Source organism: Georgenia sp. TF02-10 (assembly GCF_022759505.1).
GTDB lineage: Bacteria > Actinomycetota > Actinomycetes > Actinomycetales > Actinomycetaceae > TF02-10.
On the sequence record NZ_CP094289.1, the window covers coordinates 110,009 to 571,381 of the forward strand.

The following is a 461,373-nucleotide window of genomic DNA, read 5'->3' on the forward strand; positions in this document are numbered from 1 at the left end:
GCTGCCGCGCTCGGTGTGTAACCGATTTCGCGCGCGGCCTCCTGGACCCGGGCCCGGGTAGCCGGGCGTACGCGCGGATCATCGTTGAGGACTCGGGACACAGATGCCACCGAGACGCCCGCACGCGCGGCAACAGTCGAGATCGTCGACCGTGCCGACTGCTGTCCCTTGGCCACCACACAACCCCACTGTCGTGTAACTGATTACACACACCGTAGGTGCAGCCGTTGCCACCGTCAAGACCGGCCGTGGGGCGGTGGCCCGTGCGGCCGACTGACCGGGGTGGGCACCGCGGACCCGGCCACGCCGGCGGGACTCGAGCGTGCGTTGCTGAGGTGACTGGCGCCCGCACCGGTGCAGGACGCACGTGAGGAGCCGGGACCGGAACCTGGACCTCGGTTGCTGACCCTGACACGAGGCTCGCTGCGAGCGCGTGGGCTGGAGGAAGAAGCGCCGGTCCTAGCGCGTCCTAGCGCCGCTTCACCGCCGCCTGACTCCATCCGACGCCGACGCCTCCGGGTGCCGCAGCGCGGTCCGCCTACCACCGTCCCCAGCCGGCGCCGGTGCACCGCCGTGCGACCGCCCGGTCAGCCGAGCGCCGCGTCGATGACCGTCCGGGTCGGCGCGGCCCGGTCGAGGAACCCGGTACCGCCGGTCAGCAGCTCGCGGGCCGCCTCGACGAGCCCGGTGAGCGCGCTCCACGCGAAGGCCCCGCCGACGGAGATCCGGGCGACGCCGGCGTCGGCCAGCTCCGCGGGCGTCGGCCCGCCCCGCACGAGCAGCACGTTGACCGGCCGGTCAACCTCGGCGCACACCGTGCGGATCTCGCCGAGGTCGCGCAGGCCCGGCGCGTAGAGGACGTCGGCGCCCGCCTCCTGGTAGGCCTGGAGCCGGGCGAGGGTGTCGCGGAGCTCGGGCCGGCCGTGCAGGTAGTTCTCGCACCGCGCCGTGAGGACGAGCGGCCCGGACGCGCTGGCCGCCGCCTCGACCCGGTCGCGCGCGAGCCCGGCGTCGTAGATCGGGTCCTCGCCGCGACCGGTGTGGTCCTCGATCGAGCAGCCGGCCAGGCCGAGTTCACGGGCGGCGCTCACGGTGGCGGCGACGGCGGCCGGCTCGTCGGCGTAGCCGTTCTCCAGGTCGGCCGAGACCGGGACGTCGACCGCGCGGACGAGGTCGGCGGCGTTGCCCAGTGCCTCCTCGCGCGTGACGTCGCCGTCGTGGCGGCCCAGGGTCGCCGCGAAGCCGCTGCTCGTCGTCGCCACCGCCGCGAACCCGAGCGCGGCGAGGACCTTGGCGGACCCGGCGTCCCAGGCGTTCGGCATGAGCAGGGGGGTTCCGGGGCGGTGCAGGGCGAGGAACCGCGCGGCCAGGTCAACTGCGGGCATGGAGCGACGGTATCGGGCCGCGCCGCGGGGCTGTACTGCGACCGTCGCCCAGAGCTACGACCAGGACGTTGGCATCAGCGACGTGCGCGCTCGTTCCGGAGCACGGAGACGGCATCCGCGAGCGGCACTGACCCGCCGGCCCGACCGCCGGCTCGCATGAGCACCTCGTTCACCGTCGGGCGAGATGCCTCCTCGATCAGTCGGCTGCGCACGTACGCCTGCAGCGGCACATGCGCTGCCGCCGCCCGCCGCCGGAGGACGGCAAGGTCACCGCCGGCACGTTCGTGATCCGGATCGTCGGCATGGCGTCATTCTGCCGCTGTTCGCGCCGGCCGGGCAGGGCCCGGTGCCGTCGGTTCTCGCGCCCCGACGACCTCGTCACCGCCGGAACCGCCGGAACCGCCGGAACCACTGGGCACCCCGGCCGCGCACGGAGGAAGCCTCGGCGCCGTCGGTGGCGCGCTCGTCCTCCGGCTGGTCGGCCTCGACCTCCATGGCGGCGAGCCTGCGCAGCGCCGTGGCGCGAACCTGCCTGGCCAGCGCGAGGATCTCGTCCGTCCGGTCCCCGTAGGGCCTGCTCATCATCCCGCGGCACCTCCTCGGGCTTCCGTCCCGATCGTACGCACCCCGCCGGGCCCGGCGACGGCGGGCGCTACCGGCTGCGGAGCCGAACCTCCCACCGTTCCCACGGCGGGGAGGTACGCCAGTTCAGCCACAGCGTGCGGACCGCCCGCCGCACCCGGCGCCGCCACTGCGCCGCCCCGCGCACGGACCGGGCCGAGACCCCCACGACCAGGTCCCGGTCCAGCCGCACCCGCCACCGCGGGCCGAGCGCGAAGGACAGGTCGAGGTCGTCGTGCAGCTCGCCGTCGTCCCGGTGGACGTCGCCGCGCACCGCCTGCCAGGCGGACCGGCGCACCGCCATGTTCGAGCCCCACAGCGGCGGGTGCGCCAGCGCGGCGTGGCACAGCAGGTAGTACGCCCCGAGGTAGGCGCGGGCGACGGCGGCGCCGGTGCCGCCCGGCAGCCCGTAGAAGACCCCGGTGCCGGTGACGGCGGCCAGGGCCGGGTCGGCGGCCATGGCGGCAGCGATCCGGGCCACCCAGTCCGGGCCGGGCACCGAGTCGGCGTCCAGCCGGGCGATGACCTCCCCGCGGGCGGCGTCGTAGCCGGCGGCCGCGGCCCGGGGGATCCCGACGCGGGGCTCGTGGACCACCCGCGCGCCTAGCGCCCGGGCCACCGCGGCGGTGCCGTCGCGCGAGCCGTTGTCGACGACGACGACCTCCGCCGGCGCGGTCCGCTGCGCCTGGAGGGCACGCAGGCACGCGCGCAGCGCCGGGGCGTCGTCGCGGGCCGGGATGACGACGCTGACTGTGGGTGGACCGCCGCTCACCGCAGCGCCAGCCAGATGAAGAGCTGGGTGAGCAGGAACCCGGTGAGAAGGTTGAGCCAGAGGAACCGGCGCCACCCGGCGTGGGCCCGGGCGCAGTCGGCGTCGGGCAGCGACCGGAACGGCGCGATGCTCGCCACGTAGGGCACCACGAGGACCGCGGCCAGCGCGGCCGGCCACCCGGTCAGCAGCAGCACGAGCCCGGCCAGGCAGTAGCAGGCGATCGCCGCCCGGACCGTCCGGGCGGCGCCCAGCCAGGTCGCCACCGAGGCGATGCCGGCCGCCCGGTCGGCGGCCACGTCCTGCACGGCGCCGAACGCCTGGGACGCCATGCCCCACAGGAAGAACGCCGTCAGCGCGGCGAGCACCGGCCCGGTCAGGGCACCGCCGGCCAGCGCGAGGCCGAACGCGGCCGGGCTGACGAAGTGCGTCGCCGAGGTCATCGAGTCCAGCACCGGCCGCTCCTTCAGCCGCAGCCCGGGCACCGAGTACCCGAGGACGGCGGCGACGCTGACGGCGAGCACCGCCGTCGAGGCCGCCGACCCGAGGAGCACCAGGGCGAGCAGGAACGGCGCGTTCACCGCGGCCGCCACCACCAGCGTCAGGCGGTGCCAGCGGCGCGCCAGCACCACCCCCTCGATGCCGCCCTTGCGCGGGTTGCGCAGGTCGGACTCGTAGTCGAAGACGTCGTTGGTGCCGTACATGAGCAGGTTGTAGGGCACCAGGAAGTACACCGTGGCGAGCACGCCGACGGCGGTGACGCCGCCGCCGGCCAGCAGGTAGGCGGCGGCGAAGGGGTAGGCGGTGTTGATCCAGCTCACCGGCCGGGAGGCGCCGAGCAGCTGGCGCAGCGCGGCCCGCACGGTGGCCGGGCCGCCCGCGGCGGTGCCGGTCGCCGTGACGCTCATCGGTCCTCCTCGGCACGCCGGGCGGGCGTGCTCCCCGGCGGGCGGGTGGGAGTGCTCCCCGGTGGGCGGGTGGGCGTGCACTCCGGTGGAGGTCCGGGCGTGCTCCTTTGCGGGCGGACGGGAGTGCTTCTCGGCGGGGGTGCCCGGCCGACGGCGACCAGCCAGCTCCCATAGCGCGGGCAGCGCCACCGCCGCGGCCAGGGGCCAGGCCAGGTCCTCCACCGGCGCCCGCAGCACGGTCGGCCCGGCCAGGGCACCGGCGTCGTAGCGGAACAGGTCGGCGGCGATCATCAGGCTGTCGAAGACGGCGGTCAGGACCAGCAGCACGACGGCGACGGCGCCGCTCGCCGCCCACCAGCGCCACCCGAGCCGGCGCCGCAGCGCCGCGAGGACGCCCACGACGGCGGCGGCGGCTAGGAACATGGCCGCCAGGCCGAGGTAGCTCATCGCCGCCCTCCCCCGGCGCCGCGCCGTGCTCCGGCCGCCCCGCGGGCACCGGCGCGCCGGGCTCCCGGACGGTGCCGGCCGCCGTCGGGCCCGTCCACGCCCGCCCGCCCCGCTCCCAAACCACCGCCCCCGCCGTCGACGGCGAGCGCCCGGCGGGCCAGCCCGTGCAGGACCAGGGTGAGGTAGCACAGGAAGACGATGAAGACCGGTTCCTCCACGGGGAGCTCGGGAGCGAGCAGCACCCCGGTCATCGCGTCGCTGCCGCCGCGGCGGTAGAAGCCCCGACCGATCGCCACCAGGTCCCAGAGCAGGAAGAACGCAGTGCCGGCGCCGACCACGAGCAGGCCCCGGCGGGCGTCGGCCCACAGCACCAGCCGGAACCGGCGGTCGAGCAGGACCAGGCAGCCGAGCCCGGCGAGCAGGGCGGCGAGGTAGACCAGGCCGGTCACAGCGGCACCGCCAGGGGCTCGGTGGAGGTGTCCCCGCGCAGCCGCTTGAGCAGCACCTCGGCGCTGATCAGGCACATCGGCAGCCCGACGCCGGGGATGGTGCTGCCGCCGGCGTAGTACAGGCCGGCGACCCGGCGCGAGGCGTTGCCGGCGCGGAAGAACGCGCTCTGCCGCAGGGTGTGGGCGGGGCCGAGCATCCCGCCGCGCCAAGCGTGCAGGTCCCGGGCGAAGTCGGCCGGGCCCACCGTGCGGCGCACCAGGATGCGGGCGCGCAGGTCCGGGATGCCGGCCCAGGCGGCCACCTGGTCCACCGCGGCGTCGGCGACCGCCTCGACGGCCGGCGAGCCGGCGCCGTCGAGCCCGCCGTGGCCGAGGCCGACGTCGGCCGGCACGGGCACCAGCACGAAGAGGTTCTCCTGCCCGGCCGGGGCGACCGTGGGGTCGGTCCGGGACGGCGCGCAGACGTAGGCCGAGGCCGGGCGGGGCACCCGGCCGCCGAAGACGGCGTCGAAGTTCATCCGCCAGTCCCGGGTGAAGAACAGCGAGTGGTGCGCGAGCTGGGGCAGCCGGCCGCGCACGCCGAGGAAGACCAGCACGGCACCCGGGCCGGAGGTGCGCCGGTCCCACCAGGTCTGGGGGTAGGTCTGCAGCGCGGGCGGCAGCAGCGCGGTCTCGACGTGGTGCAGGTCCGCGGCGCCGACGACGACGTCGGCGGGCAGGTGCGCGGTGGCCCCGCCGTCGTCGGTGTACCGCACGCCGGTCACCCGCGCCTGGCGCCGGCCCCGGCCGCCCCGGTCATGCCGGCCCCGGCCATCCCGGCCACGCCGGCCGAGGCCGCCCGGGCCCCCACGGCCGAGGCCGCCCCGGCCGCTGCCGCCCGGGACGGGCGCGGTGGTGATCGCGGTGGCCGTCGCACCGGTGCGCAGCCGCACCCCCTCGGCGGCCGCCAGGCCGGCGAGCGCCTCGACCAGGCGGGTCAGCCCGCCGCGGGGGTACTGCACGCCGCCGGCCAGGTCCAGCGCGCTCATCAGGTGGTACATGCTCGGCGCGCGGTCCGGGGAGGCGCCGAGGAAGACGGCCGGGTAGCCGAGGACCTGGCGCAGCCGCGGGTCGGCGAACCGGGCGGCGACGAAGGACTCCAGGGACCGCAGCAGCAGCGGCGCGAGCCGGTGCGCCTGGGCCAGGACGTCCGGGGCGAGCAGGCCGCGGGGGGAGGCGAAGGTGGTGTAGAGGAAGCGGCGCACGGCGACGTCGTAGGTCCGGGCGGCGGAGTCGAGGTAGGCGGCCAGCCGCTCGCCCGCGCCCGGCTCGAGGGACTCGAACAGGGCCAGGTTGCGGGCCCGGTCCGCCCGCACGTCCACCGGGGCCGGCTCGCCCTCGAAGAACACCCGGTAGCCGGGGTCCAGCACGGCCAGGTCGAGCTGGTCGGCGGCGGAGGTGCCGAGCAGCCGGAAGAAGTGCTCGAACACCTCCGGCATCAGGTACCAGGAGGGGCCGGTGTCGAAGCGGAACCCGTCGCTGGCCCAGGAGCCGGCCCGCCCGCCCAGCTCGGGGCGCCGCTCGAGCAGGTCGACGTCGTACCCGTCACGGGCCAGCAGCGCGGCGCTGGCCAGCCCGGCGACGCCCCCGCCGACGACGACGGCGCGCCGGGTCACCACCGGCCCCCGCCGGCGGCGGCGGTGAGCAGGATCCGGGCCTTGACCAGGTCCGGCACCCGCACCCGGGACCGCTGGATCTGCGCGGCGGGGGTGGCGCGGAGCCGGCGGGAGAGCTCGGCGAAGAGGTCGTGCGCGGCGCGCACCGCCCGCCGGCTGCTCGCCGGCAGGTGCCCGATGACCGCGGCGGCCGCGGCCAGGTCCGCGTCGACGTCGTCCAGCAGCGCGTCCCGGCGGGCGTCGGTGAGCGGGCCGGCGCCCAGGCCCGGCAGGTAGGTCCGGCCGAGCTGGTCGTGGTCGGCGGCGAGGTCGCGCAGGAAGTTGACCTGCTGGAACGCCCGGCCGAGGCGGGCGGCGCCGGGGGCGAGGGCGGCGTAGGCGGCGGGGTCGCCGTCGAGGAAGACCCGCAGGCACATCAGCCCGACCACCTCGGCCGAGCCGTGGACGTACCCGGCCAGGCTCGCGGCGTCGTGCGTGGTCACCGACAGGTCCGCGCGCATCGCGGCGAAGAACGGGGTGAGCAGGTCCGGGCCGATGCCGGCGCCGCGGGCGGTCTGGGCGAAGGCGTGCACCACGAGGTTGGCCGACCGGCCGGTGCGCAGGGCCTGGTAGGTCTCCTCCTCCAGCACGGTGAGCAGGTGCGCGCGGTGGGTGGGCGCCCACCCCGGGTCCGGGTCGTCGACGATCTCATCCGCCACCCGGACCAGGGCGTAGATCGTGCGCACCCGGGTGCGCACCGGCTCGCGGAGCAGCCGGGTGGCCCAGCCGAAGGAGGTGGAGTAGGCGCTGATCACGACGGCGGCGCTGGCCCGGGCGGCGTCGTCGTACCGGTCCCGGGCGGTGGGGGCGGGGGCGACGGCGGCCGCGCGGGCCCGGCAGGAGCGCCACCGGGACGGGACGGCGCGGGCGGGAGTCACCGGCTGGGCGGCGGCCATCAGGCGGCCCGCCTGGTGAGGCTGTCGGTCAGGGCGTGGACGTGGGCCCGCAGGCCGGGGGCGAGGCCGAGCTCGTCGGCGAGCCGGCGGGCGGCCCGGCAGTGGCCGGCGGCCAGGTTTTCGACGAACGCCCGGGCCCCGCAGGCGGTAAGGAGCTCGCGCACCCGGGCCGCGCCAGCGTCGTCGATGCGCTCGTCGCCCAGGTAGGGCCGCAGCTCGGGCCACACGCCGGTGGTGCTGGCGTGGGCGACGAGCGGGGTGCACTTGCCCTCGCGCAGGTCCGACAGCACGCTCTTGCCGGTCTCCGCCGGCGTGCCGAAGACGCCGTCGAGGTCGTCCCGGAGCTGGAACGCGACGCCGAGGAGGCGGCCGAGCTCGCCCAGGGCGGCGACCGCGGCGTCCGGGGCGTGGGCGAGCACGGCGCCGGCCTGCAGCGGCAGCGCGAAGGAGTACACGGAGGTCTTGCGCTCGGCCGTCGTGAGAGCCTCGGCGAGGCTGGCCGGGTCGGGGCCGAGGCCGTGCCGGACGTCGGCCAGCTCTCCGGCGGCGCTGACCCGCACGGCGTGGTCCACCAGGTCCAGCAGGCGGCGCACGACGGCGGGCGGCGCGCCGCACAGGGCGACCGTGCGGACCGCGCCGGCCAGCGCGAGGTCCCCAGCGAGGACCGCGGCGGCGGCGCCGTACCGCTCGGCCCGGTCGGGGGTGGCGCCGGCGCGGCGGGCCTGGCGGGTGAAGGTGCCGGCGACGTTGGGTCGGCCGCGGCGCACGTCGTCGCCGTCGATGAGGTCGTCGTGGACGACGAAGGCGGTGTGCAGGAGCTCCATGGCGGCCGCCACCTGCGCGGCGGCCTCGGGGTCGGTGCCGCCGAAGGCCTCGTGCGCGGACATCACCAGCGCCGGCCGGAGGCGCTTGCCGCCGTCGGCGGCCCGGGCCAGCGCCGCCCAGAGCTCGGCGTCGTGGCGGTCGACGGCGCGGCGCTGGCCGGCGCGGAGGAACCGGTGCAGGGCGACGTCCGGGCTGGTCGTCGGGGCCTCGTCGAGCCCGGCTGGGTCCGGGGTGACCGGCCGGGGGGCGTCCACCGGGGCCGCCCGCCGGGTGGCGTCCGCGGGGGGTGCAGCCGGCTCGGCCGAGGCTCCGCGAGCCGTGGCCAGGTCGGTCCCGCTCATCGGGGACCCGCCGGGCCGGGGCTGGTCGGGGCGTCGGGCCCGACGGCGGCCGGCCGGCTGGGCCCGGCGGCGGGCCGGCTGGACCCGGCGGCGGGCCAGGTGGGGCCGGCGGTGGGCGGCCCGGCCGGGTCCGGGGAGGCCAGGGCCACGCCCGCGGCGGCCAGCAGGTCGAGCTGGTCCACCATCCACGGGCTGAACACCCAGGGCACCGCCTCGACGGCGCGGGCGAGCGCGGCCGGCTCGACCCACCGGTGCTCGGCCACCTCGGTGGGGTCGGGGACCGGTTCGGCGGTGGCCACCGCCGCGTACACCGGGCAGACCTCGTTCTCCACGGTCCCGGCGGCGTCGGTCGCCCGGTAGCGGAAGTGGGGCAGGACGCACGTGAGGCCAGTGAGGGTGAGGCCGAGCTCGTGCCGGCCGTGCCGGGCGACGGCGTCGCCGACGTCCTCGCCGGGGCGGGGGTGGCCGCAGAAGGCGTTGGTCCACACCCCGGGCCAGGTGCGCTTGGTCAGGGCGCGCCGGGTCAGCAGGACCCGGCCGGCGCCGTCGCCGAGCCAGCAGGAGAAGGCTAGGTGCAACGGGGTGTCCGGGCCGTGGACCGTGGCCCGCGGCGCGGTCCCGCGCGGCTGCCCGTCCTCGGTGAGGAGCACGACCTCGTCGGACGGGGTCTGCGCATCCGCCGCCGGGCCGCGCCGGGCGCTGTCGGTCTGCTCTGCCCGGCCGCGCGGGGCGCCGTCGGTCTGCGCCGTCGCGACGCCGGCACCTGCGGGCGGTGCTGCGCTACGCCGTGCCGCGGCCCGGACGTGGCGGGGGGTGGTCTTGGCCATGCGTGCCTCCTTCGGCCGGTGCCCACAGACCTTACTAGCCTGTCTATATATCTGCCAGGCTAGCGTTCTTCGTGTACGGTCAGGCCATGGTGGCAGCCCGGGCTCAGCGCGGATACTGGTACGGCGCGGACGGCGCGATGGCCGTCCTCGCCGCGCTGCGGCGCTTCCGGCGCGCCGACGAGGAGATGCGCCAGCGGACCAGCGTCGGCATGGGCATGAACCGCTCGGACATCCAGGCGCTGCAGCACGTGATCGCGGCCGAGCAGGAGGGGACGCCGATCACGCCGCGGCTGCTCGCCGACCACCTCCGCATCTCCTCCGCCTCCACCACCAAGCTGCTGGACCGGCTCACCGCGTCCGGCCACCTGGAGCGCGCTGCCCACCCGCACGACCGCCGCTCGGTCGTCGTGCGTGCCACACCGCACGCCCACCGGGAGATCCGCGAGCGACTCGGCCGCATGCACGAGCGGATGGCCGAGATCGCCCGGGACGTGCCCGAGCACTGTCGAGACGCCGTCGTCGACTTCCTCGAGGCCATGGCCGCGGAGCTGGACCGGGCCGGGGTGCCGGAGCCGTTGACGCCCGCCGGCGACGCGACCGGCGGGCGGGACCCGGCCGGCAAGCAGGACGGGACCGGCAAGCAGGACGCGGCCGGCTGATGCAGCCGACCCTCCCGGGACCGACCCGCGCCGTGCCGGGGTGCGGGCGGCGAGCGTCCGGCAGCGGCCGCCGTCGGCCGGCGTGCCAACGCGGACCGCCCACCGCATCATTGGCCCAGGCCTCTTCGGGAGGCTCCGCTCGCCGTCGCGCAGGGGACGAACCCCGCGCCAACCAGTACCAGCACACCAACGGAGGGTCATGATGTCGCAACGCAACACGCTCGTCCGCAGCCTGCACGACCTCGGCCTCGCAGCCTGGTTCGGGGGCTCGCTCATGGGAGCCATCGGCCTGAACGGGGCCACCTCCCACGCCCACGACCCGCGCGAGCGGCTCCGGCTCTCGGCCAAGGGCTGGGGGATGTGGGCCCCGGTCAACGCGCTGGCCATCGGCGCCAACCTGGTCGGCGGGCTCGGCCTGATCGGCGGGAACAAGGGCCGGCTCGCCAAGCAGCCCGAGGCCCGGCAGAACTCCGCCGCCAAGGCGGCCCTGACCGGCGCGGCGATGGTGCTGACCGCGTACAGCGGGATGCTCGGCCGGAAGGTCGCCAGGCTCGCCGAGGAGGGCGGCGAGGGGGCCACCGAGCCCAAGGCCGGTGCGCCGAAGAAGCTCAAGGCGGCGCAGAAGCAGCTCAAGGCCGCCCAGTGGGCGATCCCCGCCGTGACCGGCGTGCTCGTCGTGATGGGCGCCCAGCAGGGCGAGCAGCAGCGGCCGCTCGCGGGGCTGCTCCGGCACCGCTGACGGGAAGACGCAACCGGCGGTGACCGGGGCGGACGGCCAGGTCTGACCGGTCACCACGTTCGGGAGGGGCGGCCTGTCCGCCCCTCCCGATCGGTATTCAGCGCGGTGTCTCGAGCGACATGTTCTCCACGATGCGGCGCAGCTCTTCGCCGTCGCCCCCGGCCAGGTGCATCTCGATCACGATTCCGTCCTCCGGGGAGAACAGCAGCCCGCTGGCACCGTCGACGTCGACGCTGTTGACGAGCGCCGGCCGCCCGTTGACGGTGGTCTCCTCCTGCCCACCGAACCAGTGGATCAGCAGGTAGGAGTCGACGGTGAGGCCGGCTCCCTTCGTCACGCCGACAAAGAGCTCCTGCGGTCCGTTCCAGCGGGCATCGGTGGCGACCATGGGGACCGCCTCGTTGTAGACGTCCAGGGGGACGTACTCCTCGACGCTGCTCACCTCAGCCGACGAGCCTTCCGGGAGGTAGTGCAGGTTCACCCCCGCGACGGTGGCCAGCGGCTCGGATCCGGCCGGGACCTGGGCGAACTCCCAGGACGCGACCGCCGTCGGTGCGGTGTCCGGCTCCAGGACGGACGGCACCGTCACCGCCCCCACGGCGAGCGCCGCGGCGACGGGCAGGGCCGCGGCGGCCCGGCGGCGGCGGGTGCGGTGGGCACGCTTGCGGTAGACGCCAGCGAGGAGCCGGTCGCCGTCGAAGGGGACAGACGCGGTGGCGGCCTCGGCGGCCGCGCGGAACGTGGTGGGGTTCATCTCGGGTCTCCAATGGCAACGGGCGCAACGGGTTTCCAGGTAGGTCTTGCACGGTCGGGGAAGAACGGACCGACCGCACGACGCAGGGTGTGCAGCCCGCGGTGCGTCTGGCTCTTGACGGTGCCCACGGAGCAGCCCATCGCCTCGGCGGTCTCCGCCTCTGTCAGGCCCTCCCAGTACCGCAGGACCACGGCCACCCGCTGCCGCGGCGCGAGCGAGCGCAGCCCGGCCAGCAGGACGTCGCGCTGGTCCACCTGCACCATCTCGTCCACGACCCGGGAACCCTCCGGGTTGGTGAGGGGGAGAAACCTGCCGCTCAGCCGGCGTCGCTGGGCCAGACGAGCCATCGTCGTCCGCACGTAGGCGGCCGGGAACTCGATCTTCCGGCTCCCCCAGTGCCGCAGGCAGCTCTCCAGGGCGTCCTGGAGCAGGTCCTCCCCGGCATGCCGGTCGCCGGCGGAAAGCAGGACCGCGGTACGCAACAGCGCTGGTCCGTGGGAACGGAAGAACACCTCGAAGTGCTCGTCGGAGCGGCTCACGGCACCCCCTCTCGTCAGTGATGACCTTTCACCCTTATAGAGGCAGCCCGGACCGGAAAGGTTGCATCGCTCCGGCCACTCTCTCGCGGCGGGGCGGCTCCGGTGGTCAGGACGGGCCGCCGTCGCCGGGGCGAGCGCGGCGCGAACGTCCCGGCGCCCGATCGCCTCCGCTGGCCTTCCCCTAGCCTGGCCCCATGCGCGCGAGCCCACGGCGGAAGCCGAGCCCGGACGTGGTCGGGCTGGTCCTCAGCGGCGGCGGCGCCAAGGCCAGCTTCCAGATCGGGGCGCTGCGCTACCTCTACGACCGCGTCGGAATCGCCCCGCGGATCATCACCGGCACCTCCGCCGGCTCCATGGTGGCCGCCGTGCTCGCGCAGAGCGCCGACGGGCCGAGCCAGCGCCGCTCCCTCGGCCAGCTCGAGCGGCTGTGGCGGGAGATGCGCACCGACGCGGACATGTTCACCGAGCTGGAGTGGTTCGCCCGCCTGCGCCAGCGCGGCCCGGAGCTCGTGGGCGCCCTCACCCGCCGGCAGCACCGGCAGGGCCCGCTCGGGCGCACCTTCGCCCGGGTCGCGAACCAGGCGCTGTCCCGCCGCGACCCGGACCGGCCGGTGCCGGTGCGCCCCGACGATCCGACGGCGGGCAGCACGTGGGGCCCGACCGGCGTCGTCGAGCTCTTCAGCGCGCTGCGCGAGGTGGGCCGCGCCCGCCCGGACCTGGAGATCATCGTCCGGGGCGCGGAGCGGGAGCGGTCGATGTACCGGCCCGGCCCGCTCGTGGACCGGCTGCTGGACCCGGACGTCTTCGACCCCGCCCGGGTGGCGAGCGCCGGCGTCGTCCTGCGCCTCGCGATCGTCGCGCTGGAGTCCGGGGAGCTGCACTACGTCACCGAGGACGGCCACCTGGTCGACCGGGAGAACCGGCCGCTGGCGGAGGACCCGGTGGACCTGACCGAGGCGGTCCGGGCCTCCTGCGCGATCCCGTCCGTCTTCCCGCCGGTCCGGCTGGGCAACGAGCACTACGTCGACGGCGGGGTGCGGGAGGCGCTGCCGTTCGAGGTGGCCCACCGGCACCTGGGCGTCACCCGCTGCTACACCGTCGTCGCGTCCGCGCTGGGCGTGCCGCGGCAGGGCAGCTACGCCGAGAAGGACATGCTCTCCATCGTGGTGCGCAGCACCGCCGGGATCATGTCCGACGAGACGCTGCGCGACGAGGTGGAGGCTGCCCGCGCCGCCGGTGCGGTGGTCATCGCCCCCGAGCTGGACGTGCACGACTCCCTCGTGGTCGACCCGGGCCTGGTGGCCATTTCCATGGACTACGGGTACCTGCGGGCCGCCGAGGCGGTCGATGGCGCCACCGACGCCGAGCAGCAGCTCACCCGGGAGATCGTCGAGGTCCGCCGGCGGGCGTGGACGCTCGAGGCCGAGCTCCTGGCGCCCGACGGGCGGGCGGACGGGGCCTCGCCGGTCGAGGGCGACGACGAGGAGGCGTCGGTCGACGGCGAGGCGCCGGGGGGCGGCGGGCGGCTCGCGGCGAAGAGAGGCGGGCGGCCCGCTGCGGCCAGCGGCAGCACGGCCGCCGGCAGCGGTGGGCCCGGACCGGCCGGCACCAACGACCCCGGGCCGGACGGGGCCGACGACTCCGGGCCGGACGGCTCGGTGGCTGCCGGGCCAGACGCGAGCGGCTCCTCGGGTCCGGGCGCCGACGGCGGTCCGGGCAGCGGTACGTCTGGCATGGCCGCCCTCGGCGCGCTCAAGCACCGGCTGCGGGACCTCGTCGCCCAGGTGCCGGCCGACCGGCTGCCGCCGGGCGCCGAGCAGTGGTGGCAGCAGCTCGAGGGCCATCCGTGGGAGCCGACGCACCGGCCGGACTGGGTGTCCTGACCCGCCCACCGGCCCTGTCCCAGCCCGCGTTCGGTCCCCGTCCCAAGCCGGCGCAGGCGCCGCTCGCGCCCCCGGAGCGCGCGGTCCTACCTCCGCCGAATAATCCGTTGCCCCGGCGAGCGCCGGACTGCTGTGATGTACACATGTTCCTCGACAACCCCAGCGCTGCCCGCCGGCTGGCCGCCGACGCGCCGATCGTGCTCGGGGTCGTCGGAGCGGCCACCCGGGGCGTCGTCCCCGCCGGTGCCGCGGCGCGCGGTTCCGTCCGCCGCTGAGGCCTAGGGGGCGGCCGCCCGACGGCGCCACCCGAGCACCACCGCCACCCGCACCACGGCCACCGCACCAGCGTCAGCCACCGCACCCGTGCGCGCCGATGCGCGCCCGCGGACCCGCACCCACCGACGTCAGGACACCGCCATGCCCCGGCACGACCAGACCTGCGCGCCGCCGGCGCCGCCCTCGCCCGGCGCCGGCGACCGACCCGCAGCCGGCCCCGCGACCGCCGCGGCCCTCCCGCACCCCGCCCACCGTCCGTACCAGCACCACGAGAGGAGGTGACCGTGATGGACATGTGGTTCGAGCTCCACGAGGTCCGATCGGCGGACCTCATCCGTGAGGCCGAGGCCGCCCACGTCCGCCGCGTCCGGCGGCAGGCGCGGCGGCGCACCACGCCGTTCGCCCCGCGCCGGCCGCTGGGCAGCGACCTCTGAGCCGAGCGGAGACGACCTCCGGCACCGGTGACGGTGAGCCGGAGGTCGTCTCCGTCGTCTTGGGCAAGGCGGGCGCCGAGGTCCGACGGGGCACCAGCGACGTCCGCCGGGACGGCGGCGGCCGCGCCCCTTCGGCGTCACGAGCCCCGGAGGGGTTCAGCGCTCCACCGGCACGCCCCGGGGCGGACGGGCGTACCCCAGCGCGCCGGACACCTGGGCCGCCGCCCGCTGCACGACGGGCACCAGCGCGCGCACCCGCTCCATGGGCATGTACGGGCGGGTGGCCGAGACGCTGACGGCCGCGACGATGGCGCCGGACCCGTCCCGGACGGGGCCGGCGACGCACCGGATGCCGGGCTCGTTCTCCTCCAGGTCGTAGGCGGCACCGCGGCTCGCCGCCCGCGCCATGTCCGCGACGAACTCCGCCACGGTCATCGGCTCGCGGGTGAGGTGCTCGGGCGGGGTGACCGGGGTGTCCTGGACGTACTGCTCCCGCCACCGGTCCGGGGACTCCAGCAGCAGCGCCTTGCCCACGCCCGTGCGGGTCAGGGGCATGCGGTGACCGATCCGGGAGCGCATCTCGGGCCCGCGGGTCCCGGGCAGCTTGTCGAGGTAGAGCACCTGGCGGTGGTCCTCGACCGCCAGGTGCACGGTGTCGTGCACCCGCTCGTGCAGCTCGCGCAGCACGGGCGCGGCCACGGTGGTCACCGGGTTGTCGGCGAGCGCCTGGAACCCGAGCTCGATGAGCGTGGGGCCGAGGGAGTACGTACGCTCCGGCATCGGCCGCAGGTACCCCTGCTGCACCAGCAGCTGGACCAGCCGGTGAGTGGTGCTGCGGCCGATCCCGGTCGCCGCGGTGATCGCCCGCAGGCTCGTGTGCCCGTGTCCGACGGCGGCGATCACCGCGAGCCCCCGGGCCAGCGTCTGCGTGCCCGGCGGGGTCGGCTGCTGGTTCTCGGCCATCCGAGCACGCTATCCCTATAGTCGGGACGCGCGTGGCAATAACGGGACGCTGCTCCCTAGCGTGGCCGGCGTGACGGCAGCAACCTCCGCGGACGGCGCGCTGGTCGCGGTCGACTGGGGGACCTCGACCTTCCGCGCCTGGCTCCTCGACCCGCGGGGCCGGGTCCTGGATACCTGCCGCAGCAGCGACGGCTCACGGGCGGTCGCCGAGACGGTCGCCCCGGACGACGTCGACGGGCGGGCGACGGCGTTCGCGGCGGCGTTCCTCGCCCGGTGCGGGTCCTGGCTCGCGGCGGCGCCCGGCATCCCGGTGCTCGCCAGCGGGATGGTCGGGTCGAACCACGGCTGGCACGAGGCGGGCTACCTCGACCTGCCGGCCGACCTCGGGCGGCTCGCCGAGCACCTGGTGAGCCTCGACGTCGGCGGGTCACGCGTGCACATCGTGCCCGGGCTGCGCGCGACGGGCGCGACGCCCGACGTCATCCGCGGCGAGGAGGTGCAGGTCCTCGGGGCACTCGCCGGCCTCACCGCCGGCGCCGCCGAGCGGCGCACCGTGCTCCTGCCCGGCACCCACAGCAAGTGGGTGACCCTGCGCGGGGAGGTCGTCACCGACTTCGTCACGGCGATGACCGGCGAGCTGTTTCACCTGGTGCTGGAGCGGTCGATCATCGCCACCCTGGCCGCCGAGGCCGCCCCGTCGGGGGCGGACCGGCCGGCGTTCGCCCGCGGCCTGGAGGCCGCCACGGGCCCGGTGGGCCGGCGCGGCCTCGCGGCGGCCCTGTTCACCGCGCGCACGCTGGTGATGGCGGGCCGGTTGCGTCCCGCGGAGGTACCGGACTACATCTCGGGCCTGCTGGTCGGGGACGAGGTGGCCCACGTCCTGCCCGGCCTCCCGACGGCGGCCGGCCCGGTGCTCGTGTGCGGCGCGCCGGACCTTGCCGACCGTTACGTCACCGCCCTGGCCCGGCACCACCGCCCCGCCGTCGTGGCGCCCCAGGACGCCACGGTCACCGGCCTGTGGGCGGTCGCACGGGCCGCCGGCCTGGTCGACCGCCCCGTCGCCACCGCCACGCAGGAGTGAGAGCCGCCATGACACCCCCGACGTCACCGACACCCCCGACATCCATGACGCCCCCGACGCCCCCGGCGTCCGGGCTGATCGCGATCCTGCGCGGGCTGACCCCGCCCGACGCCGTCGAGATCGGCCGCGCGGTCCTCGAGGCCGGGTTCGATGCCCTCGAGGTGCCGCTGAACTCCCCGGAGCCCTTCGAGTCCATCGCCCGGCTGCGGGCGGCGCTGCCCGCGGGCACCGCGCTCGGCGCCGGCACCGTGCTGCGCCCGGAGGACGTGGCCCGCGCGGCGGACGCCGGCTCCTCGATCATCGTGGCGCCGAACACCAGCCCCGCGGTCATCGCCGCCGCCGTCGCCCGCGGCCTGCGCGCCTACCCGGGCGTGGCCACCGCGACGGAGGCCTTCACCGCCGTCGGCGCCGGGGCCACCAGCCTGAAGATCTTCCCCGCCGACCTGGTCGGGATCACCGGCATGCGGGCGTGGCGCAGCGTGCTGCCGCCCGAGGTCGAGCTGCTGCCCGTCGGCGGCGTGGACGCCGCCAACCTCGCCGACTGGGCGCGCGCCGGCGCCGGCGGGGCGGGCATCGGCTCGGCCCTCTACCGCCCGGGCGACGACGCCGCCACCGTCCACGCGCGGGCGGTGGCGATGCGGGCCGCCTGGGACGACGGACGAACGCACCGCTCGCCGTCGCCGTCGGCCGCCGACGGCCCCTGACCGCCCGACCGGGCGCAGCCGCCCCGCCCCGACACCTCCCGCACCCGAGACGAAGGACCCCCGTGAAGATCACGTCAGTGACGACCTACCTCGTCCCGCCGCGCTGGCTGTTCTGCAAGATCGAGACCGACACCGGCGTGACCGGCTGGGGCGAGCCGGTCCTGGAGGGGCGCGCCGCCTCGGTCGCCGCCGTCGTCGACGAGCTCGCGGACTACCTCGTCGGGCGGGACCCGCGCCGGATCGAGGACCTGTGGACGGTGATGTACCGCGGCGGGTTCTACCGCGGCGGCGGGCTGCTGATGAGCGCCATCGCCGGGATCGACCAGGCGCTGTGGGACATCAAGGGCAAGGCGCTCGGCGTGCCGGTGCACGAGATGCTCGGCGGCCGGCTGCGCGACCGGATCAACGTCTACTCCTGGATCGGCGGGGACCGGCCGGCCGAGACCGCCGCCGACGCCCGGCGGGCCGCCGACCGCGGGTTCACCGCGGTGAAGATGAACGGGCCCGCCGAGCTGCAGTACATCGACTCCCGGGACAAGGTCGAGCTGGTCGTGGCCAACGTCCAGGCGGTCCGGGAGGCGGTCGGCCCGGACGTGGGCATCGCGGTGGACTTCCACGGCCGGGTGCACCGGCCGATGGCCAAGGTCCTGATCGCGGCGCTCGAGCCGTACCACCTCATGTTCATCGAGGAACCGGTCCTCACCGAGCACGTCGACGGCGTGGCGGACGTCCTGCGCGGCTCGGGGACGCCGATCGCGCTCGGCGAGCGGCTGTACTCCCGGTGGGACTTCAAGCACGTCATCACCTCCGGCGTCGTCGACGTCATCCAGCCCGACCTCTCCCACGCGGGCGGCATCACCGAGGTGCGCAAGATCGCGGCGATGGCCGAGGCCTACGACATCGCGCTCGCCCCGCACTGCCCGCTCGGCCCGATCGCGCTGGCCGCGTGCCTGCAGGTCGACGCCGTCAGCTACAACGCCGTCATCCAGGAGCAGTCGCTGGGGATCCACTACAACACCTCCAACGACCTGCTCGACTACCTCGTGGACCCCACCGTCTTCGACTACCACGACGGCGCGGTCGAGATCCCGTCCGGCCCGGGCCTGGGTATCGAGGTCAACGAGGACTACGTCCTGGAGCGGGCGGCGGAGTCCCACCGGTGGCGCAACCCGGTGTGGCGCCACGCGGACGGGTCCGTGGCCGAGTGGTGACCGCCGCCGTCGGCCGAGGCTGACGCGCCGCTGGCCCGGGGGCCAGCGAGACCAGGCCCGGAGCTCGAAGCCCAGGTCCGCCGGCCTCATCCTGAACCTGCACCGCACCGCCGGCATCGACGGCTGGCGCTGGCTGTTCCTCCTCGAGCGCATCCCCGCCGTGCTCCTTGGCATCCCCGCCGTGCTGATCGCCCTGTACGTGCTGTTCCGGCTGCCCGAGCGGCCCAGCACCGTCTCGTGGTTCACGCCGAGGAGAGCAGGTGGCCCACCGGCACCATCGCCGGCGAGACGGCCTTGTCGCAGATCTGGGACTCCCTGCCGTGGTAGCGGGCGCTGGGCAACCCGACGGTGCTCGGCCTGGCGGCCGTGCTCAGGCTTTCGGCACCATCGGCGTCACCGGGCGCGACGACGACGTCGTGCGCAGGCCACACCACCCCTTCGCTGCCCGGCCGTGCAGTACCCTTTGCGCATGGCGGCGACGGACAAGCGCTCGGTGATCGAGGACATCACTTTCGGTGGCCGCACCGCGGAGGAGGAATCCGAGCATCTCGCGCGCTACTTCGTCGAGACCGAGCAGTGGCGCAAGGTCTGGCAGGACGAGGTCGACATCGTCTTCGCGCCCAAGGGTGGCGGCAAGAGCGCTATCTACAGCATGCTCGTGTCGCGCGAGGACGAGCTGTTCGACCGGAGCATCGTGCTCGTACCTGGTGAAAATCCGACTGGTGCGACAGCATTCGAGCCCATCCAGATCGCACCTCCGACTAGCGAAACCGAGTTTATCCAGATCTGGAGGCTCTACTTCCTCGTTCTACTTGTCGAGGAGCTTGAGCGTTACGACGTCCAGTCCGTCGGGCTCCGCACGGTCCGTCAGGCTCTCGCGTCCATCGGGCTCACGGAGGGGACGAAGGTCAAACGAACCATCATCATGCGAGTGCGTGAAGCGCTTCACAGGTTCTTCCCTGAGAGCGTCGAGGCAGGGATGAGCGTCGACCCGACCACCGGCACTCCTACTGGCTTCACCGCAAAGGTCACCTTCGACGAACCCTCTATCGAGCAGGAGCAGGCGGGGATGCTCTCCGTCGATCGCCTCTACGAAACGGTGAACGACGTTCTGGTTGAGCAGAACCTTCGCGTCTGGCTTATCCTGGACCGGCTCGACGTCGCGTTCACAGCCTCGCCGGAACTCGAGGCCAACGCTCTGCGGGCATTGTTCAGGGTCTATCGGCTGATCGAGCCGCTCGGACAACTGCGGCTGAAGATCTTCCTCCGCAGCGACATCTGGGCGGAGATCACGGCCGGCGGCTTCCGCGAAACAAGCCATATCACTCGCGACATGAACCTCCACTGGAACCGAGCGAACCTCCTGAAACTCATCGTTCAACGAGTCATCCAGAGCGATCTCCTCGTTCGAGAACTTAGCGCCGACGCGGCGCACGTGATCGCGTCGTCCGTCGCACAGCAGGAACTGTTCGATCGCGTCTTCCCCCGGCAGGTGGACGCCGGATCGAACAAGCCCGCGACGTTCGACTGGGCACTATCTCGAACAGAGGACGGCAAGAAGGTTGCCGCCCCGCGTGAACTCATTCACCTGTTCACCACGGTGCGAGACCGCCAGCTCGGACGGATCGACACTGGGCAGGCAGCCATCGCTGAGGGCGTCTACTTCGAGTCGCAGGCGTTCCGCGACGCGCACCCCGAGGTGTCGGAAACTCGACTGCAGAAGACGATCTACCCCGAGTATCCGTGGCTCAAGGACTGGCTCGAGGCGCTCCGCGGACAGCGCACGCTACAGGACGTAGTGAGTCTCGAAGCCCTCTGGGGGACGGTCCGCGTGGATACCGAAGAGCGAATCCGTCGTCTCGTCGACGTCGGGTTCTTCGAGCAACGTGGGTCCGTCGCAGAGCGCACCTACTGGGTACCGTTCCTCTACCGCCCTGCGCTCGAGATGGTGCAGGGTGCCGCGGACGGCCTGCGTGACAGGATCGGCGCATCGAGCGACGTCGAGGACGAGGATTCGTCTCAGGTTGGTGCTGCGCGCTAGCAGCTCAGTACGAGAATCCCGGCACGGTCGTTCAGCGGCCCGTCAACGCCCGCGCCCTTCCACCCCGGAGCGTCCACCGCTCGGGCGCGCTGGACGGGCTTGTGGAGTCGGGAAGCTCGCGCGTGCGTTGCGTGCGGCGTCCGCGGCACGTCGGTCGACGAGGGCGCGACCTTGCCCGCGGACCTGATCCACCTCGATGACCTGCGGGCGGTCGCCGGCGGGGGTCCAGTATCGGCGTAAGCTCGTGACGTTTCCACACTCGCGCGCGACGCGTTCGGCGGACTCCTGGGAGATGGCGCGGGCGTCCTCCCCCGCGTACACGCTGCGCGCGTAGTCCTCGGGGACCCATCGGCCGCCGTGGCGGTACTCCGGGTCCCCCTCCAGCGCCTTCGTGTAGGCGCTGCGCCAGCGTTGGGCGATCCTGGCGGCGGAGACGTCGTAGGGCACCTCGACGTCGACGACGTCGACGCGGTAGCCGGCGCGCTCGAGCGTGCGGCCGAGCTCGACGGCGGCTTCCGGCTTGGACAGGACCGAGTCGATGACGACGTTGGTCCCGGCGCGGATCGCTTCCTCGCGCACGACCTTGGCCAACGCGGATGACTCTTCGTGCACGAGGGCGGCGAAGTCCAGCGGGAAGAAACGCTCCCCCTGTGCCTCGAGCTCACGCACCGCGGGCGGCTTGATGAACGTCTCGTAGGACCCGTCGGCCGCGGCCGCGTCCAGGAGCTGGGTCTTGATTTCGTCCGGGTCGACCTCGAGCCACTGGCGCCGGCCGTCGGTGCCGGGCGCGCCGATCAGCTCGTCCAGGATCCGTGACTTGCCGGCTCCGGGTGGGCCGGCGAGAACGATGGCGCGCTTGTCGTGCGCGACCTCGTTCTCCATCGTCTCGCGGTAACCCTGGAGGATCTGCTGGTGCAGTTCCTCGCGCATCGGGGTAGGCATCCCGGGGGTGAAGAACCAGGCCGGGTTCGCCACGGTAGCGTGCGGGCTCTCGCGCGACAGTGGCGCGCCGGGTGCCGACAGGGCCCGGACGGTCTGGGCATGGCGGTCAACTTCGGCGGCCGTCGTCACGTCCTGTGAGCCTGGGTCGTCTGGTGCGCCTGCCCGACGGCGACATACATGCCCTGGTCGATCAGGCCCTCGCGGTAGGCGCGCACGACCTCCTCGAGCGTGTGCGTCCCGGGCGCGTCGACGACCAGGGCGTCGTACCCGTCGGTGCGCGCGATCGGGTCGTACGGCCAGCGCACGAGCTCGTCGAGCGCGCGGTCGCGGTCCAGCTCCCCCGCGGCGTACCGCTGCGCGATCTCGTACGGGTTCGCGCCGGAGAACCCGGGACGGACGTCGTCCACGGCTCGCGCAGTCTTGAGGGCCTGGCTGACAGCGGACTGCGACACGTGCAGCTCGGCGGCGAGTTCGCTCTGCGTCATCCGGGCGGCGAGGGCGCGCAGCGTGCGCTGGTAGGACAGGTCCGTGACCGATCGCCGGCTGCGCAGGCGTCGCAGGTCCTCCACGGTGGGCTGATCGATGGTAGATATGCTCACCACCTCCATTCATTAGGCACCTTATATCGCCAGGTGGGCGTCGGCGCTCGCGCAGTTCCGCCACGTCGCCGGGCGTGACGTCGGCCAGGGGCTCCCGCCGGCATGGTGCCGCACCCGGACACCGGCACGATGGCGGACCCGGTACGGCGGATCGCCTCGACGTCCAGGGCACCGCGACGAACGCGACCCGCACACCGCCCAGGATGCATCCACGGCTGCGTCCATCGCGTTCATCAACACCGTCGCGAACTTCGTCGGCATGGGCCTGCCGCCCATCCTCGGCCGGCTCAAGGACGCCTCGGGCACGTACGACTCGGGGCTGTGGATCATCGGGATCGCCCTCGCCGTCGGCGGCGTGGTCGGCATCCTTATCACCCGGCGGCGACGGCCGATCCCGGCCCCACCACCGACGAGCCGGCGGCCACCGCGCCCGTCCAGGCCGAGCGGGAGCCGTGAGACTCGCCCGGTGCGACCTCAGGCGTGCCGGCGCCCTAGATCGTCGGGCGAATCAGGTCACCCGCCCTCGGGTCCGCCGGCCAGGTCCAGCACGAACCGCTCCTGGCCGGCGCACCGGTCGGCTCCCAGCGGCTCGCGCTCGCCGGTCGCCCGGAACCCGCGGCGCTCGTACAGGCGCCGGGCCGCGTCGTTCCCGTCGGCGACGTCGAGGCTGAGGCGGCGCGCCCCGTCCCGCACGGCGGCCGCCTGGACGGCGTCGAGGAGCGCCTGGCCCACCCCCGCGCGTCGGGCCGACGGCGCCACCCACATCCCGACCAGGTGCCGCTCGTCGGGCCGGTCCGGAACCGGGAGGTAGGTGAGGATGCCGACGACGTCCGGGCCCAGGTACGCGAGGAACGTCCGGCCGGCGCCGGCCCGCTCCTGCCAGACGCCGTCGTCGAAGGCCTGCTCGCGGGCCAGCGTGGAGCCGAACGCGGCCGGGTCCTGGGCCAGCGCGGCCAGCCGCACCTCCCGCAGCTCGCGCCAGTCGGCGGCGCCCGCGGGCCGGACCTGCACGGCGCTCACCATGGCCCAACGGTAGACCGGCGGCCACGGGCGGGAGCGCGAGCGCCGGGCACGGGCGGGAGCGCGAGCACCGGGCACGGGCGGGCCGCCGGGCAAGAGCGCGAGCGCCCGTGCGCCGAGCGCCGAGCGCCGAGCGCCGAGCGCCGGGCACGGCAGGATGGCGGCATGAGCATCGTCAAGATCAACGCCATCACCGTCCCGCCCGGCAGCGGGGACGAGCTTGCGCGGCGGTTCGCCGCCCGGGCGGGTGCGATGGAGGGGGTGGAGGGCTTCCTCGGCTTCGAGCTGCTGCGACCCAGCGACGGGCGCACCCGGTGGCTGGTGGTGACGCGGTGGCGCGACGAGGTCACCTACGAGGCCTGGGTCGGCTCGACGGACTTCGCCGCCGCGCACGGCCGCGCAGGTGGGGAGCCGGGCGGCACGGCCGGTCCGGGAGGCGCCGACGCGGCCGGGGGCGGCACCGCGGCGGCCGTCGCGGGCGGCATCGACACGGTCGGCGAGGGCGGCACCGGCCCGGCCGCCGGCGCACCGGCTGCGGACGACGGCGGCCACGCCGGCACCGCGACGGCCGACGGCGCGGGCGAGCCGGCAGGCCGAAGGCCGGTCGGGACCAGCGCCGAGCTGTGGAGCTTCACCATCGCCGCGGGCAGCGGCGTCGACTGACCGCCGAGGTCCTGGTCACCGGCCCGCCGGCACCCGAGGAGGGGTGGGCGGGAGGGGAACCAGGGCAGGACTGGCACCCGCCTGGCACGCCGTGCGTCAGTGCGTGTGCTCGTTGCGCCCGAAACCCTCCAGGAACCGCGGCCCGGCGACGGCCAGTTCCGCCTCGAACCCCGCCCCCCACTCCCGGTAGGGGTGGTGGACGAGGCGGTCGTTGGCGAACCGCGGGTCGTCCGTCACCTCGGTGACCGCGAACGGCGGGATGACCAGGTCGGTGACCGGGCCCTCCCGCTCGCACTCGGCGACCACCAGGCCGGCGTTGTCGCCGAGGAACTCGTCGACGACCCACCCGTCGGCGCCGAGCCACAGCGAGTGACGGAGCTTGATCAGCCGGCGCCCGCCGAGACGCACCATGGCCAGCCCGACGGCGATGTCGAGCTCCCGCTCGGCCTCGTACCGGGTGCCGCCCACGTAGGGTCCCTTGGCCGTCAGCGCGCAGAAGGTGAACCGGTCGCCGAGGGAGTCGAGCGCCCGGAGCACGCCGGCGTCGCCGTCGTGGATCTCCCCGGGGAGCGCCGGGTGCGGGGCCGGGCCGGAGAGCCGGACGCGCAGCGCGTACCCCTCGGCCGCGAGGAAGTAGCTCTGCACGATGAGCTCGGGCCCGGACTCGCTCCGCAGCTCGGCGGGAAGCTCGCGGACGAAGAACTTGCGCTCGAACTCGAAGTCGCCGTACCCGGTCTCCGTCATGCCCGGACGGTACCCGCCCGCTACGCTCGGGCGCGTGGGACACGAGGAGCCGGCGGAGCCCGCCGGCCGCGCCCGTCCGCGGCCGACGCGAGAGCCGGTCCGGTGATCCGCCGCCTGCTCGCCGGGACCTTCTGGCGGCTCAGCCGCTGGCGGCACCGGTCCGTCCCGCTCCCCCCGGGCGGCGCCGGCATCCTCATCGGCGCCCCGCACACCTCCAACTGGGACTTCATCCTCATGCTGGCCGTGGCGGCCGACCTGGGCATCGACGTCCGCTGGCTCGGCAAGCGCCAGCTCTTCCGCCGCCCGTTCGGCCGGCTCATGCGCGCCCTGGGCGGCATCCCGGTCGACCGGTCGCACCCGGGCGGCCTCGTCGCCGAGCTCGTCGGCCGGGTCAAGTCCGGCGAGAAGTTCTACCTCCTCATCACCCCCGAGGGCACCCGCCGTCGTGGCACCTACTGGAAGTCCGGCTTCTACCGCATCGCCCACGAGACCGGGCTGCCCGTCGCCCTGGGCTTCGTGGACCGGGACCGCATGACGGTCGGGGTCGGTCCGTCGCTCACGATGACCGGCGACCTTACCGCGGACATGGACCGCGTCCGGGACTTCTACGCGGACAAGAAGGGGGTGCGCCCGGAGCGGGGGACATCCCCGCGGCTGCGGGACGAGGACGCGGCCCCCGAGCCGGCCGACGCCGAGCCCGCTGCGGCGCCCACCGACGGCCCGGACGCTGCGGGACCCGCGCCTGCGGCGCCCGCCGGCGACCCACCACCCGCCGGACCCCGCTGAGGGACACCAGAAGGAGGCCGCATGGACGCGGACGCCATCGTCGTCGGGGCCGGGCTGGCCGGGCTGGTGGCCACCGCCGAGCTCGCCGCGGCCGGCCGGCGGGTGCTCCTGCTGGACCAGGAGAACGCCGCCAACCTCGGCGGGCAGGCGTACTGGTCCTTCGGCGGCCTGTTCCTCGTCGACTCCCCCGAGCAGCGGCGGATGGGCATCCGCGACTCCGCCGAGCTGGCGTGGCAGGACTGGCTGGGCACCGCCGGGTTCGACCGGGACCGCGAGGACCGCTGGCCGCGGCGCTGGGCCCGGGCCTACGTGGACTTCGCCGCCGGGGAGAAGCGGGCCTGGCTCCGCGACCTCGGCGTGCGCCTCTTCCCGGTGGTCGGCTGGGCCGAGCGCGGCGGGCACGGCGCGACCGGGCCGGGCAACTCCGTGCCCCGGTTCCACATCGCCTGGGGCACCGGGCCGGGCCTGGTGGCGCCGTTCGCCCGCCGGGTCCGGGCCGCCGTCGACGCGGGCCTGGTGACCGTCCGGTTCCGGCACCGGGTGGAGGAGCTGCTGAGCACCGGCGGCACCGTCGACGGCGTGCGCGGCACCGTCCTGACCGCCACCACCGCCGCCCGCGGGGAGGCCTCGCCCCGCACCGCCGTCGGGGAGTTCGCGCTGCACGCCCCGGTCGTGCTCGTCACCTCCGGCGGGATCGGCGGCAACCCGGAGATGGTGCGCCGGTTCTGGCCGGACCGGCTCGGGACGCCGCCGCGGCACCTGGTCCGCGGCGTCCCGGCGTACGTGGACGGCCGGATGCTCGACGTCGCCGAGGCGGCCGGCGCGTCGCTGGTGAACCGGGACCGGATGTGGCACTACACCGAGGGCGTCACGAACTACGCCCCGGTCTGGCCGGACCACGGCATCCGGATCCTGCCCGGCCCGTCCTCGCTGTGGCTGGACGCGACCGGCCGGCGGCTGCCGGTGCCGCTCTACCCCGGCTTCGACACCCTGGGCACCCTGGCCCACCTGCGCCGCACCGGGCACGACCACTCCTGGTTCGTGCTGACCCAGCGGATCATCGAGAAGGAGTTCGCGCTGTCCGGCTCGGAGCAGAACCCGGACCTGACCGGCAAGGACCTGCGCCTGCTCCTGCACCGGCTGGGCCCGGGGGCGCCCGGCCCGGTCGAGGCGTTCAAGGACCGCGGCGCGGACTTCGTCGTCGCCGACGCCCTGCCAGAGCTGGTGGCCGGGATGAACGCCCGCACCGAGGAGGCGCTGCTGACGCTCGGCGACGTCGAGCGGGAGGTCCGCGCCCGGGACCGGGAGATGCTCAACCCGTTCAGCAAGGACCTGCAGGTGACCGCCCTGCGCGGGGCCCGCTCCTACCGGGGCGACCGGCTGCTGCGGGTGGCCCGCCCGCACCGGCTGCTCGACCCGGCCGCCGGCCCGCTGATCGCGGTCAAGCTGCACGTGCTCACCCGCAAGACCCTCGGCGGGCTGGAGACCGACCTGTCCGGCCGGGTGCTCCGGCCCGACGGCGAGGTGCTCCCCGGGCTGTACGCCGCCGGGGAGGTCGCCGGCTTCGGCGGCGGTGGCATGCACGGCTACCGGTCGCTGGAGGGGACCTTCCTCGGCGGCTGCCTCTTCTCCGGTCGGCAGGCGGGGCGGGCCACGGCGGCCGCGGTGTAGCCGGACGACGGCGACCGGCCGCGGGAAAGCCGGCACGACGGCGGCCGGGCCGGTCCAGCCGGGACGACGGCGACCGGCCCGGTGCTGCCGGTCCGCCATCAGCCCAGCGCCGGAGCATGGCGACGGCGGCCGGCCACGGTGCAGCCTCACGCGGTGCAGCCGGTGCGCCCGTCACGCCAGGGCCAAGACCACGGCGACGGCGGCCACCACCAGGGCCGCCCAGGCCGCGGCGACCGCCCCGCCGACCGCCGCCCACCGCCGGGTGCTCCACCGCCGCGGCTCGCCGGTGGCCAGGGTGCGCACCCACACCCGCGCCTCGGCGGCGGCGGCCGCGCGGAACAGCGCCAGGGTCGTGGCCGCGACCGCCACCGCGAGCCCGAGGACGGCGACCGTGCCCAGCAGCAGCGCGGCCACCCCGGTCCCGGTCACCGGGGTGGGGCCGGTGGCCGCGAGCGCCCAGCCGACGGCGGCGTCGACGGCGGCGAGGAGCCGCGGACCCACCGGGTGCACGCCGGCCAGCGTCGCCCCCACCGCGCCGTAGTGCGCCCGGGCGGCGGGCACGGCGAGGGCGCCGACCGCCACCACCGGCGGGAGGAGCCGCAGCACCAGCGCCAGCCAGTCCCGCCGCGCCCAGGGCGTCCAGTTGGCGCCGGTACCGTCCGGGTCGGCCAGCGCCCGGCGGGCCCGGACCCCCCGCGCGGCCCCCAGCCGGGCCGGCTCCGACAGGTGGCCGGTGAGGTGATGCAGCACCCGGGGCACCGTCTCGGCCCAGTCCTCGCCGTAGCCGACGTGGTCCCCGATCACCTGCATCTCGCCGGGGACCATGACGAACCGGTAGGTCCCGGCGGCCGGCTGGGTCACCGGCCGGCCGTTGGGCACCAGGTCGAACGGCGCCCACAGGTCCAGCCAGTCCACCCCGGCGACGGCGCCGGGTGTGGGCAGCGCCCCGCCACGGCCGGCGGCGAAGGCGGTGACCTGGTGCCGGGCGGCCGCGGCGAGGGCGAGGAGCGCGGCGAGGGTCACGCCCAGGGTGAGCGCCGCCGTCGGGAGGGGGCCGAGGGCGCCGAGGGTGGGCAGGGCGAGCAGCCAGACCAGGCCGGTGGCGACGATCGGCACCCGCGTCCAGGTCGGCGGGGTCAGCACCCGCATGTCCTCCAGGCGGCCGTGCGCCCCGCCGAGGGTGGTCAGCCGCGCGGGCCGCCGGTGGGGCGGCAGGCGCTGCAGGACGGCATGGCTGAGCGCGGCGCCCTGGGAGGTGGCGAGGACGTGCACCCGGTCGGCGCCCCACCGGTCCACCTCGGCCGCGACGACGGCGCGCACCCGCTGCTCCATCCGGGCCCGCGCCACCGGGCGGATGAGAAAGCTCTGGACGTCGCCGACGTTCTGGCTCAGCAGCGTCAGCACCCGCGCCGCACCGTCGCGGACCCGGGGGGAGGGCACCGCCGTCGTGACCACGAGGAGCACGACGGCGACCAGCAGCACCGGGCCGACGAGCGCCAGCAGGACCAGCCCGAGCGCGATGGAGTAGGCCGGCGCGAACGGCCGGAGCTGGTGGACGACCGCCGGCGGGCGGGACCGGGCCGGCGCCGGGGGTGGGGCGGTGCGGGCGGCCCGGGCGGCGCGGGCCTCGAGGACCATCTGGGTGACGGCGAAGCTCGGCGCGAACCAGAGCAGCCAGCGCAGGACGTCGGCCGGCCGGGGCGCCTCGAAGGCGTCCGCCCAGTGCGCCTCGACCAGCCGGAGGCGGACCACGGGGTCGGTGACCACCGGGTCCGGGTAGGACCCCGGCGCGCCGACCTCGACGACGGCGCTCACCGGCTCCCGGTCCCGCGCCGCCCGGCCGGTGCTCAGCGCCGTGACCTCGGTCGGGGCACCGCGCCGGTCCTGGAGGGCGGTGAACCGGAGCAGGTCCTCGGTCCACCGCTCCAGGGTCTGGCCGCGGGGCTGGGTGCCCATGCCGTGGACGAGCACGACGCTGACGTCGGGCTCGGGCGCGGCTGACTCGGCCATGGGCTCAGCATGCGGCAGGCCACCGACACCGGGTGGCCGAACCGGCCGTCCGCGCACCGGCACGTGCGCCGCCGCCTCGTCCGCCTGGTGCCGCAGGGGCCCGGCCGTAGTCTCGGGAAGCGAGTCAACTACGGCGCGCAGTTGAGGCCGTCTCATCCCGTCCCTCGAGTTCGCGAGTCCGCAACCACGGCGTCCCAGGGCTGGTCGAGACTGATCGACCTGGGAAGCCCCGGCTCGCGGTACGCAGGCGCATTGCGATGCATTGCAACTGCCATGTACGCTGCTGGCCGGTACCTCCTGGTCGTGCTCACCGAGGCGATCGAGGGCCGTGACTATGTGGTGACCGCACGCGAGATGACGAGCGCCGAGCGCCAGGCCTTCCAGCGCACGGGAAGGTGAGATGAGATGAGCAAGCTGGACGAGATTGCCGCCCACGCCCAGGAGCACGACTTCTCCGAGGAGATGGAGCGGGGAGTCTGGGAAGACGAGACCGAGACGGATCCCATGGTCACCACCTCACTTCGGCTGCCCAAGTCGCTGCTGGACTGGGTGCGCGAGCGGGCCGCCACCGAGCACGTGCGGCCTAGTGCGTTGATCCGACAGTGGATAGAGCAACGTCGAGACGCGGGCAACGCGGTTGACGTCGGCGACCTTGCGGCCCGTCTCGACCGCCTCGAGCGCGCCGTGTTCTCCGACTCCAGCGGCTCCTGACGGGCCGCGCGGCGGTACTCACCACCGCCGGTGGACCGCGTGGCAGCAGGCGCTGTCGACACTCCAACGCACCGCGGTCCACCGGGCCGCGGCAAGCGGGTCCCCGGACCGGGTCAGGTCAGCCGCGGCGTGCACCAGATTCCCGGGCCTCGTGCGCGGCGGCCCCGGCGACGTAGTCGGACAACCCGCTCAGGGCCTCTTCGTCCTCCGCCCGCTCGCCGGGCTGGCGGCAGAGCCCCCTCCTTCCCTGCCGGTGGCAGGGTCGGCGCCCCGGGGGCGGCGCGGTGGTGACCCGACCCGGGCCTTGCAGAGCTGTTCGTTGATCTCGACGTAGTCCTCCACCAGCGCGGCGAACCGGGTATAACTGTCCAGCTCGGCGCGGACCTGGTCGACCTGCTCGAGGGGGATGTACTGCCCGCGCGAGCCACCCGGGCCCTTCGCGGTCCGGGTCCACAGAGCCCGGGGCCCGTGACCCTGCTCCCCGGGGCGGGCGCAGCGGCAGCCGGGCTTGCCGCACCTGCGGTAGCCCACCTGCAGCGAGCCGCGCCGGAACCGCGGCACCGCGGCGATGCGCGCCAGCACCACCTGCGCGAGCTCCTCGAGCTGGTCCACCGTCATCGCCGAGTAGTCCTTGCCCATGCCACCCTCCCAAGCCTGATCATGGACCCAGCATTCAGACTAGGGGCGCCGTCTCAATCCCTGATCGGCAGCCTCCTGGTTGCTCTCACCGTCTCGATGCCACCGGGTCGGAGAATGGAGTCGAACAGGCGCCCGGGAACCGACTCCCGCTAACGGTCACTACCGGGCCAGGCAGCCCCGCGCGTTCAGGAGATCCAGCATCAACGAGCAACGACGGACGGACAGGATGAGCGAACGAGACGTCGTGCGCCTGCTCGCTCTTCTTGCCGAGAAGGGCGTAAGGCCCTGGATCGATGGCGGGTGGGGCGTCGATGCACTCCTTGGACGTCAGACCCGCGAGCACGCCGATCTAGACATGGTGATCGAGGATCGAGACGAAGCTGCCACGGTCTCCGTCTTGGAAGGTGAGGGCTTCCAAGCAGTCCCGATGTGGTTCACGACCCCGGTGCACACCGTCTGGCGACACGAGGACGGGCGCGTCGTGGACCTCCATGTCGTTGTGCTGGACGACGACGGCTCCGGAATCTACGGCGACGAGGGTGTCTATCCGGCCGACGGGCTGACCGGACGGGGGCGCATCGGGGGCGACGACGTCCGGTGCATCAGCGCCACCGCGCAGGTCGAGTTTCACCGCGGTTACGAGCTGCGCGACCAAGACCGCCACGATGTCGGGTTGCTCCATGCTGAGCTTGGCGTGCCCCTGCCTCCCGAGTACCGATAGCGGTTGTGACCTCGAGCTGGATGCGGTGGCTCGGTCATGGGCTCCTGATGCGGCGGCGGCCCACCCAGACCGGACGCTGAACCGATCGTCCGGGCACTGGGCAAGTGCGCTCCCACCTCCTACGGTGTGGCCATGGCGGGCATCGAGGGAGAGGACCGGCCGGACGGGATGGGCCGGGGACGCCGCCCGGCGGACCGAAGCTCGGCGGACCGGGGCGCGGCGGATCGAGGCGCGGCGGACCAGGGCCCGGACGAGGACGCCGCCGCGCGGGACCGGGAGCGGGAGCGCTACGCCCGCGGGCTGCCGGACTACCACGACCCGACCGCCGGCTGGGGCGGCGCTCCGCCGGCCCGCAGCGCCCTGACGCTCCGGCTGGTCCTGGCCGTCTTCGGCCTGGTGGCGGGCTTGCTGCTGGCAGTGTGGGCGATGCGGGTGGACGCCCCGGGCTGGCTCGTCGCACTGCCCATCATCATGGCGGTGACCGCCGTGGTGGACATCGTCGTGGTCGCCCGACGCAAGCGCCGCGGCGAGCCGGGCTGAGCGAGCGGGGAAGCGATCTACGGGTTTGCGCGGGCTCCAGCCGCGGATGGGCTTGGCCACCGCTGCCGCGCACGTCGGACCCACTGCCCGGGCAGGCGTGCCCTTTGACCGATCGGCGGTGATCCCTTAAACGGATCGGCGGCGACGGCTCCGCGGCCCCCGAGCGGCGCATGTCTGTACTCGCTGTGGCGGCTTGGTCCCGGCTTGAAGCCGCCACAACGAGTATAGAGATGGAGGCTCTCCGCCACGGACCGGCGTGCCCATCGAATCCGGCGGGAGGTGGACGACGAGAGCCCGGTCCCTCGCGGGGGCCGGCACCAGCGCGGGTCGGCCGCGGTGCAACCGAAGTTCGCCGGTAGGCGCTCCGGCGGCGGCTCCCCCAGCCGGCCCAGGTCAGGCCGGCGCCTGCATGGGTGGTGGCCGGTGCCGCGTCCCGCGGCGCTCGACGACCTCGGCGAGCTCGGCGAGGCGGTGCGCCCGGGCCGACTCGGCCGGGGTGAACGGCTGCCCGGGTCGGGCGAAGACGTGCGCGCCGTGCCAGGTGGCGGGCACCTTCAGCATGGTCGCGCCCGGGGCCAGGTGCGAGGTGGGCAGCGGCGTCCCCGGCGCCGCGACCACGTGCTCGGCGTCGAGGAGTTCGGCCACCGCCGGCGCCAGCTCGGTCGGGTCGGTGGCGACCCGGACGGCGAGGGTGAGGGCCTTGGTCTGGCCGTCGACCAGCGCGAGCGCGGTGGTGGGCCAGACCTGGGGGTCGGTGCCACCGGCGTCCTCGACGGCCTCGGCAAGGTCCCGGGCGGTGATGTGCTCCGGCGTCGCGACGACGAACTCGTCGATGACGCCCTCGCCGGCCGGGTGCAGGTGCATGCCCAGGATGTTCGCCTCGAGGTGGGAAAGCTGGTGCGTGATCGCACCCAGCGCGCCCGGGGTGTCCTCCACCGTGGTCCGGATGCGCCACAGGTTGCCGGCCGCGGCGTCGTAGCGACGGCGCTCGCGCAGCACCGGGGCGTGCAGCCACCGCCGCAGGACCCGCATGACCGAGGGCTCGGCGACCCAGACCGCCAGGGCCGTGGCCGCCAGGGACAGCACGAGGACCTTGGTGAAGAACGAAAGGTGGCTGCCGATGACGAGCGCGTGGACGGCGAGCTCGACGGGCAGCATGGCGGCGACGTGCGCGACGGTCAGCCGGGCCCGGCGCGGCGCCGGCAGCCGGCCGCAGACCTCGCAGGCGAGCTCGGCGGTGGACATGGGCAGAGCGTGCCCCGGACCGGTTTCCGGGGTGTTGCGTCCGGCGAACAGTCAGGGAAACTCTGCGCCGGTGCCGGCCTGGGCGACCAGGGCTGCGCCGGGTGCCGAGAGTGACGGCGCTCAGTCCACCAGGACGACGTCGAGGGTGCGGGGCCCGTGCACGCCCTCGACCCGCTGGAGCTCGATGTCGCTGGTGGCCGAGGGACCGGCGATCCAGGTCAGCGGCCGGGCCGGGTGCTGGCCGAGGATCGCCACGGCCTCCGGCACGGTGACGACGACCTGCGCCCGGTGCACCACGCAGACGTGGCGGTCGGGCACCAGGGTGAGGGCGCGCCGGCCCTGGTCCGGGGCGCCGTCGAGGACGTGCCGGTCTCGGCGCTCACGCCCCGGGCCGCGGTGAGGACCGCACCGGCGCGGTCGAGCGTGCCGTTGCTCAGCGGCGCGTCCGCGGTGTCGGTGGCGACGGGCAGCCCGGCGGCGGTGAGCGCGGCGGGCCAGGCGGGCGGGAGGCCGGGCGGGACGACGACGGTCCCGGCGTAGCCGAGCACGTCGGCGAGGGCGGCCGGCAGCGCATCGGCGTCGCTGCGGTGCACCCGGGCGCGGTAGTCAGCCAGCCGGTCCAGGAGCAGGTCGACGGCGGCCGCGGAGCCCGCCGGGACGTCGCCGGTCGTGCGGTACACCCATGCGGGTGCGCTCGGCCACCGCGGCGGCGTCCCGGGCCAGCTACCTGTCCGGAGGCGGCAGCTCGCGGCCGCCCACGCGAACGGTCCCGGCTTCCCGGCCGACGATCCGGACGACCGACTGCGCCACCTCCGACCGTCCCGCGCCCATCAGTCCCGACGAGGGCGACCATCTCGCCGGCGCTCCCGTTCCGGGTCCGCGAGGTCTACGCGACGGCCGCCGCCACATACGCGGCGGGTCCGCTCGACGGCGAATCGGGAGCCGGCCGCAGGCGGGCAGGCGGCGCCGACCCTCCTGACCATGGGACCTTGGACCGCGGCCCCCGGTCGCACCGCCTGGCTACGCTGAAAACGGCTCACAGCAGCGGCCGCGCATGCGGCCCGGAGTCGCGGCGACGCCGCGGGACGAGGACGGTGCACAGTGGCACAGCGGATGATCTGGAACCAGACGGCCTACTTCGGGGCCGGCTGCATCTCGGTGATCCCAGAGGAGCTCCAGCGGCGACGGTTCACCAAGGCCATGGTGGTCTCCGACAAGGTGCTCGTGGACTCCGGGGTCACGGCGCGCGTGACGGCGCTGCTCGACGAGGCCCGGTTCCCCTACGAGATCTACAGCGACGTGCTGCCGAACCCGCCGATCGAGAACGTGCAGGCCGGTGTCGCGGCCTTCGCCGCCGCCGGGGCCGACGTGCTCATCGCCGTCGGCGGCGGGTCCCCGCAGGACACCTGCAAGGCGATCGGCATCATCACGGCCAACCCTGAGTTCTCCGACGTGCGCTCCCTCGAGGGCGTGGCGGCGACGACGAACCCGTCGGTGCCGATCATCGCCGTGCCGACGACGGCGGGCACCGCGTCGGAGACCACGATCAACTACGTCATCACCGACGTCGAGCGGCAGCGCAAGTTCGTGTGCGTCGACCCGCACGACATCCCGATCATGGCGGTGGTCGACCCCGAGATGATGGCCACCGCCCCCCGCGCCCTCAAGGTGGCCACGGGCCTGGACGCGCTGACCCACGCCATCGAGGGCTACACGACGGCGGAGGCCTGGGAGCTCTCCGACCTGTTCCACCTCAAGGCGATCCAGGTCATCGCCGCCTCCCTGCGCGCCGCGGCCGACGGCGACCCGGAGGCCATGGAACGCATGGCGCTGGCGCAGTACGTGGCGGGCATGGGCTACTCCAACGTCGGGCTCGGCCTCGTGCACGCGATGGCCCACCCGCTGGGGGCCTTCTACTCCGCCCCGCACGGCGTGGCCAACGGCATCCTGCTGGCCCCGGTGATGGCGTTCAACGCCGAAGCCACCGGGGAGCGGTTCCGGGACATCGCCGCGGCCTTCGGGGTGGAGGGCGCCGCCGAGATGGACATCGAGACGGCCCGCACGGCCGCCATCGACGCCGTCGCCGCGCTCACCCGTGACCTCGGCAATCCGACGACGCTGCGTGAGATCGGCGCCAAGGAGGAGGACATCCCGGCCCTCGCCCTGGCTGCCTACGACGACGTGTGCGCCGGGGGCAACCCGCGCCAGGCGACGGTCGCGGAGATCGAGGAGCTGTACCGGTAGATCTTCTGATCGGAAGGACGACGGCCAGCCGGGGCGAACCCCTAGGCGTCAGGCGAGACCAGCACCACATCCAGCGTGCGTGGCCCGTGCACGCCCTCCACACGCTCGAGCTCGATGTCGCTCGTCGCCGACGGCCCGGCGATCCAGGTCAGCGGCCGGGTGGGGTGCTCGGCCAGCACCGCGACCGCCTCCGGCACGGTGACGAGCACCTGCTCGGCCCACAGCACGCACACGTGCCGGTCCGGGACGAGCGTGAGGGCCCGCCGGCCCTGGTCGGGGGCGCCGTCGAGCACGATCGTGCCCGTCTCGGCGATGGCGAGCCGGACGGCCGTGAGCACGGCGCCGGCGGCGTCGAGCACGTCGTTACCCAGCGGCGCGTCCGCCGAGTCGGGCAGCGCCCGTGCGCGGACGTCATCGGCAAGCCAGTGCCCCGGCAGCTCCGGCGGCACGACGACGGAGGCGGCGTCGGCCAGTAGGGCCGCCAGGGCGGCCGGCAGCTGCGATGCGGGGCAGGTGTGCACGCGGGCCCGGTAGTCCACGAGGCGGTCCGTCAGCAGCTCCAGCGCCTCCGGCGAGCCCGGGGCGATCGCGGCGTGCGCGCGGTAGGCGCGCGGGACCGGCGTCGCGGCGGCCGGGGCGCGGCCGAGGGCGTCCGTGACACGGGCGAGGATGGCCTCCCGGGCCTCCATCACCGCTTCCCGCCGGCTCGCTCGTCACCCTCGACCTCGATCTTGGCCTCGACGCCGGAGCCTGCAGGGCCGGGACGCTCGGCCTCGTGCCGGCGCCACCACTGCCGGAACGACTCCCGTGGCGGGGCGGGCAGGTCCCTGGACCCGGTCCACAGCGAGCCGGGGAACGGCAGGCGGCCGATGCGCTCCTCGCGGGCGAGCGCCCGGCCGGCGCGGGCGGCCGCGGCGGCGGCGCCGAAGCGGCGGCCGGAGGACATCACCGCGCCGGCGGCGCTCATCGCGGCCGACCAGCCGGTGGGCACCGGGCGCCGGTCGGCGGCGGTGTTGACCCGGTCGCGCAGGTGCACCAGCGCGGTGGGGATGTCGATCTTGACCGGGCACGCCTCGAAGCACGCCCCGCACAGCGAGGACGCGAACGGCAGTGTGGCGGTGGGGTCGGCCGGGTCCACCGGGTCCGGGCCGGTGCCGGTGCCTCTCAGCAGCGGGGTGAGGATCGCGCCGATCGGCCCGGGGTAGACCGAGCCGTAGGCGTGCCCGCCGGTGTGCTCGTAGACCGGGCACACGTTCAGGCACGCGGAGCAGCGGATGCAGTGCAGGGCCTGCCGGCCGATGTCGTCGGCCAGGGCCTTGGTGCGCCCGTTGTCCAGCAGCACCAGGTGGAAGGCCTGCGGGCCGTCCCCGGGCGTGACCCCGGTCCACATCGAGGTGTACGGGTTCATCCGCTCCCCGGTGGAGGACCGCGGCAGCAGCTGGGCGAAGACCTCGATGTCGGCGAAGCGGGGCAGGACCTTCTCGATGCCCATCACGGTGATCAGGGTCTCGGGCAGGGTCAGGCACATGCGGCCGTTGCCCTCGGACTCGAAGACCGCCACGGTGCCGGTCTCGGCCACCGCCAGGTTGGCCCCGGAGACGGCAACCTTGGCCTGGAGGAACTTCGCCCGCAGGTGCGCCCGCGCGGCCATCGCCAGCGCCCGGGGGTCCTCGCTCAGCCCGGCCGGCGCGCCGGCCATCCGCTCGGCGAAGATCTCCCGGATCTCGTCGCGGTTGCGGTGGATCGCCGGGACGAGGATGTGCGAGGGCATATCCCCGGCGAGCTGGACGATGAGCTCGGCCAGGTCCGTCTCGGTGGCGGTGATCCCGGCGGCCGCCAGGTGCTCGTTCAGCCCGATCTCCTGGGTGGCCATGGACTTGACCTTGACCACCTCCCGCTCGCCGGTGGCGCGCACCAGGTCGGTGACGATCCGGTTGGCCTCGGCGGCGTCCCGGGCCCAGTGCACGACGCCGCCGCGGGCGGTGACGTTCTCCTCCAGCTGGACCAGGAGCTCGGGCAGGCGGGCCATCGCCTCCTGCTTGATGGCCGACCCGGCCTCGCGCAGGTCCTCCCAGTCGGGCAGCTCCCCGGTCACCTGCAGCCGCTTGTCCCGGATGGTGCGGGTGGCCCGGCGCAGGTTCGCCCGGACCTGCTGATTCCCCAGCGCCTCGTGCGCGGCGGCGGGGAACGTCGGCCCCCACCGCAGCGGGTCCGCCGGCGCCTCGGCGGGCAGCGGCCGCACCCGGGGCATCCCGAGGAACGTCGCGCTCACCGGGGCTCACCGCCCCGGTCGGCGACGGCGGGCGCGCCGGTGGGTGGCGGGGTGTGCGGCGCCCCGGGGGTAGCGGCGGGCACGACGGCGGCCCTCCCGGCGGGCGCAGGTGCGGGAGCTGCGGACGGAGCGCCGCACGCCGAGCCGGCATCCGCCGTCCCCGCCCGGTCGACCGGCAGCACCGCCGGCACCCACGGCCGCTCCGGGGTGGCGGCGAGGATCTCGGCCAGGTGCGCCACGTGCACCCCGGTCCGCCCGCGGGACAGGGCCCCGGCGATGTTCATTAGGCACGAGTAGTCCCCGGCGGTCAGCACCTCCGCCCGGGTGCCGACCACGTTGCGCACCTTCTCCTCGACCATCGCCGTCGACGTCTCGGCGTTCTTCAGCGCGAAGGTGCCGCCGAACCCGCAGCACGAGGCCGCCTCGGGCAGCTCGACCAGGTCGATGCCGGCGACGGCGCGCAGCAGCCGCAGCGGCTTGTCCCCCACGTGCAGCAGCCGCAGCGAGTGGCAGGTGGGGTGGTAGGTGACCCGGTGCGGGAAGTGCGCGCCGACGTCGGTGACGCCCAGGACGTCGACGAGGAGCTCGCTGAGCTCATACGTCCGCGCGGCCACCCGCGCGGCGTCCCGGGCGAGCCCGGGCTCCCCCTGGCGCTCGGCGACCATGGCCTGCTGGTGGCGGACCGAGCCCACGCAGGAGCCCGACGGCGCCACGACGGCGTCCCACTCGCCGTCGAGCACCGGGGCGAAGGCCCGCACGTGGTTGCGGATCACCGGCAGGGCCTTGCGGTAGTACCCGGTGTTAACGTGCATCTGCCCGCAGCACGCCTGCCCGGCCGGGAAGACCACCTCGTGCCCGAGCCGCTCGAGCAGCACCGCCGTCGCGGCGGGCGCCTGCGGGAACAACGCGTCGTTGACGCAGGTGGCGAACAGCGCGATCCGCACCCAGCACCTCCCTTTCAGACGAGGGTAGTCCTCACGTCGAACGCCTCGACCACCTGGCGGGTCTCGGCGCGGGTGAGGCCCTCGGCGCGGCCGCCGGCGACCAGGTCCATGTACTCGTAGCGGGCGCCGGTCTCGGCGTAGTCGGTGCGGTCCACCGCCCGGGTGACCGACAGGTCCGACCGCGCCATCACCCCGTGCTTGCTCCACAGCACGATCTGGTGCTCGCGCAACCCCGCGACGTTGGCGGCCATGAGCTCGGCGCTGCCGGGCACCATGAACTCGAGGACCTTGACGCCCTCGGGCAGGGCGACGACGGACTCCGGCTCCCAGCGCAGCAGCCGGGCGTTCAGCACGGCGGCGTCCCGGTAAGCGGGGATGTGGCTGAGGTAGGTCAGGTGGGGCGGCTGGGCGTGGACGACGGCCTGGAAGACCTCGCCGCGGCGGCCCACCTGGTCCGCGTGCACCGCGAGGTGGGAGTTCAGCTCGCTGGTGAGCCGGTCGAACAGGCGCCGGGGGGAGGTGTGCAGCGTCGCGGTGGCACCGCCGGGGTGCACCCGCAGGGCGCCGACGTGGGCGAGCGGGTCCGCGGCGATCTGGCGCAGGCGGCGGCCGGACCCGGTGACGAGGAGGGTCTTGCCGGCGAGCGCCGGCACCGCCAGCGGCAGGTCGACCTCCGCACTGAGCGGGAAGCGTCGGCGGACCTCCACCTCCCAGCCGAGGTAGACGGAGATGTTCCCGGCACCGGCCTCGGAGGCGTCGATGTCGCTGATGCGCTGGCCGCCGGCGCCCATGCTGGCGAGGATCTCGTCGAGGTCGGGGTAGGGCTGGGTGACGGGCATGGCGGGTGCTCTCCTGTGCTGGCTGGACGCGGGGACGTGCGGGGCGGGCAGCGGGTCGGTGGCCGGCAGGTCCGGTGCGACGACGACGGCGACGGCGGGCGAGCCGCGGCGGGCGAGCCGGGGAGCTCGTCGTTGTTGCGGCTCGGTCATCGCGGCCGTCCCGAGGAGACCAGCCGCGCCTCGGCCTGCGCCCAGCGGTCCACCGAGCCGGTGGGCTCGTACCGGTGCACCGGACCGGCCTGCGCGGCCGCGCGACGCAGCTCCACCAGCCCGCCGTTCAGCGCCCGGGTCGCGCGGGCCTGGACGAGGATGTTGCCCAGCGCGGTCGCCTCGGCGGGGCCGGCGAGGACGGGCAGGCCGGTGGCGTCGGCGGTGAGTTGGCACAGCAGTGCGTTGCGTGATCCGCCGCCGACGACGTGCACGACGGTGACCTCGCGGTCGGCGAGCTCGGCGGCCTGGTGGACGGCGCGGCGGTGGGCCGGGGCGAGGGAGTCGACGATGCACCGCGTCACCTCGGCCGGGGTGGTGGGCGGGGGCTGGCCGGTGCTGGCGGCCGCGGCGGTGATCCGGGCCGGCATGCCTCCGGGCGGCAGGAAGGCGGGGTCGTCGACGTCGATGACGCACCGCAGCGGCGGGACCTCGGCGGCCTGGGCGAGCAGGGTGGCCAGGTCGACGTCGTGGCCGCCGGCGTGCCAGGTGCGCAGGGACTCCTGCAGGAGCCACAGGCCCATGACGTTGCGAAGGTAGCGCACCGTGCCGTCCAGGCCGAGCTCGTTGGTGAAGTTGGCCGCCCGGCTGGCCTCGGTGGTGACCGGGGCGGGCAGCTCGAGGCCGACCAGGGACCAGGTGCCGCAGGAGATGTAGGCGAAGCCGGGCTCGGTGGCCGGGACCGCGGCGACGGCGGAGGCGGTGTCGTGGCTGCCGACGGCGACCAGCCGGGTGCCGGCCACCACCTCGGCGTGGTCGCCGGGGTCGAGGGGGCCCAGGACGGTGCCGGGCTCGACGAGGTCGGGGAGCAGGCCCGCGGCGGGCACCCCGAGGTCGCGCTCCAGGGCGGCGGTGACCTCGGTGGACCAGGTGCGCCGGCGCACGTCGAGCAGGCCGGTGGTCGAGGCGTTGGTGACCTCCGCGACCCGCTCCCCGGGTGAGCCAGTGGCAGACACGATCGTCACCCAGCCGGACGCGTCCGCCCGATGTCGGACCGCTCCGGCAGGATGGACCCCAATGGACAGAAGGAGCACGAACCTGTGAGCAACGAGCTGCGAGCGCTCCTCGCGCGCGTCGACGACAGCGACCCGGACACGGCAAAGGAGCTGCGCCGGCACATCGACGCGCTGCAGAGCCGACGGCAGTTCGGGCTGAACTTCGAGCGGCACACCCCGGAATCCGTCGCGCTCACCGGACGAGCGATCTCCGTGGGCGACAAGGTGCGCTTCCTGCCGCCGCGCGGCGAGACCGAGGTCGAATCGAAGGCGAACTGGATCGTCACCGCCATCTCGGGACCCAAGAACAAGCGCGTGGCCAGGCTGCTCGACCCGAGGTCCAAGGACGAGACCACGCGAGCGCTCGAGGACCTGGTCTTCGTCGCAGACTTCCGCGATCCGATCTATCCGGGCCTCGTCTCGACCGGGAAGGTCGAGCGCGGCGGCGACAGGCCGTTCCACGCAGTGATCAACGCCGAGAACTACCACGCCCTCGAGGCAATGCTGTTCACGCACCAGGGAAAGGTCGACTGCATCTACATCGATCCGCCCTACAACTCCGGTGCGAAGGACTGGAAATACAGCAACGACTACGTCGACGGCGACGACTCGTATCGGCACAGCAAGTGGCTCGCCTTCATGGAGCGCCGGCTGAAGCTCGCTAGACGGCTCCTGAATCCGAATGAGTCGGTGCTGATCCTTGCAATTGACGAGAACGAGGTCCATCGGGTGCACCTGCTGCTAGAGCAGATCTTCCCCGGATCCAAAGTGCAGATGGTCACTGTCTTGATCAACCCGGCTGGAGCATCCATCATTGACCAATTCTCGCGTGTCGATGAGCACTTGTTATTTGTTCACATCGGGACTGCGCGGCCGCAGCGCACGCTAACCGACACAACTCCCGGGACGTCCACCTTTGTGACGCAGGACGGGGAGGCCAAGCCCTTTCAGTGGGAGTCATTCCAGCGATCCGGCGGGAACTCCCGTCGGCAGGACACCAAAGCGAAGTTCTTTCCAGTCTGGATTCATGAGGAGACTGGGACCATCGTCGGTTGTGGCGATCACCTCCCAGAGGGGATGGACCGTTCAGAGGCCCCGTCCCCACCCGAAGGATGTATCGCGCAATGGCCTATCAAGCGCGACGGCACCGAGGCATGCTGGCAGCTCTCCGCCCCGACCTTCCGGCAATACCTCAAAGCCGGACGGATCAAGATCGGCACGCGCAAGAAGACGACCGGCCGGTGGGGCATCGGATTTGTCGGCAAAGGCGTGATGGCGGCCATCGAAGCAGGCGAGCTCGTCGTGGACGGCCGTGACGAAAAAGGTGCAATGATCATCAGGAATGCGGAGGGTCGGGTGCGGAGCCAGGTCGGCAAGACAATGTGGACCAACGGGTCCTATAGCGCCACAGAGCACGGCTCGACGTTGTTGCGGAACTTCCTCCCCCGACGGAAGTTTCCGTTCCCTAAGAGCCTCTACGCAGTTGAGGACGCGCTTCGCTATTACATTGGCCACAAGCCCGCTGCCGTCGTTCTCGACTTTTTTTCGGGCTCCGGAACCACGAGCCACGCTGTCATGCGCCTCAACCGGCAAGACAACGGCCGTCGCATGGCGATCGCAATAACAAACAATGAAGTCTCGCCTGACGAAGAGGCTGCACTTCGTAAGGACGGCTACCGGGCCGGCGATCCCGAGTGGGAAGCCCTCGGCATCTGCAAGTACATCACAGAGCCGCGACTGCGGGCGGCTGTTACCGGTGTCAACACTGACGACAAGCCGGTGCCAGGGACCTACCGCTTCGCCGACGAGTGCCCGATGTCCGAGGGTTTCGAGGAGAACGTCGAGTTCTTCACCCTCACCTATGAGAACCCGGCCCTGGTCGAGCTCGACATGGCTTTCGATCGCATCGCGCCCTTGCTGTGGATGCGCGCCGGATCCGAGGGTCGCCGCATCGACGAGCGCAGCGACACCTTCGACGTCGCCGACACCTATGCGGTGCTCTTCAACGTGGACGCGTCCCGGCCGTTCCTCGCGGCCGTCGACAAGGCCGAGGGCGTGCGGGTCGCGTACATCGTCACCGACGACGAGACGCAGTACCAGGCGGTCGCCGGCCAGCTGCCCGACGGCGTGGAGTCGGTGCGCCTGTACGAGTCGTACCTGCGCACGTTCCAGATCAACACCGGGAGGGCCTGAGCGATGCGGTTCACGCTGAAGGACTACCAGACGACCGCCGTCGACACGATCCTCACGACGTTGGGCTACGCGCGGGAGGACTGGCACAACCGGCAGCGGCGCACGGCGTTCGCGCTCTCGTCCACCACGGGCTCCGGCAAGACGGTCATGGCCGCGACGGCGATCGAGGCGCTGCTGCATGGCAGCGATGAGTTCAACATCGAGCCGGACTCCTCGGCAGTCGTGCTCTGGGTGTCCAAGGACCCGGCGCTGAACGCGCAGACCAAGAGCCGCTTCATCGAGTGCGCCGACCGGTTACCGTCCGGCGACCTGGTGCTGCTCGACAAGACGTACGCCGAGGACTCGCTGCGCACCGGGACCGTCTACTTCATCAACCCAGACAAGCTCCGCGACCGGGCCGACTTCGTCAAGCACAGCGACACCCGGCACGTCACGTTCTGGGAGATCATCGCCAACACGATCAAGGATGAGAGCAAAACCCTGTACATGGTCCTCGACGAGGCGCACGAGGGGATGAAGTCCCCGACGAGCGCCGAGCATACGATCGTGCAGAGGATCATCAACGGCAACGGTGTCAACCCGGCGGTGCCGATCGTGTTGGGCATTTCGGCGACGGTCAAGCGGTTCGACGAGGCGATGACCAGGGCTGGCGCATTCACCAAGGAGAAGAACGTCGTCATCGACCCCAAGGACGTGCAGGACTCCGGCCTCCTCAAGAGCGCGCTGACCCTCGACATCCCCGACGAGGACGGCGAATTCTCGACGACCATGGTCCGCGACGCCACGCTCGACTTCGTCGAGGTCTGCGAGACGTGGGACGCCTACTGCGACGAGCAGGGCATCGACCCAGTCGTGCCGCTGCTGGTCGCGCAGATCCCGAACAAGACCGCGGGGGAGCGGGACACCGAGAAGGGGCACAAGGAGGAGGACGAGATCATCCACCTCGTCCTGGAGACGGTCCGCAAGCACTGGCCGGACATGCCGGCGGACTGCGTGGCCCACGTCCTCGGCGACCGGTCGACGATCGAGGTGGGCTCGTACGAGATCCCGAAGGTCGCGCCGCAGGACGTCGAGCACGACCACCGGATCCGTGTCCTGCTGGCCAAGGACGCCGTCTCCACCGGCTGGGACTGCCCTCGCGCCGAGGTCCTCGTGTCGCTGCGCCCTGCGAGAGACGACACCTACGTCACGCAGCTGCTCGGGCGCATGGTCCGTACGCCGCTGGCTCAGGAGACCAGCGTCGAGCGCCTCAACGCCGCGTCCTGCTACCTGCCCTACTTCGATAAGGAGACGGCGAAGATCGTCGCCGAGGAGATCATGGGCATGCGCGAGCCCCGCTCGGGCGAGCGCGGCGCGGCGGTCAACAAGGTCATGCTCAAGCCCGTCACGCTGCACCGCAACTACGACGTGCCCGACGAAGTGTTCCAGCTCATCCGGGACCTCCCGTCGTTCCGGAAGCCGACCACAGCCCCGCGTCCGATCAAGCGGATCCTGAAGGCGGCGCAGGCACTCGCCCAGGACGAGCTGGTCGCCGATGCCGACCACCTGGCGCACGAGGCGATGTTCGCCGTGCTCGACAGCATCACCGAGGCCAACGTCGACGACATCGATGCGCAGGCCAAGCTGATCATGACCGCGAACATCCGCCGGATCCTGGTTGAGCGCGGCAAGGACGAGGCGACGGACTCGACCGACACCCGTGATGCCGACGCGGCCACGGTCGACGATGCGCTGCGGCACCTGAGGCGCATCCTGACTGCCTCGGTGGTCAACCGCTACCTGGGCCGCAACATGCAGGCGGCGATCAACGAGGGGTTCGAGGCCGGCGACCCGACGGCCGTCGACATCACCGCGATCCGAGCCCGAGTCGCCGCTCTGGCCTTCATCGACGCCGACGTGCAAAAGCCCGTGGAGGACGCAGCGGACTCGCTGACGCGCCTGTGGCTGACGACCAAGGCGAACGACATCGCCGGACTGCCTGACTCGCGGAAGCCGACCTACGAGGCGATCCAGGACATGGCGCGGGAGCCGGAGCGCGACGTCGTTGAGATCAAGACCGATGAGCGTGTCGACTCCGTGGACACGGACATGAAGCCGCTGCCCACCGAGAAGAAGCATCTGCTGTCGACCGCCGACGGCGACTACCCACTCGAGGTGAAAATGACGAAGAATCGCTGGGAGCGGGCCACGATCAAGCACGAGCAGGGCCTCGGCACGCTCGAGGGCTGGTACCGCAATCCATCGGCGGCGGGGAAGCACTCGCTGCGGATCGCGCACAAGTCGGGCGACGCCTGGAAATCGGTGCAGCCGGACTTCGTGTTCGTGCACCTCGTCGACGACGCGCTCCGCCCTTCGATCATCGACCCGCACGGGGCACACCTGGGCGACTCCACGCCGAAGCTAAAGGCGCTGGCCGAGTACGCCGACGAGCACGGCTCGCTGTTCGATCGGATCATCGCGGTCGGGATCGAGAAGGACGGCGTCCTGCAGGGCCTCGACCTCAAGAGCTCGAAGATCCGCCGCGCGGTCTACGAGTCGCCGGCGGACAGCGACTCCATCAAGCGGCTCTACGAGGAGCAAGGGACGAGGTACACGACCCTTCACGAGGGAATCTAGACCGGCGGAGGCGGGCTGACATGGCGACAGGCTACGAGCGGTACAAGAAGCACAAGGTCTGGGAGACCCTGCAGCTCAAGAAAGACGCGCTCGTGGCCGCGCGCTACGACGACCCAGCCTCGGAGCAGGCCCGGCAGGACATCATCGAGTGGCTCGACGAGGCGGTCAAGACCAAGGGCGCTCAGCAGCCAGCGCTGTACCTCAGCGCGCTCGATGGCCTCAGCGCCGGGCTCAACCAGCTGCCCGTCGACACCGCCCAGTTCCGCCAGTTCATCGCGAACAAGCAGCACCCGAGCCAGCCGTACCAGCAGTTGGAGCAGGCACTGCGGGCGCTCCCTCTCCCGCCGCCCAAGGACCTCAAGGCGTCCTACGTCGAGCAGCTGGACAAGGAGGTCGAGGCGCGGAACGAGCTCCTAGCCGAACTCAGGACGAAGGTTGCGGCGACCGAGAAGTCGCTCCAGGATCGATTCCACGAGCTGACGACGGTCTCCGCTGAGGTCGAGCGGCTGCGGGGCGAGATCCAGGCCGAGCGCGAGGCGATCGCCGAGGTCAGCAAGACCGCCGATGCAGACATGCGCGCGGCGTGGAAGGAAGCGCTCGAGGCCTGGACCCAGGAGCGGGAGGCGGCCGACGCCGAGCACGACGCGAAGGCCCTGGAGAGCGTCGCCACGCTCGCCGCGGTGATGACGGCCGGCGAGGCGCTGGCCGAGCACGCGGCCGGCGACCTCAGCGCCGCCGACTGGTCCGGCAGGGCGAAGCGGGAGCGCCGAGCCGCGCAGTGGATCCGTGCCGGCGCTCTGGCCGCGTTCGTCTTCGCGGGCGCGGTCGGCATCTTCATCGTCGGCGAGGCGATCGCCAACAACTTCGACATCTCGCTGGGCGGCGGCATCCTGCGTGCGTCCGTCGCCGTCGTCATCGGCGCGTTCGGCGGCCTGCTCCTCCGGGAGTCCACGCGGCACTTCCGGGAGGCCGACACCGCCGAGGACGTCGCGCTGTCCCTGAAGGCCCTCGCGCCGTTCTACGCGAACGCGGACGACGAGATCCGCCGCGCCGCGCGGGTCGAGGTCGGCGATGCCGTGCTGGTCAAGAACGTGTTGTCGCGGTTCTCGCACCGCGACGCGGCGAAGCACGCATCGGACATCAACACCGCAGGACTGCCTGGCCTCGTCAAGGACGCTGCCAAGGCCCTGAACCTGCCCGGCGGGTCGACTCCCAGCGCCTGATCGCCGATCCCCGATCCGCGCTCGGCCACGTCTCGTGTCGTAGCGCCCCACAGCCTCGATGTGCTCGGCCCGCGCCTCGAGCCAGTAAGCCACCGCCTCGTCGCCGTCCCAGTCGTCGCCAGCGTGCCGCAATGCCGCGGCAGCGAGCTCGGCGGCGAGGCGCTCGGTTGCGGCGGTCGACCGCACGGTGAACTCATGCGTCACGAACTGCCGGCCGCCGGTCCGGCTGCCCGAGCCGGTCGGCTGCCAGTCCTCCGCCCAGCCCCTCCATCCGCACTCGCACGTCGGCTCCATGTCGCCCTCGACGGCGGCCTGGCGCTTGTCCAGGGCCTTCTGCGTCGACGAGTCGAGCCCTGGCCGGGACTGCTCGATGACCTCGATCAGCTCCCGGTCCTCGTCGGAGAGCGGCGTCACCGGCTCCCAGCCCGGGAAGGACTGTCCGTCGAGTTCGCTCCGTCGTCGTTCGCCCATCCACCCCGTCTCACCCTGGGGCACCGTCAGATCGGCGACCACTCCTGAGATCGCTACCGCAGGTCGGAGAACGGATCCACGACGCTCTGAACGCCGTGCCCCGGGTAATCCGAACCCCTATGCCCTCGGCGCAGAGCGAGCTGCCCGGCTCGCCGTCGCAGACCGTGCAGGTCCTGTAGGTGTCGTCGCAGGCGCGGCGAGGTTGCCCGATCGTCAGGCTCGACGTGATCGCGCCCGGCGCCACGGAAGCACCAGCCAGACGGCCCTGTCCGCGGCGACGTCGTCGAGTTCAGGTTTAAATGGTCACGCAGCGACTGCTGCCAGCTCGAACCTCAGGGCGGCTTCTACCTCATCAACCGACAGGTCCCACAGTCTCGATATCTCAGCCAGGCTCTCGCCGGCGTTGAACTGCTCGAGCACGACGTCTGTGGGCACCGAGCGCACCACCGGTCGGCCGCTCTGGCGTTCCGGATCGATCATGACGAGTGAATCAGGCTGGGGCCTGACCCGGACCGCGCTGACCTCGTCGAAGTCGACGGCCGCGACGAACCTCTTGATCGGCGGTGCGGAGATCAGTCCCTGACCGGTTCGCACGACGACGAGCTGCAGCTCGGGCGGAAGGTCGACCTCGCCCTGGATGCGCCGGACGAGCTCACGCCCCTCGACGTCGAGGAACGGCCGGGCCTGCGCCAGCGGGTACTGACCGAATTCTTCACGGAGCCGTACGACGGCGGGACGCAGGCGCTGCAAGGAAACACCTCTGTGCCGATACTCCGCCAGCAGGCGGGTCTCGACGAATTCGCCCGAGGTGACCTCATCGGCAATCCGGGGCTCGTCCCGGAGCATCGGTGGGTAGTCGGTGCCGCCTCGCCGGTAGCCGTTGAGCCATCGCCGTGCAGTCCCCGGCGGAAGGTGGAGGTGCCGGTCGACGTCGGCATGCGAGTACAGCCGCCGGTCCAGCAGCTCGCTGCGCTTGTCGGGAGCACTCACCTGACGAGCGTGACACTCCCCCGGGCGAAGCGGAACCGACTTCCGTGACCCTGTTGACAACCAGCGACGGCTTCTTCGTGCAGTGCACATCGGCGACTTCTTCAGCCGCGCACGTTGGCGACGGGGCCTGAGTATCCGGGGCCGCGCCGCCCGCTGCTCAGCTGCAGCCGCTGGTGGCGCCGCACCCCTCGCACACGTAGCAGGTGCCGGCCGGGCGCATCTTGATCCCGCAGGACATGCACAGCGGCGCGTCGGCCGTCTGCCCCTGCTGGAGCTCGAGGAGCTCGGCTGAGGAGTGCGCGGACCGGCGCGGGGACGCCGGCGCCGCGGGACCGGCCGCCGTCGGCCCAGCCGGCCCGGCCGGCGTCGGCCCAGCCGGACCGCCCGCCGTCGGCCCAGCGGGACCAGACGCCGTCGGCGCGTGCGGCGTGCCAGGAGCGGTGCCGCTCTCCGGCGCCTGCAGGTCGACCTCCGCGGGGGCCGGCTCGTAGGAGCCGGTCTCCAGGGCGCGGGCGCGCTCCGCCGTCGTGTAGATGCCCATGGAGGCCCGGGTCTCGAAGGGCAGGTGGTCCAGGGCGAGGCGCCGGAAGATGTAGTCCATGATCGACTGCGCCATCCGCACGTCGGGGTCGTCGGTCAGGCCGGCCGGCTCGAACCGCAGGTTGGTGAACTTGCGGACGAAGGTCTCCAGCGGCACCCCGTGCTGCAGCCCGACCGAGACCGCGATGGAGAAGGCGTCCATCACCCCGGACAGGGTGGAGCCCTGCTTGCCGAGCTTGAGGAAGACCTCCCCGAGCCCGTCGTTCGGGTAGGACCCGGCGGTCAGGTACCCCTCGGCGCCGCCGACGGTGAAGGAGGTGGTGATCGACTGGCGCTGCTTCGGCAGGCGCTTGCGCACGGCCGGGGCCGGGACGTCCGGGCCGGCGGTCGTCGGGACGACGGCGGCCGGGGCAGTAGGGGCGACGGCGGCCGTGCCCGTGCCCGCCGGGGCGTCGGCAGCCGCGCCGGCGGCGCCGTCGGACGCACCCGGGGACCCACCTGCGGACGCCGGCGCCGCCTTGGCGTCGGACAGCGGCTGGCCCACCTTGCAGTTGTCCCGGTAGACGGCGAGCGCCTTCAGGCCGAGCTTCCACCCGTCGAAGTACACCTGCTCGATGTCCTCCACGGTGGCCGACTCGGGCAGGTTCACCGTCTTGGAGATCGCGCCGGAGAGGAACGGCTGGACCGCGGCCATCATCTGCACGTGCCCCATCGGGGCGATGGACCGCCGGCCCATGGCGGTGTCAAAGACCTCGTAGTGCTCCGGCCGCAGCCCGGGGGCGTCGACCACGTGGCCGTGCTCGGCGATGTGCTCCACGATCGCCTCGACCGTCTCCCCGGCGTAGCCGAGCCGGCGCAGCGCCCGCGGGACCGTCTGGTTGACGATCTGCATCGACCCGCCACCGACGAGCTTCTTGAACTTCACCAGCGAGAAGTCCGGCTCGATCCCGGTGGTGTCGCAGTCCATCATGAAGCCGATGGTCCCGGTGGGGGCGAGCAGCGAGGCCTGGGCGTTGCGCCAGCCGTGCTCGGCGCCGAGGGTCAGCCCGGCCTGCCACTGCGCGGTCGCGGCGGCGTGCACCGCGGCGTCCATGGCGCCGAGGGTGCGCAGGTCGTCGTTGGCGGCGGCGTGCTTGCGCATCACCCGCTGGTGCGCGGCGGCGTCGCGCGAGTAGCCCGCGTACGCCCCCAGCTCCGCGGCGAGCTCGGCGGAGCGGCGGTACGCCGTCGCCGTCATCAGCGAGGTGATCGACGCCGCGAGCGCGCGGCCGCCGTCGGAGTCGTAGCCGTGGCCGGTGGCCATCAGCAGGGCGCCGAGGTTGGCGTAGCCGATGCCCAGCTGGCGGTAGGCCCGGGTGGTCTCCGCGATCGCCTCGGTCGGGAAGTCCGCGAAGCAGATGGAGATGTCCATCGCCGTCGTGATGAGCTCGACGGCGGCCACGAACCGGTCGACGTCGAAGGTGTCGTCCGCGCGAAGGAACTTCAGCAGGTTGATCGAGGAGAGGTTGCACGAGGAGTTGTCCAGGTGCATGTACTCGCTGCAGGGGTTCGACGCGCTGATCCGGCCGGCCTCGGGGCTGGTGTGCCAGTCGTTGATGGTGTCGTCGTACTGCAGGCCCGGGTCGGCGCACTCCCAGGCGGCCTGGGCGATGGACCGGAACAGGGCCCGGGCGTCCACCTCCTCCAGGACCCGGCCGTCCTGGCGGGCGCGCAGCCCGAACCGTGTGCCGTCCTCGACGGCGCGCATGAACTCCCCGGTGACCCGGACGGAGTTGTTGGCGTTCTGGTACTGCACCGAGACGATGTCCCGCCCGTCCAGGTCCATCTCGAACCCGGCCGCGCGCAGGGCCCGGATCTTCTGCTCCTCGCGGGCCTTGGTCTGGACGAACTCGGCGATGTCGGGGTGGTCGACGTCGAGGACGACCATCTTCGCGGCCCGGCGGGTGGCGCCGCCGGACTTGATGGTGCCGGCGGAGGCGTCCGCGCCGCGCATGAAGGAGACCGGCCCGGAGGCGGTGCCGCCGGAGGAGAGCAGCTCCTTGCTCGAGCGGATCCGGGAGAGGTTCAGGCCGGCGCCGGAGCCGCCCTTGAAGATCAGGCCCTCCTCGCGGTACCAGTTCAGGATCGACTCCATGGTGTCGTCCACCGAGAGGATGAAGCACGCGCTGACCTGCTGCGGGGAGGGGGTCCCGACGTTGAACCAGACGGGCGAGTTGAACGCGAAGTGCTGGTGCAGCAGCAGCCAGGTGAGCTCCTCGGCGAAGACGACGGCGTCCGCGTCGGTGGCGAAGTAGCCGTGCTCGCGCCCGGCCGCCGTGTAGGCGCCGACCACCCGGTCGATGACCTGCTTGAGGCTGTGCTCGCGGTCGGCGGAGCCCACCGCGCCGCGGAAGTACTTGGTGGTCACGATGGTGGTGGCGTTCATGGACCAGTCGGCCGGGAACTCCACGCCGGCCTGCTCGAAGATCGTCTCCCCGGTGCGCCAGTTGGTCTGCACGACGTCGCGCCGCTCCCAGGCCACCTCCTCGTAGGGGTGGGTGCCGGCCGTGGAGAAGACCCGCGGGATGCGCAGCCCGCGGCGGGCGCCGCGCCCCGCGCCCGGCCCGTCCGCGCCGGCCGGCTGGCCCGTGCCGCCGTGAGTGCCGGTCCGGTGCGTGCCGCCGGGCGTGCCGGCCTGGCCCGTGCCGGCCGGCCGGCGCTCGCGGCCCGGCTGGCGGCCCTCGCGCTCGGACCTGGTCTCGCTCCTGGGCATGCCCTGCGTGCCTCCCGCTCGGGTCACGGACATCCGCCTGCTCCTTACCGTCCGGCTGGCCAGATCGATGGGGCCGAAGGTCCCAGTATGACCCTGATCTGGCCGTCGACCACCACAACATATGAGATAACAACACCAGTGTAACCACCAGATGTAGTGGTGGTCGAGGGTGCCGTGCGGGTCTGTCGGCATGGCGGCCCGGCGCGCGGCTGGCCCCCGGCCAAACACCCCACCGCAGGTGCGGGCGGCATGTCATGCTGCCGGCGTGGCGAAGATCTACACCCGCACCGGCGACGACGGCGACACCGGCCTGTTCCTGGGCGGGCGGGTCTCCAAGGCCGACGTGCTGGTGGAGGGCTACGGCGACGTCGACGAGACGGTCGCCCTCCTCGGCGTCGCCCGTGCGGGCGCCGCGGAACCAGACCTGGCCGAGCTGCTGCTGCGCCTCCAGCGCGAGCTCTTCGTCGTCGGCGCCGACCTGGCCACCCACCCCGACCGGCGGCACCACCTGACCGACGGCGTCTCCCGGGTGACCAGCGAGATGGTCCTGGCGCTGGAGGAGCTCATGGACCGGCTGGTATCCGAACGACCGCTCCGGCCGGTGTTCGTGGTGCCCGGCACGACGGCGACGTCCGCGGCGCTGGACCACACCCGCGCCGTCGCCCGCCGCGCCGAGCGGCACGTGGTCGCCGCGCGCGAGGCCGGTCATGCGGTGTCCGAGCCGGTCGCCCACTACCTCAACCGGCTCTCGGACCTGCTCTTCGTCCTCGCCCGCCACGCGGCCGGCGAGGTGGAGGAACCCGCCAGCCACGACTGACCCGGCAGGCGGGACGACCCGACAAGCGGGTGAGCTCAGGTCGGGATGCGATAGCGGAGACGCACGACGCCGTTATCGAATCGGTGCTCATCGAGGAGCTCCAGCTCGGCGCGAGTGTCGCTCGGCAGCGCTGGCTTGCCCCCGCCGATAATCCAGGGCCAGACGAACAGCTGGCACTCATCGACCAGCCCGGCCGTGAACGCCTGCGCCGCCAGGTGTGCGCCACCGACGGTGAGATCGCTGGTGGCCGAGGCCTTCATGTCGTGTACGGCAGCAGCATCGAAGCGTTGTTCGAGCCGGGTATCGGCGGTGGGCACCGCGGCCAGGGTCGTTGAGTAGACGACCTTGCTCGCCGCTTGCCAGGCGGTGGCGAAGTCGGCCGTAAGGTCGGACTGCGCGGCGAGGGCGGCGTTGGTCTCCCAAGGGGCCATCGTCTCGTACAGGCGCCGTCCGTAGAGGAACGTGCCCACGGAACGTATGAGATCGGTGTAGGCCGCGAACACGTCGTCGTTGTGCGGGTACAGGTTGAAGGCGCCGTCCTTGTCCTCGACGTACCCATCAAGTGACACGTTCGTCACGTAGACCAGCTTGGCCATGTCACTGCACCTCGACGATCGACGGCGAGGCCTGGGTACCGATCAGCGCTGCGTCCAGCTTGGTCAGGGCTTCGAGCCAACCCCGCTCTGCATCGCCCGTCACGTGCGTGGGGAGCCACTGGCGGATCTTGAGTCGCGTCCGTCCGTCGGCCTCGTCGTAGAGCTCGACTCGGACTCTCGTCTCGAACGGCTCGACGCCGTCCGGGAGCTGGCCGCTGACGTGCATGAGGCCGTCGAGGAGCTCGCCGTCGATGACGTCTGTGAGATCGACGTAGACGTGGACCCGTACGCGGGAATCGGCTGCGGAGACCTCCGTCCATCGCTGGTGGCCGCCCGGGCGCACGTCGAACTCGATCTCCTTGCGCGGTAGCGAGTTGCCGACCGGACCCCACCAGGCCACGAAGTGGTCCGGATCGGTGAAGGCTCGATAGACGAGCTCCCGCGGCGCGTCGAGCACGCGCGAGATGTCGATCTGCGGGGGTTCTGTCTGCATCAGGACTCCTTGTGGTCCGAGGTCGTTTCGGTGGGCGTCTCGGGGTTGCGGTCCGTCGGGTTCGTTGCGCCTCCATCGGCCTGCACCGCGGCGAGGTGGGCGTCGAGGCGGGTGAGGGACGAGTCCCAGAACTTCCGGTAGCGCTCGATCCAGTCCGCCGCCTCGCGCAGCGGCGCAGCTTCGAGGTGGCTCGCGCGCCACTTGCCCGAGCGCGTCCGCGAGATGAGGGTGGCGCGCTCGAGCACCTTCAGGTGCCGCGACACCGCTGGCATCGAGATGGGGTGGGGAGCCGTGAGCTCGGTGACCGTGGCGTCGCGCTCGGCCAGGTCGGCGAGGATCGCACGCCGAGTCGGGTCCGCGAGCGCGAAGAACACGGCGCTGAGCTGGTCAGTGCCTGCCACTCAACACTCCCTTCGTTTAACCGGCTCGTTAAACGTAGAGGGGGCGGGGGGTGCCGTCAAGAGAGTTGGCGGGTGGGCGGACGATCCAGGTGCCACGTGCCTGGGACACTGGCGGCCATGTGGACCGACGAGGCGAGCGTCGTCGCCGACGTCTCGCACGCGGACTGGGTCGTCCGGCGAGTGACCGGGCGGATGGGCACGGTCAGCGGCACGGTCCCGGACGGGTACCCGGCGTACGCCCGGATCCTGCACCCCGTCGAGCTCGGCGATGGGTCCGTCGTGCCCTGGTCGCGGGTCGCCGAGGTGACCGGGCGGCGGGTGCACCCGACCGTGCAGTGGCACCGGCTCATCGGCGCCGAGGACCCCTGGGCCACCACCTCCGACCTCTGGGCGGACGGGTCGCCGGAGGAGGGCAACCTGCCCGTCGCGCCGCTCCTCGCCCTCTGCGACCTGCTCGCCACGCGCACGACCACGGCGGAGGACTGCTTCTTCGCGATCTGGGATGGGTGGGGATCCCACAACGGCGGCAGCTGGCGCATCACGTTCCACGACGACGGCACGACGACCCAGGAGTACCCGCCGCCGCTGTTCAGCCGGGAGGAGCGGGCGGCCCCGCGGCTGCACCTGCCCCACCGCGACTACCACCTGCTCCGTGGTCCGCTCTCGGCGATGGCCGGCGTCGCGCAGTACGACGGCCCCGAGGCGCCGTGGACGCAGTCCCCGAGCCTGTTCTGGCCGGCGGACCGAGCCTAATGCGTGGCGACCGAGGTCGACTTCGACTCCACCGTGGTCGGCGGCAGCACGGAGACCATCGCGGCCGTGCTGGCCTCCCCCGCCTTGGAGGCATTCCCGGTGGCGGGAACCGATTCACTGCAGGCCGACGGCGACCGGGTCAACAGCTGACCGTGCCGGCACACGGCGGGGTGCCGGGGCAGACGGCCCGGGGCCGAGCCGGGCGGACCGCCGCAGCCCTCCCCGGCTGCCGCCGGCTATCCGGCCAGCGGTCCCGGCGCGTCGTCGGGCGCTCGCGCCGGCCGGGTGCTGAGCGCCCGGGCGAGACGGAGCCCGCTGACGATGGCGACGACGGCCCCCACCCCACCGATGACGATCCCGCCGACGAGGAAGAGGTAGACCGGGTCGGCGAGGTCCCCGGTGCCGGAGGTTCCCGCCATCGACCCGCCGAGGAAGCCGAACAGCGGCGCCAGCACGGCGACGATCACGCCGCCGATGACCAGGCGGATGCCCGGCAGCGGGCGCGAGGAGCCGGCGCGCTCCGTCGGCTCGCCGCCGTCGGTGCGGCCGGTCGGTTCCGTGGCCCCGGCGCGGCCAGCCGGGTCCATACCGTCGGCGCGGCCGGTCGGGCCCGTGCCACCAGCGCGGCCGGTCGGCTGCGTGCTGGAGTGGGCCCCGGGCTCGGGAGCGGTGCTGGACGGCTCAGCCATGGTGCGTCCGCTCCACGCCCGGCTGGGCGCTGGGCCGGCCGCCGTCGGCACGACCGCCGCCGGCGCGACTACCCGCGCCGTCCCGACCACCGGCGGCGCCGTCATCCGCGGACGTCCCGGCCGTGCCGCCGTCGCCAGGCCCGGCGACCCGTCCGTTGCCGCCCTGCCCGGCGGACCGGCCGAGCACCTGGGCGAGCTCGGGCAGCTTGCCCAGGAACGGGCCGATGATGTCGATCGGCAGCGGGAAGACGACCGTGGAGTTCTGGTCCGCGCCGAGCTCGAGGAGGGTCTGGAGGTAGCGCAGCTGGAGCGAGGCCGGGCTGCGGCTGAGGGTGTCGGCGGCCTGCCGGAGCTCCTCGGAGGCCTGCAGCTCCCCGCGGGCGTTGATGATCTTGGCGCGCCGCTCCCGCTCCGCCTCGGCCTCCCGGGCCATCGCCCGCTGCATCGCCTCGGGGATCTCCACGTCCTTGATCTCCACCACCTGCACGTGCACCCCCCACGGCTCGGTCTGGGCGTCGATGGTCCGGGCCAGGTCTTCGTTGAGGTCGGCCCGGTGGGCGAGCAGGGTGTCCAGGTCCGCCCGGCCGACCACCGAGCGCAGCGTGGTCTGGGCGATCTGGGAGGTGGCGACGGCGTGGTTCTCCACCGCCATCACCGAGCGCACCGGGTCGGTCACCTTGAACAGGACGACGGCGTTGACCCGGGCCGGGACGTTGTCCTTGGTGATGACCTCCTGCGGCGGGATGGTCAGGGTGACCACGCGCAGGTCGACCCGGACGAGCTTGTCCAGCCCGGGCACGAGCAGCCGCACCCCGGGCTGCAGGGGCTCGCGGAGCCGGCCGAGCCGGAACGCCACGCCCCGCTCGTACTCGCGCAGCACCCGCACCGAGGCGAGCGCCAGCCCGAGGACGACGACGGCGGCCACCACCGCCAGGACCGCGCCTGTAGTCATGCCTTCCTCCTGCTCCAGCCGCCGGGGAGCTCCTCGCCCTCGGCGGCCTGCTCGAACGCCCCCCACCGGGTGGCGAACCGGTCCGGGCGGGCCGGTTCGGCGTCGGCGGTGCCGTGCCCGTCGGCCGCCCCGGGCGTGCGGCCTCCGGCCGCGTCGCCTGCCGCCCCGCGACCGAACCCGTTCGCCGTTCCGGGCGCGAGCCGGTCGCCCCGGCCCGGACGACGCCCGATCTGCACCGAGACCGGCCCGCTACCGGCGCTCGCTCCCACCTGCCCGTCGGCGCGGCGGTCGCTGCGGTAGCCCGACCGGCGCCGGGCCTCCCGGGCGGCAGCCACGGCCCGGGCCACCGCCGCCTCGTCCGGCGGCTCGACCCTGACGTGGTCGGGGAACGCGGCGGGGCTGCGCCGCAGGTGCGACCACAGCGGCCAACTGCCGCCGAGCACGAGCGCGACCGCGGCGGACAGCACGAGCGCCTCGCCGGGCGCCTGGACGGTGAGCAGCATGCCGGCCGGCCAGGCGGCGCCCAGGACGGCGACCGCGCAGGCGATCCCTCGGTGGAACCGCTCCGCCTCCGAGCTCGGCCAGGGGTCGACGTTGCGGGTGACCTCCCGGCCGTGCATCGACGTCGTGCAGGTCTCTTTCACCGGGCAGGCGTTGCACACCGCCGGGCTGGCCCGGTAGCGCATGACCCGGTTGTCCGGGTCGAAGGACTGCGGCCAGAGCCACTGGTCCTCCGGGCAGATCCAGGCGTCGTGGTCGGCGTGGTAGGTGAAGGCCCCCGAGCTCCAGGCCCCGGCGCGGGTGGCGGTGCGCCGGGCCATGGCGTCCAGGCCGAAGGCGACCAGCAGGAGGAAGACGCCGTACCCGGCCGCCAGCCAGGTGACGATCCCGACCTCACCCACGGCGGGCCTCCGATGCTCGGCCGCCGCGCCGTGGCTGAGCACGGGCCTGTGGTCGGCCGCCGACCCGTGGCTGACCGCCGGCTGGTGGTCGGCCACCGGTCCGAAGCTGGCTCGCCACCGTCATCGCCCGCCCGGGTCGTCGTCGTCCCGACGGCGGTCGGAGGCGTAGCGCGTGCCGCCCCGACCGGTGCCGCCACCACCGTCCCGCGGTCCCGCCCGGCCCGGGCCCGGCCCGGCACCGCCGCCCCCGCCGCCGCCCGCGGAACCGGGGTCGGTCCCCGACCCGCCGGCCCGGCCGGGACCCGCCCCGACTCCCGGTCCCGGGCCCACACCCGGTGCCCGCCCGGCCTGGGCCGCCGTCGTCCCGGTGCCCGCCGCCGTCGTCCCGGCCCCGGCCGGCACCGGCTGCTCCTCGACGAACAGCGCCTCCTCCGGCACCTCGAGCGTGGTTGCCCGGATGCGGTAGCGGACGCCGAGGTAGGCGATCCACAGGAACGGCAGCACCCCGCCGACGATGAAGACCAGGTCGCCGGGCATCCGCAACCACTCCAGGACCGCGTTTCCCGGACGGGTGATGAAGTTGAGCGAGCGGGCCTCGAAGTAGCCGTCGTTGACGGAGTACCACAGCTGCACGACGCCGAGCGGCAGGAGCGTGGCAAAGACCATCCACGCCAGGCCGATGTTCAGGGACCAGAACGAAATCTTCGCCAGCCGGTCCGGCCAGCGGGCCGCCGGTATGAGATAACGCAGCGCGAACAGGGACAGGCCCACCGCCATCATCCCGTACACGCCCATCATCGCCCCGTGCGCGTGGTTGGCGGTGAGCGCGGTGCCGATCTGGTAGTAGGAGACGATCGGCAGGTTGATGAGGAACCCGAACACGCCGGCGCCGAGGAAGTTCCAGAATCCCACGGCGACGAGGAACATCACCGCCCACCGGTGCGGGAACGGCGCCGAGCTGCGGGACTCCTGCCGGGAGCCGAGCTGGAGGAACGTCCACGCCTCGACGGTGAGGAAGGTCAGCGGGATGACCTCCAGCGCCGAGAAGAACGCGCCGAGCGCCATGTGCTCCACCGGAGTGCCGGAGAAGTAGAGGTGGTGCATCGTGCCGAGCACGCCGCCGACGGAGTAGAGGATCACGTCGAGGAAGATGATCTGCAGGGCGATCTTCCGCCGGACCACGCCGAGCATGACGAAGATGTAGGCCACCATCACGGTGGTGAAGAGCTCGAGGAAGTCCTCCACCCACAGGTGCACCACCCAGAAGCGCCAGAACTCGGCGACCGTCAGGTGCGTGCTCGTGCCGGCCAGCAGGCCGACGGCGTAGAAGCCCGGGATGGCCAGCCCGGCGTAGAAGAACACCCACGGCAGGTTGAACCGGTTCTCGGTCTTCAGCCGGGACCGGATGGTGCGGTAGATGATCGCGATCCAGATGAACATCCCGAGCACGAGGAGGATCTGCCAGACCCGCGGCAGGTCCAGGTACTCCCACTGCTGGTCCCACAGCGGCGAGCCCTTGGCCCAGTCGACGCCGAAGATGCTCAGCGCCTCCCCGGTCATCGACCCGGCGACCACGAGCGCGACGGCGCCGAGCAGGCCGTAGGTGAGCCAGTGCTGGCCGCGGGGCTCGCGGCCGGAGACGAAGGGGGCCACGAAGATGCCGGCGGCGAGCAGCGCGGCCGCGGTCCAGAACAGGGAGAGCTGGACGTGCCAGGTCCGGGCCAGGTTGTAGGGCAGGAGCTGGGCGAGGTCGAAGCCGAAGAAGTCGCTGAGCTCGGCGCGGTAGTGCTCGATCGCGCCGCCGAGGAGGGCCTGGGCGAGGAAGAGCACGGCGATGACCAGGAAGAACCAGGCGGTGGCGCGCTGGGCCGGGGTGACCGCCACCTCCCCCGGCTGGCGGAAGGCCAGCGACTTCGCCTCGACCGAGTGCCAGCCGATGTTGCGGCTCCACCGGCCGTACACCGCGAAGAGGGCGCCGATCCCGGCCAGCAGGGCGACGAGGGAGAGCCCGGACCAGACGACGACGTCCGCCGTCGGCCCGTTGTCCACCAGCGGCTCGGCCGGCCAGTTGTTCGTGTAGGAGTAGTCGTGGCCGGGCCGCTCGGCTGCCGCGGCCCAGGCGGTCCAGGCGAAGAAGGAGGTCAGCTGGTGGATGTCCTGGTCGTCGGTGATGGCGCCGGGGATGAGCCCGTACTGGGTGGTCGGGTCGCCGAAGAAGTCGCCGTAGTGCTGCTGGAGGGCGGTGAAGGCCTCCACCTGCAGGTCGGTCAGGACCAGGGTGCCGGTGTCCGGGTCGTAGCGGTTGGTGCGCATGACCTCGACGAGCTCCCCGCGGGGGTCCTGCGTGCCGGCGTCCTCCAGGGCGTCCAGGACGAAGGTGGAGGAGCGGCGCAGGTAGTCGGCGGTGTAGTCGGGGCCGAGGTAGCCGCCGTGGCCGACGATGGAGCCGTACTGCTGCAGGCCCCGGCGCAGGAAGATCTGCTGGCCGGCGGTGACGTCCTCGCCGGTGAAGACGACCTCGCCGGCCTCGTCCACCACCCGGTCGGGCTGCGGCATGGAGTCGGTGTAGGTGCGCAGGGCCAGCAGGCCCATGACGAAGAAACCGAACAGCATGACCAGGGCGATCCCTTGGATCCACCCCTTCGACACGAGCCGGTCAGAACGCGTCCCCTCCGGCGCCAGCTGGACCATGCCGCTTCCCCTTCCCGGCTGCCCCGCGCCGACCGCCGGCGACACCGCCGGTGCAGGTCGGAACGGGTTGTTCAGGTTCCCCGTGCTCGCAATAGCGGAACGTAGCGGAGACCGGCACGGGGGGAAAGAGGAATCAGTCCGTGTTAATTCGGGGAAAATTCGGGGTGGCCGGGCCGGCTCTGCATGATGGTTGTGCCAGGGGTTCGGGCGCCGGGAAGACTGTCCGCGGGCTGGCACGACGGCGGCCGGCCGGGGCCGGAGCAGGCCGGCCGGGGTGCGCTACTGGCTGACGGAGGCGTCGATGCGGTCCAGGAGCTGTTCCAGCGTGCGCTCGAACTCCTCCTCGGCGTGGTCCTCGGAGAGCTTGGTGCGCAGCCGGGTCACCTCGGGGTAGTCCGAGAGGTCCACCGTCGTGTTCGGCACGTCCGCGCCGCCCTCGTCGAGCGTCTCGTCGGTCAGGTCCGGCCCGGTCGTGCGCTGCGCGACGGTGAGGAGCAGGTGACCGACCAGGAAGCTCGTGAACGCCTTGTAGGCGTCGACGGCGTCGTCGTCGCTGAACCCGGCGCCGGTGAGATAGGCGAGGAAGTCCTCGACGAGGTCGAGGCTGCGCAGCGGCGGCCGCAGCCAGGGCGCCGCCGGGTGCCGCGTCGCCATGAGCGGGAAGAGGTTGGGGTGAGCGTGGGCGATGTCCCGCACGTCGTGCGCGAGGGCCTGGAGGTAGGCCTGCCAGCCGCCGTCGGGACCGAGGTCGAGGTCGCCGGTCAGGTGCACCTGGCCGGTGAGCTCGTCGACCATCGCCTCCAGGAGGTCCTCGCGGCCGTTGATGTACCGGTACAGCGCCATGGCCTCCACGCCGAGCTCGGCGCCCAGCCGGCGCATGCTCAGGGCCGTCAGCCCGTGAGCGTCCACGAGCTCGATGCCCGCCCGGACGATCCGGGCGCGGCTCAGCCCCGCCCGCTCGGGGCGGAGCTCGACGATGGGCTCGTCCATCGGTTGTCCTCGTCTCGGCGGCGGCGCCTTGCGCGCCCGAGTACGACCGCCACTGTATCGGTCCCCGGCCTGCGGACGATCGCGTGCCCGCCGGCCTGCTCGGTCCGGCCCGGCTCGTGCCAGCTGGCCAGCTCACGGCCGAGAGCTGGCGGCCGGGCGCCGTGAGGGCTCGGCCGTCGCGCACCCCGATGCAGCCAGCTCGCGATCGCCTACCGTTCCGGAACGCCACAGGGCAACGGTTACCGGCTCCGTCTGCTGCCGTCCACGGGTGGGGGTCACGACGGCGAGGTCGTTGCCAGTGGATTCGGCGTCGGCGGTGGTCCGCCGGTGGTCGTGGTTTGTGCTGAGCACGAACACCGCGAGGCCGAGAAGGTCATTGCGACACCGGCGCACATAGCTGGTGCGTGTGGTCGCCGGTGGCGTCTGGCGCTGCTGCGCCGAGGAGGCTGCCGAGAGCTGCTCCCCTGTTGTCCCCGGATCTGACTACTCGGCTCGATCGTGGACCACCACCTTGCCGACGGTGCGGCCGGTTTCGACCAGTGCGTGCGCCTCGCGCAGCGTCTCGGGCGTGATCGGGGTGAGCGTCCGCGTGACGGTGGGACGGATGCGCCCGTGGTCCGCGAGCTCCGCAACCCGGGTGAGGAGCCGGTGCTGCTCGATCAGGTCGTCGGTCTGGTGGAGGGGGCGGGTGAACATGAGCTCCCAGTGCCAGGCGATGCTCTTGTCCTTGAGCGGGGCAACGTCGCGGGATCCGTCGTCGATCGCGACGATCTGCCCGAACGGACGCACGATGTCGGCGTAGAGCGGGACCTGCCCTCGGAGTGGGCGGTGAACAGCCAGTCCACACCGTCCGGTGCGATGGCTCGCACCTGGGCGGCGAGGTCGCCGTGGTGGTCGACCACGTGCTCGGCGCCGAGCTCGCGCACCCAGCCGGCGCGCTCCTCGTCCGAGGCGGTCGCGATCACCGTCGCCCGCGGGAGGAGCGCTTCGGCGAGCTGGAGCATCACCGACCCGACCCCGCCGGTTGCCCCGACGACCAGCAGGGTCCCGCGGCTGTCGGCGGTGAGCCGCAGCCGGTCGAACAGGGCCTCCCAGGCGGTGATCGCCGTCAGCGGCAACGACGCGGCCTCCGCGAACGAGAGCCTCGCAGGCTTCCGTCCGACGATCCGCTCGTCCACGGCGTGCAGGCGCTGGTTCGTGCCGGGCCGGTCGGTGGTGCCGGCGTAGAACACCTCGTCGCCCGGCGCGAACAGGGACACCCCCTCCCCCACCTCCCGGACGGTGCCGGCGGCGTCGAAGCCGAGCACCCGGAACCCGCCCGAGGGTCCGTTCGCGCGCAGCTTCACGTCGACCGGGTTCACCGACACCGCCCGCACCTCCACGAGCAGGTCGTGCGGGCCGAGCTCGGGCACCTCGACCTCACGGGCGATGAGGCTGTCCGGGTCGGTGCTGGGCAGGTTCTGCTCGTATCCGATCGCGACAGTGGTCATGACGTTCATGGTTCCCCCGCCCCGCTGGTTACCGTCAAGGATCGCCAGCACTGCATGGGTCTCGTGGGACGAAGAGACGACGGGGTCGATCCTCGCGGCCGGCGCGCTCGAGGGCGGACCGCAGCGGTTCGGGCAGCCCGGGCGCCGCTGCCCGCCGGCGCCCGGGGTCAGTCGACGCCGAGCTCGGCCCGCAGCGCGGCGACGTGCCCCTCGGGGTCGACGCCGTACTGCGCCAGGCGCAGGGTGCCGTCCGGCCCGACCACAAAGGTCGAGCGGCGCACCCCGGTGACGGAGCGACCCTGGACCGTCCGCGGGCCCCACACGCCGTAGGCGTCGGCCACGGCGTGGTCGACGTCGGAGGCGAGGGGGAAGCCGAGCTCCTCGGCGTCGGCGAAGGCGGCGTTGTCCGCCACCGGGTCCGGCGAGACGCCCAGGACGGCGTACCCGGCACTGCGGAGGGAGGCGAGGTTGTCCCGGAAGTCGCAGGCCTCGGTGGTGCAGCCGGGGGTGGCCGCCTTGGGGTAGAAGTAGACGACGACCCCGCGGCCGGCGCTCTGGCGCAGCTCGGCGAGCGTGACCTGGGCGCCGTCGGCGGTGGGCAGGGTGAAGTCGGGGGCGCGGTCGCCGGCCTGCAGCGGCGCGGCGGCGGTGGTCTCGGACATGGTCCTCCTCCTTGGGGCTGATCGGCCCGGGCGGTCCGCGGCGCCAGGGACGCCACCACCTCCAGGGTGGCTCAGCCGCGGCCGGCCTGCCACCGCTCCCGGGCGGCGTCGAGCGCGGCCGGGGCGACCTCCCCCCAGAGCCGGAACCGGCTGAGCCCGCCGTCGGGGTAGACGTCGAGGCGGGCGTGGGTGGCCTCGACGTCGGCCGCGGCGAGGAACCGGTGCCGGGTGTCGGCGACCACCGCGGTCCGCGGCAGGACGTCGGTCCACGCGCCGTCGTCGTCCAGGCTGGCGGTGCGCGCGTCCAGCACGCCCACCCGCACCCAGCCGGGGGCGTTGCCCACGTAGTAGCCGGTGTCGACCTCCAGGTGCCGGACGGTGCCGGGCTGGCCGAGCGCGAAGACGGCGAAGTCGTTGCCCGGGCCCCGGCGGCGGGCGTTCTCCCAGCCCTCGCCCATGTTCCGGGCGCGGCCGGGCATGATGATCTGTGCCGGGGAGGAGTAGAACGCGTCGGAGGTGCGCACCAGCCGGCCGCCGTTCTCGGCGGCGACCAGGTCGATGGTGCCGGTGAGGAACCGCGGGTCGCCCACCACCTCCCCGTGCACCCGCAGCCGGGCCACCCCGCCGTCGGGGTAGATCGACAGCCGCACGTGGGTGAACCACCGCTCGTCCTCGACCGGGTAGTAGTTCTGGCCGTCCCCGGCGCAGGCGGACCTGTCCACCAGCGGGGTCCACTCGACCTCCGCGAGCGCGGCCGGCGCGGGGTAGCCGTCCACCGCGGCGGCCTCGACGGAGATCGCGGGCGGGTAGTTGCCGCGGAACCAGGCGGTGTCCACCACCACGCCGCGGACCACCCCGGGCGCGCCGAGCCGCACGATCGCCCAGTCGTTGCCGGGCTCGCGCCGCCGGCGGGTCTCCCAGCCGTCGTACACCTTGCCCTTGTGCCCGAACTCGCCCGGGTCGAACGCCGGCGGCCAGGGGTTGATCAGGTTCTCCCGCTGGGCGAACAGCTCGTCGTTGGCGCTGACGACGCTGGCCCCCAGGGCCCGGGAGGCCAGGTCGGTCAGCCCGGTGAAGGCGGGGGCGGTGGGGTCTGGCTGGTGGGTCATGCCTCTCCTCGGCGCAGCAGGGTCCCGGCGGGGACGTCGGGGATCTCCCGGCCGCGCAGCAGGGTGCGGCGCACGACGCCGGTCAGCCGGCGGCCGGCGTAGGGGGTGACGGGGTGGCGGTGGTGCAGCCGGGCGGCGTCGACGTCGAACGTCTCCTCCGGCGCGAGCACGGCCAGGTCGGCGTGCTTCCCGACGGCGATCGCGCCCTTGCGCTCCAGGCCCACCAGGGCCGCCGGCGCGGTGGCCATCCAGCCCACCACCTCGGCCAGGCCGACGCCGCGGGCGCGGGCCTCGGTCCAGGTCGCGGCCAGGCCGAGCTGGAGGGAGGCGACCCCGCCCCAGGCCTCGGCGAAGTCCCCGCTGGGCGGGGCCTTGAGCTCGGCGGTGGCCGGGGAGTGGTCGGTGACGACGATGTCGACGGTGCCGGCGCGCAGGCCGTGCCACAGGGCGTCCCGGTTGGCGGCCTCCCGGATCGGCGGGCAGCACTTGAACGCGGTGGCGCCGTCGGGCACGTCCTCGGCGGCGAGGGCGAGGTAGTGCGGGCAGGTCTCCACGGTCAGCGGCACGCCCTCGGCGCGGGCGGCGGCGATCATCGGCAGCGCGGCGGCGTCGGCGAGGTGCAGCAGGTGCACCCGGGCGCCGGTGCGGCGGGCGGCGTCGATGACGACGGCGATCGCGGCCTCCTCGGCGGCGGCCGGGCGGGAGGCGAGGAAGTCGGCGTACCGCGGGCCGCGGGCGTGCGGGGCGGCACCGACGATGTCGGGATCCTCGGCGTGGACGAGCATCAGGCCGTCGAAGGTGGCGAGCTCGGCCAGGTCCCGCTCGAGCTCGGCCGGTGTGAGGTGGCCGAACTCGGGCACCCCGGAGTCGATGGTGAAGCACTTGAACCCCAGCACGCCCGCCTCGTGCAGGGGTCGCAGGTGCTGGGTGCTGCCCGGGACCGCGCCGCCCCAGAAGGCGACGTCGACGTGGGCGGCGGCGGCCGCGGCGGCCCGCTTGACCTCCAGGGCCGGGACGTCGGTGGTGGGCGGCAGGGAGTTCAGCGGCATGTCCACGATGGTGGTGACGCCGCCGGCGGCCGCGGCCCGGGTGGCGGAGGCGAAGCCCTCCCACTCGGTCCGGCCCGGCTCGTTGACGTGCACGTGGGTGTCCACCAGGCCCGGGATCAGGACCTCGTCCGCGGCCAGGTCCAGCACCTCCCGGCCGGTCAGGCCGGCGCCGAGCGGCGCCACCGCGGTGATGACGCCACCGGCGACGGCGACCTCGGCGGGCACGATGCCGTCCGGGGTGACCACCCGGTGGCCGCGGAGCACGAGGTCCGGCGGTGCGGCCGGCGCAGGCGCCGGGGCGGGGGCGAGCTCGGAGGTCATCGCTGCGCTCCGTCCGGGTCGGTGGCGGGGGCGGCGGGCCGCAGCTGCTCGACGGCGGCGGGTCCGGCACCCGGAGCAGCGGCGGGCGCGAGGCCCGTGGCGGGCAGCTGCTCGGCGGCGATCCGCTCGCCCACCCGCTCCAGCAGCGGGCCGGCGCCGGCGATGCACCGGGCGACGTCCGGCTCGAGGTCGGTCAGGGCGTAGACCGCGGCGAGCCCCGCCTGCTCGGCCTCAGCGGCGGTGAGGGTGGTGCGCCCGCACACCGCGACGGCGCGGACGCCCTGGGCGGCGGCCGCGCGCGCGACGCCGACCGGGGCCTTGCCGTGCAGGGACTGCTGGTCCAGGCTGCCCTCGCCGGTGACGACGAGGTCGGCGCCGGCGAGGCGGGCCGGCAGGCCGGCGAGCTCGAGGACCACCTCGATCCCGGCGCGCCGCTCGGCGCCGAGCAGGAGGAGGGCGAAGCCCACTCCGCCGGCGGCGCCGGCGGTCGGGGTGGCGGCGAGCCGGGCCACCCGGCCGGCCTGGTCGGCCGGGTCGGCCGAGCCGGCCCGGCCGGCCGGGCCTCCCACATCCGCCCCGGGACCGGCAGACCCGGCCGCACGCTCGACGGGCCCCGCCAGCCCGGCCGCGTGCCGGGCCACCGGGCCCGCGTCCCCGGCGGCCGCCTGCTCCAGCGCGGCCACCCAGGTGGCCAGCCCCGCCTCGAGATCGGCGACGGCGGCCGGGTCGGCGCCCTTCTGCGGGGCGTAGACGGCTGCCGCGCCGCGCGGGCCGAGCAGCGGGTTGTCCACGTCGGAGGCGAGCACGAGCTCGGCGCCGGCCAGGCGAGGGTGCAGCCCGGTCAGGTCCACCGCGGCCAGGTCCCGCAGCGCCCCGCCGCCGTCGGCCAGCGCCCCGGCCGGGCCGGTCAGCCGGGCGCCGAGCGCGGCGAGCATGCCGGCGCCGCCGTCGGTGCTGGCCGACCCGCCGACGCCCACCACGACGGTGCGCGCCCCGCCGTCGAGCGCGTGGGCGATGACCTCGCCCAGGCCGCGGGAGGTGGCCCGGCGGGCGGTGCCGGGGTCGGGCCGGACCATCTGCAGCCCGGTCACCGCAGCCATCTCCACCACCGCGGTGCTGCCGCGGCGGGCGTACCGGGTGGTCACCGGCTGTCCGAGCGGGCCGGTGGCGGTGGTCTCGACGGCGGTGAACCCGGCGGCGAGGGCGGCGTCGACGGTGCCCTCCCCGCCGTCGGCCACCGGCAGCTCGTCGACCACCAGGCCGGGGGCGGCGCGGCGCAGCCCGGCGGCGAGGTGCGCGGCGACCTCGGCGGCGGCGGCCGAGCCCTTGAACTTGTCGGGTGCGAGGAGGACCTTCATGGGCTCAGTCCAGCAGGGCCAGGGCCGTGGGGGAATCCTCCGCGCTGAGCGCGAGGTCCTCGAACTCGTTGACGCCGTCGAGCTCGACCCCCATCGCGATGTTCGTCACCCGCTCGAGGATGACCTCCACGACGACCGGCACCTGGAGCTCGGCGGCCATGCCCTGGGCCTTGGCGAACGCGGCCGCGAGGTCCTCCGGGTCGGTGACCCGCAGCGCCTTGCAGCCCAGCGCCTCCGCGGCCTTGACGTGGTCCACCCCGTAGCCGGCGGTCTCCGCGGAGTTGATGTTCTCGAAGGCGAGGGAGACCTGGTAGTCCATCCCGAAGGCGCGCTGGGACTGCCGGATGAGGCCGAGGTAGGCGTTGTTGACGACGACGTGGACGTAGGGCAGGTGGTGCTGGGCGCCCACGGCGAGCTCTTCCAGCATGAACTGGAAGTCGTAGTCCCCGGACAGCGCCACCACCGGCGCCCCGGACAGCGCGGCGGACACCCCGAGCGCGGCCGGCCCGGTCCAGCCGAGCGGGCCGGCCTGGCCGGCGTTGATCCAGTGCCGCGAGCGGTAGACGTGCAGGAACTGCGCGCCGGCGATCTGGGACAGGCCGATGGTGGTGACGTAGACGGTGTCCTTGCCGAAGGCGCGGTTCATCTCCTGGTAGACCCGCTGGGGCTTGATCGGCACGTCGGTGAAGTGGGTCTTGCGGAGCAGCTCGCCCTTGCGGCGGGCGACGGCGGCCACCCAGTGGCGGCGGTCGGTGAGCTCCCCGGCGGCGCGGCGCTCGGCGGCGAGGTCCACGGCCAGGGTGAGGAAGTCCTTGGCGTCGGAGACGATGCCGTAGTCGGGCGGGAAGACCCGGCCGATCTGGGTGGGCTCGACGTCGACGTGGACGAAGGTCCGCCCGCGCCGGTAGGTCTCCAGCCCGCCGGTGTGCCGGTTGGCCCACCGGTTGCCCACGCCGAGGACGAAGTCGGACTCCAGGAAGGTGGCGTTGCCGTAGCGGTGGGAGGTCTGGATGCCGACCAGGCCGGCGGCCAGGGGGTGGTCGTCGGGGATGGCGCCCCAGCCCATCAGGGTGGGCACGACGGGGACGTCCAGGGTCTCGGCCAGGGTGACCAGCAGGTCCTCGGCGCCGGCGTTGACGATCCCGCCGCCGGCGACGATGAGCGGCCGCTCGGCGGCGGCGAGCATGTCCAGCGCCCGGGCGACCTGCGCGCGGGTCGCGGCCGGGTTGGTCACCGGCAGCGGGGCGTAGGTGTCCGGGTCGAAGTCGATCTCGGCGAGCTGGACGTCGATCGGCAGGTCGATGAGCACCGGGCCGGGCCGGCCCGAGCGCATCAGCCGGAAGGCCTCGGCGAAGACGCCCGGGACCTGGGCGGCCTCCAGGACGGTGGTGGCCATCTTCGTCACCGGCGCGGCGATGGCGGCGATATCCACCGCCTGGAAGTCCTCCTTGTCGAGCTTGGCCACCGGCGCCTGGCCGGTGATGCACAGGATCGGCACCGAGTCGGCCCAGGCGGCGTACAGCCCGGTGATCATGTCGGTGCCGGCCGGGCCGGAGGTGCCCAGGCACACGCCGATGTTGCCGCGGGCGGCGCGGGTGTACCCGTCGGCCATGTGCGAGGCGCCCTCGACGTGCCGGGCCAGCACGTGCCCGATGCCGCCGTGGCGGCGCATGGCGTCGTAGAAGGGGTTGATGGCGGCGCCGGGCAGGCCGAACGTCTGGGTCGCCCCCTCCTTCTGCAGGATGGCGACGGCGGCGTCGACCGCGCGCATGCGAGGCATGGTGGCTCCAGGGGTGAGGTGGGTCGGGGCGGGGGTGGCCCGGGCGGGGCGGCGGTGGACCGACGGCGGTCGGTCGGTGGGCCCGGCCAGGGGCCGGGTCGGGGTCTGGTTTCGGTGGCCGACGGCGGTCGGTCGGTGGGCCCGGTCAGGGGCCGGGGTCGGGGTCTGGTTTCGGTGGCCGACGGCGGCCGGGGCAGACCGGGCCGGTCAGGGCTCCCGGCCGGCGAGGCGGGCGAGGGTGCGGAAGAGCGCGGAGTGGTCCAGGTCGCCGTCGCCCTGGGCGCGGGCAGCGCCCATCAGCTGGGCGACCGTGGCGCCGAGCGGGACGGGCACGTCGGCCGCGCGGGCGGCGGAGGTGACGATGCCGAGGTCCTTGTGGTGAAGGTCCACCCGGAAGCCCGGCTCGAAGGACCTGTCGAGCATCTTCTGGGCCTTCTGGTCCAGCACGGTCGAGCCGGCGAGCCCGCCGCCGAGGACGCGCACCGCGGCGGCGGTGTCCACCCCGTAGGCCTCGAGGAAGAGGATGGCCTCGGCGAGCAGGCCGATGTTGCCGGCGACGATGAGCTGGTTGGCGGCCTTGACGGTCTGCCCGGACCCGGCCGGGCCGACGTGCACGACCGTCGACCCGACGACGTCGAGGACCGGCCGGGCGGCGTCGAAGTCCTCCGCGGACCCGCCGACCATGATCGACAGGGACGCGTTCTGCGCGCCGGCCTGCCCGCCGGAGACCGGGGCGTCGAGGAGGCGGAAGCCGCGCTCCCGGGCCTGGGCGGCGAGGTCGGCGGTGACGTCGGGCCGGATGGACGAGAAGTCGATGACCAGCGTGCCGGGCCGGGCGTTGGCGAAGACGCCGTCGTCCCCGGCCAGGACGTCCACCACGTCCGGGGAGTCCGGGACCATGACGGCGACGACGTCGGCGCCGGTCACCGCCTCGGCCACCGACGCCGCGGCGGTCCCGCCGGCGTCGACGAGCGGCTGGGCCTTGGCGGGGGTGCGGTTGTAGCCGACGACGTCGTGGCCGGCCTGCTGCAGGTGGACGGCCATCGGGCTGCCCATGATGCCGAGCCCGACGAAGGCGATCCTCATGTCTCTGCTCCTGTCTGCGGTGACGGTCTGGGGGTCTCGGCCACGGCCGGGCGGGGTCTGCGCCACGGCCTGGCGGGGGTTCGGCCGGCGGTCCGGGCTGCCCAGGATCGGGCGGGGCCGCGGCCTGGCGGCTCAGCCCACGGGGGCGGCCGCCCGCTGCTCGCGCGGCAGCCAGCCAAACGGGTCGGCGTCGGTGGATTTGTACTCCAGGCCGACCGGGCCGGCGTAGCCGCCGGCGCGCAGCTCGGCGATCCACCGGGTGATCGGGAGGTCGCCGGTCCCGGGGGCGCCGCGGCCGGGGGCGTCGGCGACCTGCACGTGGGCGATGCGGTCGGCGTAGGCCGCGCGCTCGGCGTCGACGTCCGCGCCGTTGACGGCCAGGTGGTAGACGTCGAAGAGCAGCCCGAGGTTGTCCGCCCCGTGCTCCCGGGCAACCCGGTCCAGCACGGCGACGGCGTCGGCGGCCGTCTTCAGCGGGTAGGCCGGGGTGCCCGAGACCGGCTCGAGCAGGACGGTCCCGCCGATGCGGGCCACCGCCCGCGCGGCGAGCGCGAGGTTCTCCGCGCCGACGGCGTCCTGCTCGGCCGGGTCGACGCCGGGGAGACGGTTGCCGTACAGGGCGTTGAAGGCCCGGCAGCCGGTGCGCTCGCCGATCGCGGTCACCGCGTCCAGGTTGGCCCGCAGCTCGGCCGAGCGGGCCGGCCAGGAGACAAGGCCGCGGTCCCCGGCGGGCATGTCGCCGGCGGCGAAGTTCAGGCCGGTGAGCCGGACGCCGGCGTCGTCGAGCGCGCGGACCAGGGCGTCGGCGTCGGCGGGGTCCGGCGTGGGGGTGGCGAAGGGCCACCACAGCTCCACGGCGTCGAACCCGGCCGCCCTCGCCGCGGCGAACCGCTCGAGCAGGGGCAGCTCGGTGAGCAGGATGGAGCAGTTCACCGTGTAGGGGACCTGCTGCACTCCGATCGCCTCGCTTTCGCTATCCGGAACTAGTTTTCCTTGTGGTGGAAGGTTAGGGCGGCCGACGCCTGGTCGTCAACCCCTGCCGGCCGTGGTCGCCAGTGCCGGCCGCAGTCGCACGGTGCCGACCGGTGATCCGCGACCGGCTGACCACGATCCACTCCGGAGTGCATCTCGTGCCGATCTCGCACGTTTCCCACTCCGGAGTGGATCCTGGTCGCGCGGTCCGGCGGCCCTGCCCGCGCGCGCCATCCCCCGGCGCCGCCGCCAGGCCGCGGCGCCGACCACCGCCGGTTTCCCGGTGAGGCAGTGGCGGTTGGCGGCCGGTCGGTGCCGCGCCGGCCGGCATCGCTCGGCGCGGTCGCGCCGAGCCCGAGGGGCCGCCGTCGGCCGGTGCCTCGGTGTCAGCCCGCCGTCGGACCGGTGCCCGGTGCGGGGGCCAGGCGGGCGAGGTCGGCCGGGCCCACCCCGGCCCGCTCGGACAGCTCGGCGGGCTCGACCGCGCCGCAGTCCAGGCCCCGGCGCAGGAAGGCGGCGAGCGCCCGGGCCGTGGCCGGCTCGTCCAGCACCGCCCCCTCGTGGTGGCCCAGGTAGGCCCGGAGCCGGTCCGCGGCGGCGGGCAGGCCCTCGCGGTAGAAGGCGTAGGTGGCGGCGAACCGGCTGGGCAGCTGGGCCGGGTGGAGGTCCCAGCCCTGGTAGTAGCCGCGCTCCAGCGAGCGGCGGACGAGCCGGCCGTGCAGCGCCCAGGCCGCGCGGACCTGCGCGGGGTCCCCGACGGGCAGGACGTTGGTGGAGCCGTCGGACAGCCGCACCCCGGTGCCGGCCGCAGCCACCTGCATCACCGCCTTGGCGTGGTCGGCGGCCGGGTGGTCCATCGCCTGGTAGGCGGCGGCGACGCCGAGGGCGGCGGAGTAGTCGTAGGTGCCGTAGTGCAGCCCGCTCACCCGGCCCTCGCCGGCGTGCACCATCGCGGCGACCAGGGCGGTGCCGTCCGGGCCGAGGATCGCCTGCGGGGTCTCCACCTGGACCTCGAACCGCAGCCGGCCGGCGGGCAGGGCGTGCGCGCGCTCGAGGGCCGCGCACACCGTCACCATCGCCGTCACCTGCGCCACCGAGGTGACCTTGGGCAGGGTCAGCACGAGCCCGGCGGGCAGCGGGCCGGTGCCGGCCAGCGCGGTGAGGAACAGGTCCAGGGTGCGCAGCCCGCGCGCCCGGGTGGGCCGCTCCAGGCTCTTGAAGCGGATGCCGACGAACGGGGTCGCGGTGGCCGCGTCGAGCTCGGCGCGCAGCGCGCGGGCGGCGGCGACGGCGACCTCGTCCTCCGCGTCGCCGTGGTCGCCGTAGCCGTCCTCGAGGTCGATCCGCAGGTCCTCGACCGGCTCGCGCGCCAGCTTCCCGGCGACCTGCCCGGCCACCTCGGCCCGCAGCCCGGGCGGGACGCCGACGGCCTCGACGACGGCGTCCGGCCCGCCGGCCGCCGCCAGCGCCGCCTGCGCCTGGGCGCCCCACTCGGCGGCGAGCCCGGCGCGGTAGCGGTCGGCCGGGACGTACACCGTGTGCACCGGCTGCCGGGCGCCGTCGTCGCCGGGGTAGGCGCGGGCGAGGGCGGTGTCGGCGGGGCCGAGGAGGTCCTCCACCGCCGCCCGGGTGGCGGCGTCCAGGGAGGTCCTCATCGGGCGGTCGCCGGGGCGCCGGAGCCGGCCGCAGCCCCGGAGCCCGCCCGGGCGCCGTCGGCCCGGGTACCGGCCCCCTGGGCACCCGCACCGGCCCCCGCCACGGACGGGCTGCCCGGCGTGGTGCGGTCCCCGCCGGGGGCGTCCGACCCGGCCGACGCGCCGGCCGCGGCCGCCGACGCCTCCGGGTCGTGCCGGCCCTCCTTCAGCCCCTCGGCCTTGACCGCCTCGGCCACCGCCTCGGCGACCCGGGTGTCGAAGACCCCGGGGATGATGAAGGCCGGGTTGAGCTCCTCGGGGCTGACCACCTCGGCGATGGCCACCGCCGCCACCCGGAGCATCTCGTCGGTGATCACCGAGGCGGCGGCGTCGAGCAGGCCGCGGAACAGGCCCGGGAAGGCCAGGACGTTGTTGATCTGGTTCGGGTAGTCGCTGCGCCCGGTGGCCACGATCGCGGCCGTCTCCCCCGCGGCCACCGGGTCCACCTCCGGCGTGGGGTTGGCCAGCGCGAAGACGATGGCGCCGTCGGCCATGGTGGCGACGTCCGCCCCGGTGAGGATGTCCCCGGCGGAGACGCCGATGAAGACGTCGGCGCCGGCCAGGCCCTCCTTCAGGGTGCCGGTGAAGCCCTCCTCGTTGGTGTGCTCGGCGATCCAGTCCCGGTGCGGGTCGCCGCTGGTCTCCCCGCGGTGCAGCGCCCCGTGCCGGCCGAAGCCGACGATGTGCCGGGCGCCCTGGGCCTTGAGGAGCTTGATGATGGCCGAGCCGGCCGCGCCGACCCCGGAGACGACGATGCGCACGTCCGCCAGGTCCTTGCCGGTCACCTTCAGCGCGTTGATCAGGGCGGCGAGGACGACGATCGCGGTGCCGTGCTGGTCGTCGTGGAAGACCGGGATGTCCAGCTCGGCGCGCAGCCGCTCCTCGATCTCGAAGCACCGCGGGGCGGAGATGTCCTCCAGGTTGACCCCGCCGTACACCGGGGCCAGCGCCTTGACGATGGCGATGATCTCCTCGGTGTCGGTGGTGTCCAGGCACACCGGCCAGGCGTCCACCCCGGCGAACTCCTTGAACAGCGCGGCCTTGCCCTCCATCACCGGCAGCGCGGCGCCCGGGCCGATGTTGCCCAGGCCGAGCACCGCGGTGCCGTCGGTGACGACGGCGACCGTGTTCCGCTTGATGGTCAGCCGCCGGGCGTCCTCGGGCTTCTCGGCGATGGCCTGGCAGACCCGGGCCACACCGGGGGTGTAGGCCCGGGAGAGGTCGCGCCGGGTCTTCAGCGGCACCTTGGTGGTGACCTCGATCTTGCCGCCGAGGTGCATGAGGAAGGTGGAGTCGGAGACCTTGAGCACCCGCACGCCGTCGAGCGCGTTGAGGGCGGCGACCACCCGGTCCCCGTGCCCGGCGTCGATGGTGTCGCAGGTGACGTCCACGGTCAGCCGGGTGGTGGTGGAGTGGGCGATGTCGACCCCGGTCACCGCGGCGCCCGCCTCGGCGGCGGCGGTGACGAGGGTGGACGTGGCCCGCTGGGAGGCGGGCACCTCCACCCGCATCGTGATCGTGTAGCTCGGGGACGGCAGGGCCATCGGTCGGTCCTTTCGGTCGGGCGGCGTCAGCAAGAGCCCGCAGTGACTTTCGGTTTCTGGAATACTAGTTCTACCTAGCGGAGGCTGGTAGGTAAGTCCGGGGGTGTCCCGGCCGGCCGGAGGAGCAAGATGTCCACCACGAACGGCGTGCAGTCGGTCGACCGGGCGGTCGACCTGCTCGAGGCCCTGACGGACCTGGGCGGCGACGCCACCCTGAGCGAGCTGGCCGGTGCCTCCGGGCTGCCGATGCCCACCATCCACCGCCTCATGCGCACCCTGGTCGCCCGCGGCTGGGCCCGCCAGGCGCCGTCGCGGCGCTACACCCTGGGGCCCAACCTCATCCGGCTCGGGGAGAGCGCGGGGCGCCAGCTCGGCGCCGGCGCCCGCCCGCACCTGGAGCAGGTGGCCCGCGACCTCGGCGAGACCGCGAACCTGGCGATGATCGACCGGGACATGGCGGTCTACGTGGCCCAGGCGTCCTCGGCGCACTCGATGCGGATGTTCACCGAGGTGGGCCGGCGGGTGTACTGCCACTGCACCGGGGTGGGCAAGGCGGTCCTGGCCCAGCTCCCGGACACCACCGTCCGCGAGATCGTCGCCCGGACGGGGATGCCGCCGGCCACCGACCTGTCGATCACCGACCCCGACGCCCTCCTCGCCGAGCTCGCCGCGATCCGCGAGCGCGGGTACGCCGTGGACGACGGCGAGCAGGAGGTCGGGGTGCGCTGCTTCGCCGTGCCGGTGCCGGACGCCCCCACGCCGTCGGCCGTGTCGGTCTCCGGGCCGGCGGCGCGGGTGACGTTCGAGTTCGGCGAGCGGGCCGTGCCGGTGCTGCGCCGGGCCGCCGAGCGGATCACCACCGAGCTCGTCACGGTCGGCTGAGCCGCCCGCCCGGGTCGGTCTCCCGGGACGGCACCGGCGCCTCGCCGGGCTCCGGGGCCCGGTCCGACCCGGTCGTCGGGGCCGTCGTCGTCCCGCCCGCCACGCCGGCCGTCGTCCCGCTCACCGCGCCGGCCGCCGTCGTCCCGGCCGAGCCCCCCGCCGTCGCCGTTGCTGAGCCGGGCGCCGTCGTGCCGACCGAGCCGCTCACCGCCGGTCCGCCGCCCGCCGCGCCCGGCCCGGCCGACCGGTCCCGGCGGACCTGCAGGATGTCCGGCACGCCGTCGCCGTCGAGGTCCAGCGCGGAGAGCGAGCCGGACCGCCGGCCGTGGCCGCTGCGGGCCCGGGCCCGCCGCTCGGCCGCGCGCCGGGCCTCGTGCTCGGCCCGGAGCTCGGCGTCCAGCCGGGAGAAGTACTCCGCCCGGCGCCGCTCCTGCTCGGCGGCGACGACCAGCCGCGCGGAGGAGCCGGCGGTGAACACCGAGGGGTCCTTGGCCTGCCCCCACCGGATCTCGTTGAACACCAGGTTGAGCAGCACCGCCACGACGCTCGCCGCGGAGATGCCGGAGTGGAAGATCATCCCCACCCACTGCGGGAAGGCGTCGTAGAAGGTGGGCGCGGCGATCGGGATGACGCCGAAGGAGATCGCGACGGCGACCAGGGTGAGGTTGAGGTTGCCGTCGTAGCGCACCTTGGACAGCGTCCGGATCCCCGAGGCGGCGACCGACCCGAACAGCACGATGCCGGCCCCGCCCAGCACCGGGGACGGGATGGCCGCGACCACCCGGCCGAGCACCGGAAGCAGGCCCAGGACGAAGAGCACCGACCCGCCGGCCGCGACGGCGAACCGGGACCGGATGCCGGTGATCGCGACCAGGCCGACGTTCTGCGCGAACGCCGAGGCGGGGAAGGAGTTCAGCAACGGGGACAGGGCGGTCGCGGCCATGTCCGCGCGCAGCCCGTCGCCGACCCGGCGGGCGTCGACCTTGGTGCCGACGATCTCCCCGATGGCGATGATGTCCGCCGTCGTCTCGGTCATGATGACGAGGATGACGATTGTCATCGAGATGATCGCGCCGACCTGGAACACCGGGGCGCCGAACTCGAACGGGGTCGGCAGGGCCACGGCCGGGCCCTGGCCGACGGCGGAGAAGTCGGCCATCCCGACGGCGGCCGCCAGCAGGGTGCCGACCACCAGGCCGATGAGGATCGACAGCCGCGAGATGGTGCCCTGCAGGAAGCGGCTGAGCAGCAGCACGATGAGCAGCGTCGCCATCGCCAGGGCGATGTTGGCCACCGAGCCGTGGTCCGGGGCGTCGGCGTTGCCGCCCATCATCCAGCCCACCGCCACCGGCAGCAGCGAGATGCCGATGACCGTGATGATCGTGCCGGTCACCACCGGCGGGAAGAACCTGATGATCTGGGCGAAGAACGGGCTGATGAGCAGCCCGATGACGCCGGCGACGATGATCGAGCCGAACACCGCCGGCAGGCCGCCGTCGCCGGTGGCCACGGCGACCATGGTGGACACCGAGGCGAAGGAGATGCCCTGCACGAGCGGCAGCCGGGAGCCGAAGAACGGCAGCCCGAGGGTCTGCAGCAGGGTCGCCGCGCCGCTGACCAGCAGGGCGGCCGAGACGAGCACGCCGATCTGCGGGCCGTCGAGCCCGGCGGCCTGGCCGACGATGATCGGCGGGGCGATGACGCCGCCGTACATCGTCATGATGTGCTGCAGGCCGTAGACGTAGGTCCGGCCCAGGGGGTACTTCTCGTCCTCGGGCCGCGGGCCCGGGCGGACGTCGGTCGGTGCGGTGGTTGCGGTGGCGCTCATGTCCGTGCTCCTTCGCGGGACAGGGGTGGGTCGGCGGGCTGCCGCGGGGTCGGCGGGCTGCCGGGGGGTCGGCGGGCGGCCGCGAGTGGCGGGCTGGGGGCATCGGCGGCCGGGGAGTGGGCGGCCGGCCTCAGCAGAAGCCGGTGACGGTGGCCCAGGCGCGCGGCTCGGCGGCGCCGTCGGACCGCTTGACCTCGGCCTCGATCTTGCCGTAGGGCCGGTCGGCTGCGTAGAAGACCTCGCCCGGGTTCTCCAGCCCGAACGGGGCGAAGTCCACCAGGAAGTGGTGCAGGTTCGGCATGGAGAACTTGATCTCGGCGATCTCCGGGTGGGCCTCCAGCACCCGCCGGCCCATCTGGTACAGCGTCTGCTGCAGGGCGAGGGAGTGGACGTCGGCGAAGGTCTCCAGCAGGAGGTGCCGCACGTCGTCGTAAGCCGCGTTGAAGTCCAGGTCGGTGGTCGTGTAGCGCCACCGGGCGGTCACCGAGGTGGCCAGGACCCGGTCGTCGGTCTCCTGCAGGGTGGTGTAGCGGTCCCGGGGGAAGCCGTGGAACTCCGAGCCGGTGGACTTCAGGACCGAGAGGTCCTCCAGCCCGGCGACGACGAAGACGTCCGCGCCGTCGCGCTGGACGACGGCGGTGCGGGTCTCGGTGCCGGCCTTGACGAACGCGTGGTTGTGCTCGCCGTCGGCGGCGTTGTTGGCCAGCGAGGTGGGGATGTGCTCCCAGGTGTACTCCTTGACCTCCCACCGGCCGCCGTCGACCCAGTCGAAGGAGGAGGTGAAGTGCTCGGCGAGGCGCAGCGCGAACTCCTCCGGGGAGCCGATGCCGTCCTTGGCGAGGGCGAAGATCGTGTTCTTCTGGGTGTCGGTGGCCACGACGTGGGAGTTGTCGCCGTCGGTGTGCGCGGCGGCGAAGTCCCCGCGCAGCTGGGAGGTGACCGACAGGTCGGTGATCCGGTGCCGGGGCTGGTCGCGGTCGACCTTGACCAGGCGGACCTCGGCCTTGCCGTACTGGTTCTCGCCCAGCACGATCGCGCCGGTGGCCGCGCTGGGGGCGCCGGTCGTGATGGTGGTGTCGCTCATCGCTAGCTCCTTCGGTAGGGGTGGGACGGTGGGTGGGGTGCGGCGTGGTGCCGGCGTTGTGCGGGCCGACGGCGGGTGGTCGGCGCGGTGTGGGCCGACGGCGGGTGGCCGCCGTGGCCGGAGCCGTTCTGGTGGGCGGCCGGCCCCGGGGGCCGCTGGTGCCGCCCGCCGGGACCGCCACCGGTGTCACAGGAGCGGCAGCGGTCAGCTGCCGCGGTAGGTGGAGAACGCGAACGGGCTGAGCAGGATCGGCACGTGGTAGTGGTCCTGCCCCGGTGCCACCCGGAAGTCGATAGTGACCTGGGGGTAGAAGGTCTCCCGGCCCTGCCGGTCGAAGTACTCCTCGGTGGCGAAGGTGATCCGGTAGGTGCCCGGCTCCAGACGCTCGGGGCCGAGGTCCCGGTTGCGGCCGTCGGCGTCGGTGGTGCCGGCGGCTAGCTCCTGCGGACCGCCGTCGGTGAGCCGGGCGAGGGTCACGCCGACGCCGGCCGCGGGGGTGCCGGCGACGGCGTCGAGCACGTGGGTGGTGATGTGGGACGTCATGCCAGCTCTCCTCGGAGGCGAAGGACGGCGATCTCGCGCAGCTGCTCGGCGGCCACCCGGCGCTCGGTGGCCGGGTCGTTGCCCAGCCGCTGCTCCAGCGCGGCCAGGATCTCCTCGGCGCTGCGCCCGGCCGCCCGGATGAGGAAGACGTGCCCGAAGCGCTCCTCGTAGGCCCGGTTGCCCTCGGCCAGGCGACGGGCGAGCTCGGCGTCGCCGGCGTCCACCCCGGCCTGCTCGCGGCGCGAGTGGGCGGCGTCGGCGTCGCTGCCCTGGGGTCGCTCGCCGATGCGGGGATGGCGGGCGAGCGCGGCATCGACCTCCGCGTCGGTCCACGAGTCGGCGGCGGTGCGGGCGGCGGCCAGGGCGGCGTCGACGTCGGGGTAGGGCCGGTCGGCGGCGACGGCGGCCGCCCAGCGCGGCACGGCGGCGCAGGACAGCAGGAGCTGCTCGGCGTCGGGCGTCGGCGCCGCGTTGAAGCGGGCGAGCGCGGTGGGCATCTGCGGGGGACCTCCGGCGGCACTACCGGTCTTCCGTCTTGCGGAAGCACTTTTCCAGTGCGTGAAGTACAGCGCGCCGCCGGGTGGCCTGTCAAGCCCTCGGGGCAGGTTTCCCTCCGTACGCGTTGCGCTCGTCCCGGGTCCCGCACACCGATGGTCGCGCTGCCGCCTTGCTGGCGGTGCGCCGGTCGGCGCGAGGACTGCCCGCCGTCACACGGCCGGCCACACGGTGTGCGAGAAGTAACACAATCTCGGCGTGACCGGCCGCTGCCACGGCGGAATTCCACCAGATCGCACCACGGCCGCCGCGAGTTTGTGTTACTTCCTGCACGCAGGCGCCGCCGGCCCCGCGTGGCCGGAGGCGATCCAGGTCGACGGGACGGCCCGTCATCCGCTCGGCCGCGACCAGCCGCCGCCGTCTGCTCCGGGTGCAGTTTGGTGACGAGCCGCGGTGGTCCTGCTCCCCGTGCCCCTCCGGCGACCAGCCGCCGTCGTGCTACTCCTGCTCCTCCGGCTCGGTCAGCCGGGCGTGCACGGCGGCCTTGGCCGGCTCCGGCAGCCCCTTGCTGCTGAACATCACCCTGTTCCGGGCCGACCCGGCCACCACGTGGTCCTTGCCGGCCATCAGTGCCTCGAACCCGTCCCGGGCGACCTCCGCCGGGTCGTCCTTCGACATGTGCCCGACCCGGGTGTCCGTCATCCCGGCCCGGTCGAAGAACTCGGTGTCCGTGGGCCCGGGCAGGAGGGCGGTGACCGTTACGCCGGTGTCGGCCAGCTCGTGCCGGACCGCCTGGGCGAAGTTGAGCACGAACGCCCTGGACGCCGAGTAGGTGGCGTAGTACGGCCCGGGGATGACGCTGGCGAGCGAGGCGGTGTAGAGCAGGCGGCCCCGGCCGGCGCTGACCATGCCGGGCAGGACCCGCTTGGTCAGGTGCACCACGGAGGCGACGTTGAGCTGGATGAGCTCGAGGTCGGCGTCCAGGTCGGTCTCGAGGAACGGCCCGCCGACGCCGATGCCCGCGTTGAGCGCGACCACGTCGACCTGCCGGTTGTCGATCGCCGCGACCAGGTCCTCCACGCCGTCGTAGGTGGCGAGGTCGACCTGCACCGGCTCGGCGGGGGTGCCGGCCGCGGTGAGGGCGACGGCGGCGTCGGCCACGCCGGCGTCCTCGGCGCAGAGGAGCAGGTCATAGCCGTTCTCGGCGAGGACGTTGGCGAGCTCGCGCCCGATGCCGCTCGAGGCTCCGGTGACGACGGCGAACGGTCGGGACGTGCCGGTGGTGGACATCGAAGCTCCTTGGTCGGGCGCCTCCACGGTAGGGCCGTCCGCAGGCGGGCGCGCGGGGAGGCGGGGCGAGCAGCGCAGGCACAAGCGAAGGGCAGCGCGGGGCGATTCCTTCGGGCGGTCGCCTCGGTGCCAGGTCCCCGTCCCAGCTCCCCCGACCGAAGTCCTCCCCAGGCGGCGCCGCGGCGACTAGCGTTTCTGGTCAAGGGGACGCGGACCGCGGGCCCCGCCGTCGAGAGGGGGCCGCATGACCCCAGCCACCGCTGACGGAGAGGGCTCGGTCGCCGTGCTCGTCGCGCCCGACCGGGTGCGGCTCGTGCTCGCCGGGGAGGTCGACTCCCTGCTGGCCGCGGAGCTGGCCACGGCCGTGCGGGACGCGGCCGCCCGCCGGCAGCCGGTCGAGGTGGACACCCGCAACGTCACGTTCATGGACTCCACGGGCGTCGCCACGCTGGCCGAGCTGAGCCGCCGGACCTCCGTCCGCCCGGCGTTCATCCGGCCGCCCGAGCTGGTCAGGTTCCTGCTCGAGGTCACCGGGCTCGGCCGCGTGGTGGACATCCTCGAGGACGACCCGGGGTTCCCGTCGCCGGGGGATCCGGCCAACGGCGTCCTGCGGGGTTAGGCGGGCGGGCTCGCGGGTCAGGCGATCTGCTCGCGCACCTGCCGCTGGACCCGGCCGAGCATCCCAGCCATGCCGCGCAGCCGCAGCGGGCTGATCGCCTGTGCCAGCCCGAGCCGGCTGGTCACGTCCGCCGGCACGGCGAGCACCTCGGCGGCGCTGAGCCCGTCCAGCCCCTCGTGCAGGATCCCGGCGAAGCCCCGGGTGGTCGGCGCCTCCTGCGGCGCGGAGAAGAAGAGGTGCACGACGGCGGCCGGCCCGGCGCCGTCGACCTCGGTGCGCAGGAAGATCGGCGACTGGCACTCGGGCACCGGCTCGAGGAGCTCGGGGTGGTCGGCGTACCGGGCGGGCAGGTCGGGCAGTGACTGGCCGATCTCCAGCAGCAGCTGGAGCCGGTCGGGCACGGCCAGCGCGTTGAACTCGGCCACCACCTGCTCCAGCGCCGGGGGCAGCGGCGCGGCCGCCATCGTCGGGGCGGTCATCGGGCCGGCACCTCCCCCGGCTCCTCGCCGACGGCGATCGGCACCCGCACCGCGTTGCCCCACTCCGTCCACGACCCGTCGTAGTTGCGCACCTCGGGGAAGCCGAGCAGGTGCCGGAGCACGAACCAGGTGTGCGCGGACCGCTCGCCGATCCGGCAGTAGGCGATGACCGGCTCCTCCGGGGTGAGCCCCTGCTCCTGCTGGTAGATCGCCGCGAGCGCGTCGCGGTCCTTGAAGGTGCCGTCCTCGTTCGCGGCCCGCGCCCAGGGCACCGAGCGGGCGCCGGGGATGTGCCCGCCGCGGACGCTGCCCTCGTCGGGGTAGTCGGGCAGGTTGGTGCGCTCGCCGGTGTACTCCGGCAGCGAGCGGACGTCGACGAGCTGGCCGCCGAGGAAGCCCTGGACGTCCTCCTTGAACGCCCGGACGGCGCTGTCGTCCCGGGCGACCTCGGGGTAGTTGGCCGGCGCCGGCCGCGGCACCTCCAGGGTCATCTCCCGGCCCTCGGCCTGCCAGGCCGCGCGACCGCCGTCGAGCAGCCGCACGTCCGGGTGACCGAAGAGGGTGAAGACCCACAGGGCGTAGGCGGCCCACCAGTTGCTCCGGTCGCCGTAGAGCACCACGGTCGTGTCCCGGCCGATGCCCTTGGCCGACATCAGCCGCGCGAAGGCGGCGCCGTCGACGTAGTCGCGGGTGACCGGGTCGTTGAGGTCCAGGTGCCAGTCCACCTTGACCGCGCCGGGGATGTGCCCGGTCTCGTAGAGCAGCACGTCCTCGTCGCTCTCGACGACGGCGAGCCCGGGCTCGCCCAGGTGCTCGGCGAGCCAGGCGGTCGTCACGAGCCGCTCGGGGTGGGCGTAGGCAGCCAGCTTGGGGTTGTCGTCGTAGGGCAGGGGCACTGCGGTCAGCCTCCGGGAGGGTGGGGACGGGTGCTTGTCCGATTGTCTCACCGGCGACGGCGGCCGGGCGGGTCGCGGCCCCGGCCGGATCATGCCGGCAGCACCAGATCCCGAGCCTCACTGCGGCTCGTGCACCGGCTCCTGCGGCTCGCCGCAGGTCACCGCCTGCGCGCTGGTCACCACCGGGTCGTCGGCCGCCGCGTCCTCGGCGACCACCTCGCCGGGCCCGTTGGCCGCCGTGCGGCCGCCGTCGGCGAGCTCGACGGCGGTCCGGGTGACGGTGAACCGCTCCCCCGCCTCGTCGCTCTCTGCCTTCAGGCCGACGAGCTGCAGCCCCGAGCCGAGGTCGACGCAGCCCACGCCGGTGCCGTAGCCGGTGAAGCCGCGGTCGAAGGTGTACTGCTCGCCCTGGTCGTTCTGCGTGGGCACGATCTCGCAGTCGACCACGGCGTAGAGGTCCACGGCGCGCCCGGTGTCGAGCAGGACGACGGCGGGCCCGCCGTCGCCGAGCCGCTGGCCGAGCGCGCTGGCCGCCTGCGGGGCGGCGCTGGTGAACTCGGTGGACAGCACCGCGCCGGAGGCGGTCGCGACCCCCAGGGTGCGCGGGTCCCCGCCGCTGAGCCACAGCTGGTCGGCGGCGCCGTCGCCGTCCAGGTCGGCGGTGGGGGCGGTGGCGGCTCCGTCCGGCACTGCCGTGCCGGTCGCGGGGCAGCCGGCGCCGGGCGCGCCGCTCGGGCTGCTGGGGGCGGGTGACTCCGTGGGCGACGGCGGGGAGGTGTCGGTCGGCGTGGCGGACTCGGTCGCCGGGCTGGTCGTCGACGAGGGCGCCGACTGCGCCGGTGGCTCGTCCGAGCCGCCGCAGGCGGCGAGGGGCAGCGCGAGGAGGGCGGCGCCGGCGAACCAGCGGGTCGTCCGGGTGCGGTGCGAGGAGGACATGGTCCCCTCCCTTCGGGACGCGTTCAGGCCGTATCCGGTCTAGCACGCGCTCGCGCGGGGCGCAGGCCGGGCCGGCGGTGGCGGGCGACGACGTGCCAGACGATGGCTTCCTCGCTGAACAAGAACCAGGCGGGCGGATACCGTACGGTCGGCCAAGGCGTTTCACCCCCTGACCGGTGCGCTGTGGAGTTGAATCAGCCGCTATGGAGATGAGGGACCTCGGGGACACCGGGCCCAAGAAGAGCTGGTGGCAGCAGAAGCGCCAGCCCCTCGTGATGCTCGGCGCGATCCTCGCGGCCGGGCTCGTGATAGCCGGCCTGAACGCCCTGGGCGCTGACGACGGCGGGTCGAGCGAGCCAGAGCCGCCGAGCGACGTAGAGGTGCGCTTGCAGTGCGAGCAGTGGGTGGACGAGCAGCTGAAGTCACCCAGTACCGCCGAGCACAGCGGCCAGACCGTGACCTCCAGGGGCGAGGACTCTTGGGAGGTGCACGGCGTCGTCGATTCACAGAACGGCTTCGGAGCCATGGTGCGGACACCCTGGTCGTGCGTGATCCGGCTCGAGGATGACGTGTGGCGCGGGAGTGCGAGCCTGTACGAGTAGTCAGTGTGGTCGAGAGGGTCCGCGCTGCCGCTTGGCCTTCTCCAGCCGCCGCACCGACACGAGCGTGCCCGGCTCGGGCTTGACGTCCACGTGCTCGCGCTGCCAGTCATCCAGCGCCGCGCACGTCTGACACATCGCGGTTGGGAACTTCGTAGGTCTCGCCGGCGCAGTAGTCCGCCTCGGCCTTGTCGATCGTCGCCTGGTCGCCCGCCTTCTCGGCGGCCACCGCCGTAAATTCACGACCGGCCAGGGGTTGGGTGAGGTCAAGCGGCCGCGATCTTCCGGAAGCGGTAGAAGGTGCCGACCGACAGCGGGGTGGGATACTTGATGAACCTGCTGCCGGCAGAACAAGACTCACTCCGTCCGGATGGATCTCGTGCCGATCTCGCACCATTTCCACTCCGCGGAGTTTATCCCGGTGCGGGCGTCCGGTGCCCCCTTCTACGGGTGCTGCCATTCGCGCGGTCACGGGCCGGCCGCTGACGGCGGCAACGCCGTTGCCGCAAGTGCTGTATGCAAATGCGTGGCCGTTCTGCGCGGCGGTGGTCACGATGGGGCGCGTGAGCGTCCCTGACCTCCGCGGTGCTCGGGTGCACCTGCGGGACTGGCGACCGGCCGACGTCGACGACCGGCTGCGGGACCTGCTCGCCTCGCAGCGCCCGTGGCACCGCACGAACGGGCCGTACTTCGGCTCGCCCACGGCCGAGGACATGGCCCGGGTCGCCGACGGTCTGGCCAGCGTCGCCCGGACCGATCCCGCCCGGCGGGGCGATCCGCGGGAGACGCTGCCGATCGTGCTCGACGCCCGGGTCGTCGGATCGGTCAGCTGGTACTGGGAGGACCAGGCGACGGACTGGCGCCGGATGGGCGTCGTCGTCTATGACGAGACGCTGTGGGGTCGGGGCATCGCGACCGAGGCGCTGGCGCTGTGGACGAGCTACCTCTTCGCGGCGACGGACGCCCAGCGGCTGGACTTCGCGACCTACTCCGGCAACCCCGGCATGCTCGCCGTCGGCCGCCGCCTCGGCTTCACGGAGGAGGCGCGCCTCCGCCGGGCGCGCCGCTGGGCCGGCGGCGTCCACGACGCGGTGGTCATGGGTGTGCTGCGCGAGGAGTGGGAAGGGTCGGCGTGGGGACGGTCGGTGCGAACGGGGCCGTGCTGACGCCGCCCACCGAATGACGGCCTGCGGGCGCCGCCGCGGTGATGGCGAGGGTACGGCCGCCGTGCTGGCGGCTGGCTCAGCGCCGACGACGACCGCGGCAGACCGCCGACCGGCGCCCCGCCTACCGCTCGGCCGGCAGGTGCCCGAACCGGTGCAGCGTGCGGGAGATCGCCTGCTCGCGCAGGACGGTGAGCATCTCGCGCCGGCCGGTGGCCAGCACCGGGCCGGTGAGCACGGTGGTCCGGGCGCTGGTCAGCTCGTCGGCAAGCCGGTCGGCGGCGCTGCCCTCGCCCACCACCCGGATCCGGTCGACCGCGGCGGCGCGGACCCGGCGGACGAACGCGGCGTCGTCCTCGCCCCGGTCCACGACGCCGGCCAGGCGGCGCAGCCCGGCGCGGGTGGCCGGCCCGTCCAGCGCCTTGAGGGCGGCGGAGGTGGCCAGGTCCAGGCTGACCCGCACCGGGGTGCCGGCGCGCTGGGCGGCGAGCAGGACCCGGAACAGCTCGGCGGCCCGGGCGCCGGGCACGGTGCGCACGGTCAGCGGCGCCGGCCGGTAGCGGAAGACGTTCGCCTCCACCGCCAGCCCGCTCTCGTCGTGCTCGACGCCGAGCTCCTCGGCCCAGGCGAGGGCGTCGGAGCCGACGGCGGCGCGCAGCCAGGCCCGGTCGCCGTCGTCCGGCAGCAACGGAGCCAGGTCCGCCAGGGCGGCGGACAGCTCCGGCCCCGGGTCGGCGCGGCGGGTGGGCTCGCCGTCGGGCCGCCAGTGCCCGAGCTGGGCGACGTAGTTGGGCCCGCCGGCCTTGGCGCCGGGGCCGACGACGGAGGCCTTCCACCCGCCGAAGGACTGCCGGCGCACGATGGCGCCGGTGATGTGCCGGTTGACGTAGGCGTTGCCCACCGCCACCCGCTCCTGCCAGTGGTCGATCTCGGCCTCGTCGAGGGAGTGCAGCCCGCCGGTCAGGCCGTAGTCGGTGGCGTTCTGCAGGTCGATCGCCTCGTCCAGGGTGCGGGCCCGCATGAGGCCGAGGACCGGGCCGAAGCACTCGGTGCGGTGGAAGAAGGAGCCGGGCGCCACGCCGTCCTTCAGGCCCGGGGACCACAGCCGGCCGGTGTCGTCGAGCGGGCGGGGCTCGACCAGCCAGGTCTCGCCCGGCTCGAGCGTGGTCAGCGCCCGGGCGAGCTTGCCCTCCGGTGGGTGGATGACCGGTCCCATCATCGCGCCGAGGTCGTCCGGCCAGGCCACCCGCAGGGAGCTGACCGCGTCGATGAGCTGGCGGCGCAGCCGCGGCGAGGTGCCGGCCGAGCCGACGAGGATGGCGAGGGAGGCGGCCGAGCACTTCTGGCCGGCGTGCCCGAAGGCGCTCCTGACCAGGTCCGCCACGGCCAGGTCGTAGTCCGCGGCCGGGGTGATGACCAGGGCGTTCTTGCCCGAGGTCTCCCCGAGCACCCGCGGCCCGCCGGGCCGGCCGGTGCGCCAGGAGGCGAAGAGCTCGGCGGTCTCGGCGGCGCCGGTGAGGACGACGGCGTCCACGTCCGGGTGGGCGACGAGCGCCCGGCCGGTGGTGCCCTCGTCGGTGCGGACCACCTGGAGCACGTCGGTCGGCACGCCGGCGGCGTGCAGGGCGGCCATGGCGACCTCGGTGCACCCGGGGACCGCCGGGGCCGGCTTGATGATCACCGCCGAGCCGGCGGCGAGCGTGGCCAGCACCCCGCCGGTGGGGATGGCCACCGGGAAGTTCCACGGCGGGGTGACCAGGACGACCCGGTCCGAGGTGAAGGTGGCGCCGTCGGTGGCCAGGTGCCCGGGCTGGAGCTCCAGCGCCCGGTCGGCGTAGTAGCGGGCGAAGTCGATGGCCTCGGAGACCTCCGGGTCCGCCTCGGCGACGGTCTTGCCGCCCTCGGCGGCCATCGCGGTGACCAGCTCGCCGCGGCGGGCCTCGAGCTCGTCGGCGGCGCGGCGCAGGACGGCGGCCCGCTCGGCGGGCGGGCGGGCGGCCCAGCCGGGCTGGGCGTGCACCGCGGTGGCGACGACGGCGTCGACGTCGGCCGGGCCGGCCAGCACCGGGGAGGCCGGTGGGGCGGGGGTTGCGCGGACCCGCTCGACGGCCCAGGTGCGCACGGCGGGCAGGGCCGGGTCGGAGTCGGTGGCGTTGGTGAAGGTGTCCCCGGCCGGGGCGTGGTCCGGGGTGCGCCGGGGCCCGGCGGGCACGGTGGGCAGCGCCGCGACCGAGGCGCGGAACCGGGCCTCCTGCTCGGACATGGCCGCCGGGCCGCCGCCGAACAGGGCGTGCAGGAAGTTCTGGCTCTGGGCGTTCTCCTCCAGCCGGCGGACCAGGTAGGAGACGGCGACGTCGAAGTCCGCCGGCGCCACCACCGGGGTGTAGAGCAGGACGGAGCCGACAGCGTCGCGCACCGCCCGGGCCTGGGAGGGGGCCATGCCCTGCAGCATCTCCACGTCCAGCGCGGCGCCGACGCCGCGGGCCTGGGCGAGGAGGTGGGCGAGGGCGACGTCGTAGAGGTTGTGCGAGGCGACCCCGATCCGGACCGCGCCGGTGAGCTCGGGCCGCAGGGCCCGCTCGACCAGGCGCAGGTAGTTGGCGTCCACCTCGTCCTTGGTGGCGTAGGGCGCCGGGGCCCAGCCGTGCAGCTCGGCCTCGACGTGCTCCATGGACAGGTTGGCGCCCTTGACGAAGCGGACCTTGATGCCGGCGCCGCCGGCGGCGGTGCGCGCCTGCGCAAAGGCGACCAGCCGGTCCAGGGCGGCGAGGGAGTCGGGCAGGTAGGCCTGCAGCACGATGCCGGCCTCGAGGTCGGTGAACTCCGGCTCGGCGAGGATCCGCTCGAAGACGTCCAGGGTCAGGTCGAGGTCGCGGTACTCCTCCATGTCCAGGTTGACGAAGGCGTGCGGGCTGCGGTCGGCGGCGGCCCGGTAGATCGGCCGCAGGCGCTCCAGCACCCGCTCGACCGTCCCGGCGGTGTCCCAGGTGGAGATCTGGGAGACGAGGGAGGAGACCTTGATCGAGACGTAGTCCACGTCGTCCCGGCGCAGCAGGTCCCGGGTGCGGGCGGCGCGGGCGGCGGCCTCGGCCTCGCCGAGCACGGCCTCGCCGAGGAGGTTGATGTTGAGCCGGAAGCCCTCGGCGCGGGCGCGGGCGAGGTGGCGGGCCAGGGCCGGGTCGTGGGCGTCGACGACGAGGTGGCCGACGAGCTGGCGCAGCCGGCGGCGGGCGAGCGGGACGACGACGCCGGGCGCGAGCGGGGCGACCCGGGCGCCCACCCCGAGGAGCAGGCGGTCGGTGGTGGAGAGGAACCCGGCGGCCGCGGCCGAGGAGATGGCGGCGAGCTCGCGGGCGGCGACGGCGGTGTCCTCCGGCCGGGCGACCCGGTCGACGAAGCGGACGGCGAGGTCCAGCCCCGCCGGGTCGCCGACCAGCGCGGCGAGCTGGCCGGTGGTGGCCCGTTCGGCGTCGGTCTGCCCGCTCTCGGTGGCGGCGAGCCACTCCTGGGCGAGGGCGACGGCGTCGTCCACCAGGGCGGCGACGTCGGCCGGGACGCCGGTGGCCGGTGCGGGGCTGGTGGTGGTGTCCGCGGCCATGGTGCTCTCCGTGCTCCTCCGGCGCGGCGGGGTGTGTCGCGTCTGCGGTGGGGGTCAGTGGGTGGGTATGGCCGGACGGTAGGTCGCGGGGAGTCGGGCGGTCAACACGGGCTCGTGGTGCCCGGCGGCGGGGGCCGACGGCGGCCGGCACCCGCCGTCGGCGGGCGGCGCTCCGCCGGCGCTCGCCGTCCGGGGGCGGCACTCCCCCGGCCCTCGTCGGGGGCGGGCAACGCGGCCCGGCCCGGCGGTCAGCCGCCGGCGACCGTGGTGTCGAAGAGCTCGAGCGTCTCGGCCACCGCGGGGAAGACCCACGTGAACAGGCAGGCGACGACGACGGCCGCGAGCGCCACGGCCGTGAGCGCCTTGACCCAGCGCGGGCCGGGCAGCAGCCGCCAGAGCGCTGCGTACATCAGGAGGCCTCCATCTCGGCGGGGACGCCCTCGGCGCGGGGCACCCAGCCGTCCAGGGCGGCGTGGACGATCCACCGCTCGGCGGTGCTCCACAGCGGGTGGCAGGTGGTGAGGGTGAGGAGCCGCTGCGTCGGTGCCTCGCCGGGCGCCCCGGGGACGGGGGCGATGACGTCGGAGCGGTCCGGGGTGACGATCTCGTGCCCGGTCACCCGGTACACCAGCCAGGCCTCGGCGCTCTCGACGACGAGCGGGTCGCCCTCCTGCAGGGCGTCGACGTGCCGGAAGGCCGCGCCGTAGCTCTGCCGGTGGGCGGCGAGCGCGGCGTTGCCGACGGCGCCGGGCAGCGCGGTGCCGGGGTAGTGGCCGGCGGCGCCGGAGTTGAGGACGTCCGTGCCGACGCCCTCGGCGATCGGGATCGGCTGGTCCAGGCCCCACCGGGGGACGTGCAGGATGGCGAACTGCTCCCCCTCGGCGGGTGGGGCCGGCGCGGGCGGGTCGTCTGTGCGCAGCGTGGCGGGCTGGTCCGCGGCGGGCGGCTCGAACCGCTCGGTGATGGCGGCCACCGCCGTCGCCTGCTCCTGGCCGGCCTCGACGTCGGTCCACCACACCTGCCAGACCACGAACAGCCCGAGGAGCACCCCGGCGGTGAGGAGCAGCTCGCCGAGGACGCCGAGCGCCCGGGAGCCGCGGCGGCCGCGGCCGCGCTCGGGCCGGGTGCGACGGGGCTGGACGGCGGTGGTCATCACAGACAGCCTGCCACGGCAGCGGTGGTGCGCGGCGGCGGACCGGTCAGGGCCCGTCGAGGCGCTCGGCCACCACCGCCGCCGTGATGCCGCGGGCCTGCAGCGCCCGGCCGACGTCGGTCGTGGCGTCGGCGGCGAGGACCAGGAGCAGGTGCTCGGTCCCGACGGCCGGCAGGTTCTGCTCGTCGGCCACCCGGCCGAGGCCCTCGATGGCCGCCCGCGCGTCGGCGGAGAACGGCAGCGGCGTGCGCCGACGGCGCCACCTCCGCTGGCGCGGGGCGGAGACCTCGGCCAGGGCGGCGCCGTCCGGGTCCAGGCTCTGCAGGATCGCCGCCCCAGAGCCGGCCGGGACGCCGGCCAGGCCGACGAGCAGGTGGGCCGCGCTCAGCTGCTCGGCGCCCACGTCCGCGGCGTGCCCCACCGCCTGTGCCAAGGCTGCGCGCAGGTGCTCGTCGAACCTGCCGAACAGCCCCTCCCCGACGACGACCCGTCCACCGGACGCGGGACCGGCGAATCGCTGCTGCGCCGCCTGCTTGCTGACGCCCAGCACGTCACCGACCTCGCTCCAGGACAGCCCGGCATCGCGGACCTTCGCCACGACACGGCGCAGCACGTGCTCCCCGGTCAGGGCCAGCTCGGCCTCCAGCCGCTGGGCCGCCGCGAGCGCGCCGCGTGGGTCGTCGCCGTGCTCGGCGGCGATCGAGTCGGCCAGCCGGGCGGCCTCGCCCTCGATGTCCATGCGTCAACGCTACGTTGACGCTGCTGAGGGGGCAACGGCGGACCTGCGGCCGCCCGGACGTGGCGAGCCGAACGGGCCTCAGCCGGCCACACGCCGTCGTGCCCATGCTTGGGCTCGACGGGGGCATGCGCATGGCCGATGCAGCCGCGCCGTCCGGAAGGCTTGGGTCGTCGGTCCGCGTTGTCGTCGACGTGTCCGCCTCACCGATCTCGTCGCCGCCGGCCGCCCGTGCGGGTCTGAGCGCGACGGGTGCTCTGTCGGTGGACGTTGCCGGCAGCCCTGCCTCTGAGCTGGTCCGTGTCGACGTCGTCGTGATCGGCGCGGGGCAGGCCGGGCTCTCGGCCGGCTACCACCTCCGCCGCCGTGGACTGGTCCCGGCGCTCGGAGACGACATGGACGACATAACTCCTCGCCGAGGAGATGACGTCTCCCGCCGCGACGGTAGGGCGGGGACGTACGTCATCCTCGACGCCGAGGACGGGCCGGGCGGGGCGTGGCGCCACCGATGGCGCTCCTTGCGGATGGCGACCGTCAACAACATCTACGACCTGCCCGGGATGGCCCAGCCCGAGGTCAACCCGCAGGCGGCCAGCGTCGACGTGCTGCCCGCCTACTTCGCCGACTACGAGCACGCGCTCGACCTCGGCGTGCTCCGCCCCGTGCGGGTCCGCGACGTCCGGCGCGCCGACGACGACCCCCACGGCCGCCTGCTCGTCACCTCCGACGCCGGCACCTTCGCCGCCCGCGCCGTCATCAACGCGACAGGTACCTGGACCAAGCCGTTCTGGCCGCGATACCCCGGCCAGGAGAGCTTCCGCGGCCGTCAGCTGCACGTGGCCGACTACGTCAGCGCCGAGGAGCTCGCCGGCCAGCACGTGGTGGTGGTCGGCGGCGGAATCTCCGCCGTCCAGCTGCTCGAGGAGATCTCCCACGTAGCGACGACGACGTGGGTCACCCGCCGCGAACCGGTCTGGCGGGACGAGGACTTCGACCCCGAGGCCGGACGCCGGGCGGTCGCGCTCGTCGAGGAGCGCGTCCGGCAGGGCCTGCCGCCGCGGAGCGTCGTCTCCGTCACCGGGCTGATCTGGCGGCCCGAGCTCCGCGCGGCCGCCGAGCGCGGCGTGCTCGACCGCCACCCGATGTTCACCCGCATCGAGCCCGACGGTGTCCGCATGGCCGACGGCTACCTCCAGCCGGCCGACGTCATCCTCTGGGCCACTGGGTTCCGCGCCGCGCTGGGCCACCTGCGCCCGCTGGGCCTGCGCGGCCGCGGCGGCGGCATCACCATGGCCGGCACCCAGGTGGCCGACGAACCACGCCTGCACCTCGTCGGGTACGGGCCGTCGTCGTCCACGGTCGGCGCCAACCGCGCCGGCCGGGAGGCAGTCACCCGCATCCTCACGCACCTACGCTCGAGCGACGACGGCGGGTCCACCGTCGGGCACGGGGCCGGCAGCGTTCACCGGGGTGCCGGACGGAACGCGGTGCGCGGACGCTCGTCGGCTGAGGCTGACCCCGGCGCTGAGCCTCAGCGGGCCGCGTTCCCGGCCGCCCGCGACGCGGGCACCTCGGCCAGCGAGCGGGCGGCTGCCAGCACGTCCTCGACCGTGACCGCGAGCAGGGCCGGGTCGGGCTCGTCGGCGAAGGTCGCCCCGCGACGCACGCGGGCGTCGGTGAGCACGACGTGCGGGCCGTGGGCGGGGGGTCCCCACTCCTCCGGCGGCGCCGGGCCGAACAGGACCACCGAGGGCACCCGGTAGGCGGAGGCGAGGTGGGCGGCGCCGGTGTCGGCGGAGACGACCAGCCGGGCGGCCGCGACGAGGGCGGCGAGCTCGGCGAGGGTCTGGCGGCCGGCGAGCACGGCGTCGTCGTCGAACCCGGCCAGGCGGGCGACCGCCGTCGCCCGGGCCCGCTCGCGGCCGCTGCCCGTGAGCACCACGTGCCGGCCCTCCGCCCGGAGCGCGGCCGCCACACCCGCGAACCGGTCGACGGGCCACTGCCGCGAGCCGTAGAAGGCGCCGACGTGGACCACGGTGGCCCCGGGCCAGGGCGTCGCGGTCGGCGGGGTCAGCAGGCCGACGTCGTCCGGGTCGGCCGGGGCCCCGAAGGCGGTGACCAGCCGGGCCCACCGGACCCGCTCGTGCACGCCGTCCTGCCAGTCCGGGCCGTCGGTGATCCCGTGGCCGCGGTGGGCGATGGTGAGCCGCGGGCGCGGGGCGGCGAGCAGGCCGGCGCTCTCGGCGCCGTTGCCGTGCAGGTTCACCGCGACGTCGACGCGGCCCGGCGGCAGCGGGAGCGGGTCGTCCAGCCCGGGGGTGGGCAGCAGGGCGTCCACCCCGCCGACCAGGTCGACGATGTCCTCCAGCCAGCCGGGCACGGCCAGGACGAGCCGGTGCGCGGGGTAGGCGCGGCGCAGGGCGTGCAGGGCGGGGACCGCGACCAGCAGGTCGCCGAGCTTCAGGGCGCGCAGGGCGAGCAGCTCGGGCCGCCCGTCCGGGGGACCGAGCCGTCTCATCCGCCCGCCCCGCGGCCCAGCAGCTCCAGGACGTCCTCGACGACCGGGCCCGGGGCGACGTCGGCGACGAAGGATTCGTCGTGCGGGCAGCGCGGGAGGGTCTCGTCGGTGACGTCGACGCCGCAGACCGGGCAGGCGGTGCGCCAGGCGAGGTGCACCCGGTGCCGCGCCCGGCCCAGCGGCCCGGCGTTGATGACGTTGCCGAACCAGTAGACCCCCACCGTCGCCGTGCCCACCGCCTGGGCGAGGTGCCGCGGTCCGCTGTCGTTGCCCAGCAGGACGTCGGCCTCGGCGAGCAGGCCGGGCAGCTCGGCCAGGCCGAGCCGGCCGGCGAGGGAGGAGACCAGCCCGCGGGCCGGCCCCTCGAGGCGGTCCTGGGCGCCGGTGACGATCTGCTCCGCGGCCGGGACGTCCGTCTCGTCGCCGACCACCACCACCTGCCCACCCGCCTCCGCCGCGGCGGCCGCGACCTGGGCGAACCGCTCGGCCGGCCAGCGCCGCCGCGGGTCGGTGGCCCCCGGGTGGATCGCGAGCAGCGGGCGGGCCCCGGGCAGGCGGACCCGGGCGCCGCGGTCCCGTTCGGCGGCGGTGACGGCGACGTGCGGCTCGAGCTGGGTGGCGGGCGCGCCGGCCAGGCCGACGACCTCCAGCGCCCGCAGGACCTCGTGCTGGTAGTAGCGGTAGGGCATGGTCCGCTCGAGGGCGGCGGCGTCGGGGGTGCGGGTGCCGACGGTGTGCCGGGCGCCGAGGCGCAGCAGGAAGGGGTTGGAGAACCGGCCGCCGCCGTGGACCTGCACGGCCAGGTCGAGCCGCTGCGCCGCGAGCCCGGCGACGAAGCGGGCGGTCTCGGCGGGGTCCTCGGCCCGGCCCGGCACCTCGCGGACCCCGGGGGCGACCGGGAGCACCGCGACCTCGTCCACCGGACCGGGCCGGCCGGTCAGCAGGGCGGCGTGCATCGGGGTGCCGAGGAGGGTGATCCGGGCGCCGGGGTAGGCGTCGGCGAGGGCCTGGACCGCGGGCAGGGCGAAGAGCAGGTCCCCCAGCCCGCCGCCGCGGAGGACGGCGATGCGTTCGACGTCCTCGAAGCGGGGGTGGAGCGGGCCGACGGCGACGGCGGCCGGTGCGGCGGGCGGTGACGCGGGCACGGGCGGGGCGGCAGCAGCCGGTGCGGCGGACGGCGATGGGACGGCGGGCGGTGACGCGGGCACGGGCGGGGCGGCGGCGCCCGGCTCGGCGACGGCGGCCGGTCCGGCGGGCGGCGCGGGGCCGCCGGCAGGTGCGGTCCCCGGGTCTGCGGACCCGGCGCTGGCGACGTTCACGCGCGCTCCTCTCGGCGGTTCGCTGCCCGGGCCGGGCCAGCAGTCGGCGGTCGCCGGTCGGCGGGTCGTCGGTCCGGCGAGCGGGCAGGTCGACCGACCACCGCCGGTCAGCCCTTCTTAGCGGCGGGGCGCGGCGCGGGCAAACCCGGGACGGCGCAGGACCGTGCGGAGAACGGCCCGCCGCACAAGCACAGCCGCCACCCGGGAGCCGAGACCGAGAGGCGAGAAGGAGAAGAACGTGCTTCTCTGCTGAGGTCGTCGGCTGCTGAGGAGGTTCGACCATGACGGGTTCCCCTGCGTCCATCGCCCTGGCCGCTGCCGTCGAGGAGCTGGGCGCCGCCGCGCCGGTGGTCGCCGTCGTCGGGGACCTCATCCTGGACGGCTGGTGGACGGGGCAGGCCCGGCGGATGACCCGGGAGGCGCCCGCCCCGGTCGTGCAGCTGACCGGGCGGCGCTATGCCGCCGGCGGGGCCGCGAACACCGCGATGAACCTTGCCGCGCTGGGCGCCCAGGTCCGGCTCGCCGGGCTGGTCGGGGACGACGAGAACGGCCGCCGGCTGCTGGACATCCTCACCGAGGGCGGCGTCGACGTCACCGGCGTGGTCGTGGCGCCCGGCGTCCCGACCACCGTCAAGAGCCGGGTCCTCGCGGCCGACCAGGTGCTGCTGCGGGTGGACGAGGAGCCCGGCCAGGGCTACCCGCCGGCGGCGCTGCACGAGCTGGCCGAGGCGGCGCTGGCCGCCACCGCCGGCGCGGCGGCCGAGGTGATCTGCGACTACCGCGGGGACGCCCTCACCGGCCCGGTGCACGCCGCGCTGACCGGGCGCGAGCGCCGGCCGCCGCTGACCGTCGTCGACGGGCACGAGCTGGCGCCCTGGGCGGTCCTGCACCCCGCCGTCGCCACGCCCAACGCGGGCGAGGTGGCCGGGCTGCTCGGCCGGCCGCTGCCCGCGGGGCCGGACAGGCTGGCGGCGGTGGCGCGGCTGGCCCCGGAGATCCTCGCCGCCACCGGCGCGGGCGCGGTGGTGGTCACGCTGGACCGGGACGGCACCGTGCTGCTCACCCCGGACGCCCCGCCGCACCGCACCCGCGCCCGGCCCGCGGAGGAGAAGAACACCACCGGCGCGGGTGACACGTTCGTCGCCGCCCTCACCCTCGCCGTCGCCGGCGGGCTGCCGCTGCCGGCCGCGACGGACCTGGCGCAGGCCGCCGCCGACGTCGTCGTCGCCCAGCCGGGCACCGCGGTGTGCACCAGCGCCCAGCTGGCCCAGCGGCTCGGCGGCAGCGCCGACGGCGCCCTGGGCGAGGCCGAGCTCCTCGCCGGGCTGGCGCGCGAGCGGGCCGCCGGACGGCGCATCGTCTTCACCAACGGCTGCTTCGACGTGCTCCACCGCGGGCACACCCGCTACCTGGAGCAGGCCAAGGAGCTCGGCGACGTCCTCGTCGTCGCGGTCAACGCGGACAGCTCGGTGCGCCGGCTGAAGGGCCCGGGGCGGCCGATCAACGGCGAGGGCGACCGGGCGGCGGTGCTCGCCGCGCTCGCCTGCGTGGACTACGTCACCGTCTTCGACACCGACACCCCGATCCCGCTGATCGAGCGGATCCGCCCGGACGTCTACGCCAAGGGCGGGGACTACACGCCCGAGATGCTGCCCGAGGCCGGCGCGGTCACGGCCTACGGCGGCCAGGTGCGCATGCTGGACTACGTCCCGGCCCGCTCCACCACCGCCGTCGTGCACCGGATCCGGGCGCAGGAGCCGGCGGTGGCGGGCGGGGAGGGCCCTGCGTGAGCCGACGGTGGTCCGGGCGGTGGGCGCAGCCGGCGGAGCCGCCGGCCGCGGTGGTGGACGTGCTCGTGCCCACCTGCGGGCGCACGGCCGAGCTGGCCGTCACCCTGGCCGGGCTCGCCGCCCAGGACGACCCGCCGTTCCGGGTGGTGGTCAGCGACCAGTCGGACGACGGCGCGGCGGGGCGGGACCCGGCGGTGACGGCCATGGTCCGGGTGCTCCGGGCGCAGGGCCGGCCGGTCGAGGTGCTGCGCCACCTGCCGCGCCGGGGCCTGGCCGAGCAGCGGCAGTTCCTGCTCGACGCCGCGACGGCCGAGCACGTGCTCTTCCTCGACGACGACGTGTGGCTGGAGCCGGGGATGCTGGCCCGGCTGCACGCGGCGATCGAAGCCCTGGGGTGCGGGGTCGTCGGGGCGGCGGTCCAGGGGCTGTCCTACCTGGACGACGACCGGCCGGCCGAGCGGGCCGCGTTCGAGCCCTGGGCGGGGCCGGTCCGGCCCGAGCGGGTCCGGCGGGGGACGCCGGCGTTCGACCGGTGGCCGCTGCACAACGCCGCGAACCTCACCCACCTGGCCGCCGGGCTGGACGTCGCCGACGGCGGCTGGCTCGCGTACAAGGTGGCCTGGGTGGGGGGCTGCGTGCTCTACCGCCGCGCGGCCCTTCTCGCCTGCGGCGGGTTCGACTTCTGGCCCGAGCTGCCGGTGCAGCACTCCGGGGAGGACGTGGCCGCCCAGTGGCGGGTGATGGAGCGGTTCGGCGGCGCGGGCATCGTGCCCAGCGGCGCGGTGCACCTGGAGGCGCCGACGACGGTGGTCGAGCGGGACGTGGACGCCTTCGACGTCGTCTTCGCGGACGGGGGTGAGGGGTGAGGTGGCGTTGGGTCGGGCCGGGCTGATGGCTGCTCGCCAGCGGCCGGCTGCCTGGCTGAGGGCCGGCTGCCTCGCTGACGGCCGGCTGCCTGGCGGACTGCCGGCTGCCCGGCTGAGGGCCGACTCGACCGGGCCTGCCCCGCCCGCCCGCTCCTACGAGGCCTGCTTGCCCTCCTGCTGCGCCTCCTCGAGCTGGGTGTCGGAGAGGACGCGCCGGTCGGGGTCCGGGGCGACCGTGGCTGGCACCCGGAGCTCGCTCATGTAGGGCGTGGGCCGGCCGCGGCGGACGTCGAGGAACTCCTTGGCGTAGTACTGCCGGGCGTCGTCGACGGTCTTGGCGCCGGTGACGATGTCGTGCATGAGGTTGAGCGCGAGGTTGTTCGCCTCCTCGTCGTGGCAGCGCGCGGAGACCTCGCCCTCGGTCCGGCCGACCACCACGCTGCCGTCGAAGCGCGCGAGGTCCGTGGCCTTCTCCGGCGGCACCCGGTAGTCCAGCACCGAGGTGACCGAGTCGATGTGCGGGATGGGGAAGTGGTGCTCGACGAAGTCCTTGGAGGCGACCATCCGCTTCCACGGTCCCGGCCGCAGCCAGATGAGGTAGGAGGGCGTGCTCTCCTGCGGCTCGCCGTACTTGTCGATGACCAGCTGAGCGGCCTCGCGGGATTCCTCGGGCCAGCCGGCGATGATGTCGGACGCGCTCTGGGCGTTCATGCGGACTCCTTGTGAGGTGACGGACGAACCCGCCGGGCCGCGGACTGTCGGCCCGGTCACCCGTCCACCGTCGGCCAGGCCCGTGCCGGCCGCAACCGGGACCGGGCGAGCGCCCAGGTGCCCGATGCCCGTCTCGCAGACGACGGCGACGGGGCGCGTCACGGGAGGCCCACGGCCGCCTTCCCTGACAACGGCGGCCGGCCGCCGTCGCGACGTCGGTGCTCGGTCGCGTGGTCACCGGCCCAGGCCCCCGCACCTGCCGGGCCGGTGGGAGCATGAGCTGTGCTCGTCAGTGTCGTCATCACGGCCCACGACCAGGGCGAGCTGGTCGCCGACGCCGTGGCCTCGGCGACGGAGCAGACCGAGCCGCCCCACGCCGTCGTCGTCATCGACGACGGCTCGACCGATCCCCGCTCCCTCGCCGTCCTCGACCGGATCGAGACCTCCGGGCGGGCACGGGTCCTGCACCAGGCCAACGCCGGGGTGAGCGCCGCCCGGAACGCCGGCATCGCGGCGACCGAGACCTCGCTCGTCGCGGTGCTCGACGGCGACGACCAGCTGGCCCCGACGTTCCTCGAACGCACGACCCGCCTGCTCGATGAGGATCCCGAGGTCGTCGCGGCCTCGTCCTGGCTGCGCATGCACGGTGCCGTGGACGCCGTCGTGCGCCCGCCGGGCGGCGGCGTGGTGGAGTTCCTGCACCGCAACGCCTGCCCGGCGAACGCGGTGCTGCGCCGGGCCGCCTGGCAGGCGGCCGGCGGATACGACGAGACGATGCGCGACGGGTTCGAGGACTGGGACTTCTTCCTAACGCTGCTCGCCCGGGGCGGGCGGGCCGCCGTCGTCCCGGAGCCGCTGATCAACTACCGCACGGCGCCCGCCTCGGCGAACGTCCGCTCGATGGAGCGCCGGCTGGAGCTGTACGGGCGGATCATCGACAAGCACCGCCCGCTCTTCGCCGACCACCTGCGCGAGGCGCTGCTGGGGCTGGAGCGCCGGGCCATGGACGTCCAGGCGCGGTGGGAGGACGTCGCCACGGCGGACCCGTCCGTCCCGCTCGGGGAGATCACCTACGGCGACGGCGGCATGGCCGCGGCCGTCCGGGTCGCCACCCGCCGCGCTGCCGCTCGGTAGAGCAGGCGGACGCCAGGGCCGACCTGGGCCGCCGGTAGGGCGATCGCACGCGTCAGCCGCCTGGGCCCTGCGCGTCGCCGAGCTTGAACCGCCCACCGGCGCTGCCAGTAGTGCGCCTGCCGAGCGTCGGTACACCGTCGAGGGGGCGGCCCTTGCGACACAGCTCCGCCGCGGAGGCGCTCGACCGCGTCTGCAAGACCGGCTTCGTCTCGGTCGTGAACGCCCGGGCGCGGCGGCCGTTTGAGCCACCGCCGTGAGCGGTGCTCAGCAGCCGGGAGGCGCTGGGGTCGGTGCTAGGCCGCGGCCCCCAGCTGTGCCAGGGGTACCCTGGATGGTCAGGACGGTCGCGCGGCCGGCTCCCCTGCACCTGCCGGCGCCTCGAGGCGGCCGGCATGCAGGTCGGCGACGTAGATGTCGGTGTACCGGCTGCCAAGCCCGACCGGGGCGAAGACCTCCGCCTCGGCAAGGTCGACGGTCACCACGACGGGCTGCCCCGCCGGGACGCGGACCCGGCGCAACCCGAGGAGCTCCTGCTGACGCGGCAGGACGGGGCCGCCCCGGCGTCGCGCGAGGACCGGCAGCACCAGCTCGCCGTCGACGTCCCCCGTCGCCTGGACGAGCACCTCCACGGTCACCCGTCCGTCTCGGCGGGTGAGCGTAGCGGAGGCGACGCGGGCGCTGCCGGCGGCCGCGTGGGCGAAGGGCAGGAGGACCGGCGACGGCACGTCGCGGTAGACGCCGTCGGGCGACCATCGGTCGTTGTGCCGTACCGGCCCGGCCCCCGAGGCCCGGAGCAGCGTGACCGGGAGCCGCCCGGCGGGCACGACGTCGCCGAGCAGGGCGTCGGCCACCGCCCGCGGTCCGTGGGGGCCGGCATACCCGGCCCACAGCGTCGCGTCGGAGGCCGCCAGGACGCCGGTCAGGACGTGCGGGCGGCCCGCCACGACGACGGAGACCACCGGCCCGGTGGCGGCGGCACGGACGACGGAGAGCAGCTCGTCCTGCTGCCCCGGCAGGCGCAGGTCGGCCAGGTCCACTCCCTCGCCTGCGGAGGCGCGCGTCGCGGCTGCGGCGCCGTTGGGATCGAACTGGTCGGCGTAGGACCGGTGGCTCGTGCCGCCGAGGACCGCGACGACCACGGTGGCGGCCCGCACGGCCTGGGCGAGTCCGGGGTCCGTAGGTGCGACGGTGAGAACTCGCCCGGGCAGGCGGGCGGTCAGCTGCTCCAGGACCGTCGGGTACTCACCGTCGCGCAGCGGCGGGACGTAGTCACCCAGGAAGGGCGTCACGTCGTCGGCGTTGGGGCCGACGACGAGCACGGTCGCCTCGGGGGCGAGGAGCTGCTCGGTCGGGATGTGCCCGTCCAGCAGGACCAGGGCGCTGGCGGCCAGTCGCCGGGACAGGTCGGCGCTCTCAGCCAGCGCCTGCGGCAGGCGTCCGCGCAGCTCGATCCGCTCGCGCCCCGCACGGGCCGACGAGCGGGCGGGCAGCAGCCCGAGGCGGTCCTTCAGTCGCAGCACGCGGCGGCACGCCTCGGTCACCGCACGGAAGGTCTGCTCGTCCTGCTCGGCCGAGCGCACCAGCGTCGTGAAGCCCTCGTCCCACAGCGACACGTCGACGCCGGAGCGCAGGGCGAGCCGCCCGGCGTCCGGGATGCTGCCGGTCAGCGGCAGGAGCTGGTCGACGGCCAGGCCGTCGGCCATGACGATGCCGTCGAAACCCTGCTCCTGCCGCAGCCAGGTCTGCAGCAGCCAGGGGTTGGCGCAGCACGGCACGCCGTCGATGTCGTTGTAGGCGGCCATCATCCCGACGGCCCCGGCGCGCACGCCGGCGGCGGCGGGGGCCAGGTGGATCTCGTGCAGGTCGCGCGGCCCGACGATCGCGGACTGGCCGTTCCGCCCGCCGACCGCCTCGCCCTGCGCGGCCAGGTGCTTGAGCACCACCCCGACACCGTCCCGGCCCAGCCGCCGCCGGTCCGCGCCCTGCATCCCGCGGACGACGGCGCCCACCAGGGTCGCGGCGAGGAACGGGTCCTCGCCGAAGCACTCCTCGCTGCGCCCCCAGCGCCCGTCCCGCAGGACGTCCAGCCCGGAGACGAGCGCGAGGTCCACGCCGGAGGCCGCCAGCTCGGTCGCGACGGCGGCGCTCGCCTCCTCGAGGAGGTCGGGGTCCCAGGTCGCCGCGAGGGCGAGGTTCTGGGGCAGGATCGTGCCGCCGAGGGCCTGGTGGCCGTGCGGGGCCTCCTCGACCACGAAGGCGGCGAGCCCCTGCGGGTTCGCGCCGCGCACCGCCTGCTGGACGAGGTCGACGACCTCGAGCCGGTCGTCCGGGGTGACGCCGTTCTCCCAGGACCTGCCCGACCACGCGTCGGCACGCATGAGCCCGTAGATCGCGCCCAGGCCGGACCAGCGCTCGATCTCGGCCAGCGCCTCGTCGGTCAGGACCCAGCGCCCGCCGCGCCGCTCGACGGCGCGCCAGCCCAGCAGCCGCTGGTTGAGCTGGCCGACCCGCTGCCGCAGGTCGAGCCCGTCGAGGACCGCCTGGACCCGCGCCTCGCGGTCCTGCCCCGAGGTTTGCTCCGGGCTGGCCTCGTCCGTGCTGCCGGCCGGGAGCCTGCTCACCTCGAGCCTGCCTCGGCGACGGGCGCCAGCTCTTCGTCCGAGACGGAGGTGTAGGCCGCCCCCGCCCGTGGCTCGACCCGGTGCAGCCTGGTGATCCCGCGCCGGCGGAGGTCGTCCGGGTCGGTGGCGGTGGTGGAGGTGACCAGGGCGGGGCGCTGCCCGTCCTCGGCGAGGCGCACCCACTCCTCGAAGACCGAGCCGCCCGGGCCGAGCGCGGCGCGCGAGACGGGGGTGTCGTCCTGGTCCACCGGGACGACGACCGCGGTGGTCCGCCCGGGCGCGGCTGCCTGGTCGCGCAGCTCGGCGGCGGCCTCCGCGAACGCGTGGCCGAGCGGCTTGACCTGGCCGCCCTGGTCGATCAGGCCGAGGGTGTGCTCGAAGGGCGGGAAGTCCCCCAGGGTCGGGTCGACGTCGTGGGAGCACCACCAGGTCACGCCCCACAGGGCTGGTGACTCCGCTGCGTGCCGGACGCTCGCCCGGGCGAAGGGCACCACCTGCTCCGGGTCCAGGACGTTGCCGGGCGCGCCGATCTCCTGCAGCCACACGCCTCGCTCCGGGTCCGTGGCGAACGCGCGCGCGAGCTCGACCAGGTACTCGGCGTGGCGGTGGCTGTGCGGGGAGTCCGCGCCGTACCGCTGGGCCGTGCCGTTGAAGACCCAGGAGTGGACGGCGGTCAGGTCGCCCTGCCGCGCGGCGTGGCGCGGCAGGAACGGGTGACCGTCGAGGTACCAGACGGCGTCGTACTCGGCGTGCAGCCGCAGGCGTCCCGGATCGGCGGGGGCGGCGCCGAGCAGCGTGTCCAGCCAGGTGTCGACGTCGCGGGAGGTGGCCGGCATCGGGCTCGGGTGCGGGGTGCCGGCGAACTGGTTGAGCTCGTTGCCGAGCGTCAGCCCCCGGTAGGCCGGCTGGTCCGCCAGGGCGTCGTGCACGGCGGTCACCAGGTCGGCCTGGGCCTGCAGTACCGCCGCGTCGGTGAACATGTTCCCCCGGTGCCAGGAGGAGAGCCAGGACGGCACGAAGTCGAAGCTCGACAGGTGTCCCTGCAGCACGTCCAAGTACACCTCCAGCCCCTGGGCGGCGGCGATGTCGACGGTGCGGCGCAGGTCGGCCAGGGCCGCGGGGTCGATGTAGGTCCGGTTGGGCTGCAGCACCGGCCACAGGGGAAAGACCCGGACGTGGTCCATCCCGAGCCCGGCTACGGCGGCCAGGTCACGCTCGGTGGAGCGCCAGTCCACGTCGTGCCAGGAGTAGAACCAGCGGTGGGACGGTGTGTAGTTCACCCCGAAGCGCAAGGGGGTCATCCTTTCAGGCCGCCGGACTCGAGGCCGCGGAAGAAGTAGCGCTGCAGCAGCGCGAAGAAGGCGACGATCGGCACCAGGGCCACGACCGTGCCGGCCGCGATGAGTCGGGGGTCGTCGTAGAAGGTTCCGCGCAGCCGGTTCAGGCCGACGGTGAGGGTGTACTGGCTGTCGTCGGACAGGACGATCAGCGGCCACAGGAAGTCGTTCCAGGCGCCGACGAAGGAGAAGATCGCGACCACGGTGATGACGCCCTTGACCTGCGGGACGCAGATGCGCAGGAAGCGCTGCCAGGCGTTGGCGCCGTCGATGGTGGCCGCTTCCTCGAGCTCCTTCGGGATCGCCGCGAAGGCGTTGCGCATGAGGAACACGTTCAGTGCGGTGATCAGGGTGGGCAGGGCGACGCCGAGCAGCGTGTTCTGCAGCTGCATCGACCGCACGAGCAGGAACTGCGAGACGATGACGGTCTCGACGGGCACGAGCATCGCGGTCAGCAGCAGGCCGAGCACCAGGCTCCGCCCGCGGAAGCGCAGCCGCGCCAGGGCGTAGCCGGCGAGCGTGGCTCCCACCACGTTGCCGCCGACGACGAACGCGGCGACCACCACCGAGTTGCCGACGTAGTGCAGCACCGGGACGCGGTCCAGGACCTCGGCGAAGTTCGTCAGGGTCGGGTCGGTCGGCACCAGCTGGGGCGGGCGTGCGTACAGGTCGTCCCCGGCGCCCTTGAGCGACAGGGACAGCTGCCACACGAGCGGCCCCGCGAGCAGCAGGAACATCGCGACCAGCACGAGGTACTGGACGACAGTGCCCGGACGGACCCGACGCCTGCGCCGCGGGGCCTGGGGTGCGGCGCTGCTGGTTGCGCTGGGCGCGGTGACCGTCATGACTTCTCCTGCCGGTTCTGCACGACGAGCTGGATCGCGATCAGCGCGCCGAGGACGACGAACATCACCAGGCTGATCGCGCCGGCGTAGCCGGTCTGCGCCTGCAGCCCCGTGCCCTCGCGCTGGACGAGCATGGTCATGGTCAGGACCTGCCCACCCGGGCCGCCGGTGCCGTTGGTCAGCACGTACACCTCGCCGAACACCCGGAAGGCGGCGATCGACGACAGCAGGCCGATCAGGAACATGGTGTTGCGAACTCCGGGCAGCGTGACGTTGAGGAACGAACGCACCGCTCCCGCGCCGTCGACCGCGGCGGCGTCGTACAGCGTGTCGTCGATGTTCGCCAGGGCAGCCAGGTAGATGACCATGTAGTACCCCAGGCCGGTCCAGACGGTGACGAACATCGCGGAGAACAGCAGGAGCCAGCGGTCGGTCAGGAACGGGATCGGTTCGGCTATCACCTGCAGCCACTGGAGCAGCTCGTTGACCAGGCCCTGCTTGCCCAGCATGTTGGTCCAGATCAGGCCGACGATCACCGAGGACATGACGACGGGCAGGTAGAACGTGGTCCGGAAGAAGCCCATGATCCGGGTGCTGCCGCGCACCAGGGTGGCCAGGATGAGCGGGAGCAGGACCATGAACGGGACCACGCACACCACGTACAGGCTCGAGTTGAGCATCGCGGTGCCGAACCGTGGGTCGGCGAACAGGCGCTGGAAGTTGGCGAGCCCGACGAATTCGCCCCGCCGCAGCATGGTGGAGTCCGTGACGGACAGCAGCAGGGTGTTGACGAACGGGTAGACCACGAGCAGGCCCACCACGACCACCGCCGGGACGAGGAACAGCCACGGGGTGAACCACCGGGAGTGGGTCCGGGAGGCGGGGCCGTCCCGCCCGGCGCGGCGCGCCGGGCGGGACGTGACCGGGGCGGCAGCCCGGTCGGCGAGGGCAGGCAGGGCCATGGATCAGTTCCCGGACAGCCGGCCGTTGGAGTACTCGACCGAGGCGTCGAGGGCCTCCTGGGCCGACTTCTCCCCGAGCAGCGCCAGCGCCACCTGCTCGCGGAGCGTCTCGGCGTCCGCGGCGCCGGAGAACGCCGGCGGCCACCACACCACCGCCTCGGTCACCTGCTGGGCCGTCTCCACCCGCACCTGGGTCTCGGGGGTGCCGTCCTCCTCGGTGAAGTAGGGGTCCTCGAGCGTCCCTGCCGACGACGGGAACACGTTGGCCGCCTTCGCGAACTCGAACTGGTTCTCCGAGCTGGTGACGTACTTGGCGAACTCGGTGGCCAGCTCCTGGTTCTCGGTGCCGGCGTTGACGACGAGGGACTCGATGTACATGTTCGGTGCGGCGTTGGCGATGCGTGGGCCCATCGCGACCGTGTCGTAGATGTCGGGCGCGGTCTCCTTGAGGTCGTTCAGGGTGTAGGAGCTGCCCGGCAGGTATGCCAGGCGGCCGGCCTTGAACTCCTCGACCTCGTTGGTCTGCAGGTTGTTCAGCGACTCCTCGGTCAGGCCCTGCCCCTCGTACAGCTCGACGAACTTCTGCACCAGCTCGACGCCCTTGGGATCGTTGTAGGTGAACTCGGTGCCGTCCTCGTTCATCAGCTCCACCCCGTACTCGCCGAAGTTCTCGATCACCGGTGTCCGCGCGAGCATCGCCTTGTCTGGGCAGCTCGCGCGCAGCGTCGTGGCCTGCTCGAAGAGCTCGTCGTAGGTCGTCGGGAGGTTCGCCGGGTCCAGGCCGCACTGCTCGAGCAGCGTGGTGTTGAAGAACGACGGGCCAGTGTTGAGGTACCAGGGGTAGCCGTAGGTGCCGCCGCCCAGCCCCTCGAAGGTCATCGCCTCCCAGGCCTTGGGCAGGTACAGGTCCTTGGCCTCGGGGTCGGCCTCGGCGATGTCCAGGATCGCGCCGGCCTGGCCGAGCGTGTAGGCGGCCTCCGGCCCCATGTCGATGACGTCGGGCAGCGACCCGGCGGCAGCGTCGGCGGACAGCTTCTCCTGGTAGCCCTCGGCCGGCTGGTCGACCCAGGTGACGGTCGTCCCCGGGTGCTCGGACTCGAACGCGTCGATCAGTCCCTCGAAGTAGGGCGTGTACTTCTCGTTCTTCAGGTTCCACGTCTGGAAGGTGATCTCCCCGGACATCTCGCTGGACGCGCCCGACGCGTCGTCGCTGCCCTGCCCGCCCGAGTCTCCGCAGGCGGACGCGAGCAACGCGACGCCTGCCACGCCGGCGGCGATGGCGGCGGAGCGGTTCCTGTTCATGGTTCTCTCCTGATGTGGTGGGTGATGCCGACGACGGGTCGCCGTCAGCGGGTGAATCGCAGGGTGGCTACCTGGAAGGGCGCCAGCTCGAGGAGCGCCCCGTCGGCCGGGGCCTCGCCGGGCCCGTCGGCCGGGCCCACGCGCAGCGCGGTCGGTAGTGCCGGGTCGACCGGGTCCTCCTCCAGCAGGTCGGTCTCCCGCACGACGGCGGCGGTCAGCCCCGGGCCCGGGCGCAAGCGGGCGCGGGCGTGGCCGCCGAACGGCTCGTACAGGCGGGCGACGACGTCGCCCGACCCGTCGTCGGCGAGCTTGACCCAGTCGACGACGACGTCACCGCGCTCGGGGTCCGTCTGCAGCAGGGGCGGCAGGTCCGGCAGCGCCGCGACCAGGGGCGCGTTGAGCGTGGCCGCCGCCGCCAGGGTCGGGCGCCGGGAGCCGGCCGCGACCACCGCGAAGCGGTACCGGTGCCTGCCCAGGTCGGTGTCCGGGTCCGGGAACCGCGGCGAGCGCACCAGCGACGGGCGCACCAGGGTGCCGCCCGGCAGCGGGGCCACGTCCGCGCCGTAGGTGCCGTCGTTGACGACGCCGACCGTCCAGCCGGGCTCCTCGAGCATCACGAACCGGTGGGTGCAGGTCTCGAACTGCGCCTCGTCCGCCGCGGTGTTGGCGTGCACCGGGCGCGGGATGAGGCCGTACTGGGTCTCGTGCAGGGCCTCGCGGGCGGTGACCGCCAGCGGCAGCGCGAGCTTGAGCAGGTGCTCGCGCTCGTGCCAGTCGACCTCCACCTCGAGCTCCACGGCGTCGGCGCCGGGACGCAGCCACCAGGTGGTCCGGGCCCGTGAGCTGCCGAAGGTGCGCTCGGTCGTGACACCGGCCGCGGGCCCCTCGGCGACGGCGGTGACGGACTCGGCGTCCACCAGGTCGCGCGGGTGCCGCAGCACGTGCCGGTCCAGGTCCCAGGCGTCCCAGCGCACCGGCTCGTCGCGGAGCACCTGCAGCACCCCGAGCCGCTGCCCGGGGGCGACCACCTCGCGGCCGGTGGCCCGGTCGCGCACCGACGTGACGTGCCCGTCGCCGTCCACGCGCACCGTCAGCGTGCCGTTGTCCAGCACCGTCCCGCCGTCGTCCGGGGCCGCGGTCACCGGCTCCTCGGCGCGCCGGGCGTCGCCGGGCCCGACGGCACGCCAGTCCGCGCGCGGCTCGGCCCCCACCGGCACCAGCGTGCCCGGGGCCGCGGCGCCGCCGCCGAGCGCCGCTGCCGCCCGGTCCGCGAGCGCGTGGGCGCGCTTCTCGACGTCGGCGTACTCGTCCCGGGACTCCCGGTGCACCCACGGGATCGAGGAGCCCGGGAGGATGTCGTGGAACTGGTTGAGCAGCACCATCTTCCAGAGGTCTTCGAGCTCGCTCTGGGGGTAGGGGGCGCCGGCGCGGACCGCGGCGGCGGTGGCCAGGTACTCCACGGTCCGCAGCAGCGACTCGGCGCGGCGGTTGCCCTGCTTCATCGCGACCTGGCTGGTCAACGTCCCCCGGTGCAGCTCCAGGTAGAGCTCGCCGTACCAGGTGGGCGCGTCCGGGGCCGCGGCCAGCTCGGCCTCCGCCCGCACGAAGAACTCCTCCGGCGTGCGGGACACCACGCGCGGCGCCCCCTCCAGGTCGGCGAACCGCCGCGCGCGGGCCACCATCTCCCGGGTCGGGCCGCCGCCGCCGTCGCCGTACCCGAAGGACAGCAGCGAGTGCGAGGCGACGTCCTTGTCCCGGAAGTTGGCGACGGCGTGGTGCAGCTCGGCCGCGGTGACCTCCGCCGCGTAGGTGTCGGCCGGCGGGAAGTGCGTGAAGATGCGCGTGCCGTCGATGCCGTGCCACCAGAACGAGTGGTGGGGGAAGGTCGTCGTGTCGTTCCAGGAGATCTTCTGGGTGAGGAACCAGCGGAACCCGGCCCGCCGGGCCAGCTGCGGCAGCGCGCCGGAGTAGCCGAAGGAGTCGGGCAGCCAGACCTCGCGGGGGCGGGTCCCGAAGCGGGCGACCATGTCGCGCACGCCGTAGGCCATCTGGCGCACGTAGGACTCCCCGGTCGGCATCATCCCGTCCGGCTCGACCCACATGCCGCCGACCGGGACGAACCTGCCGGCGCGCACCTGCGCCACGACCCGCTCGTACAGGTCCGGGTAGCGCTCCTGCAGCCAGCGGAAGTGCAGCGACGCCGACATCGTGTAGACGAAGGGCTCGCCGGCCTCGAGGAGCGCGAGGACGTTGGACACGGTGCGACCGAGCTTGCGCCGGGTCTCGCGGACCGGCCAGAGCCAGGCGGAGTCGATGTGCGCGTGCCCGACGGCGCTGATCTCGTGCGCGCTCGCGCTGGCCGGCGCGGCCAGCACCTCGGCCAGCGCCCCGCGCGCCGCGCCCGCCGAGGACGGGTCGTCCTCGTCCCAGGCGTCCAGCGCGGCGTCCAGTGCGCGGGCGAGCCGCCAGTGCCGCGGGTCGTCGTCGTGCGTCTGCTCGACCAGGCCCTTGACCACCTCGACGTCGCGCGCGAGCTCCCACACCTCCTGCTCGAACCGGGACAGACCGGCGCTGCGCAGCACGTACGGGTCGTCGGCCGGCGTCACCTGCGCGCCCAGCCCGGTCTCCAGGAACGGCGGCAGGCCGAGCAGCAACGGGTTGGCGGCCGCCTCGACGTACAGCACGAACGAGCCGTCGGCGGTCAGGACGTCGGGGGAGGCGCCCGGGCCGGTCAGCCGGACCCAGCCGTTGCGCGGGTGCAGCGCCTTGACCACCGTGCCGTCCGGCCGGTAGACGAGGCCCTCGACGTGGCCGCCGACCGAGTGGTCGAACCAGCCCAGGTCGAGCACCAGCTCGACGGTGCCCGCGCCGTCGGGGACGGTGCCGGTGACCCGGAACCACGTCGTGGTCCACACCCCTCCCCACGCCCCCGGCACCGCGAACGGGGCGAAGTCGACCCGCTCGGCGCCGTCGGCCACGACCCAGCCGACGGGCACCGGCTCGCCGCCGAGCTCGTGCGCCGCCACCTCGACCGGGGCGAGCGGCGTGTGGACGTGGGGCTGGATGCGCTCGCGCAGGACGCGCTCGGCGCGGTCCAGGACCCGCTGCGGGCTGCTGTGCATGGCTCCCTCTCCTCGGCCTGCCCGGGACACTAATGCGCTTTAGTCCCAGGGCGCAAGGACCCTGGTCACGCTCCTCCTGGCTCTCCCCGCAGCGGTCAGAACACCGAGGGGTCGACGTCTTCCGTGACGGCGGGGTCGGAGCTGCCGCGCACCACGAGCGCCGGGGGCGGCAGCACGACGCTCGCCGGGCGGCCGCCGTCGACCTGCCGCATCAGGTGCTCGGCGACCGCCGCGCCGTAGCGGTAGGTCTGCCGGTGCAGCGCCGTGATCTGCGGACGGGTGGCGGCGCAGATGACGCCGTCCTCGAAGCTCACCACGGCCACGTCCCCGGGCACGGCCAGGTCCCGCCCCTTGAGCACGCCGACCCCGGCGACGGCCAGGACCTCGTTCTCGAACACGATCGCGGTCGGGGGCTCGGTGCGGGCGAGCTGCTCCGCGACGGCCGCGGAGCCGGCCTGGGCGGAGAAGTCCGTCGGGACGACCACGACGTCGGCGCCGGCCTCCCCCGCGTAGCCCATGAACGCCCCGGCGCGCTGGCGCACGTGCTCCAGCGCGGGGTCGCCGGCGACGTAGGCGATCCGCCGGTGACCGAGCCCGGCCAGGTGGTCGATGATCAACCGCGTCGCGGCGACGTCGTCGATCGACACCGACGACAGCCGAGCCTCGGGGTCGGGCCCGCCCACCAGGACCGCGGCCAGGCCCAGGTCGCGCAGCGCGGCGGGCCGGGCGTCGTCCTGGTGCAGGTCGACCAGCACCACGCCGTCGACCCGCCGCTCCGAGGACCAGCGCCGGTAGACGTCCAGCTCCTCCGCCACCGAGGGGACCACCTGGAACAGCAGGCCGTAGTGCCGCGCGGACAGGGTGGACTGGATGCCCGCGACCAGGTGCAGGAAGAACGACTCGGTGCCGATGCTCTCCGGCGCGCGCGCCACGACGAAGCCGATCGTGGAGGAGCCGGCGCCGGTGAGCGCCCGGGCCGCGTAGTTCGGCGTGAAGCCCAGCTCCGCGACGGCGCTGAGGATCCGGGCCCGGGTCTCCTCGGAGATCCCCGGACGGCCGTTGAGCGCGAACGAGACCGCCGTCTCGGAGACCCCGACGAGCTCGGCGATGTCACGGGCTCGGGGCCGGCGCACGGCCGGGCCGGCCGTCTGCCGCCGAGCGCGCACTCCCCCGTCCTCTGGCACCTGCCGAGGATACGTCGCCGCCGGCCCGGGGTCCGCGGCTGGCTCGGCGAGCTCGGGGGCCCACGGAGGGATCAGGGCCGGCTCCCGCCGCCGCACCGCCGCCCGTCGCCCGCCGCACCAGCCCCCGCCGCACCGGCCCCCGCCGACCTCTTGTGCGCCGCCGGCTCCGTCCCTACGCTAAAGCGCGTTAGTAGGTTCGCGGCACGACGCCGACGTCACCGTTCCTCGAGAAGGCAGGTACCCGCCCATGCCCACGTCGCCCTCGCCGAGCACGGCGCGCTCGCGCCGGGCCCGACGCTCCCGCCGGGCGGTCACCGCCCTCGCGTCGTCGGCGCTGCTCGCCACCACCCTGACGCTGCCGGCCACGGCCTCCGACACCCTCCCGTGGACCGGCGAGAGCGCCAAGGGCGCCAACCAGCCCTACCAGCACGGCTACTCCACCGCCGACCTGCTGCGCTGGACGCCGGACAGCGACCTGTTCGGTGACCTGCTGCGCGCCCGGGTCCCGCTGCAGGAGCGCGTCGAGCCGATCGCGGCGACCCAGCAGAACCCGGGGCTGGACCCGAGCACCCAGCTGCTCAACCTCGCCGGCGACTACGGCAACGCCTTCTTCGAGTCCTACCAGTCGAACAACGAGTTCAGCGCCCACGTCTTCGAGTTCTGGCAGTACACCGACTACTACGCCTCCTGGCACGGCACGCCGACCGCGGGCATCCCGGAGGAGTGGTACGACCCCGCCAAGGACTGGCGCGAGAAGTGGTTCGAGTTCGGCATGCTCAACCTGCCCAACCCCGCGTACACCAACGCGGCGCACAAGAACGGCGCCCTGTCGATCGGGACGATCTTCTTCTCCCCCAACGACCGCGGGCACCAGAGCTACGACGAGCTGCTCGTCAAGGACGCCGAGGGACGCTTCCCGGTCGCCGACAAGCTCGTCGAGCTCGCGGGCTACTACGGCTTCGACGGCTACTTCATCAACCAGGAGTCGGCGATCTCGGCCGCCCGGATCACCGACTACAAGCGGTTCATCCAGCAGCTGCGCGACGGCGGCCTCTACGTGCAGTGGTACGACTCCATCCACAACACCTCGGGCAGGATCAGTTACCAGAACGCGTTCACCCCGGTCAACAGCCCATGGGTGCGCGACGCCGAGATCGGCGACGTGGCCGACTCGATCTTCCTCAACTACTGGTGGAACCGGCCACGGCTCACGAGCTCCAAGGCGCATGCCGAGTCGCTCGGACTGGACCCGCACGAGGCGGTGTTCGCGGGGGTCGAGGCCGGGATGTACCAGTTCGACCAGCCCTACGACCTGGACGACAACCTCGACGCCGAGGGCCGTCCGATGAACTCCATCGCCACCCTCGGCGCCGACTTCGTCCACGCCGACATGCCGGACAAGGAGAACGACGCCACCCAGTGGCGGGCCTTCGACCGCTCCCGCCAGTGGTGGACCGGTAGCTCCACCGGCCGCCCCGGCGGGACCACGTCCCCCCGGTGGGACGGCATCTCCACGTACGTCGCCGAGCGCTCGGTCATCGACGGCACCACCTTCGCCACCACCTTCAACACCGGCCACGGGCTGGAGTACCGGGAGGCGGGGCAGGTCGCGAGCGAGGCCGAGTGGTCCAACATCAACGTGCAGGACGTCCCGGTGACCTGGCAGTGGGACGTGCGCACCGACGGCACGCCCCTGGACGTCGACTACGACTACGGCCCCCGGTACACCAAGGCCGACCGGTTCTCCTACCAGCAGGTCGGCGCGTACGAGGGCGGCAGCTCCCTCGTGGTCGCCGGCACCGTCGACGCGGACTCCACCGTCCGCCTCTTCCGCACCGACCTGGACGTCACCAGCAGGTCCGAGCTCGCCGTCACCTACAACAAGCCGTCGGCCGACGACGACACCGAGCTGGCCGCCGTCGTCACGCTGACCGACGCCCCCACCACCGAGATCGAGCTGCCCCTGACGGACTCCGGCAGGCGCACCGACGGCTGGACGACCAGCACCCTCGACCTCGCCGACCTGGCCGGGAAGAAGATCGCGACGATCTCCCTCAAGGTCGCCGCCGGGTCGGCCCCGGTCGAGGACTACCAGGTCAACCTCGGCGCCCTGCGGCTGACCGACGGGACCACCCCCGCACCGGCCAGGCCGACCGGTTTCACGCTCGACGCTGCGCTGATCGACACCGACGAGGCGATCGTGAGCTGGGACCTGGCGCCGTACGACCAGGTCACCGAGTACGCCGTCTACGCCGACGGCACCTACCTGGGCGGGACCTACGACGAGACGCTCTACCTCAAGAAGCTCGACGACGACAAGGGCACCCTCGAGCTGTACGCGATCGGGCCCGACGGCCAGCGCAGCGCGCCCGCCACGATCGACTACGACCTGACGACCGCCCCGCGGGATCTGACGGCGACGTCGAGGGCCGACGGCACCGTCGAGGTCACGTGGACCGAGGTGCCGGCGAAGGGACCGGCCCGGGTCTCGCTGACGTCCGAGTACTCCGAGGAGGCCATCGAGCGGCGGACGGTCATCGGCCGCGGCCAGCAGGACAGGGCGGTCTTCCGCGCGCTGCCCGTGGACGGCGGCCACTTCCGCGCAACCGTCCAGGTCGGCAAGGGCACCCCCGTGAGCGTCCGCAGCGAGTTCGTCGACACCGTGGTCCCCCCGTACCCGGCCGACCTGGCCACCGTCTCCGCGGACGGCCGGAGCCTGGCTATCGAGGCGCCCGACGGCGTCCCCGACTGGTACAAGCTCTACGTGGAGGAAGACGGCGTCGCCAAGGCCTTCGCCACGACCTACTCCTACGGTTCGACGCCCTACGTGGTCCGCGGACGGACCACGGCAGCTGCGCTCGCGGACGTCCGGCTCACGAGTGCGACGAGCGAGGTCACCATCACCATCGAGGACTACGCGGGGAACCGGGCCACGACCACGATCAGGCCGGCCGGTGCCACGGCTCGGGACGTGACGGTCGAGCCCGGGTCCGGGGCCCGCGACGGCGGCTAGCGGACGGCGCCTCGTAGCGGACGGCCGACATGGGTACGTCGGCTGCCGGCTGCACCGCGTTGCCCGCGACCCAGACTCGTCGACGCTGGTGCGTCCCGGGGGTCGGCCCGGGTGAAGGTAGCCACCGGGCCCTTGGCTGTCGCGGCGCCGAGAGGCCGGGGTGTGGCGTCGGCCGGGATCAGGGCGGAAAGGGTGACGATGGCGTCCAGCGCTACCCTCCGCCCCGTCGCTCGGCTGGAGGCCGGTCAGACCGCGCCCCTCGTCGAGGACTCGTTCCACGACGCCGTCGCGGACCTGGATGCCCCGTGCCGCGAGGTGAGATCCCGGGTGTCACCGGCTACGACCCTGACGGCAGTTCGGTCACCGAGGCCAGTCCCCGGTACCCGCCGGGCCGGTGGGAGCATGAGTTGTGCAGGTCAGTGTCGTCATCACGGCCCACGACCAGGGCGAGCTGGTCGCCGACGCCGTGGCCTCGGCGACGGAGCAGACCGAGCCGCCCGACGCCGTCGTGCGCCCGCCGGGCGGCGGCGTGGTGGAGTTCCTGCACCGCAACGCCTGCCCGGCGAACGCGGTGCTGCGCCGGGCCGCCTGGCAGGCGGCCGGCGGTTACGACGAGACGATGCGCGATGGGTTCGAGGACTGGGACTTCTTCCTCACGCTGCTCGCCCGGGGCGGGCGGGCCGCCGTCGTCCCGGAGCCGCTGGTCCGCTACCGCACGGCGCCTGCCTCGGCGAACGTCCGCTCGATGGAGCGCCGGCTGGAGCTGTACGGGCGGATCATCGACAAGCACCGCCCGCTCTTCGCCGACCACCTGCGGGAGGCGCTGCTGGGGCTGGAGCGCCGGGCCATGGAGGTCCGGGCGCGGTGGGAGGACGTCGCCGCGGCGGATTCGTCAGTCCCGCTGGGGGAGATCACCTACGGCGACGGCGGCATGGCCGCGGCCGTGCGGGTCGCCACCCGCCGCGCTGCTGCTGGGTAGAGCGGGCCGGACACCGTGGTCGACGCGAGCCGCCGGTAGGGCGACCGCGCGCACAAGCTCGACGATGCGGCGGGCGCTGCGTCAGGCTGCCGACCTTGACCGATGCTGCTGAGTCAGCGTTCTGGTTCAGCTGGCCATCCTTGTTCCGTCTGCTCGAGCTTTATCTTCGGCTGGTAGCCGCGCGCACAGGGAGGGCCGGTCCTCGCGGGACCGACCCTCCCGGGGTCTGAGCCGTCAGGGCTCGGGCTCGACCAGAGTGAAGGTCACCGTCCTGGCGTTGCCCGCGACGTCGTACACCATCAGCTCGTTCTCGCCGAGCACGGCCCCGAAGGACCCCGGCCCGACGTCATTGAGGTCGGACCAGGCGTTGTCGACCAGGTCCTTGACGACCCCGTTGAGCGTGAGCCTGTCGACCTTGTGCGCATCGAACAGCTTGAAGGAGACCTTCTCGTACCCGTCCTCGGGCGAGCCGACCGACTCGTTCTCTCCGGTCTTGACCGTCACCGTCGGACTGGTGACGTCCAGGACGAAGCTCAGTGTCGTCTCGTTGCCCGCCACGTCGTACACCTTGAGGACGTTCGTCCCCGGGGTGGCGCCGTACGCCCCTGGCTCGACTCTGTTGAGGTCGGACCAGACGTTGTCGCTCAGGTCCTTCACGACCCCGTTGAGCGTGAGCCTGTCGACCTTGTGCGCATCGAACAGCTTGAACGAGACGGTGCTGTAGACCCCGTCCCGCCCGGTCGACTCGGGCTTGACCGTGACCGTCGGTCCGGTGAGGTCGCGGAGCGGCTGGGTCGCGATCGGGCCGACCTGGACGGGTGCGATGGTGATCTTGTCGAGGTACGCGGGCGCGGCGGCTCCCCAGGGCGGCGGGACCGTCCAGGTGGACCACGGCTCCATGAGCGCCGCCGACTGGAACTTCAACGGATCGTCACCGGCGCCGAGGCGGACGGTGATGGTCCGGTCCCAGAAGCTCTCCCAGTGGTTCGTGTAGCGCATGCCGCTCGAGCCCACCTCGGTGTAGGTCGCGTCTTCGGACTCCTCCGAGATCGACAATCGCACGTCCACGACCTGGGGGTTGTAGGCGTGGGAGCCGGAGACGTTCTGGTTGGAGTAGCTGACGGTGACGGCGTAGTCGCCTGCCCCGGCCACCTTCGGGTCACGAGGCACCAGGGCGTAGTTGTCCTCGCCCTGTCCGGCGCCCGTCACGTACCCGCCGCCGGACGCGTTGGTTCCCGCGTTCGTCGGCCTGGTGACCGCCGTGGCGGCACCGTGGAGGGTTGCCGACTCGGCCTCGAGGGTGTGGGCGTGCTCATCGTCCGCGGAGCGGTTCCTGACGGTGGTCAGGCCGGCCACGTGGGCGCCGGAGGGCGATCGGACCTCGATCTCGTTGATGCCTTCGGCGAGGTAGATCGTCGCCTGTGACCTCCACTCCCCTGCGGCCGGAGACTCGACCGTGGCGGCGGGGGTTCCGTTCACGGTCAGGCTGACCGATGACGTCGCTTCCGTCGCCCAGTCGACCGTCACGTCGTGGTACCCGGACTCCCAGGCCGTCACGTACAGGTCCGACCGCGCCTCGCCGGCGAGCCGCACGCTGCCGTTGGTGGTCGCGACCGGGTCGCCGTAGGCCATGCGTGCGCCGCCGTAGTTGCGCCACGTGCTGGCCGGGTACGTCGTCGGGTCTCCGTCGGTGACGTCCGTGAGGATAAAGCGGTCGAGTGCCACGTCGGAGTGCGGGAGCGCCGTGGCGCCGCCGTCGTCCGACGCTCTCAGCGAGAGGGTGTGGCTTCCGGCCGTAAGCTCGACGTCCACGGTGTCCGACCCTCGGTACTTCCACTTCGCGCGGGTGGCTCCGTCGTTGGCGAGGTTGGCCGCATACTGCACGAGCTGGTCGAGCTCGTCGTCCACGTAGAGCGCATGCCGCCCGGCCTGGCCGTCGCCGGCGCGGATGACCTCCAGCCGGTAGGTCCCGTCCCGGGGGACGTCCACCGTCCACGTGGCGCTCGCCGCGGCGGTGTTGAACCAGGCGACGTCGGAGCCGCCCGAGGGACGCCAGAGTTCACTGCCGTAGGTCGTCCAGCTGCGCGTCCGGGCCGGTCCGCCAAGGACGGTGTCCTCGGCCTCGATGTCGGACCTCCACGGCTGGGCAGCCTGGGCGGCCTCGACATCACGGTCCTGATCGGGCGTGATGAGCACCTGGTAGGCGCGGTCGAAGTAGGGCACATCGACGGTGATGTCGTCCAGGGAACCGTCAGCGGCCAGCGCGGCGCCGCCCTTGGCGAGGACGACCCTGGGGTTGCCCTGAACACCTTCGGCCCCGGTCAGCCCGATCTCCCGGACCTCGATGTCGACCGTGTCCCCGAACTCAGCCGGGTCGAGCCCGGTCGCGTCCAGCGTGAACTGACCCGTCGACGTGCCCCCTACCAGGACCGTGGCCCTGGTGTCGTCATGGTCGATGGCGGCCAGGGCGTGGGTCTGATCGGCCGCGTTCGACGGCGTGGTGGTGGCGACCGTCTCGGAGCCCTCGAGGTCGCCGTACCACTTGAAGGTCCACCATCCACCGTTGGCGCCGTTGACGCCGGCGACGTTGTCGGACAGCGTGCCTGCGGCGTTCCAGTAGGAGGTCTGGGCGTCGACCTTCTCGTTCTCGAAGTTGATCAGCCACTGCATCACCCGGCCGGGGGCGCTCATGTCGTGCAGGCTGCCCCACTCGGAGATGTTGACCGGGATCCGCGGCAGGCCGAGATCGTCGAGGATCGCCTCGTAGGCGCGCATGTGCGCCGGGAACTCGGTCAGGCCGGAGCTGCTGAGCTCGTGCCAGATGAAGACGTCCGGCAGGGTGCCCGTGTCGCGCATGCACGTCAGCGCGTCGCGGGTCTGCGTCGGCTTCCAGCCGGTCCAGCCGCCACCGCCGATCCGGGGCTTGCCAAAGCCGTGGGCCGCGTACACCTCGTTGATCTTCTCGTAGATCGCGACCCAGTCGGCGCAGAACGTGTCCTTGTTGCCGCGCCGGATCATGTCGCTCGACTCGCCTGGCCAGTACTGGTCGGTCTCGCTCCAGCGGCTGTACCAGTTGGCCTCGGCCTCGTTGAACGGGATGAGCAGGTACTGCCCCGGGTACTCGGCCTCCTCGGCGATCCGCGTCGTGACGAAGTCGACGACCTCGAGGTAGTCCCAGACTCCGTTGGGGGCGGTGGGCTGCGCCCAGACGCCCGTGCTGCTGTTCGGACCCGTCTCGGTGGTGCCGGTCCACTGCCCGGTGGTCTGGTCGTACGTGCGGACGTCCGGCGGGCGGTTGGAGCCGTTGTAGTACCACTCCGCGTAGAAGTCCTGGAGGTACGGCGACAGGTACTGGCCGTGCTTCGCGAAGAAATCGGTCTCGTACGAGAGCATGTCGCCGGTCGGGTGCTGCAGACCGTAGGGCGGCTTGGACGAGGAGTTGGTGACGTGGGCGCCGTTCGCGATGGCGCGGGTGGGCACGTCCGCCGAGCCGAACCCGTAGAGCGTGCCGGTGGCGCCGCCGTGGAACTCCCCGGTCGACTGCGAGAAGTCGACGGTCACGACGTCGGTGGCGGCCAACGCCGGCTCGGCGTGCGGTCCTGCGAGGACGATACCGGTCAGGGCGAGAGCAGCCACGCCAAGCCCGGACAGGGGCTTGCGCAGCAGCCATCGAAGTCTTGGCGGTTGCGACATTGCGATTATAGCGGCCATAAGACAAGAACTGATTCCTGACCCGGGGCGAGAGCTACGAACGGCTGAGGCGTGTCGCCCCATGCGAGATCTGCGAAAGGTTGTGGGCGTGTCGCGGCGCGCCTCCCCAGGATTGGACGTCTGATTACTACTATTGGTGCATGACGTTGATCGAGCTGGACGGTACCGAGTGGTCCATCCTGATGAAGTACAAGGAGCAAGCGCCGTACAAGCTGATGCGGCTCAAGGCAGAAGCGCTGATGCTGCTGCACGAGAACGTCGACATCGGCACGGTCGCCAGGTTTGTCGACCGCAGGCCTTCGACGGTACGGGCCTGGGTGAGGGACTGGCAGAAGATGCGTCTGGCGTCGGTGCACACCGGTCACGCCGAGAACCTGAACGCCTCCAAGCTCACCGCCGACCAGCGCGCCCAGGTAGCCCAGATCCTGGCCTCCCCACCCTCGGAGCAGGGACTGCCCGCGCAGTTCTGGGACGTACCGAACCTGGCGTCCTGGCTGCACAACCACTTCGAGGTGGTCTACGAGTCCGACAGCTCCTACCACTTCCTCCTGCACATGGCCGGGATGACCTTCCACAAGCCCGAAGCGGTGGACAAGCGACGCGGCGACGAGGCCACCATCGCCAAGCGGATGGCCGAGATCCACCAGGAGATCGCCCCGCACCTGGCCGACCCGGACACCATCGTGGTGGCCGCGGACGAGGTCCGCATCGAGCACGAGGCCATCCTGCGCCGGGCCTGGCAGATGGCCGGAACCACCACCCGCATCGAGGTCGACCGCCAGCGCCAGGCCCAGAGCTACATCGGGTTCCTCCACCAGGACGACGGGAAGGTGGACCTGCGGCGCCTGGACTGGCAGAACAGCGACACCATCATCGAGGCCCTCACCGCGTTCACGGCCGCCCACCCGAAGAAGAAGATCGTGATCGTGTGGGACAACGCCGCCTGGCACCGCTCCAAAGCCCTGCGGGCCCACCTCGGACCAGGCAATCTCCTCGAACGCATCCACCTGATCCACATGCCGCCCTACGCACCCGACCACAACCCGATCGAGCACGTCTGGGGCGAAGCAAAAACCAGCATAAGCAACATCCAGCGCGCCACCTTCGACCAGACCAGGACCGCGTTCGAAGGCTTCATCCGCGGCAACAAGTTCCCCTACCGCCTGGAGTGAGCTTTTGATCTATCCGGGCTATACCTCCGATGATGTGTCGGTGAAGGCCTGAGGCCGGTTCTGGCGCGTGTTACCTCCGAGGTCGGGACGGGGGATCGGCCGGAGCCGGGAACCGGTGCTACTTCACGGCCCCCGAGGTGATGCCGGAGATGATCTTGCGCTGCGCCAGGATGAACACGACCAGCAGAGGCAGGCTCATGAGGATCACGTAGGCGAAGATTAGGTGCCAGTTGTTGAGGTACAGTCCCGCGCTGGCGACCTGGAAGAGGTTCAGGGGCAGGGTGTCGAGCCGGCCGCCGACAACGAAGAACGCGTAGAAGACGTCGTTCCAGACGTAGAGGCAGATCAAGATGGTCGCGGTCGAGAGCACCGGGACCAGCAGCGGCAGGATGATCGTGCCGAACACGCGAAGCGGTCCGGCGCCGTCCACCCGGGCGGCTTCCTCCAGCTCCTGGGGGATAGTGCGGACGAATCCGGTGACGAAGAAGATGACCGTCGACATGTACATCCCCATGTACACGCCGATCATCCCGACCGCGCTGCCGTCCAGGCCGATGTTCCGCAGCAGCAGCACGATCGTCACCACCGCCGGAGGAAGGACGATCCCGCTGATCGCCAGGGCGTACAGCACGGCGAACAGCCGGCTGGCACGCCGCGCCAGGACCCAGGAGGCCAGCGAGCCGAGCACGAGGACGCCGAGCACGGACGGAACCATGACCAGGAGGCTGCCGAAGAACGCGGCAGGGACGCGCCCCTGCTGCCAGACGGCGGAGAAGTTCTCCGCGTACTGCCAGGTGGTGGGCAGGGAGAGGTTTGGGTTGAGCGCCTCGGCCTGCGTCTTGCCGGCGGTGACCACCACGATCCAGAGCGGCATGCCGATCAGGAGGATCACCGCGAGTACGGCCACGACCGGCTGGATGGCCGGCCACTTCCCGGTATACCCTCCGGGACGTCGGCGACCGGTGGGCGCCGTAGACCTGCGAGTAACGGTGTGCGCGGTCATAGGACTTCCTCCCGCTTGCGCAGGGTGCGGATGACAGGGAATGCCAGGGCAACGACCACCACGAAGAGCACCAGGCTCATTGTCGTGGCCTGGGCGAACAGGCCCTGGCCGAAGGTGCGGAAGATGAAGATGTTGAGCAGTTCGGTCGTGCGGGCGGGCCCGCCGCCGGTGGTGGCCTGCACGATGTCGAATCCGTTCATCGAGCCCAGGAGCGCCGTGGCGACGTTGAACGTGATGGCCGGGGCGAGCAGCGGGAAGCGGATGTCGCGGAAGGTGCGCCAGGCGGATGCGCCGTCGAGCCGGGCTGCCTCCAGGACGTCCTCGTTGATCGTCTTCAGGCCGGCCAGGTAGATGAGCATCGACAGGCCCATCCACTTCCAGGCATGGATCAGTGCCACGACCAGCAGCGTCCAGGTTGTGCTGCCGAGCCATGGGATGGTGACGTCAGTGCCGAAGATGCCACCCAGGATCTGGTTGACCGCGCCTTCGGGCTTGAGCATCGCCTGGAAGACATAGCCGACGGCCAGGGCAGACATGATGACGGGGATGAAGAACATGACGCGCGCAAGCCTGTTGACTCTGGTGTCGCGCTCGAGGAGGAGGGCAAGCAGCAGCCCGAAGAGGTTCTGGAAAACTGCGACGAGGACGGCGTAGATCAGTGTGATGCGCAGTGACCCCAGTAGCGTCCCGCTGGAGATGAGCTCGGCGAAGTTTCGGAACCCCACGAAGGAGATGGAGGCCTTGAAGCTCGACCAGTCGGTCAGCGCGTAGACGAAGTTGAAGATCGTGGGCAGGAAGAAGAACACGCCCAGGACGAGGAACGCCGGGACGAGGAACCACGCAGGGTGGGTCTTGCGGGATCGTTCGCCGCGGCGGCGAGGTGTCTGTCGCGGCGGGGGGACGACGCGGGCGCGGTGGTCGGTGCTGACGGTCGCTGTCATCTGTGGGTCACCTTTCACGGGTGCCGGGGCGCGCACGCTTGGCGCGTCCCGGCGCCGCGGCTGGGCTCAGAAGCCCTCGACGCCCTGGGCGCGGGCGAGCTGGGCGAACTGCTCCTGGCTCTGCTGGGCGACCTGCTCGGGTGTGGTCGTGCCCTGGATCATGTCGGCCAGGTAGATGTACAGGTCGGGGTTCGCCACCGCGAGGGCCTGCATGGACCCGACGCTGTCGGCGATCGAGGCGTGCACGTCCTGGAGCGCCTGCGGCACGCCGTCAGGTGTTGGCACGTCGGGCTGCAGGGAGACGGTGTTCTGGTCGGCGACGAAGTCGGCGTACCCGTCGCCGAGCCAGAACGACAGGAGCTGACGGGCGGCGGCCTCCCGCTGTGCGTCACCGGTCTTGAACGCGACCAGGGCGTTCGCCTGGTCGGGGATCATCGTTCCGACGTTACCGCTGGGCGAGATCGGGAAGAACCCGATCTTCTCGTCCAGCTCAGCCGTGTCGGCCTTGGCCTGCAGCTGACCAAAGAAGGAGTTGACCTGGACTGTCATGGCTGCCTGACCCGCCAGGAGCGCATCAGCCTGGTCCTCGAAGGTGGCGGTCTTGATGTCGGGGTTGAACAGGCCCTCGTCGATGAGCGACTTGTACGTCTCGATCGCGCCGAGGATCGTGGGGTCGGTGAACTTCTCCTCAGCGGCGTTCACCCGGTCCCACAGGCCGTCGGCGGCGGCGTCGGCGAGCTGGACCTGGACCCACCACTGCGTTCCCCACCCGGTCGGCGTGGTGAAGTCATAGAACGGCGTCTGGCCTTCGGCCTTCAGCCGTCGGCCGAGCTCGACGAACTCGTCCCAGTTCTTCGGGGTCTCCGTGATGCCGTGCTCGGCGAAGACCTCCTTGTTGTAGTAGACCCCCTGCACGGCAGGGCTCGTGATCAATGTCGCGTACCTGGTGCCGTCGAGGATGCCAGTGATGTCGCGCAGCTCAGGGCTGTAGCTGTCCAGCCACGGGGCGTCGTCGAGCGGCTGCAGGTTCGCCGGGGCGTTGAGCGCCGTGAGCATCGAGGTCGTCGGCTGCCAGAAGGCGAGGTCCGGCTTGTCGCCGGTGGCGACCTTGGTCTGGATGCCCTGCTCGTAGGGGTCGGGGATCGTGACGATGTCGACCTGGGCCCCGGTTTCGTCCTCGAACGCCGCGGTGACGGCCTCCGGGACGGTGTTGGAGTTCTGCGCCGCCCAGATCGTCAGCGTCGTCCCGGACAGGTCCGCAGTCTGCTCAGGCCATTCGGTGGCCTCGTCGCCGCCCGAGCTCCCGCCGCTGCCCGCGGTCGGGTCGCTGCAGGCGGTCAACGCCAGTGTTGCGGCGGCGATGAAGGCTGCACAGCTCAGATACTTCTTCATATCAGCTCCTCGGGTCTCGCCCTTCGTCATCCGTGACGGCAGGTTCGGGGTGGGCGCCGGTCGGTGTTACCGGACGCCCTGGTGGCGTATCCGCAGCAGTCGTGCAGCAGGCTCGTCGCTCGTCGCGCGCAGCCTCAAGCGGTCGCCGTCCGGGATCGTCTCGAGCCCGGAAGTAGTTGTGGTCGCCGGAAAGACGGTCTCGACCGTGCCGTGGGGGATCGGGAGGCAGACCTCCCGCTCGGCGCCTCCGCGCCACCAGACAGCCAGCACGGTCTCGTCCTCGCCGGCGCGCCCGACGGCGAGCCAGGAGGAGTCCCAGGAGGGCAGGCCAAGCGGCCATACCGGCACCGAATCCCTTGCCGCGTCGTCCCACATCCGTGCCGCCCGTACGCCCTCAGCGACAACGGTCAGCTGGTGCTCGTCCATCGCGTCGATCCGCCCCGACAGGTACAGCCGTCCCGACAGGCCGGTGACCATCGTGAAGGCGATCTCCTCCTGTGACATCGACGGTTGCGGGTAGGCCCAGTTGCCGGCCTGCTCGGGCAGCACCGCCATCAACGCCCCGGCAGCGATCGGCGGGTAGCGGAGCGGCTGCTGCTGGTCGCTCGTCGACTGGATCTCCAGGCGCGACAGCAGCCCGTAGTCGGCGCGCATCGCCCCCGAGGCACAGTTCTCGATCACGAGGTCCGGGTGCCGCTCGAGCACCGCGTCGAGCCAGCTCAGGTAGGCGCGAGTGTGGCGCAGCAGGCCGTCACCGGCGCTGTCGGCGTCCCGGTCGGTGCCCGATCCAGGCGTGACGTTGTAGTCGAGCTTGAAGTAGCCCACACCGTGCTCGTCCACCAGACGGTCCACGACGTCGTCCAGGTGCTTGCGGGCGAACTCGTTGCGCAGGTCCAGCAGGTACCTGCCGTGCTCGACGACCCGGGTACCCCGCCGCTGCAGGAACGCCTCCTGGGGAAGCTCCGCGGCCAGGGGGCTGCGCACGCCGATGACCTCTGGCTCGAGCCACAGGCCCGGGACCATCCCGGCTGCGCGGATCGCCTGCAGCACCCTGTCCAGCCCGCCGTCGGGAAAGCGAACGTCGGACAGGCGCCACTCGCCCACCGAGTCCCACCAGTCGGCACCGTCGTCGTACCAGCCTGCATCGATGCAGAAGTAGTCCGCCCCAACCTTCGCGGCCGCGTCGATCAACGGCAGGAGCTTGTCGGTCGTCGGGTCGCCCATGAGGGTGTTCATGTAGTCGTTGAAGACCACAGAACCTGCGGCACGCGCCGGTCGGCGCACCGTTCGCCGGTGTCGGGTCATCTCGGCGACGGCGGCCTGCCAGTCGCCGTCCGTCCAGGCGACCGACACCGGTACCGAAACGAACTTCTGGCCCTGCTCGAGCGTGCGCAGCCACCCGTGGTCGGCGTCGGTCGGCCCGAGCAGGCCGAGGACGAGGACTTCCCGCTCCTCGCCGTCGAGGCGCACGCCCATCTCGGTGCGCCACGGACCGGGGTGCTCGACCTGCCAGGCGAGACTGCCGCCGTCGAGCGCACGCAGCACGCCTGTCGGCGGGTGCTGGCCGGACGACCATGTGCCCTGACTGACGAGCGCGTGGGCGCCCCGGGAGTCCTGGTGCTGGTGCGCCGCCAGACCCAACGCAGGCAGGGCCGCATGGCCGCGTACCGGCCGGGCCGACCAGCGCCACTCCCCCAGCCACTCGTTGACGCCCTCCACCGACTCCACGCCCTTCAGCACACCGGGACCGCAAGGGTCGGCAATCATCAGCGAGGACACGGCCTGCAGGTGGACGGGCGCCGCCCCGAGGTTGCGAACGCTCGTCCAGGCCTGCACGGACGCACCGGTCGAGCGGCCGCGCAGGAAGGATTGCACCTCCAGGCCGCTGACCTCGTCGTGCTGCACCACGTGCAGCGAGTCCCAGCCGGCCTCGTGGACGAGCTGGTGGCTGACGTAGCGCAAACGGGCACCGACGGCCGTGGCGGTGTTGCGGAGGTTCGCGGAGCAATGTCCGTGACCGACGGCGAGGATCTCCACCAACGGCTGCACCGGCGCGCCGTCCCCCGGTGTGCGGGCGGAGACCAGCTGCGCGGTCACCGGGCCGTCGGGCTGGCGCCGTATCGCCAGGCGCAGGTCTCCCTCGCCCCAGCTGATCAGCTCACGACCGTCGTCGGTCCGACCCGGCATCCTCGCCTCGCTTCCTGCGCCATCTCAGCGCCTCGTTGGAGACTATGAAAGCGTCGATCATCGCTTAGCGCAAGCCTGTGGGGCGGTAAGGGGGCCGCACTGGTGATCTTCGCTTTCAGCCGACCAAGGCACCGTCGCCCGGAGGGCTGGCCGGCCAGGCTGCTCAGCCGGCGGCGGGGCGGCCGGTCGACTGCCGCAGGACCAGGTCGGGGACCATGCGCACAGACGGGCGCGGCTCACCGGTTTCCAAGCGCCCGACCAGCAGGCCGAACACGTGGTGACCGAGACCGACGAAGTCCTGGCGCACCGTCGTCAGCGGGGGCACCCACAACTGGCTCAGTGGGTGGTCGTCGAAACCGACGACGCTCACGTCCTGCGGGATCCGCCGCCCGGAGTCCACCAGGCCCTTCATGACACCGATGGCGAGCTCGTCGTTCCCCGCCAGGACCGCGGTGGTCGCCACGTCGCGCGCTAGCCGCACCCCGGCCTCGTACCCGGCCAGCGGGTCCCACCCGGCGTGGATGACCGGCGGCGGTTCGATCCCTGCCTCGCGCAGCGTGTCGCGCCACCCGACCATCCGGGCGCTCTCCACGCCCACCGACGGGATCGCCACGTGATGGACCGTCTTGTGCCCCAGGTCCAGCAGATACCGGGTGGCTTGCGCAGAGGCGAACCGATCGTCCATGTACGCGTGCGAGATGGCCTCGTCGGACGAGCCTCCGGAGGCTGCCGCGACCGAGGGCAGCCACGACGGCATCTGAGCCAGGGCCGCGGCCCCCGGCGGGTCGAACTCCAGGATGATCGCCCCGGCCAGCGGCTGACCGAGCGCGTAATCGATGGCTCGCTCGACGGTCAGACTGTCGGCGGTCTCCACAACCGAGATGACGACCATGTAGCCTGCCTGGCGCGCCGCCTCCTCGATGCCCTGGATGGTCGAGGCGTACCCGTACCGGGTGGTGTTTCCGGCGAACACGGCGATTATCGATCCGGCCTGGTTGGCCAACGACCGGGCCGCCCCGTTGGGTCGGAAGTCCAGCTCCTTGATGGCGGACATCACCCGTGCGCGCCGCTCCGCGCTCACCCGGACGGTCCCGTTCAGCACGCGCGAGACCGTCGGGACCGAGACGCCCGCCACTCTGGCGACGTCGGCGATGACTGGCGGCTTCATCCGCGGCCCTGAGTTCACGCAGCAAGATTACGTGAGCGACGACGGACCTCCCAACCACGCATGATTAACGGTTTCAGACCATCGTGCGCTCGGCCGCGGGTGCTCTGGGACCACGCCACCTTGGCGTGGACCCCCGCATGCGGCCACATCGTCGACGATCGGGTCGCCACGGTCCTTGACGCCGGCACGCTCGTCCTGCGCGCATTCTTTGGCGCGCTACCCACGCCCGCCGGCGACGTCGTCTGGTTCGTCAACGTCCCGCGCCCGCAGATCTCCCGCCGCGCCAGCGCGCGGAGACCCGGTGCAGGCGTGGCAGCAGATGCTGGCGGACCTGGCCGCCGCCGATCCCGGTCCGTTCCGCGGATCACCACCGGCCGGCTCGAGCTCGCCGGCGACAACACCTTCGACCTCCCCCACGTGCCGGTGTGGCACCGGCAGCGGCTCGGACTGGTCGGGGACGCGATCCACGCCCCGGCACCGAGCTCAGGCCAGGGGGCGTCGTTGGCCCTGGAGGACGCCGTCGTCCTCGCCTCGTGCTTACACGCGGCGCCGACGCGGGAGGCCGGCTTCGCGGCGTTCGAGCAGCACCGACGCGCGCGGGTCGAGCGGGTCGTGGCCGAGGGGGCGCGGCACAGCAGCTCGAAGACCGCCGGGCCGGTGCGCCGGGTCGTCCACGACGCCATCCTGCGCAGCGTCTTCCGCCGCATGGCCACCCGGCAGTCGCAGGCCGGGAGCACCGACCACGTCACGCTCCCGCGCCTCCCGGAACGGGACGGCCCCGCTACCCCGGCGACCTCGGTCGGACCGCCGCCCCGTCGAGCAGGTGGGACAGGAGCAGCTTGATCACCAGCAGCGGGGCGACCCAGGCGAGGGCCGGATCGGCCGGGCCGGTCGCGGACGCGAGGAGGACCAGGACGGCTGCGCAGGCGAACGCCACCGGCCGGCGCAGGGTCGTGCTCGAGGTGATCAGTACGGCCGAGAGGACGAGCCCGGCGTAGAGTAGCGCGGCAGCCCACCAGGACTGGGCCGGGAACAGCGCGGCGAGGATGAACGGGTGCACGTGCGCGGCCACGAAGAGGACCGAGCGGCGCCGCCAGTCCGGCACGTCATGGAAGCGCCGCTCGGCCGCGGCGGTCGCGTTGACGACCACTCCCCCGGCGAGATCGAACCCGACGACGGCGAGGACCACGACCTGAAGCGGCGTGCCTCCCGAGACCAGACCGAGGACGGTCACCGTGAGCGCGCCGATCACCGCGGTGCCGTACCCGAGCCCCAGCTCGGCGCGGTCTGCGCCCGGCGCCACCAGCAGCGCGTTGACCCGCGCGACCATCGACGGCGGACCGCCCGAGCGGCTCATCGCAGCTCCCCTCTCGACCACGTGTTCATGGCCTCGACCCCGGCGGCGGCTCCCGGAGCCAGGCGTTCAGCTCCTCGACGGACCGCACCCCCTCCTCCGCGACCGCCTGGTAGATGAGGAAGCTCGGAACGGCCCGCTCCCCTCCAGCGCCGGCCTCCCGGGTGGTCCGCTTGAGCCGCACGACGGCGGCCCGCGCCTCCTCGGTCATCAGCGGTCCGAAGCGCCGGACGTGCGCGAGGTCGGGCTGACGGTCCGGCTCGTCGACGAACCAGAGGTCCAGCGTCCAGTCGTTGCCGTGCGGCGACCGGCAGTCGACGCCGAGGTAGAAGCCGTCCGGGTACCGCGGGTCGCGGTTCCACCGGCCGGCGTCGTCGCGGATGGTGACCTGGCGCACGTCCGGGTGCACCGCGAGGTCGCTTCCCAGCCGCGCGATGCGCCCCACCGTTCCCTCGTCCAGACTCACGCAGGAGGTGGTCACGTCGATGTCGCGCCGGCCAGCACCCGCAGGGCGGCCGCCCCTACGACCGTCGGTCGTCCGATCTGCTCGAGCCGCTGCCGGAGCCGGAGCCGAGCGCACATGGCCAGGGCCCCGCGCTCGAGGAGCGCTTCACCTTCCAACAGGTCCTGCTGCATCAGCAGTGACCCACCCTTGTTCTGCAGTCGCACTACGCGACGTCACCCGCCTACCCGCTCGCCGCGCTCAGCATCTCGCGTCGACACCCGCCGAATGTGCTCCTCCGTGAGCTGTGACAGCTTGTTGACCAGCCCCGCCATCGCCGTGATCTCGTCGACGCCGAGCTCCTCCAGCAGGGTCTGGCCGTCACGGACCATGGGCCCGTACACGTCCCACACCAGGCGCCGTCCCTCCGCGGTCAGCTCGACCTGGACCTTCCGACGGTCGCCCGGCGACTGCGTGCGGCGCATCAGGCCTCGTCGGCTCAGCCGGTCCACCAGTGCCGTGGTGGCGGCGGGGGCGCAGCCCGATCGCTCTCGCGAACTCGCCCGCCGACATCGCGGACTCCGAGAGCCAGTCGAGACAGCCAAGTTCGGCCGCACCAAGCCCCAGCGCGCGACCGACCGCGTCGTCGAAGTCCTGCGTCGGGCCCTGGTAACGCTGGACAGCCCGGCCGAACGCCTCGGCCGCCGCGCTGTGCGAGGTGGCCACCAACATTCCCTTCGATACTCGGACGGTTCGTCTACCGTACCGTTTGCCGGCACACCAACAGATGGGTCGCCTTGACCAAGACTCGGCGTCGCCTTGCTTGGCGGGCCGGACCATCCGGGCGTCAGGTGAGACCGTCTCGCAGCAGCGACGCAGCCGCTGCGACGAGATCGCCGTTGCCCTTGGCGGTGCGGCCGTCGGGAAGCACAGGGGTGTCCTCCAGGCCGGTACGGATGCCGTGCCCGCGGGGAACGGCCCTCCGGTTGACCGCCCAGGACGCGATCCCGTCACCGTGGTGCACCTGCTCCAGGCCGACACCGGCGTCGATGAGGACCTGCTCCATCGCAACTGCGTGCGCGACCGCGGCCTCGGGGTCAGCATCGAGCGGCTCGACCATCGCTCGGACGCACCGTGCCGCGATACCGGCGGCCACGAAGCGACGGGCGTCATCGAGGGAGAGGAGCCCGGCCTCGATGCCGATGCCCCGCTGGTCCAGGACCTCGCACAGCTCGATGATTCCGGCCTCGCCCTGGTTGGCGGTGGCGAGGTCGGGCAGCATCGTCCAACTTCTGACCAGCTCGATCCGGCGTCGAGGGTCGGGTTCGATCTCGGCCGAGGTGCTCAGCGAGATGGGGATGCCCGGGCACGCTGCACGCACCGCTGCCAGCGTCGCGGCGCACGGCCCGGCGGCGAGGGTCTGCTCACCGTCCTCGTCGTAGGGGTGCAGATGCAGCGATCGCGCGCCGGCGGCCACCGCCGCCCGGGCCTCGGCGGCGATGTCTGCCGGGGTCCGGGGCGCGGCCGGATGCTCCCGGTCACCGTTCAGCGCCGCCTGCAGCAGCGGAACAGCGTTACCTGCGTCCACGGCACGGGCCTCCCCACTCGCTGCTCGCCAGCCCCGAACGCCGCCGTTCTAGCACAAACACGCGCACCCGCAGACCAGAATGGGCTCGCGCTCGGGGTCGAAAGGCGGGCGAACGGGCGTGTCTCGGACATCCGAGGTCAGTTTGCCCGCACAGCCAGAAGGCGCTGCAGGCCTCCATCGTCGTCCGTGAGGTCCTTGCCGTGGCCGAACCCTCCCGGCTCGAGGCAGGCCTGGGCCCCAGCCTTCACGGCGTTGCCGGCCAGGAGGTGGAGGGGCGTCTTCGAGACGATGCCCACGAGCACCCGCCCGATGAAAGCGTCACCGGCGCCGAGGGTGTCGACGGCAGTGATCGGTCGTGGCGTGGCTTGCTCGACCCTAGTTCCGTTCGAGACGTGAGCGGGAAGGCCCCCGCGGGTGAGGATGACCCATCGCGCACCGCAGCTGTGGGCCCAGCTGACGACGTCGGCTGCATCATCGTCGTCGAGGTGGGAGCCAGAGAAGGCGGCGACCGTGACGTGGCGTAGCAGCTTCTCCGCCCCCCGAGTGCGGATGCGGTCGTCGAAGTCGTACGAGACGGCGACGTGTCGGGAGATATCGGCGACGACGTGGTCCAGCTCGCTGCAGTAGCTAACGTGGGCCAGGTCGAAGCCGGCGACGAAGTTGACGTCTTCGACGGTGGGTGTGAAGACGCGGACCCCCTTGTCGGTGGCGCCGAAGTAGCGGTCACCGTCGATATGGCGCACGACGGTCCTCGACGTGACCCCAGGGACGACGCGGACTCGGGTGGTGTCCACTCCTTCGGCAGCGAGCGCGTCGCAGAGCAGGGCGCCGCGCTCGTCGTCCCCGACCTGGCCGACGTACGCTGTCTCGGCACCGGCTCTGGCCGCCCATACGGCGACGTTGACGCAGTTTCCGCCCGGGTACATCGTGCCCCGGTCCACGTAGCAGTCGGTGACGTTGTCCCCGATGGCCGCGATCCGAACCATCAGTAATCGACCTTCCACATGTAGCGGCGGTCCTTGAGGGAGTGGCCGGACCATGCCTCGAAGTGCTCCGCGAGCCGGCCCAGGAGGGTGCTTGAGACGACGAGGGTGCCGACGAACGGGCGCATCCCCTCCGGCACGCCGGGAAGGGACAACATGGCGCCGTCCACGACGTGCACCTTGTCGGTGTACCGCTCGAGGAACCGCAGCACGCGCTCTCCCATGGGCCGGGTGGGGTCCTCGCCGATGAGCACGATGACCGGCAGGTCCTCGGTCGCCATCTCGAACGGGCCATGCAGGAACTCCCCTGACCCCACCGGGACAGCGTGCTTCCACTGCATCTCCTGCAGATAGCACATGGCCAGAGTGTTGGCGGCCGACTCCAGGGCGCCGGAACCGAGGACGTAGACCACCGGCTCGGAGTGCAGGGCCGCGGCGATGCGGTCGAGGTCGACCTCGAACTCCTCGATCGCCGAGCGGAACGCGCCAGGCGCCGCCTGGAGCGCGGTCATCGCCTCGGTGTGGTCAGGTGCCGCGTCCAGGGCCCGCAGCAGTGACCAGCCGATGAGGGACAGGACGATCTGCTTAGCCTCGATGCCCTCGTGCAGGACCAACTCAGGGCAGGCGCGCCCGACCACGCTCATGGGGTCCTGGGTGACACCGACGACCGTGGCGCCGACGTCTCGGGCGTGCGCGGCGGCACGGGCGGTCTCGGCGGTACCGCCGTTGGTGCTGCTGATGACGACGAACGAGCGGGCACCCAAGGCGGCCGGGCGGCGTGTGAGCAGCTCGTCGGCATTGACGGTGAACGCCGGGATGGGGCTGCGGTCGAGCAGGACCCGGAGCGGTCCGAAGCCGAACAGGGAGCCGCCGCAGCCGACCAGGAAGATGTTGTCCAGGCCGGCCCTTGTGGCCCGGTCGACGAGGGCCTCGATCTGGGGGCGAGTGCCGAGGGCCGTCTCGATACGGGCAGTGAAGTCGTCCGGGACCGGGCGCAAGGGAGCGGCAGGGGTGGCGACAGGCATGGTGGACCTTTCTGACGTGTTTGGCGGCGGTCAGTCGGCGCGCCGCAGGGGGAACTGCTGGTGGAGGGCCTGGATGAGCTCGATGACGGCCAGGCTGTCGTGGGCGTCGACGGGCGGTGGGTCACCCTCGCGCAGGGTTGCGGCCAGGCCACGGTAGAAGGCCGCGTAGTCGCCGGGATCGGTGGGCACGGGCTGCTCCTCGCCGGTGCGGCCGAGAACGCCCCACTGCTCGCGGGGCCGCTCCCCGAAGCCGGGGTCGGTGGGTGAGGCGCCGGCCTTGAGGGCCGGCTCCTGCGGGTCCAGGCCGTAGGTTGTAAAGCCGGCCTGCGAGCCGAGCACGCGGAACCGCGGGCCCAGCTGGGGGGCCAGCCCGTTCATCCAAAGGTGGGAGGTCACTCCGCACGTATGGCGGAGCGCAACGAAGGCATCGTCGTCGGCCCCGTCACCGGACCGGTACCGGACCAGCTCGGCGTGGGCGTCCTCGACCGGCCCGAAGAGCTGGAGCGCCTGGTCAAGCAAGTGCGGGCCGAGGTCGAAGAGGATGCCACCACCCTCACTGGCTTGCGCGGCGGCCTTCCATACCTTCGGCTCCTCGGGCTTCCACCACTCGAAGCGGGACTCGAACCGCCGGACATGACCAAGCCGGCCCTCCTCGATGAGGCGGCGGACTGTGCGGAAGTCGCCGTCCCAGCGCCGGTTCTGGAACACGGTGAGCACCCGGCCGGCCTCGGCAGCGTGGTCTAGGAGCTCACTGCCCTCCTTCCCCGTGAGCGATAGCGGCTTCTCTACGACGACGTGCAGGCCGGCATCGAGCGCAGCGTGCGCCTGCTCGGCATGGCGGGCCGGTGGCGTGGCGACGATGGCGAGGTCGAGGTCACCGGCCCGCTCAAGGAGCGTGTCGAGGTCGGCGACGACGTCCGTACCGGGGTGGTCTGCTCGGGCCGCCTCTGCCCGCCGGGCATCGGCAGTGACGATGGTGTCGAGGTGGAACGCGGAGTCGGCTGCCAGGAACGGGGCGTGAAAGTGGCGTCCACCGGTGCCGTAGCCGATGACGGCGGTGCGGATGCTCACAGCACCTCCGAAAGGAAGGTGCGCAACCGGCCGCTTTGGGGGTCGTCGAACAGTCGCGCCGGTGGCCCGGCCTCCACGACCTCGCCCTCGTCCATGAAGACGACCTGGTCGGCGACCTTGCGGGCGAAGTTCATCTCGTGGGTGACCACGACCATCGTCATGCCGCGGCTCGCCAGCGAGGCCATGAGGGTGAGCACGCCCTTGACCAGTTCCGGGTCGAGGGCGCTCGTGACCTCGTCGAAGAGCATGACCTCCGGCTGCATCGCCAACGCCCGAGCGATGGCCACCCGCTGCTGCTGACCGCCGGAGAGGTCCCTGGGCCGGTGGTCGGCGCGGGGCCCCAGCCCGACCTCGTCTAGCCGTTCCCGGGCGATGGCCAGCGCCTCGGCCTTCCCCATGCCCTTGACCTTGCGCAGCGCGAGCGCCACGTTCTGCAGGGCGGTGTGGTCGGGGAAGAGGTTGAAGTGCTGGAACACCATGCCGATCCGCTGGCGCAGCCGGTCAGGATGGACGCGCAGCGCGCTCTCACCGGCGATGAGCACGTCGCCGCCCTTGGGCTCGTGCAAGCGGTTGACGCCACGCAGCAGCGTGGACTTGCCCGAGCCGGAGGGCCCGATGATGCAGGTGGTGGTGCCGGCCGGGACGTTGACCGTGATGTCCCGGATGACCTTGAACTCGCCGTAGGCCATCGAGAGGTTGATCAGGTCGAGGCTTGAGCCCTCGTAGGTGGGTGCGTCGGTGGAGACGGCCGTAGTCGCGGAACTCATGTGTTCTCTCCATGCTGGAGGGCGGAGACCTTGCGGTCCATCTCGTGGACTTCCATCAACCCGCTGGTGGGAGCTGCCGGACGCCGGCCGGTGCGGAAGCGGTTGTCGAAGTAGTTGACGAGGTGCGTCAACGGCACCGTAATCACCATGTAGAACGCGCCTGCCAGGACGAGCGGGGACAGGTTGCCGGTGAGGACGGCTGCGTCCTGGCCGACACGGAACAGTTCACGCTCGGTGACTAGCAGGCCGAGGAAGTAGACCAGTGAGGAGTCCTTGACTATGGCGATGAACTGGTTGACCAGGGCGGGCAGGACACGCCGCACGCCTTGGGGGACGACGACCAGTCGCATCGCCTTGGCATAACTCATGCCGAGGGCCCGGCAGGCCTCGAGCTGGCCCTTGTCCACACCCTGGATGCCGGCGCGGAAGATCTCGCCGATGTAGGCCGCGGCGATGAGCGAGAGGGCGAGGATCCCGAGCGGGTACGGCGATGGCCCGAAGATCTCCTGACTGAACCGGGCGAAGCCCTGACCGATCAGCAGGATTGTCAGGATCGCCGGGAGGCCGCGGAAGACGTCCGTGTAGACGCGCGCGGGTAGCCGCAGCCACGGGCTGCGCGATATTCCCATTATCGCCAGCAGCATGCCAAGCACGAGCCCAATGATGGTGGCTGCTGCCGAGATGATGAGGGTGTTCTTCAGGCCGGTCCCCAGCATCTGTGGGAAGACCTGCCACATGGCGTCGAAGTCGAGGAAGGTGCGCCCGAGCAGCTCCAGCCAGTCGTTCATAGGTCGCTCCTTTGCCGGTGGGGGACCCGGTCGTCCACAGGCGGTCTGGGCCGAATGCGCGTGCACGGCCCGGGCCTGCCCGGGGCCAGGGATCAGGGAGTGGTGGTCGGGCTGGGGTCGTCGGAGGTCTTGTCCGAGGAGGGCAGGTACTGGTCAGGCATCGGGGAGCCGGGGAACCACTGCTGGTAGAGGTCGCGCCAGGTGCCGTCCTCCATCTTTTCCTTGATGCAGACGTTGAGCGCCTCGCGGAAGGCGTCGTTGCCTGGCGCCACAGCGAAGCCGGCCGGCGCGTCGAAGGAGGGGATGTTGATGGCCATCTCCACGTCGTACTGGCTGGTGTACTGCTTGGCCGCTTCGTAGTCGGCGAAGTGAGCGTCGACGGCACCGCTGTTAACCGCAGAGATCCCTGCGTTGTTGTCAGGGAAGCGCACGATCTCGGTGTCGGGGAAGTTCTTCACCGCGTAGGCATCCTGCAGCGTGCCCTGGACCACGCCGAGACGAATTCCGGCCAGGTCGGACTCCTCGGTCACGCCTGCGCCGGTCGGGGTGATGACGGTGAGATACCCCGCGAGGTAGCCCTCGGTGAAGGCGACGGTCTCCTCGCGCTCCTCGGTAATACCGATCGCGGCGACGCCGACATCGAACTGGCCGTTGGCGACGGCCGGGAGAATGGCGGAGAAGTCCTGGCCGGTGAAGACCACGTCGTCGATACCGACACAGCTTGCGACCTCCTTGAAGAACTCTACGTCGAAGCCGGTGAACTCCCCGTTCTCGTCGGTGAAGGTGTACGGGCGGGCGTCCCCCATGCTGGCCGCCCGGATGCTGCCGGGATTGATGAGGTTGAACTCGTTGTTCTGATCCGCGGCTGCGCTGTCGGAGGGGGTGCCGCTGTCGGTGCCGCAGGCGGTCAGCGCGAGCAGCGCGGTGGCCGACAGGGCGGCCCAGGCGGTGCGGGAGGTGATGTGCATCGTGGCGATCTCCGATCTGGTAGGTCAGGCCCCAAAGCGGCCTGGGCGGAAGGAGCTCAGGAGGGGGCTGGGGGTGCCGGTGACGACCTCGCGGGCGAGAAGCTCACCAATGATGAGCGCCAGGGTGGCGCCGGAGTGGGTGAAGATGACGTGGTAGCCAGTGATGCCGGGCAACTCGCCAACGACGGGCTCGCCATCGCCGGGGATGGGCTTGGGCCCTACGCCGTATGACTTCAGTTCCAAGGTGGGGTTGCCGGCGAGGACGCGGGAGCCCTCCTCGAGAAGACCGGCAAGCGTGGATTCGTGAACGCCATAGCTGCCGTTCTCGCCGATGACGATCTCCCGCTCGGACCAGCCGGCGTCCATGACCAGGCAGCCGTCGGGCGCGGGCCGGATGGCTACGCGAGGGGTGTTGAGGACCGATCGTAGGTCGGCGCCCACGGGCGGCGTGCGCACCAGCAGCGACACTGGGGTAGCGTCCGGGACGGTGACGCCGACGTCGGCAAGCATGGCCGGGACAGCCGGCCCCGTTGCGAGGACTGCCGCGTCTACCTCGAGGGTCTTCCCGGAGGCAGTCCTGACTCCGGTGACGGTGTCGTCGCTCACGACGACGGTCGAGCGGCCGGCGTTCTCCACGACGGTCCCGCCGGCCGAGACGAACTCATGGGCGAGATGCTCGATCAGCGACGGAAGCTCGACCCACCCCTCGCCTGGGTTGAAGATGGCACCCTCGTCCGGTATGGCGGCAGGGTCGACACCCGGGATCCTGGCGGCAACGTCGTCGCGGCTGAGCCACTGCGCGTCATAGCCGACCCGGCGCATGTGCTCGAAGTCCGCCTGGTGACGCTCCGCGCGGCCGGCCGGTGCCCAGGTGAGGCCACCGTCGAAGCGCAGCCAGTCGCTGACGTCGCCTCCGGCGGCAAGCCTGCGGTAGCGGTCGAGTCCGAGCATGCGCAGCTGGTGGTAGGCATCGCTGCGCCTGCCGTAAGAGTTCAGCCAGGACAACGAGCGGCCGGAAGCCCCGCTGGAGAGCTGGGCGTCCGTCACCAGTGTGGCGTGGGCGCCCTCCCGGGCCAGGGCGGTGGCGGTTGCGGCCCCGAGGACTCCGCCGCCCACGACTGCGACCCGGCCGTTGTGGACTCGCTCAGGCATGAGCGTTCACCTCTTCGCGGTCAGGATTGAGAAGGTTCTCAATCCGAGAGTGATAAGGTTCTCAGCAGGTCCGGCGGACGTCAAGAGGTTCACGAGAAGTACGCGCGAGGAGAGCGCCATGGGCAGGCCAAGGGCCAGACGGGACCAGGTCTCCATCCCCCAGGTGGCCCGCGCGGCGGGCGTGTCCACAGCAACCGCGGGACGTGCCCTCGGGAACTATGGGTCCGTCAGCCAGCAGGCACGGGAGAAGGTGCTGTCCGCGGCGGCAGAGCTGGGCTACCAGCGCAACGACCTCGCCAGGGCGATCATCACCGGACGCAGCGACACAATCGGCCTCGTGGTGGCGGACATCGAGAACCCGTTCTTCGCGGCTGCCGTGCGCGGGGTGAGCGACGCCGCACGGGCCGGCGGGTTCGAGGTGCTGCTGTCCAACACCGACGAGGATCCCGACCGGGAGAGGTCAGCGGTGGACATCCTGCTGGCGAAGCAGGTCGACGGGCTCGTGGTGGCACCGACCGCGGGCAGCACCGAGCACCTGGTCCGCGCCCAGCGCTCGGGGTGCCCCGTGGTGCTGCTCGACCGGCGGCTCGAGAACGTGGAGCTGGACATGGTGCTCGTCGACAACTTCCGCGCGAGCTCCGCGGTCGTTGCCCACCTGGCGCAGGCCGGACACCGGCGGATCGCGATGGTTACCGGCGGTACGCGAGCGTCAGAGCCGGCGGCTCCGGGCCAGAGGGGGGTGTCCACCGGTCGCGACCGCGTCGAGGGCTTCCTGCGCGGAATGCTCGACGCCGGGATCCCCGACCCTCAGCGTTACCTCCGGACCGCGGCCGGCACTCCCGAACAGGCACATGCAGTCACCACCGAGATGCTCGCCCTGCCCGAGCCGCCCACCGCGCTGTTCGCCTCGGACAGCCGCGTCGCCCTCGGCGCACTGCGTGCAATCCGCGAGGCCCCGCTGCGGGTGCCCGAGGACATCTCGCTCGTCGCCTTCGACGACGCCGACTGGACCGGGGTCGTCACACCGTCGGTCACCGTCGTCTCCCAGCCGGCTCAGGCACTCGGCTACCGCGCCGGGGAGATCCTCATCGGTCGCATCGCGGGCTCGGAGGAGCTGCCCAGGAACGAGCTGATGTCCACCGTGTTCATCGAGAGGAACTCGGTGGGACCCCCGCGGGCCTGGTAGTGCTGCATTGCCGCGATGCGCACCAGCAGGGCCACGCAGATGGGGTCCATCACGTGGCGATACGGTGGTCTCACCACGCGGGCAAGCGATACACACCCCCCGACGCCATGCACGAGTCCAACGACGGACGGGGCGGAAGAGACTGTGCCGACAGTGGCGCCGCGAAAGCTGAGAGACCCGGCGCCCACCGGCGATCCGGCCGTTGGCGCGTTCGAGCCCGGAGCGCTGACCACGGCAGCCGCTCTACCCTTCCCGGCGTCGCCGGCCGTCTCCAGCGTGGCCATAACAGCACGGCCAGGTAGAGCGTCCAGAGCCCAACCCGATCGAGCCAGGCCAGGGCAGGGCGGCAAGACCGGCCAGGAAGACGGTCCGCGGCGCGGTCGCAGCCACCATGAACCGCGCCGGCCCAAGATGCCGACGAGCGTCCCGATTACGACCCGGAGCACCGTGGCCGCAGGCTGGGCGGAAACCTTCGTCCCCGAGGCTGACAGCGGTTCGTTTGTGTTCGGAAGAGGAGCAGCGGCATGACGATGCAGAAGGTCGCGTCGGCAGTGTCGGCGGAGGTCGCCGCTACCAGGAATCACTCAACGCCTCGCCCTCGCGCTGGACCGGCCGTCTCACATCACAGCCTTGCCCCGTTCCGCTTGTCATCATCCCGACAAGCCCCGGATTGCAGGACGCGCTGCCGACGCCCGGCCTCCCTACCGCGCCATGTCGACGAACCTCGAGTAGTGGCCCTGGAACGCCACGACGATGGTGTCCGTCGGCCCGTTGCGGTGCTTCGCCACGATGATGTCCGCCTCCCCGGCCCGCGGCGACTCCCGCTCGTAGGCGTCCTCGCGGTGGAGCAGCATGACGACGTCGGCGTCCTGCTCGAGGCTGCCCGACTCGCGCAGGTCGCTCATCATCGGCTTCTTGTCCGTCCGCTGCTCCGGGCCGCGGTTGAGCTGGGCGACGGCGATGACCGGGACGTCGAGCTCCTTGGCGAGCAGCTTCAGGGCCCGGGAGAACTCGGAGACCTCCTGCTGGCGGGACTCCACCCGCTTGCCCGAGCTCATCAGCTGCAGGTAGTCCACGACGACGAGCCTGAGGTCGTGCCGCTGCTTGAGCCGGCGGCACTTCGCCCGGATCTCCATCAGCGACATGTTCGGGCTGTCGTCGATGAACAGCGGCGCCTCGGAGACCCGGCTCATCGCCGTCGCCATGCGGGTCCAGTCCTCCTCCCGCATGGTGCCCTTGCGCATGTTCTGCAGCGGCACCTGGGCCTCGGCGGAGAGCAGCCGCATGGTGAGCTCGGTGCGGCCCATCTCCAGGGAGAAGATCACCGACGTGAGCCCGTGCCTGATAGACGCCGACCGGCACATGTCCAGGGCGATAGTGGAGTTGTGGGTCGGGATCATCGACCGCGACGCCAGGTACAGGTGGGTCGGGTGGTCGACCTGGACGCACCGCACGGGGACGCTGTCCACCGGGCGAACCTTGGTGATGAAGCGCGACGTTCGCCGGGGTGTGGCGTGCCGCCGCCTGTCGCGCTGCGTCTGCTGCTTGCGCGGCAGGGCGAAGACGTCATCATCGGTCGTGAAGGTGATAGTCCACGCGGTGGAGTTCTCCGCGCGGCGGCCGCGGACCGTCCGCTCTGACCACCCAGTGCGGTATCCGAGGGTATGCAGGAGTTCACGGACGTCCCTGGCGAGGCGCCTGCTCGTGACTGTGAACTGGACCGACCCGGTGGGACTGACCGTGCCGTCGGTGTCGAGCAGACCGGCAAGCAGCGCCCGACGTTGATCGACGCTCGCACGCAGGTACTGCATCGGGATGTGCTTCGAACCCAGGACACCGATCGTGCGCAACCTGGCACGCACACTCCCACGGGCTCGCCAACAGCTCATGCAGAGACGCCCCGCAGCGGGCGCCGCGCAGTAGACACACGCTCGCGACATGCCCTTCGGCGACCGGTTTGGAACGGTTGCGCCGTGGGCGGCGCCATCTGGCGAGGCAAGCGCTAGGGACGCGACGCCAGCAGGAGAGGGAACCCTCAGGCGCCCTGTGAGTGGCTGAGCGATGGAATAGCTCAACCGAGCCCCCGCCCGGACCGCGTACCCCGCCGCCCTGACGTTCGTGGCGATCTCGGGGTCACCGGTCGTAAATCGCGCTTCCGCGCTGCTTCCGTCGCCCAGCCATACACCAAGAACGTACGGATCAACCAGGAGCTCTGCCTCCGGCAGCTCGAGCGGCTTCGCGTTCACGACGGAGTGGTTCAGTCGCATGTCAGCAGTCGAGCACCTCAGCGTCTCGGCGATCGCCCGCGTCGTCCGAACCTCGGGGAAGGTCTGCTGATGTCGGGAGCGGTTGTACTGCGCCGCTGCAGCCTGCGCGGACCTGCGTGACGCACGGCTTTCGGTCAGCCACAGGTGCTCGGCGTCGGCGACGACCGTGGTGCCATCGTCGAAGGTGATCTCGTAGCAGGGCCGGTCGACCATGACCTCGGTAGCGGCCACGACCTTCGTGGGCGTGCCGTCGCCGGCGAGCAGCTCGTCGCCCACCCGGACCTCGCCCATGGTGGTCCACCCCGTCGGGGTGGGCAGCGGGGTGTCCAGCGCGAGCGCCTTCCCGATGGCCGGCCGGGCCGCGATGATGATCATCTGCCCGCCGTGCAGGCCGTTGGTCAGCGCGTCCAGGTCGGCGAACCCGGTCGGGACGCCGACCATGCCCTCCCCCCGGTCCGCGGCGTGCTCGATCTCCTCCATCGTCAGGTTGATGGTGTCCCGCAGCGGCACGTAGTCCTCGCTGGTGCGCCGCTCGGTGACCGCGTAGACCTCGGCCTGGGCGGAGTTGACCAGGTCCTCGACGTCGCCGCCGTCGGTGGCGTAGCCGAGCTGGACGATCCGGGTGCCGGCCTCCACCAGCCGGCGCAGCACGGCCTGCTCGCGGACGATCCGGGCGTAGTAGCCGGCGTTGGCTGCCGTCGGCACCGAGGAGATCAGCGTGTGCAGGTACGGGGCGCCGCCGACCCGGCCGAGCTCCCCGCGCTTGGTCAGCTCCGCCGCCACGGTGACGGCGTCGGCCGGCTCCCCCCGGCCGTAGAGGTCGATGACCGCCTCGTAGATGAGCTCGTGCGCCGGGCGGTAGAAGTCGTTGCCGCGGATCTCCTCGACGACGTCGGCGATGGCGTCCTTGGACAGCAGCATGCCGCCCAGCACGCTCTGCTCGGCGGCCACGTCCTGCGGCGGGGTGCGGTCGAAGGACTCCCGGAGGTCGAAGGTCCGGGACCCGATCTGCTCGTCGACCGTCACTGAGCACTCCTTCTGCCGCGTCTACGGCCAGTCCTACCGCCCGCCACCCACATCGCCGGCGGACCCGCCGGTCGTGCGACCAGCTCGGCTGTCCGGCGAGGCAGTCGGCCCGGCCGGTCCGGGCGAGGTCGTCCGCCCCGCCGGTCGTCCGGCCAGATCGTCCGCCCGCGCGACCGTACGCCGGCGCGCTCCTCCCCAGCGAACCCGGGGTGTGCACGGGGGCGACCTATCCTGTGGACCGCGTGGGGACGGCGGACCAGCGGTTGTGCACAGCCGGTGGACAACCGTGTGGAGAACAGCGGTGGGATTCGCGCTCCGGGGCCGCAGCGCGTCCCCAGCCGGTTGCACAGGGTGTGGACAGAAAGAGGGACCGATATCAGTGGACGACACTCCCGAGTCCGTCCGTGACCCTAGAGCGGTACCTGAGGCAGAGGCCGGCGGCGCGGTTCCCCCGGGAGGTGCCACGGCTCCGGGAGGGGGCAGCACGGTCCCCGGGGCGGGCGGCGCGGTGCCCGCAGGAGGGGCCGTGCCCGAGGTGGGCAGCACGGTCCCCGAGGTGGGCGGCACGGTCCCCGAGGTGCGCGGCACGATCCCGGGCCCCGGAGCGCCGGCCCCCAGCCCCACGGCGGCGGCCCCCACCGGCCGCGACCTCGACCGGCAGATCCTCGCCCTCGCGGTCCCCGCGCTCGGCGCGCTGGTGGCGGAGCCGCTGTTCGTGCTGGTGGACTCGGCGATGGTCGGCCGGCTGGGCACCGGGGAGCTGGCGGGCCTGTCGCTGAGCTCGACCCTGCTCACCACCGTCGTCGGCGTGTTCGTCTTCCTGGCCTACGCCACGACGGCGGCCACCTCCCGGCGGATCGGGGCCGGGGACCGGGTGGGCGCGGTGGCGGCCGGGGTGGACGGCATGTGGCTGGCGCTGGTCCTCGGCCTGGTGTCCGCCGCGGTCGCCGTCGTCGCGGCGCCGTGGGTGGTCGCGGCGATGGGCGCCCCGCCGGCGGTGGCCCCGCACGCCGTCGCCTACCTGCGCTTCTCCGCCCCCGGGCTGGTCGGCATGCTGCTCGTGCTCGCCGCCACCGGCACCCTGCGCGGGCTGCTCGACACCCGCACGCCGTTCGTGGTGGCGGCCTGCGGGGCGGTGGCCAACGTCGGCCTGAACGCGCTGTTCATCTACGGCATCGGGCTGGGCGTGGCCGGCTCCGGCCTGGGCACCGCCGTCGCGCAGACCGCCATGGCCGCGGCGCTGGTGACGGTGGTCGTGCGCGGCGCCCGCGCCGCCGGGGTGGGGCTGCGGCCGCGCGGCGCGGGCATCTGGTCCGCCGCGCTGGCCGGCCTGCCGCTGCTGGTGCGCACCCTCACCCTGCGGGCGGCGATCCTGCTGACGGTCGCCGTCGCGACGGCGCTGGGCGCGGTCACGCTGGCCGCCTACCAGGTGGTCAACGCCATGTGGGGGCTGGCGGCGTTCGGCCTGGACTCCCTGGCGATCGCCGCCCAGGCGCTGGTCGGGCAGGGGCTCGGCCGCGGCGACCCCGCCCTGGTGCGGCGCGTGCTGTCCCGGACGCTGCGCTGGGGCACGGTGGGCGGGGCCGTCCTCGGGCTGGTCTTCGCCGCGGCCGGGTGGTGGCTGGCCCCGCTGTTCACCGGCGACCCCGAGGTCCGCCTTGCGGTCGCCGTCGGGCTGGTGGTGGCCGGGGCGTGCCTGCCGATCGCCGGCTGGGTGTACGTGCTCGACGGCGTCCTGATCGGTGCCGGCGACGGGCGGTACCTGGCCTGGGCCGGGGTCGCGACCGTCGTCGTCTACGCCCCGCTCGCCGCCGCGGTGTGGGCCTGGGCGCCCGGCGGGGCGGCCGGGCTGGCCTGGCTGTGGGCGGCCTTCGGCGGGGCGTTCATGCTGGCGCGGGCGGCGACCACCGGGCTGCGGGCGCGCGGCACGTCGTGGATGGTGCTGGGCGCCGAGCGCTGAGCGGGGCAGGTGCCGAGCGCCGCGCTGAGCAGGCAGGGCCGCCCGGACCGGGCACGCCGCCACCGCCGCGCAGCCGCCCGGCCCGATGGGCGAGGATGCACCCATGCGCATCACCCGGCCGGTCGCCGTCGTCGCGGCGGGGCTCGCCCTGCTCGGCGGGGCGGGCCTCGGCGTCGCCCAGCTCGTCCGTACCGACCCGCCGGAGCCGACGATCGCGGCGGTCGACGCCTCCGCCGGCGACGTCTCCGCCTTCCCCGTGCCCGGCACCGCGACGGTCCACCCGCGGTCCCAGCTGAGCTTCCGGGGGGTCGCCGCGGCGGACCTGGGCGAGGTCGCCGTCGTCGGGTCGGAGAGCGGGGAGCACAGCGGCAGCCGGCTGCCGCACTCCGACGGCGCGGGGGTCAGCTTCGTGCCCGACGAGCCGTTCGCCGAGGGCGAGGAGGTGAGGGTGACGACGGCGCAGGACGTTCGGGGCGCCGAGGACGGGGACTACACCGTGCGGGTCGCCGTGCTCGGAGACCGGCCGCGGCTGCCGGTCCCGCCGGTGCAGGAGGTCGGGGAGCCGCCGGCCGACGGCGAGGAGACGCTCGCCGTCGAGCACGTCCGGCAGTACGCCTCGGCCCCCGGGATCAACCCGCCGGTGGTCGACGTCACCGGGCCCAAGGCGGGCACCGCCCCCGCCGGGGAGGCGAACCAGGCGACCCCCGGCCTGACCGCGCTCGGCGTGAAGAACGGCTACGGGCAGAAGGGGCCGATGCTGGTCGACGACGCCGGCGAGCCGGTCTGGTTCCGCCCGCTGACCGGGGTCGACGCCCGCGACGTCACGGTGCAGACGCTCGCCGGCGCCCCGGTCCTGACCTGGTGGGAGGGCCGCAACGCGACCGGGTACGGCTACGGCGAGGCCGTCGTCGTCGACACCGCCTACGAGGAGGTCGCCCGCGTCCGGATGGTCGGCTACGACGCCGACCCGCACGAGGCGCTGCTCACCGCGGACGGCACGATGCTCCTGCTGGCCTACGAGCCGGTGCGGATGGACCTCTCCCGGGCCGGCGGGCCGACGTCCGGGCAGGTCATCGACAACATCGTCCAGGAGATCGACCTCGAGACCGGCGCCGTGCTCTTCGAGTGGCACAGCGTCGGCGCCGTCGGCCTGGCGGAGTCCTACCTGCCGGCCGACGACGGCCCGCGGTTCGACTACTTCCACCTCAACTCGATAGCCGTCGACGACGACAGCAGCCTGCTGCTCTCCGCCCGGCACACCTGCGCCGTCTACGACATCGACCGGGTCACCGGGTCCGTCCACTGGCGCCTGGGCGGCCGGGAGAGCGACTTCGCCCTGGGCGAGGGGGCGGGCTTCCTCAAGCAGCACGACGCCCGCCGGGGGGCGGACGGGTCGATCACCCTCTTCGACAACGGCGGCACGTGCGGGCCGACCACCCGGGAGTCCTCCCGCGGGCTGGTCCTGGACGTCGACGAGTCGGCCATGACGGCCGAGCTCGTCCGCGAGTACCCCCACCCCGAGGGGCTCTTCGCCGAGAGCCAGGGCAGCTTCCAGCAGCTGCCCGACGGCGACGTGCTGCTGGGCTGGGGCAGCCTGCCCCGGTTCACCCTGATGTCCGGCGACGGCGCCGTGCGGCTCGACGGCGCGGTGCCCAAGGACCTGCAGGTCACCTCCTACCGGGCCCGCCGGGTGGAGTGGACCGGCCGGCCGCGCACGGACCCGGCGGCCGTGGTCGCCGACGGGGCGGTGGCGGTCAGCTGGAACGGGGCGACCGAGGTCGCGGCCTGGCGGGTCCGCGACGCCAGCGGGACCGAGGTGGCCGCCGGCCCGCGGGAGGGGTTCGAGACGCGCCTCCCGCTGCCCGCGGGGACGGGGCCGGATGGGCTGGCGGTCGAGGCGCTCGACGACTCCGGGGCGGTGCTCGGCCGGGCGGCGGTGGGGGCGGCCGACGACTGAGGCCCGGCCGCGCGCAGGCCGGGGCGACCGGCGGTTGACGGCGCGGTCTCCGGATGTGCCGGGGCGACGACCGCCGTGCGGCCGGCGACCAGCGGCGCTGATCTCTGGCGATCAGGTGGGATGAAGCGGCCGCAGGGCCCGGCGACCGTCGGCTCTGATCTCTACCGGTCGACTGGGTCAAGCGGCCGCGGGGCCAACAGCCGAGGCCCGGCCCCGTGTGGGGCCGGGCCATGGGTTAGCGACGACGGCGGGACCGTGCGGGCAGCACCGCCGGGCAGACCCGGCCGGGCGCCGTCGGCCCGCAGGACGCGACAGCACCACCGGGCCGGGCGCCGTCGGCCCGCAGGACGACAGCACGACCGGGCCGGGCGCCGTCGGCCCGAAGGACGACAGCACCACCCGCCCGGGCGCCGTCGGCCGGGGTCAGCCGGCCGGGACGACCTCGACATCGACGGTGGCCTGGACGTCCTGGTGCAGCCGCACGAGGATCCGGTGCTGGCCGAGGGACCGGATCGGGGTGGGGACCTCGATCCGGCGGCGGTCGAGCTCGGGCCCGCCGGCGGCCTTCACCGCCTCCGCGATGTCCGTGGCCGTGACGGCGCCGAACAGGCGGCCGTTGTCGCCGGCGCGCGCGGCGACGGTGACCGGGGCGGCCTGCAGCCGGTCGCGCAGGTCACGGGCCTCCTCCACGGTGTGGATCGCGCGGGCCTTGCGGGCCGCGGTGATCTGGTCGACCTGCTTCTGGCCGCCCTTGGTCCACCGGGTGGCCAGGCCGCGGGGGACGAGGTAGTTCCGGGCGTACCCGTCCTTGACCTCGACCACGTCGCCTGGGGTGCCGAGGTTGGAGACCTCGTGGGTCAGGATCAGCTTTGCCATCTGTGTCTCCTGCCTCAGCGAGCCGAGCTCGAGTAGGGCAGCAGCGCCATCTCGCGGGCATTCTTGACGGCCTTGGCGATGCGGCGCTGCTCCTGGACGGACACCCCGGTGACCCGGCGGGCCCGGATCTTCCCGCGGTCGGAGACGAACTTCCGCAGCAGGGCGGTGTCCTTGTAGTCGATGTTGTCGATCTTCCCCGACTTCAGCGGGTTCGCCTTCTTCTTGGGCTTGCGAAGGACTGGCTTCGCCATGGTGGTGCTCCTCGATGATCCGTGCGCGGCCGGGCCGCGCGAGTCGAAAGTTGGTGCGCGGCCGCCGGGGCGCCGCGCGAGCGTTCTGTGCCTAGAACGGGGGCTCGTCGTTGAACGCGCTCGAGCCGCCGGTGGGGCTCTGCGCCCAGGGGTCGTCGGCCTGGCCGCCGCCGGGGGCGTTGTACCCGCCGCCCTGCTGGCCGCCGTAGCCGCCGCCCTGGTTGCCGAAGCCGCCCTGGTTGCCGCCCTGGCCGCCGCCGTACCCGCCACCGCCTCCGCCGCCGCCGCGCTGGGCGCGGGTGACCTTGGCGGTGGCGTACCGGAGGGACGGACCGACCTCGTCGACCTGCATCTCCACCACCGTGCGCTTCTCGCCCTCGCGCGTCTCGAAGGACCGCTGCTGCAGCCGGCCCTGGACGATGACGCGGGTGCCCTTGGTCAGCGACTCCGCGAGGTTCTCCGCGGCCTCCCGCCAGACCGAGCAGCGCATGAACAGGGTCTCCCCGTCCTTCCACTCGCTGGCCTGCCGGTCGAAGGTCCGCGGCGTGGACGCCACGGTGAAGCTGGCCACGGCCGACCCGGAGGCGGTGAAGCGTAACTCGGGGTCCGCCGTCAGGTTCCCGACGACGGTGATGACGGTCTCGCCTGCCATGTCCTTGCTCCTGCGGGTAGGTGGGGCCGGGCGCGCCTCAGTGGGCGTCCGGGCGGATGAGCTTGGTGCGCAGGACGGCCTCGTTCAGGCCGAGCTGGCGGTCGAGCTCCTGGGCGAGCTCGGGCGTGGTCGACATGTCGACCACGGCGTAGATGCCCTCGGAACGCTTGTCGATGTCGTAGGCGAGCCGGCGCTTGCCCCAGATGTCGACGTTGTCGACGGTCCCGCCGCCGGTCTTGACGACCGTGAGCAGCTTGTCGAGCGACGGGGCGACCGTCCGCTCGTCGACCTCGGGGTCGAGGATGATCATCAGCTCGTAGTGACGCACGCGGTACCCACCTCCTCTGGACTCAGGCGGTCACGGTCCTTCCGTGACAGGAGGGTCATGCGTTGTCGGCCGGTCGTGCGCGGGTGCGCGGAGGACCTGGGCCAGCGGACCACCCTACCGTAACGACGCCGTCGGCCGGTCCGTGGGGTTGTCCACAGGTGCCGGCGAGGGTGCCACGGGTGCCGCTGGGGGTGCCTCAGGTGCCGCCGGGGGTGCGTCAGGCCGCTGGGCGTGCATCAGGTGCCCGGCCGGCCGCCGTCGCGCCAGGTTGGGGCGCCGGGGCGGGCTGCCGCCACGGGCGAGCTGGCGCCCCGGCGACGCCGAGGGGCTGGCCAGGTCTCCCCGCTGCCCGCGCTACCCGCCCGGCCCCGCGGGCGGGCCCGCGCCGTCCGCGGGCGGCGCCGCCGGGGGCTGGACCGGCTGGGTGGGCTCGGTGGTGGCCGGCGGCGCCGGGGTCGTCGGCGCCGGGCTGGGCGGCGCTGGGGTCGTCGGCGGCGGGGTCGGGGCGGGGGTGGCCGGGGGCGGCTGGGTGGGTTCCGGCGTCGGGGTCGGCGTCGGCGTCGGCGTCTCGGTGGGCTCGGGCGTCGTCGGCTCGGGTGTGGGCGTCTCGGTGGGGGCCTCCGTCGTGGGCGCCGGCGCGGGAGCCGGCGCCGGCGCCTCGGTCGAGCGGCGCCGCGGGGTCGTGTCCGAGGTGCCCGAGCCGTAGCCGACCCGGCCGACCCCGGCCCGCTCGGGGAACTCCTCCACCGGCATGCCCTCGGTCGCGACGAGCATGTAGTCGCGCCAGACCTGGGTGGGGTAGGTCCCGCCGGCGATGGTGCGGACCCCGCCGAAGCCGGTCAGCTCCTCCTCGGTGCCGTCCTCGCCGACCTGGTACATCGCCACGGTGGTGGCGAGCTGGGGCACGAACCCGGAGAACCAGGCAGACCGGTAGGCGTTGGAGGAGCCGGTCTTGCCGGCGGCCGGGCGGCCGATCTCGCTGGCCGTCTCGCCCGTCCCGCGCCGGACCACCTGCTGCATGGCGTAGGTGGCGTCGGCCATGACGTCCTCGGCGAAGACCCGCTCGCCCTCGGCGCCGCCGGTGTAGACGACGTCGCCGTCGCCGTCGCGGACCTCCTCGACGATGAACGGGTCGTGCCGCACCCCCTGGGCCGCGAAGGTCGCGAACGCCGTCGCCGTGTCGATGGGGTGCGGCGAGGCCGGCCCGAGGACGTTCGACGGCGAGGCGACCAGTCCGGGGGTGTCGGCCGGGATGCCGGCCCGCGTGGCGACGTCGACCGTCTTCTCCGGCCCCACGTCGACGTTCAGCTGGGCGTAGACGGTGTTGACCGAGTTCGCGGTGGCCTCGACGAGGTTGATCCGGCCGCGGTTGATCCGGTCGAAGTTGGACACCGGGAAGTCGTAGCCCTCGATCTCCATCGGGGCGTAGCTGGCGTAGCGGGTCTGCAGGGAGACCCCGGACTCCAGCGCCGCGACCAGGGCGAACGGCTTGAAGGTCGACCCGCCCTGGGCCACGTCCTGGGTGGCGGCGTTGCGGGACTGGGTGAGGTAGTCCGGCCCGCCGTAGAGGGCCACGATCGCCCCGGAGGAGGGGTCGAGGGAGACCAGCGCGACCCGGTTGTTGGCCGGCCGGTCCGCGGGGAGGTTCGCCACCGCCTGGACGGCGGCGTCCTGCTTCGGCTTGTCGATGGTGGTGACGATGTCCAGGCCGCGGGTGTCGATCTCCTCCTCGGTCATCCCGGCGTCCTCGACGAGCTCCTCGCGGACCATCTGCAGCAGGTACCCGTTCGGGCCCTCGAGCTCGTTCTGGGCGTTGGGCGGGAGGGCCTGGGGGTAGGTGGCGGCGGACCGCTCCTCGGCGGTGATCCACCCGTCCTCGGCCATGAGGTCCATCACCCGCTCCCAGCGCTGCTCGGCCCGCTCGGGGTCGACGGCCGGGTCCCACGCGCTCGGGGCGGGGATGATCCCGGCCAGCAGCGCGGACTCGGGCATGGTCAGCTCGGCGGCCGGCTTGCCGAAGTAGGCCTGCGCGGCCTTCTCGATCCCGTAGGCGCCGCGCCCGAAGTAGATGGTGTTGAGGTAGTTCTCGAGGATCGCCTCCTTCGACTGCGACCGGTCGATCTTCAGCGCGAGGATGGTCTCCTTGAACTTGCCCGCGTAGCTCGTCGTCGACCCGACGTAGTACCGCTCGACGTACTGCTGGGTCAGCGTGGACCCGCCCTGGGTGGGCAGGCCGCGCACGTTGTTCCACAGCGCCCGGGCCAGGCCCTTCGGGTCGATCCCGTTGTTCTGGTAGAAGCGGCGGTCCTCGGAGGCGACGACGGCGGCCCCGACGTGCTCGGGCAGCGTGTCCAGCGGGACGCTCTGCCGGTCCACCTCGGCGAAGGAGCCCATCGGGGTCTCGCCGTCGGCGAAGTAGACCGTGGTGGACTCGGCCATGGCGAAGTCGTCCGGCTCGGGCACGTCGGTGGTGGCGTAGGCGAAGATGAACACGCCCAGCACGACGGCGATCCCCGTCAGGGCTGCACCCAGCACCACCCGCCAGCTCGGCAGCCAGCGCGCAATGGGCCCCTTGCCCGCCCGGGGGTAGTTCAGCCGCCGCCTGGGCGGGGCCGGCCGGCCCCGCTCGGGGGCCTGGCCGGTGGAGGGGGTGCGTGCCACGCGGGCCTGCCTTTCGCCGTCCCGGTCTGTGGTTCGGTGGTGGGTGTCGGTCCGTGCGCCGTCGGCGCGGGTACGGCGCCGTCCCGGGCACGGGTCGCTCCACAGTATGCGCGAGGCACCTGGGAGCGGCGGTGCTGGCGGGACAAGTGCGGTGCGGCTCACAGGGGTGCGGCGGGCCAGCGCGAGCGCTGCCGACGTGGCTGGGGACGCGCGGTGCGGCGCTGTTCAGCCGGCCGTGGCGGTCCGGCGCGCCCGGCCGACGGCGCTGGGCCGGCGGTCGACGGCGCTCGGCCGCCCGGTGCCGCGCGGGTCACCGGGATGTGGCTACCGGCGCTTCGCCGCTCCCCGCCCCGGTGGCCACCGAGGTGCGGCCCGGAACGGGGCTGTGGCCACCGCCCGGGCTCTGGCCGCCGCCCGGGCTGTGGCCGCCGCCCGAGGCGTGGTCGCGGCGGCACCGCGGGTCGCCGTCGTCGTCTGCAATATATCGGTGCGATATATTGCGGCGCTAGCACGACCGGTGCCGGGACCACCAGGCCGGGACGGACACGGGAGGACGGCGTGAGCGCACGGGCGCAGGTGCTGGAGCTGGCCATCCTCGGCCGGCTCCGTGAGGCACCGATGCACGGCTACGAGCTGCGCAAGCACCTCAATGCCGCCCTCGGCGCCTTCCGCACCCTGTCCTACGGCTCGCTCTACCCCGCGCTGCGCTCGCTGACCGAGCGTGGACTCATCGCCGCCGAGGAGCCGCCCGCGGCGCCCGGGCCACGGGCCGGTCGGCGCGGCCGGATCGTCTACCGGCTCACCGACGCCGGCCGGGACCACCTGGCCGGCTCTCTTGCCACCGCCGACCCGGCGGCCTGGGACGACGACGTCTTCGACATTCGGTTCACGCTGTTCGGCAGCACCGACGCCGGCACCCGGCTGCGGATCCTAGAGGGTCGCCGGGCCCGGATGGTCGAGCGCAGCGAGACGCTCCGGCAGTCCTTCGGGCGGACCTCGCGCCGGATGGACAGCTACACCCGCGAGCTGGCCCGGCACGGGCTCGACCAGCTCGAGCGCGAGGTGGAGTGGCTCGAGCGGGTCATCGACACCGAGCGCGGCACCCGGGGCGCACCGGACCACACCGCCCGGGCGTCGCCGTCGGGACGCCCGGCAACGCCCGGGGCGCCGGCCGGAAGCATGCCGGAGACCGGGGCCACCTCGGGCACCGGGAGCACCCGGGAGACCGGAACGGCACCGACCACCGGGATCGCCCCGGAGACCGCGACCACACCGACCACCGGGACCACCCCGGAGCCCGGGACCACCCCTGGGCCCGGGAGCACCGCAACCGCCCGGAGCGCCCCGACCACCGGGGCCACCCCACCCGGAGTCACACCGACCACCGGGACCACCCCCACCACCGGGACCCCGACCGAGGCCGCCGCCGGCGAGCCCGCCCCCGCTGGAACCAACCCCAAGGAGCAAGCATGAGCGCCATCCGCGTCGCGATCGTGGGCGTCGGGAACTGTGCGTCCGCGCTCGTCCAGGGCGTGCACTTCTACGCCGACGCTGACCCCGAGAGCACCGTCCCGGGGCTGATGCACGTGCAGTTCGGCGACTACCACGTCCGGGACATCGAGTTCGTCGCGGCGTTCGACGTCGACGGCAAGAAGGTCGGCACGGACCTGGCCGAGGCGATCAACGCCTCGGAGAACAACACCATCAAGATCTGCGACGTGCCGCCGCTGGGCGTCACCGTCCAGCGTGGGCACACCTACGACGGGCTGGGCCGGTACTACCGGGAGACGATCGAGGAGTCGGTGGCCGAGCCGGTCGACGTCGTCGCCGCGCTGCGCGAGGCCCGCGCCGACGTGCTCGTCTGCTACCTGCCCGTCGGGTCGGAGGAGGCGGCGAAGTTCTACGCCCAGTGCGCGCTCGACGCCGGGGTGGCCTTCGTCAACGCCCTGCCGGTGTTCATCGCCGGCACCGAGGAGTGGGCGGCGAAGTTCACCGCCGCCGGCCTGCCGATCGTCGGGGACGACATCAAGTCCCAGGTGGGCGCCACCATCACGCACCGGGTGCTGGCGAAGCTGTTCGAGGACCGCGGCGTCGTGCTGGACCGGACGTACCAGCTCAACGTCGGCGGGAACATGGACTTCAAGAACATGCTCGAGCGGGACCGGCTGGAGTCCAAGAAGATCTCCAAGACCCAGGCGGTGACCTCCAACGTCCAGCACGACCTCGGGGCGAAGAACGTGCACATCGGGCCCTCGGACTACGTGCAGTGGCTGGACGACCGCAAGTGGGCGTACGTGCGCCTGGAGGGCCGGGCGTTCGGGGAGGTGCCGCTGAACCTGGAGTACAAGCTCGAGGTGTGGGACTCGCCCAACTCGGCCGGGATCATCATCGACGCCGTGCGGGCGGCGAAGATCGCGCTGGACCGCGGCATCGGCGGGCCGCTGCTCTCGGCGTCGTCCTACTTCATGAAGTCCCCGCCGGAGCAGCGCCCGGACGACCTGGCGCGGGAGTCGGTCGAGGCGTTCATCGCGGGGGAGCTGGAGCGGTGAGTGTGGGCGGCGGCGTCCGGGCTGCTGGCGGCGTCCGGGCTCCTGTCGGCGTCCGGGCTGGTGGCGGCGCGAGGTAGGGCCGAGCGGCGGGGCTGACCGGCTCACCGGACTCGGCGCGCTACTGCCGACCGGCTCACCGGTTGACCAAAACCACCTCCGGAGGCGATCTCGTGCCGATCTCGTACATTTCTACCTCCGGAGGTCATCCTGGTCAGGGGGTCCGGTCGCCTATCCACAGGTACCGCCCCTCCGGCACCGCCTCCACCCCGCGTCACTGCCCAACGTCACTTCACGCACCCGCCTGGGCACCCTGCACGCATGCGGTTCGACGATCCGGCGCTCGCGGCACTCGCCGGCCGGCAGTTCTTTGCCGCGAGCCGTGGCCAGCTGATCGAGCTCGGTGCAACGGACTCGTGGATGCGGGGGAACCTTCGCGCCGGGCGGTGGGTGCGCCAGCACCCGGGCGTCTACGTCCTCAACACCGCACCGCCGCGCTGGGAGACGAGGGCGCAGGCGGCCCTTCTCTACGCCGGCGACGGGGCGGCGCTGAGCCACCTGTCGGCCGCCTACCGCCATGGCGTCGTCAGCAAGCCGCCCCGCGTCGTGGAGCTGATCGTCCCGCACGGCCGAACGGTTGTGCCCCAGCAGGGGTTGCGGATCTATCAGCGCCGGCAGATGCCGCGGACCTCCCCGGGTCCGCTGCGCGCCGTGTGGCTCCCCGGGGTGGCGGTCGACCTCGCCGACCGGGCGAGGACGCCCGACGAGGCAGTGGGGTTCCTGTGCGAGGCGGTGCGGCGTGGGGCCCGGCCGGCCGACCTCCGGCGCGAGATCATGAGTCGGGCACGGCTACGCGGTCGCGGGTTGCTCCTCGACCTCGTGGCCGAGGCGGACGCAGGGGTCGAGTCGCCGCTCGAGTACCGGTACGGGACCGACGTCGAGCGACCGCACGGCCTGCCGGTCTCCACGCTCCAAGTCCGCGAGGTCCTCGACGGTTCGTGGATCCGTGCGGACCGCCGGTACAAGGGCCAGGGTGTCCGCATCGAGCTCGACGGCGAGCTGGCCCATCCCGGCGGGCGGACCGACCGGGACGTGTGGCGCGACAACGCCGTTCAGGTCCACGGCGGTGAGATCACCCTGCGCTACCGGTGGAGCCACGTGGTCGCCTCGCCCTGCCGCACAGCTGCGCAGGTGGCCGAGGCCCTGCGCGTTCGCGGCTGGTCCGGAACACCGCGGCGGTGCGGGGACGGTTGCGCGGTCCGGACCTGGAGCGGCTGAGGTGCGAGGTGGCTAGGGCCAAGCCGCTGGGGTGAGGACATCCATGCGAGGTGCGAGGCCGGCGGCGGGGGCGAGGGAAGGGGCCAGGGCGCAGGCGCAGGGCGCAGGCGTCAGGGGGCAGAGGCGGACGCAGGCGCGGCGGACGCAGGCGCAGGAGTCCCCTCACCCCCGGTGCCGCGCCCGCCACACCAGCTTGCGCAGCTCGTCGAACCACAGCACCGACGAGGCCATCGCCAGCGAGATCGCCCAGTGCTCCAGGTCCAGCGGCGCGGTGCCGAACGCCACCTGCAGGAACGGCACCTCGACCACGGCAAGCTGCAGCACCGCGGCGAGCGCCACGGCGCCCCACAGCCACCTGTTCACGAACAGCCGGTGGAACGCGCTGGTCGTCTCCGAGCGGGAGTTGAAGACGTTGAACAGCTGGGCGAACACCAGGGTGGTGAACCCGGCCGTCCTCGCCACCTCCAGGCTGTCCTCGCCGGCGACCAGCCCGCCGGGCAGGAAGATGTCGATGGTCAGCAGCGACGCCACCCCCATCACCAGCCCGATGGCCAGCACCCCGGTCCACATCCGCCGGTCGATGATCCGCTCGGTCACCGGCCGCGGCGGGCGGGCCATCACGTCGTCGATCTCCGGGTCCACGCCCATCGCCAGCGCAGGCCCGGAGTCGGTCACCAGGTTGATCCACAGGATCTGGGTGGCGAGCAGCGGCACCACCACCGCCTCGTCGTCGGCCCCGGCCAGGCCGATCGCCCCGGCGAGCACCACCCCGAGGAACACGCTGAAGACCTCGCCCATGTTCGACGAGAGCAGGTAGCGCAGGAACTTCTTGATGTTGTCGAAGATGACCCGGCCCTGCCGCACCGCGGCGACGATGGTGGCGAAGTTGTCGTCGCCGAGGACCATGGTGCCGGCCTCCTTCGTCACCTCCGTCCCGGTGATGCCCATCGCCACCCCGATGTCGGCGGACTTCAGCGCCGGGGCGTCGTTGACGCCGTCGCCGGTCATCGCCACGACCTGCCCGTCGGCCTGCAGCGCGTCGACGATCTGCAGCTTGTTCTGCGGCGCGACCCGCGCGTACACCGAGACCTCGCGGGTGACGTCCCGCAGCCCGGCGTCGTCCAGCCGGTCCAGCTCCGCGCCGGTGACCACCCGGGCCCCCGGCTCGACGATGCCGAGGTCCGCGGCGATGCGCTGCGCCGTCGCCGGGTGGTCCCCGGTGATCATCATGACCCGCACGCCGGCCCGGTGGGCCTCGTCGACGGCGCGGGCCGCCTCGGTGCGCGGCGGGTCGATGATCCCGGCGACCCCGACGAAGACCAGGTCACGCTCGACGGACTCGTCGACCTCGTCCCCGGCCACCCGGTCGCCGGTCTCCGCCGAGGGCAGGTAGGCGACGGCGAGGGTGCGCAGCGCCTGGCCGGAGAGCCGCTCCACGGCGCCGAGGAACTCGGTGCGCCGGGCGTCGTCGAGCGGCACGACCTCCTCGCCCACCCGCACCCGGGTGCACCGGCCGAGCAGGACGTCCGGGGCGCCCTTGGCCATCAGCACCCGGCCGCCGTCGGCGACCTTCTCCTCCAGGGCGGACATCATCTTGCGCTCGGAGGTGAAGGGGACCTCGGCGCGGCGGCGGAACCGGTCCAGCTCGGCGGCGGCGGGGGCGAGCTTGCGGGCGGCGACCAGGAACGCCGCCTCGGTCGGGTCGCCCTGGACCTCCCACTCCCCGTCCCGCTCGGCGAGCTGGGCGTTGGACGCCAGCGCGCCGCCGGCGAGGACGAGCCGGGCCTCGGTGAGCAGCGCCCCGTCGCCGAGCGGCTCGCCGTCGGCCAGCACCTCCCCGTCCGGCCGGTACCCGGCGCCGGTGACCTCCGCCTCCCCCGAGGCGCTGACCACCCGCTCGATGGTCATCTCGTTGCGGGTCAGCGTGCCGGTCTTGTCCGAGGCGATGACCGACGCGGACCCCAGCGTCTCCACCGAGTGGAGCTTCTTGACGACGGCGTTGCGGCGTGCCATCCGCTGCACCCCGATGGCGAGGACCACCGACAGGATCGCCGGCAGGCCCTCCGGCACGGCGGCGACGGCGAGGGAGACGCCGAGGAGCAGGACGGTGACCAGGTCGGCCGGCGAGGAGACGTCGTTGACCAGGGCGGTGACCACCATGACGACCACGGCGATGACCACGACGGTGATCCCGAGGAGCTTGCTCACCCCGGCGATCTCCCGCTGCAGCGGCGAGGGGTCGGCCTCGGTGGCCTCGAGCATCTCGGCGATCGCGCCCATCTGGGTGGCCATGCCGGTGCTCGTCACGACGGCGCGGCCGACGCCCTGGGCGACGGCGGTGCCCCGGAACAACATGTCGAGCCGGTCGCCGAGCGGGGCCGGCCCGGGCAGGGTGGCCGGGTTCTTCGTCACCGGGGCGCTCTCCCCGGTCAGGGACGCCTCGGACACCCGCAGGGCGGTGGCGGTGAGCAGCCGGGCGTCGGCGCCGACGGCGTCGCCCTCGCCGAGGACGAGGACGTCGCCACGGACGAGCTCGGCGGCGGGGACGGTGCGCAGCTCGCCGTCGCGCAGGACCGTCGAGGTGGCCTGGGTCATGGTGCGCAGGGCGGCGACCGCGTCGGCGGCGCGGCTCTCCTGGACGAGGCCGAGCACGGCGTTGAGGATCACGACGGCGGCGATGACGATCGCGTCGACCGGGAGCCCGCTCGCCCCCTCCGCCGCCCACGCGGCGACCGAGATGACGATGGCGAGCAGCAGCAGGTAGACCAGCGGGTCCTGGAGCTGGCCGAGGACCTTGCGCCACAGCGGCACCGGCGGGGCGGAGCGCAGCTCGTTGGGGCCGTCGGCCTCGAGCCGGCGGGTGGCCTCGGCGGAGGTCAGCCCGGTGTCCGGGTCGACGCCGAGGTCGCGGGCGACGTCGGCGGCGTCGCGCAGCGACGGGTCCGGGTCCGCGGTGGCCGTTGCCGACGGCGGCCGGGCGGCCGGGGCGGGTCGCGGGGCGTCGGTCACGGCATCCTCCGGGGCGGTCGGGTCACGTCCACCATCGTCCCCCGGGCCGGCGGGGGCAGCTCGGGACATCGGTCCGGCGGGGGCCGGGACGCCGCCCGAGGGGTGCGGGCGCCGTCGGATAGCCTGCCCCGGTGCCGACCACCCCCGCCCTCCCCGGTTCGGCCGCGTGAGCATCCTCTCCGACCTGCGCACCCTCGCGGTCAACGACGGCTTCCGGAAGCTCTTCGCCGTCCGGCTGGTCTCCCAGTGCGGCGACGGGATGTTCCAGATCGGGCTGGCCACCCTGTTCTTCTTCAGCCCCGAGCGGATGGCCACGGCCGGCTCGGTGGCCGCGGCGTTCGCCGTCCTGCTGCTGCCGTTCACGGTCGTCGGCCCGTTCGCCGGGCCGCTGCTGGACCGGTGGCGCCGGCGTCAGGTGCTGGCCTACGGCAACGCGGTGCGGGTGGTCCTCACCGTGGTGCTCGCGCTGCTCATGGTCACCGTGGGCGTCGGGCCGGTGGTGTACGTCCTCGCCCTGGTCACGCTCGGCGTCAACCGGTTCCTGCTCGCCGCGCTGTCCGCCGGGCTGCCGCGGGTCGTGCCGCGCGAGCACCTGCTGATGGCCAACGCCCTCACCCCCACCCTGGGTGCGGTCTCGGCGGTCGTCGGGGCCGGCGTCGGCCTGCTCATCGGCTGGTTCGCCCCGGCCAGCCGGGTCGAGGACGGCGTCGTCCTGGCGACGGCGGCCGCGTTCTTCGCGGTGGCGTCCGGGCTCGCGCTGCGCCTCCGGCCGGGCCAGCTGGGGCCGGGGTCGCAGCCGGCCGCGGGGCTGTGGGTGCAGCTCCGGGCGACGGCGGCGGAGATGGTCGACGGCGCCCGGTACCTGGTGGCCCGGCGCACCCCGGGGCTGGCGCTCGGGGTGATGGCGGTCCACCGGTTCCTGTACGGGATGAACTTCATCGCTCTGCTGCTGATCTCCCGCAACCTGCTCAACAGCCCGGCCGACGCGGGCGCCGGGCTGGCCAGCTTCGCGCTGCTGACCGGGGTCTCCTTCGCCGGGAACGGGCTGGCGATCGTGCTCACGCCGCTGGCCTACACCCGGATGCACGCCTCCACCTGGGTGGTGGTGTGCCTGGCCGCGGCGGGCCTGAGCCAGGCGCTGCTGACCACGGCGCCGGCGCGCGGGGTCCTCGTGGTCTCCGCGGTGCTCCTCGGGGTGGGGGTGCAGGGCGCGAAGATCGCGGTGGACACCATCGTCCAGCGGGACACCGACGACTCCTTCCGGGGCCGGGCCTTCGCCCTCTACGACGTGCTGTACAACGCGGCGTTCGTCGCCGCGGCGGCGCTGGCCGCGGTCGCGCTGCCGGACACCGGCTGGTCCCGGGCGGCGTTCGTGGTGCTGACGGCGGTCTACCTGGTCACCGCGGCCGTCTACCGGTCGGCGACCACCCGCCGCGGGGACCGGCCGGCGCCGGTGCTGGCCGCCGAGCACCCCTGAGCCGGGCGGGGGCGGGCCGCCGAGGACCTCCCGCCGTCGGCCTCCCGCCGTCGGCCGGCCGCCGTCGTCAGTCCCGGGCGGCCCACCAGGCCAGCAGCGCCTCCGTCGCGGCGTCCTTGCCGATCACGCCGCGCTCCATCCGCAGGTCGAGCAGGAACCGGTAGGCCTCCCCGACCACCGGCCCGGCCGGCACGCCGAGGATGGCCATGATCTCCTGGCCGTCGAGCTCGGGCCGGATGGCCCGGAGCTCTTCCTGCTCCCGCAGCCGGGCGATCCGCTCCTCGAGGTCGTCGTAGGCGGCCTGCAGCCGCAGGGCCTTGCGCTGGTTGCGGGTGGTGGAGTCGGCGCGGGTGAGCCGGTGCAGCCGCTCGAGCAGCGGCCCGGCGTCGGTCACGTAGCGCCGCACCGCCGAGTCGGTCCAGGCGCCGTCGCCGTAGCCGTGGAACCGCAGGTGCAGCTCGACCAGCCGGGAGACGTCCCGGACCGTCTGCTTGTCGAACCGCAGCGCCTTGAGCCGGCGGGCGGTGAGCTTCGCGCCGACCGTCTCGTGGTGGTGGAAGCTGACTCCGCCGCCGGGCTCGAAGCGGCGGGTGGCGGGCTTGCCGACGTCGTGCATGACCGCGGCCAGCCGCAGGACCAGGTCCGGGGCCGGCACCGGCCCGTCCGGCCCGGTCTCCAGCGCGATCGCCTGGTCCAGGACGGTGAGGGTGTGCTCGTAGACGTCCTTGTGCCGCTTGTGCTCGTCCACGGTGTGCTGGAGCTGGGCCAGCTCGGGCAGCACGACCTCGGCCACGCCGGTGTAGACCATCAGCTCCAGGCCGCGGCGGGGCCAGCGGGCGGTGACCAGCCGGGTGAGCTCGTCGCGGACCCGCTCGGCGGAGACGATCTCCAGCCGGGCGGCCATCGCGGACATGGCCCGCATCACGTCCTCGGCGACGTCGAACCCGAGCTGGGCGGCGAACCGGGCGGCCCGCATGATCCGCAGCGGGTCGTCGTCGAAGGACTGCTCGGCGCCCACCGGGGTGCGCAGCACGTGCTCGGCCAGGTCGGTCAGCCCGCCGTGCGGGTCGACGAGCTCAAGCTGGGGCAGCCGCACGGCCAGGGCGTTGACGGTGAAGTCCCGGCGGGACAGGTCCCCCTCGAGGGTGTCGCCGTAGCGCACCACCGGCTTGCGGGAGCCGACCTCGTAGTCCTCGGTGCGGTAGGTGGTGACCTCCACGACCACGTCGCCGCGGCGGGCGCCGATGGTGCCGAACTCCTTGCCGATGTCCCAGCAGGCGTCCCCCCAGGCCCTCAGCAGCCGCTCGGTCTCCTCCGGCCGGGCGGAGGTGGCGAAGTCCAGGTCGTGCGAGACGGCCCCGAGGACGGCGTCGCGGACCGACCCGCCGACCAGCGCCAGCTCGTGCCCGGCACCGGCGAAGGTCCGGCCGAGCTCGGCGACGGCGGGCGGCAGCGCCGCCAGCGCGGCCAGCGCGGTGCGGCGGAGCTCGGACGGGGGGCCGGCGGTGCGGGGGGAGGGCACCGGCCCAGGGTGCCACGCCCCGCCCGGTGCCTACCCCCCGCCTCCGGATGAGGATCATTACAGTGGCTGCATGCCCGCCGTCTTCCCCGTCCCACGGCCGCACCTGCCGCGGCCGCGGGCCCGGCTGGTCGGGGCACGGGCCTCCGGGCTGCCGGTGGTGGACGAGACCTCGGCCGGCGGGCTGGTCGTCGACGTGGTGGAGGGCCGGGCGTACACCGCCGTCATCGCCCGCCGGAACCGGGCCGGGCGGCTGGAGTGGTGCCTGCCCAAGGGGCACCTGGAGGGGTCGGAGACGCCGCCGGAGGCCGCGGTGCGGGAGATCGCCGAGGAGACCGGCATCCGCGGGCGGGTGCTGCGCCACCTGGCCACCATCGACTACTGGTTCGCCGGCACCGACCGGCGGGTGCACAAGGTCGTCCACCACTTCCTGCTGGAGGCCGTCGGCGGGGAGCTGACCACGGAGAACGACCCGGACCACGAGGCGGAGGAGGTCGCCTGGGTGGCGCTGTCGGAGGTCGCCGCGCGCCTGGCCTACCCCAACGAGCGGCGGGTCGTCGGCACGGCGCGGGACGTGCTGGCCGGCCGCGCATGAGGGGCGCCCTCGCCCGCCTGGCGGCCGTGGCCGTCGGCGGTGCGGCGCTGGCCGCCGGCCCGGTGCTGCCGACGGCGGCCGGGCCAGTGGCGTCGTCGACGGCGGCCGGCCCGGCCCACGCCGACCGTGCGAGCACTCCCACCACCGAGGACCTCGACGTGGAGATCACCGCCGTCGGCCCGGACGTCCTGCGCCCGGACGGCACGCTGACCGTCCGCGGCACGGTCGCCAACACCACCGGCGAGGACCTCGCCAGCCCGACGGTGCGGCTGCGGGTGCAGCGCAGCACGCCGGTGTCGCGCACGGCGCTGCAGCGCTGGCTGGACCCGGAGCGGACCGCCGCCACCGTCGTCGCGGCGCAGGAGGAGCTCCCCACGCCGCTGCCCGCGGGCGCCACCGCCACCTTCGACCTGCAGGTCCCGGCGGCGGACCTGCCGCTGCTGAGCACCCACGCCGCGTGGGGGCCGCGCGGGATCGAGGCGGCGGTGTCCGACGCCGACGGCGGGGAGGTCACCGGCGCTGACCGGTCCTTCCTGCTGTGGTACCCCGACCTGGAGGTCGAGCGGTCGCCGGTCGCCGTCGTCGTGCCGGTCACCCCGACCGCGCAGGAGCACACCGAGGCCCAGGCGGCCGGCGAGGACGTCGCCGCCACCGCCGCGCCGCGGCTCACCGCGCTCCTCCAGGCGGTGGACCAGCCTGGGGTCACGGCCGCCGTGGACGGGATGCTCCTGGCCGGCGCGGCGCCGGTGGCGGCCGGCGAGGAGGGCCCCGCGGCCGAGGGGACCACCCCGACGGACGACCCGGCCGCCGCGGGCACCGAGAACCCCGCGGGCGAGGCGGACGGTGGCGCGGGCGGCACGGGGACCGCCGGTGGGGCGGAACCGGACGACCCCGCGGGCGGCGCGGACCCGGCGGAGGACCCCGCCGCCGCCGCGACCACCGACCCGCCCGGCGCCGCCACCCCCGACCGGCCCGCGGCCGCCGCCCTGACCGAGGCGGTCACCGCCCTCGCCGGCGGGGACGCGCGCGCGGTGACGCTGCTGCCCTGGGCCGACGCCGACGTCGCCGCCCTCGCCCACGCCGGCCGCCCGGCCGACTTGGCCGCCGCCCGGGACCGCTCCGCCCTCGCCGCGGCCGAGGCGGGCGTGCCCACCGGGACGGGCCTGGCCACCGGCACCGGCCTGGCCGTGCCGGCCGCCGCCGAGCCGGACCAGGAGACCGTGGCCGCCGCGGCCGCCGCCGGCGCGAGCGCCGTCGTCCTGCCCGGCACCGCCCTGGCCGTCCGGGACACGCTCAGCTACACCCCGGCCGGCCGCGCCGAGGTGCCCCTCCCGGACGGCGGCACCGTGCCCGCCCTGCTCGCCGACGAGCGGGCCTCGGCGATCCTCGCCGGGCGGCTGCTGCCCACCCCCGGCGACGACGGGGAGGTCACCGACCTCACGGCGGTCGACGCCCGCCAGCTCCTGCTCGCCGAGACCGCGATCATCGCCCGCGAGCGCCCGGCGGACCCGCGCACCGTCGTGCTGGCCGTGCCCCGGGACTTCGCCGGCGACACCGACGCCCTGGCGGACTCCCTCGCCGCCCTGGCCGGCGCGCCGTGGGTCGCGCCGACCGCCGCGCCCGACGTCGCCGCGCTGCCCGCCCCGGACCTGGCCCGGACGCCGCTGCCGGACCGGGAGGTCGACGAGGGTGAGGTGACCGCCGCGACCCTGCAGCGGATGGACGCGCTGCGCGCCGCCGCCGCCGCCTTCGCCACCATCACCCCCGAGCCGGCCACCGTCACCGATCCGGTCACCGACGCCCTCGCCCCGGCCCTGTCCGCGGCGTGGCGCACCGACGTCGGCGGCCGCCGGGCCCTGGTGGAGCAGGTGGCGGCCCAGGTCGAGGCGCTGAAGGGGCAGGTCGCCGCCCTGCCCTCCTCCCCGGTCAACCTCATCAACTCCTCCGCCGCGCTGCCGGTGAGCGTGCGCAACGACCTGGACGTCCCGGTCACCGTCCGGGTGGCGCTCGCCCCCGGGGACCAGCGGCTGCAGCCGCAGGACACCCCCGCGCTCACCGTGGCGGCCCGGTCCTCGGCCACCGCCCAGGTGCCGGTGCGCGCCGTGGGCAGCGGCGACGTGCCGGTGCGGGTGCGGCTGCTCGCCCCGGACGGGCAGGAGGCCGGGTCCGGCACCGAGCTGAAGCTCCGGGTCCGGGCGGACTGGGAGAACGTGGGCACCGGTGCGCTCGCCGCGCTGCTCGGCACCATGCTGGTCGTCGGCCTGGTCCGCACGGTGCGCCGCGGCCCCCGCCTGCACCCCGACGAACCGGTCCCGGAGGACGTCCCGTGACCGAGTTCCCGGAGGATGCCCCGTGACCGAGTTCCCGGAGGATGCCCTGTGAGCGAGCCCAGCCGCGGCGTGGCCAGCTCCTCGATCATCATGTTCGCCGGCACCCTGGTCTCCCGGGTGCTCGGGGTGGTGAAGTCCCCGCTGCTGATCGGGGCGGCGATCGGCATAAACACCGGCGCGATGAACGCGTTCTCGGTGGCGAACAAGCTGCCCAACGTCATCTACATGCTGATCGCCGGCGGGGTGCTCAACGCCGTCCTCGTCCCGCAGATCGTCCGGGCCATCCGGGCCCACGACGACGGCGGGCAGGCCTACGTCAACCGCCTCCTCACGCTGGGGATGGCGGCGCTGGGCGGCGTCACCGTGCTGCTCACCCTCGCCTCGCCGCTGCTCATCCGGCTCTACGCCGCGCAGATCAGCCCGGAGTGGTTCCCGGTCGCGGTCACCTTCGGGTACTGGTGCATCCCGCAGCTGTTCTTCTACGGCATGTACACCCTGCTCGGGCAGGTCCTCAACGCCCGCGGGATCTTCGGGCCGTACATGTGGGCGCCGGCGCTGAACAACGTCGTCGCGATCGCCGGCCTGGTCCTCTTCCTCGGCGTCTTCGGCGGGGTCGGGGCGCAGGCCGCCGTCGGCGCGGACGTGTGGACCACCCCGCGGGTGGCCGTGCTCGCCGGGACCGCCACCCTGGGCATCGCCGCCCAGGCCCTGGTCCTGCTCCGCCCGCTGCGCCGCTCCGGGTTCCGGTTCCGGCCCACCTGGGGCCTGCGCGGGTCGGGGCTGGGCCGGGCCAGCAAGGTGGCCCTGTGGGTCTTCGCGGCGCTGGCGATGAACCAGGCGGCCTACGTGGTGGTCTCCAACGCCGCCGCCTACGCCCCGGCCGCCGGCGGGTACGCCCGCGACGTCGCCGGCAACGCCGCCTACGACGCCTCCTTCCTCCTCTACACCCTGCCCACCTCCCTGGTCACCGTCTCCATCGTCACCGCGCTGTTCACCCGGATGTCCGGCGCCGCCGCCGGCGGCGAGGTGGACCGGGTCCGGGCGGACCTGTCCCTGGCGCTGCGCACCGTCGGGGTCTTCACCGTCTTCGCCACCGGCGCCGTCATGGTGCTCGCGCTGCCGGTGGTGCGGGTCATCACCGGGACCGTCACCTTCGCCGAGGCCCGGTCCGTGGCCCAGGTGCTGGTGGCCATGGTCGGCGGGCTGGTGGCGGTGGGCGTCTTCACCGTGGCGCAGCGGGTGTACTACGCCATGGAGGACGCCCGCGGCCTGTTCCGGCTGCAGGTGCCGATGGTGCTCGTGCTCGCCGCGGGGGCGGGGCTGTCGATGCTGCTCCCGCCGCGGCTGGTGGTCGTCGGCGTGGGCGTGGCCATGACGCTGTCGAACACCCTCGGCGCGCTGCTGACCTACCTCGGCCTGCGCCGGCACCTGCGCACCATCGACGGCGGCCGGGTGCTGCGCACCCACCTGCGCCTGGTCCTCGCGGCCGTTCCCGCGTGCGGCGCCGGCTGGGTGCTGCTGCACCTGCTCGGCACCAGCGCGGCCGACCTGTCGGTGGTCGGCTCGCTCTGGCGGGTCGTCGTGGTCGGCGTGGTGATGGGGGCCCTGTACGTGGCCGGCCTGCGGGCGCTGGACGTCACCGAGCTCGGGACGCTCACCGCGCCGGTGGGGCGGATGGTCATGGCCGCCGCCCGGCGCGTGCCCGGCCCGGCCGGGCGGGTGCTGCGGCGGGTGGGGGCGGCCCTGGTGCCGGGCGCGACGGCGGTGGCGGCCACGGGCGGGCCGGACGACGCCGGGCCGGACGGGCCGGACGACGGCGGGCCCGGCGGCGACGGCGGCGGGCCCGGCGGCGACGGCCCAGGCAGCGGCCCGGACGGCGGCCCCGGTGGCGGCGGTGGCGGCGGGTCCGGTGATGGCCCGGGTGCCGGTGGCGGTCTCGGTGCCGCAGCCGACGGCGACGGCCCGGACGGTGGGGGCGGGCCCAGCGACGGCCGCACCGGCGGCGGTTCCGGCCCCGGCGCCGCCGGCCCCGACCAAGGACCGGACGGCGACCGCCCGCACCCCGACGGCCGGCCCGGCGCCCGCCCGGTCACCCCGGCCACCCCGGCCACCCCGGCCACCCCGTCCGGCCCGGTCCCCCGCGACCCGGCGGCGCCGACCGCCGTCGTCCACGCAGCCGTCCCGCCCCCGCCCGGCGGCGCGGCGTTCCCGCCCGTCGCCGCCCGTTCCGTAGCCTTACCCTCGCAGGACGACGAGGGACGGCCCGGTGCGGCCGCCGGCAGCTGGGGGAGCGGGACGCTGGACACGATCGAGCACACGGTGGGCGTCCAGCTGGGCGGGCGGTACGACCTGACCGCGGAGCTGGCCCCGAGCCCGGCCGGCGCCCGGCAGTGGCGGGCGTGGGACACCATCCTGGCCCGCGAGGTCACCGTCCTCGCGGTGCCCGCCGAGCACCCCCGGGCCGCGGACGTCATCGACGCCGCCCGGCGCGCCTCGCTCGTGGAGGACCACCGTCTGGTCCGCATCCTCGACGCCGGGACCGACGCCGGCACCGCGTTCGTCGTCACCGACGTCGTCCACGGCACGGACCTGGCCGCGCTCGCCGCCGCCGGCCCGCTGGCGCCCGCCCAGGCCCGCGCCGTCGTCGGCGAGGCGGCCAGCGCCCTGGAGTCCGCGCGGCGGCACGGCGTGCGGCACCTCGCCCTGGCCCCGGCGTCGCTGCGGGTGACCGAGGACGGCGACGTCGTGCTCACCGGGCTGGCCACCGAGGCCGCGCTCCTCGGCGTGGGCGGCCCGGAGGAGTCCCCGCTGACCGCCGCCCGCCGCGACGCCGAGGACCTCGTCCACCTGCTCGCGCTCGCGCTCACCGGTGCGCCGGGCACCGCGCCGACCGAGCCGGCCGACCTCGCCCGCCTGTGCGCCCGGACCGCCGCCGGCGAGGGACCACGCAGCACCGGCGAGCTCATCCGCGAGCTAGCGCCGTGGGGCGACGTCGACCCGGCCGCGCTGCCCAGGCCGTCGGTACGCGTCCCGGCGGGCGCCGTCGTCGCCGCCGGCACACCCGCCCCTGCACCAGCCGGCGCACGCCCGGTCCCGCCCCCGCCGCCGCCACCGCCGGCCGAGGACGGGACCGGCACCGGTCCCGACGGGGCCGCCGTCGGCGCGGGTACCGATGCCTATGGTGCCGGTGCCTCCGCCGGTGCTGGTGCCGACGCCGACGCCGACGCCGACGCTGCCGCTAACGGGCCTGAGGCCGGGGCCGGTGCAGATGCCGGTGCCCGCGGGACCCGCGCCGGCGTGACGGTGCCCCCACCCCCACCGCCGCCGCCATCGGACGCGCCGGCACCGTCCGCCGCGGAGAGCGCCCCGGGCGGCACCGACGACGGCGAGCCGGCCGCCGCGGGCACGCCGCACCCGGTCGACCGCCGGCGGCCAGCCGGCCCCCGCTGGGCACCCGGGCACCCGCCCGCGCGGCCGGCACCGGACTTCACCGAGATCCTCCGGGGTGAGCCCACCGGTGCCGCGGAGCCCGCCGGCGAGGCACCGGCGCGCCACGGCGAGCCCGGCGGCGACGAACCCGCCAAGCGCACCGACCAGGGACCCTCGCGGCACGCCCGGCTCGCCGGTGCCCTCACCGGGCTGCGCACCCGGGCGGCCCAGGCCGCCCGGTCCGCCAGAGCCACCGCCGCCGACCGCACCCGCACGGCGGCCGCCGGGCTGGGCACCGCCGTCGCCGCGGGCCGCACCAAGGTGGCCGAGGCCGCGGCCGCCCGCCGCGGGCCGCAGAGCTCCGCCGGTCCCGACACCCGCCCCGTCCCCGTCCGCCCCCGGGACGTCCGCGACCGCCCCGCCGACGACGAGACGCTGCTGCCGGCCGACGTCGACGGCCCGGAGGTGCCCTTCCGGGAGCGGCGGATGGACCCCACCCCGGTGGTGCTCGTGGCCGTCGGCGCGCTCGTGCTCGTCCTCTTCCTCATCTCCCTGCGCGTCCTCGTCGCCCCGCCGCCCGAGGTGGAGATCCCCCGCACCAGCCCCACCAGCGCCGCGCCGCCGACGGAGACGCCGCCACCGTCGCCCGAGCCGACCCCGGAACCGACCACCCCGCCCCCCGCCCCGCCGCAGGCGGCCGCGCTGGCACCGCTGGACCCGCAGGGCGACGGCGCGGAGAACCCGGACCTGACCTCCCGCGCCCTCGACGGGGACCCGATGACGTTCTGGCGCTCCCGCTCCTACGTCGACCCGCAGTACGGCATCAAGGAGGGCATCGGCCTGACCGTCACCCTGGCCCAGCCCGCCACGGTCAGCCAGGTCGAGCTCGACGTGCTGGGCTCGGGCGGCGTCGTGCAGGTGCGCACCGGGGACCCGGCCCAGCCGACGGCGGGCCAGGTGCTCGCCGAGGGCACGATGGGCCCGGGCACCGTGCTGACCTTCGAGCCGGTGGAGACGGACCACCTCATCCTGTGGTTCCCCCAGCTGCCGGTGGCCGACTCCGACGGCAAGAACCGGATCGAGCTCGCCGAGCTGCGGGTGGGCTGACCGTCCCGGGGCCGGGGAACAGCCGCCGCCTACGATCCGTTGCAGCAGACAGTGACCCCGACCCGAGGACAGGTATGACCACCGACACCGCCACCCGCCCCACCCAGACCCACGACGTGATCATCGTCGGGTCCGGCCCGGCCGGCTACACCGCCGCCGTCTACGCCGCGCGGGCCAACCTCCGCCCGCTCGTCTTCGCCGGGGCGGTCACCGCGGGCGGCGCGCTCATGAACACCACCGAGGTGGAGAACTTCCCCGGGTTCCCCGAGGGCATCCTCGGCCCGGACCTGATGGACAACATGTACAAGCAGGCCGTCCGGTTCGGCGCGGACGTGCGCTACGAGGACGTCGTCGCCACCGACCTGACCGCCGAGCCCAAGACCGTCACCACCGGCGACGGCGAGACGTTCGCGGCCCGGTCGGTCATCCTGGCCAACGGCTCGGAGTACAAGGAGCTGGGCCTGCCCGAGGAGAAGCGGCTCGGCGGGCACGGGGTCTCCTTCTGCGCCACCTGCGACGGGTTCTTCTTCCGCGGCCAGCACGTGCTGGTCGTCGGCGGCGGGGACTCCGCGATGGAGGAGGCCACCTTCCTCACCCGGTTCGTGGAGAAGGTGACGGTCGTGCACCGCCGCGACGAGCTCCGGGCCTCCAAGATCATGGCCGCCCGCGCCATGGCGAACGAGAAGATCGAGTTCGCCTGGAACAGCGAGGTCGCCGCGATCCACGGCGAGGACAAGGTCACCGGCGCGACCCTGCGGGACACCGTGACCGGGCAGACCCGGGAGATCGACGCCACCGGCATCTTCGTCGCCATCGGTCACAAGCCGCGCACCGAGATGCTCCGCGGCCAGGTCACCCTGGACGACGCCGGCTACATCCAGGTCACCCACCCCAGCACCGCGACCACCGTCCCGGGCGTGTTCGCCTGCGGGGACGCCGTCGACCACGTGTACCGCCAGGCCATCACGGCCGCCGGGACCGGGTGCGCCGCGGCCCTGGACGCCGAGCGCTACCTCGCCGTCCTCGACGAGGCGGCCGAGCCGGACACCGACGCCTCCCAGACGCCGCAGGGCTCCGTCCTGGTCTGACCCGCCGGCGGTTCCGCCTGGTCTGAGCCGGCGGCGGCTCCGCCCGTCGCACGGACCCGACGACCGTCGGACGGCCGGCCCCCTCGGCCGGGCAGGCCCGGCAGCCGATCGGCCCCCGCCACCCGCACGACAAGACGGCGCCGCAAGGTGCCGAAGAACCCACGGCGCCCCGGGCGCCACAAAGGAGAGAGATGAGCACCACCGAGGTCACCGACGCCACCTTCGACGCCGAGGTCCTGCAGTCCCCGAAGCCGGTGCTGGTCGACTTCTGGGCCACCTGGTGCGCGCCCTGCCGGCAGATGGCCCCCATCGTCGACGAGCTGGCCGCGCAGTACGGCGAGAAGATGAAGTTCACCAAGCTCGACGCCGACACCAACCCCGCCACCGTGCAGAAGTACGGGATCGTCTCCATCCCGACGTTCAACGTCTACGTCGGCGGTGAGTTGGTGAAGTCCATCGTCGGCGGGCAGCCCAAGCAGGCCTTCGCCGCCCAGCTCCAGGAGTTCCTGTCCTGACGTCAGGTCAGGCTCGACCGGCTGACCGGTCACAGGCTGCCCGCCGACCGGCTGACCGGCTGACCGGTCACAGGCTGCCCGCCGACCGGCTGACCGGCTGACCGGCTGACCGGCTGACCGGCTGACCGGCTGACCGGCTGACCGGCTGACCACGATCGCCTCCGGGAGCCTGTTGCTTTTTGGGCTGGCGCGGGCCTGGGCGTGTCTGCCGGCCGGCCTGGGCGCTGCCGGGAGGATCGGGGGTATGGCCAGGACGTACCGGGTGGTGGATCGGGACCAGGAGTTCTTGCTCCCGCCGGACATGCGTGAGTGGTTGCCGCCGGAGCATCTGGTGTGGTTCTTGATCGCGGCGGTGGAGCGGATGGACACCACCGCCTTCCACGCCAAGGCCCGGTTGGGTGGGGTGGGTCGGCGGGGGTATGACCCGGAGATGCTGCTGACGCTGTTCGTGTACGCGATGGCGCAGGGGGAGTCCTCCTCGCGGCGGATCGAGCGGCTGTGCCACACGGATGTGGCGTTCCGGGTGATCTGCGCCCAGGACGTCCCGGACCACACGGTGCTGGCCCGGTTCCGCCAGCGCCACGAGGAGGCGCTGACCGGTCTGCTGACCGAGTCGTTGGTGCTGGCCGCCGAGCTGGGGATGCTCTCGATGGGGGTGGTGGCTCTGGACGGGACGAAGATCCAGGCCAGCGCCAGCAGGGGCGCCAACCGCAGCGAGGCCACCCTGCGGAAGATGGCGGAGGACTACGTCGGCCGGGTCGGCGCCACGGACGCGGAGGAGGACGCCCTGTTCGGTCCGGACAAGCGCGGGGACGAGCTGCCCGAGGCGGTGACCGACCGGACCGACCGGGGTGGGCGGATCCAGCGGGCGCTGGACGTCATCACCGCCCGCCGCACCAAGACCGAGGCGGAGGAGAAGAAGAAGGCCGAGCGGGCCCAGAAGCGCGCCGCCGCCCGCAAGGTGGAGGCGGAGGCGGAGGCGGCGAGGGCCGCCGAGCGGGCCGAGAAGTATCTCGCCGCCCGCCGCAAGGCCGAGGCCGAGGCGGCGAAGACGGCCGAGCGGGCAGAGAAGACGGTCGAGCGGGCCGAGGAGTACCAGAGCGCGCAGGCGGAGGGGGCCCCGCTGTGCGGGCACCCGCCGAAGGGGGTGGACCCGGTCGGCGTGGCCAGGGCCCGGTGGGAGCGGGCGCGGGCGCAGGCCGCGGCCCGGTACGAGGCCTACCAGGGCGACCTGGCCGCCGGGGTGGTCAGGAGGGGACGCCCGCCGCTGCCGCCGGACGAGCACTGCCGGGTCCGTCGGGCCTGGGTGGCCTACCAGGCGGCCCTGGCCGCCCGCGGCCTCGTGACCGCTGGTCAGGACACGGCCGGCGGCACCGATCAGGACCGGGCCCCAGGCGCCGGCGCCGGCAACGCCACCGGGGCCGGCACGGAGCAGACCGCCGACGCCGGCCAGGCGCCGGGCGCCGGCACGGAGCAGGCCGCAGACGCTGAGAAGGTTGGCGCCGGGGCGGCGGCGCAGGCCGGCGGCCCGGCCGGGGAGAACGCCGGGGAGAAGGTGTATGCCAACCTCACCGACCCGGACTCCCGGCTGATGAAGACCCGCGACGGTTGGGTCCAGGGCATGAACTGCCAGACCTCCACCAGCGAGGACGTGTTCATCCTGACCGCCCGGGCCACCCAGGACACCACCGACGTGCGCCAGTTCCTGCCCACCAAGGACGCGGTCGAGACCACCCTGGCCACCATCGCCGAGCGCACCGGCCGGACGGACCTGACCATCGGGACGATGCTCGCCGACGCGGGGTATGACTCCAACGAGAACCTCACCGCACCCGGCCCGGACCGGTTGATCGCCGACAGCAAGCGCCGCCGCCTGTCCGCCCGCGCCACCACGAACCCGGCCGAGGGTCCACCACCGGAGGGTGCGTCGGCCCGGGAGAAGGTCAACCACCGGCTGCGCACCCCCGACGGGCTCGCCACCTACCGGCGCCGGTCCCACCTGATCGAAGCCCCCAACGCCTGGCTGAAGGACGGCCGCGGGCTGCGCCGGTTCTCCCGCCGCGGCCTGGCAGCGGTGCAGTCCGAGCTCTCCCTGGCCGCCGGGGTGACCAACCTGCTCCGCCTGCTCGCCAAGGGAGTGACCACCGCCCAGCTCCAGGTCGCCTGACCCCCACCAGGGGCACCCCCACACCCCCGCCAGGGCCCCCACCCGCCCGCACAGCCCCCGAAGTCCCCCCAGGGCGTCCAGCACACGCTCGGCCCGGCTCACCGAGCCGCTGGTCCGAAAATCCCGCCACCAGGCCCCCGCGCGACCGCCGCCAAAGGACAACAGGCTCCCGGAGGCGATCTCGTGCGGATCTCGCACATTTTCGCCTCCCGAGGCCATCGTGGTTCGCGGGCGTGGGCGGCCGTAACCGCAGGCGACCGTCGTCCGGCGCCGCCCCCACCTCAGGCGCCGGGCCGCGGGCGCCCGCGAGCTGACCGGCGCGCGGCCTAGCGTCCCCCCAGCCCCCCAGCCCCGCGCCCCCGGGCCACATGCCCAGGGGCGCCGTCGTGCCCACCGGCCGCACCGCCGTCGGCCCGCCACCATCCCGACCCGTCCACCACCCGACGCGCCTCCCGGCCCCCGCCGGCCGCGGTGGCAGACTTGCCCGAACCGGCCGCGGCAGGCGCGGCCGGGACGAGAGGGAGCAGCGCGATGAGCGAGGGTGCGCAGACGGGTCCGGGCGGGCGAAGCAGCGGCGAGCGCGCCGCCGCTGCCGCCGCCGCCCAGGCCGGCACCCGGCTCGACCCCTGGTACGCCAGCTACGCCGACCGCGCCCACGGCATGCGGGCCTCCGAGGTCCGCTCCCTCTTCGCCGTCGCCAACCGCCCCGAGGTGGTCTCCCTCGCCGGCGGGATGCCCAACATCGCCGGCCTCCCGCTGGACTTCCTCGCCGACATGACCGCCAAGCTCCTCCGCGAGCGCGGCGCCAAGGCGCTGCAGTACGGCGGCGGGCAGGGCGAGGAGGTGCTCCGCGAGCAGATCGTGGAGGTGATGCGCTACGACCACGTGCACGCCCACCCCGACGACGTCGTCGTCACCACCGGCTCCCAGCAGGCCCTGGACCTGGTCACCGAGATCTTCATCAACCCCGGCGACGTCGTCGTCGCCGAGGCCCCCAGCTACGTCGGCGCCCTGGGCGTCTTCCGGGCCTACCAGGCCGACGTCGTGCACGTCCCGATGGACGACGCCGGCCTGGTGCCCGAGGCCCTCGACCGCACCCTGACCGACCTGGAGCGGGCCGGCCGGCGGGTGAAGTTCCTGTACACGGTGCCCAACTTCCACAACCCGGCAGGGGTGAGCCTGTCCGCCGAGCGACGCCCGCAGGTCGTGGAGATCTGCCGGCGGCACCACGTGCTAGTCGTCGAGGACAACCCCTACGGCCTGCTCGGCTTCGAGGGTGACCCGCCGCCGGCGCTGAAGAGCTACGACGCCGACGGTGTGGTCTACCTCGGGTCCTTCTCCAAGACCTTCGCCCCGGGGTACCGGGTGGGCTGGGCGCTCGCCCCGCACGCGGTGCGGGAGAAGCTCGTCCTGGCCAGCGAGGCCGCGATCCTGTCCCCGACGATGATGGGCCAGCTGTCGATCGCCACCTACCTGTCCAGCTACGACTGGTACGGGCAGGTCAAGGAGTACCGCGGGATGTACCGCGAGCGGCGCGACGCGATGCTGGCCGCCCTCGCCGAGTTCCTGCCCGAGGCCCGGTGGACGGTGCCCGACGGCGGCTTCTACACCTGGGTCACCCTGCCCCCCGGGCTGGACGCCCAGGCCATGCTGCCCCGCGCCGTGACCAACCTGGTCGCCTACGTCTCCGGCACGGCGTTCTACGCCGACGGGCAGGGCCGGGACCACCTGCGGCTGTCGTTCTGCTACCCCCCGCCGGAGCGGATCCGGGAGGGCGTGCGGCGCCTGGCGACCGTCGTCAACGCCGAGCGGGAGCTCATCGACATGTTCGGCACGCACCCCGGCGCCCACCGCGGCGGGGCCGGCGTGGAGACCCCGTCGCCGGACCAGGTCTGAGGAGGCTAGATGGAGCAGGAGCACGGCACGGACGGACCCGGGGCCGGCGCGGGCGGGCCGGGCGCGGGCAGCCCCGACGCCGGTCCTGAGCGGTCCGACGGCGGCCCGGCCCCGGCCGGGACGCCCACCGTGGCGATCCTGGCCGGCGGGCTGTCCCACGAGCGGGACGTCTCGGTGCGCTCGGGCCGCCGGGTGGCCGGGGCGCTGCGGGACCGGGGCGTGCACGTCGAGGTCCTCGACGTCGACGCCAACCTCGTCCCCGCCCTGACCGACCTCGCGCCGGACGTGGTGTGGCCGCTCGTGCACGGCTCGACAGGGGAGGACGGCTCGCTGCAGGACCTGCTGGACGTCCTCGGCCTGCGCTACGTCGGGACGACGGCGGCCGGCTGCCGGGTGGCCTCGGACAAGCCCACCGCCAAGGCGCTGCTGCGCGCCGCCGGCCTGCCCACCCCGGACTTCGTGGCGCTGCCCCAGTCCCTGTTCCGCGAGGTCGGCGCGCACCCGGTGCTCCGCGCCGTCACCGCCCGCCTGGGCCTGCCGCTCGTGGTCAAGCCGGCCGAGGGCGGCTCGGCCCTCGGCGTCACCATGGTCACCGAGGAGGCGGACCTGCCCGCGGCGATGGTCGCCTGCTTCGCCTACGGGGAGGTGGCCCTGATCGAGCGGGCGGTGGCCGGCACCGAGGTGGCCGTCTCCGTCGTCGACCTCGGGGACGGGCCGCGCGCGCTCCCGCCGGTGGAGATCGTCACCGAGGGGCCCTACGACTACGACGCCCGCTACAACCCGGGGCGCAGCGAGTACTTCGTCCCGGCGCGGCTGGACGCCGGGCGGCAGCGCGCCGTCACCGACCTCGCGGTCGCCGTCCACACCACCCTGGGCCTGCGCCACCTCTCCCGGACCGACCTCATCCTCGACGCCGACGGCACCGCCTGGTTCCTCGACGTCAACGTCGCGCCCGGGATGACCGAGACCTCGCTCTTCCCGCAGGCCGCGCAGGCGGCGGGGGACCCCGAGGAGCTGTACCTCTCGCTGCTGGCCGCCGCCCTCCGCTGACGGCGACGCCGCCGGCCGTGCCGGTCCGGCGGGCGCCGCCGCGGGGCTCAGTCGTCCGTGACGGGACCGACGTCGGGGGCCAGGACCGCGAGGATCCGGTCGAGGTCCTCCATGCTGGCGAACTCGATGGCGATCCGGCCCTTGCGCTGGCCGAGGTTGACCTTCACCCGGGTGTCGAACCGGTCGGCGAGGCGGGCCGCCAGCCGGTTCAGCGCCTCGGCGTGCTCGCCGGTCCGGGGCCGCCGGCGCATCTCCGGGGCGACCGGCTCGTCCCCGAGGGCGACGATCTCCTCCGTCGCGCGCACGCTCAGCCCCTCCGCGACGATCCGCTGCGCGAGGCGTTCCATCGCACCGCCGTCGGCCAGGCCGAGCAGGGCGCGGGCGTGCCCGGCCGAGAGGACCCCGGCCGCCACCCGGCGCTGGACCAGGGGCGGGAGCTTCATCAGCCGGAGGGTGTTGGAGATCTGCGGCCGGGACCGGGCGATCCGGGTGGCGAGCTCGTCGTGCGTGCAGCCGAAGTCCTCGAGCAGCTGCTGGTAGGCGGCCGCCTCCTCCAGCGGGTTCAGCTGTGCCCGGTGGAGGTTCTCCAGGAGCGCGTCGCGCAGCAGATCGGCGTCGCCGGTCTCCCGGATGATCGCCGGGACGGTGTCATTGCCGGCCTGCCGGGTGGCCCGCCAGCGCCGCTCGCCCATGATGAGCTCGAACCGGGCGTCCGGGTTGTCCGCCACCGGGTGCGGCAGCGGCCGCACGACGACCGGCTGCAGGACGCCGACCTCCCGGATGGAGGCCGCCAGCTCCTCCAGCTCCTCCTCGTCGAAGACCTGCCGGGGTTGGCGGGTGTTGGGGATGATCTGCTCGACCGGGATCTCGGCGAAGGATGCGCCGGGGACCGGGACCAGCCCGTCCGGGTCGTCGTCCGTGGCCGGTTGCTGCTGCTGGCGGCCCGGCTTTCCGTCGTCAACCGTCGCCGGGCTCGCCGCGGTCGCCACGGAGTCGGCCGCCGACGGCGTCCCGGCCGACGTGGCCGGCGTCGCCGGCTCGGCCCCGACCGCGGTGCTCGGGTCTGCGGTGTCGGCCGGGTCTGTCGCGCCGGCCGGATTTGTCGCGTCAGCCGGCGCTGCCACGTCAGCCACCTCGTCCGGCGCGCTGTCCGGCTGGGGCACGGCCTCCGGCTCCCGTGCGTCGGACGGCTCCGGCTCCCGTGCGTCGGACGGCTCCGGCGCCGACTCGGCCGACCGGCGAGCCGAGCCATCGGCCGTGGGGCTGGTGCGCGAGGCCGGCTTCCCGCCGCGGGTACCGCCCGCCGTCCTCCCAGCCGACCTGCCGCGCCCCCGGGCCGTCGGCTCCATGAGCGCCCGCGCGGCCGACCGGGCCTGGCTCGGCGGGCGGTCCGCCGCGTCCGCCGGCTCCTCGCCCGACGCTGGGGTGGAGGCGAAGAAGACGTCGGTAGGGCGGTCGGGGAGCGTCGCCGTGCCCGGGCCGGTCGGGATGAGGGCACCGATCCCGCGGCCCAGGCCCCGCCGCTTCTCGGTCATCGGTCATCCTCCTGAGGGTTCGCGGTCTGGTCTGCTGAGTCCGTCTGGTCTGCTGGGTCCGCGTGGTCTGCTGGGTCGGTGTCCTCTGAGGTGCCCGTCTGCACTCCCTGGTCAGGCCGCGCGCCGTCCCCCTCGCCGCTCCCGTCCTCCTCGGCCCGCTCCGCGATCTCCTGCGCCGCCTCCAGGTAGGCGAGCGCACCGCTCGAGCCGGCGTCGTAGGCGAGGACGGTCTGCCCGTAGCTCGGTGCCTCGGAGATCCGCACCGACCGGGGGATCGTGGCGGTGAGCACCTGGCCGGGGAAGTGCTCCCGGACCTCCGCGGCGACCTCGCGGGAGAGGTTCGTCCGGCGGTCGAACATCGTCAGCAGGATTGTCGACACGTGTAGTCCGGGATTGAGGTGCCCGCGGATGAGCTCGATGTTGCTGAGGAGCTGGCTCAGGCCCTCGAGCGCGTAGTACTCGCACTGGATGGGGATGAGTACCTCGGTCGCGGCGACGAAGGCGTTGATCGTGAGAAGGCCCAGGCTCGGCGGGCAGTCGATCACCACGTAGTCGACCGGCTCCCGGCCCTCCGCCTCCCGCTGCTCGAGGTACTGCCGCAGGGCGATCCGCAGCCGGTTCTCCCGGGCAACCATCGACACCAGCTCGATCTCCGCGCCAGAGAGGTCGATCGTGGCCGGTGCCACGAGCACGCCCGGGTGCTCCGTGCACTCCTGCACCACGTCCTGCAGGGGGTCGCCGTTGATGACGACGTCGTAGATGGAGGGGACCCCCGCATGGTGGTCCACCCCGAGCGCCGTCGACGCGTTGCCCTGCGGGTCGGCGTCGATGACCAGCACATGCAGGCCCCCGGCGGCGAGGGCCGCGGCGAGGTTGACCGCAGTGGTGGTCTTGCCGACGCCGCCCTTCTGGTTGGCGACCGTGAACACCCGGGTCGTGGCCGGGCGGGGGAACCGCGCACCGGCGAGCCGGATCCGCCGACGGGCGTCCTCGGCCAGCTCCGCCGCAAGCGGGGTCGTCTCGTCCGCCTCCGGCACGGTCCGGAGAAGCGCTTTACGACGGCGATCGTCCGGTATGTCGGAGCGGTCGCCGGGGAGGCTGCCGTCGGGCATGCCAAGGGCATCTGTCGGAGGCACGCTGTCCCCTCCTGCTAGGTCGGATCTGGCCAAGCACTCACGATAGGTGCGCGCACACCGCCGATCGGGGACGGCGCGCGGCGCGTCGCGTTTCACGTGAAACGCAGCCGAGTACCCCGTCGTGCGAGCGCACATCGGGCGATGCGCCGACCGGGCCAAGCGACGCCGGCACGCTTGGGCGCGACCAGCGACACCGGCCGGACGATGGTGGGCACGAAATCGGGGATGCCGGCAGCCCGATGGCGGGAACTCCTGACAGCGGCGAGCCAACGGGCCGGTATCCGGTCTCCGACGGGTGCCGGTGCCGCGGTAGTTCCGGGTCAGCCCCTTCCGCCGCAGCACCCAACCGTGCCAGGCCGGCATCCCCGTCCGCAGCCGAGCACGTTTCACGTGGAACCGTCTTGTCTGCACCGTCCCGGGGCCGCGTACACCTGCCCACGCCACGACGGCGGCGGCAGGGCGGGAGGGCCTCCCGCCATCGACCCCTCGGGGCCGGCGTAGCAGCTGGTCGTCCTCGTCGCCACCCGGCACATCCGCTCCGCTGGCCGCCCCGTACGACTCCGACGAGCACGGCCGCATTCCACGCCCGGCGGTGCCCGTACGCCCCCAGGTCAGGAGAACCGTGAAGGAGCGCGCACAGCACTGCTTGTGGTCATGGCCTCTGACGCGGCGCCGCTGCACCCGGGCGAGCAGGGACCTACCCCGGAACGCAGGAATGCCCGCGCGCCGCCATGTGTCACGTTGTTGCCGGGCCTTCCGTCTCCGCTTCCCACGTCGGCCCGTGTTTCACGTGAAACCTCGATAGCGGGATCTATGGCGTCTGCCCGGAGGTCTTTCCTACCGACCCTGACCGGGACGACCTGCCGCTTCGCACGGTCGTCGCACGGTCGTCGCGTAGAAGTGTCGTAGACACGAGGAGAAGGATAGGGGGACGGGCACCTGGCAGTCGTGACCGAGACCGTTCGCCTGACCAGGGAGCGCCATCCCGGCCCGGATGCGAACTCTGCACCTGCTGCCTCTCGTCCAGGCGACATCTATGTCGTGACCGCGAAGACCTACAGGCCGTCGGCTGGACGTTCGCCACAAGGACCCTGCACTGTTGCGCCCTCGAGCCGTTCGCCGGCGCTGACGGTGTTTCACGTGAAACAGCGTGGAGCGCAGCACCGGACCTCCAGACACCCTCGCGAGCTGTTGCGTGGGAGCCACGGTGATCAGTCGCAGCAAGGCGGTCTCGGCATCGCTTCGGCTCCGAGCACGCAAGGAGGCCCTGGCAACATTGCCGATCAGAGCCGTAAGCACCGGCGGCGGCGTCCGCGACCATGGCGGGGCCTTCGACCATCGCCTTGCGCTGACCGTCGGGGTTGTGAGTGCTGGTGGGAACGCACGACGTTGTTGGAGAACTCGTGGTCTGGAACGCCCTGACGCCAGTGGCGCGGGACCCGGCCGCATGTGTCACCGGGGCCTTCCGCACCGCCGATGCCTTCCCTACCGATGCCGTTTCACGTGAAACTGTGGCAGAGGCCGCCATGCACGACCTTCTGGATCTGTCGTTGTACGCCGCAGAGCCGCAGCCGAGCCTCCAACGTCCGCCGCCACGCGCCGACCGGCGCCCATCTACCACGTGCCCCACGGCCGGCTCCAAGGCCTTCATGCCGGCCGCTGCAACCGCGGCTTGGCGCGGGTGCGTAGCGCTTTGGAACATCCAGGCTCGGCCCTACCTGCCGCGTTCCAGCGATGCCGACGGACACGAGCCGCGAGAACCCGCCTTCGGGCTTGCTCATGTCGGCCATATAATCGACGCACGTTGCACCGCGGGCACGGTTCCACGTGAAACACCGTCCGGAGCGTGCAGTTCGTTGTAGAGGCGCAGGACGGCGTTCTGCCCTAGGAGTTCAGGCCAGACGATGCTCGCGGTGCCCGCGGACATCGAGAGGCAGTCAGTTCCGGCCTCCGTATGGCTCGGCGCGTGTGGCCCAGGACTGTCCGCTCGTCTAGCCGATCCACGCGCCTAGCCCATCTGGCCCGGCTTCTCGAGGACCAGACCGGCAGGCGCAAGCAGGTGGCGTCGGCGTCGGTGCTGCAGCGCCGATATGTCACGGCTGCCTGCGCCCCTCGGAGGGCTTGCTTGCGGCTGAGGTAGACCGACCCCCCCGGGGGTTCCACGTGAAACGAAGCCGCCCGCGCGCATGAGTAGTGACCGGTTGCCTCTGTTGTGCGGCACGCTGGACTTCTCGGACGACGACTTGGTTCCCTCACAGACGACGGTCTTGGTTCCCTCACAAACCTGACGCGGTCCCCGAGCTACTTCGCCCTGGGGGACCTCCGGTGCGACGAAGGCGCCGAGTCGAGCAGGCGTTCACCTTCGTGACCCGGAACCTAGACGCCAATGGACGCGCATCACATACGTGCGCCCGACACAGCGCGCGACCGCAGTGAAGAGCGGTTGTGTGGACAGGGCGACGGTCGTCGAAGAACTCTGGGGAACTGACTTAAGCGACATGTGTAGGTGAGTCATCTCTGCAAGCGTCGGCAGCGCCGGGGTATGACATCCCGTGGCCTAATCCGGCCTAATACCGTCCGTTACAGTCCGTCCAGCCTCACAGCCCTGTTCAGTGGGGCCCACCCACCCAGTCTCAGGGCCTACTGGGTGGAACGACGGACCGGGCCGCCCTGCCCTCCCGGGCCAACGCTCAGCGCTTGCGGGCGACGACGACTGTGGCCGGCTCCACCCCAGCCACGGGCGTGACCTCTTCCACGCGCGCACCGTCGACACCGAGCTTCCGCAGCACGTACCGCGCGGCTTCGACCTCCTCGGCAGCCCGGCGTCCCTTGAGCGCCACCAGCGCACCGCCGGGCCGAACCAGCGGCAACGTCAGCCGCGCCAGCTTGTCCAGCGCGGCGACAGCGCGGGCGGTGACGACGTCGAAGGACGCCCGGCCGTGCAGCTCCTCGGCGCGCGCCCGCACCAGCCGGACGTTGTCGAGCCCGACCTCCTCGACCACGTCCGCCAGCCAGGTCACCCGCCGCTCCATCGGCTCGACGAGGTCGACCGTGACGTCCGGCCGCATCGCGGCCAGCACGATCCCGGGGAACCCGGCGCCCGAGCCGATGTCCGCGACGGTGCTGTCCGGCGGGACGAAGGGGACGACCGCCGCGGAGTTGACGAGGTGCCGCGTCCACAGCCGGGGCAGCTCACGCGGGCCGATCAGCCCGCGCAGCTCGCCCTCCTCGGCCAGCATCCGGGCGAACTGCTGCACCGGCGCCCAGGCCAGCCCGAAGAGCTCGCGGACCTCGGCCGACGGCTCCTCCACTGGGGGCGGGACGGGGGACTCGGCCATTCAGGCGGGGCGGACCACGACGTGCCGGTTCGGCTCGGTGCCCTCGGAGTCGCTCGTGAGGCCGGCCGCGGCGACGACGTCGTGCACCACCTTGCGCTCGAACGGGTTCATCGGCGCCAGCGCCACCTCCTGCCCGCTGTCGCGCACCCGGCCGATCGCCTCGTTCGCCACCGCGGTAAGCTCCTCCCGGCGCCGGCGGCGGTAGCCAGCGATGTCGAGCATGAGCCGGCTGCGCTCCCCGGTCTTCGTCTGCACGGCGAGGCGGGTCAGCTCCTGCACGGCGTCGAGGACCTCACCGTCCTCGCCGACGAGCCGGCGCAGCCACCGGTCGCCCTCCTCGGCCACGATCTCCACCGCCGCCCGGCCGTGCTCGACGTCGATGTCGATGTCGCCGTCCAGGTCGGCGATGTCGAGCAGCTCCTCGAGGTAGTCGGCGGCGATCTCGCCCTCCGCCTCGAGCCGCTCGATGCTCGCGCTGTCCGTGCCGCCCGAACCCTGCTCGGTGTCCACCTGCTCGTCCTCGCTCACACTGTCCTCATCTCGTTGCCTGGCCCGTGCGGTCGGGCTGGTCCTGGCCCTGGGATCGGGCGGTTCTGGGTCTAGCGGTCCTGGCAGTTCTGGTCGGGGTCCTGGCGCTTCTGGTCGGGGCGGTCCCTGCTCCGGGCGACCGGCGAGCCGAGCCGAGCCGAGCCATGCTGCGCGCCTGTGGTGCGTCTGGCGAAGTGGTCGCGGCCTCCGTGTTCCCAGCGACGGCGACCGGGCGGGGCGGTGGACCGGCCCTCCCCGGTCCGTCCCACCGGCCGGCCCGCCCGGACCTTCCCGTGCCGACGGCGGCCGGCCGGCCAGCCCCTGCTCGAGCTACCGCTTGCCTCCCGGCTTCCGCTGCTGCTTCCTGGCCTGGGCCTGTCGCCGCGCCGCGGCGGCCCGCCGCTCGGCAGCGCGCTCCTCGTACCGCTTCTGCGCCCGCTCCGAGGCGGTCAGCCCGTCCTTGCCGCGGACCTCGCCGTCCTCGGACTCCTCGTCCTCCGGCTCCGGCTCCGGCTCGGCCGGTCGCGCCGGTGCCGGCTCCGGCCGTGCGGGCTTCGCCGTCGGCGGGGGGCCGGAGCGCTTGGCCCGGTCCTTCCGCTTGGGCTGCACCCGCTGCCCGCCCCGCGGCGCCTCGGTCGGCGCGGCCGCGGCGGCGTCCTCCTCCGCGGCCGGCAGACCCTTGCGGGCCCGCTTGTGGGCGAGCCGCTCGGCGCGGAGCCGCGCCGCCTCGGAGCCGGGAGCCGGCTGGCGGCGGATCGTGTACCACTGCTGACCCATCGTCCACAGGTTGGTGACCAGCCAGTAGATCAGCACGCCGATGGGGAAGTTGACGCCGGAGAAGGCGAAGATCAGCGGCATGATGTACATCAGCATCTTCTGCTGACGCATCATCGGGTTGTCCAGCGTCGCCGCCGGCATGTTCTTCATCGTCAGCTGCCGCTGCGTGGTGAACGTCGTCACCGACATCAGGATGATCAGCAGGACGGTGACGACCTTGACGGCCGGCTCGGGGGACGAGAGGAACGTCGCCGAGATCGGCGCGCCGAGCAGCTCGGAGGACTCCGCCTGCGCGGCGAGTTCCTGCGTCAGCGGGCCGATCGCGTCGTTGGTCCCGACGGCGACGTCGTCCAGCAGGTTCAGGACGCGGAACAGCGCGAAGAAGATCGGCATCTGCAGCAGCATCGGCAGGCACGAGGCGAACGGGTTCGTCCCGTGCTTGCGGTACAGCGCCATCATCTCTTCCTGCATCTTCTGGCGCGATGCAGGGTCGGTCTTGTTCTTGTACTTCTTCTGCAGCTTCTGCATCTCGGGCTGCACGAGCTGCATGCCGCGGGAGGCCCTGATCTGCCGGAAGAACAGCGGGATGAGCAGGATCCGGATGACGACGACGAGACCGACGATCGACAGGATCCACGCCCAGCCCGACCCCCCGGCCATGCCGAGGAGCACGAGCAGATCGTGCACCCGGACCATGATCCACGCGACGGCGTACATGATCGGGTACAGGACGGTGTCCATGAATGTGCTCCTAGAGATCCTGCGGCGCGACGGCGTGACGCGCCCCCCGAGTGTCCTCACCGAGGGTACGTGGTGCGGGGACCCCGCCCGGTCCGGCCCTGGCGGCGGCGCCCGGTTCGGTCGTCGCGACGGCGTCCGACCCGGTCTTCACGACGCCGTCCGGTCCGGCCCTCGTGACGGCGTCCGACCCGGTCCTCGCGACGGCGACCGGTCCGCCCGGTGTGTCGACGTCTGCCTCCGCCGCGGTGGCGTCCGGCTCCGCCGCCGACGGCGTGCGGTCGGCGCTGTCCACGGCGCTGTCCTCGTCGTCGTCGGCGGTGCTCGCCCGGCGGAAGGCGGCCGACCAGTCCTCGGCCGGTGGCACGTGGTCCACGCCGCCCTTGCTCCACGGGTTGCACCGCAGCAGCCGCCAGCCGGCGAGCGCCGCGCCCTTGACCGGGCCGTGCCGCCGCAGCGCGGTGACGGCGTAGGCGGAGCAGGACGGGTAGTACTTGCAGCTCGGTGCCAGCCAGGGCGAGACGATGAACTGGTACGCCCGGACGAGCCCGAGCAGGATCCAGGTGAGCGGGTTGCGCACCCGCTCCTCCGCGGTGCCCCGCTCGGCGGTGCCGCCGGCGGCGCTCATGCGGCGCCCCGGGTGCGGGCGGCGCGGGCGGACCGGCGTCGGGCGGCGGCCAGCGCGGCGTCGACGTCCGATGCCAGCTGCTGGAAGGTCGCGCCGGCGGCGTCGGGCAGCGCCCGCACGACGACCCGGGCACCGGCGGGCAGGGCCACTACCCGCGCGGCGAGCACGGCGCGGAGCCGGCGCTTGACCTGGTTGCGCTGGACGGCGCCGCCGACGGCCTTGGGCACGACGAAGCCGACGAGCGCCGGTCGGTCGCTCGTCGTGGTCTCGTCAGTACCGGCGGCCAGGTGCACGACCAGGCGACGGGTGCCGCCGCGCGCACCGCGGCGGACGGCGTCGTCGAAGTCCGACGACCGGCGCATGCGGTGCTGGGCGGGCAGCAACGGTGCCGCTCAGGCCGAGAGCTGCGAGCGCCCCTTGCGCCGGCGCGCAGCGATGATGGCGCGGCCGGCGCGGGTCCGCATCCGCAGGCGGAACCCGTGGACCTTGGCCCGGCGCCGGTTGTTCGGCTGGAAAGTCCGCTTGCTCACGGCAGTACTCCAAAACGTCGGTGAATCGTCTCCGCCCCCGCCACGCGCGGGAAGTGCGCTCGTCCCGTCCGGCGGTTCCGTCATGGGGCCGCTGGGGCGTGGCTGCAGGACCGGTCCGGACGACCTACCTACGGTACGGGAGCGCGCGGAGGACGGTCAATCGCGCCCCGGGCGCCGTCGCTCACAGCCCCGGCCCACCCGAGCACCCGAGCACCCGAGCACCCGAGCATGCCCAGCCACCGGAGCACCACGTGGGCCGCGGCGGCCGACCCAGCTCGACGGCGACCGCGTCCTCCGCCGCAGCTGTGGACCAGCACGGCCCCCGCCCGACCAGCTGTGGACCAGCACGTCCTCTGGTTGTGGACGAGGGCCACCGTATAGTGGCCGGCGCCGGCCGCCGTCGTCCGTCTCCGCCGCGCCGGCAGCACGAGGTGGCTCTACCCACACGTGTGGATACGGGTGTGGACAGCCCGGTCGGCGTGCCACACTCGCTGTCAGTCCGTCGCCGCCCCGGGGGAAGCATGCCTCAGAACCAACCCACCACCTCCAGCTGGGCGCAGGCCGTCGACGTCCTGACCGACCGCGGGGACATCGGCGGGGCGCAGCTCGCCTTCGTCCGGATGACGCGCCCGCTCGGCGTCATCGACGACACCATCCTGCTGGCCGTGCCCAGCGACTTCGCTAAGGACTTCCTGGAGACCCGGGCGCGCGAGCCCATCCTCTCGGCCCTGGCCGAGGTGGTCGGCACCCCGGTGCGGTTCGCTGTGACCGTGGACCCCAGCCTGGAGGAGGTCACCCCCGAGCCCGTCCCGCCGGCCAGCCCGACGTCGGCGCGGACGGCGCCGTCGGCCCGCACCCCGGCCGGCGGGCACGAGGAGCGCGTCCTGCCCCCGCCGCTGCGGTCCAGCGCCGACCGTGGCATCTCGGCGGAGGACCCGTCGGTGGACTCCGCCCGGCTCAACCCGAAGTACACCTTCGAGACGTTTGTGACCGGCTCCTCCAACCGGTTCGCCCACGCCGCCGCGACCGCCGTCGCCGAGGCCCCGGCCAAGGCCTACAACCCGCTGTTCATCTACGGCGGCTCAGGCCTGGGCAAGACCCACCTGCTGCACGCGATCGGGCACTACGCGCGCAACCTCTACCCCGGTGCGCGGGTCCGCTACGTGAACTCCGAGGAGTTCACCAACGACTTCATCAACTCCATCCGGGACGACAAGGCGGAGAACTTCCAGCGGAGGTACCGCAACGTCGACGTCCTGCTCATCGACGACATCCAGTTCCTCGGCGGCAAGGAGCAGACGGTCGAGGAGTTCTTCCACACCTTCAACACGCTGCACAACGACAACCGGCAGGTGGTCATCACCTCCGACGTCCCGCCCAAGCAGCTCAACGGGTTCGAGGACCGGCTGCGCTCGCGCTTCGAGTGGGGGCTGCTCACCGACGTCCAGCCGCCGGACCTGGAGACCCGGATCGCGATCCTGCGGAAGAAGGCGGTGGCCGAGCGGCTGCAGGCCACCGACGAGGTGCTGGAGTACATCGCCTCGCGCATCTCCACCAACATCCGCGAGCTCGAGGGCGCGCTCATCCGGGTGACCGCCTTCGCCAACCTCAACCGTCAGCCGGTCGAGCTCTCCCTGGCCGAGATGGTCCTCAAGGACCTGATCACCGACCCCGAGGGCGAGAACATCACGCCCACCCTGATCATGAGCCAGACGGCGCACTACTTCTCGGTCTCCATCGACTCCCTGTGCTCCTCGGACCGCTCCCGGGTGCTCGTCAACGCCCGGCAGATCGCGATGTACCTGTGCCGGGAGCTCACCGACCTGTCCCTGCCCAAGATCGGCCAGCTCTTCGGCGGGCGGGACCACACCACCGTCATGCACGCCAACCGCAAGATCCGCGAGCAGATGGCGGAGAAGCGGTCGACCTACAACCAGGTCACCGAGCTGACGAACCGGATCAAGCAGAAGGCCCGCGGGGCCTGACCCGTCGTCCCGACGCACCTCCGTCGCCGGCGACGGCGTCCCCTCCGCGCCGCCACGAACCTTCCCGCCGCCGCCGCGCCCGGGGACCGGACACGGGGTCCCTTGCCAAACCACGCCCCTCGGGAGTAGGGGATGCACAGCTGTGCACACACCTGTGGACAACGGTGGACAGCTCGGGACCGGCCGGTGGACTGCTCCGCCCCTCCCGGTGGACGGCCGGTGTGCGCGGCCCGCTCGTCCACCGCCGGAACGGTCTCTCCACAGCGCCGGCCACGCCCGCGCCCACACCCCCGCTGCCCTTCTGACCTGCGCAGACGCCGCTCCTCCACAGCGTCCACAACGGCTATGACGACGATGACCTAGAGAGATCGAGATGGCTGTGGAGAGCCAACATGGGTCCGGCCGGGCAGGTGGGTCCGTGGCCGACGACGGCGTCCGCACACCCGTCCGACCGCCCGGTCTGCCGCCGGTTCCCACAGCCGCTGTGGTTTACCCACATCCCGGTCGACCCTCGGTTTTCACCCCACCCGAACGCCCCCCGCCCCAGCCGGACCACCGCCGTCCCCATCGCTACCCGCCCATTGCCCGACTGGGTAGGGTTGGCCTGCGCCGCGGTCCGTCCCGGCACGATCACCGAGAGAAGGTCCACCATCGTGAAGTTCCGGGTCGAACGCGACGTGCTGACCGAGGCCGTCACCTGGACGGCGCGGTCCCTGCCCTCCCGGCCCCCGGTCCCGGTGCTCGCCGGGGTGCTGCTGGAGGCGCAGGACGACGGGACGTTGACCCTGTCGAGCTTCGACTTCGAGATCTCCGCCCGCTCCCAGGTCCTCGCCGATGTCGAGAGCGCCGGCGTCGCGCTCGTCTCCGGCCGGCTGCTCGCGGACATCGCCAAGGCGCTGCCGGCCCGGCCGGTCGACGTCGTCCTCGACGGCCCCAAGGTGGTCATCACCTGCGGCTCCGCCCGGTTCACCCTGCTCACCATGCCGGTGGACGACTACCCAACCCTGCCGCAGATGCCCGAGGTCACCGGCAGCGTCGACGCCGCCGTGCTCGCCGAGGCGGTCGGCCAGGTCACCATCGCCGCCAGCCGGGACGAGACCCTCCCGCTGCTCACCGGGGTCCGGGTGGAGATCGAGGGTGAGAAGGTCACGCTGCTGGCCACCGACCGCTACCGGCTGGCCATGCGCGAGCTCCCCTGGCACCCCGCCTCGCCGGCGGTGGAGGCGGTCGCGCTGGTCCGGGCCCGGACCCTGAACGACGTCGCCAAGTCCATGACCTCTGCCGGCGGCGTCGACGTCGCCCTGGCCTCCGGCGGGCCGGCCGCGCTCATCGGGTTCGAGGCCGGCGGGCGGCGCACCACCTCGCTGCTCGTCGAGGGCGACTACCCGCCGGTGCGCCGGCTCTTCCCCGAGGCGACGACGACGCACGCCGTCGTCGAGACCCAGGCACTCATCGAGGCGGCCCGCCGGGTCAGCCTCGTGGCCGAGCGCAACACCCCGATCCGGCTGACCTTCAGCGAGGGCCAGGCCGTCCTCGAGGCCGGGCAGGGCGAGGACGCCCAGGCCTCCGAGGCCCTCGAGGCAAGCCTGACCGGGGAGGGGCTGAGCACGGCGTTCAACCCGCACTACCTGCTCGACGGCCTCGGCGCGCTGACCACGCCGTTCGTCCGGCTGTCCTTCACCCACCCGACCAAGCCGGCCGTGCTGACCGGCCAGGCCGAGCAGGAGAGCGGCGATGACGACACGTTCCGGTACCTGCTGATGCCCATCCGGTTCGCGGGCTGACCGGCTCCCACCACACCGGGCCGGCGACGCCCGCGCCGCGCCGGCCGCACCGAGGAGGACGACAGGCATGCACATCGGGATGGTGGGGCTGGGCCGCATGGGCGGCAACATGGCCGAGCGGCTGCGCGCCGCCGGCATCGAGGTCACCGGGTACGACACCGACCCGGCCACCTCCGACGTGGCCACGCTGGCCGACCTGGTCGCCGCCCTGCCCGGGCCGGAGCGGGTGGTCTGGGTGATGGTGCCCGCCGGGCGGCCCACCCAGGCGGTGCTGAACGAGCTGCACGACCTGCTCGACGCCGGCGACGTCGTCGTCGAGGGCGGCAACTCCCACTTCGAGGACGACCGCACCAACGCCGAGCGGCTCGCCGGGCGCGGGATCGGCTATGTCGACGTCGGCGTGTCCGGTGGGGTGTGGGGCCGGGAGGTCGGCTACGGGATGATGGCCGGCGGGGACCCGGCGCACATCGACCGCCTGCTTCCGGTCTTCGACGCCCTCCGCCCGGAGGGCCCGCGGGCGGAGGGCTTCGTCCACGCCGGCCCGGTCGGCGCGGGGCACTTCGCCAAGATGGTCCACAACGGCATCGAGTACGGCCTCATGCAGTCCTACGCCGAGGGCTACCAGCTGCTCGAGGCCCGCGAGGACCTCATCTCCGACGTCGGCGCGGTCTTCGCGGCCTGGCAGCGGGGCACCGTGGTGCGCTCCTGGCTGCTCGAGCTCATGGTCCGCGCCGTCCAGGAGGACCCGGGCCTGGACGACATCGCCGGCTGGGTGGAGGACTCCGGCGAGGGCCGGTGGACCATCCTGGAGGCGATCGAGCAGGCCGTGCCGGTCCCGGTCATCTCCGCGGCCCTGTTCGCCCGGTTCTCCTCCCGCCAGCCCAACTCCCCGGCCATGCGGGCGGTCGCGGCGCTGCGCCAGCAGTTCGGCGGGCATGCCACCAAGCCGGCCGCCGGGGAGGAGGCGCCGCCGGAGGTCGCGCCCGGGGAGTCCACGGTCGAGCGGTAGCGCCGGGTCAGCCTGTCCGGACGACGGCGGCCGGCCAGGGACGCACGACGGCGGCCGGTCGGCCATGACCACGCCGGCACCACGGCGGGAGGCCCGGTCGGGACGACGGCTGCCGGGCCGCCAGGGCGGCCACGAGGGCACCCAGGTGGGAAACCCGGTCAGGGCGACGGCGGTCGCACCAGGCGTGGACGACGGCGGGGCCGCAGCCGGCACGGTCACGCCGGCGGGCACGCCCGGGGCACCGGCGAGAATGGCAGGGGCAGCACGGCACCGGCCCAGCAGGGCACCGGCGGGAGAGGGAGGCAGGTCTTGTACGTCTCGGACCTGGCCCTGAACGACTTCCGCTCCTACCACGAGGTCGTCCTCGCCCTCGAGCCCGGGCCGACGGCGTTCGTCGGGCCGAACGGGCAGGGCAAGACCAACCTGGTCGAGGCCGTCGCCTACCTCTCCACCTTCACCAGCCACCGCGTCGCCGCCGACGCCGCGCTGGTCCGCCAAGGCGCCCCGGGCGCCGTCGTGCGCGCCAAGGTCGTGCACGAGGACCGGCCCACCCTCGTCGAGCTCGAGATCGTCGCCGGCAAGGCCAACCGGGCCCGGCTGAACCGGGCGCCGGCCCGCCCCCGGGACGTCCTCGGCGTGCTCCGCACCGTCCTGTTCGCGCCCGAGGACCTCGAGCTCGTCCGGGGCGACCCCGCCGCGCGGCGCCGGTTCCTCGACGAGCTCATGGTCCTGCTCACCCCCCGGCTGGCCGCCGTGCGCGCCGAGTACGACAAGGTGCTGCGCCAGCGCTCCGCCCTGCTGAAGTCCGCCGGCGCCGCCCGCCGCCGCGGGGCCCGGGTGGACCTGTCCACCCTGGACGTCTGGGACGGCCAGCTCGCCGACACCGGCGCGCAGCTGGTCGCCGCCCGCGCCGACCTGATCGACCGGCTCCGCCCGCACGTGGCCACCGCCTACGCCGACGTCAGCGGCGGGCAGGGCACCGCCCGGATCGGCTACCGGGCGAGTGTGGACCAGGCCGACGACCTGCCCCTGCCGACCGCGGCCGAGCTGGACGCCGACGACGGCGCCCGGGTGGCCGCCGTCGGGCGGGAGGACGCGCTGCGCGCCGCCCCGGCCGTGGCCGACCGGCTGCGCGCCGCCCTGCTCCGGGTCCGCGAGCAGGAGATCGAGCGCGGCCTCTGCCTGGTCGGGCCGCACCGCGACGACCTCACCCTCGCCCTCGGACCCCTGCCCGCCAAGGGCTACGCCAGCCACGGGGAGTCCTGGTCCTACGCGCTGGCGCTGCGGCTGGCCGCCTACGAGGTGCTGCGCGGCGACGACGGCGCCTGGGGCAGGGACGGGGAGCCGGTGCTCATCCTGGACGACGTGTTCGCCGAGCTGGACGTGCGCCGCCGCGAGCGGCTCGCCACCATGGTCGCCGGGGCCCGCCAGGTGCTGGTCACAGCCGCGGACGCCGCGGACGTCCCGGACGCGCTGCGCGGGGCCCGGTTCGACGTCGCCGAGGGGCAGGTGACCCGCCGTGACTGAGGACGCCGAGCGCGCAGTCCGCGGCACCGGTGATCCGGCCGACGCCGACGCCGCCGACGTCGCCGCCCGCCGCGCGCTGGACCGGGCCCGGGAGGCGACCCGCGCCAAGGGCGTCTTCCGCACCCGGTCCCGCCGCACCGGCCAGGCCGCGGGGGCCGCGGGCGCCGGCGGCGACGACGGCGGGGCCAGCACCTGGCGGGCCGGCCCCGGGCTCGGGGACGGCATCTCCGGCCCGGCGCCGTCGGGCCGCGACCCCCAGCCGCTCGGCGGGCTGGCCGCCCACCTGCTGCTCCAGCGCGGGTGGCGCCAGCCGGTCAGCGTGGGCGGCGTCGTCGGCCGGTGGCGCGAGGTGGTCGGGGACCAGCTCGCCGACCACTGCCAGGTCGAGACCTTCGACGGCACCGAGCTGGTGGTGCGGGCCAGCTCCACCGCCTGGGCCACCCAGGTCCGGCTGCTCCTGCCCCAGCTCCAGCGCCGCCTCGCCGAGGAGGTCGGCGAGGGCACCGTCACCTCCATCGTCGTGCTCGGCCCCGGCGGCCCGAGCTGGCGGCGCGGACCCCGCTCGGTGCGCGGCCGCGGCCCGCGGGACACCTACGGCTGACCCCCGCCGGCCGGGGTTGGTGGCCGCGCTACGGACCGACCCGGCGCGGCGACCACGCCCGGCCGACCCGGCCCGTGAAGCCCCGGCTGACCCGGCCCGCGAACCGCTGGCCGACCCGGCCCGCGAACCGCCGGCAGACCCGGCCCGCGAACCGCCGGCAGACCGCTCCACCCGCCCCCGGTGACACCCCGTCCACCGGCGCGTTTTCCCTGTGGGCAGAGCTGTGGATACTCGTGGTTTTCGGCTCTGGCGCGCTAGAATCGACGGAGCCAAACCCCCTCCGGCGCCCCCGTGCCGGAGGACCACGCGGCGGCCTCGCGCCCCGGCTGTTCCCACCCACGGCCCGGCGGCGCGCGCCCTTGCCTGCCCGAACGAGGAGAGCCTACGACCGTGGCCGACCACTCTGCCGACGCACCCATCACCACCCCGGAGGAGGCGACGGCACCCACGGCCCCCTCGGCACCGACCGCACCCCACAACGGCATGGTCCCGGCCAGCCAGGAGTACGGCGCCCGCGACATCACCGTCCTGGAGGGCCTGGAGGCCGTCCGCAAGCGGCCCGGCATGTACATCGGCTCCACCGGCGAGCGCGGCCTGCACCACCTGGTCTACGAGGTCGTCGACAACTCCGTGGACGAGGCGCTGGCCGGCTACTGCGACCACATCGAGGTGACCATCCTGCCCGACGGCGGGGTGCGGGTGGCGGACAACGGCCGCGGCATCCCGGTCGACGTCGTGGAGTCCGAGGGCCGGCCCGCCGTCGAGGTCGTGCTCACCGTCCTGCACGCCGGCGGGAAGTTCGGCGGCGGCGCCTACGCCGTCTCCGGCGGCCTGCACGGCGTCGGCGTCTCGGTGGTCAACGCCCTGTCCCACCGCCTCCAGGTCGAGGTCGCCCAGCAGGGGTACGTGTGGCGGATGGGCTTCGTCGACGGCGTCCCCACCGGGGACCTGGCCCGCGGCGAGGAGACCGACGCCACCGGCACCACCGTCACCTTCTGGGCCAACCAGGACATCTTCGAGACCACCGACTACAACTTCGAGACCCTGCGCGCCCGCTTCCAGCAGATGGCGTTCCTGAACAAGGGCCTGCGGATCACCCTCACCGACCAGCGCGCCGGCGTCACCGACGCCGGGGACGAGATCACCGGCGACGCCGGCGGCACCGACGACGACGCCCGCACCGGCCACCGCGAGGTCAGCTACCACTACGAGGGCGGCCTGCGGGACTACGTCCGCTACCTCAACACCACCAAGCGGGTGGACCTGGTGCACCCGGACATCATCGACTTCGAGTCCGAGGACACCGAGCGGCGGATCTCCGTCGAGATCGCCATGCAGTGGACCAACGGCTACGCCGAGTCCGTGCACACCTACGCCAACACCATCAACACCACCGAGGGCGGCACCCACGAGGAGGGCTTCCGCTCGGCGCTGACCTCGCTGATCAACAAGTACGCCCGGGACAAGGGCCTGCTCAAGGACAAGGACGAGAACCTCACCGGGGAGGACATCCGGGAGGGCCTGACCGCCGTCATCTCGGTCAAGCTCGGCGAGCCGCAGTTCGAGGGCCAGACCAAGACCAAGCTCGGCAACACCGAGGCCCGCACCTTCGTCCAGACCCAGCTCTACGCCCAGCTCGGCGACTGGCTGGACGCCCACCCCAGCGAGGCCCGGGACATCATCCGCAAGTCCCAGCAGGCCGCCGCCGCCCGGCTCGCGGCCCGCAAGGCCCGGGAGGCCACCCGCCGCAAGGGGCTGCTGGAGTCCATCTCGATGCCCGGCAAGCTCAAGGACTGCTCCAGCCGGGACGCCTCGGTCTCGGAGATCTTCCTCGTCGAGGGCGACTCCGCCGGCGGCTCCGCGGTCCAGGGCCGCGACCCCGAGCACCAGGCCATCCTGCCGCTGCGCGGGAAGATCCTGAACGTGGAGAAGGCCCGGCTGGACCGGGCGCTGGGCAACCAGGAGATCCAGTCCCTGATCACCGCCTTCGGCACCGGGATCGGGGAGGAGTTCGACGGCGCCAAGCTCCGCTACCACAAGATCATCCTGATGGCCGACGCGGACGTGGACGGCCAGCACATCGCCACCCTGCTGCTCACCCTGCTCTTCCGGTACATGCGCCCCCTGGTCGAGGGCGGCCACGTCTACCTGGCCCAGCCGCCGCTGTACCGGCTGAAGTGGACCAACGCTCCGCACCAGTACGTCTACAGCGACCGGGAGAAGGACGCGCTGCTGGCCGAGGGCGCCCGGGCCGGCCGCCGCCTGCCCAAGGAGGGCGGCATCCAGCGGTACAAGGGCCTGGGCGAGATGAACGACCAGGAGCTGTGGGAGACCACGATGAACCCCGAGACCCGCACCCTGCGCCAGGTCACCATCGAGGACGCGGCGGCCGCCGACGAGACGTTCGCCATCCTCATGGGCGAGGACGTGGAGTCCCGCCGCAGCTTCATCCAGCGCAACGCCCGGGACGTCCGCTTCCTGGACCTCTGACCGCCCCCGCAAGCCCCCGCCGCGCGGCCGCCGTGCGCCGTCGCCCGCACCCGACCGAAGGACAGACGTGACCCAGCCACCCGAGGACCAGCCCACCGGCCCCACCCCCGAGGACATCGCCGGAGAGCCCGGGGTCGTCACCCGGGACCGGGTGGAGCAGGTGGACCTGCAGCTGGAGATGCAGCGGTCCTACCTGGACTACGCCATGTCGGTGATCGTCTCCCGCGCCCTGCCGGACGTGCGGGACGGCCTGAAGCCCGTGCACCGCCGGGTGCTGTACGCCATGTACGACGGCGGCTACCGCCCCGACTCCTCCTTCTCCAAGTGCTCCCGCGTGGTGGGGGAGGTGATGGGCCAGTACCACCCGCACGGCGACGCGCCCATCTACGACGCCCTGGTCCGGCTGGTCCAGCCGTGGTCCATGCGCCACCCGCTCATCGCCGGCCAGGGCAACTTCGGCTCCCCCGGCAACCTCGGCGCCGCCGCCCCGCGGTACACCGAGTGCAAGATGGCGCCGATCGCCCTGGAGATGGTCCGGGACATCGACGCCGAGACGGTGGACTTCCAGGACAACTACGACGGCCGCAACCGCGAGCCGGTGGTGCTCCCGGCCCGCTTCCCCAACCTGCTGGTCAACGGCTCCGAGGGTATCGCCGTCGGCATGGCCACTCGGATCCCGCCGCACAACCTGCGCGAGGTCGCCGACGGCGTCCAGTGGTTCCTCGCCCACCCCGAGGCCACCAAGGAAGAGCTCCTCGGCGAGCTCATCCTGCGGGTCAAGGGCCCGGACTTCCCCACCGGCGCGACCATCCTGGGCCGGCGCGGCATCGAGGAGATGTACCGCACCGGCCGCGGGTCGATCACCCAGCGCGCCGTCGTCGAGGTCGAGGAGATCGAGGGCCGGCAGTGCCTGGTGGTCTCCGAGCTGCCGTTCCAGGTCAACCCGGACCGGCTCTCCGAGCGGATCGTGGAGGGGGTCCGCGACGGCCGGCTCACCGGCGTCGCCGACATCCGGGACGAGTCCTCGGGGCGCAACGGCCAGCGGCTGGTCATCGTGCTCAAGCGGGACGCCGTCGCCAAGGTGGTGCTGAACAACCTCTACAAGCACACCCAGCTGCAGGACAACTTCCCGGCCAACATGCTCGCCCTGGTCGACGGCGTCCCGCGCACCCTGAGCCTGGACGGGTTCGTCCGGCACTGGGTCAACCACCAGATCGACGTCGTAGTCCGGCGCACCCGGTTCCAGCTGCGCAAGGCCGAGGAGCGCATCCACATCCTGGACGGCCTGCTCAAGGCCCTGGACGCGCTGGACGCGGTGATCGCGCTGATCCGGCGGTCCCCGACGGTGGAGGAGGCCCGCGCCGGGCTGCGCGAGCTGCTGGACATCGACGAGGTCCAGGCCGAGGCCATCCTCACCATGCAGCTGCGCCGCCTGGCCGCCCTGGAGCGGCAGCGGATCCTCGACGACTACCGCGAGCTCGAGGTCCGGATCGCCGCGCTGAAGGAGATCCTCGCCTCCCCCGCCCGGCAGCGGGAGATCGTCGGCGAGGAGCTCGCCACGATCGTGGAGAAGTACGGCGAGGAGCGCCGCACCACGATCCTGCCGTTCGACGGGGAGATGAGCGTGGAGGACCTCATCCCCCAGGAGGACGTGGTCGTGACGATCACCCGCGGCGGGTACGCGAAGCGCACCCGGGTGGACGCCTACCGCTCCCAGCGCCGCGGCGGCAAGGGGGTGCGCGGGGCCCAGCTGCGCGAGGACGACATCGTCGAGCACTTCGGCGTCACCACCACCCACCACTGGCTGCTGTTCTTCACCAACCTGGGCCGGGTCTACCGGGCCAAGGCCTACGAGCTGCCCGAGGGCGGCCGGGACGCCAAGGGCCAGCACGTGGCCAACCTGCTCGCCTTCCAGCCCGGGGAGACGATCGCCCAGGTCGTCTCGCTGCGCGACTACGACCAGGCGGACTACCTGGTCCTGGCCACCCGGCGCGGCCTGGTGAAGAAGACCCGGCTGACCGAGTACGACTCCAGCCGCTCCGGCGGGGTGATCGGGATCAACCTGCGCGCCAACGGCGACGGCGAGCCGGACCAGGTGGTCGCTGCCCGGCTGGTGAACTCCGACGACGACCTGCTGCTCGTCTCCCGCAAGGGCCAGTCGCTGCGGTTCACCGCTGGCGACGAGGCGCTGCGGCCGATGGGCCGGGCCACCTCCGGGGTGACCGGGATGCGGTTTCGCGACGGCGACGAGCTGCTCGCGATGGACGTCGTGCGGGACGACTCCCAGGTCTTCGTCGTCACCGAGGGCGGCTTCGCCAAGCGCACCGCCGCGGCGGAGTACCGCACCCAGGGCCGCGGCGGCCTGGGCATCAAGGTCGCGAACCTGGTCCAGGACCGCGGGGACCTGGTCGGCGCGCTGGTCGTGCGTGCGGACGACGAGGTGCTCGTCATCATGGAGGGCGGCAAGGTGGTCCGCTCCGCCGTCGCCGAGGTCAACCTCACCGGCCGGAATACCCAGGGCGTCACCTTCGCCCGCCCGGACCGGGGCGATCGGATCATCGCCGTCGCCCGCAACGTCGAGCGGCAGGTGGAGGTCGAGGCCAACCTCGTGCCGGAGTCCGCGCAGAGCCCGGCCGAGCCGGTCGAGACCGGCATCGTGCCCGCCGACGGCGGGGTGCCGCCGGAGGAGGTTGGCGACGGCGGTGCGGGGCTGCCGGAGGAGGTGGCCGGTGGCGATGTGGCCCTGCTGGACGAGCCGGCCGACGGCGGGGTGCCGGGGGAGGCGACCGACGAGGCGGTACCGTCGACCCCTGACGAGCCCGCCGACGACGGAGAAGACGCATGAGCACCACTCCCGGTGACCGCACGGCGCCGCCGCCCCCGCCACCCGAGCGGGGGGCGCGGGAGGCCCGTACCTCGACCCTGCCGCGCACGACCGCGGGCTCCGTCCCGCCGGGGCCGGGTGCCGGGGGGACGGGTGCCACCGGGGCCCGACCCGCTGGTGCGGCGGGGGCCGGTGGAGCAGGCCGCGAGGTAGACCCCGGCCTGGCCGGCCCGCGCCGGGTCCGGCTGTCCATCTCCCGGATCGACCCGTGGTCGGCGATGAAGCTGTCGTTCCTGCTGTCGGTGGCGGTGGGGATCATGATCGTCGTCGCGGCGGCGCTGGTGTGGTTCGTGCTGGACTCCATGCACGTCTTCACCGACATCGAGGAGCTTCTCACGGACATCGGGTCCGCGGACTTCCTCCAGCTCATGGACTACCTGGCCTTCGACCGGGTGATGTCCCTCGCCACCGTGGTGGCCGTGGTCGACATCCTGCTCATGACCGCGCTGGGGACGATCGGGGCGTTCCTGTACAACATCGTCGCCGCGCTCGTCGGCGGGCTGCACCTGACGCTGACCGACGACTGACCCGACCGTCGGCGCGGCCGGTCAGCCGTCGGCCCGCCTGACCAGGCCGTCGGCACCCCGGACAGGCCGCCGGCGCGGCCGGCCAGGTTTGGGGCCGCGTCCCCCGCTGGGATAGTCTTGGTCGGCGCGCGAGCGCCCCGCAGGCCCCGGCCGTGGCGGGCACGGGCCTATAGCTCAGTCGGTTAGAGCGCTTCCCTGATAAGGAAGAGGTCGCTGGTTCGAGTCCAGCTAGGCCCACGCACATCCGTGACCGACCGTCCACGACCGACCGGCGGGCCGTCGCCCGCGCAAGGAGGAGCATCCGTGAAGAAGACGTTCTGGCTCGTGGCCGCGGCCGTCACCGGGTACCTGGCATGGCTGAAGGTCCGGCAGGACCGCGAGGAGCGGGACCTGTGGGCCGAGGTGACGGACAGTTTCGGCGAGGAGCCGGTCCGCGGCTGAACCGATCGAGGCGGTGGCCCATGGCTGGCCGACGGGCTCATGCCTCTCACATCAACGGTTGCCGCAACAGTCTCCCCCTGGCCGGTCGAACGGCTGACGGATCGCTGGCATAGCCAAACTGCGACGGAGGTCAGGTCTCCAGGGGCCATGGCGCAATTGGTAGCGCACCTGCTTTGCAAGCAGGGGGTTACGGGTTCGAGTCCCGTTGGCTCCACTCCAGTACTGATGCTTAAACCCGTGACCGCCTGAATGGCGTCGAGAGTCCACCATCAGTCTGTTCGTTCACCGCATCCATCCGCTTGGGGCGGACGCTTGGCGATGCCAGCAGCGTAAACGGGCTCTTCACCGACGTACCGACGAGGGTGTAGCGCAGTGTGTCCATGGCCATGGCCATGGCCATGGCAAAGTCCCCACTGGTGGACAGGTGAGGCCCCCCGCGGGCGGCCAGGTGAGGTCCCCGTTGGCGGCCAGTTAGAAGTTCCCACCCCCTGCTCGTCGTGTTTCGTTACGTGAGCCTGGGGTCCTGAGCGGTGACGGTGGCAGGTGTCAGCAGTCCACCGACCACCGCTCAGCTCAGCAGCGCTCGATTCCTCTTCTTCGGCCCCTGGAGCCTGCTGCTGCTCGCTCAGGCCCGCGCCGTGGAGGCGTGGGCGGCGCGGACGCGACCGGCTATCTGGTCGGCGCCAAGAGCCGGAGAGTACGCTGGCAGCATGACTCGGAGGCTGGCGGACTACATCGAGGCCGGCAAGCGCCTCGATCCGGACGAGCGCGAGATCGCCGCGCTCGCCCTCCAGCACGTCGACGAGGCCGAGCAGGCCGAGGTCGATGCCGCCTGGGATCAGGAGATCGACCGCCGCGTTGAGGAGATCGTGAACGGCGAAGTCGAACTCGTCGACAGTCACGAGACGTTCGCGATGATCCACCAGATGATCGCCGACCGTCGCAACGCATGACGCTGCCGCGACGAGAACACCCAGAGGCCCGGCGAGAAGCATACGAAGCCGCCGTCTGGTACGCAGATCAGGAGCCTCGCCTCGCCGAACGGTTCGCTCACGAGGCTCAAGACGCGCTCGATTTCGTCTGCGAATGGCCCGGCGGCGCACCCCCGTACCGCGATCTCGAACGGACACCGTCGATCCGCAGCAAGCGCGTGAACGGCTTCCCGTACCGCATCGTCTATCTCGTGCAGAACGACGAAGTCGTCGTCATCGCCTACGCGCACGAGAGCCGCCGCCCCGGCTACTGGCGCTCACGACTCAAAGACGTCTGAACTGAACGACCCCGGCGGCGAGCACGGGCTCGGTGCGCAGGTGCTTCATGTTGCGCGTGAGCAGGACGTCCACGTCGCCGTGGATGGCAGCGGCCGCGTGGATGCGGTCCTTCGGGTCGGCGGACAGGTCGTCGGTGACCTTGTTCGCGGTAGAGGTCCGGGTCGATGCGGTAGCGCCCGAAGTGCTGGCGGACGGCGGCGCTCACTGATGCCGCTGATTCCGGGTTGCGCCGGCCTTCGCGGACGATGACGTCCTCCCACTCGGCGAGCACTTCGTCGGTCCAGACCCAGGTGAGCAGGAGGTCTTCGGACTGCGTGAGCAGCACGTCCATGATCGTGAAGGTGAAGAGCTCGCTGGTGTCGAGGAAGACCCGTTGAAGACGGGCCACGGGTTACTCCCCGAGCGCGACGCGGATCGCCTCGGCACCGGAGCGGCGCTGTTCGCGATCGGTGGCGACGTCGACGACGTCCTGCATGCGGATGCGCCGGTGGCGGCTGCCGGGCAGGCGGCGGAACGCGGGCACGCCGTCCTCGCAGAGCCGGTCGACGAACTGGCGGGTGACCCCAAGGATGTCAGCGGCCTCGGCAGGGGTGACCTCGTCCTCCGCGCAGCACGACGACGAGGGCTCCGTGGGCGACGTCGTCGAGCATCGCGCGCACGGCGGCCTCGACCGGGGTGTTCCCGTCGAGGCGCTCGGCGAGCTGCTTCGCGTCCGAGCGGACGGCAGGGTCCGGACAGCCGTCGTGGCGGCCACGGCCAATTCCACGGAATGACGACAGCCGCCGCAGGACGGGCAGCCACCGCGGGACTCCGCGGATGCCGGGGTCTGAGTCTGAGACTGACGGCACCAGAGAGATGGGGCGGCCCGCCCGGTCGGGGGAAACCGGGCGGGCCGCATGATGACCGTCCACCGCCGACCTTGCGGCGGTCGGCCGCCGCTGAGGAGGGTGCGTCCTATGGGGCGGGGGCGGAGCGGTCTACCCGGGACAACAATGCTGCCCCGGGCGGCATTCCCGGCTAGCGCTGGTCCTGCTCCGGGGTGGTCGCGTCCTGCGTACCGGGACCAGTGGTGCCGGGACCGCTGGTGCCGGCCGCCGGACCGCTGTCCGCGCCGCCGCTGGTGCCCTGAGCGCTGCTGGTGTCCTGGGCGCCGGTGCCCTGAGCGCCACTGGTGCCCTGAGGGCTAGTCGTACCCTTGCCCTCGTCGCCGCCGCTGGACTTGGCCTTCTCGGTCACGCTCTTGGCCGCGTCGGTGGCCTTGGCCTTCGCGGCCGAGGCGGCGCCGGTGGCCTTCTCCTTCAGCCCGGCGGCCTGGTCCTTGATCCCGCCGGTCTTCTCCCCGCCGAGCGGGGTGTCCGTGGTCGCGGCCGGGGAGGTGACGGTGGTGTCCTCCCAGTACTCCTCGGCCCAGGGGTCGTCCACCGGCTGGGTGCGCCGCCACAGCAGGTAGCCGGTACCCGCGGCGGCCGTGCCCACGAGGGCCCAGCCGACCGTCTTGGCCACGCCGTGGCTCTTCTTCGGGGGCTCGGCCAGCGCCTTCCGGGCGGCCTTCATCGCCTTGTCCGCCTTGGCGGAGCCGGAGGTCTCGCCGGCGGCCGCCTCGGCGGCGTCGTGCATGGCCTTCTGGACCCGGGGCAGGTAGTCCTCCACGACGCGCTCGTAGGCGTTGTCGACGGCGGGCCGGACCTTGTCCGCGGCGGCCTCGACCTTGGGGGCGGCGACCTTGACGGTGTCGCGCCAGGCCTTGTCCACCCGCGGCGCAGCCCACGCCGTCGCCGCTCCGACATGCGGGGCCGCCCACTCCTTGCCCTGCTCGGCCAGGTGGACCGCCTGCCGCCCAGCGGCCGTGGCCTGCTCGGCGACGAGCGCACCGATCTCGGCCGCCTGCCTGCGCAGCCGCTCGGCGTCGATCTCGCTGGTCTTGCGCTTGCGCGACATCTGCTCTCCCTGATCGTCCGTGGTGCCTGCGGTCGGTGTCACTGACACCCCTGCCTGTCTGAACCCATCTTGCACTCATTCGGTTCCCTGCGCCTGCCCATGGCGCGCCGTCTCCGCCGGCGGGCGGCACGTCCGCGCGGTATGCGTGGAATGCGCCCGGCAGACGGGCGACCCGCGGCCCGGGCGGGGCGGTCGGCCGTCGGGAAGGTCCGCCGTCGGCGACGGTCCCGGACGCGCTGAACGGGCGCCCGCCGTCGGGCAGCGGACCCGGACGCGCTGAACGGGCGCCCGCCGTCGGGCAGCGGACCCGGACGCGCTGAACGGGTGCCCGCCGCCGGGCGACGGACCCGGACGCGTGCCGACCGCCGGCCGATCCCCGGCCCCCGCCGTCGCGCGCGCGGACACCCGGCCGGCCGCCGTCGTGCGCACCCCCCGCACGCCCGCCCCCCGGTGCCCGTGCGAGGATCGGGGCATGGAAGCAACACTGCACACCACGGCCGGCGACATCACCGTCGAGCTCTACCCGAACCACGCCCCCAAGACGGTCGCGAACTTCACCGGCCTCGCCACCGGCGAGCGCGCCTGGACCGACCCGGCGACGGGCGAGGAGACCAACCGGCCGCTCTACGAGGGCGTCATCTTCCACCGGGTCATCCCCAACTTCATGATCCAGGGCGGCGACCCGCTCGGCACCGGCACCGGCGGCCCGGGCTACACCTTCGACGACGAGATCCACCCCGAGCTGACCTTCACCGAGCCGTACGTGCTCGCCATGGCCAACGCCGGCAAGCGCGGCGGCCGTGGCACCAACGGCTCCCAGTTCTTCATCACGACGGCGGCCACCCCGTGGCTGCAGGGCAAGCACACGATCTTCGGCCGCGTCGCCGACGCCGCCTCGCGCGCCGTCGTCGACCAGATCGGCGCCACCCCCACCGGGGCGATGGACCGTCCGGTCGAGGACATCACCATCACCTCGGTCACCGTCACCGAGTAGCCGAGCAGCCGCCCGGCGATGAGCCACCCCGTCCCCGAGCCGACCGGCACCACCGAGGTGCCGGTCTGCCCGCGCCACCCCGACACCGTCTCCTACGTGCGCTGCCAGCGGTGCGGCCGCCCGGCCTGCCCGCAGTGCCAGCGCCCGGCCGCCGTCGGCGTGCAGTGCGTGGACTGCGTCAACGACGCCGCCCGCCGCACGCCCCCGGTCCGCACCGTGCTGGGCGGGCGGGCCCGCGGCGGCCGGCCGGTGGTGACGCTGACGATCATCGGGCTCTGCGTGGCGCTCTACCTGCTCCAGCAGGTGCTCGGGACGGCGCTGACCGCCCGGCTCGTCTTCGCCCCGGCGGTCGGCACGGTCGAGCCCTACCGGTTCCTCACCTCGGCCTTCCTGCACGGCGGCGTCCTGCACCTGGCGCTGAACATGTACGCGCTGTGGATCGTGGGCTCGGTGCTCGAGCCGGCCCTGGGCCGATGGCGGTACATCGCCCTGTACCTCCTCTCCGCCGTCGGCGGCAGCGTCACCGTGGTGCTGCTGGCCGACCCCTCCGGCCTGTCCTGGGTCACCCAGGTGGTCGGTGCCTCCGGCGCCGTGTTCGGCCTGTTCGCCGCGATCTTCTTCGTGCTGCGCCGGCTCGGCCGGGACGCCACCCAGATCGTGGTGCTGATCGGGCTGAACTTCGCGCTCGGCTTCCTCGTCCCCAACATCGCCTGGCAGGCCCACCTCGGCGGGGCGGTCACCGGTGCCCTGCTGGCCGCCGCCTACGTCTACGCGCCCCGGCAGCGGCGCACGCTCGTCAGCGTCCTGGCCACCGTTGCCGTCGGGGTTCTGCTCGTCGCGGTCACGGTGCTGCGGTACGCCTCGGTGTAGGACGACGGCGGCCCTGGGGTGTGCCGGCCTCGTGCGACGGTGGCCCGGCCGTCTGGATCGCCGTCGTGCTGGACCTGCGCGCCGTGTCCTACCTCGTCGACGAGGTGGACCCGGCCCACCCGGGACGACCTGGCCTGATCGCGGGAGAGCTGTCCTGCAGCGCGGTGATGATCATCGGCCGCGACCCCGTCACCTACTCGGCCGCTGGGTGGGAGAGCGTGGACTGGTCTGCCTTCGACGTCGTCGGGGTCGGCCTGTACCGGTCGCCCGCAACCGTGACGACTACCGGGCTGGGGTCGCGGCACTGGTCCGGGACCACGGCAAGCCGTTCGTGGTCACCGAGTTCGGCTGCGGAGCCTTCGCTGGGGCGTAGGGCCCTGGTGCCGGCTCGTTCCAGATCGTCAACTGGTTCGCCGACCCACCACGCGTCCGCGGCGACAACCCCCGCGACGAGGCCGTCCCGGCCTGCTACCTGTCCGAGCTCATCGACCTCTATGCCGCGGCGGGAGTGCTCGGCTGCTTCGTCTTCACCTTCGTCATGCGCAGGTTCGCCTGATGCGGTGACCCCGAGCACGACCGCGACAAGGCGGGCCTCGCGCTGGTGACGACCGAGCACGGTGACCTCCAGAGGAAGCAGGCGTTCCACGCGGTCGCAGACCGATACCGGCGCATCCTCGGCGCCATCGGCTGAGCTGCGGTGGGCGGGCATGACCTCGTGACCCGGGTCCGAGGCCCTGGCCCTTGCCCTCCCTTGGTCCAGTGGCTTGTCCCCAGGACTATCCACAGTTGGGGACCGGATCACAGCCGTGTAGCTCACCAGTTCTCCCGAAGCCCGGGCTCCACATGTTTGTACACACGTGTGGAGAACTACATCAGTGTCATCTGGCCCGCGAGGTGGCTCAAGGGGTGATGCTGGGGACCGCGCTGCCTCCCAGGAGCGCATCGCGCGGCGGACCCCCGCCGTACAGCGGCTCCGGCACGGGTCCGCGTCGCATCGGCGCGGGGTCAGCGTCGGCCACCGAGGCCGCCGTCGCCGGTGTCCGGACCGGACGCCGTGAGGACCTCGACCCCCTCGGCGGTGTAACGCTCGATCACAGCGGGGTCGGTCGCGTCGGTGACAAGGGTCCACCCGCGCGCCAGCGGCGCCCAGGCGGGCACGGCGCCCCGGTCCAGCTTGCTCGCGTCCGCGAGGACCACCGTGCGCCGCGCCCGACGAGAGGCGATGTCCTTGGTGGCCGCCTCGACGAGCGTGGGCTCACCGACGCCGTCCACGGGATCGAGGGCGTCCACGCCGAGAAAGGCCACGTCCACCATGAACCGCTCGAGCGTCAGCGTCGTCACTGGCCCGGCCAGCCCGTGGCTCTTGGGCGCCACGACTCCACCCACGACGACGACCTCGAGGCCGGGCTCCCCGGCAAGCATGAGGGCGATCTCCAGGCCCCGGGTGAGCACGGTCAGTCCGCACCTGCCGCGCAGGTGCTCGGCGAGCTGAGCGGTGGTCGTCCCGGCGTCGACGAAGATCGTCCCCTCCGCCGGTAGGAGCGCGGCGGCGCGCGCGCCGACGGCCGCCTTCGCAGCCGTCCGCACCCCCATCCGCTCCGCAAGGGCACGCTCGCGGAACGTCGCCTCGACCGTAGCCCCGCCATAGGTGCGGGTGAGCCGGCCCTCCTCGCCGAGCCGGGAGAGGTCCCGGCGCACCGTCGACGGCGAGATGCCTAGCCTCGCCGAGAGGTCCTCCACCCGTGTCGTGCCGGCCCGGAGGAGCTCGAGCACGGCCTCGTGCCGCTCCCGGGTGCCCCGCCGCAACCCCTCGCCCAACCCGCCGTCTCCGCTCAGCCCGCGACCGCCGGCGAGTACTCCGCCCGGATCGCGTCGACGAAGGGGCTGTACTCGACCGCTGCCAGGTAGGCCGATCGCATCGTGCCGTGATCCGCCTTGCCCGTGCCCGCGATGTCGAACGCCGTGCCGTGGTCGACCGAGGTCCGCAGGATGGGCAGCCCGACTGTCACCGAGATCGTGCCGTCGAAGTCGACCGTCTTGGCGGCGATGTGTCCCTGGTCGTGGTACTGGGACAGGATTCCGTCGTAGCGCCCGACCAGCCCGTGATGGAACACCGAGTCCGCCGGGATCGGGCCGGCGACGTCGAGACCGCGGGCGCGGGCGTCCTCGACGGCGGGAGCGAGGTGGACGATCTCCTCGTCGCCGAAGGCGCCGTTCTCGCCGCCGTGCGGGTTGATGGCGGCGACGGCCAGCCGTGGCTCGGTGACCCCGAAGACGCGCAACGCCGTCGCGGCCCGCACGATCGAGGCCAGCTGGGTCTCGCGGGTGATCCTGTCCAGGGCCTGTCGCAGGGAGAGGTGCCGGGTGGCGAAGAAGATGCGGAGATGGTGGCCCGGGACATGGGCGTTGCGGACGACGAACATGGTGTCCTGCTTGGTCACCCCGGTCAGCGCACCCAGCATCTCGGTGTGCCCGAGGTGCTCGCTGCCGGCGGCCCAGATGGCTTCCTTGTTGATGGGCCCGGTGACGATGCCGCTGATCTCGTTGTCGAGGGCGGCGCGGGTGGCCACCTCGATAGCGGTGACGGCGGCGCGGCCGGCGCGCTCGTCAACGACACCCCAGTCGGGCAGGGAGTCGCCCAGGACCCCGATGTCGAAGACATCGACGACGCCGTCCCCGCCCGGGGTGGTGTCCCAGGAGGCGACCGGGCGTAGCTCGACGTCGAGGTCGAGCGCCTCCCGGGCTCGCTCGAGCGCGCCGAGGTCACCGACCGCGATGCCGTGATGGGCATCATCGCCGGAGAACTCGGCGAGGGTCTGGAGGGTGATCTCCGGGCCGATGCCGACGGGGTCTCCGACGGTGAGGGCGAGGACGGGGCGGGACTGAGGGCTAGCCATGGTGAGGATCGATCTCCTTCGTCGATATCGTCAGAGTCTCTCGCGCGGCACAGCGGCCCGCACCCAGCGGTTCCGCTGTCCTGCCACACGAGCGAGGTGGTCGAGGCACTCGACCGCCGCCATGGGCCCGCCGATGAGGCCGCCCTTGGTGACGATCGGCATGCCGTCCCACGGGCCGTCGACGACCTCGCCGGCGACGGCGAGCGGGACGACCTCGCCCTCCACCTCGATGCCGCGGCCCCCGATCTCGGCGAGCACCGCGGCGGTGACATCACCGCCGGTGGTGTACAGCCCGTCGACGCGACGCTCCTGCAGCGCCCGACGCGTGATGCGGCCGAGCGCTCGGGGTAGCTGGGCGGACTGCTCAGGGCTGAGCGGCAGGACGTCCACGTCCTCGAGGACCGTGGCAAGGAGGACGAGCTCGCCGCCCGCGGCGCTCTCGAGCTCTGCGGTCAGCCGCGCCACGGTCGCGTCGACATCCAGCACGCCACGACCGGCCGGGCGGACGACCCGGACGGGACGCGCGGACAGCAGCCGCTGCAGCTGCGTGCGGGTGAGGTCGGTTGCCGATCCGCTCACCGCGAGCAAGGGAGCCGCCGAGCCGGAGGTGGGGACCTCCATGGCCTGCGCAAGCGCGAGCGACCCCGGCCCCGGGTCGATCCCCGCCCACATCAGGCTGGGTTCCTCCGCCGCCACGACGGCGGCCGCCTGCGCGACCCGGACCAGGTGCTCCCGCGTGATGGCATCCCCGATGACGACGTCTGCGCCAGATCGGACGGCGTCCCGGACGGAGGTCACAAGCCGTTCTCGCGACCCGGTGACGACGGAGAGGGGCACGAGGGCGGTGCGCAGACCGGTCCCGCGCCCTAGCACCTCGGCGACCGAGGAGGTGTGCACGGGTGACCGGACGTCGCGGGCGAGCTCCGTCTCCTCCAGCCGCACGCCGGCGAGCAGCTGCGTGCCCTCCACGGTCTGCCGTCCGGCGTCAGGGTGGGCCGGCATGCAGAGGCCCACCACGTGCCGACCCGAGAGATCCCGGGTGGCACGGAGGAGTGCCTCGCTCGCCACGCCGACGTTGCCGCGCAGGGTGGTGTCGATGCGAGAGCTGACGAGCCGCACCGGCCACCCGGCTCGCACGGCCCCCGTGACAGCCCGCACCGCCACCTCCGGCGCGGCGTGCCGCGACTCGGTGGTGGCGACGAGGACGTCGAACCGGCTGTGGAACTCCGCGATGGCCTCCCAGTAGCCGTCCGAGCTCACCGTCACGGCGCTCCAGCCGGCGCGGGCGAAGCCCGCGGCGGAGGCGTTCGCGCCCGTGAGGTCGTCGGCGACGACGAGGATGTGGGCCATCAGCTGAGGAAGAGGCTCGCGATGAACAGGAGGGGGATGGACCCCGCCCACACCGCCGTGGTGATGCCGGACCATGCCTTGAGTGCGGCTGTGCCCTCGAGGCCGGTGAAGCGGGTGACGACCCAGAAGTAGGAGTCGTTGAAGTAGCTGAACACCATGGAACCGGCCGTGCACGCCATGGCGGCGAGGAGCGGGTTGATGCCGAGCGGCTCGATGAGGGGAGCGGTGACGGACGCCGCGGTGATCATGGCGACCGTCCCGGAGCCCTGCGCGATGCGCACGAGCGTGGCGATGAGGAACGGCACGAGGAAGGCGGGCAGGTTGATCGACGCGATCCCCTCGGCCAGCGCGTCCCCGACGCCGGACTCCCGCAGGACCAGGCCGAAGCCGCCGCCGGCGCCGGTGATGAGCAAGATGAGGCCGGCCGAGGCAGCGGCCTCCGCGAGCCAGTGGTGCACCTTGTTGCGCGGGGTCCAGCGGGGCAGAAGGACGTAGACCGCGAGGAGGACGCCGATGACGAGCGCGACCACCGGATTGCCGAAGAAGGCGAGCGGGACGGTCCACGTGGACGGTTCGTACTCGCCGGTGAGGACGCCCTGGGAGTTGCGGTCGATCGCGGCGGTGACCGTGTTTAGAACGATGAGGAGCAGCGGGACGAGCAGGGGCAGGGAGGCTACGAACGCCCCGACGCGGTGCGGCTTGGCGCCGGCTGGCGCGGTGCCGAGGTCGTGGGTGGGGGCCGCCGGCACCGCGTCGTCGTCGCCGTCGTCGAGGAGGGTGCCGGCCGACCTGCCGGCCCCGTCACGGCCGGCCCCGACTCGGGCCGCCGCGCCGTAGACGACCTCGCGGATCTCTGGGACGAGCCTGTCCTCGAGCTGGGGGCCGACCCACTTGGCGTAGAGAACGACGACAGGCAGGAGGATGACCGTGAAGATGAGGCCGGTGACGATGAGGAGGCCGAGGTCCACGCCGAGGATGCCGGCGACGCCGAGCGGTCCGGGGGTCGGGGGAACCATGTGGTGGGTGAGCGTCATGCCGCAGCCGAGGGCGAGCGCGAGCGCCACGTAACCGCCCCGCTTCACCCGCGCGATGGACCGGGCCAGGGGGTTCATGATGACGTAGCCCGAGTCGCAGAAGACGGGGATCGAGACGAGAGAGCCGACGCTGGCCATGGCCCACTCCTCGCGCCCCTTGCCGAAGGCCTTGAGGAATGCCTTGGCGAGGGCGTCGGCGGCGCCGGAGACCTCGAGGATCTTGCCCATGCCGACGCCCAGGCCAATGACCATGCCGATGGAGGCGAGGGTGTCGCCGAAGCCGGTGGTGAGCGAGGTGATGGTCGCGACCGGGGACTGGCCGGCGACCAGGCCGGTGACGATGGCGGCCAGGATGAGCGCGACGAAGGCGTCGAGGCGGGTAAGCAGGACGACCACGATGATCGTGGCGATGCCAAGCACGAGCGCGAGCAGCAACTGTAGGTCCACGTGCAGTCCTTCCTTGGACTGAGCGGCGTCGACGACGCCGGACGTCGTTGATCGAACAGCGCAAGTATGACCACAGGTATCTGCACATGACAAGCGATTAGGATGCCGGTTTGGTGCCAAGTGCTCACGCACATGCCAGACGTCACCGGGAAGTTGCGCAACTCACGCAGGTACGCGGTCTTGTCGGCTGCGCGCCTCTCGCCCCCGCATGAAGATGTCCGAGCGCCGGAGCCGAGCCAGTGCATGCGCAGCGCCGCCGTCGGGCGCGGACGCGCACTTACTCGTGGCGCTCCTCTGCCACGTGGAGGCCACCACCTCACGCGCAGCGTGCGAGCTGATCGATCCCATCTGGCTGTTGCTCGCGGCGGCGGTCGGTGTCACTTGTGAACATGTCCTCCACTCCCCGCAGGGACAGGTGTGTCGCCTGCCAGGGGCATGGGACCGCTGCGAGCGGTTTTCTGCCAGGTCATGGGACCGCCCGGCGTGCCTTGCCCCTTGCCCCAGTGGTCTGCTCGACGGCTCGTTGGATCGCTGCGTCAGTGTTGTCCGCGGGAGGTTCGCGGGCGTGGGAATCCGGGAAGTCAGCCTGGTTGAGGTCAGGTAAGTGCTGCGGGGCTGGCTCGAGTTGGGGGGCCCGCCGCGTTGGTCGTTGCTGCGGTTGTGCTGGTCCCGGCCCCGGCTCGGCTTGTCCTGGCAGCGGTCGCGCTCGTGTGGGGGTGATCGCCGGTCTGGACGCGGTGATCAAGGACTGACCGTGTACCGGGGGCGGGTGCTGCTGGCGCACCGGGAGGACGGGCGGTGGGGCACGGGGCAGGACCGGGACTTTGCGGACTGGCGCTCGCGGACCACGGGCGGTGGGCGGGGCGTGGCGACCGGGGAGCTGGTGGTCGCGGAGGGCCGGCTGCTGTGCGACTGCGAGGCCACCCGGGTGGTGCTGGACGCCGCCTCGGTGGTGCTGGACGTGGGCCAGACCCAGCGGACCTACACCGGTGAGCTACGGCGGGCAGTGACGACCCGGGACCGGCGCTCACGCCCTCCCAGAATCCTCAGGAGTTCCGGGAGGGCCGCTACCGGGAGGCCGAACGCGTGTGGTCGGGTCATCCAACCCCGCGCTGGTCGACGTCGTGCAACACCTGACGCCGGGAAGGCGCTGGACTTGGGGTGCGGGGAGGGCGCCGACGCGATCTGGCTCACCACCCAGGGGTGGAGGTGGAGGGTCACCGGCGTGGGCATCTCCGCGACTGCCACCGCCCGCGCGCGCGAGGCCCAGCGCCGGCAACTCGGCACGATCGTGCGGTTCGTCACCGCGGACCTGGCCCAGTGGGAACCTGACGACGGCCCCTACGATCTGGTGAGCGCCAGCTTCCTGCACTCACCCGCCCCTCTCCCGCGCGTCGCGATCCTGCAACGCGCAGCGGCCACGGTGGGCACCGGCGGGCACCTCGTGGTCGTCTCCCATGCCGCGCCTCCGCCCTGGGTGGACGCCGCTGATCATCCCGCGGGCAGCTTTCCCAGCTGGAAGCACCATCTCGGCGCGCTCACGCCCGCCACGCAACTCGTTCACACGATCGTTGATCCGGCGGTAGTAGTCCACCGTTGCGACGCTGCTCATCCCGTGCAGCAAACCGATGGTCCACATCGGGCTTTCCTCGGCCATCCGCTGTTCCGGGCCGGTCAGATGCGGATGTAGGCGGCGCCGGCTAGCTGCGCTTGGACGATCGAGGTGACCGCGGAGGGAACCGTGCCGACCTCGGGTCGCAGCTCGTCCGGGTCGAGGCCGCGGCGTCCGAGTCCGACGCTGCATGCGGCGACCTCGGTGTGCTCGGGCACCTTGACGGCATCGGTGCCGGTCAGGCCGGCCAGCGCCGAGGCCGTTGACGATCACCCGCACCTGCACCCCCAGGCCGGCGGCCTGGAGTCCGGCTGCGGCGTCCAGCGCCCGTTGAACGTCGGCGGGGTCGTCGGCCACGTGCAGGATCGCCTCACGGGGGCTCTCATCCATTGCGGGTCGCCTGGGCGGGGGTCAGGCGGCGCAGCCGGTCAGGGCGGCGAAGACGTAGGGCAGGTGAACGGCGGCGGCAAGGGCGGCCATGCCCACTAGGTATGCCGCGATCGCGACCGCGGGCACGGCACCCGCCAGCCCTGCGCTGGGGCGGACGAGGTGGCGGATGCGCTCAGGGCCGGCGGCGTGCAGGGCGAGCGGGCAGGAGTGCTGTGGCATGGCGGGCTGGGTGCGTTCGCCCAGCTTGACCAGCGCGCTCACCAGCGCCGGGGTTCCTGCCTCGCGGCGGGCCTGGTCGTCGGCCGCGATCTCCAGGTAGTGCGGCAGCGCGTCGGCGGCTGCGCGGATCAACGGCACCCAGCGCAGATAGGCGGCGATGGCCTCGACCAGGGCGGAGATCAGGTGGTGGCGATGGTGCAGGTGGGCGTGCTCGTGGGCCAGCACAGCGGCCAGCTCGTCCTCCGCCAGCGCACGCACCGCGCCGGTAGAGAGCACGACCCCGCCGTGACGGGCGGGGAAGGTGAGCGCGAACGGGTCCTCGGCATCGACCAGCGATACCTCGTGTCCATGCAGGAGCTGCCGCCACGCGCTGTGCAGCAGCGCGCCGGCAGCGTCCCGGGAGCGGGAGCGGCGCCGGATCATCTGGCGAGCAAGACCTGCTCCCAGGGCCAGTGCCAGCGCCACCGGCAACGCAAGCAGCAGCACGGCGGGAACCAGGGCGTCGTCGGTGGTGTCAGCGGAGAACGGGTTCGCGGCGCTCAGGCACCGCTGGCACACCTCGGCCGCGCGTTCGGGCAGCAGCACGGGGCCGGACCCGGCCCAGGCCAGCAGCGGGCCGATCGCCAGCAGTGTGACCAGCCAGACCCCGATGCCGCCGGCGACCACCACGATCGCCAGGCGCGGTACGCGCACCAGGGCGGGGGCCGCGTGCCGCAGCAGAGCTGGACCGAGCACCGCCAGCGCCACCAGCCCGGTGCTCAGCGCTACCGTGAGCATGCCGACGGTCATGAGCCCTCTCCCCGGTCGCGGCGTTCCAGGTAGTCGCGCAGCAGGTCTAGGTCGTTTTCGGGCATCGAGTCTACGAACTGCAGGATCGAGGCGGCACGGTCTCGGCTGGCGTCCAGCACCTGCTCCATCAGCCCGGCGGCATGCTCATGCCTGCTGAGCTTGGGGCTGTACCGGGTAGAGCGTTTCTGGCGGGTGATGGTCACCAGGTGCTTGCGGTCGAGGTTGGTGAGCACGGTTGCGATGGTGGTGTAGGCGGGGTCGGAGGGCAGATGCTCGATCACCTCGCGCACGGTGGCCGGGCCGTGGTCCCACAGCACGTCCATCACCTGCGCCTCCAGCGTCCCCAGCCTCAGCAGATCGCCCGGGCGCCCATCGGCGGCGTTCATGACGTGGCCGCCAGCGGTTCGGGGCGCACCGGGCAGGCGACCTGTCCCCGGAGTCGCCACACCAGTGCGACGCCGGTCAGGATCAGCGCACCGAGCGCGAGGAACGGCTGCACCGGGGTGAACCAGGTGATGGCGCCGGAGTATCCCAGGGCTAGCAGGGCGAGCTTGTTGCACACCGGGCACCCCACGGCGAACCAGGCCAGGATGCCGCCGGCCATCCCCATCCGGCTGCTGCGGCGCGCTTGCACCTCATCGCCGGAATCTGTGCTCGTGGCTGGGTCGGTGGTGGCGTAGTCGTCCTCGTCTGCCGCGCTCACCTGCGTGCCCGCGGCGGCGCGGTGCGGGCGGACATAGGTCGCTACCAGCATGCCTGAGAGCGCTGAGGTGACCAGCCATACCGGGTAGTTCCACCACACCGGCGGGATATCCCGACCGAACACCGGGTTGGGGATCAGCACCGTGGCCACCCCGATCACGACGGCGACGACCGCGGCGGCGGCGATCACAACCAGCACCTGCCTGCCCGTCCACAGTCTCAGCGCTTGCCCAGCCAGCCGGAAGCTCTCGCCGACGCCCTGACGCGATCGAGCGGGAGGAGAGGTCATGAAATCCATCCTGGCACGACTCGACTACCACGCATAGTCGACTATCTGGGATAGTAGAGGACGGTGCCCGCGACAGTACAGGAGACTCCACATGCCTGCCGAGACCACGAACCGTCCGAAGCCGTCGAATCGTTCGAGGTCGTCATGGATCGTGCCGGTCGCCGTGCTGACGGTGGCTGCCGTGCTGATGGCCGTGATCGTGTGGGTGAACTGGAGCGGCACCTCACCCGAGGACGGCAGCTCGCCGTCTGGTGAGGGGGCGCCGACCGAAGTGCAGAACCCCGAACAGCCGGACTTGACCGAGGTCGAGGCCCGGGACGAAGGGGACCTGCTGGCGGCCGGCCCGGTCGATGCGCCGGTGGTGCTGGTGGTGTTCTCCGACTACCAGTGCTCGTTCTGCGCCCGGTGGAGCGAGCAGACGCTGCCGTCGATGATGGAGCACGTCGACGCCGGGAACCTGCGCATCGAGTGGCGCGACGTGAGCGTGTTCGGCCCTGCCTCCGAACGCGCGGCCCGCGCTTCCTACGCCGCCGCGTTGCAGGGGGCGTTCTGGGAGTACCACGACGACCTGTTCGCAGATGGTGAGACCCGCTCCGAGGGGGACCTGAGCGAGGAAGCGCTCGTCGCGCTGGCCGCGGAGCTGGGGTTGGACACCGAGCAGTTCGCCGCCGACCTGGCCGCGGAGGAGACGGCACAGGTGATCGCCGCCAACCAGCAGTTCGGGTTCGACCTGGGCGCCACCTCCACGCCGGTGTTCATCCTGGGCGGGCAGCCGATCGTGGGCGCGCAGCCCACTGGGGTGTTCGAGGACGCCTTCCAGACTGCGCTCGACGCGGCGGAGTGAGGCGGCGTGGACATCGGACTGCTCGCCGCGTTCGCCGGCGGCACGCTCGCGCTGCTGAGCCCGTGCGCGGCGCTGCTGATGCCGGCATTCTTCGCCTCCACGATCGGCACCGGCCCCCGGCTGCTGCTGCACGGCGCGATCTTCTACCTCGGCCTGCTGATCGTGCTGGTCCCGGTCGGTGTCGGGGCCGGCGCGCTGGGGACGCTGTTCGTCACCCACCGGCAGGCGATCGTGCTGGTCGCCTCCTTCGTCCTGATCGTCTTGGGCGCCGCCCAGGCTCTCGGTTTCGGGTTCGACCCGTCCCGGCTGCTGCCCGCAGGTGCTGACCTGCACTCCCGCGCCGCGTCCAAGACCGGGACCGCCAAGACGCTGCTGTTGGGAGCTGCCAGTGGGATCGCCGGGTTCTGCGCCGGCCCCATCCTGGGCGCCGTGCTGACCCTGGCCGCTGCCCGCGGTGACACCCTCGCCGCCGGTGTGCTGCTCGCCGTCTACGGCGCCGGCATGGTTCTGCCGCCGCTGCTGATCGCCGCGCTCTGGCAGCGCCTGGGCGTCCGCGGGCGTCGGCTGCTGCGCGGGCGTGCCTTCACCGTCCTGGGCCGGCAGCTGCACACCACCTCGGTGATCACCGGCCTGCTGATCATGGGCGTCGGCCTCCTGTTCTGGACCACGAACGGCTTGGCCGGGGCCCCCGAGCTCGTTCCGCTCGACGCCCAAGCCTGGCTTCAGGAGCGCGCCTCCATCCTGGCCAACCCGATCCTGGACATCCTCGCCATCATCCTGATCGCAGGGATCGTGCTGCTGCTGTGGGCCAGGCACCGCCGCAACCGCGAGCGCGCGCAGGCCCACGCGAACGAGCAGCCCACGGAACAACGATGATGCGACGTCGACGAGCCGGCATCTCTGCGATCTCCGTCGCCGCGGTGCTGTTGCTGACCGGTTGCGGGGCATCCGAGCCCGAACCCGTGCGAGACCCGTACCCGGTCGATGATCCACTGCCGGTCGTGGACACCGCGGGGATGCGTCTGCCGGCACAGTTCGAGGAACTGGAGGTCATGGACCCCGGGTGGGACGTCGCCGCGCAGTACGCCGACGGGGTCTATCTCGCCCCGGGTGAGCGCGACGGCATGCTGGAGTTCACGGCCGTAGACGTGCACGGCGACGTCCTTTGGGCCGTGCAGCGCCCGGCGAGCTGCACCGGCTTCGCGGTGACGATCGACGCGGACGGGCGAGCCCTCGCGATCCTGGGCGACCTAGAAACCACCACCGAAGCACTGGCTGCCACCACCGCCACCGCCTACGACCTGGCAACCGGGGAACAGGTCTGGGGTCCGGTGCAGGTACCCGGCCCCTACCAGGGCCCCGGCCTGGTGTTCGCCGCGCCCCCTGAGGGCTTCATGGGTGAGACCGGCCCACGCGTCGCGCTCGATCCCACCACGGGAGAGGTCGCGGCCACCGAAGAGGGCTCCACAGGACTGCGGATCATCGGCGAGTACCACGGCGTCGTCTTGCTCACCCATGAGGACGCTCTGATCGCGCGCGACACGACCACAGGCCAGGAGCTGTGGCGCCGCCCGCTGGCCGAGCACGGCTGGACCGCGGCGTCCCTCAGCGCCGCCCTGCCCGCCACGCCGGCCGACGGGCTTGCGCTGCTCTCCACCTCCGAGACCATGGGTGCGCTCATAGACCTTCACGACGGCGTCGTCGTGAACGACACCGCACACGATGCGGCAGTGGACCCGACCACCGACACCTTGGTGGTCCTGGACGCGGCCGGGCTACACGCCTACGACGCCGACGACCAACCGTTGTGGTCGCTCTCCGTCGATGACCAGACCACCATCGAGGCGATCGGCGGGGTCTTCCTCTACCTGCGCGAAGGCGGCGCGATCCGGGTTCACAACGTCATTACTGGCGATGTCGCCCAAGCCTACGAACCCGACGGGCAAGGGCCGATCATCGTCCCCTCGCACATCACGATCAACGGAGCCTCGCTTCTGCTCGACGGCAACCGTCCACTGCTGGCCACCATCTCAGACGTCTTCACCGGCGAGGAGCGCGGCCCATGAGGCACGCGACGAGCGGCGTGCGATGACCTCGCCGGTGGCCGCGGTGGACTCGACGTGGCGAGCGCCGCGCTCATGCTCTGGGACGACCCCACCGTCACCTGACCGGCAGGTCGTTCTGGCCGGTAAGCGAGGCCGCGTGGGACCTGAGCGACCCTCGATGTCGCAGCCCCTGGCGGTGCGGGATGGTCGCCTGATGAGGCATCAGCGTCAGCGCCAGCGCATGGTCATGAAGAACCCGACGATCATCACGCCGAAGCCGATCGCCAGGTTCCAGTTGCCCAGTCCGGGGATGGGGTAGCCGCCCTTGGTGAGGTACGTGACGACGACGACGGCCAGCCCGAGCACCATGAGCGTCACCATGGTCGGCGCCCACCAGCGCGGGCTGGGCCGCTGTGCCGCCGACGCGGCGGCGGCCTCGCCGGTGGCAGTCACGGGCTTGCGCTTCTTGGACTCGGGCATCTCGTTCTCCTCGTGCTCTGGGGCGTAGCCGTCGCGGCCTGGTCAGCACCCGGGCGCGGGGACGGCGGGCAGGGCGGCAGCGCTACCGTAGTGTCGCATGCACCTCCCGGGGACCGGGCGGCAGCGCGGGCTGGGTGAGCCGGCCGTGACCCTCGTGCGGCGGCAGCACGGGGCGATCGGGGAACCTTGCCGCAGGGGGTGGCGGCACCAGCGCCAGGGGTGGCGGCACCGGCTGCGGTGGCGACACCGACCGCGCGGACGGCACCGACCGCGGGGACGGCACCGGACCCGCGGCACCGGCCCCGGGGCGCCGGACCCGTGGCACTGGCCGCGAGAGCAGCTGCGGCACGGACCGATGGACAGCCGACCGATGGACAGCCGACCGGGAGGACCGAGGAGGGGTGATGGCCCACCTGTGGCACCGCCTCGTGGCGAGCCTGCGCGGCGCCTCCCTCGCTACCGGGCTGGTCGGCCTCGTCGCCGGGCTGATGTTCGCCACGAGCGCCTCGGTCTTCGCGGGCCAGTCCTCCCGGGAGGCCCTCGACCTCGAGGACCTCGCGCGCGCCGAGTCCGAGCGGCTCACCGAGCTGCAGAACGACAACGCCGCGCTCCGCGAGAGCATCCAGCCCTACCTCGACGGGCAGTCCACCACCGACGCGCCCGGCGCCGGCGCCGAGCTGGACGCGTTCGCCGCCGGCCGGCAGCCGGTGCGCGGGCCAGGCCTGCAGGTCGAGCTGTGGGACGCCCCGGCGGAGGCCCGCACCGGCGAGCTCGCCCCCGACGCGCTCGTCGTGCACCAGCAGGACCTCGAGGCCGTGATGAACGCGCTGTGGGGCGGCGGCGCCGAGGCCATGGCCGTCCAGGGGCACCGGGTGGTGTCCACCACCGGGGTGCGGTGCGTGGGCAACGTCCTGCACATCGAGGGCCGGACCTACTCCCCGCCCTACCGGATCGAGGCCATCGGCGACCCGGACCAGCTGCACGAGGCGCTGCTCGCCGACCCAGGGGTGCAGATCTACCAGCAGTACGTCGACGCCGTCGGGCTGGGGTGGTCGGTCCGCGACGTCGAGCGCATGCACCTGCCCGCCTTCGAGGGTTCGCTCGTCCTGCACCAGGCCCAGGTGCTGGCACCATGACCGCATTGCAAGCAAGCACCGCAAGCACCGCGCTGCGCGCAGCGCACCGTCCGCAGCGCACCGCACGCACCGCACCGTGACCGCTGACCCCGGCTACGTCCCCAGGAGAACCGTGAGCCACATCCTCGTCGTCGACAACTACGACAGCTTCGTCTACACCATCGTCGGCTACCTCCAGCAGCTCGGGGCCCGGACGACGGTGGTGCGCAACGACGCCGTGCCCGCCCTGACCGGCTACGACGGCGTCCTGATCTCGCCCGGCCCCGGCACGCCCAAGGAGGCCGGCGCGTCGATGGCGGTCATCGAGGACTGCGCGGACCGCGAGCTGCCCATGCTGGGGGTGTGCCTGGGGCACCAGGCGCTCGCCGAGGCGTTCGGCGGCACCGTGACCCACGCCGCGGAGCTCATGCACGGCAAGACCTCCGCGGTCGAGCACGATGGCACCGGGGTCTTCGCCGGGCTGCCGTCCCCGCTCACCGCCACCCGGTACCACTCCCTCGCCGTCGTCCGGGACACCGTCCCCGCGGAGCTGGACATCACCGCGGCGACGGCGTCCGGCCTCGTCATGGGACTGCAGCATCGGGACCTGCCGCTGCACGGGGTGCAGTTCCACCCCGAGTCGGTGCTCACCGAGGGCGGGCACCGGCTGCTCGCGAACTGGCTCGCGACGACCGGGGACGCCGCAGCGGTGGACCGCTCGGCAGGGCTCGCACCCCGGGTGGCGCACCGGGGCTGACGGCGCGGCCGCTGCGTCGGGCACAGCCCGGCGACGTCACCGGTGCGGTGAACGGGGCGACGGCGGGTGTCGGATGCGACGTCACCGAGGCGCCGGGCGAGCCCGACCAGGGGGCACGGTCGACCTGGCAGCACGGTCGCTGTCGGGCTCAGCGCCGACCGGCAGCGAACCGCCGTCGGCCCGACCCCGCCCAGCGGCGCGGCCCGCCGCCGGCCTCAGCCCCGCTCGGCGGCGTTCTGCCGCGCCCGGGCGTTGGCGTTCGCGTTCGGCCCGGGCGGCCCGCCCGCCTCGTCCTCCCCGGTCGGCGTCTCCGTCGGGGTCTCCGTCGCGGGCTCGGTGGGCGTCTCCGTGGGCGTCTCGGTCGCCGTCGGTGTGGGCGTCGGGGTGGGGGACGGGCTCGGCGGCGGGGGCGGCTCCTCGGCCACCGTGAGGGTGATCGTCGTGCCCCGCTCGACGACGCCGGCCGGGTGGGACTGGCCGATGACGGTGCCGGGGGCGGCCTCCGCCGTCTGCTGGGTCTCGATGCGGTAGTTCAGGTCCAGCTCGTCCAGGACGCCGGTGGCCTCCGCCTCGGTCATGCCCACCAGGTCCACCAGCTCGACGTTGCCGCTGGCCAGGACGAGGTCGACGGCGGTGCCCGGCGGGACCGCCTCGCCGGCCTCCGGGGTGGAGCCGATCACCGCGCCGACGTCCACCGAGGCGTCGGCGTTCGCCTCCTTCACCGACCCGACCGTCAGCCCGCGCTCGTCCAGCTCCGCGCGCGCTTGCTCCTGGGACATGCCGGCGATGTCCGGGACCGTGACCGACGCCGGGCCGGAGGAGAAGGCGATCTCGACCGTGCTGCCCTCCGGCACCTCATCTCCCACCGGCGGATCGGACTCGACGAACTGCCCCTCCGGGACGTCGTCGGAGGGGACGTCGTCGACGATGCTCGGCTCCAGCCCGACGTCGGTCAGCGCCTCCCGCGCGGCGACCTGGTCCATGCCGGTCATGTCCGGCACCGCGACCGTGGTCGTCGGCGGCGTGCCGTCCTCGGGGTTCTGGAGCAGGTACACGATCCCGGCGACCGCGGCGAGGCCGAGCAGCGCGAGCAGCCAGACCCACCAGCGGGACCGGCGCGGCCGGTCCGGGCCGCCGTCGGCGTGCCCGCCGGTCGCCGTCGGCGGCTCCGCCTGCGGCGGCGGAGTGAGCGTGCGGGTGGCGGTGGCGGCCGCCAGCGGGGTGGTCGCCGCGGTGCCCGCCGCGCCGGCCGCCCAGGACGCGGCGGACGGGGCGTGCACCTCGCCGCCGCGGACCGCGGCGAGGAGGTCGGCGCGCATGTGGGCGGCGTCGGCGTAGCGGTCCTCCCGGTCCTTGGCCAGGGCCTTGAGCACGACCCGGTCCAGGACCTCGGGGATGTCGGGGGTGACCGCCGACGGCGGCTTGGGCGTCTCCCGGACGTGCTGGTAGGCGACGGCGACCGCGGAGTCCCCGGAGAACGGCGGCTGGCCGGTGAGCAGCTCGTAGAGCAGGCACCCGGTGGAGTACAGGTCCGAGCGGGCGTCGACCACCTCCCCGCGGGCCTGCTCGGGGGAGAGGTACTGCGCGGTGCCGACGACGGCGTGGGTCTGGGTCATCGTGGCGGCGGAGTCCGTCATCGCCCGGGCGATGCCGAAGTCCATCACCTTCACCGCCCCGGTGGGGGTGAGCATGATGTTCCCGGGCTTGATGTCCCGGTGCACGATGCCCTCGCGGTGGGAGTACTCCAGGGCGGAGAGCACCCCGACGACGATCTCGACCGCTTCCTCGATCGGCACCGGGTCGCCGCCGGCCAGCAGGGAGCGGACGGTGTGGCCCTCGACGTACTCCATGACGATGAAGGGCACGGCGGTGACCTGCCCGTTGGCGCTGGTGACGCGCTCCTCGCCGGTGTCGTAGACCGCGACGATCGCCGGGTGGTTCAGCGCCGCGGAGGACTGCGCCTCGCGGCGGAAGCGGGCCTGGAAGGTGACGTCGCGGGCCAGGTCGGCGCGCAGGATCTTGATGGCGACGGTCCGGGAGAGCCGGTTGTCGTAGCCGATGTGCACCTCGGCCATGCCACCGCGTCCGATGAGCTCGCCGACCTCGTACCGGCCGGCAAGCACGTGCGGGACGTCGTCCACCACTAGAGGTCCTTCGTTGTCAGGGGCAGGAGCGCCGCCGGGGCGGCGGTGGGGGCGCCGTCGGCCCCGCCAAGGGTAGCGAGGACGGCGAGCAGGAGGAGCGCGAGCACCGCGAGGACGACCACCATCGCCCGGAGCCACACCTGGTCGGCGGCGAGCTCGGCCCAGGTGGGCCGGGCCCACTGGGACCGGGCGTCCTCGGCGGCGGTGCGGGCGCGGCGGACGGAGGTGGCGGCGCCGGTCGCCGGGCCGTCGGGGGCGGCATGGGCGCGGTGGGTGCCGCGGCCGCGGCGCCGGCGGGGCGGGTACGACGGCGGCAGGCCGGCGGGCGGTTCCGGCGCCGGGGGCGGGGGTGGCGGCGGGGGAGCGGGCCGGGCGGTGCGCCGGGTCGCCGACGGCGGGGCCGGGGCGGGCGCGGCAGTCGGCGTGGGCGCGGTGGCGGCAGGTGCGGCTATGACTGATGGGGCGCTAGGTGCGGTTATGACCGGTGGGGCTGCCGGTGCGGCTGCTGAGGCGGCGGGTGCGGAGGCGCCCGGTCTAGGGGCGGGCCGAGCCGCGGCGACCTCGCGGGTGGCGGGAGCGTCCAGCCCGCCCGCGCCGCGCGGGCGGGCACCCGCGGCACCGGCGGCAGCGGCACCGGCGACCGCGGCACCCCGCCCGGCCGCGCTGGTGGCGCCCGCCGCCGCGGCTGCCCCGCCGGTCCCGAGCCCGGCCAGCACCCCCTCCAGCACCTGCGCGCAGGCCAGCGCGCTCGCCGGCCGCTGCGCCGGGTCCTTGGCGAGCATCCGCTCCACCACCTCCCGCACCGGCCCGGGCACCGTCGCCGGCAGCGCCGGCAGCGGGGTGTTGACGTGCGCGAAGGCGATGTCGACCTGGGTGGCGCCGGTGAACGGCCGGCTGCCGACCAGGCACTCGTACGCGACGACCCCCAGCGCGTAGACGTCCCCGGCCGCCGTCGCCGGCCGGCCCATCGCCTGCTCCGGCGGGAGGTACTGGGCGGTGCCCATGACCATCCCGGCCGACGTCATCGGCGCCTGGTTGGCGCCCAGGGAGACCCCGAAGTCGGTGATCTTCAGCCCGCCGTCGGGGGTGAGGATGAGGTTGGCGGGCTTGACGTCCCGGTGCACCACCCCGCCGGCGTGCGCGGCGTGCAGACCGCGGCAGGCCTGGACGAGCAGCGGCAGCAGCACGGTGGGGGCGAGGGTGCGCTCGCGCTCGAGCCGGTCGGCGAGGGTCTCCCCGCGGACGAGCTCCTGGACCAGGTAGCCGCTGCCGTCCTGCTCGCCGTGGTCGAGCAGCATCGCGAGGTTGGGGTGGCGCAGCCCGGCGGTGTTGCGGGCCTCGGCCCGCAGCCGGGCGAGGAAGTGCTCGTCCCCGGCGAGCTCGGCGCGCAGCACCTTGGCGGCGACCGTCCGGCCCAGCCGGTGGTCCCGCGCCTGCCACACCTCGCCCATCCCGCCGACGGCGATCCGCTCGGTGAGCTCGTACCGGCCGCCGAGGAGGAGCCCGGGCGCGGGGATCACTGCAGCACCGCCTGCATCACCGCGCGGGCCACCGGCCCGGCGTTCGTCCCGCCGTCGCCGCCGTTCTCGATGAGCACGGCGACGGCGACCTGCGGGTCCTCCGCGGGCGCGAACCCGGTGAACCACGAGTGCGGGGCGGCGTCCTGGTTCTCCGCGGTCCCGGTCTTGCCGGCCACCGCCACGCCGTCGATCTGGGCCGGCCGGCCGGTGCCGTTCTCGACGACGTCGAGCATCATCTGGGTCAGCTGGTCGGCGGTCTCCGGCGAGACGGACCGCCGGAGCTCGCGCGGCTGGGTGGCGGTGACCTCCTCCAGGTCCGCGGTGAGCTCGCGGGCGACGAGGTAGGGCCGCATCTGTGCGCCGTCGTTCGCGACGGCGGCCGCCACCATGGCCATCTGCAGCGGGGTGACCCGCACGCTCGCCTCGCCGATGCCGGACATCGCCAGCTGGGCCTGGCTCTCCGGCTCGGGCAGCCGCGAGGGGGTGACGGCCAGCGGGATCTCCAGCTCGGCGCCGAACCCGAACGCCTCGGCCTGGGCCCGCAGCGCGTCGTAGCCGATGTCCATGCTCAGCTGGGCGAAGGGGGTGTTGCAAGACTGCCGGAACGCGGCCAGCAGGGTGACCTCGCCCGACCCGTCCCCGCAGGCCCGCCCGCCGGGGTTGCGCAGCCCCACGCTGGTCTGCGGCAGGGTGAGCTCGGTCGGCGCCGGGACCATGGTGTCCGGGTCGTACTGCCCGCTCTCCAGCAGCGCGGCGGCGGTGATGACCTTGAAGCTCGACCCGGGCGCCCACTGGTCCCCGGCGATGGCCCGGTTGTCCAGCGGCTTGGCCGGGTCGGTGCGCAGGGCGTCCCAGGCCGCCTGCGCCGCCTCCCGGTCGTGGGTGGCCAGGGCATTGGGGTCGAAGCTGGGCGAGGAGTACATCGCCAGGATCGCGCCGGTGGCCGGGTCGAGCGCGACGACGGCGCCGGAGCGGTCCCCGATCGCCTCCGCGGCGGCCTGCTGCGCGGCCGGGTCCAGGGTGAGCTCGACCGCCCCGCCCTGGGGCTGGTTGCCGGTGACCAGGTTCTGCACCCGGCGCAGGAACAGCGAGGAGGAGGTGCCGTTGAGGACGTCGTTCGCCTGCTTCTCCAGCCCGGTGACCGCGTTGAAGGCGGTGGAGAAGTACCCGGTCAGGTGCGCGTAGAGCGGGCCGGGGTCGTAGGTGCGCTGGTAGCCGTAGACGTCGTCGACCGGGTGCGAGGAGGCGATCGGCTCCCCGGCGACGACGATCGGGCCGCGGTCCCGGCCGAACTCCCGGTAGACGGTGCGCACGTTGCGGGAGTCGTTGTTCAGCGCCTCGGCCTGGAAGAACTGCACCGAGGTGGCGGAGACCATCAGCGCCAGGAACATCAGCGCGACGACGGTGGTGAGCCGGCGGATGGGGGCGTTCACAGCCGCACCACCTCCGTCGGCTGGCCGTCCTCGGGCCCGCCGTCGCGCCCGGGGGCTGCGCCTGGGCCCGGTCCGGGCCCGCCGCTCCGGCCGCCGGAGCCGGGCCGGCCGCGGTGGCCGCCGTCGTCACGGTCGGACCGGCCGGTGCGGCCGCCGTCGCCCCGGGTGCGGCCGACGTCGTCCCAGCCGTCGGCAGCCCCGGCCCGCACCTCGGTGGGCCGGTCGTCCCCAAGCCCGTCGCCGGCCGCCCGGTCCCGGCCGGCCCCGTTCGGCCCGCCGACCACCGCGAGCTCGCCCGGCTCGGGCTGCAGCAGGGCGGCCGGCGGGGCGGGCCGGCGGGCGGCGTCGGAGATGCGCAGCAGGAGCGCGACGATGACCCAGTTCGACAGCAGCGAGGACCCGCCGAGCGCCAGGAACGGCATGGTGAGCCCGGTGAGCGGGATGAGCCGGGTGACCCCGCCGACCACCACGAAGCACTGGAAGGCCAGCACGAACGCCAGCCCGGAGGCGAGCAGCTTGCCGAACCCGTCGCGCACCCCGATCGCGGCGCGCAGCCCGCGCTCGGCGAGGACCAGGTAGAGCAGCAGCAGGGCGAGCAGCCCGGTCAGGCCCAGCTCCTCGCCGAGGGAGGCGACGATGAAGTCGGAGTTGGCGTAGGGCACGAGCTGGGGGTACCCCTCGCCCCAGCCGGTGCCCAGCAGCCCGCCGGAGGCGAGGCCGAAGAGGCCCTGGACCACCTGCCCGGACCCGCCGGGGCTGCGGCTGTACACCTCGGGCTCCAGGGCGTGCAGCCACACCTCCACCCGGGCGCCGACGTGCGGGAACAGCTGCGCGGCCAGGGCCGCGCCGCCGCCGAAGAGGAGCAGGCCGATCAGCACCCAGCTCAGCCGCTCGGTGGCGACGTAGAGCATGGCGACGAACAGGCCGAAGAAGAGCAGCGAGGTGCCCAGGTCCCGCTCCAGGACGAGGACGGCGAGGGAGACTCCCCAGGCCAGCAGGATCGGCCCGAGGTCGCGCAGCCGGGGCAGGTGCAGGCCGAGGATCCGGGGCCCGGCCAGGGCCAGGTTGTCCCGGTTGGTGACCAGGTACCCGGCGAAGAACACCGCGAGGAGGATCTTGCCCAGCTCGGCCGGCTGGAAGGACATCGAGCCGAGGTGGATCCAGATCCGGGCGCCGTTGAGGTTCACGCCCAGCCCGGGCACCAGCGGCAGGAGCAGCAGCACCAGGCCGGCGACCATGGCCGTGTAGGTGTACCGGCGCAGCAGCCGGTGGTCCCGGACGAACCACAGCACCGCCACCGCGGCGGCGACCCCGACCAGGGTCCAGAGCAGCTGGCGGTCGGCGCTGGAGCTGCCGCCCTCCCCGGCGGCCTGGTCGATCCGGTAGATCATCGACAGGCCGATCCCGTTGAGCGCGACGACGATCGGCAGCAGCACCGGGTCGGCGTACGGCGCCCGCCACCGGATGAGCAGGTGGACGACCAGGGCGAGCAGGGCGAGCCCGCCGCCGTGCACGGCCAGGCCCGGCGGGACGGCGCCGGTGGTGGCCAGGCCCACCTGGGCGTAGGCGCCCAGGGAGAGGACGAGCGCGAGGAGGAGCAGCCCCAGCTCCACGCCCCGCCCGGTCCGCGGCGGGCGCACCGAGACGGTGGCCATCACCGGCTCCCCTCGTCCAGGGTCGGCATGGGCTCGGGGGCCGGCGGGGAGGTGGGGACCAGGGTCGGCCGGGGCGTGGTGGGCCGGGCCGGGGTCGGCGTGGGCGACGGCGAGGGCGACGGCGACGGCGTGGGCTCGCGGGCGCCGTCGCCGTCGTCGGTCTCGGAGGCGCGCAGGTTGGCCACCACCTCCTCGGCGGCGGCGAGCGAGCCGCGGGTGATCGGCCGAGTCAGGCGGTCCTGGGCGACCTGGGAGAGGTCGGCGACGCGCAGGTCGGTGCGCTCGTGGAGCTCGGCCAGCCGCACCGGGCCGACCTCCTGGGGGATGCCGCGGTAGATGGCCACGTGCTCCCCGGCCGGGGCGACGAAGTACTGGGTCCGGGTCCAGGAGTACCCGGCCCAGCCGGCCCCGGCGAGCACGGCCAGGACCAGCACGGCCGCCACCACCCGGCCCACCCAGCGGTGCCGGCGGGGGCGGGGCGGGTCCTCCTCCTCCACTGCGGCCGGGCGGGCGGCGCTGACCAGGGCGGCGGCCCGGGCGGCGGCGCCGTGCCCGCCGCGGGTGCCGTTCCGCCGCTCCCCGGCCGCCCCGACCACCTCGGGGCTGGTCGGTGCGGCCGGCCCGCCGGGGACGACGTCGGCGACGACGCAGGTGACGTTGTCCGGACCGCCGGCGCGCAGGGCGAGGGCGATCAGCTCGTCCGCGCACGCGCCGGGGTCGGCGACCGAGGCGAGGGTCTCGGCGATGGTCTCGTCGGAGACCACCCCGAACAGGCCGTCGGAGGCGAGCAGCCACCGGTCCCCGGGCACCGCCTCGCGCAAGGACTCGTCCAGCTCGACGTCGCCGTCGTTGTCGCCCAGGGCGCGCAGGATGACGTTGCGCTGGGGGTGGCGCTCGGCCTCCTCGGGGGTGAGCCGCCCGGTGGAGACCAGGTACTGCACGAAGGTGTGGTCGGTGGTGACCTGGGTCAGCACGCCGTCGCGGAGCAGGTAGGCCCGGGAGTCCCCGATGTGCACCATGGCCAGCTTGTTGCCCGAGCGGAGCACCGCGATGCAGGTGGTGCCCAGCCCGGCGAGGTCCTCGTCCGCCTCGGAGCGCTCCATCAGGTCCGCGTGGGCGGCGGCGACGGCGCCGCGGAGCAGGTCCAGCAGGTCGTCCCCGCCGTGGGACTCCCCGTCCAGCGGGGCGAGGTGGGCCACCGCGACGGAGGAGGCGATGTCCCCGCCGGCCGGCCCGCCCATGCCGTCGGCGAGGACGAGGAGGTGGGGGCCGGCGTAGCCGGAGTCCTGGTTGGAGGAGCGGACCAGCCCGGTGTCGGAGCGGGCGGCGTAGCGCAGGGCGACGCTCATCGCCTCACCGCCGCAGCTCGATGACGGTCTGCCCCACCCGGACCGGGGTGCCGGGGGCGAGCGGGACCGGGGCATCGATCCGCTCGCCGTCGACCACCGTGCCGTTGGTGGACCCCAGGTCCTCCACCCACCAGCCGTCCCCGGAGGGGAAGAAGCGGGCGTGCCGGGAGGAGGAGTAGTCGTCGTCCAGGACCAGGGTGCACGAGGGGGCGCGGCCGACCAGGACCGAGGAGGTGCCCAGCGGGATGGTGGTGCCGGCCAGCGGGCCCTGCACGACCACCAGCCTGGTCGGGCCGCCGCGGCTCGGGGCCCGGGCGTCACCGCCGGTCCGGCGCCCACGGCGGCCCGGGCCGGGGCCGGCGGTGGTGCGCCGGCCGGTACCGCGGGGGGTGATCTTGGTGCCGAAGACGTCCCCGCGCAGGACGGCGAGGGCGGCCAGGACGAAGAGCCAGAGCAGGAGCAGGTAGCCCACGCGCAGCAGGGTGATGGCGAGCTCGCTCATGGGCGGGCGCTCACCCCTCGGGGTCGTCGTCGGCGCCGGTCCAGAACATCACCCGGGTGCGGCCGATGGTGATGGTGTTGCCGTCCACCAGGGTGGCGGCGTCGATCCGGTGGCCCTCGACGAAGGTGCCGTTGGTGGAGCCCAGGTCGGTGGCGATGACCCCGCCGGGGGTGACCCGGATCTCCAGGTGCCGGCGGGAGACGCCGGAGTCGTCGACGATGATGTCCGCCTCGCTGCCGCGGCCGATGACGGTGACCGGGCCGGTGAGGAGGTAGCGCTGGCCGTCGATGTCGATGATCGGGTGGCGGGAGGACGCCGCCGCGGTTGTGGCCGGGGCGACGGCGCCACGGCGGGTGGCGGAGCGGACGTGGAACCGGCCGGTGCTCAGGGCGTCGTCCTGCTCGAAGGAGACCTCGACCGGGCCGACGAAGGTGTAGCGCTGGGAGGCGGCGTGCTCGGTGGCGGCGCCGGTCATCTCCTCGGCGAGGGCGTCCGCACCCCACTGCTCGACCTGGTCGAGGTCGGTGGCGGAGAGCTCGACGACGAACTCGTTGGGGACGACGGTGCGGTCGCGGGAGACGGCGGCGGCGCGGTCGTCCATCTCCCGGCGGACGGCGGAGGCGATCTCGACCGGCTTGACCTCGCTGCGGAACGCCTTGGCGAAGGCCGAGGAGACCATGTGCTCCACGCTCTTCTCGAACCGGTCCAGCACTCCCACCGCGCACCTCCTTCCGCCTTGTTCGGCCCCGTCCGGGCCGGCCCCGGACCGTCCGGCGCTCGTGCCGGGCGGCCGGGCGCCGAGGCCGGCGGGTGGCCACCGGCGCGGCGCCGGGCCAGGGGTCCGGCCCCACGATCGTAACGAGGTGCGCCGATTATGCGAGCACCGCCCCCGGCGGGTGGGGGCCGGTGTGCGGGCACCGCCCCCGCGCGGGTGGGGCTGGCGGCGTGCACCGCCCCGTGGGCGGACGGTGGCCGGCGGCGTGCGACGGCGGGGTCGGGCGGGCGCTCGCGGGCTTTGCCGGGTGGTCGCGGCGGGCATCGCCGGGCGGTCGTGGCGGGCGGCGGCGAGCGCGCCGTGCGCCTGGGCAGCGTGCCGTGCGGCTGGGCACGGCCACGGAGCGTGGTGGGGGTCACGGCCACGGCGTCTGACCGCGCGCGGGCCCGCTGGTGCCCCGTGCTAGTCTGGCTAGCGCTGTTTCGGCAGCATGCGCGAGTGGCGGAATAGGCAGACGCGCACGGTTCAGGTCCGTGTGCCCGAGAGGGCGTGGGGGTTCAACTCCCCCCTCGCGCACCACGCAGATGATGGCCCCTGGGCTCGAGGACTCCTCTCTCAGTCAGGGGCCGTCGTTCCGCCTAGGGTCGAGGGCCGTGAGCAGCGACAGTGTCCGGGCCGGCTACGACGTCGTCGCCGAGGACTACGCCCGGCTGCTGCCCGACCTGGGGTTCGAGGCCCCCCTCGACCGCGCGGTGCTCGACCACTTCCGCGCCGGCCTCGGCCCCGCGCCGTCGGTCCTCGACGCCGGCTGCGGGGCCGGCCGGCTGGCCGCCCACCTCGCCGGGCGCGGGTGCCGGGTGCGCGGCGTGGACCTGTCGGTGGAGATGGTCCGCGTCGCCCGGCGCGCGCATCCCGCGATCGGCTTCGACGTCGCGGACCTCGCCGCCCTGCGCCACCCGGACGCGACCTTCGACGGCGTCGTCGCCTGGTACTCCCTCATCCACACCCCGCCCCGGGCGCTCGGGCCGGTGGTCGCCGAGCTGGCCCGGGTGCTCGCCCCGGGCGGGCTGCTGCTGACCGCCGTCCACGCCGGGACCGGCGTGCGGCAGCTGAGCAGCGCGTACGGACACGCGGTGGACCTGCAGGTCGTCCTGCACGACCCGGACGAGGTCTGCGCCGTGCTGGAACGCGCCGGCCTGGGCGTCGAGGTGCGGCTGGAACGCGCGCCGCGGGCGACCGAGCGCGCGGCCCAGGCCTTCGTCATCGCCCGGAGGCCCGCTCAGGCGCTGCGCCGGCCCGACCTGCGTAGCGGGTGGCGTGCGGCGCCGGCCCCCGGGCGGCGGTACCCGGCGGGCCCCGGTGAGTGCCCGGGCTTGCAGGTCAGCCGGTGAGTCCCCGGGCTCCCCGGTCACGCGGCGCTACCGCCGTCGACCGCCACCCGCTCGCCGTCACGGGTGGTGGCTCGCCTCCCCGGCGGCGTGCCCGGCGGTCTCGAGCTGGAAGGTGGAGTGCTCCACGCTCACCGGGAAGTGCTCGGCGACGCAGGCCTGGATCACCTCGAGCGTGCGGGCGGCGTGGCCGTCGTGGAAGCAGGAGTCGTCGAGGACCACGTGGGCGCTGAGCACCGGCAGGCCGGTGGCGATCTGCGAGGCGTGCAGGTCGTGCACCCCGCGCACGTGCGGCACGGCCAGGATGTGCGCGCGCACCGCGGCGAGGTCCAGGCCCGGCGGGGTGGACTCCAGCAGCACGTTGCCGGACTCGCGCAGGATGCGGACCGCGCGCGGGACGATCAGGGCGCTGATGACCAGGGCGGCGACGGCGTCGGCCCGGGTCCAGCCGGTGGTCGCGATCACGACCGCGGAGACGATGACGGCGACGGACCCCAGGGCGTCGTTGACCACCTCGAGGAACGCCGCGCGGAGGTTGAGGTTGGCGGCGCGGCCCGGGCGCAGGACCGCCAGCGCGGCAAGGTTGCCCACCAGCCCGACGACGCCGACCAGGGCCAGCCCGCCGGCGGCGACCTCGGGCGGGGCGAGGAGGCGCTGCACGCCCTCGACGAAGGCGTAGGCGCCCACCGCGAGCAGGACCGCCGCCTGGGCGCCGGCGGCGAGGACCTCGGCGCGGAGGAAGCCCCAGGTGCGCTGCGGCGTCGGCGGCCGCACGGCGATCGAGGCCGCGGTGAGGGCGACGAGGAGGCCGCCGGCGTCGGTGAGCACGTGCCCGGCGTCCACGAGGAGCGCCAGGCTGCCGGTCACGGCCGCCCCGGCGACCTCCACCAGCAGGATCGTGGCGGTGATGGCGAAGGCGACCGCCAGGCGCCGGCGGTTGGCGCGGGTGTGGCCGTGCGCGTGGGCGTGGCTCATGGCACGGCCCGCGGGGCCTGGGGCGGGTCCGGTGCGTCAGCGGCAGCGACCACGCCGCAGGTGGGGCGCAGCGCGACGGCCGCGCCGTTGACCCGGAGGAGATCCTCGGCGGCGGCGAGGACGGCGAGCAGCTCGGGCGCCGAGGTCAGGGAGAACCACGACGCCCGGCCCACCGGCCGGGAGGTAACCAGGCCGGCGCGGCGGAGGCACGCCAGGTGCGCGCTGACGGTGGACTGCGCCAGGCCGAGGTGCTCGGTCAGGTCCCGCACCCGGTGCTCGCCGAGGCTCAGGTGCTGGAGGATCGCCAGCCGCGCCGGGTCGGCCAGACCGTGGAAGAGCGCCGCGGCCGGGGCCAGCGCGGTCGGTGCCCGGGCCACCGGCGGCGCGGCGGACGCCGGTATCGCCATATGACGATGCTACCCGTCGCCATCGGCCCCGCCGGGCTGGCGCTCCGCTCGGCGACGGCCGGCTGCCCTCGACGACCCGCCAGCTGGTCAGCCCGGGGTGCGGGCAACTGGTCAGACCGGGGTGCGGGCCGGGGGCACGGGAATCCTCGCCGCGCCCGGCCGCGCGCTGACCGGCCGCGGGTGATGCTCACGCGTGCAGGAAGTAACACAATCCCTGCCGGGGCTCGACCGCGTGGCGGGATTCCGCGGAAGTCGGGTGCCATCGTCGCGGATCAGGCAGCGAGTGTGTTACTTCTCGCGCACCAGCCTGCGGGCGTCGTGGCGGGGAGGCCGTCGAGCGGCTGCCCTGACCCCGTCAGGTCCCGTGCGGCGGCGGGACCTCCCGCCACCGCTCGGCCGGGACCTCTCGCAAGTGCCCGGCCGGGACCTCCGTCACGGTCCGCACGACCGGCAGGTGCCGGACAATTCGGGGTGCTCCGGGATGACCCCGGCGCTGTCCCGCCGTCACCCGCCCGCCCGACACCCGAGGACTCCTCATGGTCGCCCAGGTCGCCGACCCGCTCGAGGTCACCGATCCTCGCCTGCCCCGCACGCGTCGGCTGGCCTTCGTCACGATGCTGATCTCCTCCCTGCTCAGCCTGGCCGCGTCGCTGGTCCTCTCGATCGACGCCGTCCGGTTGGCCGCCGACCCCGACGTCCAGCTGGCCTGCAACATCAACCAGGCCATCTCCTGCGGCGCCGTCGCCCAGGCCTGGCAGGCCAGCCTGCTCGGGTTCCCCAACGCCTTCCTCGGCCTCATCGCCGAGCCGGTGGTCATCACCCTGGCGGTCGCCGCGCTCGGCGGGGTGCGCTTCCCCCGGTGGTTCATGCTCGCCGCCCAGGCGATCTACACCATCGGCCTGGTGCTGGCCTACTGGCTCTTCACCCAGTCCTACTTCGTCATCGGCGCCCTGTGCCCGTGGTGCCTCCTCGTCACCGCCTCGACGACGACGGTCTTCGCCTCGATGACGCGGGTGAACATCCTGGACAACAACTTCGGGCTCTCCCCGGGCGCCCATGCCCGGCTCACCTCCTGGCTGCGGATGGGGGTGGACTACGCGGTCGTCGTCATCGTCTTCGTGCTGCTGGCCGCGGCGATCGTGCTCAAGTACCACCGCCAGCTGTTCTGACCGGGGCCGGCAGTGATGAGGCGGCCTCGGCAGCCGGTCCGGCCGTGGCCGCCGCACGGCCGTCAGCGACGGCGCGCGTCCGTGTACCACGCAGACGTCGGCGCAGCGACGGCCCCCGGCGGCGGCTCACCGGTGCGCGGGCTACGCTCGGCCTGGTTGCTGGACCGCTCGACGACGACCGGAGGAGCTCCATGAAGGTCACCATCATCGGCACGGGCACCATGGGCCAGGCCATCGCCGGCATCGTCCGCAAGGGCGACAACTCCCTCCAGGCGCTCGGCCACGGCGACACCGAGACGGTCACCGGCGAGGTCGTCATCCTCGCCGTGCCGTACCCGGCGGTGCGCGAGGTCATCGACCAGCGCGGGAAGCAGCTCGCGGGCAAGGTCGTCGTCGACATCACCAACCCGGTGGACTTCGCCACCTTCGACTCCCTGGTGGTCCCGGCCGACGGCTCGTCGGCGGCCGAGACCGCCGCCGCGCTGCCAGACTCCCGGGTGCTCAAGGCGTTCAACACCAACTTCGCGGCCACGCTCACCTCCGGGACGACCGGCGAGCTGCCGACCACCGTCCTGATCGCCGGCGACGACGCCGAGGCCAAGGCCCTCCTCGCCGACGTCGTCACCGCCGGTGGTCTGCGTGCCGTCGACGCCGGCTCCCTGCACCGGGCCCGGGAGGTGGAGGCCCTCGGCTTCCTGCAGATGACCCTCGCCGCCGGCGAGAAGATCGGCTGGACCGGCGGGTTCGCCCTCCTGCCCTGAGCCCGGTGCGGGCGACCACCGCCAGGATCTCGACCAGTCCGGCCGGTGCCGGTGGTGCCCCCTCCGGAAGGCATGGCACGTCTGCGCCGGGACTGATGACCCGGTCCTGTCGCGCTGGCTCACGTGGTGACGGTCGTGGCCATGGTGTCGCGGTGACCTGCTCCGATCGCCCAGCCGACCCGCGGCCTTGTGCAGCGCAAAGCAGGGCGCACAGGGCAGGCATCGCGCCGGCGAGCGCATGGGGCTGCCCCGGTGCCGTCTGCGGGTGCCGACCGGATGCGGCCGTGCCTGCCGGTTCCTAGGCTCGGCCGCGCGGGATGGCCGACATCCCCGGTGCGGCTGGTTGGCCTACCCACGTCACTGGACAAGCCACGGATCGCAGGAGGCCACTGTGTCGAGCAACGCGGACGAGAAGGCCAAGACCGAGCACCCCGAACGCGGGCAGGATCACTCGAAGAAGATGTACCTGCGGTTCGCGGCGATGCTGCTGACGGCCATGGTCGTCATGTACTGCGTGATGTTCGTCGCCACCTGGGAGTGGGACCACGTGCGGTTCAGCCAGAGCCGGGTGTTCATGGCGCTGACCATGGGCGGCGCGATGGGGTTGGTCATGCCGGCGTGGATGCTGAACATGTACAAGAACACGAGGGCCAACGTCGTGGTGGTGGTGGTCAGCCTCGGGCTCCTCGCGGGAGGGGCATTCCTGGACCGAAGCCAAGCCACGGTGGATGACACCGCCTTCATGAGGGCGATGATTCCCCACCACTCCATGGCCATCACCCGATCGGAGCGTGCGGGGATCGAGGATGCCCGGGTGTGCGAGCTCGCCGCCGAGATCAGCGAGGCCCAGCGGCGGGAGATCCTCGAGATGGACTGGCTCATCGCGGACATCGAGGAGAACGGTCGTGCCACGACACCGGAGGAAGCCGAGACGAGGCCCGTGCCGGCCTTCGACGAACCCGCCGAGCGCCGGTGCGCCACCGGGTGACCGGTTACCTCGGCGCGACCCGGCGGCCGGTTGGCAGCCGGCTTCGGACAGGCCTCACGTCGGCGACGGGTAAGCGACGAGCGGGGTATCCAGCACGACCAGCTCGAGAGAAGAGCGGGGCATCCAGCAAGCTTAGCTCGAGAACGGCGGCGCACCGAGAGCGCCACCACGCGGGGCACCGGCTCCCCGCCCGGGGGTCAGAGCCGGTGCAGGGTCACCTCGAGCGAGTCGGACCCGGCCAGCTCGGCGCTCATGTAGGTCCGGTGCGGCTGGCGGCGCCGGTCGGTCGGCGAGCCCGGGTTGAGCAGCCGCATCCCGCGCGGGGTGACGGTGTCCCACGGGATGTGGCTGTGCCCGAAGACGAGCACGTCGACGTCGGGGAACGCCGCGTCCATCCGGCGCTCGCGGCCGGCCGCCGCCCCGGTCTCGTGGACGACGGCGAGGCGCACCCCGCCGATCGTCGCCCGGGCCACCTCCGGCAGCCGGCGGCGCAGCTCCGGGCCGTCGTTGTTGCCCCAGCAGGCCACCAGGTGCGCGGCGCGGGCGGTGAGCTCGTCGAGCAGCTCCTCGGCCACCCAGTCCCCGGCGTGGACGACGACGTCGGCGGCGTCCACCGCGGCCCAGACGGCGTCCGGCAGCGCCTTGGCGCGGACGGGCACGTGGGTGTCGGCCAGCAGGACGAGGCGGGTGCTCACGACCGGCACGCTACCGCCGCGGGCCCGGCGCGCCGCCGGCGTCGCGGACCAGCTCCACCAGCCGGGCCGCGTGCGCCCCGCGCCAGTACACCTGCCCGCAGGCGGGGCAGCGCATGAACTCGGTGTAGGTCCGGCGGGTGCCGGGCTGGAGCAGCGGGGCGACCTCCGCGGCGGTGGCCGGGACGAGCCGGGCGCCGCAGACGACGCACCGAGTGAACGGGGCCAGCGGCGGGGCGAACCGGTCCAGGACGTCGCGGACCTGGTCCTCGACGCGGGCGCCCGCCACGTGGGCCGCCCGCGCCGGCCCGGCCTGCCAGGGCTGCCCGGGCGGGTCGTCGGGCTGCGTGGCCGCCTCCCCAGGGGCGAGCGCCCGACGGCGCAGCAGCCCCCGGTCCTGGGTGAGCAGGACCCGCCCCTCGCCGAGGGCCTGGGCGACCAGGGCGTCGTCGTCGGCGTCGTTGCGGTAGGCCACGTCCAGCCCGAGCAGCCGCAGCCGGCGGGCCAGCCGCCCGAGGTGGACGTCGAGGACGAACCGGAACGCCACGACCGGCTGCGGCCGGGGCACCGGCAGCACCGCGACCACCGTGCCGGGCGCCGGCCGCAGGTCCGCCGCGACCGGGCGGCCCGCCACGGCCAGCCCGCCGACCTCGGTCAGCGGGACGCCCGCGGCGGGGACCAGGTGCCGCAGCGGCACCCCCGCCTCGACCGGCACCGGCCCGGACCGGCGCCGCGGGGGGAGGAGGTAGCGGAGCGCGGGCGCGACGTCGAGCAGCGCCCCTGCGCGTTCCTCAGCCAGCGGGCCGCTGCTCCGGGCCGGTCCCCGGCTCGCCCGTCGCCCGGTCCCGGGCGGCGGTGGACCCGTCGGCGGCCACCGGGGGCCGGTCGTCGTCCGCAGGGTCGTAGCCGGGATCGAGGGCGTCGGCGTCGGCCCGGTGGGTCTCCGCGTCGGTGCGGACCTGGTGGGCGTGGGCCGTGCGCTCGTGGGCCTCGGCGTCGAGCCGGTCCGCCTCCACCCGGGCCTGCTGCGCCCGTGCCTGCGCAGCGGCGGCGTCGGCCTCCCGACGGCGGGCCTCCAGCTCCTCGTCCCGCACCTGGGCGCGCAGGTCGGCGGCGTGGGCGCGGTTCTGCCGCTCCACCTCCCGGGCCCGCTGCCGGCGACGGCGGACCAGCAGCCACACCAGCAGCGCGATGACGACGAGCACGGCGACGGCGATCAGGACCCACATCAGGGTGTCGTTCATGTCTTCCCTCCCGGAGCGATGGCCCCCATGGAACCGCTAGGTGGGGTGCGCGGCCACCGGGGGCGGCGTGCGCTGAGCCGGGGACGCTTGTGCCGCCGCGAGGGGCGCTGCCACCGAGCCCCGCGGCGGTGCGGTGCGGTGCCGTCCCGACCGGTGCCGCCGAGCCCGAACAGGTGCGTCCTGGCGGGGCGACGGACACCTGAGGTGCGGGCCCCGGCCCGTCAGGCACCCTGCCCGGACGAGCCGTCCGCGGCCCCCAGGATCCCCTCCGGCAGGGCTTCGACCGGCACGATCACCATGTCCTGGATCTTCCAGTCCAGCGCGATCGCCGACTCCCGCGCCGCCCGTAGGTCGGCCAGCGACGGCGGCTCGCCCCCGGCCGGGACCACGAAGGACTCCACGTGGAAGACGTGGCCCTGGTCCCGCACCCGCGAGGCGGCCTCGGCGACCCACGGCAGGGCCCGCAGGTGCTCGTCGAGCCGGACCACGAGCGGGTGCGGGTCCTCGCCGTCGTAGGTGGCCGCCCGGGCGTCCATCAGCGCCGTCGTCCCCGTCCGCAGGTTCCCCAGCCCGTCCCGCAGGATGCTGCCGGAGATGAACAGGGCGGCGGCGGCGTCGGCCCACCACAGCCCGACGCCGATGCCTAGCACCCCGACGATCGCGCCGACGGCGGTCATCCAGTCGGCCTTGTTCATGTCCGCGTCGGCGTAGAGCACCCGGTCGTGCAGCGTCTCGGCGAGCGGCATCTTCCCCCGGCCGAGCAGCACGGGCGGGACGGCGGTGTAGGCCATGACGGCGATCATCAGCCAGCCGGACCAGACCACCTGCCCGGCCACCTCCATGGTGCCCACCGGCGGGTGCTCGGCCGCGAGCAGCCCGGAGAGGGAGTCGAAGACGAGGATCACGCCCATCGCGGTCAGCGCGGTGGCGGCCACGAGGTGCCCGACGCCGACCGCCCGGTGGTAGCCGAAGGGGTGCCGGGGGTCGGGGGCCCGCCGGCACAGCCGGGCGGTGAGGAGGAACACCGCCGGCGGGATGAGCGAGAGCATGTCCTCCGCCCACGCCGTCTTCATCGCCTGCGAGCTGCCCATGACGAGGTAGACCAGGGTGATCGCGGTGGCCAGGAAGGCGAGGGTGAGCCACTCCAGGCGGACGGCCCGGCGCAGCGCGGCGGCCTGCTCGGCCGGGAGCTCGGTGTGCCCGAACCGGGCCACGGCCTCCCGCCCGGTGCTCACGGCGCCGCCTCCGCCGCGAGGAGGAACCGCTCCAGCTCCACCAGGAACGCGTTCTCGCCCATCGGCGCGGCCATCACGTGCAGCTCCTTCTCCCCGTCCGGGCTGGTGGTCTCCAGGTACCGGTAGGTCAGGGCGGCCTGGGAGGACCAGGGTGACTTCGCGGTCAACCCGCCGATGACGACGTCGAGCTCGGCCCGCTCGAGCTGGCCGATGAGCATCTCCTCCCCGCCGGCGGTCCAGGCGACCTCGGCGTCGAGGGACCGGGCGAAGTCCTGCACGAGGTCGACCTCCAGGCCGGTGGGGTCGCCGTCGGGCCCGTCCGGCAGGTCGGTCCACGGCGGGTTGGGGGAGACGCCCACCCGCAGCTGCCCGCCGCGGACGCGGTCCAGGGTGCCCTCGGGGTCGGTGGGCACGCTCACCCCGCAGCCGCCCAGGACCGTCAGCACCAGGGCCGCCGTCAGCACACGTCGCCGGCTCATGGGCCCAGTCAACGACACCCCAGCAGTTCCGCACGTCGGCCGCGCCGACGGCGGCCGGCCGGGTGAGCCGGCGGCTCAGCCGGCGAGCACCGCCAGGACCACCGCCGCCGCCCGCTCGGCGGCCTGGTCCACCCCTAGGTGGAAGTCCTCCCCGGCCGCCGGGCCGCAGAGGTCGGAGATGCCCCGGACGGAGAGGAACGGCACGGCGTAGGAGCGCGCCACCTGGGCCAGCGCCGTCGTCTCCATGTCCGTGCTCAGCGCGTCGGGGAACCGGGAGCGGACGTCGGCCACCGTGGTGGCGGTGACGAAGGAGTCGCCGGAGACCATCCCGCCCACCCGCAGGGTGCCCGCCGGCGGCCGGGCGCGGCGGGCCGCGGCGAGCAGGGCGCCGGCGGCGGGGTAGTCCACCGGCATCCCGGGGACCTGGCCGAGCGCGTAGCCGAACGCGGTGGCGTCGGCGCTGGCGTAGGTGTACCGGTCCCCGACGACGACGTCGCCCACCTGCACCCCGGCCGCCAGGCCGCCCGCCGAGCCGGTGGACAGCAGCGCGGCCGGCCGGACCCGGCCGAGCGCGGCGGTGGCCGCGGCGGCCGCGTTGACCAGCCCGATGCCGCTGCGGACGAGGTAGAGGCGGACGCCGTCGACGGCGACCGGCCGGGCCCACGCCCCGCCGGCCTCGACCGCCGGGCCGATGGCCGTGCCCCGCCGGGTGTAGGGCGCCACCTCCTCGTCCATCGCCGCCACGACCACGGCGTCGACCACGGGCAGGTCCGCCGTCGGCAACTTCGCCGGCGCCACGTCCGGCACGGGAATCGGGCCCGCGCCGGGGACGGGACCCGCGCCGGGCGCCGCGGCTGTCACGCGGTGACCTGGTCCCACTCCGCGCGGCGGGCGAGCATCGCGCGGGCCGCCTCCTGCGCGCCGGTGAGAGTGTGGCTGGCGGCCCAGCCGCACTGCGTCTCATTCGCCGCCGGGACCTCGGTGGCGGCGGCGACGTCGCGGAGCGTGGCCTCGACGAGGTCGAGCACCTCGGGGTAGGGGTGTTCGCCGGCGAGCAGGAGGTAGAAGCCGGTCTGGCAGCCCATAGGGGAGAAGTCCACGACGTCGGCGGAGTGGTTGCGCACGTGCTCGGCGAAGGTGTGCTCCAGGGAGTGCACCACCGGCATCTCGAGGTGCTCGGCGTTGGGCTGGCAGAAGCGCACGTCGTACTTGGTCAGCACGTCCCCGCCGGGCAGGTGCTTGGTGTCGGCCACCCGCACGTACGGGGCGCGGACGGTGGTGTGGTCCAGGTTGAAGCTCTCCACGTTCATCGGCATGACGGTTCCTCCGGGGGTTGTCCGGCGACCATCATCCCCCGTCCGGCGCGCGTCATCAGGGCACGCCACGGGCGCTGCCCGAGGGGTGGTCGGGCGCGAGCCTCCGGACGCCGCGTCCCAGGCGGCAGTGCCGGCCAGTGCGGGCCGGTGGCCGACCGGCGGGGGGCCGGTGGCGGACCGGCCCGCCGCCGACGGCGTCAGCGCTTGGCCCGCCTGGCGGGCTTGGCGTCCCAGTCCGTCAGCACGTACTCCACCGCCAGGCCGACCGTCATCGCCAGCCACAGCCCCCGGGCGCGGCGCTGCTTGGCCACCCCGGTCAGCACCGGCAGCAGCGCGAAGACCGGGGAGGACGCCAGGTCGATGACCCGGTGCGTGCGGAACGGGATCACCGGCTTGACCGCCAGCGGCTGGACGGTCAGCGCGTTGACGGTGCCCTGGGTCGCGCCGAGCATGCCGAACACCCGCCGTGCCCGCTTGCTCATGCGCAGCAGCCGGGGCGCGGCGAGCAGCGTCAGCGCCATCGCGTAGTCGGTCGCCCCGTGGCCCCCGGGGCTCAGTGGCTTCTCCATCCACCGAGGATAGGCAGCCCGGGGCCGGACCGCCCGGCGAGGAGGTGGTCTAGGTCACCTCCCGCGGGCCGGGGTGGCTGGGGGCCGAGAGCGACCGGCCGACGGCGATCGGTGGCGGGCCGCCGTCGAGCGCGCCTACGAGACCGGACTTGCCGGGCGGTGACGGCGGGTGGCCAAGGCATGACGGGTGGCGCCGTCGACCAGCAGTGCAGTTCCACGGCGGGGCGGGGGCGAGGCCATGGCACCGCCGGCCGACGGCGCCCGAGGCCCTCGGCCGACGGCGCCCGTTCCTCACGCCACGTCCCGCCGCGCCGTGCGCCACAGCCCGCCGGCGACCGGCAGCCCCACCCATACCAGGACGGCCGTGCCGAGCCGGGCCCAGTCGACCCCGCCGACCGTGCCCTCCAGCAGCGGGCCGGTGGCCCGGCCGAGGTCGAGCCAGTCGGCCGCCGGGTCCAGGGCCGGCACGAGGAGGGGCAGGACGGACCACAGGGTGGGGATGAGCAGGTAGGCCACGATGGCGACCGGGGTACTCAGCAGCAGCAGCCCGAACCCGACGCCCTGCGCGACGAGGATCAGGGTGGTCAGCGACAGGCCCAGCAGGGCGGCGGTGTCCAGCGCCCAGGAGCCGGTGCCGCCCAGCCACAGCGCGCCGGCCGCGTTCGCCGCCGCGCCCACGACCAACGTCAGCCCGAGGACGAGCAGGCCGAGCAGCAGCGCCGCACCGAGCTTGGCGAGGTTGACCCGGGTGCGGCGCGGCTCGAGGGCGAAGGTGGTCAGCGCGGTGCGCTGGGACCACTCGCTGGTCGCGGCGAGGATGCCGATCACCGGCAGCAGGAGCATCAGGGGCAGCACGGCCGTGCTGGTCAGGTCCGTCCAGGTCAGCTCCGCCGGGGCGCCGGCGAGCAGCACCGTGGCGAGGAGGGCGGTGCCGAGCAGGACCATCGCCAGCAGCACGCCCCGGCCGGCGCGGGTGTCGACCTGCTTGCGCAGCTCCACGGCCAGCAGCCGGTGCCACGGGATGCCGGCCGGCGGCGCCGGGGCGGGCGGGACGTGGGCGGTGCCGGGGGCGGCGGGGGCGGTGGTGGTCATCGGGTCTCCTCGCGGGCGGTCGGGGCGGTGGTGGTGAAGAAGAGGTCCTCCAGGGCGGTCCGGGCCGGCCGCAGCCCGGTCAGCACGACGGCGTGCGCGGCGGCCAGCCGGGCCACCTCCGCCGGGCCGGCGGAGGTGCGCAGGCCGCCGTCGGCGGCGGTGACGGTGTGCCCGGCGGCCGTCAGCGCGCGGGCCAGGCCGGCGTCGTCGAGGCTGCTCACCTCGGTGCCGCCGCCGGCGAGGAGCTCGCTCGCCGGCCCGGCCGCCCGCACCCGCCCGCCGCCGAGGACGAGCAGGTCGTCGGCGACGGCCTCGACCTCGCGCAGCAGGTGGGAGGACAGCAGGACGGTCCCGCCGGCGTCGGCGAACCCGCGCAGCAGCCGCCGCATCCACCGGGACCCGGCCGGGTCCAGCCCGTTGGCCGGCTCGTCCAGGACGAGGACCTCCGGCTCGCCGAGCAGGGCGTGGGCGATGCCGAGGCGCTGGCGCATGCCCAGGGAGTAGGTGCGCGTCCGGGCGCCGGCCTCGGCAGCAGTGAGGCCGACGGCGCCCAGCACCTCCTCGACCCGGCCCGGTCCCAGGCCCATCAGACGAGCGGAGAGCGTGAGCGCCTCCCGCCCGGTGCGGCCGGCGTGCTGGGCGCCGGCGTCGAGCAGGACGCCGACCCGCCGGCCGGGGTTGGCCAGCTCGCGGAACGGGCGGCCCAGCACGGTGGCGGTGCCGGCTGTGGGCCGGGTGAGGCCGCACAGCATCCGCAGGGTGGTGGACTTCCCGGCGCCGTTGGGTCCGAGGAAGGCGGTGACCCGGCCGGGGCGGGCGGTGAAGGAGACGTCGTCGACGACGGCGCGGCCGCCGTAGCGGCGGGTGAGGTGCTCGGTGGTGATCATGGTGACCACGCTGCCGACGGCGGCCGGCCGGGACGTCCCCGTCCGGTCTCCGCCGCCTCCGACCTTGGTCGGACCCGGACCGGCCAGGTGGGGGACGGCCCGCCCCGGGGCCGGTGCCTACCCTGGTGGCCGTGCCGCTCCCGCCGTCCCCGCCCACGCTCTCCTGGTGGTCGAGCACCTGGCGGTACCTGGCGGCCGGTGGGGTGGGGCTGGTCCTCTTCTTCATCGTCGTCTACGACCTGACCACCGTCGAACCCGCCCCGAGCGACCCGGCCTGGGACCGGTGGGCGGCCCGCGCCGGGGGCCTGGTCGTGCTTGACCTGCTGGTCGGGACCGTCGGGCTCGTCGTGCTGCACTGGCGCCGGCGGTGGCCGCTGCTGGTCGCGCTCCTCCTCGGCGCCACCACCGCGGTGTCCGCCTCGGTGATCGGGCCGGCCGCACTGGCCACCGTGTCCCTGGCGACCCGCCGGCGGTGGCGGGAGGTCGCGCCGGTGGCCGCCGTCTGGGTCGCGGCCGCCGTCGGGTACGAGGCGCTCCTGCGGCCCAGTACCGGGACGGCCGAGAGCGGGACGCTGTGGTCGCTGCTGGCCGGCGTCCTCGCCGCCGCCGTCTGCGCCGTCTGCGTCGCGACCGGGGCCTACGTCGGCGCCCGGCGCGAGCTGCTGGCGAGCTGGCGGGAGCGGGCCGAGCGGGCCGAGCGTGAGCGGGAGCTCCAGGCGGACCGGGCCCGCGCGGCCGAGCGCACCCGCATCGCCCGGGAGATGCACGACGTCCTGGCGCACCGCATCTCCCTGGTCGCGATGCACGCCGGCGCGCTGGCCTACCGCGAGGACCTCGACCGGGCGGACGTCGCCCGCACCGCCGGCGTCATCGCCGACAACGCGCACCGCGCCCTCGGCGAGCTGCGGGAGGTGCTGGGCGTGCTGCGCACCGGGCCGGGCGAGGCGACCGAGCCGCCGCAGCCGACGGTGGCCGAGGTCCCCGCCCTGCTCGCCGACGCGGCCGACGCCGGGACCGAGGTCCGCCTGGACCTCACCGGGCTGCCCGGAGGGACGCTCGACGCCGCCGCGTGCCTGCCGACGACGGCGTCGCGCACGGCCTTCCGGGTGGTGCAGGAGGCCCTGACCAACGCCCGCAAGCACGCCCCCGGAGCCCCGGTTGTGGTGCGGCTGGCCGGGCGGGCGGGGGACCGGCTGGAGGTGGCGGTGGCCAACCCGGTCGGCGCGGCGGTGCCCGCCGGCGCCGCGGCCGGGGACGCTGATGGCTGGGCGGCTGCGGCCGGCCCGTCCGGGTCGACGTCGGTCCCCGCTCCAGGACCGGGAGCGGCAGCCGGACCGGGAGCGGCAGCCGGGCCGGGATCGGGCGCGCCGGGGGCCGGGATGGGCCTGACCGGTCTGGCCGAGCGGGCCGAGCTCGTCGGCGGCGGGCTGGCCCACGGGCTCGGCCCGGACGGCTTCACCGTGACGGCGTGGGTGCCGTGGCCGGCGTGACCCGGGTGGTGCTGGCCGACGACGACGCCCTGGTCCGCGCCGGCCTGCGGATGATCCTCGGGGCGGACCCCACCATCGAGGTGTGCGCGGAGGCGGCCGACGGCGCGGAGGCGGTGGCCGCCGTCGGCCGGGAGCGGCCCGACGTCCTCCTGCTGGACATCCGGATGCCCCGGGTGGACGGCCTGGCGGCCCTGACCCGGCTGCGGGCCGCCGGCAGCCCGGTCCGGGTCCTGGTGCTGACCACCTTCGACGCCGACGACCTCGTCCTGGCCGCGCTGCGGCGCGGGGCGGACGGCTTCCTGCTCAAGGACACCCCGCCGCCGCGGCTGGTCGAGGCCGTGCACCGGGTGGCCGCCGGGCAGCCGATGCTCTCCCCGTCGGTGACCACCCAGCTGATCGCCGCGGCCACCGCGCCCCAGCACGACGCCCGCCGGGCCGCGGCCCGGGAGCGGATGTCCCGGCTGACCGAGCGGGAGCGGGAGGTGGCGCTCGCCGTCGGGCGGGGGCTGTCCAACGCCGAGATCGCCGGCGAGCTCTACCTGGGCCTGGCCACCGTCAAGACGCACGTCGGGCGGCTGTTCCACAAGCTCGGCGTGACCAACCGGGTGCAGATCGCCCTGGTCGTCCACGACGCCGAGGGCTGACGGCCGCCGGGTGGGTCAGCGGGCACGTCGAACCGGCCCGGGCGGGCGGGTCAGCCGCCGTCGCCCGGCCGGGCGACCAGCCCCTCGCTGACCAGCCAGTCCATCGCGACGTCGACCGGCTCCTCGCCCTCGACGTCCACCCGGGCGTTGAGCTCGATGAGGAGCTCGTCGGTGAGCAGCGGGGTGATCTCCTCGAAGACCTCGGTGATCCGCGGGAAGTCCTCGACCAGCTCGGTGTCCAGGTACGGCGCGACGTTGTAGGACGGGAAGTACTTGGCGTCGTCCTCCAGCACGGTCAGGTCCAGGGCGAGGATGCGCCCGTCGGTGGTGAAGACCTCCCCGAAGTTGCAGGCGCCGTCGGCGACGGCGGCGTAGACCGCGCCGGTGTCCAGCACCCGGATCTGGTCGTTCGGCACGCCGTCGGGCGCGCCGAGCGGGACGCCGTAGTGCTCGAGCATCGGCTCCAGCCCGTCCTGGCGGGCGGTGAACTCGCTCTCCACGCAGAAGGTCCGCTCCTCCACCGGCAGGTCGGCGATCTGCGACATGCTGGTGATGCCGAGCTCGGCCGCGGCGTCCGGCCCCATCGCGAAGCCGTAGGTGTTGTTCATCGGTCCCGGCGGCAGCCAGGTCAGGCCCTCGGCGCGGTCGGCGTCCCGGACGGCCTCCCACTGCTGCTGCTGGTCGGGGATGCCGGTCTGGCCCAGGTACACCACCCACGCGGTGCCGGTGTACTCCCACTGCATGTCCGTGTCGCCGGCCAGCATGCCCTCCCGGGCGGCGACGGCACCCGGGATGTTGGTGGAGTCCACCACCTGGAACCCCGCCGCGCGCAGGGCGAGCACGGCGATCTTGCCCAGGACGAGCTGCTCGGTGAAGTTCTTCGACCCCACCGTGACGGTGACGTCCTCGGCGCCCTCGATCGGGGCGATGCCGGCGGGCTGGACGGCCGGGACGTAGCCGTTGGCCGGCTGCAGGCCGCAGCCGGCCAGGGCGAGGGCGGCGGCGGCCGCGGCGACGGCGGCCAGGGCGCGCCGACGGCGGCCGGGCCGGCGGGCGACCGGACGGCGCGTGGCATCGGGCGTGCGGGCGTCGGGCGCCTGGAGCGCCCCAGGCGTGCGGGCGTCGGGCGTGCGGCGGGTGTCGGTCATGACAGTCCTTGCGGGCGGGCGAGGTGCTCCACGACGCGGCCCAGCCAGTCCACGAGCAGGGCGAGCAGGGCCACCAGCAGGGCGCCGGAGACGAGCAGCGAGGGCAGGTAGAGGTTGACGCCGGTGGTGATGAGGATCCCCAGCCCGCCGCCGTCGACGAACACCGCGAGGGTGGCGGTGCCCACCAGCAGCACCAGGGCGGTGCGCACCCCGGCGAGGATCACCGGCACCGCGAGCGGGAGCTCGACCCGGAGCAGGACGGACAGGGCGGACATGCCCATCCCGCGGCCGGCCTCGACGAGCCGCCGGTCCACCCCGCGCAGCCCGACCATGGTGTTGCGCAGCACCGGCAGCACCGCGTAGGCGACCAGCGCGACGACGGCGGTCCACGGCCCGAACCCGAGCCAGGTCGCCAGCAGCACGATGAGCCCGATGGCCGGCGCCGCCTGCCCCACGTTCGCCACCGCGATGACCGGCCCGGAGAACCGGCGCAGCGGGGCCCGGGTGAGCAGGATGCCGAGCGGGACGGCCAGCACGACGACGATCACGGCGGCGAGGAAGGTCAGCCACAGGTGCTCGGCGATGGCCGGGCCGAGCGAGCTCCAGGCCAGCGGCCGGCGGGCGACCTCGCTGAGGTCCGCGGTGGCCCACCAGACGAAGTAGCCGGCCAGGGCCGCGGCGACGAGCGCGGGCTGCAGCAGCAGGCCCCGCCAGGACCGGTCGCCGTCGCGGGCCTCGGCCTCCGCCTCCACGACGCCGGCCGGGCGGGCCGTCGCGGCACTCACGCGCTGCCCGCCGTCGCGCCGGCCGGGGTCATGAAGCTCATCACGGTATCGACGGTGAGGTAGCCGAGGTAGGCGTCGCGCCGGCCGGTGACGATGACCCCGTTCTGGGAGGCGGTGAGCATGGTGTCCAGCGCCTCGTTCAGGGTGGCCCGGGGGGAGAGGGTGGGCAGATCCCGGTCGACGGCGGCCGGCACGGTCCCGGCGCGGTCCAGCTCGGCCACCGCGGGCCAGCGCAGCGGCCGGTCCCGCTCGTCCACGACGACCACGAAGTCCTCCCCGGCGGCCCGGGCCCGCTCCACCGCCGCCGCGGCCGGGCTGCCCGCCCGGGCGGTGACCCCGGCGGCCAGCGGCGCGTCGCCCACCCGGGTCAGGCTCAGCGTCTTCAGCGCGGCGCCCTGGCCGACGAAGTCGCTGACGAAGTCCTCGGCCGGGTGGGTCAGGATCTCCTCCGGGGTGCCGAGCTGGACGATCCGGGCGCCGACGTCGAGGACGGCGATCCGGTCGCCGAGCTTGACCGCCTCGTCGAAGTCGTGGGTGACGATGACGATGGTCTTGCCGACCTCGTCCTGGATCCGCAGCAGCTCGTCCTGCAGCCGCTGGCGGGTGACCGGGTCGACGGCACCGAACGGCTCGTCCATGAGCAGCACCGGCGGGTCGGCGGCCAGCGCCCGGGCCACGCCCACGCGCTGCTGCTGGCCGCCGGAGAGCTCGCGGGGGTAGCGGTCGCGGTAGGTGGCCGGGTCCAGGCCGACGAGGTCGAGCAGCTCGTCCACCCGGGCGGCGGCGCGGGCCTTGTCCCAGCGGAGCAGGCCGGGCACCAGGGCGACGTTGGCGGCGACAGTCATGTGCGGGAACAGCCCGCCGGCCTGGATGACGTACCCGATCCGGCGACGCAGCGCGTCCGGGTCCCGGGTGGTGACGTCCTCCCCGCCCATGACGATCCGGCCGCTGGAGGGCTCGATGAGCCGGTTGATCATCTTCAGGGTGGTGGTCTTCCCGCAGCCGGACGGGCCCACCAGCACGAGGATCTCCCCGGCCCGGATCTCCAGGTCGACGTGGTCCACGGCGGGCTGCGCCTGGCCGGGGTAGTGCTTGGTGACGCCCTGCAGCTCGATGGCGGCGCCGGCGGCGCCGGTGGCGCCGGGCGCTGTCCGCCCGGCGCCGGGCGTGGCGGTGGCGGCGGTGGCGGTGGTCTCAGGCACGGATCCCCCGGGGGATGGTCAGGCGGCCGAGCAGCACGAGGAGCAGGTCGACCACGAGGGCGAGGATGACGACGGCGATGGTGCCGGTGAGGGTGGAGTACAGGGCGTTGGCCCCGCCGAGGCGGGCGAGCCCGGCGAAGATGAAGCCGCCCAGGCCCGGCCCGAGGACGTAGGCGGCCACCGCGGCGATGCCCATCACCATCTGGGTGGCGACCCGCACGCCGGCCAGGATCACCGGCCAGGCCAGCGGGAGCTCGACCCGGAGCAGGGCAGCCGCCCGGCTCATCCCGACCCCGCGGGCCGACTCCACGGTCGCCCGGTCCACCCCGGCCAGCCCGACGACGGCGTTGCGCAGGATGGGCAGGGCGGCGTAGAAGGTCACCGCGATGACAGCCGGAAGCACGCCGAACCCGAAGGGGGCGAGCAGCAGGCCGAGCAGCGCGAAGGAGGGGATGGTCAGCCCGACCGCGGAGACCGAGCCGGCCAGCGCGGACAGCCGGGGGCTGCGGTAGACGAGCACGGCGACGACCAGCGCCAGGACGGTGGCGAGGGCCACGCACTGGAGCACCAGGCTGGCGTGCTGGTAGGAGAGGAAGAGGATCTGGCCGCGCCGCTCGAGCACGTACTCCCACATGCGCGTGCCTTCCTTCCGGGTGGACGGGGGCTGGACAGGGCTGGTGGTGGTGGTCGGGTGGCCTGGTGGTCGGGCCGGACCGCGGGCGTGGCGGTCCGCGTGCGGCGGTCCGTGCGGCGGGCGGACGACGGCGGCCGGGAGCCGCTGGCCGCGCTGGCCGGCCCGCTGCCGCACCCGGCCGCTTTGGCCGGCCGCCGGCCTGCCGACCCGCAGCACGGCACCGCTCGCCCGCAGCACGGCACTGCTCACCCGCAGGTTCGGGCGGCCGCGGGCGGGACGGCCGCCGGCGCTCGGCCCGCCCCTCGCGGGCCTTCCAGAGCGCCGGCCTGAGCGGCCGGTGCAGCGCCGCCTCGTATGGACGGGCATCGACCTTAATGGATGTGGCACGTGGGACCAAACGGCGGGCCAGGCGCCGGCCCGCACCCAGGCGCTCGCAGGAGGCAGGATCCGCCTCCCGACGCTGCGGTACGTGTGCCATAGATCAGCGCCGGGAACGCGTCTCGGCCAGCACGCCCCTCGCCCACCGCACAGCGGTGCCTCCCGCGCTCCGGCGGCCCGCCGACAACGCCGCGACCGCCGTCCGGGTGCACGGCAAGCGTCCCGTCCGGGTCCACGTCGGACGGTGGGCGACCCGACGCCACGGGTAGGCGCGACACGCCGAACAGCCGGGACGACACGCCGGCCAGGCGCGGCGGCCGTCCGATAGTTGTCCACCACCTGTGGACAAACATGGGCACAACCGTCCACAGGGTCGCCGACAGGGAGGGCGCGGAGGGGCGATGTCAGTGGGCGGTGCGAGGGTGCGCAGTGCCCGGGACAGGCCCGGGCGGCGGGCCGGCGCGACCCGTCAACACCCGCTCCACAGCCTGGTCCAGGGAGGTCCACAGCAACCCCGCCGGGCTGTGGAGGACACACCGATGACGACACGCCAACACAGCATCTTGGGGTCGTGGCCAGCCCCTACCCCTAGGTGTAGTGTCGGGCCCAGCGGACGACCCAATGACACCGATGTGATTCGTCGGGGCGGCCCGGCAGCAGCGGCACTAGCGAAGGAGACCGGCTCGATGAGCATCACCGTCTACAGCAAGCCGGCCTGCGTCCAGTGCGACGCGACGTACCGCGCCCTGGCCAAGCAGGGCCTGGCGTACGAGGTCGTGGACATCACCGAGGACGCGGAGGCGCTCGAGAGCGTCAAGGCCCTCGGCTACCAGCAGGCCCCCGTCGTCTTCGCCGGCGGCGACCACTGGTCCGGCTTCCGGCCGGACAAGATCAAGGCGCTCGCCGCCCAGGCCGCGGCCGCCGTCGTCGCCTAGCCGCTACCGGGCGGTCCGCCGAGGCGCGGCGAGCCTCGGCGGCACCCGGCCCCGGACCGGCCACAGGTCCGAGCGAAGCGCGGCTGGCCGGGGACCGCACCACGGCGCCCGCCCGTGGCGACGCGCCGATCAGCGCGTCACCCGCCCGCACCGGCGGTCAGCGGCCACCCGGCGACCCCGGCGCGGCCGGCCACCACAGGAACGAGCCACCGCAGGAGACCGGAAGGAGGGCAGATGGGCCCGCTCGTCTACTTCTCCTCGGCGACCAACAACACCCACCGCTTCGTCGAGAAGCTCGACCTCCCGGCGCGGCGCATCCCGCTGCGCCCCACCGAGGGGCCGCTCCACGTCAGCGAGGAGTACGTGCTCGTCGTGCCTACCTACGGCGGGGGCAACGGCCGCGGCGCGGTGCCCAAGCAGGTGATCCGCTTCCTCAACGACGAGGGCAACCGCTCGCTCCTGCGCGGCGTCATCGCCGCCGGCAACCTGAACTTCGGTGCGGCCTACGGCATCGCGGGGGACATCATCTCCGCGAAGTGCCAGGTGCCCTACCTCTACCGATTCGAACTACTGGGAACGACCGAGGACGTCGTGCGCGTCCGCGAGGGATTGGAGCAGTTTTGGCAGCCACGCTCACCGATACCGGCGTAGAGGTCGCCAGCGCGCCGGAGCTCGACTACCACGCGCTCAACGCGATGCTCAACCTCTACGACGCGGACGGGAAGATCCAGTTCCACGCCGACCGGGAGGCGGCGCGCCAGTACTTCCTCCAGCACGTCAACCAGAACACCGTCTTCTTCCACGACCTGGAGGAGAAGCTCGACTACCTGGTGACCGAGGGCTACTACGAGGCCGAGGTCCTGGAGAAGTACACGCCCGAGTTCCGGGCCCAGATCTGGGACGCGGCCTACGCCCGGAAGTTCCGGTTCGACACCTTCCTGGGCGCGTTCAAGTACTACACCTCCTACACGCTCAAGACGTTCGACGGCAAGCGGTACCTCGAGCGCTTCGAGGACCGGGTGGTCATGGTGGCCCTCACCCTGGCCGACGGCGACGAGCGCCTCGCGCTGGAGATCGTCGAGGAGATCATCTCCGGCCGGTTCCAGCCGGCCACCCCCACGTTCCTCAACGCCGGCAAGGCCCAGCGCGGCGAGCTCGTCAGCTGCTTCCTGCTGCGGGTCGAGGACAACATGGAGTCCATCGCCCGGGGCATCAACTCCGCCCTGCAGCTGTCCAAGCGGGGCGGTGGCGTCGCCCTGTCGCTGACCAACGTGCGTGAGGCGGGCGCGCCGATCAAGCGGATCGAGAACCAGTCCTCGGGTGTCATCCCGGTCATGAAGCTGCTGGAGGACTCCTTCTCCTACGCCAACCAGCTCGGGGCCCGCCAGGGGGCCGGGGCGGTCTACCTGCACGCCCACCACCCGGACATCATGCGCTTCCTGGACACGAAGCGGGAGAACGCGGACGAGAAGATCCGCATCAAGACCCTCTCCCTGGGCGTGGTGATCCCGGACATCACCTTCGAGCTGGCGAAGAAGAACGAGGACATGTACCTGTTCTCGCCCTACGACGTCGAGCGGGTCTACGGCGTCCCCTTCTCCGAGATCAACGTCTCGGAGAAGTACCACGAGATGGTCGACGACGGCCGGATCCGGAAGACCAAGCTGAGCGCCCGCGGGTTCTTCCAGACCCTCGCCGAGCTGCAGTTCGAGTCGGGCTACCCCTACATCGTGTTCGAGGACACGGTGAACCGGGCCAACCCGATCAAGGGCAAGATCACCATGTCGAACCTGTGCTCGGAGATCCTGCAGGTCTCCACCCCCTCGACCTACCGCGACGACCTCTCCTACGACCAGGTCGGCAAGGACATCTCCTGCAACCTGGGCTCGCTCAACATCGCCCGGACGATGGACTCCCCCGACCTCGGCAAGACGGTCGGCACCGCGATCCGCGCGCTCACCGCCGTCGCCGACCAGACGCACATCACCTCGGTGCCCTCCGTGGAGAAGGGCAACAACGAGTCCCACGCCATCGGCCTGGGGCAGATGAACCTGCACGGGTACCTGGCCCGGGAGCGCATCCACTACGGGTCTCCCGAGGGCCTGGACTTCACCAACATGTACTTCTACACGGTGGCCTTCCACGCGATCGCCGAGTCCAACAAGATCGCCATCGAGAAGGGCCGGGCGTTCGCCGGGTTCGCCGAGTCCAAGTACGCCAGCGGGGAGTACTTCACCAAGTACACCGACCAGGTCTGGGAGCCGCGCACCGAGCGGGTGCGCCAGCTCTTCGCCGGCGCCGGGGTGCACATCCCCACCCAGGAGGACTGGCGCCGGCTGGCCGCCTCGGTCCGGGAGCACGGCATCTACAACCAGAACCTCCAGGCCGTCCCGCCAACCGGGTCGATCTCCTACATCAACCACGCCACCTCCTCCATCCACCCGATCGTGTCCAAGGTGGAGATCCGCAAGGAGGGCAAGATCGGGCGGGTGTACTACCCGGCGCCGTACATGACGAACGACAACCTCGAGTACTACGAGGACGCGTACGAGATCGGCTACGAGAAGATCATCGACACCTACGCCGAGGCCACCCAGCACGTGGACCAGGGCCTGTCGCTGACCCTGTTCTTCAAGGACACCGTCACCACCCGGGACGTCAACAAGGCGCAGATCTACGCCTGGCGCAAGGGCATCAAGACCCTGTACTACATCCGGCTGCGCCAGCTGGCGCTGGAGGGCACCGAGGTCGAGGGCTGCGTGTCCTGCATGCTCTGACCCCGCCCGGGCCCGTGCGGCCACCCGCACGGGCCCACCCGCCCGGCCCCGCCGGGCCGGACACCCCCCGGCCGACCGGCCGGCACCGAGAGACCAGCAAGGAGAGGCACCCGTCGTGGCCGAGAAGCTCGCGCTCGTCAGCAGCGTCCAGGCGATCAACTGGAACCGCGTCCAGGACGAGAAGGACGTGGAGGTGTGGGACCGCCTGACCGGCAACTTCTGGCTGCCGGAGAAGGTGCCGCTGTCCAACGACATCCAGTCGTGGGCGACCCTGAACGAGGCCGAGCGGCTCATGACCACCCGGGTCTTCACCGGGCTGACCCTGCTGGACACCCTGCAGGGCACCGTCGGCGCGGTCTCGCTCATCCCCGACGCGGTGACCCCGCACGAGGAGGCGGTCTACACCAACATCGCGTTCATGGAGTCGGTGCACGCGAAGTCCTACTCCTCGATCTTCTCCACGCTCATCTCCAGCAAGGAGATCGACGAGGCGTTCCGGTGGTCCGAGGAGAACGAGAACCTCCAGCGCAAGGCGCGGATCGTCATGGACTACTACCGCGGCGACGACCCGGAGAAGCGCAAGGTCGCCTCCACCATGCTGGAGTCCTTCCTGTTCTACTCCGGCTTCTACGCCCCGATGTACTGGTCCGCGCACGCCAAGCTCACCAACACCGCCGACCTCATCCGGCTGATCATCCGGGACGAGGCGGTGCACGGGTACTACATCGGGTACAAGTACCAGCGGGCGCTGGAGCGGGCGTCCGCCGAGCGGCGCCAGGAGCTCAAGGACTACACCTTCGAGCTGCTCTTCGAGCTCTACGAGAACGAGGAGCAGTACACCGAGGACCTCTACGACCCGCTCGGGCTGACCGAGGACGTCAAGGCCTTCCTGCGGTACAACGCGAACAAGGCGCTGAACAACCTCGGCTACGAGTCCCTGTTCCCCAAGGAGGCCACCGCCGTCAACCCGGCCATCCTGTCCGCGCTCAGCCCGAACGCCGACGAGAACCACGACTTCTTCTCCGGCTCCGGGTCCAGCTACGTCATGGGCAAGGCCGTCAACACCGAGGACGAGGACTGGGAGTTCTAGGCCAGGCAGATCGGCGTCGCCCGGGGGCGGAGACCGCGTTGTGTAGCCCGCCGCATACAGTAGGCGTTGACGACAAGGCCGCCCTTCTGGGACTTCCGCGTGGGGACTGTTCGTCGGTGGTTGCCCTTAGTGAACGGATGAGGGGCACTGTGGGCGACGACCGTTGGATGGCGAGAACAAGACGCGCACCACAAACTCTTGTGGTCGCTCGCCGCGGACACCACTAGGTGTAGTGCTCTTTGAACGCACGAAGCCCTGGTCGACAAAGCGTCGGCCACCAGAACTTTGGGGCTTCACAGGTCGACTAGGGCTGCGGGCGGTTCCTCCAAGAACGTCACGACCCTAGCGCCGTTGCTGCCCAGTGCGCCAACCGGACGCTGGGAGTAGCGGTGTGTCGGCCATCACGTGCAGATTGGTTCCGACATGGCTGATGTCTACAAGCCTGGCCAGGATGCCCCCGTCTCGGGGCAGTACGAGATCGTCGGGCCTCGCGGGGGGCGCACCGGCGCCGAGCGGACGGCGATCCAGGGGCGCACGCTCCCGCCGACGCCCAGGGCGGGCCAGGGGTACGTGCCCGTTGACCCGACGAGGAACGGGGCCGGCAAGGAGCGCTGACCGGAACTCGGCCCCGGCCGGGTCGTTCCTGTGACGACCCGGCCGGGGTCCTCCTGGACGGACCAGCCGGTGCAACTGCGCTCCTTCGGAAGTCACGGCGGTAGCAGGCAGGCCTGCTCTACGGCCGCCGGGCGTCTCCACCTTCGACCACAGTGAGTTTCAAGGAAACCGGAACCCAGCACTGGTCGCCGGCCGTACCGTGAGCCGATGTCCCGACCGACCACCCCGCTGAGCAGCCCCCGCGCCGCCGCCCGGTGGCGCTTCGTCGGGACGATCACGGGCGTCGGCACCGCTGAGGGCACCCGCATCGTCGTCGGGTGCTGGCACCTCTCGCCCTTCGGGGCCTTCGCCGACGTCATGGTCGAGCGTGCGGACGGCCACCGGGTCCTGCTGGCACCCTCGGAGGAGGTCGCCCGCTTCGTCGCCGGGACCTACCGCTTCGACGAGGTGTGCATCGTGCCGGTTGCCGTCGAGGCGCGCAGCCGGCGCCGCCGGGTGCGCGCCGGGCCGCTCGACGTCGACCTCCTCCTCGGCCGGCGCACGGTCGTCGGGCACCTGCTGCGGGCCGTCCCCGGGCCGCTGGCCGAGAGCCGGGGCTGGGCGCTGGTCATCGACCGGCTCGCGGGCCTGCTGCTGCCCGGCGTGCGGACCGTCGGCACCGCGGGCGGCGGCCGGCGGGAGTGGTACGGCGCCCGCGACGAGCACCGCGTCGTGGCGGCCCGGGCCCGCTGGGCGGGCGCGGACCTCGGCGGGCTGCGCCCGGTGAGCCCGCCCGCGCGGTTCGGCTTCAGCTCCACCCCGGCCGGGCCGAGCGAGGTCGCCGTCGTGACCACCGTGCAGGATCTGGCCGCCGCGGAGCACTGACCCAGCGGGTGACAGCCCGACCCCGGATCTGCGAACGAGCCGCCCGTTCGACCCGTTCATGCCGCCCCGGCCCGCCGCTGCGCCAGCCGCGCGAGCTCGACCCGGTTGCGGGTCTGGGTCTTGCGGAGCAGGTGGGACACGTGCGTGCTGACCGTCTTCTCGCTGATGAACAGCGCTCCCGCGATCTCGGCGTAGGTCCGGCCGGCCACCAGGAGGCCGAGCACGTCGCGCTCGCGGGCGGTCAGTCCGGGAATCACCGCCGCGCGTGCATCGGTCTCGGTTGATGGCCCGGTCGGCAGGGTGGGCTCGCGCGGCGCGGTCGGCGTGGCCGGCGTGCCCGCCGTGGCCGGCTCGGCGTCGAGGTCCACGTGGGCCAGCCGCGCGAGCGAGCGGACCTCCGCGAGCAGCGGGGCGGCGTCCAGCGCGCGGGCCTGGGCGAAGGCCTCCCGGAGCCATCCCCGCCCCTCGCGCTGCCGGGCGGGGTCCAGGAGGCAGGCCTCGGCGGCGCGCCAGGCGGCGTAGGCCCCCTCCCACGGGCACCAGCCTGTCGCGCACGCCCGGGCGGCCCGCGCCCACGCCTCCGCCTGCCCCGGCGCGTCTAGCGCCCGCAGCACCTCGGCGTTGTACAGGCACTGCAGCGCGTGGACCTGGTCCCGGTAGAACGGCGTGGGCGGCCCGTCGGGGACGATCCGGGGGAGCTCCGCCCGCAGCGACCGCCCCTGCGCCACCACCGCCTCCGGGCTGGCACCCGCGTCCCGCCGGGCCTGGGCCAGGTCGGCGAGCGCCCGCGCGGCCAGCGGGAGCAGCCGGTCGCACAGCGTGGGCGGCACGCCCGGGGACCGCAGGCCGGTCAGGGCCGCGGCGAGGGCACGGTCCGGCTGGCCGGCCGCGAGCGCGACCTGCGCCCGCACGGCGTCGAACGGGAACGACCGGAACTCGGTGTGCTGGGCGAAGAGCTCGTCCGCGCGGTGCAGGTGGCCCGCCGCCTCGGCCACCCGGCCCTGGAGCGCGGCAAGGTGGGCGGCGACCAGCCGGGCGGTCACCTCGGCCATCGGGCCCGGTGCCGTGCCGAGCGCGACCCGCAGCCGGTCCTGGCACGCGCGCCATTGCCCGACCTGCAGCAGGCTCGCCGCCTCCACTGCGGACAGCAGCCCGACGTAGGCGGCCGCACCTCCGGCGGCCTCGAGCCGTTCCCGGGCCTGCCGGAGCTGTTCGGCATAGGCGGGGCTGGACGAGATCTCCGCGGAGTTCGCCGTCCACATGACCGCGTGGGCGTAGGCCCAGCCGTCCCCGGCCTGCAGCGCCGCGGCCGCGGCCTCCCGGCCCAGCTCCTCCGCCGGCTCGTCCGCCAGGGCGGCCGCCATGACCAGCGCGGTGAGCGCGTAGGACAGCGTCTGCGGATGGTCCACCGCCCGGGCCAGCACGACGGCGGCCCGGGCGTGGTCCGGGCCGGCGGGGTCCTGCCGCCACATCTCGGCGTGCGCGAGCTGGGCGAGCGCCCGGGCGTGCTGCCGGCTGCGCGGGGCCACGGCGCTGATCTCGACGGCCTGGCGCAGCGTCGGCAGGTCGGCGAGCTCCTCGCCCAGGGAGAGCCGCAGGTCGGCCCGCCGGACGAGGAGCTCGGCCCGCAGCAGGGGATCCGCGGCCGGCCCGGTGACCTCGGTGAGCAGCTGGTCGACCACGGCGAGCTCCTCGGCCTGCTTCCCCAGCCGCTCGGCCAGCGCCCGGGCGCGGAGCAGGAGCTCCCGGCGGGTCTGGGCGGGCGCGGCGAGCCGGAGGTGCAGGTCCAACGCGCGCTGGAGGAGCCGCAGGCTCTCGGTGCCCCCGCCGGCCGCCTCGGCGGCGTCGGCAGCAGCGAGCGCCCAGGAGTACGCGCTCGCCGCCGCACCGGCCCGGAAGTGGTGGTCGGCGACGGCGACGACCCGGCCGACCTCCGACGCGGCTGCCGCCCCAGCGTGCTGCAGGACGGACGCCCACACCGCGTGCCAGTGCCGGCGGAGGTCGGGCGGCACGCTCTGCTCGAGCGCCTCGGCCTGGAGCGGGTGGCTGAACCAGTACCGGCCGTCGTCGGCAGCGGTGACCATCCCGGCGCGCACCGCCTCGTGGAGCGGCGGGGGGACGTCCGCGCCGAGCCCGGCCACGTCCGCCGCCGCCTGCAGGACCCCCGCCGTCGTCGGCCCCCCGCCGACGGCGAGCAGCCGGGCGAGCTCGCGGGCCGGCTCCGACAGCTGGTGCCACCGGCGCAGCGCGGCCGCGGTGACCTGGTGCGGCACCTCCGCGGGCAGGCGGGCGGCGTCCGGGGGCAGCCCCCGGACCAGCAGCCCGGTGAAGAAGGGGTTCCCGCGGCTGCGGGCGAAGACGTCCGTCACGAGGGACTCGCGCGGCGGGACGCCGAGGATGCCGCGGATCTGCTCGGCGGTGCCCAGCCGGTCCAGGGGCGCGAGGTCCAGGGTGGTGAACCGCGGCATGCGGGCGGCGTCCGCCAGCCAGGCGTGCAGCGGGCTGCCGTCGGTGAGCTCGCCGCTGCGCAGCGTCAGGACGACGGCGAGGCGCCGGTCGGGCGGCCCGGCCAGCACGTACATGAGCAGGTCGAGCGTGCTGGCGTCCGCCCACTGCAGGTCGTCGGCGACGAGCACGACCGGCCGGTCGGCGGCGCGGCGGGCCAGCCAGGCGTCCACCGCGACGGGCACGCGGTCCGCGGGCCCGGCCTCGATGATCCCGACCAGCTCCCCGGCGAGCTGCCCGCCCCCTAGCGCATGCCGCAGCGGCAGGAACGGCACCGACATCGAGGCGAGCGGCAGGCACGCGCCGACGAGCACCTGCGCCCGCGCTCGCTCCAGGGCGCAGGCCTGCGCGACCAGGGCGGTCTTGCCCACCCCGGCCGGTCCGCTGACGAGCACCATCACCGCCCGGCCGGCCGCCGCGCCGTCGAGCTGGTCCGTCAGCGTCCCGAGCTCGGCGTCCCGACCGACGAGCCGAGCAGCGGGAGCCGCAGCACCCTCCACCGGCCCAGTATCGCGCCGCGTCCGGGCGCGCGACAGGGCATCAGCCGCGGGCAGGCAGATCTCAGGGTGGGGGCCCGATGCGGCTCAGGATCCGGCGGCGCGAGCGTGGCACACGGACCCACCACCACCGAGGAGTCATCATGAACCAGCACACCCGCCGGCCGGCCCACACGGTGCTCGCCGCCGTCGCCGCCGTCGCGAGCACCGTGTCCCTCGCCGCCGGCGCGGCGGCGGTCGACCCCGACGCGCACCTGCTCGACGACAGCACCGCCGGCAGCTCGCTGGGCTGCCCGCTGACCCGGCACGAGGACCAGCTCCTCCGGTGCGACGACCTCACCGGCGACGGCGTCCCCGCGCCGCACTTCGTCCCGATCGGCTGAGACCGTGCCGCCCGGCCAGCGCCCGCCCAGCGCCCGGCCGGGCACCCCCGGCCGGGCATCCCCCGGCCAGCGCGCGTCCGCTGACCGCCGTCGGCCAGCAGCTCATCTCAGCGCGGCGCCATCCGCAGGGCGCCGTCCATCCGGATGGTCTCGCCGTTGAGGTAGTCGTGCTCGACGATCGCCAGCACCAGCTGGGCGTACTCCGCGGGCCGGGCCAGCCGGTGCGGGAACGGCACCCCGGCGGCGAGCCGGGCCCGGAACTCCTCGTCGATCTGGCCCATCATGGGCGTGTCGACGATGCCGGGCGCGATGGTGTTGACCCGGATGCCGTGCTGGGCGAGGTCGCGCGCGGCGGGCAGGGTGAGGCTGACGACCCCGCCCTTGGACGCCGCGTACGCCGCCTGCCCCACCTGGCCCTCGTAGGCGGCCACCGAGGCGGTGCAGACGACGACGCCGCGCTGGCCGTCGTCGTCGGGCTCGGTGGCGGCGATCTGCTCGGCCGCGAGGGCGAGCAGGTGGAAGGTGCCGACCAGGTTGACCTGGACCACCGTGGCGAACAGGGCCGGGTCGTGGACGCCCTGCCGGCCGAGGATGCGGGCACCGGGGGCGATGCCGGCGCAGCTGACCGCGATCCGCAGCGGCTCCGGCCCGCCGGCGGCCGTGGCGACGGCGGCCCGCAGCTGGTCGGGATCGGTGACGTCCGCGGCGAGGTACTCCACGCCGGGGACGGCCGGCGCCACCTCGAGCGCCCGGGGGAGGTCGACGGCGTACACCGCGGCGCCCTGGCCGGCCAGCGCGGCAGCGGTGGCCGCCCCGAGGCCGGAGGCGCCGCCGGTGACGACGGCGGCAGTGCCCTCAGCTCGCATCTCGGCTCCCTTCGTCGGGCCGTGGTCGCTCGTCCCCGTGGTCCAGCACCAGTCCTTCAGCGACCGGCCGGGCCGCCCGTGCCGCCCCGCCGGGTGCGGGCGCCACCGGGGCCCGTGGTGCCGGCCACACCGTACGGCACCCGCTGACGCGGCGGGCGCAGGCGGGCCGAGAGCGTGCCGAACCGGCCGACGTCGGGGCCCTTGCCGCGGCACCCCTTGCCGCCCGGCCGTGGTCCGTCGTACCTTCCGGCCTACCGGAACGACCTACCGACGATGGGGGCGACACCGACGATGGGCACGACACCGATGACGGGGACGGCGCGAGCGACGAGGACGGGCGAGCTGGCGTTCTTCGAGCTCGGGGTGGCGGACGCGGAGCGCGGCCGCCGGTTCTACGCCGAGCTCTTCGGCTGGACCTTCACTCCGGGACCGAGCGGGGGCGAGGGCGGGATGATCACCACGCCGAACGTCCCGGGCGGGATCCACGGCGGGGACCCGGGGGCGTCGCCGTACGTGTTCTTCGCCGTCGAGGACATCGAGCGCGCGGTCGCGAAGGTGCGCGAGCTCGGCGGCTCGGTGGACGACGCCGACGTCGAGGGCGACGAGGAGTCGCAGGCGACGTACGGCCGGTTCAAGCTGTGCCGGGACGACCAGGGCTCGCCGTTCGGCCTGTACCAGGCGCCGGCAGCGCGCTGAGGGCCCGCGCCGACGGCGATCGGGAGCGAGAGCCGAGGCCGAGAGCCGCGAGCGGCGAACGAAGAGCCGACGGTGCGGCTACTCAGCGGTCACCGGCGGCCCGGAGACGGGCCAGACGATGCGGGTCCGCCAGGTGGCGGGGTCGGGGTCGGAGGCCGGGCCGGCGTCGTAGCGCTCCCACATGTCCTCCAGCAGCTGCACGCCCTGCTCGGCCGCCCAGGCCTCGATGCGCTCGTACGTCTGCGGGAGCTCCCCGTAGCCGCCGACGTGCACCGCCTCGATCGCCCGGGCGGCGGGCAGCGTCCCGGCCACCAGCTCGCCGGTTGCCTGGAACGGCGCCGCGACGGGGAAGCCGCCCTCGATGTCAGCCGTCTCCCCAGGCGTGCCGCGGTACCGGGCGAAGGGTGCCCCGGTGGGCTCGACCCCGGCGGCCTGCAGGGCGCCGAAGACCTCGTGGAACACGGAGTCGAAGAAGTCGGTGATCTCGGCCGTGCGGGCCGTGCGCCGGATCCCGACCGTGTGCTCGGGCAGGACGTCGATGATCGCGATGTCGGTCATGGAGAAGCTCCCGTCACTCGGCTGCTGGGGCCGATCCAACACAGGCGGGACGACTGTGTCCATGGGCGGGCAGCCCGCCCCGGCTGCGCCCCGGCCGCAGCCCCGCTGGCGCGGCTACCCGTCCCGCCGCCCAGCTCGCCGTCGCGCACACCGCTGGCCGGGGTGGGGGAACCAAGTCACCGATCTGCCGGCGTGCCACCGGTCACCCAGCAGAAACTACGGTGAAGTACTACTTCGACGAGACGAGGGGACATGGCCGAGAAGCAGAAGCGAAGCGTCCTCTTTCGCAAGCCTCGATCGGGTAGAGACTTCGTCGTCGTCGGCGCGATGGTCGTGCTCGGTACCGTCCTCGGCACCGTCATCGCGGCTCTGCGGAGCGAGGACCCCGCTTCCTATCTCGCCAACATGCTGCCACTTGCTCTCGCCGCAGCGATACCCGTTGCTGCCCTCGTCCTGGCCGTGTTCTGGCGGGTGCGCAACAGGAAGGGACAGAGCTAGTCACGAGGCCACAGAGGACCGGAAGGCGGTGAGCGGCGTGGCCAAGAAGATCCTGTACCAGGACGTCGTGCCTTACGACACGCCCTCATCCCTGACCGCCCTCCACGGCCCGGCCTCGGGGACGCGGGAGCTGCCGATCACGGTGCACTGGGGCCCGCAGCACACCTATGACCTCTCCAACCCCGACGAGCAGGTGTTCGCCTACCAGCAGATCGTCCGCGAGGGCAGCACTGCCGACCAGAAGTCGCTGCTCCACGCGGACCTGCTCCTGCAGGTGTGGCCGGAGCTGGTCCTGCCGCCGCGCTGCCGGGCCGCCTGGGAGACGAAGCTCCCCGAGCTGACCGAACGGCGGTAGGGGCTGGGCGCATGGCAGACCACCGGCCCACCGTGGTGCTCACCTGCGGCCCGTCCGGGTCGGGCAAGACCACCTACGCCCGGGCCCTGGAGCGGCAGGGCTACGTGCGCCTGTCCCTGGACGTGGAGGTCCGACGTCGGTTCGGCCGCTACGGCGTGGACATCCCGGTCGAGCGGTACGCCGAGTACAACGCCGCGGTCGAGCCCGAGCTGCGCCGTCGGCTGGTGGAGCTGGTCCGCGCCGGCCGGGACGTCGTCGTCGACCTCGCGTTCTGGCGCCGGGCGGACCGCGAGGAGTACAAGGCCCTGGTGGAGGCCGCCGGCGGCCGGTGGCGCCTGGTCTACTTCACGATCGACCCCGAGCTGCTGCACCGCCGCACGGCCGCCCGCCGCGCCCGCGGCGACGCCGACGCCTTCCCGGTCACCCCCGAGCTGCTCGACCAGTTCATCGCCACCTTCGAGGTGCCGGAGGGGGAGGGCGAGGAGGTCATCGACCCCGCAGCGCCGCCACCACCGCCGGCAGCGCCCGCGGGTCGGTCTGCAGGATGAGCGTGCTCACCACCGACCGCTCCCACGCCCCGAGCTGCTCCCGCAGCTGGGCCGGGTTGCCGGCCAGGCCGACGTCCAGGACCAGCTCGGTCGGCACCGCCGCCGCCGCACCCACCCGGTCCCCGGCCACCCACCGCCGGGCGACCTCCGCGCACGCCGCCCCGTGCCCGAGCCGCTCGATGGCCTCCCGGTGGAAGTTGGTCTGCGCCGAGCCCATCCCGCCCACGTACAGCGCCAGGTGCGGGCGCAGCGCGTCGGCGGCCTGCTCCACGTCCGGGCCGAGGGACACCGGCACGGCCGCGGCCACCTCGAACTCGCCCGCCGGAGCCAGCTCGGCGGAGCGGGCGGCGAAGCCGGCGGCCAGCTGGGCGGCGTAGGTCTCGTCCAGCCGGGGCGAGCAGAAGGCCGGCAGCCAGCCGTCGGCGACCTCCGCCGCCAGGGCGATGTTCTTGGGCCCCTGCGCCGCGAGCAGGATCGGCAGGTCCGCGCGCAGCGGGTGCACGGTGGCCCGCAGCGCCTTGCCCTGCCCGGTGCCGCCGGGGAACGGGAGCTGGTAGTGCCGGCCGGCGAGGCGGACCGGATGCTCCCGCCGCAGCACCTGCCGGACGACGTCGACGTACTCCCGCGTGCGCTCCAGCGGCCGCGGGTAGGGCTGGCCGTACCAGCCCTCGACGACCTGCGGGCCGGAGGCGCCGAGCCCGAGGACGAACCGGCCGCCGGAGAGGTGGTCCAGCGTCAGCGCGGCCATCGCCGTCGCCGTCGGCGTGCGCGCGGACATCTGCGCGATGGCGGTGCCGAGACGGACCCGGCGGGTGCCCGCGCCCCACCAGGCCAGCGGGGTGAAGGCCTCCGAGCCGTAGGCCTCGGCCGTCCACACCGAGTCCAGGCCGAGGTCGTCCGCCGCCGCGACCGCCTCGGCGGCGCCCGGCGGCGGCCCGGCGGACCAGTAACCGAGGGAGTAGCCCAGGCGCAGAGGTGTGGTGTCGTCGTCGGCCATGGGCCCGATCATGCCCGACGGCGGCCGGGTGCCCTGTCGTGCCGGTGCCGACGGCGGTCGCGCGGACGCCCCGCTCAGCCCAGCTGGGCCATCACCTCGCCGGCGATCAGGTCCAGGTGCTCGAGGTCGCGCAGGTCCAGGCACTGCAGGTACACCCGGGAGATGCCGGCCTCGGCCAGCGCCCCGATCCCGTCGCGGACCTCCGCCGGCGTGCCGGCCAGGCCGTGCTCGCGCAGCTCGGGCACCTCCCGGCCGATCGCCTCGGCGCGGCGGGCCACCTCGCCCTCGTCGGCACCGACGCACGCGACGAGGGCGACCGAGTAGACCAGCTCGTCCGGGTCCCGCCCGGCCTCCTCGCACGCCGCCCGGACCCGCCCGACCTGCGGGGCGATGGCGGCCTTGTCCGGGAAGGACTGGTTGTACTCCGCGCCGAAGCGGGCCGCCAGCCGCGGGGTGCGGCGCGGCCCCCCGCCGCCGACGATGATCGGGAGCGGCTGCTGGGCCGGCTTGGGCAGCGCGGGGGAGTCGACCAGCCGGTAGTGCTCACCGGTGAAGGAGTACCGCTCGCCCACCGGCGTGGCCCACAGCCCGGTGAGGATCTCCAGCTGCTCCTCCAGCAGCCCGAAGCGCCGCTCCGGGAAGGGGACGCCGAGCTGGGCGTGCTCCTCCGCGAACCAGCCGGTGCCGAGCCCGAGCTCGACCCGCCCGCCGGACATCGCGTCCACCTGGGCGACCTGGACCGCGAAGACCCCGGGCAGCCGGAACGTTGCGGCGCTGACCAGCGTGCCCAGCCGGATGGTGGAGGTCTCCCGGGCGAGGCCGGCGAGGGTGGTCCAGGCGTCGGTCGGGCCGGGCAGCGGGTCGCCGTCGCCCATCCGGAGGAAGTGGTCCGAGCGGAAGAAGCCGTCGAAGCCGAGCGCCTCCGCCCGGCGGGCGATGGCGAGCTGGTCCTCGTAGGAGGCGCCCTGCTGGGGCTCGGTGAAGATGCGCAGGTCCATGCGGTCAGCCTGGCAGAGGCGGGAGAGCGCTGCACGGACCGGTCACGGCCGGTGGGCCGACGGCGTCCGCGGCCGACATCGTCCGGCTGGGGTTCACCGCTGGTCTCGGCTCCCCCGCCGCCGGCGCGGGACCTGGTCCGCCCGTAGGCTGCTGGCCGCCCCGCGGCCGCTGCCGGTGCCCGATCGCTACCCTCGGCAGATGACGACCGCCGCGGACGTCGCCCGGCTCCGGCTCGCCGCCCAGCGCCTGGTCGGTCCCGGCCTGCCGACCGCAACGGACGTGGTCCGGCACCTCACCGCGCTCCAGGCCCAGGACCTCCCCGGCGCCCTGGCCTCCGTCACGCTCCGGACCGTACCCGGGGACTCCGCCGACGGGATCCTCGGCGCGCTGGAGCGCGGGGAGGTCGTCCGGTCCTGGCCGATGCGCGGCACCCTGCACCTGGTCCTCGCCGCGGACCTGCCGTGGATGCTCGCCCTGACCAGCGAGCGCCTGCTTGCCGGGGCCGCCCGCCGTCGCGCGCAGCTGGGCCTGGACGAGGCGCTCCTCGACCGGGCCGGCGCTGTCGCCGAGGACGCGCTCCGCGGCGGCCGGTCGCTGAGCCGGGCCGAGCTGATGGACCGGTGGGCGGCGGCCGGGCTCCTCGGGGTCAAGCAGCGCGGGTACCACCTGCTCTGGCACCACGCCCAGCGCGGGCTGCTGTGCCTGGGCCCGGTGGTCGACGGCGACCAGCGGATCGTCCTGCTGGACGAGTGGGTGCCCGCGCCGCGCGTCCTCGAGCGCGACGAGGCGCTCGGGGAGTGGGCGCTGCGCTACTTCCGCGGTCACGGCCCGGCCACCCGCAAGGACCTCCAGTGGTGGACCAAGCTCACCGGCAAGGACGTGGCCACCGGCCTCGCCGTCGCCCGCGAGCACCTCGAGCGCCTCGACGTCGACGGCACCGAGTACTTCCTCGACCCGGCCACCCCCGCGCTGCTGGCGGAGCACCTGGCCGCCGCCCGGGGCGTGCTCCTGCTGCCCGGGTTCGACGAGCTGATCCTGGGCTACCAGGACCGCAGCCCCACCCTGCCGCCCGAGCACGCCGACCGGGTCGTGCCCGGCGGGAACGGGATGTTCCGGCCCACCGTCGTCGCGGACGGCCGGGTGGTCGGCACCTGGCGGCGCGTCGGGAGCGGGACCCGGCGACGGATCGAGCCGGAGCCCTTCACGACCCTCACGCCCAAGGTGGCGGCCGAGGTGCAGCGGCTGGCGGCAGGGTTCCCCACGCATGCGGCGCGGTGAGCCTTCGGCGCCCTGGGTGAACGACGGCGTCTCGCCGACCGCGCCACGGGTGCGGGCGGGCCAGGGGTGGGGGTGGTTGCCTGGCCACCGCGTCCGCCACGGCGCAGGGTCCGACCTCCGGGCAGGGAAGAGCCCGCGGGCTCCGGCCGTTCGGCCGGGTGCCGTGGTGGACGGTCCACGGCCCCCGCGGGCTCCGGTGACCACCTGGTTCTCGCCGCCGACGGCGGGAGGACCTGTGGTCCGTCCGCTGACGGGCTAGCGGGTGGTCACCTCACGCGTCCGGAATGACATCACTTCTGGACCACCTCCTCTCTCGTGTGCGACCACGGTAGGTCGCTCCCGGGCCCGCTGTCACCTGGTTTCCGGAGGCTCCTGGCACGATGACCGCATGCCCGACGTCGACGGCGCCCGCCGCCCCTTCCGCCTGCTCGTGGTCTGCACCGGCAACATCTGCCGCTCGCCGATGGGGGAGGTGGTCCTGCGCGAGCGCCTCGCCGACGCCGGACTGGCCGACGACGTCGAGGTCGCCAGCGCCGGGACCAGCGACGAGGAGCACGGCCGGCCGATCGACCCCCGTGCCCGCGCGGTCCTCGCTGAGCACGGCTACCCCGTCCCGCGCCACCGCGCCCACCAGGTGGTGCCCGGCGAGCTGGGCCGGTACGACCTCGCCCTCGCCATGACGAGCCAGCACGCCCGGGCGCTGCGCCGGCGCGCCGACGAGGACGGCGGCGGGGCGGAGATCCGGCTGTGGCGCGAGTTCGACGACACCGCCCCGCGCCTCGGCGACGGCGCGACCGAGCGGGACCTCGACGTCCCCGACCCGTGGTACGGCGACCAGGACGGCTTCTACGACACCCTCGCCGTCGTCGAGCGCGGCGCCGACGGGCTGGTGCGGTACCTGCAGGAGCGGCTCGGTCCCGGCTGACCCGTCCGGGGTCAGTCCTCGGCGGTCACCGGCGGCTGGGCGGACCAGGGGAACATGATCCACCGGTCGGTGCGCCGCCAGACGTAGTCGGGGTCGATCACCGAGCGGGGCTTGGCGTAGAGGACGGCGGAGCGGACCTCCCCGGGCAGCGCGCCCGGCGCGCCGGCCTCGCCGGGCAGGCCGGTGGTGCGGAGCAGGTCGGTCACCAGCGCCAGGGTGCGGCCGGAGTCGGCGACGTCGTCGACCACCAGGACCCGCTGACCGGGTAGGCCGGAGGTGTCCATCAGCGGCGGGAGCACCACCGGCGCCTCGAGGGTCTCCCCAACGCCGGTGTAGAACTCCACGTTCATCGTGCCCATCGCCTTCGTGCCCAGCGCGTAGGCCACCGCGCCGGCCGGGACCAGCCCGCCGCGGGCGACGGCGACGACCAGGTCCGGCAGCCACCCGGAGCGGACCACGTGGCGGGCGAGCTCGCGCGCGGCCGCCCCGAAGCCCGGCCAGCCGAGCACCTCCCGCTCCGCCTCGGCGGTGGTGGTGGCGCCGTCGTCGAAGGTCGCATCGCTCACCGGCACAGCGTAGGCGCGGTTCCGGGCGCACCGCCGGGCCGGCGGCTCTACGGTGCGGGTATGGACACCGTCGTCACCCCCGTCCGGCTGGCGGTCCTCGGCCGCCTCGCCCGCGGGATCGCCGCCCGCGCCGCCGCGGTGCACGTGCTCCGGGTCGCCGTCGACGGCCCCTTCGGCGCCGGCAAGTCGACCTTCACCCGGGCCCTGGACGACGCCCTGCGCCCGCACCTGCCGCCCGGCCGCGAGGTCCGCCGGTTCGACACGGACATGTACATGATCCGCGGGCGGGTGCACCGGGCGCCGGCCGCGGCCGACCCGCAGTGGCTCTACGACAACGTCTACGACCTGGGCAAGGTCCGGGCCGTCGCGGAGGGGCCGGCCTACGGCCCGCCCGCCGTCGTGCTGGTCGACGGGATGGGCCTGCAGCGGCCCGAGCTGGCCGACCTGTGGGACCTCGTGCTCTACCTGCACGTGCCGGAGAAGGTCACGCTGGACCGGATGCGCGCCCGCCGCGCCGAGCTCGAGGCGGACGGGATGGACCTGGAGCCGCTCTACCGGGACCGGTACCTGCCGGTGGCCCGGCTGTACCAGCAGCAGGTGGACCCGGCCGCCCGGGCGGACGTCCTGGTCGACATGCACGACGCCGACCAGCCGGTGGTGGTCCGCTGGGGCGGGCTCTGACCCGTCCGGTGCAGCGATCGGCCCGGAGCGACCCGGCCGGGCGGAGCTCCTGCCCGCCGTCGACGGCGGGTCGTGACACCGGCCACGCGCGGACCTTTGTCCTCCTGGCCGGGGCGGCGCCGCCCTAGCCTGGACGCAGGCCGGGACCCCGGCACGACCCGCGCGCCCCGCGCGCTACAGAGGAGCAGGCATGAAGGTTGCGCAGAAGGTCTTCGTCGTCACCGGCGGCGGGAACGGGATCGGGCGGGCGCTCGTCCTCGCCCTGCTCGCCCGCGGCGCGCGGGTCGCCGCGGTCGACGTCGGGGAGCAGGCGCTCGCGGACACCGCCCTGCTGGTGCCCACCGGCGCGGACCGGCTCAGCACCCACGTGGTCGACGTCACCGACCGGGCCGCCGTCGAGGCGCTGCCGGCGGCCGTGCTCGCCGCGCACGGCCAGGTCGACGGCGTCGTCAGCGTCGCCGGCATCATCCAGAAGTTCGTCCCCGTCGCGGACCTGACGTACGCCGAGATCGAGAAGATCATGGCGGTGAACTTCTGGGGCGTGGTGCACATGTCCAAGACGTTCCTGCCGCACCTGACCGGACGGCCGGAGGCATGCCTGGTCAACGTCTCCAGCATGGGCGCCCTGGCCCCGGTGCCCGGGCAGTCCGCGTACGGGGCGAGCAAGGCGGCGGTGAAGCTGTTCACCGAGGGCCTCTACGCCGAGCTGCGGGACACCCCGGTCGCGGTGACGGCGGTCTTCCCCGGCGGGGTGGCCACCGACATCTCCGCGAACTCCGGCGTGACGGTCGCCGGGGCGGACGGCGGCGACTCCTCGGGCATGGTGCAGACGACGGCGCCGGACGCCGCCGCGCAGATCGTCGCGGGGATCGAGAAGGGGGCGTTCCGCGTCGTCATCGGCAAGGACGCCCGGATGACCGACCGGATGGCCCGGCTCGCGCCCCGGAGGGCCGTCAACCTCATCGCCGACCGGATGAAGTCGCTGCTCGCCCCGGCGGGGCGGGAGAAGGTCGGCGCGTAGCAGCCGCCTGCCGGGGCCGGGCCGGCCATGACCTAGGGCCTGGCCGGCTCAGCCCAGCTCCACCACCGCAGGGAACGGGACGGTGAGCACCCGCCCGTCGTCGGTGCGCACGTGGTAGCGGGTCCGGGCAGTCTTGAAGACCGTCGCCGCCAAGCCGCGGTACTTGTCGGCGGTGACCAGGCGCACCCGGGTGCCCGGCCGCAGCCCGCCGACGGCGGCCCGGGCCCACGACGGCGCCGGCTGCTGCCGCCGCCCCACCCGGGCCGCCGCAGCTGCTCGTTCCCGCTCCCACCACGGCCCGTCCTGGTCCCAGGTGCCGTCCGCCTCGTCCCAGCCGGGGTCCTCCTCGTCGTCCTCCTCGTCCCAGCCCGGGCGCTCCTCGTCCCAGCCGCGGTCCTCCTCGTCCCAGCCGGTGTCCTCCTCGCGCGCGGGGCCGAGCAGCAGGTCGACGAGCTCGCGCTGGTTGGCCTGCAGCGCGGCGAGCTCGCGCGCGTACCGCTCGCCCATCCGGGCCGGGCGGCCGTGGTAGGTCCAGGTCAGCAGGTGCGCGATGTTGAAGGACGGGTCGCAGCGGGAGCAGCTGGCCGGCCGGACGGGCCGGCGGTGCCGGTCGGTGACGTGCCCGCGCGGGCAGGTGCCGCGCCAGGGTGCCGGGACCTGTGGGGCGTAGGCGGCGACGGTCCGCGAGGCGGTGCTGCCGATGGCACGTGCCTTGGCCCGCCAGACGGCGTCGTGGCCGTGCTCGGGCCCGACGAGCGCGTGCGCGATCTCGTGCAGCAGCGTCTCCCGCACCTGCGCGTCGTCGTACAGCGCCATCAGGTGCCGGGAGAGGGTGATGGTGCGCTCGGCGTAGCGGCACGAGCCGGCCCGCACCCGGGCGCCGTCCAGCGCCACCCGCCAGCCGGCCAGGCCGTGCTCGGCCAGCAGCGCGGTACCCATCCGCCGGACCTCAGCGAGCTCCATGCCCGTCTCCTCTCCTCGCTCGCCCGAGGCTACGGCGGCCCACCGACGTCCCGCCGCGGGGCACGCCTGGGTGTGGGCGGGGCGCCCCCGGCACGAGAGGTGGGGACGGGCCGGCAGCGGGACCCCGCTCAGCCGGACCCCGGCTCAGCCGGACCCCGGTTCAGCGGGACCCGGCTCAGCCGCCGCCCCCGGCTCAGGTGAGTAGTCCGTCCCGGAGCTCGACCACCCGGTCGGCCACGTCGAGGAGCACCGGGTCGTGCGTGGCGACGACGGCGGTCATGCCCTCCTCCCGGACCAGGACGCGGATGAGGGTCATGATCTCCCGGGCGGTGTGGGAGTCGAGCTGGCCGGTGGGCTCGTCGGCCAGCAGCAGCGCCGGGGCGGGCGCGAGCGCCCGGGCCAGCGCGACCCGCTGCTGCTGCCCGCCGGAGAGCTCGCCAGGGAGCTGGTGGTGGTGGTCGGCCAGGCCCACCTGGGCGAGCAGGTGGGTCACCCGGGCCTCGCGGGCGGCCGGGTCGGCCCGCTGCAGCCGCAGCGGCACCCCGACGTTCTCCGCGGCGGTCAGCACCGGCAGCAGCCCGAAGGACTGGAACACGTAGGCCACGGTGCCGCGGCGCAGCGCCAGCAGCTCGGCCTCGGGCAGCGCGGTGACCTCCCGGTCGGCCAGGACGACCCGGCCGCCGTCGGGCCGGTCCAGCCCGCCCAGGCAGTTGAGCAGGGTGGTCTTGCCGGACCCGGACCGGCCGGCGACGGCGAGCAGCTCCCCGGCCCGGACCCGCACCGACACCCCGCGCAGCGCGGCGACGGCGGCCGGCCCGTGGCCGTAGGTGCGCCGCAGGTCCGTCCCGACCAGGTAGTCCTCGCCCGCGTGGTGCTCGCCCGCGTGGTCCGCGTGCACGCCGTCCGCGCGCACCACGTTCTCCCGCGCGCCGTCCGCGCCCACCTGGTGCTCGTCCACGTGGTCCGCGCGCACGCCGTCCTCCCCGCCGTCCGCGCTCACGCGTCCTCCCGGTCCGTGCCGCCGTCGCCGCCGCCGCGGCGACGCCCCGCCCCGGGCGGCCCACCGGCCGGCGCGCCCCGCCGGGCCGGGCCGGTGCCGGCCGGCCAGACCCCGATGTGGTCGGTCTGCAGGTCCAGCCGCACCCGGTCCCGCAGGTCCAGCGCCAGGGTGAACTCCCGCGGCAGCTGCAGCCGCCCGGCCCGGTCCAGGACCGCGTACTCCTCGGCGGCCAGGTCCGGGCCGCCGTCGCCGGCTTCGCGGCGCAGCACCTCCGAGCTGGTCCGCCCGTCCCGGATCCCCACGGTGCGGCGCACCTGGGTGGCGACGGCCGCGTCGTGCGTGACGACCAGGACCGTCACCCCCAGCTCGGCGTTGACCGTGCGCAGCGCGGCGAAGACCTGCTCGGCGGCGGCGGAGTCGAGCTCGCCGGTGGGCTCGTCGGCCAGCAGCACCTGGGGCCGGTTGGCCAGCGCCACCCCGAGCGCGGCCCGCTGCTGCTGCCCGCCGGAGAGCTCGGCCAGGCGCCGGCCCCGGCATCCGGCCAGGTCCAGCAGCTCGAGGAGCTCGGCGGTGCGCCGCTCCCGGTCGGCCCGGCCGGTCCCGGCGAGCAGCATCGGCACCGCGACGTTCTCCGCGACGTCGAGGTAGGGCAGCAGGTTGTCGGTGGCCTGCTGGTAGAGGAACCCCACCACCTCCCGCCGGTAGGCCAGCCGCTGCCGGGCGGTCATCTGCAGCAGGTCCTGCCCGGCCACCCGGGCCAGCCCCGCTGTCGGCCGGTCCAGCCCGGAGAGGATGTGCAGCAGGGTGGACTTCCCGCTGCCGGAGGCGCCGATGATCGCCACCAGCTCCCCGGAGTCGACGAGCAGGTCCAGGCCCTGCAGCGCGACCACCTCCACCCCCTCGGTGCGGTAGACGCGCAGCAGGTTGTCGCACACGATCTGGGCGTGCGCGCCGTAGGTGGCGGTCCTGGCGGTCCTGGCGGTCTCGGTCATCGCGCTCCCCTCCGCAGGTCGGTCGGTGCGTGCGTGCGGGCGTCCCGGGCGGCGTCGAGGAGCACCGCCACGGCGACGACGGCGGCGACGGCGACGCCGAGCAGCGCCGCGGTCCCGCCGGCCGGGACGAGCGGCGGGTCGGCCGGCCCGCCGGTGAAGGGCGCCAGGTCCAGCGCCGGGCCGACCACCGCGGGCAGGGCCAGGCCGACCGCCAGCCCGGGCAGCAGCGCGGCGAGAGCCGGCGGGCCGGCCTCCACCGCGACCAGGGCCCGGACCTGGCCGGGGCGCAGGCCCATGGCCCGCAGCCGGGCCACCGCCGCCTTCCGGTCGGCGGCGCCGAGGGCCAGCAGCAGCACGACGGCGACCAGGGAGTAGCCCGCCGCGGCCACCCCGGTGGCCGCAAAGGCCACGGTGAGGAAGGCGGGCAGCGGGGCGTCGGCGACGGCGCCGCGCACCTGCGCCCGCCCGTGCACCTCCCAGCCGGGCCCGGCGACGGCCTCGACCGCCGGCGCGTCACCGCCGCGGAGCAGGGCGGTGGTGGGGGCCAGCTCGGCGGTGGCGGCGGCGAGGGCGTCGTAGGGCAGCAGCAGGACCGGCTCGTCCGCGCCGGCGCCGCGGGCCAGCGCCGGCTCCACCGCCACCACGTCGGCGGTCAGCGACCGGCCGGCGGTGCGCAGCGGTACCGGCCCGCCGTCCGGGGCGAGGTCGGGGGTGGAGACGACGGCGGGCAGCGCCCCGCCGGGGCGGGGGGTCAGGTCGGGCAGGTCGGCGGCGAGCGGCGTGCCGGCCAGCAGCGCGGTCAGCGCCGCCGGGTCCGCGGCCAGCACGGTCACCCGGTCGGCGTCCCGGGCGGTGCCGACCGTGGCGTCGTCCTGCCGGTAGGCCGGGACCACGGCGTCCACCCCGGGCAGCGCCCGCAGCGCCGCGAGGTCGGCCGCCGCCAGCGCCGGGGCGTCCACCCGCACGTCGGCGCCCACCGCCCGCCAGGCCGCGGCGTCCTGCTCGGTGGTGATGGTGGCCCGCACCGTCCCGGTCAGCGTGCTGACCGCGACCGCGAGGAGCAGCACGACCACCGGCACCGCGGCCGCCGGCCGGGCCCGGGCGGCGCGGGCCAGCCCGAGGAAGCCGACGGCGCCGCGGCCCCGGCCCACCAGCCGGGACGCGGCCCGCACCACCGGGGGGTAGGCCCGCAGCACCACCACCGCCGTCGCGAGGACCACCAGGGTGGGCACCAGCGCGGCGTAGGGGTCGACCGCGCCGCGGGCGGCGACGTCGTCGACCAGGCCGCGCCGCCGCAGCGTGGCCGTGCCCGCGGCGGCGAGGAGCACCAGCGTCGCCTCGGCGGTGAGGCGGCCCCACCGGCGGCGGCGGGGGCGGCGCTGACCGGCGGCCGGCGCGGTCACCGCCCGCGCCGCGAGGGGCACCGGGGCGAGCGCGACGAGCACGACGCCGACCGCCAGGGCGGCCGCGGCCAGGCCCGCGGCCGGCCCGGGCCGGGGCACCGCGGCGACGGCCGCCACCGCGCCGAGGACCGCCGCCGGGACGGCCCAGACCAGCACCGGCCCGCCGGCCAGGGCGGTGAGCTGGGCGAGGGAGGCGCCGCGGGCGCGCAGCAGCCGCAGGTCCGCGGCCCGCCGGTCCACCGCCGCCCAGGTGGTCAGCACGACGGCGAGGACGCCCATGGTCAGCGCGGCGGCGAGGCACAACGACACGAGGGCGGACGTCACCGCCACCGCCCGGGCGTGCTCGGCGAGCAGGTCCGGCAGCCCGGTGACGGTCCGCACCGGGAACGGGGCGAGCGCGCCGGCGGTGCGCAGCCGGCCGACCGCCTCCGCCAGCACCGGGGTGTCGGCGCCGGTCAGGTCCGGGGTGTCGAGGGTGAGGCGCCAGCTGTGCTCGAGCTGCGGGGGGACGACGAGCGGCAGCTCGTCGGGGGCGTCGGCCTGGTACTCACCCTCCTCGCTGGTGACGGCCTGGTCCCCTGTGGCCGCGTCCCCGCCGGCCCGGTTCCCGCCGGGCCCGGTGCCCGGGCCCGCGGCGGCGCCGGCGGCGAACGCCTCGGTCAGCGCCGGCAGGGCGTCCTCGCCGAGCAGCGCGGTGACCAGCCACTTCTGCCCGCCCTCCGCGGTCGGCCCCCGGGTCGGCTCGAGCACCAGCGGGTCGGCGGCCCAGAAGTCGGCAGCCGGGTCCGCCGGGGCGACGATGCCCACGACCGTGACGGCGAGGGGCACCGGCACCCCGGTGCTCAGCACCGGGTCGAGGAGGAAGGTGGCGCCGACGTCGGCGTCCAGGGCGGCGGCCGCGGGAGGGGTCAGCGCCACCTCGAGCACCGGCACGGTCGGCTGGTGCGCGAGCGCGGGGTCGACGGCGGCCGGTGCCCAGCCCGGCGCCGGCAGCCGGCCGGCGGTGACGGTGACCCGCTCGGTCCACCCCGCCTCGGCGCGCAGCCCCACCTCGGCCAGCTCCCCGCCGGGGTCCGCCCCGGCGGGCAGGGTGCGAGCGCGAGCCGGGCCGACGGACACGGCGAAGGAGACGTCCGCGACCAGGTCCGCGCCGGCGCCGAGCCGGTCCAGGACGGCGGCCTCGACGTCGCCGGCGACGCCGGGCTCGAAGGGCACCGGGTAGTTGCCCTGGGTCCCGCCGGTCACGGTCACGTCCCGCTGGACCTGCAGGGCGTGGGCGAGGCGGTGGCGCAGCGCGGCGTCCTGGGCCTCGGTGGCGGCCCGCGGGGCGGCGACGGCGACGGCCGTGGTGAGCAGGACGAGGAGCGCCAGCACGGCGTGCACCCCGGCCCCGGCCAGCAGCTGGTGGCGCAGCAGGCTGCGCCCCGCCCGGCTCACCCCACCCTCCGCAGCACCGCGGGCACCGCTGCCGGGCCGAGCGGTCGGACCAGGGCGGCGCCGAGCGCCGCCAGGGCGAGGGCGAGGGCGGCGCCCAGGGCGAGGAGCTGGGCCCAGGGCACCACCGCCGCCGCCGGCAGCACCGCCTGCCCGGCGGCGGCGAGCAGCGGGGGGACGACGGCGGCCGCCGTCGCCACGCCGACCACCAGGCCGAGGCCGACGGCGAGCACCACGACCGCCGCCTGCTCGGCGCGCTGGGCCCGGCGGACGGCGCGCGGCGGCGCGCCCAGGGCGTGCAGGACGGCCAGCTCGCCCCGGCCGCGGCGGGCGTCCGCGGTCGCGGCGACCGCGTAGCCGAGGGTCGCGAGCACCGCGGCGGTCCCGGCGAGCAGCACCAGGGCCGCGTCGGTGCCGGCGCGCACCGGGCGCGCGGCCAGCTCCCGGGTCAGCGCGGCGCGGTCCAGGACGGTGGTGCCCGGCGGCAGGTCGGCCTCGGCGGGCGGCGGGCCGGGGAGCCACCACTCCAGGATCGGCTCGGTGCCGGTGTCTGCGGTGCCGGTGGTGCCGGTGGCGCCCGTGTCCGGGCCGGCAGCTGACCCGTCGCCGCCGTGAGCGGGCTCGTCCCCGCCGTCGACAACGGCGGACAGGCCGGCCAGGTCCAGCAGGATGCCGTCCTGCCCGGCCGGGACCGAGGGCAGGGTCGGGGTGGTGGCGACCGCCGCCACGGCGAGCCCGCCGCCGCGCCAGGGCAGCTCCACGACGTCCCCCTCTGCGGCGCCGGCGGCGGTCAGTACCCCGGGGGTGACGACGGCCGGCAGCGGCTCGCCCGGACCGGCCGGGCCGCCCAGCTCGCGGAGGAGCGGGGCCAGGTCCGGGCCGGCGGGGTTGCGCAGGACGCCCGGCGCCCGGTCGGCGTCGACCGCGAGGACGGTCACCTCCGGCTCGTCGGCGACCGGGACGGTGCGGCGCAGGACCGGCAGGGCCGCCGGGCCGAGCACCCGGCGGAGGTCGGCGTCGGGCGGCGGGGCCGGCGGGAGGAGGACCCGGGACTCCGCGCCGACGGTGTGCGTGGCGGCGTCGGCGTCGGCCTGGGCGGCGGAGGCGCGGTGGACCAGGGCGAGCGAGCCCGCGGCCGCGGCCAGGACGAGGAGCACCACCAGCCCCGCCCGGCGCGGCAGGTGCCGGGCCACCTGCCAGCCGGTCCAGGCCACCGGCAGGCCCCGGGCGCGGCCGGTCACCGCCTGCCCGGCGCGGGTGGCCAGCGGCAGCAGCCGCAGCGCGAGCAGGCTCCCGGCCAGCACCACCAGCGCCGGGGCCAGCACCACGAGCGGGTCCGCCGTGGCCTGGCCCGCGGCGGCGGCCCGGCGCAGCTGGAGGTACCCCACCGCGCCGAGACCGAGCAGGGCGACGTCGATCCCGGCCCGGCCGGCCACGGCCAGCCGGCCGCCGCGCCCGGCCGGCGGCGCGAGCGCGGTACGGGCGGAGGTGACCAGGAGCAGCGCCCCGGCGGCGGCCGCGGCCCCGACCGCCGTCGGCCACCCCCCGACCCCTCCTGGCCCGGCCGCCGTCGGCAGTCCCCCGGTCCCGCTCGGCGGTGCCCCGCTCGGCAGCGCCGCGGCCAGCGCCGGGCCGGCCAGCGCGGCCACGACCGCCGTGCCGGCGGCCAGGGCGCCGGCCTCGACCGCCGCCAGGGCGAGGAGCTGGCCGCGGGCGGCGCCCCGGGCGCGGAGCAGCAGGTCCGCCGGGGCCCGCAGCGTCCCCAGCACCGTGCCGCCAACGGCGATCGCGGTGCCGGCGAGCAGGGCGAGCAGCGCTGTGGGGGCCCGGAGCGCGTCCCGGGTGCCGGCCAGGGTCGCGGCCGCGTCGGCGAGCAGGTCGGGCAGCGTCGAGGTGACCTCCGCGCCGGCCAGCGCCGGCTCGGCGGCGAGGTCGTCGAGGAGGTCGGCGACCGCCGCCCGCAGCGCCGGGACGTCGGCGGCGGTGAGCCCGGCGGTGTCCGGGTAGACCCGCCAGGTGGCCGAGGCGCCCGGGGCGAGCCCGGCGGCGAACTCCGCCGCCGGGACCACCAGCGGGCCGTAGGTGGTGAACTCCCCGTGCTCGACGCCGGTGTTGGCGAAGGCGTCGCCGAGCCAGAACGGGTCGGCCGGGTCGGTGGCCCGGTAGACGCCCGCCACCGTCACGGTCAGCGCGGCGGGCACGGTCGGCAGCCGCCCGCTGAGGACAACCTCCTGGCCCACCGACCAGCCCAGCGCCTGGGCCACCGGCTCGGGCACCGCCGCGGCCACCGTCCCCGCCCGGCCGCCGGGATCGAGGTCGCCGTCGCCGTCACCGGTACCGCCGCGGCCGGTATCTCCGCGGCCGTCGTCCGGGCTGCCGGCGTCGCCGGTACCGCCGTCGAGCGCCGCGCCGACGCCGGCCGGCCAGGTTCCGGCGACGAGGTCGGCGTGCTCGGCGATGCCCTCGAGGTGGGCGAGCCGGGCGAGGTCGGTCGGGCCGGCCGGCGCCGGCAGGCCGAAGGAGACCGACCGGGTGGCCAGGTGCACCGTCGTGGGCCGGCCCAGCACGGCCGCGTGCCGACGCACCGCCTCGTCCTGCGCCGCCAGGTCGCCGTCGCCCAGCCCGCCGGTGACGACGACGGCCCGCCGATCCGGCGCGGCGTCTGTCACCGCCCCGGCCACCGCGCCGCGGGCCAGCGTGCCGCCGAGGACGTCCAGGGCGGTGAGCACGACGACGGCGACCACGGTCGTGGCGGCCACCGCCGCCGCGACGGCGGGGTGGTCGGCCAGGCGGCGGCGGACCAGCCGCAGCACCGTCACCTCGGCACCCGCACCAGTGCAGGTGCGCCCGGGACAGCGCTCATGGGCTTGCAGCGTAGCCCGGGGCTTCGCCCGGTGGTGGCGGGTTGGGGAGCGCTCCCACGGTCCGCGACAGAGGGCGCTCATCGGCCACCGACGCCGGCGAGGCGGACCGCCTGGGGCCCGGCTCGCCACGCACGGCGCCGGTACGCTGGCCGGGCCGCCGTCGTCGACGAAGGGGCCCGGGGTGAGCGAGCACGTGCTGGTCGAGCGGGACGGCGGGGTGCTGACCCTGACGCTGAACCGGCCGGAGAAGAAGAACGCCCTCACCACGGAGATGTATGCGGCCCTCGGCGCGGCGCTGGAGGCGGCCGGGCGGGACGACGCGGTGCGCTGTGTGCTGGTCCGGGCCGCCGGGGACAGCTTCTGCGCCGGGAACGACCTGACCGAGTTCGTCGCCGTCGGCGGCCGGCCGGACGCGGCATGGGAGGGCAACCCGTTCCTCTCGGCGCTCGCGGCCGCGCGGAAGCCGCTGGTGGCCGCCGTCCAGGGGCGCGCCGTCGGCGTCGGGCTCACGCTGCTGCTGCACTGCGACCTCGTCTACCTCGGTGACGACGCCCTGCTCTCCGCCCCGTTCGTGGACCTCGGCCTCGTCCCCGAGGCCGCCTCCACCCTGACCCTGCCCGCCCGGGTGGGCCACGTCCGGGCCTTCTCCCTGTTCGTCCTGGGCGAGGTGCTCCCCGCCGGGGAGGCGGTGGCGTGGGGCCTGGCCAACGCCGTGCTGCCGGTGGCCGAGCTCGACGCGCACGCCCGGGCCGCCGCGGCCGAGGTGGCGCGGCGGACGCCGGCGGCGGTTACGACCACCAAGTCGCTGATGCGCGAGCCGGAGGTGCTGGCGGAGCGGATCGCGGTCGAGGGGGAGCAGTTCGTGGCGCGGCTCCGTTCACCGGAGGCCGCGGAGGCGTTCGCGCGGCTGCTCCGGCGGCCGGGCCCGGGCAGCTAGGGCTCGTTGCTAAACGGCGTCTGAGCCGGCTGCACTCGCGTGGCATGCTGGCGGCATGGGCGACTTCCGCACACCCCAGATCGTTCTGTTCACGCGCGACATCGACCGCGCCGTAGCGTTCTACCGCGACATCGGCTTCAATGAGGTGTTCCGCACGCCTCCCGCTGGAACACCGATTCACGTGGACCTCGACCTCGATGGCTATCGCCTTGGTCTCACCACCGAAGCGAGCACCCGGGAAGATCATGGCCTAAGTCCTGTGACCAATGGTCAACGCGCGGCCGTCATCCTATGGACCGACGACACGCCGGCCGGATATGCGCGGTTGCTCCAACTCGGAGCCACGCCCGTGAAGTCGCCTGAGCCTTGGTTGGATCGCCTGCTCATCGCGTGGGCGGAAGATCCGGATGGTCATCTGATCCAGGTCGTGCAGAACGTTCCCCACTCCTAGAGTCCTCTGCGCGCCCGTTGGAGGTCGCGGCGAGGCAGAGCGCGGCGTGTAATTTCGGGCGGTATTGTCTGAGCGCATCGCGATGCCGCCACTGTTTGAGTTGGTTGAAGCGGCGTTCGACGACGTTGCGGCCCTTGTAGCGTTCCTTCTGCTCGTCGCCGAATTCGATCGTCCGTCCGGACTTGTGCTCGGCGGCGACCGTGCCCCCCGGCCAGCACTGCGGCGTCGGTGGCCGATCTGGTCGTCCCGTTCCGGAATGGTCGTGGCTTGCTCGGACCACCGGTTGAATTTCTCGTAGATCGTGTTCCAGTTCCCGAACCGCTCCGGTACATCTCGCCACGGGGCACCGGTCCGGTAACGCCACGCGGCCGCCTCGACCACTGCACGCCGCGCCAGCAGGGGACGATCCGCCGCGTTCGCGAGCGGGAACAGCGGGCCCATCACGGCCAGACCCTCGTCGGAGATCTCGTTGCGCGACACACCTCAAGCGTCGCCCGCGCAGCGCAGAACAGCCTTTATCAACACACCCTAGGCGGGGGCGGGGCGCCCGACGTCGACGGTGGGTCGGGCCCCAGTGGTCGCCAGCCGGTGCTCGGGCTCGCCGGCGGTATCCGGCAGGACCGGCGTCAGCCGCGGGTGCCGCGCGTCGGCCCCAGGTGCACCCGGCGCCACTCGGAGACGTCCTGGAGCTGGTCGATCCCTCTCTCGATGAGGGCAGCAGCGGTCGCCGCGTCGGCCCTCATCCGGTCCCGCACGACTGCCAGGTCCACGCTGATCGTGGCCCACAGGACCTCGGGGTCGATGGCGAGGTCGTTGTGCGCGAGACGGTTGCGCATGCCGCGCAGGTAGCGCAGCGCGTCGGGACCGAAGTATGCCCGCTGCTGTGCGGGGGTGATGGCTTCCGCGGCCTGGAAGATACGCTCGATCACGCGTTCGGCGGCGTACCGCGTCCGCCAGTCGTCGCGGAGTCCCGCCTCGCTGTCGAGCAGCTCGAGCGCCGTCGAGACCTCCCGCTCGAGGGCCAGCACGGCCTCCGCCTGGCGCCGGTTCACAGCGGCACCGTCTCGTGCAGGATCGATGTACCGATGCCCGTCGCCGCCGCGCGAGCGAACACGGCCTCGTGGTCGACCACGTCGACGTGCAGCCCGGTCAGCGTGCTCAGCGCGTCCGCGAGCCGCACGAGGTCCCGGGTGCGGCCGGGCTCGAACTCGACGATCAGGTCGAGGTCCGATCCGGCGCGGTCCTCCCCGCGGGCGGTCGACCCGAAGACGCCGGCTGCGGACACGCCGAAGTCGGCCAGCGTCGCGCGGATCTCGTCACGGAGCTCCGCGAGCACCGCGCTCGGGATCTGCTCACTCATCGGATCGCCTCCCGGAGTGGCTCCGAGGATACCGGGACGGCGCGACGGCACGGCGGGTCGACGGCGGCCGCTAGACCTCGGCCAGCGCCTTGCGGACACGCTTCTCGGAGACCTTCACCGGGGTGCCGAGCTGCTGGGCGAAGAAGCTGACCCGGAGCTCCTCGAGCATCCACCGCACGTCCTCCAGGCGGGCGTCGCGGGCGGGGTCGGGCGCGGAGCGGGCCGCGGCGTCGACGGCGGCCTGGTAGGTGTCCTCGAGCTCGCCGACCACCCACGCCAGGTGCTCGTCCTGGTGCACGTTGACCTGGGCCCGCTCGATCCGGCGCTGGGCGGCGCGCAGGTAGCGCGGCAGGTGCACCAGCCGGTCCGGCGGGGTGGCCGAGACGAAGCCCGGGTAGACGAGCCGGGCCACCTGGTCCCGCACGTCGGTGAGGGTGTTGAGCAGGAACATCGACGTGGCGCCCTTGATCGTGGCGTCGAGCTCGCGCCGGGCGTCCAGGACCGCGACGACCAGGCCGATCACCTGGTGCACCCGCTCCTCGAGGGTGGCCCGCACGTGCGCGACCAGCGCGGCGTACCGGTCGGCCTCGCGGACCTGCGGGCCGGCGCCGGTCCACTCCGCCACCAGCGCCCCCACCGCGGCGAGCTGGACGTCCGCCACCAGGGCCTCGGTGCTCGGGTAGGGGCTGGCCGCCAGCGTCAGGGCCTCCCGCCCGGTCCACCGGGTGGTCACCCGCTGGGTGCTCAGCGCGGTCTCGGTCAGCACCAGCCGGCGCAGCCCGAACTTGTGGGCGCGCTCCTGCTCGGCCGCGTCGGCCAGCACCCGGAGCGCGACGGACGGGCCGGTCTTGGCGCCGCGGGCCGCGGGCACCTCCACCAGCGCGGGGTAGCCGCGGACCACCAGCCCGTGCGGGCCGGTGGACTCCACCTGGCGGGGGATGACCCCGCCGGGCAGGTCGGGCCAGGTGGTCAGGTTCTCCTGCTCGGGCAGCATCGTCTGGGTCGCGCCCCGGTCGGCTCCCACGGCGCTGGCGCCGCGCCCCGCCGGGCCCGCCCCGCCGTCGCCGTGGCCCACCGCGTCGCCGTCGCCCACCGCACCGCCCGCCACCGCGGCCGGCGACCGGCCGGCCCGGGCCGCGGCCTCCTCCATCGCGATGCGCACGGCCCCGCGGACCGCGGAGCTGACCGCCCGCTGGGTCTGCGGGGCGAGCTCGCGCTGCAGCGCCACCAGGTCCTTGCCCTCGGCGAGGACGGCGCCGCGCTCGGAGAGCACCCGGAAGGTCATCCGCAGGTGGTCGGGCAGCTTGTCCTCGTCCCAGGCGTCCTCCGGGATCTCCACCCCGCGCAGGGTGCGCACCGCCGCCGCGAAGGCGTCGTGGTACGACGGCGCCCCCGGCGGCGCCGGCGCGACCTCGGCCCACGGCGGGAGGAGCTCGACCACCTGCCGGGCCACGTCCGGCGCCGGGACGAGCTGCACCCGGGTCTGCTTGGGCAGGGACCGGATGGTCGCCGTCGCCAGCTCGTGGGCGAGCCCGGGCACCATCCAGTCGAACCCGGCCGGGCGCAGCCGGCCGAGCACCGCCACCGGGACGTGGACGGTGACGCCGTCGGCGTGCGTGCCAGGCTCGAACTGGTAGGTCAGCGGCAGGGTCAGGTCGCCCTGGTGCCAGGTGTCCGGGAAGTCCGTGGCGGAGACCCCGGCGGCCTCCGGCACCAGCAGGTCCATCGTGAAGGTCAGCAGGTCCGGGTCGGTGCGCCGGGCCTGCTTCCACCAGGAGTCGAAGTGCCGGGCGGAGACCACGTGGTCCGGGATGCGCTCGTCGTAGAAGTCGAACCGGCCGTCCTCGTCCAGCACCAGGCCCCGGTGGCGGGCCCGGTGCTCGTACTGCGCCGCCTCGGCCAGCAGCTCGGCGTTGCGGGCGTAGAACTGGTGGTGGGTGCGCCACTCCCCGCCGACCAGGGCGTGCCGGATGAACATCTCCCGGGCCAGCTCGCGGGCGGTGACGTCGCCGATCCGGGTCTCGCCGAGCCGGCCGAGGAGGACCGGCCGGTCCGCGACCAGGGTCAGCCCGTACAGCAGCACCTTCTCCTTCACCATGGCCGCGCCCTGCCGGGTGGACCAGTACGGCTCGGAGTAGGTGCGCCGGACCAGGTGCCCGGCCAGCGGCTCGACCCACTCGGGCTGGATCCGGGCGACCGTGCGGGCGAACAGCCGGGAGGTCTCCACCAGCTCGGCCGCCATCACCCACGCCGGGGTCCTGCGGGCCAGGCCGGAGCCGGGCCAGATGGTGAACCGGGTGCCGCGGGTGCCGGCGTACTCCCGCCGCCGCTCGTCCCAGGAGCCCAGGTTGGACAGCAGGCCCACCAGCAGGGCGCGGTGCACGGCGTCGGCGCTCGCGGCGTCGGCGGACCGGGCGACGGCGGCCACCGCCCGGGCCGGGTCCGGCCGGCCGTCCGCGGTGTGCTCGGCGGTCGCCGCGATCTCCCGGTCCCCGGGCAGGGCCAGCGGGCGCAGGGTCAGCCCGAGCGGCTTGGCGAGCTGGCGGAGCTGGGCGACGACGTCCTGCCACTCCCGCACCCGCAGGTAGTTGAGGTACTCGGCGCGGCACATCCGCCGGAACGCCGAGCCGGACAGGTCCCGCTGCTGGGTGCGCAGGTACCGCCACAGGTTGAGGTAGGCGAGGAAGTCGGAGGTGGGGTCGGTGAAGCGGCGGTGCCGCTCGTCGGCGGCCTGCTGGTGCTCGGCGGGCCGCTCGCGCACGTCCTGCACGGACAGCGCCGCGACGATGACCATCACCTCGGCGGCGCAGCCGTTCTCCTGCCCGGCCAGCAGCATCCGGCCCAGCCGGGGGTCGATCGGGAGCTGGGCGAGCTGGCGGCCGACGTCGGTGAGCCGCCGGCGCGGGTCGGTGGCGGCCGGGTCCAGGGCGCCGATCTCGTGCAGGAGCTGGACGCCGTCGCGCACCGCCCGGGTGTCGGGCGGGTCGACGAACGGGAACCGGGCGACGTCGCCCAGGCCCAGGGCGGCCATCTGCAGGATGACGGCGGCCAGGGAGGTGCGCAGGATCTCCGGCTCGGTGAACTCCGGCCGGGCGCGGAAGTCGGCCTCGGAGTACAGCCGGATCGCGACGCCGTCGGCGACCCGCCCGCAGCGGCCGGAGCGCTGGTTGGCGCTGGCCCGGGAGATCGGCTCGATGGGCAGGCGCTGGACCTTGGTGCGGCTGGAGTAGCGGGAGATCCGGGCGGTGCCGGGGTCGATGACGTACCGGATGCCCGGGACGGTCAGGGAGGTCTCGGCGACGTTGGTGGCCAGCACGACCCGCCGGGTGGTGTGCGGCTCGAAGACCCGGTGCTGCTCGGCGGCGGACAGCCGGGCGTACAGCGGCACCACCTCCACCGCGCCGGGCACGGCGGACCGGGCGGTGCCGGGCGGGACGTACCGGGTGCCGAGGTGCTCGGCGAGGGCGACGTGAGTGTCGCGGATCTCCCGCTCCCCGGAGAGGAAGACGAGGACGTCGCCCGGGCCCTCGGCCATCAGCTCGTCGGCGGCCTGGAGGATCCCGGTGACCTGGTCGATCGGCTCGGGGCGGGCGGCCGCGGCGCCGTCGGTCGCGCGGTCCGCACGGTCGCCGTCGTCGGTGGTCTCGTCCTCAGCCGTGTCCGGGACCAGCGGGCGGTACCGGATCTCCACCGGGTAGGTGCGCCCGGAGACCTCCACCACCGGCGCGGGCGCGAGCAGCCGGCCGTCGGGCCGGTCGCCCTCGTGGCTGCCGAAGTGCGCGGCGAACCGCTCGGCGTCGATGGTGGCGGAGGTGATGACGACCTTCAGGTCCGGCCGGCGGGGGAGGAGGTTGGCCAGGTAGCCGAGGATGAAGTCGATGTTCAGGCTGCGCTCGTGCGCCTCGTCGATGATGAGGGTGTCGTAGCGGCGCAGCTCGGGGTCGCGCTGGACCTCGGCCAGCAGGATCCCGTCGGTCATCAGCTTGACCAGCGTGGTGGAGGAGACCTGGTCGGTGAACCGCACCTGGTAGCCGACGGCGCCGCCCAACTCCACGCCGAGCTCCTCGGCGATGCGCTCCGCCACGGTGCGGGCGGCGATCCGGCGGGGCTGGGTATGGCCGATCGTGCCGGTGATGCCGCGGCCGAGCTCGAGGCAGATCTTGGGGATCTGGGTGGTCTTCCCCGAACCGGTCTCGCCGGCCACGATCACCACCTGGTGGTCGCGGATGGCGTCGGCGATCTCCGCCCGGCGCGCGGAGACGGGCAGCTGCTCGGGGTAGGTGATGCGGGGCAGGGCGGCCCGGCGGGCGGCGAGCTGGTCGGGGGAGTAGGGCCGGAAGCCGCCGCGGTCGCGGGAGCCGTTGCCGGGCCGGCGCCGGCTGCTGCGGTCGTCGGGCTTGCCGGCCTCGCCCGGCCCGCCGGCGTCGCCCGGCCCGCGCCGCCCGCGGCGACGGCGGGGCGCACCGTCCGGGTGGCTGCGGGGAGCGTCGGGCCGGTTGCGGGGTGCGTCCGGGTGGTTGCGGGGTGCGTCCGCATGGTCGCTGCGTCGGCCGTCCGGCTGGTTCGCGCGGGGACTTTCCGGCTGGCCCGGGTGGCGGGTGGGTGCCGACGGCGACGCCGTCTCCTGCTGCACCCGGTCCGCATCCACGATCATCCATTGTCGCCGATCGGCCCCGCGGGCGTCCCTGGTGATCGCTGAGGGTGGACGCAGACCGGCCCGGGTCGCCGTCAGACCTGCGATCGGTGAGGCGAGGGCGAGACCGGTCGACGTCAGCGGCTCACCGGCGCTTCCTCCGCCCCGCCCCGCTGCGGGGGCTTCTTACGAGATCAGGCCGAGCGGCTGTTACTGATCCGGTCGAGAGTATGCAGGGCATCGGTGAGGGTGCGGCGCACATCGGTCAGGTCCGGCTGGTGAGCCCGCTCAGCGTCGAGGCGTTCGAGGACCCAGCGGCGCATCAGCGCCGAGGGCTGCTCGCCGGATTCCTCAGCCATGTTCCGGAGCTCGGCTAGTCGATCCACGGGCATCCGGACCGTATAAACATGGTTGGTATTGCCAGTCCTGCGCGCACGGTGCATACGCCCGGGCGGCTCATCCTGCCGCGCTTCGGCCTCGGCCGCCTCCGCGGCCAGCGTGTCCTTGATGTTCACTGCTCCTCCTCGTAGCGTCGCGGTCGGCCTCGTTGGCTTCCATCGCGGTGGCGGCCCACCAACGTTCGGTCGGTGGATGGTCCTTCGGTGCGACGATCACTTTCAACAACCGCCCTCGCCGGCCTGCCTCGCGCGAGGGCGCACTGGATGACCAGCCCAGCACCTTGACGGTCAACCCGGAGCGGCTGCTGGCCGAGCCCACGATCCGCTGTCGATCGGCAAGCGCCTCGGTGGCCCATTCCGGCTGCACGTCGAACTCGCCGGGTCGGGAGAGCCGCCCACTGCGGTTGCGCACGTGCTCGACGGTCTCGGACCAGTCCACCTCCTCGAAAACCAGTTCGACATAGGGCACACCGTCGTAGTCGTCGTCTCCGGCGTGCACCTTGACACTGTAACACGTGCGTGATACAGTTAGGCAGTTTGCGCGGTGCCCGCTCCCCGCCCGACGCCATCGCTCCAGCAGGACCAACGCGGAGGGGGCGCGCACGAGCACAGGGATCGGGAGGGGGTGCGATCGAGGTCAGCGGGCGCTGCGGCGGCTGAACAGGACCGAGGCGGCGCCCCCTCCAACCACGGCGATGCCGCCGAACCAGGCGATGGCGAGGATCGCGCTGGAGCCGATCGGCGTGCCCATGAGCAACCCGCGAAGAGACTCGATCATCGGCGTCATCGGCTGGTTCTCGGCGAACCCGTGCAGCCACGACGGCAACGACTCCACCGGCAGGAAGCCGCTGCTGACGTACGGCAGGAACAGCAGGAAGAAGGAGAACGTGCTGGCGCTCTCCGGCGAACCGACCAGGATCCCGAAGGCCGTGGACACCGTCGACATGGCGAGGATGAACAGCGCGACCAGGCCAGCCGCGGCAAGCCACTCCACCGGCGTCGCGTTCGGGCTCCAGCCCAGCAGCAGGGCCACCAGCACGACGATGACCGCCGAGAAGAGGTTGCGGATGAGGCTGCCGATGACGTGCCCGACGAGGACCGAGGAGCTGGCGATCGGCATCGACCGGAACCTGTCGATCACGCCGTTGGTCATGTCCATGGCGACCGACGACGCGACGACGGCCGCGTTGTAGCCGGTGCACAGCAGGAGGACGCCCGGAACGGCGTAGTCGACGTAGTTCTCCAGGCCGGTCTGCAATCCCCCGCCCAGGACGTGGACGAACATCACCATGATCATCACCGGCAGGATGACCGCGAGCAGGAGACCCTCGGCGTCCCGGACGACGTGCCGGACGCTGCGGCCGACCATGGTCGCGCAGTCGCTGATCGCCCAGCGCAGCGAGGAGCCGGGCGATGCCACGGCGGGGGACGGGTGGGGGCGTGCGGGAGACGCGACGGTGCTCATGCTCGGAGCTCCTCAGGCTGTGAGACGTGGGTGTGGGTGGGGCGACGGTCGGTCGGGTCGTCGCCGGTCAGGCGGAGGAAGACCTCGTCGAGCGACGGCGTGACCAGGCCGACGCGCGAGACCGGGACGCCCCGGGCGGCGAGGTGGTCGAGGACGGCGCGCACGTGGTCGGCCGAGCCGTCGGTGCCGACGCCGATCACCGTGGTGTCGCGGTCGGGCTGCACCGCGTGCGCGCCGAGCCCGGCCCATCCACCCAGCTCGTGCACCGCACGGTCGAAGGCGCCGTCGTCGGGGAGGACGAGCTCGAGCCGCTCCTGGTCCAGCCGTCCCTTGAGGACGGCGGCGGTGCCCTCGGCGATGATCCCGCCCCGGTGCAGGACGCTGATCCGGTCGGCCAGCTCGTCAGCCTCCTCGAGGTACTGCGTGGTGAGCAGGACAGTGGTCCCGTCGGCCACCAGCCCGCGGATGACCTCCCACATCGTGCGGCGGCTGCGCGGGTCCAGCCCGGTGGTGGGCTCGTCGAGGAAGACCACCGACGGGTGACCGAGCAGGCTGACGGCGATGTCCAGCCGGCGTCGCATGCCGCCGGAGTACGTCTTCACCGGCCGGTCCTTCGCGTCGACCAGCTCGAACCTCTCGAGGAGGTCGGCGGAGCGGCGGCGGCCCTCGGCGCGGCCGAGGTGGTGGAGCCGGGCCATCATCCGCAGGTTCTCCTCACCGGTGAGGAGCTCGTCGACGGCGGCGTACTGCCCGGTCAGGCTGATCGTGCGACGGACGCCCCGGGGGTCCTCGACGACGCTGTGCCCGTCGACGACAGCGGTGCCCGCGTCGGGCCTGATGAGGGTGGACAGGATCCGGACCATCGTCGTCTTGCCCGCGCCGTTCGGGCCGAGCAGGGCGTGGATGGTGTTCCTGGCCACGGACAGGTCCACGCCGTCGAGGACGACGACGTCGCCGTAGGCCTTCCTCAGGCCGGACAACTGGATGATCGGGTCAGAGCTCACGGGGACTCCCAGCACGAGGCGGTACTGCGTGTGACGCACGTTAGGTGTATGACGTACGTTCAGTGTAGAGCATACACAACGGAGCGTACGGCGCAAGCAGTACCGGCGCTACGCTGGGCTGGTGGCGGCAGATGACGTCGATCTCGGCGACGCGGAGATCCCCCCGCGCCTCCGGCGGTTGTGGGGACTGGACGTGCCCGCCCGCAAGGGGCCGCGCCCGGGGCTGTCCCGGGAGGAGATCGCCAGGGCGGCCATCGAGATCGCCGACGCCGAGGGGCTCGCCGCGGTGTCGATGAGCCGGGTCGCGAAGGCCCTGGGCTACACGACGATGTCGCTCTACCGCTATGTCGAGAGCAAGGACGAGCTCGTCGCCCTGATGTGGGACAACGGCCTCGACGCGCCCCCGGAGTTCGACTTCAGCGGCGGATGGCGAGCCTCGCTCGAGCGCTGGGCCTTCCTGCAGCTGCGCAGCCTGCGGGCGCACCCCTGGTCGCTGGACATCCCGATCAGCGCGCCGCCGCTGTCGCCGCGCCAGATCGACTGGATGGAGATCGGTCTCAAGACGCTCGCGGACACGCCCCTGCGCTCCGACGAGAAGCTCGGCGTGATCCTCGCCGTCAACGTCGCCGTGCTGGCGGAGGCCCGGCTGACCCGCGAGCTGGCGGAGGGTGACGAGGTGTCCTCGCAGGCCTACGGCGAGCTGATCAGCCGCCTCGTCGACCGTGAGACGCACCCCCACCTGCGGGCGGCCGTCGACGAGGGCGTCTTCGCATTCGGCACCGAGGACCCCGACGTGGACTTCGCGTTCAGCCTCGGACTGACGCTGGACGGCATCGAGCGGATGATCGAGTCGCGGTCGTAGGCCGGCCGGTCGGCCGCTCGGCCCCGCCCGACCATGCCGGCAGGCGTGAGAGCACGACGGCCGGCGCCTCGGCGTCCGGGACCCGCAGCCCGACTCGCGCACCGGTCTCGCCGAACTCGCGCACCGGTCTCACGCCCAGCGTCGCACCGCGCTGGAAGGATGGCCCGATGCGCGTCATCGGCTGGCTCGTCGTCCTGCTCCTCGCGGTGGCCGCCGTCCTCACCCTCAACCCCGAGTGGCTCGGCCGGGTCAACCCGGACTGGGCCGGCCTGACCACCACCGCCGTGCTGGCCCCGGTGTACGGGGTCCGCCCCCTCCTGGCCGTCCTCTTCGCCGTCGTCGCGGTCATCGCCCTGATCCTCGGCCTCGTCCGCCGGGTCGGGTTCGGCGGCGGCGGCCGGACCCTGTTCCTCGGCCTGGTCCTGGCCGCGGTCGCCGTCGGGCACGGCTGGATGGTGTGGGACCGCGGCCCGGACAACCCGCCCGCCCTCACCGCAGACGACGGGCTGAGCCCGGCGGGGCCGGGCTCCGGCGCGCTGACCGTCCTGGCCTGGAACACCCAGGGCGGGCGGACCGGCGCCGCGGACGTGGCCGCCGTCGCCGAGGAGAACGGCGCCGACGTCCTCGTGCTCAGCGAGACCGACGACGCCCTCGCCGGGGAGGTGGTCGGCGCCCTGGCGGGCAGCGGGGCCACGTTCCAGACCTTTTTCGCCGACGCCGGGGATCGGGGCCACGTCGCGCTGCTCGTCTCGAACGCGCTGGGGGAGTACGTGCCGACCGAGGCCCCGGCGACGTCGGCCGGGGCGGTCCGCGCCGAGCCCGCCAACGGCGTCGGGCCGGTGCTCGTCGGGGTGCACACCGCCCGGCCGGTGGGGGAGGACCACGACGCCTGGCTGGCCGACCTCGACGCCGTGCTGCCGCTGTGCACGGACGGCGGCGCCGACCGGCTCGTCCTCGCCGGGGACCTGAACGCGACCCTGGACCACGCGCCCCTGCAGGACCTCGGCGCCTGCCGCGACGGCGCCGTCGGCGCCGGGGTGGGCGGGGTGGCGACCTGGCCGACCCAGGCGCCCGAGCTCCTCGGGGCCACCATCGACCACGTCCTGCACGACGCCGACGCCTTCCGCGCCACCGAGGCCGTCGTGGTGGAGCGGGGGCGCAGCGACCACCGGGCGGTCGTGGTCCGGCTGGTGCCGGCGGGCTGAGCTGGCCCGGCGGGTGCCGGCGGGCTGAGCCGGTCCGGCGGGTGCCGGCGGGCTGAGCCGGCCGCTTGGTCCCCCGGCCTGAACCCGCGGTCGGTGCGCGCTGGATCGGGCGCGGGCACCTGGACGGCCCGGCGCGGAACGACGACGCTGCCACCGGTAGAAAATCCCTCGCCGTCGCCGCGGCTGCCCTGCCACGCTCGCGGCATGCTCACCGCCCTGATCACCGCCGTCCCGGTCCCCGGCGCACCCGCCGATGGCGCCCCGGCCGACGGCGCCCTCGGCACCGCTCTGGGCGGCCCGGCACCCGCCGTCGTCCCGGAGGCGGCCCTCGAGGGGTGGCACGAGGTGGAGACCGAGACGAACCTGGCCACCCTGGGGCACGACGACTTCGTCGACCCGACGGCCACGCTCGTCGCCTCCTACGCCCACCAGGCCTACGCCAGCAAGGTGCTGCTGGTGGCCAGCGAGCGCGAGGTCACCGCGGCGGCGGACGTGCTCGGCGGGTGCTGGCTGGTCCTGCCGCGCACCGACAACACCCATCTGGCTCACGGTGACCTCGTGGTGCGCCCCGGGGCGCGCGGCCGGGGCGTCGGCACGGCGCTGTGGCGCGCCGTGGAGGACCTGGTCCGGGGCGCCGGCCGCACCACCGTCACGACCTGGACCAGCCACACCACCGAGCCGCCCGCGGACGCGCCGGACGCACTGACCGCACCGACCGGCGTCGGCCGGCTCTCCACCGCCGACCCGGCGGTCCGGTTCGCCCTGGCCCACTCCTTCGTGCTGGAGCAGACCGAGCGGCAGTCCACCCTGGACCTCCCGGTCCCCGCGGCGGCGCTGGTCCGGTGGCGCGCCGGTGCGCAGGCGGCCGCCGGCCCGGACTACCGGGTGGTGCAGTGGCAGGACCGCACGCCGGACCGGTGGCTGGACGCCGTCGCCGACCTCCAGCAGCACATGAGCGTGGACGCCCCCTCCGCGGGTGTGGACTTCCAGCAGGAGGTGTGGGACGCGGCCCGGGTGCGTGACCGGGACGAGCAGACGGCCCGCGTGGGCCGGCGGTACGTGCTCACCGCCGCCGAGCACGTGCCCACCGGAGAGCTCGTCGCCTTCACGCAGATGGTGCTGCCCCAGGCCCGGCCGGAGGTGGCCTACCAGGAGGACACCCTCGTCCGCGCCGACCACCGCGGCCACCGCCTCGGGCTCCTGGTCAAGGCGGCGAACCTGCAGCTCCTCGCCGAGGTCCAGCCCGCCGCCCGGCGCGTGCACACCTGGAACGCCGGGGAGAACGCCCACATGCTCGCCATCAACACCGAGCTCGGTTTCCGCCCGGCGAGCATCGAGGGCGCCTGGCAGCGGCGGCTGGTCTGACGGCGGGTACGGCCGCTCGCCCGGGCCCGGGCGGGCCGGCTCAGGCGGGCAGGTGCGCGGCCAGCCAGGCCAGCGCCAGCTCGGCGACGGCGTCGACCCGGTCCTGCCCCGGCCGGTCCGCCGCCTCCAGGACCTCCAGCCGGGACCCGGCGGGCAGCAGGGGCAGCCCCTCCCGGCTGAGGTCCACCAGCTCGGTGGCGCCGTCGTCGCCGTAGCTGTGCACCACCAGCACCGGCACCCGCAGCCCGCCGAGGAGCTCCGCCTGGTCGATCAGGGAGTAGTCCGCCAGGGTCGTCTTGGAGATCACGGTGTACTCCCGGGCGCCGTCGTTGTCGTCCGGGATCCGGGTGAACCCGTGGGTGTCAAGCTCCTCGAGCTGGCCCGGCGCGAAGATCTCCTCCCACGGGTAGTGCATCGGGCCGGTGACCGGGTCGGTGAGGACCATCGTGACGACGGCGGGCGGCTGGGCCCGCAGCGCCGCCAGCGCGCCGAAGGCGTGGGCGTGCAGGGCCTGCACCGGGTAGCCCTGCTCGGTGAGCCAGTCCGAGGCCGAGCGCAGGTCCTCCACCTCCCCGGCGACGGTGATGACGTCGTCCTCGCTGGCCCCGCAGCCGGAGAGGTCGAGCTGGAGGGTGGCGTACCCGGCCTCGCGATACCTCTCGGCGAGGACGTCGAAGACGCCGGCGGAGCGGCGGTCGGCGAGGAACCCGTGCACGAACAGCACCGCGGCGCTGCCCGGGCCGGGCTCGAAGGTGCCGGCCAGCGTCACGCCGCGCGGGGTGCTGATCCTGACCTCCACCATGCTCCCCACGGTAAAGGACTGGTATGGGGAAGGTCGCCGGTTGGGTCGCCGGGTCTCGGCGCGTGGACGCCGACGGCGGTCGGGCGGGCTCGGTGCCGGGTCCCCGGATCCCGCCGCCCGGGCCCGCCCGGCGCCCCCGCCCCGGCCGCCGTGCCGAGATGCGGGCCCCATCGGCCGGGCAGATGATGGCCGTCCGCGCGGGTAGCAGGCCCGGGCGCACGTCGGCGCCGGCAGGCGCCACGACCACCGGCGGCGGGGACGCCGTCGGCGCCCGTCCCCCAGCCCAGCCACCAGGCGCCGCACCTCCCGGCGGCGCGCAAGGAGTGCAGATGTTCTTCCACAAGCAGGAGCTGCAGTTCGCCAGCAAGCCCGACAAGCCGGACGCCGTCTACGCCCGCAAGCTCCAGGAGGTGCTCGGCGGCCAGTACGGCGAGATCACCGTCGCCATGCAGTACGGCTTCCAGTCCTGGAACATCCACCTGCCCGGCAAGTACCGCGACCTGCTGTTCGGCATCGGCGCCGAGGAGTTCGGGCACGTGGAGATGCTCGCGACCATGATCGCCCAGCTGCTCGAGGACGCCCCGATCGGGATCACCGGCGACGCCGTGCAGGACGACCCGACGGTGGCCGCCGTCGTCGGCGGCACGGACGTGCAGCACGCCATCGTCTCCGGGGCCGGCGCCCGGCCGGTGGACTCCAACGGCAACCCGTGGACGGCCGGGTACGTGACGGCCAGCGGGAACCTGATGGCGGACTTCACCTCCAACGCGAACGCGGAGATGCAGGGCCGGCTGCAGGTGGCGCGGCTGTACCACATGACCGACGACTCCGGCGTGCGCGACCTGCTGTCCTTCCTCCTCGCCCGGGACACCATGCACCAGAACCAGTGGCTCGCCGCCATCGAGCAGCTCAAGGAAGACGGCCTGGAGCAGCTGCCGGTGCCGAGCAACTTCCCCCAGCGCAAGGAGCACACGCCGGTCTCCTACCAGTACCTCAACTTCTCCGACGGCGACACCGCAGACCAGGGCCGCTGGGCCAGCGGGCCCAGCCTGGACGGCAACGGCGAGTTCAGCTACCACGAGGGGACGACCACGAGCGCGCCCCGGCCCGCGCCCACCCGGCCCGACGCCCGCCTCTATGGCACCACCGACGTGCCCAACACGGTCGAGAAGGTCGCCGGGAGCGTGCAGGACAAGCTGCACCGGGAATGAGGACCGCCGTGCGCACCCGGAGCAGCCGCCCGCGCGGCCGGCGGGCCCGCCTGCCGCGGCTGGCGCCGGTGGCGCTCGCCGGCGGCGCGGCCGCCGCCGTGGCCTGGTGGCGGCAGCGCCGGCCAAACCGTGACGCGGTCGGCGCCCACGGCGGCGGGCTGGTGCTCACCGTCGACCGGCCGGCGGCAGAGCTGGACCCGCTCCCGGCGCCGCTGGCCGACCTCGGCGACCGGGTCGACGTCGAGCTGCGGCCCGCGCCGGGCGGGCGGGGCACCGAGCTGGCCGCCACGCCCCGGCCGGGGGCGTCCGGCGTCGACCGGGACACGCTACGGACGGCGCTGCGCGAGGCCAAGCAGATCGCCGAGACCGGCGAGGTGCTCCGCCTGGGGGACCCGCCGCACGGGCGGCGCAGCCGGACCCCGGCCGGGGCGGTGCTGGACGCGGTGGGCGCCCGGGCCCGAGAGAAGGGGATGCTCTGATGCAGGCGCTGTGCTGGCGCGGGGTCAACGAGCTCGCGGTGGAGGACGTCCCCGACCCGACGATCGTCAACAGCGACGACGTCATCGTCGAGGTCGGGCTGTCCACCACCTGCGGGTCCGACCTCCACCTCATCGGCGGGTACATCCCGGCCATGCGGGCCGGGGACGTGCTCGGCCACGAGTTCATGGGCACGGTGGTCGAGGTCGGGCCGGGGGTGCGCAACCACAAGGTCGGGGACCGGGTGGTGGTCAGCTCCTTCGTCAGCTGCGGCCGCTGCTGGTACTGCCGCCAGGGCCTGTTCTCCCTCTGCGACAACGGCAACCCCAAGCCCGCGGTGACCGAGGCGCTGTGGGGCTTCGCCCCCGGCGGCTGCCTCGGCTACTCCCACGCCATGGGCGGCTACGCCGGCGCGCACGCCCAGTACGTCCGGGTGCCCTACGCCGACCACGGCGCCTTCACCATCCCGGCCGGCGTGGACGACGTCTCCGCCCTGTTCGCCTCCGACGCCGCCCCGACCGGGTGGACCGGCGTGGACCAGATCGGCGTCGCGCCCGGCGAGGTGGTGGCCGTCTGGGGCGCCGGCGCCGTCGGGCAGCTGACCGCCCGGGCCGCGATGCTGCGCGGCGCCGCGCGGGTGATCGTCATCGACCGGCTGCCGGAGCGGCTGGAGCAGGTCCGCCGGTTCGTCGGCGCCGAGACCCTGCACCTGGAGCACGACGACGTCCCGGGCGAGCTGCGCGAGCGGACCGGCGGCCGCGGCCCGGACGTGTGCATCGACGCCGTCGGCATGGAGGCCCACCCCGGCGGGGTGCTCGGCCCGGTGGACATGGTCAAGCAGCAGCTGCGGGTGCAGACCGGCCGCCCCGGGGTGCTGCGGGAGGTCATGCACGCCTGCCGCAAGGGCGGGCGGGTCTTCGTCCTGGGCGTCTACGCCGGGTTCGTCGACACCTTCCCGCTCGGCGCGCTGATGAACAAGGGCCTGACCGTCAAGGGCGCGCAGATGCACGGCCAGCGGTACATCCCGGAGATCCTGCGGGCGCTGGAGGACGGCTCGCTGAGCACCCGGCACCTGGCCACGCACCCGATGCCGCTGGCCGAGGGCCCGCGCGGGTACGAGATGTTCAAGGGCAAGGAGGACGGCTGCGTCCGGGCGGTGTTCGAGGTCGGGGCGACGGCGGCCCGGTAGCTCGCGCGATCCGGTCCGGGTGCTCCTCCGGTCGCTCGGGACCCGCTCGGGGCGCCCCGGCGTAGGACCCGGCTGCCGGGCCGGCCTCGGACCGGCTGCCCGACCGTAGTGATCGGCTGCCCTGCTGGCGCTGCGGTCGCGCCGCGCCGCCGGACACTGCCGAGTTCGCCAGTCCGAGCCGAGCTCGCCAGTCCGAGCCGAGTCCGCCAGTCCGAGCCGAGTTCGCTAGTCGCACCTAGCGAACTCGGCGCACAACCTCGAACTCGGCATGAACCTGCGAACTCGCGGCTCGGCCGACGTCGTCCGGGAGCCCCGAGCGGCAGGTGCTGCCCGCCCGTCGCCGCAGGCGCCGGAGCGTGAGACCGGCCCGTGCCGCGTCTCACTGCCCGGGACCACCCGGGGGCCAGGCGCAGGCACCGGACCAGGGCCGACAGAATCACGGGCGTCCCTCGGCGGCTCCCGGCCGCCCGCCCGCCAGCACCGTGGGCCAGTCCGTCACCGACCGCGCCCCGGCGCCTGGAGCCTGACCATGTCGACCTCTAGCCTCGTGGCTGTGCCGACCACCCACCCGACCGTCTCCTTCGAGCTCTACCCGCCGCGGCGGCCCGAGCTCGACGAGGTGGTGTGGCAGCGTGTGCTCCGGATGGCGGCGGCCGGCCCGGACTTCTTCTCCGTCACCTACGGCGCCTCCGGCACCTCCCGCGCGGCGTCGGCCGAACTGGTCCGCCGCATCCTCACCACCACCGGCGTGCCGCCCATCGCGCACCTGACCTGCGTCGGTGCCACGCGGGCCGAGCTGGCCGCGCTCGTCGGGCGCCTGCTCGACGCCGGGGTCCGGGACTTCCTCGCCCTGCGCGGGGACCCGCCCGCCGGACAGACCGCGTGGCAGGCACCGGCCGGCGGGCTCGGCCGGGCGAGCGAGCTGGTCGCCCTGATCCGGGAGGTGGAGGAGGAGCGGCTCGGTCCCACCCGGCCCGACGGCGGCCGGGCCACCCGCCCGGAGCCGCCCTCCGCCGTCGCCACCGACCTCGGCGTGACCCCGGCCGACGTCGTCTCCGTCGCGGTGGCGACCTACCCCACCGGGTCCAGCCACAGCCGCACCGCCGAGCTGGCCGCCCTGAAGGAGAAGCAGGACGCCGGCGCCGACTTCGCCATCACCCAGGTCTTCTACGACGCCGCGGCCTACGCCTCCCTGGTCGCCGACGCCCGGGCCGCGGGCGTGCACATCCCGATCCTGCCCGGCGTGATCCCGCTGACCGACCCCGGCCGGCTGCACCGCCTGGCCGGGCTGACCGGCGTGCCGGTGCCGCCATCCCTGGACGCGCTGCTCGCCACGCCCGACGAGGCGGACCGCGTCCGCCGCGGCATCGACGCCACCCTCGAGCTCATCGACCGGGTCCTGGCCGCCGGCGCCCCGGGCATCCACCTCTACACCTTCAACCACGACCGGCCCGCGCTGGACGTCCTGGCGCACCTGCGGGCCCGCGGCGTGCGCAACCCCGCCATCGCCGCGGCCACCCGCCCCGCGACGCACGCCGCGAGCTATGCCCGGGTCGCCGGCACGGGCGTGGCCGCCGCCGGTACCGGCGAGGGCGCAGGCACCACCGTGCCCACCGCCCCGTCCCCGCCCACCGCCACCACCGCACCTACCGCCGCACCCCACGCCGCCGCGGGCGTCGTCCGCACCCGATGAGGAAGGACCTCATGACCACCGACCGCACCGCCCCCTGGTTCCCCGACGCCACCGTCCTCGGCTTCCCCCGCATCGGCCCCGGCCGGGAGCTGAAGACCGCGGTGGAGTCCTACTGGTCCGGGCGGAGCGAGCTCGACGACCTGCAGGCAGACCTGGCGAACCTGCGCCGGGCCACCCGGGACCGGCTCGGCCGGCTCGGCCTGCCCACCGACAGCGGCGCCATCCCGTCCGACTTCTCCGCCTACGACCACGTGCTCGACGCGGCCACGACCATCGGGGCGGTGCCGGCGCGGTTCGCCGACCTGGTGGGCCCGGACGGGGCGGTGGACCTGCCCGGGTACTTCGCCATCGCGCGCGGCGAGGCGGACCGGGTGCCGCTGGAGATGACCAAGTGGTTCGACTCCAACTACCACTACCTCGTGCCCGAGATCGGCCCGGACACCCCGATCCGCTACGCCGACGACCGGGTGGTCCGGGAGTTCCTCGAGGCCGCCGCCGACGGCGCCACCACCCGGCCCGTCGTCGTCGGCCCGGTCACGCTGCTGCTGCTGAGCAAGGCGGCCGATGACGGCACCGCCGACGCCCGGGCCACCGACGGCACCGCGACCCCGTTCCGCCCGCTGGACCGGCTCGAGGACGTGCTCGCCGCCTACGCGGACCTGCTCCGCGCCCTGGCCGCGGCGGGCGCGCCGTGGGTCCAGCTCGACGAGCCGGCGCTGGTCGCCGACGGCTGGGACGTCCCCCGGGAGGAGGTCCTGGCCGCCACCGAGCGGGCCTACGCCGCCCTGGCTGGGGACCTGGGCCGGCCCGAGCGTCCGGCGATCCTGCTCACCGCCCCCTACGGCGACCTCGGCGACGCCCTGCCCGTGGTCGCCGCCGCGCCGGTGGAGGCCGTCGCGCTGGACCTGGTCCGCGGGCCGGTGCCGACCGCGGCGGACCTCGCCGCGCTGGCCGGGAAGGTCGTCGTCGCCGGCGTGGTGGACGGCCGCAACGTCTGGCGCACCGACCTCGACCGCGCCCTGGAGGTCCTGCAGGAGGTGCGCGCCGGGCTGGGCGAGGACGCGCGGGTGGCGGTGTCGACGTCGTCGTCCCTGCTCCACGTGCCGCTGGACGTCGACCGCGAGCAGCACCTGAGCAAGGAGCTGCGCTCCTGGCTGGCCTTCGCCGACCAGAAGGTCGGGGAGGTGATCACGCTGGCCACCGGCCTGGCGCACGGGCGCGAGGCGATCGCCGACACGCTCGCCGACGCCGCCGAGGCCCGCCGGTCCCGCCTCGCCCACCCGGGGGTGCGCCGGGCGGCGGTCCGGGAGCGGCTGGCCGCGCTGACCGACGCCGACCTCGCCCGGGAGCCGTACGACCGGCGCGCGGCGGCGCAGGCCGAGGTGCTCGACCTGCCGGTGCTGCCGACGACGACGATCGGGTCCTTCCCGCAGACCTCCCGGATCCGGCGGGCCCGGACCGCGCTGCGCACCGGCGAGCTGGACCAGGAGGGGTACCGCTCGGCGATGCGGGCCGAGATCGAGGAGGTGGTACGGCTCCAGGAGAGGCTGGGCCTGGACGTCCTCGTGCACGGCGAGCCCGAGCGCAACGACATGGTGCAGTACTTCGCCGAGCTGCTCGACGGGTTCGCGGTCACCCGGCAGGGCTGGGTGCAGTCCTACGGCTCGCGTTGCACCCGGCCGTCGATCCTGTGGGGCGACGTCGCCCGGCCCGGGCCGATGACGGTGGAGTGGTCCACCTACACCGCCTCGCTCACCGACCGACCGGTCAAGGGCATGCTCACCGGGCCGGTGACGATCCTGGCCTGGAGCTTCGTCCGGGACGACCAGCCGCTCGGCGACACCGCCGCCCAGGTGGCGCTGGCCCTGCGGGAGGAGCTCGCCGACCTGGAGGCCGCCGGGATCGGCATCATCCAGGTCGACGAGCCCGCGCTGCGCGAGCTCCTGCCGCTGCGCCGGGCCGGGCAGGCGGAGTATCTGGAGTGGTCGGTGCGGGCCTTCCGGCTCGCCACCTCCGGGGTGCGCGCCCAGACGCAGGTGCACACCCACCTGTGCTACTCCGAGTTCGGGGAGGTCATCGACGCCATCGACGGCCTGGACGCCGACGTCACCTCGGTCGAGGCCGCCCGGTCCCGGATGGAGATCCTGCCGGCCCTGCGCAGCCACGGCTTCGAGCGGCAGATCGGCCCGGGGGTGTACGACATCCACTCCCCCCGGGTGCCCTCGCAGGCGGAGATCGTCGAGCTGCTCACCGCGGCCGTGACGGCGGTGCCCGCCCGCCAGCTGTGGGTCAACCCGGACTGCGGCCTGAAGACCCGGCGCTACGCGGAGACGGAGGCGGCGCTGACCAACCTGGTCGCCGCGGCGCAGGAGGTCCGGGCGGGGCTGTAAGGGCCGGGGAGGATTCGGCGTTGCTGGCCCGACGGCGGGTGTGCTCCCGCTACCGTCCGACGGCGAGCGGACCGTCCGTTCCCGTCCGACGGCGGGTGGCCGGCCGGATACTGCCCGGCAGCGAGCGCCTGCACGCCTACCGCCCGGCAGTGAGCGCCTGCAGAACCCGCCCCACGGGGCCGGTGAGGTTCCACCGCTGCGCCAGCGCCTCCAGGGCGGCCGGGTCTGCGGGCGCCGTCGGCAGGGTGTCGTCCCCGTCGGCGACCGGGGCGTCGCGCGCCACCCGCACCACGGCGGGCGCGACGGCGAGGTAGTCCCGGGCCGCCCGGATCCGGGTCCGCTGGGCCGGGGTCAGCGAGGTGCCCACCCCGTCGGCCGCGGCGAGGAGCGCGTCGAGGTCCCCGTGCCGGGCTAGCAGCGCTGCCGCGGTCTTCTCCCCGATGCCGGGGACGCCGGGCAGCCCGTCGCTCGGGTCGCCGCGCAGGATCGCCAGGTCGGCGTAGGCGGCGCCGGAGGGGATGCCGTACCGGGCCCGCAACCACGCCTGGTCGACCCGCTCCAGGAGCGTGCGACCACGCCCGGCCGTGTACAGCGCGCTCACCCCGGCCGCGTCGTCGACGAGCTGGAACAGGTCCCGGTCCCCGGTGACCACTTCGACCGGTGCCCCGGCCCCGCCGTCGGCATCCTGTCCGGCCGCCGCCGCGCCGTCGGCCCGGCCCCCGGCGCCGGCCGAGCCCGTTCCGCCGGCACCGGGCCGGCCGGCCACCTCCCGCTCGACCAGCGTGCCGATGACGTCGTCCGCCTCGAACCCGGGCGCGCCGCGGCGGGCGATGCCCAGGGCGGCGAGCACGTCGACGATCACCGGCACCTGGGGGACCAGTCCGGCGGGCACCTCCTCCCCGCCGTCGGCCGCCACCCGGTGCGCCTTGTAGGACGGGATCGCCGCCACCCGGAACGCCGGCCGCCAGTCCTCGTCCCAGCACGCCACCATCCGGGCCGGCCGCCGCTCGGTGACCAGCCGGGCGATCGTGTCCAGGAAGCCGCGCACGGCGTTGACCGGGGTGCCGTCGGGGGCGGTGACGGACTCCGGCACGCCGTGGAACGCCCGGAAGTACAGCGAGGCGGAGTCGAGCAAGAGCAACCTGCCGGGCTTCTGCATGGCGCCAAGTGTTCCAGGCCCGCCCCGTCTGCGGCGCTGAGCGTGCAAGAAGGCGGGGTCACCGTCTCGCGATCGCCGAGACGTCCTCGTCGGTGATGTCCATCATGCCCAGGTTGGCCTCGGGCAGGTAGACCTCTACCACGGTGCCGTCCGCCTGGTGCACCGGGACGACGGGCGTGACCACCAGGAAGTCCGCCGATTCCTGCGGCGCGAAGCTGGCCCTCAACGTAACCTCCTCGTCCGGGCCGACCTCCACCAGCCCATCGCCCATGGGGGCACCGTCGACGAGTACCGCCCGGGGCTGAAGTATGTCTCCGAAATCCGGCGTGCCCAGCGCCACGGTGCTGTCGCTGGTGTTGGTCAGCTCGGCCTCGAAGTGGTCGGTGCTCGGGTACCCGGCGATGTAGCGGTCTACGGCGTCGACCAGCGGATCCGTCTGCTCGCGCTCGACGAACTGCCACCTGCCGATGCGGTGCGTCTGGACGGTGTCGCCGTAGCGCAGCTCGACCTGCTGCACGACCGCGTCGCGTCCTGGCTCGACGTCGACCATGAGATTCCCCAGCCGGCCGCTGTCGGTGCGGTCGCCCGCGACGACCTCGAAACCGGTGACCTCCACACCGCCGTCGAGCGAGACCGCCCCCAGTTCGTCCCACACGGGCGAGCCCGCGTCGTCGAGGAACAGCAGGTTCATCGAGTACGTCTGGTCGCCGGTGAGGCGCACCCGAGCCTCGGTGAGCGCGAAGTGCGCGCTGTTGTCCATCCGCGGCTCGGGCGTGCACGATGCCACGGCGGCCGCCAGCGCAGCCGTCAGGGACAGGCTCACCGCTCGCCGTGGCATCTGTGCAGTCCCCTCTGGTCGGCCCGGACCAGTGCCGAGCATGGCACGAGGACGTGGTGGTCCAGGGCCGAACGCTAGGCAGGAACGGAGAACCCAAGCCCGAGCTGTCCCGCCAGCGTGGTCGTGGCTGCTAGGACGCAGTCCCGGGCCCGGTCTGGCGCCGTCCCGGGCTCGGTGAAGAGGCGGTCGACGACGAGCGCGTCCGCGTCCCTGTGCGCGTCGACCCGGGCGGTGAGCGTGGTTCCGTCCAGCAACGCCAGGACGTAGTGCCCGTAGCGGCGCTTGGCCGCCGGCTTGTACGCCTCGAAGACGTAGTCGAAGCCGAACAGCCGGCGGGTCCGGTCGCGGTCCCGGATCAAGGTGTCGAGCGGGCCGATGAGCCGCGGGTCGTCCGCCCGCGGGTGCCCGGGGCCCGGCGCCGGGCTGACCCAGGCAGGATCGGTCCAGCCGTTCACCCGAGCGCGGGCGTACCCGGCCCGGGCGAGCGCGGCCGCGACCGCCTCGGGACCCAGATGGTGGTAGGCGGCCACGTCCTCGGCCGTCGCGACCCCGAGCGCGCCGAGCGCGCGCTCGACCAGGCCCGCGAGGCACTCGGCGTCGCTCGGGTGCTGGGCGAGCAGGTGGGCGGGGATCCGCCGTTCGGCGAGGTCGAGCACGCGCTCTCCGCGCCGGCGGTCGGTGCACGCGAGCTCGCCCCGCCAGACAAGGTGCTCGGCCGCCCGACGGGTCTGGGACCATCCCCACGAGGCGGCCGGGGACTCGCCCTGCTGCAACTCGCGGACGGTGAGCCCCGCCTCGCTGGCGGCGATCGTCTCCAGGACCCGCCGGGCCAGCGCTGCCGGGGGCGCGTCGGGGCGGGCTCGGGCGCGGCGCCGGTGGATCTCGAAGAGCGGCCAGTCCTCGATGGGCAGGATGCAGGCGGCGTGGGTGTAGGTCTCGAAGGTGCGCGCCTCCCGGCCCCAGAGCTCGGCGGCGACGGCGCCGACGGACGCCTCTGCGGGCAGCCGGGCGGCGCACGTCAGCAGGTGCGCCTTCGCCACGCGGGTCAGCGGGTCCATCTGCATCAGGGCGGTCCGCCGCAGTGCTGCCGTCGGTGATGCGCACCCGCCGGGCACCCCCTGGGCGCTGACAGCCATCGCGCGGGCCTGGTCCGCGCTGAGCCGGACGTCATCCGACACGGGCGTCCGTCCGTCCGACGGCGATCCCTGCCACCGGTGTCAGGCCGGCGGCTCGACCGGCTCGGCCCCCCGGGCGATCCGCACGCCGGTGAAGTCCACGTCGACCGGCTCGGCGAACCGCCGGCCGTTGATCTCGTCGTGGCGCATGAACGTCGGCGGGTCGATGTGCACGCGCAGGGTGTACTCCCCGTCCTCCGGCAGGGTCCAGTTGCGGGCGTAGTGGTAGAGCATCGGGTGCCACACCAGCTCCTGCACGTGCGGGCCGAGCTCCTGCCCGGAGGGCGTCACCATCGTTGCCGTCACGTGCAGCCCGGGCACGAAGCGCCCGTCCGCGGCGTCCCGCACCGCGACCTCGACGTGCGCGTTCTCCCCCTCCGGGTTGTGCCAGACGAGCGCACCGTCCTCCAGGTGGTACATGCCCTCGGCGTCCTCCACGGCGTACCCCACCAGGTACTGGCCGGCGGGCTGCTCGCCGCCGTCGTGGGCGACGTTCTGCGCCATATGGTGCAGGGCGTTGCCGTACGCCTCGCCCTGGGCGACGGCGAGGTCGAGCTGGGTGCGGTCGGCCTCGGAGCTGCTCGGGTCCATCGGTGCCGCGCCGACGTCGGTCATGGCTCCTCCTCTCGGTTCGCGGGCTCCCAGCATGGCCCGTCCGGCACCCGTGCGCCCGCCGGTGCCGGCGCCCGCAGCGGACACCGCCACGCCGTCGCCGGAACCCCGACCTGGCCGGAACCGGCCATGGCCGAAAGTCCCTTGCCGGCTCCGGCACGGCGGTCCTTGACGGATCGGTCCGGAAGCGGTCGGATGCGCAGTACCGCTTTGCCCGCACTTTGCCGGGCCCTGTAGGCAGGAGATGCATCGATGAGAAGTTCCCTCTGGGCCGGGCTGCGCCGGCGTGGCCTGGCCGCCGTCGCGGCAGCCGGGCTCGCCGCCGCGACGCTGCCCGCCGCCACCTCGGCGAGCGCCGCGCCCACCGAGCCGGCCGAGCCGGGCACCGGTGTCACCGCGCCGGCCGAGCCGGTCACCCCGCCGGACACCACCGACTTCGAGGACGGCCGGTTCGTCGTCCTCATGCGCGACGAGCCCGTCGCCGGCTACGACGGCGGGGTGAAGGGCTTCGCCGCCACCAAGCCGGCCGAGGGGGAGAAGTTCGACCCGGAGACGGCCCGGTCCCGCAACTACCGCGCCCACCTGGAGCAGCGGCAGGACCAGGCGCTGCGCGCCGCCGGCGCCCGCGCCACCCACCGCTACACGGAGACCGTCAGCGGGTTCGCCGCCGACCTCACCGCCGCGCAGGCCGCCGAGCTCGCCCGCGACCCCAAGGTCCTGTCCATCACCCCGGACGAGATCCTGCAGATGGACACCTACGTCTCGCCCGACGTCCTCGGCCTGACCGGCCGCGGCGGGGTCTGGGCCCAGCTGGGCGGGGTCAGCCGGGTCCGCAACGGCCCCGGTGCGGGCGTCGTCGTCGGCGTGATCGACAGCGGCATCCGGCCCGAGTCCGCCTCCTTCGCCGACCGCGGGCTGCGCGCCCCCACCGACTGGAGCGGGGAGTGCGTGCCCGGCGCCCCCGGGTACGAGGACGACTTCGGCCCCGAGGACTGCTCGAACAAGCTCGTTGGCGGCCGGTACTTCGTCGAGGGCTTCGGCACCGCCCGCCTCGCCGAGTACGAGAGCATCTCCGCCCTCGACGTCGACGGCCACGGCACCCACACCGCCTCCACCGCCGCCGGCAACCACGACGTGCCGGCCAGCGTGGACGGCCGGTACTACGGGGACATCTCCGGCATGGCGCCGAGCGCGCACGTCGCGGCCTACAAGGTGTGCTGGGACGCCAGCGACGGCGACGGCGGGTGCGCGACCTCGGACTCCGTCGCCGCGATCGACCAGGCCGTCGCCGACGGCGTCGACGTCATCAACTACTCCATCTCCGGCACGTCGCAGGACTACCTGAACCCGGTGGAGTTGGCGTTCATGTACGCCGCCGACGCCGGCGTCTTCGTCGCGACGTCCTCCGGCAACAGCGGGCCGGCGGAGTCCACCACCAACCACCCCTCGCCGTGGCTGACCACGGTGGCCGCCTCCACCCACCACATCCAGGAGAACACCCTGGTCACCGGCGACGGCGCCCGGTACATCGGCTCCTCCGTCACCGCCGGCATCGGGGACACCCCGCTCGTCCTGGCCGACGCCATCGCCGCCCCCGGCGCCGACCCGGCCCAGGCGGCGCTGTGCAAGCCCGGCACCCTGGACCCGGCGGGCGCCGCCGGGAAGATGGTCGTCTGCGACCGCGGCGACAACCCGCGGGTGGAGAAGGGCCAGGTCGTCAAGGCGGCCGGCGGCGTCGCCATGGTGCTCGTCAACACCGCCGAGTCCTCCCTCGACCTCGACGCCCACGTCCTGCCCGCGGTCCACCTGCCGCACACCGACCGCCCGGCGCTGCGCGCCTACGCCGCCCAGCCCGGCGCGACCGGCCGGATCGAGGAGACCAACGAGGGCTCCACCACCCAGGTGCCCGAGGTCGCCGGGTTCTCCTCGCGCGGGCCGTCCCTGGGCGCCGGCGGGGACATCCTCAAGCCGGACATCTCCGCCCCCGGCGTCGGCGTCCTCGCCGCCTACAGCCCGCGGGCGATGGGCCGGGACTTCGACTTCTCCTCCGGGACCTCGATGTCCTCCCCGCACATGGCCGGCCTGGGCGCCCTGATGAAGGACGCCCACCCGGACTGGTCGCCGATGGCCATCAAGTCTGCCTTCATGACGACGGCGAACGACCACGCCAGCGCCGCGTCCTCGCACCCGTTCGCCACCGGCGCCGGGTTCGTCGACCCGCGCGAGGCGCTCAACCCCGGCCTCGTCTACGACGCCGACCAGGACGACTGGTGGGACTTCCTCGCCGGCCAGGGGGTCACCTACACCGACGGCACCCCCGTCTCGGACAACCCGATCGACGCCTCGGACCTGAACCAGGCCTCCATCGCGATCGGCTCCCTCGTCGGGACGCAGACCGTCACCCGCACCGTCACCAACGTGGCGACCGGCGGCGGCCGGGGCATCTACGACGTCCGGGTCGACGGGCTGGAGGGCATCGACGTGACGGTCAGCCCCCAGCAGCTCCGGCTCGGCGCCGGCGAGAGCGCCGAGGTCAAGATCACCTTCACCCGCACGACGGCGGAGCTCGGCTCATACGCCACCGGTCACCTGACCTGGACTGGCCGGAACGGCACGTCCGCGCGCAGCCCGATCGTCGTCAAGCCGGTCGCGCTCAGCGCCCCGGCCGCCGTCAGCGTCCCGGTGGACGCTGACACCGTGGAGATCCCGGTGACGCCCGGCTACACCGGCCAGCTCACGGCCGCCGTCGACGGCCTCGCCGCCGGCGACGTGCGGCAGGGCACCGCCCCGAACACCAACGGTGCGGACTACCAGACGGTCATCGGCACCGACCGGGTGTACATGCAGGACCTGACGGTGACCGGGTCGCCGCTGCTCCGGGTGGAGCTGCAGTCGGCGAATCCCGACGCGGACGACCTGGACCTCTTCCTCACCCGCAAGGGCAGCACCCAGGTGGTGGCCGCGGCGTCGACCAGCGCGGCGGACGAGGTCCTGACGATCGACAACGTCCCCGCCGGGGAGTACACCCTGCACGTGCAGGCGTGGGCGGTGGCCAACGCCGCGCCGGAGACCACGTTCGGCATCCGGGTGTTCCAGGTGCCCGACGCCGACGCGGGCAACCTGGTCTTCGACCCGGCGACCGTCCCGGTCCAGACCGGCGTGCCGGTGACGCTGACCGGCACGCTGGCCACCGACGGGACCACCCCGTACTTCGGGCGGGTGCGGTTCTCCGACGGCACATCCGAGGTGGGTTCCACCCTGGTCTCCGTCGGCTGACGACGCTGGTCCCCGTCGGCTGACGACCGGGAGGGGCGGGCCGGGCCGGTTGGCTCGGTCCGCCCCTTCGTCGCGCCCGGGCGCCTGCCGGTCGCTCCCGGCGGACCGTCCGGTCCGGGCGCTCGGTACCGTCCGCGAGCTCCGGCGGGTCGTCCGCGCTCCGTCGAGCACCCTTCCGTCGCCGGCCCTAGGCTCATGAACCACCAACTCTCGGAGGTTTCACATGGGCAAGATGTCCTTCCTCGTCGGCGCCGGCGTCGGCTACGTCCTCGGGGCCCGCGCGGGCCGGGCTCAGTACGAGCGCATCAAGAGCTACGGCGCCTCCATCTGGTCCAACCCCAAGGTCCAGGAGAACGTCCAGAAGGTGGAGACGAAGGTGACGGACACCGCCAAGGAGCGGGGTGCCGCCGTGACCGACAAGGTCGGCGCCGTCGTCAAGGACAAGATCTCCCGCGGCCGCAACGACGGGAGCGACGTCCCCGCCGGCAACACCGGCCGGGGCACCTCCGGGCCGATGGAGCCCACCCCGCCGCAGCCGGAGATCTGACCGCCAGCGTCGGGCCACCGGAGGCCCGGCCGACCCGGGGCCCGGCCGCCTGCAGTGCGGCCGGGCGCCGCCCACTCGGCCGGCGCTCGGTCGTGGTGCCGTTCGGTGCCGCTTCAGGCGCCCCGGCAAGCTACGTTCGGGTCGGCGAACAGTGGCTGATCGCACCCAGGCAGGTCTTCGATGGGCCATCCGCGCCTGAGACGATCTCAGTCGTGCCCGAGCCGACCGCCCCCGAGCCCCGCCCGGACCAGTCCATCTCCCAGCAGGACCAGGCCACCGAGCGGCAGGACCAGCCCACGCCCCAGCAGGTCCGCCGGTGGCGCCGCTACCTCGCCGACGAGCGCGCCGAGGGCGCGGTCTACCGGCACCTGGCCGCCCGCCGGGAGGGCGCCGAGCGGGAGATCCTCCTCGGCCTGGCCGACGCTGAGCGCCGCCACGAGCAGCACTGGCTCGACCTGCTCGGCGCCGCGGCCGCCAAGCCGGCCCGCGCCGCCGTCCGAAGCCGCGTCCTGGGCTGGCTCGCCCGCACCTTCGGCGGGGTCTTCGTCCTCGCCCTCGCCCAGAGCGCCGAGCAGCGCTCGGCCTACGCCAGCGAGGAGGACGCGACGACGGCGATGGCCGCGGACGAGCGGGTCCACGGCGAGGTGGTGCGGGCCCTGGCGAGCCGGGGCCGCTCCCGCATGTCCGGTACTTTCCGGGCCGCCGTCTTCGGCGTCAACGACGGCCTGGTGTCCAACCTCGCCCTCGTCCTCGGCATCGGCGCCACCGGCACCGGTGCCGGCACCGTGCTGTTCACCGGCCTGGCCGGGCTGCTCGCCGGCGCGCTGTCCATGGGGGCGGGGGAGTACGTCTCGGTGCGGTCCCAGCGCGAGCTGCTCGAGTCCTCCCGGCCCGACCCGGCCGCCGGCGCAGCGCTGCCCGACCTGGACGTCGACGTCAACGAGCTCGCCCTGGTCTACCGCGCCCGTGGCATGAGCGCGACGGAGGCCGAGGGGCACGCCGCCGCCGTCCTGGCCCGCGTCCGCGCCGGGCACGACGCGCCCGAGCCCGCCGAGTCGGCCTACGAGGAGATCGGCACCGGCTGGTCGGCGGCGCTGTCCAGCTTCGGCTTCTTCGCCGTCGGCGCCCTGCTGCCGATCCTGCCCTACCTGTTCGGCCTGACCGGCTCGTCCGCGCTGCTGCTCGCCGCCGGGCTGGTCGGCCTGGCGCTGCTCGGCACCGGCGCCGTCGTCGGCGTCCTCTCCGGCGGCCCGCCGCTGCGCCGCGCCCTGCGCCAGCTCGGCATCGGGTACGGCGCCGCGGCCGTCACCTACCTCCTCGGGCTGGCCTTCGGCACCACGGTGGCGTAGTGGTCGCGGACGTGGCTGCCCGGCTCGGGGACCTGATGCCGGACGTGTTCCGGGCGATCGACCTCACCGGCGTCTTCCTCAACGGCGTGCTGGGCGGCCTCATCGGCCGGCGCCGCGGGTTCGACATCGTCGGCTTCGCGATCCTCGCCATCGTCTCCGCCCTCGGCGGCGGGATGCTGCGGGACACCCTGCTCCAGGCCGGCCCGCCGGTCGCCCTGACCGACCCCGCCTACCTCGGCACCGCGCTGGCCGGGGCGCTCGTCGCGTTCCTGCTGCACCTGCGCGGCCGGTGGTGGAACCGGGTGGTGCTGGTCGCCGACGCCCTCGTCCTCGGCGCCTGGGCCGCCACCGGCGCGTCCAAGGCGCTCACCGCCGGGCTCGGCGTCATGCCGGCGATCATGCTCGGGGTCACGACGGCGGTCGGCGGCGGGATCATCCGGGACGTCGCCGTCGGCGAGGTGCCGGCCGTCTTCGGCGGCAACACCCTGTACGCGACGTCGGCGATCTTCGCCTCCGGCGCGCTGATCGTCCTGCACAGCCAGGGGCACGAGACGCTCGGCATGGTGGCCGCGATCGTCGTCGGCGCCGGGCTGAGCATCCTGGCCCGGTGGCGGCGGTGGATCCTGCCCGACGCCGAAACGGTCCGCACCGCGGCGCCGCGCCTGGGGCTGCGGCGCCGGGACGAGGTGCGGGCGCTGCGGCCCCGACGGCGGTCCGGCCGGGACGGGCGACGGCGACGGCGGCTGCCGGGCGAGCCGGGCTGAGCCGGCCGCGCTGAGGGAGCGCGAGGGGATGCGGAGCTGATCACGCCGGTGCGGCGGTCTTCCGTATAGCGGGAAACGCTACCGCTATGCGGGAAGCAGGGCCATACTCGTGCCGGGTTGCCGCGGGCTAACCGCAGCGGCCCCGCGAGACCCCGAACCAGCAGAACAGCTCCATCCCGGGCAGGCGCCACCCAGCACCGGCCCGGGCAGCGGCCCCGGTCGGTCCAGCGCACGGGCGCACACCCGTGGCACCGGCGCGGGCCGCACCAGGACCCCTTGACCCGGGCGGCGGCGCTGCCACGCTCGGTCCCTTGCCACCGGTGAGACTCCAACGACGGAAGGCCATCATGAACACCGACGCCACCGAGACGAACGCCTCGCGGGTGACCGGCGCAGACCTGCGGCGGGCCGCCTGGGCCAGCTCGCTGGGCAGCGCCATGGAGTACTACGACTTCGCCCTGTACAGCCTGGCGTCCGCGCTGATCTTCAGCGAGCTGTTCTTCACCGACGCCGACCCCGCCGTCGGGCGGATCCTGTCCTTCGGCACCTACTTCCTCGGCTTCGCCGTCCGGCCGCTCGGCGGGCTGTTCTTTGGCTCCCTGGGGGACCGGATCGGCCGCAAGCAGGTCCTGCTCATCACCGTCCTGCTCATGGGCGGGGCGAGCACCCTGATCGGGTTCCTGCCCACATATCAGTCGGTCGGCATCTGGGCGCCGGTCCTGCTCATCGTGCTGCGCCTGGTGCAGGGCTTCGGCGCCGGCGCCGAGCAGGCCGGGGCGGCGGTGCTGATGACCGAGTACGCCCCCCGCAACCGCCGCGGGTTCTTCGCGGCGCTGCCCTTCCTGGGCATCCAGCTGGGCACCGTGCTCGCCGCCCTGGTCTTCTTCCTGCTCCTGCTGCCCAGCGAGGACATCGTCCACGGCTGGCTGTGGCGGGTGCCGTTCCTGGCCTCCGTCGTCATGCTCGGGGTGGCCATCTGGATCCGGCTGGCGCTGAAGGAGTCCCCGGAGTTCGCCAAGCTCAAGGCCCGCGAGCAGGTCGAGGAGCGCCCGCTGCGCTCCCTGATGCGGACCTCCGCCAAGAGCGTGCTGCTCGGCTTCGGGCTGCGGCTGGCGGAGAACGGCGGCTCCTCGATGTACCAGACCCTGGCGGTCAGCTACGTGGTCACGGTCGCGCTGGCCTCGGTGGAGCAGCCCGGACCGATCGGTGCCATCTCCCTGGTGTGCGCCGCCGTCGTCGGCGCCATCACGGTGCCCATCGCGGGCCTGCTGAGCGACCGCTTCGGCCGGGTGCGCACCTACCGCGGCTTCGCCATCCTCCAGCTCGTGCTGGTCTTCCCCACCTGGTGGGTGATGTCCACCGGCAACGTCCCGGCCACCATCGCGATGATCTCGGTGGCGCTCGGGGTGGGCGCGTGGGGGATGTTCGGCGCCCAGGGCGCCCTGCTGCCCGAGCTGTTCGGCGCCAACCACCGCTACGCCGGGGTGTCGGTCGCCCGGGAGTTCTCCGCCGTGCTGGCCGGCGGCATCGCCCCGCTCGTCGGCGCGGTCCTGCTGCGCACCTTCAGCGACTCCTGGCTGCCGCTGGCCTGCTACCTGGCGGTGCTCACCCTGCTGACGATCGTCACGACGTTCCTCACCCCGGAGACCCGGGGCCGGGACCTGGACGTCAACGTCGACGCCCTCGCGGAGGCGCGGGTCGCCCCCGCCCGGTGACGCCGTCAGCGCTGCGGCAGCAGCACGGCCAGCTCGGCGGCGGCCTCGCGCAGCGCCGGGAGGAAGCCGAGCAGGTCCCGGACCTGCAGCCGGTAGGCCGGCGCCGGCACCGACAGCGACGCCAGCGCGGTGCCGTCGGCGCCGAGGACCGGCACGCCGATGGTCCGGACGCCCTGCTCGTGCTCCTCGTCGACGACGGCGAAGCCGGCCTTGCGCACGGCGGCGATCTCGGCGCGGAACCGGGCGCGGTCGGTGATGGTCCGGTCGGTGAACCGGGTCAGCTCGAGGTGCTCGACCAGGTGGGCGCGGGTCTCGCGGTCGGCGAAGGCCACCAGGCACTTGCCCATGGCGGTGCAGTGCAGCGGGCCCAGCGTGCCGGTCTCCCCCTTCACCCCGACCCCGTGGCTGCCCTCGATGTGGTGGACGTAGAGCTGGTGCTCCCCGTCCAGGACCGACATCAGGCTCGCCTCGCCGGTGCGGCGGGAGAGCGTGCGCAGCAAGGGCAGCGCCACCCCGCCCAGGCCGCGCCGGGCCGAGACCGTCGCGCCGAGCTGGTAGAGCCGCAGGCCCAGGCTGTACCGCTTGGTCTGCGGGTCGAGCCGGACGAAGTCCTCCTGCAGCAGGGTGGCGAGCAGGCGGTGCGCAGTGGAGGTGGGGAAGCCGCTGCGGCGGGAGAGCTCGGACAGGGTCGCCCCGTCCGGGTCCTCGCCCAGCAGGGTAAGCAGCTCCAGCGCCTTGCCCACCATGTCTCGGCCCGTCACGGCCCGAGCGTAGCCGTCGCGGGGCGGGCCAGGTGACGGGGGCTGGGGTCGCCCGTCGACGGCGCCCGGTCCCGCCGCTCACGACGGCGCCCGGTCCGGCCGCTCACGACGGCGCGCGGTCCCGTCGTCCTGACGCCGCCCGGTCTCCGATCGCCTCCGGTCCGCCTCCGGTCCCCACGACGGCGCCTGGGCCGTCCGCCGTCGTCCGGCCCCTCCCTCTACCCTGAACCGACCGACGAAAGGCGACCATGAAGCTCCTGCTGCCCGACTCCCTCCCGCTCGACCCCACCCTGCCGGCCGGCGTCACGGCCGTGACCTACGACGCCGGCGCACCCGTCCCGGCCGAGCACCGGGACGCCGAGGCGCTCGTCGTGTGGGGCAGCGCTCGGGCCGACCTCGCCGCCGTCGCCGGCGAGATGCCGAACCTGCGGTGGGTGCAGACCCTCTCCGCCGGCCCGGACAGCGTGCTGGCCGCCGGGTTCCCCGACGACGTCGTGATCACCGCCGGCGCCGGGCTGCACAGCCGCACCGTCACCGAGCACGCCCTCGCGCTCGTGCTGGCGCTGGTGCGCCGCCTGCCCGCCGCGGCCCGCGCCCAGGGCGAGCACCGCTGGGCGACCGAGCTCGGCGGCGTGCAGCCGCTGCACCCCGCCGGAGCGGTCACCACCCTCATCGACGCCCGGGTGCTGGTATGGGGCTTCGGCCACATCGGCCAGACCCTCGCCCCGCTGCTGCGAGACCTCGGCGCGACCGTCCGGGGCGTGGCCCGCAGCGCCGGGCAGCGGGCCGGGTTCGACGTCGTCGCGGAGACGTCGATCATGGACGAGCTGCCCGACACCGACGTGCTGGTCATGATCCTGCCGGCCACCGCCGAGACGGCGCACGTGCTGGACGCCGAGCGTCTGGCCGCGCTGCCGGACCATGCCTACGTCGTCAACGTCGGCCGCGGCGCCACGGTGGACGAGGACGCCCTCGTCCGGGCGCTGACCGAGGGCAGGATCGCCGGTGCCGCCCTGGACGTGACCGCCGTCGAGCCTCTGCCGGCAGAGTCCCCGTTGTGGGACGCCCCGAACCTGATCCTCACCCCGCATGCCGCGGGCGGGCGCCCGGTAGGCGCCGACGAGCTCATCTCCCACAACGTTGCGGCGCTGCTCAACGGCAGCCCGTTGCGCGGCGTCGTGGAGCGCTGAGGCGTATTTCGTGCGACCGGTGACGACCCGCTGTGCGCCGGAGCGCCGAGCCGAAACTCGTGGTCACGGGGATTCGCGCTCGTCCTGCGGCCGGTGCGCACTGAACTTGGGTACCACGGGTGCCACGGGTGCCATCAGCGCTGCCCGGCCGCCGCTCTCCGCGGTGAGGCAAGGGTTGTCGCGGCCCGGGACAGGAGCGGTTTAGGAGTGAGTCGCCGACTTGAGCGTCGGCGCGGTCTGCGGGCGAAACGGTCGGTTGCTCCCCGCTACTGAGCGGAGGTACGCATCAGTAGGGCGGGTCCTCGGGTATGTGGCCGTTGGCGTCGGGGTACATCTCGCGGGGCGGTGGCGGGCTGCCGCCGGAGCCGCCGGAGCCATCGCCGCCGGAGCCGCCGGGGCCGCTTCCGGGTGGGGGGAGGCCGGGGGGTCGGTGGGCCGGGCGGGTGTAGCGGTGGCCGGTGGGGGCGATCTAGGTGGTGGCGCCGGTGGCGGGGTCGCGGATGACGTCCCAGAGCTTGGTGGTCTTCAGCCCGTGGTGGGTGCGGCAGCCGGGCCCGAGCTTCTCCGGGGAGGTCTGCACCAGGTCGGTGCGGGTGTGGTCGAACTGTTGAGTCGGCCTGGGGCGCGGTGCCCGGATTGCGCCGGGTCCGTTTCCCCAGGCCGCTCGCCGAACCGGACGTGCGGCTCTCACCGCATCCGGCTCTCCACGGTGTCCTGCTCAGGCGGTCGGTCCAGCAAGGGCCCAGGGAGTGGGGATCGCACCCCGGTAGCGGTACCGGGTGACCGGTACCGCGGCGGGGTCGAACATCTCGATCCCGTCCGCGTGGATGGGTCGCCACCGCCCGGTGGGGGTGGTGAGCCATCGGCGGACGTCCGCCCACTTCCAGCGGTGGAGTTGCCGCTGCCAGCGCACGAGCCGTGACCACAGGTACTGGCTGAGGCGGTGGAAGGTGAGTTTGGCTGCGGCGTGCTGGAAGTAGTTGGTCCAGCCACGCAGGATCTGGTTGAGCCGGATCAGCGTGGCTCCGAGGCCTTGCTGTGATGTCCTGTTGGTAAGGGTACGGACCTTCGTCTTGACCGACCGCAGGGGTCGGTCTGCGATGAAGGTGTAGACGTACCACTTGTTGGTGCCTCGCTTCCGGCGCCGCTGGATGCGGAACCCGAGGAAGTCGAAGCCGTCGTGGATGTTCACCACCTGGGTCTTGGCCTCGGAGAGCACCAGGCCCATGGGCGCGATCACCTCCGCGACGTGCTCGCGCAGGGCGAGGGCGTCCTCGCGGGTGCCGTTGACCATGACCACGAAGTCGTCCGCGTAGCGGATGATCCGGTGGTTGGCCTGGCCCCGCTTGATCCGCCCCTGGCGTTTGCCACGGGTGTCCATCCGTCCGCCGGGCTGCCAGTCTGCGTGCAGGGCCTCGTCGAGGACCGACAGCGCGATGTTGGCGAGCAACGGCGAGAGGATGCCCCCTTGCGGGGTCCCCGTCGCGGTGTCCTCGTACTGGCCGAGTTCGGTGAGGAGCCCGGCCTTGAGGAACGCCCGGACGAGTGCGACGACGCGTTTGTCCTTGACCCGGCCACGGACCCGCCCGAGCAGGGCGGTGTGGTCGATCCGGTCAAAGCACGCCTCGATGTCCGCGTCCAGCACCCACCAGTACCGCTTGGTGCCGAACAGGTGGATCTCGGCGATCGCGTCCTGCGCCCGCCTACGGGGCCGGAACCCGTAGGAGACCGGCTGGAAGTCGGCCTCGAAGATGGGTTCCAGCACCAGCTTCAACGCGGCCTGGACGACCCGGTCCGCCACGGTGGGGATCCCCAGCCGGCGGACCTTGCCGCCGGTCTTGGGGATCCGCCGTTCGCGGACCGGCTCCGGGCGGAACGTGCCCGTCCGGACCTGCTGGCGCAGGTCCTCCAGGAACACCGGCACACCGATCCCGGTCTCGATCCGGGCGACCGTCAGGCCGTCCGAACCAGCCGTTCGCGCCCCGGTGTTGCCCGCGACCCGGTCCCACGCCACTTCCAGCGTGGCCGGGTCGTGCACGAGGTTGAACAGGTCATCGAACCGGCGGCCGGGGTCGGCCACCGCCCAAGAGTGCAGCCTGGTCTGAATCTGCGATACCCACCGGTGCGGATCGCTCCGCGACGGTGGTGCGCCGGTGTTCACCGGTGCGTCTTTCACTGTGACAACTCCTTGCTGCTCGATACCGCTGCCGCCCTTCGCCATGTGACCGGCTTTCCCGGACTCGGACTACTACGGCGGCTCCGTCCCGTCCCGGACCGATCGGCCGACGGTGGGCCCAGCCCGCTGTCCGCGCTGGCTGCGCGACCAGGGGGCGGGACCGGGACGGTTCCCGTGTTCACTTGTTGATCGCTCGACGGAGGAGGCACCCGACTATGACCCTGCGACATCGCCACGGCTACGCCGCAGACCTTCACCATGGCCTTCCTTTTCGCTCGAAGACACGTCCGGGAAGTTCCCCACCCCGTGAGGTGTGGGTGCGCGTCGCATCCGGCCCAGATCCGCCAGGTTCGGGCCGGTTGACCATCGAGGGCCGTAAAGACGCCGGTTTCTTGCGTATACCTTTCCGTCACGCTCGCCCCACCCGCGCCGTCTGGCAGTACCGGCCCGTCAGGGCTTTGTCAGGGCCGCTTGCCACCCGATCCCGGCACCTCCCGGGTCAGGCTGCCCTCAGCTTCACCGTCCTGCTGCGACAGGCCGGCGGCGCAGGTCTCTCACCTCCGCTCGATCAACAGGCGCCTCACGGCGCACCGTCGATGTGGTCCAGGTCGCACAGCCAGGCCGGCTGCCGGCAGCCGTGGAAGGTGCATTCGGGGTTCTGGGCGATGACGGTGCGGCCGATGACCGCGCCGGGCTTGTAGGCCCGGGTGCCGACCGCGGTGACGTGCCCGCCGGGGTCGGTGTACACCGCCCGCCAGGTCGCGTCCTTCGCGATGGTCCGGGCGAGGTCGGCGGAGATCGGGCCGTACCCGGCCAGGTGCGCGGGGGCCTCGTCCAGGCCGTGCAGGGTGGTGGCGGCGACGGTGACCATCAGGTGCGGGTGGTACGGGCCCCGCTTGGGCAGCGGGAGCCCGCCTGGGGTGGTGCCCTGGTCCAGGAGGGTGGTGAAGACGTCGGCGAAGGCGTCGGCGCGGCGCTGGTCCAGGGTGCGGGGGTCTCCGGGGGTGCGGGCCGCGGCCGCGAGGGCGTCGACGGCGACCCGGGTGGCCTCGGCGGCGTCGGCGCGCAGGTACGCCGAGACCCACGCCATCTGGTCATCCGCCGGCGTGACCTCGACCCGCCGGTCGGCGTAGGCCCGCTTGCGGCGCTTGGCGCCGATGTCCGGGTCGGTGCCGAGGGCGGCCTGGCGGACCTGCTGGCGGAGCTGGGAGGCGGAGAGGTCTTTCGCCTGCTCGATCAATCCTGGGAGGAGGCGGCGTCGGTCGTCGTCGGGCAGGCAGGGCTCGGCGAAGAGCAGGACGTCGGCTTTCTTCGGGTCCACCGCCCCGGTCTGAAGGGCGTCGGCGACCACGGGGTGGGTGTCCAGGCCGGCGGCGAGGGCGACCTTGGCCTCGGCGGCGTACTGGGTGGTGGCCAGGCGGGCCTGGAGCTCATACGTCGCCGAGCTCAGCTTGCCCACCATCCCCAGCGTCCGGCGGTCGTGCAGGCGGCGGTTGACCAGCTCGGAGACCGCCCTGGCCTGGCGGTGGGTGGCCCAGGCGATGATCCGTTCCCACCCGGCGACCGCCTCGACCAGCACGCCGGGGTCGACGTCGGCCAGCGGCAGGTCGAGCAGATCCGCCGCCAGGGCGAGGCCCGGCGCCCGGGCCTCCAGCTCGGCGGCCGGGGTGCCGGGCGGGGCGAAGTAGGCCTCCCCGGGCGCCTCGTAGACCACCCGCTGGTTCGCGCCCGCGGGAGCGGGGTAGAGCTCGACGCCGTCGAGGACCTGGACCAGCTGACCCAGACCATCCCGCCGCCAGGACCCCCACCACGACGCCTCACCGCTGGCCGGGCCGGCCGGGCCGGTCTCGCGCGGGAGGCCTGCGCCCGCACGGTGGGCGTCCTCGGCGACGTCACCGGGGGCGGTGGTCACCGGTGCCACCGAAGCTAGCTGCAGGGACCGGGCCAGGGCCCGCTCCACCCCGCTGCCGCCACGCACCGGCCCGGCGGCGAGGCCGGCCGCGACCGCCCCTGCCCGGGCCCCGCGGGGAACGCCTGCGTCCATGCCCCGAACGTAGCCGCGGCCACTGACATCGCTGCCTCCGCTGCCCACACCCTCGAGAGGGCGCCTCGCACACCGGCGCGGCGGGAGGCATCGTGGGCCGGGCGGAGCACCTTCGTCGGTGCCCGGCGGGGAACGTCTGCGTCCATGCCCCGAACGTAGCCGCCGCCACCGACATCGCCGCCGCGGCTACCCACAAGCTCGACGCGGCGACCGGTCTCGGGGTCGCGAGCGGCACCGCACGCCGGGCGTAAGGCCTCGGTCGCTGCACCGCGGGGAACGTCGTCGTCCATGTCCCGAACGTAGCCGCCACCACTGACATCCCTGCCTGCCAGCTCGCAGCAGCGCTACGTCGACGCTGGCAGCACCCCGGACGATCGATGCGAGCCGGGGCGGCACTCTTGCGGCCAGCCGCCGGGGTCGCCGCCGTCCTCGCGACAAGCCGACGGTTAGGTTCACAGCGGATCCCGCTCGGGCAGGCTCACCGCAACCGGCGCTTGCCCATGGGGGGGCCGCTGGTGATCGCCGCCTGGATCTTGGTGGCAGCGGCCGCCGCGTCGTCGACTTCGAGGGAGACGGCACTGACCTGCCGCTCGCGCCTCCCGGTCAGGCTGCGCCAGGTCACCGAACCGGTGAGCTCGATATCGAGGTTGGTGCCGCCACCCGGTCCGCCGAGCATCAGCCGACCGTCGGCTCCCTGGCCGCGGCGCCGGGGCGCAACGAGGGCGACCCGGGCGAGCGGCACGCGCAGGGCGACGATGACGCCGTTGCGCAGGACCAGCGCGTCGGCGGTGAGCAGGTGCGGGTGGGTGCGCTGGGCGGCCCACCAGGCCAGCACCCATCCCGCCGCGTAGGCGGACAGGGCCAACGCGAGCCACCGCAACCAGGACCACTCCCCGAACCGGTGCCACGGCACCATGAGGTGGACGGCGAGGAGCTCGATCAGGCACACCGCCACCACCATGAGGTAGATCGCGCCGCGCCCGGCGGCGTACGGGATCGGTACGTCCGCCGGCCCCTCGGCCGCGGTGCGGCCCCGGAGGAGGAGCCACAGCGCCCGCAGCTGACCGACCTCGAGGAGCACGACGGCGGCCACCGGCGCCGGCAGGACGGCGCGCACCGCCGCCCCCAGACGGTCGCCGTCGTGATCGCGCGCGGCACGCCACCCCACCGTCAGGACGACGGCGGCCAGGGTCAGCTCCACCGCGACGAGGACCGCGACCGCCGCGCCGAGGTCGACCCGGCCGGCCACGAGCAGCACCGCCTCAACCGCGACCACCGCTACCGTCGCCCACCGGGCGAACCGGGCGACCCTGGTAGGCCGGGCAACGCCGCCGGGCCCGGTAACGCCGTCGGGCCGGGCGGGTCCGCCGAGCCGCCCGTCCGCCCCGTCACCGAGCCGCCCGTGCGCCCCGTGGGGCGCCTGGTCCTGGCTCTCCGTCCTCGTCACGTCGGCCTCCGGGAGATCACGTCCCGGAGGACTGCCTGGTGCGCGGGATCGGGGAAGAGCGCGGCCAGCCACAGCCCGCCGTCGCCGTCGCCGTCGCCGTCGGCCAGCCCGGCGGGTTCCAGCGAGCGGAGGAACCCGTCGACGTCGACCTCGGTCAGCACCGCCTCGAGCACCGCGGCGGTCGCGCGGATCTCCTCCGCCGCAGCCGCCGGGTCCACGCCGGCGAGGGCCTGGAAGCGCCGGTCGAGGTCCTGCACCGCAGCAGCGAGCCGGGGATCGGCGTTCATGCGCTGGTAGGCGGCGGTCAGCGACTCCTGCGCCTCCGCGCCGGCCACGCCGCGGTGCACCATGAGGTCGACGGCGGTGCGCTCGGTGCTGACGACGCTCCCCGGTCCGGGCGCGACGGCGTCGGCGAGGGCGTCCAGCGCGCGGCGGACCTCCTGCTTGACGGCCGAGGGGCGCTGCGTCGACCGCACCTGGTCGAGCAGCTCGCGCAGCACCCGCTCCTGCCGGTCCAGCCGCTCCCGCTCGGCGGTCACCCGGCCCAGCGCCCCGACCAGCTCCGCCGCCAGGTCCAGCCCCGCGGCGCCGTCGTCCTGCAGCACGGCCGCAACCTCCCGCAGCGACAGGCCGGCCGCTAGCAGCCACCGGATCCGCATCACCCGGACCAGGTCCTCGACGTCGTAGCGCCGGTAACCGTTGGCGCTCCGTGCCGGCTCCGGCAGCACCCCGGCCCGGTGGTAGTGCCGCACCGCCCGCGCGGTCGTGCCCGCCATCCGGGCGAGCTCACCGATCCGCATCGCCCCAGCATCAACCATGACGCCGCGACAAGGTCAACCTCGCCGGGCAACCGGCTCGGGCCGGGCGTGGGCGGCCAGTCCGGGCCGGAGGTGGGCTCCCGATTCCGATGCCGGGCGCAGCCAGTTCGACGTCGGCAGGCGACCGGCTCGGGCGAGAACCGGTGACGGCCCACCGCCGGCCACTTACAGTGGAGGGGGTGGGCGCCGGCCCACCAGGTGGAGGTGCCCGAGATGACCCCCGTGCCCGCCGACGTCACCGTGGCCGACATCGGTGACGCCGTCGCCCAGCTCCTGCTCGTCGGCGGCGTGATGCTGGTCGTCCTCACCGCCGCGCTCGCCGGGACCACCTGGCTGGTGGTGCGCCGGGTCCGCCGGTCCCGGCGGCTGCGCCGCGGGATGGACCGCGGCCGGCTGGTGGTGGGCACGGTGATGGGCGACGACGCCGGGCGCCGGCTGGCCCGGATGCGGCTGGAGGTGCAGCGCTCCCTCGACGCCGTCGAGCGCAGCCTCGGCGCGGCCCGCGCGCAGCAGCGCCCGATGGGTGACCTGCCCTCGGTCGCCGCCCACCTGCAGCGCGCCGGGGAGCAGCTGGACGCCGAGCTGCGCCTGGCCGAGCGGGAGCCGGACCGCGAGCTGAAGACCGCCTGGGCCTCCTGGCTCGCCGACCAGGTCCGCGACCACACCCGCCTGGCCGCGGACCTGCGCCGCACGCTGCACCGCACCGGCCTCGCCGCCGACAACCACCACCTCCAGCGGGCCGGGGACCACCTGGCGCTGGAGGTCCAGGCGCTGCGGGTGTGGGACTCCTCCTACCGCCGCGGCCGCACGGTCTGATGTCCTTGCGACGGCGGCTGACCCGGGTGGTCCGCGCCGAGCGGGCCGCGCGGCAGCCGGCGGCCGACCCCATCGCCACGCTCGAGGCCGCGTACCAGCGCCGGCTTGAGTACATCGACCAGGCCCGCCGGTCGGTCGCCGACCTCGCGGTGCACCGCCGGCGCACCGAGCTGCTCGCCGAGCAGGCCCGGCAGGAGGCGGCCGGGCTGGACCGTCGGGCCGCCGCGGCCGTCGCCGTCGGGGACGACGACGGCGCCCGGGACCTGCTGCGCCGCGGCATCCAGGCCCGGGAGCAGGCCGACCGGCTGACCGCGCAGCACGCGGCGCTCGACGCGCGGGTGCGCGCGCTCGCGCGGACGGTGGGCGCGCTGGAGGACCGCGTGGAGCAGGACCGCCTGCGCCTGCTGGCCCTGCGCGCCGACCACGACGCCGCCCGGGCCGCGCTGGCCGCGCAGGCGCCGTGGGCGGCGGGTGAGGACACGGACGCGCTGGCCGCGGCCGAGCGGGAGGTCCGCGAGCTCCAGGCCCGCGCCGCCGCGCACGAGGAGCTGGCGTGGACCGACCCGGACTCGCCCCGGGTGCGGGAGGCGCTGGACCGGCTGGGCGCCGAGGGCGCCGTCGAGCGCGAGCTCGGCCGGCTCAGGCGCCAGGTCGAGGGCCGGCGCTGACGCCACCCCCGTCGCCCGCCGGCGGACGCCCCCGCCGCCCTCCGGCGCGGCGAGGTGGTCCGGCTCAGGGGTCCGGCGGCCCGCCCGTCGGCGCCACCCCAGGCACGATCAGGGCGCGACCTCCGGCCGGCAGTCGCGCGCCGGGACGCCGCAGTCCATGCACCACTCCTCGCCGGCGTTGGCGTCGAGCTCGTGCAGGTGCGGGCTCCCCGGCAGGACCTGCTGGGCACCGGGCGGCGTCAGGTCCCGGTAGATCGCGAACGCCGCCTCGCGGCTGAGGTCGCCGTCGCGGCTGAGGTCCATCAGACGGTCGAAGACGTCGTAGCGCTCACGGCGGATCCGTTCCGCCCGGGCGCGGGCCGACTCCGTTGGCATCGCGTCCTCCCTGGATCGGGACCGTCGCCGACCCTCCTATTGTGCCTGCTCCCGGACCTGCGTGTGGCATGCGCCACGCTCGTCGGGCCGCGGGGGCGGCCGCATCCCCGGGCCTACCGGTGCTCCCACTCGCGGGCGAGCACCCCCATGAGGACCTCGTCGTGGAAGCGCCCGTCGTGGAAGGCCGCCTCCCGACGACGGCCCTCGACGACGAACCCGCACCGCTCGTACGCCCGGATCGCATCGGTGTTGAACGCCCACACGCGGAGCTCGACCCGGTTCAGGCCCATCTCGCGAAAGGCGTAGCCGAGCATGACGTCGACGGCGTCCGGACCCAGGCCCCGGCCGGTGAACGGCGGGCCGAGGATGACGGCGAGCGTGCCCGCCCGCGCCGGCAGCCCGGCGCCGAAGACCACGATGTGCCCGGCCAGCTGGCCCTCGGCCAGCGTCTCCACGCAGAACCCCACCGAGCCCGGCCCGGCGTTGCCGCTCCAGGATCGGAACTGCTCCCCGGCGGGTCCGGCCGGGCGGGGCAGCACGCTCCCCTGCTGCAGCACCTGCCACTGGGGGTCCTGCCACCACCGGTCGAGCACGGGCAGGTCGGCGTCGGCGAGCGGCCGGAGCCGCACGTGCCTGCCGACGAGCAGGTCCCGCCCGTAGGCGCGGGCGGCGTCGCTGGTGGTCAGGGCGGGCGGGGCGGCGTCGGTCATGCCAGGGGCTCCATGGTCGGTGTCGGTCATCCAGGTCTCCAGGATCGGCGTCGGGCACCCCGCGCCAGGGTCACCGTCGGCGGGCCCGATCTGTGGTCGGTGGCAACTATGCCGTCCCCGTCCGGTATGCACACGCGCCCCGACGGCGGCAGCGACGGTGCCCGACGGCGCCCCGACGGCGCCGCGACGGCGGCTCGGCGGGGACGACCCCGCCGCGACCGCCGCGGTGCAACCATGACGGCATGGCGCCAGACCCCCGGAGCGCCGAGACGACGTCGCCGGCCGGCCACGGCCCCCGAGAGCTGACGGCCACCCGGCGGCTGCTCACCTGCGGCGTCGTCGCCGGCCCGGTCCTCCTCGCCGTCCTGCTCGGGCAGGCCCTGTGGCGGCCCGGCTTCGAGCTCGGCGTGCACGCCCTCTCGCTGCTCAGCCGCGGCGAGCACGGCTGGACCCAGATCGCCGCGTTCGTGCTGACCGGGCTGCTCGTCGGCGCCGCCGGCGCCGGGGTGCGCCGGGCCGCGCCGGGCACCAGCGGCGCCCTCGCCGGCTGGCTGGTGACGGCCATGGGCGCCGGGCTTGTGCTCGCCGGCGCCTTCGTGGTGGACCCCGGGACCGGGTTCCCGCCCGGCGGCCCGCCGCCGGCCCTCGAGCTGTCGTGGCACGGCGCGCTGCACGACGTCGGCACCGCCCTGGCGCTGAACGCCGGGGTGGCGGCGGCGCTGGTGCTGGCCTGGTACGCCGCCCGCGCCGGCGCCCGGGCCGCGTCGGCGGGCTCCCTGCTCGCCGCCGTCGCCGTGGCGGCGCTCGCCTGGTGGGGCGGGCCCGGCGTCCCGCTGCGGGTGACCGTGGCGGTGACCGTGCTCGCCGCCTGGCTCACCGCCGCCTGCCTGGTGCTCCGCCGCCGCCTGTGCACAGAAGGAGCGGGCCGCGGCGGGCCTGTCGGTGGGTCGGCATAGGCTGCTCGGGACCAGGAAGGGGTGAGCCGGTGCTCCACCTGCACCGTTCCGAGCGGGCGGACGCCCTCGTCCGGCCGCTGGCGGACCTGCTCGCCGAGCCGCCCGCGGACCCGTTCGCCGCGGACGTCGTCGCGGTGCCCACCCGCGGGGTGGAGCGGTGGCTTGCCCAGCGGCTCTCCCACCACCTCGGCACCGGGCCCGACGGCGAGCCCGGGGTGTGCGCCAACGTCACCTTCGGCTCCCCGGCCCGGCTCGTGGCCGAGGTGCTCACCGCAGCGGTCGACCGCGGCGACGCCGACCCGTGGGACCGCGAGCGGCTCACCTGGCCGCTGCTGGCGGTGGTCGACGAGACCGCCGGGGAGCCGTGGGCCGCGCCACTAGACCGCTACCTCGGCACCGGCCGGGAGGACGACACCCGCCGCGGCCGCCGGCTCGGCCTGGCCCGGCACCTGGCCCGGCTCTTCGCCGGCTACGCCACCCAGCGGCCGGACATGGTCCTCGCCTGGGCGCAGGGCCGGGACGAGGACGGCGCCGGCCAGCCGGTGCCCGCGGACGTCGCCTGGCAGCCGCGGCTGTGGCGCCGCCTGCGCGCGCAGGTCGGCGTCACCAGCCCGGCCGAGCACCTCGCCGACGCCCTGCAGACCCTCCGCGCCCGGCCGGCCGTCGTCGACCTGCCCGACCGGCTGTCGGTGTTCGGGCCCACCCGGCTGCCCGAGGACCAGCTCCGGGTCCTTACCGCGCTCGGCCTGCACCGCGACGTCCACCTCTGGCTCCCGCACCCCTCCCCGGCACTGTGGGACCGGGTCGCCGCCGCGGGCGGCACCACCTCCCGGCGCCGGCGCGACCAGCCCGCCGTCGCCGAGCACCCGCTGCTGGCCTCGATGGCCCGCGACGCCACCGAGCTGCAGCTGCGGCTGCGCGCGGTCACGGGTCCCGGGCCGGCCGCCGTCGGCCCCGGCATCTCCACCGCCCCCGACCCCGCCGCCGTCGTCACCCACCACCCGGCCCCGCCCCCGCCGCCCACCCTGCTCGGCGCCCTGCAGCGGCGGCTCCGCGCGGACGACCCCGACGCCGCCCCGCACCCGCTCGACCCGGCCGACCGCAGCGTCCAGGTGCACGCCTGCCACGGCCCCAGCCGGCAGGTGGAGGTGCTGCGCGAGGTGCTCGCCGGCCTCTTCGCCGACGACCCCACCCTCGAGCCGCGCGACGTCATCGTCATGGCGCCGGACGTGGAGGCCGTCGCCCCGCTCGTCGCCGCCACCTTCGGCCTGGTCGCCGAGGACGACGGCGTCCCGCCCGGCGCCGTCCACCCCGGCCAGACCCTGCGCGTGCGCCTGGCGGACCGCTCGCCCGGCGCCGCCAACCCCGTGCTCACCGTCCTGTCCGCCCTGCTCCGGCTCGCCGACGGCCGGGTCACCGCCTCGGAGGTGCTCGACCTGGCGGCCACCGAGCCGGTCCGCCGCCGGTTCCGGCTGACCGAGGAGGACCTGGACCGCGTCCGCGGCTGGTCGGTCGAGGCCGGCGTGCACTGGGGGGAGGACCTCGCCCGCCGCGCCCGGTTCGGGCTGCCCGAGCTGCGCCAGGGCACCTGGGACCTCGCCCTGGACCGCATCCTGCTCGGGGCCGCGATGGCCGAGGAGGACTACCGGTTCGTCGGCCCCGCCCTGCCCATGGACGACGTCGACAGCACCGACATCGACCTCGCCGGCCGCCTCGCCGAGCTCCTCGCCCGGCTGACCGACGTGCTCGCCGCCCTCGACGGCGCCCACCCGCTCGGCCACTGGCTGGACACCCTGGACCGCGCCCTGGCGCTGCTCACCGACACCGGCCCCGCCGAGGCCTGGCAGCAGGTCCAGGCCCGCCGCGTGCTGGCCGACGTGCGCACCACCAGCGCCGAGCACGCCGACCTGCCGCTGCGCCTGCCCGACGTCCGGGCCCTCCTCGCCGACCGCCTCCAGGGCCGGCCCACCCGCGCGGGCTTCCGCACCGGCGCGCTGACCGTCTGCTCGATGGAGCCGATGCGCGCGGTGCCGCACCGGGTCGTCTGCCTCCTCGGCGTCGACGACGGCGCCTTCCCCCGCACCGCGGCCGCCGACGGCGACGACCTGCTCCTGCGCGACCCGTGCCTGGGCGAGCGGGACCGCCGCAGCGAGGACCGCCAGCTCTTCCTCGATGCCGTCACCGCCGCCACCGAGCACCTCGTGGTCCTCTACAGCGGCGCCGACGAGCGCACCGGCGCCACCCGCCCGCCCGCGGTGCCGGTCGGGGAGCTGCTCGACGCGCTCGACGCCGCCGCCACCGCCCCGGACGGCCGCCGGGTCGCCGAGCACGTCCTGCTCCGCCACCCCCTCCAGGTGGTCGACGAGCGGAACTTCACCGCCGGCGCCCTCGGCCGGCCCGGGCCGTTCAGCTTCGACGCCGTCGCCCACCGTGGGGCGCTGGCCGGCCGTGCCGGCCGCGCCGACGGTGCCGGCGTCGGTGCTGTCGGTGCCGCAGGTCCCGCCGGTGCCGCAGGTCCCGCCGGCACGGCCCGCTCGGCCGGCCGTGCCGTGCCGGCCGCGTTCCTCCCCGCCCCGCTGCCGCCGCAGGAGCCCACCCTCGGGATCGACCTCGACGACCTGCTCGCCATGCTCGAGCACCCGGTCAGGTGGTTCCTGCGCCGCCGGCTCCAGCTCTCCCTCGCCGGGGAGGCCCCCGACGTCGCGGACCGGCTCCCGCTGACCCTGGACGGCCTGCAGACCTGGCAGATCGGGGACCGGCTGCTGGCCGCCCGGCTCGCCGGGGTCGACCCGCACCGGGCGGTCGCGGCGGAGTGGCGCCGCGGCCAGGTCCCGCCCAAGGAGCTCGGCCGGGCCACCCTCCTCGACGTCGGCACCCGGGTCCTGCCGGTGGGCGACGCCGCCCAGCGCTACGCCGTCGGCCCCGCGACCGCCGTCGACCTCACCGCCCCGCTGCCGGCCGCCACCCCCGCCGGGACCACCCTGACCGGCACCGTCCCCGGCGTCCACGGCGAGACCGTCCTGCGCGCCGTCTACTCCCGGCTCGCGCCCAAGCACCGGCTGCGCGCCTGGGCCCAGGTCCTCGCCCTCGCCGCCGCCCACCCGGGCCGCCGCTGGCAGGCGGTGACCATCGGCCGGCCGCGGCACAACCGGCCCGGCGCCGTCGTCTCCCGGCTCACCGCCCCCTCCCAGGCCGAGGCCCGCCAGCACCTCGGAGCGCTCGTCGAGCTGCGCGCTGCGGCCCTGCGCGAGCCGCTGCCGCTGCCCCCCGGCGCCGCCTGCGCCTACGCCAACAGCCGCCACGGCGGGGACTCCCCGGCCATGGCGCTGGAGAATGCGGCCCGGGAGTGGGCCGCCGGCTTCGAGCGCACCGACGCCTACCACGTCCTGTGCTGGGGCCCGGCGGCGCTGGTCGACCTCGCCGGCACCCCCACCCCCGACGAGCAGGCCTGGTGGCCGGAGGAGCCCACCCGGCTCGGCGTCCTCGCCCGCCGGGTCTGGGAGCCGCTGCTCGGCCACGAGGAGACCGAGCTCCCATGAGCCTGACGACGACCGACACCCGCGTCTTCGACGTCTGCGGGGACCTGCCCACCGGCACCACCGTGCTCGAGGCCAGCGCCGGCACCGGGAAGACCTTCACCATCGCCGCGCTGGCCACCCGGTACGTCGCCGAGGGGGTCGCGGAGCTCACCGAGCTGATGATCGTCACGTTCGGCCGGGCCGCCACCTCCGAGCTGCGCGACCGGGTCCGGGACCGGCTGCTGACCACCGAGCGGGCGCTGCGCAGCCCGTCCGCCCGGACCAGCGAGGACGCCCTCGTCGCCCACCTCGCCGCCGTCGACGACGCCGAGCTGGCCGCCCGCCGCCGCCGGCTGACCCGGGCGCTGGCCCAGTTCGACGCCGCCACCATCACCACCACCCACGGCTTCTGCCAGCAGATGCTCACCTCCCTCGGCGTCGCCGGCGACGTCGACGCCGACGCCACCTTCGTCCCGGACATCGCCGACCTGGTCGCGGAGGTGGTCGACGACCTCTACCTGCGCCGGTACGCCGGCGAACGCGCACCGGTCCTCACCCCGGCCGACGCGACCGCCGTCGCCCGGGCCGCCGTCAGCGACCACCAGGCCGCCCTCGAGCCCACCGACGCCCCGCCCACCTCCCTCGCCGGGCACCGGTACGCCTTCGCCCGGGACGCCCGCGCGGAGGTGCTGCGCCGCAAGCGGGCCCGCCGGCTGCTGGACTACGACGACCTCCTCGTCCTGCTCCGCGACGCCCTGACCGACCCCGACCACGGCCCGGCCGCCGCCGGCCGGGTCCGCTCCCGCTACCGGGTGGTCCTGGTCGACGAGTTCCAGGACACCGACCCGGTCCAGTGGGAGATCCTGCGCGCCGCGTTCCACGGCCACCGCACCCTCGTCCTGATCGGCGACCCCAAGCAGGCCATCTACGCCTTCCGCGGCGGGGACGTGGTCACCTACCTCGCCGCCCGCCAGGACGCCACCGCCACCGCCACCCTCGGCCGGAACTGGCGCAGCGACGCCCCGCTGCTGCGCGGCCTGCACACCGTCCTCGGCGGCGCCGCCCTGGGCACCGAGGAGATCCTCGTCCGCCCGGTCGACGCCCAGCACCCCGGCCGCCGGCTGGACGGCGGCCCGCCCCTGCGGCTGCGGCAGGTCACCCGCGAGCCGTTCCGGCTCCGCGGCACCAAGACCCCCAAGGTCGGCCAGGTCCGCGAGCTCATCGCGGCCGACGTCGCCGCGGACGTGGTCCGCCAGCTCACCACCACCCGGCTGCTCGGCGACGGCGGCCGGTGGCGGGGGCTGCAGCCCGGGGACGTCGCGGTGCTCACCCGCCGCAACGCCGACGCCGCCGCCGTCCGGGAGGCGCTCGCCGGCGCCGGGGTCCCCGCCGTCGTCTCCGCCCAGGTCAGCGTGTTCGCCGCCCCCGCCGCCGAGCACTGGCTCACCCTGCTCACCGCCCTGGAGCAGCCCGGCCACGCCGGCCGCACCGCGGCGCTGGCGCTGACCCCGTTCGTCGGGTGGGACGCCACCCACCTGGCCGGCGCGAGCGACGCCGAGCGGGAGGAGCTCGCCGACCAGGTGCGCCGCTGGGCCCGGCTGCTCGCCGAGCGCGGCGTCGCGGCGCTGCTCGAGGCGGTCAACGCCGCCGGCGTGGCCGAGCGGCTGATGCGCCGGGGCGCCGGCGAGCGGGACCTGACCGACCTGCGCCACGTCGGCCAGGCGCTGCACCTGGCGGCCGTGCAGGACCGGCTCGGCGTGGCCGCGCTGACCGACTGGCTGCGCCGGCGGGTGGCCGAGGCCGAGGAGGACTACACCGAGGAGCGCAGCCGCCGGCTGGAGACCGACGCCGCCGCCGTGCAGGTGGTCACCACGCACGCCAGCAAGGGCCTGGAGTTCCCGGTCGTCTACGTCCCGTTCGGGTGGGACCGGTACGAGAGCCGCACCCCGCCGGTGCTGCGGTTCCACGACGACGCCGGGCGCCGGCTGCTGCACGTCGGCGGCACCGCCGACAAGGGCTACGACGCCGCCCGGGACCGGCACCTCGCCGAGGAGCGCGGGGAGGACCTGCGCCTGCTCTACGTCGCCCTGACCCGGGCGGCCAGCCAGGTGGTGGCCTGGTGGGCGCCGTCGACGAACTCCGCCGGCGGGCCGCTCAGCCGGCTGCTGCTCGGCGGCCCGGCCCCCGGGCAGCTGCCGCCGGACCGGGTAGCGGTGGCCGCGGACGAGCAGGTCGCCGCCGCGCTCGCGGACCTGGCCGCCCGGTCCGGCGGGACCATCGCGGTGGAGCAGGTGACCGACCGGCCGGCCCCGGCCCGGTGGACCCCGCCGGCGCCCGCCCCGCCCCCGCTCGCCGTCGCCCGGCTGGGCCGCACCCTGGACCGCGCCTGGCGGCGCACCTCCTACACCGGGCTCACCGCCGCCGCGCACGCCGCGGGCGTGGGCAGCGAGCCGGAGACCACCGGCGTGCAGGACGAGGCCGACGTGGTCGTGCACGGGCCGGGGGGCGCGGGCGCGGGTGCGACGGGCGCCGGCGCCGCGGACCCGGCCCGCCTCGCCTCCCCGATGGCCGACCTGCCCGCCGGCGCCGCGTTCGGCACCCTCGTCCACGGCGTCCTCGAGCAGGTCGACACCGGCGCCCCGGACCTCGGCGCCGAGCTGCTCGCCCGCTGCCGGGAGGCGATGACCGCCCGGGTGCCCGGCGTCGACCCCCAGGTGCTGGCCGCCGCGCTCGCGCACGTGATGGCCACCCCGCTGGGCCCGCTCGCCGGCGGCACCACCCTCGCCGCCGTCCCGCCGGCCGACCGGCTCGCCGAGCTCGAGTTCGAGCTGCCGCTCGCCGGCGGGGACGCCCCGGCCGGGCCGGCGGCCACCCTGCCCGACGTCGCCGACCTGCTGCGCCGGCACCTGCCCGCCGACGACGTCTTCGCGCCCTACGCCGACCACCTCGCCGCGCTCGGCGAGGCGCAGCTGCGCGGCTACCTCACCGGCAGCATCGACGCCGTGCTGCGGCTGCGGCCGGGCGGGCCCCGCTATCTGGTGGTGGACTACAAGACCAACCGGCTCGGGCCGCCGGAGGAGCCGCTGACCGCCTGGCACTACCGGCCCGCGGCGCTGGCCGAGGCGATGATGCAGGCGCACTACCCGCTCCAGCTCCTGCTCTACCTCGCCGCGCTGCACCGATACCTGCGCTGGCGCCAGCGCGGCTACGACCCCGAGCGGCACCTGGCCGGCGGGCTGTACCTGTTCGTCCGCGGCATGTGCGGACCCGGCACGCCCGCGGCCGACGGCACGCCGTACGGCGTCATGGCGTGGCGCCCGCCCGCCGCGCTCGTGGTCGAGCTCTCCACGCTGCTCCAGGGGCGGCGGCCGTGAGCGCCAGGCCGACCGGGGCGGGCGGTGTGCGGGCCGCGGACGGGTCGCCGGCCGCGGCACCGGCCGGGACTACCGTCGGTGACGTCCGGCTCGCCCTGCACGCCCCGCCGCTGCTCACCCCGTTCAACGCCGCCGGGGTCCTCACCGCCGCCGACGTGCATGTCGCCGCGCGGCTGGGCCGGCTGGCCGGGGAGACCGACCAGCGGGTCCTCCTCGCCGTCGCCCTGGCGGTGCGGGCGGTGCGCGCCGGGTCGGTATGCGTCCGGCTGGACGACCTCGGCGCGTTCGCGATCCCCGAGACCGAGGACACCCCCGCACCCGCGTCGGCGGCCGGCCCCGATCCGGTCGGGGACACTGCCGCGACGGCGACGGCGACGGCGACGGCGAGTCCGACGGCGGCCGCGGCGGCCGGGGTGCTGCCGTGGCCCGAGCCGGGCGGCTGGGCGGCGGCGGTGGCGGCCAGCCCGCTGGTCGCCGCCGGCGTGGACGGGCCCGTGGACCGGCCGGTGCGGTGGGTGGGCGAGCGCCTCTACCTCGACCGGTACTGGCGCGACGAGCTCCTCGTGCGCCGCGCGGTCGACGGCCGCCTCGCCGGCTCCGTGCCGGGCACCCCACCGGGGACGCCGTCGGGCACCGCGCCGCGAACCCCGTCGCAGGCGTCACCGTTCGCCTCGGCGTCCACCGCGCCGGCCACCCCGCCGGGCGCCCCCTCGCCCATCCCGCCGGGCGCCGTCGCCGCGGACCGGCTCAGCGCCGTCGTGCACCGGCTCTTCCCCGCCGCGGGGGACGACCGGCAGCGGCTGGCGGCGGCCACGGCGGTGCTGAGCCGGCTCACCGTGCTCACCGGCGGGCCCGGGACCGGCAAGACGACGACGGTCGCCCGGGTGCTCGCCGTCCTGCAGGAGGTGGCCGGCCCCGGGCTGCGGATCGCGCTGGCCGCCCCGACCGGCAAGGCCGCGGCTCGGCTGCAGGAGGCGGTGCGCGACGCGGTCGCGAGCTTCGCCGACGCCGACCGGGAGCGGGTGGGCGCGCCCGAGGCGACCACCGTGCACCGCCTGCTCGGTTGGCAGCCGGGCACCTCGACCCGGTTCCGGCACGGCGCGCACCACCACCTGCCGCACGACGTCGTGGTGGTGGACGAGACGTCGATGGTGTCGCTGCCGCTCATGGCCCGGCTGCTCGAGGCGCTGCGCCCGGAGGCCCGCCTGGTGCTCGTCGGCGACCCCGACCAGCTCGCCTCGGTGGAGGCCGGCGCGGTGCTCGGTGACCTCGTCGGGCGCCCGCCGGTGGCCGCGGCGGTCCCCAGTGTGGAGCCGTTCGTCCCGGGCGACCTGACCGGCCAGGAGCGCGAGCAGCTCCGCAACGGCGTCGTCCGGCTCACCATCGTCCACCGGCAGGACCACGGCAGCGCGATCCTGCCGCTCGCCGCCGCGGTCCGGGCCGGCGACGCCGACCGGGCGCTCGCCGTCCTGCGCGCCGGCGACCCCTCGGTCACCTTCACCGCCGTGGGGGAGCGGCTCACCGAGGAGGAGGTCGCGCCGGTGCGGGCCGACGCCGAGGCGGCCGGCGCGGCCCTGGTCGCCGCCGCCCGGGCCGGGGACGCAGCCGGGGCGCTGGAGGCCCTGTCCGCGCACCGGCTCATGCTCGCCCACCGGCGCGGCCCGGCCGGGGTCGCCCGCTGGGCCGCCCTGGTGGAGGAGTGGGTCAGTGCGGCGGCCGGCCCGGACCCCCGACCGGCCTCGGCGCCCCAGGCCGGGACGCCGTGGTACCCGGGCCGGCCGCTGCTGGTCACCGCCAACGACCGCGAGACGGGCCTGTACAACGGGGACACCGGCGTCCTGGTCGCCGACGGCGACGGCGGCGTCGTCGCCGTGTTCGGCGACCCGGCCGACCCGCTCCGGGTGCGGCCGCACCGCCTGCCGCCGGTGGAGACGGTGCACGCCATGACCGTCCACCGCGGGCAGGGCAGCCAGTTCCGGAAGGTCTCGATCATCCTGCCGCCGGCCACCTCCCCGCTGCTCACCCGCGAGCTGCTCTACACCGCCGTCACCCGCGCCCGGGAGGCGGTGCACGTCGTCGGGACCGCGGAGGCGGTCCGGGTGGCGGTCGGGCGACCGGTCCGCCGGGCTAGCGGGCTGCGGGAGCCGCTGACCTGAGGGTCATCGTCTCGCCGTGACCCCTGCCGTACCGATGTGACGGGACGGTGCGGCGGTACTGGGCTATCCAGGGGCGCGGACCGCCGCGACTATCCCGGCGCGCGGACCGCCGCGGTGATCCGGGTGGCGGCCTGGGCCATGTCCTCGTGCTCCCAGAACCGCAGCACGGTCCATCCCTGGGCGACCAGCAGGGCGGTGGTGTCGGCGTCCCGGTCCCGGTTCGCGGTCAGCTTCGCCTGCCACCAGCTCCGGTTCGCCGCCGGCCGTGTGCCGTGCTCCGGGCAGCCGTGCCAGAAGCAGCCGTCGACGAACACCGCGACCCGCGCGCGGGGGAAGGCGATGTCGATGGTCCGACGGCGGTTGCCCGGGACGGGGTAGGTGACGCGGTAGCGCAGCCCAGCCCGGTGCAGGACCCGCCGGAGCGCGACCTCGGGCGCGGTGTCCCGCCGCCGGGCCACCGACATCCGCCGCGAAGCGCCCGCGCTCGACGGACCGGGGTGGGCCGGGACGTGAAAGCCCCTCCCGCTACCCGCCGCGCCACCGGGGCCGGAGGCAGCAGCTGCCGGGCCGCCGTCGGCCGGGGCGATGTCAGTGGGCGAAGCTACGTTCGAGGGCATGGACTCCGCAGACGCCCGCGTGCCGGTCACGTTCCCGCCCTCCCTGCTCCCCCAGCTGCCGGCACCACGCTATGCCACCCGCAACGAGCGGCCCCTCCGCGCGCCGGTGCGGGCCGGCCGGTCGGCAGAGACTAAGCTGTCGAGCGTGGCGGGCAGCGGGCAGACGGTCGACGGCGATGTGTCGACGGTCGATGGCGACGGCGACTCCTCGTTCCGGTTCGTCGACCTCTTCGCCGGCATCGGCGGCTTCCACGCGGTGCTCGCCGGGTTCGGCGGGACCTGCGTCTTCGCCTCGGAGATCGACGACCGGGCGGCAGCGGTGTACGAGCGCAACTGGGCGACCGACGTCGCCGGGGACATCATCCCGCTGACCACCGCCCGGATGGACGTGCCCGAGCACGAGGTGCTCGCCGCCGGCTTCCCCTGCCAGCCCTTCTCCAAGTCGGGGTTCCAGCGGGGCATGGAGGAGACCCGCGGAACGCTCTTCTGGAACATCGCCCGGGTGCTGGCGGAGCGGCGGCCTGGCGTCATCCTGCTGGAGAACGTCCGGAACCTGGCCGGGCCGCGGCACCGGGAGACGTGGGCGACCATCATCGCCACGCTGCGCCAGCTCGGCTACAAGGTCTCCGCCGTGCCCGTGGTGTTCTCCCCGCACCTGCTGCCCCCCGAGCTGGGCGGCACGCCGCAGGTGCGGGACCGGGTGTTCATCCCGGCGACCTACGTCGGCCGGGAGCGCGCCGAGCGGGAGACCCAGGTGCCCCCGGCCGTCCCGTACGCGCCGGTCCTCCGCCCGGAGGGCGAGCGGTGGGACCCCCAGCTCTGGGACCTCGAGACCGACCTCCCGCTCGAGGATGACGCCCAGATCGAGGACCTGCCGCGCTACCGGCTCACCGCCGAGGAGGAGCGCTGGATCGACCTCTGGGACGACTTCGTCCAGGTCCTCCGCCCGCGGATGCCCGGCCGCAAGCTGCCCGGCTTCCCCATCTGGGCGGACGCGTTCGTGCCCGTGCCGCAGATCGGTGCCGACACCCCGCGGTGGAAGGCGAACTTCCTGCGGAAGAACTCCGACCTGTACAACGCCCACGCCGACGTCATCGACGCCTGGCTGGACCGGCACGACCACCTCGCCGGCGTGCCCGCCTCCCGGCGCAAGCTCGAGTGGCAGGCGCAGCAGACCGGGTCGCTGTGGGACACGCTCATGCACTTCCGCCCCTCCGGCATCCGGGCGAAGCGCCCGACCTACGTCCCGGCGCTGGTGGCGATCACCCAGACCAGCATCATCGGCAGCCGTCGTCGGCGGCTGACCCCGCGGGAGACCGCTCGGCTGCAGGGGCTGGACGACTCGTTCGACTTCGGGAGCCAGCCGGACGCGGCGTCGTACAAGCAGATGGGAAACGGGGTGAACGTCGGGGCGGCCAGCTACGTCCTGCGTGAGCACGTGCGCCAGCACCTCGAGGACGTGACGGCCGTGGCGCCCGGCCTGGCACGCGCGGTCGTCACGGGCGCGGGTGCTGGCGCCAGCACCGTCGCCGCCGACGGCGTGCAGCGGCCGGACGCCGTCCTGGTCGGGTAGCACCGCGCAGAGGTCCCGGCGGGGACGAGCGCCCAGGGGCGCGGGCGGGCCCCTGACCGGAGGGCTCAGCGCGGGCGGCTCCCGACCGGGGAGTCGCGGTGCATGCGCGCGCGGGCATCAGCGGCGGCGTCGGGCGGCGAACAGCGCCTCGAACTGCTGGCGCTGGATGCTGTACAGGTTCGGCGGCTGGGCGTCGGCGAAGTGGGCGAACCACAGCGGGACGGGCACGAACCGGCCCGCCGCCACGGCTCGACGCATCAGCCCTTCGACGAACCGCTCGTCGACCGAGTGGGCCCGGTTGTTGGCCACCAGCGGGAGCTCCTGGAGGTCCTCGGCGGGCAGGACGTAGACGCCGGGCAGCAGGGGTGCCGCGTCCAGGGTCAGCACCTCGGCGGGCCGCGCAGCTGCCCCGGGTCTGGCTCGCCGGCTCTTCGGCGGGGTGGCCAGCCACAGGTCCTGGGTGGCGATGTGGTCGCCACCCAGCCGCGGCCACATGTCGTGGAACGACAGGTCTTCCCACGCGCCGGTCACCCACCGGTCCGTCACCTCGAGCTCGCGGGCCGAGATCGGTCGCGCCAGGACCAGGTCGTGACGCCCCGGCGTGATCGCGCGCTTCTTGATCTTCTGCAGCCCGAGGTTCCCCGCGAACCGCCCGGTCTGCGAGCCTTCGCCGTCGGGTGCCGCGGCCGACGATGCGGCCGTCCACCGGAGGCTGCCGCGGATCCCGGCGTAGACGAGCACGACGGAGTGCTCGTAGCGCCAGGTGTCCCGGACGGGCTCGTACCGGTTTCCCACCCGCGTGCCGCCCGTCCACCACACCGCGAAGCCGGGCTGCATGTTCTCCTTGTGGCTCAGCAGCAGGTCGTCCAGGCCGTAGTCCCAGGTCTCCTTGCCGCTGCGGCGCCGGAGCTGGACGTCGGGATGGTTCTCCCGCAGGTAGGTGCCGAACGTGTCGAAGAACAGGTCCTCCAGCTGAGCCGCGGACGCCATCTGGTAGTTGTCCTCGCGGAACTGCCGCTGACCGGCGACCCACGGCAGGAGGAAGTCCGCGCGGTCCAGCATCCGGCGGACGAGCCCGACGAACCGGTCGATCCCGGGCTGCCCGCTCTGGCCCGCCGGCTCCGGCCCGCTCTGGCCCGCCGCCTCCCGCCCGGTCTGGTCAGCCGGCTCATGCCCAGGCGGCTCCGGCGGATGCTCGACCGGCTGCTGGTCGGGCCAGTCCGCCGGCTCCGGGACGCCGAACAGGTCGAACTGCTGGCCGACGGCGGTCCGGTCGCGATCGTGACCCACCCCAGGACCGTAGCGGCCAGAACGCGGGACTCCCCGCGCAGCCACCTGCGCAGGCACTGCCTGGGTCGCAGCGCTCGCGGAAGCGCCGGACCCGCGAGCGGCGCGCCAGCGGGTATCGCACGCGGCTGTTGTCACCGCTTTGACCCGGCGGTGAGATCTGATTCCCGGGAGCACCGACCTGGTTCGTGCTAGCGTCGGTCCCGCTATACGGATGCAAGTTCCACCATGCAGGAAGCACTCACCTACGACCGAGATACCTGCCTTGTCAGGTACCTGCCTACGAAGGAGTAGTCATGGACGTTCTGTCGGTGCTGAGCGCCGCTCGCCTGGTGCCGGTGGTGGTCCTGGACGACGCCGCCCAGGCCGACGGGCTGGCCGGCGCCCTCGTGGCCGGTGGCCTACCGGTCGCGGAGGTGACGTTCCGGACCGCTGCCGCCGCCGAGTCGATCCGCATGATGGCCGAGCGGGGCGACATCCTTGTCGGCGCTGGCACCGTCCTGACGGTCGAGCAGGTCGACCAGGCAGTGGCGGCGGGCGCGAGCTACGTCGTCTCCCCGGGGCTGAGCCGGGCGGTGGTCGAACGCTGCGGCGAGCACGGAGTGCTGGCGCTGCCCGGCGCGGTGACCGCCACGGAGATCCAGGCGGCACTCGAGCTCGGGCTGACGACGGTGAAGTTCTTCCCGGCCGGCACCTCCGGAGGTGCCCCGGCGATCAAGGCGCTCGCGGCCCCGTTCGGTGGGGTGCGGTTCGTGCCGACCGGTGGGGTCGGCCCGAAGAACCTGGCCGACTACCTGGCGCTCCCCGCGGTCGCGGCGGTGGGCGGGTCGTGGATGGTGCCGCGGGACCTGGTCGCGGCCGGGGACCTCGCCGAGGTAACCCGGCTGACCTCCGAGGCCGTCGCGCTGGCGCAGCGTCTGGCACCGGCGCCGGCCTGACCGGGGAGTCACGGCCGGCCGCGTCGAGCGTCACGTCCCGCCCGGCGTCGTCGGCGGCATCAATGGACCACGTTCGGCCGGCAGCGCCGGCCGCAGCCCGCGGCGGTCCCGACCGCGGGCGATCGATATCGAGACCTGAGGAGTGTTCCCGTGAGTGTTGCCGACCTGCCCGCCGAGATCGCGGCGCTGAACCTGCGCCCCGCCGAGGAGTGCCGCTACGACGCCGTGTCGCTGGGAGAGGTGATGCTGCGGCTGGACCCCGGGGAGGGGCGGATCCGCACCGCGCGCTCGTTCCGGGCCTGGGAGGGCGGCGGGGAGTACAACGTCACCCGCGGCCTGCGCCGGGCGTTCGGGCTGCGCGGGGCGGTGGTGACCGCGCTGGCCGACAACGAGATCGGCCGCCTGGTGGAGGACTTCATCCTCGCCGGCGGGGTGGACACGCAGCTCATCAGGTGGGTGCCCTACGACGGGATCGGCCGCAGCGTGCGCAACGGGCTGAACTTCACCGAGCGCGGGTTCGGGGTGCGCGGCGCGGTGGGGGTCTCCGACCGGGGGCACACCGCCGCCGCCCAGCTCGGCCCGGACGACGTCGACTGGGACCACCTCTTCGGCGACCTCGGGGTGCGCTGGCTGCACACCGGCGGGATCTACGCCGCGCTGTCGCCGACGTCGGCCCAGACGGTGCTCGCGGCGGTGACCGCCGCGAAGAAGCACGGCACCGTCGTCTCCTACGACCTGAACTACCGGCCCTCGCTGTGGAAGTCGATCGGCGGGCAGGCCAGGGCCCAGGAGGTCAACAAGGCGATCGCCGAGCACATCGACGTCATGATCGGCAACGAGGAGGACTTCACCGCCGCCCTCGGCTTCGAGGTCGAGGGGGTCGACGAGAACCTCTCCACCCTCGAGGTCGAGAAGTTCGCCGCCATGATCGACAAGGTGGCCGCCGCCTACCCGAACTTCAAGGTCATCGGCAACACGATCCGCACCGTGCGCTCCGCCTCCCGCAACGACTGGGGCGCGATCGCCTGGTCTCCGGCCACCGGCGTGGTCCAGGCGACCCACCGGAAGGACCTGGAGATCATGGACCGGGTCGGCGGGGGCGACTCATTCGCCTCCGGCCTCATCTACGGCCTGCTCGACGGCCAGCCGCTGGCCACCGCCGTGGAGTACGGCGCCGCCCACGGCGCCCTGGCCATGACCACCCCGGGCGACACGACCATGGCCACCAAGGCCGAGGTCCTCAAGCTCGCCGCCGGCGGCGGGGCCCGCGTCGACCGCTGACCAGCACCGCACCGCCGTCGTCCGCATGCGACGGCGCAGGCGCCGGCGGGACCTGGTGGTACGGTCGCAGCACCCCCGGGGAGCGCCCAGCGCGCTGAGAGTGCGGAGAGTCCGCAGACCCGTTTACCTGATCCGGTTCGTACCGGCGTAGGGAGCAGGGCACCCGCCCGACGCGTGGCGCGTCGGCGGGTCTCGCAGTACCCGCGGGCCCGAGAGAGGGACCGTGATGAGCACCAAGACCGACGACCGCACCGCCGCCGGCGCCACGCCCGAGCAGCTCGGCATCGGCATGCGGTTCAGCGTCCACCCGCACACCGACGCCTTCGTCGAGGTCATCGGCGGGGCCCTGGCCGACGCCGCGGCCGCCGGCCGCACCGAGGGCCTCGTCCTGGACACCGACGAGGTGAGCACCTACGTCGGCGCCCGCACCGAACCGGCCGAGCAGCGTCTCGTCGACTACCTCACCGCCGTCGTCGCGGCGGCCCACCGCCGCTCCGGCGGCGGGCACGTGGTGGCCCACGTGCTGTTCTCCCGCGGCTGCCCCGGTGAGGTGGCCTGCGACCTCGCCGTGACCGGGCTGCCCCGTCCCGCACCGGTGCAGGTCGAGCCGACCGGGATCCGGGCGGCGGCCCAGTGGTCGCTCTACCCGCTGCTCGACGGCGGCACCGATGCCGGGGACCACATGGCCCACATCGAGGCCGCCATCCGGGCGGCGACGGCCCGGGGCACCGCGAGCAGCCCGGCGCACTACGCCACCCGGCTCACCGGGGACGTCGCCGACGTCCTGGCCACCGCCGTCGACGCGTGGGCCCAGGTCGGCGCGGTCGTCCCGCACGTCGTCAGCCACCTGACCGTCTCCGTCGGCTCGCCGACGGCGGCCGGCGCCTGAGGGCGGCGGAGATGGCCGCGCCGCACACCCCGCCCGCCACCCGCCGCCCCGGCTGGGCCATGGCGGACCTGGTCCTCATGGTCGTCCTCGGCGTCGTCTTCGGGTTCGCCTACTGGGCCCTCGTGCAGGCCTGGAACGGGCTGAGCATCCTCATGGGCCCGGCCGGGGACCTGGCCCAGCACGTCCTCTTCGGCGGGTGGCTGCTCGTCGCCCCCATCGCCGTGGCGATCATCCGCCGGCCGTTCGCCGGCATCGCCGCGGAGGTCATCGCCTCGGTCGTCGAGGTCGTCTTCCTCGGCTCACCGGTCGGGCCCACCCTGATGATCGCCGCCGCGATCCAGGGCGCCGGCAGCGAGCTGCCGTTCGCGCTGACCCGGTACCGCCGGTTCGGGTGGGCCGTGTTCGCCGTCGCCGGCCTGCTCGGCGCGGGCCTGGTGTTCTTCTACTCGGCGTTCCGCTCCGGCTGGTACGGGCAGGAGATCTTCGCCCTGCGCCTGGCCGTGCAGTGCCTCTCCGGGATCGTCCTCGGCGGGCTGCTCGCCAAGGTCGTCGTCGACGCCCTCGCCCGCACCGGGGTCGTCGACAACTTCGCGATCGGTCGGCAGCGGGACCGGTCGTGAGCCAGACCGCGGCCGCCGCCCGCCCGGCCGGCGTGGGCGGCCCCGCCGTCGCGCTGGCCGACGTCACCGTCGCCGTCCCGCGCCGGGCCGAGCCGGTGCTGCGCGGGGTGTCGCTGCACCTCGCCCCCGGCGAGCAGGTCGTCGTCCTCGGGGCGTCCGGGTCGGGCAAGTCCACCGTCCTGCGCGCCATCACCGGGGTGGTCCCGCACACCCTGGCGGCCACCGTCACCGGGGAGGTCAGCGTGGCCGGCACGGCGACGCTGCAGACGCCGGTCGTCGAGCGCTCCCGCCACCTCGGGGTCCTCGCCCAGGACCCCGCGGCGGCCGTGTGCCTGCCCGGGGTCGAGCAGGAGGTGGCCCTGCCGCTGGAGAACCATGCCGCCGACCCGGCGACCATCGGCCCTCGGGTCACCGCAGCGCTCGCGGCGGTCGGGGCGGCCGGGCTGCGGGACCGGCCGACGGCGGCCCTCTCCGGCGGGGAGTCCCAGCGGGTCGCGCTCGCCGCGGCCCTGGTCACCGAGCCCGCCGTCCTGCTGCTGGACGAGCCGACGTCGATGCTCGACCCGGCCGGGGTGGCGGCGGTACGCGCGGCGCTGGCCGCGGCGGTCGACAGGTACCGGCCGGCGGTCGTCCTCGTCGAGCACCGGCTCGACGAGTGGGCCGGACCGGGCGGGACTGCGGGCCTGCCCCCGCGGGCGGTGGTCCTCCGCGACGGCGAGGTGCTCGCCGACGGGCCCACCGACGTCGTCCTGCGCGAGCACGCCCGGGCCCTCCATGCCGATGGGTGCTGGCTGCCGGTGGACGCCGAGCTCTTCGCGCTCACCGGCACCGCGGGGGGCCTGACCGCGACGGCGAACCGCGAGCTGCTCCGGGCGCTCGCCGGGACGGCGGGGTCGCCGGCCCGCCCAGCCGGGGACGTGCTGCTCGAGGCCCGGGGGCTGGCAGCCGGGCGTGCTGGGGCCACCAGCAGGCGCGTCCGACGCGGGCGGCGTGGGCAGAAGCCGGCCGCCGCGCAGCGCGGGCGGCGCGGGCGGCGCGAGCCGGCGCCGGCACCGCTGCTGGCCGACGTCGACCTGACGGTGCGGGCGGGGGAGGTGGTCGCCCTGCTCGGCGCCAACGGCGTCGGCAAGTCGACGCTGCTGCTCACCCTCGCCGGGCTGCTGCCGCCGCTGGCGGGACGGGTGCAGGGAGCTCGTCCCGGCCTGGTGTTCCAGAACGCCGAGCACCAGCTCCTCACCAGCTCCGTGCGCGCGGAGGTCGCCCACGGCCTGCCCGCCGAGGTCGCCGCGGACGTCGTGCCCCGCCAGCTCCGCCGGCACCGGCTGGACCATCTCGCCGACCAATACCCGTTCCGGCTCTCCGGCGGGGAGCAGCGCCGGCTCAGCCTGGCCGCGATGCTCGCCCACGAGCGGCCGGTCCTGCTCGCTGACGAACCCACCCTCGGCCTGGACCGGCGCGACGCGATCGCCACCGCCGCGGCGCTGCGGGACGTCGCGGACGGTGGCGGCGCCGTCGTCCTCGTCAGCCACGACCTGCGGCTCGTGGCCGGCCTGGCCGACCGGGCCGTCGTCCTCGGCGACGGCGGGGTGCTCGCCGACGGGCCCGCGGAGGAGGTGCTGGCGAGCGAGGAGGTCCGGACCCGGGGCGGCCTCACCCTCCCCCCGCTGCTCGGGTGGCTCCTCGAGCACGCCCCCGGCCGGGTCGGGCACGTGCTGCGCCAGCTCGACGACGCCGTCGGCGCCACCTCGACGGCGGCGCACCGATGAGCGGGCTGGCCCGGGCGGGCACCGGATCGCCGCTGGCCCGCCGCAACCCGACGGTCAAGCTCGCCCTGCTCGCCGTCGTCTCGCTCGTCGCGATGTTCCTCCTCGACCCGGTCACCCCGACGGTGCTGTACCTGGTCGGGCTCGCCGCCGTGGCGTTCTCGGCGGGGGCGGCGCCGCGCACGCTGCTGGTCGCGCACGTGCCGTTCCTCCTCTTCGGCCTCGGGGTGCTGGTGGTCAACGCGCTCTCCCGGCCGGGCGTCGCCGTCTGGCAGGCGGGGCCGCTGCGGGTGACCGAGGAGGGACTGAGCGTCGGGGCGGCGCTCGCGGCCCGGACCCTGCTCATCGGGGTGCTCGCCGTCGGGTTCCTGCTCTCCACCGACGGGGTCGCGCTGATGACGAGCCTGCACCAGAACGCCCGGCTCGGCGCCCGGATCACCTACGCGGTCCTCGCGGGGTACCGGATGCTGCAGGAGATGCCCCGGGAGTGGTCGACCATCCGGCACGCCCACGCGGTCCGGGCGGGCCTTCCGGGCGGCGGTCGGGCGGCTGACGGCCAGGGCGACGGCGACGGCGAGCGCGACCGGGACGGCGCCGGCGTGGACGGCGACGACGACGGGCGGCCGGGCCGCGCCGGCACCCCGTCGGTACGCCCGCCGGGCCGTGCCGGCACCCCGGCGGTGCATCCGCCGCGCGGGCCGCGGCACCTGGTGGGCGTGGTCTTCACGCTCCTCGTCGTCTCCGTCCGGAAGGGGGAGCGGATGGCGCAGGCGCTGGAGTCCCGCGGGCTGGGGCTGCAGCCGCGGACGACGTGGCGGCCGCTGCCGGTGACGGGCCAGGACTGGGCGCTCGCGGCCGGCGTCGTCCTGGTGGTCGCCGCGGTCATCGCGGCCAGCGCGGCGCTGGGAACCCTGCAGGGGCCAGGGGCGCTGTTCGAGCCGGCGCCCCGCCCGGCCGGCTGAAGGCCGGCAGGAACGGGCGAGGGCATCGATCCGCACCGGCACGTGCCGCGGGCGTGGCCGCCGTCGTCCGCATGCGACCGGCCCGGGCCCGGGTTAGCGTCACGAGGGTGGCACCCGCCACACCGACCAAGGACGTTGGGACTCGATCGACATGTCATTGCTACGACGCGCCGTCCTCGGCGCCGGAACCCTGATCGCCGCCGTCGGCATCGCCGCCGCGCCCGCCGTGGCCCAGCCGTCCGAGCAGGACACGACCTGGATGGTGGCCGCGCACCAGAGCAACCTGGCCGAGATCGCGGCCGGGACCGCCGCCCAGGAGCAGGCGAGCAGCCCGGAGGTGCGGGAGATGGGCGCCACGCTCATCACCGACCACCAGAAGCTGGACGCCGACCTGACCGCCGCGGCGGAGCAGCTCGGCGTCGACCTGCCGGACGCGCCCACGCCCGAGCAGCAGGCCGCGCTCGAGCAGGTCAAGGCCCAGCAGGGCGCCGCTTTCGACACCGCCTGGATCGCCTCGCAGATCGAGGGGCACCAGATGACCATCGCGGCGACCACGCAGGAGATCAGCGCCGGCACCGACCCCACCGTGGTCGCCCTGGCCGAGGCCGCCAGCCCGGTCGTGCAGGGGCACCTGGACCACCTGCGGCAGATGTCCGGCGCACCGACCACCGTGCCCAGCGGCATCGGCGATCCCGGCTCCCCGGTACTGGGTGCCGGCCTCATCGGTGCCGGCCTCCTGGTGGCGGCCGGGTCCCTGACGCTCCTGGCGCGGCGCCGTCGGGCCTGACCGGCAGGTGGGCGGGAAGCACGTGGCGGCCCGGCCCGGGCTGACCTGGGCCGCCGTCGTCGCGGCGGCGGCCGGGGTCGGCCTCGTGGCGGTGGGTGCGCAGGTGCTCGACCGGCCCCCGCCGGTGGAGGCCGAGCCGTTCGGGGCCGAGGAGTCCACCACCCCCGGTCCCACCGCCACCCCCGGCCCCACCGCCACCGCCGGTGATCCGTCCACCGCCGCGCCCGACCCGGCCGCGCCCGACCCGGCCGAGCTGCCGGTCGTCGCGGCCGCGCCGGTGCCGGTCCCGCCCGAGCAGGTGCGGTTCCCGGCCACCGGCGTGGTCGCCGACGTCGTGCCGGTCGGCGTGCTGCCGTCCGGGGAGCTCCAGCTCCCGGCCGAGCCGGCCCGCGTGGGCTGGTGGGCCGCCGGCGCGCTGCCCGGCCAGGGCGAGGGCACCATGGTGCTCGCCGGGCACATGGACGGGCTGCGCCGGGACGGGGCGATGAGCGCGCTGCTGGACGCCCACGAGGGCGACGCGGTCGCCGTCGCCGACAAGCACGGGACGACGCACGAGTACCGCGTGGTCTCGCGACGGGTGACGGCGTGGGAGCGCCTGGACCCGGGGCTGTTCACCGCCGAGGGCCCGCACCGGCTGGCCCTGATCACCTGCGGCGGCACCTTCGACGAGCAGGCCGGCCGGTACACCGAGAACATCATCGTGATCGCCGAGCCCGCGGCCTGAGGCGCAGCCGGAGGCAGCAGGCCCGGTGACAGCAGGCCGGCGACCGGGAAGACTCCTGCCATGGGCGCGGACGCCAGGCCGTGGGTGCTGCACGTCGACCTCGACCAGTTCATCGCCGCGGTCGAGGTGCTGCGCCGCCCCGAGCTCGCCGGCCGGCCGGTCATCGTCGGCGGCCGCGGCGACCCCACCGAGCGCGCCGTCGTCTCCACCGCCTCCTACGAGGCCCGGGTCTTCGGCGTCGGCTCCGGCATGCCGCTGCGCCTCGCCGCCCGGAAGGTCCCCGACGCCGTCCTCCTCCCGGTGGACGCCCCGGCCTACGAGGCGGCCTCGGCGGAGGTGATGGCCACCCTGCGCGACCTGCCCGGCGTGGTGGTGGAGGTCCTGGGCTGGGACGAGGCCTTCCTCGGCGCGACCACCGCCGACCCAGAGGCCCTCGCCCGGCGGGCCCAGGCCGCGGTGCTCGCCGCCACCGGGCTGCACGCCTCGGTCGGGATCGGGGACAACAAGGTGCGCGCGAAGATCGCCACCGGCTTCGGCAAGCCCCGCGGGGTCTTCCGGCTCACCGCGGAGAACTGGTTCGCGGTCATGGGGGAGCGGCCGACCAGCGACCTGTGGGGCGTCGGGCCGAAGGTCTCCCGGCGGCTGGCCGGGCACGGGATCGCCACCGTCGCCCAGCTCGCGACCGCGCCCGAGGAGGAGCTGGTCGCCGAGTTCGGGCCCCGGATGGGCCGCTGGTACGCCGACCTCGGCCGGGGGATCGGGCCCGCCGTCGTCGACGACGCCCCCTGGGTCGCCCGCGGCCGCAGCCGGGAGACCACCTACCAGCAGAACCTCACCACGCCGGCGGAGGTGGCCGCCGCGGTCCGCACGCTGGCCGAGCAGGTCTTCGCGGACACCGCCGCCGAGGGCCGCCCGGTCTTCCGGGTCACCCTCAAGGTGCGGTACGCGCCCTTCGTCACCAAGGTCATGTCGCGGAAGCTCCCGGCGCCGACGACGGACCGGGCGGAGGTGGTCGCCGCGGCGCTCGCCCTCGCCGACCGGCTCGAGCCCCGGGAGGTGCGCCTGCTCGGCGTGCGGGCCGAGATGGTCATGCCCGAGGAGGGCGACCCGGCCGAGCGCACCCCGGTCCGCGGCCGGCTCTGACGCCGCCGGGTCCGATTGCGACGCCGCTGGGCCGGCTGTGACGCCGCCGGGTCCGGCCGACGGCGGTCCGGCAGCTGGCAGCGCCGCAGCGCCCGCGTCCCGGGCGACCACCGCCCACCGACCCACCGCCGCCCACCGACCCGCCACCGCCCAGCGACCACCCGCCGCGGGCCGGCTCGGACCCTGGTTACCCTGACGCCCATGCGCCTGCCCGAGAAGCTCCGCCTCGCCGTCGGCCGCGACGGCGACGACCACGCCGCCCCCGACTGGGTGGTGCTCGACCTCGAGGGCAGCTACCCCACCCACCGCACCGCCGGCCCGCAGGCCCTGCTCCAGCGGCTGGAGTCCTTCGAGGCCCTCACGGCCCGGCTGGAGCGGCTCGGCCGGGCGCCGTGGGTGCGCGGCGTCCTCGTCCGGGCGACCGGCCTGACGGCGGGCCTGGCCACCGCGCACGCCATCGGCCAGGCGCTGGGCCGGCTGGCTGAGCGCACCCGCGTGGTGGTCTACCTGCCGCAGGTGTCGATGCGCAGCCTGCTCGTCGCCGCCGAGGTGGCCGAGGTGGTGGCGCCGGAGTCGGCAGAGGTGATGGTGCCGGGGTTCGCCGCTGAGCAGGTCTTCGTCGGCGCCTTCCTCGGCCGGCACGGTATCGCCTTCGAGAACCTGCGGATCCGGGAGTACAAGTCGGCGCTGACGCCGTACTCCGAGGACCGCATGGACGCCTACGCCCGCGAGCAGCTCACCGCCTACCTCGACTCCGCCGAGCGGAGCTGGCTGGCGGCCCTGGGCCGGGACGGTCAGGACGTGCCCGCCGACGGCGAGCCGGCACCGGCCGACGGCGGCCCGGTCGGTGCCGGGGTGGGCCGCCACGCAGCCGGCGACGACGGCGGCGCGGCGCCGGGCGACGGCGAGCCCGGGGGCTGGTTCGCCGCCGACTTCACCAACGCCGAGCAGCTCCGGCAGGCCGGGCTGATCACCCGGGTCGCCTACGACGACGAGATCGTCACCCCGGTGGACCAGCACTGGGGCCGCACGCTGGAGCTGGTGAAGGGCCAGCTCACCTCCCGGCGAGCAGCGCGGAGTGCCGACGGCGTCGCCGTCGTCCCGGTGACCGGCGCCATCGTCTCCGGCCGCAGCCGGCCCACCCCGCCCATGCCGTTCCTGCCCGACCCGGCAACCGGGTCGGAGACCGTGGTGGCGGCGCTGCGCAAGGCCGAGCGGGACGAGGAGACCAAGGCGATCGTGCTGTTCGTGGACTCCGGCGGCGGCTCCGCGCTCGCCTCCGACGTCATCTACCGGGCGGTGGCCCGGTGCACCAAGCCCGTCGTCGCGGTCATGGGCGAGGTGGCCGCCTCCGGCGGGTACTACGTCCTGGCGGCCGCCGACCACGTCGTCGCCAGCCCGTTCACCATCACCGGCAGCATCGGCGTCGTGGTCGGCAAGCCCGTGCTGACCCAGTTCAACGAGCGGCACGGCCTCAACCCGGAGGCGGTCGGCCGGGAGCGGGCGCTGTTCAACAGCCCGTCGCGGGGCTTCTCCGACGGCGAGCGTGCCTGGGCCGAGCAGATGATGCAGGAGGTCTACGACCGGTTCGTCGACCGGGTGGCCACCGGCCGCAGGCTCACCGCCGAGCGGGTCGACGAGATCGGCCGCGGCCGGCTCTGGAGCGGCGCCGACGCCCGGGACCTCGGCCTGGTGGACGAGCTCGGCGACCTCGAGGCCGGGCTCGCCGCCGCCCGGCGCCTGGCCGGCCTGCCCGCGGACGCCCCGGTCCACGCCGTCTCCGCCGGCTTCGCCCTGCCCGGCGCGCCGACCTTCGGGAGGGACGCCGGGGACACCCTGGCCGGCCTGTGGCCGTTCGGCCAGGAGAAGGTGCTCACCTGGTTCGACCGGTCGGTGCGGATCCGGTAGGGGTGGCGGGCGGCCGGCCCGCCGGCCTGGTCGCCCGCTCGCCCCGGCCCCCCGCACCGGCGCCGGCCTGGTTGCCCCCGCCCGCTCGGGCCAGCCGTAACGGCCCGCCCCGACGGGCGGCGGATGTGGGCACCCGCCGCTACCCTTCGCGAAATGGACGTCATCCTCGTGCCCGGCCTGTGGCTGGACGCGTCCTCCTGGCAGCGGGTGACCCCGGCGCTGCAGGCCGCGGGCCACACCGTCCGCCCGCTCACGATGCCGGGCGTCGGGGCGCCGCCGGCGCAGTCCGCGGACATCGGGATCGCCGACTGGGTCGACGCGGTCGTCGCCGAGGTCGACAGGTCTGCCGGACCGGTCGTGCTGGTCGGCCACAGCGGCGGCGGCAACGTCGTCTACGGCGCGGTCGACACCCGCCCGGAGCGGGTCGCGCGCGTGATCTTCCTCGACACCTTCCCGCCGACCGACGGCGGCACGATCTCCGAGTTCCCGGTCGTGGACGGCGTCGTCCCTTTCCCCGGGTGGGACTTCTTCGACGACTCCGACGTCGCCGACCTCGACGACGCCACGCGGGCGGACGTCGCCGTCGCCGCGGTCCCGGCCCGGGTCCCGACCGACCCGCTCCCGCTCCGCGACGAACGCCGTCGCCGGGTGCCGGCCACCATGCTGGTGTCCACGGTCCTCGCCGAGGAGGTCCGCGAGTACCTCCATCAGCGGCCGGCGTGGCTCGCCGAGGCCGCCGCCCTCGAGCGGCTCGACACCGTGGACCTGCGCCGTCCCGACGAGCCCGGCGGGCACTGGCCGCAGCTCACCCGGCCGGATGCGGTGGCGGCCGCGATCGTCGCCGCGATCGGCGACTGACCCGAGCGGCCGGGAGGATGATGCGGGACGGGCCCGGGACGCCGACCCCGCCCGCGGCCCGCACGCACCCATGCCTCGACACGCCACGCTCGCGACAGCCCACGCCGGCGAACCCACGCACGCCCCCGACGCGCTCGCGACACGCCCGCGCCCGCGGCACGCCCACCTCGACCCGCCACGCCGGCCCGGTGTCCCGGCCGTGTCGGCGGGTCCGCTTACCGTAGGGGCGTGGCGCAGACACAGACGCAGGATCGATCCGTCGCCGCGGCCTGGCCGGACTTCCCCGACACCGATGCCATCGTCAGGTCGGTCGGCCCGACCACGTACCAGCGCGGCCGCGCCTACGCCCGCCAGGGCCGCGTCTCCTGGGTCACCAACGACCCCGAGCGGCGGGTGCTCTACGCCTCCGTGCGCGGGAACGTCTCCGTGCCCTACCAGACCCTCGTCAAGGTCGGCGGTCCGGCGGACCGGTTCCGGTCCAGCGGCCGGTGCACCTGCCCGGTCGCCATGGACTGCAAGCACGTCGCGGCCGTCCTCGTCGCCGCGCTCGACGAGCCGTGGGCGGACCCCCGGCCCACCCCGCGGGAGGAGACCCGGCCCGGCCCGCGCGCGGTCCCGGCGGAGGCGGAGGCGCCCGCGCCGCCGAAGGTGCCAGCGTGGGAACGGGCCATCGCCGAGGTCGTCCGCCGGCCCGAGGCCGAGCGGCGCGCTACCCCGATCGGCCTGCAGCTCGAGGTGGTCACCACGCCCGCGCCGACGGCGACCGGGCGGCACGCCGCCACCCTCCGGGTCCGGCTGCGGCCGGTCGTGCCCAGCCGGAACCGGACCAAGAACGGGCGGCAGAGCTGGGTGCGCTCCGGTGTCAGCTGGCGGGACCTGCAGTACACCTGGGGACTGCGCGGGTACGACAGCGCCCACCGCGAGGCGCTCCAGGAGCTCTACCGCGCCCACCGCGGCAGCTACACCTACGGCGAGACCGCTGTCTTCCTCGACGAGTTCGGCCCCGCCCTGTGGCCGCTGCTGCGCGACGTCGTCGACGCGGGGGTGCCGCTGCTGCCGGTGCGGCCCGCGGCCGGCGCCGTGGCCCTGTCCGCCGACCCCGGCCAGCTCTTCCTGGACCTGAACCGTGACGGCGCCGGCGGGATCGAGACCGCCGCCGTCGTGGACGTCCCCGGTGCCGCCAAGGCCACCTCGGTCGCGCTCGTGGGCGACCCCGCCCACGGCGTCGTCCTGGACTACGGCGCCGCCAAGGGTTCCCCGGACCTGGCCCGGCCCGGCGCCGTCGGCCTGCTGCTCGCCCCGCTGACCCGCCCGCTCAGCCGCCAGGCCGCCGCGCTGCTGTCCGCCGGGGTGCTCCGGGTCCCCGCGCCCGACGTCGAGAGGTTCCTCCGCGAGTACTACCCCGCCATGCGCCGGGTCATCACCGTCAGCTCGACCGACGGCTCGGTGGAGCTGCCCGAGGTGGCCCCGCCCCGCCTCGCGCTGCGGCTGACCTACGCCGACCAGCACCGGCTGGGGCTGGAGTGGTTCTTCCGGTACGACGTCGGCGGCCAGGCCCGGGACGTCCGGCTCGGCAGGGGCACGGCGCGCGAGGACGACGCCGGCCGGGACCGGCTCGCCGAGCAGCGGCTGCTGCGGGACCTGCGCCTGCCGACCGACCGGCTGCCCCAGCTCCGCGGGGTGGGCGCCGCGGCCGACGGCGCCCACGCCGGCACGCCCCCGGCCGGCGCCCTCCCCGCCGCCGCGCCGGCCGGTGCCCTGCCCGCGGGCGGCGCGCCCGGGCTCCTGCCCGGCGCGCCCGGCACCGAGGTGCTCCCGGTCGCCCCGGTCACCGAGCTCCGCGGCGCCGACGCCGCCATCTTCACCGAGGAGGTCCTGCTGGACCTGCGGGAGCAGGGCGTCGCCGTCGACGTCGTCGGGGAGACCCCCGACTACCGGCTCTCCGACTCCGCGCCGGTCATCAGCGTCTCGGCCACCGACACCGCGGACGGGGACTGGTTCGACCTGGGGGTCACGGTCGAGCTGGACGGGGAGGAGATCCCGTTCCAGGAGCTCTTCGTCGCGCTGGTCCGCGGGGAGAGCCACCTGCTGCTGGAGTCCGGCACCTACTTCAGCATCGAGCGGCCCGAGCTGGACCAGCTCCGCCGGCTGATCGCCGAGGCCAGCGCCCTGGAGGACCGTCCGCCCGGGGAGCTGCGGCTGCGCACCTACCAGGCCGGGCTGTGGGAGGAGCTGGCCGCCCTCGGCGTCGTCACCGCCCAGAGCGAGCGGTGGCAGCGCACCGTGGGCCGGCTGCTGGCCGGCGAGGGAGAGGCACCCACCGCCGCCCCGCCCGGGCTGCTCGCCGAGCTCCGGCCCTACCAGCTGGAGGGCTACGGCTGGCTCAGCTTCCTGTGGGACACCGGGCTGGGCGGCATCCTCGCCGACGACATGGGCCTGGGCAAGACCCTGCAGACCCTCGCCACGGTGTGCCGGGCCAAGGACAGCGGCGACCTGACCGCACCGGTGCTCGTCGTCGCCCCCACCTCGGTGGTGGGCAACTGGGCGCAGGAGGCGGCCCGGTTCGCGCCGGGCCTGAACGTCGTCACGATCACCGAGACCCAGGCGCGGCGGCGCCGGCCGCTGGCCGAGGTGACCGCCGGCGCCGACGTCGTCATCACCTCCTACGCACTGTTCCGGATCGAGCACGACCGCTACCAGGAGCTGACCTGGCGGGGCCTGGTGCTGGACGAGGCGCAGTTCGTCAAGAACCACCAGGCCCGCACCTACCAGTGCGCCCGCACCCTGGCCGCGCCGTTCAAGCTCGCGATCACCGGCACGCCGCTGGAGAACAGCCTGATGGACCTGTGGTCCCTGCTGTCGATCGTCGCGCCCGGGATGTACCCCGACCCGAAGAAGTTCACCGAGACCTACCGCAAGCCGATCGAGCGCGGCACCGACCCCGAGCTGCTGGCCACCCTGCGCCGCCGGATCCGGCCGTTCATCCGGCGCCGGACCAAGGAGCAGGTGGCCGCCGACCTGCCGGCCAAGCAGGAGCAGGTGCTCAAGGTCCAGCTCAACCCGCGGCACCGGAAGATCTACCAGACCCACCTGCAGCGGGAGCGGCGCAAGGTGCTCAACCTGGTGGACGACCTGGACAAGAACCGGTTCACGATCCTGCGCTCGCTCACCCTGCTCCGCCAGCTCAGCCTCGACCCGGCCCTGGTGGACGAGCAGTACGCCCGCGTCGGCTCCTCCAAGCTCGACGCCTTCGTCGAGCAGATCACCGAGACCGTCGCCGGCGGGCACCGCGCCCTGGTGTTCAGCCAGTTCACCGGCTTCCTCAGCAGCGTCCGGGACCGCCTGGACGCCGAGGGCATCGAGTACTGCTACCTCGACGGCCGCACCCGAAACCGCGCCAAGCGCATCGCCGAGTTCAAGACCGGCACCGCGCCGGTCTTCCTCATCAGCCTCAAGGCCGGCGGCTTCGGGCTCAACCTCACCGAGGCCGACTACTGCTTCGTCCTGGACCCGTGGTGGAACCCGGCCGCGGAGGCCCAGGCGATCGACCGCACCCACCGCATCGGCCAGGACAAGAACGTCATGGTCTACCGGCTGGTCGCGGAGGAGACCATCGAGGAGAAGGTCGTCGAGCTGCAGAACCGCAAGCGGGACCTCTTCGACCGGGTGATCGACGACGGCGGGGAGCTCTCCACCGCCCTGACCGCGCAGGACATCCGCGAGCTGCTGGTGCCCTGAGCCTCAGGGCCGGTGCGCCGAGCCTGCCCTGCGGGCCAGATGGCCGGCTGACCCGCCGCCCTCAGCCAGCGGCGCCCCAGCTACGACGCCCCGAGGTGAACGACCCGTTGGACCTGCCCTTCGTTCCCGCCGCCACGATGCGCGCGGCCCTGCCCCTCGGCCGGGCCGTCGCCGTCATCGAGGAGGCGCTGCGCGGCGACGTCGACCCGGAGCGGGACAGCCCCCGCCTGTTCAGCCCCGCCCCGGGCGGGGAGTTCCTCATCATGCCCGGGGCGCACCGGCGCTACGCCGGCGTCAAGGTGGCCACCGTCGCGCCCCGGAACCCCGCCCGCGGGCTGGCGAAGATCCAGGCGGTCTACCTCCTCTTCGACGCCGACACCCTCGCCCCGCTCGCGGCGATGGACGGCACCGAGCTCACCGCGCTCCGCACCCCGGCGACGACGCTCGCCGCGGTGAAGAACATCGCCGCCGCCCCGGGGAGCGGGACCCCGAAAGACCCCTACGTCCTCGTCCTCGGCGCGGGCGTGCAGGCGCTCAACCACGTCCGGGCGGCGCGGGCGGTCTTCCCGCGGGCCCGGTTCGCCGTCGTCGGGAAGCGTCCGGCGCGGGTCGACGCCCTCGTCGCCGCGCTGGCCGCGGAGGGGATCGAGGTGGCCCGCGGGGACCTCGCCCGGGACGTGCCGGCCGCGGACGTCATCGTCTGCGTGACCTCCTCCCCGGCCCCGCTGTTCGACGGCGCCCTGCCCGCCGACCACGCGATCGTCGCCGCCGTCGGCCAGCACGGGCTGGACGCCCGCGAGGTCGACGCCACCCTCGTCCACCGCGCCGACGTCGTCGTCGAGGGCCGGGAATCCTCCTGGCGGGAGGCCGGCGACCTCGTCCCGGCGCGCAGCGTGGCGGAGTGGCGGACCATCGCCCCGCCGAACCTCAAGGACCTCATCCAGGGCCGCTTCACCCGTACCCCCGGCCGGCCCACCCTGTACACCGGGGTCGGGATGGCGTGGGAGGACATCGTCGTGGCCGCGGCCGTCTACGAGGGCCGTTGACCCGCCCCGCCCCCGTGCCGTCGCGCCCGGCGCGCCGGCACCGATCCCGGAGAACCGCCATGCCTGACCCCTCGCTCGCCGAGCTCGCCGCCGTGACCCGCTCGGGCCTGGTGGAGAGCCGCCACCTCGGCACGCTCGTCGCGCTCGACGCCGACGGCGCCGTCGCGCTGAGCCTGGGCGACCCCGACGCCACCGTCCTGCCCCGCTCCACCGTCAAGCCGTTCCAGGCGCTCGCCTGCCTGACGGCCGGCGCGCCGCTGACCGGGCCCGAGCTGGCCATCGCCGCCGGCAGCCACACCGGGGAGGACGCGCACGTGCAGGTGGTGCGCACCGTGCTCGAGCGGGCCGGCCTCGCCGAGGACGCGCTCGGCTGCCCCGCCGACTGGCCGGCGGACGAGCCCACCCGCCACCGGCTCGTCGCCGCCGGCGAGGGCCGCGCGGCCGTGCGGATGAACTGCTCGGGCAAGCACGCCGCGATGCTCCTCACCTGCGCCACCAACGGCTGGGACACCGCGACCTACCTCGACCCGCACCACCCGCTCCAGCAGCACGTCCGGGCCACGCTCGCGGAGGCCACCGGTCAGGACGTGCGGCACGACGCCACCGACGGGTGCGGGGCGCCGCTCTTCGGCACGACCGTGCGCGGGCTCGCCACCGGCTTCCGCCGGCTCGCGCTGGCCGCGCCCGGCACGCCCGCCCGAACGGTCGCCGACGCCATGCGGGCCCACCCGTTCTTCGTCGGCGGCACCGGGCACCCGAACAGCCAGGTCATGGACGGGATCCCCGGTGCGCTGGCCAAGGGCGGCGCCGAAGGGGTCATCGGGATGGCCGGGCCGGACGGCCAGGCCGTGGCCATGAAGATCGTGGACGGCAACTCGCGCGCGACGACGGTGCTCGCCCTCCTCGTCCTGTCCGCGCTCGGCGTGGACGTCTCCGGGGCGGCCGAGCTCCTCGTCGTGCCCGTCCTCGGCGGAGGCCGGCCGGTGGGCGGCATCGTTCCCGGCCGTGACCTCGCCGCCTGGCTCGACACCCGGCAGCCGGGACCGGCCCGTTGACCGCCGTCGAGATCTGCCTCGAGGACGTCGGCGGCGCCGAGCTCGCCGAGCGGGGCGGCGCCCACCGGGTGGAGCTGTGCGCGGCGTGTCCGAGGGCGGCGTGACGCCGAGCCTGGGGTTCGTCCACGGCGCGGCCAGCGCCACCCGCCATATCGGTCTGCAGGTACTGGTGCGGCCGCGCGGCGGGGACTTCGTCTACTCCGACGCAGAGCTGGCCGTGATGCGGGCGGACATCGCCGCCTTCCGCGGCCTGCCCCTGCCCGACGGGCGCACGATGGGGTTCACCCTCGGGGCACTGACCCCCGCCGGCAGGATCGACACGCGGGCGCTGACCACGCTGCTGGACACCTGCGGCGACGCCCCGGTCACCTTCCACAAGGCCTTCGACGCGGTACCCGATCCGTTCGAGGCCCTGGAGACCCTGGCCCGCCTCGGCGTCGCGCGCGTGCTCACCGCCGCCGGCCACCCCACCGCCCTGGCGGGGATCGACACGCTCGCCGCCCTGGTCGCCGCCGCAGGGGACCGGATCTCGGTCATGGCGGGCGGATCCGTCCGCCCCGGCAACGTCGCCCGGATCGTCACGGCGAGCGGGGTGCGGGACGTGCACCTGCGCGCCCCCCGCACCCTCCCGAGCGCCAGCACCACCGGGTCGACCGCGTACGACGCCGGGACCCGGACGGTGACGTCGCTCGACGTCGTCACGGAGGTGGTCCGGGCGCTCGCGGAGGCGGACCGGTAGCGGGCCGCACGGCAGCATTCCCGGCGGCCGGCCCGCGGGGGGTTGACGTCGGCGGGTCCTCGATCGGGGCGGTCCTGTCCTCCCGGGTCGGTCCGCCGCGGCGTCTCGTCCGGCGGTGGTCAGCGCAGCACGAACCCGGTACCGACCTCGTCGTCGTCGGCCAGGACGAACCGGTGCTCCCCGGTCGGGAAGGCGCGCCCGGTGACCTCCGGGACGACGGCTGCCCGCCCGGCGACGTCGACCTCCGCCCGCACCCGGGCGGTGAACCGGGTCCCGACGATGGAGTCGTGGGTGAACGTCTCGCCCGGGCGGAGCAGCCCGTCGTCGCGCAGCAGCGGCAGCCGGGCGCAGGTGCCCGACCCGCACGGGGACCGGTCGACCTCGCCGTCGGCGAAGACGGTGACGTTGCGCTGGTGCGGGCCGCCCGTGGTGCGGCCCAGGTACTCGTACAGGATCGTGCCGTAGATCCCGGACAGCCGCGGATCCTCCGGGTGCCGGGCGGCGGCGGTGCCCTCGAGCGCCCGCTTCACCGCCCGGCCGGCCGCGATGAGCTCACTGTAATGGTCCGGCGTGACCTGCAGGCCGAAGGGGCCGCCGGCACCGAGGCGTACAGCGCACCGCCGTAGCTGACGTCGGCCCGGACGGTGCCCAGCGGCGTCGCCACCTCCAGGTCGCGGGCGACGGTCCACGACGGCACGTTGACGAACGTCGCGCCGGTGACCGCCCCGGCCCGGCGGTGCACGGTGGCCCGCACCCGCCCGGAGGGCACGTCGATGACGACGTCGGTGTCGCCGTCCGCGGCGGCCGGGACGACGCCGTGCTCCACCGCCCACACCCCGAGCGCGATCGTGCCGTGCCCGCACGCGGTGGAGTAGCCGTCCTTGTGCCAGAACAGCACGCCCAGGTCGGCGCCGTCGTCGTCGGGCGGCACGAGGAAGCCGCCGTACATGTCGGCGTGCCCGCGGGGCTCCCGGACGAGGAGCTGGCGGTACCGGTCCAGCTCCGGGTCATGCTGGGCGGTGACGCGGCGGTCGGCCACCGAGGTGCCCGGGACCTCGGGGACCCCGCCGGTGACGATCCGGAACGGCTCGCCGGCGGTGTGATAGTCGACGGCGGTGACCGTCAGCGGGAGTGTCACCGCACCTGGAGCTTCCCGTCCACCCGGCGCGGGATCCCCAGCGGGTTGTCCTCGGCGAGCGCGGCCGGGAGGAACCGGGCGGGCACGTCCTGGAAGGCGACCGGGCGCAGGAACCGGGCGATCGCGGCGGTGCCCACCGACGTCGTGGTCGGGGCGGTGGTCGCCGGGTAGGGCCCGCCGTGCTGCTGGGCGTAGGTCACCGACACCCCGGTCGGCCACCCGTTCCACAGCACCCGGCCGGCCCGGGCCACGAGGACCTCGAGGAGCGCGGTGACGTCGTCGCCGTCCTCGCCGTGGACGGTGGCGGTGAGCTGGCCCTCGAGCAGGGCGGCCAGGCCGGGGAGCTCGGCGGCGTCGTCGTACTCCACGACGAGCGCCGACGGCCCGAAGCGCTCCGCCGCGAGCTCCTCGACGTCGCCGCGGAACCGGGCCGCCGTCGTCGCCAGGACCGTGGGAGAGGTGGGGGAGCCGGTCGGGTCCTCGCCCGCGGCGAGCACCCGGACGCCGTCGTGGCCGCGCAGCCGGTCCAGGGCCTCGACGTAGCCGGCGTGCAGGTGGTCGCTGAGCATCGGCGCGGCCGGCGGCAGGGCCGCGGCGGCGAGCCGGTCGGCGAGGCCGGCGTCCCGGGGCACGAACAGCAGGCCGGGCTTGGTGCAGAACTGGCCGACGCCCATGGTGACCGAGCCGACGAACCCGGTGACGATCTCCTCGGGGCGGGCAGCCGCGGCGGCCGGGGTGACGAAGGTCGGGTTGACCGAGCTGAGCTCGCCGTAGAACGGGATCGGCTCGGGGCGGGCGGCGGCGAGGTCGAACAGGGCGCGGCCGCCGCGGATCGACCCGGTGAACGACCCGGCCTTGACCGCCGGGTGCTGCAGGGCGGCGGTGCCGGCGTCCTGGCCGAAGATCACCGCGAAGGTGCCCGCCGGCGCCCCGGCGGCCTGCAGCGCCACGGTGACGACCTCCCCGGTGCGGGCGGACAGCCGCGGGTGCCCGGGGTGGGCCTTGAGGATCACCGGGCAGCCGGCCGCGAGCGCGGAGGCGGTGTCCCCGCCGGCGACGGAGAACGCGAACGGGAAGTTCGAGGCGGCGAAGACGACGACCGGGCCGAGCGGCTGGTTGACCCGGCGCAGGTCCGGGCGGGGGCCCATGCCCCAGTCGGGGTCGGCGTGGTCGATCCGGGCGTCCAGGTAGGACCCCTCGGTGAGGACCTCCGCGAAGAGCCGGAGCTGAAAGGTCGTGCGCACCAGCTCCCCGGTGAGGCGGGCGGTGGGCAGGTGGGTCTCCCCGGCGGCGAGCGGGACGAGCTCCTCGGCGGCGGCGTCGAGGGCGTCGGCGACGGCGCCGAGCGCCGCCGCCCGGTCGGCCGGGGCCAGCCGGCCCCAGGCGGGGGTGGCCTGGGCCGCGGCGGTGACCAGCCGGTCGACGTCGGCCGGGCTGGTCTCGGTGGTCTCGGTCGTGGTCGTCATGGCGTGCTTCCCTCCTGGTCGGCCGCGGTGTCCAGCCCGGCGAGGGTGCCGAGGGGGACGTGCGCGGCGAGCGGGCGCCGGCTCGAGGCCAGCAGGTCGTCGTCGGTGAGGTCGCGGCCGGTCTCGGCGGCGAGCAGGCTGGCCGCCGCCCAGCCGCACACCCGGCCCTGGCACCGGCCCATGCCGACCCGGGCGAGCGAGCGTGCGGCGCGCGGGTCGTCCGCGCCGAGGTCGTGGCAGGCGGTGCGCAGCGTCGCCGCGCTGACCTCCTCGCACCGGCACACCAGTGTCTCCCCGGCCGGCCACGCCGGCCAGGCGGCCGGGACCGGGTAGACGGCGTGCATGGCCCGGGCGAACGCGCGGTGGTTCAGGACCTCGCGGCGGCGGGCCGGGTCGGGCGGGGCGCCGGCGGCGGCCCGGCCGGCCACGTGGCCCTCGGCGACGGCGAGCGCCGCCCCGCCGACGCCGGTGGCCTCCCCGGCCACGTACAGACCCGGCACGCTGGCGCGCTGGGCCGGGTCGACCCGCACCACGAGGGAGCCGTCGGCGCCGATGGCGGTGGCGGCGCCGAGCATGAGCGGCAGCTCGAGCTGGGGGGTGAACCCCCAGCCCAGCGCCACGCTGTCGGCCGCGACGGCGGTGGCCGGGCCGGTCACCGCGCCGGCGGCGTCGACGCGGGCCAGCCGGGCCCCGGTGACCCGGTCGGTGCCGAGGATCTCGGTGACGACCGTGCGGGTGCGCGGCCGGACGCGGTGCCGGGCCAGGCGCACCGCGTACCCGGCGGCCTCGGCCAGCTTGGTGCCCTGCCGCAGGGCGGTGCCGGCGTGCCGGGCCCACCGGCGGGGGTCGGCCGCCTCGCACAGCGCGACGACGTGCGCGCCGCCGTCGGCCAGGCCCGCCGCCACCGGCAGCAGGAACGGGCCGGTCCCGGCGACGACGACCCGCCGGCCGACCAGCACGCCGGAGCCCTTGAGCAACGCCTGTGCGCCGCCGGCGGTCACCACGCCAGGCAGGTCCCAGCCGGGCACGGGCAGCTGCCGGTCGTAGGCGCCGGGGGCGAGGACGAGCCGGCGGGCGAGCACGTCGCCGCGGGGAGATGGGTGCGGCGGGGGTGCCTCCGGCACCGGCGTAGTGCGCAGCCGGAACAGGTCGCCGTCCCGCTCGGCCAGCCACACCGACGTCCAGGGCCGGTGCTCGAGGGTCCCGGTGCGGGCGGCGGCGCCGATCCGGGCCCGCAGGTCGAGGAAGGTGGCCCAGCCGTGGTGACCGTGCCCGTCCGGCTCGGGCCCGTCCGGCTCGGGCTCGTCCGACCCGTGCTCGTGCTCGTCCGGCCCGGAGCCGTGGCCGCCCCGCTCGCACCCGCGGCCCCCGTGCGGGTCGGGCCCGGCCTCGGCCGGGTGGCGCCAGTACTGACCGCCGAGCTGGCCCCCGGCGTCGAGCAGGACGACGCCGGCGCCGGCCTCGGCCGCGGCGACGGCGGCCGCCATGCCGGCCGGGCCGGCGCCGACGACGGCGACGTCCACGACCCGCAGCGGCGGCTCGGCCAGCGGGTCGGTGGGGTGGGTGACCTGCTCACGCATGCCCGTCACCGCTCTCGAGCACCATGCCCGCGGCGAGCGGGACGAGGCAGGCGCGCTGGTTGGGGACGCCGTCGACGGTGAGCAGGCAGTCCTGGCACACGCCGATCCCGCAGAAGAGCCCGCGCGGTCGTGCCCCGCGGCGGGTGGTGCGCCAGGAGGTGATGCCGGCGGCGACGAGCGCGGCGCCGACGGACCGGCCGGGCACGCCTAGGAGGGGCGCGCCGTCGAAGGTCGCCGCGACTGTCGGGTTCTCGGTCATCCCTGCCTCCCCGGTCGGCTGGTCGAGCCGGACATCTCCGGTCGGTTCGTGGAGCCGGTCCGCTCCGGTCGGTTCGTGGAGCCGGTCCTGTCCGTGCGGCTCGTCGGGCCGAACCGCTCCGGCCGGAACGGGTCCAGCGGCAGCGCGGTCGCCGCGCCGGTTAGCGCCTGGACGAGCAGGGCGGCCGTGCCGGCGGCCAGGCCCACTCCCGCGCCCTCGTGCCCGGCGGCGTGCCACAGGCCCGGAGCCCGCGGGTCCGGGCCGATGACCGGCAGGTGGTCCGGGCAGTACGGCCGGAAGCCGTGGTAGTGCCGCATCACGACGACCCCGGCCAGCGCGGGGAAGAGCCCGACGGCGGCCGCCGCCAGCCGCGCCAGCGCCGGCACCGAGACGGTGGCGTCGAACCCGACGCGCTCGCGGGTGGACCCGATCAGGATCGTCCCGGCCGGGGTGCCCTCGACGACGGGGGAGGACTGCAGCGCGGCGTCGGAGCTGGCCACGTCGGAGACGTACTCGGCCGCGTAGACCTTGTGCCGGACCAGCACCGGGACCGGCTCGGTGACCAGGACGAACCCGCGCCGCGGCGCGACCGGCAGGTCGACCCCGGCCAGGGCCGCGACCTGGCCCGACCACGGCCCGGCGGCGTTGAGCACCGCCCCGGCCGGCACGTCACCGCCGGGGGTGCGGACCCCGACCACCCGGTCGCCGGCCCGGAGGAACCCGGTCACCTCGGTGCGGGGGCGCACGGCCGCGCCGGCGTCCCGGGCGAGCCGGAGCAGGTGGGCGACGGCGAGCATCGGCATGAGCTGGGCGTCCTGCGGGTAGTGCACGGCCCCGGCCAGCCCGTCGGCCAGGTGCGGCTCGAGCGCGGGCAGGTCCTCGGCCGCCACCGGGGTGGCCGCCACGCCCGCCCCGCGCTGGACCTCGGCCAGCGCGGTCAGCGCGGCGAGGCTCTGCTCGGTCGCGGCGACGACGAGCCCGCCCTTGGCCTCGAACTCCCAGGCGTCGGCGTGCTCGCCGAGCTCGGTGCGCCACACCTCGCTGGAGTACTGGGCGAGGTCCAGCTCGGGGCCGAGCTCCTTGTCCGAGACCAGCACGTTCCCCTCCCCGTGGGAGGAGGTCCCCGCGGCGGGCGCGGCCCGGTCGACCACGGTGACGGCGAGGCCGGCGCGGGCGGCGAGGTACGCCGTCGCCGCCCCGACGATCCCGGCGCCGACGACGAGGAGGTCGGGGGCGCTCACAGCAGGAAGCCCGCCGGGAACGGGTCGGTCGGGTCGAGGAAGTACTGGGCGGTGCCGGTGACCCACGCGCGCCCGGTGACCGTCGGGACGACGGCGGGCCGCCCGGCCACCGTGGTCTCCTCGACCAGCCGGCCGACGAACCGGGTGCCGATGAAGGACTCGTTGACGAAGTCCTCGTCCAGCCCGAGCTCGCCGCGGGCGTGCAGCTGGGCCATCCGGGCCGACGTGCCGGTGCCGCACGGGGAGCGGTCGAACCAGCCCGGGTGGATCGCCATCGCGTGCCGGGAGTGCCGCGCCGTCGACCCCGGCGCCTTGAGGTAGACGTGGTGGCAGCCGCGGATGTCCGCCCGCTCCGGGTGGACCGGCTCGGCCGCCGCGTTGATCGCGTCCATGACCGCCAGGCCGGCGCCGAGCAGCCGGTCCTTGGCCGCCCGGTCGAACGGCAGGCCGAGCTGGTCGAGGTCGACCACCGCGTAGAAGTTGCCGCCGAACGCCAGGTCGTAGTCGACGGTGCCGAGGCCGGGGACCTCGACCTGCGCGCCGAGGGTGTGGGCGAAGGAGGGCACGTTGCGGATCGTCACCGCCGTCGCCGAGCCGTCCTCGACGGCGACCTCGGCGACCACCAGCCCGGCCGGGGTGTCCAGCCGCACGGTGGTCACCGGCTCGGTCACCGGCACCATGCCGGTCTCGACCAGGACGGTGGCGACGCCGATCGTGCCGTGCCCGCACATCGGCAGCAGGCCGGAGACCTCGATGTAGAGCACCCCGTAGTCGGCGTCCGGCCGGGTGGGCGGCTGGAGGATCGCCCCACTCATCGCCGCGTGCCCCCGGGGCTCGTACATCAGCAGCGTGCGCAGGTGGTCCGCGTTCGCCGCGAACCAGGTCCGGCGCTCGGCCATCGTGTCGCCCGGGATCACGCCGACGCCGCCGGTGATCACCCGCGTCGGCATCCCCTCGGTGTGGGAGTCGACGGCGTGGAAGACGTTCCTCGTCCGCATGGCATCCTCTCCGCAGGGCTGGGGCGGCCGCACGCCGGCCACGGGACGGGCGGCGAGCGGCGGCCGACCCCACCCAGGCAATACAGTGTCACATAGCACTGCGTGGTCCCACAGCACCGCGTGCCGGAACGCCATCGGCGGCTCACAGCCGGGACGCCACCGGCGGGCACCGCGGGGCGCCAGCCTCGGGAAGGAGACGTCATGCCCGCAGCCTCACCCTTCACCCCGGTGGTGCACGCCGCGAACCTGCGCACCCTGGTGGAGGACTCGGTGGCCGGGGCCATCGTCAGCGGCCAGCTGCCGCCCGGCGAGCTCGTCTCGGTGCCGGCCCTGGCGGCGGAGTTCGACGTCTCCGCCACCCCCGTCCGCGAGGCGATGATCAACCTGCAGCACCGCGGGCTGGTCGAGCCGGTGCGGAACAAGGGCTTCCGGGTCACCGCGGTCTCCGAGCAGGACCTGACCGAGATCGTCCAGCTGCGCCGGCTCGTCGAGCCCCCGGTCGTGCGGGACCTGGCCGGCGCCGTCGGCCCGGAGGACGTGGAGCGGCTGCGCGGCCTCGCCCGCGCCATCGTCGAGGCCGCCGACGCCGGGAACCTGCCGGCGTACCTGGCCGCCGACGTCGACTTCCACCGCGAGCTCGTCACGCTCGGCGGGAACCGGCGCATCGCCGCCCTGGTCACCGAGCTGCGGCGGGAGACCCGGCTGACCGGGCTCTCCGGCATGCTCAACACCGACCAGCTCGCCGAGTCCGCCGCGGAGCACGAGCGGCTGCTCGACCTCATCGCGGCCGCCGACGGCGACGGGGCCGAGGCCCTCATGAGCCGGCACATCGGGCACGTGCTCGGCTGGTGGTCCGGCAGGCCGGAGCCGGCCGGCGGCTGACCGCCCGGCAGGCCGGCCTGGGCCACTCGATGCCCGCGCCGCCCGTGCCGCCCGACGCGTGCCTGCCCTCGACGTCGCGGGTAACCCGGCCCGTCGACCGACGGCCGCGCGTTCGCTCGTTCGTGCCGAGCTCGAGGTTGTGCGCCGAGCTCGCAAGCGGTGACTAGCGAGCTCGGCCCGGACTGGCGAGCTCGGCACTGTCCGACAGCCGCGAGCTCGTTCGTTCGAGCCGACCCGGCGCCAGTCCGTCCGGCCGCAGTGGGTACGCCGTCGGCGATCGGTGACGGCATGGCGAGCGGCGCGGGTCGCCGTCGACGCCGGCACGAAACGCTGGCGTAACGAGGAGGGCCTAGCGTCACCGGTGACATGTCACATATGGTGTGCCGACTGTCACACGAAGCAGCCGTCCGTAAGGGAGAGGTCATGGCCCCCACCGGAACCCTCCGGTCCCGCCCCAGCCCCGTCGCTGCCGCCGCTGCCGTCGCCGCCGCCGGCACCCGGGGCACCTCCCTGGGCCGGGGACGGGTGCAGCTCCGTAACGGCCTCCTCGCCCAGTGGCAGGACCGGAACGCCGCGGCGACGCTGCCGCACGCGGTCCGGGAGATCCGCCGGGCCGGCAACCTGGAGAACTTCCGGCGCCTGGTCGAGCCGGACGGGACCGGCTACCGGGGCCGGTACCCGTTCCTCGACACCGACGTGTACAAGACGCTCGAGGGCGCCGCCTACGAGATCGCCCGGGGCGCCGCCGGCGAGGACGTCGTGTCCTTCTACGCGGAGGCGGTCGACCTCATCGAGCGGGCGCAGGCGCCCGACGGCTACCTGGGCACGTACTTCCAGGGGCCGGACGCACCGAAGGCCCCGTGGAGCGACCTCGCCTGGGGGCACGAGCTCTACAACCTCGGGCACCTGGTGCAGGCCGCCGTCGCGGCCCGCCGACAGCTCGGTGACGACCGGCTGCTCGCCGTCGCCCGGCGGTTCGCCGACCTGGTCGTCCGCCGCTTCGGGGACGACGGCGAGGCCGGGTACTGCGGCCACCCCGAGGTGGAGATGGCGCTCGTCGAGCTCTCCCGCGAGACGGGGGAGGCGGCCTACCTGCGCCAGGCCGAGCTCTTCGTCCGGCGCCGCGGGTCCGGCGCCATCACGCACACCGTCTTCCCGCCGGAGTACTTCCAGGACGCAGTGCCGCTCACCGAGCTCGACTCCGTGACCGGCCACGCCGTCCGGATGATGTACCTGGCCGCCGGGGCGACCGACGTCGCGGCGGAGACCGGCGACGCCGAGCTCCTCGACCGGCTGGTGCACCTGTGGGAGGACATGGTCCGGACCAAGCTCTACCTCACCGGCGGCCTGGGCAGCCGGCACTCCGACGAGGCGATCGGCGACCGGTACGAGCTCCCCGCCGAGCGGTCCTACAGCGAGACGTGCGCGGCGATCGGGCTCATGCAGTGGGCCTGGCGGCTGTTCCTGCTCACCGGGAGGGCCGACGTCCTCGACGTCTACGAGCGCGTCCTGTACAACGCCTACGCGGTCGGGCTCTCGGCCGACGGCACGGCGTTCTTCTACGACAACCCGCTGCAGCGCCGGCCGGACCACTCCCAGCGGAGCGGGGCCGAGAGCGGCGGGGAGCTGCTCCGGCGCTCGTGGTTCGGCTGCCCCTGCTGCCCGCCGAACGTCGTGCGCTGGATGGCCCAGCTGCAGGACCACGTCGCGGTGGCGACCGACCGATCGCTCACCCTGGCGCTGCTCACCGGTGCTGAGATCAGCTCACCGGCGCTCGACGTCGTCGTCGAGACCGACTACCCCTGGGGCACCTCGGTCACGGTCCGGGTCACCCGCGCCGACGCCGAACCGACGACGCTGGCGATCCGCGTGCCGGCGGCGGCCCGTGAGCCCGTCGCGCTCGTCAACGGGGCCGCGGCGGGCACCGGGCCGGCGGACGGGTGGGTCGTCCTGGAGCGCCGGTGGCGCCCCGGGGACGTGGTCACCCTGTCCTTCGAGATGCCGGTGACGGTGGTCGGCTCGCACCCGTACCTGGACGCCACCCGCGGGTCCTACGCGCTCGTGCGCGGGCCGGTCGTGTACTGCGTCGAGCAGCAGGACTCCCCGGCCGCCGTCGACGACCTCGTGCTCCGGCCGCACGAGCTGCTCGCCCAGCGGCCCACGCCCCGGCGGGTGGCGCCGGCGGACAGCCAGGACCCGCTCGGACCGGGCGAGCACGACGTCGTCGAGGCGATGCTGGCGGTGGCGGCGCCGCCGTCGGCGGAGCTCTACCCGGAGGTCACCGAGGTCACGGCCACCGGGGCCACGGCGGCCGGCGCCGCCGCGGCGGACCGGAAGGTCACGTTCATCCCCTACTTCCTGTGGGGGAACAGAGACGTCGGAGCCATGCGGGTGTGGCTCCGCGGCAGCTAGCAGATCCAGCGAACGATCAACGCAGATTCGGCGAACCATCAAGGACGGGAACCCATGAAGAGATCCACAGTCATCTCCGCCGCGCTGGCTGCCGTGCTGGCGCTCGGGCTCGGCGCCTGCACCGGCGACGGGCAGTCCGGCGCCGACGCCGCCGGCGCCGGCACGGGCACCGGCTCGGGAAGCAGCTTCGGCGACACGCCCGAGCCCGGCGGCACCGTCTACATGTTCCAGCAGACCGACTTCTCCTACCTCGACCCCGCGCGCGGGTTCGACGGCGGGGTCAACAACTTCTACCGGCTCGTTTACCGGACCCTGACCACCTCCGCGCCGGGCAACGCCGAGGACCCCTCGGCGACCGTGCCCGACCTCGCCACCGACATGGGCACCCCGTCCGCCGACGGGCTCACCTGGACCTTCACCCTCAAGGAGGGGGTGAAGTTCGAGGACGGCACCCCGATCACCTCCGCGCACATCAAGTTCGGGGTCTCCCGCGCCTGGGACCCCGAGCTCGGCATCGGGTCCCCGTACGCCAAGCAGGTCATCGCCGCCCCCGAGGGGTACGAGGGGCCCTACCGCTCCGGGCCGCTGGAGACCATCGAGACGCCGGACGAGCGGACCATCGTCTTCCACCTCAAGGAGCCGTTCCCCGAGTTCGGCTACCTCGTCGCCCAGCCGAACTTCGCGCCCTTCCCCGAGGGGACCGGGGCCGGCGACGAGTTCATCAGCGGGCTCATCTCCTCCGGACCGTACAAGCTCGAGTCGTATGAGCCCGGCAGCAGCATCTCCCTGGTGCGCAACGAGCACTGGGACCCGGAGACCGACGACGTCCGCGAGGCCTACCCGGACCGCTGGGAGTTCGTCCTGGGCCTGGACCCCGCCACCATCGACGAGCGGCTGCTCGCCGGGCAGGGCGCGGACGTCAACGCGATCGCCGGGGCGGTCCAGCCGGCCACGGTCCCGCGGCTGCAGGACCCGCGGTTCGCGGACCGGACCCTGAAGCTCCCCGGCGTCTGCACCACCTACCTGGGGCTGAACACCACGAAGGAGCCGCTGGACGACGTCCGGGTGCGGCAGGCGATCAACTTCGCCGTCGACAAGGCCGCGGTGCAGAACGCCAGCGGCGGCACCCAGCTGGCCGAGATCGCGACCACGATCCTGCCGCCGGCGCTGGGCGCGCGCCGGGAGTACGACCTCTACCCGAGCGAGGGGCACGCCGGCGACCCCGAGAAGGCGCGGGAGCTGCTGGCGGAGGCCGGCCTCGGCGACGGCTTCGAGCTCGTCCTGGACACCCGGGCCCAGCCGAAGATCCAGGCGCAGAGCGAGGCCATCCAGGAATCGCTCGGCGAGGTCGGCATCGACGTCCAGCTCAACGTCATCGACACCGCCACCTACTACGAGACGATCGGCACGACCTCCCAGCAGAACGACGCCGCCCTCACCGGGTGGTGCCCGGACTGGGCCTCCTCCGCCGGGACGTTCCTGCCGCCGCTCTTCCACGGCGAGAGCATCACGGAGAAGGGCAACACCAACCTCGCCCAGCTCAACGACCCGGCGATCAACGCCCGGATCGACGAGATCCGCGCGATGACCGACCTGGAGGCGGCGAACGAGGAGTGGGGCAAGCTCGACGAGGAGATCATGGAGCTCGCGCCCATCGTCCCGGTGGTCTACGAGTCCTCCATCACCGTCCCCGGGGAGAACGTCACCGGCCTGTACTCCTCCCCGGGCGCCGCGACCGGCGGCATCGACCTCGTCCTCGTCGGCCTGCGCGACCCGGAGCGCGGATGAGCGCCCAGTTCACCCTCACGACCCATGCCGAGCAGGTCGAGGGCTCGGGTGCGCCGGGAGCGGCGGACGGCGCGCCCGTCGCCCCGGTGCGGCGCCGCCGCCGGCCCGCGACCAACCTCGGCACGGCGCTGAGCATCGCCTACATCGCCGTCGTCATCCTGATGGCGATCTTCGCCCCGCTCATCGTGCGGGTCAGCGGCTGGTCGCCCTACGAGTTCGACCAGGGCGCGATCGACCCGGCCCTCGGCGGGATGCCCGCCGGCGGGCGGGGCGGGATCTCGGCCGAGCACTGGTTCGGAGTCGAGCCCGGCAGCGGCCGGGACATCTTCGCGCGCATCGTCTACGGCGCCCGGGTGTCGATGTCGATCGCGCTCTCGGCCACCGCGCTGACCACCGCGATCGGCGTCGTCATGGGCGTGCTCGCCGGGTACTTCGGCGGCCGGGTCGACCAGCTCATCTCCCGGGCGATGGACTTCCTGATGGCCTTCCCGGCGCTGATCTTCATGATCGCGATTCTCTCGGCGCTGCCCGCCGGTAACCGCTCGACCCTCCTGGTCATCGTCATCTCCATCTTCGGCTGGCCCTACCTCGCCCGGGTCGTCCGCGGGCAGACCATGTCCCTCGCCCAGCGCGAGTTCGTCGAGGCGGCCCGGGCGTCCGGGGCGAGCAACCTGGCGATCGTGTTCCGGGAGATCCTGCCCAACCTCGGACCGACGATCATCGTCATGACCACTCTGGCCGTGCCCGGCTACATCGGCACCGAGGCCGGGCTGTCCTTCCTCGGCGTCGGGGTGGTGCCGCCCGCGCCGTCGTGGGGGCAGATGATCGCGGCCTCGACCAGCTGGTACTCCGTCGTCCCCACCTACTTCCTCATCCCCGGCGCCTTCCTCTTCCTCCTGGTCATGTCCTTCACCGTCCTCGGCGACCGCCTCTCCGCCGTCCTCGGGGGGAGCCGCTGATGATCCGCTACCTGACAGAACGCCTGCTCGCCGTGACGGTCGTGCTGTTCCTCGTCTGCCTCTTCACGTTCGTGATCTTCTTCGTCCTCTCCCCGGACCCGGCCGTGCAGATCTGCGGCAAGACCTGCACCCCCGAGCGGATCGACCAGATCCGGGCCAACCTCGGCCTGGACGAGCCGTTCACCACCCAGTTCTTCGGCTTCCTCGGCGGGCTCTTCCTCGGCCGGACCTACGGCGAGGGGGCGGGTGCCATCGAGTGCGCCACGCCGTGCCTGGGCTACTCCTTCCAGTCCAGCCAGTCGGTGTGGGACATGGTCCTCACCCGGCTGCCGGTCTCCGTCTCGGTGGCGGTGGGCGCGGCGGTGCTCTGGCTGCTCAGCGGCGTCGCCGCCGGGCTGGTCAGCGCGTTCAAGCGGGGCACCTGGCTGGACCGCACCGCGATGGTGGCCGCCCTCTCCGGCATCTCCATCCCGAACTACGTCCTCGCCCTGGTCCTGCAGTACGTGCTCGTCGTGCAGCTCCAGTGGCTGCCGTTCCCCCAGCCCGTGCCGCTGAGCGAGAGCCCCGGCCGGTGGTTCCTCGCCTACCTCATGCCCTGGATGGTGCTCGCCTTCGCGTACGCCTCGATGTACGCCCGGCTCACCCGGGCGAACGTCATCGAGACGCTCGGAGAGAACTTCGTCCGCACCGCCCGGGCGAAGGGCCTGGCCCCCCGGCTGCTGGTGCGCCGGCACGCGCTGCGCCCGGCGCTCACCCCGGTGATCACGCTCTTCGGCATGGACTTCGCCGGGCTCCTCGGCGGGGCGCTCATCACCGAGACGGTCTTCGGCCTCAACGGGGTGGGGAAGATGGCGGCGGACGCGATCGCCAAGAACGACCAGCCGGTCATCATGGCGGTGACCCTCCTCGCCGCCTTCTTCGTCATCATCGGCAACGTCATCGTCGACCTCGCCTACGCGGGGCTGGACCCGAGAGTGCGGGTGCGCGCAGCATGACCGACATCCTCGAGGTCGACGACCTCACCGTGCGCTTCGAGACCCCGGCCGGCCCGACCGACGTCGTCCGCTCGCTCAGCTTCACGGTCGGGGAGGGCAGGTCCCTCGGGATCGTCGGGGAGTCCGGCTCCGGGAAGTCGATGACCAGCCTGGCGGTCATGGGCCTGCTGCCGGCGGGCGCCCAGCGGACCGGCCGGATCACCCTGGGCGGGCAGGACCTGACCGCGATGTCGGAGGCCATGCTGCGCAAGGTGCGCGGCAACCGGGTGGCGATGATCTTCCAGGACCCGCTCTCCTCGCTCAACCCGTACTACACGGTCGGGCTGCAGATCGCCGAGGCGTACCGCTCGCACCGCCCGCGGGTCACCCGCCGGGAGGCCCGCCGGGTCGCCGTCGAGTCGCTCGAGCGGGTGCACATCGCCGACGCCGGCACCCGGGTGGACCACTACCCGCACCAGTTCTCCGGCGGGATGCGCCAGCGGGTGATGATCGCCATGGCCCTGTGCATGGAGCCCGACCTGCTCATCGCGGACGAGCCGACCACGGCCCTGGACGTCACCGTCCAGGCGCAGGTGCTCGACCTCCTCGCCGAGATCCGGCGGGACACCGGCACCTCCCTGGTGTTCATCACGCACGACCTCGCCGTCGTCAGCGAGATCGCCGACGACGTGCTCGTCATGAAGGACGGGGTGCAGCGGGAGTACGGCAGCGCGGAGCAGGTGTTCTCCGCGCCGCGGGACCCCTACACCCGCGCCCTGCTCGACGCCGTGCCCCGGATCGACGACGAGGTCACCGACCTGCGCGTGCTCCCCGACCTGGGAGGACGCTCATGACCACCTCGGGGAGGACGCCCATGACCACCTCGGCCCCGCTGCTCCGCGCCCGGTCCCTCGTCAAGGAGTTCAGCACCCGCGACACTGCCGGCCTGTTCGGCCACCGGCGGACCTTCCGCGCCGTCGACGACGTCAGCCTCGACATCGCGGCCGGGCAGACCCTGGCCCTGGTCGGGGAGTCCGGGTCCGGGAAGTCCACGACCGCCCGGCTCGTCGGCCGCCTCCTCGACGTCACCGCCGGGACCGTGGAGGTCGACGGGCAGGACGTGACCGGGCTCAGCGGCAAGGACCTGCACGCCTTCCGCTCCACTGTCCAGTTCGTTTTCCAGGACCCGTACTCCTCCCTCAACCCCCGGCACACCGTGGAGCAGATCATCACCGCGCCGCTGCGCTACCAGGGCCGCAAGCCGCCCGGCGGTTCCCGCGCGTTCACCCGGGACCTGATGGACCGGGTCGGGCTGGACCCGGACCACCACCAGCGCTACCCCCGGCAGTTCTCCGGCGGGCAGGCCCAGCGGATCGGGATCGCCCGGGCGCTCGCGGTCGGCCCGCGCCTGGTCATCTGCGACGAGGCGGTCTCCGCGCTCGACGTCTCCGTCCAGGCCCAGGTGATCAACCTGCTGCGCCGGCTGCAGCGCGAGGAGTCCTTCAGCTACCTGTTCATCGCCCACGACCTCGCCGTCGTCCGGACCATCGCCCACCAGGTGGCCGTCATGCACCGGGGCAGGATCGTGGAGGCCGGGCACCGCGACGCGGTCTTCGACGCCCCGCAGCACGAGTACACCCGCCAGCTGCTGGCCGCCGTGCCCCGGATCCGGCCGGAGTGGGAACGGGCCCGGCGGGAGCGGGAGGCCGGGCTCCGGGCACCGGTGGACGAGCGGGTGGTGGAGGAGGAGGTCCGGTCATGATGACCAGGGAGTACGCCCTGCCCGGCATCTGGGTGCGCGAGCACACCGTGCCGGTCCCGCTGGACTGGTCCGACCCGGGCAGCCGGCCGATCGAGGTCTTCGTCCGCGAGCTGAGCGACCCGGCGCGCCGCACCGAGGACCTGCCGCTCCTGCTCTTCCTCCAGGGCGGCCCGGGCGGCAAGGGACCGCGCCCGGTGGACAGGTCCGGCTGGATCGGCGAGGCGCTGCGGCGGTTCCGGGTCGTCCTGCTCGATCAGCGCGGCACCGGCCGCAGCACCCCGGTGGACGGCTCGGACGTCACCGGCCTGGACGCCGTCGCCGCCGCCGACCTCCTCAGCCACTACCGTGCCGACTCCATCGTCCGGGACGCCGAGCACGTCCGCCGGACGCTCTACGACGGGCGCCGGTGGTCCACCCTCGGCCAGAGCTACGGCGGGTTCATCACCCTGACCTACCTCTCCACCGCCCCCGACGGGCTCGCCGCGTGCTACGTCACCGGCGGCATCCCGGCCGTGCCGCCGGACCCCCGCGTGGTGTACGCCCACACCTACGACCGGCTCGAGCGCAAGAACGCCGAGCTCTACGCCCGCTACCCGCACCTGGTGGCGGAGGTCGCCGGGATCGCCGACGTGCTCGAGGCGGAGGACGTGCGGCTTCCCGACGGCGACCGGCTGACCGTCCGCCGCCTGCAGAGCCTCGGCATCGACCTCGGGATGGGCCCCGGCCCGCAGCGGCTGCACTGGCTGCTGACCGAGGCGTTCCGCGCGCCGGGAGTCTTCCAGCCGGCGTTCCTCGAGCAGGTTCAGGTCCGCACCGCGAGCACGGACAACCCGCTCTTCTGGGTGCTGCAGGAGTTCATTTACGGCGACGGCGCCAACGGCCCGACCGGCTGGGCCGCCCAGGCCGAGCGGGACCGGCGCCCGGCGTTCGCCGAGGACGCCCGCCCGCTCCTGCTCACCGGGGAGATGACCTACCCGTGGATGTTCACCGAGGTGAAGGCGCTCCGGCCGTTCCGGCCCGCGGTGGAGGAGCTCGCCGCCCGGGAGGTCTGGAGCGAGCTCTACGCCCCGGACCGGCTCGCCGCCAACGACGTGCCGCTGGCCGCAGCCGTGTACCTGGAGGACATGTTCGTGGCGTCCGCCCTCTCCCTGCGCACCCTGGACGGGATCGGGAACAGCCGGGCGTGGGCGACGAACGAGTTCGAGCACGACGGGCTGCAGAGCGGACGGGTCCTCTCCCGGCTGATCGAGCTCGTCGAGGACGATGGAGGAGAACGCCGATGACCACCCCGATGACGACACCGACGACCACCCCGACGACGACGCCTCAGCCGACGCCGCCCGCCCCGCCGCGGCCGCGCTACGCCGGCACCCGGCCCCCCCGGCTCACAGAGGTCCCGGCGTTCACCCGGGCCATCGCCGAGGGCTGGGCTCCCACCACCGTCCCCGCACCGGTCCCGCCCGGCGCCGCGGCGGCCGCCGCCGAGCACCGCCGTCGGCTCAGCGAGCAGCTGCCCGGCCGCACCGTCGTGGTCGCCGCCGGCCGGGCGCCGGTGCGCAGCAACGACACCTCCTACGACTTCCGGCCGGACAGCGACTTCCTGTGGCTCACCGGCTGCGCCGTCGAGGACGCCGTCCTCGTGCTGCGGCCCCGCGGGAGCGAGCACGACCCCGTCCTCTACCTCCCGGCGTCCGCCCGGCCCGGCGACCACCGGTTCTTCTCCGACGCCGCCCAGGGCGAGCTGTGGGTCGGGCCGTCGGCCGGGCTGGCGGAGTGGGCGGAGGCGCTCGGCATCCCGGTCCGGCCGCTCACCGAGCTCGACGAGCTCTCCCTCACCGGCGCCGACGCCGGCCGCCGGGTCGACGAGACGCTGCTCCGGCGCCACGGCATCGCCCGCTCCGCCGAGCTGGCCCGGGTGTGCTCGGACCTGCGGATGATCAAGGACGCCTGGGAGGTCGGGGAGCTCCGCCGCGCCGTCGACCACACCGTCGAGGGGTTCGCCGCCGTGCTCGCCGAGGTCCCCACGGCCGTCCAGCGGCACGGCGAGCGGTGGCTGCAGGGGACGTTCGACAGGTACGCCCGCGCCGTCGGCAACGGGCCCGGGTACGCCACCATCGTCGGGTCGGCGGGCCGGTCGGCCACCCTGCACTGGGTCCGCTGCGACGGGCCGGTCGAGCCGGACGCCGTCCTCCTGCTGGACATGGGGGTGGAGGAACGCTCCTGCTACACCGCCGACGTCACCCGCACGGTCCCGCCCTCGGGCCGCTTCTCCCCGGCCCAGCGGCAGGTGCACGACCTCGTCGAGGCCGCGCACCGGGCCGGCCTGAGCCACGTCCGGCCCGGCGCGCAGTACTCGGACTTCCACTTCGCCGCGATGGAGGTCATCGCCGAGGGCCTGCACGACTGGGGGCTGCTCGGCATGTCGGTCGACGAGGCCCTCTCCCCGCAGGGGCAGCTGCACCGCCGCTACCTGGTCTGCGGGATCGGCCACCACCTCGGCCTGGATGTGCACGACTGCGCGCACTCCGACTACGAGCAGTACCAGGGCGCCACCATGGCGCCCGGGATGGTCCTCACGGTCGAGCCCGGGCTGTACTTCCACAGCCACGACCTCACCGTGCCGCCCGAGCTGCGCGGCACCGGCATCCGCATCGAGGACGACCTGCTCGTCACCGGCACCGGCGCCGAGCTGCTCTCCGCGGCGCTGCCGATCGACGCCGACGGGATCGAGCGGTGGGCGCGGGAGGCCATGGGGGTGGGTCGGTAGGTCGATCCGGCCCGCCGTGACGGCGCGGCGCACGACGCCGACGGCGCCCGGCCGCGTCGGCCGCCCCGGTGCCCCGGCGTGCCCGCCCGGCCCGGCCGTGATGGGCTGGCGGGATGCAGGTCGCTGTCGTCGGAGCCGGGATCGTCGGGCTCGCCACCGCCTTCGCGCTGCGGCGGCGGGGCGCCAACGTCACCGTCGTGGAGTCCGGGCCGCCCGGCGGCGGCCAGTCCGCCGGCCAGGGCCGGATCTTCCGCCACGCGCACGCAGACCCACGGCTCGTCGCGCAGGTCGTGCGCAGCCGGGCGCTGTGGCGGGAGTGGGAGGACGAGCTCGGCACCGAGCTCGTCTCGCCCGACGGTGCCGTCGCCATCGGCGACGGCGTACCCGCCAAGGTCGCGGCGCTCGAGCCGTTCCCCGAGGCGCCGGTGCGCCTGCTCACCCCGGCCGAGCTGGCCGAGCGCCTGCCGGTGCTCGCCGCCTACGACGGACCCGCGATGCTCGACGTGCACGGCGGCGCGATCCGGACCCGGGCCGCCGTCGGCGCGCTGGTGGGTCGGCTCGGCGACACGCTGGTCCGCGACCACGTCCTCGCGGTCCGGCGGCGCGCGGCCGGCGGCGTCGAGGTCCGCACCGGCACGGACGTGCGGGTCGTCGACCACGTGGTGCTCTGCGCCGGGTCCGGCACGGCGGGCCTCGCCCGCGGGGTGGGCCTGGACCTGCCGGTCGAGCTCGGCGCGCATGTCCGCCTCACGTTCGAGGTCGACGGCGGCGCCGCGCCGCTGCCGACGTTCCAGGACGGCAGCGGCGCCTTCGGCGAGACCGGCGTGTACGCGTCCCCGTACCCGGATACGGGACACCTCGCCGTCGGGCTCAGCGGGTCCGTCCCGGCCCATGCCGACGGCGGCGTCGTGGACCCAGGTGCGCTCGCGGCGCTCGCGGACCGGACCGCCGCCTACGTGCGCCGGGCGCTGCCGGGGCTGCGGCCGGACCCGGTGGACCACGTGCACTGCTGGGTCACCCGGCTGCCCTGGGGCGAGGACGGCGTGGGCGTCTGGTCCGCCGACGGCGTCACCGCGGTCGCCGGGCACAACCTGTTCAAGCAGGCCCCGGTGCTGGGCGAGACGCTCGCCGAGGCCGCGCTCACCGGAGAGGTGCCCGCGGACTGGTCGCACGCCGCCCACCTCGGGCGGGGCTGAGGCGGCGCACCCGGTGCCGTGAGGTCGCCTGGTGCCCTGACCGGCACCCGGCGCCCCTGACGGCGTCCCCGGTGCTGGCGGCCAGCACGACCTGCCCGGTGGCGGCCACCAGGGACTGCCCGCTCGCGGCCACGGCGCCACGCCCGGTGGCCGTCCGGTGGGGACCAGCGCGTCGACAGCGACCAGTCATTACCTCGGGGCGATGTCCCAACCGCTGCAGGGGCGCGGGCGGGTGACGCCTGGTGCCTGCCGTCGTGCAGCCTGAACCGTCGTTCGCTCGTTCCGACGTTCCGTCGTTCCGTCGCGCGGCAGCGGCCAGCGTGCCAGGACAGATCAGGTCAAGCCGTCACGCGGGCGGGTCGGTACTGCAGGGCGACCGCCCCCGACCGGAGCTCGCGGCGAGCCACGAGCTCGAGCGGGATGCGCTCGCGCAGACCGGCGAGCAACGTCGGCCCGTGTCCGGCGAGGACCGGCTGGACAAGGAACTCGTACTCGTCGATCAGTCCCAGATCTGCCAACGCCCGGGGGAGCGTCACGCCGCCGACGTACAGGCCCTCGCCTGGCTCCTGCTTGAGCCGCTGCACCGCTTGCCCCACGTCACCGCGGACCAGCTCGGCGTTCCAGTCGACCGCGCTCAGCGTGCTCGACACGACGTGCTTCTTCGCCCGGTCGATGGTCTCGGCGAACGGGATCTCCCACTCATCCATCCAGTCCGGCCACGTGCCGGTGGCCGGCTGCCGCCACGCCGACTCCATCATCTCGTAGGTCACCCGGCCGAAGAGCAGGGCATCGGCTCGTGCCATCGCAGCGGTCCAGTAGCGCATCGACTCCTCGTCCGGGGGGAGCCCTGCCTCGTGGTGGCAGCAGCCGTCGAGCGTGACGTTGATCGAGTAGCGAAGTGGTCTCATCTCGTTGCTCTCCCTTGATGCGCGCCGTGGGGTGCACCGTGCCATACCCGGACGACTGCCGGCGCCGTATTTCTCATCAGCGCCCCGATCGCACGTGCTCAACACCCGGTGCCCTGGCGCCTGCGGTGCCCTGGCGGCGCGCGGCATCGCGACGGCGCACGCTTGGCCCGACGGCGCACGCTTGGCCCGACGGTGCGCGCCTGGCCCGACGACGCACGCTTGGCCCAACGACGCACGCTTGGCCCGACGGTGCGCGCCTCGCCCGACGTACGCACCGAGTGACGAGGTCACAGTTGCATCTCAGTTCCGGCAATGTGACGTGCACCTCACTCCGCGTATGTAATGTGTGACATCCCATCGTCCCGAACCCTCCGGGACGATCTCCTTGCGGAAGGACAGACCGATGAGGAACCCCTTCTCGCGCCGGGGCCACGCCGCCGTGGCCCTCGGTGCGGTCGCGGCTCTCGCGCTCGGTGCCTGCTCGGGCGGCGTGGCCGGCGGCGAGGACGCCGCCACCGAGGACGAAGGCCCGATCAGGCTCGGCATGCTCGCGCCGTTCTCCGGCTCCGAGGCCGCCTTCGGCCCGTACATGGAGAACGGCGCCCAGATGGCGATCGACGAGATCAACGAGGACGGGGGCGTCCTGGATCGTGACCTCGAGCTGGTCACGGAGGACGACGCCTGCGACGCCACGAGCGCCACGGCCGCCGCGAACAAGCTCATCACCGCCGGCATCGTCGCCTCCGTCGGCGGGTACTGCTCCGGCGCGACGCTGCCGACCCTGCCGATCTTCGCCGACGCCGGCGTGCCGATGGTCATCCCGGCGGCGAACTCCAACCAGCTCGTCGAGGCCGACGAGAACGGCGTCTTCCTCATCAACGGCACCGGCGACCAGCAGGCCCAGGCGGCGCTGGAGTGGGCGCAGAAGCAGGGCGCCCAGCGCCTGGCGCTGGTCGACGACAACACCGACTACTCCGCCGACCTCGCCGCCGCCGTCGCCGAGCAGGCCGCGGAGACCGACATCGAGATCGTCCTGGAGGAGTCCGTCACCGCCGGCGAGTCGGACTACTCGGCCAACGTCAACTCGATCCTCTCGGCCGACCCGGACATGGTCTACTGGACCGGCTACTACCAGGAGGGTGGGCTCATCGCCGCCCAGCTGGCCGCGGCCGGCTACGCCGGCGAGCTGCTCGTCGCCGACGGCACCGTCGACGCGAAGTTCGCCGAGATCGCCGGCGCCGCCGCCCAGGGCGTCGAGGGCACGTTCACCCAGACCCCGGACATGCTCGAGGGCGCCGAGGACTGGATCGCGCAGTACGAGGAGCGCTACGGCGAGGGCCCCGGCCCGTACTCCACCCAGGCCTACGACGCCGTCCGGGTCGTCGCCGAGGGCATCGAGGCGGCCGGCGGCACCGAGAGCGAGGCGCTGATCGAGGCCATCCAGAACATCGACGGCCTCGAGCTCTTCTCCGGCCCGCTGAAGTTCACCGAGGAGGGCACCCTCTCCGCCGGCGGCTTCGCCATCGTCGAGGTCGGCCCGGAGGGCGACTTCGTCCTCCTCGACGACCTCCAGGGCTGACCGGCGCGGGGCCGGGCGGCGGCTGGACGCCGCCCGGACCCCCGTCCGGCTCCCCAGCCGCCGGCTCCCCAGCCGCCGGCTCCCGCCGTCGCCGGCTCCGTCAGGGCCGGCTCCCGCCGCCGCCGGCTCCCGCCCCGCCCCCATCCCTGCCCGCGTCCAGCCCCTGCCCCGCCCCCGCCCCGCCCCCATCTCCCGGGAGGCACGTGCCGTGCTCCAGCTCGTCGTCGACGGTCTCTTCGTCGGCTCCTTCTACGCCCTCGTCGCCCTGGGGTACTCGATGGTCTACGGGATCATCAAGCTCCTGAACTTCGCCCACGGGGACGTCTACATGGTCGGCGCGTTCACCGGCTTCGTCGTGCTCAGCTCGGTCACCGGCGTCGCGGCCGTCGGGGGGCTCGCGTCGATCCTCATCGTCCTGCTCATCGCCATGCTGCTGACCGGGATCCTCGGGGTCACCGTCGAGCGGGTCGCCTACCGGCCGCTGCGCGCCAGCCCTCGCCTCGCCGTCCTCATCACCGCCGTCGGCGTCTCCTTCATCCTCGAGTACGGCGTCCGGCAGATCATGGGGCCCAACCCCCGCGTGTACCCGGTCCGGCTGAGCGGGGAGACGTTCAACCTGCTCGGTGCGCGCATCACGCTGCCGCAGATCATCCTGTTCGCCGTCGCCGCCGGGCTGATGGTGGCGCTGAACTACCTCGTCATGCGGTCCCGCGACGGGCGGGCCATGCGGGCGATCGCGCTGGACCCGCAGGCCGCGAAGCTCATGGGCGTCAACGTCGACGCCGTCATCTCCCGGACCTTCTTCATCGGCTCCGCCCTCGCCGGCGCCGCCGGTGTCATGGCGGGCGCGTACTACGGCACCGTCGACTTCCTCATGGGCTTCGTCATCGGCCTCAAGGCCTTCACCGCCGCCGTCATCGGCGGCATCGGCAACCTCTACGGGGCGATGCTCGGCGGGATCCTCCTCGGCCTGCTCGAGTCCTTCGGAACGAACTTCCTGGGCGGGGAGTGGCGGGACGTGTTCTCGTTCGCCTGCCTGATCCTCTTCCTCTCGTTCCGACCCACCGGCATCCTCGGCGCCCGCGTCGTGGAACGGATGTGACGCCATGACCCAGACATCCTCGTCGAGGACCAGCCAGGCCCAGCCCGCCCCCGAGCAGGCCGTGCGCGGGCTGGCCTACCGGTTCCGACCGCCCGCCCCGACCCGCGCGCGGCCCGCCCCCGAGCGGGGCCTCCTCCAGCCCCGGCGGTTCATGTCCGGCGCCGGCGCCGTGCTGCTCCTGCTCGCGCTCGCGGTGCCGTTCATCAACGCCTCGCCGTACATCATCTCGATCGGCACCTCGGCGTTCATCTACATCATGCTGGCGATGGGGCTGAACATCGTCGTCGGCTACGCCGGGCTCCTCGACCTCGGGTACTACGCCTTCTTCGCCGTCGGCGCCTACACCTCCGGCGTCCTCGCCACCGGCGGCATGCCGCTGGTCTTCACCATCCCGTTCGTGATCCTCGCCTGCATCGCCGCCGGGATCATCATCGGCGGGCCGACCCTGCGGCTGCGCAGCGACTACCTCGCCATCGTCACCCTGGGCTTCGGCGAGATCATCCGGCTCACCGCCAACAACCTGGAGCTCACCGGCGGGCCCTCCGGCATCAGCGGCATCCCCACCTTCTCGTTCCTCGGGTGGTCCTTCCGGGACGGCCTGGACCTGTTCGGGATCCACTTCAACGGCGACATCCTGCTGTACTACACGGCCGTCCTCGCCGGCGGCGGCTTCACCGTCCTCGCCGTCGCGCGGCTCGGCAAGGGCCGGCTCGGCCGGGCCTGGCGGGCGATCAAGGACGACGAGGACGCCGCCGAGGCGATGGGTATCAACACCTACCTCACCAAGCTCGCCGCGTACGTCCTCGGCGCGATCTTCGGCGGGCTCGCCGGGATCCTGATGAGCGCCCACCAGTCGGCCATCAGCCCGACGTCGTTCGTCTTCCTCAACTCCGCGCTCCTGCTCATGGCCGTCGTCCTCGGCGGCATGGGCTCCACCCCGGGCGTCCTCATCGGCGCGCTCGTCATCTCCCTCGCCCCGGAGCTGCTGCGCGACTTCGCGAGCTGGCGCTTCCTCCTCTTCGGCGTCCTCCTCGTCCTCATGATGATCTTCCGCCCGCAGGGGCTGTGGCCGTCGACGGCGGTCCTGCCGTTCCTGCGGTTCCGGCGCGAGGGGCGCTCGCCGCGCGAGGGCTTCGGCCCGCACGTCCCCGACGACGAGAACCTGGACCGGTCCGGGGAGCAGGCATGAGAGCAGCGAGCGAGAACGCGCCCACGAACCCGGCGCCCGCCGTCGGCAGCACGACGGCGGCCCCGGACGGTGCCGTGCCCCTGCTCCGGGTGCGTGACCTCGGCCTGAGCTTCGGCGGCGTCCGCGCCGTCGACGGGCTGACCTTCGACGCCCGGGCCGGGCAGATCATCTCTGTCATCGGCCCCAACGGCGCCGGCAAGACCAGCGCCTTCAACTGCATCACCGGCTTCTACAAGCCGACGTCGGGCCAGATCCTCTTCGACGGCGAGCACATCACCCGCCGCCAGCCGTCGACGATCGCCCAGAAGGGCCTGGCCCGCACCTTCCAGAACGTGCGCATGTTCCGGGAGATGACCGTCGTGGACAACGTCAAGACGGCGATGCACTCCCGGATCCGGCAGAACGTCTTCGACGCCATCCTGCACACCCCGCGCTACCGCCGGGTGGAGCGGCAGGCCCTGGAGGACGCCCGCGGGTGGCTCGACTTCGTCGGCTTCTCCCACGATGAGGACCTCCTCGCCGCCCAGCTGCCCTACGGGGAGCAGCGACGGGTCGAGATCGCCCGGGCGCTGGCGTCCCAGCCGCGGATGCTCCTCCTCGACGAGCCCGCCGCCGGCCTCAACCACAGCGAGAAGCAGGACCTCATCGCCCTCATCCGCCGCATCCGGGACCTCGGGATCGGGGTCGTCCTCATCGAGCACGACATGGGCCTGGTCATGAACATCTCCGAGCGCGTGGTCGTCCTCAACTTCGGCAAGGAGATCGCCGAGGGCACTCCCGAGGAGGTCCGCCGCAACCCGGACGTCGTCGAGGCCTACCTCGGCGCAGAGGACGAGGGGGACGCGCGGTGAACGAGGAGCTCGTCGTCGACGGGGTCGACCTCTTCTACGGCCGGGTCCAGGCCCTGCGCGGCCTCAGCCTCACGGTCGGGTCCGGCGAGGTCGTCGCTATTCTCGGCAACAACGGAGCCGGGAAGACCTCGACCCTGTCGATGCTCTCCGGCCTGTACCGCCCGCACCGCGGCACGGTTACCTGGAACGGCGAGGACATCACGAGCACCAGTCCCTGGGACCTGGTCAAGGCGGGCCTGGTCCAGGTGCCTGAGGGCCGGCGGATCTTCTCGACGATGACCGTGCACGAGAACCTCCAGCTCGGCGGGTACCAGGTCCGCGACCCGAAGGACCTCGCCGGGCGGATCGACGCCGTCTACGAGATGCTCCCCCGGCTCGGGGAACGGCGGAACCAGCAGGGCGGCACCCTCTCCGGCGGCGAGCAGCAGATGCTCGCCATCGGCCGGGGCTACGTGAGCCGCCCGCGCCTGCTGCTCCTCGACGAGCCCTCGATGGGCCTCGCCCCGCTCGTCGTCAAGCAGGTCATGGAGCTGGTCAAGAGCATCAACGACGGCGGCACGACGATCCTGCTCGTCGAGCAGAACGCCCGGGCCGCCCTGCGGATCGCCCACCGGGCCTACGTCATCGAGTCCGGCCGGGTGGCGCTGTCCGGGTCGGCGGCCGAGCTCGCCCAGGACCGGGCGGTCATCGAGGCGTACATGGGCTGACCGGGGCGCCGAGCCGTTCCCGGACGACGAGCCGGCGCCGAGGGGCGGTCAGCCGGGACCTCCCGGGGGGCGGGTGGCGCCGGCCGGGCCGAGGCCGCCGCCGGCAGGTCAGCCGACGGACGGCCGAAGGGCCTGGGCACGGCGGTAGAGTGTGACATACTACAGACTGCGACCAACCGATCTACCGGTGCCCCGCGCCGCGGCCGGCACAAGATGAAGGGTGAGGACATGGCTGAGCTCGACCTGGGCGGCGTCGTCGTCGCGACCGCCTTGCCGTACAAGGAGAACCCGTCGGCGCCGGCCGGCCTCGAGGTCGACTACGACCGCTTCGCCGAGCACTGCGCGTGGCTGGTCGACAACGGCTGCCGCGGGGTGGGCCCGAACGGGTCCCTCGGCGAGTACTCCTCGCTCACCGACGAGGAGCGCCGCCGGGTCGTCCAGACCGCCGTGCGGGCGGTGGCCGGCCGGGGCATCGTCGTCGCCGGCGTGCACGGGCCGGGCTGGCACCAGGCCCGGCACTGGGCCGAGGTGGCGGCCGAGGACGGCGCCGACGGCGTGCTGTGCCTGCCGCCGACGATGTACCGCGCCGACCGGGCCGGCGTCGTCGAGCACTTCACCAAGGTCGCCGAGGTCGGCCTGCCGGTGATGATCTACAACAACCCCATCGACACCAAGGTCGACCTGACCCCCGACCTCGTCGCCGAGCTCGCCGGCATCGACAACGTCGTGGCCATCAAGGAGTTCAGCACCGACGTGCGCCGGCCCTTCGAGATCACCGACGCCTGCGAGGCGGCCGGGACGAGGATCGACGTCATCGCCGGCGCGGACGACCTGCTCTTCGAGTGCATGGTCGACGGCGCGGTCGGCTGGTTCGGCGGGTACCCGAACGTCTTCCCGGCCGAGGCCGTGGCGGTGTACGACCACATGGTCGCCGGGCGGTACGCCGAGGCACGCGCGATCTACCGCAGCCTCGTCGCCGCGTTCCGCTGGGACTCCAAGACGGAGTTCGTCCAGGCGATCAAGCTGGGCATGGACATGGTCGGCCGGTACGGCGGCCCGTGCCGCCCGCCGCGCACGGCCCTGAGCCCGGAGCTCGAGGCCCGGGTGCGGGCGGACACCCAGCGCGCCCTCGACGCCCTGGGGACGCTCACGGTGGGGGTCACGGCCTGACCGATCCGGCCCGCCGACGGTTGCGCCCCGCCCGGTGCGCCTTGGGCCGGCGCCCGCCCGGGGCGCTGGGTACGGCGGCCCGCCCGGGGCGCCCTCGGTGCGACGTCCCGCCCACGGGCAGCCGCTCCGGCGGGTGTCAGGCCTGCTCGCGTGTCAGGCCTGCTCGCGCAGCTGGTCGGTGAGCTCCTCGATCGTGCCGCTCAGGGACTCCAGCCCGTCACGCGTCGCGCCCTCGGCCGAGGAGGACGCCTGCTCCAGCTTCTCCCGGGCGTCCGCCAGCGCCTGCTCGGCGTCCTGGCGGGCGGCCTCGCCGTCGTCCTCGAGGGCCGAGCGTGCCTTGTCCACCGCCGCCGACGCCGAGTCCACCGCGTCTTCCGCCGCCGCCCGGGCGTCCGCCGAGCTGATCCCCTCGAGCCGGCCGCGGACGTCCTCGACGGTGCCCCGCGCGTCCTCGACGCTGCCCCGGGCGTCCTCCACCGCGGCGGAGATCGACTCGCGCGCCGCGCCCACGCCCGGCACCTCGCCGTCGGCGCAGCCCGCCAGCACCAGGGCCAGGCCGGCGACGGCGACGGCGGACTGCGCCAGCGCCCGCCGCGGCCGTCCCGGACCCTCGGTTCCGGCGGGGTGGGGTGGGCTGTCGGGCACGATGAGCTCCTCTCGATCGGGACTCCCATTGTGCCGGGTCCGCCCGGCCTGACCGCAGAGGCGATCCGTGAAGGTGGAGGGTGAAGGAGAGAGCCGCGCAGCAGGCGCGGCCGCGGGAGCGGCGGGGGTAGCGTCGCCGGGCATGCGATCCCTGACCATCCACGGACCGCTCGACGCCCGCGTCGAGGAGACCGAGCTGCCCGAGCCGCGACCCGGCCAGGTGCGCCTGCGCCTGGCGTACGCCGGCATCTGCGGCTCCGACCTGCACTACTACTACGAGGGGGCCAACGGCGAGTTCGTGATCCGCGAGCCGCTGGTCCCCGGCCACGAGGTCTCGGGCACGGTCGACCGCGACCCGTCCGGACGGCTCGCGCCCGGCACCCCGGTCACCGTCCACCCCGCCACCGTCGGCGAGCCCCGGCCGGGCCTGGAGGACCACCCGCACCTGTGGCCCGGCGGGGCCTACCTGGGGTCGGCGTCGACCTGGCCGCACTCGCAGGGCGGCATGCGCGAGTACCTGCTCGTGGACGCGGGCATGGTCCGCCCGCTGCCCGAGTCCCTCTCCCTGCGCGCCGCGGCGCTGGCCGAGCCGCTCGCCGTCGCCCTGCACGGCATCGCGGTGGCCGGCGGCGTCGCGGGCAAGACGGTGCTCGTCTCCGGGTCCGGCCCGATCGGCCTGCTCGCCGCCGCCGGGGCGCTCGCCCAGGGGGCGGCCGAGGTGGTGGCCAGCGACGTGCTGCCCGGCCCGCTCGCGCGGGCCCGCCAGCTCGGCGTGAGTGCCACGGTGCAGGTCGGCGCCGAGGAGCTGCCCGCGGAGCGGTTCGACGTCGTGCTCGAGTGCTCCGGCGCCGCCCCCGCCGTCGACGCCGCCCTCGCCGCCGTCCGCCGGGCCGGCGTCGTGGCCCAGGTCGGCATGCTCGGCGCGGGCCCGCACCCGATCGCCCTCGCGCCGCTGGTGGCCAAGGAGATCCAGCTGCGCGGGGCCTTCCGGTTCAAGGACGAGATCGACGACGCCATCGCGCTGCTCGCGACCGCCCCCGCCATCACCACGGTGATCACGCACGTCATCCCGGCCGACGACGCGGCGACCGCCTTCGCCGTCGCCAGGGACGCCGAGCGGTCGGGCAAGGTGCTGATCGACCTCTGGCACGAGGACGCCCGGTGAGGCGAGGGCCCCTGGTGCGCCGGGACGGGGGCACGGAGGCAGCCGCGTGAACGAGAGCCAGCCGGCACGTCCGGTCCGCGTCGTCGGCGCGTACGCGGCGCAGCCCGAGGAGCCGGCAGAGCGCCAGGCCTTCCTGGAGGGGGTGCTCGCGCTGCCCGGCGTGGACGGCCTGGAGCTTCCCTGGGGCGAGCCCTCGTGGGCCGAGGACGTCGCCCTCGTCCGCGACGTCCTGCCCACGGGAGGCCGGCACGTACTCACCCTCGTCCGCGCCGAGGGGGCCCGCAACGCCCAGGACCCCGCCTTCGGGCTCGCGTCCCCGGACGACGCCGGCCGGGCCCGCGCCGTGGACCTGCTCCGTGCCGCCCGGGACACGGTGGCGGCGCTGACCGACGCCGGGCTGGGCGTCGTGGCCGTCGAGGCCCACACCTGGCCGTCGCTGGACCCGGCCGAGGGGGCGGACGCGGGCACCGCGCTCGGCAGGTCGCTGGCGGAGGTCCTGCAGTGGGACTGGTCCGGCGCGACCGTGGTGATCGAGCACTGCGACGCCCGCACGTCCCGCCGCCCCTGGCGGAAGGGACTCCTGGCCCTCGACCTCGAGGCGCGCGCCGTCGCCGCCGCGCGCGGCGGCCCCACCGACGTCGGCATGGCGGTCAACTGGGGGCGCTCCGCGATCGAGGAGCGCGACCCCGGCGCGCCCGAGCGGCACGCACGCACGCTGCGGGCGGCGGGTCTGCTCACCGGGGTGATCTTCTCCGGCGCCACGGCCGGGCCTGGCTCCTACGGCGACCCCTGGTCGGACGTCCACCCCCCGCTCCGGGACGACGTCCCGGAGTCGGTGCTGGACGCGGACGCCGTCGCCGCCGTCCTCGCCGCGGCCGGTGACGGGCTCGTCTACGACGGCGTGAAGGTGGCCGCGCGCCCGCCGCACACCTCGGTCCGGCAGCGGCTCGACCTCATCCAGCGCGTGCTCACCGCCATGGACCGGTGACCCGCCGCCGTGCCGGCACCGCACCGGCGGTGTCTCGCCGGCCGGCGGTGCGGAGCTTGCCGTCCGGGTTGCCTGCTGGCACGCTCGGGCGCGGCTTGCGGCACCGCGGTCACGTGCACGCGAAGAATCGTCCTCGAGGAGCAGGCATGACCTCCCAGCAGTCCCAGCCGGCGGAGGACCCGCCCGTCGACCAGGCCAACGTGCGGCGCGCCGCGCTCGGCGGTCTCGTCGGCACCGCGCTGGAGCAGTACGACTTCGTCATCTACGGCACCGCCGCGGCGATCATCTTCAACACGCTGTTCTTCCCCGACGTCTCCCCGGCGGTCGGCGTGATCGCCTCCCTCGGCGCGTACGCCGTCGGCTTCGCCGCCCGGCCGCTGGGCGGCCTGTTCTTCTCCCGCTTCGGCGACCGGCTCGGGCGCAAGTGGGTGCTGGTGTCCACCCTCTTCCTCATGGGCATCGCGACCTTCGCGATCGGCCTGCTGCCCACCTACGAGCAGGTCGGGATCCTCGCCCCCATCCTCCTGGTGCTGTGCCGGTTCCTGCAGGGCTTCGGCGCCGGGGCCGAGCAGGCCGGCGGGGTGACCCTGCTGGCCGAGACCGCCCGCCGCTCCCAGCGCGGGCTCTACTCCTCGCTGGTGTTCGTCGGCGCGGCCCTCGGCTCCGTCATCGGCGCGCTGGCCTGGATCCTCGCCCAGCGGCTGCCCGACGACGCGCTCGAGTCCTACGGGTGGCGCCTGGTCTTCTTCTCCTCCATCTTCGTGACGATCGCGGCCTACATCCTGCGGCGCAAGCTCAACGAGTCGCCGGTGTTCCAGGAGACCAAGAAGGCGCGCATCGGCAAGGCGGACACCCCCATCGGGGACGTGCTCAGGAACGGCCGGCCGAGCCTGCTCCGGGTGTTCTTCATCAACATGGGCTCCAACGGGCAGAGCTACATCTACCAGGTGTTCATGGGCAGCTATCTCGTGACCTGGCTGGGCGTGGAGGCCGACTTCATCCCCCAGATCCTGCTCCTCGGCGGCATCGGCGCCTGCTTCGCCGCCGTCGCCGCCGGCAGGGCCACCGACCTGGTCGGCCGCAAGCCCGTCATGCTCGCGGTGCTGATCTTCCTGTTCCTCTTCCCGATCCCCGCGTTCATGATGATCGACACCCGGAGCCCGGTCCTGATCGGCCTGGTCGTCGTCATCGGGTTCATGGTGGCCGGGTACGGCACGGTCGGCAGCCAGGGCGCCTTCTACGCCGAGATGTTCGGCTCGCGCTACCGCTACGCCGGCATCTCCCTCGCCCGGGAGTTCTCCTCGGTCTTCGGTGGCGGCATCGCCCCGCTGGTCTCCTCGGCGCTGATCACCTGGGCGTCGGGCAGCTGGTGGCCCGTGGCCGCCTACATGATGGTCATGATCGGCCTGTCGATCATCGCGACGCTGCTCTCGCCGGAGACCCGCGGCCGCGACCTGCACCTGGAGGCGGACGCCGTCGACAAACGGCGCGCCGTGCCGGCCGGTCCCTCCACCGAGACCTGACGACGACGCCCGTGGCGCGGGCGGTCCCGGGCCCGCGCCGCGGTCGGTTGCCCGCCTCGGGCTTGCGCCCAGTCGACGGTCGGCGCCCGAGCCCGCCCCCGCCGCCCGAGCCCGCCCCCACTGCCCGGCGCCCAAGTCCGCCCCCACCACCTCGCGCCCGACGTACCCTCGAAGGCATGTCCAACGACGGGCTGGAGCAGCGTCCCGGTACGACCGCCGTCTTCTCGCCCGGGGGTAGCGCACCCCCGGGCCCGCACCTGCACGCCCGGGCCGGCGGCGTCGCCGCGGTCGCGCCCACCCACGAGCGCACCGAGACCAGGGCCCCAACTGCCCCCCAGGACCGCGCCGCGCCCACGGCCTCGGCACCGACCACCGGCCCGGACGCGGCCGGCGGCCTGCACGTCCCCGTCCACCCGGTGCGCGTGGTCACGGCCTCCAGCCTGTTCGACGGCCACGACGCCGCCATCAACATCATGCGCCGCATCCTGCAGGCCCAGGGCTGCGAGGTGATCCACCTCGGGCACAACCGGTCGGTCGCGGAGGTGGTGGCCGCCGCCGTCGAGGAGGACGTCCAGGCGGTCGCCGTCTCCTCCTACCAGGGCGGGCACCTGGAGTACTTCGGCTACCTCGCCGCGGAGCTGCGGCGCCAGGGGTGCGGGCACGTGCGGGTCTTCGGTGGTGGCGGCGGCACGATCGTGCCGGCCGAGATCGCCGAGCTCGCCGCCGTCGGCGTCACCATCTTCTCCCCGGCGGACGGCCAGCGCCTCGGCCTGCCCGGCATGGTCAACCAGATCGTCCGGGCCGCCGACGTCGACCCGGTCACCCAGGGCGGGCCGCTGACCGACCTCGCCGGCCTGCGCGCCGGGGACCGCCGCGCCCTCGCCCGCGCGCTGACCGCCCTGGAGGCCGGCCGCCTGCCGGCCGCGCTCCGCCGCGAGCTGCGCGAGGCCGCCGCCGCCCGCCGGGCCCCCGTGCTGGGCATCACCGGCACCGGCGGGTCCGGCAAGTCCTCCCTCACCGACGAGTTGCTCCGCCGCCTCCGCCTGGACAGCGGGGACGCCGCCCGCGTCGCCGTCCTCGCTGTGGACCCCACCCGCCGCCGCGGCGGCGGGGCGCTGCTCGGGGACCGGATCCGGATGAACGCCCTCGACGGCGACCACCTCTTCCTCCGCTCCCTCGCCACCCGCGGCGCCACCGGGGAGGTGCCGCCCTACCTGGACGACCTCGTCGCCGCCGCCCAGGCCTGGGGCGCGGACCTCGTCGTCGTGGAGACCCCGGGCATCGGGCAGGGCGACGCCGGCATCGTCGAGCACGTCGACGTCCCGGTCTACGTCATGACCCCGGAGTTCGGCGCCGCCACCCAGCTCGAGAAGATCGACATGCTCGACGCCGCCGACGTCGTGGTCATCAACAAGTTCGACCGGCGCGGCGCCGAGGACGCGCTGCGGGACGTGCGCCGGCAGGTCGCCCGTAACCGGCTGCAGTTCGCCGCGGACCCGGCCGACCTGCCGGTCTTCGGCACCGTCGCCTCCCGGTTCCACGACGACGGCGTCACCGCCCTGTACCAGCACCTGCGCACCGCCCTGGCCGCCCGCGGGCTGGACGTGCCCGCCGGCCGGCTGCCCGCGGTGACCACCAAGGTCTCCACCCAGGTCGCCCCGCTCGTCCCCGGCGCCCGCGAGCGCTACCTCGCCGAGGCGGCCGAGGCCGTGCGGGCCTACCACCGGCGCACCGCCGAGCAGGCCGCCGTCGCCCGCACCCGCCAGCGCCTGGCCGCCGCCCGGGACGTGCTGGCCGGGCGCGGTGCGCCGACGGCGGACCTGGAGGACGCCGTCGCCGACCACCCGCTGGCCGACGACGCCGCCGCGCTGCTCACCGCCTGGCCCGCCCAGGCCGACGCCGCCGCGGCCCTGGAGCCGGGAACCACGCTGTCCGGCATCGCCGTGCCCCGCCTGGCCCTGCCCCGGCTGCACGACGACGGCGACCTGCTCACCTGGCTGCGCGCGGAGCACCTGCCCGGCCACTTCCCCTACACCGCCGGGGTCTTCCCGCGCCGGCGCACCGACGAGCACCCCACCCGGATGTTCGCCGGGGAGGGGGAGCCGGCCCGGACCAACCGCCGCTTCCACCTGCTCGCCGCCGGCCAGCCGGCCGCCCGGCTGTCCACCGCGTTCGACTCGGTCACCCTCTACGGCGCCGAGCCGGCCGAGCAGCCGGACGTCTACGGCAAGGTCGGCAACGCCGGCGTCTCGGTGGCCACCGTGGAGGACGTGCGGGACCTGTACGCCGGGTTCGACCTGTGCGCCCCGACCACCTCGGTGTCGATGACCATCAACGGGCCGGCGCCGGCGATCCTGGCCATGTTCCTCACCGTCGCCGTCGACCAGCGCCTCGCCGCCGCCGAGGCCGAGCGGGGCCGGCCGCTGACCGAGGAGGAGGTGGCGCAGACCCGCGCGGCGGCGCTGCGCACCGTCCGCGGCACCGTCCAGGCGGACATCCTCAAGGAGGACCAGGGGCAGAACACCTGCATCTTCTCCACCGACTTCGCCCTCGGGCTGATGGCGGACGTGCAGGAGTGGTTCATCGCCCACGACGTGCGGCGGTTCTACTCGGTGTCGATCAGCGGCTACCACATCGCCGAGGCGGGGGCGAACCCCCTCACCCAGCTCGCCTTCACCCTGGCGAACGGGCTGACCTACGTGGAGGCCTACCGCGCCCGCGGGATGGCGGTGGACGACTTCGCCCCGAACCTGTCGTTCTTCTTCTCCAACGGGATGGACCCGGAGTACTCGGTGCTGGGCCGGGTGGCCCGGCGGGTGTGGGCGATCACCATGCGGGAGCGCTACGGCGCGAACGAGCGCAGCCAGCGGCTGAAGTACCACGTGCAGACCTCCGGCCGGTCGCTGCACGCCCAGGAGATGGCGTTCAACGACATCCGCACCACCCTGCAGGCGCTGCTCGCCCTGAACGACTCCGCCAATTCCCTGCACACCAACGCCTACGACGAGGCGGTGACCACGCCCACCGAGGAGTCGGTGCGCCGGGCGCTGGCGATCCAGCTCATCCTCACCAGCGAGTGGGGGCTGTCGCTGAACGAGAACCCCAACCAGGGCTCCTTCGTCCTGGCCGAGCTCACCGCGCTGGTGGAGGAGGCGGTGCTGGCCGAGCTCGACCGGCTCTCCGCCCGCGGCGGCGTCCTCGGCGCGATGGAGACCGGGTACCAGCGGGGCAGGATCCAGGACGAGTCGCTGCTGTACGAGCAGCGCAAGCACGACGGGTCGCTGCCCATCGTCGGGGTCAACACCTTCCTGCCGCCGGAGCGGGCGGGGTCCGGGGACGGTGCGTCCGCGGCGGCCGACGGCGGTGGGCCGGGCGACGGCGGCGGGTCGGGCGGGGACGGCCGTGCCGCGGCTCCCGACGGCGCCCGTGGCGGTGCCGCCTCGACGCCGGCCCTCGCCCGGTCGACCGAGGAGGAGAAGCAGCGGCAGATCGCGCGGCTGCGGGACTTCCAGGCCCGCCACGCCGCCGAGGCGCCGGCCGCCCTGGACCGGCTGCGGTCGGCGGCCCTGGCCGGGGAGAACGTCTTCGACGTGCTGATGGACGTCGTGCGGGTGTGCTCGCTCGGCCAGATCACCCAGGCGTTGTACGAGGTCGGCGGCCGCTACCGGCGCTCGATGTGACCGGCGGCCCGGATGCGTAGCGGTGCGTCGTGCCTGACCAGGTGGTGCCGAGGTCGTTGACGCGCTGGACGACTTCCTCGTCGAGCGGCGTACTCACATCAACACGCCGTCAGCAACCGCATCGATCAGATCGAGCACGTCCTTATAGGCCCCGGCCCGGATCCGGTCAGCAGGGGTGTCGTGCCCGAGCAGGCGGTTGGGGGTGAACATCCACAGGTTCGCCTCCTCCGCCGGCAGCACCTCGGTGAGGGCTTCGGCGACGTAGGCAAGCTCGACCAGCCGCTGCTTGTTCAGCCGCTGTGGGACAGCTTCACCCCTGGACCAGCGCGACACCGACCGGGCGGAGGCGTCAACGATGGAGCCGATCTCGTCTTGCGTGAGCCCAAGGGCGGCGATGAGGTCGCTCACCTTGTGGGCCAGAGCTCCTGGGGCAGCCACAGGCATGTCACCTTCTCTGGCGGCTGTTTGTCGAACGCTCTGTCGCCAACTATGTCACTCCGAAGGGCAGTGGTCGACACCGGGAGGGAAAGCCTTAGGTGTCCAGTTCCGCCTCGGGCGCCAAGGCCACCAGAAGGTCGAGGACTTCGTCGCTCGGCAGCCCGCGAGCGTCTCGGGCATCGTCCTGGACCCCCACAGTACGGCCGGCGCCAGAAGCTCCGGCCGGCACCAAAGGGCTGCGGCCGACCTCGCTCGGTCACCTGCCGAACTCCTCCCTGACCTCGTCCATGAGGCTCGCGAGGTCGACCTGGCGCTCGGCCCGGACGGGTCGGGCGAGCTCCCGGGCGACCCAGTCGTCGGTCTCCGACGTCCTCACCGCCCGCTCGATGGCTTCCCGCGCCACGGCCGACAGGGAGATGTTGCGCTCGCGGGCCCGGCGGTAGAGCTCGTCCGGGAGGTAGACACTCACCTTCGGCATGACCCCATGTTCCTCTTCCGAGGACCCTCTGGGGATACCGATGGTGCGGGCGGGCTCATCCCGCGCGGTCACCGCTCCCGGTCACGTGCTCGGCACGCAGGTGCGGCGGCGCGAGGGCGGCGTGCGCGATCCCGACGGCCGCTGGGACCGTGAGGTCCCGCCGTCGTCGGGCCGCCGTCGCCCCCGCTGCCGGGCCCCCCCGGCCCTCAGCCCCGCTGGGCCACCGGCTCGGCCTCCGCCCGGCGGGCGTCCGGCGCCGGCCGCCGGCCCAGCGCCGCCGCGACGCCAGCCTGCGGGCTCAGGTCGATCCGGCGGAGCAGCTGGGCGTTCAGGGCGACGACCACGGTGGACAGCGACATGAGCAGCGCGCCGAGCGCCATCGGCATCACGAACCCGACCGGGGCCAGCACACCGGCGGCCAGCGGGACGGCCACCAGGTTGTACCCCGCCGCCCACCACAGGTTCTGCTTCATCTTCCGGTAGGCCGCCCGGGAGAGCTCGATGACGGACAGCACCGAGCGCGGGTCGTCCGAGGCGAGGATGACCCCGGCCGAGGCGATCGCTACGTCGGTGCCGGCGCCGATGGCGATCCCGACGTCGGCCTGCGCCAGCGCCGGGGCGTCGTTGACGCCGTCGCCGACCATCGCCACCCGCCGGCCCCGCTGCTGCAGCGCGCTGACCTGCTCGCTCTTGTGCTCCGGCCGCACCTCGGCGAGGACCTGGTCGATGCCGAGCTCGTCGGCGACCGCCCGGGCCACCGGCTTCGCGTCCCCGGTGATCATCACGACCTGCACGCCCAGGGCGTGCAGGGCCTGAACCGCCTCCCGCGACTCCGGCCGGACCTCGTCGGCCAGCGCGAGCGCGCCGACCACCTCGTCGCCGTCGACGACGTGCAGCACGGTGGCGCCCTCGTCCGCCCAGCCCTCGCTCGCCGGCAGCGGGACGAGGTGGCGGGCGGTTAGCAGCCCGGGGCCGCCGACGGCCACGGCCCGCCCGTCCACGGTGGCGTGCACGCCGGCGCCGGGGTCGGCCGAGAAGTCGGTCGACGGCGGGACGTCCAGGCCGCGGTCGGCGGCGGCGTCGCGGATGGCCCGGGCCAGCGGGTGCTCGCTGTCGCGCTCGACGGCGGCCGCCAGGGCCAGCACGTCCGCGTCGGGCCGCCCGTCGGCGGGAGCGAGGTGGGTGAGGGCCGGCCGGCCGAGGGTCAGCGTGCCGGTCTTGTCGAAGACCACCGTGTCCACCGTGCGCATCTGCTCCAGCGCCATCCGGTCGGTGACCAGCACCCCGCCCCGGGCGGCGCGCTCGGTCGCGATCGAGACCACGAGCGGGATGGCCAGGCCGAGGGCGTGCGGGCAGGCGATGACCAGGACGGTGATGACGCGGGTCCAGGCCTGCTCGGGGGTGCCGAGGACGGACCAGGCCAGGAGGGTGAGGACCGCGGCGCCGAGGGCGAACCAGAAGAGCCAGCCGGCCGCCCGGTCGGCCAGCCGCTGGGCGCGGGTGGCGGAGGACTGCGCCTGGGACACCAGGCGCTGGATGCCGGCCAGGGCGGTGTCCTCGCCGACGGCGGTGATCCGCACCCGCAGCGCGCTGTCGGTGGCCACGGTGCCGGCGACGACGTGGTCGCCCACCTGCCGGCGCACCGGGGTGGACTCCCCGGTGATCATCGACTCGTCGACGGCGGCGCCGCCCGCGACCACCTCGCCGTCGGCGGGCACGCGCCCGCCGGGGCGGACGACGACGACGTCGCCGAGCGTGAGCTGGGCCGGCGGGACGGTCACGGTGGCGTCGCCGTCGACCTTCTCCGCCTCGTCCGGCAGCAGGGCCGCGAGCGAGCCCAGGGCGGAGGAGGTCTGGGCGAGGGAGCGCATCTCGACCCAGTGGCCGAGCAGCATGATGACGACGAGGAGGGCGAGCTCCCACCAGTAGTCCAGGTCGTGGGGGAGCAGGCCGAGGCTGGCGCCCCAGGAGGCGACGAAGGCGACCGTGATCGCCATGCCGATGAGCAGCATCATCCCCGGCGCGCGGCTGCGGGCCTCGCTGACCGCCCCGGTGAGGAACGGGCGCCCGCCCCAGACGTAGATCACCGTGCCGAGCACGGGGGACACCGCGCCGAGGCCGGGGACGTCGGGCAGGTCGTAGCCGAGGATCGACGCGAACATCGGGCTGAGCACCACGGTGGGCACCGCGAGGGCGAGCATGATCCAGAACAGCCGCCGGAACTGCTCGACGTGCCCGGCGTGGCCCTCGTGCCCGGCGTGCCCGGCGTGGCCCCCGTGCCCGGCATGCCCGGCGTGGTCCTGGTGGCCGTGGCCGTCGGGCCCGGCGTGGACATCGTGCCCGGCACGGTCGTGGTGCCCGGCGTGGACATCGTGGTTCTCGTGCCCGGCGCGGTCCCCGGCCGCGCCGTCGACCTCCCCGGCGCGGTGGGCCACCGACCCGCCCTGCCGCCCGGTCAGCTCGCCGGGTGGCGAGGAGCCGGCAGGGTCCTCGGTGGGGGAGTTCGGGTAGTGCTTCGCGGTCATGACAGCCCCTGACGACGGATGGATCCAACGTATACCCATGGGGGGTATGCAGGCCGCAACCCGACGACGCCTCTCGTTGTTCCCCACCGTGCCCGTGCCTGCGTGCCTCCTGCCGGCCGTGCCGGCCCCCGCTGTCCAGCGTCCGGCCGGCGCCCCCGACCGGCCCGGGACGTCGGTCCCCGGGCTGGTCGGTCAGACCCGGTCCACCGCCCGCGCCGGCGAGGCGACGGTGTCGCCGGCCGGTACCGCCGCCCCGGCTGGGTCCGCGCGCCGCTGCTCGTCGCGGGCCAGCAGCACGTCGGGCAGCTGCGCGGCCAGCGCATGCCCGTCCGGCCCACGGACGATGGGGACGCCGTGCTCGGCGGCGGCGTTGCGCAGCGGGTTGGGCTTCTCGATCGCCTCCGGCGTGCCGTGCGAGAGCACCTGCTCGGTGGGCGAGAGCTCCCGGAGCCCGATGGCCGCGATGTGGTGCGGGTGCTCCCGGGCCAGCTCGTCGTAGATCATCGGGTCGTGCTGGCCGTCGTCGCCGACGAGCAGCCACCGGATGTCGGGGAAGGTGATGAGCAGGTTGCGCAGCTGGATGCGCTTGTGCTCCACGCCGGAGCGGAACAGGCCGGTCGGCGTCGGCCCCCAGTCGGTCATCAGCATCGGCCCGTCCGGGTAGCCGTGCTGGCGCATGAACCGGCGCAGGGTGGGGACGGTGTTCCACGCGCCGGTGGAGAGGTAGAACACCGGCGTCTCGGGGTGGTTCGCCCGCAATGAGCGGTACAGCTGGGCCATCCCGGGCACCGGCTTGCGGGTGTTGGTGTGCCGCACGAAGGTGTTCCAGGCGGCGATGAACGCCCGCGGCAGCATCGTGACCATGATGGTGTCGTCGATGTCGGAGATGATCCCGGCCCGGGCGGCCGGGTCGACCACCAGCACCCGGGCGGTCACCGGCTCGGCGGCCAGCGCCTCGATCGTCACGTCGTGCCAGCCCGGTGGCAGCCCGTGCTCGCGGAGCATGACGTCGATGTACCCGCCGCGGTCCGTCGTCGAGCGGAGCGTCTGGTTGCCGGCACGGACGGTGACCGGGAGGAAGCCGACCTGGGCGGTGAAGAAGGCGCGCCACCCGCGCTGGGCCTCGGCGGCGACGTTGAACGGTCCCACCGGGGCGACGTCCTCGTCCTCGGCGTGCAGGTTGAGCGGGTCCGCCATCACCACCCGGCCCAGCACGTGCAGGCTGTCCACCGAGCCGTACCCGGTGAGCCCGATCGCCCGCGGCCGCCACCCCCGCCTGCGCAGAGCGACGACGCTGCGGCGGTTGACGGCGTCCTCGAGTGTGGTGGCCAGCCGGCTCATACCCATGGCCCCACGCTATTGCAGGGCGATCGACGGCGGGAGCGTACTCCACCGGCGCCATACCGGACCCTGCCGGCCCGGTACCGGAGTGCCACCAGACGGCACCGGCCCGGTACCAAACCGCCACCGGCCCGTGCCGCCCCCTTCCCCCCGCCGGCGCCTGGCTCTACCGTTGCCGTCCTGAGGGTGGGCGACGACGCCGACCGTGGACCTGGGAGGGCCTGATGCACGTCCGAAAGATGCTTGCCGGCGCCGGGGTGGGGGCGCTGCTCGCCACCGCCGCGGTGACCGGCCCGGCCGGCGCGGCGCCGGCCGGAGACACGGAGAGCCAGGAGTGGCTCGTGCTCAGCGAGGAGGGCGCCGCCGTCGACGCCGTCGTCGAGGAGCTGGCGGCGGCCGGCGCCACGGTGGAGTCGGTCAACGACGCCATCGGCCTGGTCCGCGTCACCGCGGCCGACGACGCCTTCGCCGAGAAGGCCAGGGACCTCGACGGCGTCGCCGGGGTGGCCACCAACCGGATCATCGGCTCGGTGCCCGAGCGGGCCGCCCAGCCCGACGCCGTCGAGCGGGAGAACCTGCTCACCCCGCCCACCGCCGCACCCCAGCCCCGCGCCAAGCGCGGCGCCGACCCGCTCGACGACCGGCTCTGGGGCATGGACATGATCGACGCGGACAAGGCGCACCGCGTCGAGCGCGGCGACGACCAGGTCACCGTGGGCGTGCTCGACACCGGCGTGCAGGCCGACCACCCCGACCTCACCGCGAACGTCGACGCCGCCCGCTCCCGCAACTTCGTCACCGACATCCCGGCCATCGACGGCCCGTGCGAGGACCCCAGCTGCGTGGACCCGGCCACCGAGGACGACGGCGGCCACGGCACCCACGTCGCCGGCACCATCGCCGCGAGCCTGGACGGCTTCGGGCTCAGCGGCGTCGCGCCGGACGTCACCCTGGTGAACATCCGCGGCGGGCAGGACAGCGGCTACTTCTTCCTCGGCCCGGTCACCGACGCCCTCACCTACGCCGCCGACACCGGCATCGACGTGGTCAACATGTCCTTCTACGTCGACCCGTGGCTGTACAACTGCATCGGCGGGGCGCCCGAGGATCCCCTCGAGGCGGCCGCGGACCAGGCCGTCGTCATCGAGGCGATGACCCGGTCGCTGAACTACGCCCACGACCACGGCGTCACCCTCGTCGCGGCGCTCGGCAACGATTTCGACAACCTGTCCGCCCCGCGCGTGGACACCTCCAGCCCGGACTACGACGACCCGGCCAACGACTGGGACAACGCCCCGTACCCGCGCACCATCGACAACAGCACGTGCTTCAACCTGCCCACCGAGGGTCCGCACGTCATCGGCGTCTCCGCCGTCGGGCCGTCCGAGCGCAAGGCCGACTACTCCAACTGGGTCACCGACCTGCGCTCGGGCGAGATCGAGGTGGCGGCCCCGGGCGGCTGGTTCCGCGACGGGTTCGGCACCCCGAGCTACATGACCAACGAGAACCTGATCCTCTCCACGGTGCCGCTGGTCTCCCTGCAGGACACCGGCGAGGTGGACGAGAAGGGCGACATCACCCCGATCGGGGAGAGCACCGGCGTCATCAAGCAGTGCACTGACGCCGGCGTCTGCGGGTACTACGCCTGGTACCAGGGCACGTCGATGGCCGCCCCGCACGCCTCCGGGGTCGCCGCGCTCGTGGTCAGCAACGCCGGCCGCCGCGAGGCCGACCGGTCCCGGGGCCTGACCATGGACCCCGACGCGGTGCGCGACGTCATCATGTTCACCGCCCGGAACCACCCCTGCCCGCGCGGCGGGGTGCAGTCCTACGAGCAGGAGGGCCGGGGGCCGGAGTGGACTGCCACCTGCACCGGCAGCTCCCGGTTCAACGGCTTCTACGGCGACGGCATCGTCAACGCCCACCGCGCCGCCCAGGTGCCGGGGATCTTCGCGAACTGGGGCCGCTGACCGGTCCGGTCGGCAGGACCTAGCCAGACGGCGAGCGGGAGGGCCGGTCAGCGGCCCTCCCGCTCTTCGTCGGCCGACCGGGCCTGCCGTTCGTCGTCGGTCCAGACGGGGTGGCGGCGGCGTCCTGGACGGGGGTGGCGGCGTCGCGGCGCGCTTCGGCGTTCGGCGTTCGGCGACGGCGCCGCTGGTCGCGCGCCGCCCGTTGCGCGCAGCCGGGTGCGCGCCGCCGGGTGCGCCGGCCGGCGGCGGGCGTCACACGACCGACGTCATCCCGCCGTCGACGAAGATGTTCTGCCCGGAGACGAAGCTCGAGGCGTCCGAGGCGAGGTACAGCAGCGTGCCGACGAGCTCCTCGACCCGGCCCCACCGCCGGGCCGGGGTCCGGCCGACCACCCAGGAGCTGAAGGCCTCGTCCGCCACCAGCGCCTGGTTCATCTCGGTGGCGAAGTACCCCGGGGAGATGGCGTTGACCTGGACGTTGTGCCGGGCCAGGTCCGCCGCCATGCCCTTGGTCAGCATGACCAGGCCGCCCTTGGCGGCCGCGTAGGGCGCGATCGTCTCGCGGGCCAGCATCGACTGCACCGAGCCGATGTTGATGATCTTGCCGGACCCGCGCTCGGCCATGCCCCGCGCCACCTGCTGGGCGATGTAGAAGGCGCTGGAGAGGTTCGTGGCGACGACGGCGTCCCAGTCCGCCGGGGCGAGCTCGGTGATCGGCGCGCGGCGCTGGATGCCGGCGTTGTTGACCAGGACGTCGGGCACGCCGTGCTCGCCGACCAGCCCGGTGATGCCCGCGGCGACGGCGGGCTGGTCCGTCACGTCGAAGACCAGCGGCGCCGGTGCCGGCGACCCGGCGACGGCCTCGATCTCCGCCCGCGCGGCCGCCAGGGCCGCCCGGTCCCGGCCGTGCAGCACCACCCGGGCGCCGGCCTGGGCCAGGCCGACGGCGAGGGTCCGGCCCAGCCCGCGGGAGGAGCCGGTCACCAGGGCCAGCCGGCCGGTGATGTCGAACAGGTCGCGACTCCCGCCGTCGTCCGCGGCCCTCATCCGATCCAGAAGATGACGAGCGTGACCGCGAAGCCGAGGACGGACTCCAGCGCCTGCTGGACGGTCCAGGTCTTCAGGGTGGTCTTGACGTCCATCCCCATCAGCCGGCCGACCAGCCAGAAGCCGGAGTCGTTGACGTGGCTGCCGAAGACGGAGCCGGCCGCCGTCGCGAGGGTGATCGCCACGATCTGCAGGGCGCTGTAGTCCCCGGCGGCCACGGCCGGGGCCATCAGCCCGGCGGCGGTGACCAGCGCGACGGTCGCCGAGCCCTGCGCCAGGCGCAGCACGACGGCGATGATGTACGCCGCGACGATGACCGGCAGGCCGATGTTGCCCAGGGAGTCCGCCAGGGCGTCGCCGATGCCGGAGGTGCGCAGCACCCCGCCGAACATCCCGCCGGCGCCGGTGATGAGGATGACCGAGCAGACCGGGCCGAGGGAGGAGTCCAGGACCTTCTCCAGCGCGGTGCCGTTCTCCCCGCGGCGCCGGCCGAGGACCCAGGTGGCCACCAGCACGGAGATGAGCAGCGCGACCGGGGCGCTGCCGATCACGGTGAGGACCTGCACCCAGGTGGCCTCGCCGTCGACCACCCCGGCGGTGTCGAGGAAGTCCAGGCCGGTGTTGAGGAAGATCAGCAGCAGCGGCAGGAGCAGGACGGCGATGACCGTGCCGACCGACGGCGGGTTCTTCGGCTGGTCCTCGTCGGTGCTGCCGAACAGGGCCGGGACCGGGAGGACGTAGCGGCGGCCCACGAAGGTGCCCCAGAGGTAACCGGAGACGTACCACAGCGGGAAGGCGATGATGATGCCGACCAGCAGCACGATCCCGATGTTGGCGCCGTAGAGGTCGGTGGCCGCGACCGGCCCGGGGTGCGGCGGGACGAACACGTGCATGACGGAGAACGCCGCGGCCGCCGGCATGCCGTACAGCAGCACGTTGTTCCCCAGCCGGCGGGCGACGGCGAAGATGATCGGCAGCATGACGACCAGGCCGGCGTCGAAGAAGATCGGGAAGCCCATGATCAGGGACGCCAGGCCGAGCCCGAACTGGGCGCGCTTCTCGCCGAAGATGTCGACCATCTTCTCGGCGAGCACCCGGGCGCCGCCGCTGTGCTCGACCATCTTGCCGAGCATCGCGCCGAGCCCGATGAGCAGGGCGACGGAGCCGAGCGTCCCGCCGAAGCTCTGGATGAGCGTGTCGACGATGTTGCCGGCCGGGATGCCGGTGACGAAGGCGGTGAGCAGCGAGACGAGGATCAGCGTGAGGAACGCGTGCATCCGGAACCCGATGACCAGGATCAGGATGAGCGCGATCGCCCCCGCCGCGATGCCCAGGAGCGGGCCCGCCCCGAGGGTCTGGGTCCATTCGTCCATGTGCCTGCCTTCCGCTGGCCGGCGCCGTCGCGGGCCGGGCAGGGGACAGCATGCCAGGACGGCGGCTCGGCGACCGGCAGGACGGCGTCGTGTCGGGCGCCGGGCCGCCGCGTCAGGGCCGGGGGATGTTCCGCAGGTTCGACCGGGCCATGGCCACCACCTCGCCGGCGCCGCCGCCGAAGATCTGCTTGGTCATCGCCGTCGCGAAGCCGCGGATCTGCTCCCCGCTGATCGAGGGCGGGATGGACAGCGCGTTGGGGTCGGTGACGATGTCGATCAGGGCCGGCCCCGGCCGGGCGAGGCCGTCGGTCAGCGCCTTGCGCAGGTCCGCCGGGTCCTCCACCCGCACCGCCGGGATGCCGACGGCGCGGGCGACGTTGCGGTAGTCCACCGGCGGGGAGTCCGTCGCGTGGTCGGGCAGGCCTTCGACGATCATCTCGAGCTTGACCATGCCGAGGGTGGCGTTGTTGAACACCACGATCTTGACGGGCAGGTTGGCGGCCCGGACCGTGATGAGCTCGCCGAGCAGCATCGAGAGGCCGCCGTCGCCGACCATGGCCACCACCTGCCGGCCCGGGTTAGCGAACGCGGCGCCGATGGCGTGCGGCAGGGCGTTGGCCATCGAGCCGTGCAGGAAGGACCCGATGACCCGGCGGCGGCCGTTGGGGGTGATGTAGCGCGCCGCCCAGACGTTGTCCATGCCGGTGTCGACGGTGAAGACGGCGTCGTCGGCGGCCGCCTCGTCCAGCAGCGCCGCGGCGTACTCGGGGTGGATGGGCCTCAGCTTGTCGGCGCGCCGGGTGTAGGCGCCGACGACCTTGGACATCGTGCTCTCGTGCTTCTTGAGCATCTGCTCGAGGAACCGGCGGTTCTTCTTGCGGTGGACCTGGGGGACCAGGAGCCGCATCGTCTCCGCGACGTCGCCGTGGACCGGCAGCTCCACCGGGGTGCGCCGGCCGAGGTGGCGGGCGTCGTCGTCGATCTGCGCGGTGCGCACGTCCGGCAGGAAGGTGCTGTACGGGAAGTCGGTGCCGATCAGCACGAGCAGGTCCGCGCCGTCCAGGGCGTCCTGGCAGGCGCCGTAGCCGAGCAGGCCGGTCATGCCGACGTCGAAGGGGTTGTCGTACTGGATGACCTCCTTCCCGCGCAGGGAGTGCCCGACCGGGGCGGCGGCGAGGTCGGCGAGCTCGAGCACGCCCTCCCGCGCCCCGCGGGCCCCGGCGCCAACGAAGAGGGTGACCTTCTTCGCCTCGTTGATCGCCCGGGCGAGGGCGGCGACGTCGGCGGCGGCCGGGACGAGCCGGCCGGGGGCGGTGGGCGGGACGACGAGCTGGTCGTCCCCGCCGGGGACCTCGTGGTCGGCGACGTCGCCCGGCAGGGTCAGCACGGCGACGCCCGGGGCGTGCAGCGCGTGCTGGATCGCCGAGCGGGTCACCCGGGGCACCTGCTCGCCGGTGGAGATCATCTCGGAGAACACCGACGCCTCGGTGAAGAGCCGGTCGGGGTGGGTCTCCTGGAAGAACTGGGTGCCGATCTGGCCGGTGGGGATGTGCGAGGCGATGGCGAGCACCGGGACCCGGGAGCGGTTGGCGTCGTAAAGGCCGTTGATGAGATGGAGGTTGCCCGGCCCGCACGAGCCGGCGCACACGGCCAGCCGGCCGGTGACGGTCGCCTCGGCGGCGGCGGCAAAAGCGGCCGCCTCCTCGTGGCGGACGTGCACCCAGTCGATGCCGTCGGTGCGGCGCACGGCGTCGACGACGGGGTTGAGGGAGTCCCCGACGATGCCGTAGATGCGCCGCACCCCGGCGGCGACGAGCTGGTTGACGAGCTGCTCGGCGACGGTGGTGGCCACGGTTGCTCCTCTGTCGGGTGGTGGTCGTCCCTCGATCCTGCCCGCGGACGGCGCCGGGCGCAGGTCGGGGGTTCAGAGCGCCCGGGACAGCCGGTCCCGGAAGCCGGCGAGGGCGGCGGTCACCTCCGGGTCGCCGGAGATGGTCCACGGCATCTCCGGCGGGATCCACAGCAGGGCGTAGAGCATGTCCAGCGGCCGGCTGCCCCCGATCGGCCAGTCCATCCCGCCGTCGGGGTTCTCCGTCGCGTCCTGCGCCCAGACGCCGAAGTGCTCGCGCACCTGCGCCGGGCTGGCCCGGAGGTGGACGACGGCGGAGTAGCGGTAGGCGATGCGGCCGTGCGCGGCCCGGACGAACTCCGCGGCGTCGGCGGCCGGCAGGTCGCGCGCGGGCACCCGGACCCCGGTGCCGAGCAGGGCGCGCATCCGGTCGATCCGGAAGGTGCGCCAGTCGCCCCGACCCACGTCCCAGGCCACGAAGTACCACCGCCGCTCGTGCGGCACCAGTGCGTGCGGCTCGACGTGCCGGGCGGTCTCCGTCCCGTCCGCGCTGGTGTACCGGAACCGCAGCCGCTCGTGGTCCCGGCACAGCAGCGCCAGCTGGGCCAGCACCTCCCCGGCCACGTGCGCGCCCGGGCGCACCGAGGGCACGGTGTGCTCGTGCAGCGCGGTGACGCGCCGGCGCAGGTTCCGCGGCAGGACCTGCTCGAGCTTGGCCAGCGCGCTCAGCGTCGTGTGCTCGTCCTGGCCCACCCCGGTCACCGCCGCGGCACGCAGCCCGACGGCGATCGCGACGGCCTCCTCGTCGTCGAGCAGCAGCGGGGGGAGGCTGCCGCCGCCCTCGAGCTGGTACCCGCCGGCGCTGCCCGGCCGGGCGGCGACCCGGTAGCCGAGCTCGCGCAGCCGGTCCACGTCCCGGCGCAGGGTGCGGTCGGTGACGCCGAGGCGCTCGGCGAGCGCGGCGCCGGTCCAGTGCCGGTGGGTCTGCAGCAGGGAGAGCAGCCGCAGCGCCCGGGCGGTCGGGTCGGGCATGCCGGCAAAACTACCCGCCGACGAGGACAGGATCTGTCCGGGTACCGGCCTAGCCTCGCTCGGCATGGACGCACCCATCATCCAGGCCCGCGGCCTGAGCAAGCGGTTCAAGGCCCGCAAGGGCAGCGCCGAGGTCGTCGCCGTCGCCGACCTCACCACGGACATCGCCCCCGGCTCCCTCACCGCCTTCCTGGGGCCGAACGGGGCGGGCAAGTCCACCTCCCTGCGGATGCTCACCACCCTCCTCGAGCCCAGCGGCGGGACCGCCACGGTCTGCGGGTACGACGTCGCCACCCAGGCCCCGCTGGTGCGGGCGAGCATCGGCTACGTCGGCCAGAAGAACGGCGCGGGGCACTACCAGCGCATCCGGGACGAGCTCGTCAGCCAGGGCGCGCTCTACGGCCTGGGCCCGGCCGAGCGGCGGCGCCGCGCCACCGAGCTCATCGAGATGCTCGACCTCGGCGAGGTGGCGGACCGCAACGCCATCACCCTCTCCGGCGGCCAGCGCCGGCGGGCCGACGTCGCGCTCGGGCTCATCCCCGGCCCCAGCCTGCTCTTCCTCGACGAGCCGTCCACCGGGCTGGACCCGCAGTCCCGCGCGCACCTGTGGGAGCACATCCTCACCCTGCGCGCGCGGTACGGGATGACCATCTTCCTCACCACGCACTACCTGGAGGAGGCGGACCAGCTCGCCGAGCGGGTGATGATCGTTGACCAGGGCCGGATCATCGCCGACGGCACCGCCAGCCGGCTCAAGGCCGACCTGGCCGGGGACCGGGTCACCGTCCTCGTCGCGGCCGATCCCGACGGCGCCGCCCGGGTGCTGCGGGCGGCGTCGGCCCGGTCCGGGGTCACCGAGCCGGACCTCACCGTCGGGCAGACCCCGGAGGGCACCCGGTTCGTCGCCACCGTCCAGCACGGGGACCGGGTGCTGCCCGGGCTGCTGCGCGACCTGGCGCCGCACGACGTGCGCGCCGCCGAGCTGGCCCGGCCGAGCCTCGACGACGTCTTCCTCACCCTCACCGGGCGCAGCCTGCGCGAGGAGAACCAGACCCAGACCACGCCCGAGCCGCAGGGAGCCCCCCGATGACCACGACGACCGACCCCCGCCCCGCGGCCCGGCCCGCGCTCGCCCGGGACAGCTGGGCCGTGCTGGTCCGCGAGCTGCGGCCGGTGCTGCGCGACCCGTTCAGCCTCGTCTTCTCCGTCCTCCAGCCGCTGATGTTCCTGGCCCTGTTCGGGCCGCTGCTCGGCGGGATGACCGGGCTGCCGATCGCCGAGGCGTTCCAGTGGTTCGTCCCCGGCATCATCGTGATGATTGCCCTCTTCGGCACCGCGATGACCGGCTCGAACCTGCTCTACGAGATCCAGAGCGGGGCGCACGAGCGGATGCTGGTCGCGCCGGTCGCCCGCTCCGCGCTCCTGGTCGGCCGGGCGGTGAAGGAGATGGTCCCGCTCGTCGTCCAGGCGCTGGTCATCGTCGGGATCGCCGCGCTGTGGGGCTTCCGGCCCTCGCTGCCGGGGATGGTCCTCGGCCTGGTCGTCCTGGCCGTGTTCGGCCTGGGGCTCGGGTCGCTGAGCTACGCGCTGGGGATCGTCAGCCGGGAGCGGGACTGGATGTTCTGGACCGTCCAGCAGAGCCTGCTGTTCCCGCTCATGCTGCTCTCCGGCATGCTGCTGCCGCTGGACGCCGGGCCGGGCTGGATGCAGGGCCTGGCCGCGTTCAACCCGCTGACCTACATGGTCGAGGCGGAGCGGGCGCTGTTCAACGGCGACCTCGGCGCGACGGCGGCCTGGCAGGGGGCGCTGGCCGCGGCGGTCACGGCGGTGGTCGGGATGTGGGTAGGCATCCGGGCGATGCGGCACAGCATCTGACCGGCCGATCCGGCCGCCGTCGGCGGCGCCTGACCAAGCCCCCTCCCGGGGACCCGAGGCGCCCGACGGCGGGCCGGCCGGCCGGTCCGGTGGGACGGTGCCGACCGCCCGCCGGTCAGGGCAGGCGGGCCTCGCCGCCGCGGTCCCGGGCGCGCAGCACCGGGGCCGCGGCGCACGCGGCCAGCACCGCCAGGCCGCCGCTGACCGCCACCACGGCGAACCCGGCGTGGGACCCGGCGGCGTCGATGAGCGAGCCGGCCACCGAGGAGCCCAGCGAGACCCCGATGTTGATGGCCGTGCTCAGCCAGGTCAGGCCCTCGGTGAGCTTGGCCCGCGGGACGACGTGCTCGACCATCGAGTTGCCGTTGATGATCGTCGGGGAGATGGCGAAGCCGGCGACGAACCCGACAGCGCCCATCACCAGGATGCTCTGGATGGCCAGGAAGAGCGCCGTGCCGACGGCGAGGACCGCCACGCCGAGGACGAACCGGCGCCAGGCCGGCCCGGTCCACGCCCGCGCCCCGTAGCCGAGGCCGGCGATCATCGACCCGAGCGCGAAGATGCCGAGCACCAGCCCGGCGGCCCCCGGGTTGTCGTGCTCGGCGGTGAACGCGACGACGGAGACGTCGGTGGCGCCGAAGATGCTGCCGACGAAGAGGAAGACGGCGACGAGGCCGACCATGGCGGGGGAGCGCATGACCGACCCGCGCGACGCCGAGGTCCGGACCGCCGTCGGCGGCTCGGTGGCCCGCTGGCTGAGGAACAGGTAGCCGCCCAGGACCAGCAGCACGAGCGCCGTCGCGATGCCCGCCCAGGCCGTGACGGAGGTGGCCAGGGCGGTGGCGACGACCGGGCCGAGGACGAAGGTGAGCTCGTCCAGCGCGGACTCCAGGGAGTACGCGCGGTGCAGCTCGCGCGGGTTGCGCACCACGACCGTCCACCGGGCGCGGACCAGCGCGCCGATCGAGCCGGCGGTGGCCCCGGCGAGCGCGGCGGCCACGAACAGGGTCCAGGACGGGGCCCGCAGCACGGCGGCGGTGACCAGCGCGACCAGGCCGACGGCGCTGACCGAGATCGCCGGGAGCATGACCGGCGCCTGCCCGTGCCGGTCCACCAGCCGGGCCAGCTGCGGCGCGCCGACCGCGAGGGCGATGACGAAGGTCGCCGAGACCCCGCCGGCCATCCCGTAGGAGCCGTAGAGCTGGGAGACCATCAGGACGATGCTGATCCCGACCATCGAGACCGGGAACCGGGCCAGCAGCCCGGCCATCGAGAAGGCCAGGGCCCCGGGCAGCGCGAGGATCTGACGGTACGGGCCGAGCACCGGGCGATTCTCTCACCGGTCCCGGCCGGCGGGACGACGGCGATCGGTCCCGGCCGCCGTCGCCAGGGAGGGTGGCGGCGGTGACGGCGACGAGGCCCGGCGCGCGACGGCGGCGCTGCCCGACACGCCCGACGGCCGCGCCGCCCGGCGCTACTCCGCCAGCGCCGCGTCCACGACCTCCTTCGCGGCGGCCTGCACCTGGGCCAGGTGCTCGGGGCCGCGGAAGGACTCGGCGTAGATCTTGTACACGTCCTCGGTGCCGGAGGGCCGGGCGGCGAACCAGGCATTCTCCGTGGTGACCTTCAGGCCGCCGATCGCCGCACCGTTGCCCGGCGCCTCGACCAGCCGGTCGGTGATGGGCTCCCCGGCCAGCGCGGTGGCGGTGACGTCGGCCGGGGTGAGGCTGGCGAGCCGGGCCTTCTGGGCCGCGGTGGCCGGGGCGTCGATCCGGGCGTAGGCGCTCGCCCCGTGCCGCTCGACCAGCTCGCGGTGGAACTGGCTGGGGGAGGAGCCGGTCACCGCGGTGATCTCCGCGGCGAGCAGCGCGAGCAGGATGCCGTCCTTGTCGGTGGTCCACACGGTGCCGTCGGTGCGCAGGAAGGAGGCACCGGCCGACTCCTCCCCGCCGAAGCCCACCGAGGCGTCGAGCAGGCCGGGGACGAAGTACTTGAAGCCCACCGGCACCTCGACGAGCCGGCGGCCCAGGCCCGCGGCCACCCGGTCGATCAGCGCGGAGGAGACCAGGGTCTTGCCCACCGCCGCCGTCGCCGGCCAGTGCGGGCGGTGGCCGAAGAGGTAGGCGATGGCGACGGCGAGGTAGTGGTTGGGGTTCATCAGCCCGCCGTCCGGGGTGACGATGCCGTGCCGGTCGGCGTCGGCGTCGTTGCCGGTGGCGACGTCGTAGGGGGCCCGGCCGCCGTCGGCCGCCATGGTCTCCCGCAGCGCCGCCATGGCGTAGGGGGAGGAGCAGTCCATCCGGATCTTGCCGTCCCAGTCCAGCGTCATGAACCGCCAGGTGGGGTCGACGGTGGGGTTGACCACGGTCAGGTCCAGCCCGTGCCGCTCGGCGACGGCGGCCCAGTAGTCCACCGACGCCCCGCCCAGCGGGTCGGCGCCGATGCGCACCCCGGCGGCGCGGATCGCGTCGATGTCCAGGACGTTGACGAGGTCGTCGACGTAGGCCGTGAGGTAGTCGTTGCGACCGGTGGTCTCCGCGGCGAGCGCGCGCTCCACCGGGACCCGGGGGACCGTGCGCCACCCGTCGCGCAGGATCTCGTTCGCCCGGGCCGCGATGGCCTTGGTCGCGTCCGAGCCGGCCGGCCCGCCGTGCGGGGGGTTGTACTTGAACCCGCCGTCGCGCGGGGGGTTGTGCGACGGCGTGACGACGATGCCGTCGGCCAGGCCCGGGCCCGTGGTGCGCACGCCGCCGGAGGTGCCGGCGCCGTTGTCGCGCAGGATCGCGTGGGAGACCGCCGGGGTGGGGGTGTAGGAGTCCCGCGCGTCGACGCGGGACTCCACGCCGGCGGCGGCGAGGACCTCCAGGGCGGTGCGCCAGGCCGGCTCGGACAGTGCGTGGGTGTCCCGGCCGAGGTAGAGGGTGCCGTCGATGCCCTGGGCCCGGCGGTACTCCACGATCGCGGCCGTGGTGGCGACGATGTGCGCCTCGTTGAAGGCGCCGTCGAGGCTGGAGCCGCGGTGGCCGGAGGTGCCGAAGACCACCTGCTGCGCCGGGTCGTCGGCGTCCGGCACCCGGTCGTAGTAGGCGGCGCGGACCGCGTCGACGTCGATGAGGTCCTCGGGCTGGGCGGGGGTGCCGGCGCGCTCGTGCATGGTCCGATCCTGCCAGCCAGGCGCCGGGTGCGCGCCAGGCAGCGCTGGGCGCCGGCGCCGAGAAAGCTGGCCGCCAGCGCCGGCACCGACCGCCGCCAGTGCCGAGAACGTCATAACGGTTGCTGTCAGCAACCGTTATGACGTTCTCGACGTACCCCATATCGGGCAGGGGCCCCCACGACCCTTCCAGACTCCTTGGGGTCCGGTCCTGCATAGTGTTGCTGCTGTGAAGGTTCCGACACCGCGCCCAGGGAAGCTCCTCGTTGGGACTGCCGAGCACCTCTCGCTGCCCGGAGACCGCGTATGAGGGGCACGATCGTCGCGCTGGGCGGCGGCGGGTTCTCGATGTCCGACGACGGGTCCTCGGCGATCGACGATCACATCGTCGAGCTGACGGGCAAGGCACAGCCGAAGGTCTGCTTCGTCCCGACCGCCAGCGGCGACGCGGACGGCTACGCAGCGCGGTTCGAGGAAGCCTTCAGCGGCCGCGCGCGCACATCGGTGCTCTCGCTCTTCTGCCACGAACCGTGGGGGTACACCGATCCGAACATGTTGCTCGACCAGGACGTGGTCTACGTCGGCGGCGGTTCCACCGCCAACCTGCTGGCGGTCTGGCGGCTGCACGGGCTTCCCGACCTGCTGCGGCAGGCCGCTGGAAACGGCACGGTGCTCGCCGGGATCAGCGCGGGGATGAACTGCTGGTTCGAGGGCTCGTCCACGGACTCCTTCGGGCCGCTGTCCCCGCTGCCGGACGGCCTCGGCTTCATCCCGGGAAGCGCCTGTCCGCACTACCTTGGCGAACCTGACCGCCGCGAGAAGTACCAGCGGTGGGTGGCGACCGGTGCGCTGGGCGACGGCTACGCGGTCGACGAGTACGCGGCCATCGTGTGGCGCGATGGTGCGCTGGCGGAAGCGGTCGCTGAGCAGTCGGGCCGGCCGGTGTTCCGGGTCGAGCGGACTGGTGACGACGCCGTGGAGCACGAGGTGGACGTGCGCACGCTCGTGCGGTGAAGAGCCAACGATCTGCGGCAGCCTGACCGCTTGCGGCTCTTCACAGTTGGGGGTGTGTGCGACACGCATGCAGACCGCTGTACGGCCACCTACCCTGGCTGCCATGGCTCTCCCCGACGTCCCCGGCAGTTCCGTCCCCGTCACCGCGCTCGACCCCGAGCGCCCGGTGCCCGAGGGTTACGTGCTGCTCGACGTGCGCGAGCAGGACGAGTGGGACGCCGGCCACGCCCCCGGCGCCGTCCACATCCCGATGGGCGACCTCCCGGACCGGATCGACGACCTGCCCGAGGGCGAGCTCCTGGTGGTCTGCCGCACGGGCGGCCGCTCGGGCCGTTCGGTGGCCTGGCTCAACCAGGCTGGCTTCGATGCCTACAACGTCGACGGCGGCATGTCGGCCTGGGCCAAGACGGGCCTGCCGCTGTCCTCCGAGACCGGCACGGAGCCGACGATCATCTGAGCCGCGGCCGGCCGGAGGGCATCTGAGTTGCGGCCGGCCGGAGGGCAGACCTTCCCGGCCCACCCAAACCTTCGGGGCCGGCGGAGCAGCAAGCGACCCGATCGGGAGAGTCGCCGCAGCGCTGCCGACGCACGCCCGGCCCCAGTCAGGGCGCCCCCCGGCGGCCCGTACAGTGGCGCCCCATGGGAAAGAAGAGCCGCCGCAAGTCCCGCCCCGAGGGCGCCCCCAAGCGCCGGCGCGCGGAGGTCGCCTACGTCGAGCGGCCCTTCGCCGGGCTGCCGGCCGAGACTGACCTGGTCGCGATGCGCGAGGTGGTGCCCGCGGCGACCGCGACGGTGCACACCACCGCCGAGTACGGCGACCGCGAGGTCCAACTCGTCACCCTCCTGCCGGACATGGTGCCGGCGCTGCACCGCGACGACGGCACCGTCCTGGTCGCGCTGCAGACGGCCGCGCACTCCGGGGACGCCTCCCGCGACGTCGCCGCCGCCCTGCTCGAGGCCCTCGACCTCGCCCCCGGCTCCGCGCTCGCCACCGCCGAGCCGCCCGAGCCCGGCCCGCGCCTGCAGGACGTCCTGGACTCCGGCGCCGGCGTGGACGTGGAGGTCCGCAGCACCTTCGACTTCTGGCTCACCGACCAGGCCCGGCAGGACGCCGACGTCGCCCGCGCCCTCGAGCAGGCCAACGAGAACATCGTCCCCACGGTCAAGGTCGACGGCGTGGAGTCGGCCTACTGGTGCCGGATGAGCCGGGAGTTCCTGCGCTGGGCCCGGCCGGAGGACTCCGAGCAGGTCCTCGACGCGATCGCTCGGCTGCACGCCGCGCGGCAGTCCGCCGTCGACGACGGCGCCCGGTTCGTCGGCGCGTTCCGGTCCTGCGGCATCCTCATCCCGGTCTGGGAGCTGGCCCCCGGCACCGAGGCCGAGGAGCTGACCGCACCGCTCCAGGCGTTCGAGGAGCGGTTCACCGCCGCCCTCGCCGCCGACCAGCCGCTCACGCCCGAGGAGCGCCGGGCGCGTGCGGGCATCGTCTCCCGGCAGGTCGCCCTGCGCTGACCGCGCCTCTCGCCCGGTCCCCTCTCATCCGGTCCCTCTCATCCGGCCCCCTCTCGCCCGGTCCCCTCTCGCCCGGTCCCCTCTCGCCCGGTCCCCTCTCGCCCGGTCCGCCCGCTGGCGTCGTCAGTCAGGATCGCCGACACCGGCAATCCCCATGTCTGTACTCGTTATGGCGGCTTGCCGTCGAGCGGAAGCAGCCATAACGAGTACAGACATGGCAGCTCGCGACCCGAGTCTCGGCTCCCGAGCGCCGTCGGATCATGGCTCGAGCCCCGTGCGTACCAGCGCATGAGCACACGCCGTGCCGCGCCGCACCGGCCGCCGTCGGCACCTCGGATCCCGGCACCGTCATGAGCTGGTCAAGGGAACCCCTCGCTCGGGTGCGGCCTTGGTCGCACTCCTGGATACTCTTGACGCGTGAGGCAGGAGTCGGGGTCGCAGCGGGTCGCCGTCGTCATCCCTGCCAAGGACGAGGTTGACCGCATCGCCGCGACCGTCCGGGCCGCCCGCGCCATCCCGCACGTGGACCTCGTCGTCGTCGTCGACGACGGCTCGGAGGACGGCACGCAGCACGCCGCGCGGGCGGCGGGCGCCGTCGTCGTGCGCCACTCGGTCAACCGGGGGAAGGCCTCCGCGATGGAGACCGGCGCCCGCGTCGTCGCCATGCGCGACGCCCAGGGCGAGCCGGCCCGGCTGCTGCTCTTCCTCGACGCCGACCTCGGCGAGAGCGCGGTGGCCACCGCGCCGCTGGTGCCGCCGGTCCTGGAGGGGCGGGCGGACTGCACCATCGCGGTGCTCCCGCCCCAGCCCGGCGCCGGCGGCCGGGGGATCGTCACCGGCCTGGCGCGCCGGTCGATCGCCCGGGCCACCGGGTGGACGCCCACCCAGCCCCTGTCCGGGCAGCGGTGCATGACGCGGGAGGCGTTCGAGGCCGCCCAGCCCCTCGCCCACGGCTGGGGCGTGGAGACCGGGATGACGATCGACCTGCTCGTCGCCGGCCTGACCGTCCAGGAGGTGCCCTGCGACCTGCGCCACCGCCCGTCCAGCAACAACCTGGCCGGGCAGCTGCACCGCTCCGCCCAGTACCGGGACGTCGCCCTCGCCGTCGCGCACCGCAACGTCCGCCGGGTGCGGGTCCCGCCCGGCCGGCGGGGGGAGAACCCCAGCCGGCAGCGCCCCGGCCGGCCCTACCGCGCCTGGGCCTGAGGGCCGGCCCGCAGGGCGTCCGACCGGCCGGGGGAATCCGCCCGCCCCTCCGGCGGGCCCGGCGCCGCTGGGTCCTGCCGGCCCAGCAGCCACCCGGTCACCACCGAGATGAGCAGCGGGACCGCCACCGAGATCCCGATCGCCGGGATGACGATGCCGGAGTCGTTGAGGACGAAACCGATGCCGAGCGTGACCCCCAGGGCCACCAGCAGCGGCGTGAGCAGCATCGCGGCCCGGTCGATCCGGCCCACCGCGCCGTCCCCGACCAGCCACCCGTAGGCCCCGCCGTCCTGCCCGCGGGCGGCGTCGCGCAGCGGGCGGGAGAGCAGCACGACGACCAGCACGATCCCGCCGATGGCCAGGAAGGTCAGCGGCGAGCCGAACAGGTTGGCCAGGTTCTGGCCGAGCTTGCGGCCCACCACCGACCACAGCCCGCCGTCGAGGACCGTCTCGACGAACCGGCCCAGGTGCGAGCGCTCCGCCGGCGGGCGCAGCCAGTCCACCAGGGAGAAGCCGACCACCACCACGGCCGCGGCCGCCAGCACCCCGGCGACCCGGCGCAGCGTCAGCCGCACGCCCAGGGTCAGCAGGCCCAGGACGAGGAAGCCGGGGACGAGCGCGGGCGGGCCGCCGAAGTCGGCGCCGATGGCCGGCAGCCCGTCCAGCACCACCGCCGTGACGCCGACGGCGCCCACCGCGGCCGCCGCGGCCCGCCGTCGGCCGCGGCGCACCAGTGGCTCGGCCAGGCACATGGCCACCAGCAGCGCGGCCGCGGCGAACAGGGCGAAGGAGGAGTTGTTGAACCCGTAGAACCGGCCGCCCACCTGCGGCTGGACCCCCATCAGGGCCGAGACCTGCAGCGTCGCGCCGGTCAGCACGTCCACCGCCAGCACCGCGGCGGTCAGCCCGGCGACGACGGCGACCGGGCCGAGCAGCCCGCGCCAGGGCCCGAGCAGCGCCGCGGCCGCGACCGCCGCGGCGAGCACCGCCGTCGCCGCGAACAGCACCAGCCCGGGGGCGTCGGCGCGCCACCAGGGCAGCAGGTTGGCCAGGTAGGACGCCACCGGGACGGCGCCGACGCCGACCGCCACCGCCCGCAGCACCCGCAGCATCCCGCCGGGCCGGCCGGACCGCAGCGCCCGTGCCACCCGGCCCGGCAGGCCCCGCCCGCGGGCCTCCAGCCGGGCCGCCGTCCGGTCCAGCCAGCGCCGGTTCAGGCCCACGCTGGCCACCCCGTACAGCAGCAGGTTCATCGCCACCAGCGCGGAGTAGAACGGCCCGGTCAGTGGCCGGACGGCCACCGCGTGCGCGTTCACGTCCGCCAGGTACGCCACCCGCTCCGGGCCGGTGCGCCCGTCGGCCGCGTGCCCGAGCGGGGCGCCGGCCAGCCCGGCGGGCACGTCCAGCCCGAGCATGCCGAGCACGGTGGGGGTGAGGTCGGTGGACTGCAGCATCCCGGGCTGGCGGGTGGAGCGGGTGTCCAGCAGCGCCCCGTCCGCGGGCAGGTCGGGGCCGAGCGCCGGGCCGGCGGCCACCGCGACCTGCATGAGCGACCGGGTCCCGGAGTCGGCGAGCGAGCCGAGCACCACGGTCGCCTGGGGGGAGGCGGCCTGGACCGCCTCGAGGACGGCGCCCACCCGGGCGTCCACGCCGGCCACCTGCTCCGCCCGCTCGGGGGAGGCGAGCAGCCAGGCCTCGCCGGAGCTGGGCGGGGCGGTCTCGGAGGGGTCCGGCTCGTCGGTGCGGTCCACCGATGCCGACTCCGGGACGAGCACGAGCGGCCGGTTGCGGTCCCGTACGGTGCCGACGTCGACGACGGCGAGCGCGTGGCCGGGCAGGGCGGCGCCGACCTGCTCCCCGAGCCGGGTGGGGCTGACCGGGGCGAAGGTGTGCTCCCCGGTGACGACGCCGTCACTGCCGGCCAGCGCGATGGCCGCACCGGCGCCGACGGCGACGGCCGGCATGCCGGCGTCGGCGAGGCGGTCCCCGAGCAGGCCGGGCTGGGCGTCGTAGGAGGCCTCGGCGGCGGCGTCGAGATAGTCCGACCATCCGGGGACGGCGCCGTCCGAGCCGGCCTCGCGCAGCGCCCGGCAGGTGCCATAGGTGCCGGTCGGCAGGTCGGCCGCGCGGCGGCCGGCCGACAGCGCCAGCCAGCCGTCGGCCGGGCAGGTGCTCGAGCGGACGGAGCGCACGACCATGTTGCCGCTCGCGCCGTGCTCGGCCAGCGCCCACAGGTTCGGGGTGGCCAGCGCGGAGAGGTCCTCCCAGCGCACCCCGCCGGTGCCGATGACGACGAGGGGGGCGCTGGGGCTGGCGGTGGCACCGGCGGCCGTACCGGGGTCGGCGGGGGTGCCTGGGTCGGTGGGTGCGCCGGCGGCCGGCGTCCTTGCTCGGTCGGTGGGTGCGCCGGCGACCGGAGCGCCGGGCGAATCGGTAGGTGCACCCGCGCTGGCGAGGGCGCCCGAGTCGGTGGTCGCGGCCGGGCCGGCCGTCTCGGCCGCCCCGGCACTCGCCGTGGGCCCCGGCGCCGCGGCCGCCACCAGCGGCGCGATCAGGGGCAGCACGAGCGCGAGGGTGACCACCGCGGCGAGGACGATGACGACCCACCGCTGCGTGCGCTGTCGCCGCCGGCTCACCCGGGCAGCCTACGTGGCGCGCCCCCGGGGCAACCTTGGCCACAGCCGCGCGCGGCACCCGGCCGCCCCACGGCGACGACTACCCTGCAGGGGTCGCACCGCCCCCAGGAGGTCCCATGCCCGCCGTCGACGGCGTCCGTCCCCGCGCCCGGTACGCCTACCTCGGGCCGGAGGGCACCTTCTCCGAGGTCGCGCTGCGGCAGGTCGTCACCGGGGAGGACGCCGACCTGGTGCCGTGCACCGACGTGGTGACCGCGCTGGACCGGGTCCGGTCGGGCGAGGTCGACTTCGCCGTCGTCCCGATCGAGAATTCCGTAGAGGGCGGCGTCAACGTCACCATGGACACCCTTGCCACCGGGGCGCCGCTGCGGATCGTGGCGGAGATGCTGGTCCCGGTCGCGTTCACCCTCTCCGCCCGGGCCGGGACCACCCTGGAGCAGGTCCGGCGCATCGGCACCCACCCGCACGCCTGGGCGCAGTGCCGCCGCTGGGTCGCCGCGCACCTGCCCGGCGCCGTGCACGTCCCGGCCACCTCCACCGCCGCCGCGGCCGCGCTGCTCGCCGAGCGGCCCGACGCCGGCTTCGACGCCGCCCTGTCCTCGGCCGTCTCGGTGGAGAAGTACGGCCTGACCCCGCTGGCCGAGGGCATCAACGACAACCCGCACGCGGTGACCCGGTTCATCCTCGTCGCCGCCCCCGGCTACCTCCCCCCGCCCACGGGCGCGGACAAGACCACGCTCATGGTGCACCTGCCCGACAACGAGGCCGGGGCCCTGCTGAGCATGCTCGAGCAGTTCGCGACCCGGGGGGTCAACCTCTCCCGGATCGAGTCCCGGCCGATCGGGGACTCCCTGGGCCGGTACTCCTTCTCCATCGACGCCGAGGGGCACGTGGCCGAGGAACGGGTGCAGGCCACCCTCATCGGCCTGCACCGGGTGTGCCCCACCGTGCGGTTCCTCGGCTCCTACCCGCGCGCCGACGGGCAGCGCCCGCAGATGCGGCCCGGGACGCACGACGCCGACTTCCGCGCGGCACGGGACTGGGTGGCGGGACTGCTGGACGGGCTGGCGCCGACCGGGGCGGGGGACTGAGGACCCGCTGCCGGGCCAGCTGAGGACCGGCTGCCGGGCCGGGTCGGCGGCGGGCTCTAGCGTGCGGACCGTCGGCGGCCCGGCGCCGGTGCGACTGGCCCATCCCCAGCCGAGCTCCGGCTGGCCCTGTCCACAGCCGGGCCCGAGCAGTAGCTGGCGCCCAACATCGAGAACGTCAAAACGGTTGCTGTCAGCAACCACTTTGGCAGTCTCGATGCTGCCGGGCGGCCGTCGCCGTCGGCGGGCCGAACACCGAGAACGTCAAAACGGTTGCTCTCAGCAACCACTTTGCCAGTCTCGACGCGGGAGGCAGGGCCGAGGCGCGGCCTGAGGCCGGTCTGCCGCTGGCGACCCCGGCCGCTACGCCGTGCGCACCACCAGCGCCCGCTCCTCCACCCGGGCCCGCACGACCCGGGCGTAGCCGATGAGGTCGCCGTCGACCTGGACGTGCTCGGGCTCCTCGGTGCGGACCACCACCTCCTGGGAGCGGCGGAACTCGATGGTGCCGGTGGCGTAGGGCACCAGGTCCCGGCGCACGCCGATGCCCTGGAGGACCACCTTGCGGAGCAGGTCCGCCCAGCCGATCAGGCCGCCCCGGGTGTCGATCGCCGCCACGTCCAGCCACCCGTCATCGAGCTGGGCGTCGGGGAAGAGCACCACCCCGCCGGGCAGCCGACCGACGTTGGCGAACAGGATGGTCCGGGCCGTGATCGTGTCCCCCGGCCCGGACCCGCCGAGCTCGACGGTGGCCCGGATCTTCCGGCCGGTCAGGTGCTTGACCCCGGCGAGGAAGTACGCCAGCCAGCCGATCCGGGCCTTGAGCTCGTCGTCGGCGCCGGCGACCATCGCCGCGTCGAAGCCGAGGCCGCCGATGACCAGGAACACGTGCTCCTTGTCCGGGTCCTCGACCGGGACCTGCGGGGTCTCGGCGGCGTGCGCGCGCAGCTCCTCCTCGTCCTCGGGCAGCGCGCTGTCCAGGTAGCGGCCCTCGGCGGCCGCGCCGGACCCGGTCGCGTCGGCGCTCTTGGCGGTCGAGGCGTCAGCCCGGCCGGCGACCTTCGCCTCGTCCTCCGCGGAGAGCGGCTCGGTGCGCAGCCAGCCCATGTCGATCGGCCGGTCTCGCCCGGTCAGGGCGGTGGAGACCATCTCGCGCTGGCTGCCCAGCGGAATCTCCAGGTTGCGGGCCAGCAGGTTGCCGGTGCCCAGCGGGACGAGGCCCATCGGCACCTCGCTGCCGGCCAGGGCCTCGGCGACGGCGCGCACGGTGCCGTCCCCGCCGGCGGCGATCACCAGCGACGCCCCGGCGGCCAGCGCCTCCCGCGCCTGCCCCAGGCCCGGGTCCTCCACGGTGGTCTCGAACCACAGCGGCTCGGCCAGCCCCACCTCGCCGGCGGTCTGGTTCACCAGGTCCCGCAGGCCTTCCACGTCCCGGACCTTCGACGGGTTCAGCACGACGGCGGGCGGGCCGGGCGGCTCCTCGTCCGCGGGCTGGTCCTCGGTCGCCTCCTCGGCCGCACCGTCCCCGGCCGTCCCGGGCCGGCGGGTCCCGGCGCGGGCAGGGCGAACGGCGCGCCAGGCCAGCGCACCGGCGATGAGGGCCACCACGGCGAGGAGGAGCGCCACGACCGCCAGCCACTGCTCCCACGCCATGGGCGAACGGTACCCACGGCGGCCGGGGTGCACCGCGCGGGACCACGGCGCCGGGTGCTGGGGCCGACCGGCGCCGGGTGCGGGGGGCGTGCGGCCGGGCGGGCCGACCCCCCGACGCCCTGCCGTGTGCGGCGAGGCCGCCTGCCGTGCCGGGCCCACCGGCGCCCGGTGCGGGGCCGACCGCGCCGCCCGTTACCCTCGAGGGGTGATCGACCTCAAGGCCCTGCGGGCCGACCCGGAGAAGGTGCGGGCCAGCCAGCGGGCCCGCGGGGCCGACGTGGACGTCGTCGACGCCCTGCTCCAGGCCGACGCCCGGCGCCGGTCCACCCTGACCCGGTTCGAGGAGCTCCGCGCCGAGCAGAAGCAGGCGTCCCGGAGCGTCGGCGCCGCCGACCCGGCGGAGCGGCCGGCCGTGCTGGCCCGCGCCAAGGAGCTCGCCGCCCAGGTCCGCGCCGCCGAGGTCGAGGCCGACGCCGCCGCCGCGGAGGTCGACGCGCTGCTGCAGCAGGTCCCCAACGTCGTCCTCGACGGCGTCCCGGCCGGCGGGGAGGAGGACTACGCGGTCCTCAAGCACGTGGGCACCCCCCGCGACTTCGCCGCCGAGGGCCTCGCCCCGCTGGACCACCTCGACCTGGGCGAGGGCCTGCGCGCCATCGACACCAAGCGCGGCACCAAGGTCGCCGGCGCCCGGTTCTACTTCCTCACCGGTATCGGCGCCCGGCTCGAGCTCGCCCTGCTCACCGCCGCCCTGGACCAGGCGCTCGCCACCGGCTTCACGCCGATGGTCACCCCCACCCTGGTCACCCCGCAGACGATGGCCGGCACCGGCTTCCTCGGCGCGCACACCGATGAGGTCTACCACCTGGCCACCGACGACCTGTACCTCACCGGCACCTCCGAGGTCGCGCTCGCCGGCTACCACGCCGACGAGATCCTCGACCTCGACGGCGGCCCGCTGCGCTACGCCGGCTGGTCCACCTGCTACCGGCGCGAGGCCGGCTCCTACGGCAAGGACACCCGCGGCATCATCCGGGTGCACCAGTTCAACAAGGTGGAGATGTTCTCTTACGTCCCGGCGGAGCAGGCGGAGGAGGAGCACGCCCGGCTGCTCGCCTGGGAGGAGGAGATGCTCGCCAAGGTCGAGCTGCCCTACCGGGTCATCGATACCGCCGCCGGGGACCTCGGCACCTCCGCCGCCCGGAAGTTCGACTGCGAGGCCTGGCTGCCCAGCCAGTCCCGGTACCTCGAGCTCACCTCCACCTCCAACTGCACCACCTTCCAGGCCCGGCGGCTGGGCATCCGGGAGCGGGCGGCCGACGGCCAGACCCGCCCGGTGGCCACCCTCAACGGCACGCTCGCCACCACCCGGTGGCTGGTGGCGATCCTGGAGAACCACCAGCTGCCCGGCGGGGCCGTCCGGGTGCCCGCCGGGCTGCGGCCCTACCTCGGGGGCCTGGAGGTCATCGAGCCCGCATGACGGACCTCACCGGCGCCAGCGTCCCGGCGGAGCCGGCCGGCAACGGCGTCCTGCCGCTGGCCGCGCGCGCCGCCCGGTGGCGGGAGGCGCTGCCGCCCACCCTGCCCGCCGCGGGGGCGGACCTGCTCGTCGCCCTGGACATCGACGGCACCCTGCTCACCCACGACGGCGAGCTCCGCCCCGCCGTCGCCGAGGCCGTGGCCGACCTGCGCGACACCGGGACCCGGGTGGTCCTGGCCACCGGCCGCTCCCTCCAGGCCGTCACCCCGGTGGCCGCCGCCCTGGGCCTGACCCACGGCTGGGCGGTGTGCTCCAACGGGGCCGTCGTCATCCGGCTGGACCCCGGGCTGGCGGAGGGGCACGAGATCACCGACGTCGTCACCTTCGACCCGGGGCCGACCCTGCGGCTGCTGCGCGAGGAGGTGCCGTCCGGGCTGTTCGCGGTGGAGGACCTCGGCCGCGGGTTCAAGGTGACCTCGCCCTTCCCGATGGGGGAGCTGACCGGGGAGGTGGAGGTGGTGGACTTCGAGGAGCTCGCCGCCGCCCCCGCCACCCGGGTGACGCTGCGGGCGCCGGAGCTGAGCTCGGCGGACTTCCACGACCTCGTCCAGCGGGTGGGCCTGCACGGGGTGGGCTACGCGGTCGGCTGGACCGCGTGGCTGGACATCTCCCCGGAGGGCGTGAGCAAGGCCAGCGCGCTGGAGATGCTGCGCGGGCGGATGGACGTCCGGCCCGCCGCCACGGTCGCGGTGGGCGACGGGTCGAACGACCTGGAGATGCTCGCCTGGGCCGCGCACGGGGTGGCCATGGGCGACGCCGGCCCGCAGGTGGTGGCGGCGGCCGACGTCGTCACCGACCGGGTGGGCCAGGACGGCGCCGCCGTCGTGCTGCGGGCGCTGCTCGAGCGCTGACCCGGCCGACGGAGAGGGGTGTGGCACGGTCACCAGGGCGGTGGCCGACGGCGGTCCCGCACCGCCGGCCGAGACGATCCCGACGGTGGCCGCCGTCGTCGGGACCCCGTTAGCGAGCAGCCGACCGGCCGCTCCCGTCAGGACACGTGCGCCTGCCGGTCGGCGTTGGCGTGGATGGCGTCCCGGACGTACTGCGCGAGGCCCGGGTGGACGTCCTCGTACGTCTTGGTGTACCGCGGTTCGGTGACGTACATGTCGCTGAGCTTGCGGTGGAACTGGGCGTCGAGGTCGTAGAACCAGCGCTCGATATGGGCCCGCGCCGCCTCGGCGGCGTCCATCGCCTCGGCGGAGGTGGCCGGCAGCCCGGCGGTCAGCGCCGCGACGAACGCGGCGTTGACCGCCTCGCTCTCGGCCTTGATCTGCTCCCAGTCCGCCTTGGTGTACTCCCGGGTGCGCTGCTCGGACTGCCGCCACGCGTCGGTGCCGCCCCAGCGCTCCTGGGCCTCGGCCGCGTACTCGTCGCTGAAGCTGTCCCCGAACAGCTCGCGCTGCTCCTGCGGGGTGAGGTTCACGCCGTTCATCTCTTGCTCCCACGCTCGGTCGATGGCTGCCAGGAGCTCGGTGAGCTCCGCCAGCCGGGACACGACCACCGCGCGCTGGCGCTGCAGGTGCTCGGCCACCGCCCCCGGCGTCTCCTGCGCGAGCAGCTCGTGGATCTGCTCGAGCGGCAGGCCCAGGCGCCGGTAGACCACCACGCTGCGCAGCCGGTCGATGTCCGCCGGCGCGTACAGGCGGTACCCGGCGTGGCTGCGTGCGCTCGGGGTGACCAGGCCGATCTCGTCGTAGTGGTGCAGGGTCCGCACCGTGACGCCGAGCTGCTCGGCGATCTGGCCCACCGTGAGCACCTGCTGCTCCTCCGTCGCTGCGGTCATGCCCTCCACCGTGCTGGCTCACGTCGGGTGAGGGTCAACCGCCATCGTCCGCCACCGGTGGGCGGCGGCGCTCGCCGACGGCGGGCACCGGGCCGGTCGTCGTCGGCCGGTACCGGGCCGGTCGCCGTCGGCGGCACCGACCCGGGACCTCCGTCCCGGATCTGCGCCGCCGGGCCATCGTTGCCGGATCGTTACCGGTTCCGGGCCGCTTTCGGTTGAAGAACCGGGGGCCGACGGCTTGGGTAGCCGTGGGAGCGGTTCCGCTCGCGGACGATGACGTACGAGGAGGACTGTCGTGAGGATGACGACCAAGCGGCGTGCCATGGGGACGCTGGCCGGCGCGGCGGCGCTGGCCATGACCCTGGGGGCCTGTGGCGGGGCCGACGAGCTTGGCGGCGGGGGCGGCGGGGGCGGCGGGGACGACACCGCCGGCGGCACCGACTGCTCGCCGTACGAGGACTACGGCAGCTTCGACGGCGAGACGGTCTCGCTGTTCTCCTCCATCCGCGAGGTCGAGGCGGACCAGCTCCAGGACACCTTCACCGAGTTCACCGAGTGCACCGGCATCACCGTGGAGCACAACGGCTCCGGGGAGTTCGAGCAGCAGGTCGTCGTGCAGGCCGAGGGCGGCAACGCGCCCGACCTGGCGATCTTCCCCCAGCCCGGCCTGTTCGCCCGCATGGTCGAGTCCGGCTACCTCGTCGAGCCGTCGGAGGAGGTCGAGGCCAACGTCGACGAGGGCTGGAGCGAGGACTGGAAGAGCTACGGCACGGTGGACGGGACGTTCTACGGCGCGCCGCTCATGGCCAGCGTGAAGTCCTTCGTCTGGTACAGCCCGACGGCGTTCGAGGAGAACGGCTACGAGGTCCCCACCACGTGGGACGACCTGATGGCGCTGACCGAGCAGATCGCCGCCGACCACGGCTCGGAGGACGTCAAGCCCTGGTGCGCCGGGATCGAGTCCGGCGGGGCGACCGGCTGGCCGGCCACCGACTGGATCGAGGACATGGTCCTGCGCGCCGGCGGCCCGGACGTCTACGACCAGTGGGTCAACCACGAGATCCCGTTCAACGACCCGCAGATCGTCGAGGCCGTGGACATGGCCGGGGGCATTCTGAAGAACCCGGACTACGTCAATGGCGGCATCGGCGACCCCCGCTCGATCGCCACGACGTCCTTCAACGACGCCGGCCTGCCGATCCTCGACGGCAACTGCTTCCTGCACCGCCAGGCCTCCTTCTACGAGGCGCAGTGGCCCGAGGGCACCGACGTCAGCCCCGAAGGCGACGTGTTCGCCTTCTACCTGCCCGGCGAGACCGAGGACGAGAGCCCGCTGCTGGTCGGCGGGGAGTTCGTCGGCGCCTTCAACGACAATGAGGCCACCCAGGCCGTCCAGGCGTACATGTCCTCGGGCGAGTGGGCGAACACCCGGGTGGAGATCGGCGGGGTGACGAGCGCGAACACCGCCGTCGACCCCGAGAACGCCTCCTCCGACGTCCTGCGCCTGGCCATCGAGCTGCTCCAGGACGAGAACGCGGTCGCCCGCTTCGACGGCTCGGACATGATGCCCTCCGAGGTCGGTGCGGGGGCCTTCTGGTCCGGGATGGTGAGCTGGATCGACGGCGCCGAGACCCAGACGGCGGTGGACCAGATCGAGGCCGCCTGGCCCGCCGGCTGAGGACGCCGGCCACCGGGGGGAGCAGCCACCGCGCTGCTCCCCCCAGCCCGTCCCGCGGCGCGCGCCCCCGGCCCCGGTGGCGGGCCGGGCCGCAGCCGCCGACCCCCGTCCGGCCCCAGGGCGGCGCCGCCGCCGCCGAGGAGATGAGAGATGGACTTCTTCCTGTACTCCAAGATCGGGCAGATGGTCCTGGCGCTGCTGGCCTTCGCCGCGGTCGTCGCGGTCCTGATGCTCGGCGCGCGGGTGGCCGACCGGGTCGCCGGGCGGACCCGCAACCTGTGGGCGCTGCTCGTCTTCGCCGGGCCGGCGCTCCTCCTGCTCGGCGTCGGCCTGATCTACCCGGCCGGCCGCACGATCGTCATGTCCTTCATGGACCGCCGCTCGGAGGAGTGGGTGGCCCTGGACAACTACGCCTGGGTCCTCAACAACCCCGAGTCCCTGCGGGCCTTCATCAACACGTTCTGGTGGGTGATCCTCACCCCGCTCGTGGCGACGGTCGTGGGCCTGCTCTACGCCATCCTCATCGACGGCAAGCGGTTCGAGAAGGTCGCCAAGTCGCTGCTGTTCATGCCCATGGCGATCTCCTTCGTCGGTGCCGGGATCATCTGGAAGTTCGTCTACGAGTACCGCGGCGCGGCGCAGGACCAGATCGGCCTGCTCAACGCCGTCCTGGTGGCGGTCGGCCTGGAGCCGGTGCGGTTCCTCCAGGACGGGCCGTGGAACACCTTCTTCCTCATCTTCGTGATGATCTGGGTGCAGGCCGGGTTCGCCATGGTGCTGCTCTCGGCGGCGATCAAGGCGATTCCGACCGACATCGTCGAGGCGGCCCGGCTCGACGGCGTCAGCCCCTGGCAGATGTTCCGCTCGATCACCGTGCCCTCGATCCGGCCCACCCTGGTGGTGGTGGTGACCACGATCTCCATCGCCACGCTGAAGATCTTTGACATCACCCGGACGATGACCGGCGCCCGGTTCGGCACCCAGGTGCTGGCGAACCAGATGTACGACCAGTCCTTCACCTTCGGCAACAACGGGATCGGCTCGGCGACGGCCGTGGTCATCTTCGTCCTAGTGATCCCGATCATCGTGTACAACGTCCGGCAGATGCTCAGGAACCGGGAGGTGCGTGGAGCATGAGCGGCACCACTCCGGCGAACCCGGCGGTCGCCGTCGGCCGCCCCGCCACGTCCGTCCCGGACCCGATGGGCGGCCGGCCGGCCCCCACCAACCGGGTGACCACGTCCTCCCGGGCCAAGAAGACGCTGTCCACCCGGGTGGGCTCCGCCGTCGCTCTGGTCATCGCGGTGCTGTGGACGCTGCCGACGGCGGGCCTGCTCATCACCTCCGTGCGGCCCGAGGGGCAGATCCGGTCCACCGGCTGGTGGACGTTCTTCAGCGACCCCGCGTTCACCCTGGACAACTACCGCGAGGTCGTGTTCGGGCGGGCCTCCTCGGGCGCGCTGGCGAACTTCTTCATGAACTCCCTCACGATCACCGTGCCGGCGACGGTGATCCCGCTGGTGCTCGCCATCATGGCGGCCTACGCCTTCTCGGTGCTGCAGTGGAAGGGCCGGGACACGGTGTTCGTGCTGGTCTTCGCACTGCAGATCGTGCCGCTGCAGATGGCACTCATCCCCCTCCTGCGGATCTTCTCCGGGACGGCCGTGGCGGAGGCGTTCCCGTTCCTGTCGATCTGGGTGGCGCACTCGATCTTCGCGCTGCCGCTGGCGGTGTTCCTGCTGCACAACTTCATGGCCGAGGTGCCGCGGGAGCTCATCGAGGCGGCCCGGGTCGACGGCGCCGGGCACGTGACCCTCTTCTTCCGGATCATGCTGCCGCTGCTGGTGCCGGCCATCGCCAGTTTTGCCATCTTCCAGTTCCTGTGGGTGTGGAACGACCTGCTCGTCGGGCTGACGTTCTCCGGCGGGAACAACCAGATCCAGCCGCTGACCGCGCGGCTGTCGGAGATGGCCGGCTCGCGCGGGCAGGACTGGCACCTGCTGACCTCCGGGGCCTTCGTCTCGATGATCGTCCCGTTGGTCGTGTTCTTCGCCCTGCAGAAGTACTTCGTGCGCGGGCTGCTCGCCGGGTCGGTCAAGGGCTGAGGCCGGGGCCGGGCGCCGGGCCGCTGGTGCCGGGGGCGGTGCTGACCGCCTGCTGGGCTGCGGTGGTGCTCGTCCCCGGCGGCGCGACGGGTCAGGGCACCAGCAGGACCTTGCCGAACACCTCGCCCGAGTCCAGGAGCTCGTGACCGCGAGCGGCCGCGGCGAGCGGCAGCCGGGCGTGCACGATCGGGCGGAGCCGCCCGTCGGTGAGCATCGGCCAGACGTGCTCGCGGACCTCGGCGACGATGGCTGCCTTCTCCGGCCTCGGCCGGGCGCGCAGCGTGGTGACGTGCACGCTGGCCCGCTTGGTGAGCAGGCGGCCGAGGTCGATCTCCCCCCGGCGCCCGCGCTGGGTGCCGATGATCACCAGCCGCCCGCCGGTGGCGAGCACCGCAGTGTTCTGCTCCAGGCCGCCGGCGCCGAGGACGTCGAGGACGACGTCGACCCCGCGTCCGTCGGTGGCCCGCAGGACCTCCGCCGCCACGTCCTGGCTGCGGTGGTCGACGGCGACGTCGGCCCCCAGCTCGAGGCAGCGCCGGGTCCGGTCCGGGCCGCCCGCCGTCGTGAGCACCCGGGCGCCGAGCGCGCGGGCGAGCTGGATCGCCGCCGACCCGACCCCGCCGGAGCCGCCCTGGACCAGGACGGCCTGGCCCGCCGCGAGGTGGGCGACGGTGACGAGGTTGGACCAGGCGGTGCACACCGCCTCCGGGAGGGCGGCGGCGTCGAGGAGGTCGAGGCCGGGCGGGACGGAGAGCAGCTGCCCGGCCGGGACCGCGACCAGCTCGGCGTACCCGCCGCCCGCGAGCAGGGCGGCGACCTTGTCCCCGACCTGCCAGCCGGTGACGTCGGCGCCGAGCGCCGCGACGGTGCCGGAGACCTCCAGGCCGAGGAGCTCGCTGGCGCCGGGCGGCGGGGGGTAGTGGCCGGCCCGCTGGAGGAGGTCGGCCCGGTTGATGCCGGCGGCCGCCACCCGGACGAGGACCTCGTCCGGGGCGGGCTCGGGGTCGGGGGCGTCGGCGAGGACGAGGTCGTGGTCGGAGATGGTGATCGCGCGCATGGGTCCCATCCTGGCCGCCCGTAGACTGGCCCGCGCCGCCAGCAGGGGCCGCGTCCGCACCGCCGGCGGCAGGGAGGGCTGACAGAGCGGCCGAATGTGGCGGTCTTGAAAACCGCTGTGGGGCGACCCACCAAGGGTTCGAATCCCTTGCCCTCCGCGTCGTCGCAGGTAATGCGGTCGACGAGGGGTCCAGCGACCTCCGCCGTGAAGAGCTGGGTGTAGTCACCGACAGCGCCGAAGTCGTCCCGGTCCATCCGTACTATGTCGATCCTCCACGGCGCGGTGATGGCTAACCTTCAGGCATACCTCGCTGAGCACCCGCTGGGCGGACCCAAGGGTGGCTGCAGCCGGGCGGGGTGCGGCGGTGCGCCTCGAACGAGGATCGGGACGCGCCGCTGGAGCACGGCAAGCACTACCTGAGGTACGTCAACTTTGCGCTTCACCGTCGAGGTCGCGGGAACGCGCTTCCACGGCCTGCGGCACACCTACGCGTCGCTTGGGTTCATGGCTGGCGTCGACCCGAGCATGGTCAGCCGGGTTGATGGGATACGGCTCCCGGAGCATCACGACCAAGTCTTCGTCAGCGACCTGTCGCCGGCCGACGAGGCTCTACACCCGCGCCGCGTCGGCGTTGTGGCCGAGCACGTACCGGTGAGGATCCCCGCGCTACTCCGCGAGGATGCGCTTGCACAAGGCGAACATGACAAGGCCATGGACGAGTGAAACACTCACCTCGTAACGCGGGATCCCGCCCGGCTCTCGCAGTTCGACGGTGAAGGTCTCACCCGCCTGAGTCACGGACGCCAGCATCAGATCGTCTGCCGAGGTCTCGTACCGAGTGGCGACCCGGAGGCGAGCGCTCTCGATCGCTTCGTCCTCTGTGAATGTTCGTCTCGCCGACGCGTCCCGTACGTGCGTTGCGAGCCGTCGCGCGTAGCGCAGGAGCGAGTCGGCAGCGATGGCTATGAAGATGTCTCCGGACAGTTGCACAGCGACTTCCGCTACGTCACCCGACGCGCCCCACTCGGTGGTTCTCCGGCTGTACACGATCGAATATCGGGGTTCCCCGCCGTTCGGCCGAAGGATGTCGTCTAGAGTTGTCCAGAGCCACCCTTGGGGCACGTCGAGACCGTTTGCGTCAATGGCGACGAAGTCACCGGTCCACTCGAAGTGTTCGTCAAGCGGTTCAAACGTAAAGTAGGTGACTTCCGGTGGTCCCTCCGCCCACTCGTCGCTCACGGCTGGGGAGCCTTGAACTGCCGCAACGACCCGCCGTCGATCGAACTGCGTGGTGGGCGGTTGGTGATACCGTGGGTAGCGAGAGTGCTGGGGTCGTCGCTCATGGGCCTAAGGTAGCAGGACGTAGCCACACCCCCGACTCGGAACGGGCGGCGGACTTCACGATCCCTCCGAGAAACCCTGCAGGTACGCCGCGTGAATAATTTTCAGCTTGCGCGGCTGTCGACCATCCCTTCCGTTGCTAGTCCAGACAGTGGCTAAGCCCCGCGCCGCATGGCGCCACGACTGTTCGCTGCGGACGACTGTGGCGCAAGCGAAGGACTGTACTTGAAAACTGCTGTGGGGCGACCCACCAAGGGTTCGAATCCCTTGCCCTCCGCCGGATGTTGGCCGGCCACTCGCTCGCGTCGGAAGCGCCGTCTCGGGCGGGGTGAGGGGTCGACGTCGCCTGGTGGCCGGAACGCCGCACCGGAGAGGTGCCGCGCTGGCGGACACGTGCGAGGCACCATGTACTCCTGACAGGGAGGTGACGATGCTTGCCAACCTCGATCTCGTGGCCATCCCCCGCGAGAAGGCTGCAGCCCTTGCCGGCATCAGTCAGCGCCGGCTTCGGTACTGGCATCGCAAGGGGCTCGTGGCACCCACGATCGAGTCCCACCGAACCTCGCGCCCGGTGTACCTCTACGCCTACCAGGACCTCCTGGCGGTGCTCGTCCTCGTCGAACTCAAGGCGCGCGGCGTGCGTCTGCAGCACGTCCGGCGAGTGGTGCCTTACGTTCGCGCGCTCGGGTACTCCCAGCCGCTGACCGAGGTCTGCTACGCCATCCACGGCGGCGAGATCCACCTGCAGCACCCCGACGGCGGCTGGGAGGGTGATCGCCGCCCCGGCCAAGGGGTCCTCCCCGAGGTGCTCGAGCTCGAGCCGCTGCGCGCGCGCATCCAGCGAGCCGTGATCCGGCCAGAGCAGCAGCACGGCTCTACGGAGCGGCGGTCGGGGACGCTGGGAGGGAAGGAGGTGTTCGCCGGCACGCGCGTCCCCGTCAGCACCGTGCAGCGCTACCTCGACATGGGTGCTTCCGTGGAGCAGGTCCTGACGTCCTTCCCAGCCCTGGATCGTGCCGACGTCGACGAGGTGATCAGTCGGCGAGCATCATGATCGCCTTGCGTTTCGTGCTGGAGCAGGACGTCGACGTCGCTGTCCGCGCAGCCTTGGAGCGGCTGGGGCGCGAGTGCTGACCGCGCACGGGGCCGGGTCTGGAACCACCGCGACGCGGCGATCGGCAGCGCCCGGCCTCGCTGCGGTGAACGCGCACGGCACCTCAACCGGCTACCCGCCAGCCCGCAAGGTGCGGCTCCCCGTCGGTCGGTACCGGGAGCGTCCTACCGAGCTTTGACGGCAAGCACGGGGACCTCGGCCTCCAGCAGCACCCGCTGCGCCATCGAGCCGAGCAACAGCTTGCCGACCGGGCTGCGGTGACGCAGGCCCATCACCACGAGCGAGACGTCTTCGGCAACGACGGAGTCGAGAAACGCGTCGACCTTGTCCATCCTCGGGTTGAGCTGGACCTCGCGGGCCGGCAGGTCCCCGACCGCCGCGGTCACGTCGGGGACCGGGTCGGAGCCGAGGTTGGCCCACAGCAGCTCGGTCCCGCGCAGTTGCGCCTCGGTAACGCCGGCGGCCAGGGCCGCACGCCCCTCCGCCGACGAACTCGCCGCCACCAGCACGCTCATCGCGTAGTTCCTCTCCGTCGAACCCCTATGGGGACACGCTAGAGGGCACGCCGTGGTCCGTCTAGCGGTACACATTGACCGCATAGCGGTACACGTGATTGTGTGGGCCGCGTCACTTCACCGTAAGGAGGCGGCGTGTCACGTCCGTGGAAGACCGTGCTGGCCGTGCTGTGCGTGCCCCTGGTGGTCGCCGCGGCCGTCCAGGCCAACCGCAGCGGCGACATCACCGGGGCACGGGCCGGCCTGACCCTGCTCGTCCCGGCCGCACCGGGGGGCGGGTGGGACACCGTCGCCCGCGAGATGCAGAACGCCATGAGGCAGAACGGGATCGTCACCAACCCCCAGGTCGTCAACGTGCCCGGCGCGGGCGGCACGATCGGCCTGGGCCAGCTCGCCGATCAGGAGGGCGCCGATGACGTCCTGATGGTCATGGGCACCGTCATGGTCGGCGGGATCGAGGTCAACGACTCGGAGTACTCGCTCGAACAGACCACGCCGGTGGCTCACCTGGCCGACGACTACCTGGCACTGGTCGTCCCGGCCGACTCCCCCTTCCAGGACATCGACGCGTTCGTGGAAGCCTTCCGGACCGATCCGCACTCGATCGCGATCGGTGGCGGCTCCCTCGGCGGCACCGACCACCTCACCGCCGGCCTGCTGGCGCAGGAGGTCGGCGCAGATCCCGGCGCCGTCAACTACATCCCGTTCGCGGGCGGTGGTGAGGCGATCAACGCCCTCCTGTCGAACAGCGTCGACGCCGGGATGAGCGGCTACAACGAGTTCGCCGACCAGATCGAGACAGGCAACCTGCGCTTGCTCGCCCTCTCTGCGCCCGAGCCGCAGGAGGGTATCGACGGCCCGACCTTCATCCAGGCCGGCTACGACGTGTACCTGCCGAACTTCCGCGGGGTCGTCGCGCCGACCGGCCTAGACGATGCTCAGGTCCAGGAACTGACCGACATCGTCGAGGAGACGGTGGCCACACCGGAGTGGGAGGACGCGCTCCGCCGGAACAAGTGGACGGCGAACCTGCAGACCCGCGACGAGTACAGGGACTTCCTCGCCGCGGAGACCGACCGGATCCGCACGATCGTGGAGGAGCTCGGACTGTGACTGCGCAACCCCAGATCCCGGCCGAGGACGTCACCGAGGTGACCGTGCCCGCTGCGGCCGAAGGCCGTCGAAGCCCGGTCCCTCTGGCCGTGGTGGTGCTCGGCGTCGCTGGCTACCTCACCCACGGCCTGCTCACCATGGAGGTGAGCACCAGCGCCGCGGCGCCCGGGCCGAGACTGTTCCCCACCCTCGTAGCGGTCCTTGCCTACGCGGTCGGCCTGGCACTGCTCGTCGAGGGGCTGCGGTTCCGGCGCCGAGGCGCCGGTAAGGCAGTGCCACCGCCGGCCGAGGGCATCCCGGACGGGGACGGCACCATGCGCATCAGCTGGGCGGGGGTGGCCATCGTCTCGGCCTCGCTCGGGGTGTTCATGGTCATGCTGACCACCTTGGGCTGGCTGGTCAGCGCTGCGCTGCTCTTCGCAGGGGTGGCATGGGGTCTCGGGTCAAACCGGCACCTGGTCAACCTGGGCGTGGGGCTGGTGCTGTCGTCGGTCATCCAGCTGGCGTTCTCCGGCGGGCTCGGACTCCCGCTGCCCGCCGGGATCCTGGCAGGCCTGTGATGGACGCACTCACCCAGCTGCTCGACGGGTTCGCCACCGCGCTGAGCCCGATCAACCTGTTGTGGGTCACCGTCGGAGCACTGCTCGGTACAGCCGTCGGGGTGCTGCCTGGCCTGGGCTCGGCGATGGCGGTAGCGCTGCTGCTGCCGATCACGTTCAGCCTCGACCCCACCGGTGCGTTCATCATGTTCGCCGGCGTGTACTACGGCGGGCTGTTCGGGGACTCGATCTCCGGCATCCTGCTGAACACCCCTGGCAACTCCTCCGCGATCGCCGCGACGTTCGAGGGCCACAAGATGGCGCTGTCCGGACGCGCGCCGCAGGCCCTGGCCACCTCGGCGATCGGCGCCTTCGTCGGTGGCCTCATCGCCACGACCGTGGTGGCCTTCGGTGCACCAATCATGGCCGAACTGGCGACCTACTTCGGTTCGCCGGAGTACTTCGCGCTCGCGGTGTTCGCCTTTGTCGCAACATCCGCGGTGGTGGCCGACTCGGTGCTGAAGGGATTGGCCAGCCTCGTCATCGGTCTCGCCGTCGCCATGGTGGGCATCGAGACCCAGTCGGGGGCGTCGCGGTTCACCCTCGGCCTGCCGCAGCTGTTCGACGGGATCAGCATCGTGATCATCACGGTCGGCCTGCTCGCGCTCGGTGAGGTGCTCCGGATCGCCTCGGCCGGCAGCCGGGCCCACCGCGAGGAGCTGCTGCACCCGCAACGGCGTCCCTTCCTGTCCCGCACGGAGTTCCGCAAGGCGCTGCCCGCCTGGCTGCGCGGCACCGGGTTCGGGCTGCCGTTCGGAGTGATCCCAGTCGGCGGCTCCGAGATCCCCACCTTCCTCGCCTACGGCAACGAGCGCCGCATCGACCGCAAGCTCTCGAAGCCGGAGTTCGGGCGCGGCGCTATCCGCGGCGTTGCCGCACCGGAGGCGGCGGGCAACGCGACGTCCGGCACCGCGATGGGCGCCCTGCTCACCCTCGGCCTGCCCACGTCCGCCACCGCGGCGATCATGATCGCCGCGTTCCAGCAGTACGGCCTGCAGCCGGGGCCGCTGCTGTTCGAGCGCAACGGCGACCTGGTCTGGGCACTGATCGCGTCCCTGTTCGTCGGCCTGGTGGTGCTACTCATCGTGAACATGCCGTTCGCGGCGGTGTGGGCCCGGATGCTGCTGATCCCGCGACCGTTCCTGTACGCGGGCATCACGTTGTTCTGCGCGCTCGGCGTCTACGCCAGCGCCGGGTCGGTGGTCGACCTGGCCCTGCTCCTCGCCTTCGGCCTGCTCGGCCTGCTCATGCGCCGCTACGACGTGCCGGTCGCCCCGGCGCTGATCGCGGTGATTCTCGGACCGCTGGCCGAGACCGAGCTGAGCCGGTCGCTCGCCGCCAGTGAAGGCGACCTGTCCACCCTGGTCGCCAGCCCGATCACCATCACGATCTACCTGGTCCTCCTGGTGGTCGCGGTCGTGGTGCTGGTGAGACGGGTCCGCGCGAGTCGGAGGGTGGACGTGTGAGCCGGCCCGAGCGCTGCCCGACGACGTCCTGCCACGGGCCGCACCGACATCGTGCCCGTTCGCCGTGTACCAGTCGCGGCTGCCCGATGCCGACATCGTGGAGGTGGGAGCCCGGGACGCACCGCTCCGCCCACGCTCGGCGCCGATCCGGTCCGCGACGACGACTGATGCGCCCTGGTCTCGGCGTGCAGCACGGTAGGAGAGGCGCGGTGGCGCTCCCGCCGGACCACACCACGCCTGCGGCGCCGCTGCAGGTCGGGGTGCCAGAGCCAACCGACCAGGAGAGATGAGAGATGCAGAGCTCGCCGGCCGAGGGGGGCGAGGCAGTCCGCAGCGTCACTCGCGCGCTGGACCTGCTCGCCCTGTTCGACGACTCCCACCGCTCGCGCAGCATGCGCGAGCTGATCACCGGCACCGGGCTGGCCAAGACCACCGTGGTCCGTCTGGTCGCCACCCTCGAGCAGCGCGGGCTGCTCTGGACCCGCGGCGACGGCCGCCTCACCCCCGGCGCCGGACTGCTGCGCTGGGCACGGCTGGCGCTGGACGCCTGGCAGCTGCCGCCCGAGGCTGCGGAGTGCCTGCGGGACCTGTCGGAGGCGGTGGGTGGAGAGTCGGCCCGCATCTACCTCCGGCAGGGTGGCACATCCCGGGTGTGTGTGGCTCAGCACGAGGGCACGCAGCAGCTGCGGCACGTCGTGCGCATCGGCGAGGAGATGCCCTTGTGGGCCGGCGCCTCCTCGCACGTCCTGCTCGCCAGCTGCTCCGTCCGGGAGGTGCACGTCGCGGCATCCGTCGCCGGCCGAGGCCCCGGCTTCGAGTCCATCCTGGCCGAACGCGCCCGCCGCGCCGCGGACCAGGGCTGGGCCGTCAGCCACGGTGAACGCGAGGACGGAGTGTCGGCCGTAGCGGCCCCCATCACCGACACGGCGGGCCGCACCGTCGCTGCCGTGGCTCTCGGCGGCCCCACCACCCGCTTCACGGAGGAGCGCATCGAGGCATTCCTGCCCGTATTGACCACGGCCGCCGGCCGGCTGTCAGACCTGCAGTTCATCGGAGGGAACACGTGACCCACGCACGAGGCGACCATGCAGGCCAGCTGTTGAGCGGCGTTCGCGTGCTCGACCTCACGAACGTGCTGGCCGGACCGTTCGCGACGTACCAGCTGGCCCTGCTGGGCGCGGACGTGATCAAGGTCGAGATTCCGGGCGCGGGGGACCTCGCCAGACAGCTGGGCGCGGACCAATCGCTGAACGAGGAGCGTCTCGGCGCCTCGTTCCTGGCGCAGAACAGCGGGAAGAGGTCGATGACGGTCAACCTCAAGTCGGAACGGGGGCGGGAGGTCCTGCTGCGGGCCGTGCAACGTGCCGACGTCCTGGTGGAGAACTTCCGCCCGGGCGTGATGGACCGGCTCGGTGTCGGTTGGGAGGTGCTGCGCACGGCCAACCCGGGGCTCGTGTACTGCGGGATCTCCGGGTTCGGCCAGGACGGGCCGCTGCGCGACCGCCCGGCGTACGACCAGATCGTGCAGGGCCTCTCCGGGATGATGAGCGTGACCGGCACCCGGAAGACCGGCCCGCTGAGGGCGGGGTACCCCGTTGCCGACACCCTCGGCGGCATGGCGGCCGCCTTCTCCATCGCCTCGGCGCTGGTCCACCGGGAGCGCACCGGGGAGGGGGTCCGCCTGGACGTCTCCATGCTGGAAGCCGCCCTGAGCGCCATGGGGTGGGTCGTGTCCAACTACCTCATCGCCGGCCAGGAGCCGGCGGCCATGGGCAACGACAACTTCACCGCCGCCCCGTCGGGCACCTTCGCGACGGCCGACGGCATGCTGAACATCTCTGCCAACGAGCAGCGGCAGTTCATCGCCCTGTGCCGGGTCCTGGGGCGACCCGAGCTGGCCGAGGACACACGCTTCGCCGAACGCGCGGCACGCAAGACCCACCGGCACGAGCTGACCGAGGAGCTGGAGAAGGCGCTCGCTGCACGAACCGCCCAGGACTGGGAGCCGCTGCTCGCCGCCGTCGGCGTTCCCGCCGCAAGCGTGCTGACCGTACCCGAAGCACTCGCTCATGAGCAGATCGCCACCCGCGACTTCATCCACGAGCTTCCGTTCCCGGGCCGCAGGGAGCTACACCTGCGGGTGCTCGGCAGCCCCGTCCGCGTCCAAGGCATCAGCCCAGGGCCGCAGACCCCGCCTCCGTTGCTCGGCGAGCACACCGACGCTCTGCTCGCCGAGCTCGGCTACGGCGCCGAGGACGTCGCGGACCTTCGGAAGGAGGGAACGGTATGACGCGGCCGGCCTTCGGCAGCGCGGAGGAGCACGAGGACAGAGTCACCGCCTGGTGGCGCACCGGGATCAGTCGCATCCGTCCGGGCGAGATCCTGCTGCGCGGCTACCCGGTCGAGCAGCTGATCGGCGAGGTGTCCTTCGCGGAGATGGTGTGGCTCCTCCTGCGCGGCGACCTGCCGTCACCGGCACAGGGCCGGCTGCTGGAGGCCGCCCTCGTCGCAGCAGTCGATCACGGGCCCCAGGCGCCGTCGATCGCCGCCGCCCGCATGGCGGCTACCTGCGGAGTGGGCCTGAACAACGCGGTCGCCACCGGCGCCAACCTCCTCGGTGACGTCCACGGCGGTGCCGGTCAGCAGTGCATGGAGGTCCTGGCCGAGCTGAACCAGGCCGTGTCCGAGGGTGCAGACGTTGACGCAGCCGCCCAGCGACTCGTCGCGGACTACCGAGCCACCAAGCGGCACGTCCCTGGTTTCGGCCACCGATTCCACCCGCGCGACCCCCGTCGAGACCCGCTGCTCGACCTGACGAGCCAGGCCGTGTCAGCGGGCGAGGCGCCGGGCTGGGCGCTCCGTGCCGGCAGGGCGTTGGAGCGAGCACTCGCCGAGGGGCGTAGCCGCCCCGTCCCCATGAACATCGATGGCGCCACAGCCATCATCTATAGCGAGCTCGGGTTCGCCCCCGAACTCGGGCGGGGCCTGTTCGTCCTCTCCCGGAGCGTGGGCATCCTCGCTCACGCCTGGGAGGAGAAGGGCTCCGGCAGCCGGATCAAGGGACCGCTGCCTCCGCCCTTGCTACCCGCCTACGACGGGCCGGATCCACGCGAGCTCCCATCCAGGGGACGTATGACGTAGCCAGTCCATCCATACCGGCCGATGACCTCACCGGCTACGCCTCGGATGGCCGAGATCGAGCCCGTCCCTGACCGGCATCTGAACGTCTACGTTCAGGTCACCGGCTGTGGCCCTCGCTTCCGATGCCGTGACCTCGCACGGCAAGCGCTTTGGCCGGACGACGGGCGCCCGGTAGCCTGTTCGCTGGACTTGGAGACGTCGCATAGTCAGGTCTAGTGCGCGGCCCTGCTAAGGCCGTGACGGGGCAACCCGTCCGTGGGTTCAAATCCCACCGTCTCCGCTTCGGGATGCAGCCGACGACGGCGGGCCTCAGCGGCGGTCGTCCCGCGACCCGGGCGTTACCGCCCGTGTCATGCTCGGGGCCAACGCCCGGTCCGTCCCAGCCCGCACGGAGAGAGTCATGACGACAACGCCCTCGCCCGACCCCGCACCCGGCGAGGACCCCGGGCGTCCCGAGCGCCGGCAGCAGCAGCCGGCCTCCTGGGACCGGCCGCCGTCGTCCGTCGCCGGCGGGCCGGGCGACTACCCGCCCGCAGCCGGCGCGCACCCCGCCCCGGCAGGGCCGAGCCCGTACGCGCCGTCGCCCGGCGGCTACTCACCGCCCGGACCGGGGCCCGGGCAGCCCGGGGGCTACCCGCCGCCAGGCCCGGGACAGCCCGGTGGCCCGTACGGCCAGCCCGGTGACCCGTACTGGCAGTCCGGCACTCCGTACGGGCAGCCCGCTGGCCACGCCGTGCCCGGAGCCCCCGGCGCGCCGACCCGTGCCGGCGGGGGATCGGTGGGGGAGCTGCTGCAGGGCCGCGAGCCCGGCGAGGTCAAGCGGCCCGGCCGGGCCGCCCCGCTGCTCCTCATCGGGCTCATCGCCGGTGTGGTCGGGACCGTGTTCAGCTTCATCGGGATCTCCACCATGACGGCCACGCTCTTCGACCCGTTCTCGCCCGGCGGCGGTGGCGGCGGAGGCGGCGGCGCGCTGACGGTGCTGGGCTTCCTGATCGGCGTGGCCGGGGCGGTCTGCGCGGTCATCGGCGTCTACCGCCTGGCCGCGGGGTTCGACTACCTCGTCGACCGGGCGAGCCGCCGGCGGGAGTAGGTCGGGCGCTCCGCCGACCCGCTCCGCCTGCCTGCACCGCCGACCGCCGACCGCCGACCGTCGACGGCGCCCGCGTTGCCGCCGATCCCGACGGCGTGACCGGGTCCGCGGACCGAGCTGGTGGCCGGCCGCTCACCGCCCGTCGATCAGCCCAGACCGTCCAGGAACGAGAACATGTCCGGCATCCGGCCGAACGCGTCCCGCGCGATGAGGAACCCGACGATCCCGACGATCCAGGCGGTGGTCTCCGCCCCGTTCTTCTCCATCCACCGGGCGATCCGCTGCAGCAGGGGCTGCACCCACCGGCCGGCGACCGCGCGGGCGGCGAGCAGCACCAGCGCGGGCGCGACCATCACCAGGCAGTACCCGGCCAGCACCGCGACCCGTTGGGCCACCGGGAGATCGGCGGTGCCGATGAGGCCGGTCGCGGCCAGGTATGGGAGCATCGTGGCCACCTCCACGACCGCCGCGCCGAGCGCCAGACCCATCACCCCGACGACGGCCGACCGGTCGCCGGTCTCCGCCATCGCCCGCTGCCGCCAGCGGAGCATCCGCCCGGGGCGTGCCTGGCCGCGGGCGTCGGCCGCGCCCTCGCCGCCCCGCCCGTCGTCGTCCTTCTTCTTCCCCAGGAAGAAGCTCCAGACGAACAGGCCGACGCCGAGCACGAGCTGGGCCCGCGTCACCAGCGGGTTGTCCAGCAGGGCGTCGAGGTCACCGAGGAAGGCCAGCGCGCCGGCCACCAGGGCGAGGCCGACCAGGAAGTAGAAGCCGGCGACCGTGGCCAGGAAGAGCAGGAGCCGGCCCACCCGGACCCGGCCCGGCGCCAGCAGCAGCCAGACCGGGATCAGCAGGGTGCCGAAGCTGGTGGAGTCGATGAGGGCGAGCACGGCCAGCGAGCCCGCCAGAGCGGTAGACATGGCGCCAGGCTCGCGCGGGCGAGCCGGTCGGTCATCGGGCATCCGGGTGACCCGGCCCCGCGCCGTCGTACCTCTTTCGGCCGACTCCGCCGGCATCCGGGTGTGCTGGGATGAGGTCCGTGACGAGGTTGCGGCGCCTGTGGACCGACCGGGTCCGCGGCTCCGCGCGGGCCCGGGACGTCAGCGACGCCGCCGGCATCGCCCTGGTCGGGCTCGTGCTGCTGGCCGCCGGGCTGGTCGGCACCTCGCCGGTCGCCGCGGCCCCGACCGGCGCCGACCGGTGGTGGCTCGCGGTGCCGTTGCTGACGATCTGCGCCGTCATGCTCGGCAAACGACGGCGCCCGCTGCTCGCGCTCCTGGCCGGCACGGCCGTGTTCGCCGCCGACGCCATGCTCGGCGGCAGCCTCGGGGTGCTGCTGGGCCTGCTCGACCTCATCTACTCCGCCGCCCTCTACGCCGGTGCGGCGGCGGTGCGCCGGCTGGAGGTGCTCGCGGGCGCGGTCGTCGTCGGCGGGTCGGCTGCCACGTTCGTCGGCACCGGCGACCCGCCGCAGACCGTGAACGTCGCCCTGACCCTCTTCGCGGTCCTCGGCACGCCGCTGTGGTGGGCCCGGACGGTCCGGCAGCAGGCCGAGCTGGCCGCCCTCGCCACCGCCCGCGCCGGTGACCTGCAGCGCCTGGCCGCGCTGCGCGAGACGGAGGTGGTGCGCGCCGAACGCACCCGGATGGCCCGGGACCTGCACGACGCCCTGGCCGGGAACCTCTCCGCCATCGCGCTGCACACGGAGGCTGCCCTGGTGGCGCCACCCGCCCCGGCCCCGGGGCTCGCGCCCGCCCCGGCCCCGGCCGCCGCACCGGCCTCGGCCCCGGGTCCCGCCCTCGCCCTCGCGCGGGCCGGCAGCACCGCCGGTCCTCTCACCACCCCGGCGCCCACCGGCGCCGCTCCCGCCGGCCCGCCCGCGGAGACCCGGGAACGGCAGGCCCTGCGGGCGATCCGCACCGCCAGCGTCGCGGCGCTGCAGGAGATGCGTTCGATGATCCTGCTCCTGCGCACCGGCGGCACCGGCGCCGAGGAGGTCGCCTCCCCGGCGCGGCTGGCCGGGCTCGGCACCCTGCTCGACGGCGCCCGGTCCGGCGGGCTGCGGGTGCGGGCCGAGACCGCCGCCCTCCCGGAGACCCTGCCCACCGCCGTCGACCAGGCCGCCTACCGGATCATCCAGGAAGCCCTGACCAACGCGGCCAAGCACAGCCCGGGCGCCGCGGTGACGGTCCGGGTCGGCGTCGCCGACGACGCCCTGCACCTCTCCGTCGTCAGCGCCGGGCCCGCCGGCCCGGGCGGGCCGGGGCGCCCGGCGCCGGCGGAACCGCGACGACCTTGGCTGGCCGACGGCGATGCGAACCCGTCGGCCCCGGCTGCCGGCGTCGGGCTGCTCACCATGCGGGAGCGGGCCGAAGGGCTCGGCGGGACGTTCGAGGCCGGCTGGGAGCCGAGCGGGGACGCGCCGCTCCGCTGGCGCGTCCGCGCCATCCTGCCCCTGGACGGCGCCCGGTGACGACCCGGGTCCTCGTCGCCGACGACCACGCCGCCATCCGGTCCGGCCTGCGCCTCATCCTCGAGGCCGCCGGGGACATCGAGGTGGTGGCCGAGGCCGCCGACGGCGCCGCCGCGGTGACCAACGCGCGGGCCCTGCGGCCGGACGTGGTCCTGATGGACATCCGGATGCCCGGCATGGACGGGATCACGGCCACCCGCACCCTCACCGGCGAGCGGCTGGCCGACGTCCTCGTCCTGACCACCTTCGACCTGGACGAGTACGTCTTCGGCGCGCTGCGCGCCGGCGCCGCCGGGTTCCTGCTCAAGACCGCCGACGCCGCCACCCTCGTCGACGCGGTCCGCCGCGTCGGCGCCGGGGAGGGGGTCCTCGCCCCGGAGGTGACCCGCCGGCTGCTGGCCACCTTCGCCGCGACGCCCGGCCCCGGCCAGGACGCGGGGGCCGACGACGGCGCCCGCGCCGCGGTGGCGGAGCTCACCGCCCGGGAGCGGGAGGTGCTGGCCGGTCTCGGGCGGGGGCTCTCCAACGCCGGGCTGGCCGCCGACCTCGGCGTCTCCCCGGCGACGGCGAAGACCCACGTCTCCCGCGTGCTGGCCAAGCTCGGCTGCACCTCCCGGGTGCAGGCGGCGATCCTGGCCCGGGAGGCCGGGCTGGTGTGACGGGGACGGCGGGCGGACGGGGGAGCGACGGTGGGCGCCGTCGCCGAGCCTCGGCCGGTGAGCACGCTCACGGGGAGGTCGTTTGTCGGGGTCGGAAGCCGCGCGGTAGAGTCGACGCTGGCCCTTGAGGCTGTGCGCCCGTAGCTCAATGGATAGAGCATCTGACTACGGATCAGAAGGTTGGGGGTTCGAGTCCCTTCGGGCGCGCTGAGCAGGAGCGGTGCAACCCTTGAGGTTGCGCCGCTTTTCTCGTCTGTGGCCGTGGGTCAGGCCGAACTCACATACCCATCTACACACCCATCTCCCTCGTCTTGTCGCTCCCGACGGCTGCCCCTCGCGCGCGTCCGGGACTCCACGAGCTCGAGTACGACGTCGGGAAGCGCGAAGCTGCCCCCGGTTCGCCGGACCGCACCGGACCGAGTCGCTACGGTGATCGGCGTCACGAGACCCGGACCCGGAGGCAGGAGAGCGGCATGACCACGCCCGACATCCACGAGAGCACGTCGCAGGCGGAGGGGATGCGCGCGCCGGCCGTGGACCGCAAGGTCCGCAACCGGCGGCTGGTCGGGCTCTTCGGCGGGCTGGTGCTGGCCGTCGTCGTCTACCTCCTGATGCCCGGCCAGCTCGCCCCGGACCTCGCCGACGCCCTGGCCGAGAACGAGATCGAGACCAGCGCGCACGCGATCCGGGCGACCGCCGCGATCGCCGTCCTCATGGGCGTGTGGTGGATGACCGAGGCCATCCCGCTGGCGGCCACGGCGCTCGTGCCGCTCGTCGCGTTCCCGCTCCTGCGGGTCAGCACGTTCGGCGACACCGCCCCGCCCTACGCCTCGGGCACGATCTTCCTGTTCATGGGCGGGTTCATCCTCGCCCTGGCGCTGCAGCGCTGGAACCTGCACCGGCGCATCGCCCTGGTGACCGTGCTCGCCGTCGGCACCCGGCCCACCCGTCTGGTCGCTGGGTTCATGATCGCCACCGGCTTCATCTCGATGTGGGTGTCCAACACGGCCACCGCGGTGATGATGCTGCCCATCGGCCTGTCGGTGCTGACCCTGGTCGGCCAGCTGCGGCCGGGGCAGTCCACGGCGGGCTCGAACTTCGGCACCTCCCTCATGCTGGGGATCGCCTACGCCGCGTCCATCGGGTCCCTCGGCACCCTGATCGGCACGCCGCCGAACGCGCTGCTGCGCGGCTACCTGCAGGACAACCACGACATCACCATCGGCTTCGGGGAGTGGATGCTCTTCGGGGTGCCGCTGTCCGTCGTCTTCCTCGCGTTCTGCTGGTGGCTGCTGACCCACGTGCTGTACAAGCCGGAGATCAGCGAGCTGCCCGGCGGGCGGGCCGCCATCGAGGGCGAGCTGAAGAACCTCGGGCCGATGAGCGGCCCGGAGAAGACGGTCGGGCTGGTGTTCATCGCCGCCGCGCTCTCCTGGATCTTCCTGCCCACGCTGTTCCCGGACTCCGGCATCACCGACGAGCTCATCGCCATGGTCGTCGCGCTGGCGTGCTTCCTGCTGCCGGCCCGGCCGAAGGAGGGAGTGGCGCTCCTGGACTGGCAGAGCGCCAAGGAGCTGCCCTGGGACGTCCTGCTGCTCTTCGGCGGCGGCCTGGCCCTGTCCGCGCAGTTCACCAGCGCCGGCCTCAGCACCTGGATCGGCCAGCAGGCCGCCGCCCTGGACGTCCTCCCGGCGATCCTCATCGTCGTGGCGGTGACCGCGCTCGTCATCTTCCTCACCGAGCTGACCTCCAACACGGCGACGGCGGCCGCCTTCCTGCCGATCATCGGCGGGGTCGCGGTGGGCATGGGGCTGGACGTCATGCTGCTCGTCGTGCCGGTGGCGCTGGCTGCCACGTGCGCGTTCATGCTGCCCGTGGCCACCCCGCCGAACGCCATCGCCTTCGGCTCCGGCTACATCAAGATGAGCCAGATGATCCGGGCGGGCCTGTGGCTCAACATCGTCGGCATCGTGCTCATCACCATCACCGTCCTCACGCTCGGGCAGTGGGTGCTCGGCATCGCGCTGGGCTGATCTCCCGGCCGCCGGGGCGATGCTCCGGCCCACGCCCGCGCCCGTGCCGACGACGACGGCCGGCGCTCCCGTGCTGCGTGTGACGATGGCCCGATGGGTGTCCGGCCGGTGCGCATCCGCCGCTCCACCCCTGACGACGGCGGCGGGTGCCGGCTTTGCGGCGGCCAGCGGCGGCGACGGCGAGCGTGCAACGAGCTCGTGCCGCACGGACGGGCCCTGGCCGCCGCGGCCGCGCTCTTCCTGGTGGCGGCCGGCTGCGCGGGCGCACCCGGTGCCCGGGCGCCCGGCACGGACGAGCCTGACCCGGGCGCATCCCAGCCAGCGGTCACCGGAGGGTCCGACACGGCGGGACTGGCAGGGTACGAGCTGCCGCCGACGAGCGGCACGTTCGACTACCAGCTCGGCGGCGCCTACGACGAGCTCGCCAGCAGCAACCGGCCGGTCGCCGTCGACGTCGTGGTCCGGGACTCGACGGCCGCCCCACTAGCCGGGGCCTACAGCGTCTGCTACGTCAACGGCTTCCAGACGCAGCCGGGCGAGGCGGAGCGGTGGCTGGGCGAGCACGAGGACCTGCTCCTGCACGACGCGTCGGGCACTCCCGTCAGCGACCCGGCGTGGCCCGACGAGTACGTGCTCGACCCATCTACCGAGGACCAGCGCGCCGGCATCCTCCGGATCCTCGGCCCGGTCGTCACGGGATGCGCCGACGCCGGGTTCGACGCGGTGGAGATCGACAACCTCGACACCTGGACCCGCTTCGACCAGATCGACGAGGAAGGGGCGCTGGCGCTCGCCCGCGCGTACGTGGACCTCGCCCACGGCGCGGGGCTCGCCGTCGCGCAGAAGAACGCCGCCGAGGTCGCGCGGCTCGCCGCGGACGACCTCGGGTTCGACTTCGCCGTCACCGAGGAGTGCGCGGTGTGGTCCGAGTGCGCCGCGTACACCGCCGTCTACGGGAACCACGTGCTCCAGGTCGAGTACCCGGACGCGCTCGCCGGGGCGGGGATGACCTTCCAGGGCGTGTGCGCGCTCGACGACCGGGCGCCGCTGACGATCCTCCGCGACCGCCGGCTCGTCGCTGCGGGGGAGCGCGGGTACGTCTACGAGGCCTGCTGATTCGACGTGCTCACGCGACTATTCAGGTAGCCGTTGAAGTGCGAGCGGTGGGCAGCGGAGCTGGCCCGTGGTGAAGCGGCCGGTGGGGTTGTCGAGCTGGACGATGACGTTGTGGCTCGCCCAGCCGGTCACGGTGCCGGTGGCGCCGTGGAGGTAGAGGGGGCGGACGTCGTGGTTGAGCATCACGCGGTCGCCGATCTGCAGGCGTGCGGCGGCCTGGTTGGAGGCCGTGCGTTGGCAGTCACGGTGACGCTGAGAGATGGCAGCCTGGAGGGTACCGAGGTGGTCGTCAAGGGCGCCGGTGGCGATCAGGCCGACGAGCAGCTGGATCTGCCCGCCTTCATTGCCCACCGGGTCGCCGGGACCGGGATCGCCAGCGGTCGGGACGGTCAGCTCGGCCGGGCTCTGCACCGGGCGCGGCGGGGCGTCGCTGGTTGTGCGGGGCCGGCTGGGACGGCGGCGCTTGTTCTTGGACTTGCTCACCGACCCAGGGTGCCCGAGCGCGCCGGGCCTGGGCCAGGGGGTGTGGGTAAGGGCGCCGGACCGGCCGCAGCGCCCAGGGGCTGCCGGCGAAGAGTCGCGCAGCACGGTCCACTGGTTCTGGTGGTGCTTGCGGGTGGTGGAGAGGCAGGACCACAGCCGCAGGAAGCTCTGCGCATCGCCGGTCGAGCGCCATCCACCGGCCGACGGCGCCTCGCCCGCCGGCCGCGGCCGCGCCCTGCGTGCCACCATGGCGTGATGGGTGTTCGGCTGGCACGCGTCTATGACCCTGCCCCCGACGACGGCGGGTACCGGGTCCTCGTCGACCGGGTCTGGCCGCGGGGGGTACGGAAGGCGGACGCCCGGATCGACCGCTGGCTCAAGGAGGTCGGGCCGTCCACCGAGCTGCGGCGGTGGTTCGGGCACGACCCGGCACGCTTCGCCGAGTTCGCCGAGCGTTACCGGGCCGAGCTGGCCGGGAACCCGGCCTGGGACGAGCTCGAGCAGCTCGCCCGCGAGCACCCGGACCTGACGCTGGTCTACGGCGCGAAGGACGCCGAGCACAACCAGGCGGTCGTGCTCGCCGGGATGCTAAAAGGCTAGGCACTGGCACCGTAGCCCTGGCGAGCCGCCTCGCCGCTGGTGCCGATCGCCGCACCGACCTCGCGCCAGGACAGCCGCTGCTCGCGTGCCGCGCGCACCGCGTCAGCGAGGTCGCGCTCCGCCGCGTCCCGCCGCCAGGCGGCGAGCCTGACAGCCATCGCGGGCGGCAGCGCGGCATCCCGGTCACCGGGCTTCGGGTCGTAGCTCTCGAAGACGTCAGCCAACTCGTCAGCGCGAGCCTTGATGTCGTCCATGGAGCGTCGAGCCATAGGGATTCACCTCAGATGCTTGGAGCCGGCCTGGCGAATCGTGTGAGCGATGGCGATGAAGCCGTGCCGCTGGGCACTGTCCAAGATGATCGGCTCCGACCCCACGGCACAAGTGGGGTTGCCACAAGTAACCTTGTCAACCCTGCCGATACAGAGTGGCCTGACTGATCCCCGACCCAGCCGGTCTGTCGACCCAGCCCGTGCCGGGGACCCGCATCTCAGGCCGGGTAGACCGCCACCTCCGCCGCCTTCACCGCGAGAAGGACCCGCATGCCAGGCGCCAGGCCGAGCCCGGCCACCGACGTGGGCGTGATGTCGGCGGCGAGCCGGTGCCCGCCGTCGGTCACGGTCCGCACCCGGACGAGCTCGCCCTGCTGCTCCAGCCCGAGCACCGTCACCGGCACCGTGTTGCGGGGACTGCCACCGGGCGGGTCACGGTGGACGGAGACGGCACGCGGCGCGACCGAGGCCGCCACCGCCGCCCCCGCCCGGCAGGCGGGGTCGACCAGGCCGTGCAGGACCAGCTCGGGTCCCGCCGTCGGCGTCCCCGCGCGGACGGGTGCCGCGGGCGGCACGATCACCGCGCCGTCGGGCCGGAGCCGGCCGGGCAGGAGGTTCACCCCGGCCAGGGACGCGGCGAACCCGGACCGCGGGCGGGTGAGCACCTCCAGCGTCGACCCCTCCTCGACCACCGCGCCGTGCTCCAGGACGACGACGGCGTCGGCCACGGCCAGGACGTCGAGCAGGTCGTGGGTCACCAGGACCGCGGTGCGGCGGGCCGCCCGCAGCACCTCCCGGAGGAGCTGGCGCATGGCGGCGGCGGCCTCGACGTCCAGCGCCGAGAGGGGCTCGTCCAGCAGGACCACCGCCGGGTCCGGGGCCAGGGCGCGGGCCAGCGCGACCCGCTGGGCCTGCCCGCCGGAGAGCTGGCCCGGCCGCCGCCCGGCCAGCTCGGCCGCGCCGACCTGCGCCAGCCGCTCCCGGGCCAGCGCGGCGGCGGCCCGGCGCCCCGCACCGGTGGCGCGCGGCCCGAACGCGACGTTCTCCAGCGCGGTCAGGTGGGGGAACAGCAGCGGCTCCTGGGCCAGCAGCGAGACCCGCCGGCCGTGCGGCGGCAACCAGGTCCGGGCGTCGGCCACCACCCGGCCGGCGATCGTCACCGCCCCGGCCGTCGGGCGGAGGAGCCCGGCCGCCAGCGCCAGCAGCGTGGACTTGCCGGCCCCGTTCGCGCCGAGCACGCCGAGGACCTGCCCGGCGGGGAGGTCGACGTCCAGCCGGACGTCACGGTCGGCGACGGCCGCGTGCACCGCCAGGCCGGTGCCCCGGCCGTCAGGGGGCGGACCATCAGGGGACGGACCATCAGGGGACGGGGCCGCGGGGCCCGACGGCCCGGTGCGCACGCCCGTCCGGCCCGGCGGCTCGGTCATCGGACCGCCGCCGCCCGACCGCGCTGCGTCATCAGCACCATGACGGCGGCGACGGCGATGAGGAGGACGGACAGGGCGAGCGCGGCATCGGGGTCGGTCTCGCGCTGGAGGTAGATCTCCAGCGGCAGGGTCCGGGTGACGCCCTGCAGCGAGCCGGCGAACGTCAGCGTGGCGCCGAACTCCCCGAGCGCCCGGGCGAAGGCCAGCGCGGTGCCCGACGCCAGCGCCGGCGCGAGCAGCGGGAGGGTGACGCGCCGCAGCACGGTGGTGGGCCGGGCCCCGAGGGTGGCCGCGACCTCCTCGTGCCGCCGGCCGGCCGTGCGGACCGCCCCCTCGAGGGAGATGACGAGGAACGGCAGGGAGACGAAGGTCTGGGCCAGGACCACGGCCGCCGTCGTGAACGCGATGTCGATCCCGAGGGCCTCCAGGTGCCCGCCGAGCAGGCCGCGCCGGCCCAGCGTGGTCAGCAGCGCGAGGCCGGAGACGACCGGGGGCAGCACCAGCGGCAGCAGGACGAGCGTGCGGAGCACCCGCCGGCCCGGCAGCCGGGTGCGGGCCAGGACCAGGGCCAGGGGCACCCCGAGGACGACGACGAGGACGGTCGCCGCGGCGGAGGTCCGCAGGCTCAGGGCCAGCGCGGCGAGGGACGCCTCGGAGGTGAGGAGCGCGGGCAGCCGCGTCCACGGGACGCGGGCCAGCATCCCGAGCACCGGCACGGCCAGGAGCAGCAGACCCATCGTGGCGGGCAGGAAGACCCAGCGGGGCAGGCCGGCGCCGGGACCCGTCGCCCGTTGCCCGGTCGCCCGGTGCCCGGGCGCCCGGGGACCGGCTGCCCGCGCGGCCGCCGGCGGCGGCCCGGTGCCCTCCGGACCCGGCCCGGTCATGGCAGCCGGAACCCGGCGTCGGCCAGGACCTGGCGGCCCTGCTCGCCGGTGACCGTCTCGACCCAGAGCCGGGCGAGGCCGGGGTCTTCGGCGTCGGCCAGGACGGCGAGCGGGTACCGGTTGACCACCTCGGCGGCGCCGGGGACCGCGATGACCTCGACCGCGTCCCCGGCCGCCGTGGCGTCGGTGGTGTAGACGAGGCCGGCGTCGGCCTGGCCGGCGGTGACCTTGCCGAGCACGTCGGTGACGCTGGACTCCTCGCTCACCGGTGCCAGCGTGACGCCCGCGCGGTCGGCGAGCTGGGCGGTGGCCGCCCCGCAGGGCACCTGCGGCGCGCACACGACCAGGTGGGCCTCGTCGAGGCTGGCGTCCAGGCCGGTGACGCCCGCCGGGTTGCCCGGCGGCACCACCAGGGTCAGCACGTTCTCGGCGAAGATCGTCGGCTCGGCGGCGACCACGCCCGCGGCGACGGCGTCCGCCATGGTGGTTTCGTCGGCGGTGGCGAGGACGTCGGCCGGCGCGCCGGCGCCAACCTGCGCGACCAGGTCCGCGGAGCCGGCGAAGGAGAACGTGACGCGCACCCCGGGGTGCTGCGCCTCCAGCGTCTCGGCGATGTCCGTGAACACCCGGGTCAGCGAGGCCGCGGCGAAGACCGTGAGCTCGCCCGACGGCGACTCTCCGGCTGCCTCGGTTGCGGTGCCCGCGGGGGTGCCCGCCGTCCAGTCGGCCGCGCCCGTGCCCGGGTCTGCCGCCGACCCCCCGCACGCCGCGAGGGCGGGGAGCAGGGCCAGGGCCGCCGCGGCGACGAGCCGGCCGCGGACGAGGCGGCGGCCGCTGGTGCTGGTGCTGGTGCTGGTACCGGTGCGGGACATGGCGCCGGGCGGACCGACTGTGGTGGCGGGGCCGGCGCCGGCCGCGGAGGGGGTAGCCATGTCGGTGGCGGTGGCCGAGGGGTGGCTGCCGTCCATCAGGACCCCCGCGGCGGCGTCTCGACGATGACGTTGGTGGCCTTGACCACCGCCGTGGCGAGGCTGCCCGGCTCGAGGCCGAGCTCGGCCGCGGCCTCGCTGCTCATCAGCGAGACGACCCGGTACGGCCCGCACTGGAGCTCCACCTGGGCCATCACCGTGTCGGTGACGACGCGAGTGACGAGCCCGGTGAACCGGTTCCGGGCCGAGCGGCCCACGCCGTCGGCCGCCGGCGCGGCGGCCCGGGCGGCCAGCCGCTGGGCGTGCGCGGCGAGGTCGGCGCCGTCGACCACCTTCCGGCCCGACCCGTCGGTGGTCGACTCCAGCGTGCCCTCGTCCACCCACCGGCGGACGGTGTCGTCGCTGACCCCGAGGAGCCGGCCCGCCTCGCGGATCCGATACTGCGGCATAGCAGGAAGCATAGAGCCGCACGCGCGGCGGTCGAGCCCGATAAGCACCCGGACCGCGGAGAGGCCAGAGAGCGCGCCCCGCACGGCCGGGCCGACGCGGCGGCACGGCCATGCCGTCGCGGCGGCACGGCCGTGTCGGTCCCAGCCCATAGAGTCGTGCGGGTGAGCGTGCTGCACAGCGCGCTGGCCGCGCAGCGGCTGATCGCGGAGAGCCCGGCCTGGTCGCTGCTGCGCGCCCAGCACGCCGGACCCATGGTTGCCATCCTCGGCGCGCACCTGGCGGGCGAGGACAAGCGCCTGCCCGCCCCGGTGCTCTTCGAGCGGGTGGAGGAGGACCTGGCGTTGCTGCGCGACCACGGCCTGGACCTCCCGCAGACCGCCCAGGCCTACTGCGCCGCCTGGCGCGAGGCCGGCTTCCTCATCCGCCGCGCCGCCGAGGGCGCCCGGGACGAGACCTTCGAGCTGTCCGAGGGCGCGCTGACCGCCATCCGGTTCGTCAACCAGCTCGCCGCACCCCGCCAGAGCGTCACCGAGTCCCGGCTGTCCCTCATCCTCGAGCGGGTCCGGGCCCTCGCCGTCGAGACCGACCCCGACGCCACCTCCCGGCTCGCCGCGCTCCGGGAGCAGCGGGACCGCCTGGACGCCGAGATCGAGCGGGTGGCCGCCGGGGACTTCGAGGTGCTGCCCGCCGACCGGGCCATGGAGCGGGTGCTGGACATCCTCGGGCTGGCCGCGGAGATCCCGGCGGACTTCGCCCGGGTGCGGGCCGAGATGGAGCAGATCAACCGGTCGTTGCGGGAGCGGCTGATCGAGCAGGCCGAGACCCGCGGCGCGGTGCTGGAGGACATCTTCCGCGGCGTGGACCACCTCGCCGAGTCCGACGCCGGCCGCAGCTTCAACGGGTTCTACTCCCTGGTCCTGGACGCGGAGCGGGCGACGGCGTTCGAGGACGACGTCGCCAACGTCCTGGAGCGGGCCTTCGCCGACGGGCTCACAGCCGAGCAGGCCCGGGTGCTGCGCCGGATGCTGCCCGCCCTGCAGGACAGCAGCGGCGAGATCCACGACGTCATGACGGCGTTCAGCCGGTCCCTGCGCCGGTTCGTGCAGAGCCAGCAGTTCCAGGAGGACCGCCGGATCAACACCCTGCTGCGCCAGGCGCTGGGCGAGGCCATGCGGCTGTCCGAGGAGGTCCCGCCCTTCCGCCGCACCTCCCTGACCCTGGACCTCAGCGCGGTGCCGCTGGACTCCGTCGCCGTGCTGCGCCCGCACAACCCGGCCGACTCCGAGACCGTCGAGGACGTCACCGCCCGGGAAGCCCCGCCGGTCGACGTCGCCCGGCTCCGCGAGCTCGCCCGCGCCTCGGAGATCGACCTCAAGGAGCTCACCCGCAACGTCAACGACGTGCTCCGGCGCCGCGGTCCGGTCACCATCGGGGAGGTCCTCGCCGAGCACCCCGCCACCCAGGGGGTGGCCAGCGTCGTCGGGCTGCTGGTGCTGGCCGAGCAGCACGGCGCGGCGCTGACCGGCGCCGAGACCGTGCGGTGGGTTTCCGGCACCGGGGTGCCGCGCGTCGGGTCCGTCCCGCTGCACCTGTTCGAGGAGGCGGTTCCGTGACCGAGACCGACGGCGCCGACGTCACCGACGCGGGCCTCACCGGTCCCGGCCTCACCGACGCCGGCGAGGGCGTCCTCGCCGATCAGGCACCGGCCGACGGCGGCCTGTGGCCCGGTGACACCGGGACGCTGCGGGAGCCCTCGCGCCGCGCCCTCGTCCAGCTGCTCCGCGGGCCCTACGTCTCCGCCGACCGGCAGGGCCACCTGTGGCGCGCCGTCCTGAACGACGAGGCGGCCATCCGCTCCCGCCTCGCCGACGTCTTCCTCGACCTCGTCGTCGACACCGAGGCGCAGGTGGCGTTCGTCCGCAACGCCGACACCGGCGGCCTCGACGCCCCGCGGGTGGTCCGGTCCGCGCCGATGACGTTCATGGACACCGCGCTGGTGCTGCACCTGCGCCAGCTGCTGCTCCAGTCCGCCGGGAGCGAGCGGGTCATCGTCGGCCAGGACGAGGTCAGCGACCAGCTCCAGGTCTACCGCGGCCGGGACAACGCCGACCCGGCCATGTTCGGCAAGCGGATCAACGCCTCCTGGCGCAAGCTCGAGCAGTACGGCATCCTCGCCCGGACCAGCACCGAGGGGCGCTACGAGATCTCCCCGGTCCTGCGGCTGGTCTTCGGCGCCGAGGAGATCGCCGCCGTCCAGGCCGAGTACGCGCGGCTGGCCGACGGCGGCCGAACCCCGGGCAGCACCGGGTCACCGGCCGGGCCGACCACCGACGACGCCGCGGGCGACGACGGCGGGGTCGACCCTGGCACCGACGACGTCGCGAGCGACGGCGTCCGGTCGGCTGTCACGGGCGCGGCGATCGGCGATGTCGGTGGCACGTCCCATGATGGGCCGAGACCGGCACCGGACGAGGACGGGACGCCGGCACCGGGCGAGGACGGGACGCCGGTTCCCGGCGAGGACGAGGGAGAGACGTGAGCACCGACGTCGTGGAGCACCCGGGCCAGTGGCGGCTGGACCGCATCGAGCTGGTCAACTGGGGCACGTTCGACGGCCACCACCGCCTCGACCTCGCCCGCAAGGGCTTCCTGCTCACCGGCGCCTCCGGGTCGGGCAAGTCCTCCCTGGTCGACGCCGTCGCCGCCGTCCTCGTCCCGCGCGGCAAGCTCCGGTTCAACGCCGCCGCGGCCGACGGCGCGAGCCGGCGGGCGGACCGGACCACCGCCAGCTACGTCCGCGGGGCATGGCGGCGCCAGGCGGACGAGGAGACCGGCGAGATCGTCAGCGAGTACCTCCGCCCGGGCGCCACCTGGAGCGGGATCCTGCTGCGCTACGCCGACGGCCGTGGACGGACGGTGAGCCTGGTCAAGCTCTACCACCTGCGCCGCGGGGCGAACACGCCGGCCGAGGCCACCGAGCTGAACGTGCTGCTCCAGGAGGACGTCGACCTCCTGGACTTCCAGGCCTTCGCCCGCAACGGGCTGGACGTGCGCCGGATCAAGGCGCACTGGCCGCAGGCCACGGTCACCGACAAGCACTCCACCTTCGCCGCCCGGTTCTGCCGGATCCTGGGGATCGCCGGGGAGAACGCCCTGGTCCTGCTGCACAAGACCCAGTCCGCCAAGAGCCTGGAGAACCTCGACGACCTCTTCCGCAGCTTCATGCTCGACGAGCCGCGCACCCGGAAGATGGCCGAGACCGCCGTCGAGCAGTTCGCCGAGCTCTCCCAGGCGCACACCCTCGTCGTCGAGGCGCGCCAGCAGGTCGACCACCTCGCCGCGCTCGAGCCGCAGGCCCGCGCCTACGACGAGCACATCGAAGCCGCCGCGGCCGCCGAGCGCCTCTCCGCCGCCCTGGAGCCGTTCAAGAACGCCTGGAAGCTCGACCTGGCCGAGCAGGAGCGCAGCACCGCCGAGTCCGAGCTGCGCACCGCCGAGCACGGCCTCGCTGCCGCCGAGGCCACCACCGCCGACGCCGACACCGCCCTGGACCAGGCCCGCCGGCTGGTCGCCGAGCGCGGCGGGGACGCCCTGGCGGTGCAGAAGAAGCAGGTCGAGCTCGACGCCCAGCACCTGGCCGCCGTGCGCAAGGGCCGGGCCGAGCTCGCCGAGGACCTGACCGCCGTCGGCATCGCCCTGCCGGAGACCTTCGCCGAGTACGAGGAGCTGCGGGCCACCGCCCGCACCGAGCTCGCCGGGCTGGCCCGCGCCCAGGACCAGGCCCGCGAGCAGGTCGGCGCCCTGTACGAGACCCGCGCCGAGGTCCAGACCCGGCTCGCCGCCGTCGCGGAGGAGCTGACCGCCCTCAAGGGCGTGCGGTCCAACCTCGACGCCCGCCTGCTGCAGGCCCGCCGCCTGGTCTGCCAGGAGACCGGCCTGACCCCCGCGACCCTGCCCTTCGCCGGCGAGCTGGTGCAGGTCCGGCCCGAGCACGCGGACTGGACCGGCGCCATCGAGCGCGTCCTGCGGCCGCTGGCCACCGTCATGCTCGTCCCGGCCGCGCACCGGGAGCGGGTCGCGGCCGCCGTCGACGGCGTCCACCTCGGGACCCGGCTCGTCTTCGAGGCCGTGCCCACCGAGGTCGAGCCGCCCCGCCCGGTCGCCGCCGAGACGTCGCTGGTCCACCGCGTCGAGGTCGCCCCCGGCCCGATGGCCGCCTGGCTGCACGCCACGCTCTCCCGCTCCTACGACTACGCCTGCGTCGCCGGCCCGGCCGAGCTGCACCGCCACGACCGCGCCGTGACCCGGGCCGGGCAGGTCAAGCGCGGCCGCGGCCGGTACGAGAAGGACGACCGGTTCCGGGTCGACGACCGGGCCCGGTGGGTGCTCGGCTTCGACAACGCCGACAAGGTGGAGCACTTCCTGGCCCGACGGAGGGCGGTGGAGGCCGAGCTGGCCGCCGTCGACAGGCGCCTGGCCGACGCCGAGCGCGCCCGGGTGGGCGCCCAGCGCCGGGCCGACGTGCTGCGCACGCTGGAGCGGCGCGGGTGGGCCGACCTGGACGTCGGCGCCGCCGAGGACGCCCTGCTCCGCAACCAGGCCCGGCTCGACGAGCTGCGCCTGGGCAACACCGACCTGCGCGCCGCCGAGGCCGCGGAGCACCGGGCCACCGCCGACCTCGCCGCCGCCAAGGAGGCGGAGCAGGCACGGCGCGGCGCCGTCGCCGAGGCCCGGGCCCGGCTCAACCAGATCGACCGGGTCCTCGCTGAGCTGCGGCCCGCCGTCGCCGACGGCGTCCCGCTCCCGCACCAGGAGGAGCTCGAGCGGCGCTTCCACGCCAGCAAGCACGCGCGCAGCATCACCCACCGCACGATCGACGACATCGCCGTCCGGGTGGCCAAGGGGCTGGCCGCCGAGCAGAAGGCCGCGACCGAGGCCGCCCAGGACGCCGAGAAGCGGATCCTGGAGATGGCCGGCGCCTTCCTGCGCCGGTGGCCCGCGCTGGCCGGCAACCTCACCGCGCACGTGGCGGACCGCGGCGGCTTCCTGCAGATCCTCGACCGGCTCCGGGCGGACCGGCTGCCAGAGTTCGAGCAGCGGTTCTTCGACCTGCTGGAGAGCCAGTCCCGGCGCAACGTCGGCCAGCTCGCCAGCGAGATCCGCCGCGCGCCGGGGGAGATCCGGGACCGCATCGCCCCGGTCAACACCTCGCTGCGCCGCTCCCGCTTCGACGTCGGCCGGTACCTGCAGATCCGGGTGACGGACAACCGCTCCGCGGCCGCCAAGGAGTTCCTCGCCGACCTGCAGACCATCGCCTCGGACTCCTGGCAGGACCACGACCGCGCCTCGGCCGAGGCGACCTACACCGTGCTCGCCCGGATCATGGGACGGCTGACCTCCTCGGAGAGCGGGGACCGCGCCTGGCAGGACCTGTGCCTGGACACCCGCCGGCACGTCCGCTTCACCGCCTACGAGGTGGACGAGGCCGGGGCGGTCGTCAGCGTGCACGACTCCGGCTCCGGCCTCTCCGGCGGGCAGAAGCAGAAGCTGGTGGTCTTCTGCCTCGCCGCGGCGCTGCGCTACCAGCTCGCGACCGACGGCGCCGAGGTGCCCAGCTACGGCACGGTCATCCTGGACGAGGCCTTCGACAAGGCCGATGCCACCTTCACCCGGATGGCGATGGACATCTTCGCCGAGTTCGGCTTCCACATGGTCCTCGCCACCCCGCTCAAGCTCCTCCAGACCCTGGAGGAGTACGTCGGCGGGATCGGGCTGGCGGTGTGCCGCGACCGGCAGCAGTCCACCGTCGGCGTGGTCTCCGTCGACGACGCGAGCCTGGTCACTGCGCTGGCCGAGGACGGGGTCGGCGCCGGCGCCGACGGCGCGAACGGCCGGAGCGGCGCGGACAGCCGCATCGGCGCTGCTGTCGGCGTCCAGGCCGACGGCGGCCGGCCCGGCGACGAGGGCCGCTCGCCCGACGGCGGGGGCGTCGTCGTCGACACCCTCCCGCTCGACCTGTCGTGAGGGGAACGCGGCCGTGAGGCGCGCGATGGTCACCGTGGCCGCCGCCCGGGAGGCGGCCCGCCGCAGGTACGACCGGCACGGCGCGGCCTGGGCCGTCGCCGCCGCCCTCGGTGAGCTCGACGGCGCGCCCGTGCTCGACCTCCCGCTGCACCCGCCCACCGAGGCCGACGCGCTCGCGGACGAGCGGTCGGCCGTCGCCTGGGTCCGGTCCTGGCGCGACGCCGGCGCCCCGGGCGTGCAGTGGGGACGGCGTCGCTGGGCGAGCGTCGGCGCGCAGGACGTCCCGGAACGCCTCCGGGTCACCGACCCGGCCGACGTCGCCCGGCTCGCCGGCCGGTCCCCGCACTGGCGGGTGCTCCGGGAGCGGACGGCGGCGCTCGTCGGCGAGTGGGCCGGGCCGGTGGGTGCGCTGGCGGGCGACGCCGCGCCGAGCGGCGCCGCGGCGGACGATGCCGCGGCGGGCGGTGTTGCGGCGAGCGCCGTGCCCACGGAGGTGCGCCGCCAGGCCCGCGCCCTCACCGACCTCGACGACGCCGACTTCTGGCGACTGCAGGAGGTGCTCCGCTGGCTCGTCGCCCACCCCGGCTCCGGGCTCTACGTCCGCCAGCTGCCGGTGCGCGGCGTCGACACCAAGTGGGTCGGGCACCACCGCGGCCTGGTCACCGGGCTGGTCGGGGCCATCACCGGCAGCACCGACCTGGGCCTGGCCCACCCGCCGGACCTGGTGCGCGTGCGCTTCCTCGACCCGGCCCTCGCCCCCGGCGGGCTGACCGACGTCGCCGCCCCGGTGGCGCAGCTCGACGCGCTGGGCATCGCGCCGCGCACGGTGCTGGTAGCGGAGAACCTGGAGTCGGTGGTGGCCCTGCCCCCGCTGCCCGGCGCGGTCGCCGTGCACGGCTCGGGCTACGCCGTCGAGCGGCTCGGCGAGATCTCCTGGGTGCGGGACGGGCGCGTCCTCTACTGGGGCGACCTGGACAGCCACGGCTTCGCCATCCTCGACCGGCTCCGCGGAGCCTGCCCGGCGGCGGTCTCGGTCCTGATGGACCGCGCCACCCTGGAGGCCCACCGGGACCTGTGGGTGCCCGAGCCCACGCCCAGCCGGGCCGACGTCGCCCGGCTCACCCCGGCCGAGGCGGAGGTCCTCGCCGTCCTGCGCGACGAGGGGGACGTGCGGCTGGAGCAGGAGCGGCTGGACTGGGCCACCTGCCTGGCCACGCTCCGCGCCGCGGCGGGTTGAGCGGCGGCGGGCCGAGCGGCGGCGGGCCGAGCGGGCGACGCCGGGACGCCGTCGTGAGGGACGGAAGCGCCGGGACGCCGTGAACCTCCCGAGGCTCCGCTGACGCCCAGGGCCATGGGGACCATCCTCAGGTACTAATGACAGAAGTTGATCGATCGCGTTGACTCTAGATCACGCTCATGCGTACGTTGCCGGAGTGCCGCCGTGCCGGCGGTCCGGTCCCGAGGGAGCCCCATGTCACGCGGTCGAGTCACCCTGCCCACCGAGGTCGGCGCCGAGCAGGCGTCCCTCGACCTGATCGCCCGGCTGGGCGCCGACGCGGTGCGCAACAGCGACGGCACCGAGCTGCCGGCCGGCGCCGCCGACATGGTGGAGAAGGTCTACGCGACCTACTTCGTCGCCCGGGGGGACCAGGAGTGGGCCCAGGCCCACCCCGACCAGCTCCAGCAGATCTACCTGCTCTCCGAGCGGGTCACCGCCACCGCCGAGGAGCTGACCATCGACCCGATGGCCGGCTACTTCGCCGAGCAGGTGCGCCCCGACGTCGAGCACGACCCGGCCGAGTGGTGGGAGGTCATCGACCGCACCACCGGCGCCGTCGTCCCGCCGGAGCGCTGGGCCGTCACCGCCGACGGCACCGTCCGGGTCACCGGCGCCACCCCCTGGCACGAGTACACCGTGACGTTCCTGGCCTGGCAGCTGTGGGACCCGACCCAGATGTACAACTACCTGACCAACCACTGGCAGGGCACCGGCCGGGCCAAGGAGATGCCCTACGACGCCCGCCACCCCGAGACGTGGGACCACATGGTGACGTCGCTGCGCACCTGGCTGGCCGCGCACCCGGAGGTCGACGTCGTCCGGTTCACCACGTTCTTCTACCACTTCACCCTCGTCTTCAACGACCGGGCCGAGGAGAAGCTCGTCGACTGGTTCGGTTACACCGCCTCGGTCTCCACCATCGCGCTGGATGCCTTCGCCGCGGAGCACGGGTACCGGCTGCGGCCGGAGGACCTGGTCGACGCCGGCTACCACAGCTCCCCGTTCCGGGTGCCGAGCAAGCCCTTCCGGGACTGGCTGGCGTTCCAGCAGCGGTTCGTCGCCGAGAAGGTGCGCGCCCTGGTCGCGGAGGTCCACGCCGCCGGCAAGGAGGCGATGATGTTCCTCGGCGACAACTGGATCGGCACCGAGCCGTACGGCGAGCACTTCGCCGGCCTCGGCCTTGACGCCGTCGTCGGCTCGGTCGGCAGCGCCGCCACCACCCGGATGATCAGCGACATCCCCGGCGTGCGGTACACCGAGGGCCGCCTCCTGCCCTACTTCTTCCCCGACGTCTTCCGGCCCGGCGGGGACCCGCTGGGGGAGGCCCGGCAGTGCTGGGTGGACGCCCGCCGCGCCATGCTGCGCAAGCCGCTGGACCGGATCGGCTACGGCGGGTACGTCTCGCTCGCCGCCCGGTTCCCCGACTTCCTCGACTACGCCGCCCAGGTCGCCGAGGAGTTCCGCACCCTGCACGACCGCGCCGCCGGCACCGCCCCGTGGACCGCGCCGGTGCGGGTGGCGGTGCTCAACCACTGGGGCCGGTTGCGCACCTGGCAGACGTTCATGGTCGCGCACGCCATGCACTACAAGCAGACCTACACCTACCTCGGCGCGATCGAGGCCCTGGCCGGGCTGCCGGTGGACGTCACCTTCCTCTCCTTCGCGGAGGTGATGACGGCCGGGGTGCCCGACGGCGTGGACGTGGTCCTCAACGCGGGCGCCGCCGGCACCGCGTTCTCCGGCGGGGAGGTCTGGGCCGACCCCCGCCTCACGACGGCGCTGCGCGCCTGGGTGCACGCCGGCGGCGGGCTCGTCGGCATCGGCGAGCCGTCCGCGCACCTGCGCGGCGGGCGCACCTTCCAGCTCGCGGACGTCCTCGGGGTGGACCAGGAGGTCGGCCTGTCGCTGAGCACCGACAAGTACGCCGAGCCGCGCCACGACGACCACTTCGTTACCGCCGACCTGCCCGGCGCCCCGGCCACCGGGGAGGGCGCCCGCAACGTCTACCCGACCGGACCGGCCACCCAGGTGCTGCGCTACGACGCGGAGGTGCAGGTAGCCACGCACGGCTACGGCGCCGGCCGCAGCGTCTACCTCGCCGGCCTGCCCTACACCCCCGACAACGCCCGGCTGCTGCACCGGGCCGTGCTCTGGGCCGCCGGGCACGAGCGGACGCCGGCGTGGTGGTCGGACAACCCGGCGGTGGACGTGGCCGCCTTCCCCGACGCCGGCTGCTGGGTGGCGGTGAACTCCACCCTCGAGCCGCAGTCGGCCCGGGTCACGCTGCCCGACGGCGAGGTGGCGACCGTCGCGCTCGGCGCGGCCGGCTCGGCCTGGGCGGACCTGGGCTGACGCGCGGGCTCAGGCCCGCACCACCTCGATGCCCGCGGCGTCGAACCGGTCGGCGAGGTCGGCGCCGACCGAGTCGTCGGTCAGCAGCACGTCGATGCCCTCCGGGCCGCAGATGCGGGCGAAGGCGCTGCGGCCCAGCTTGCTGGCGTCGGCGACGACGACCACCCGCCGGGCCCGCGCGGCGAGCTTGGCGTTGATGCTGGCCTCGCCCTCGTTGTGGGCGGCGGCGCCGGCGTCGGGGTCCACGGCGTCGACGCCGAGGAAGAGGGTGTCGATGGAGATCTCGCCGAGGATCAGCTCGGCGAGCGGCCCGATCAGCTCGAAGCTCTGCGTGCGGGCGACGCCGCCGGTCACCACCACCCGGACGTGCGGGCGGACCGTGAGCTCGTTGGCGATGTTCACCGCGTTGGTCACGACGACGACCGGCTGGTCCCGCGCCGCGGCCAGCTCCGGGCTGGTCGCCACCTCCCGGGCGACCTCGGTCGTCGTCGTCCCGCCGTTGAAGGCGATGACCTCCCCGGGGTGGACCATGGCGGCCGCCGCCCTGGCGATGCGGCCCTTCTCGGCGGCCCGGCGGGCGGTCTTGTACCGCAGCGGCAGGTCGGAGGACCCCGGGTGCGGCGCCGCGCCGCCGCGGGTCCGGGTGATCAGCTGCTGCTCGGCCAGGGCGTCGAGGTCGCGCCGCGCGGTCGCCGCCGAGACCCCCAGCTCGCTGATGATCTCGTCGATGTGCACGCCGTCGCGCGCCATCACGAGCTCGAGCAGGGCGTTCAGCCTGTCGTGGCGGTTCATCGCTTCCTCTCCGTCTGGTCGCAGGCTACCGGCCGGCCACCGAGGAGCCGGATACCCAGATCGAGGAGCGGCGGCGCGCGGACCGGCGCCGGGGGCACCCGGCCCGGCGGGGCCGGTGCGCCCGGCGACGGTTGACGGGTCATGATCTAAAGTGCATTGTTAGAGCGAGTAACACGCGGAAACGATCAGAGGAGATGCCGTGGGGCAGGAGACCAGCCGGGAGATCGCGTCGCAGCCGGAGACCTGGCGCCGAGCCGTCGCCCTGGCCCCGACGGTCGAGGGGCTGCCGCACGCCGGCGAGCGCGTCGCCGTCGTCGGCTGCGGCACCTCCTGGTTCATGGCACAGAGCTACGCCGTCCTGCGGGAGCAGAGCGGGCAGGGCCTCACCGACGCCTGGACCGCCACCGAGGTCCCCGCCGGGCGTGACTACGACCGCATCGTCGCGATCTCCCGCTCCGGGACCACGACGGAGATCACCCAGCTCCTCGCCGCGACAGCCGCCCCGTCGGTGCTCATCACCGCCGTCGCCGGCGGGCCGGCCGCCCAGCACGCCGACCACGAGATCGTCCTGCCCTTCGCCGACGAGCGTTCCGTGGTGCAGACCCGGTTCGCCACCTCCGCCCTGGTCCTGCTGCGCGCCAGCCTCGGGCAGGACCTCGCCCCCGCGGTGGCCGACGCCGAGCGGGCCCTGACCGCCGAGCTGCCCCCGGCGTGGGTCGCGGCGGACCAGATCACCTTCCTCGGCACCGGCTGGACGGTCGGGCTGGCGCACGAGGCGGCCCTGAAGCTCCGCGAGTCCTCCCAGTCCTGGACGGAGTCCTACCCGGCCATGGAGTACCGGCACGGGCCGATCGCCATCGCCCAGCCCGGCCGCCTGACCTGGGTCTTCGGCCCGGTCCCGGACGGGATGGCCGAGGAGGTGGCGCAGACCGGCGCCGAGCTTGTCACCGCCGACCTGGACCCGCTCGCCCACCTCGTCCTGCTGCACCGGCTCGCCGTCGCCCGCGCCGAGGCCCGCGGCCTGGACCCGGACCGGCCGCGCTCGCTCTCCCGCTCGGTCGTCCTCGCCGCCGAGGCCGGCTGACCGTGCCCCGCGCGATCGGCGTCGACGTCGGCGGCACGGCCATCAAGGTCTGCATCGCCGACGCCACCGGCCGCCTGTCCGAGCAGCGCACCGTGCCGACGCCGCACCGGGTCGAGGACCTCGTCCGGACGGTGGCGCAGCAGGTCGCGGACCTGCGCGCGCACGACCCCGGGCTGCCGGTCGGCGTCGCCGTGCCCGGCGTCGTCGACGAGCGGGCCGGCACCGTCGTCCTCGCCCGCAACCTTGGCTGGCGCGACGTCCCGGTGCGCGACCTCCTCGCCGGCGCGCTGGGCACCGACGTCGTCCTCGGGCACGACGTGCGGGCCGGCGCGCTGGCCGAGTCCCGCTGGGGCGCCGGCGCGCCGGACATGCTCTTCGTCCCCATCGGCACCGGCATCGCCGCCGCCCTGGTGCTCGGTGGGCGGCCGTGGGGCACCGGCTACGCCGGGGAGATCGGGCAGGTGCTCGTGCCGGACCCCGACGGCGGGGCGCCGGTCGTCCTCGAGCAGGTGGCCTCGGCGGCCGCGCTCGGCCGCCGGTACGCCGCCCGGACCGGCGGGGTCGGCGCCGACGGGCGCGGGCTGTTCGACCAGCTCCGCCGCGGCGACCAGGCCGCCGCGGCGGTCCTCGAGCAGGGCGTCACGGCGCTCGGCACCGTGCTGGCCGGCGCCGTCTCCCTGCTCGGACCGGTCCGGGTCGTCGTCGGCGGCGGGCTCGCCGGCGCCGGGGAGGACCTGCTGGCCCCGCTGCGCGCCCGGCTCGCCGAGCTCCTCGTCGTCACCCCCGTGCCGGAGGTCGTCCCGGCCGCGCTCGGACCCTGGGCGGGGAGCCTGGGTGCCGCGGCGCTCGCGCTCGACGCGACGGACCCGGGCGACCAGGAGCGGCCGTGATCCTGACCCTCACCCCGAACCCCGCCGTCGACGTCACCTACACCCTCCCCGCGGTCCGCCTGGGCGAGGTCAACCGGGTCACCTCCGTCACCGAGGCCGCCGGGGGCAAGGGCGTCAACGTGGCGCGCGTCCTCGCCCAGCTCGGCCACCCGGTGACCGCCACCGGCTTCCTCGGCGGGGACACCGGCGTCCTGCTGCGCCGCCTGCTCGACGGCAGCGGCGTGACCCAGCGCTGGCTGGACGTCCCGCAGCGCACCCGGCGCACCACCACCCTCGTCGACGCCGCCGGCGCCACCCTGCTCAACGAGCCCGGGCCGCGCCTCGACCCCGGCGCCTGGGCCGACCTCGCCGCCCTGCTCACCACCAGCGTGGGCGCGGGGGACGTCGTCGTCGTCTCCGGCTCGACCCCGCCGGGTGCGCCGGACCAGGCCCTCCCCACCCTGCTGGCCGCGGCGGCGGGGCGCGGCGCCCGGACCCTGGTGGACACCTCCGGCGCCGGGCTGCTCGCGGCCGCCGACGCCGGTGCGGACCTGCTCAAGCCCAACGAGCACGAGCTGGCCGAGGCCACCGGCGCCGTCGACCCCGTCACCGGCGCCCGCGCCCTGATCGACCGGGGCGCCGGGGCGGTGGTGGTCTCCTGCGGGGCCGCGGGCCTGGTCGCGGTCGTGGCCGACGGCGCCGCCCGCCCGGCCTGGCGGGCCCGGCCCGCCGAGGTGCTCAGCGGGAACCCGACCGGCGCCGGGGACGCGGCCGTCGCCGCGCTGGCCCTGGCCCTGCACGCCGACGAGCCGCTCGCCACCGGCCTGCCCGCCCACCTCCCCGACGCCGTCGCGCTCTCCGGGGCCGCGGTGCTCGCCCCGGTGGCCGGCGCGGTGGACCTGACCGCCTACCGGCGCATGCGCGCCGCCATCACCGTGGAGGAGCTCGATGCTCGCTGACCTGCGCGACCTGGCCGGCGCCTGCGCCGCCGAGCGGACCGGCCTGGGCGCCTTCAACGTCGTCCACCTCGACCACGCCGAGGTCTTCGCCGCGGCCGCCGAGCGGGCCGGGCGGCCCGTGGTGCTGCAGGTGAGCCAGAACGCCGTGGCCTACCACGGCGCGCTCGCCCCGATCGGGACGGGGGTGCTCGCGGTGGCCCGGGCCGCCGAGGTCCCGGTGGTCGTCCACCTGGACCACGCCGAGGACGTCGCGCTCGTCCGCGAGGCGATCGCCCTGGGTTTCACCTCCGTCATGTACGACGGCTCCCGGCTGGCCGACGAGGCCAACCGGGCCACCACCGCCGAGGTCGTCGCCCAGGCGCACGCCGCCGGGGTGAGCGTGGAGGCCGAGCTCGGCGAGGTCGGGGGCAAGAACGGGGTGCACGACCCGTCCGCGCGCACCGACCCCGCCGCCGCCGCCCGGTTCGTCCGGGACACCGGCGTCGACCTCCTCGCCGTGGCCGTCGGCTCCTCGCACGCCATGACCACCCGGGGCGCCCGCCTGGACACCGACCTGATCGCCGCCATCGCCGCGGCGGTGGACGTGCCCCTGGTCCTGCACGGCTCCTCCGGGGTCAGCGACGCGGGCATGCGGGCCGCCATCGACGCCGGGATGACCAAGATCAACGTCTCCACCCACCTGAACAAGCTGTTCACGACGGCGGTCCGCGGCTACCTGACCGAGCACCCGGACCTGGTGGACACCCGCACATGGTTCGGCACCGGCAACGCCGAGATCGGCCGGGAGGTCGAGCGGCTGCTGCGCTGGTACGCCCGGACGGAGCCGGTCGCGGCGGGCGGGGGCGCGCCGAGCGCCGCGGCCGGCCGGGCGTGACCCCCGCCCGCCGTGGCGAACAGGGCAGGGTCGTGGGTACCCGGACTGCCCGGTCTGACCCTGCTCCAGGCCTGCCCGGTCTGACCCGGCCCCCGATCAGCCAGGCCTGACCCTGCCGCCCGGTCAGCCAGGCCCGACCCTGCCCCGGTCAGGGAGGCCCGACCCTGCCCCCCGGGTCAGCGGCGCGACGACCGATGCGCCGTATCTCCTCATGCCCAAGGCTGGCCGGTCGTGCCCGCGTCGTGCGGACGTGCTCGTGCCAGGTGCCATGCCGGGCAGGGTGCGGACTGGGCCACTGAGCGATACTGCTCGTTAGTACCACTGCCCAATCACGTCTTGACATCCCGTCGGTCTCTGCGATGGGCTGTGCTTGCTCTCGCATCAATCGGCGACGAAGGAGTCAGTAGTGCGCATCCTCTGGAAGCAACGAGCGTTCGCCGTCGCGGCGGCGCTGGCGCTCCCGCTGGTCGGCGGGGTGGCCACGGCCCTCGCGGCCGGCGCGGCCGCCACCCCTGCCCCGCCGGGCCCCGCGGCCACCCCCACCGCGGGCCCGGCGGCCCCCACCGTGGCCCCGGCGCCCGCGGCGGGCGCCCCCGCCACCACGACCGCCCCGGCCGCCGTCGCCCCGCCCACAGCCGGGCCGGGTGAGATCGTCCTGCGCTCCGACGCGCTCGCGGTGACCGTCTCGGACGCCTTCCCCCAGGTCGTGCGGTACACGCACCTGGGCACCGGTGCCACCCTGGACGGCCGGGCGGAGCCGCTGACCGCCGTCGTCATCGACGGCACCGCCCACCCGGTGGAGGTCACCGCGCACGAGCCAACCGCGTCGGCGGCCAGCTACACGCTGACCTTCCCGGGCCTGCCGGGGGTGGAGATCGACGCCCGGCTCAGCGTGGCCGAGGCGGTCGCGGCGTTCGAGGTCACCGCGATCCGCGACACCGAGGCGCACCGGGTGCACACCCTGGACATCCCCGGCCACGACCTGGTCTCGGTCGCCTCCGACCAGCCGGGCGCCACCGTCGCCGCCGCCCGGGTGGGCACGGACCGCGGCGGCAGCGGGGACACCATCACCCCGGTCACCGCCCAGACCGCGGCGGGGCCGGCCCAGGGGTCGGCCTACGTCATCGTCAGCACCGACGCCCTCGCCGCGGGCCTGGAGACCAACAGCGTCTACGACGAGGCCAACGGCCCGGCGCAGAAGGACAACAACCGCTGGCAGCGCCAGGCCCGGGCCGACGGCGAGGACGTGCGGATGGGCGTCTGGAGCGGCCGGTGGACCTACCGTTCCACCGCGGCCGCCGTCGAGGACGTCGAGCCGCTGCCCGTCGCCAGGGTCGCCATCACCCCGGACGCCAACGGCGACGGCACCGTGAACTGGCAGGACGGGGCCATCGCCTACCGGGACATCGCCGTCGCGGTGCCCGGCGAGGACGAGGTCCCGGACACCGTCGTCACGCACATCCCGTTCAACTTCGCCTCCCAGGCCACCCACCCGTTCCTGCGCACCCTCGACGACGTCAAGCGCATCTCCCTCGCCACCGACGGCCTTGGCCAGCGCGCCCTGCTCAAGGGCTACGGCGCGGAGGGGCACGACTCCGCCCACCCGGACTACGGCGGCAACTACAACGAGCGCGCCGGCGGGCTGGAGGACCTCAACACCCTGCTGGCGGCGGGGGAGCGGTGGAACGCCTCCTTCGGCGTCCACGTCAACGCCACCGAGGTCTACCCCGAGGCCAAGACCTTCGGCGAGGTGCCCTTCGACCCCAAGGCGCCGGGCTGGAACTGGCTGAACCAGTCCTACTACCTGGACCAGCGCGAGGACCTGGGCACCCACAACATCACCCGCCGCTTCGCCCAGCTGCGCGAGGAGACCCACGAGAACCTGGACTTCCTCTACCTCGACGTCTACTACAACTACGGCTGGCAGGCCGACCGCCTCGCCCGCGAGCTCGGCGAGCAGGGCTGGACGATCGGCACCGAGTGGTCCGACCGGTTCGAGCGCTACAGCCTGTGGAGCCACTGGGCGAACGACGAGAACTACGGCGGCAGCACCAACAAGGGCCTGAACTCCCAGATCATCAGGTTCATCGACAACGCCCACAAGGACACCTGGAACCCGCACCCGCTGCTCGGCTACGCCCAGATCGTGGAGTTCGAGGGCTGGACCGGGCACACCGACTACACCGCGTTCCTGCGCAACGTCTGGTCCAACAACCTGCCGGTGAAGTTCCTCCAGCACCAGGACATCGTGCGCTGGGCCGACGGGCAGATCGACTTCACCGGCGACGTCACCGCCACCGGCACCGACGCCGCCAGCCGCCAGTTCACGGTGGGCGACGACGTCGTCCTGGACGGCGACGCCTACCTACTGCCCTGGTCCGCCGACGACGGCAGCAAGCGCGGCCGGGACACCCAGAAGCTCTACCACTACAACGCCGACGGCGGACGGACGACCTGGACGCTGACGGACGACTTCGCCAAGCAGAAGAAGCTGCGCCTGTTCCGGCTCACCGACACCGGCCGGGTGCCCGCGGGCATGGTCGACGTCGTCGACGGCACGGTGACCCTGACCGCCGAGCCGGACCAGGCCTACGTGCTCTACCCGCACCGCAGCAACCCCCAGCCCGCCAAGCCCGACTGGGGCGAGGGCACCCTCGTCGTCGACCCGGGATTCAACGCCGGGAACCTCGACGCCTACCGCCCCCGAGGGGACGTCTCGCTGGAGACGAACGAGCGCGGCCAGCACGTCGCCGTCCTCGGCGCCGGCCCGTCGAGCATCCGGCAGGAGCTCGGCAAGGCCGCCCCCGGCACCTACGCCGCCAGCGCCTGGATCGAGATCGCGCCGGGCCAGGAGCGGCCCACCACGCTGCGGATCCAGGGCCGCGGCATCGACGAGTCGGTGACCGTCGACGCCTCCACCGCGCGGAACTACGTCGCGGCGGACGAGAAGAACGACACCTACTTCCAGCGGGTGCGGGTGGTCTACGACATCCCGGCCCGCAGTAACGGGAAGGTGACCCTGTCGGTCTCCGCCGGCGACGGCGAGGCACCGGTGCGGGTGGACGACCTCCGGGTCGTGCCCTTCACCCGGGCCGCCGACCCCGACCCGGTCGACGGCACGATCCTGTTCGAGGACTTCGAGTCCGTCGACCAGGGCTGGTGGCCCTTCGTCAAGGGCGACGCCGGCGGCATCACCGACCCGCGCACGCACCTGGCGTCCCGCAACGCCCCCTACACCCAGGCCGGCTGGAACGGGAAGCTGATCGACGACGTCCTGGACGGGCAGTGGTCGCTGAAGTCCCACCAGGAGAACACCGGCCTGGTGTACCGCACGGCGCCGCAGTCGGTGGCGTTCCAGCCCGGCCACCGCTACCGGGTGAGCTTCGACTACCAGGCCGCGCACGCCGGGTACTACGAGTGGGTCACCGGCTACGACACCGTCGCCACCGGCGAGCCGCGCTCGGTCCGCGTGAACGCGACGCCGATCGGGCAGCAGCGCACGACGGCGGCCTTCAGCGAGGAGTTCGTCGCCGGCGGGTGCGGGGACTACTGGGTCGGCCTGAACAAGCTGACCGGCAACCCCAAGGACAACGACCTGGTCGTGGACAACCTCCGGGTCGTCGACCTCGGGCCGGCCGAGTCCGTCCCGGCCTGCGCGAGCCTGGGCGTCGAGCCCGCCCAGGACGCGCTCGAGCAGGGCTTCCCGAACGCGGTGACCACCACGCTGGTCAGCGACGAGGCGGCGGACGTCACCGACGTCGCCGTCACCCTCGACGTGCCGGAAGGCTGGACGGCCGAGCCGGCCAGCGCCAGCACCGCCGCCAGCCTCGCCCCCGGCGCCAGCCTGCGCACCACCTGGACGGTCACCCCGCCCGCGGACGCCCCGCAGCAGGACTACCCGCTGACCGCGACGGCGACCTACCAGAGCGCCGACGGCCCGCGGACCGCCAGCGCCACCACGACGGTGCGGGTGCTCCCGCCCCCGCCGACCGGTGACGCCTACGTCTCGGACCTGGAGCTCGTCAGCGCCGAGAACGGCTGGGGCCCGGTGGAGCGCGACCGCTCCAACGGCGAGCAGGCCGCGGGCGACGGGCGGCCGATCACCCTCAACGGGCAGGTCTACGCCAAGGGCCTGGGCACCCACGCCCCCTCCCGGGTCCGGGTGTACCTGGCCGAGACGTGCACGACCTTCACGGCCGACGTCGGCATCGACGACGTCCAGAAGAGCCGCGGGTCGGTGGTCTTCAAGGTCCTCGGCGACGGCGCCACCCTCGCCGAGTCCCCGGTCATGCGGCCGGACTCCGCCACCCACCGGCTCGAGGCAGACGTCACCGGCACCCGGTACCTCGACCTCGTCGTGACCGACGCCGGCGACGGCAACGGCAACGACCACGGCGACTGGGCGGACGCCCGGCTCAGCTGCAGCGCGGCGGCGCCGCAGGGCTGACCCCACCGTGAGTCACCGACAGCCGCGGGGGTGACCTCACCGTCAGCCACCGCCAGGGGCGGGTCCTGCCACCAGGCAGGGCCCGCCCCTGCGCTCTGCCGACCCGGCTGACGGGGGCGGGCTCTGCCACCGGGCTGGGCGGCTCTGCCACCGGGCTGGGCCGCCCGTGCGCCTGCCGGCCCGGGCCGGTCAGCCGGGCCCGCCGGCCCCGCGGCGGCGTTGACACGGCTCCGGCCCATCCCTACGCTTGAAGTTAAGCGGTACGTACATCAATCGCTCAGCACCGATCAACCGGATGCTCGATGGAGAGAGGCACCATGAGGACCACCACCCCCACCTCCCGGCGCCGGGCCCTGGTGCTCGGTGCGCTCACCGCCACGGCGCTGACGCTCGGGGCCTGCGGCGCTTCCGGCGGCGCGTCCGCGGGCAACGGCAACGACGGCGGCTCCGGCTCCGGTTCCGACGGCGGCCCGGTCTCGATCGAGTACTGGCACCGGCTGCCCTCGGTCGAGGGCGCGAAGAGCGTCGACGACCTCGTCGCCGAGTGGAACGAGGACAACCCGGACGTCCAGGTCAAGGCCACCGCCTTGCAGGGCGCCGCCGCGGACAGCTACCCCAAGATCGCCACCGCCGTCGAGGCCGGCAACGCCCCGTGCCTGGCCCAGGTGGGCGTGGACCGGGTGCCGGACCTGCTCTCCACCGGCCAGCTGCTCGACGTCACCGAGCAGGCCAGCCAGTACGAGGAGAACTACCTGCCCTACGCCTGGAGCCGGGCCACCTTCGACGGCGCCACCTACGGCATCCCGCAGGACACCGGCCCGCTGGTGCTGTACTACCGCGCTGACCTGTTCGAGGAGTACGGCATCGACGTGCCCAAGACCTGGGACGACTTCCGGGCCGCCGCCCAGACGGTCAAGGAGCACAACCCCGAGGCGCGCCTCGCCTCCTTCCTGCCGGACGAGGCCATGTGGTTCATGGCGCTGTCCAGCGCCAACGGCGCCCAGTGGTGGGGGATCGACGGCGACAGCTGGCGGGTCGACATCGACTCCGCACCGACCCAGGAGGTCGCCGAGTACTGGCAGGGCCTGATCGACGAGGACCTCGTCGCCACCACCCCGCGGTGGGACCCGAGCTTCGACCAGGCGCTGGCCGACGGCACCCTCGTCGCCACCGTCGGCGCCTCCTGGGAGGCGCCGCTCATCGCCGGGTCGGCGCCGGACACCGCCGGCAAGTGGGCCGTCGCGCAGATCCCGATGTGGGACACCGGCAAGCCGCTGGTCGGGGAGGACGGCGGCTCCATCGTCGCGGTCCTCAACGGCTGCGAGCAGCCCGAGGCCGCCGTCGCCTTCGCCGACTGGCTGAACACCAACGTCGAGGGCCTCATGCCGCTGGGCCTCTTCCCGGCGACCGAGCCGCCGGCGGAGGGCTTCGCCACGCCGGAGACGCTCGTGGAGTTCTACGGCGGGCAGGAGATCTACGACGAGTTCGCCGCCGCCAACGAGGCGGTCAACCCGGACTGGAGCTTCTCGCCCACCACCGGCGTGACGCTCACCGCGATCCAGGACGGCGCCGGGCAGATGCTCACCGGCGGCCCGACGCTGCCCGAGATCGTCGCCGACGCCCAGGCGAGCTCGGTGCAGTCCCTGGAGCAGGCCGGCATCTCGGTCGCCGACTGACCCCGTCGCGCAGGTCCCGGCCCACCCATGCCGGGGCCTGCGCAGCCCGAGCGAGGAGGACCCATGGCCCTGCCCACGGCACCGACGCGACCCCGGGCCGGTGCGCGCCGGCGCAGCGAGGCGCGTACCGGGTGGCTGTTCCTGCTGCCCTTCGGGCTCCTGTTCACGCTGGTGTTCCTGATCCCCATCGTGGTCTCGGTCTACAACAGCTTCTTCTCCACCAGGCGCTCCTCCCTCGGCCTGGCGGCGCCGGAGACGGTGTTCGTCGGCCTGAGCAACTACGTCGACGTGCTCACCAGCTCCCAGCTGTGGCTGGGCATGGGCCGGGTGGTCGGCTACGCGGCCGTGCAGATCCCGATCATGATCCTGGCCGCCCTCGCCCTGGCGCTGCTGCTGGACTCCGTGGCCGCCCGGCACGTGACCTTCTACCGGCTCGCGTACTTCCTGCCCTACGCGATCCCCGGGGTCATCGCCGCGATGGTCTGGACCTACCTCTACCAGCCCAACCTGAGCCCGATCGTCCAGGCGCTCCACGCCGTCGGCCTCGACGTGAACCTGCTGGCCCCCGGCACGGTGCTGGGCTCGATGGCGAACATCACCACCTGGACCTTCACCGGCTACAACATGCTCATCTTCCTCGCCGCGCTCCAGGCCGTCCCGCGCGAGCTCTACGAGGCGGCGCGGATGGACGGGGCGTCGGAGTGGCGGATCGTCCGGGCGATCAAGGTGCCGATGCTCCGCGGCGCGACGATGCTCGCCGTCCTGCTCTCGATCATCGGCACGATCCAGCTGTTCAACGAGCCGACCGTGATGCGGCGCTCCGCGGCGTTCATCGACTCGCAGTACACGCCCATGATGATGGCCTACGACCAGGCCTTCGGGCCGGCCGCCAACAGCGGCGCCGCCGCCACCGTCTCCATCGTGATGGCCGCCGTCGCCGGGGTCCTCGCCTGGGCCTACACCGTCGTCAGCCGGAGGACGAGCTGAGATGGCCACCGTGAGCCACGACCTGCCCCCCGCCGCCCAGCTGGCCCGGCCGGCGGCCCGCCGCGCCCCCGCCGCCCGGCGCCGCACCCGCCGATCGGCCACCGGCGCTCCGCCGAGCACCCGGGCGCTGACCACCATCGTGCTCACCGCCGCCGCGGTGTACTTCCTCTTCCCAGTGTGGTGGCTGGTCGTCTCCGCGACCAAGACCCGGCCCGAGCTGTACACGACCAACGGGGCCTGGTTCGGCGAGGGCTTCGCGCTGCTGGAGAACCTGCAGCGGGCCATGGGCTACGACCAGGGGCTGTACCTGCGCTGGATCGGCAACTCCGTCCTGTACTCCACGACGGCCGCCGTCATCGGGGTGGTCATCTCCCTCGCCGCCGGGTACGCCCTGGCCAAGCACACCTTCCCCGGGAAGAACGTCGTCTCGGTGACCATCCTCGCCGGGCTGCTCATCCCCGCGGCGCTGCTGACGATCCCGATGTACTTCGTCTTCAACGCGATCGGGCTGGCGAACACCCCGCTGGCGGTCATCATCCCCTCCTGCGTGTCCCCGTTCGGGGTCTTCCTCGGGCGGATCTACGTCGAGGCCTCCGTCCCCGACGAGATCCTCGAGGCGGCCCGGATGGACGGGGCGGGGGAGGTGCGGATCTTCTTCACCATCGTGCTGCGGCTGCTGAAGCCGGCGATGGTGACGATCGGCCTGTTCGTCTTCGTCGCGACCTGGAACAACTTCCTCCTGCCGCTGGTCATGCTCAACTCCGCCGACCTCTTCCCGGTCACGCTCGGCCTCTACACCTGGCAGAGCTACCGGGCGGTGGACCTGACCGACATCGTCCTGGTCGGCTCCCTCTTCGCGGTGCTCCCGCTCGTCGTCGGCTTCCTCTTCCTGCAGCGCTACTTCCAGTCCGGTCTCGCGCTCGGCGCCGTCAAGGGCTGACCGGCCGCCAAGGGCTGACCGGGCGCGCCGGGCGGCAGCGGCAGCAGCGCCGGGACGCCTTCGCTCAGCGCCACAGGACGCCGCGACCAGGACGCCGTCGTCCAGGACGCCGTCGACCAGGACGCCATCGACCAGGAACGGCAGCGCGCGGACGTCCACCTGGTCCAGGGCCGCCGGCCCCACGACCACGATCGCCTCCGGGAGCCTGTTGCTTTTTGGGGATGCTCTTAACGAGCACCACAAGATGTGGGCCTGAGGAGGCGTTCAGGCCCTACATGTTGTGGCTGTCCGACCGCTCGAGCCTATTTAGCAACAGGCTCCCGGAGGCGAAAACGTGCGAGATCGGCACGAGATGGCCTCCGGAGGCGATCGTGGTAGCGGTGATGCCGGCGGGTGATCGTGGTCGAGGCGACCGCGACCGGCCCACCCG

General features: G+C 74.3%; 387 protein-coding genes, 6 tRNA genes, 7 pseudogenes and 1 riboswitch. Of the genes and pseudogenes, 193 read left to right on the forward strand and 207 right to left on the reverse strand.

What is annotated here, in order from left to right; genetic code table 11:
* Positions 1-20: 20 nt before the first annotated feature.
* From MF406_RS18955 to idi, 10 genes and pseudogenes are all read right to left on the reverse strand, one after another.
* Positions 21-179 (reverse strand): annotated as a pseudogene (locus MF406_RS18955) (LacI family DNA-binding transcriptional regulator); the annotation flags it as partial.
* A gap of 408 nt (positions 180-587) precedes the next feature.
* Positions 588-1,385: an isocitrate lyase/phosphoenolpyruvate mutase family protein gene (locus tag MF406_RS00575; protein WP_242896093.1), complete on the reverse strand. Its 798-nt coding sequence runs from the start codon at positions 1,383-1,385 to the stop codon at positions 588-590.
* 378 nt (positions 1,386-1,763) lie between these two features.
* On the reverse strand, positions 1,764-1,967 hold the full coding sequence (locus MF406_RS00580) for a hypothetical protein (RefSeq protein WP_242896095.1): 204 nt from the start codon (positions 1,965-1,967) through the stop codon (positions 1,764-1,766).
* A gap of 70 nt (positions 1,968-2,037) precedes the next feature.
* Entirely contained in the window at positions 2,038-2,778 is a 741-nt protein-coding gene (locus MF406_RS00585) for a glycosyltransferase family 2 protein (protein ID WP_242896097.1), read from the reverse strand.
* Complete coding sequence (locus MF406_RS00590) at positions 2,775-4,130, reverse strand: prenyltransferase (RefSeq protein WP_371744551.1); 1,356 nt, start codon at positions 4,128-4,130, stop codon at positions 2,775-2,777. The genes MF406_RS00585 and MF406_RS00590 overlap by 4 nt, the downstream gene beginning before the upstream one ends.
* Positions 4,127-4,579 carry a lycopene cyclase domain-containing protein gene (locus MF406_RS18960; protein WP_371744552.1) on the reverse strand — a complete coding sequence of 151 codons (453 nt, stop codon included), beginning with the start codon at positions 4,577-4,579 and terminating at the stop codon, positions 4,127-4,129. The genes MF406_RS00590 and MF406_RS18960 overlap by 4 nt, the downstream gene beginning before the upstream one ends.
* Positions 4,576-6,234, reverse strand: a complete 1,659-nt coding sequence (crtI, locus tag MF406_RS00600; RefSeq protein WP_242896104.1) for a phytoene desaturase family protein — start codon at positions 6,232-6,234, stop codon at positions 4,576-4,578. The genes MF406_RS18960 and crtI overlap by 4 nt, the downstream gene beginning before the upstream one ends.
* Positions 6,231-7,169 (reverse strand): squalene/phytoene synthase family protein, encoded by a 939-nt coding sequence (locus MF406_RS00605; protein ID WP_242896106.1) that lies wholly within the window; start codon positions 7,167-7,169, stop codon positions 6,231-6,233. Before MF406_RS00605 ends, crtI begins: the two co-directional genes overlap by 4 nt.
* Positions 7,169-8,335 (reverse strand): polyprenyl synthetase family protein, encoded by a 1,167-nt coding sequence (locus MF406_RS00610; RefSeq protein WP_242896108.1) that lies wholly within the window; start codon positions 8,333-8,335, stop codon positions 7,169-7,171. The genes MF406_RS00605 and MF406_RS00610 overlap by 1 nt, the downstream gene beginning before the upstream one ends.
* Positions 8,332-9,162: an isopentenyl-diphosphate Delta-isomerase gene (gene idi, locus MF406_RS00615; protein ID WP_371744553.1), complete on the reverse strand. Its 831-nt coding sequence runs from the start codon at positions 9,160-9,162 to the stop codon at positions 8,332-8,334. The genes MF406_RS00610 and idi overlap by 4 nt, the downstream gene beginning before the upstream one ends.
* A gap of 86 nt (positions 9,163-9,248) precedes the next feature.
* Between idi and MF406_RS00620 the strand changes: the two genes are divergently transcribed.
* On the forward strand, positions 9,249-9,821 hold the full coding sequence (locus tag MF406_RS00620; protein ID WP_242896115.1) for a MarR family winged helix-turn-helix transcriptional regulator: 573 nt from the start codon (positions 9,249-9,251) through the stop codon (positions 9,819-9,821).
* Between the two features lie 202 nt (positions 9,822-10,023).
* Positions 10,024-10,560, forward strand: a complete 537-nt coding sequence (locus MF406_RS00625) for a hypothetical protein (RefSeq protein ID WP_242896116.1) — start codon at positions 10,024-10,026, stop codon at positions 10,558-10,560.
* A 97-nt stretch (positions 10,561-10,657) separates the two neighbouring features.
* Here MF406_RS00625 and MF406_RS00630 read toward each other — a convergent pair whose 3' ends face one another.
* Positions 10,658-11,314 (reverse strand): hypothetical protein, encoded by a 657-nt coding sequence (locus tag MF406_RS00630; RefSeq protein WP_242896117.1) that lies wholly within the window; start codon positions 11,312-11,314, stop codon positions 10,658-10,660.
* Entirely contained in the window at positions 11,311-11,853 is a 543-nt protein-coding gene (locus tag MF406_RS00635; protein WP_242896118.1) for a SigE family RNA polymerase sigma factor, read from the reverse strand. Before MF406_RS00635 ends, MF406_RS00630 begins: the two co-directional genes overlap by 4 nt.
* A gap of 194 nt (positions 11,854-12,047) precedes the next feature.
* Between MF406_RS00635 and MF406_RS00640 the strand changes: the two genes are divergently transcribed.
* The 3 genes from MF406_RS00640 to MF406_RS00645 all read left to right on the forward strand — a co-directional run bounded on the left by MF406_RS00640 (position 12,048) and on the right by MF406_RS00645 (position 14,446).
* Positions 12,048-13,736 carry a patatin-like phospholipase family protein gene (locus tag MF406_RS00640; RefSeq protein WP_242896119.1) on the forward strand — a complete coding sequence of 563 codons (1,689 nt, stop codon included), beginning with the start codon at positions 12,048-12,050 and terminating at the stop codon, positions 13,734-13,736.
* A gap of 143 nt (positions 13,737-13,879) precedes the next feature.
* On the forward strand, positions 13,880-14,011 hold the full coding sequence (locus MF406_RS18625) for a hypothetical protein (RefSeq protein WP_256463917.1): 132 nt from the start codon (positions 13,880-13,882) through the stop codon (positions 14,009-14,011).
* 285 nt (positions 14,012-14,296) lie between these two features.
* A complete protein-coding gene (locus MF406_RS00645) occupies positions 14,297-14,446 on the forward strand; it encodes a hypothetical protein (protein ID WP_242896120.1) in 150 nt (49 codons plus the stop codon).
* A 156-nt stretch (positions 14,447-14,602) separates the two neighbouring features.
* Here MF406_RS00645 and MF406_RS00650 read toward each other — a convergent pair whose 3' ends face one another.
* Complete coding sequence (locus MF406_RS00650; protein WP_242896121.1) at positions 14,603-15,409, reverse strand: IclR family transcriptional regulator; 807 nt, start codon at positions 15,407-15,409, stop codon at positions 14,603-14,605.
* A gap of 70 nt (positions 15,410-15,479) precedes the next feature.
* Here MF406_RS00650 and MF406_RS00655 point away from each other — a divergent pair, with 70 nt between their 5' ends.
* The 3 genes from MF406_RS00655 to dgoD are packed head-to-tail and all read left to right on the forward strand — an operon-like array spanning position 15,480 to position 18,405.
* Positions 15,480-16,490, forward strand: a complete 1,011-nt coding sequence (locus tag MF406_RS00655) for a 2-dehydro-3-deoxygalactonokinase (protein WP_242896122.1) — start codon at positions 15,480-15,482, stop codon at positions 16,488-16,490.
* Positions 16,491-16,534: 44 nt separating this feature from the next.
* Entirely contained in the window at positions 16,535-17,194 is a 660-nt protein-coding gene (locus MF406_RS00660) for a 2-dehydro-3-deoxy-6-phosphogalactonate aldolase (RefSeq protein ID WP_242896123.1), read from the forward strand.
* Complete coding sequence (gene dgoD / locus MF406_RS00665; RefSeq protein WP_256463966.1) at positions 17,191-18,405, forward strand: galactonate dehydratase; 1,215 nt, start codon at positions 17,191-17,193, stop codon at positions 18,403-18,405. Before MF406_RS00660 ends, dgoD begins: the two co-directional genes overlap by 4 nt.
* 242 nt (positions 18,406-18,647) lie before the next feature.
* On the opposite strand, the gene MF406_RS00670 is transcribed toward dgoD, so the two are convergent.
* Positions 18,648-18,836 (reverse strand): hypothetical protein, encoded by a 189-nt coding sequence (locus MF406_RS00670; protein ID WP_242896125.1) that lies wholly within the window; start codon positions 18,834-18,836, stop codon positions 18,648-18,650.
* Positions 18,837-18,874: 38 nt separating this feature from the next.
* Here MF406_RS00670 and MF406_RS00675 point away from each other — a divergent pair, with 38 nt between their 5' ends.
* Positions 18,875-20,446 carry a P-loop ATPase, Sll1717 family gene (locus tag MF406_RS00675; RefSeq protein WP_242896126.1) on the forward strand — a complete coding sequence of 524 codons (1,572 nt, stop codon included), beginning with the start codon at positions 18,875-18,877 and terminating at the stop codon, positions 20,444-20,446.
* 42 nt (positions 20,447-20,488) lie between these two features.
* Here MF406_RS00675 and MF406_RS00680 read toward each other — a convergent pair whose 3' ends face one another.
* The 3 genes from MF406_RS00680 to MF406_RS00690 all read right to left on the reverse strand — a co-directional run bounded on the left by MF406_RS00680 (position 20,489) and on the right by MF406_RS00690 (position 23,010).
* Positions 20,489-21,517, reverse strand: a complete 1,029-nt coding sequence (locus MF406_RS00680) for a zeta toxin family protein (protein WP_242896127.1) — start codon at positions 21,515-21,517, stop codon at positions 20,489-20,491.
* Positions 21,514-21,996, reverse strand: coding sequence for a hypothetical protein (locus tag MF406_RS00685; RefSeq protein WP_242896128.1), 483 nt, complete (start codon positions 21,994-21,996; stop codon positions 21,514-21,516). The genes MF406_RS00680 and MF406_RS00685 overlap by 4 nt, the downstream gene beginning before the upstream one ends.
* A gap of 504 nt (positions 21,997-22,500) precedes the next feature.
* Positions 22,501-23,010: a GNAT family N-acetyltransferase gene (locus MF406_RS00690; RefSeq protein WP_242896129.1), complete on the reverse strand. Its 510-nt coding sequence runs from the start codon at positions 23,008-23,010 to the stop codon at positions 22,501-22,503.
* A gap of 162 nt (positions 23,011-23,172) precedes the next feature.
* Here MF406_RS00690 and MF406_RS18965 point away from each other — a divergent pair, with 162 nt between their 5' ends.
* Positions 23,173-23,670 (forward strand): antibiotic biosynthesis monooxygenase, encoded by a 498-nt coding sequence (locus MF406_RS18965; protein WP_371744554.1) that lies wholly within the window; start codon positions 23,173-23,175, stop codon positions 23,668-23,670.
* A gap of 96 nt (positions 23,671-23,766) precedes the next feature.
* On the opposite strand, the gene MF406_RS00700 is transcribed toward MF406_RS18965, so the two are convergent.
* Positions 23,767-24,414 (reverse strand): hypothetical protein, encoded by a 648-nt coding sequence (locus MF406_RS00700; RefSeq protein ID WP_242896130.1) that lies wholly within the window; start codon positions 24,412-24,414, stop codon positions 23,767-23,769.
* Between the two features lie 102 nt (positions 24,415-24,516).
* Between MF406_RS00700 and MF406_RS00705 the strand changes: the two genes are divergently transcribed.
* Together MF406_RS00705 and MF406_RS00710 are read left to right on the forward strand one after the other, a co-directional pair.
* Positions 24,517-25,200 (forward strand): 1-acyl-sn-glycerol-3-phosphate acyltransferase, encoded by a 684-nt coding sequence (locus MF406_RS00705; RefSeq protein ID WP_371744555.1) that lies wholly within the window; start codon positions 24,517-24,519, stop codon positions 25,198-25,200.
* Positions 25,201-25,221: 21 nt separating this feature from the next.
* A complete protein-coding gene (locus MF406_RS00710; protein WP_242896131.1) occupies positions 25,222-26,871 on the forward strand; it encodes an FAD-binding dehydrogenase in 1,650 nt (549 codons plus the stop codon).
* 171 nt (positions 26,872-27,042) lie between these two features.
* Here MF406_RS00710 and MF406_RS00715 read toward each other — a convergent pair whose 3' ends face one another.
* On the reverse strand, positions 27,043-28,881 hold the full coding sequence (locus tag MF406_RS00715; protein ID WP_242896132.1) for a hypothetical protein: 1,839 nt from the start codon (positions 28,879-28,881) through the stop codon (positions 27,043-27,045).
* 273 nt (positions 28,882-29,154) lie between these two features.
* Here MF406_RS00715 and MF406_RS18630 point away from each other — a divergent pair, with 273 nt between their 5' ends.
* Together MF406_RS18630 and MF406_RS00720 are read left to right on the forward strand one after the other, a co-directional pair.
* Entirely contained in the window at positions 29,155-29,280 is a 126-nt protein-coding gene (locus MF406_RS18630; protein ID WP_256463918.1) for a hypothetical protein, read from the forward strand.
* A gap of 6 nt (positions 29,281-29,286) precedes the next feature.
* Positions 29,287-29,592 (forward strand): hypothetical protein, encoded by a 306-nt coding sequence (locus MF406_RS00720; protein WP_242896133.1) that lies wholly within the window; start codon positions 29,287-29,289, stop codon positions 29,590-29,592.
* 189 nt (positions 29,593-29,781) lie between these two features.
* Here MF406_RS00720 and MF406_RS00725 read toward each other — a convergent pair whose 3' ends face one another.
* Positions 29,782-30,231, reverse strand: coding sequence for a DUF6788 family protein (locus tag MF406_RS00725; RefSeq protein WP_242896134.1), 450 nt, complete (start codon positions 30,229-30,231; stop codon positions 29,782-29,784).
* Positions 30,232-30,457: 226 nt separating this feature from the next.
* Here MF406_RS00725 and MF406_RS00730 point away from each other — a divergent pair, with 226 nt between their 5' ends.
* On the forward strand, positions 30,458-30,952 hold the full coding sequence (locus MF406_RS00730) for a nucleotidyltransferase domain-containing protein (RefSeq protein WP_242896135.1): 495 nt from the start codon (positions 30,458-30,460) through the stop codon (positions 30,950-30,952).
* A 132-nt stretch (positions 30,953-31,084) separates the two neighbouring features.
* A complete protein-coding gene (locus tag MF406_RS18825; protein ID WP_305852978.1) occupies positions 31,085-31,492 on the forward strand; it encodes a DUF6343 family protein in 408 nt (135 codons plus the stop codon).
* Positions 31,493-31,885: 393 nt separating this feature from the next.
* Here the strand turns inward: MF406_RS18825 and MF406_RS00740 are convergent, their stop codons facing one another.
* On the reverse strand, positions 31,886-32,737 hold the full coding sequence (locus tag MF406_RS00740; RefSeq protein WP_242896136.1) for an amino acid-binding protein: 852 nt from the start codon (positions 32,735-32,737) through the stop codon (positions 31,886-31,888).
* Positions 32,738-32,857: 120 nt separating this feature from the next.
* Positions 32,858-33,055 (reverse strand): LUD domain-containing protein, encoded by a 198-nt coding sequence (locus MF406_RS00745; RefSeq protein ID WP_242896137.1) that lies wholly within the window; start codon positions 33,053-33,055, stop codon positions 32,858-32,860.
* A 795-nt stretch (positions 33,056-33,850) separates the two neighbouring features.
* On the opposite strand from MF406_RS00745, the gene fucO reads away from it, so the two are divergent.
* Positions 33,851-34,981, forward strand: a complete 1,131-nt coding sequence (gene fucO, locus MF406_RS00750) for a lactaldehyde reductase (RefSeq protein WP_242896138.1) — start codon at positions 33,851-33,853, stop codon at positions 34,979-34,981.
* Positions 34,982-35,022: 41 nt separating this feature from the next.
* Here fucO and MF406_RS00755 read toward each other — a convergent pair whose 3' ends face one another.
* The 5 genes and pseudogenes from MF406_RS00755 to MF406_RS00775 form a co-directional block, all read right to left on the reverse strand.
* A complete protein-coding gene (locus MF406_RS00755; protein WP_242896139.1) occupies positions 35,023-35,670 on the reverse strand; it encodes an LUD domain-containing protein in 648 nt (215 codons plus the stop codon).
* Entirely contained in the window at positions 35,670-37,253 is a 1,584-nt protein-coding gene (locus tag MF406_RS00760) for a lactate utilization protein B (RefSeq protein WP_371744556.1), read from the reverse strand. The genes MF406_RS00755 and MF406_RS00760 overlap by 1 nt, the downstream gene beginning before the upstream one ends.
* Before the next feature lie 191 nt (positions 37,254-37,444).
* Positions 37,445-38,197, reverse strand: a pseudogene (locus MF406_RS00765) ((Fe-S)-binding protein); the annotation flags it as partial.
* Positions 38,198-38,211: 14 nt separating this feature from the next.
* Entirely contained in the window at positions 38,212-39,186 is a 975-nt protein-coding gene (locus MF406_RS00770) for a class II aldolase/adducin family protein (protein WP_242896141.1), read from the reverse strand.
* Entirely contained in the window at positions 39,183-40,199 is a 1,017-nt protein-coding gene (locus MF406_RS00775; RefSeq protein ID WP_371744557.1) for a rhamnulokinase family protein, read from the reverse strand. The genes MF406_RS00770 and MF406_RS00775 overlap by 4 nt, the downstream gene beginning before the upstream one ends.
* Positions 40,200-40,283: 84 nt before the next feature.
* Here MF406_RS00775 and MF406_RS00780 point away from each other — a divergent pair, with 84 nt between their 5' ends.
* From MF406_RS00780 to MF406_RS00790, 3 genes are read left to right on the forward strand one after another with little or no spacing between them, the layout of a single operon-like run.
* A complete protein-coding gene (locus MF406_RS00780; RefSeq protein ID WP_242896142.1) occupies positions 40,284-42,431 on the forward strand; it encodes a DNA methyltransferase in 2,148 nt (715 codons plus the stop codon).
* Positions 42,432-42,434: 3 nt separating this feature from the next.
* Entirely contained in the window at positions 42,435-45,047 is a 2,613-nt protein-coding gene (locus tag MF406_RS00785; RefSeq protein ID WP_242896143.1) for a DEAD/DEAH box helicase, read from the forward strand.
* Between the two features lie 20 nt (positions 45,048-45,067).
* Positions 45,068-46,270 (forward strand): YrzE family protein, encoded by a 1,203-nt coding sequence (locus MF406_RS00790; protein WP_242896144.1) that lies wholly within the window; start codon positions 45,068-45,070, stop codon positions 46,268-46,270.
* Between the two features lie 774 nt (positions 46,271-47,044).
* Here MF406_RS00790 and MF406_RS00795 read toward each other — a convergent pair.
* Both MF406_RS00795 and MF406_RS00800 read right to left on the reverse strand, forming a co-directional pair.
* Positions 47,045-47,731: a DUF433 domain-containing protein gene (locus tag MF406_RS00795; protein WP_242896145.1), complete on the reverse strand. Its 687-nt coding sequence runs from the start codon at positions 47,729-47,731 to the stop codon at positions 47,045-47,047.
* Between the two features lie 157 nt (positions 47,732-47,888).
* Complete coding sequence (locus MF406_RS00800; protein ID WP_242896146.1) at positions 47,889-51,056, reverse strand: vitamin B12-dependent ribonucleotide reductase; 3,168 nt, start codon at positions 51,054-51,056, stop codon at positions 47,889-47,891.
* A gap of 232 nt (positions 51,057-51,288) precedes the next feature.
* Between MF406_RS00800 and MF406_RS00805 the strand changes: the two genes are divergently transcribed.
* Positions 51,289-51,840, forward strand: a complete 552-nt coding sequence (locus tag MF406_RS00805) for a cob(I)yrinic acid a,c-diamide adenosyltransferase (protein WP_242896147.1) — start codon at positions 51,289-51,291, stop codon at positions 51,838-51,840.
* A 35-nt stretch (positions 51,841-51,875) separates the two neighbouring features.
* Here the strand turns inward: MF406_RS00805 and MF406_RS00810 are convergent, their stop codons facing one another.
* From MF406_RS00810 to MF406_RS00820, 3 genes are read right to left on the reverse strand one after another with little or no spacing between them, the layout of a single operon-like run.
* Positions 51,876-52,436 carry a dihydrofolate reductase family protein gene (locus tag MF406_RS00810; RefSeq protein ID WP_242896148.1) on the reverse strand — a complete coding sequence of 187 codons (561 nt, stop codon included), beginning with the start codon at positions 52,434-52,436 and terminating at the stop codon, positions 51,876-51,878.
* A gap of 1 nt (position 52,437) precedes the next feature.
* Positions 52,438-52,929 (reverse strand): SRPBCC domain-containing protein, encoded by a 492-nt coding sequence (locus tag MF406_RS00815; RefSeq protein WP_242896149.1) that lies wholly within the window; start codon positions 52,927-52,929, stop codon positions 52,438-52,440.
* Positions 52,929-53,330, reverse strand: coding sequence for a helix-turn-helix transcriptional regulator (locus MF406_RS00820; protein WP_242896150.1), 402 nt, complete (start codon positions 53,328-53,330; stop codon positions 52,929-52,931). The genes MF406_RS00815 and MF406_RS00820 overlap by 1 nt, the downstream gene beginning before the upstream one ends.
* 117 nt (positions 53,331-53,447) lie before the next feature.
* Between MF406_RS00820 and MF406_RS00825 the strand changes: the two genes are divergently transcribed.
* Together MF406_RS00825 and MF406_RS00830 are read left to right on the forward strand one after the other, a co-directional pair.
* A complete protein-coding gene (locus MF406_RS00825; RefSeq protein ID WP_242896151.1) occupies positions 53,448-54,083 on the forward strand; it encodes a hypothetical protein in 636 nt (211 codons plus the stop codon).
* 3 nt (positions 54,084-54,086) lie between these two features.
* A complete protein-coding gene (locus tag MF406_RS00830; protein WP_242896152.1) occupies positions 54,087-54,233 on the forward strand; it encodes a hypothetical protein in 147 nt (48 codons plus the stop codon).
* 86 nt (positions 54,234-54,319) lie between these two features.
* Here the strand turns inward: MF406_RS00830 and MF406_RS00835 are convergent, their stop codons facing one another.
* The 16 genes and pseudogenes from MF406_RS00835 to MF406_RS00910 all read right to left on the reverse strand — a co-directional run bounded on the left by MF406_RS00835 (position 54,320) and on the right by MF406_RS00910 (position 73,372).
* A complete protein-coding gene (locus MF406_RS00835; protein ID WP_242896153.1) occupies positions 54,320-54,772 on the reverse strand; it encodes a hypothetical protein in 453 nt (150 codons plus the stop codon).
* Positions 54,773-54,974: 202 nt separating this feature from the next.
* Positions 54,975-55,724, reverse strand: a pseudogene (locus tag MF406_RS00840) (slipin family protein); the annotation flags it as partial.
* Entirely contained in the window at positions 55,721-56,626 is a 906-nt protein-coding gene (locus MF406_RS00845; protein ID WP_242896154.1) for a hypothetical protein, read from the reverse strand. The pseudogene MF406_RS00840 and the gene MF406_RS00845, both read right to left, overlap by 4 nt.
* 120 nt (positions 56,627-56,746) lie before the next feature.
* Positions 56,747-59,239, reverse strand: coding sequence for a nitric-oxide reductase large subunit (locus tag MF406_RS00850; protein WP_242896155.1), 2,493 nt, complete (start codon positions 59,237-59,239; stop codon positions 56,747-56,749).
* A gap of 357 nt (positions 59,240-59,596) precedes the next feature.
* Positions 59,597-60,307, reverse strand: a complete 711-nt coding sequence (locus MF406_RS00855; RefSeq protein ID WP_242896156.1) for a TetR/AcrR family transcriptional regulator — start codon at positions 60,305-60,307, stop codon at positions 59,597-59,599.
* A gap of 483 nt (positions 60,308-60,790) precedes the next feature.
* A complete protein-coding gene (locus tag MF406_RS00860) occupies positions 60,791-61,078 on the reverse strand; it encodes a zinc-binding dehydrogenase (protein WP_242897898.1) in 288 nt (95 codons plus the stop codon).
* Complete coding sequence (locus MF406_RS00865) at positions 60,967-61,797, reverse strand: alcohol dehydrogenase catalytic domain-containing protein (protein WP_242896157.1); 831 nt, start codon at positions 61,795-61,797, stop codon at positions 60,967-60,969. Before MF406_RS00865 ends, MF406_RS00860 begins: the two co-directional genes overlap by 112 nt.
* Before the next feature lie 167 nt (positions 61,798-61,964).
* Positions 61,965-62,459: a peroxiredoxin gene (locus tag MF406_RS00870; RefSeq protein ID WP_242896158.1), complete on the reverse strand. Its 495-nt coding sequence runs from the start codon at positions 62,457-62,459 to the stop codon at positions 61,965-61,967.
* Between the two features lie 71 nt (positions 62,460-62,530).
* Positions 62,531-63,568: an allantoicase gene (alc, locus tag MF406_RS00875; protein WP_242896159.1), complete on the reverse strand. Its 1,038-nt coding sequence runs from the start codon at positions 63,566-63,568 to the stop codon at positions 62,531-62,533.
* Positions 63,565-64,938, reverse strand: a complete 1,374-nt coding sequence (gene allB / locus MF406_RS00880; protein WP_242896160.1) for an allantoinase AllB — start codon at positions 64,936-64,938, stop codon at positions 63,565-63,567. The genes alc and allB overlap by 4 nt, the downstream gene beginning before the upstream one ends.
* Positions 64,935-66,296 carry a glycerate kinase gene (locus MF406_RS00885; protein ID WP_242896161.1) on the reverse strand — a complete coding sequence of 454 codons (1,362 nt, stop codon included), beginning with the start codon at positions 66,294-66,296 and terminating at the stop codon, positions 64,935-64,937. Before MF406_RS00885 ends, allB begins: the two co-directional genes overlap by 4 nt.
* A 4-nt stretch (positions 66,297-66,300) precedes the next feature.
* On the reverse strand, positions 66,301-68,076 hold the full coding sequence (gene gcl / locus MF406_RS00890) for a glyoxylate carboligase (protein ID WP_242896162.1): 1,776 nt from the start codon (positions 68,074-68,076) through the stop codon (positions 66,301-66,303).
* 207 nt (positions 68,077-68,283) lie between these two features.
* Positions 68,284-69,228 carry a 2-hydroxy-3-oxopropionate reductase gene (locus MF406_RS00895; RefSeq protein ID WP_256463919.1) on the reverse strand — a complete coding sequence of 315 codons (945 nt, stop codon included), beginning with the start codon at positions 69,226-69,228 and terminating at the stop codon, positions 68,284-68,286.
* 66 nt (positions 69,229-69,294) lie between these two features.
* The gene (locus MF406_RS00900) at positions 69,295-70,116 is read right to left on the reverse strand and encodes a hydroxypyruvate isomerase family protein (protein ID WP_242896164.1); all 822 of its coding nucleotides are present in this window, start codon (positions 70,114-70,116) and stop codon (positions 69,295-69,297) included.
* A gap of 404 nt (positions 70,117-70,520) precedes the next feature.
* Entirely contained in the window at positions 70,521-71,789 is a 1,269-nt protein-coding gene (locus tag MF406_RS00905) for an aldolase/citrate lyase family protein (RefSeq protein ID WP_242896165.1), read from the reverse strand.
* The gene (locus MF406_RS00910) at positions 71,786-73,372 is read right to left on the reverse strand and encodes an NAD-dependent malic enzyme (RefSeq protein WP_242896166.1); all 1,587 of its coding nucleotides are present in this window, start codon (positions 73,370-73,372) and stop codon (positions 71,786-71,788) included. Before MF406_RS00910 ends, MF406_RS00905 begins: the two co-directional genes overlap by 4 nt.
* Before the next feature lie 129 nt (positions 73,373-73,501).
* Here MF406_RS00910 and MF406_RS00915 point away from each other — a divergent pair, with 129 nt between their 5' ends.
* The gene (locus MF406_RS00915; RefSeq protein ID WP_242896167.1) at positions 73,502-74,254 is read left to right on the forward strand and encodes an IclR family transcriptional regulator; all 753 of its coding nucleotides are present in this window, start codon (positions 73,502-73,504) and stop codon (positions 74,252-74,254) included.
* Here MF406_RS00915 and MF406_RS00920 read toward each other — a convergent pair.
* The 5 genes from MF406_RS00920 to MF406_RS00940 all read right to left on the reverse strand — a co-directional run bounded on the left by MF406_RS00920 (position 74,241) and on the right by MF406_RS00940 (position 79,494).
* On the reverse strand, positions 74,241-76,082 hold the full coding sequence (locus tag MF406_RS00920; RefSeq protein WP_242896168.1) for a nucleobase:cation symporter-2 family protein: 1,842 nt from the start codon (positions 76,080-76,082) through the stop codon (positions 74,241-74,243). The genes MF406_RS00915 and MF406_RS00920 overlap by 14 nt on opposite strands.
* A gap of 130 nt (positions 76,083-76,212) precedes the next feature.
* Positions 76,213-77,166 (reverse strand): factor-independent urate hydroxylase, encoded by a 954-nt coding sequence (gene pucL / locus MF406_RS00925; RefSeq protein ID WP_242896169.1) that lies wholly within the window; start codon positions 77,164-77,166, stop codon positions 76,213-76,215.
* 204 nt (positions 77,167-77,370) lie between these two features.
* The gene (gene uraH / locus MF406_RS00930; protein WP_242896170.1) at positions 77,371-77,709 is read right to left on the reverse strand and encodes a hydroxyisourate hydrolase; all 339 of its coding nucleotides are present in this window, start codon (positions 77,707-77,709) and stop codon (positions 77,371-77,373) included.
* Positions 77,706-78,206 carry a 2-oxo-4-hydroxy-4-carboxy-5-ureidoimidazoline decarboxylase gene (uraD, locus tag MF406_RS00935; protein WP_242896171.1) on the reverse strand — a complete coding sequence of 167 codons (501 nt, stop codon included), beginning with the start codon at positions 78,204-78,206 and terminating at the stop codon, positions 77,706-77,708. Before uraD ends, uraH begins: the two co-directional genes overlap by 4 nt.
* A gap of 496 nt (positions 78,207-78,702) precedes the next feature.
* On the reverse strand, positions 78,703-79,494 hold the full coding sequence (locus MF406_RS00940) for an SDR family oxidoreductase (RefSeq protein ID WP_242896172.1): 792 nt from the start codon (positions 79,492-79,494) through the stop codon (positions 78,703-78,705).
* 244 nt (positions 79,495-79,738) lie between these two features.
* Between MF406_RS00940 and MF406_RS00945 the strand changes: the two genes are divergently transcribed.
* Positions 79,739-80,113: an STAS domain-containing protein gene (locus tag MF406_RS00945; protein ID WP_242896173.1), complete on the forward strand. Its 375-nt coding sequence runs from the start codon at positions 79,739-79,741 to the stop codon at positions 80,111-80,113.
* A gap of 17 nt (positions 80,114-80,130) precedes the next feature.
* Here MF406_RS00945 and MF406_RS00950 read toward each other — a convergent pair whose 3' ends face one another.
* The 3 genes from MF406_RS00950 to MF406_RS00960 all read right to left on the reverse strand — a co-directional run bounded on the left by MF406_RS00950 (position 80,131) and on the right by MF406_RS00960 (position 82,424).
* Entirely contained in the window at positions 80,131-80,592 is a 462-nt protein-coding gene (locus tag MF406_RS00950) for a SufE family protein (protein ID WP_242896174.1), read from the reverse strand.
* Positions 80,589-81,488: a sulfurtransferase gene (locus tag MF406_RS00955; RefSeq protein ID WP_242896175.1), complete on the reverse strand. Its 900-nt coding sequence runs from the start codon at positions 81,486-81,488 to the stop codon at positions 80,589-80,591. The genes MF406_RS00950 and MF406_RS00955 overlap by 4 nt, the downstream gene beginning before the upstream one ends.
* Before the next feature lie 117 nt (positions 81,489-81,605).
* Positions 81,606-82,424, reverse strand: a complete 819-nt coding sequence (locus tag MF406_RS00960) for a hypothetical protein (RefSeq protein WP_242896176.1) — start codon at positions 82,422-82,424, stop codon at positions 81,606-81,608.
* 203 nt (positions 82,425-82,627) lie between these two features.
* Between MF406_RS00960 and MF406_RS00965 the strand changes: the two genes are divergently transcribed.
* Positions 82,628-83,026, forward strand: a complete 399-nt coding sequence (locus tag MF406_RS00965) for a hypothetical protein (protein ID WP_242896177.1) — start codon at positions 82,628-82,630, stop codon at positions 83,024-83,026.
* Here the strand turns inward: MF406_RS00965 and MF406_RS18635 are convergent, their stop codons facing one another.
* On the reverse strand, positions 83,027-83,161 hold the full coding sequence (locus MF406_RS18635; RefSeq protein ID WP_256463920.1) for a hypothetical protein: 135 nt from the start codon (positions 83,159-83,161) through the stop codon (positions 83,027-83,029).
* A gap of 425 nt (positions 83,162-83,586) precedes the next feature.
* On the opposite strand from MF406_RS18635, the gene MF406_RS00970 reads away from it, so the two are divergent.
* Positions 83,587-84,189, forward strand: coding sequence for a GNAT family N-acetyltransferase (locus MF406_RS00970; protein WP_242896178.1), 603 nt, complete (start codon positions 83,587-83,589; stop codon positions 84,187-84,189).
* 121 nt (positions 84,190-84,310) lie between these two features.
* Here the strand turns inward: MF406_RS00970 and MF406_RS00975 are convergent, their stop codons facing one another.
* From MF406_RS00975 to MF406_RS00990, 4 genes are all read right to left on the reverse strand, one after another.
* On the reverse strand, positions 84,311-87,784 hold the full coding sequence (locus MF406_RS00975; RefSeq protein ID WP_242896179.1) for a bifunctional proline dehydrogenase/L-glutamate gamma-semialdehyde dehydrogenase: 3,474 nt from the start codon (positions 87,782-87,784) through the stop codon (positions 84,311-84,313).
* A 248-nt stretch (positions 87,785-88,032) separates the two neighbouring features.
* Positions 88,033-88,194: a hypothetical protein gene (locus MF406_RS00980; RefSeq protein WP_242896180.1), complete on the reverse strand. Its 162-nt coding sequence runs from the start codon at positions 88,192-88,194 to the stop codon at positions 88,033-88,035.
* Complete coding sequence (locus MF406_RS00985; protein WP_242896181.1) at positions 88,194-88,937, reverse strand: class E sortase; 744 nt, start codon at positions 88,935-88,937, stop codon at positions 88,194-88,196. The genes MF406_RS00980 and MF406_RS00985 overlap by 1 nt, the downstream gene beginning before the upstream one ends.
* A 46-nt stretch (positions 88,938-88,983) precedes the next feature.
* Entirely contained in the window at positions 88,984-89,676 is a 693-nt protein-coding gene (locus MF406_RS00990; RefSeq protein WP_242896182.1) for a Clp protease N-terminal domain-containing protein, read from the reverse strand.
* A 125-nt stretch (positions 89,677-89,801) separates the two neighbouring features.
* Here MF406_RS00990 and MF406_RS00995 point away from each other — a divergent pair.
* Positions 89,802-91,076, forward strand: a pseudogene (locus MF406_RS00995) (NAD(P)-binding domain-containing protein); the annotation flags it as partial.
* Between the two features lie 128 nt (positions 91,077-91,204).
* Here the strand turns inward: MF406_RS00995 and MF406_RS01000 are convergent.
* Entirely contained in the window at positions 91,205-92,191 is a 987-nt protein-coding gene (locus MF406_RS01000; protein WP_242896183.1) for a glycosyltransferase family 9 protein, read from the reverse strand.
* Positions 92,188-93,336: a glycosyltransferase family 9 protein gene (locus MF406_RS01005; RefSeq protein WP_242897900.1), complete on the reverse strand. Its 1,149-nt coding sequence runs from the start codon at positions 93,334-93,336 to the stop codon at positions 92,188-92,190. The genes MF406_RS01000 and MF406_RS01005 overlap by 4 nt, the downstream gene beginning before the upstream one ends.
* Positions 93,337-93,791: 455 nt before the next feature.
* On the opposite strand from MF406_RS01005, the gene rfaE2 reads away from it, so the two are divergent.
* Positions 93,792-95,300 (forward strand): D-glycero-beta-D-manno-heptose 1-phosphate adenylyltransferase, encoded by a 1,509-nt coding sequence (rfaE2, locus tag MF406_RS01010; protein ID WP_242896184.1) that lies wholly within the window; start codon positions 93,792-93,794, stop codon positions 95,298-95,300.
* Positions 95,297-96,166: a glycosyltransferase family 2 protein gene (locus tag MF406_RS01015; RefSeq protein ID WP_242896185.1), complete on the forward strand. Its 870-nt coding sequence runs from the start codon at positions 95,297-95,299 to the stop codon at positions 96,164-96,166. Before rfaE2 ends, MF406_RS01015 begins: the two co-directional genes overlap by 4 nt.
* A 153-nt stretch (positions 96,167-96,319) precedes the next feature.
* Here the strand turns inward: MF406_RS01015 and MF406_RS01020 are convergent, their stop codons facing one another.
* A complete protein-coding gene (locus MF406_RS01020; protein WP_242896186.1) occupies positions 96,320-96,877 on the reverse strand; it encodes a hypothetical protein in 558 nt (185 codons plus the stop codon).
* 282 nt (positions 96,878-97,159) lie between these two features.
* Here MF406_RS01020 and MF406_RS01025 point away from each other — a divergent pair, with 282 nt between their 5' ends.
* Positions 97,160-98,011: a glycosyltransferase family A protein gene (locus MF406_RS01025; RefSeq protein ID WP_242896187.1), complete on the forward strand. Its 852-nt coding sequence runs from the start codon at positions 97,160-97,162 to the stop codon at positions 98,009-98,011.
* 335 nt (positions 98,012-98,346) lie between these two features.
* Here the strand turns inward: MF406_RS01025 and MF406_RS01030 are convergent, their stop codons facing one another.
* From MF406_RS01030 to MF406_RS01060, 7 genes are all read right to left on the reverse strand, one after another.
* Positions 98,347-100,632, reverse strand: coding sequence for a glycoside hydrolase family 3 protein (locus tag MF406_RS01030; protein WP_242896188.1), 2,286 nt, complete (start codon positions 100,630-100,632; stop codon positions 98,347-98,349).
* On the reverse strand, positions 100,629-101,933 hold the full coding sequence (locus tag MF406_RS01035) for a glycosyl hydrolase (RefSeq protein WP_242896189.1): 1,305 nt from the start codon (positions 101,931-101,933) through the stop codon (positions 100,629-100,631). Before MF406_RS01035 ends, MF406_RS01030 begins: the two co-directional genes overlap by 4 nt.
* The gene (locus MF406_RS01040; RefSeq protein ID WP_242897901.1) at positions 101,930-102,814 is read right to left on the reverse strand and encodes a carbohydrate ABC transporter permease; all 885 of its coding nucleotides are present in this window, start codon (positions 102,812-102,814) and stop codon (positions 101,930-101,932) included. Before MF406_RS01040 ends, MF406_RS01035 begins: the two co-directional genes overlap by 4 nt.
* Entirely contained in the window at positions 102,811-103,776 is a 966-nt protein-coding gene (locus tag MF406_RS01045) for a carbohydrate ABC transporter permease (protein ID WP_305852979.1), read from the reverse strand. Before MF406_RS01045 ends, MF406_RS01040 begins: the two co-directional genes overlap by 4 nt.
* 3 nt (positions 103,777-103,779) lie before the next feature.
* On the reverse strand, positions 103,780-105,078 hold the full coding sequence (locus MF406_RS01050; RefSeq protein WP_242896190.1) for a sugar ABC transporter substrate-binding protein: 1,299 nt from the start codon (positions 105,076-105,078) through the stop codon (positions 103,780-103,782).
* A 44-nt stretch (positions 105,079-105,122) separates the two neighbouring features.
* Complete coding sequence (locus MF406_RS01055) at positions 105,123-108,200, reverse strand: alpha-mannosidase (RefSeq protein WP_242896191.1); 3,078 nt, start codon at positions 108,198-108,200, stop codon at positions 105,123-105,125.
* A gap of 95 nt (positions 108,201-108,295) precedes the next feature.
* The gene (locus MF406_RS01060; protein ID WP_242896192.1) at positions 108,296-109,384 is read right to left on the reverse strand and encodes a LacI family DNA-binding transcriptional regulator; all 1,089 of its coding nucleotides are present in this window, start codon (positions 109,382-109,384) and stop codon (positions 108,296-108,298) included.
* Between the two features lie 247 nt (positions 109,385-109,631).
* Here MF406_RS01060 and MF406_RS01065 point away from each other — a divergent pair, with 247 nt between their 5' ends.
* Together MF406_RS01065 and MF406_RS01070 are read left to right on the forward strand one after the other, a co-directional pair.
* Positions 109,632-112,397, forward strand: coding sequence for a hypothetical protein (locus MF406_RS01065; RefSeq protein ID WP_242896193.1), 2,766 nt, complete (start codon positions 109,632-109,634; stop codon positions 112,395-112,397).
* 409 nt (positions 112,398-112,806) lie between these two features.
* On the forward strand, positions 112,807-113,376 hold the full coding sequence (locus MF406_RS01070) for a glycosyltransferase family 2 protein (protein ID WP_242896194.1): 570 nt from the start codon (positions 112,807-112,809) through the stop codon (positions 113,374-113,376).
* A gap of 234 nt (positions 113,377-113,610) precedes the next feature.
* Here the strand turns inward: MF406_RS01070 and MF406_RS01075 are convergent, their stop codons facing one another.
* Positions 113,611-117,069 (reverse strand): hypothetical protein, encoded by a 3,459-nt coding sequence (locus MF406_RS01075; protein WP_242896195.1) that lies wholly within the window; start codon positions 117,067-117,069, stop codon positions 113,611-113,613.
* A 158-nt stretch (positions 117,070-117,227) separates the two neighbouring features.
* On the opposite strand from MF406_RS01075, the gene MF406_RS01080 reads away from it, so the two are divergent.
* Entirely contained in the window at positions 117,228-118,259 is a 1,032-nt protein-coding gene (locus MF406_RS01080) for an IS630 family transposase (protein WP_242892207.1), read from the forward strand.
* A 118-nt stretch (positions 118,260-118,377) separates the two neighbouring features.
* On the opposite strand, the gene MF406_RS01085 is transcribed toward MF406_RS01080, so the two are convergent.
* From MF406_RS01085 to MF406_RS01105, 5 genes are all read right to left on the reverse strand, one after another.
* Positions 118,378-119,166, reverse strand: a complete 789-nt coding sequence (locus MF406_RS01085) for a carbohydrate ABC transporter permease (RefSeq protein WP_242896196.1) — start codon at positions 119,164-119,166, stop codon at positions 118,378-118,380.
* A gap of 92 nt (positions 119,167-119,258) precedes the next feature.
* Complete coding sequence (locus tag MF406_RS01090) at positions 119,259-120,203, reverse strand: carbohydrate ABC transporter permease (RefSeq protein ID WP_242896197.1); 945 nt, start codon at positions 120,201-120,203, stop codon at positions 119,259-119,261.
* Positions 120,204-120,269: 66 nt separating this feature from the next.
* On the reverse strand, positions 120,270-121,595 hold the full coding sequence (locus tag MF406_RS01095; protein ID WP_242896198.1) for an ABC transporter substrate-binding protein: 1,326 nt from the start codon (positions 121,593-121,595) through the stop codon (positions 120,270-120,272).
* Between the two features lie 66 nt (positions 121,596-121,661).
* On the reverse strand, positions 121,662-123,782 hold the full coding sequence (locus MF406_RS01100) for a glycoside hydrolase family 36 protein (RefSeq protein WP_242896199.1): 2,121 nt from the start codon (positions 123,780-123,782) through the stop codon (positions 121,662-121,664).
* A 163-nt stretch (positions 123,783-123,945) separates the two neighbouring features.
* Positions 123,946-124,968, reverse strand: a complete 1,023-nt coding sequence (locus MF406_RS01105; RefSeq protein ID WP_242896200.1) for a LacI family DNA-binding transcriptional regulator — start codon at positions 124,966-124,968, stop codon at positions 123,946-123,948.
* A gap of 81 nt (positions 124,969-125,049) precedes the next feature.
* On the opposite strand from MF406_RS01105, the gene MF406_RS01110 reads away from it, so the two are divergent.
* A complete protein-coding gene (locus MF406_RS01110; RefSeq protein ID WP_242896201.1) occupies positions 125,050-125,793 on the forward strand; it encodes an FAD-dependent monooxygenase in 744 nt (247 codons plus the stop codon).
* Here MF406_RS01110 and MF406_RS01115 read toward each other — a convergent pair.
* From MF406_RS01115 to MF406_RS01170, 13 genes and pseudogenes are all read right to left on the reverse strand, one after another.
* Positions 125,732-126,307 carry a hypothetical protein gene (locus tag MF406_RS01115; protein WP_242896202.1) on the reverse strand — a complete coding sequence of 192 codons (576 nt, stop codon included), beginning with the start codon at positions 126,305-126,307 and terminating at the stop codon, positions 125,732-125,734. The two genes, MF406_RS01110 and MF406_RS01115, sit on opposite strands and share 62 nt — an antisense overlap.
* Before the next feature lie 25 nt (positions 126,308-126,332).
* Positions 126,333-126,770 (reverse strand): hypothetical protein, encoded by a 438-nt coding sequence (locus MF406_RS01120; RefSeq protein WP_242896203.1) that lies wholly within the window; start codon positions 126,768-126,770, stop codon positions 126,333-126,335.
* 11 nt (positions 126,771-126,781) lie between these two features.
* Complete coding sequence (locus tag MF406_RS01125; protein WP_242896204.1) at positions 126,782-126,940, reverse strand: hypothetical protein; 159 nt, start codon at positions 126,938-126,940, stop codon at positions 126,782-126,784.
* A 42-nt stretch (positions 126,941-126,982) separates the two neighbouring features.
* Positions 126,983-127,231, reverse strand: a complete 249-nt coding sequence (locus tag MF406_RS01130; protein ID WP_242896205.1) for a hypothetical protein — start codon at positions 127,229-127,231, stop codon at positions 126,983-126,985.
* A 9-nt stretch (positions 127,232-127,240) separates the two neighbouring features.
* A pseudogene (locus tag MF406_RS18970) lies at positions 127,241-127,525 on the reverse strand (hypothetical protein); the annotation flags it as partial.
* Positions 127,526-127,593: 68 nt separating this feature from the next.
* Positions 127,594-128,334 (reverse strand): 3-keto-5-aminohexanoate cleavage protein, encoded by a 741-nt coding sequence (locus MF406_RS01135; protein ID WP_242896206.1) that lies wholly within the window; start codon positions 128,332-128,334, stop codon positions 127,594-127,596.
* Between the two features lie 137 nt (positions 128,335-128,471).
* On the reverse strand, positions 128,472-129,320 hold the full coding sequence (locus MF406_RS01140) for a PfkB family carbohydrate kinase (RefSeq protein ID WP_242896207.1): 849 nt from the start codon (positions 129,318-129,320) through the stop codon (positions 128,472-128,474).
* Positions 129,320-130,342 (reverse strand): SIS domain-containing protein, encoded by a 1,023-nt coding sequence (locus tag MF406_RS01145; RefSeq protein ID WP_242896208.1) that lies wholly within the window; start codon positions 130,340-130,342, stop codon positions 129,320-129,322. The genes MF406_RS01140 and MF406_RS01145 overlap by 1 nt, the downstream gene beginning before the upstream one ends.
* Positions 130,343-130,372: 30 nt before the next feature.
* On the reverse strand, positions 130,373-131,413 hold the full coding sequence (locus tag MF406_RS01150; protein ID WP_242896209.1) for a Gfo/Idh/MocA family oxidoreductase: 1,041 nt from the start codon (positions 131,411-131,413) through the stop codon (positions 130,373-130,375).
* The gene (locus MF406_RS01155; protein WP_305852980.1) at positions 131,410-132,180 is read right to left on the reverse strand and encodes an amino acid ABC transporter ATP-binding protein; all 771 of its coding nucleotides are present in this window, start codon (positions 132,178-132,180) and stop codon (positions 131,410-131,412) included. Before MF406_RS01155 ends, MF406_RS01150 begins: the two co-directional genes overlap by 4 nt.
* Positions 132,177-132,968 carry an amino acid ABC transporter permease gene (locus tag MF406_RS01160; protein ID WP_242896210.1) on the reverse strand — a complete coding sequence of 264 codons (792 nt, stop codon included), beginning with the start codon at positions 132,966-132,968 and terminating at the stop codon, positions 132,177-132,179. Before MF406_RS01160 ends, MF406_RS01155 begins: the two co-directional genes overlap by 4 nt.
* A gap of 92 nt (positions 132,969-133,060) precedes the next feature.
* Positions 133,061-133,936: an ABC transporter substrate-binding protein gene (locus tag MF406_RS01165; protein WP_242896211.1), complete on the reverse strand. Its 876-nt coding sequence runs from the start codon at positions 133,934-133,936 to the stop codon at positions 133,061-133,063.
* Between the two features lie 24 nt (positions 133,937-133,960).
* Positions 133,961-135,088, reverse strand: coding sequence for an FAD-binding oxidoreductase (locus MF406_RS01170; RefSeq protein ID WP_242896212.1), 1,128 nt, complete (start codon positions 135,086-135,088; stop codon positions 133,961-133,963).
* Between the two features lie 118 nt (positions 135,089-135,206).
* Here MF406_RS01170 and MF406_RS01175 point away from each other — a divergent pair, with 118 nt between their 5' ends.
* Complete coding sequence (locus MF406_RS01175; RefSeq protein WP_242896213.1) at positions 135,207-136,274, forward strand: LacI family DNA-binding transcriptional regulator; 1,068 nt, start codon at positions 135,207-135,209, stop codon at positions 136,272-136,274.
* Positions 136,275-136,975: 701 nt separating this feature from the next.
* Here MF406_RS01175 and dnaB read toward each other — a convergent pair.
* Positions 136,976-139,567: a replicative DNA helicase gene (gene dnaB / locus MF406_RS01180; protein ID WP_242896214.1), complete on the reverse strand. Its 2,592-nt coding sequence runs from the start codon at positions 139,565-139,567 to the stop codon at positions 136,976-136,978.
* A gap of 589 nt (positions 139,568-140,156) precedes the next feature.
* On the opposite strand from dnaB, the gene MF406_RS01185 reads away from it, so the two are divergent.
* Positions 140,157-141,527, forward strand: coding sequence for an MATE family efflux transporter (locus MF406_RS01185; RefSeq protein WP_242897907.1), 1,371 nt, complete (start codon positions 140,157-140,159; stop codon positions 141,525-141,527).
* A 103-nt stretch (positions 141,528-141,630) separates the two neighbouring features.
* The gene (locus MF406_RS01190) at positions 141,631-143,484 is read left to right on the forward strand and encodes an arylsulfotransferase family protein (RefSeq protein ID WP_242896215.1); all 1,854 of its coding nucleotides are present in this window, start codon (positions 141,631-141,633) and stop codon (positions 143,482-143,484) included.
* A 423-nt stretch (positions 143,485-143,907) separates the two neighbouring features.
* Here the strand turns inward: MF406_RS01190 and rplI are convergent, their stop codons facing one another.
* The 5 genes from rplI to MF406_RS01215 all read right to left on the reverse strand — a co-directional run bounded on the left by rplI (position 143,908) and on the right by MF406_RS01215 (position 148,252).
* On the reverse strand, positions 143,908-144,360 hold the full coding sequence (gene rplI, locus MF406_RS01195; RefSeq protein ID WP_242896216.1) for a 50S ribosomal protein L9: 453 nt from the start codon (positions 144,358-144,360) through the stop codon (positions 143,908-143,910).
* 14 nt (positions 144,361-144,374) lie between these two features.
* Entirely contained in the window at positions 144,375-144,611 is a 237-nt protein-coding gene (gene rpsR / locus MF406_RS01200; protein ID WP_242896217.1) for a 30S ribosomal protein S18, read from the reverse strand.
* 91 nt (positions 144,612-144,702) lie between these two features.
* On the reverse strand, positions 144,703-145,263 hold the full coding sequence (locus MF406_RS01205) for a single-stranded DNA-binding protein (RefSeq protein ID WP_242896218.1): 561 nt from the start codon (positions 145,261-145,263) through the stop codon (positions 144,703-144,705).
* 37 nt (positions 145,264-145,300) lie between these two features.
* Positions 145,301-145,591, reverse strand: a complete 291-nt coding sequence (rpsF, locus tag MF406_RS01210; protein ID WP_242896219.1) for a 30S ribosomal protein S6 — start codon at positions 145,589-145,591, stop codon at positions 145,301-145,303.
* Positions 145,592-145,945: 354 nt separating this feature from the next.
* Complete coding sequence (locus tag MF406_RS01215) at positions 145,946-148,252, reverse strand: transglycosylase domain-containing protein (RefSeq protein ID WP_242896220.1); 2,307 nt, start codon at positions 148,250-148,252, stop codon at positions 145,946-145,948.
* Positions 148,253-148,810: 558 nt separating this feature from the next.
* Here MF406_RS01215 and MF406_RS18975 point away from each other — a divergent pair.
* The 3 genes from MF406_RS18975 (at position 148,811) to MF406_RS01230 (ending at position 152,076) form a co-directional block, all read left to right on the forward strand.
* Positions 148,811-149,725 (forward strand): helix-turn-helix transcriptional regulator, encoded by a 915-nt coding sequence (locus MF406_RS18975; RefSeq protein WP_371744559.1) that lies wholly within the window; start codon positions 148,811-148,813, stop codon positions 149,723-149,725.
* Positions 149,722-150,801 (forward strand): inositol-3-phosphate synthase, encoded by a 1,080-nt coding sequence (locus MF406_RS01225; protein ID WP_242896221.1) that lies wholly within the window; start codon positions 149,722-149,724, stop codon positions 150,799-150,801. Before MF406_RS18975 ends, MF406_RS01225 begins: the two co-directional genes overlap by 4 nt.
* Before the next feature lie 318 nt (positions 150,802-151,119).
* Entirely contained in the window at positions 151,120-152,076 is a 957-nt protein-coding gene (locus tag MF406_RS01230; protein ID WP_242896222.1) for a hypothetical protein, read from the forward strand.
* A 162-nt stretch (positions 152,077-152,238) separates the two neighbouring features.
* On the opposite strand, the gene MF406_RS01235 is transcribed toward MF406_RS01230, so the two are convergent.
* The gene (locus tag MF406_RS01235; RefSeq protein ID WP_242896223.1) at positions 152,239-155,085 is read right to left on the reverse strand and encodes a cation-translocating P-type ATPase; all 2,847 of its coding nucleotides are present in this window, start codon (positions 155,083-155,085) and stop codon (positions 152,239-152,241) included.
* Between the two features lie 166 nt (positions 155,086-155,251).
* On the opposite strand from MF406_RS01235, the gene MF406_RS01240 reads away from it, so the two are divergent.
* The gene (locus MF406_RS01240) at positions 155,252-156,562 is read left to right on the forward strand and encodes an MFS transporter (RefSeq protein ID WP_242896224.1); all 1,311 of its coding nucleotides are present in this window, start codon (positions 155,252-155,254) and stop codon (positions 156,560-156,562) included.
* 67 nt (positions 156,563-156,629) lie between these two features.
* On the opposite strand, the gene MF406_RS01245 is transcribed toward MF406_RS01240, so the two are convergent.
* Positions 156,630-158,084, reverse strand: coding sequence for a CCA tRNA nucleotidyltransferase (locus MF406_RS01245; protein WP_242896225.1), 1,455 nt, complete (start codon positions 158,082-158,084; stop codon positions 156,630-156,632).
* 70 nt (positions 158,085-158,154) lie between these two features.
* Between MF406_RS01245 and MF406_RS01250 the strand changes: the two genes are divergently transcribed.
* From MF406_RS01250 to MF406_RS01295, 8 genes are all read left to right on the forward strand, one after another.
* Positions 158,155-158,676, forward strand: coding sequence for an NUDIX hydrolase (locus MF406_RS01250; RefSeq protein ID WP_242896226.1), 522 nt, complete (start codon positions 158,155-158,157; stop codon positions 158,674-158,676).
* A complete protein-coding gene (locus tag MF406_RS01255) occupies positions 158,673-161,006 on the forward strand; it encodes a DUF6049 family protein (RefSeq protein ID WP_242896227.1) in 2,334 nt (777 codons plus the stop codon). Before MF406_RS01250 ends, MF406_RS01255 begins: the two co-directional genes overlap by 4 nt.
* A 48-nt stretch (positions 161,007-161,054) precedes the next feature.
* Entirely contained in the window at positions 161,055-165,542 is a 4,488-nt protein-coding gene (gene murJ, locus MF406_RS01260; protein WP_242896228.1) for a murein biosynthesis integral membrane protein MurJ, read from the forward strand.
* Between the two features lie 74 nt (positions 165,543-165,616).
* Positions 165,617-166,630, forward strand: coding sequence for a thioredoxin-disulfide reductase (trxB, locus tag MF406_RS01265; RefSeq protein ID WP_242896229.1), 1,014 nt, complete (start codon positions 165,617-165,619; stop codon positions 166,628-166,630).
* 191 nt (positions 166,631-166,821) lie between these two features.
* Positions 166,822-167,145 (forward strand): thioredoxin, encoded by a 324-nt coding sequence (gene trxA, locus MF406_RS01270; RefSeq protein ID WP_242896230.1) that lies wholly within the window; start codon positions 166,822-166,824, stop codon positions 167,143-167,145.
* Between the two features lie 244 nt (positions 167,146-167,389).
* Positions 167,390-169,312 carry a transposase gene (locus MF406_RS18830; protein WP_305852966.1) on the forward strand — a complete coding sequence of 641 codons (1,923 nt, stop codon included), beginning with the start codon at positions 167,390-167,392 and terminating at the stop codon, positions 169,310-169,312.
* 531 nt (positions 169,313-169,843) lie between these two features.
* Entirely contained in the window at positions 169,844-171,208 is a 1,365-nt protein-coding gene (locus tag MF406_RS01290; protein ID WP_371744561.1) for a PLP-dependent aminotransferase family protein, read from the forward strand.
* A 9-nt stretch (positions 171,209-171,217) separates the two neighbouring features.
* Positions 171,218-172,258 carry a D-alanine--D-alanine ligase gene (locus MF406_RS01295; protein ID WP_242896231.1) on the forward strand — a complete coding sequence of 347 codons (1,041 nt, stop codon included), beginning with the start codon at positions 171,218-171,220 and terminating at the stop codon, positions 172,256-172,258.
* Positions 172,259-172,305: 47 nt separating this feature from the next.
* Here MF406_RS01295 and MF406_RS18980 read toward each other — a convergent pair whose 3' ends face one another.
* The 8 genes from MF406_RS18980 to rpmH form a co-directional block, all read right to left on the reverse strand.
* Positions 172,306-173,247, reverse strand: a complete 942-nt coding sequence (locus MF406_RS18980; RefSeq protein WP_371744562.1) for a ParB/RepB/Spo0J family partition protein — start codon at positions 173,245-173,247, stop codon at positions 172,306-172,308.
* Between the two features lie 542 nt (positions 173,248-173,789).
* Positions 173,790-174,830 (reverse strand): ParA family protein, encoded by a 1,041-nt coding sequence (locus tag MF406_RS01305; protein ID WP_305852981.1) that lies wholly within the window; start codon positions 174,828-174,830, stop codon positions 173,790-173,792.
* Between the two features lie 2,789 nt (positions 174,831-177,619).
* Complete coding sequence (gene rsmG / locus MF406_RS01310) at positions 177,620-178,267, reverse strand: 16S rRNA (guanine(527)-N(7))-methyltransferase RsmG (RefSeq protein WP_242896234.1); 648 nt, start codon at positions 178,265-178,267, stop codon at positions 177,620-177,622.
* Positions 178,268-178,777 (reverse strand): R3H domain-containing nucleic acid-binding protein, encoded by a 510-nt coding sequence (locus MF406_RS01315; RefSeq protein ID WP_242897911.1) that lies wholly within the window; start codon positions 178,775-178,777, stop codon positions 178,268-178,270. It abuts the gene before it with no gap.
* A 348-nt stretch (positions 178,778-179,125) separates the two neighbouring features.
* The gene (gene yidC, locus MF406_RS01320; RefSeq protein ID WP_242896235.1) at positions 179,126-180,313 is read right to left on the reverse strand and encodes a membrane protein insertase YidC; all 1,188 of its coding nucleotides are present in this window, start codon (positions 180,311-180,313) and stop codon (positions 179,126-179,128) included.
* A 10-nt stretch (positions 180,314-180,323) separates the two neighbouring features.
* Entirely contained in the window at positions 180,324-180,938 is a 615-nt protein-coding gene (gene yidD, locus MF406_RS18985) for a membrane protein insertion efficiency factor YidD (RefSeq protein WP_371744563.1), read from the reverse strand.
* Positions 180,935-181,300, reverse strand: coding sequence for a ribonuclease P protein component (gene rnpA / locus MF406_RS01330; RefSeq protein ID WP_371744564.1), 366 nt, complete (start codon positions 181,298-181,300; stop codon positions 180,935-180,937). The genes yidD and rnpA overlap by 4 nt, the downstream gene beginning before the upstream one ends.
* A 30-nt stretch (positions 181,301-181,330) precedes the next feature.
* Positions 181,331-181,468 carry a 50S ribosomal protein L34 gene (gene rpmH, locus MF406_RS01335; RefSeq protein ID WP_242896237.1) on the reverse strand — a complete coding sequence of 46 codons (138 nt, stop codon included), beginning with the start codon at positions 181,466-181,468 and terminating at the stop codon, positions 181,331-181,333.
* 521 nt (positions 181,469-181,989) lie between these two features.
* Between rpmH and dnaA the strand changes: the two genes are divergently transcribed.
* From dnaA to MF406_RS01400, 13 genes and pseudogenes are all read left to right on the forward strand, one after another.
* Positions 181,990-183,453, forward strand: a complete 1,464-nt coding sequence (gene dnaA, locus MF406_RS01340) for a chromosomal replication initiator protein DnaA (RefSeq protein WP_242896238.1) — start codon at positions 181,990-181,992, stop codon at positions 183,451-183,453.
* A 653-nt stretch (positions 183,454-184,106) separates the two neighbouring features.
* The gene (gene dnaN / locus MF406_RS01345; RefSeq protein ID WP_242896239.1) at positions 184,107-185,237 is read left to right on the forward strand and encodes a DNA polymerase III subunit beta; all 1,131 of its coding nucleotides are present in this window, start codon (positions 184,107-184,109) and stop codon (positions 185,235-185,237) included.
* A 55-nt stretch (positions 185,238-185,292) separates the two neighbouring features.
* Positions 185,293-186,246: pseudogene (gene gnd, locus MF406_RS01350) on the forward strand (phosphogluconate dehydrogenase (NAD(+)-dependent, decarboxylating)); the annotation flags it as partial.
* Positions 186,247-186,555: 309 nt separating this feature from the next.
* Positions 186,556-187,773 (forward strand): DNA replication/repair protein RecF, encoded by a 1,218-nt coding sequence (gene recF, locus MF406_RS01355; RefSeq protein ID WP_242896241.1) that lies wholly within the window; start codon positions 186,556-186,558, stop codon positions 187,771-187,773.
* Positions 187,766-188,374, forward strand: a complete 609-nt coding sequence (locus tag MF406_RS01360) for a DUF721 domain-containing protein (RefSeq protein ID WP_242896242.1) — start codon at positions 187,766-187,768, stop codon at positions 188,372-188,374. The genes recF and MF406_RS01360 overlap by 8 nt, the downstream gene beginning before the upstream one ends.
* Positions 188,375-188,857: 483 nt before the next feature.
* On the forward strand, positions 188,858-190,864 hold the full coding sequence (gyrB, locus tag MF406_RS01365) for a DNA topoisomerase (ATP-hydrolyzing) subunit B (RefSeq protein WP_242897913.1): 2,007 nt from the start codon (positions 188,858-188,860) through the stop codon (positions 190,862-190,864).
* Positions 190,865-191,042: 178 nt separating this feature from the next.
* Positions 191,043-193,709: a DNA gyrase subunit A gene (gyrA, locus tag MF406_RS01370; RefSeq protein WP_242897915.1), complete on the forward strand. Its 2,667-nt coding sequence runs from the start codon at positions 191,043-191,045 to the stop codon at positions 193,707-193,709.
* On the forward strand, positions 193,706-194,275 hold the full coding sequence (locus tag MF406_RS01375) for a DUF3566 domain-containing protein (RefSeq protein ID WP_242896243.1): 570 nt from the start codon (positions 193,706-193,708) through the stop codon (positions 194,273-194,275). Before gyrA ends, MF406_RS01375 begins: the two co-directional genes overlap by 4 nt.
* A 163-nt stretch (positions 194,276-194,438) precedes the next feature.
* Positions 194,439-194,512: transfer RNA gene (locus MF406_RS01380), tRNA-Ile, on the forward strand.
* Between the two features lie 66 nt (positions 194,513-194,578).
* Positions 194,579-194,716 (forward strand): DLW-39 family protein, encoded by a 138-nt coding sequence (locus MF406_RS01385; protein ID WP_242896244.1) that lies wholly within the window; start codon positions 194,579-194,581, stop codon positions 194,714-194,716.
* Positions 194,717-194,857: 141 nt separating this feature from the next.
* Positions 194,858-194,930: transfer RNA gene (locus MF406_RS01390), tRNA-Ala, on the forward strand.
* Between the two features lie 496 nt (positions 194,931-195,426).
* A complete protein-coding gene (locus MF406_RS01395) occupies positions 195,427-195,669 on the forward strand; it encodes an addiction module protein (RefSeq protein ID WP_242896245.1) in 243 nt (80 codons plus the stop codon).
* On the forward strand, positions 195,666-195,986 hold the full coding sequence (locus tag MF406_RS01400) for a type II toxin-antitoxin system RelE/ParE family toxin (protein ID WP_242896246.1): 321 nt from the start codon (positions 195,666-195,668) through the stop codon (positions 195,984-195,986). The genes MF406_RS01395 and MF406_RS01400 overlap by 4 nt, the downstream gene beginning before the upstream one ends.
* Before the next feature lie 392 nt (positions 195,987-196,378).
* Here MF406_RS01400 and MF406_RS18645 read toward each other — a convergent pair whose 3' ends face one another.
* Positions 196,379-196,510: a hypothetical protein gene (locus MF406_RS18645; RefSeq protein WP_256463921.1), complete on the reverse strand. Its 132-nt coding sequence runs from the start codon at positions 196,508-196,510 to the stop codon at positions 196,379-196,381.
* 106 nt (positions 196,511-196,616) lie between these two features.
* Between MF406_RS18645 and MF406_RS01405 the strand changes: the two genes are divergently transcribed.
* The gene (locus tag MF406_RS01405) at positions 196,617-196,760 is read left to right on the forward strand and encodes a hypothetical protein (RefSeq protein ID WP_242896247.1); all 144 of its coding nucleotides are present in this window, start codon (positions 196,617-196,619) and stop codon (positions 196,758-196,760) included.
* Positions 196,761-197,004: 244 nt separating this feature from the next.
* On the opposite strand, the gene MF406_RS01410 is transcribed toward MF406_RS01405, so the two are convergent.
* Positions 197,005-197,925, reverse strand: coding sequence for a hypothetical protein (locus MF406_RS01410; RefSeq protein ID WP_242896248.1), 921 nt, complete (start codon positions 197,923-197,925; stop codon positions 197,005-197,007).
* 472 nt (positions 197,926-198,397) lie between these two features.
* Between MF406_RS01410 and MF406_RS01415 the strand changes: the two genes are divergently transcribed.
* Both MF406_RS01415 and MF406_RS01420 read left to right on the forward strand, forming a co-directional pair.
* A complete protein-coding gene (locus MF406_RS01415; RefSeq protein ID WP_242896249.1) occupies positions 198,398-198,919 on the forward strand; it encodes a peptidylprolyl isomerase in 522 nt (173 codons plus the stop codon).
* An 18-nt stretch (positions 198,920-198,937) separates the two neighbouring features.
* Positions 198,938-199,789, forward strand: a complete 852-nt coding sequence (locus MF406_RS01420) for a rhomboid family intramembrane serine protease (protein ID WP_242896250.1) — start codon at positions 198,938-198,940, stop codon at positions 199,787-199,789.
* 193 nt (positions 199,790-199,982) lie between these two features.
* On the opposite strand, the gene MF406_RS01425 is transcribed toward MF406_RS01420, so the two are convergent.
* The 5 genes from MF406_RS01425 to MF406_RS01445 all read right to left on the reverse strand — a co-directional run bounded on the left by MF406_RS01425 (position 199,983) and on the right by MF406_RS01445 (position 205,517).
* Positions 199,983-200,498 carry a hypothetical protein gene (locus tag MF406_RS01425; RefSeq protein ID WP_242896251.1) on the reverse strand — a complete coding sequence of 172 codons (516 nt, stop codon included), beginning with the start codon at positions 200,496-200,498 and terminating at the stop codon, positions 199,983-199,985.
* 296 nt (positions 200,499-200,794) lie between these two features.
* A complete protein-coding gene (locus MF406_RS01430) occupies positions 200,795-201,562 on the reverse strand; it encodes a DeoR/GlpR family DNA-binding transcription regulator (RefSeq protein WP_242896252.1) in 768 nt (255 codons plus the stop codon).
* Between the two features lie 59 nt (positions 201,563-201,621).
* Positions 201,622-202,686, reverse strand: coding sequence for a 4-hydroxythreonine-4-phosphate dehydrogenase PdxA (gene pdxA / locus MF406_RS01435; protein ID WP_242896253.1), 1,065 nt, complete (start codon positions 202,684-202,686; stop codon positions 201,622-201,624).
* Between the two features lie 30 nt (positions 202,687-202,716).
* The gene (locus MF406_RS01440; protein WP_242896254.1) at positions 202,717-204,036 is read right to left on the reverse strand and encodes a four-carbon acid sugar kinase family protein; all 1,320 of its coding nucleotides are present in this window, start codon (positions 204,034-204,036) and stop codon (positions 202,717-202,719) included.
* Entirely contained in the window at positions 204,036-205,517 is a 1,482-nt protein-coding gene (locus MF406_RS01445; RefSeq protein ID WP_242896255.1) for a GntP family permease, read from the reverse strand. The genes MF406_RS01440 and MF406_RS01445 overlap by 1 nt, the downstream gene beginning before the upstream one ends.
* A 1,006-nt stretch (positions 205,518-206,523) precedes the next feature.
* On the opposite strand from MF406_RS01445, the gene MF406_RS01450 reads away from it, so the two are divergent.
* Positions 206,524-207,207: a bifunctional 2-polyprenyl-6-hydroxyphenol methylase/3-demethylubiquinol 3-O-methyltransferase UbiG gene (locus tag MF406_RS01450; protein ID WP_242897917.1), complete on the forward strand. Its 684-nt coding sequence runs from the start codon at positions 206,524-206,526 to the stop codon at positions 207,205-207,207.
* Here MF406_RS01450 and MF406_RS01455 read toward each other — a convergent pair.
* From MF406_RS01455 to MF406_RS01470, 4 genes are all read right to left on the reverse strand, one after another.
* Entirely contained in the window at positions 207,192-207,347 is a 156-nt protein-coding gene (locus MF406_RS01455; protein ID WP_242896256.1) for a DsrE family protein, read from the reverse strand. The two genes, MF406_RS01450 and MF406_RS01455, sit on opposite strands and share 16 nt — an antisense overlap.
* A gap of 193 nt (positions 207,348-207,540) precedes the next feature.
* Positions 207,541-208,527, reverse strand: a complete 987-nt coding sequence (locus MF406_RS01460) for a M56 family metallopeptidase (RefSeq protein WP_242896257.1) — start codon at positions 208,525-208,527, stop codon at positions 207,541-207,543.
* Positions 208,524-208,913 carry a BlaI/MecI/CopY family transcriptional regulator gene (locus tag MF406_RS01465; RefSeq protein WP_242896258.1) on the reverse strand — a complete coding sequence of 130 codons (390 nt, stop codon included), beginning with the start codon at positions 208,911-208,913 and terminating at the stop codon, positions 208,524-208,526. Before MF406_RS01465 ends, MF406_RS01460 begins: the two co-directional genes overlap by 4 nt.
* On the reverse strand, positions 208,910-209,527 hold the full coding sequence (locus MF406_RS01470; protein ID WP_371744565.1) for a hypothetical protein: 618 nt from the start codon (positions 209,525-209,527) through the stop codon (positions 208,910-208,912). Before MF406_RS01470 ends, MF406_RS01465 begins: the two co-directional genes overlap by 4 nt.
* An 82-nt stretch (positions 209,528-209,609) precedes the next feature.
* Here MF406_RS01470 and MF406_RS01475 point away from each other — a divergent pair, with 82 nt between their 5' ends.
* From MF406_RS01475 to MF406_RS01485, 3 genes are read left to right on the forward strand one after another with little or no spacing between them, the layout of a single operon-like run.
* Positions 209,610-210,362, forward strand: coding sequence for a thioredoxin domain-containing protein (locus tag MF406_RS01475; protein WP_242896259.1), 753 nt, complete (start codon positions 209,610-209,612; stop codon positions 210,360-210,362).
* Positions 210,363-210,368: 6 nt separating this feature from the next.
* A complete protein-coding gene (locus MF406_RS01480) occupies positions 210,369-211,238 on the forward strand; it encodes a cytochrome c biogenesis CcdA family protein (protein WP_242896260.1) in 870 nt (289 codons plus the stop codon).
* Positions 211,235-212,428 carry a PQQ-binding-like beta-propeller repeat protein gene (locus MF406_RS01485; protein ID WP_242896261.1) on the forward strand — a complete coding sequence of 398 codons (1,194 nt, stop codon included), beginning with the start codon at positions 211,235-211,237 and terminating at the stop codon, positions 212,426-212,428. The genes MF406_RS01480 and MF406_RS01485 overlap by 4 nt, the downstream gene beginning before the upstream one ends.
* A gap of 207 nt (positions 212,429-212,635) precedes the next feature.
* Here the strand turns inward: MF406_RS01485 and MF406_RS01490 are convergent, their stop codons facing one another.
* Positions 212,636-212,887, reverse strand: coding sequence for a cell division protein CrgA (locus MF406_RS01490; RefSeq protein ID WP_242896262.1), 252 nt, complete (start codon positions 212,885-212,887; stop codon positions 212,636-212,638).
* A 404-nt stretch (positions 212,888-213,291) separates the two neighbouring features.
* Between MF406_RS01490 and MF406_RS01495 the strand changes: the two genes are divergently transcribed.
* Both MF406_RS01495 and MF406_RS01500 read left to right on the forward strand, forming a co-directional pair.
* Positions 213,292-214,023, forward strand: coding sequence for a DUF881 domain-containing protein (locus MF406_RS01495; protein ID WP_242896263.1), 732 nt, complete (start codon positions 213,292-213,294; stop codon positions 214,021-214,023).
* A 112-nt stretch (positions 214,024-214,135) separates the two neighbouring features.
* Positions 214,136-214,759 carry an aminodeoxychorismate/anthranilate synthase component II gene (locus tag MF406_RS01500; RefSeq protein ID WP_242896264.1) on the forward strand — a complete coding sequence of 208 codons (624 nt, stop codon included), beginning with the start codon at positions 214,136-214,138 and terminating at the stop codon, positions 214,757-214,759.
* Positions 214,760-214,974: 215 nt separating this feature from the next.
* Here MF406_RS01500 and pknB read toward each other — a convergent pair whose 3' ends face one another.
* Genes pknB through MF406_RS01535 form a run of 7 tightly spaced genes read right to left on the reverse strand, consistent with a single transcriptional unit; the run spans position 214,975 to position 224,080 of the window.
* On the reverse strand, positions 214,975-216,900 hold the full coding sequence (gene pknB / locus MF406_RS01505) for a Stk1 family PASTA domain-containing Ser/Thr kinase (protein WP_242896265.1): 1,926 nt from the start codon (positions 216,898-216,900) through the stop codon (positions 214,975-214,977).
* A gap of 2 nt (positions 216,901-216,902) precedes the next feature.
* Entirely contained in the window at positions 216,903-218,423 is a 1,521-nt protein-coding gene (locus MF406_RS01510; protein ID WP_242896266.1) for a serine/threonine-protein kinase, read from the reverse strand.
* The gene (locus MF406_RS01515) at positions 218,420-219,856 is read right to left on the reverse strand and encodes a penicillin-binding protein 2 (protein WP_242896267.1); all 1,437 of its coding nucleotides are present in this window, start codon (positions 219,854-219,856) and stop codon (positions 218,420-218,422) included. The genes MF406_RS01510 and MF406_RS01515 overlap by 4 nt, the downstream gene beginning before the upstream one ends.
* On the reverse strand, positions 219,853-221,511 hold the full coding sequence (locus MF406_RS01520) for an FtsW/RodA/SpoVE family cell cycle protein (protein ID WP_242896268.1): 1,659 nt from the start codon (positions 221,509-221,511) through the stop codon (positions 219,853-219,855). The genes MF406_RS01515 and MF406_RS01520 overlap by 4 nt, the downstream gene beginning before the upstream one ends.
* A complete protein-coding gene (locus tag MF406_RS01525; protein WP_242896269.1) occupies positions 221,511-222,860 on the reverse strand; it encodes a PP2C family serine/threonine-protein phosphatase in 1,350 nt (449 codons plus the stop codon). Before MF406_RS01525 ends, MF406_RS01520 begins: the two co-directional genes overlap by 1 nt.
* A gap of 4 nt (positions 222,861-222,864) precedes the next feature.
* Positions 222,865-223,362, reverse strand: a complete 498-nt coding sequence (locus MF406_RS01530; RefSeq protein ID WP_242896270.1) for an FHA domain-containing protein — start codon at positions 223,360-223,362, stop codon at positions 222,865-222,867.
* 10 nt (positions 223,363-223,372) lie between these two features.
* On the reverse strand, positions 223,373-224,080 hold the full coding sequence (locus tag MF406_RS01535) for a DUF3662 and FHA domain-containing protein (RefSeq protein ID WP_242896271.1): 708 nt from the start codon (positions 224,078-224,080) through the stop codon (positions 223,373-223,375).
* 489 nt (positions 224,081-224,569) lie between these two features.
* Here MF406_RS01535 and MF406_RS01540 point away from each other — a divergent pair.
* Together MF406_RS01540 and MF406_RS01545 are read left to right on the forward strand one after the other, a co-directional pair.
* Positions 224,570-224,656: transfer RNA gene (locus MF406_RS01540), tRNA-Leu, on the forward strand.
* Between the two features lie 74 nt (positions 224,657-224,730).
* A complete protein-coding gene (locus MF406_RS01545) occupies positions 224,731-225,468 on the forward strand; it encodes a class I SAM-dependent methyltransferase (protein ID WP_242896272.1) in 738 nt (245 codons plus the stop codon).
* A 57-nt stretch (positions 225,469-225,525) separates the two neighbouring features.
* Here the strand turns inward: MF406_RS01545 and MF406_RS01550 are convergent, their stop codons facing one another.
* Together MF406_RS01550 and MF406_RS01555 are read right to left on the reverse strand one after the other, a co-directional pair.
* The gene (locus MF406_RS01550) at positions 225,526-226,440 is read right to left on the reverse strand and encodes a cation diffusion facilitator family transporter (protein ID WP_242896273.1); all 915 of its coding nucleotides are present in this window, start codon (positions 226,438-226,440) and stop codon (positions 225,526-225,528) included.
* Entirely contained in the window at positions 226,437-226,847 is a 411-nt protein-coding gene (locus MF406_RS01555; RefSeq protein ID WP_242896274.1) for a helix-turn-helix transcriptional regulator, read from the reverse strand. The genes MF406_RS01550 and MF406_RS01555 overlap by 4 nt, the downstream gene beginning before the upstream one ends.
* 536 nt (positions 226,848-227,383) lie before the next feature.
* Here MF406_RS01555 and MF406_RS01560 point away from each other — a divergent pair.
* The 3 genes from MF406_RS01560 (at position 227,384) to MF406_RS01570 (ending at position 229,765) form a co-directional block, all read left to right on the forward strand.
* On the forward strand, positions 227,384-228,016 hold the full coding sequence (locus tag MF406_RS01560; RefSeq protein ID WP_242896275.1) for a vitamin K epoxide reductase family protein: 633 nt from the start codon (positions 227,384-227,386) through the stop codon (positions 228,014-228,016).
* A gap of 191 nt (positions 228,017-228,207) precedes the next feature.
* Positions 228,208-228,777, forward strand: a complete 570-nt coding sequence (locus MF406_RS01565; protein ID WP_242896276.1) for an NADPH-dependent F420 reductase — start codon at positions 228,208-228,210, stop codon at positions 228,775-228,777.
* A 391-nt stretch (positions 228,778-229,168) separates the two neighbouring features.
* Entirely contained in the window at positions 229,169-229,765 is a 597-nt protein-coding gene (locus MF406_RS01570; protein ID WP_242896277.1) for a DUF305 domain-containing protein, read from the forward strand.
* A 197-nt stretch (positions 229,766-229,962) separates the two neighbouring features.
* Here MF406_RS01570 and MF406_RS01575 read toward each other — a convergent pair whose 3' ends face one another.
* The 10 genes from MF406_RS01575 to MF406_RS01620 form a co-directional block, all read right to left on the reverse strand.
* Positions 229,963-230,460 (reverse strand): metallophosphoesterase, encoded by a 498-nt coding sequence (locus MF406_RS01575; protein ID WP_242896278.1) that lies wholly within the window; start codon positions 230,458-230,460, stop codon positions 229,963-229,965.
* Between the two features lie 10 nt (positions 230,461-230,470).
* Complete coding sequence (locus tag MF406_RS01580) at positions 230,471-231,355, reverse strand: Mut7-C RNAse domain-containing protein (RefSeq protein ID WP_371744683.1); 885 nt, start codon at positions 231,353-231,355, stop codon at positions 230,471-230,473.
* Positions 231,249-231,701 carry a hypothetical protein gene (locus MF406_RS01585; protein ID WP_242896280.1) on the reverse strand — a complete coding sequence of 151 codons (453 nt, stop codon included), beginning with the start codon at positions 231,699-231,701 and terminating at the stop codon, positions 231,249-231,251. Before MF406_RS01585 ends, MF406_RS01580 begins: the two co-directional genes overlap by 107 nt.
* Before the next feature lie 221 nt (positions 231,702-231,922).
* The gene (locus MF406_RS01590) at positions 231,923-232,936 is read right to left on the reverse strand and encodes a cation transporter (RefSeq protein ID WP_242896281.1); all 1,014 of its coding nucleotides are present in this window, start codon (positions 232,934-232,936) and stop codon (positions 231,923-231,925) included.
* Positions 232,933-233,415, reverse strand: coding sequence for a transporter substrate-binding domain-containing protein (locus tag MF406_RS01595; RefSeq protein ID WP_242896282.1), 483 nt, complete (start codon positions 233,413-233,415; stop codon positions 232,933-232,935). The genes MF406_RS01590 and MF406_RS01595 overlap by 4 nt, the downstream gene beginning before the upstream one ends.
* Before the next feature lie 75 nt (positions 233,416-233,490).
* Positions 233,491-234,213, reverse strand: a complete 723-nt coding sequence (mtnN, locus tag MF406_RS01600; protein WP_242896283.1) for a 5'-methylthioadenosine/S-adenosylhomocysteine nucleosidase — start codon at positions 234,211-234,213, stop codon at positions 233,491-233,493.
* 59 nt (positions 234,214-234,272) lie between these two features.
* Complete coding sequence (locus tag MF406_RS01605; RefSeq protein ID WP_242896284.1) at positions 234,273-234,731, reverse strand: S-ribosylhomocysteine lyase; 459 nt, start codon at positions 234,729-234,731, stop codon at positions 234,273-234,275.
* A gap of 197 nt (positions 234,732-234,928) precedes the next feature.
* Positions 234,929-235,300: a hypothetical protein gene (locus MF406_RS01610; protein ID WP_242896285.1), complete on the reverse strand. Its 372-nt coding sequence runs from the start codon at positions 235,298-235,300 to the stop codon at positions 234,929-234,931.
* Between the two features lie 291 nt (positions 235,301-235,591).
* The gene (locus MF406_RS01615) at positions 235,592-236,392 is read right to left on the reverse strand and encodes an ABC transporter permease (RefSeq protein ID WP_242896286.1); all 801 of its coding nucleotides are present in this window, start codon (positions 236,390-236,392) and stop codon (positions 235,592-235,594) included.
* Complete coding sequence (locus MF406_RS01620) at positions 236,389-237,279, reverse strand: ATP-binding cassette domain-containing protein (RefSeq protein WP_242896287.1); 891 nt, start codon at positions 237,277-237,279, stop codon at positions 236,389-236,391. The genes MF406_RS01615 and MF406_RS01620 overlap by 4 nt, the downstream gene beginning before the upstream one ends.
* A gap of 131 nt (positions 237,280-237,410) precedes the next feature.
* Between MF406_RS01620 and MF406_RS01625 the strand changes: the two genes are divergently transcribed.
* Entirely contained in the window at positions 237,411-238,769 is a 1,359-nt protein-coding gene (locus MF406_RS01625; protein WP_242896288.1) for a sensor histidine kinase, read from the forward strand.
* Positions 238,748-239,413, forward strand: coding sequence for a response regulator transcription factor (locus tag MF406_RS01630; protein ID WP_242896289.1), 666 nt, complete (start codon positions 238,748-238,750; stop codon positions 239,411-239,413). Before MF406_RS01625 ends, MF406_RS01630 begins: the two co-directional genes overlap by 22 nt.
* A gap of 50 nt (positions 239,414-239,463) precedes the next feature.
* On the opposite strand, the gene MF406_RS01635 is transcribed toward MF406_RS01630, so the two are convergent.
* Genes MF406_RS01635 through MF406_RS01650 form a run of 4 tightly spaced genes read right to left on the reverse strand, consistent with a single transcriptional unit; the run spans position 239,464 to position 243,182 of the window.
* Positions 239,464-240,561, reverse strand: coding sequence for a glycine betaine ABC transporter substrate-binding protein (locus MF406_RS01635; RefSeq protein WP_242896290.1), 1,098 nt, complete (start codon positions 240,559-240,561; stop codon positions 239,464-239,466).
* Positions 240,558-241,346 carry an ABC transporter permease gene (locus tag MF406_RS01640; protein WP_371744567.1) on the reverse strand — a complete coding sequence of 263 codons (789 nt, stop codon included), beginning with the start codon at positions 241,344-241,346 and terminating at the stop codon, positions 240,558-240,560. Before MF406_RS01640 ends, MF406_RS01635 begins: the two co-directional genes overlap by 4 nt.
* Positions 241,343-242,548 carry an ABC transporter ATP-binding protein gene (locus MF406_RS01645; RefSeq protein WP_371744568.1) on the reverse strand — a complete coding sequence of 402 codons (1,206 nt, stop codon included), beginning with the start codon at positions 242,546-242,548 and terminating at the stop codon, positions 241,343-241,345. The genes MF406_RS01640 and MF406_RS01645 overlap by 4 nt, the downstream gene beginning before the upstream one ends.
* Entirely contained in the window at positions 242,541-243,182 is a 642-nt protein-coding gene (locus MF406_RS01650) for an ABC transporter permease (protein WP_242896291.1), read from the reverse strand. The genes MF406_RS01645 and MF406_RS01650 overlap by 8 nt, the downstream gene beginning before the upstream one ends.
* A gap of 1,064 nt (positions 243,183-244,246) precedes the next feature.
* Between MF406_RS01650 and nrdH the strand changes: the two genes are divergently transcribed.
* The 5 genes from nrdH (at position 244,247) to MF406_RS01675 (ending at position 249,841) form a co-directional block, all read left to right on the forward strand.
* Entirely contained in the window at positions 244,247-244,495 is a 249-nt protein-coding gene (nrdH, locus tag MF406_RS01655) for a glutaredoxin-like protein NrdH (RefSeq protein WP_242896292.1), read from the forward strand.
* A gap of 234 nt (positions 244,496-244,729) precedes the next feature.
* On the forward strand, positions 244,730-245,146 hold the full coding sequence (nrdI, locus tag MF406_RS01660; RefSeq protein WP_242896293.1) for a class Ib ribonucleoside-diphosphate reductase assembly flavoprotein NrdI: 417 nt from the start codon (positions 244,730-244,732) through the stop codon (positions 245,144-245,146).
* Positions 245,147-245,190: 44 nt separating this feature from the next.
* A complete protein-coding gene (gene nrdE / locus MF406_RS01665) occupies positions 245,191-247,272 on the forward strand; it encodes a class 1b ribonucleoside-diphosphate reductase subunit alpha (RefSeq protein ID WP_242897924.1) in 2,082 nt (693 codons plus the stop codon).
* 115 nt (positions 247,273-247,387) lie between these two features.
* The gene (gene nrdF / locus MF406_RS01670) at positions 247,388-248,362 is read left to right on the forward strand and encodes a class 1b ribonucleoside-diphosphate reductase subunit beta (protein WP_242896294.1); all 975 of its coding nucleotides are present in this window, start codon (positions 247,388-247,390) and stop codon (positions 248,360-248,362) included.
* Positions 248,363-249,184: 822 nt separating this feature from the next.
* Complete coding sequence (locus tag MF406_RS01675) at positions 249,185-249,841, forward strand: hypothetical protein (RefSeq protein ID WP_242896295.1); 657 nt, start codon at positions 249,185-249,187, stop codon at positions 249,839-249,841.
* Between the two features lie 56 nt (positions 249,842-249,897).
* Here the strand turns inward: MF406_RS01675 and MF406_RS01680 are convergent, their stop codons facing one another.
* A complete protein-coding gene (locus tag MF406_RS01680; RefSeq protein WP_242896296.1) occupies positions 249,898-252,846 on the reverse strand; it encodes a LuxR family transcriptional regulator in 2,949 nt (982 codons plus the stop codon).
* 140 nt (positions 252,847-252,986) lie between these two features.
* Here MF406_RS01680 and MF406_RS01685 point away from each other — a divergent pair, with 140 nt between their 5' ends.
* Positions 252,987-253,226: a hypothetical protein gene (locus MF406_RS01685; RefSeq protein ID WP_242896297.1), complete on the forward strand. Its 240-nt coding sequence runs from the start codon at positions 252,987-252,989 to the stop codon at positions 253,224-253,226.
* Positions 253,227-253,333: 107 nt separating this feature from the next.
* Here the strand turns inward: MF406_RS01685 and MF406_RS01690 are convergent, their stop codons facing one another.
* Positions 253,334-254,092 (reverse strand): SDR family NAD(P)-dependent oxidoreductase, encoded by a 759-nt coding sequence (locus MF406_RS01690; protein WP_242896298.1) that lies wholly within the window; start codon positions 254,090-254,092, stop codon positions 253,334-253,336.
* A 306-nt stretch (positions 254,093-254,398) separates the two neighbouring features.
* Between MF406_RS01690 and MF406_RS01695 the strand changes: the two genes are divergently transcribed.
* Positions 254,399-254,788 (forward strand): VOC family protein, encoded by a 390-nt coding sequence (locus MF406_RS01695; protein WP_242896299.1) that lies wholly within the window; start codon positions 254,399-254,401, stop codon positions 254,786-254,788.
* A 78-nt stretch (positions 254,789-254,866) separates the two neighbouring features.
* On the opposite strand, the gene MF406_RS01700 is transcribed toward MF406_RS01695, so the two are convergent.
* Positions 254,867-255,346, reverse strand: a complete 480-nt coding sequence (locus tag MF406_RS01700) for a GyrI-like domain-containing protein (protein ID WP_242896300.1) — start codon at positions 255,344-255,346, stop codon at positions 254,867-254,869.
* Positions 255,347-255,598: 252 nt separating this feature from the next.
* Between MF406_RS01700 and MF406_RS01705 the strand changes: the two genes are divergently transcribed.
* The 3 genes from MF406_RS01705 to MF406_RS01715 are packed head-to-tail and all read left to right on the forward strand — an operon-like array spanning position 255,599 to position 256,747.
* Positions 255,599-255,844 carry a hypothetical protein gene (locus tag MF406_RS01705; RefSeq protein ID WP_242896301.1) on the forward strand — a complete coding sequence of 82 codons (246 nt, stop codon included), beginning with the start codon at positions 255,599-255,601 and terminating at the stop codon, positions 255,842-255,844.
* 28 nt (positions 255,845-255,872) lie between these two features.
* Complete coding sequence (locus tag MF406_RS01710; protein ID WP_242896302.1) at positions 255,873-256,199, forward strand: hypothetical protein; 327 nt, start codon at positions 255,873-255,875, stop codon at positions 256,197-256,199.
* An 11-nt stretch (positions 256,200-256,210) separates the two neighbouring features.
* Positions 256,211-256,747, forward strand: coding sequence for an ATP-binding protein (locus MF406_RS01715; RefSeq protein ID WP_242896303.1), 537 nt, complete (start codon positions 256,211-256,213; stop codon positions 256,745-256,747).
* Here MF406_RS01715 and MF406_RS01720 read toward each other — a convergent pair.
* Both MF406_RS01720 and MF406_RS01725 read right to left on the reverse strand, forming a co-directional pair.
* Entirely contained in the window at positions 256,686-257,720 is a 1,035-nt protein-coding gene (locus tag MF406_RS01720) for an LLM class F420-dependent oxidoreductase (RefSeq protein ID WP_242897925.1), read from the reverse strand. The two genes, MF406_RS01715 and MF406_RS01720, sit on opposite strands and share 62 nt — an antisense overlap.
* 98 nt (positions 257,721-257,818) lie before the next feature.
* Entirely contained in the window at positions 257,819-258,742 is a 924-nt protein-coding gene (locus MF406_RS01725; protein WP_242896304.1) for an LLM class F420-dependent oxidoreductase, read from the reverse strand.
* 199 nt (positions 258,743-258,941) lie between these two features.
* On the opposite strand from MF406_RS01725, the gene MF406_RS01730 reads away from it, so the two are divergent.
* Positions 258,942-260,021, forward strand: a complete 1,080-nt coding sequence (locus tag MF406_RS01730; protein WP_242896305.1) for a winged helix DNA-binding domain-containing protein — start codon at positions 258,942-258,944, stop codon at positions 260,019-260,021.
* 388 nt (positions 260,022-260,409) lie between these two features.
* The gene (locus MF406_RS01735; protein ID WP_242896306.1) at positions 260,410-260,946 is read left to right on the forward strand and encodes a low molecular weight protein-tyrosine-phosphatase; all 537 of its coding nucleotides are present in this window, start codon (positions 260,410-260,412) and stop codon (positions 260,944-260,946) included.
* A gap of 11 nt (positions 260,947-260,957) precedes the next feature.
* Here MF406_RS01735 and MF406_RS01740 read toward each other — a convergent pair whose 3' ends face one another.
* Complete coding sequence (locus MF406_RS01740) at positions 260,958-261,512, reverse strand: phosphoribosyltransferase (RefSeq protein ID WP_242896307.1); 555 nt, start codon at positions 261,510-261,512, stop codon at positions 260,958-260,960.
* Positions 261,513-261,572: 60 nt separating this feature from the next.
* On the opposite strand from MF406_RS01740, the gene MF406_RS01745 reads away from it, so the two are divergent.
* Together MF406_RS01745 and MF406_RS01750 are read left to right on the forward strand one after the other, a co-directional pair.
* On the forward strand, positions 261,573-262,193 hold the full coding sequence (locus MF406_RS01745; RefSeq protein WP_242896308.1) for an AAA family ATPase: 621 nt from the start codon (positions 261,573-261,575) through the stop codon (positions 262,191-262,193).
* A gap of 190 nt (positions 262,194-262,383) precedes the next feature.
* The gene (locus MF406_RS01750; RefSeq protein WP_242896309.1) at positions 262,384-263,214 is read left to right on the forward strand and encodes an SDR family oxidoreductase; all 831 of its coding nucleotides are present in this window, start codon (positions 262,384-262,386) and stop codon (positions 263,212-263,214) included.
* 48 nt (positions 263,215-263,262) lie between these two features.
* Here the strand turns inward: MF406_RS01750 and MF406_RS01755 are convergent, their stop codons facing one another.
* The 5 genes from MF406_RS01755 to MF406_RS01775 all read right to left on the reverse strand — a co-directional run bounded on the left by MF406_RS01755 (position 263,263) and on the right by MF406_RS01775 (position 271,825).
* Positions 263,263-264,177: a SprT-like domain-containing protein gene (locus tag MF406_RS01755; RefSeq protein WP_242896310.1), complete on the reverse strand. Its 915-nt coding sequence runs from the start codon at positions 264,175-264,177 to the stop codon at positions 263,263-263,265.
* Between the two features lie 193 nt (positions 264,178-264,370).
* A complete protein-coding gene (locus tag MF406_RS01760; RefSeq protein ID WP_371744569.1) occupies positions 264,371-265,177 on the reverse strand; it encodes an ABC transporter ATP-binding protein in 807 nt (268 codons plus the stop codon).
* Complete coding sequence (locus MF406_RS01765) at positions 265,174-266,169, reverse strand: ABC transporter ATP-binding protein (protein WP_242896311.1); 996 nt, start codon at positions 266,167-266,169, stop codon at positions 265,174-265,176. Before MF406_RS01765 ends, MF406_RS01760 begins: the two co-directional genes overlap by 4 nt.
* A complete protein-coding gene (locus MF406_RS01770) occupies positions 266,166-269,009 on the reverse strand; it encodes an FtsX-like permease family protein (RefSeq protein WP_242896312.1) in 2,844 nt (947 codons plus the stop codon). Before MF406_RS01770 ends, MF406_RS01765 begins: the two co-directional genes overlap by 4 nt.
* Complete coding sequence (locus tag MF406_RS01775; RefSeq protein ID WP_242896313.1) at positions 269,006-271,825, reverse strand: FtsX-like permease family protein; 2,820 nt, start codon at positions 271,823-271,825, stop codon at positions 269,006-269,008. The genes MF406_RS01770 and MF406_RS01775 overlap by 4 nt, the downstream gene beginning before the upstream one ends.
* A gap of 226 nt (positions 271,826-272,051) precedes the next feature.
* Between MF406_RS01775 and MF406_RS01780 the strand changes: the two genes are divergently transcribed.
* Both MF406_RS01780 and MF406_RS01785 read left to right on the forward strand, forming a co-directional pair.
* Positions 272,052-272,807, forward strand: a complete 756-nt coding sequence (locus MF406_RS01780) for an enoyl-CoA hydratase-related protein (RefSeq protein ID WP_242896314.1) — start codon at positions 272,052-272,054, stop codon at positions 272,805-272,807.
* 55 nt (positions 272,808-272,862) lie between these two features.
* Positions 272,863-273,258 carry a glyoxalase/bleomycin resistance/extradiol dioxygenase family protein gene (locus tag MF406_RS01785; protein ID WP_242896315.1) on the forward strand — a complete coding sequence of 132 codons (396 nt, stop codon included), beginning with the start codon at positions 272,863-272,865 and terminating at the stop codon, positions 273,256-273,258.
* 261 nt (positions 273,259-273,519) lie between these two features.
* Here MF406_RS01785 and MF406_RS01790 read toward each other — a convergent pair.
* The 8 genes and pseudogenes from MF406_RS01790 to MF406_RS01825 form a co-directional block, all read right to left on the reverse strand.
* Positions 273,520-273,738 (reverse strand): annotated as a pseudogene (locus tag MF406_RS01790) (transposase); the annotation flags it as partial.
* Positions 273,739-273,884: 146 nt separating this feature from the next.
* Positions 273,885-274,310 carry a DUF86 domain-containing protein gene (locus tag MF406_RS01795; protein WP_242896316.1) on the reverse strand — a complete coding sequence of 142 codons (426 nt, stop codon included), beginning with the start codon at positions 274,308-274,310 and terminating at the stop codon, positions 273,885-273,887.
* Positions 274,307-274,618 (reverse strand): nucleotidyltransferase family protein, encoded by a 312-nt coding sequence (locus MF406_RS01800; RefSeq protein ID WP_242896317.1) that lies wholly within the window; start codon positions 274,616-274,618, stop codon positions 274,307-274,309. Before MF406_RS01800 ends, MF406_RS01795 begins: the two co-directional genes overlap by 4 nt.
* A gap of 70 nt (positions 274,619-274,688) precedes the next feature.
* Positions 274,689-279,266 carry an ATP-dependent RNA helicase HrpA gene (hrpA, locus tag MF406_RS01805; RefSeq protein WP_242896318.1) on the reverse strand — a complete coding sequence of 1,526 codons (4,578 nt, stop codon included), beginning with the start codon at positions 279,264-279,266 and terminating at the stop codon, positions 274,689-274,691.
* A gap of 179 nt (positions 279,267-279,445) precedes the next feature.
* Positions 279,446-279,766 carry a hypothetical protein gene (locus tag MF406_RS01810; RefSeq protein ID WP_242896319.1) on the reverse strand — a complete coding sequence of 107 codons (321 nt, stop codon included), beginning with the start codon at positions 279,764-279,766 and terminating at the stop codon, positions 279,446-279,448.
* On the reverse strand, positions 279,708-280,148 hold the full coding sequence (locus tag MF406_RS01815; protein WP_242896320.1) for a hypothetical protein: 441 nt from the start codon (positions 280,146-280,148) through the stop codon (positions 279,708-279,710). Before MF406_RS01815 ends, MF406_RS01810 begins: the two co-directional genes overlap by 59 nt.
* A gap of 138 nt (positions 280,149-280,286) precedes the next feature.
* Positions 280,287-281,114 (reverse strand): ABC transporter permease, encoded by an 828-nt coding sequence (locus tag MF406_RS01820; RefSeq protein ID WP_242896321.1) that lies wholly within the window; start codon positions 281,112-281,114, stop codon positions 280,287-280,289.
* Positions 281,111-282,118: an ATP-binding cassette domain-containing protein gene (locus tag MF406_RS01825; protein WP_242896322.1), complete on the reverse strand. Its 1,008-nt coding sequence runs from the start codon at positions 282,116-282,118 to the stop codon at positions 281,111-281,113. Before MF406_RS01825 ends, MF406_RS01820 begins: the two co-directional genes overlap by 4 nt.
* Positions 282,119-282,239: 121 nt before the next feature.
* On the opposite strand from MF406_RS01825, the gene MF406_RS01830 reads away from it, so the two are divergent.
* From MF406_RS01830 to MF406_RS01840, 3 genes are all read left to right on the forward strand, one after another.
* Positions 282,240-282,980 (forward strand): TetR/AcrR family transcriptional regulator, encoded by a 741-nt coding sequence (locus tag MF406_RS01830; RefSeq protein ID WP_242896323.1) that lies wholly within the window; start codon positions 282,240-282,242, stop codon positions 282,978-282,980.
* A 167-nt stretch (positions 282,981-283,147) separates the two neighbouring features.
* Positions 283,148-284,185 carry an endonuclease/exonuclease/phosphatase family protein gene (locus MF406_RS01835; protein ID WP_242896324.1) on the forward strand — a complete coding sequence of 346 codons (1,038 nt, stop codon included), beginning with the start codon at positions 283,148-283,150 and terminating at the stop codon, positions 284,183-284,185.
* 204 nt (positions 284,186-284,389) lie between these two features.
* Entirely contained in the window at positions 284,390-285,550 is a 1,161-nt protein-coding gene (locus tag MF406_RS01840; RefSeq protein ID WP_242896325.1) for a GNAT family N-acetyltransferase, read from the forward strand.
* Positions 285,551-285,590: 40 nt separating this feature from the next.
* Here the strand turns inward: MF406_RS01840 and MF406_RS01845 are convergent, their stop codons facing one another.
* Positions 285,591-286,352, reverse strand: coding sequence for an alpha/beta hydrolase (locus MF406_RS01845; RefSeq protein ID WP_242896326.1), 762 nt, complete (start codon positions 286,350-286,352; stop codon positions 285,591-285,593).
* Between the two features lie 329 nt (positions 286,353-286,681).
* Here MF406_RS01845 and MF406_RS01850 point away from each other — a divergent pair, with 329 nt between their 5' ends.
* The 5 genes from MF406_RS01850 (at position 286,682) to metE (ending at position 293,312) form a co-directional block, all read left to right on the forward strand.
* Positions 286,682-287,563: a manganese catalase family protein gene (locus MF406_RS01850; RefSeq protein WP_242896327.1), complete on the forward strand. Its 882-nt coding sequence runs from the start codon at positions 286,682-286,684 to the stop codon at positions 287,561-287,563.
* 8 nt (positions 287,564-287,571) lie between these two features.
* Positions 287,572-288,042 carry a hypothetical protein gene (locus MF406_RS01855; RefSeq protein WP_242896328.1) on the forward strand — a complete coding sequence of 157 codons (471 nt, stop codon included), beginning with the start codon at positions 287,572-287,574 and terminating at the stop codon, positions 288,040-288,042.
* Positions 288,042-289,229, forward strand: a complete 1,188-nt coding sequence (locus MF406_RS01860; protein WP_242896329.1) for a zinc-dependent alcohol dehydrogenase — start codon at positions 288,042-288,044, stop codon at positions 289,227-289,229. Before MF406_RS01855 ends, MF406_RS01860 begins: the two co-directional genes overlap by 1 nt.
* 553 nt (positions 289,230-289,782) lie before the next feature.
* Positions 289,783-290,922 carry a methylenetetrahydrofolate reductase gene (locus MF406_RS01865; RefSeq protein WP_242896330.1) on the forward strand — a complete coding sequence of 380 codons (1,140 nt, stop codon included), beginning with the start codon at positions 289,783-289,785 and terminating at the stop codon, positions 290,920-290,922.
* An 11-nt stretch (positions 290,923-290,933) separates the two neighbouring features.
* Positions 290,934-293,312 (forward strand): 5-methyltetrahydropteroyltriglutamate--homocysteine S-methyltransferase, encoded by a 2,379-nt coding sequence (gene metE / locus MF406_RS01870; protein ID WP_242896331.1) that lies wholly within the window; start codon positions 290,934-290,936, stop codon positions 293,310-293,312.
* A gap of 136 nt (positions 293,313-293,448) precedes the next feature.
* Here the strand turns inward: metE and MF406_RS01875 are convergent, their stop codons facing one another.
* From MF406_RS01875 to MF406_RS01890, 4 genes are all read right to left on the reverse strand, one after another.
* Positions 293,449-294,471: a 5'-3' exonuclease gene (locus MF406_RS01875; RefSeq protein ID WP_242896332.1), complete on the reverse strand. Its 1,023-nt coding sequence runs from the start codon at positions 294,469-294,471 to the stop codon at positions 293,449-293,451.
* A gap of 58 nt (positions 294,472-294,529) precedes the next feature.
* Positions 294,530-295,294, reverse strand: coding sequence for a hypothetical protein (locus MF406_RS01880; RefSeq protein WP_242896333.1), 765 nt, complete (start codon positions 295,292-295,294; stop codon positions 294,530-294,532).
* 89 nt (positions 295,295-295,383) lie between these two features.
* Positions 295,384-296,487 (reverse strand): DNA glycosylase AlkZ-like family protein, encoded by a 1,104-nt coding sequence (locus MF406_RS01885; protein ID WP_242896334.1) that lies wholly within the window; start codon positions 296,485-296,487, stop codon positions 295,384-295,386.
* Between the two features lie 39 nt (positions 296,488-296,526).
* Positions 296,527-297,099 (reverse strand): iron transporter, encoded by a 573-nt coding sequence (locus MF406_RS01890; protein WP_242896335.1) that lies wholly within the window; start codon positions 297,097-297,099, stop codon positions 296,527-296,529.
* A gap of 249 nt (positions 297,100-297,348) precedes the next feature.
* Between MF406_RS01890 and MF406_RS01895 the strand changes: the two genes are divergently transcribed.
* The 5 genes from MF406_RS01895 to MF406_RS01915 all read left to right on the forward strand — a co-directional run bounded on the left by MF406_RS01895 (position 297,349) and on the right by MF406_RS01915 (position 304,747).
* A complete protein-coding gene (locus tag MF406_RS01895; RefSeq protein ID WP_242896336.1) occupies positions 297,349-300,372 on the forward strand; it encodes a S8 family serine peptidase in 3,024 nt (1,007 codons plus the stop codon).
* A 223-nt stretch (positions 300,373-300,595) separates the two neighbouring features.
* Positions 300,596-300,919: a YtxH domain-containing protein gene (locus tag MF406_RS01900; protein ID WP_242896337.1), complete on the forward strand. Its 324-nt coding sequence runs from the start codon at positions 300,596-300,598 to the stop codon at positions 300,917-300,919.
* 254 nt (positions 300,920-301,173) lie between these two features.
* Positions 301,174-302,268: a VIT1/CCC1 family protein gene (locus MF406_RS01905; RefSeq protein ID WP_242897929.1), complete on the forward strand. Its 1,095-nt coding sequence runs from the start codon at positions 301,174-301,176 to the stop codon at positions 302,266-302,268.
* Entirely contained in the window at positions 302,268-303,032 is a 765-nt protein-coding gene (locus tag MF406_RS01910) for a trimeric intracellular cation channel family protein (protein WP_242896338.1), read from the forward strand. Before MF406_RS01905 ends, MF406_RS01910 begins: the two co-directional genes overlap by 1 nt.
* Positions 303,033-303,379: 347 nt before the next feature.
* Positions 303,380-304,747, forward strand: a complete 1,368-nt coding sequence (locus MF406_RS01915) for an MFS transporter (RefSeq protein ID WP_242896339.1) — start codon at positions 303,380-303,382, stop codon at positions 304,745-304,747.
* A gap of 5 nt (positions 304,748-304,752) precedes the next feature.
* Here MF406_RS01915 and MF406_RS01920 read toward each other — a convergent pair whose 3' ends face one another.
* Positions 304,753-305,508, reverse strand: a complete 756-nt coding sequence (locus MF406_RS01920; RefSeq protein WP_242896340.1) for an IclR family transcriptional regulator — start codon at positions 305,506-305,508, stop codon at positions 304,753-304,755.
* Between the two features lie 248 nt (positions 305,509-305,756).
* Between MF406_RS01920 and MF406_RS01925 the strand changes: the two genes are divergently transcribed.
* Positions 305,757-306,698 (forward strand): phosphoglycerate dehydrogenase, encoded by a 942-nt coding sequence (locus tag MF406_RS01925; RefSeq protein ID WP_242896341.1) that lies wholly within the window; start codon positions 305,757-305,759, stop codon positions 306,696-306,698.
* A gap of 718 nt (positions 306,699-307,416) precedes the next feature.
* Here MF406_RS01925 and ltrA read toward each other — a convergent pair.
* The 4 genes from ltrA to MF406_RS01945 all read right to left on the reverse strand — a co-directional run bounded on the left by ltrA (position 307,417) and on the right by MF406_RS01945 (position 313,165).
* Complete coding sequence (gene ltrA, locus MF406_RS01930) at positions 307,417-308,778, reverse strand: group II intron reverse transcriptase/maturase (RefSeq protein ID WP_242896342.1); 1,362 nt, start codon at positions 308,776-308,778, stop codon at positions 307,417-307,419.
* Positions 308,779-309,454: 676 nt separating this feature from the next.
* The gene (locus tag MF406_RS01935; RefSeq protein ID WP_242896343.1) at positions 309,455-310,918 is read right to left on the reverse strand and encodes a DUF222 domain-containing protein; all 1,464 of its coding nucleotides are present in this window, start codon (positions 310,916-310,918) and stop codon (positions 309,455-309,457) included.
* A 478-nt stretch (positions 310,919-311,396) separates the two neighbouring features.
* Positions 311,397-312,365: a hypothetical protein gene (locus tag MF406_RS01940; RefSeq protein ID WP_242896344.1), complete on the reverse strand. Its 969-nt coding sequence runs from the start codon at positions 312,363-312,365 to the stop codon at positions 311,397-311,399.
* The gene (locus tag MF406_RS01945; RefSeq protein ID WP_242896345.1) at positions 312,362-313,165 is read right to left on the reverse strand and encodes a MerR family transcriptional regulator; all 804 of its coding nucleotides are present in this window, start codon (positions 313,163-313,165) and stop codon (positions 312,362-312,364) included. Before MF406_RS01945 ends, MF406_RS01940 begins: the two co-directional genes overlap by 4 nt.
* Positions 313,166-313,396: 231 nt before the next feature.
* Here MF406_RS01945 and MF406_RS01950 point away from each other — a divergent pair, with 231 nt between their 5' ends.
* Positions 313,397-313,999: a hypothetical protein gene (locus MF406_RS01950; RefSeq protein ID WP_242896346.1), complete on the forward strand. Its 603-nt coding sequence runs from the start codon at positions 313,397-313,399 to the stop codon at positions 313,997-313,999.
* A complete protein-coding gene (locus MF406_RS01955; RefSeq protein WP_242896347.1) occupies positions 313,999-314,667 on the forward strand; it encodes a PspA/IM30 family protein in 669 nt (222 codons plus the stop codon). The genes MF406_RS01950 and MF406_RS01955 overlap by 1 nt, the downstream gene beginning before the upstream one ends.
* A 108-nt stretch (positions 314,668-314,775) precedes the next feature.
* On the opposite strand, the gene MF406_RS01960 is transcribed toward MF406_RS01955, so the two are convergent.
* Together MF406_RS01960 and MF406_RS01965 are read right to left on the reverse strand one after the other, a co-directional pair.
* Positions 314,776-315,042: a hypothetical protein gene (locus MF406_RS01960; RefSeq protein ID WP_242896348.1), complete on the reverse strand. Its 267-nt coding sequence runs from the start codon at positions 315,040-315,042 to the stop codon at positions 314,776-314,778.
* Between the two features lie 113 nt (positions 315,043-315,155).
* Positions 315,156-315,782, reverse strand: coding sequence for a GNAT family N-acetyltransferase (locus MF406_RS01965; protein ID WP_242896349.1), 627 nt, complete (start codon positions 315,780-315,782; stop codon positions 315,156-315,158).
* A gap of 212 nt (positions 315,783-315,994) precedes the next feature.
* On the opposite strand from MF406_RS01965, the gene MF406_RS01970 reads away from it, so the two are divergent.
* From MF406_RS01970 to recD, 4 genes are read left to right on the forward strand one after another with little or no spacing between them, the layout of a single operon-like run.
* Positions 315,995-316,708 carry a DUF998 domain-containing protein gene (locus MF406_RS01970; protein ID WP_242896350.1) on the forward strand — a complete coding sequence of 238 codons (714 nt, stop codon included), beginning with the start codon at positions 315,995-315,997 and terminating at the stop codon, positions 316,706-316,708.
* A gap of 29 nt (positions 316,709-316,737) precedes the next feature.
* Positions 316,738-320,247, forward strand: coding sequence for an exodeoxyribonuclease V subunit gamma (recC, locus tag MF406_RS01975; protein WP_242896351.1), 3,510 nt, complete (start codon positions 316,738-316,740; stop codon positions 320,245-320,247).
* A complete protein-coding gene (locus MF406_RS01980; protein ID WP_242896352.1) occupies positions 320,244-323,600 on the forward strand; it encodes a UvrD-helicase domain-containing protein in 3,357 nt (1,118 codons plus the stop codon). The genes recC and MF406_RS01980 overlap by 4 nt, the downstream gene beginning before the upstream one ends.
* Positions 323,597-325,756 carry an exodeoxyribonuclease V subunit alpha gene (gene recD, locus MF406_RS01985; protein ID WP_242896353.1) on the forward strand — a complete coding sequence of 720 codons (2,160 nt, stop codon included), beginning with the start codon at positions 323,597-323,599 and terminating at the stop codon, positions 325,754-325,756. The genes MF406_RS01980 and recD overlap by 4 nt, the downstream gene beginning before the upstream one ends.
* An 89-nt stretch (positions 325,757-325,845) precedes the next feature.
* Here recD and MF406_RS01990 read toward each other — a convergent pair whose 3' ends face one another.
* On the reverse strand, positions 325,846-326,373 hold the full coding sequence (locus tag MF406_RS01990) for a very short patch repair endonuclease (protein ID WP_371744571.1): 528 nt from the start codon (positions 326,371-326,373) through the stop codon (positions 325,846-325,848).
* Here MF406_RS01990 and MF406_RS01995 point away from each other — a divergent pair.
* Entirely contained in the window at positions 326,372-327,946 is a 1,575-nt protein-coding gene (locus MF406_RS01995; RefSeq protein WP_242896355.1) for a DNA cytosine methyltransferase, read from the forward strand. The two genes, MF406_RS01990 and MF406_RS01995, sit on opposite strands and share 2 nt — an antisense overlap.
* Positions 327,947-328,063: 117 nt before the next feature.
* Here the strand turns inward: MF406_RS01995 and MF406_RS02000 are convergent, their stop codons facing one another.
* The gene (locus MF406_RS02000) at positions 328,064-329,236 is read right to left on the reverse strand and encodes a hypothetical protein (protein ID WP_242896356.1); all 1,173 of its coding nucleotides are present in this window, start codon (positions 329,234-329,236) and stop codon (positions 328,064-328,066) included.
* Positions 329,237-329,529: 293 nt separating this feature from the next.
* On the opposite strand from MF406_RS02000, the gene eda reads away from it, so the two are divergent.
* The 15 genes from eda (at position 329,530) to MF406_RS02075 (ending at position 347,684) form a co-directional block, all read left to right on the forward strand.
* Positions 329,530-330,171, forward strand: coding sequence for a bifunctional 4-hydroxy-2-oxoglutarate aldolase/2-dehydro-3-deoxy-phosphogluconate aldolase (gene eda, locus MF406_RS02005; RefSeq protein ID WP_242896357.1), 642 nt, complete (start codon positions 329,530-329,532; stop codon positions 330,169-330,171).
* A 150-nt stretch (positions 330,172-330,321) separates the two neighbouring features.
* A complete protein-coding gene (locus tag MF406_RS02010) occupies positions 330,322-331,452 on the forward strand; it encodes a sugar kinase (RefSeq protein ID WP_371744572.1) in 1,131 nt (376 codons plus the stop codon).
* 66 nt (positions 331,453-331,518) lie between these two features.
* Positions 331,519-331,625: riboswitch (TPP riboswitch) on the forward strand.
* A 53-nt stretch (positions 331,626-331,678) separates the two neighbouring features.
* The gene (locus MF406_RS02015; RefSeq protein WP_242896358.1) at positions 331,679-332,341 is read left to right on the forward strand and encodes a Ykof family thiamine-binding protein; all 663 of its coding nucleotides are present in this window, start codon (positions 331,679-331,681) and stop codon (positions 332,339-332,341) included.
* 11 nt (positions 332,342-332,352) lie between these two features.
* Complete coding sequence (locus MF406_RS02020; RefSeq protein WP_242896359.1) at positions 332,353-332,961, forward strand: ECF transporter S component; 609 nt, start codon at positions 332,353-332,355, stop codon at positions 332,959-332,961.
* Positions 332,958-334,727, forward strand: coding sequence for an ABC transporter ATP-binding protein (locus MF406_RS02025; protein ID WP_242896360.1), 1,770 nt, complete (start codon positions 332,958-332,960; stop codon positions 334,725-334,727). The genes MF406_RS02020 and MF406_RS02025 overlap by 4 nt, the downstream gene beginning before the upstream one ends.
* Positions 334,724-335,686, forward strand: coding sequence for an energy-coupling factor transporter transmembrane protein EcfT (locus tag MF406_RS02030; RefSeq protein WP_242896361.1), 963 nt, complete (start codon positions 334,724-334,726; stop codon positions 335,684-335,686). Before MF406_RS02025 ends, MF406_RS02030 begins: the two co-directional genes overlap by 4 nt.
* A gap of 151 nt (positions 335,687-335,837) precedes the next feature.
* Positions 335,838-336,473 (forward strand): DUF4142 domain-containing protein, encoded by a 636-nt coding sequence (locus MF406_RS02035; protein WP_242896362.1) that lies wholly within the window; start codon positions 335,838-335,840, stop codon positions 336,471-336,473.
* A 7-nt stretch (positions 336,474-336,480) separates the two neighbouring features.
* Positions 336,481-337,197: a class F sortase gene (locus MF406_RS02040; RefSeq protein WP_242896363.1), complete on the forward strand. Its 717-nt coding sequence runs from the start codon at positions 336,481-336,483 to the stop codon at positions 337,195-337,197.
* A gap of 60 nt (positions 337,198-337,257) precedes the next feature.
* On the forward strand, positions 337,258-338,340 hold the full coding sequence (locus tag MF406_RS02045; RefSeq protein ID WP_242896364.1) for a DNA polymerase IV: 1,083 nt from the start codon (positions 337,258-337,260) through the stop codon (positions 338,338-338,340).
* Positions 338,341-338,541: 201 nt separating this feature from the next.
* Entirely contained in the window at positions 338,542-340,248 is a 1,707-nt protein-coding gene (locus MF406_RS02050; RefSeq protein ID WP_242896365.1) for a S49 family peptidase, read from the forward strand.
* Between the two features lie 153 nt (positions 340,249-340,401).
* Positions 340,402-341,106, forward strand: a complete 705-nt coding sequence (locus tag MF406_RS02055) for a triacylglycerol lipase (protein ID WP_242896366.1) — start codon at positions 340,402-340,404, stop codon at positions 341,104-341,106.
* 228 nt (positions 341,107-341,334) lie between these two features.
* Positions 341,335-344,844, forward strand: a complete 3,510-nt coding sequence (locus MF406_RS02060; RefSeq protein WP_242896367.1) for a DEAD/DEAH box helicase — start codon at positions 341,335-341,337, stop codon at positions 344,842-344,844.
* Between the two features lie 95 nt (positions 344,845-344,939).
* Positions 344,940-345,890, forward strand: coding sequence for an ornithine cyclodeaminase family protein (locus MF406_RS02065; RefSeq protein ID WP_242896368.1), 951 nt, complete (start codon positions 344,940-344,942; stop codon positions 345,888-345,890).
* Positions 345,891-345,949: 59 nt separating this feature from the next.
* Positions 345,950-346,945 (forward strand): asparaginase, encoded by a 996-nt coding sequence (locus MF406_RS02070; protein ID WP_242896369.1) that lies wholly within the window; start codon positions 345,950-345,952, stop codon positions 346,943-346,945.
* A gap of 85 nt (positions 346,946-347,030) precedes the next feature.
* Positions 347,031-347,684, forward strand: a complete 654-nt coding sequence (locus tag MF406_RS02075; protein ID WP_242896370.1) for a copper homeostasis protein CutC — start codon at positions 347,031-347,033, stop codon at positions 347,682-347,684.
* Positions 347,685-347,803: 119 nt separating this feature from the next.
* On the opposite strand, the gene MF406_RS18650 is transcribed toward MF406_RS02075, so the two are convergent.
* Genes MF406_RS18650 through MF406_RS02105 form a run of 7 tightly spaced genes read right to left on the reverse strand, consistent with a single transcriptional unit; the run spans position 347,804 to position 354,366 of the window.
* Entirely contained in the window at positions 347,804-348,214 is a 411-nt protein-coding gene (locus MF406_RS18650) for a proline racemase family protein (protein WP_256463924.1), read from the reverse strand.
* Positions 348,211-348,822: a proline racemase family protein gene (locus tag MF406_RS18655; protein ID WP_256463925.1), complete on the reverse strand. Its 612-nt coding sequence runs from the start codon at positions 348,820-348,822 to the stop codon at positions 348,211-348,213. The genes MF406_RS18650 and MF406_RS18655 overlap by 4 nt, the downstream gene beginning before the upstream one ends.
* Positions 348,819-350,288, reverse strand: coding sequence for an aldehyde dehydrogenase (NADP(+)) (locus MF406_RS02085; protein WP_242896371.1), 1,470 nt, complete (start codon positions 350,286-350,288; stop codon positions 348,819-348,821). The genes MF406_RS18655 and MF406_RS02085 overlap by 4 nt, the downstream gene beginning before the upstream one ends.
* Positions 350,285-351,868 (reverse strand): NAD(P)/FAD-dependent oxidoreductase, encoded by a 1,584-nt coding sequence (locus tag MF406_RS02090; protein WP_242896372.1) that lies wholly within the window; start codon positions 351,866-351,868, stop codon positions 350,285-350,287. The genes MF406_RS02085 and MF406_RS02090 overlap by 4 nt, the downstream gene beginning before the upstream one ends.
* A complete protein-coding gene (locus MF406_RS02095) occupies positions 351,861-352,127 on the reverse strand; it encodes a (2Fe-2S)-binding protein (RefSeq protein ID WP_242896373.1) in 267 nt (88 codons plus the stop codon). Before MF406_RS02095 ends, MF406_RS02090 begins: the two co-directional genes overlap by 8 nt.
* Complete coding sequence (locus MF406_RS02100; protein ID WP_242896374.1) at positions 352,124-353,368, reverse strand: FAD-binding oxidoreductase; 1,245 nt, start codon at positions 353,366-353,368, stop codon at positions 352,124-352,126. Before MF406_RS02100 ends, MF406_RS02095 begins: the two co-directional genes overlap by 4 nt.
* Complete coding sequence (locus tag MF406_RS02105) at positions 353,365-354,366, reverse strand: proline racemase family protein (RefSeq protein ID WP_242896375.1); 1,002 nt, start codon at positions 354,364-354,366, stop codon at positions 353,365-353,367. The genes MF406_RS02100 and MF406_RS02105 overlap by 4 nt, the downstream gene beginning before the upstream one ends.
* A 201-nt stretch (positions 354,367-354,567) precedes the next feature.
* Between MF406_RS02105 and MF406_RS02110 the strand changes: the two genes are divergently transcribed.
* From MF406_RS02110 to MF406_RS02155, 10 genes are all read left to right on the forward strand, one after another.
* Positions 354,568-355,248, forward strand: a complete 681-nt coding sequence (locus tag MF406_RS02110; RefSeq protein ID WP_242896376.1) for a GntR family transcriptional regulator — start codon at positions 354,568-354,570, stop codon at positions 355,246-355,248.
* A 423-nt stretch (positions 355,249-355,671) separates the two neighbouring features.
* Entirely contained in the window at positions 355,672-357,660 is a 1,989-nt protein-coding gene (locus MF406_RS02115) for a glycoside hydrolase family 127 protein (protein ID WP_242896377.1), read from the forward strand.
* A gap of 54 nt (positions 357,661-357,714) precedes the next feature.
* Positions 357,715-359,448, forward strand: coding sequence for an ABC transporter substrate-binding protein (locus MF406_RS02120; protein WP_242896378.1), 1,734 nt, complete (start codon positions 357,715-357,717; stop codon positions 359,446-359,448).
* Positions 359,445-360,407, forward strand: coding sequence for an ABC transporter permease (locus tag MF406_RS02125; RefSeq protein ID WP_242896379.1), 963 nt, complete (start codon positions 359,445-359,447; stop codon positions 360,405-360,407). Before MF406_RS02120 ends, MF406_RS02125 begins: the two co-directional genes overlap by 4 nt.
* Positions 360,407-361,402, forward strand: a complete 996-nt coding sequence (locus MF406_RS02130) for an ABC transporter permease (protein WP_242896380.1) — start codon at positions 360,407-360,409, stop codon at positions 361,400-361,402. Before MF406_RS02125 ends, MF406_RS02130 begins: the two co-directional genes overlap by 1 nt.
* Complete coding sequence (locus MF406_RS02135) at positions 361,399-362,235, forward strand: ABC transporter ATP-binding protein (protein WP_242896381.1); 837 nt, start codon at positions 361,399-361,401, stop codon at positions 362,233-362,235. The genes MF406_RS02130 and MF406_RS02135 overlap by 4 nt, the downstream gene beginning before the upstream one ends.
* 20 nt (positions 362,236-362,255) lie before the next feature.
* A complete protein-coding gene (locus MF406_RS02140; RefSeq protein ID WP_242896382.1) occupies positions 362,256-363,143 on the forward strand; it encodes an ATP-binding cassette domain-containing protein in 888 nt (295 codons plus the stop codon).
* Positions 363,140-364,426: an alpha/beta fold hydrolase gene (locus MF406_RS02145; protein ID WP_242896383.1), complete on the forward strand. Its 1,287-nt coding sequence runs from the start codon at positions 363,140-363,142 to the stop codon at positions 364,424-364,426. The genes MF406_RS02140 and MF406_RS02145 overlap by 4 nt, the downstream gene beginning before the upstream one ends.
* A complete protein-coding gene (locus MF406_RS02150) occupies positions 364,423-365,910 on the forward strand; it encodes an aminopeptidase P family protein (RefSeq protein ID WP_242896384.1) in 1,488 nt (495 codons plus the stop codon). Before MF406_RS02145 ends, MF406_RS02150 begins: the two co-directional genes overlap by 4 nt.
* A gap of 113 nt (positions 365,911-366,023) precedes the next feature.
* Positions 366,024-367,106, forward strand: a complete 1,083-nt coding sequence (locus tag MF406_RS02155; RefSeq protein ID WP_242896385.1) for an FAD-binding oxidoreductase — start codon at positions 366,024-366,026, stop codon at positions 367,104-367,106.
* Between the two features lie 338 nt (positions 367,107-367,444).
* Here MF406_RS02155 and MF406_RS02160 read toward each other — a convergent pair whose 3' ends face one another.
* Positions 367,445-368,014 carry a dihydrofolate reductase family protein gene (locus MF406_RS02160; RefSeq protein ID WP_242896386.1) on the reverse strand — a complete coding sequence of 190 codons (570 nt, stop codon included), beginning with the start codon at positions 368,012-368,014 and terminating at the stop codon, positions 367,445-367,447.
* Between the two features lie 403 nt (positions 368,015-368,417).
* Between MF406_RS02160 and MF406_RS02165 the strand changes: the two genes are divergently transcribed.
* The 6 genes from MF406_RS02165 to MF406_RS02190 all read left to right on the forward strand — a co-directional run bounded on the left by MF406_RS02165 (position 368,418) and on the right by MF406_RS02190 (position 374,612).
* Complete coding sequence (locus tag MF406_RS02165; RefSeq protein WP_242896387.1) at positions 368,418-369,593, forward strand: branched-chain amino acid ABC transporter substrate-binding protein; 1,176 nt, start codon at positions 368,418-368,420, stop codon at positions 369,591-369,593.
* A 208-nt stretch (positions 369,594-369,801) separates the two neighbouring features.
* Positions 369,802-370,695 carry a branched-chain amino acid ABC transporter permease gene (locus MF406_RS02170; protein ID WP_242896388.1) on the forward strand — a complete coding sequence of 298 codons (894 nt, stop codon included), beginning with the start codon at positions 369,802-369,804 and terminating at the stop codon, positions 370,693-370,695.
* A 4-nt stretch (positions 370,696-370,699) separates the two neighbouring features.
* On the forward strand, positions 370,700-371,884 hold the full coding sequence (locus MF406_RS02175; protein ID WP_242896389.1) for a branched-chain amino acid ABC transporter permease: 1,185 nt from the start codon (positions 370,700-370,702) through the stop codon (positions 371,882-371,884).
* A complete protein-coding gene (locus tag MF406_RS02180) occupies positions 371,881-372,735 on the forward strand; it encodes an ABC transporter ATP-binding protein (protein ID WP_242896390.1) in 855 nt (284 codons plus the stop codon). The genes MF406_RS02175 and MF406_RS02180 overlap by 4 nt, the downstream gene beginning before the upstream one ends.
* Positions 372,732-373,442, forward strand: coding sequence for an ABC transporter ATP-binding protein (locus MF406_RS02185; protein WP_242896391.1), 711 nt, complete (start codon positions 372,732-372,734; stop codon positions 373,440-373,442). Before MF406_RS02180 ends, MF406_RS02185 begins: the two co-directional genes overlap by 4 nt.
* A 228-nt stretch (positions 373,443-373,670) precedes the next feature.
* Positions 373,671-374,612 carry a dihydrodipicolinate synthase family protein gene (locus MF406_RS02190; protein ID WP_242896392.1) on the forward strand — a complete coding sequence of 314 codons (942 nt, stop codon included), beginning with the start codon at positions 373,671-373,673 and terminating at the stop codon, positions 374,610-374,612.
* A 153-nt stretch (positions 374,613-374,765) separates the two neighbouring features.
* Here MF406_RS02190 and MF406_RS02195 read toward each other — a convergent pair whose 3' ends face one another.
* Positions 374,766-375,257, reverse strand: a complete 492-nt coding sequence (locus MF406_RS02195) for a hypothetical protein (RefSeq protein WP_242896393.1) — start codon at positions 375,255-375,257, stop codon at positions 374,766-374,768.
* A gap of 142 nt (positions 375,258-375,399) precedes the next feature.
* On the opposite strand from MF406_RS02195, the gene MF406_RS02200 reads away from it, so the two are divergent.
* From MF406_RS02200 to icmF, 4 genes are all read left to right on the forward strand, one after another.
* Positions 375,400-376,422, forward strand: coding sequence for a zinc-binding dehydrogenase (locus tag MF406_RS02200; protein ID WP_242896394.1), 1,023 nt, complete (start codon positions 375,400-375,402; stop codon positions 376,420-376,422).
* A gap of 46 nt (positions 376,423-376,468) precedes the next feature.
* Positions 376,469-377,410, forward strand: coding sequence for a DUF4862 family protein (locus MF406_RS02205; protein ID WP_242896395.1), 942 nt, complete (start codon positions 376,469-376,471; stop codon positions 377,408-377,410).
* Positions 377,411-377,556: 146 nt separating this feature from the next.
* Positions 377,557-378,933 (forward strand): MFS transporter, encoded by a 1,377-nt coding sequence (locus tag MF406_RS02210; RefSeq protein ID WP_242896396.1) that lies wholly within the window; start codon positions 377,557-377,559, stop codon positions 378,931-378,933.
* A gap of 176 nt (positions 378,934-379,109) precedes the next feature.
* On the forward strand, positions 379,110-382,613 hold the full coding sequence (gene icmF, locus MF406_RS02215) for a fused isobutyryl-CoA mutase/GTPase IcmF (RefSeq protein ID WP_242896397.1): 3,504 nt from the start codon (positions 379,110-379,112) through the stop codon (positions 382,611-382,613).
* A 93-nt stretch (positions 382,614-382,706) separates the two neighbouring features.
* Here icmF and MF406_RS02220 read toward each other — a convergent pair whose 3' ends face one another.
* From MF406_RS02220 to MF406_RS02235, 4 genes are all read right to left on the reverse strand, one after another.
* Positions 382,707-383,021: an antitoxin Xre/MbcA/ParS toxin-binding domain-containing protein gene (locus MF406_RS02220; protein WP_242896398.1), complete on the reverse strand. Its 315-nt coding sequence runs from the start codon at positions 383,019-383,021 to the stop codon at positions 382,707-382,709.
* A gap of 286 nt (positions 383,022-383,307) precedes the next feature.
* The gene (locus MF406_RS02225) at positions 383,308-383,529 is read right to left on the reverse strand and encodes a type II toxin-antitoxin system CcdA family antitoxin (RefSeq protein ID WP_242896399.1); all 222 of its coding nucleotides are present in this window, start codon (positions 383,527-383,529) and stop codon (positions 383,308-383,310) included.
* Between the two features lie 206 nt (positions 383,530-383,735).
* Positions 383,736-386,054 carry a heavy metal translocating P-type ATPase gene (locus tag MF406_RS02230; RefSeq protein WP_242896400.1) on the reverse strand — a complete coding sequence of 773 codons (2,319 nt, stop codon included), beginning with the start codon at positions 386,052-386,054 and terminating at the stop codon, positions 383,736-383,738.
* A gap of 192 nt (positions 386,055-386,246) precedes the next feature.
* On the reverse strand, positions 386,247-387,401 hold the full coding sequence (locus MF406_RS02235) for an App1 family protein (protein WP_242896401.1): 1,155 nt from the start codon (positions 387,399-387,401) through the stop codon (positions 386,247-386,249).
* A 218-nt stretch (positions 387,402-387,619) separates the two neighbouring features.
* On the opposite strand from MF406_RS02235, the gene MF406_RS02240 reads away from it, so the two are divergent.
* On the forward strand, positions 387,620-389,365 hold the full coding sequence (locus MF406_RS02240; RefSeq protein ID WP_242896402.1) for a S8 family serine peptidase: 1,746 nt from the start codon (positions 387,620-387,622) through the stop codon (positions 389,363-389,365).
* A gap of 252 nt (positions 389,366-389,617) precedes the next feature.
* On the opposite strand, the gene MF406_RS02245 is transcribed toward MF406_RS02240, so the two are convergent.
* The 4 genes from MF406_RS02245 to MF406_RS02260 form a co-directional block, all read right to left on the reverse strand.
* Positions 389,618-390,412, reverse strand: coding sequence for an SDR family oxidoreductase (locus MF406_RS02245; RefSeq protein ID WP_242896403.1), 795 nt, complete (start codon positions 390,410-390,412; stop codon positions 389,618-389,620).
* Positions 390,409-391,785 carry a GntP family permease gene (locus tag MF406_RS02250; protein WP_242896404.1) on the reverse strand — a complete coding sequence of 459 codons (1,377 nt, stop codon included), beginning with the start codon at positions 391,783-391,785 and terminating at the stop codon, positions 390,409-390,411. The genes MF406_RS02245 and MF406_RS02250 overlap by 4 nt, the downstream gene beginning before the upstream one ends.
* A gap of 112 nt (positions 391,786-391,897) precedes the next feature.
* On the reverse strand, positions 391,898-393,637 hold the full coding sequence (locus tag MF406_RS02255; RefSeq protein ID WP_242896405.1) for a pyruvate dehydrogenase: 1,740 nt from the start codon (positions 393,635-393,637) through the stop codon (positions 391,898-391,900).
* A gap of 72 nt (positions 393,638-393,709) precedes the next feature.
* Positions 393,710-394,666 carry a YafY family protein gene (locus tag MF406_RS02260; RefSeq protein WP_242896406.1) on the reverse strand — a complete coding sequence of 319 codons (957 nt, stop codon included), beginning with the start codon at positions 394,664-394,666 and terminating at the stop codon, positions 393,710-393,712.
* A gap of 64 nt (positions 394,667-394,730) precedes the next feature.
* On the opposite strand from MF406_RS02260, the gene MF406_RS02265 reads away from it, so the two are divergent.
* Both MF406_RS02265 and MF406_RS02270 read left to right on the forward strand, forming a co-directional pair.
* Complete coding sequence (locus MF406_RS02265; RefSeq protein WP_242896407.1) at positions 394,731-395,756, forward strand: ABC transporter ATP-binding protein; 1,026 nt, start codon at positions 394,731-394,733, stop codon at positions 395,754-395,756.
* Complete coding sequence (locus MF406_RS02270) at positions 395,753-396,541, forward strand: ABC transporter permease (protein WP_242896408.1); 789 nt, start codon at positions 395,753-395,755, stop codon at positions 396,539-396,541. Before MF406_RS02265 ends, MF406_RS02270 begins: the two co-directional genes overlap by 4 nt.
* A 115-nt stretch (positions 396,542-396,656) precedes the next feature.
* Here the strand turns inward: MF406_RS02270 and MF406_RS02275 are convergent, their stop codons facing one another.
* Positions 396,657-397,865, reverse strand: coding sequence for an MFS transporter (locus tag MF406_RS02275; protein ID WP_242896409.1), 1,209 nt, complete (start codon positions 397,863-397,865; stop codon positions 396,657-396,659).
* Positions 397,866-398,015: 150 nt separating this feature from the next.
* Entirely contained in the window at positions 398,016-399,695 is a 1,680-nt protein-coding gene (gene pgm, locus MF406_RS02280; protein WP_242896410.1) for a phosphoglucomutase (alpha-D-glucose-1,6-bisphosphate-dependent), read from the reverse strand.
* A 303-nt stretch (positions 399,696-399,998) separates the two neighbouring features.
* On the opposite strand from pgm, the gene MF406_RS02285 reads away from it, so the two are divergent.
* The 4 genes from MF406_RS02285 to MF406_RS02300 all read left to right on the forward strand — a co-directional run bounded on the left by MF406_RS02285 (position 399,999) and on the right by MF406_RS02300 (position 403,424).
* Positions 399,999-400,706, forward strand: coding sequence for a peptidase E (locus tag MF406_RS02285; protein ID WP_242896411.1), 708 nt, complete (start codon positions 399,999-400,001; stop codon positions 400,704-400,706).
* A gap of 103 nt (positions 400,707-400,809) precedes the next feature.
* Positions 400,810-401,163, forward strand: a complete 354-nt coding sequence (locus MF406_RS02290) for a rhodanese-like domain-containing protein (RefSeq protein WP_242896412.1) — start codon at positions 400,810-400,812, stop codon at positions 401,161-401,163.
* A gap of 182 nt (positions 401,164-401,345) precedes the next feature.
* Positions 401,346-402,218, forward strand: a complete 873-nt coding sequence (locus tag MF406_RS02295) for a DUF5926 family protein (protein WP_242896413.1) — start codon at positions 401,346-401,348, stop codon at positions 402,216-402,218.
* 417 nt (positions 402,219-402,635) lie between these two features.
* Positions 402,636-403,424, forward strand: a complete 789-nt coding sequence (locus tag MF406_RS02300) for a glycosyltransferase (RefSeq protein ID WP_242896414.1) — start codon at positions 402,636-402,638, stop codon at positions 403,422-403,424.
* Here MF406_RS02300 and MF406_RS02305 read toward each other — a convergent pair.
* Positions 403,406-406,060: a hypothetical protein gene (locus MF406_RS02305; RefSeq protein ID WP_242896415.1), complete on the reverse strand. Its 2,655-nt coding sequence runs from the start codon at positions 406,058-406,060 to the stop codon at positions 403,406-403,408. The two genes, MF406_RS02300 and MF406_RS02305, sit on opposite strands and share 19 nt — an antisense overlap.
* Before the next feature lie 116 nt (positions 406,061-406,176).
* Between MF406_RS02305 and pheA the strand changes: the two genes are divergently transcribed.
* Positions 406,177-407,151: a prephenate dehydratase gene (gene pheA, locus MF406_RS02310; RefSeq protein ID WP_242896416.1), complete on the forward strand. Its 975-nt coding sequence runs from the start codon at positions 406,177-406,179 to the stop codon at positions 407,149-407,151.
* Positions 407,152-407,511: 360 nt separating this feature from the next.
* Here pheA and MF406_RS02315 read toward each other — a convergent pair whose 3' ends face one another.
* Entirely contained in the window at positions 407,512-408,801 is a 1,290-nt protein-coding gene (locus tag MF406_RS02315; RefSeq protein WP_242896417.1) for a diacylglycerol kinase family protein, read from the reverse strand.
* Between the two features lie 205 nt (positions 408,802-409,006).
* On the opposite strand from MF406_RS02315, the gene serS reads away from it, so the two are divergent.
* Together serS and MF406_RS02325 are read left to right on the forward strand one after the other, a co-directional pair.
* Positions 409,007-410,278, forward strand: a complete 1,272-nt coding sequence (serS, locus tag MF406_RS02320; RefSeq protein ID WP_242896418.1) for a serine--tRNA ligase — start codon at positions 409,007-409,009, stop codon at positions 410,276-410,278.
* Entirely contained in the window at positions 410,275-411,189 is a 915-nt protein-coding gene (locus MF406_RS02325; RefSeq protein ID WP_242896419.1) for an HAD family hydrolase, read from the forward strand. Before serS ends, MF406_RS02325 begins: the two co-directional genes overlap by 4 nt.
* Positions 411,190-411,326: 137 nt before the next feature.
* Here MF406_RS02325 and MF406_RS02330 read toward each other — a convergent pair whose 3' ends face one another.
* Positions 411,327-412,121 carry a MerR family transcriptional regulator gene (locus MF406_RS02330; RefSeq protein ID WP_242896420.1) on the reverse strand — a complete coding sequence of 265 codons (795 nt, stop codon included), beginning with the start codon at positions 412,119-412,121 and terminating at the stop codon, positions 411,327-411,329.
* Between the two features lie 301 nt (positions 412,122-412,422).
* On the opposite strand from MF406_RS02330, the gene MF406_RS02335 reads away from it, so the two are divergent.
* The 3 genes from MF406_RS02335 to MF406_RS02345 all read left to right on the forward strand — a co-directional run bounded on the left by MF406_RS02335 (position 412,423) and on the right by MF406_RS02345 (position 415,904).
* Positions 412,423-413,799: an ABC transporter substrate-binding protein gene (locus MF406_RS02335; protein ID WP_242897657.1), complete on the forward strand. Its 1,377-nt coding sequence runs from the start codon at positions 412,423-412,425 to the stop codon at positions 413,797-413,799.
* A gap of 150 nt (positions 413,800-413,949) precedes the next feature.
* Positions 413,950-414,936 carry a carbohydrate ABC transporter permease gene (locus MF406_RS02340; protein ID WP_242896421.1) on the forward strand — a complete coding sequence of 329 codons (987 nt, stop codon included), beginning with the start codon at positions 413,950-413,952 and terminating at the stop codon, positions 414,934-414,936.
* On the forward strand, positions 414,933-415,904 hold the full coding sequence (locus tag MF406_RS02345) for a carbohydrate ABC transporter permease (RefSeq protein WP_371744576.1): 972 nt from the start codon (positions 414,933-414,935) through the stop codon (positions 415,902-415,904). The genes MF406_RS02340 and MF406_RS02345 overlap by 4 nt, the downstream gene beginning before the upstream one ends.
* A gap of 91 nt (positions 415,905-415,995) precedes the next feature.
* Here MF406_RS02345 and MF406_RS02350 read toward each other — a convergent pair whose 3' ends face one another.
* Entirely contained in the window at positions 415,996-416,961 is a 966-nt protein-coding gene (locus tag MF406_RS02350) for an NAD(P)H-quinone oxidoreductase (protein WP_242896422.1), read from the reverse strand.
* Between the two features lie 72 nt (positions 416,962-417,033).
* Here MF406_RS02350 and MF406_RS02355 point away from each other — a divergent pair.
* Positions 417,034-417,118 (forward strand) — tRNA-Ser (locus tag MF406_RS02355).
* A 509-nt stretch (positions 417,119-417,627) separates the two neighbouring features.
* Here the strand turns inward: MF406_RS02355 and MF406_RS02360 are convergent.
* Positions 417,628-418,200, reverse strand: coding sequence for a hypothetical protein (locus tag MF406_RS02360; protein WP_242896423.1), 573 nt, complete (start codon positions 418,198-418,200; stop codon positions 417,628-417,630).
* A 532-nt stretch (positions 418,201-418,732) separates the two neighbouring features.
* Between MF406_RS02360 and MF406_RS02365 the strand changes: the two genes are divergently transcribed.
* Positions 418,733-419,356 carry a DUF433 domain-containing protein gene (locus MF406_RS02365; RefSeq protein WP_242896424.1) on the forward strand — a complete coding sequence of 208 codons (624 nt, stop codon included), beginning with the start codon at positions 418,733-418,735 and terminating at the stop codon, positions 419,354-419,356.
* Positions 419,357-419,580: 224 nt separating this feature from the next.
* On the opposite strand, the gene MF406_RS02370 is transcribed toward MF406_RS02365, so the two are convergent.
* Positions 419,581-419,931 carry a universal stress protein gene (locus tag MF406_RS02370; protein WP_242896425.1) on the reverse strand — a complete coding sequence of 117 codons (351 nt, stop codon included), beginning with the start codon at positions 419,929-419,931 and terminating at the stop codon, positions 419,581-419,583.
* Positions 419,932-420,066: 135 nt separating this feature from the next.
* Here MF406_RS02370 and MF406_RS02375 point away from each other — a divergent pair, with 135 nt between their 5' ends.
* From MF406_RS02375 to MF406_RS02410, 8 genes are all read left to right on the forward strand, one after another.
* Complete coding sequence (locus tag MF406_RS02375) at positions 420,067-421,044, forward strand: tripartite tricarboxylate transporter substrate binding protein (protein ID WP_242896426.1); 978 nt, start codon at positions 420,067-420,069, stop codon at positions 421,042-421,044.
* On the forward strand, positions 421,041-421,604 hold the full coding sequence (locus MF406_RS02380) for a tripartite tricarboxylate transporter TctB family protein (protein ID WP_242896427.1): 564 nt from the start codon (positions 421,041-421,043) through the stop codon (positions 421,602-421,604). Before MF406_RS02375 ends, MF406_RS02380 begins: the two co-directional genes overlap by 4 nt.
* The gene (locus MF406_RS02385; protein ID WP_242896428.1) at positions 421,604-423,109 is read left to right on the forward strand and encodes a tripartite tricarboxylate transporter permease; all 1,506 of its coding nucleotides are present in this window, start codon (positions 421,604-421,606) and stop codon (positions 423,107-423,109) included. Before MF406_RS02380 ends, MF406_RS02385 begins: the two co-directional genes overlap by 1 nt.
* Positions 423,110-423,402: 293 nt before the next feature.
* The gene (locus tag MF406_RS02390; protein ID WP_242896429.1) at positions 423,403-424,176 is read left to right on the forward strand and encodes an IclR family transcriptional regulator; all 774 of its coding nucleotides are present in this window, start codon (positions 423,403-423,405) and stop codon (positions 424,174-424,176) included.
* A gap of 32 nt (positions 424,177-424,208) precedes the next feature.
* Positions 424,209-425,399, forward strand: a complete 1,191-nt coding sequence (locus MF406_RS02395) for a CaiB/BaiF CoA-transferase family protein (RefSeq protein WP_242896430.1) — start codon at positions 424,209-424,211, stop codon at positions 425,397-425,399.
* Positions 425,396-426,250 carry a citryl-CoA lyase gene (locus tag MF406_RS02400; protein ID WP_242896431.1) on the forward strand — a complete coding sequence of 285 codons (855 nt, stop codon included), beginning with the start codon at positions 425,396-425,398 and terminating at the stop codon, positions 426,248-426,250. Before MF406_RS02395 ends, MF406_RS02400 begins: the two co-directional genes overlap by 4 nt.
* Positions 426,251-426,441: 191 nt before the next feature.
* Positions 426,442-426,530, forward strand: a tRNA-Ser gene (locus MF406_RS02405).
* Positions 426,531-426,650: 120 nt separating this feature from the next.
* Complete coding sequence (locus MF406_RS02410; RefSeq protein ID WP_242896432.1) at positions 426,651-427,340, forward strand: hypothetical protein; 690 nt, start codon at positions 426,651-426,653, stop codon at positions 427,338-427,340.
* Between the two features lie 146 nt (positions 427,341-427,486).
* Here MF406_RS02410 and MF406_RS02415 read toward each other — a convergent pair whose 3' ends face one another.
* Entirely contained in the window at positions 427,487-428,257 is a 771-nt protein-coding gene (locus MF406_RS02415) for a GAP family protein (RefSeq protein WP_242896433.1), read from the reverse strand.
* Between the two features lie 119 nt (positions 428,258-428,376).
* On the opposite strand from MF406_RS02415, the gene MF406_RS02420 reads away from it, so the two are divergent.
* The 5 genes from MF406_RS02420 (at position 428,377) to MF406_RS02440 (ending at position 433,618) form a co-directional block, all read left to right on the forward strand.
* The gene (locus tag MF406_RS02420; RefSeq protein ID WP_242896434.1) at positions 428,377-429,810 is read left to right on the forward strand and encodes a sensor histidine kinase; all 1,434 of its coding nucleotides are present in this window, start codon (positions 428,377-428,379) and stop codon (positions 429,808-429,810) included.
* Positions 429,807-430,469 carry a response regulator transcription factor gene (locus tag MF406_RS02425; protein WP_242896435.1) on the forward strand — a complete coding sequence of 221 codons (663 nt, stop codon included), beginning with the start codon at positions 429,807-429,809 and terminating at the stop codon, positions 430,467-430,469. Before MF406_RS02420 ends, MF406_RS02425 begins: the two co-directional genes overlap by 4 nt.
* A gap of 134 nt (positions 430,470-430,603) precedes the next feature.
* Positions 430,604-430,676 (forward strand) — tRNA-Arg (locus tag MF406_RS02430).
* Between the two features lie 266 nt (positions 430,677-430,942).
* Positions 430,943-432,502: a DASS family sodium-coupled anion symporter gene (locus MF406_RS02435; RefSeq protein WP_242896436.1), complete on the forward strand. Its 1,560-nt coding sequence runs from the start codon at positions 430,943-430,945 to the stop codon at positions 432,500-432,502.
* Positions 432,503-432,595: 93 nt separating this feature from the next.
* A complete protein-coding gene (locus MF406_RS02440; RefSeq protein ID WP_242896437.1) occupies positions 432,596-433,618 on the forward strand; it encodes an endo alpha-1,4 polygalactosaminidase in 1,023 nt (340 codons plus the stop codon).
* 18 nt (positions 433,619-433,636) lie between these two features.
* Here MF406_RS02440 and MF406_RS02445 read toward each other — a convergent pair whose 3' ends face one another.
* Positions 433,637-434,101, reverse strand: a complete 465-nt coding sequence (locus MF406_RS02445; RefSeq protein ID WP_242896438.1) for a hypothetical protein — start codon at positions 434,099-434,101, stop codon at positions 433,637-433,639.
* 255 nt (positions 434,102-434,356) lie between these two features.
* On the opposite strand from MF406_RS02445, the gene MF406_RS02450 reads away from it, so the two are divergent.
* Positions 434,357-434,701: a DUF488 domain-containing protein gene (locus MF406_RS02450; protein WP_242896439.1), complete on the forward strand. Its 345-nt coding sequence runs from the start codon at positions 434,357-434,359 to the stop codon at positions 434,699-434,701.
* On the opposite strand, the gene MF406_RS02455 is transcribed toward MF406_RS02450, so the two are convergent.
* The 5 genes from MF406_RS02455 to MF406_RS02475 form a co-directional block, all read right to left on the reverse strand.
* Complete coding sequence (locus tag MF406_RS02455) at positions 434,698-434,955, reverse strand: hypothetical protein (protein ID WP_242896440.1); 258 nt, start codon at positions 434,953-434,955, stop codon at positions 434,698-434,700. The genes MF406_RS02450 and MF406_RS02455 overlap by 4 nt on opposite strands.
* 233 nt (positions 434,956-435,188) lie before the next feature.
* Entirely contained in the window at positions 435,189-436,277 is a 1,089-nt protein-coding gene (locus MF406_RS02460) for a sulfate/molybdate ABC transporter ATP-binding protein (RefSeq protein WP_242896441.1), read from the reverse strand.
* Positions 436,278-436,393: 116 nt separating this feature from the next.
* Positions 436,394-437,134 carry an ABC transporter permease gene (locus tag MF406_RS02465; RefSeq protein ID WP_242896442.1) on the reverse strand — a complete coding sequence of 247 codons (741 nt, stop codon included), beginning with the start codon at positions 437,132-437,134 and terminating at the stop codon, positions 436,394-436,396.
* A gap of 143 nt (positions 437,135-437,277) precedes the next feature.
* Positions 437,278-438,213 carry a molybdate ABC transporter substrate-binding protein gene (gene modA / locus MF406_RS02470; protein ID WP_242896443.1) on the reverse strand — a complete coding sequence of 312 codons (936 nt, stop codon included), beginning with the start codon at positions 438,211-438,213 and terminating at the stop codon, positions 437,278-437,280.
* 35 nt (positions 438,214-438,248) lie between these two features.
* A complete protein-coding gene (locus MF406_RS02475) occupies positions 438,249-438,659 on the reverse strand; it encodes a molybdopterin-binding protein (protein ID WP_242896444.1) in 411 nt (136 codons plus the stop codon).
* 162 nt (positions 438,660-438,821) lie between these two features.
* Between MF406_RS02475 and MF406_RS02480 the strand changes: the two genes are divergently transcribed.
* The 5 genes from MF406_RS02480 to gnpA all read left to right on the forward strand — a co-directional run bounded on the left by MF406_RS02480 (position 438,822) and on the right by gnpA (position 448,315).
* Entirely contained in the window at positions 438,822-440,273 is a 1,452-nt protein-coding gene (locus MF406_RS02480) for a DUF3375 domain-containing protein (protein WP_242896445.1), read from the forward strand.
* Positions 440,270-441,199: a DUF4194 domain-containing protein gene (locus tag MF406_RS02485; RefSeq protein WP_242896446.1), complete on the forward strand. Its 930-nt coding sequence runs from the start codon at positions 440,270-440,272 to the stop codon at positions 441,197-441,199. Before MF406_RS02480 ends, MF406_RS02485 begins: the two co-directional genes overlap by 4 nt.
* A complete protein-coding gene (locus MF406_RS02490; protein ID WP_242896447.1) occupies positions 441,196-444,684 on the forward strand; it encodes an ATP-binding protein in 3,489 nt (1,162 codons plus the stop codon). Before MF406_RS02485 ends, MF406_RS02490 begins: the two co-directional genes overlap by 4 nt.
* A gap of 13 nt (positions 444,685-444,697) precedes the next feature.
* On the forward strand, positions 444,698-445,921 hold the full coding sequence (locus tag MF406_RS02495; RefSeq protein ID WP_242896448.1) for a Wadjet anti-phage system protein JetD domain-containing protein: 1,224 nt from the start codon (positions 444,698-444,700) through the stop codon (positions 445,919-445,921).
* Between the two features lie 234 nt (positions 445,922-446,155).
* The gene (gene gnpA, locus MF406_RS02500) at positions 446,156-448,315 is read left to right on the forward strand and encodes a 1,3-beta-galactosyl-N-acetylhexosamine phosphorylase (protein ID WP_242896449.1); all 2,160 of its coding nucleotides are present in this window, start codon (positions 446,156-446,158) and stop codon (positions 448,313-448,315) included.
* 9 nt (positions 448,316-448,324) lie between these two features.
* Here gnpA and MF406_RS02505 read toward each other — a convergent pair whose 3' ends face one another.
* On the reverse strand, positions 448,325-449,107 hold the full coding sequence (locus MF406_RS02505; protein WP_242896450.1) for a DeoR/GlpR family DNA-binding transcription regulator: 783 nt from the start codon (positions 449,105-449,107) through the stop codon (positions 448,325-448,327).
* A gap of 199 nt (positions 449,108-449,306) precedes the next feature.
* On the opposite strand from MF406_RS02505, the gene MF406_RS02510 reads away from it, so the two are divergent.
* The 8 genes from MF406_RS02510 to MF406_RS02545 all read left to right on the forward strand — a co-directional run bounded on the left by MF406_RS02510 (position 449,307) and on the right by MF406_RS02545 (position 460,943).
* The gene (locus MF406_RS02510; RefSeq protein WP_242896451.1) at positions 449,307-450,191 is read left to right on the forward strand and encodes an SIS domain-containing protein; all 885 of its coding nucleotides are present in this window, start codon (positions 449,307-449,309) and stop codon (positions 450,189-450,191) included.
* 2 nt (positions 450,192-450,193) lie between these two features.
* Positions 450,194-451,081, forward strand: coding sequence for an ROK family protein (locus tag MF406_RS02515; protein ID WP_242896452.1), 888 nt, complete (start codon positions 450,194-450,196; stop codon positions 451,079-451,081).
* Positions 451,078-452,019, forward strand: a complete 942-nt coding sequence (locus tag MF406_RS02520) for a 1-phosphofructokinase family hexose kinase (protein WP_242896453.1) — start codon at positions 451,078-451,080, stop codon at positions 452,017-452,019. Before MF406_RS02515 ends, MF406_RS02520 begins: the two co-directional genes overlap by 4 nt.
* Positions 452,009-452,893: a class II fructose-bisphosphate aldolase gene (locus MF406_RS02525; protein ID WP_242896454.1), complete on the forward strand. Its 885-nt coding sequence runs from the start codon at positions 452,009-452,011 to the stop codon at positions 452,891-452,893. The genes MF406_RS02520 and MF406_RS02525 overlap by 11 nt, the downstream gene beginning before the upstream one ends.
* Positions 452,894-453,299: 406 nt before the next feature.
* Complete coding sequence (locus MF406_RS02530) at positions 453,300-457,340, forward strand: endo-alpha-N-acetylgalactosaminidase family protein (RefSeq protein WP_242896455.1); 4,041 nt, start codon at positions 453,300-453,302, stop codon at positions 457,338-457,340.
* A 317-nt stretch (positions 457,341-457,657) separates the two neighbouring features.
* On the forward strand, positions 457,658-459,016 hold the full coding sequence (locus MF406_RS02535) for an ABC transporter substrate-binding protein (RefSeq protein ID WP_242896456.1): 1,359 nt from the start codon (positions 457,658-457,660) through the stop codon (positions 459,014-459,016).
* A 63-nt stretch (positions 459,017-459,079) separates the two neighbouring features.
* Positions 459,080-460,003, forward strand: a complete 924-nt coding sequence (locus MF406_RS02540) for a carbohydrate ABC transporter permease (protein WP_242896457.1) — start codon at positions 459,080-459,082, stop codon at positions 460,001-460,003.
* A gap of 1 nt (position 460,004) precedes the next feature.
* Entirely contained in the window at positions 460,005-460,943 is a 939-nt protein-coding gene (locus MF406_RS02545) for a carbohydrate ABC transporter permease (protein WP_242896458.1), read from the forward strand.
* Positions 460,944-461,373: the final 430 nt, after the last annotated feature.

What these genes read in the sequence shown, in the direction of transcription:
- MF406_RS00575 (WP_242896093.1), bottom strand. Translation starts at nt 1,385, where the DNA reads ATGCCCGCAGTTGACCTGGCCGCGCGGTTCCTCGCCCTGCACCGCCCC.
- MF406_RS00580 (WP_242896095.1), bottom strand. Translation starts at nt 1,967, where the DNA reads ATGAGCAGGCCCTACGGGGACCGGACGGACGAGATCCTCGCGCTGGCC.
- MF406_RS00590 (WP_371744551.1), bottom strand. Translation starts at nt 4,130, where the DNA reads ATGAGCTACCTCGGCCTGGCGGCCATGTTCCTAGCCGCCGCCGCCGTC.
- MF406_RS00605 (WP_242896106.1), bottom strand. Translation starts at nt 7,169, where the DNA reads ATGGCCGCCGCCCAGCCGGTGACTCCCGCCCGCGCCGTCCCGTCCCGG.
- MF406_RS00610 (WP_242896108.1), bottom strand. Translation starts at nt 8,335, where the DNA reads ATGAGCGGGACCGACCTGGCCACGGCTCGCGGAGCCTCGGCCGAGCCG.
- idi (WP_371744553.1), bottom strand. Translation starts at nt 9,162, where the DNA reads ATGGCCAAGACCACCCCCCGCCACGTCCGGGCCGCGGCACGGCGTAGC.
- MF406_RS00620 (WP_242896115.1), top strand. Translation starts at nt 9,249, where the DNA reads ATGGTGGCAGCCCGGGCTCAGCGCGGATACTGGTACGGCGCGGACGGC.
- MF406_RS00625 (WP_242896116.1), top strand. Translation starts at nt 10,024, where the DNA reads ATGTCGCAACGCAACACGCTCGTCCGCAGCCTGCACGACCTCGGCCTC.
- MF406_RS00630 (WP_242896117.1), bottom strand. Translation starts at nt 11,314, where the DNA reads ATGAACCCCACCACGTTCCGCGCGGCCGCCGAGGCCGCCACCGCGTCT.
- MF406_RS00640 (WP_242896119.1), top strand. Translation starts at nt 12,048, where the DNA reads ATGCGCGCGAGCCCACGGCGGAAGCCGAGCCCGGACGTGGTCGGGCTG.
- MF406_RS18625 (WP_256463917.1), top strand. Translation starts at nt 13,880, where the DNA reads ATGTTCCTCGACAACCCCAGCGCTGCCCGCCGGCTGGCCGCCGACGCG.
- MF406_RS00650 (WP_242896121.1), bottom strand. Translation starts at nt 15,409, where the DNA reads ATGGCCGAGAACCAGCAGCCGACCCCGCCGGGCACGCAGACGCTGGCC.
- MF406_RS00660 (WP_242896123.1), top strand. Translation starts at nt 16,535, where the DNA reads ATGACGCCCCCGACGCCCCCGGCGTCCGGGCTGATCGCGATCCTGCGC.
- MF406_RS00675 (WP_242896126.1), top strand. Translation starts at nt 18,875, where the DNA reads ATGGCGGCGACGGACAAGCGCTCGGTGATCGAGGACATCACTTTCGGT.
- MF406_RS00685 (WP_242896128.1), bottom strand. Translation starts at nt 21,996, where the DNA reads ATGGAGGTGGTGAGCATATCTACCATCGATCAGCCCACCGTGGAGGAC.
- MF406_RS00690 (WP_242896129.1), bottom strand. Translation starts at nt 23,010, where the DNA reads ATGGTGAGCGCCGTGCAGGTCCGGCCCGCGGGCGCCGCCGACTGGCGC.
- MF406_RS18965 (WP_371744554.1), top strand. Translation starts at nt 23,173, where the DNA reads ATGAGCATCGTCAAGATCAACGCCATCACCGTCCCGCCCGGCAGCGGG.
- MF406_RS00700 (WP_242896130.1), bottom strand. Translation starts at nt 24,414, where the DNA reads ATGACGGAGACCGGGTACGGCGACTTCGAGTTCGAGCGCAAGTTCTTC.
- MF406_RS00710 (WP_242896131.1), top strand. Translation starts at nt 25,222, where the DNA reads ATGGACGCGGACGCCATCGTCGTCGGGGCCGGGCTGGCCGGGCTGGTG.
- MF406_RS00715 (WP_242896132.1), bottom strand. Translation starts at nt 28,881, where the DNA reads ATGGCCGAGTCAGCCGCGCCCGAGCCCGACGTCAGCGTCGTGCTCGTC.
- MF406_RS18630 (WP_256463918.1), top strand. Translation starts at nt 29,155, where the DNA reads ATGTACGCTGCTGGCCGGTACCTCCTGGTCGTGCTCACCGAGGCGATC.
- MF406_RS00720 (WP_242896133.1), top strand. Translation starts at nt 29,287, where the DNA reads ATGAGCAAGCTGGACGAGATTGCCGCCCACGCCCAGGAGCACGACTTC.
- MF406_RS00725 (WP_242896134.1), bottom strand. Translation starts at nt 30,231, where the DNA reads ATGGGCAAGGACTACTCGGCGATGACGGTGGACCAGCTCGAGGAGCTC.
- MF406_RS00730 (WP_242896135.1), top strand. Translation starts at nt 30,458, where the DNA reads ATGAGCGAACGAGACGTCGTGCGCCTGCTCGCTCTTCTTGCCGAGAAG.
- MF406_RS18825 (WP_305852978.1), top strand. Translation starts at nt 31,085, where the DNA reads ATGGCGGGCATCGAGGGAGAGGACCGGCCGGACGGGATGGGCCGGGGA.
- MF406_RS00740 (WP_242896136.1), bottom strand. Translation starts at nt 32,737, where the DNA reads ATGTCCACCGCCGAGCTCGCCTGCGAGGTCTGCGGCCGGCTGCCGGCG.
- fucO (WP_242896138.1), top strand. Translation starts at nt 33,851, where the DNA reads ATGATCTGGAACCAGACGGCCTACTTCGGGGCCGGCTGCATCTCGGTG.
- MF406_RS00755 (WP_242896139.1), bottom strand. Translation starts at nt 35,670, where the DNA reads ATGGAGGCCCGGGAGGCCATCCTCGCCCGTGTCACGGACGCCCTCGGC.
- MF406_RS00770 (WP_242896141.1), bottom strand. Translation starts at nt 39,186, where the DNA reads ATGACCGAGCCGCAACAACGACGAGCTCCCCGGCTCGCCCGCCGCGGC.
- MF406_RS00785 (WP_242896143.1), top strand. Translation starts at nt 42,435, where the DNA reads ATGCGGTTCACGCTGAAGGACTACCAGACGACCGCCGTCGACACGATC.
- MF406_RS00790 (WP_242896144.1), top strand. Translation starts at nt 45,068, where the DNA reads ATGGCGACAGGCTACGAGCGGTACAAGAAGCACAAGGTCTGGGAGACC.
- MF406_RS00800 (WP_242896146.1), bottom strand. Translation starts at nt 51,056, where the DNA reads ATGTCCGTGACCCGAGCGGGAGGCACGCAGGGCATGCCCAGGAGCGAG.
- MF406_RS00810 (WP_242896148.1), bottom strand. Translation starts at nt 52,436, where the DNA reads ATGGCCAAGCTGGTCTACGTGACGAACGTGTCACTTGATGGGTACGTC.
- MF406_RS00815 (WP_242896149.1), bottom strand. Translation starts at nt 52,929, where the DNA reads ATGCAGACAGAACCCCCGCAGATCGACATCTCGCGCGTGCTCGACGCG.
- MF406_RS00825 (WP_242896151.1), top strand. Translation starts at nt 53,448, where the DNA reads ATGTGGACCGACGAGGCGAGCGTCGTCGCCGACGTCTCGCACGCGGAC.
- MF406_RS00835 (WP_242896153.1), bottom strand. Translation starts at nt 54,772, where the DNA reads ATGGCTGAGCCGTCCAGCACCGCTCCCGAGCCCGGGGCCCACTCCAGC.
- MF406_RS00850 (WP_242896155.1), bottom strand. Translation starts at nt 59,239, where the DNA reads ATGCTGTTCGGTTTCTTCGTCATGGGCCTGCTGGCCCTGCGCACCTAC.
- MF406_RS00855 (WP_242896156.1), bottom strand. Translation starts at nt 60,307, where the DNA reads ATGGACGAGCCCATCGTCGAGCTCCGCCCCGAGCGGGCGGGGCTGAGC.
- MF406_RS00865 (WP_242896157.1), bottom strand. Translation starts at nt 61,797, where the DNA reads ATGACCACTGTCGCGATCGGATACGAGCAGAACCTGCCCAGCACCGAC.
- MF406_RS00870 (WP_242896158.1), bottom strand. Translation starts at nt 62,459, where the DNA reads ATGTCCGAGACCACCGCCGCCGCGCCGCTGCAGGCCGGCGACCGCGCC.
- alc (WP_242896159.1), bottom strand. Translation starts at nt 63,568, where the DNA reads ATGACCCACCAGCCAGACCCCACCGCCCCCGCCTTCACCGGGCTGACC.
- allB (WP_242896160.1), bottom strand. Translation starts at nt 64,938, where the DNA reads ATGACCTCCGAGCTCGCCCCCGCCCCGGCGCCTGCGCCGGCCGCACCG.
- MF406_RS00885 (WP_242896161.1), bottom strand. Translation starts at nt 66,296, where the DNA reads ATGAAGGTCCTCCTCGCACCCGACAAGTTCAAGGGCTCGGCCGCCGCC.
- gcl (WP_242896162.1), bottom strand. Translation starts at nt 68,076, where the DNA reads ATGCCTCGCATGCGCGCGGTCGACGCCGCCGTCGCCATCCTGCAGAAG.
- MF406_RS00905 (WP_242896165.1), bottom strand. Translation starts at nt 71,789, where the DNA reads ATGAGGACCTCCCTGGACGCCGCCACCCGGGCGGCGGTGGAGGACCTC.
- MF406_RS00910 (WP_242896166.1), bottom strand. Translation starts at nt 73,372, where the DNA reads ATGGCCCTGCCGTCCCCGAGCTACACGATCACGATGCGGGTGGAGGTG.
- MF406_RS00915 (WP_242896167.1), top strand. Translation starts at nt 73,502, where the DNA reads ATGTCCACCACGAACGGCGTGCAGTCGGTCGACCGGGCGGTCGACCTG.
- MF406_RS00920 (WP_242896168.1), bottom strand. Translation starts at nt 76,082, where the DNA reads ATGAGCGCCACCGCAACCACCGCACCGACCGACGTCCGCCCGGGCCCG.
- pucL (WP_242896169.1), bottom strand. Translation starts at nt 77,166, where the DNA reads ATGAGCGACACCACCATCACGACCGGCGCCCCCAGCGCGGCCACCGGC.
- uraH (WP_242896170.1), bottom strand. Translation starts at nt 77,709, where the DNA reads ATGACGTCCCACATCACCACCCACGTGCTCGACGCCGTCGCCGGCACC.
- uraD (WP_242896171.1), bottom strand. Translation starts at nt 78,206, where the DNA reads ATGCCCACCGCGCTCGCCCGCTTCAACGCGGCGCCGACGCCCGACGCC.
- MF406_RS00940 (WP_242896172.1), bottom strand. Translation starts at nt 79,494, where the DNA reads ATGTCCACCACCGGCACGTCCCGACCGTTCGCCGTCGTCACCGGAGCC.
- MF406_RS00945 (WP_242896173.1), top strand. Translation starts at nt 79,739, where the DNA reads ATGACCCCAGCCACCGCTGACGGAGAGGGCTCGGTCGCCGTGCTCGTC.
- MF406_RS00950 (WP_242896174.1), bottom strand. Translation starts at nt 80,592, where the DNA reads ATGACCGCCCCGACGATGGCGGCCGCGCCGCTGCCCCCGGCGCTGGAG.
- MF406_RS00960 (WP_242896176.1), bottom strand. Translation starts at nt 82,424, where the DNA reads ATGTCCTCCTCGCACCGCACCCGGACGACCCGCTGGTTCGCCGGCGCC.
- MF406_RS00965 (WP_242896177.1), top strand. Translation starts at nt 82,628, where the DNA reads ATGGAGATGAGGGACCTCGGGGACACCGGGCCCAAGAAGAGCTGGTGG.
- MF406_RS18635 (WP_256463920.1), bottom strand. Translation starts at nt 83,161, where the DNA reads ATGTGTCAGACGTGCGCGGCGCTGGATGACTGGCAGCGCGAGCACGTG.
- MF406_RS00975 (WP_242896179.1), bottom strand. Translation starts at nt 87,784, where the DNA reads ATGGCCGCGGACACCACCACCAGCCCCGCACCGGCCACCGGCGTCCCG.
- MF406_RS00980 (WP_242896180.1), bottom strand. Translation starts at nt 88,194, where the DNA reads ATGTACGCAGCGCTCTGGCGGCTGCTGCCCGGCCCGCGCTGGGTCAAG.
- MF406_RS00985 (WP_242896181.1), bottom strand. Translation starts at nt 88,937, where the DNA reads ATGACCACCGCCGTCCAGCCCCGTCGCACCCGGCCCGAGCGCGGCCGC.
- MF406_RS00990 (WP_242896182.1), bottom strand. Translation starts at nt 89,676, where the DNA reads ATGGACATCGAGGGCGAGGCCGCCCGGCTGGCCGACTCGATCGCCGCC.
- MF406_RS01000 (WP_242896183.1), bottom strand. Translation starts at nt 92,191, where the DNA reads ATGAGACGGCTCGGTCCCCCGGACGGGCGGCCCGAGCTGCTCGCCCTG.
- rfaE2 (WP_242896184.1), top strand. Translation starts at nt 93,792, where the DNA reads ATGACGGGTTCCCCTGCGTCCATCGCCCTGGCCGCTGCCGTCGAGGAG.
- MF406_RS01020 (WP_242896186.1), bottom strand. Translation starts at nt 96,877, where the DNA reads ATGAACGCCCAGAGCGCGTCCGACATCATCGCCGGCTGGCCCGAGGAA.
- MF406_RS01035 (WP_242896189.1), bottom strand. Translation starts at nt 101,933, where the DNA reads ATGACCCCCTTGCGCTTCGGGGTGAACTACACACCGTCCCACCGCTGG.
- MF406_RS01040 (WP_242897901.1), bottom strand. Translation starts at nt 102,814, where the DNA reads ATGACGGTCACCGCGCCCAGCGCAACCAGCAGCGCCGCACCCCAGGCC.
- MF406_RS01045 (WP_305852979.1), bottom strand. Translation starts at nt 103,776, where the DNA reads ATGGCCCTGCCTGCCCTCGCCGACCGGGCTGCCGCCCCGGTCACGTCC.
- MF406_RS01050 (WP_242896190.1), bottom strand. Translation starts at nt 105,078, where the DNA reads ATGAACAGGAACCGCTCCGCCGCCATCGCCGCCGGCGTGGCAGGCGTC.
- MF406_RS01055 (WP_242896191.1), bottom strand. Translation starts at nt 108,200, where the DNA reads ATGCACAGCAGCCCGCAGCGGGTCCTGGACCGCGCCGAGCGCGTCCTG.
- MF406_RS01065 (WP_242896193.1), top strand. Translation starts at nt 109,632, where the DNA reads ATGCCCACGTCGCCCTCGCCGAGCACGGCGCGCTCGCGCCGGGCCCGA.
- MF406_RS01075 (WP_242896195.1), bottom strand. Translation starts at nt 117,069, where the DNA reads ATGTCGCAACCGCCAAGACTTCGATGGCTGCTGCGCAAGCCCCTGTCC.
- MF406_RS01080 (WP_242892207.1), top strand. Translation starts at nt 117,228, where the DNA reads ATGACGTTGATCGAGCTGGACGGTACCGAGTGGTCCATCCTGATGAAG.
- MF406_RS01090 (WP_242896197.1), bottom strand. Translation starts at nt 120,203, where the DNA reads ATGACAGCGACCGTCAGCACCGACCACCGCGCCCGCGTCGTCCCCCCG.
- MF406_RS01095 (WP_242896198.1), bottom strand. Translation starts at nt 121,595, where the DNA reads ATGAAGAAGTATCTGAGCTGTGCAGCCTTCATCGCCGCCGCAACACTG.
- MF406_RS01100 (WP_242896199.1), bottom strand. Translation starts at nt 123,782, where the DNA reads ATGCCGGGTCGGACCGACGACGGTCGTGAGCTGATCAGCTGGGGCGAG.
- MF406_RS01115 (WP_242896202.1), bottom strand. Translation starts at nt 126,307, where the DNA reads ATGAGCCGCTCGGGCGGTCCGCCGTCGATGGTCGCGCGGGTCAACGCG.
- MF406_RS01125 (WP_242896204.1), bottom strand. Translation starts at nt 126,940, where the DNA reads ATGCAGCAGGACCTGTTGGAAGGTGAAGCGCTCCTCGAGCGCGGGGCC.
- MF406_RS01130 (WP_242896205.1), bottom strand. Translation starts at nt 127,231, where the DNA reads ATGCGCCGCACGCAGTCGCCGGGCGACCGTCGGAAGGTCCAGGTCGAG.
- MF406_RS01140 (WP_242896207.1), bottom strand. Translation starts at nt 129,320, where the DNA reads ATGGTTCGGATCGCGGCCATCGGGGACAACGTCACCGACTGCTACGTG.
- MF406_RS01145 (WP_242896208.1), bottom strand. Translation starts at nt 130,342, where the DNA reads ATGCCTGTCGCCACCCCTGCCGCTCCCTTGCGCCCGGTCCCGGACGAC.
- MF406_RS01155 (WP_305852980.1), bottom strand. Translation starts at nt 132,180, where the DNA reads ATGAGTTCCGCGACTACGGCCGTCTCCACCGACGCACCCACCTACGAG.
- MF406_RS01160 (WP_242896210.1), bottom strand. Translation starts at nt 132,968, where the DNA reads ATGAACGACTGGCTGGAGCTGCTCGGGCGCACCTTCCTCGACTTCGAC.
- MF406_RS01165 (WP_242896211.1), bottom strand. Translation starts at nt 133,936, where the DNA reads ATGCACATCACCTCCCGCACCGCCTGGGCCGCCCTGTCGGCCACCGCG.
- MF406_RS01170 (WP_242896212.1), bottom strand. Translation starts at nt 135,088, where the DNA reads ATGCCTGAGCGAGTCCACAACGGCCGGGTCGCAGTCGTGGGCGGCGGA.
- MF406_RS01175 (WP_242896213.1), top strand. Translation starts at nt 135,207, where the DNA reads ATGGGCAGGCCAAGGGCCAGACGGGACCAGGTCTCCATCCCCCAGGTG.
- MF406_RS01190 (WP_242896215.1), top strand. Translation starts at nt 141,631, where the DNA reads ATGCGCATCACCCGGCCGGTCGCCGTCGTCGCGGCGGGGCTCGCCCTG.
- rplI (WP_242896216.1), bottom strand. Translation starts at nt 144,360, where the DNA reads ATGGCAAAGCTGATCCTGACCCACGAGGTCTCCAACCTCGGCACCCCA.
- rpsR (WP_242896217.1), bottom strand. Translation starts at nt 144,611, where the DNA reads ATGGCGAAGCCAGTCCTTCGCAAGCCCAAGAAGAAGGCGAACCCGCTG.
- MF406_RS01205 (WP_242896218.1), bottom strand. Translation starts at nt 145,263, where the DNA reads ATGGCAGGCGAGACCGTCATCACCGTCGTCGGGAACCTGACGGCGGAC.
- MF406_RS01225 (WP_242896221.1), top strand. Translation starts at nt 149,722, where the DNA reads ATGAGCGCCATCCGCGTCGCGATCGTGGGCGTCGGGAACTGTGCGTCC.
- MF406_RS01230 (WP_242896222.1), top strand. Translation starts at nt 151,120, where the DNA reads ATGCGGTTCGACGATCCGGCGCTCGCGGCACTCGCCGGCCGGCAGTTC.
- MF406_RS01250 (WP_242896226.1), top strand. Translation starts at nt 158,155, where the DNA reads ATGCCCGCCGTCTTCCCCGTCCCACGGCCGCACCTGCCGCGGCCGCGG.
- MF406_RS01255 (WP_242896227.1), top strand. Translation starts at nt 158,673, where the DNA reads ATGAGGGGCGCCCTCGCCCGCCTGGCGGCCGTGGCCGTCGGCGGTGCG.
- trxB (WP_242896229.1), top strand. Translation starts at nt 165,617, where the DNA reads ATGACCACCGACACCGCCACCCGCCCCACCCAGACCCACGACGTGATC.
- trxA (WP_242896230.1), top strand. Translation starts at nt 166,822, where the DNA reads ATGAGCACCACCGAGGTCACCGACGCCACCTTCGACGCCGAGGTCCTG.
- MF406_RS18830 (WP_305852966.1), top strand. Translation starts at nt 167,390, where the DNA reads ATGGCCAGGACGTACCGGGTGGTGGATCGGGACCAGGAGTTCTTGCTC.
- MF406_RS01290 (WP_371744561.1), top strand. Translation starts at nt 169,844, where the DNA reads ATGAGCGAGGGTGCGCAGACGGGTCCGGGCGGGCGAAGCAGCGGCGAG.
- MF406_RS01295 (WP_242896231.1), top strand. Translation starts at nt 171,218, where the DNA reads ATGGAGCAGGAGCACGGCACGGACGGACCCGGGGCCGGCGCGGGCGGG.
- rsmG (WP_242896234.1), bottom strand. Translation starts at nt 178,267, where the DNA reads ATGGCCGAGTCCCCCGTCCCGCCCCCAGTGGAGGAGCCGTCGGCCGAG.
- yidC (WP_242896235.1), bottom strand. Translation starts at nt 180,313, where the DNA reads ATGGACACCGTCCTGTACCCGATCATGTACGCCGTCGCGTGGATCATG.
- yidD (WP_371744563.1), bottom strand. Translation starts at nt 180,938, where the DNA reads ATGAGCGCCGCCGGCGGCACCGCCGAGCGGGGCACCGCGGAGGAGCGG.
- rnpA (WP_371744564.1), bottom strand. Translation starts at nt 181,300, where the DNA reads ATGCGCCGGTCGTCGGACTTCGACGACGCCGTCCGCCGCGGTGCGCGC.
- dnaA (WP_242896238.1), top strand. Translation starts at nt 181,990, where the DNA reads ATGCCTCAGAACCAACCCACCACCTCCAGCTGGGCGCAGGCCGTCGAC.
- gyrB (WP_242897913.1), top strand. Translation starts at nt 188,858, where the DNA reads ATGGTCCCGGCCAGCCAGGAGTACGGCGCCCGCGACATCACCGTCCTG.
- gyrA (WP_242897915.1), top strand. Translation starts at nt 191,043, where the DNA reads ATGCAGCGGTCCTACCTGGACTACGCCATGTCGGTGATCGTCTCCCGC.
- MF406_RS01375 (WP_242896243.1), top strand. Translation starts at nt 193,706, where the DNA reads ATGAGCACCACTCCCGGTGACCGCACGGCGCCGCCGCCCCCGCCACCC.
- MF406_RS01395 (WP_242896245.1), top strand. Translation starts at nt 195,427, where the DNA reads ATGACTCGGAGGCTGGCGGACTACATCGAGGCCGGCAAGCGCCTCGAT.
- MF406_RS01400 (WP_242896246.1), top strand. Translation starts at nt 195,666, where the DNA reads ATGACGCTGCCGCGACGAGAACACCCAGAGGCCCGGCGAGAAGCATAC.
- MF406_RS01410 (WP_242896248.1), bottom strand. Translation starts at nt 197,925, where the DNA reads ATGTCGCGCAAGCGCAAGACCAGCGAGATCGACGCCGAGCGGCTGCGC.
- MF406_RS01415 (WP_242896249.1), top strand. Translation starts at nt 198,398, where the DNA reads ATGGAAGCAACACTGCACACCACGGCCGGCGACATCACCGTCGAGCTC.
- MF406_RS01420 (WP_242896250.1), top strand. Translation starts at nt 198,938, where the DNA reads ATGAGCCACCCCGTCCCCGAGCCGACCGGCACCACCGAGGTGCCGGTC.
- MF406_RS01425 (WP_242896251.1), bottom strand. Translation starts at nt 200,498, where the DNA reads ATGCCCGCCCACCGCAGCTCAGCCGATGGCGCCGAGGATGCGCCGGTA.
- pdxA (WP_242896253.1), bottom strand. Translation starts at nt 202,686, where the DNA reads ATGGCTAGCCCTCAGTCCCGCCCCGTCCTCGCCCTCACCGTCGGAGAC.
- MF406_RS01440 (WP_242896254.1), bottom strand. Translation starts at nt 204,036, where the DNA reads ATGGCCCACATCCTCGTCGTCGCCGACGACCTCACGGGCGCGAACGCC.
- MF406_RS01460 (WP_242896257.1), bottom strand. Translation starts at nt 208,527, where the DNA reads ATGACCGTCGGCATGCTCACGGTAGCGCTGAGCACCGGGCTGGTGGCG.
- MF406_RS01465 (WP_242896258.1), bottom strand. Translation starts at nt 208,913, where the DNA reads ATGAACGCCGCCGATGGGCGCCCGGGCGATCTGCTGAGGCTGGGGACG.
- MF406_RS01470 (WP_371744565.1), bottom strand. Translation starts at nt 209,527, where the DNA reads ATGGATTTCATGACCTCTCCTCCCGCTCGATCGCGTCAGGGCGTCGGC.
- MF406_RS01475 (WP_242896259.1), top strand. Translation starts at nt 209,610, where the DNA reads ATGCCTGCCGAGACCACGAACCGTCCGAAGCCGTCGAATCGTTCGAGG.
- MF406_RS01485 (WP_242896261.1), top strand. Translation starts at nt 211,235, where the DNA reads ATGATGCGACGTCGACGAGCCGGCATCTCTGCGATCTCCGTCGCCGCG.
- MF406_RS01490 (WP_242896262.1), bottom strand. Translation starts at nt 212,887, where the DNA reads ATGCCCGAGTCCAAGAAGCGCAAGCCCGTGACTGCCACCGGCGAGGCC.
- MF406_RS01495 (WP_242896263.1), top strand. Translation starts at nt 213,292, where the DNA reads ATGGCCCACCTGTGGCACCGCCTCGTGGCGAGCCTGCGCGGCGCCTCC.
- MF406_RS01520 (WP_242896268.1), bottom strand. Translation starts at nt 221,511, where the DNA reads ATGGCCACCGTCTCGGTGCGCCCGCCGCGGACCGGGCGGGGCGTGGAG.
- MF406_RS01525 (WP_242896269.1), bottom strand. Translation starts at nt 222,860, where the DNA reads ATGAGCGTCGCCCTGCGCTACGCCGCCCGCTCCGACACCGGGCTGGTC.
- MF406_RS01530 (WP_242896270.1), bottom strand. Translation starts at nt 223,362, where the DNA reads ATGAGCGAGCTCGCCATCACCCTGCTGCGCGTGGGCTACCTGCTCCTG.
- MF406_RS01550 (WP_242896273.1), bottom strand. Translation starts at nt 226,440, where the DNA reads ATGAGCCACGCCCACGCGCACGGCCACACCCGCGCCAACCGCCGGCGC.
- MF406_RS01555 (WP_242896274.1), bottom strand. Translation starts at nt 226,847, where the DNA reads ATGGCGATACCGGCGTCCGCCGCGCCGCCGGTGGCCCGGGCACCGACC.
- MF406_RS01560 (WP_242896275.1), top strand. Translation starts at nt 227,384, where the DNA reads ATGGTCGCCCAGGTCGCCGACCCGCTCGAGGTCACCGATCCTCGCCTG.
- MF406_RS01565 (WP_242896276.1), top strand. Translation starts at nt 228,208, where the DNA reads ATGAAGGTCACCATCATCGGCACGGGCACCATGGGCCAGGCCATCGCC.
- MF406_RS01585 (WP_242896280.1), bottom strand. Translation starts at nt 231,701, where the DNA reads ATGAACGACACCCTGATGTGGGTCCTGATCGCCGTCGCCGTGCTCGTC.
- MF406_RS01595 (WP_242896282.1), bottom strand. Translation starts at nt 233,415, where the DNA reads ATGAGCCGGCGACGTGTGCTGACGGCGGCCCTGGTGCTGACGGTCCTG.
- MF406_RS01605 (WP_242896284.1), bottom strand. Translation starts at nt 234,731, where the DNA reads ATGCCGATGAACGTGGAGAGCTTCAACCTGGACCACACCACCGTCCGC.
- MF406_RS01610 (WP_242896285.1), bottom strand. Translation starts at nt 235,300, where the DNA reads ATGGAGAAGCCACTGAGCCCCGGGGGCCACGGGGCGACCGACTACGCG.
- MF406_RS01615 (WP_242896286.1), bottom strand. Translation starts at nt 236,392, where the DNA reads ATGACCACCACCGCCCCCGCCGCCCCCGGCACCGCCCACGTCCCGCCC.
- MF406_RS01620 (WP_242896287.1), bottom strand. Translation starts at nt 237,279, where the DNA reads ATGATCACCACCGAGCACCTCACCCGCCGCTACGGCGGCCGCGCCGTC.
- MF406_RS01635 (WP_242896290.1), bottom strand. Translation starts at nt 240,561, where the DNA reads ATGACCGACACCCGCCGCACGCCCGACGCCCGCACGCCTGGGGCGCTC.
- MF406_RS01650 (WP_242896291.1), bottom strand. Translation starts at nt 243,182, where the DNA reads ATGTGGGAGTACGTGCTCGAGCGGCGCGGCCAGATCCTCTTCCTCTCC.
- nrdH (WP_242896292.1), top strand. Translation starts at nt 244,247, where the DNA reads ATGAGCATCACCGTCTACAGCAAGCCGGCCTGCGTCCAGTGCGACGCG.
- nrdI (WP_242896293.1), top strand. Translation starts at nt 244,730, where the DNA reads ATGGGCCCGCTCGTCTACTTCTCCTCGGCGACCAACAACACCCACCGC.
- nrdE (WP_242897924.1), top strand. Translation starts at nt 245,191, where the DNA reads ATGCTCAACCTCTACGACGCGGACGGGAAGATCCAGTTCCACGCCGAC.
- MF406_RS01675 (WP_242896295.1), top strand. Translation starts at nt 249,185, where the DNA reads ATGTCCCGACCGACCACCCCGCTGAGCAGCCCCCGCGCCGCCGCCCGG.
- MF406_RS01685 (WP_242896297.1), top strand. Translation starts at nt 252,987, where the DNA reads ATGAACCAGCACACCCGCCGGCCGGCCCACACGGTGCTCGCCGCCGTC.
- MF406_RS01690 (WP_242896298.1), bottom strand. Translation starts at nt 254,092, where the DNA reads ATGCGAGCTGAGGGCACTGCCGCCGTCGTCACCGGCGGCGCCTCCGGC.
- MF406_RS01695 (WP_242896299.1), top strand. Translation starts at nt 254,399, where the DNA reads ATGACGGGGACGGCGCGAGCGACGAGGACGGGCGAGCTGGCGTTCTTC.
- MF406_RS01700 (WP_242896300.1), bottom strand. Translation starts at nt 255,346, where the DNA reads ATGACCGACATCGCGATCATCGACGTCCTGCCCGAGCACACGGTCGGG.
- MF406_RS01705 (WP_242896301.1), top strand. Translation starts at nt 255,599, where the DNA reads ATGGCCGAGAAGCAGAAGCGAAGCGTCCTCTTTCGCAAGCCTCGATCG.
- MF406_RS01715 (WP_242896303.1), top strand. Translation starts at nt 256,211, where the DNA reads ATGGCAGACCACCGGCCCACCGTGGTGCTCACCTGCGGCCCGTCCGGG.
- MF406_RS01725 (WP_242896304.1), bottom strand. Translation starts at nt 258,742, where the DNA reads ATGGACCTGCGCATCTTCACCGAGCCCCAGCAGGGCGCCTCCTACGAG.
- MF406_RS01730 (WP_242896305.1), top strand. Translation starts at nt 258,942, where the DNA reads ATGACGACCGCCGCGGACGTCGCCCGGCTCCGGCTCGCCGCCCAGCGC.
- MF406_RS01735 (WP_242896306.1), top strand. Translation starts at nt 260,410, where the DNA reads ATGCCCGACGTCGACGGCGCCCGCCGCCCCTTCCGCCTGCTCGTGGTC.
- MF406_RS01745 (WP_242896308.1), top strand. Translation starts at nt 261,573, where the DNA reads ATGGACACCGTCGTCACCCCCGTCCGGCTGGCGGTCCTCGGCCGCCTC.
- MF406_RS01750 (WP_242896309.1), top strand. Translation starts at nt 262,384, where the DNA reads ATGAAGGTTGCGCAGAAGGTCTTCGTCGTCACCGGCGGCGGGAACGGG.
- MF406_RS01755 (WP_242896310.1), bottom strand. Translation starts at nt 264,177, where the DNA reads ATGGAGCTCGCTGAGGTCCGGCGGATGGGTACCGCGCTGCTGGCCGAG.
- MF406_RS01765 (WP_242896311.1), bottom strand. Translation starts at nt 266,169, where the DNA reads ATGACCGAGACCGCCAGGACCGCCAGGACCGCCACCTACGGCGCGCAC.
- MF406_RS01785 (WP_242896315.1), top strand. Translation starts at nt 272,863, where the DNA reads ATGGGCGACTTCCGCACACCCCAGATCGTTCTGTTCACGCGCGACATC.
- MF406_RS01800 (WP_242896317.1), bottom strand. Translation starts at nt 274,618, where the DNA reads ATGAGTGAGCAGATCCCGAGCGCGGTGCTCGCGGAGCTCCGTGACGAG.
- MF406_RS01820 (WP_242896321.1), bottom strand. Translation starts at nt 281,114, where the DNA reads ATGAGCACCGTCGCGTCTCCCGCACGCCCCCACCCGTCCCCCGCCGTG.
- MF406_RS01835 (WP_242896324.1), top strand. Translation starts at nt 283,148, where the DNA reads ATGCGCGTCATCGGCTGGCTCGTCGTCCTGCTCCTCGCGGTGGCCGCC.
- MF406_RS01840 (WP_242896325.1), top strand. Translation starts at nt 284,390, where the DNA reads ATGCTCACCGCCCTGATCACCGCCGTCCCGGTCCCCGGCGCACCCGCC.
- MF406_RS01845 (WP_242896326.1), bottom strand. Translation starts at nt 286,352, where the DNA reads ATGGTGGAGGTCAGGATCAGCACCCCGCGCGGCGTGACGCTGGCCGGC.
- MF406_RS01850 (WP_242896327.1), top strand. Translation starts at nt 286,682, where the DNA reads ATGTTCTTCCACAAGCAGGAGCTGCAGTTCGCCAGCAAGCCCGACAAG.
- MF406_RS01860 (WP_242896329.1), top strand. Translation starts at nt 288,042, where the DNA reads ATGCAGGCGCTGTGCTGGCGCGGGGTCAACGAGCTCGCGGTGGAGGAC.
- metE (WP_242896331.1), top strand. Translation starts at nt 290,934, where the DNA reads ATGACCACCGACCGCACCGCCCCCTGGTTCCCCGACGCCACCGTCCTC.
- MF406_RS01875 (WP_242896332.1), bottom strand. Translation starts at nt 294,471, where the DNA reads ATGCAGAAGCCCGGCAGGTTGCTCTTGCTCGACTCCGCCTCGCTGTAC.
- MF406_RS01890 (WP_242896335.1), bottom strand. Translation starts at nt 297,099, where the DNA reads ATGACCGACGTCGGCGCGGCACCGATGGACCCGAGCAGCTCCGAGGCC.
- MF406_RS01895 (WP_242896336.1), top strand. Translation starts at nt 297,349, where the DNA reads ATGAGAAGTTCCCTCTGGGCCGGGCTGCGCCGGCGTGGCCTGGCCGCC.
- MF406_RS01900 (WP_242896337.1), top strand. Translation starts at nt 300,596, where the DNA reads ATGGGCAAGATGTCCTTCCTCGTCGGCGCCGGCGTCGGCTACGTCCTC.
- MF406_RS01915 (WP_242896339.1), top strand. Translation starts at nt 303,380, where the DNA reads ATGAACACCGACGCCACCGAGACGAACGCCTCGCGGGTGACCGGCGCA.
- MF406_RS01925 (WP_242896341.1), top strand. Translation starts at nt 305,757, where the DNA reads ATGAAGCTCCTGCTGCCCGACTCCCTCCCGCTCGACCCCACCCTGCCG.
- MF406_RS01935 (WP_242896343.1), bottom strand. Translation starts at nt 310,918, where the DNA reads ATGGACGCAGGCGTTCCCCGCGGGGCCCGGGCAGGGGCGGTCGCGGCC.
- MF406_RS01945 (WP_242896345.1), bottom strand. Translation starts at nt 313,165, where the DNA reads ATGCGGATCGGTGAGCTCGCCCGGATGGCGGGCACGACCGCGCGGGCG.
- MF406_RS01950 (WP_242896346.1), top strand. Translation starts at nt 313,397, where the DNA reads ATGACCCCCGTGCCCGCCGACGTCACCGTGGCCGACATCGGTGACGCC.
- MF406_RS01955 (WP_242896347.1), top strand. Translation starts at nt 313,999, where the DNA reads ATGTCCTTGCGACGGCGGCTGACCCGGGTGGTCCGCGCCGAGCGGGCC.
- MF406_RS01960 (WP_242896348.1), bottom strand. Translation starts at nt 315,042, where the DNA reads ATGCCAACGGAGTCGGCCCGCGCCCGGGCGGAACGGATCCGCCGTGAG.
- MF406_RS01965 (WP_242896349.1), bottom strand. Translation starts at nt 315,782, where the DNA reads ATGACCGACACCGACCATGGAGCCCCTGGCATGACCGACGCCGCCCCG.
- MF406_RS01970 (WP_242896350.1), top strand. Translation starts at nt 315,995, where the DNA reads ATGGCGCCAGACCCCCGGAGCGCCGAGACGACGTCGCCGGCCGGCCAC.
- MF406_RS01980 (WP_242896352.1), top strand. Translation starts at nt 320,244, where the DNA reads ATGAGCCTGACGACGACCGACACCCGCGTCTTCGACGTCTGCGGGGAC.
- MF406_RS01995 (WP_242896355.1), top strand. Translation starts at nt 326,372, where the DNA reads ATGGACTCCGCAGACGCCCGCGTGCCGGTCACGTTCCCGCCCTCCCTG.
- MF406_RS01990 (WP_371744571.1), bottom strand. Translation starts at nt 326,373, where the DNA reads ATGCCCTCGAACGTAGCTTCGCCCACTGACATCGCCCCGGCCGACGGC.
- eda (WP_242896357.1), top strand. Translation starts at nt 329,530, where the DNA reads ATGGACGTTCTGTCGGTGCTGAGCGCCGCTCGCCTGGTGCCGGTGGTG.
- MF406_RS02015 (WP_242896358.1), top strand. Translation starts at nt 331,679, where the DNA reads ATGAGCACCAAGACCGACGACCGCACCGCCGCCGGCGCCACGCCCGAG.
- MF406_RS02020 (WP_242896359.1), top strand. Translation starts at nt 332,353, where the DNA reads ATGGCCGCGCCGCACACCCCGCCCGCCACCCGCCGCCCCGGCTGGGCC.
- MF406_RS02030 (WP_242896361.1), top strand. Translation starts at nt 334,724, where the DNA reads ATGAGCGGGCTGGCCCGGGCGGGCACCGGATCGCCGCTGGCCCGCCGC.
- MF406_RS02035 (WP_242896362.1), top strand. Translation starts at nt 335,838, where the DNA reads ATGTCATTGCTACGACGCGCCGTCCTCGGCGCCGGAACCCTGATCGCC.
- MF406_RS02045 (WP_242896364.1), top strand. Translation starts at nt 337,258, where the DNA reads ATGGGCGCGGACGCCAGGCCGTGGGTGCTGCACGTCGACCTCGACCAG.
- MF406_RS02050 (WP_242896365.1), top strand. Translation starts at nt 338,542, where the DNA reads ATGCGCCTGCCCGAGAAGCTCCGCCTCGCCGTCGGCCGCGACGGCGAC.
- MF406_RS02055 (WP_242896366.1), top strand. Translation starts at nt 340,402, where the DNA reads ATGGACGTCATCCTCGTGCCCGGCCTGTGGCTGGACGCGTCCTCCTGG.
- MF406_RS02070 (WP_242896369.1), top strand. Translation starts at nt 345,950, where the DNA reads ATGCCTGACCCCTCGCTCGCCGAGCTCGCCGCCGTGACCCGCTCGGGC.
- MF406_RS02085 (WP_242896371.1), bottom strand. Translation starts at nt 350,288, where the DNA reads ATGACGACCACGACCGAGACCACCGAGACCAGCCCGGCCGACGTCGAC.
- MF406_RS02090 (WP_242896372.1), bottom strand. Translation starts at nt 351,868, where the DNA reads ATGCGTGAGCAGGTCACCCACCCCACCGACCCGCTGGCCGAGCCGCCG.
- MF406_RS02095 (WP_242896373.1), bottom strand. Translation starts at nt 352,127, where the DNA reads ATGACCGAGAACCCGACAGTCGCGGCGACCTTCGACGGCGCGCCCCTC.
- MF406_RS02105 (WP_242896375.1), bottom strand. Translation starts at nt 354,366, where the DNA reads ATGCGGACGAGGAACGTCTTCCACGCCGTCGACTCCCACACCGAGGGG.
- MF406_RS02110 (WP_242896376.1), top strand. Translation starts at nt 354,568, where the DNA reads ATGCCCGCAGCCTCACCCTTCACCCCGGTGGTGCACGCCGCGAACCTG.
- MF406_RS02115 (WP_242896377.1), top strand. Translation starts at nt 355,672, where the DNA reads ATGGCCCCCACCGGAACCCTCCGGTCCCGCCCCAGCCCCGTCGCTGCC.
- MF406_RS02120 (WP_242896378.1), top strand. Translation starts at nt 357,715, where the DNA reads ATGAAGAGATCCACAGTCATCTCCGCCGCGCTGGCTGCCGTGCTGGCG.
- MF406_RS02125 (WP_242896379.1), top strand. Translation starts at nt 359,445, where the DNA reads ATGAGCGCCCAGTTCACCCTCACGACCCATGCCGAGCAGGTCGAGGGC.
- MF406_RS02130 (WP_242896380.1), top strand. Translation starts at nt 360,407, where the DNA reads ATGATCCGCTACCTGACAGAACGCCTGCTCGCCGTGACGGTCGTGCTG.
- MF406_RS02135 (WP_242896381.1), top strand. Translation starts at nt 361,399, where the DNA reads ATGACCGACATCCTCGAGGTCGACGACCTCACCGTGCGCTTCGAGACC.
- MF406_RS02140 (WP_242896382.1), top strand. Translation starts at nt 362,256, where the DNA reads ATGACCACCTCGGCCCCGCTGCTCCGCGCCCGGTCCCTCGTCAAGGAG.
- MF406_RS02145 (WP_242896383.1), top strand. Translation starts at nt 363,140, where the DNA reads ATGATGACCAGGGAGTACGCCCTGCCCGGCATCTGGGTGCGCGAGCAC.
- MF406_RS02150 (WP_242896384.1), top strand. Translation starts at nt 364,423, where the DNA reads ATGACCACCCCGATGACGACACCGACGACCACCCCGACGACGACGCCT.
- MF406_RS02155 (WP_242896385.1), top strand. Translation starts at nt 366,024, where the DNA reads ATGCAGGTCGCTGTCGTCGGAGCCGGGATCGTCGGGCTCGCCACCGCC.
- MF406_RS02160 (WP_242896386.1), bottom strand. Translation starts at nt 368,014, where the DNA reads ATGAGACCACTTCGCTACTCGATCAACGTCACGCTCGACGGCTGCTGC.
- MF406_RS02165 (WP_242896387.1), top strand. Translation starts at nt 368,418, where the DNA reads ATGAGGAACCCCTTCTCGCGCCGGGGCCACGCCGCCGTGGCCCTCGGT.
- MF406_RS02175 (WP_242896389.1), top strand. Translation starts at nt 370,700, where the DNA reads ATGACCCAGACATCCTCGTCGAGGACCAGCCAGGCCCAGCCCGCCCCC.
- MF406_RS02180 (WP_242896390.1), top strand. Translation starts at nt 371,881, where the DNA reads ATGAGAGCAGCGAGCGAGAACGCGCCCACGAACCCGGCGCCCGCCGTC.
- MF406_RS02190 (WP_242896392.1), top strand. Translation starts at nt 373,671, where the DNA reads ATGGCTGAGCTCGACCTGGGCGGCGTCGTCGTCGCGACCGCCTTGCCG.
- MF406_RS02200 (WP_242896394.1), top strand. Translation starts at nt 375,400, where the DNA reads ATGCGATCCCTGACCATCCACGGACCGCTCGACGCCCGCGTCGAGGAG.
- MF406_RS02210 (WP_242896396.1), top strand. Translation starts at nt 377,557, where the DNA reads ATGACCTCCCAGCAGTCCCAGCCGGCGGAGGACCCGCCCGTCGACCAG.
- icmF (WP_242896397.1), top strand. Translation starts at nt 379,110, where the DNA reads ATGTCCAACGACGGGCTGGAGCAGCGTCCCGGTACGACCGCCGTCTTC.
- MF406_RS02225 (WP_242896399.1), bottom strand. Translation starts at nt 383,529, where the DNA reads ATGCCGAAGGTGAGTGTCTACCTCCCGGACGAGCTCTACCGCCGGGCC.
- MF406_RS02230 (WP_242896400.1), bottom strand. Translation starts at nt 386,054, where the DNA reads ATGACCGCGAAGCACTACCCGAACTCCCCCACCGAGGACCCTGCCGGC.
- MF406_RS02235 (WP_242896401.1), bottom strand. Translation starts at nt 387,401, where the DNA reads ATGGGTATGAGCCGGCTGGCCACCACACTCGAGGACGCCGTCAACCGC.
- MF406_RS02240 (WP_242896402.1), top strand. Translation starts at nt 387,620, where the DNA reads ATGCACGTCCGAAAGATGCTTGCCGGCGCCGGGGTGGGGGCGCTGCTC.
- MF406_RS02245 (WP_242896403.1), bottom strand. Translation starts at nt 390,412, where the DNA reads ATGAGGGCCGCGGACGACGGCGGGAGTCGCGACCTGTTCGACATCACC.
- MF406_RS02250 (WP_242896404.1), bottom strand. Translation starts at nt 391,785, where the DNA reads ATGGACGAATGGACCCAGACCCTCGGGGCGGGCCCGCTCCTGGGCATC.
- MF406_RS02260 (WP_242896406.1), bottom strand. Translation starts at nt 394,666, where the DNA reads ATGCCCGACCCGACCGCCCGGGCGCTGCGGCTGCTCTCCCTGCTGCAG.
- MF406_RS02265 (WP_242896407.1), top strand. Translation starts at nt 394,731, where the DNA reads ATGGACGCACCCATCATCCAGGCCCGCGGCCTGAGCAAGCGGTTCAAG.
- MF406_RS02270 (WP_242896408.1), top strand. Translation starts at nt 395,753, where the DNA reads ATGACCACGACGACCGACCCCCGCCCCGCGGCCCGGCCCGCGCTCGCC.
- pgm (WP_242896410.1), bottom strand. Translation starts at nt 399,695, where the DNA reads ATGCACGAGCGCGCCGGCACCCCCGCCCAGCCCGAGGACCTCATCGAC.
- MF406_RS02285 (WP_242896411.1), top strand. Translation starts at nt 399,999, where the DNA reads ATGAGGGGCACGATCGTCGCGCTGGGCGGCGGCGGGTTCTCGATGTCC.
- MF406_RS02290 (WP_242896412.1), top strand. Translation starts at nt 400,810, where the DNA reads ATGGCTCTCCCCGACGTCCCCGGCAGTTCCGTCCCCGTCACCGCGCTC.
- MF406_RS02295 (WP_242896413.1), top strand. Translation starts at nt 401,346, where the DNA reads ATGGGAAAGAAGAGCCGCCGCAAGTCCCGCCCCGAGGGCGCCCCCAAG.
- pheA (WP_242896416.1), top strand. Translation starts at nt 406,177, where the DNA reads ATGCCCGCCGTCGACGGCGTCCGTCCCCGCGCCCGGTACGCCTACCTC.
- MF406_RS02315 (WP_242896417.1), bottom strand. Translation starts at nt 408,801, where the DNA reads ATGGCGTGGGAGCAGTGGCTGGCGGTCGTGGCGCTCCTCCTCGCCGTG.
- MF406_RS02325 (WP_242896419.1), top strand. Translation starts at nt 410,275, where the DNA reads ATGACGGACCTCACCGGCGCCAGCGTCCCGGCGGAGCCGGCCGGCAAC.
- MF406_RS02330 (WP_242896420.1), bottom strand. Translation starts at nt 412,121, where the DNA reads ATGACCGCAGCGACGGAGGAGCAGCAGGTGCTCACGGTGGGCCAGATC.
- MF406_RS02335 (WP_242897657.1), top strand. Translation starts at nt 412,423, where the DNA reads ATGACGACCAAGCGGCGTGCCATGGGGACGCTGGCCGGCGCGGCGGCG.
- MF406_RS02340 (WP_242896421.1), top strand. Translation starts at nt 413,950, where the DNA reads ATGGACTTCTTCCTGTACTCCAAGATCGGGCAGATGGTCCTGGCGCTG.
- MF406_RS02345 (WP_371744576.1), top strand. Translation starts at nt 414,933, where the DNA reads ATGAGCGGCACCACTCCGGCGAACCCGGCGGTCGCCGTCGGCCGCCCC.
- MF406_RS02350 (WP_242896422.1), bottom strand. Translation starts at nt 416,961, where the DNA reads ATGCGCGCGATCACCATCTCCGACCACGACCTCGTCCTCGCCGACGCC.
- MF406_RS02365 (WP_242896424.1), top strand. Translation starts at nt 418,733, where the DNA reads ATGCTTGCCAACCTCGATCTCGTGGCCATCCCCCGCGAGAAGGCTGCA.
- MF406_RS02370 (WP_242896425.1), bottom strand. Translation starts at nt 419,931, where the DNA reads ATGAGCGTGCTGGTGGCGGCGAGTTCGTCGGCGGAGGGGCGTGCGGCC.
- MF406_RS02385 (WP_242896428.1), top strand. Translation starts at nt 421,604, where the DNA reads ATGGACGCACTCACCCAGCTGCTCGACGGGTTCGCCACCGCGCTGAGC.
- MF406_RS02390 (WP_242896429.1), top strand. Translation starts at nt 423,403, where the DNA reads ATGCAGAGCTCGCCGGCCGAGGGGGGCGAGGCAGTCCGCAGCGTCACT.
- MF406_RS02400 (WP_242896431.1), top strand. Translation starts at nt 425,396, where the DNA reads ATGACGCGGCCGGCCTTCGGCAGCGCGGAGGAGCACGAGGACAGAGTC.
- MF406_RS02410 (WP_242896432.1), top strand. Translation starts at nt 426,651, where the DNA reads ATGACGACAACGCCCTCGCCCGACCCCGCACCCGGCGAGGACCCCGGG.
- MF406_RS02415 (WP_242896433.1), bottom strand. Translation starts at nt 428,257, where the DNA reads ATGTCTACCGCTCTGGCGGGCTCGCTGGCCGTGCTCGCCCTCATCGAC.
- MF406_RS02435 (WP_242896436.1), top strand. Translation starts at nt 430,943, where the DNA reads ATGACCACGCCCGACATCCACGAGAGCACGTCGCAGGCGGAGGGGATG.
- MF406_RS02440 (WP_242896437.1), top strand. Translation starts at nt 432,596, where the DNA reads ATGGGTGTCCGGCCGGTGCGCATCCGCCGCTCCACCCCTGACGACGGC.
- MF406_RS02450 (WP_242896439.1), top strand. Translation starts at nt 434,357, where the DNA reads ATGGGTGTTCGGCTGGCACGCGTCTATGACCCTGCCCCCGACGACGGC.
- MF406_RS02455 (WP_242896440.1), bottom strand. Translation starts at nt 434,955, where the DNA reads ATGGACGACATCAAGGCTCGCGCTGACGAGTTGGCTGACGTCTTCGAG.
- MF406_RS02465 (WP_242896442.1), bottom strand. Translation starts at nt 437,134, where the DNA reads ATGGGTCTGCTGCTCCTGGCCGTGCCGGTGCTCGGGATGCTGGCCCGC.
- modA (WP_242896443.1), bottom strand. Translation starts at nt 438,213, where the DNA reads ATGGCTACCCCCTCCGCGGCCGGCGCCGGCCCCGCCACCACAGTCGGT.
- MF406_RS02475 (WP_242896444.1), bottom strand. Translation starts at nt 438,659, where the DNA reads ATGCCGCAGTATCGGATCCGCGAGGCGGGCCGGCTCCTCGGGGTCAGC.
- gnpA (WP_242896449.1), top strand. Translation starts at nt 446,156, where the DNA reads ATGTCACGCGGTCGAGTCACCCTGCCCACCGAGGTCGGCGCCGAGCAG.
- MF406_RS02505 (WP_242896450.1), bottom strand. Translation starts at nt 449,107, where the DNA reads ATGAACCGCCACGACAGGCTGAACGCCCTGCTCGAGCTCGTGATGGCG.
- MF406_RS02525 (WP_242896454.1), top strand. Translation starts at nt 452,009, where the DNA reads ATGCTCGCTGACCTGCGCGACCTGGCCGGCGCCTGCGCCGCCGAGCGG.
- MF406_RS02535 (WP_242896456.1), top strand. Translation starts at nt 457,658, where the DNA reads ATGAGGACCACCACCCCCACCTCCCGGCGCCGGGCCCTGGTGCTCGGT.
- MF406_RS02540 (WP_242896457.1), top strand. Translation starts at nt 459,080, where the DNA reads ATGGCCCTGCCCACGGCACCGACGCGACCCCGGGCCGGTGCGCGCCGG.
- MF406_RS02545 (WP_242896458.1), top strand. Translation starts at nt 460,005, where the DNA reads ATGGCCACCGTGAGCCACGACCTGCCCCCCGCCGCCCAGCTGGCCCGG.